Source organism: Streptomyces sp. NPDC098781 (assembly GCF_044759995.1).
In the GTDB taxonomy this organism is placed as follows: Bacteria; Actinomycetota; Actinomycetes; order Streptomycetales; family Streptomycetaceae; genus Streptomyces.
The window spans coordinates 230,687-687,904 of sequence record NZ_JBIWAK010000003.1 but is presented as its reverse complement, the minus strand read 5'-3'; the positions used below and the strand labels follow the sequence as shown (position 1 = coordinate 687,904).

384 protein-coding genes and 8 pseudogenes (2 of these 392 only partly in view) are annotated in these 457,218 nt (G+C 71.7%); 197 read left to right on the top strand and 195 right to left on the bottom strand.

Annotated elements, in window-relative coordinates; genetic code table 11:
• Nucleotides 1-957, bottom strand: the 5' portion of a protein-coding gene (locus tag ACIQWG_RS14835) for an ABC transporter substrate-binding protein (RefSeq protein WP_404094909.1). It extends 153 nt beyond the left edge of the window; only the first 957 of its 1,110 coding nucleotides appear in the window; its start codon is at nt 955-957; its stop codon lies off the left edge, out of view.
• Nucleotides 954-1,463 carry an FBP domain-containing protein gene (locus tag ACIQWG_RS14830; RefSeq protein ID WP_404094906.1) on the bottom strand — a complete coding sequence of 170 codons (510 nt, stop codon included), beginning with the start codon at nt 1,461-1,463 and terminating at the stop codon, nt 954-956. The genes ACIQWG_RS14835 and ACIQWG_RS14830 overlap by 4 nt, the downstream gene beginning before the upstream one ends.
• A gap of 93 nt (nt 1,464-1,556) precedes the next feature.
• Here ACIQWG_RS14830 and ACIQWG_RS14825 point away from each other — a divergent pair, with 93 nt between their 5' ends.
• The gene (locus ACIQWG_RS14825; protein ID WP_404094904.1) at nt 1,557-2,510 is read left to right on the top strand and encodes a DUF3626 domain-containing protein; all 954 of its coding nucleotides are present in this window, start codon (nt 1,557-1,559) and stop codon (nt 2,508-2,510) included.
• Here ACIQWG_RS14825 and ACIQWG_RS14820 read toward each other — a convergent pair.
• Nucleotides 2,420-3,088 carry a PAS domain S-box protein gene (locus ACIQWG_RS14820; RefSeq protein ID WP_404094901.1) on the bottom strand — a complete coding sequence of 223 codons (669 nt, stop codon included), beginning with the start codon at nt 3,086-3,088 and terminating at the stop codon, nt 2,420-2,422. The genes ACIQWG_RS14825 and ACIQWG_RS14820 overlap by 91 nt on opposite strands.
• Before the next feature lie 274 nt (nt 3,089-3,362).
• Here ACIQWG_RS14820 and ACIQWG_RS14815 point away from each other — a divergent pair, with 274 nt between their 5' ends.
• Nucleotides 3,363-5,141 (top strand): FAD-dependent oxidoreductase, encoded by a 1,779-nt coding sequence (locus ACIQWG_RS14815; RefSeq protein WP_404094899.1) that lies wholly within the window; start codon nt 3,363-3,365, stop codon nt 5,139-5,141.
• A 102-nt stretch (nt 5,142-5,243) separates the two neighbouring features.
• Here ACIQWG_RS14815 and ACIQWG_RS14810 read toward each other — a convergent pair whose 3' ends face one another.
• Entirely contained in the window at nt 5,244-6,131 is an 888-nt protein-coding gene (locus ACIQWG_RS14810; protein ID WP_404094896.1) for an SDR family NAD(P)-dependent oxidoreductase, read from the bottom strand.
• Between the two features lie 70 nt (nt 6,132-6,201).
• On the opposite strand from ACIQWG_RS14810, the gene ACIQWG_RS14805 reads away from it, so the two are divergent.
• The 4 genes and pseudogenes from ACIQWG_RS14805 (at nt 6,202) to ACIQWG_RS14790 (ending at nt 11,912) form a co-directional block, all read left to right on the top strand.
• On the top strand, nt 6,202-7,113 hold the full coding sequence (locus tag ACIQWG_RS14805; RefSeq protein WP_404094894.1) for a LysR family transcriptional regulator: 912 nt from the start codon (nt 6,202-6,204) through the stop codon (nt 7,111-7,113).
• A gap of 185 nt (nt 7,114-7,298) precedes the next feature.
• Nucleotides 7,299-10,258: pseudogene (locus ACIQWG_RS14800) on the top strand (cytochrome P450).
• A gap of 60 nt (nt 10,259-10,318) precedes the next feature.
• Nucleotides 10,319-11,608, top strand: a complete 1,290-nt coding sequence (locus tag ACIQWG_RS14795; protein ID WP_404094892.1) for an ROK family protein — start codon at nt 10,319-10,321, stop codon at nt 11,606-11,608.
• Nucleotides 11,609-11,672: 64 nt separating this feature from the next.
• Nucleotides 11,673-11,912, top strand: coding sequence for a hypothetical protein (locus ACIQWG_RS14790; RefSeq protein ID WP_404094889.1), 240 nt, complete (start codon nt 11,673-11,675; stop codon nt 11,910-11,912).
• A 22-nt stretch (nt 11,913-11,934) separates the two neighbouring features.
• Here ACIQWG_RS14790 and ACIQWG_RS14785 read toward each other — a convergent pair whose 3' ends face one another.
• The 3 genes from ACIQWG_RS14785 to ACIQWG_RS14775 all read right to left on the bottom strand — a co-directional run bounded on the left by ACIQWG_RS14785 (nt 11,935) and on the right by ACIQWG_RS14775 (nt 15,320).
• The gene (locus tag ACIQWG_RS14785) at nt 11,935-12,963 is read right to left on the bottom strand and encodes an SDR family oxidoreductase (RefSeq protein WP_404094886.1); all 1,029 of its coding nucleotides are present in this window, start codon (nt 12,961-12,963) and stop codon (nt 11,935-11,937) included.
• A 74-nt stretch (nt 12,964-13,037) separates the two neighbouring features.
• Nucleotides 13,038-14,000 (bottom strand): SDR family NAD(P)-dependent oxidoreductase, encoded by a 963-nt coding sequence (locus ACIQWG_RS14780; RefSeq protein ID WP_404094885.1) that lies wholly within the window; start codon nt 13,998-14,000, stop codon nt 13,038-13,040.
• Nucleotides 14,001-14,291: 291 nt separating this feature from the next.
• Nucleotides 14,292-15,320, bottom strand: a complete 1,029-nt coding sequence (locus ACIQWG_RS14775) for a PHP domain-containing protein (protein WP_404094882.1) — start codon at nt 15,318-15,320, stop codon at nt 14,292-14,294.
• 161 nt (nt 15,321-15,481) lie between these two features.
• Here ACIQWG_RS14775 and ACIQWG_RS14770 point away from each other — a divergent pair, with 161 nt between their 5' ends.
• Nucleotides 15,482-15,718, top strand: a complete 237-nt coding sequence (locus ACIQWG_RS14770) for a hypothetical protein (protein ID WP_404094879.1) — start codon at nt 15,482-15,484, stop codon at nt 15,716-15,718.
• A 9-nt stretch (nt 15,719-15,727) separates the two neighbouring features.
• Here the strand turns inward: ACIQWG_RS14770 and ACIQWG_RS14765 are convergent, their stop codons facing one another.
• The gene (locus tag ACIQWG_RS14765) at nt 15,728-16,957 is read right to left on the bottom strand and encodes a ricin-type beta-trefoil lectin domain protein (RefSeq protein WP_404094877.1); all 1,230 of its coding nucleotides are present in this window, start codon (nt 16,955-16,957) and stop codon (nt 15,728-15,730) included.
• A 191-nt stretch (nt 16,958-17,148) separates the two neighbouring features.
• On the opposite strand from ACIQWG_RS14765, the gene ACIQWG_RS14760 reads away from it, so the two are divergent.
• Nucleotides 17,149-17,925, top strand: coding sequence for a sulfite exporter TauE/SafE family protein (locus ACIQWG_RS14760; protein ID WP_404094875.1), 777 nt, complete (start codon nt 17,149-17,151; stop codon nt 17,923-17,925).
• Here the strand turns inward: ACIQWG_RS14760 and ACIQWG_RS14755 are convergent.
• On the bottom strand, nt 17,922-18,350 hold the full coding sequence (locus ACIQWG_RS14755) for a VanZ family protein (RefSeq protein WP_404095863.1): 429 nt from the start codon (nt 18,348-18,350) through the stop codon (nt 17,922-17,924). The genes ACIQWG_RS14760 and ACIQWG_RS14755 overlap by 4 nt on opposite strands.
• A 543-nt stretch (nt 18,351-18,893) precedes the next feature.
• Between ACIQWG_RS14755 and ACIQWG_RS14750 the strand changes: the two genes are divergently transcribed.
• From ACIQWG_RS14750 to ACIQWG_RS14725, 6 genes are read left to right on the top strand one after another with little or no spacing between them, the layout of a single operon-like run.
• Nucleotides 18,894-19,076: a hypothetical protein gene (locus ACIQWG_RS14750; protein ID WP_404094873.1), complete on the top strand. Its 183-nt coding sequence runs from the start codon at nt 18,894-18,896 to the stop codon at nt 19,074-19,076.
• A complete protein-coding gene (locus ACIQWG_RS14745) occupies nt 19,073-19,525 on the top strand; it encodes a monovalent cation/H+ antiporter complex subunit F (protein WP_404094871.1) in 453 nt (150 codons plus the stop codon). The genes ACIQWG_RS14750 and ACIQWG_RS14745 overlap by 4 nt, the downstream gene beginning before the upstream one ends.
• Nucleotides 19,518-19,769, top strand: a complete 252-nt coding sequence (locus ACIQWG_RS14740) for a Na(+)/H(+) antiporter subunit B (RefSeq protein WP_404094868.1) — start codon at nt 19,518-19,520, stop codon at nt 19,767-19,769. The genes ACIQWG_RS14745 and ACIQWG_RS14740 overlap by 8 nt, the downstream gene beginning before the upstream one ends.
• Nucleotides 19,766-20,506, top strand: coding sequence for an MnhB domain-containing protein (locus ACIQWG_RS14735; protein WP_404094866.1), 741 nt, complete (start codon nt 19,766-19,768; stop codon nt 20,504-20,506). Before ACIQWG_RS14740 ends, ACIQWG_RS14735 begins: the two co-directional genes overlap by 4 nt.
• An 8-nt stretch (nt 20,507-20,514) precedes the next feature.
• Complete coding sequence (locus ACIQWG_RS14730; protein ID WP_404095862.1) at nt 20,515-20,862, top strand: sodium:proton antiporter; 348 nt, start codon at nt 20,515-20,517, stop codon at nt 20,860-20,862.
• Nucleotides 20,862-22,622, top strand: a complete 1,761-nt coding sequence (locus ACIQWG_RS14725; protein WP_404094863.1) for a complex I subunit 5 family protein — start codon at nt 20,862-20,864, stop codon at nt 22,620-22,622. Before ACIQWG_RS14730 ends, ACIQWG_RS14725 begins: the two co-directional genes overlap by 1 nt.
• 4 nt (nt 22,623-22,626) lie before the next feature.
• Here ACIQWG_RS14725 and ACIQWG_RS14720 read toward each other — a convergent pair whose 3' ends face one another.
• Complete coding sequence (locus tag ACIQWG_RS14720) at nt 22,627-23,289, bottom strand: DUF4230 domain-containing protein (protein ID WP_404094861.1); 663 nt, start codon at nt 23,287-23,289, stop codon at nt 22,627-22,629.
• A gap of 182 nt (nt 23,290-23,471) precedes the next feature.
• Between ACIQWG_RS14720 and ACIQWG_RS14715 the strand changes: the two genes are divergently transcribed.
• Nucleotides 23,472-24,425, top strand: coding sequence for a ribose-phosphate diphosphokinase (locus ACIQWG_RS14715; protein ID WP_404094858.1), 954 nt, complete (start codon nt 23,472-23,474; stop codon nt 24,423-24,425).
• A gap of 69 nt (nt 24,426-24,494) precedes the next feature.
• On the opposite strand, the gene ACIQWG_RS14710 is transcribed toward ACIQWG_RS14715, so the two are convergent.
• Entirely contained in the window at nt 24,495-24,875 is a 381-nt protein-coding gene (locus ACIQWG_RS14710) for an anti-sigma factor antagonist (RefSeq protein ID WP_404094855.1), read from the bottom strand.
• A 153-nt stretch (nt 24,876-25,028) separates the two neighbouring features.
• Nucleotides 25,029-25,466 (bottom strand): MarR family winged helix-turn-helix transcriptional regulator, encoded by a 438-nt coding sequence (locus ACIQWG_RS14705; protein ID WP_404094853.1) that lies wholly within the window; start codon nt 25,464-25,466, stop codon nt 25,029-25,031.
• Nucleotides 25,467-25,569: 103 nt separating this feature from the next.
• On the opposite strand from ACIQWG_RS14705, the gene ACIQWG_RS14700 reads away from it, so the two are divergent.
• Both ACIQWG_RS14700 and ACIQWG_RS14695 read left to right on the top strand, forming a co-directional pair.
• The gene (locus ACIQWG_RS14700) at nt 25,570-27,021 is read left to right on the top strand and encodes an aldehyde dehydrogenase family protein (protein WP_404094850.1); all 1,452 of its coding nucleotides are present in this window, start codon (nt 25,570-25,572) and stop codon (nt 27,019-27,021) included.
• A gap of 25 nt (nt 27,022-27,046) precedes the next feature.
• Nucleotides 27,047-28,153, top strand: coding sequence for an NAD(P)-dependent alcohol dehydrogenase (locus tag ACIQWG_RS14695; RefSeq protein WP_404094848.1), 1,107 nt, complete (start codon nt 27,047-27,049; stop codon nt 28,151-28,153).
• On the opposite strand, the gene ACIQWG_RS14690 is transcribed toward ACIQWG_RS14695, so the two are convergent.
• Complete coding sequence (locus ACIQWG_RS14690) at nt 28,154-29,104, bottom strand: NADP-dependent oxidoreductase (RefSeq protein ID WP_404094845.1); 951 nt, start codon at nt 29,102-29,104, stop codon at nt 28,154-28,156.
• A gap of 71 nt (nt 29,105-29,175) precedes the next feature.
• Between ACIQWG_RS14690 and ACIQWG_RS14685 the strand changes: the two genes are divergently transcribed.
• From ACIQWG_RS14685 to ACIQWG_RS14660, 6 genes are all read left to right on the top strand, one after another.
• Complete coding sequence (locus tag ACIQWG_RS14685) at nt 29,176-30,180, top strand: GlxA family transcriptional regulator (protein ID WP_404094842.1); 1,005 nt, start codon at nt 29,176-29,178, stop codon at nt 30,178-30,180.
• A gap of 140 nt (nt 30,181-30,320) precedes the next feature.
• The gene (locus ACIQWG_RS14680) at nt 30,321-32,060 is read left to right on the top strand and encodes an ATP-binding protein (protein ID WP_404095860.1); all 1,740 of its coding nucleotides are present in this window, start codon (nt 30,321-30,323) and stop codon (nt 32,058-32,060) included.
• 3 nt (nt 32,061-32,063) lie between these two features.
• On the top strand, nt 32,064-32,474 hold the full coding sequence (locus ACIQWG_RS14675) for a roadblock/LC7 domain-containing protein (protein WP_031485587.1): 411 nt from the start codon (nt 32,064-32,066) through the stop codon (nt 32,472-32,474).
• Nucleotides 32,471-32,842: a DUF742 domain-containing protein gene (locus tag ACIQWG_RS14670; protein WP_404094839.1), complete on the top strand. Its 372-nt coding sequence runs from the start codon at nt 32,471-32,473 to the stop codon at nt 32,840-32,842. The genes ACIQWG_RS14675 and ACIQWG_RS14670 overlap by 4 nt, the downstream gene beginning before the upstream one ends.
• Nucleotides 32,823-33,428, top strand: coding sequence for a GTP-binding protein (locus ACIQWG_RS14665; RefSeq protein WP_404094837.1), 606 nt, complete (start codon nt 32,823-32,825; stop codon nt 33,426-33,428). The genes ACIQWG_RS14670 and ACIQWG_RS14665 overlap by 20 nt, the downstream gene beginning before the upstream one ends.
• Complete coding sequence (locus tag ACIQWG_RS14660) at nt 33,425-34,672, top strand: cytochrome P450 (RefSeq protein WP_404094835.1); 1,248 nt, start codon at nt 33,425-33,427, stop codon at nt 34,670-34,672. Before ACIQWG_RS14665 ends, ACIQWG_RS14660 begins: the two co-directional genes overlap by 4 nt.
• A 45-nt stretch (nt 34,673-34,717) precedes the next feature.
• Here the strand turns inward: ACIQWG_RS14660 and ACIQWG_RS14655 are convergent, their stop codons facing one another.
• The 3 genes from ACIQWG_RS14655 to ACIQWG_RS14645 form a co-directional block, all read right to left on the bottom strand.
• On the bottom strand, nt 34,718-35,749 hold the full coding sequence (locus ACIQWG_RS14655; protein WP_404094833.1) for a 7-epi-alpha-eudesmol synthase: 1,032 nt from the start codon (nt 35,747-35,749) through the stop codon (nt 34,718-34,720).
• Nucleotides 35,750-35,935: 186 nt separating this feature from the next.
• Nucleotides 35,936-37,564, bottom strand: a complete 1,629-nt coding sequence (locus ACIQWG_RS14650; RefSeq protein WP_404094831.1) for an amidohydrolase — start codon at nt 37,562-37,564, stop codon at nt 35,936-35,938.
• Between the two features lie 49 nt (nt 37,565-37,613).
• Complete coding sequence (locus ACIQWG_RS14645) at nt 37,614-39,119, bottom strand: APC family permease (RefSeq protein WP_404094828.1); 1,506 nt, start codon at nt 39,117-39,119, stop codon at nt 37,614-37,616.
• A 125-nt stretch (nt 39,120-39,244) separates the two neighbouring features.
• On the opposite strand from ACIQWG_RS14645, the gene ACIQWG_RS14640 reads away from it, so the two are divergent.
• From ACIQWG_RS14640 to ACIQWG_RS14630, 3 genes are all read left to right on the top strand, one after another.
• A complete protein-coding gene (locus ACIQWG_RS14640) occupies nt 39,245-40,042 on the top strand; it encodes a TetR/AcrR family transcriptional regulator (RefSeq protein WP_404094825.1) in 798 nt (265 codons plus the stop codon).
• Nucleotides 40,039-40,503, top strand: coding sequence for a pyridoxamine 5'-phosphate oxidase family protein (locus tag ACIQWG_RS14635; RefSeq protein WP_404094822.1), 465 nt, complete (start codon nt 40,039-40,041; stop codon nt 40,501-40,503). The genes ACIQWG_RS14640 and ACIQWG_RS14635 overlap by 4 nt, the downstream gene beginning before the upstream one ends.
• An 80-nt stretch (nt 40,504-40,583) precedes the next feature.
• Nucleotides 40,584-40,976: a VOC family protein gene (locus ACIQWG_RS14630; protein WP_404094820.1), complete on the top strand. Its 393-nt coding sequence runs from the start codon at nt 40,584-40,586 to the stop codon at nt 40,974-40,976.
• 121 nt (nt 40,977-41,097) lie between these two features.
• On the opposite strand, the gene ACIQWG_RS14625 is transcribed toward ACIQWG_RS14630, so the two are convergent.
• Both ACIQWG_RS14625 and ACIQWG_RS14620 read right to left on the bottom strand, forming a co-directional pair.
• Nucleotides 41,098-41,376 (bottom strand): DUF4235 domain-containing protein, encoded by a 279-nt coding sequence (locus ACIQWG_RS14625; RefSeq protein ID WP_404095858.1) that lies wholly within the window; start codon nt 41,374-41,376, stop codon nt 41,098-41,100.
• Nucleotides 41,377-41,425: 49 nt separating this feature from the next.
• Nucleotides 41,426-42,439: a glutathione S-transferase family protein gene (locus tag ACIQWG_RS14620; protein ID WP_404094817.1), complete on the bottom strand. Its 1,014-nt coding sequence runs from the start codon at nt 42,437-42,439 to the stop codon at nt 41,426-41,428.
• Nucleotides 42,440-42,552: 113 nt separating this feature from the next.
• Between ACIQWG_RS14620 and ACIQWG_RS14615 the strand changes: the two genes are divergently transcribed.
• Nucleotides 42,553-43,542, top strand: coding sequence for a cation diffusion facilitator family transporter (locus ACIQWG_RS14615; protein ID WP_404094815.1), 990 nt, complete (start codon nt 42,553-42,555; stop codon nt 43,540-43,542).
• Nucleotides 43,543-43,664: 122 nt separating this feature from the next.
• On the opposite strand, the gene ACIQWG_RS14610 is transcribed toward ACIQWG_RS14615, so the two are convergent.
• Both ACIQWG_RS14610 and ACIQWG_RS14605 read right to left on the bottom strand, forming a co-directional pair.
• Nucleotides 43,665-44,114, bottom strand: coding sequence for a nitroreductase family deazaflavin-dependent oxidoreductase (locus ACIQWG_RS14610; protein ID WP_404094813.1), 450 nt, complete (start codon nt 44,112-44,114; stop codon nt 43,665-43,667).
• Nucleotides 44,115-44,195: 81 nt separating this feature from the next.
• Nucleotides 44,196-44,819: a LysE family transporter gene (locus ACIQWG_RS14605; RefSeq protein WP_404094811.1), complete on the bottom strand. Its 624-nt coding sequence runs from the start codon at nt 44,817-44,819 to the stop codon at nt 44,196-44,198.
• 340 nt (nt 44,820-45,159) lie between these two features.
• Here ACIQWG_RS14605 and ACIQWG_RS14600 point away from each other — a divergent pair, with 340 nt between their 5' ends.
• Nucleotides 45,160-46,368, top strand: coding sequence for a cytochrome P450 (locus ACIQWG_RS14600; RefSeq protein WP_404094809.1), 1,209 nt, complete (start codon nt 45,160-45,162; stop codon nt 46,366-46,368).
• Between the two features lie 51 nt (nt 46,369-46,419).
• Entirely contained in the window at nt 46,420-46,620 is a 201-nt protein-coding gene (locus ACIQWG_RS14595) for a ferredoxin (protein ID WP_404095857.1), read from the top strand.
• Between the two features lie 73 nt (nt 46,621-46,693).
• On the opposite strand, the gene ACIQWG_RS14590 is transcribed toward ACIQWG_RS14595, so the two are convergent.
• Nucleotides 46,694-47,245 (bottom strand): TetR/AcrR family transcriptional regulator, encoded by a 552-nt coding sequence (locus ACIQWG_RS14590; protein ID WP_404094807.1) that lies wholly within the window; start codon nt 47,243-47,245, stop codon nt 46,694-46,696.
• A 108-nt stretch (nt 47,246-47,353) separates the two neighbouring features.
• Between ACIQWG_RS14590 and ACIQWG_RS14585 the strand changes: the two genes are divergently transcribed.
• The 3 genes from ACIQWG_RS14585 to ACIQWG_RS14575 all read left to right on the top strand — a co-directional run bounded on the left by ACIQWG_RS14585 (nt 47,354) and on the right by ACIQWG_RS14575 (nt 49,431).
• Nucleotides 47,354-47,812, top strand: a complete 459-nt coding sequence (locus ACIQWG_RS14585) for a DUF1348 family protein (protein WP_404094804.1) — start codon at nt 47,354-47,356, stop codon at nt 47,810-47,812.
• Nucleotides 47,813-47,879: 67 nt separating this feature from the next.
• Complete coding sequence (locus tag ACIQWG_RS14580; RefSeq protein ID WP_404094801.1) at nt 47,880-48,422, top strand: flavoprotein; 543 nt, start codon at nt 47,880-47,882, stop codon at nt 48,420-48,422.
• Nucleotides 48,423-48,462: 40 nt separating this feature from the next.
• On the top strand, nt 48,463-49,431 hold the full coding sequence (locus ACIQWG_RS14575; protein ID WP_404094799.1) for an aldo/keto reductase: 969 nt from the start codon (nt 48,463-48,465) through the stop codon (nt 49,429-49,431).
• A gap of 21 nt (nt 49,432-49,452) precedes the next feature.
• Here the strand turns inward: ACIQWG_RS14575 and ACIQWG_RS14570 are convergent, their stop codons facing one another.
• Complete coding sequence (locus tag ACIQWG_RS14570; RefSeq protein ID WP_404094796.1) at nt 49,453-50,274, bottom strand: phytanoyl-CoA dioxygenase family protein; 822 nt, start codon at nt 50,272-50,274, stop codon at nt 49,453-49,455.
• A gap of 63 nt (nt 50,275-50,337) precedes the next feature.
• Between ACIQWG_RS14570 and ACIQWG_RS14565 the strand changes: the two genes are divergently transcribed.
• Nucleotides 50,338-51,255, top strand: coding sequence for a helix-turn-helix domain-containing protein (locus tag ACIQWG_RS14565; protein ID WP_404094793.1), 918 nt, complete (start codon nt 50,338-50,340; stop codon nt 51,253-51,255).
• A gap of 345 nt (nt 51,256-51,600) precedes the next feature.
• A complete protein-coding gene (locus ACIQWG_RS14560; RefSeq protein ID WP_404094790.1) occupies nt 51,601-53,742 on the top strand; it encodes a ricin-type beta-trefoil lectin domain protein in 2,142 nt (713 codons plus the stop codon).
• A gap of 8 nt (nt 53,743-53,750) precedes the next feature.
• Here ACIQWG_RS14560 and ACIQWG_RS14555 read toward each other — a convergent pair whose 3' ends face one another.
• Together ACIQWG_RS14555 and ACIQWG_RS14550 are read right to left on the bottom strand one after the other, a co-directional pair.
• Nucleotides 53,751-54,452, bottom strand: coding sequence for a DUF4232 domain-containing protein (locus tag ACIQWG_RS14555; protein WP_404094788.1), 702 nt, complete (start codon nt 54,450-54,452; stop codon nt 53,751-53,753).
• Between the two features lie 32 nt (nt 54,453-54,484).
• Nucleotides 54,485-56,866, bottom strand: coding sequence for a SpoIIE family protein phosphatase (locus tag ACIQWG_RS14550; protein ID WP_404094786.1), 2,382 nt, complete (start codon nt 56,864-56,866; stop codon nt 54,485-54,487).
• Nucleotides 56,867-57,263: 397 nt separating this feature from the next.
• Here ACIQWG_RS14550 and ACIQWG_RS14545 point away from each other — a divergent pair, with 397 nt between their 5' ends.
• The gene (locus ACIQWG_RS14545) at nt 57,264-59,507 is read left to right on the top strand and encodes a glycoside hydrolase family 9 protein (protein WP_404094784.1); all 2,244 of its coding nucleotides are present in this window, start codon (nt 57,264-57,266) and stop codon (nt 59,505-59,507) included.
• 81 nt (nt 59,508-59,588) lie between these two features.
• Here the strand turns inward: ACIQWG_RS14545 and ACIQWG_RS14540 are convergent, their stop codons facing one another.
• Together ACIQWG_RS14540 and ACIQWG_RS14535 are read right to left on the bottom strand one after the other, a co-directional pair.
• Entirely contained in the window at nt 59,589-60,377 is a 789-nt protein-coding gene (locus tag ACIQWG_RS14540) for an acyl carrier protein (protein WP_404094782.1), read from the bottom strand.
• Between the two features lie 203 nt (nt 60,378-60,580).
• Nucleotides 60,581-60,942 (bottom strand): annotated as a pseudogene (locus ACIQWG_RS14535) (sigma factor-like helix-turn-helix DNA-binding protein); the annotation flags it as partial.
• Between the two features lie 201 nt (nt 60,943-61,143).
• Between ACIQWG_RS14535 and ACIQWG_RS14530 the strand changes: the two are divergent.
• The 3 genes from ACIQWG_RS14530 to ACIQWG_RS14520 all read left to right on the top strand — a co-directional run bounded on the left by ACIQWG_RS14530 (nt 61,144) and on the right by ACIQWG_RS14520 (nt 63,909).
• Nucleotides 61,144-61,389 (top strand): hypothetical protein, encoded by a 246-nt coding sequence (locus tag ACIQWG_RS14530; RefSeq protein WP_383402891.1) that lies wholly within the window; start codon nt 61,144-61,146, stop codon nt 61,387-61,389.
• A 3-nt stretch (nt 61,390-61,392) separates the two neighbouring features.
• Entirely contained in the window at nt 61,393-61,770 is a 378-nt protein-coding gene (locus ACIQWG_RS14525) for a hypothetical protein (protein WP_062715807.1), read from the top strand.
• 522 nt (nt 61,771-62,292) lie between these two features.
• Nucleotides 62,293-63,909: an RICIN domain-containing protein gene (locus ACIQWG_RS14520; RefSeq protein WP_404094779.1), complete on the top strand. Its 1,617-nt coding sequence runs from the start codon at nt 62,293-62,295 to the stop codon at nt 63,907-63,909.
• Between the two features lie 98 nt (nt 63,910-64,007).
• Here ACIQWG_RS14520 and ACIQWG_RS14515 read toward each other — a convergent pair whose 3' ends face one another.
• From ACIQWG_RS14515 to ACIQWG_RS14495, 5 genes are all read right to left on the bottom strand, one after another.
• The gene (locus ACIQWG_RS14515) at nt 64,008-64,994 is read right to left on the bottom strand and encodes a 2-hydroxyacid dehydrogenase (protein ID WP_404094777.1); all 987 of its coding nucleotides are present in this window, start codon (nt 64,992-64,994) and stop codon (nt 64,008-64,010) included.
• Nucleotides 64,991-66,160 carry a lactate 2-monooxygenase gene (locus ACIQWG_RS14510; RefSeq protein ID WP_404094774.1) on the bottom strand — a complete coding sequence of 390 codons (1,170 nt, stop codon included), beginning with the start codon at nt 66,158-66,160 and terminating at the stop codon, nt 64,991-64,993. The genes ACIQWG_RS14515 and ACIQWG_RS14510 overlap by 4 nt, the downstream gene beginning before the upstream one ends.
• A gap of 73 nt (nt 66,161-66,233) precedes the next feature.
• On the bottom strand, nt 66,234-66,929 hold the full coding sequence (locus ACIQWG_RS14505; RefSeq protein ID WP_404094772.1) for an alpha/beta fold hydrolase: 696 nt from the start codon (nt 66,927-66,929) through the stop codon (nt 66,234-66,236).
• On the bottom strand, nt 66,926-68,500 hold the full coding sequence (locus tag ACIQWG_RS14500) for a purine-cytosine permease family protein (protein WP_404094769.1): 1,575 nt from the start codon (nt 68,498-68,500) through the stop codon (nt 66,926-66,928). Before ACIQWG_RS14500 ends, ACIQWG_RS14505 begins: the two co-directional genes overlap by 4 nt.
• Before the next feature lie 193 nt (nt 68,501-68,693).
• On the bottom strand, nt 68,694-69,257 hold the full coding sequence (locus tag ACIQWG_RS14495) for a hypothetical protein (protein WP_404094766.1): 564 nt from the start codon (nt 69,255-69,257) through the stop codon (nt 68,694-68,696).
• A gap of 324 nt (nt 69,258-69,581) precedes the next feature.
• On the opposite strand from ACIQWG_RS14495, the gene ACIQWG_RS14490 reads away from it, so the two are divergent.
• Nucleotides 69,582-70,016 carry a subtilase-type protease inhibitor gene (locus tag ACIQWG_RS14490; protein ID WP_404094763.1) on the top strand — a complete coding sequence of 145 codons (435 nt, stop codon included), beginning with the start codon at nt 69,582-69,584 and terminating at the stop codon, nt 70,014-70,016.
• Nucleotides 70,017-70,163: 147 nt separating this feature from the next.
• On the opposite strand, the gene ACIQWG_RS14485 is transcribed toward ACIQWG_RS14490, so the two are convergent.
• Nucleotides 70,164-70,577 carry an STAS domain-containing protein gene (locus ACIQWG_RS14485; RefSeq protein WP_404094761.1) on the bottom strand — a complete coding sequence of 138 codons (414 nt, stop codon included), beginning with the start codon at nt 70,575-70,577 and terminating at the stop codon, nt 70,164-70,166.
• 460 nt (nt 70,578-71,037) lie between these two features.
• Here ACIQWG_RS14485 and ACIQWG_RS14480 point away from each other — a divergent pair, with 460 nt between their 5' ends.
• A complete protein-coding gene (locus ACIQWG_RS14480; protein ID WP_404094758.1) occupies nt 71,038-71,406 on the top strand; it encodes an ArsR/SmtB family transcription factor in 369 nt (122 codons plus the stop codon).
• A 6-nt stretch (nt 71,407-71,412) separates the two neighbouring features.
• Nucleotides 71,413-71,943, top strand: coding sequence for an SRPBCC family protein (locus ACIQWG_RS14475; protein ID WP_404094756.1), 531 nt, complete (start codon nt 71,413-71,415; stop codon nt 71,941-71,943).
• A gap of 4 nt (nt 71,944-71,947) precedes the next feature.
• Here ACIQWG_RS14475 and ACIQWG_RS14470 read toward each other — a convergent pair whose 3' ends face one another.
• The 5 genes from ACIQWG_RS14470 to ACIQWG_RS14450 all read right to left on the bottom strand — a co-directional run bounded on the left by ACIQWG_RS14470 (nt 71,948) and on the right by ACIQWG_RS14450 (nt 79,039).
• Complete coding sequence (locus ACIQWG_RS14470) at nt 71,948-74,764, bottom strand: NHLP bacteriocin export ABC transporter permease/ATPase subunit (RefSeq protein ID WP_404094753.1); 2,817 nt, start codon at nt 74,762-74,764, stop codon at nt 71,948-71,950.
• Between the two features lies 1 nt (nt 74,765).
• Nucleotides 74,766-76,988 carry an NHLP family bacteriocin export ABC transporter peptidase/permease/ATPase subunit gene (locus ACIQWG_RS14465; protein ID WP_404094750.1) on the bottom strand — a complete coding sequence of 741 codons (2,223 nt, stop codon included), beginning with the start codon at nt 76,986-76,988 and terminating at the stop codon, nt 74,766-74,768.
• On the bottom strand, nt 76,985-77,791 hold the full coding sequence (locus tag ACIQWG_RS14460; protein ID WP_404094748.1) for an HlyD family efflux transporter periplasmic adaptor subunit: 807 nt from the start codon (nt 77,789-77,791) through the stop codon (nt 76,985-76,987). Before ACIQWG_RS14460 ends, ACIQWG_RS14465 begins: the two co-directional genes overlap by 4 nt.
• Nucleotides 77,792-77,935: 144 nt before the next feature.
• A complete protein-coding gene (locus ACIQWG_RS14455; protein ID WP_404094746.1) occupies nt 77,936-78,151 on the bottom strand; it encodes a type A2 lantipeptide in 216 nt (71 codons plus the stop codon).
• 474 nt (nt 78,152-78,625) lie between these two features.
• Nucleotides 78,626-79,039: a PaaI family thioesterase gene (locus ACIQWG_RS14450; protein ID WP_404094744.1), complete on the bottom strand. Its 414-nt coding sequence runs from the start codon at nt 79,037-79,039 to the stop codon at nt 78,626-78,628.
• A gap of 186 nt (nt 79,040-79,225) precedes the next feature.
• On the opposite strand from ACIQWG_RS14450, the gene ACIQWG_RS14445 reads away from it, so the two are divergent.
• Both ACIQWG_RS14445 and ACIQWG_RS14440 read left to right on the top strand, forming a co-directional pair.
• Complete coding sequence (locus ACIQWG_RS14445) at nt 79,226-80,587, top strand: S1 family peptidase (RefSeq protein ID WP_404094742.1); 1,362 nt, start codon at nt 79,226-79,228, stop codon at nt 80,585-80,587.
• Between the two features lie 142 nt (nt 80,588-80,729).
• A pseudogene (locus ACIQWG_RS14440) lies at nt 80,730-80,993 on the top strand (acyltransferase domain-containing protein); the annotation flags it as partial.
• A gap of 104 nt (nt 80,994-81,097) precedes the next feature.
• Here ACIQWG_RS14440 and ACIQWG_RS14435 read toward each other — a convergent pair.
• Nucleotides 81,098-83,234: pseudogene (locus ACIQWG_RS14435) on the bottom strand (SpoIIE family protein phosphatase).
• A 327-nt stretch (nt 83,235-83,561) separates the two neighbouring features.
• Between ACIQWG_RS14435 and ACIQWG_RS14430 the strand changes: the two are divergent.
• Nucleotides 83,562-84,086 (top strand): annotated as a pseudogene (locus tag ACIQWG_RS14430) (LuxR C-terminal-related transcriptional regulator); the annotation flags it as partial.
• Here the strand turns inward: ACIQWG_RS14430 and ACIQWG_RS14425 are convergent.
• The 4 genes from ACIQWG_RS14425 to lanKC form a co-directional block, all read right to left on the bottom strand.
• Nucleotides 84,009-85,892 (bottom strand): ATP-binding cassette domain-containing protein, encoded by a 1,884-nt coding sequence (locus ACIQWG_RS14425; protein WP_404094741.1) that lies wholly within the window; start codon nt 85,890-85,892, stop codon nt 84,009-84,011. The pseudogene ACIQWG_RS14430 and the gene ACIQWG_RS14425 overlap by 78 nt on opposite strands.
• Complete coding sequence (locus ACIQWG_RS14420) at nt 85,889-87,607, bottom strand: ABC transporter ATP-binding protein (RefSeq protein WP_404094738.1); 1,719 nt, start codon at nt 87,605-87,607, stop codon at nt 85,889-85,891. The genes ACIQWG_RS14425 and ACIQWG_RS14420 overlap by 4 nt, the downstream gene beginning before the upstream one ends.
• Before the next feature lie 97 nt (nt 87,608-87,704).
• Nucleotides 87,705-87,815: a SapB/AmfS family lanthipeptide gene (locus ACIQWG_RS14415; RefSeq protein WP_404094736.1), complete on the bottom strand. Its 111-nt coding sequence runs from the start codon at nt 87,813-87,815 to the stop codon at nt 87,705-87,707.
• 47 nt (nt 87,816-87,862) lie between these two features.
• On the bottom strand, nt 87,863-90,544 hold the full coding sequence (gene lanKC / locus ACIQWG_RS14410; protein WP_404094733.1) for a class III lanthionine synthetase LanKC: 2,682 nt from the start codon (nt 90,542-90,544) through the stop codon (nt 87,863-87,865).
• 196 nt (nt 90,545-90,740) lie between these two features.
• Here lanKC and ACIQWG_RS14405 point away from each other — a divergent pair, with 196 nt between their 5' ends.
• From ACIQWG_RS14405 to ACIQWG_RS14385, 5 genes are all read left to right on the top strand, one after another.
• A complete protein-coding gene (locus ACIQWG_RS14405) occupies nt 90,741-93,194 on the top strand; it encodes a SpoIIE family protein phosphatase (protein WP_404094731.1) in 2,454 nt (817 codons plus the stop codon).
• A gap of 93 nt (nt 93,195-93,287) precedes the next feature.
• A complete protein-coding gene (locus ACIQWG_RS14400) occupies nt 93,288-94,355 on the top strand; it encodes a glucose-1-phosphate thymidylyltransferase (RefSeq protein ID WP_404094729.1) in 1,068 nt (355 codons plus the stop codon).
• Nucleotides 94,352-95,341 (top strand): dTDP-glucose 4,6-dehydratase, encoded by a 990-nt coding sequence (rfbB, locus tag ACIQWG_RS14395; protein WP_404094727.1) that lies wholly within the window; start codon nt 94,352-94,354, stop codon nt 95,339-95,341. The genes ACIQWG_RS14400 and rfbB overlap by 4 nt, the downstream gene beginning before the upstream one ends.
• A complete protein-coding gene (gene rfbD, locus ACIQWG_RS14390; protein ID WP_404094724.1) occupies nt 95,338-96,219 on the top strand; it encodes a dTDP-4-dehydrorhamnose reductase in 882 nt (293 codons plus the stop codon). Before rfbB ends, rfbD begins: the two co-directional genes overlap by 4 nt.
• Complete coding sequence (locus ACIQWG_RS14385; RefSeq protein ID WP_404094722.1) at nt 96,206-97,012, top strand: class I SAM-dependent methyltransferase; 807 nt, start codon at nt 96,206-96,208, stop codon at nt 97,010-97,012. The genes rfbD and ACIQWG_RS14385 overlap by 14 nt, the downstream gene beginning before the upstream one ends.
• A 10-nt stretch (nt 97,013-97,022) precedes the next feature.
• On the opposite strand, the gene rfbC is transcribed toward ACIQWG_RS14385, so the two are convergent.
• Together rfbC and ACIQWG_RS14375 are read right to left on the bottom strand one after the other, a co-directional pair.
• Entirely contained in the window at nt 97,023-97,619 is a 597-nt protein-coding gene (rfbC, locus tag ACIQWG_RS14380; RefSeq protein WP_404094719.1) for a dTDP-4-dehydrorhamnose 3,5-epimerase, read from the bottom strand.
• Between the two features lie 4 nt (nt 97,620-97,623).
• Nucleotides 97,624-99,564: a glycosyltransferase gene (locus tag ACIQWG_RS14375; RefSeq protein WP_404094717.1), complete on the bottom strand. Its 1,941-nt coding sequence runs from the start codon at nt 99,562-99,564 to the stop codon at nt 97,624-97,626.
• A gap of 144 nt (nt 99,565-99,708) precedes the next feature.
• Between ACIQWG_RS14375 and ACIQWG_RS14370 the strand changes: the two genes are divergently transcribed.
• Nucleotides 99,709-100,209 (top strand): metallophosphoesterase family protein, encoded by a 501-nt coding sequence (locus ACIQWG_RS14370; protein WP_404094714.1) that lies wholly within the window; start codon nt 99,709-99,711, stop codon nt 100,207-100,209.
• A gap of 359 nt (nt 100,210-100,568) precedes the next feature.
• Here ACIQWG_RS14370 and ACIQWG_RS14365 read toward each other — a convergent pair whose 3' ends face one another.
• From ACIQWG_RS14365 to ACIQWG_RS14335, 7 genes are read right to left on the bottom strand one after another with little or no spacing between them, the layout of a single operon-like run.
• Nucleotides 100,569-101,177: an SRPBCC family protein gene (locus ACIQWG_RS14365; RefSeq protein WP_404094711.1), complete on the bottom strand. Its 609-nt coding sequence runs from the start codon at nt 101,175-101,177 to the stop codon at nt 100,569-100,571.
• Nucleotides 101,178-101,196: 19 nt separating this feature from the next.
• Complete coding sequence (locus ACIQWG_RS14360; protein ID WP_404094709.1) at nt 101,197-102,312, bottom strand: XdhC family protein; 1,116 nt, start codon at nt 102,310-102,312, stop codon at nt 101,197-101,199.
• The gene (locus ACIQWG_RS14355; RefSeq protein WP_404094706.1) at nt 102,305-103,426 is read right to left on the bottom strand and encodes a VWA domain-containing protein; all 1,122 of its coding nucleotides are present in this window, start codon (nt 103,424-103,426) and stop codon (nt 102,305-102,307) included. The genes ACIQWG_RS14360 and ACIQWG_RS14355 overlap by 8 nt, the downstream gene beginning before the upstream one ends.
• Nucleotides 103,423-104,322, bottom strand: a complete 900-nt coding sequence (locus tag ACIQWG_RS14350) for an AAA family ATPase (protein WP_404094703.1) — start codon at nt 104,320-104,322, stop codon at nt 103,423-103,425. The genes ACIQWG_RS14355 and ACIQWG_RS14350 overlap by 4 nt, the downstream gene beginning before the upstream one ends.
• Before the next feature lie 12 nt (nt 104,323-104,334).
• The gene (locus ACIQWG_RS14345) at nt 104,335-105,189 is read right to left on the bottom strand and encodes an FAD binding domain-containing protein (RefSeq protein WP_404094701.1); all 855 of its coding nucleotides are present in this window, start codon (nt 105,187-105,189) and stop codon (nt 104,335-104,337) included.
• Nucleotides 105,186-107,552: a xanthine dehydrogenase family protein molybdopterin-binding subunit gene (locus ACIQWG_RS14340; protein ID WP_404094699.1), complete on the bottom strand. Its 2,367-nt coding sequence runs from the start codon at nt 107,550-107,552 to the stop codon at nt 105,186-105,188. Before ACIQWG_RS14340 ends, ACIQWG_RS14345 begins: the two co-directional genes overlap by 4 nt.
• Nucleotides 107,549-108,019, bottom strand: a complete 471-nt coding sequence (locus ACIQWG_RS14335; RefSeq protein WP_404094696.1) for a (2Fe-2S)-binding protein — start codon at nt 108,017-108,019, stop codon at nt 107,549-107,551. The genes ACIQWG_RS14340 and ACIQWG_RS14335 overlap by 4 nt, the downstream gene beginning before the upstream one ends.
• Nucleotides 108,020-108,284: 265 nt before the next feature.
• On the opposite strand from ACIQWG_RS14335, the gene ACIQWG_RS14330 reads away from it, so the two are divergent.
• From ACIQWG_RS14330 to ACIQWG_RS14310, 5 genes and pseudogenes are all read left to right on the top strand, one after another.
• Nucleotides 108,285-110,264, top strand: coding sequence for a GTP-binding protein (locus tag ACIQWG_RS14330; RefSeq protein WP_404094693.1), 1,980 nt, complete (start codon nt 108,285-108,287; stop codon nt 110,262-110,264).
• A gap of 73 nt (nt 110,265-110,337) precedes the next feature.
• The gene (locus ACIQWG_RS14325; RefSeq protein WP_404094691.1) at nt 110,338-112,197 is read left to right on the top strand and encodes a cellulase family glycosylhydrolase; all 1,860 of its coding nucleotides are present in this window, start codon (nt 110,338-110,340) and stop codon (nt 112,195-112,197) included.
• A gap of 64 nt (nt 112,198-112,261) precedes the next feature.
• Nucleotides 112,262-112,616 (top strand): annotated as a pseudogene (locus tag ACIQWG_RS14320) (MerR family DNA-binding transcriptional regulator).
• Nucleotides 112,613-112,771 (top strand): annotated as a pseudogene (locus ACIQWG_RS14315) (glycosyltransferase); the annotation flags it as partial. The pseudogenes ACIQWG_RS14320 and ACIQWG_RS14315, both read left to right, overlap by 4 nt.
• 122 nt (nt 112,772-112,893) lie before the next feature.
• Nucleotides 112,894-113,556: a TetR/AcrR family transcriptional regulator gene (locus ACIQWG_RS14310; RefSeq protein WP_404094689.1), complete on the top strand. Its 663-nt coding sequence runs from the start codon at nt 112,894-112,896 to the stop codon at nt 113,554-113,556.
• A 6-nt stretch (nt 113,557-113,562) separates the two neighbouring features.
• Here ACIQWG_RS14310 and ACIQWG_RS14305 read toward each other — a convergent pair whose 3' ends face one another.
• A complete protein-coding gene (locus tag ACIQWG_RS14305; protein WP_404095854.1) occupies nt 113,563-114,774 on the bottom strand; it encodes a glycosyltransferase in 1,212 nt (403 codons plus the stop codon).
• A 219-nt stretch (nt 114,775-114,993) separates the two neighbouring features.
• On the opposite strand from ACIQWG_RS14305, the gene ACIQWG_RS14300 reads away from it, so the two are divergent.
• Nucleotides 114,994-116,955: a ricin-type beta-trefoil lectin domain protein gene (locus ACIQWG_RS14300; RefSeq protein ID WP_404094686.1), complete on the top strand. Its 1,962-nt coding sequence runs from the start codon at nt 114,994-114,996 to the stop codon at nt 116,953-116,955.
• Here ACIQWG_RS14300 and ACIQWG_RS14295 read toward each other — a convergent pair.
• Both ACIQWG_RS14295 and ctaD read right to left on the bottom strand, forming a co-directional pair.
• Nucleotides 116,952-117,290, bottom strand: coding sequence for a hypothetical protein (locus tag ACIQWG_RS14295; protein WP_404094683.1), 339 nt, complete (start codon nt 117,288-117,290; stop codon nt 116,952-116,954). The two genes, ACIQWG_RS14300 and ACIQWG_RS14295, sit on opposite strands and share 4 nt — an antisense overlap.
• Nucleotides 117,287-118,906 (bottom strand): cytochrome c oxidase subunit I, encoded by a 1,620-nt coding sequence (ctaD, locus tag ACIQWG_RS14290; RefSeq protein ID WP_404094681.1) that lies wholly within the window; start codon nt 118,904-118,906, stop codon nt 117,287-117,289. The genes ACIQWG_RS14295 and ctaD overlap by 4 nt, the downstream gene beginning before the upstream one ends.
• Nucleotides 118,907-119,011: 105 nt before the next feature.
• Between ctaD and ACIQWG_RS14285 the strand changes: the two genes are divergently transcribed.
• The gene (locus ACIQWG_RS14285) at nt 119,012-119,545 is read left to right on the top strand and encodes an RNA polymerase sigma factor (RefSeq protein ID WP_404094678.1); all 534 of its coding nucleotides are present in this window, start codon (nt 119,012-119,014) and stop codon (nt 119,543-119,545) included.
• The gene (locus ACIQWG_RS14280) at nt 119,538-120,527 is read left to right on the top strand and encodes a CU044_5270 family protein (RefSeq protein WP_404094676.1); all 990 of its coding nucleotides are present in this window, start codon (nt 119,538-119,540) and stop codon (nt 120,525-120,527) included. Before ACIQWG_RS14285 ends, ACIQWG_RS14280 begins: the two co-directional genes overlap by 8 nt.
• 41 nt (nt 120,528-120,568) lie before the next feature.
• Here the strand turns inward: ACIQWG_RS14280 and ACIQWG_RS14275 are convergent, their stop codons facing one another.
• The 3 genes from ACIQWG_RS14275 to ACIQWG_RS14265 all read right to left on the bottom strand — a co-directional run bounded on the left by ACIQWG_RS14275 (nt 120,569) and on the right by ACIQWG_RS14265 (nt 122,567).
• A complete protein-coding gene (locus tag ACIQWG_RS14275; protein ID WP_404094673.1) occupies nt 120,569-121,000 on the bottom strand; it encodes a DUF3618 domain-containing protein in 432 nt (143 codons plus the stop codon).
• Nucleotides 120,997-121,413 (bottom strand): phage holin family protein, encoded by a 417-nt coding sequence (locus tag ACIQWG_RS14270; protein ID WP_404094670.1) that lies wholly within the window; start codon nt 121,411-121,413, stop codon nt 120,997-120,999. Before ACIQWG_RS14270 ends, ACIQWG_RS14275 begins: the two co-directional genes overlap by 4 nt.
• Nucleotides 121,414-121,502: 89 nt before the next feature.
• Nucleotides 121,503-122,567, bottom strand: a complete 1,065-nt coding sequence (locus ACIQWG_RS14265) for a YihY/virulence factor BrkB family protein (protein ID WP_404094668.1) — start codon at nt 122,565-122,567, stop codon at nt 121,503-121,505.
• Nucleotides 122,568-122,857: 290 nt separating this feature from the next.
• On the opposite strand from ACIQWG_RS14265, the gene ACIQWG_RS14260 reads away from it, so the two are divergent.
• Nucleotides 122,858-124,030: an alanine--tRNA ligase-related protein gene (locus ACIQWG_RS14260; protein WP_404094665.1), complete on the top strand. Its 1,173-nt coding sequence runs from the start codon at nt 122,858-122,860 to the stop codon at nt 124,028-124,030.
• A 57-nt stretch (nt 124,031-124,087) separates the two neighbouring features.
• Here the strand turns inward: ACIQWG_RS14260 and ACIQWG_RS14255 are convergent, their stop codons facing one another.
• Nucleotides 124,088-124,453 carry a nuclear transport factor 2 family protein gene (locus tag ACIQWG_RS14255; protein ID WP_404094663.1) on the bottom strand — a complete coding sequence of 122 codons (366 nt, stop codon included), beginning with the start codon at nt 124,451-124,453 and terminating at the stop codon, nt 124,088-124,090.
• A gap of 169 nt (nt 124,454-124,622) precedes the next feature.
• Between ACIQWG_RS14255 and ACIQWG_RS14250 the strand changes: the two genes are divergently transcribed.
• Nucleotides 124,623-124,931, top strand: coding sequence for a hypothetical protein (locus ACIQWG_RS14250; protein WP_404094661.1), 309 nt, complete (start codon nt 124,623-124,625; stop codon nt 124,929-124,931).
• Between the two features lie 122 nt (nt 124,932-125,053).
• Here the strand turns inward: ACIQWG_RS14250 and ACIQWG_RS14245 are convergent, their stop codons facing one another.
• The 5 genes from ACIQWG_RS14245 to ACIQWG_RS14225 are packed head-to-tail and all read right to left on the bottom strand — an operon-like array spanning nt 125,054 to nt 131,139.
• Complete coding sequence (locus ACIQWG_RS14245; RefSeq protein ID WP_404094659.1) at nt 125,054-126,253, bottom strand: type III PLP-dependent enzyme; 1,200 nt, start codon at nt 126,251-126,253, stop codon at nt 125,054-125,056.
• Nucleotides 126,250-128,031 (bottom strand): IucA/IucC family protein, encoded by a 1,782-nt coding sequence (locus ACIQWG_RS14240; protein WP_404094656.1) that lies wholly within the window; start codon nt 128,029-128,031, stop codon nt 126,250-126,252. The genes ACIQWG_RS14245 and ACIQWG_RS14240 overlap by 4 nt, the downstream gene beginning before the upstream one ends.
• Complete coding sequence (locus tag ACIQWG_RS14235) at nt 128,031-128,291, bottom strand: hypothetical protein (RefSeq protein ID WP_404094653.1); 261 nt, start codon at nt 128,289-128,291, stop codon at nt 128,031-128,033. Before ACIQWG_RS14235 ends, ACIQWG_RS14240 begins: the two co-directional genes overlap by 1 nt.
• Nucleotides 128,288-129,967: an IucA/IucC family protein gene (locus tag ACIQWG_RS14230; protein ID WP_404094650.1), complete on the bottom strand. Its 1,680-nt coding sequence runs from the start codon at nt 129,965-129,967 to the stop codon at nt 128,288-128,290. The genes ACIQWG_RS14235 and ACIQWG_RS14230 overlap by 4 nt, the downstream gene beginning before the upstream one ends.
• Nucleotides 129,964-131,139 (bottom strand): acetyl-CoA carboxylase biotin carboxylase subunit family protein, encoded by a 1,176-nt coding sequence (locus ACIQWG_RS14225; protein WP_404094647.1) that lies wholly within the window; start codon nt 131,137-131,139, stop codon nt 129,964-129,966. Before ACIQWG_RS14225 ends, ACIQWG_RS14230 begins: the two co-directional genes overlap by 4 nt.
• Before the next feature lie 171 nt (nt 131,140-131,310).
• Between ACIQWG_RS14225 and ACIQWG_RS14220 the strand changes: the two genes are divergently transcribed.
• A complete protein-coding gene (locus ACIQWG_RS14220; RefSeq protein ID WP_404094644.1) occupies nt 131,311-132,156 on the top strand; it encodes a (2Fe-2S)-binding protein in 846 nt (281 codons plus the stop codon).
• A 17-nt stretch (nt 132,157-132,173) separates the two neighbouring features.
• Here ACIQWG_RS14220 and ACIQWG_RS14215 read toward each other — a convergent pair whose 3' ends face one another.
• Nucleotides 132,174-133,928 carry an ABC transporter ATP-binding protein gene (locus ACIQWG_RS14215; RefSeq protein ID WP_404094642.1) on the bottom strand — a complete coding sequence of 585 codons (1,755 nt, stop codon included), beginning with the start codon at nt 133,926-133,928 and terminating at the stop codon, nt 132,174-132,176.
• A gap of 161 nt (nt 133,929-134,089) precedes the next feature.
• Between ACIQWG_RS14215 and ACIQWG_RS14210 the strand changes: the two genes are divergently transcribed.
• From ACIQWG_RS14210 to ACIQWG_RS14200, 3 genes are all read left to right on the top strand, one after another.
• Complete coding sequence (locus ACIQWG_RS14210) at nt 134,090-135,175, top strand: S-(hydroxymethyl)mycothiol dehydrogenase (protein ID WP_404094640.1); 1,086 nt, start codon at nt 134,090-134,092, stop codon at nt 135,173-135,175.
• Nucleotides 135,175-135,804 (top strand): MBL fold metallo-hydrolase, encoded by a 630-nt coding sequence (locus ACIQWG_RS14205; protein WP_404094637.1) that lies wholly within the window; start codon nt 135,175-135,177, stop codon nt 135,802-135,804. The genes ACIQWG_RS14210 and ACIQWG_RS14205 overlap by 1 nt, the downstream gene beginning before the upstream one ends.
• Nucleotides 135,805-135,920: 116 nt before the next feature.
• Nucleotides 135,921-136,835 (top strand): SDR family oxidoreductase, encoded by a 915-nt coding sequence (locus tag ACIQWG_RS14200; RefSeq protein ID WP_404094634.1) that lies wholly within the window; start codon nt 135,921-135,923, stop codon nt 136,833-136,835.
• Here the strand turns inward: ACIQWG_RS14200 and ACIQWG_RS14195 are convergent.
• Nucleotides 136,826-137,371: a hypothetical protein gene (locus tag ACIQWG_RS14195; RefSeq protein WP_404094631.1), complete on the bottom strand. Its 546-nt coding sequence runs from the start codon at nt 137,369-137,371 to the stop codon at nt 136,826-136,828. The two genes, ACIQWG_RS14200 and ACIQWG_RS14195, sit on opposite strands and share 10 nt — an antisense overlap.
• Before the next feature lie 50 nt (nt 137,372-137,421).
• Here ACIQWG_RS14195 and ACIQWG_RS14190 point away from each other — a divergent pair, with 50 nt between their 5' ends.
• Nucleotides 137,422-138,219: an SDR family NAD(P)-dependent oxidoreductase gene (locus tag ACIQWG_RS14190; protein WP_404094628.1), complete on the top strand. Its 798-nt coding sequence runs from the start codon at nt 137,422-137,424 to the stop codon at nt 138,217-138,219.
• Nucleotides 138,220-138,369: 150 nt separating this feature from the next.
• A complete protein-coding gene (locus ACIQWG_RS14185) occupies nt 138,370-139,071 on the top strand; it encodes a L,D-transpeptidase family protein (protein WP_404094625.1) in 702 nt (233 codons plus the stop codon).
• Between the two features lie 43 nt (nt 139,072-139,114).
• Here the strand turns inward: ACIQWG_RS14185 and ACIQWG_RS14180 are convergent, their stop codons facing one another.
• The 4 genes from ACIQWG_RS14180 to ACIQWG_RS14165 are packed head-to-tail and all read right to left on the bottom strand — an operon-like array spanning nt 139,115 to nt 143,593.
• Nucleotides 139,115-140,317 carry a Gfo/Idh/MocA family protein gene (locus ACIQWG_RS14180; protein WP_404094622.1) on the bottom strand — a complete coding sequence of 401 codons (1,203 nt, stop codon included), beginning with the start codon at nt 140,315-140,317 and terminating at the stop codon, nt 139,115-139,117.
• A gap of 14 nt (nt 140,318-140,331) precedes the next feature.
• Nucleotides 140,332-141,681 carry an ABC transporter substrate-binding protein gene (locus tag ACIQWG_RS14175; protein ID WP_404094619.1) on the bottom strand — a complete coding sequence of 450 codons (1,350 nt, stop codon included), beginning with the start codon at nt 141,679-141,681 and terminating at the stop codon, nt 140,332-140,334.
• A 10-nt stretch (nt 141,682-141,691) separates the two neighbouring features.
• Complete coding sequence (locus ACIQWG_RS14170) at nt 141,692-142,609, bottom strand: carbohydrate ABC transporter permease (RefSeq protein ID WP_404094616.1); 918 nt, start codon at nt 142,607-142,609, stop codon at nt 141,692-141,694.
• A gap of 18 nt (nt 142,610-142,627) precedes the next feature.
• Nucleotides 142,628-143,593 carry a carbohydrate ABC transporter permease gene (locus ACIQWG_RS14165; protein WP_404094614.1) on the bottom strand — a complete coding sequence of 322 codons (966 nt, stop codon included), beginning with the start codon at nt 143,591-143,593 and terminating at the stop codon, nt 142,628-142,630.
• 195 nt (nt 143,594-143,788) lie between these two features.
• Between ACIQWG_RS14165 and ACIQWG_RS14160 the strand changes: the two genes are divergently transcribed.
• Together ACIQWG_RS14160 and ACIQWG_RS14155 are read left to right on the top strand one after the other, a co-directional pair.
• Entirely contained in the window at nt 143,789-144,949 is a 1,161-nt protein-coding gene (locus ACIQWG_RS14160) for an ROK family protein (protein WP_404094611.1), read from the top strand.
• A gap of 100 nt (nt 144,950-145,049) precedes the next feature.
• Nucleotides 145,050-145,235: a hypothetical protein gene (locus ACIQWG_RS14155; RefSeq protein ID WP_383403094.1), complete on the top strand. Its 186-nt coding sequence runs from the start codon at nt 145,050-145,052 to the stop codon at nt 145,233-145,235.
• Between the two features lie 270 nt (nt 145,236-145,505).
• Here the strand turns inward: ACIQWG_RS14155 and ACIQWG_RS14150 are convergent, their stop codons facing one another.
• Nucleotides 145,506-146,870: a S1 family peptidase gene (locus tag ACIQWG_RS14150; RefSeq protein WP_404094609.1), complete on the bottom strand. Its 1,365-nt coding sequence runs from the start codon at nt 146,868-146,870 to the stop codon at nt 145,506-145,508.
• A 235-nt stretch (nt 146,871-147,105) separates the two neighbouring features.
• Between ACIQWG_RS14150 and ACIQWG_RS14145 the strand changes: the two genes are divergently transcribed.
• Nucleotides 147,106-148,284 carry a MalY/PatB family protein gene (locus ACIQWG_RS14145; protein WP_404094607.1) on the top strand — a complete coding sequence of 393 codons (1,179 nt, stop codon included), beginning with the start codon at nt 147,106-147,108 and terminating at the stop codon, nt 148,282-148,284.
• Between the two features lie 58 nt (nt 148,285-148,342).
• Nucleotides 148,343-148,729 (top strand): PPOX class F420-dependent oxidoreductase, encoded by a 387-nt coding sequence (locus ACIQWG_RS14140; RefSeq protein WP_404094604.1) that lies wholly within the window; start codon nt 148,343-148,345, stop codon nt 148,727-148,729.
• Nucleotides 148,730-148,755: 26 nt separating this feature from the next.
• Here the strand turns inward: ACIQWG_RS14140 and ACIQWG_RS14135 are convergent, their stop codons facing one another.
• Nucleotides 148,756-151,524, bottom strand: coding sequence for a hypothetical protein (locus ACIQWG_RS14135; protein ID WP_404094602.1), 2,769 nt, complete (start codon nt 151,522-151,524; stop codon nt 148,756-148,758).
• 169 nt (nt 151,525-151,693) lie between these two features.
• Here ACIQWG_RS14135 and ACIQWG_RS14130 point away from each other — a divergent pair, with 169 nt between their 5' ends.
• Nucleotides 151,694-153,082: a Gfo/Idh/MocA family protein gene (locus tag ACIQWG_RS14130; protein ID WP_404094599.1), complete on the top strand. Its 1,389-nt coding sequence runs from the start codon at nt 151,694-151,696 to the stop codon at nt 153,080-153,082.
• Here the strand turns inward: ACIQWG_RS14130 and ACIQWG_RS14125 are convergent.
• Nucleotides 153,064-153,477: a Zn-ribbon domain-containing OB-fold protein gene (locus ACIQWG_RS14125; RefSeq protein WP_404094596.1), complete on the bottom strand. Its 414-nt coding sequence runs from the start codon at nt 153,475-153,477 to the stop codon at nt 153,064-153,066. The two genes, ACIQWG_RS14130 and ACIQWG_RS14125, sit on opposite strands and share 19 nt — an antisense overlap.
• A gap of 160 nt (nt 153,478-153,637) precedes the next feature.
• On the bottom strand, nt 153,638-154,312 hold the full coding sequence (locus ACIQWG_RS14120; RefSeq protein WP_404095852.1) for a TetR family transcriptional regulator: 675 nt from the start codon (nt 154,310-154,312) through the stop codon (nt 153,638-153,640).
• A 177-nt stretch (nt 154,313-154,489) separates the two neighbouring features.
• Between ACIQWG_RS14120 and ACIQWG_RS14115 the strand changes: the two genes are divergently transcribed.
• Together ACIQWG_RS14115 and ACIQWG_RS14110 are read left to right on the top strand one after the other, a co-directional pair.
• The gene (locus ACIQWG_RS14115; RefSeq protein WP_404094594.1) at nt 154,490-155,323 is read left to right on the top strand and encodes a hypothetical protein; all 834 of its coding nucleotides are present in this window, start codon (nt 154,490-154,492) and stop codon (nt 155,321-155,323) included.
• Between the two features lie 109 nt (nt 155,324-155,432).
• Complete coding sequence (locus ACIQWG_RS14110) at nt 155,433-156,215, top strand: cellulose binding domain-containing protein (RefSeq protein ID WP_404094591.1); 783 nt, start codon at nt 155,433-155,435, stop codon at nt 156,213-156,215.
• 35 nt (nt 156,216-156,250) lie between these two features.
• Here ACIQWG_RS14110 and ACIQWG_RS14105 read toward each other — a convergent pair whose 3' ends face one another.
• The 5 genes from ACIQWG_RS14105 to ACIQWG_RS14085 all read right to left on the bottom strand — a co-directional run bounded on the left by ACIQWG_RS14105 (nt 156,251) and on the right by ACIQWG_RS14085 (nt 162,782).
• Entirely contained in the window at nt 156,251-156,619 is a 369-nt protein-coding gene (locus ACIQWG_RS14105; RefSeq protein WP_404094588.1) for a hypothetical protein, read from the bottom strand.
• 392 nt (nt 156,620-157,011) lie between these two features.
• Complete coding sequence (locus tag ACIQWG_RS14100) at nt 157,012-157,935, bottom strand: MurR/RpiR family transcriptional regulator (protein WP_404094586.1); 924 nt, start codon at nt 157,933-157,935, stop codon at nt 157,012-157,014.
• Nucleotides 157,936-158,015: 80 nt separating this feature from the next.
• Complete coding sequence (locus ACIQWG_RS14095) at nt 158,016-159,689, bottom strand: ArnT family glycosyltransferase (RefSeq protein WP_404095849.1); 1,674 nt, start codon at nt 159,687-159,689, stop codon at nt 158,016-158,018.
• A gap of 96 nt (nt 159,690-159,785) precedes the next feature.
• Nucleotides 159,786-161,699 carry a phosphatase PAP2 family protein gene (locus ACIQWG_RS14090; protein ID WP_404094583.1) on the bottom strand — a complete coding sequence of 638 codons (1,914 nt, stop codon included), beginning with the start codon at nt 161,697-161,699 and terminating at the stop codon, nt 159,786-159,788.
• Between the two features lie 174 nt (nt 161,700-161,873).
• Complete coding sequence (locus ACIQWG_RS14085; protein WP_404094581.1) at nt 161,874-162,782, bottom strand: N-acetylglucosamine kinase; 909 nt, start codon at nt 162,780-162,782, stop codon at nt 161,874-161,876.
• 327 nt (nt 162,783-163,109) lie between these two features.
• Here ACIQWG_RS14085 and ACIQWG_RS14080 point away from each other — a divergent pair, with 327 nt between their 5' ends.
• The 5 genes from ACIQWG_RS14080 to ACIQWG_RS14060 all read left to right on the top strand — a co-directional run bounded on the left by ACIQWG_RS14080 (nt 163,110) and on the right by ACIQWG_RS14060 (nt 169,698).
• Nucleotides 163,110-164,231, top strand: coding sequence for an ROK family protein (locus ACIQWG_RS14080; RefSeq protein ID WP_404094580.1), 1,122 nt, complete (start codon nt 163,110-163,112; stop codon nt 164,229-164,231).
• Between the two features lie 267 nt (nt 164,232-164,498).
• The gene (locus tag ACIQWG_RS14075; protein WP_404094578.1) at nt 164,499-165,830 is read left to right on the top strand and encodes an ABC transporter substrate-binding protein; all 1,332 of its coding nucleotides are present in this window, start codon (nt 164,499-164,501) and stop codon (nt 165,828-165,830) included.
• Between the two features lie 134 nt (nt 165,831-165,964).
• Nucleotides 165,965-166,945, top strand: coding sequence for a carbohydrate ABC transporter permease (locus ACIQWG_RS14070; RefSeq protein ID WP_404094576.1), 981 nt, complete (start codon nt 165,965-165,967; stop codon nt 166,943-166,945).
• A 17-nt stretch (nt 166,946-166,962) separates the two neighbouring features.
• Complete coding sequence (locus tag ACIQWG_RS14065; protein ID WP_404094574.1) at nt 166,963-167,850, top strand: carbohydrate ABC transporter permease; 888 nt, start codon at nt 166,963-166,965, stop codon at nt 167,848-167,850.
• 15 nt (nt 167,851-167,865) lie between these two features.
• Nucleotides 167,866-169,698 (top strand): hypothetical protein, encoded by a 1,833-nt coding sequence (locus tag ACIQWG_RS14060; protein WP_404094571.1) that lies wholly within the window; start codon nt 167,866-167,868, stop codon nt 169,696-169,698.
• 9 nt (nt 169,699-169,707) lie between these two features.
• Here ACIQWG_RS14060 and ACIQWG_RS14055 read toward each other — a convergent pair whose 3' ends face one another.
• A complete protein-coding gene (locus tag ACIQWG_RS14055; RefSeq protein WP_404094569.1) occupies nt 169,708-170,388 on the bottom strand; it encodes a nucleoside/nucleotide kinase family protein in 681 nt (226 codons plus the stop codon).
• Nucleotides 170,389-170,617: 229 nt separating this feature from the next.
• Here ACIQWG_RS14055 and ACIQWG_RS14050 point away from each other — a divergent pair, with 229 nt between their 5' ends.
• Nucleotides 170,618-172,120 carry a hypothetical protein gene (locus tag ACIQWG_RS14050; protein ID WP_404094566.1) on the top strand — a complete coding sequence of 501 codons (1,503 nt, stop codon included), beginning with the start codon at nt 170,618-170,620 and terminating at the stop codon, nt 172,118-172,120.
• Entirely contained in the window at nt 172,117-173,061 is a 945-nt protein-coding gene (locus ACIQWG_RS14045) for a YbhN family protein (RefSeq protein WP_404094563.1), read from the top strand. Before ACIQWG_RS14050 ends, ACIQWG_RS14045 begins: the two co-directional genes overlap by 4 nt.
• Before the next feature lie 88 nt (nt 173,062-173,149).
• Here the strand turns inward: ACIQWG_RS14045 and ACIQWG_RS14040 are convergent, their stop codons facing one another.
• Both ACIQWG_RS14040 and ACIQWG_RS14035 read right to left on the bottom strand, forming a co-directional pair.
• Entirely contained in the window at nt 173,150-174,121 is a 972-nt protein-coding gene (locus ACIQWG_RS14040; RefSeq protein WP_404094561.1) for a hypothetical protein, read from the bottom strand.
• Between the two features lie 11 nt (nt 174,122-174,132).
• A complete protein-coding gene (locus tag ACIQWG_RS14035) occupies nt 174,133-175,602 on the bottom strand; it encodes an APC family permease (RefSeq protein ID WP_404094559.1) in 1,470 nt (489 codons plus the stop codon).
• Nucleotides 175,603-175,912: 310 nt separating this feature from the next.
• Between ACIQWG_RS14035 and ACIQWG_RS14030 the strand changes: the two genes are divergently transcribed.
• Nucleotides 175,913-176,416, top strand: a complete 504-nt coding sequence (locus ACIQWG_RS14030) for a DUF5709 domain-containing protein (RefSeq protein ID WP_404094558.1) — start codon at nt 175,913-175,915, stop codon at nt 176,414-176,416.
• A gap of 10 nt (nt 176,417-176,426) precedes the next feature.
• Here the strand turns inward: ACIQWG_RS14030 and sthA are convergent, their stop codons facing one another.
• Nucleotides 176,427-177,830 (bottom strand): Si-specific NAD(P)(+) transhydrogenase, encoded by a 1,404-nt coding sequence (sthA, locus tag ACIQWG_RS14025; protein WP_404094556.1) that lies wholly within the window; start codon nt 177,828-177,830, stop codon nt 176,427-176,429.
• Between the two features lie 185 nt (nt 177,831-178,015).
• On the opposite strand from sthA, the gene ACIQWG_RS14020 reads away from it, so the two are divergent.
• On the top strand, nt 178,016-179,167 hold the full coding sequence (locus ACIQWG_RS14020) for a sulfite oxidase (RefSeq protein ID WP_404094554.1): 1,152 nt from the start codon (nt 178,016-178,018) through the stop codon (nt 179,165-179,167).
• Nucleotides 179,168-179,255: 88 nt separating this feature from the next.
• On the opposite strand, the gene ACIQWG_RS14015 is transcribed toward ACIQWG_RS14020, so the two are convergent.
• Together ACIQWG_RS14015 and ACIQWG_RS14010 are read right to left on the bottom strand one after the other, a co-directional pair.
• Entirely contained in the window at nt 179,256-179,462 is a 207-nt protein-coding gene (locus tag ACIQWG_RS14015) for a hypothetical protein (RefSeq protein ID WP_404095847.1), read from the bottom strand.
• A 131-nt stretch (nt 179,463-179,593) separates the two neighbouring features.
• The gene (locus ACIQWG_RS14010) at nt 179,594-180,802 is read right to left on the bottom strand and encodes a beta-1,3-glucanase family protein (RefSeq protein WP_404094551.1); all 1,209 of its coding nucleotides are present in this window, start codon (nt 180,800-180,802) and stop codon (nt 179,594-179,596) included.
• Nucleotides 180,803-181,128: 326 nt separating this feature from the next.
• Between ACIQWG_RS14010 and ACIQWG_RS14005 the strand changes: the two genes are divergently transcribed.
• The 3 genes from ACIQWG_RS14005 (at nt 181,129) to ACIQWG_RS13995 (ending at nt 183,226) form a co-directional block, all read left to right on the top strand.
• Entirely contained in the window at nt 181,129-181,692 is a 564-nt protein-coding gene (locus ACIQWG_RS14005; RefSeq protein ID WP_404094549.1) for a DinB family protein, read from the top strand.
• Between the two features lie 183 nt (nt 181,693-181,875).
• Nucleotides 181,876-182,772, top strand: a complete 897-nt coding sequence (locus tag ACIQWG_RS14000; protein WP_404094546.1) for a GNAT family N-acetyltransferase — start codon at nt 181,876-181,878, stop codon at nt 182,770-182,772.
• Between the two features lie 127 nt (nt 182,773-182,899).
• The gene (locus ACIQWG_RS13995) at nt 182,900-183,226 is read left to right on the top strand and encodes a hypothetical protein (RefSeq protein WP_404094543.1); all 327 of its coding nucleotides are present in this window, start codon (nt 182,900-182,902) and stop codon (nt 183,224-183,226) included.
• Here the strand turns inward: ACIQWG_RS13995 and ACIQWG_RS13990 are convergent.
• The gene (locus ACIQWG_RS13990; protein ID WP_404094540.1) at nt 183,223-184,140 is read right to left on the bottom strand and encodes an AraC family transcriptional regulator N-terminal domain-containing protein; all 918 of its coding nucleotides are present in this window, start codon (nt 184,138-184,140) and stop codon (nt 183,223-183,225) included. The two genes, ACIQWG_RS13995 and ACIQWG_RS13990, sit on opposite strands and share 4 nt — an antisense overlap.
• 146 nt (nt 184,141-184,286) lie before the next feature.
• Here ACIQWG_RS13990 and ACIQWG_RS13985 point away from each other — a divergent pair, with 146 nt between their 5' ends.
• Nucleotides 184,287-185,048, top strand: coding sequence for an SDR family NAD(P)-dependent oxidoreductase (locus ACIQWG_RS13985; RefSeq protein WP_404094539.1), 762 nt, complete (start codon nt 184,287-184,289; stop codon nt 185,046-185,048).
• Nucleotides 185,049-185,068: 20 nt separating this feature from the next.
• Here ACIQWG_RS13985 and ACIQWG_RS13980 read toward each other — a convergent pair whose 3' ends face one another.
• The gene (locus tag ACIQWG_RS13980; RefSeq protein WP_404094536.1) at nt 185,069-185,956 is read right to left on the bottom strand and encodes a Gfo/Idh/MocA family protein; all 888 of its coding nucleotides are present in this window, start codon (nt 185,954-185,956) and stop codon (nt 185,069-185,071) included.
• A gap of 262 nt (nt 185,957-186,218) precedes the next feature.
• On the opposite strand from ACIQWG_RS13980, the gene ACIQWG_RS13975 reads away from it, so the two are divergent.
• From ACIQWG_RS13975 to ACIQWG_RS13955, 5 genes are all read left to right on the top strand, one after another.
• Complete coding sequence (locus ACIQWG_RS13975; protein WP_404094533.1) at nt 186,219-187,076, top strand: aldo/keto reductase; 858 nt, start codon at nt 186,219-186,221, stop codon at nt 187,074-187,076.
• 22 nt (nt 187,077-187,098) lie between these two features.
• Nucleotides 187,099-188,868: an ABC transporter ATP-binding protein gene (locus tag ACIQWG_RS13970; RefSeq protein WP_404094531.1), complete on the top strand. Its 1,770-nt coding sequence runs from the start codon at nt 187,099-187,101 to the stop codon at nt 188,866-188,868.
• A 145-nt stretch (nt 188,869-189,013) separates the two neighbouring features.
• On the top strand, nt 189,014-190,279 hold the full coding sequence (locus tag ACIQWG_RS13965; protein WP_404094528.1) for a glycosyltransferase family 4 protein: 1,266 nt from the start codon (nt 189,014-189,016) through the stop codon (nt 190,277-190,279).
• Entirely contained in the window at nt 190,276-191,115 is an 840-nt protein-coding gene (locus ACIQWG_RS13960) for a transferase (RefSeq protein WP_404094525.1), read from the top strand. The genes ACIQWG_RS13965 and ACIQWG_RS13960 overlap by 4 nt, the downstream gene beginning before the upstream one ends.
• Nucleotides 191,116-191,140: 25 nt before the next feature.
• The gene (locus ACIQWG_RS13955) at nt 191,141-191,980 is read left to right on the top strand and encodes an SDR family oxidoreductase (RefSeq protein ID WP_404094523.1); all 840 of its coding nucleotides are present in this window, start codon (nt 191,141-191,143) and stop codon (nt 191,978-191,980) included.
• A gap of 228 nt (nt 191,981-192,208) precedes the next feature.
• Here the strand turns inward: ACIQWG_RS13955 and ACIQWG_RS13950 are convergent, their stop codons facing one another.
• Nucleotides 192,209-192,835, bottom strand: a complete 627-nt coding sequence (locus tag ACIQWG_RS13950; RefSeq protein ID WP_404094521.1) for a TetR/AcrR family transcriptional regulator — start codon at nt 192,833-192,835, stop codon at nt 192,209-192,211.
• Between the two features lie 299 nt (nt 192,836-193,134).
• Here ACIQWG_RS13950 and ACIQWG_RS13945 point away from each other — a divergent pair, with 299 nt between their 5' ends.
• Complete coding sequence (locus ACIQWG_RS13945; RefSeq protein ID WP_404094518.1) at nt 193,135-193,374, top strand: hypothetical protein; 240 nt, start codon at nt 193,135-193,137, stop codon at nt 193,372-193,374.
• 8 nt (nt 193,375-193,382) lie between these two features.
• Here ACIQWG_RS13945 and ACIQWG_RS13940 read toward each other — a convergent pair whose 3' ends face one another.
• Nucleotides 193,383-193,733: a hypothetical protein gene (locus tag ACIQWG_RS13940; protein ID WP_404094516.1), complete on the bottom strand. Its 351-nt coding sequence runs from the start codon at nt 193,731-193,733 to the stop codon at nt 193,383-193,385.
• Nucleotides 193,734-193,822: 89 nt separating this feature from the next.
• Entirely contained in the window at nt 193,823-194,806 is a 984-nt protein-coding gene (locus ACIQWG_RS13935; RefSeq protein ID WP_404094514.1) for a GlxA family transcriptional regulator, read from the bottom strand.
• A gap of 156 nt (nt 194,807-194,962) precedes the next feature.
• On the opposite strand from ACIQWG_RS13935, the gene ACIQWG_RS13930 reads away from it, so the two are divergent.
• The gene (locus tag ACIQWG_RS13930) at nt 194,963-195,424 is read left to right on the top strand and encodes a DUF2269 family protein (protein ID WP_404094511.1); all 462 of its coding nucleotides are present in this window, start codon (nt 194,963-194,965) and stop codon (nt 195,422-195,424) included.
• A 166-nt stretch (nt 195,425-195,590) separates the two neighbouring features.
• Nucleotides 195,591-195,806 (top strand): hypothetical protein, encoded by a 216-nt coding sequence (locus tag ACIQWG_RS13925; RefSeq protein ID WP_404094509.1) that lies wholly within the window; start codon nt 195,591-195,593, stop codon nt 195,804-195,806.
• A 6-nt stretch (nt 195,807-195,812) separates the two neighbouring features.
• Here ACIQWG_RS13925 and tgmB read toward each other — a convergent pair whose 3' ends face one another.
• From tgmB to ACIQWG_RS13880, 9 genes are all read right to left on the bottom strand, one after another.
• Complete coding sequence (gene tgmB / locus ACIQWG_RS13920) at nt 195,813-196,787, bottom strand: ATP-grasp ribosomal peptide maturase (RefSeq protein ID WP_404094507.1); 975 nt, start codon at nt 196,785-196,787, stop codon at nt 195,813-195,815.
• Between the two features lie 16 nt (nt 196,788-196,803).
• Nucleotides 196,804-196,995 (bottom strand): putative ATP-grasp-modified RiPP, encoded by a 192-nt coding sequence (gene tgmA, locus ACIQWG_RS13915; RefSeq protein WP_404094505.1) that lies wholly within the window; start codon nt 196,993-196,995, stop codon nt 196,804-196,806.
• 117 nt (nt 196,996-197,112) lie between these two features.
• Complete coding sequence (locus ACIQWG_RS13910) at nt 197,113-197,409, bottom strand: DUF1232 domain-containing protein (protein ID WP_404094502.1); 297 nt, start codon at nt 197,407-197,409, stop codon at nt 197,113-197,115.
• Nucleotides 197,410-197,724: 315 nt separating this feature from the next.
• Entirely contained in the window at nt 197,725-198,870 is a 1,146-nt protein-coding gene (locus ACIQWG_RS13905; RefSeq protein WP_404094500.1) for a hypothetical protein, read from the bottom strand.
• Nucleotides 198,871-199,090: 220 nt separating this feature from the next.
• Nucleotides 199,091-199,585 (bottom strand): lamin tail domain-containing protein, encoded by a 495-nt coding sequence (locus ACIQWG_RS13900; protein ID WP_404094498.1) that lies wholly within the window; start codon nt 199,583-199,585, stop codon nt 199,091-199,093.
• A 186-nt stretch (nt 199,586-199,771) separates the two neighbouring features.
• Nucleotides 199,772-201,136, bottom strand: coding sequence for an FAD-dependent oxidoreductase (locus ACIQWG_RS13895; RefSeq protein WP_404094497.1), 1,365 nt, complete (start codon nt 201,134-201,136; stop codon nt 199,772-199,774).
• 162 nt (nt 201,137-201,298) lie between these two features.
• Nucleotides 201,299-202,120, bottom strand: a complete 822-nt coding sequence (locus ACIQWG_RS13890) for a chitosanase (protein WP_404094495.1) — start codon at nt 202,118-202,120, stop codon at nt 201,299-201,301.
• Between the two features lie 128 nt (nt 202,121-202,248).
• The gene (locus ACIQWG_RS13885) at nt 202,249-205,020 is read right to left on the bottom strand and encodes a SpoIIE family protein phosphatase (RefSeq protein ID WP_404094492.1); all 2,772 of its coding nucleotides are present in this window, start codon (nt 205,018-205,020) and stop codon (nt 202,249-202,251) included.
• A gap of 155 nt (nt 205,021-205,175) precedes the next feature.
• Nucleotides 205,176-207,689, bottom strand: coding sequence for a SpoIIE family protein phosphatase (locus tag ACIQWG_RS13880; RefSeq protein WP_404094489.1), 2,514 nt, complete (start codon nt 207,687-207,689; stop codon nt 205,176-205,178).
• 294 nt (nt 207,690-207,983) lie between these two features.
• Between ACIQWG_RS13880 and ACIQWG_RS13875 the strand changes: the two genes are divergently transcribed.
• From ACIQWG_RS13875 to ACIQWG_RS13865, 3 genes are all read left to right on the top strand, one after another.
• Nucleotides 207,984-209,693, top strand: a complete 1,710-nt coding sequence (locus ACIQWG_RS13875) for a hypothetical protein (protein ID WP_404094486.1) — start codon at nt 207,984-207,986, stop codon at nt 209,691-209,693.
• Between the two features lie 109 nt (nt 209,694-209,802).
• Entirely contained in the window at nt 209,803-210,195 is a 393-nt protein-coding gene (locus ACIQWG_RS13870) for a VOC family protein (RefSeq protein ID WP_404094483.1), read from the top strand.
• A 123-nt stretch (nt 210,196-210,318) separates the two neighbouring features.
• Nucleotides 210,319-211,500 (top strand): PP2C family protein-serine/threonine phosphatase, encoded by a 1,182-nt coding sequence (locus tag ACIQWG_RS13865; RefSeq protein WP_404094481.1) that lies wholly within the window; start codon nt 210,319-210,321, stop codon nt 211,498-211,500.
• A gap of 67 nt (nt 211,501-211,567) precedes the next feature.
• On the opposite strand, the gene ACIQWG_RS13860 is transcribed toward ACIQWG_RS13865, so the two are convergent.
• Nucleotides 211,568-213,388: an ABC transporter ATP-binding protein gene (locus ACIQWG_RS13860; RefSeq protein WP_404094479.1), complete on the bottom strand. Its 1,821-nt coding sequence runs from the start codon at nt 213,386-213,388 to the stop codon at nt 211,568-211,570.
• Between the two features lie 246 nt (nt 213,389-213,634).
• Between ACIQWG_RS13860 and ACIQWG_RS13855 the strand changes: the two genes are divergently transcribed.
• Complete coding sequence (locus ACIQWG_RS13855) at nt 213,635-213,808, top strand: hypothetical protein (protein WP_404094476.1); 174 nt, start codon at nt 213,635-213,637, stop codon at nt 213,806-213,808.
• 10 nt (nt 213,809-213,818) lie between these two features.
• Here the strand turns inward: ACIQWG_RS13855 and ACIQWG_RS13850 are convergent, their stop codons facing one another.
• The 3 genes from ACIQWG_RS13850 to ACIQWG_RS13840 all read right to left on the bottom strand — a co-directional run bounded on the left by ACIQWG_RS13850 (nt 213,819) and on the right by ACIQWG_RS13840 (nt 215,668).
• Entirely contained in the window at nt 213,819-214,745 is a 927-nt protein-coding gene (locus tag ACIQWG_RS13850) for a GNAT family N-acetyltransferase (protein ID WP_404094473.1), read from the bottom strand.
• Nucleotides 214,746-214,822: 77 nt separating this feature from the next.
• Entirely contained in the window at nt 214,823-215,218 is a 396-nt protein-coding gene (locus ACIQWG_RS13845; RefSeq protein ID WP_404094471.1) for a peptidase M23, read from the bottom strand.
• 75 nt (nt 215,219-215,293) lie between these two features.
• Nucleotides 215,294-215,668 (bottom strand): SH3 domain-containing protein, encoded by a 375-nt coding sequence (locus ACIQWG_RS13840; protein ID WP_404094469.1) that lies wholly within the window; start codon nt 215,666-215,668, stop codon nt 215,294-215,296.
• A gap of 211 nt (nt 215,669-215,879) precedes the next feature.
• Between ACIQWG_RS13840 and ACIQWG_RS13835 the strand changes: the two genes are divergently transcribed.
• The gene (locus tag ACIQWG_RS13835; RefSeq protein WP_404094467.1) at nt 215,880-216,332 is read left to right on the top strand and encodes a hypothetical protein; all 453 of its coding nucleotides are present in this window, start codon (nt 215,880-215,882) and stop codon (nt 216,330-216,332) included.
• Nucleotides 216,333-216,397: 65 nt separating this feature from the next.
• A complete protein-coding gene (locus tag ACIQWG_RS13830; RefSeq protein ID WP_404094465.1) occupies nt 216,398-217,189 on the top strand; it encodes a DUF817 domain-containing protein in 792 nt (263 codons plus the stop codon).
• Between the two features lie 40 nt (nt 217,190-217,229).
• Here ACIQWG_RS13830 and ACIQWG_RS13825 read toward each other — a convergent pair whose 3' ends face one another.
• The 3 genes from ACIQWG_RS13825 to mgrA form a co-directional block, all read right to left on the bottom strand.
• Nucleotides 217,230-217,556, bottom strand: coding sequence for an antibiotic biosynthesis monooxygenase family protein (locus ACIQWG_RS13825; protein ID WP_404094463.1), 327 nt, complete (start codon nt 217,554-217,556; stop codon nt 217,230-217,232).
• Nucleotides 217,557-217,660: 104 nt separating this feature from the next.
• Nucleotides 217,661-218,815, bottom strand: a complete 1,155-nt coding sequence (locus ACIQWG_RS13820; protein WP_404094461.1) for a S1 family peptidase — start codon at nt 218,813-218,815, stop codon at nt 217,661-217,663.
• Nucleotides 218,816-218,999: 184 nt separating this feature from the next.
• Nucleotides 219,000-220,043 carry an L-glyceraldehyde 3-phosphate reductase gene (gene mgrA, locus ACIQWG_RS13815; RefSeq protein WP_404094459.1) on the bottom strand — a complete coding sequence of 348 codons (1,044 nt, stop codon included), beginning with the start codon at nt 220,041-220,043 and terminating at the stop codon, nt 219,000-219,002.
• A 320-nt stretch (nt 220,044-220,363) separates the two neighbouring features.
• On the opposite strand from mgrA, the gene ACIQWG_RS13810 reads away from it, so the two are divergent.
• The 17 genes from ACIQWG_RS13810 to ACIQWG_RS13730 all read left to right on the top strand — a co-directional run bounded on the left by ACIQWG_RS13810 (nt 220,364) and on the right by ACIQWG_RS13730 (nt 236,586).
• On the top strand, nt 220,364-222,466 hold the full coding sequence (locus ACIQWG_RS13810) for a glycoside hydrolase family 27 protein (protein ID WP_404094456.1): 2,103 nt from the start codon (nt 220,364-220,366) through the stop codon (nt 222,464-222,466).
• A 76-nt stretch (nt 222,467-222,542) separates the two neighbouring features.
• Nucleotides 222,543-223,823, top strand: coding sequence for an ABC transporter substrate-binding protein (locus tag ACIQWG_RS13805; RefSeq protein ID WP_404094453.1), 1,281 nt, complete (start codon nt 222,543-222,545; stop codon nt 223,821-223,823).
• 1 nt (nt 223,824) lies between these two features.
• Nucleotides 223,825-224,760, top strand: a complete 936-nt coding sequence (locus ACIQWG_RS13800; RefSeq protein ID WP_404094451.1) for a carbohydrate ABC transporter permease — start codon at nt 223,825-223,827, stop codon at nt 224,758-224,760.
• On the top strand, nt 224,760-225,599 hold the full coding sequence (locus ACIQWG_RS13795) for a carbohydrate ABC transporter permease (protein WP_404094448.1): 840 nt from the start codon (nt 224,760-224,762) through the stop codon (nt 225,597-225,599). The genes ACIQWG_RS13800 and ACIQWG_RS13795 overlap by 1 nt, the downstream gene beginning before the upstream one ends.
• Entirely contained in the window at nt 225,596-227,665 is a 2,070-nt protein-coding gene (locus ACIQWG_RS13790) for an alpha-galactosidase (protein WP_404094446.1), read from the top strand. The genes ACIQWG_RS13795 and ACIQWG_RS13790 overlap by 4 nt, the downstream gene beginning before the upstream one ends.
• A gap of 64 nt (nt 227,666-227,729) precedes the next feature.
• Nucleotides 227,730-228,479, top strand: a complete 750-nt coding sequence (locus tag ACIQWG_RS13785) for an SDR family NAD(P)-dependent oxidoreductase (protein ID WP_404094444.1) — start codon at nt 227,730-227,732, stop codon at nt 228,477-228,479.
• Nucleotides 228,480-228,519: 40 nt separating this feature from the next.
• Entirely contained in the window at nt 228,520-229,275 is a 756-nt protein-coding gene (locus ACIQWG_RS13780; protein ID WP_404094442.1) for a FadR/GntR family transcriptional regulator, read from the top strand.
• Nucleotides 229,272-230,417: a galactonate dehydratase gene (gene dgoD, locus ACIQWG_RS13775; protein WP_404094440.1), complete on the top strand. Its 1,146-nt coding sequence runs from the start codon at nt 229,272-229,274 to the stop codon at nt 230,415-230,417. Before ACIQWG_RS13780 ends, dgoD begins: the two co-directional genes overlap by 4 nt.
• A gap of 2 nt (nt 230,418-230,419) precedes the next feature.
• The gene (locus tag ACIQWG_RS13770) at nt 230,420-231,265 is read left to right on the top strand and encodes a hypothetical protein (RefSeq protein WP_404095846.1); all 846 of its coding nucleotides are present in this window, start codon (nt 230,420-230,422) and stop codon (nt 231,263-231,265) included.
• The gene (locus ACIQWG_RS13765; RefSeq protein WP_404094438.1) at nt 231,256-231,888 is read left to right on the top strand and encodes a bifunctional 4-hydroxy-2-oxoglutarate aldolase/2-dehydro-3-deoxy-phosphogluconate aldolase; all 633 of its coding nucleotides are present in this window, start codon (nt 231,256-231,258) and stop codon (nt 231,886-231,888) included. Before ACIQWG_RS13770 ends, ACIQWG_RS13765 begins: the two co-directional genes overlap by 10 nt.
• Nucleotides 231,885-232,778 carry an SMP-30/gluconolactonase/LRE family protein gene (locus tag ACIQWG_RS13760; RefSeq protein ID WP_404094435.1) on the top strand — a complete coding sequence of 298 codons (894 nt, stop codon included), beginning with the start codon at nt 231,885-231,887 and terminating at the stop codon, nt 232,776-232,778. The genes ACIQWG_RS13765 and ACIQWG_RS13760 overlap by 4 nt, the downstream gene beginning before the upstream one ends.
• Nucleotides 232,779-232,905: 127 nt before the next feature.
• Nucleotides 232,906-233,058 carry a hypothetical protein gene (locus tag ACIQWG_RS13755; RefSeq protein WP_404094434.1) on the top strand — a complete coding sequence of 51 codons (153 nt, stop codon included), beginning with the start codon at nt 232,906-232,908 and terminating at the stop codon, nt 233,056-233,058.
• Nucleotides 233,055-234,077 carry a sugar kinase gene (locus ACIQWG_RS13750; RefSeq protein WP_404094432.1) on the top strand — a complete coding sequence of 341 codons (1,023 nt, stop codon included), beginning with the start codon at nt 233,055-233,057 and terminating at the stop codon, nt 234,075-234,077. The genes ACIQWG_RS13755 and ACIQWG_RS13750 overlap by 4 nt, the downstream gene beginning before the upstream one ends.
• Nucleotides 234,078-234,132: 55 nt before the next feature.
• Nucleotides 234,133-234,423, top strand: a complete 291-nt coding sequence (locus tag ACIQWG_RS13745) for a hypothetical protein (RefSeq protein ID WP_404094430.1) — start codon at nt 234,133-234,135, stop codon at nt 234,421-234,423.
• 98 nt (nt 234,424-234,521) lie between these two features.
• On the top strand, nt 234,522-235,028 hold the full coding sequence (locus ACIQWG_RS13740) for an SRPBCC family protein (RefSeq protein ID WP_404094427.1): 507 nt from the start codon (nt 234,522-234,524) through the stop codon (nt 235,026-235,028).
• Nucleotides 235,028-236,086 carry an LLM class flavin-dependent oxidoreductase gene (locus ACIQWG_RS13735; RefSeq protein WP_404094425.1) on the top strand — a complete coding sequence of 353 codons (1,059 nt, stop codon included), beginning with the start codon at nt 235,028-235,030 and terminating at the stop codon, nt 236,084-236,086. Before ACIQWG_RS13740 ends, ACIQWG_RS13735 begins: the two co-directional genes overlap by 1 nt.
• Nucleotides 236,083-236,586 carry a winged helix-turn-helix transcriptional regulator gene (locus tag ACIQWG_RS13730; protein WP_404094422.1) on the top strand — a complete coding sequence of 168 codons (504 nt, stop codon included), beginning with the start codon at nt 236,083-236,085 and terminating at the stop codon, nt 236,584-236,586. Before ACIQWG_RS13735 ends, ACIQWG_RS13730 begins: the two co-directional genes overlap by 4 nt.
• 94 nt (nt 236,587-236,680) lie before the next feature.
• Here ACIQWG_RS13730 and ACIQWG_RS13725 read toward each other — a convergent pair whose 3' ends face one another.
• The gene (locus tag ACIQWG_RS13725) at nt 236,681-238,051 is read right to left on the bottom strand and encodes a M1 family metallopeptidase (RefSeq protein WP_404094419.1); all 1,371 of its coding nucleotides are present in this window, start codon (nt 238,049-238,051) and stop codon (nt 236,681-236,683) included.
• A gap of 49 nt (nt 238,052-238,100) precedes the next feature.
• Here ACIQWG_RS13725 and ACIQWG_RS13720 point away from each other — a divergent pair, with 49 nt between their 5' ends.
• Nucleotides 238,101-238,649, top strand: a complete 549-nt coding sequence (locus ACIQWG_RS13720; RefSeq protein WP_404095844.1) for a YciI family protein — start codon at nt 238,101-238,103, stop codon at nt 238,647-238,649.
• Nucleotides 238,650-238,665: 16 nt separating this feature from the next.
• Here the strand turns inward: ACIQWG_RS13720 and ACIQWG_RS13715 are convergent, their stop codons facing one another.
• Together ACIQWG_RS13715 and ACIQWG_RS13710 are read right to left on the bottom strand one after the other, a co-directional pair.
• Nucleotides 238,666-239,997: a cytochrome P450 gene (locus tag ACIQWG_RS13715; RefSeq protein WP_404094416.1), complete on the bottom strand. Its 1,332-nt coding sequence runs from the start codon at nt 239,995-239,997 to the stop codon at nt 238,666-238,668.
• A gap of 99 nt (nt 239,998-240,096) precedes the next feature.
• Nucleotides 240,097-241,053, bottom strand: coding sequence for an immunity 49 family protein (locus ACIQWG_RS13710; RefSeq protein WP_404094415.1), 957 nt, complete (start codon nt 241,051-241,053; stop codon nt 240,097-240,099).
• A 189-nt stretch (nt 241,054-241,242) separates the two neighbouring features.
• Here ACIQWG_RS13710 and ACIQWG_RS13705 point away from each other — a divergent pair, with 189 nt between their 5' ends.
• Complete coding sequence (locus ACIQWG_RS13705) at nt 241,243-242,640, top strand: 2-oxoadipate dioxygenase/decarboxylase family protein (protein WP_404094412.1); 1,398 nt, start codon at nt 241,243-241,245, stop codon at nt 242,638-242,640.
• 29 nt (nt 242,641-242,669) lie between these two features.
• Nucleotides 242,670-244,199 carry an aldehyde dehydrogenase family protein gene (locus tag ACIQWG_RS13700; protein ID WP_404094411.1) on the top strand — a complete coding sequence of 510 codons (1,530 nt, stop codon included), beginning with the start codon at nt 242,670-242,672 and terminating at the stop codon, nt 244,197-244,199.
• A 20-nt stretch (nt 244,200-244,219) separates the two neighbouring features.
• Here the strand turns inward: ACIQWG_RS13700 and ACIQWG_RS13695 are convergent, their stop codons facing one another.
• A complete protein-coding gene (locus ACIQWG_RS13695; RefSeq protein ID WP_404095841.1) occupies nt 244,220-245,776 on the bottom strand; it encodes an MFS transporter in 1,557 nt (518 codons plus the stop codon).
• A 300-nt stretch (nt 245,777-246,076) separates the two neighbouring features.
• Nucleotides 246,077-246,673: a TetR/AcrR family transcriptional regulator gene (locus ACIQWG_RS13690; protein WP_404094409.1), complete on the bottom strand. Its 597-nt coding sequence runs from the start codon at nt 246,671-246,673 to the stop codon at nt 246,077-246,079.
• Between the two features lie 132 nt (nt 246,674-246,805).
• Between ACIQWG_RS13690 and ACIQWG_RS13685 the strand changes: the two genes are divergently transcribed.
• On the top strand, nt 246,806-247,717 hold the full coding sequence (locus ACIQWG_RS13685; RefSeq protein WP_404094407.1) for an NAD(P)-dependent oxidoreductase: 912 nt from the start codon (nt 246,806-246,808) through the stop codon (nt 247,715-247,717).
• A gap of 19 nt (nt 247,718-247,736) precedes the next feature.
• Here ACIQWG_RS13685 and ACIQWG_RS13680 read toward each other — a convergent pair whose 3' ends face one another.
• Genes ACIQWG_RS13680 through ACIQWG_RS13670 form a run of 3 tightly spaced genes read right to left on the bottom strand, consistent with a single transcriptional unit; the run spans nt 247,737 to nt 249,806 of the window.
• Complete coding sequence (locus ACIQWG_RS13680) at nt 247,737-248,957, bottom strand: RNA polymerase sigma factor (protein ID WP_404094404.1); 1,221 nt, start codon at nt 248,955-248,957, stop codon at nt 247,737-247,739.
• Between the two features lie 7 nt (nt 248,958-248,964).
• Entirely contained in the window at nt 248,965-249,318 is a 354-nt protein-coding gene (locus ACIQWG_RS13675) for a YciI family protein (RefSeq protein ID WP_404094401.1), read from the bottom strand.
• Entirely contained in the window at nt 249,315-249,806 is a 492-nt protein-coding gene (locus ACIQWG_RS13670; RefSeq protein ID WP_404094398.1) for a VOC family protein, read from the bottom strand. The genes ACIQWG_RS13675 and ACIQWG_RS13670 overlap by 4 nt, the downstream gene beginning before the upstream one ends.
• 181 nt (nt 249,807-249,987) lie before the next feature.
• Between ACIQWG_RS13670 and ACIQWG_RS13665 the strand changes: the two genes are divergently transcribed.
• The 4 genes from ACIQWG_RS13665 (at nt 249,988) to ACIQWG_RS13650 (ending at nt 255,710) form a co-directional block, all read left to right on the top strand.
• Nucleotides 249,988-251,721 (top strand): serine/threonine-protein kinase, encoded by a 1,734-nt coding sequence (locus tag ACIQWG_RS13665; protein WP_404094395.1) that lies wholly within the window; start codon nt 249,988-249,990, stop codon nt 251,719-251,721.
• 80 nt (nt 251,722-251,801) lie between these two features.
• The gene (locus tag ACIQWG_RS13660) at nt 251,802-252,656 is read left to right on the top strand and encodes an ABC transporter ATP-binding protein (protein WP_404094392.1); all 855 of its coding nucleotides are present in this window, start codon (nt 251,802-251,804) and stop codon (nt 252,654-252,656) included.
• Nucleotides 252,653-253,639 (top strand): iron-siderophore ABC transporter substrate-binding protein, encoded by a 987-nt coding sequence (locus ACIQWG_RS13655; RefSeq protein WP_404094391.1) that lies wholly within the window; start codon nt 252,653-252,655, stop codon nt 253,637-253,639. The genes ACIQWG_RS13660 and ACIQWG_RS13655 overlap by 4 nt, the downstream gene beginning before the upstream one ends.
• 4 nt (nt 253,640-253,643) lie before the next feature.
• Nucleotides 253,644-255,710 carry an iron ABC transporter permease gene (locus tag ACIQWG_RS13650; RefSeq protein WP_404094388.1) on the top strand — a complete coding sequence of 689 codons (2,067 nt, stop codon included), beginning with the start codon at nt 253,644-253,646 and terminating at the stop codon, nt 255,708-255,710.
• A gap of 29 nt (nt 255,711-255,739) precedes the next feature.
• Here ACIQWG_RS13650 and ACIQWG_RS13645 read toward each other — a convergent pair whose 3' ends face one another.
• The 10 genes from ACIQWG_RS13645 to ACIQWG_RS13600 form a co-directional block, all read right to left on the bottom strand.
• Nucleotides 255,740-257,407 carry a purine-cytosine permease family protein gene (locus ACIQWG_RS13645; RefSeq protein WP_404094386.1) on the bottom strand — a complete coding sequence of 556 codons (1,668 nt, stop codon included), beginning with the start codon at nt 257,405-257,407 and terminating at the stop codon, nt 255,740-255,742.
• Nucleotides 257,408-257,651: 244 nt separating this feature from the next.
• A complete protein-coding gene (locus ACIQWG_RS13640; RefSeq protein WP_404094383.1) occupies nt 257,652-258,620 on the bottom strand; it encodes a nitrilase-related carbon-nitrogen hydrolase in 969 nt (322 codons plus the stop codon).
• Nucleotides 258,621-258,654: 34 nt separating this feature from the next.
• Entirely contained in the window at nt 258,655-259,272 is a 618-nt protein-coding gene (locus tag ACIQWG_RS13635; RefSeq protein WP_404094381.1) for a TOPRIM nucleotidyl transferase/hydrolase domain-containing protein, read from the bottom strand.
• A 96-nt stretch (nt 259,273-259,368) separates the two neighbouring features.
• Nucleotides 259,369-260,334 (bottom strand): cyclase family protein, encoded by a 966-nt coding sequence (locus ACIQWG_RS13630; RefSeq protein WP_404094379.1) that lies wholly within the window; start codon nt 260,332-260,334, stop codon nt 259,369-259,371.
• Between the two features lie 75 nt (nt 260,335-260,409).
• Nucleotides 260,410-261,576 (bottom strand): substrate-binding domain-containing protein, encoded by a 1,167-nt coding sequence (locus tag ACIQWG_RS13625; RefSeq protein ID WP_404094378.1) that lies wholly within the window; start codon nt 261,574-261,576, stop codon nt 260,410-260,412.
• An 86-nt stretch (nt 261,577-261,662) separates the two neighbouring features.
• Nucleotides 261,663-262,748 carry an ABC transporter permease gene (locus ACIQWG_RS13620; RefSeq protein ID WP_404095838.1) on the bottom strand — a complete coding sequence of 362 codons (1,086 nt, stop codon included), beginning with the start codon at nt 262,746-262,748 and terminating at the stop codon, nt 261,663-261,665.
• Nucleotides 262,749-262,795: 47 nt separating this feature from the next.
• Nucleotides 262,796-264,286 (bottom strand): sugar ABC transporter ATP-binding protein, encoded by a 1,491-nt coding sequence (locus tag ACIQWG_RS13615; RefSeq protein ID WP_404094376.1) that lies wholly within the window; start codon nt 264,284-264,286, stop codon nt 262,796-262,798.
• A gap of 85 nt (nt 264,287-264,371) precedes the next feature.
• Nucleotides 264,372-267,203 (bottom strand): SpoIIE family protein phosphatase, encoded by a 2,832-nt coding sequence (locus tag ACIQWG_RS13610; RefSeq protein WP_404095835.1) that lies wholly within the window; start codon nt 267,201-267,203, stop codon nt 264,372-264,374.
• A 196-nt stretch (nt 267,204-267,399) separates the two neighbouring features.
• On the bottom strand, nt 267,400-269,202 hold the full coding sequence (locus tag ACIQWG_RS13605) for a SpoIIE family protein phosphatase (protein ID WP_404094374.1): 1,803 nt from the start codon (nt 269,200-269,202) through the stop codon (nt 267,400-267,402).
• Between the two features lie 58 nt (nt 269,203-269,260).
• Nucleotides 269,261-269,944, bottom strand: coding sequence for a class I SAM-dependent DNA methyltransferase (locus ACIQWG_RS13600; RefSeq protein ID WP_404094371.1), 684 nt, complete (start codon nt 269,942-269,944; stop codon nt 269,261-269,263).
• 307 nt (nt 269,945-270,251) lie between these two features.
• On the opposite strand from ACIQWG_RS13600, the gene ACIQWG_RS13595 reads away from it, so the two are divergent.
• A complete protein-coding gene (locus ACIQWG_RS13595; RefSeq protein ID WP_404094369.1) occupies nt 270,252-270,692 on the top strand; it encodes an ATP-binding protein in 441 nt (146 codons plus the stop codon).
• 60 nt (nt 270,693-270,752) lie between these two features.
• Here ACIQWG_RS13595 and ACIQWG_RS13590 read toward each other — a convergent pair whose 3' ends face one another.
• The 4 genes from ACIQWG_RS13590 to ACIQWG_RS13575 all read right to left on the bottom strand — a co-directional run bounded on the left by ACIQWG_RS13590 (nt 270,753) and on the right by ACIQWG_RS13575 (nt 273,034).
• On the bottom strand, nt 270,753-271,190 hold the full coding sequence (locus ACIQWG_RS13590; protein WP_404094366.1) for an ATP-binding protein: 438 nt from the start codon (nt 271,188-271,190) through the stop codon (nt 270,753-270,755).
• Nucleotides 271,191-271,339: 149 nt separating this feature from the next.
• Nucleotides 271,340-271,711, bottom strand: a complete 372-nt coding sequence (locus tag ACIQWG_RS13585; protein ID WP_404094363.1) for a PRC-barrel domain containing protein — start codon at nt 271,709-271,711, stop codon at nt 271,340-271,342.
• A gap of 64 nt (nt 271,712-271,775) precedes the next feature.
• Nucleotides 271,776-272,063 carry a DUF5133 domain-containing protein gene (locus ACIQWG_RS13580; protein ID WP_404094360.1) on the bottom strand — a complete coding sequence of 96 codons (288 nt, stop codon included), beginning with the start codon at nt 272,061-272,063 and terminating at the stop codon, nt 271,776-271,778.
• A 107-nt stretch (nt 272,064-272,170) separates the two neighbouring features.
• Nucleotides 272,171-273,034: a SigB/SigF/SigG family RNA polymerase sigma factor gene (locus ACIQWG_RS13575; protein WP_404094358.1), complete on the bottom strand. Its 864-nt coding sequence runs from the start codon at nt 273,032-273,034 to the stop codon at nt 272,171-272,173.
• Nucleotides 273,035-273,392: 358 nt separating this feature from the next.
• Between ACIQWG_RS13575 and ACIQWG_RS13570 the strand changes: the two genes are divergently transcribed.
• A complete protein-coding gene (locus tag ACIQWG_RS13570) occupies nt 273,393-274,268 on the top strand; it encodes an RNA polymerase sigma factor SigF (protein ID WP_404094357.1) in 876 nt (291 codons plus the stop codon).
• Between the two features lie 744 nt (nt 274,269-275,012).
• Here the strand turns inward: ACIQWG_RS13570 and ACIQWG_RS13565 are convergent.
• Nucleotides 275,013-275,477 (bottom strand): ATP-binding protein, encoded by a 465-nt coding sequence (locus ACIQWG_RS13565; protein ID WP_404094355.1) that lies wholly within the window; start codon nt 275,475-275,477, stop codon nt 275,013-275,015.
• A 372-nt stretch (nt 275,478-275,849) separates the two neighbouring features.
• Between ACIQWG_RS13565 and ACIQWG_RS13560 the strand changes: the two genes are divergently transcribed.
• On the top strand, nt 275,850-276,248 hold the full coding sequence (locus tag ACIQWG_RS13560; RefSeq protein ID WP_404094352.1) for an STAS domain-containing protein: 399 nt from the start codon (nt 275,850-275,852) through the stop codon (nt 276,246-276,248).
• Between the two features lie 221 nt (nt 276,249-276,469).
• On the opposite strand, the gene ACIQWG_RS13555 is transcribed toward ACIQWG_RS13560, so the two are convergent.
• On the bottom strand, nt 276,470-276,904 hold the full coding sequence (locus ACIQWG_RS13555) for a MarR family winged helix-turn-helix transcriptional regulator (protein ID WP_404094349.1): 435 nt from the start codon (nt 276,902-276,904) through the stop codon (nt 276,470-276,472).
• Between the two features lie 200 nt (nt 276,905-277,104).
• Between ACIQWG_RS13555 and ACIQWG_RS13550 the strand changes: the two genes are divergently transcribed.
• The 6 genes from ACIQWG_RS13550 (at nt 277,105) to ACIQWG_RS13525 (ending at nt 282,890) form a co-directional block, all read left to right on the top strand.
• Nucleotides 277,105-278,277, top strand: coding sequence for a PP2C family protein-serine/threonine phosphatase (locus ACIQWG_RS13550; protein WP_404094346.1), 1,173 nt, complete (start codon nt 277,105-277,107; stop codon nt 278,275-278,277).
• A gap of 63 nt (nt 278,278-278,340) precedes the next feature.
• Complete coding sequence (locus ACIQWG_RS13545; RefSeq protein WP_404094344.1) at nt 278,341-279,240, top strand: STAS domain-containing protein; 900 nt, start codon at nt 278,341-278,343, stop codon at nt 279,238-279,240.
• A complete protein-coding gene (locus ACIQWG_RS13540; RefSeq protein WP_404094341.1) occupies nt 279,237-279,656 on the top strand; it encodes an STAS domain-containing protein in 420 nt (139 codons plus the stop codon). Before ACIQWG_RS13545 ends, ACIQWG_RS13540 begins: the two co-directional genes overlap by 4 nt.
• On the top strand, nt 279,653-280,096 hold the full coding sequence (locus tag ACIQWG_RS13535; protein WP_404094339.1) for an anti-sigma regulatory factor: 444 nt from the start codon (nt 279,653-279,655) through the stop codon (nt 280,094-280,096). Before ACIQWG_RS13540 ends, ACIQWG_RS13535 begins: the two co-directional genes overlap by 4 nt.
• Nucleotides 280,096-281,157 carry an ATP-binding SpoIIE family protein phosphatase gene (locus ACIQWG_RS13530; RefSeq protein WP_404094336.1) on the top strand — a complete coding sequence of 354 codons (1,062 nt, stop codon included), beginning with the start codon at nt 280,096-280,098 and terminating at the stop codon, nt 281,155-281,157. Before ACIQWG_RS13535 ends, ACIQWG_RS13530 begins: the two co-directional genes overlap by 1 nt.
• Nucleotides 281,154-282,890: a PP2C family protein-serine/threonine phosphatase gene (locus ACIQWG_RS13525; RefSeq protein WP_404094333.1), complete on the top strand. Its 1,737-nt coding sequence runs from the start codon at nt 281,154-281,156 to the stop codon at nt 282,888-282,890. The genes ACIQWG_RS13530 and ACIQWG_RS13525 overlap by 4 nt, the downstream gene beginning before the upstream one ends.
• Nucleotides 282,891-282,936: 46 nt before the next feature.
• Here ACIQWG_RS13525 and ACIQWG_RS13520 read toward each other — a convergent pair whose 3' ends face one another.
• The 5 genes from ACIQWG_RS13520 to ACIQWG_RS13500 all read right to left on the bottom strand — a co-directional run bounded on the left by ACIQWG_RS13520 (nt 282,937) and on the right by ACIQWG_RS13500 (nt 286,052).
• Nucleotides 282,937-283,314 (bottom strand): GntR family transcriptional regulator, encoded by a 378-nt coding sequence (locus ACIQWG_RS13520; RefSeq protein WP_404094331.1) that lies wholly within the window; start codon nt 283,312-283,314, stop codon nt 282,937-282,939.
• A gap of 4 nt (nt 283,315-283,318) precedes the next feature.
• Nucleotides 283,319-284,152 carry a hypothetical protein gene (locus tag ACIQWG_RS13515; protein ID WP_404094328.1) on the bottom strand — a complete coding sequence of 278 codons (834 nt, stop codon included), beginning with the start codon at nt 284,150-284,152 and terminating at the stop codon, nt 283,319-283,321.
• A gap of 76 nt (nt 284,153-284,228) precedes the next feature.
• The gene (locus ACIQWG_RS13510; protein WP_404094326.1) at nt 284,229-284,729 is read right to left on the bottom strand and encodes a MarR family winged helix-turn-helix transcriptional regulator; all 501 of its coding nucleotides are present in this window, start codon (nt 284,727-284,729) and stop codon (nt 284,229-284,231) included.
• A 129-nt stretch (nt 284,730-284,858) separates the two neighbouring features.
• The gene (locus ACIQWG_RS13505) at nt 284,859-285,002 is read right to left on the bottom strand and encodes a hypothetical protein (RefSeq protein ID WP_404094322.1); all 144 of its coding nucleotides are present in this window, start codon (nt 285,000-285,002) and stop codon (nt 284,859-284,861) included.
• 21 nt (nt 285,003-285,023) lie between these two features.
• Nucleotides 285,024-286,052, bottom strand: coding sequence for a zinc-binding dehydrogenase (locus ACIQWG_RS13500; protein WP_404094320.1), 1,029 nt, complete (start codon nt 286,050-286,052; stop codon nt 285,024-285,026).
• Nucleotides 286,053-286,155: 103 nt separating this feature from the next.
• On the opposite strand from ACIQWG_RS13500, the gene ACIQWG_RS13495 reads away from it, so the two are divergent.
• Nucleotides 286,156-287,871 (top strand): IlvD/Edd family dehydratase, encoded by a 1,716-nt coding sequence (locus tag ACIQWG_RS13495; protein WP_404094318.1) that lies wholly within the window; start codon nt 286,156-286,158, stop codon nt 287,869-287,871.
• Between the two features lie 109 nt (nt 287,872-287,980).
• On the opposite strand, the gene ACIQWG_RS13490 is transcribed toward ACIQWG_RS13495, so the two are convergent.
• The 3 genes from ACIQWG_RS13490 to ACIQWG_RS13480 all read right to left on the bottom strand — a co-directional run bounded on the left by ACIQWG_RS13490 (nt 287,981) and on the right by ACIQWG_RS13480 (nt 290,178).
• Entirely contained in the window at nt 287,981-288,475 is a 495-nt protein-coding gene (locus tag ACIQWG_RS13490; protein ID WP_404094314.1) for a peptidylprolyl isomerase, read from the bottom strand.
• Between the two features lie 94 nt (nt 288,476-288,569).
• Nucleotides 288,570-289,136 carry a TetR/AcrR family transcriptional regulator gene (locus tag ACIQWG_RS13485; protein WP_404094311.1) on the bottom strand — a complete coding sequence of 189 codons (567 nt, stop codon included), beginning with the start codon at nt 289,134-289,136 and terminating at the stop codon, nt 288,570-288,572.
• A gap of 154 nt (nt 289,137-289,290) precedes the next feature.
• Nucleotides 289,291-290,178 carry an SDR family NAD(P)-dependent oxidoreductase gene (locus tag ACIQWG_RS13480; protein WP_404094309.1) on the bottom strand — a complete coding sequence of 296 codons (888 nt, stop codon included), beginning with the start codon at nt 290,176-290,178 and terminating at the stop codon, nt 289,291-289,293.
• A gap of 214 nt (nt 290,179-290,392) precedes the next feature.
• Between ACIQWG_RS13480 and ACIQWG_RS13475 the strand changes: the two genes are divergently transcribed.
• Nucleotides 290,393-291,112 (top strand): DinB family protein, encoded by a 720-nt coding sequence (locus ACIQWG_RS13475; protein ID WP_404094306.1) that lies wholly within the window; start codon nt 290,393-290,395, stop codon nt 291,110-291,112.
• A gap of 277 nt (nt 291,113-291,389) precedes the next feature.
• On the opposite strand, the pseudogene ACIQWG_RS13470 reads toward ACIQWG_RS13475, so the two are convergent.
• The 3 genes and pseudogenes from ACIQWG_RS13470 to ACIQWG_RS13460 all read right to left on the bottom strand — a co-directional run bounded on the left by ACIQWG_RS13470 (nt 291,390) and on the right by ACIQWG_RS13460 (nt 293,821).
• Nucleotides 291,390-291,799 (bottom strand): annotated as a pseudogene (locus tag ACIQWG_RS13470) (VOC family protein).
• A gap of 206 nt (nt 291,800-292,005) precedes the next feature.
• Nucleotides 292,006-292,293, bottom strand: a complete 288-nt coding sequence (locus ACIQWG_RS13465) for a hypothetical protein (protein WP_404094304.1) — start codon at nt 292,291-292,293, stop codon at nt 292,006-292,008.
• 556 nt (nt 292,294-292,849) lie between these two features.
• Nucleotides 292,850-293,821 carry an NAD(P)-dependent alcohol dehydrogenase gene (locus tag ACIQWG_RS13460; protein ID WP_404094301.1) on the bottom strand — a complete coding sequence of 324 codons (972 nt, stop codon included), beginning with the start codon at nt 293,819-293,821 and terminating at the stop codon, nt 292,850-292,852.
• Between the two features lie 176 nt (nt 293,822-293,997).
• Here ACIQWG_RS13460 and ACIQWG_RS13455 point away from each other — a divergent pair, with 176 nt between their 5' ends.
• Nucleotides 293,998-294,465: a hypothetical protein gene (locus tag ACIQWG_RS13455; protein WP_404094298.1), complete on the top strand. Its 468-nt coding sequence runs from the start codon at nt 293,998-294,000 to the stop codon at nt 294,463-294,465.
• Nucleotides 294,466-294,583: 118 nt separating this feature from the next.
• On the opposite strand, the gene ACIQWG_RS13450 is transcribed toward ACIQWG_RS13455, so the two are convergent.
• The 4 genes from ACIQWG_RS13450 to ACIQWG_RS13435 form a co-directional block, all read right to left on the bottom strand.
• Nucleotides 294,584-295,480, bottom strand: a complete 897-nt coding sequence (locus ACIQWG_RS13450; RefSeq protein ID WP_404095832.1) for a DMT family transporter — start codon at nt 295,478-295,480, stop codon at nt 294,584-294,586.
• Nucleotides 295,481-295,650: 170 nt separating this feature from the next.
• Nucleotides 295,651-296,646, bottom strand: coding sequence for an endonuclease/exonuclease/phosphatase family protein (locus ACIQWG_RS13445; RefSeq protein ID WP_404095830.1), 996 nt, complete (start codon nt 296,644-296,646; stop codon nt 295,651-295,653).
• Nucleotides 296,647-296,779: 133 nt separating this feature from the next.
• Nucleotides 296,780-297,910, bottom strand: a complete 1,131-nt coding sequence (locus ACIQWG_RS13440; protein WP_404094297.1) for a sensor histidine kinase — start codon at nt 297,908-297,910, stop codon at nt 296,780-296,782.
• A complete protein-coding gene (locus tag ACIQWG_RS13435; RefSeq protein ID WP_404094294.1) occupies nt 297,903-298,598 on the bottom strand; it encodes a response regulator transcription factor in 696 nt (231 codons plus the stop codon). The genes ACIQWG_RS13440 and ACIQWG_RS13435 overlap by 8 nt, the downstream gene beginning before the upstream one ends.
• Before the next feature lie 86 nt (nt 298,599-298,684).
• Between ACIQWG_RS13435 and ACIQWG_RS13430 the strand changes: the two genes are divergently transcribed.
• The 3 genes from ACIQWG_RS13430 to ACIQWG_RS13420 all read left to right on the top strand — a co-directional run bounded on the left by ACIQWG_RS13430 (nt 298,685) and on the right by ACIQWG_RS13420 (nt 301,087).
• Complete coding sequence (locus tag ACIQWG_RS13430; RefSeq protein WP_404094291.1) at nt 298,685-299,317, top strand: M15 family metallopeptidase; 633 nt, start codon at nt 298,685-298,687, stop codon at nt 299,315-299,317.
• A gap of 96 nt (nt 299,318-299,413) precedes the next feature.
• Nucleotides 299,414-300,085 carry a HEAT repeat domain-containing protein gene (locus ACIQWG_RS13425; RefSeq protein ID WP_404095827.1) on the top strand — a complete coding sequence of 224 codons (672 nt, stop codon included), beginning with the start codon at nt 299,414-299,416 and terminating at the stop codon, nt 300,083-300,085.
• 3 nt (nt 300,086-300,088) lie between these two features.
• The gene (locus tag ACIQWG_RS13420) at nt 300,089-301,087 is read left to right on the top strand and encodes a HEAT repeat domain-containing protein (RefSeq protein ID WP_404094288.1); all 999 of its coding nucleotides are present in this window, start codon (nt 300,089-300,091) and stop codon (nt 301,085-301,087) included.
• Between the two features lie 34 nt (nt 301,088-301,121).
• Here ACIQWG_RS13420 and ACIQWG_RS13415 read toward each other — a convergent pair whose 3' ends face one another.
• On the bottom strand, nt 301,122-301,556 hold the full coding sequence (locus ACIQWG_RS13415) for a VOC family protein (protein ID WP_404094287.1): 435 nt from the start codon (nt 301,554-301,556) through the stop codon (nt 301,122-301,124).
• 136 nt (nt 301,557-301,692) lie between these two features.
• Here ACIQWG_RS13415 and ACIQWG_RS13410 point away from each other — a divergent pair, with 136 nt between their 5' ends.
• Complete coding sequence (locus ACIQWG_RS13410) at nt 301,693-303,045, top strand: cytochrome P450 (protein WP_404094285.1); 1,353 nt, start codon at nt 301,693-301,695, stop codon at nt 303,043-303,045.
• 187 nt (nt 303,046-303,232) lie between these two features.
• Nucleotides 303,233-303,868 (top strand): dihydrofolate reductase family protein, encoded by a 636-nt coding sequence (locus ACIQWG_RS13405; protein ID WP_404094283.1) that lies wholly within the window; start codon nt 303,233-303,235, stop codon nt 303,866-303,868.
• A 24-nt stretch (nt 303,869-303,892) separates the two neighbouring features.
• On the opposite strand, the gene ACIQWG_RS13400 is transcribed toward ACIQWG_RS13405, so the two are convergent.
• The 3 genes from ACIQWG_RS13400 to ACIQWG_RS13390 form a co-directional block, all read right to left on the bottom strand.
• Nucleotides 303,893-305,362 (bottom strand): sensor histidine kinase, encoded by a 1,470-nt coding sequence (locus ACIQWG_RS13400; RefSeq protein ID WP_404094280.1) that lies wholly within the window; start codon nt 305,360-305,362, stop codon nt 303,893-303,895.
• Nucleotides 305,359-306,060 (bottom strand): response regulator transcription factor, encoded by a 702-nt coding sequence (locus ACIQWG_RS13395; protein WP_404094277.1) that lies wholly within the window; start codon nt 306,058-306,060, stop codon nt 305,359-305,361. The genes ACIQWG_RS13400 and ACIQWG_RS13395 overlap by 4 nt, the downstream gene beginning before the upstream one ends.
• A gap of 105 nt (nt 306,061-306,165) precedes the next feature.
• On the bottom strand, nt 306,166-306,876 hold the full coding sequence (locus ACIQWG_RS13390) for a helix-turn-helix domain-containing protein (RefSeq protein WP_404094274.1): 711 nt from the start codon (nt 306,874-306,876) through the stop codon (nt 306,166-306,168).
• Nucleotides 306,877-307,182: 306 nt separating this feature from the next.
• Between ACIQWG_RS13390 and ACIQWG_RS13385 the strand changes: the two genes are divergently transcribed.
• Nucleotides 307,183-308,694 (top strand): sulfatase, encoded by a 1,512-nt coding sequence (locus tag ACIQWG_RS13385; RefSeq protein ID WP_404094271.1) that lies wholly within the window; start codon nt 307,183-307,185, stop codon nt 308,692-308,694.
• 105 nt (nt 308,695-308,799) lie between these two features.
• Here the strand turns inward: ACIQWG_RS13385 and ACIQWG_RS13380 are convergent, their stop codons facing one another.
• Complete coding sequence (locus ACIQWG_RS13380) at nt 308,800-309,963, bottom strand: ROK family protein (RefSeq protein WP_404094269.1); 1,164 nt, start codon at nt 309,961-309,963, stop codon at nt 308,800-308,802.
• Between the two features lie 339 nt (nt 309,964-310,302).
• Between ACIQWG_RS13380 and ACIQWG_RS13375 the strand changes: the two genes are divergently transcribed.
• The 4 genes from ACIQWG_RS13375 (at nt 310,303) to ACIQWG_RS13360 (ending at nt 313,881) form a co-directional block, all read left to right on the top strand.
• Nucleotides 310,303-311,505, top strand: coding sequence for a beta-1,3-glucanase family protein (locus ACIQWG_RS13375; protein ID WP_404094266.1), 1,203 nt, complete (start codon nt 310,303-310,305; stop codon nt 311,503-311,505).
• Between the two features lie 73 nt (nt 311,506-311,578).
• Nucleotides 311,579-311,995, top strand: coding sequence for a cysteine/serine endopeptidase inhibitor (locus ACIQWG_RS13370; RefSeq protein ID WP_404094263.1), 417 nt, complete (start codon nt 311,579-311,581; stop codon nt 311,993-311,995).
• Between the two features lie 29 nt (nt 311,996-312,024).
• Complete coding sequence (locus tag ACIQWG_RS13365; protein ID WP_404094260.1) at nt 312,025-312,756, top strand: chitinase; 732 nt, start codon at nt 312,025-312,027, stop codon at nt 312,754-312,756.
• Between the two features lie 153 nt (nt 312,757-312,909).
• Nucleotides 312,910-313,881, top strand: a complete 972-nt coding sequence (locus ACIQWG_RS13360) for a trypsin-like serine peptidase (RefSeq protein ID WP_404094258.1) — start codon at nt 312,910-312,912, stop codon at nt 313,879-313,881.
• Between the two features lie 70 nt (nt 313,882-313,951).
• Here the strand turns inward: ACIQWG_RS13360 and ACIQWG_RS13355 are convergent, their stop codons facing one another.
• Complete coding sequence (locus ACIQWG_RS13355) at nt 313,952-314,461, bottom strand: CAP domain-containing protein (RefSeq protein ID WP_404094256.1); 510 nt, start codon at nt 314,459-314,461, stop codon at nt 313,952-313,954.
• 246 nt (nt 314,462-314,707) lie between these two features.
• Between ACIQWG_RS13355 and ACIQWG_RS13350 the strand changes: the two genes are divergently transcribed.
• Nucleotides 314,708-315,946 carry an ROK family protein gene (locus ACIQWG_RS13350; RefSeq protein ID WP_404094253.1) on the top strand — a complete coding sequence of 413 codons (1,239 nt, stop codon included), beginning with the start codon at nt 314,708-314,710 and terminating at the stop codon, nt 315,944-315,946.
• Here ACIQWG_RS13350 and ACIQWG_RS13345 read toward each other — a convergent pair.
• The 3 genes from ACIQWG_RS13345 to ACIQWG_RS13335 all read right to left on the bottom strand — a co-directional run bounded on the left by ACIQWG_RS13345 (nt 315,911) and on the right by ACIQWG_RS13335 (nt 319,517).
• Nucleotides 315,911-317,998, bottom strand: coding sequence for an AAA family ATPase (locus ACIQWG_RS13345; RefSeq protein WP_404094251.1), 2,088 nt, complete (start codon nt 317,996-317,998; stop codon nt 315,911-315,913). The two genes, ACIQWG_RS13350 and ACIQWG_RS13345, sit on opposite strands and share 36 nt — an antisense overlap.
• An 88-nt stretch (nt 317,999-318,086) precedes the next feature.
• Entirely contained in the window at nt 318,087-319,034 is a 948-nt protein-coding gene (locus tag ACIQWG_RS13340; protein ID WP_404095824.1) for a DUF6745 domain-containing protein, read from the bottom strand.
• A 27-nt stretch (nt 319,035-319,061) separates the two neighbouring features.
• Nucleotides 319,062-319,517: a DUF6924 domain-containing protein gene (locus tag ACIQWG_RS13335; protein WP_404094248.1), complete on the bottom strand. Its 456-nt coding sequence runs from the start codon at nt 319,515-319,517 to the stop codon at nt 319,062-319,064.
• A 166-nt stretch (nt 319,518-319,683) separates the two neighbouring features.
• Between ACIQWG_RS13335 and ACIQWG_RS13330 the strand changes: the two genes are divergently transcribed.
• Together ACIQWG_RS13330 and ACIQWG_RS13325 are read left to right on the top strand one after the other, a co-directional pair.
• Nucleotides 319,684-320,538 (top strand): glycoside hydrolase family protein, encoded by an 855-nt coding sequence (locus ACIQWG_RS13330; protein WP_404094246.1) that lies wholly within the window; start codon nt 319,684-319,686, stop codon nt 320,536-320,538.
• 168 nt (nt 320,539-320,706) lie between these two features.
• A complete protein-coding gene (locus ACIQWG_RS13325; protein WP_404094244.1) occupies nt 320,707-321,549 on the top strand; it encodes a PhzF family phenazine biosynthesis protein in 843 nt (280 codons plus the stop codon).
• A 31-nt stretch (nt 321,550-321,580) separates the two neighbouring features.
• On the opposite strand, the gene ACIQWG_RS13320 is transcribed toward ACIQWG_RS13325, so the two are convergent.
• Nucleotides 321,581-322,024, bottom strand: coding sequence for an Lrp/AsnC family transcriptional regulator (locus ACIQWG_RS13320; RefSeq protein WP_404094241.1), 444 nt, complete (start codon nt 322,022-322,024; stop codon nt 321,581-321,583).
• A 161-nt stretch (nt 322,025-322,185) separates the two neighbouring features.
• On the opposite strand from ACIQWG_RS13320, the gene ACIQWG_RS13315 reads away from it, so the two are divergent.
• From ACIQWG_RS13315 to ACIQWG_RS13295, 5 genes are all read left to right on the top strand, one after another.
• Nucleotides 322,186-323,379, top strand: coding sequence for a trans-sulfuration enzyme family protein (locus ACIQWG_RS13315; protein WP_404094239.1), 1,194 nt, complete (start codon nt 322,186-322,188; stop codon nt 323,377-323,379).
• Between the two features lie 178 nt (nt 323,380-323,557).
• Nucleotides 323,558-324,841, top strand: coding sequence for an amidohydrolase family protein (locus ACIQWG_RS13310; RefSeq protein ID WP_404094237.1), 1,284 nt, complete (start codon nt 323,558-323,560; stop codon nt 324,839-324,841).
• A 63-nt stretch (nt 324,842-324,904) separates the two neighbouring features.
• Complete coding sequence (locus ACIQWG_RS13305; RefSeq protein WP_404094234.1) at nt 324,905-325,213, top strand: helix-turn-helix domain-containing protein; 309 nt, start codon at nt 324,905-324,907, stop codon at nt 325,211-325,213.
• A complete protein-coding gene (locus ACIQWG_RS13300; protein ID WP_404094232.1) occupies nt 325,213-326,808 on the top strand; it encodes a helix-turn-helix domain-containing protein in 1,596 nt (531 codons plus the stop codon). The genes ACIQWG_RS13305 and ACIQWG_RS13300 overlap by 1 nt, the downstream gene beginning before the upstream one ends.
• A 111-nt stretch (nt 326,809-326,919) precedes the next feature.
• Nucleotides 326,920-327,495: a transcriptional regulator gene (locus ACIQWG_RS13295; RefSeq protein ID WP_404094229.1), complete on the top strand. Its 576-nt coding sequence runs from the start codon at nt 326,920-326,922 to the stop codon at nt 327,493-327,495.
• Between the two features lie 72 nt (nt 327,496-327,567).
• On the opposite strand, the gene ACIQWG_RS13290 is transcribed toward ACIQWG_RS13295, so the two are convergent.
• Complete coding sequence (locus ACIQWG_RS13290) at nt 327,568-328,479, bottom strand: hypothetical protein (RefSeq protein ID WP_404094227.1); 912 nt, start codon at nt 328,477-328,479, stop codon at nt 327,568-327,570.
• A 364-nt stretch (nt 328,480-328,843) separates the two neighbouring features.
• Here ACIQWG_RS13290 and ACIQWG_RS13285 point away from each other — a divergent pair, with 364 nt between their 5' ends.
• Both ACIQWG_RS13285 and ACIQWG_RS13280 read left to right on the top strand, forming a co-directional pair.
• Nucleotides 328,844-331,033, top strand: coding sequence for an MMPL family transporter (locus ACIQWG_RS13285; RefSeq protein ID WP_404094224.1), 2,190 nt, complete (start codon nt 328,844-328,846; stop codon nt 331,031-331,033).
• 133 nt (nt 331,034-331,166) lie between these two features.
• Nucleotides 331,167-331,826, top strand: coding sequence for a DUF1707 domain-containing protein (locus ACIQWG_RS13280; protein WP_404094222.1), 660 nt, complete (start codon nt 331,167-331,169; stop codon nt 331,824-331,826).
• A gap of 13 nt (nt 331,827-331,839) precedes the next feature.
• Here the strand turns inward: ACIQWG_RS13280 and ACIQWG_RS13275 are convergent, their stop codons facing one another.
• The 3 genes from ACIQWG_RS13275 to ACIQWG_RS13265 all read right to left on the bottom strand — a co-directional run bounded on the left by ACIQWG_RS13275 (nt 331,840) and on the right by ACIQWG_RS13265 (nt 335,638).
• A complete protein-coding gene (locus tag ACIQWG_RS13275; RefSeq protein ID WP_404094219.1) occupies nt 331,840-332,682 on the bottom strand; it encodes an MBL fold metallo-hydrolase in 843 nt (280 codons plus the stop codon).
• Nucleotides 332,683-332,771: 89 nt separating this feature from the next.
• Nucleotides 332,772-335,081 (bottom strand): FdhF/YdeP family oxidoreductase, encoded by a 2,310-nt coding sequence (locus ACIQWG_RS13270; protein ID WP_404095821.1) that lies wholly within the window; start codon nt 335,079-335,081, stop codon nt 332,772-332,774.
• Between the two features lie 41 nt (nt 335,082-335,122).
• Nucleotides 335,123-335,638, bottom strand: coding sequence for an SRPBCC family protein (locus ACIQWG_RS13265; RefSeq protein ID WP_404094216.1), 516 nt, complete (start codon nt 335,636-335,638; stop codon nt 335,123-335,125).
• 190 nt (nt 335,639-335,828) lie between these two features.
• Here ACIQWG_RS13265 and ACIQWG_RS13260 point away from each other — a divergent pair, with 190 nt between their 5' ends.
• Entirely contained in the window at nt 335,829-336,491 is a 663-nt protein-coding gene (locus tag ACIQWG_RS13260) for a hypothetical protein (RefSeq protein ID WP_404094213.1), read from the top strand.
• A gap of 95 nt (nt 336,492-336,586) precedes the next feature.
• Here the strand turns inward: ACIQWG_RS13260 and ACIQWG_RS13255 are convergent, their stop codons facing one another.
• From ACIQWG_RS13255 to ACIQWG_RS13230, 6 genes are all read right to left on the bottom strand, one after another.
• Nucleotides 336,587-337,213, bottom strand: coding sequence for a DUF1345 domain-containing protein (locus tag ACIQWG_RS13255; RefSeq protein ID WP_404094211.1), 627 nt, complete (start codon nt 337,211-337,213; stop codon nt 336,587-336,589).
• 153 nt (nt 337,214-337,366) lie between these two features.
• Nucleotides 337,367-338,536: a hypothetical protein gene (locus tag ACIQWG_RS13250; RefSeq protein ID WP_404094208.1), complete on the bottom strand. Its 1,170-nt coding sequence runs from the start codon at nt 338,534-338,536 to the stop codon at nt 337,367-337,369.
• A 62-nt stretch (nt 338,537-338,598) separates the two neighbouring features.
• Entirely contained in the window at nt 338,599-339,402 is an 804-nt protein-coding gene (locus tag ACIQWG_RS13245) for a dioxygenase (RefSeq protein ID WP_404094206.1), read from the bottom strand.
• 226 nt (nt 339,403-339,628) lie between these two features.
• A complete protein-coding gene (locus tag ACIQWG_RS13240; RefSeq protein ID WP_404094203.1) occupies nt 339,629-342,172 on the bottom strand; it encodes an ATP-binding protein in 2,544 nt (847 codons plus the stop codon).
• 115 nt (nt 342,173-342,287) lie between these two features.
• Nucleotides 342,288-343,499 carry an FAD-dependent monooxygenase gene (locus ACIQWG_RS13235; RefSeq protein ID WP_404094200.1) on the bottom strand — a complete coding sequence of 404 codons (1,212 nt, stop codon included), beginning with the start codon at nt 343,497-343,499 and terminating at the stop codon, nt 342,288-342,290.
• On the bottom strand, nt 343,496-344,908 hold the full coding sequence (locus ACIQWG_RS13230; RefSeq protein ID WP_404094197.1) for an MFS transporter: 1,413 nt from the start codon (nt 344,906-344,908) through the stop codon (nt 343,496-343,498). Before ACIQWG_RS13230 ends, ACIQWG_RS13235 begins: the two co-directional genes overlap by 4 nt.
• 124 nt (nt 344,909-345,032) lie before the next feature.
• Between ACIQWG_RS13230 and ACIQWG_RS13225 the strand changes: the two genes are divergently transcribed.
• From ACIQWG_RS13225 to ACIQWG_RS13195, 7 genes are all read left to right on the top strand, one after another.
• Nucleotides 345,033-345,665 carry a TetR/AcrR family transcriptional regulator gene (locus ACIQWG_RS13225; protein ID WP_404094196.1) on the top strand — a complete coding sequence of 211 codons (633 nt, stop codon included), beginning with the start codon at nt 345,033-345,035 and terminating at the stop codon, nt 345,663-345,665.
• Between the two features lie 90 nt (nt 345,666-345,755).
• Nucleotides 345,756-346,703, top strand: coding sequence for a squalene/phytoene synthase family protein (locus ACIQWG_RS13220; protein WP_404094193.1), 948 nt, complete (start codon nt 345,756-345,758; stop codon nt 346,701-346,703).
• Nucleotides 346,704-346,996: 293 nt separating this feature from the next.
• Nucleotides 346,997-347,800 carry an SDR family NAD(P)-dependent oxidoreductase gene (locus ACIQWG_RS13215; RefSeq protein WP_404094191.1) on the top strand — a complete coding sequence of 268 codons (804 nt, stop codon included), beginning with the start codon at nt 346,997-346,999 and terminating at the stop codon, nt 347,798-347,800.
• 424 nt (nt 347,801-348,224) lie between these two features.
• Nucleotides 348,225-349,196, top strand: a complete 972-nt coding sequence (locus tag ACIQWG_RS13210; protein WP_404094189.1) for a BTAD domain-containing putative transcriptional regulator — start codon at nt 348,225-348,227, stop codon at nt 349,194-349,196.
• Between the two features lie 96 nt (nt 349,197-349,292).
• The gene (locus ACIQWG_RS13205; RefSeq protein ID WP_404094186.1) at nt 349,293-349,712 is read left to right on the top strand and encodes a type II toxin-antitoxin system RatA family toxin; all 420 of its coding nucleotides are present in this window, start codon (nt 349,293-349,295) and stop codon (nt 349,710-349,712) included.
• Nucleotides 349,713-349,734: 22 nt separating this feature from the next.
• Nucleotides 349,735-350,988: an aspartate aminotransferase family protein gene (locus ACIQWG_RS13200; RefSeq protein ID WP_404094183.1), complete on the top strand. Its 1,254-nt coding sequence runs from the start codon at nt 349,735-349,737 to the stop codon at nt 350,986-350,988.
• A 66-nt stretch (nt 350,989-351,054) separates the two neighbouring features.
• Complete coding sequence (locus tag ACIQWG_RS13195; protein ID WP_404094180.1) at nt 351,055-352,230, top strand: thioester reductase domain-containing protein; 1,176 nt, start codon at nt 351,055-351,057, stop codon at nt 352,228-352,230.
• A gap of 208 nt (nt 352,231-352,438) precedes the next feature.
• Here ACIQWG_RS13195 and ACIQWG_RS13190 read toward each other — a convergent pair whose 3' ends face one another.
• From ACIQWG_RS13190 to ACIQWG_RS13175, 4 genes are all read right to left on the bottom strand, one after another.
• Nucleotides 352,439-355,246 carry a LuxR C-terminal-related transcriptional regulator gene (locus ACIQWG_RS13190; protein ID WP_404094177.1) on the bottom strand — a complete coding sequence of 936 codons (2,808 nt, stop codon included), beginning with the start codon at nt 355,244-355,246 and terminating at the stop codon, nt 352,439-352,441.
• 486 nt (nt 355,247-355,732) lie between these two features.
• Nucleotides 355,733-357,469 carry an ABC transporter ATP-binding protein gene (locus ACIQWG_RS13185; protein ID WP_404094176.1) on the bottom strand — a complete coding sequence of 579 codons (1,737 nt, stop codon included), beginning with the start codon at nt 357,467-357,469 and terminating at the stop codon, nt 355,733-355,735.
• Nucleotides 357,469-359,253 carry an ABC transporter ATP-binding protein gene (locus tag ACIQWG_RS13180; protein WP_404094174.1) on the bottom strand — a complete coding sequence of 595 codons (1,785 nt, stop codon included), beginning with the start codon at nt 359,251-359,253 and terminating at the stop codon, nt 357,469-357,471. The genes ACIQWG_RS13185 and ACIQWG_RS13180 overlap by 1 nt, the downstream gene beginning before the upstream one ends.
• A 173-nt stretch (nt 359,254-359,426) precedes the next feature.
• On the bottom strand, nt 359,427-361,595 hold the full coding sequence (locus ACIQWG_RS13175; protein ID WP_404094172.1) for an MMPL family transporter: 2,169 nt from the start codon (nt 361,593-361,595) through the stop codon (nt 359,427-359,429).
• Between the two features lie 264 nt (nt 361,596-361,859).
• Here ACIQWG_RS13175 and ACIQWG_RS13170 point away from each other — a divergent pair, with 264 nt between their 5' ends.
• Nucleotides 361,860-362,465 carry a TetR/AcrR family transcriptional regulator gene (locus tag ACIQWG_RS13170; protein ID WP_404094170.1) on the top strand — a complete coding sequence of 202 codons (606 nt, stop codon included), beginning with the start codon at nt 361,860-361,862 and terminating at the stop codon, nt 362,463-362,465.
• A gap of 95 nt (nt 362,466-362,560) precedes the next feature.
• Here ACIQWG_RS13170 and ACIQWG_RS13165 read toward each other — a convergent pair whose 3' ends face one another.
• From ACIQWG_RS13165 to ACIQWG_RS13100, 14 genes are all read right to left on the bottom strand, one after another.
• Nucleotides 362,561-364,957 carry an SDR family NAD(P)-dependent oxidoreductase gene (locus ACIQWG_RS13165; RefSeq protein WP_404094167.1) on the bottom strand — a complete coding sequence of 799 codons (2,397 nt, stop codon included), beginning with the start codon at nt 364,955-364,957 and terminating at the stop codon, nt 362,561-362,563.
• A complete protein-coding gene (locus ACIQWG_RS13160) occupies nt 364,954-366,375 on the bottom strand; it encodes a cytochrome P450 (RefSeq protein WP_404094165.1) in 1,422 nt (473 codons plus the stop codon). The genes ACIQWG_RS13165 and ACIQWG_RS13160 overlap by 4 nt, the downstream gene beginning before the upstream one ends.
• Nucleotides 366,372-369,110, bottom strand: coding sequence for an SDR family NAD(P)-dependent oxidoreductase (locus ACIQWG_RS13155; RefSeq protein ID WP_404094163.1), 2,739 nt, complete (start codon nt 369,108-369,110; stop codon nt 366,372-366,374). The genes ACIQWG_RS13160 and ACIQWG_RS13155 overlap by 4 nt, the downstream gene beginning before the upstream one ends.
• Nucleotides 369,107-372,154 (bottom strand): SDR family oxidoreductase, encoded by a 3,048-nt coding sequence (locus tag ACIQWG_RS13150; RefSeq protein ID WP_404094161.1) that lies wholly within the window; start codon nt 372,152-372,154, stop codon nt 369,107-369,109. Before ACIQWG_RS13150 ends, ACIQWG_RS13155 begins: the two co-directional genes overlap by 4 nt.
• Nucleotides 372,151-373,551 (bottom strand): acyltransferase domain-containing protein, encoded by a 1,401-nt coding sequence (locus ACIQWG_RS13145; RefSeq protein WP_404094159.1) that lies wholly within the window; start codon nt 373,549-373,551, stop codon nt 372,151-372,153. The genes ACIQWG_RS13150 and ACIQWG_RS13145 overlap by 4 nt, the downstream gene beginning before the upstream one ends.
• A gap of 19 nt (nt 373,552-373,570) precedes the next feature.
• Nucleotides 373,571-374,299, bottom strand: coding sequence for a 4'-phosphopantetheinyl transferase family protein (locus ACIQWG_RS13140; RefSeq protein WP_404094156.1), 729 nt, complete (start codon nt 374,297-374,299; stop codon nt 373,571-373,573).
• Nucleotides 374,296-375,678: a 3-deoxy-7-phosphoheptulonate synthase class II gene (locus ACIQWG_RS13135; RefSeq protein WP_404094154.1), complete on the bottom strand. Its 1,383-nt coding sequence runs from the start codon at nt 375,676-375,678 to the stop codon at nt 374,296-374,298. Before ACIQWG_RS13135 ends, ACIQWG_RS13140 begins: the two co-directional genes overlap by 4 nt.
• Nucleotides 375,675-377,555, bottom strand: coding sequence for an anthranilate synthase family protein (locus ACIQWG_RS13130; RefSeq protein ID WP_404094151.1), 1,881 nt, complete (start codon nt 377,553-377,555; stop codon nt 375,675-375,677). The genes ACIQWG_RS13135 and ACIQWG_RS13130 overlap by 4 nt, the downstream gene beginning before the upstream one ends.
• On the bottom strand, nt 377,552-378,220 hold the full coding sequence (locus ACIQWG_RS13125) for an isochorismatase family protein (RefSeq protein WP_404094150.1): 669 nt from the start codon (nt 378,218-378,220) through the stop codon (nt 377,552-377,554). The genes ACIQWG_RS13130 and ACIQWG_RS13125 overlap by 4 nt, the downstream gene beginning before the upstream one ends.
• A gap of 229 nt (nt 378,221-378,449) precedes the next feature.
• Nucleotides 378,450-379,292: a 2,3-dihydro-2,3-dihydroxybenzoate dehydrogenase gene (locus ACIQWG_RS13120; protein ID WP_404094147.1), complete on the bottom strand. Its 843-nt coding sequence runs from the start codon at nt 379,290-379,292 to the stop codon at nt 378,450-378,452.
• Nucleotides 379,289-380,773 (bottom strand): amidohydrolase family protein, encoded by a 1,485-nt coding sequence (locus ACIQWG_RS13115; RefSeq protein ID WP_404094144.1) that lies wholly within the window; start codon nt 380,771-380,773, stop codon nt 379,289-379,291. Before ACIQWG_RS13115 ends, ACIQWG_RS13120 begins: the two co-directional genes overlap by 4 nt.
• On the bottom strand, nt 380,773-381,042 hold the full coding sequence (locus ACIQWG_RS13110; RefSeq protein ID WP_404094141.1) for a phosphopantetheine-binding protein: 270 nt from the start codon (nt 381,040-381,042) through the stop codon (nt 380,773-380,775). The genes ACIQWG_RS13115 and ACIQWG_RS13110 overlap by 1 nt, the downstream gene beginning before the upstream one ends.
• A 1-nt stretch (nt 381,043) precedes the next feature.
• A complete protein-coding gene (locus ACIQWG_RS13105) occupies nt 381,044-382,663 on the bottom strand; it encodes a (2,3-dihydroxybenzoyl)adenylate synthase (RefSeq protein ID WP_404094139.1) in 1,620 nt (539 codons plus the stop codon).
• A gap of 10 nt (nt 382,664-382,673) precedes the next feature.
• Nucleotides 382,674-383,762 (bottom strand): ketoacyl-ACP synthase III family protein, encoded by a 1,089-nt coding sequence (locus tag ACIQWG_RS13100; RefSeq protein WP_404094136.1) that lies wholly within the window; start codon nt 383,760-383,762, stop codon nt 382,674-382,676.
• 565 nt (nt 383,763-384,327) lie between these two features.
• On the opposite strand from ACIQWG_RS13100, the gene ACIQWG_RS13095 reads away from it, so the two are divergent.
• Both ACIQWG_RS13095 and ACIQWG_RS13090 read left to right on the top strand, forming a co-directional pair.
• Nucleotides 384,328-385,638, top strand: coding sequence for a phenylacetate--CoA ligase family protein (locus ACIQWG_RS13095; protein WP_404094134.1), 1,311 nt, complete (start codon nt 384,328-384,330; stop codon nt 385,636-385,638).
• A gap of 123 nt (nt 385,639-385,761) precedes the next feature.
• Entirely contained in the window at nt 385,762-390,954 is a 5,193-nt protein-coding gene (locus ACIQWG_RS13090; RefSeq protein ID WP_404094132.1) for an SDR family NAD(P)-dependent oxidoreductase, read from the top strand.
• 207 nt (nt 390,955-391,161) lie between these two features.
• On the opposite strand, the gene ACIQWG_RS13085 is transcribed toward ACIQWG_RS13090, so the two are convergent.
• The gene (locus ACIQWG_RS13085; protein ID WP_404094129.1) at nt 391,162-391,860 is read right to left on the bottom strand and encodes a TetR/AcrR family transcriptional regulator; all 699 of its coding nucleotides are present in this window, start codon (nt 391,858-391,860) and stop codon (nt 391,162-391,164) included.
• A 235-nt stretch (nt 391,861-392,095) separates the two neighbouring features.
• Between ACIQWG_RS13085 and ACIQWG_RS13080 the strand changes: the two genes are divergently transcribed.
• The 9 genes from ACIQWG_RS13080 to ACIQWG_RS13040 all read left to right on the top strand — a co-directional run bounded on the left by ACIQWG_RS13080 (nt 392,096) and on the right by ACIQWG_RS13040 (nt 416,661).
• Complete coding sequence (locus tag ACIQWG_RS13080; RefSeq protein ID WP_404094127.1) at nt 392,096-393,646, top strand: MFS transporter; 1,551 nt, start codon at nt 392,096-392,098, stop codon at nt 393,644-393,646.
• 532 nt (nt 393,647-394,178) lie between these two features.
• Nucleotides 394,179-394,445: an acyl carrier protein gene (locus tag ACIQWG_RS13075; RefSeq protein WP_383403773.1), complete on the top strand. Its 267-nt coding sequence runs from the start codon at nt 394,179-394,181 to the stop codon at nt 394,443-394,445.
• Nucleotides 394,446-394,657: 212 nt separating this feature from the next.
• A complete protein-coding gene (locus tag ACIQWG_RS13070) occupies nt 394,658-401,803 on the top strand; it encodes an SDR family NAD(P)-dependent oxidoreductase (protein ID WP_404094124.1) in 7,146 nt (2,381 codons plus the stop codon).
• A 126-nt stretch (nt 401,804-401,929) separates the two neighbouring features.
• Nucleotides 401,930-409,402, top strand: a complete 7,473-nt coding sequence (locus tag ACIQWG_RS13065; protein WP_404094121.1) for a beta-ketoacyl synthase N-terminal-like domain-containing protein — start codon at nt 401,930-401,932, stop codon at nt 409,400-409,402.
• Nucleotides 409,403-409,488: 86 nt separating this feature from the next.
• The gene (locus ACIQWG_RS13060; RefSeq protein WP_404094118.1) at nt 409,489-411,114 is read left to right on the top strand and encodes a PfaD family polyunsaturated fatty acid/polyketide biosynthesis protein; all 1,626 of its coding nucleotides are present in this window, start codon (nt 409,489-409,491) and stop codon (nt 411,112-411,114) included.
• Nucleotides 411,111-412,799 carry an acyl-CoA dehydrogenase family protein gene (locus ACIQWG_RS13055; RefSeq protein ID WP_404094116.1) on the top strand — a complete coding sequence of 563 codons (1,689 nt, stop codon included), beginning with the start codon at nt 411,111-411,113 and terminating at the stop codon, nt 412,797-412,799. Before ACIQWG_RS13060 ends, ACIQWG_RS13055 begins: the two co-directional genes overlap by 4 nt.
• Nucleotides 412,800-412,809: 10 nt before the next feature.
• Nucleotides 412,810-414,603 (top strand): acyl-CoA dehydrogenase family protein, encoded by a 1,794-nt coding sequence (locus tag ACIQWG_RS13050; RefSeq protein ID WP_404094113.1) that lies wholly within the window; start codon nt 412,810-412,812, stop codon nt 414,601-414,603.
• A 25-nt stretch (nt 414,604-414,628) separates the two neighbouring features.
• Nucleotides 414,629-415,360, top strand: coding sequence for a 4'-phosphopantetheinyl transferase family protein (locus ACIQWG_RS13045; protein ID WP_404094110.1), 732 nt, complete (start codon nt 414,629-414,631; stop codon nt 415,358-415,360).
• An 11-nt stretch (nt 415,361-415,371) separates the two neighbouring features.
• Nucleotides 415,372-416,661, top strand: a complete 1,290-nt coding sequence (locus ACIQWG_RS13040) for an NAD(P)/FAD-dependent oxidoreductase (RefSeq protein ID WP_404094106.1) — start codon at nt 415,372-415,374, stop codon at nt 416,659-416,661.
• A gap of 73 nt (nt 416,662-416,734) precedes the next feature.
• Here ACIQWG_RS13040 and ACIQWG_RS13035 read toward each other — a convergent pair whose 3' ends face one another.
• Together ACIQWG_RS13035 and ACIQWG_RS13030 are read right to left on the bottom strand one after the other, a co-directional pair.
• Nucleotides 416,735-417,634: a BTAD domain-containing putative transcriptional regulator gene (locus ACIQWG_RS13035; protein ID WP_404094103.1), complete on the bottom strand. Its 900-nt coding sequence runs from the start codon at nt 417,632-417,634 to the stop codon at nt 416,735-416,737.
• 192 nt (nt 417,635-417,826) lie between these two features.
• Nucleotides 417,827-418,513 (bottom strand): MerR family transcriptional regulator, encoded by a 687-nt coding sequence (locus ACIQWG_RS13030; protein ID WP_404094100.1) that lies wholly within the window; start codon nt 418,511-418,513, stop codon nt 417,827-417,829.
• Nucleotides 418,514-418,602: 89 nt separating this feature from the next.
• On the opposite strand from ACIQWG_RS13030, the gene ACIQWG_RS13025 reads away from it, so the two are divergent.
• The 8 genes from ACIQWG_RS13025 to ACIQWG_RS12990 all read left to right on the top strand — a co-directional run bounded on the left by ACIQWG_RS13025 (nt 418,603) and on the right by ACIQWG_RS12990 (nt 428,800).
• Complete coding sequence (locus tag ACIQWG_RS13025; protein ID WP_404094097.1) at nt 418,603-419,028, top strand: DUF3291 domain-containing protein; 426 nt, start codon at nt 418,603-418,605, stop codon at nt 419,026-419,028.
• A 407-nt stretch (nt 419,029-419,435) separates the two neighbouring features.
• Nucleotides 419,436-420,635, top strand: coding sequence for an isochorismate synthase DhbC (dhbC, locus tag ACIQWG_RS13020; RefSeq protein ID WP_404094094.1), 1,200 nt, complete (start codon nt 419,436-419,438; stop codon nt 420,633-420,635).
• On the top strand, nt 420,632-422,317 hold the full coding sequence (locus ACIQWG_RS13015) for a (2,3-dihydroxybenzoyl)adenylate synthase (protein WP_404094092.1): 1,686 nt from the start codon (nt 420,632-420,634) through the stop codon (nt 422,315-422,317). The genes dhbC and ACIQWG_RS13015 overlap by 4 nt, the downstream gene beginning before the upstream one ends.
• Before the next feature lie 11 nt (nt 422,318-422,328).
• Complete coding sequence (locus ACIQWG_RS13010; RefSeq protein ID WP_404094091.1) at nt 422,329-422,967, top strand: isochorismatase family protein; 639 nt, start codon at nt 422,329-422,331, stop codon at nt 422,965-422,967.
• Nucleotides 422,964-423,194 carry a phosphopantetheine-binding protein gene (locus ACIQWG_RS13005; RefSeq protein WP_404094088.1) on the top strand — a complete coding sequence of 77 codons (231 nt, stop codon included), beginning with the start codon at nt 422,964-422,966 and terminating at the stop codon, nt 423,192-423,194. The genes ACIQWG_RS13010 and ACIQWG_RS13005 overlap by 4 nt, the downstream gene beginning before the upstream one ends.
• Complete coding sequence (locus tag ACIQWG_RS13000) at nt 423,191-427,099, top strand: amino acid adenylation domain-containing protein (protein ID WP_404094086.1); 3,909 nt, start codon at nt 423,191-423,193, stop codon at nt 427,097-427,099. Before ACIQWG_RS13005 ends, ACIQWG_RS13000 begins: the two co-directional genes overlap by 4 nt.
• A gap of 85 nt (nt 427,100-427,184) precedes the next feature.
• Nucleotides 427,185-428,255 (top strand): YncE family protein, encoded by a 1,071-nt coding sequence (locus ACIQWG_RS12995; protein WP_404094083.1) that lies wholly within the window; start codon nt 427,185-427,187, stop codon nt 428,253-428,255.
• Nucleotides 428,256-428,287: 32 nt separating this feature from the next.
• Nucleotides 428,288-428,800: a hypothetical protein gene (locus ACIQWG_RS12990; RefSeq protein ID WP_404094080.1), complete on the top strand. Its 513-nt coding sequence runs from the start codon at nt 428,288-428,290 to the stop codon at nt 428,798-428,800.
• A gap of 30 nt (nt 428,801-428,830) precedes the next feature.
• On the opposite strand, the gene ACIQWG_RS12985 is transcribed toward ACIQWG_RS12990, so the two are convergent.
• Complete coding sequence (locus tag ACIQWG_RS12985) at nt 428,831-429,616, bottom strand: DUF4253 domain-containing protein (RefSeq protein WP_404094077.1); 786 nt, start codon at nt 429,614-429,616, stop codon at nt 428,831-428,833.
• Nucleotides 429,617-429,723: 107 nt separating this feature from the next.
• Here ACIQWG_RS12985 and ACIQWG_RS12980 point away from each other — a divergent pair, with 107 nt between their 5' ends.
• Complete coding sequence (locus ACIQWG_RS12980) at nt 429,724-430,404, top strand: alpha/beta hydrolase (RefSeq protein ID WP_404094074.1); 681 nt, start codon at nt 429,724-429,726, stop codon at nt 430,402-430,404.
• 24 nt (nt 430,405-430,428) lie between these two features.
• On the opposite strand, the gene ACIQWG_RS12975 is transcribed toward ACIQWG_RS12980, so the two are convergent.
• The 5 genes from ACIQWG_RS12975 to ACIQWG_RS12955 form a co-directional block, all read right to left on the bottom strand.
• Complete coding sequence (locus ACIQWG_RS12975; RefSeq protein ID WP_404094073.1) at nt 430,429-431,223, bottom strand: hypothetical protein; 795 nt, start codon at nt 431,221-431,223, stop codon at nt 430,429-430,431.
• Between the two features lie 51 nt (nt 431,224-431,274).
• Nucleotides 431,275-431,706: a hypothetical protein gene (locus tag ACIQWG_RS12970; protein WP_404094070.1), complete on the bottom strand. Its 432-nt coding sequence runs from the start codon at nt 431,704-431,706 to the stop codon at nt 431,275-431,277.
• Nucleotides 431,703-433,571: a hypothetical protein gene (locus ACIQWG_RS12965; RefSeq protein ID WP_404094067.1), complete on the bottom strand. Its 1,869-nt coding sequence runs from the start codon at nt 433,569-433,571 to the stop codon at nt 431,703-431,705. The genes ACIQWG_RS12970 and ACIQWG_RS12965 overlap by 4 nt, the downstream gene beginning before the upstream one ends.
• Nucleotides 433,572-433,835: 264 nt before the next feature.
• The gene (locus ACIQWG_RS12960; RefSeq protein WP_404094065.1) at nt 433,836-433,997 is read right to left on the bottom strand and encodes a hypothetical protein; all 162 of its coding nucleotides are present in this window, start codon (nt 433,995-433,997) and stop codon (nt 433,836-433,838) included.
• 219 nt (nt 433,998-434,216) lie between these two features.
• Nucleotides 434,217-434,900 (bottom strand): sialidase family protein, encoded by a 684-nt coding sequence (locus tag ACIQWG_RS12955; protein ID WP_404094062.1) that lies wholly within the window; start codon nt 434,898-434,900, stop codon nt 434,217-434,219.
• Nucleotides 434,901-435,194: 294 nt separating this feature from the next.
• On the opposite strand from ACIQWG_RS12955, the gene ACIQWG_RS12950 reads away from it, so the two are divergent.
• The 6 genes from ACIQWG_RS12950 (at nt 435,195) to ACIQWG_RS12925 (ending at nt 443,828) form a co-directional block, all read left to right on the top strand.
• Nucleotides 435,195-436,226, top strand: coding sequence for a LacI family DNA-binding transcriptional regulator (locus ACIQWG_RS12950; protein WP_404094059.1), 1,032 nt, complete (start codon nt 435,195-435,197; stop codon nt 436,224-436,226).
• Nucleotides 436,227-436,621: 395 nt separating this feature from the next.
• The gene (locus ACIQWG_RS12945; RefSeq protein ID WP_404094057.1) at nt 436,622-437,716 is read left to right on the top strand and encodes an ABC transporter substrate-binding protein; all 1,095 of its coding nucleotides are present in this window, start codon (nt 436,622-436,624) and stop codon (nt 437,714-437,716) included.
• A gap of 75 nt (nt 437,717-437,791) precedes the next feature.
• On the top strand, nt 437,792-439,351 hold the full coding sequence (locus ACIQWG_RS12940; protein WP_404094055.1) for a sugar ABC transporter ATP-binding protein: 1,560 nt from the start codon (nt 437,792-437,794) through the stop codon (nt 439,349-439,351).
• Nucleotides 439,344-440,306 carry an ABC transporter permease gene (locus ACIQWG_RS12935; RefSeq protein ID WP_404094052.1) on the top strand — a complete coding sequence of 321 codons (963 nt, stop codon included), beginning with the start codon at nt 439,344-439,346 and terminating at the stop codon, nt 440,304-440,306. Before ACIQWG_RS12940 ends, ACIQWG_RS12935 begins: the two co-directional genes overlap by 8 nt.
• Nucleotides 440,303-441,337, top strand: coding sequence for an ABC transporter permease (locus ACIQWG_RS12930; protein ID WP_404094049.1), 1,035 nt, complete (start codon nt 440,303-440,305; stop codon nt 441,335-441,337). Before ACIQWG_RS12935 ends, ACIQWG_RS12930 begins: the two co-directional genes overlap by 4 nt.
• 130 nt (nt 441,338-441,467) lie before the next feature.
• A complete protein-coding gene (locus ACIQWG_RS12925) occupies nt 441,468-443,828 on the top strand; it encodes an AbfB domain-containing protein (RefSeq protein ID WP_404094046.1) in 2,361 nt (786 codons plus the stop codon).
• A 70-nt stretch (nt 443,829-443,898) separates the two neighbouring features.
• Here the strand turns inward: ACIQWG_RS12925 and ACIQWG_RS12920 are convergent, their stop codons facing one another.
• Nucleotides 443,899-447,165, bottom strand: coding sequence for a LamG-like jellyroll fold domain-containing protein (locus tag ACIQWG_RS12920; RefSeq protein ID WP_404094043.1), 3,267 nt, complete (start codon nt 447,163-447,165; stop codon nt 443,899-443,901).
• Between the two features lie 317 nt (nt 447,166-447,482).
• Here ACIQWG_RS12920 and ACIQWG_RS12915 point away from each other — a divergent pair, with 317 nt between their 5' ends.
• Nucleotides 447,483-448,553: a glycoside hydrolase family 43 protein gene (locus ACIQWG_RS12915; protein WP_404095818.1), complete on the top strand. Its 1,071-nt coding sequence runs from the start codon at nt 447,483-447,485 to the stop codon at nt 448,551-448,553.
• Nucleotides 448,554-448,589: 36 nt separating this feature from the next.
• Here the strand turns inward: ACIQWG_RS12915 and ACIQWG_RS12910 are convergent, their stop codons facing one another.
• The 3 genes from ACIQWG_RS12910 to ACIQWG_RS12900 form a co-directional block, all read right to left on the bottom strand.
• Nucleotides 448,590-449,840, bottom strand: a complete 1,251-nt coding sequence (locus ACIQWG_RS12910; RefSeq protein ID WP_404094041.1) for an ATP-binding protein — start codon at nt 449,838-449,840, stop codon at nt 448,590-448,592.
• Between the two features lie 309 nt (nt 449,841-450,149).
• Nucleotides 450,150-451,478, bottom strand: a complete 1,329-nt coding sequence (locus tag ACIQWG_RS12905; protein WP_404094038.1) for a methylaspartate mutase — start codon at nt 451,476-451,478, stop codon at nt 450,150-450,152.
• A complete protein-coding gene (locus ACIQWG_RS12900) occupies nt 451,478-451,975 on the bottom strand; it encodes a cobalamin B12-binding domain-containing protein (protein ID WP_404094035.1) in 498 nt (165 codons plus the stop codon). Before ACIQWG_RS12900 ends, ACIQWG_RS12905 begins: the two co-directional genes overlap by 1 nt.
• A gap of 445 nt (nt 451,976-452,420) precedes the next feature.
• Here ACIQWG_RS12900 and ACIQWG_RS12895 point away from each other — a divergent pair, with 445 nt between their 5' ends.
• The 4 genes in view from ACIQWG_RS12895 to ACIQWG_RS12880 are tightly spaced (at most 17 nt apart) and all read left to right on the top strand, a layout consistent with a single transcriptional unit that may run on beyond the window.
• On the top strand, nt 452,421-454,220 hold the full coding sequence (locus ACIQWG_RS12895) for a non-ribosomal peptide synthetase (protein WP_404094032.1): 1,800 nt from the start codon (nt 452,421-452,423) through the stop codon (nt 454,218-454,220).
• A gap of 17 nt (nt 454,221-454,237) precedes the next feature.
• Nucleotides 454,238-455,671 carry a condensation domain-containing protein gene (locus ACIQWG_RS12890; RefSeq protein WP_404094029.1) on the top strand — a complete coding sequence of 478 codons (1,434 nt, stop codon included), beginning with the start codon at nt 454,238-454,240 and terminating at the stop codon, nt 455,669-455,671.
• A complete protein-coding gene (locus ACIQWG_RS12885) occupies nt 455,668-456,579 on the top strand; it encodes a sugar phosphate isomerase/epimerase family protein (RefSeq protein ID WP_404094027.1) in 912 nt (303 codons plus the stop codon). Before ACIQWG_RS12890 ends, ACIQWG_RS12885 begins: the two co-directional genes overlap by 4 nt.
• Nucleotides 456,576-457,218 carry the 5' end (the start) of an amino acid adenylation domain-containing protein gene (locus ACIQWG_RS12880; RefSeq protein ID WP_404094024.1) on the top strand. 4,526 nt of this gene lie beyond the right edge of the window, so only the first 643 of its 5,169 coding nucleotides appear in the window; the start codon lies at nt 456,576-456,578; the stop codon falls past the right edge of the window. The genes ACIQWG_RS12885 and ACIQWG_RS12880 overlap by 4 nt, the downstream gene beginning before the upstream one ends.

Here is a 457,218-nt window from a genome sequence, read left to right as displayed (position 1 = left end):
CGACTCGGCGACGGTGGCCCGGTCCGTGCCGTGGGAACGCAGCACCTCGGCGAGCACGGCGACGGTGTCCCAGCCCTCGAAGGCGACGAAGGAGGGCGGTTCGCCCAGCCGTTCGCGGAGTGCGTCGCCGACGCGTTCACCGCGGGGACCGAGGCGGTCGGGCAGGTAGCGCAGGAACGGGATTCCGGCGCCGTCACCGCCGAGCGCCGCCGCCCATCCGGCGAACTCCGGCTGGCCGGCGGGAGCGCCGATCAGGATCTCGGTGAGCCGCCGGTCGCCCCGGACGGCCCTGACGAGCGGCATCGCCGGTTCCGGATGCCCGACCAGCAGGAGAAGCGCCGTAGCGCCGTGGTCGACGAGCGCGTCGCACAAGGCCTCGGTCGTGAGCGCATCGGTGTCCAGCTCGACGAGGGTGCCGCCCTGGCGCGCGAGACGCTCGCGCAGGATGCGGACGCCGGACGCCCAGTAGACGCTCGGCTGGGTCGCCACGGCGATCCGACGCCGGCCCGCGCCGAGGAGGAAGTCCGCGTAGATCCGCCAGCCGCGGGACTGGGCCGGGGCCAGACGCGCGACCCACTCCGTCGGCTCGTCGGTGAGCGCGTCGAGCACCGCGGACGAGCAGAGATACGGCACACCGAGGGTGTGGGCCCGTGCGGCGACGGCGCGGGCGACGACGCTGTGGTACTCGCCGGCCAAGGCTGTCACGCCCAGCCCGGCGAGTTCGTCCACGGCAGCCGCGGCACGCTCCGGATCGGCCGCGGTGTCCCGGACCACCAGCTCCAGGGGTCTGCCGTGGATGCCGCCCGTGCCGTTGACCTCGCTGACCGCCAGGTCCAGTCCGGCGAGCAGGTGCCGACCCGCCTCGACCCAGCCGGGCGGAGTCAGCGGGACGAGGGCGCCGAGGCGGACGGGTGACCCGTCCGTGTGCTCGGTTCCGGACGGCGGTGGCGTGTTCATCGGGTGGTGTCTCCGGCGTCCAACTTGTCGAGGAAGGCGAACAGGTTGCCCGTCGTCCGGGCGATCTGCTCCTCCAGACTGAGGGTCTCCTCGAAGCGGCTGCCCGACTCCGGGGCCTTCTTGCCACGGACGTAGAGCGAACACGCCAGGTCGGTGCACATGTACAGACCGACCGAGTTGCCCTCGCGCCCCGCAGGCCCCGCCTTGCGGGCGGTCATCAGTGAGACACCGCCGCCCGGATGGGTCGTCAGGCACAGGGAGCACATGCTGCGGTGCAGGAACCCGCGCTGCGAGGACGGGAAGCGCAGCGTGATCCCCACCGGGCGCCCCTCCCGCTCGGTCACGAGATAGCTGCGATCGGGCGCGCCGGGATCGCGCCAGCCCAGGAAGTCGAGGTCGTCCCACGGACGTTCGCCGAGATCGCGGGGGAGGGACAGCCGCTTGGCCTCGCCCTTCGAGCAGTTGACAAATGAGTTGCGGATGTCCTGCTCGGTGAGTGACCTCATGGGGAGTCTCCTGTGGTTCGTTCCGTCGACGGTACATAACCTAGGGGCTCTAGGTTCATGGCTAGGTTAGGCAGGATGATGGAAGGGGAGCCAGTGGATTTCGACGAGGCGACATCACCTCGGGCCGCGGCGGCACTACGGCACGTCGTCGCGGCCTCCTCGGCGGGACCGGCCGTCGACCCGGCGGTACGCGTCACCCTCAACTTCCATCCGGACCGGCGGGCGAGAGGAGTGTCCGTCCTCCGCGCCCTCGCCGAGGACGGCGCGTACCACTCGCAGTTCGTCACCGGCACCAGCAACGGCGGGCTCACCGCCCACCCCGGCGGGGACCGCTGGCGCTGGGAGAGCCGGATCTTCGGCGGGGTCTACGACGACGCGGCGCCGCACGAGCGACCGGTGTACGGCGCGCTGAACTTCCGCCGCCAAGTGGTGGGCGCCGCCCCGAGGTTCGGCTCCTCGCACTTCCGCCTGAACGGCACGGCGCTCGCCCGAGCCACCTTCTGCTACCCGGACAGCGCCGCGGAGCCGACCGACTTCGGAGTCGCCTCCGGCACGCACCTCGTCGCACTCGCCGAGGCCGACGAAGGCGAGCGCGACGCCCTCAACGACTACATCGAGGCCCAGGTCCATGGGGGAGTCGTGCTCGCCTGGGACGTGGAGGCCGTCGTCCTGGACGCCTGCTATCGCGGCACCCCGGTGGAGACCGCCGCGCGCCTGCTGCCCTGCCCCGTCGAGTGGCACCCCGGCTACCGGATCACCGTTCAGGAACTGCGCCGCCACGCGGACTACCGCGGTCAGGAGTACGCCGACCTGGGTGCCCGGATCGCCGACGACGGCCTGGTCACCCCGCGCGTCATCGGCGATGCGGCCCGCACCGGCCGCTACGAGCTCCAGGACCTGAAAATGGTGTGGCACACCCTGGCCCGCTTCGGCGCCCCGCCGGGTGCGGGCACCGCCTACTCCGGGCCGTCCGGGTCGTCCGTGGCGACGGAGGCGGCGGCCGGCCTGGGTGGCCACACCCCGGGGGCGAGCACGCCGAGTGCGTAGGCCCTGGCCACCAGTTCCGTACGGTTCGACGCTGCCCAGCGCGCGGACAGGCGCCGCAGGTGGTAGTTGACGCCGTCCACCGTGAGGTCCGTCTCCCGCGCCGCCTGCGCTGTCGTGGCACCTGAGGCGAGCAGGGCGAGAACGCGAGCCTCCATGGCCGTGACCCGCGTGGGCGGTGTCCCGGTGGACGGCTCGCGCTCGCCGAGGACGCGCAGCATCACCAGCAGCGCCGGCGTCTCCTCCACGGTGTCGCTCACCGGGTCCGCCGTGAGTTCGCCGTAGCGCTCCGCGCCGTCGGGAGCCCGCCAGCGCACCGACACCTGGTAGCGCGAGCGGTGCCGCAGCCGCAGCGCCTCGGCGATGCGGTCGACCTGCGTCGCCTCCTGCGGCCGGAACAGCTCCAGCACGTCCCGGCCGCGCAGCCGCCCCGGAGTCGTACCGCACTCCGCAGCCATCGCGGGGTTGGCCAGCTGGACCGCGCCGTACACATCGCAGACCGCGACCGGCACGGAGACGCGGTCGAAGACCAGGAAGGCACGGTTGCGCCACACCACCGCGTCCGGGTGGGTCGGGTCCATCGGCACCTCCTCCGGTCGCCTGCCGCAAGAGCGGTGTACATCCGCCCACTACACCATCATGTGCCGCCTTCCACGCCGGACATCCAGGTCGGAGGGGTGCTCTCGCCGCCGATGCGGTCGGCGTCGGCGTCGGGGTCGGCGCGGTGGATGGGTCGGCCTTCGGGCATTTCCAGCCATCGAAGGAATGGGGCCTCATGTGGCTTCCGGGTCACGCGGGTTCTCCGTATGCTCCTGCGCCGGACGGATGGTTACCTGCGGGTAAGAGGGGGAACTGATGGCTGGCTCGGGCGCCTCACGACGCACGATCATCGCTGCGACCGCCGCGGCCGGCGGTGTCACCGCGCTGGGTACGGCCCGTACGGCGACGGCCGCGGCAGGCACCTCCGCACCACGCGCGCCGGGGTCGGTCGCCGTGCTCGGCGGTGGGGTGGCCGGGCTGACCGCCGCGCACGAACTCGCCGAACGCGGCTTCCGCGTCACCGTCTACGAGCGCCGGGCGCTGGGCGGCAAGGCCCGCAGCATGGGCGTGCCGGGCAGCGCGCGCGGCGGGCGGCGGGAGTTACCCGCCGAGCACGGCTTCCGCTTCATCCCCGGCATCTACCACAACCTGCCGGACACGATGCGGCGCATCCCCTTCCCGGGCAACCCCAACGGCGTCTGGGACAACCTCGTCGCCCCTTCCGAGATGTCCTTCGCCCGCACCGGCCGTGAGGATCTGCGGCTCCCTCTCCCGTGGCCCGGCCACCAGCCGCCCGACCTCACCTTCGACGACGTGCGCCGGGCGCTGACCGCCGTCATGGAGACCGTGCGCGGGATACCCCCGCACGAGACGGCGTACTTCGTGAACCGCATCCTGGTCTTCCTCACCAGCTGCGACGAACGGCGCGACGAGTTCTGGGAGGCCACGCCCTGGTGGGACTACATCAGGGCCGAGCGCATGAGCCACGACTACCAGCGCATCCTGGCCGTCGGGGTCACCCGCAACATCGTCGCCACCAAGGCGGAGGAGGCCAGCACCCGCACGGTCGCCAGCCTGCTGGAGGCGTTCGTCTTCAACGCGCTGGGGCGCGGCGCGGACGGCCCCCTCGACCGCATCCTCAACGCGCCCACGAACGAGGCGTGGATCGACCCGTGGGTCGCCCATCTGACGTCGCTCGGTGTCGAGTTCGAGGTCGGCAGGACCGTACGGGAGGTGCTGTACGACGGGGGCAGGATCACCGGAGTACGGATCACGGACCCGAACGGCGTCGCGCGGACCGTGACCGCCGACCACTACGTGTGCGCGATGCCCGTCGAGCACGCCCGCCGTACCTGGGGCGCGGACCTGCGGGCCGCCGATCCCCAGCTCGCGCGCTGCGACAAGCTGGAGACGGACTGGATGACCGGCATCCAGTTCTATCTGACCGAGTCCGCTCCGCTGCTCGACGGGCACCTCAACTGCATCGACTCACCCTGGTCGCTGACGGCCATTCAGCAGGCCGGGCACTGGCCGGACCGCGACTTCCCCGCCGACTACGGGGACGGCGCCGCCGTCGACTGCATCTCCGTCGACATCTCCGAGTGGGACAAGCCCGGCATCCTGTACGGCAGGACGGCCAAACAGTGCACCCGGGCCGAGGTCGCCAAGGAGGTGTGGGCGCAGCTGAAGGCGGCGTTGAACGACACGGGCAAGGTGGTGCTGAAGGACAGCGCGCTGCACTCGTGGTTCCTCGATCCGGGCGTCGACGGCATCGGCACACCGCATCCGGTCAACGAGGACGAGCTGCTGATCCACCCCGTGGGCACCCTTCACAACCGGCCCACGGCGGCGACGAGAATCCCGAACCTCTTCCTCGCGGGTGACTACGTGTCCGTCGACATCGATCTGGCGACCATGGAAGGCGCCAACGCCTCCGCGCGGGCGGCGGTCAACGCGCTGCTGGACAGGGCGGGTTCCAACGCGCCGCGCTGCACGATCACGCCGTTGTACCGGGCCCCGGAGTTCGAGGCCCTCAAGCGCCACGACCGGACCCGCTACCGCTGGGGGCTGCCGAACGCGTTGGACCTGGGCTAGCGAAGCCAGGGCACGCAGGCCGCGGCACAGCGGCAGGAGTTCGGCGAACCGGCGCGAACAGCTAGGCGTCGCCGGGCCGGCGGCCTTCACCTCGTAGGGCGCTCACGGCACGAGGATCGCGTCCTGCTCCACCGGCGGCGTTCCGTCGTGCCAGGGCAGGGCCTTGCCGAAGCGGACCAGCTCGCCGTAGAGCTCGGGATCGACGTGCTCGGCGAAGACCAGATCGAGCACGGCTTCGGCGGCCCGTGCGGGCGACTGGGCCTGGCTGTAGTCGCTGAACCACGGGCGCGAGGTCGCGGTGTCCACCATGCCGGGGCAGACCGCCGCGACGAGCGTTCCGTCGGCCAGGTCTCGGGCGCGGCGTTCGGCGGCGACGGCGCGCACGGCGGCGACCTGGGCCACCTTCGAGGGCACGTTCAGCCACAGCGGCCAGCCCTCCGCCCGCGCCGTGTTGTGGTGGATGGCGCTGCGCCATGACTCCACCGCGTGCTCGACCTGGTCCAGGCTCACGCCGTCGAACAGGTGGTGCAGCCGGCCGTCGAGGTGACCGAGCGTGCCCAGGCTGCTGGCCACGACGAGCAGCCAGCCGCCCGGGCGCAGCACCGGTCCGAAGGAGCGCAGGATCGCGTGCGTGGCCGTGTTGGAGACGTCGATGAACTCGTCGGCCCGCTCGGCCTGGGAGTCTTCGGGAAGCACACGGGCGACCGCGTTGGAGATGACGACGTCCACCCCTCCGTACCGGGCCCGCAGTTCCTCGGCGAGACGGGCGATGGCGTCGGTGTCCGTGACATCGAGTACCCGGCCCTCGACACGGGCCCGAGTGGCGGACAGCCGGCCGACTTCCCGGGCGGCGTCCGCCACACGCCGCTGGTTGCGACCGGTGAGCAGGACCAGGTCCTGCGGATCCATCCGGGCCGCCAGTCCTTCGACGAAGGCCCGGCCGAGCCCTTGGTTGGCGCCCGTGACGAGGGCGATGCGTGAAGTGGTCATGCGTCCACGCTAGGAACCGCCCGTCCATGAGTCCAACGAAAGTTCGGCACGGCTAGTATGCGTAAACATCATGGACTTCACCGATGTGTCACTGACGGCGCTGCGCGTCCTGCGGGCCGTGGCCGAACAGGGAACCTTCACCGCGGCCGCGGCATCGCTCGGCTACACGCAGTCCGCGGTGTCCCGGCAGATCGCGGCGATCGAGCGGGCGGCGGGCGCGGAACTGCTGGAGCGGCGGCGCGACGGGGCCCGGCTCACCGCCGCCGGCAGGGTGGTCATGCGCCGCGCGGCGGTCGTGCTCGACGAGATCGACGCGACCGCCAGGGAACTGTCCGGCCTGCCGGAGCAGACCGGGACCGTCCGTCTGGGATGGGTGCCCGGCGCCGGCGCCGTACTGCTGCCCCGAGCCCTGGCCGCCCTGCGCGAAAGCGACCCCGGGCTCGACGTCGTGGGCCGCGAGGGCGGCACCCCCGCCCTGGTCCGCGCGCTGCGGGCGGGCAGCCTCGATCTGGCCCTGCTCGCCTCCGCGCCGCCGTTCCGTGCGCCGGACACCGAGTCACCCCCGCTGGCCCTGTGGACCCTCACCGAACGCCCCCTGTGTCTCGCGGTGCCCGCCACCCACCCCCTCGCCCGTGGCGCATTCGTCGACGTGACCGATCTTCGGGGGCAGCGCTGGATCGCCGGGCCCACCTCAGGGGAGGACCGCCTGATGGGCGTATGGCCGGGCCTGGACGAACGGCCCGAGATCGCCCACACCGCCCGCGACTGGCTGGCGAAGCTCCAGCTCGTCGCCGCGGGCTGCGGACTGACCACCCTTCCCGCCACGCTCGTCCCCGCCGTACCACCAGGAGTGCGCGTCCTGCCGGTCCGCGGCGGACCGCAGGAACAGCGGCGCCTGCTCCTGGCCCGCCTGCCCGGCCCGCCGACCCAGGCGGTGACCCGCGTCGCAGCTGTCCTCCGCGCGACAGCGCTCGACATCTGAACGCCGGTCCCGTCGTAGGGCGTGGTGGTGCACCGACCCGGGACGGGTGATCTTCACGGGCTCGCACAAGAGCCCTCGGCCGTTTTCGACTACACGATCATGTAGCGCGCGGGCGCGGACGGCCGGTACCCGTCGATCAACCTGGATCGCAGTACTCCCGTACCGCGAAAGGCAGTTGTCGCGCCATGCCCCCCACCGCGCTCGACCCCCAGACCCTGGCCACCCTCCCCGTCGCCGACATCTCCGCCACCGGACCCGGCGGCACCCCCGTGCAGCAGGCCATGGGGCTCATGCGTGAGCACGGGCCCGTGTTCGTGCGGCGGCTGTTCGGGCGGGACTCGTTGTTCATCGGCGACCTGGACCTCGTGGCCGAACTCGCCGACGAGCAGCGGTTCGCCAAGCACATCGGGCCCGGTCTGGAGAACGTCCGCGAGTTCGCCGCCGACGGCCTGTTCACCGCGTACAACGACGAGCCGAACTGGGCCAAGGCGCACGACATCCTGATGCCCGCCTTCGCGCTCGGCTCGATGCGGACCTACCACCCCGTGATGCTGAAGGTGGCCCGTCGGCTCATCGAGTCCTGGGACCGTGACGCCCGCGCCGGACAGCCGGTGAACGTCCCCGACGACATGACCCGCATGACGCTCGACACCATCGGGCTCGCCGGCTTCGACTACGACTTCGGCTCCTTCGAGCGGCCCGAGCCCCATCCCTTCGTCGAGTCGATGGTGCGGTGCCTGGAATGGAGCATGACCCGGCTCGCCCGCGTCCCCGGCCGGGACTACGCCGTGGCGGACGCGGCGTTCCGCACCGACGCCGCCTATCTCGCCCAGGTCGTCGACGACGTCATCGCCGCCCGCACCGGCACCGACCAGAGCGCCGCCCAGGACCTCCTCGGCCTGATGCTCACCGCCCGCCACCCGGCCGACGGCAGCACGCTCGACACCGCTACACCCGTCAGGTCCTCAACGAGGCGCTCCGGCTGTGGCCGACGGCCGCCGTGTTCGCCCGGCAGGCCCGCGAGGACACACTGCTCGGCGGTCGCATCCCGCTGCGCGCCGGACAGTCGGCGCTCGTGCTCACGCCCATGCTGCACCGGCAGCCGGTTTGGGGCGACAACCCGGAGCTCTTCGACCCCGCCCGCTTCACGGCGGAGGCGGAGGAAGCCCGGCCGGTGCACGCCTTCAAGCCCTTCGGCACCGGTGAACGCGCCTGCATCGGGCGGCAGTTCGCGCTGCACGAGGCGACCATGCTGCTGGCGATGCTCGTCCACCGCTACCGGCTGCACGACCACGCCGGCTACCGCCTCACGGTCAAGGAGACCCTCACCCTCAAGCCCGAGGGCTTCACCCTCACCCTGACCCCGCGCACCACCGCCGAACGCCGGCACGCGCCGCTGCCCGCGAGCACGCCGGCCGCGCCGGCCGAGACCACCGAGGCCGCCGCGCTCCCCGCCCGCGTCCGCCCCGGCACCCGTGCCCTGTTCCTGCACGGCAGCAACTACGGCACCTGCCGGGAGTTCGCCGCGTCCCTCGCCGACGAGGCCGCCGCCGTCGGCTGTGAGACCGAGGTCGCCTCCCTGGACGCCTACGCCGGCGGTCTGCCCGCCGACCGGCCGGTCGTGATCACCGCCGCGTCCTACAACGGCCGCCCCACCGACGACGCGACGGCCTTCGCCGCCTGGCTGGAGCAGGCCACCGGCGTCCCGGACGTCACCTACGCCATCCTCGGAGTCGGCGACCGGAACTGGGCCGCCACCTACCAGCAGGTCCCCACCCGCATCGACGAGCGTCTCGCCGAGCTCGGCGCCACCCGCCTCCTCGACCGCGCGGCCGCCGACGCCTCCGGCGACCTGACCGGCGCCGTCCGCGACTTCACCGCCCGGCTGCGCACGGCCCTCCTGGAGCACTACGGCGACCCCGACGCGACCGGCCCCGCCGAGGAACCCACGGCGGCGTACGACGTCCGCACCCTGGCCGGCGGCCCGCTGGACGCCCTCGCCGAACGGCACGGCCTCGTCCCGATGACGGTCACCGAGGTCCGCGACCTCACCGCCCCGGACCACCCGCGCCGCAAGCGCTTCGTCCGCCTGGCCCTGCCGGACGGCGTCACCTACCGCACCGCCGACCACCTCACCGTCCTCCCGGCCAACACCCCGGCCCTGGCCGAGCGGGCCGCCGCCGCGTTCGGTGTCGACCTGGACACCGTGCTGGACATCCGCGCCGCCCGCCCCCGCCGGGACGGCCTCGCGATCGACCGGCCGTTGACCGTACGCCAACTCCTGACCCACCACGTCGAGTTGCGCGAGCGCCCGAGCGCCGCCCAGCTGTCCGTGCTCGCCGCCGCCAACCCCTGCCCGCCGGAGCGGACCGCGCTGGCCGGACTGCGGGACGACCCGCGCACCCTCATCGAGGTGATCGAGGACTTCCCGGCCCTGCGCGGCGCCCTGGACTGGCCCACGCTCCTGGACCTGCTCACCCCGCTGCGCCCCCGCCACTACTCGATCTCCTCCTCGCCCGCCGTCGACGCCGGCCACGCGGACCTGATGATCTCCCTGCTCCAAGCGCCCGCGCGTTCGGGCAAGGGAGTCCACCGGGGCACCGGATCCGGCTACCTGAACGACGTCGAACCGGGCGACACGGTGTACGCCCGCGTCCAGCCGTGCCGCGAGGCGTTCCGGATCGACCCCGCCGCGCCGGTCGTCATGATCGCCGCCGGCACCGGCCTCGCCCCCTTCCGCGGCGCCGTCGCCGACCGTACGGCGGCCCTCGCGGCCGGCACCGAACTCGCCCCGGCCCTGTGCTACTTCGGCTGCGACGCCCCCGACGCCGACTTCCTGCACGCCGACGAACTGCGCGCCGCTCAGGCGGCCGGAGCCGTCTCGCTCCGCCCCGCCTTCAGCACCGCCGGGACCTTCGTCCAGCACCGCATCGCCGCCGAGGCCGACGACGTCTGGGACCTGCTCGCGGCGGGCGCCCGGGTGTACGTCTGCGGCGATGGCGCCCGCATGGCACCGGGTGTCCGCGAGGCCTTCCGTACGCTGTACCGCGATCGCACCCCGGGCGCCGACGACACGGCGGCCGGACGGTGGCTGGAGGCGTTGATCGCCGACGGCCGCTACGTCGAGGACGTCTACGCGGCGTAGGTAACAATGGGACGCGGTCCGAACACGGCGGGGGACCAGGGCTGATCCGGAGGGAGCCGCATGGCGGGGCGTAATGGGCGCACGGTACGGGACCTCAGGCGGGGCAACCGTACCGCCGTACTACAGCGCCTGTACTTCGACGGCCCCCTCAGCCGCTTCGAGCTCGGGCCCGCAACCGGCCTCAGCTCCGGCTCCGTCAGCAACGTCGTCGCCGAGCTGATCGCCGACGGCCTGGTCGAGGAGGCCGGCAGCGTCGACTCCGACGGCGGCCGGCCCCGCATCCTGCTGCGCGTCGCGCCCGGCAGCGGCCACATGATCGGTGTCGACGTCGGCGAGACCCGCGTACGGATCGGCCTGTTCGATCTGACCCTCACCGAACTCGCCCGTGCGGAAAGGCCGTTGGCGCAACAGCGGTACGAGGTGGAGGGCATCGTCGGCCATGTGCGTGACGGCATCGCCGAGGTGCTCGCCGAGGCCGGCATCCGGCCCGAGCGGCTTCTGGGCGTCGGCATCGGTGTCCCCGGCATCGTCGAGGACACCGGGGAGCTCGGCGCCGTGGTGCACGGGCAGACGATCGGCTGGGACGCCGTGCCGCTGGAGAAGCTGCTGCGCGACGGCTCCCAGCTCCCGGACGGCGTCCCGTACTTCATCGACAACGGCGCCCGGACCCTGGGCCAGGCCGAGATGTGGTTCGGCGGCGGACGCGGCGCCCGCAACGCCGTCGTCGTGCTCTTCGGCTCCGGCGTCGGCGCGTGCCTGGTCTCGCCCGAAGTGGAGCATGGCCGGGCCGTCGAGTGGGGGCATCTGACGGTACGGGTCAGGGGACGCCGCTGCCGGTGCGGTGCCCTCGGCTGTCTGGAGGCCTACGCGGGCGCCGAGTCGCTCCTCGACCGCTGGCGCGAGCAGGGTGGGAGCGCGCCCGAGGGTGTGGACGAGGAGACCGCGCTGACGGCGATGCTGGCCGGTGCCTATCCGGCCGAGGACGCCGCGCCGGACCCGGTGGCGGTCGCCGTACTGGAGGAGACCGCCGAATACGTCGGCGCGGGCCTGTCCGACCTGATCAACCTCTTCCAGCCCGAACGCATCCTGATCGGCGGCTGGGCCGGCCTCCAGCTCGGCACCCGCTTCCTGCCCGCGGTACGCCGGCACGCGGCCTCCTACGCCCTGCGGCATCCCGCCCACAAGGTCACCATCGACCTCGGCAGGCTCGGCCCGGACGCGGTCACCGTCGGTGCGGCGATCCTCCCGCTCGCCGACTTCTTCGCCCACGGGGGGCGACGCGACGAGCGGGCGCCGCGGACGACGTCGTCGGCCGTGCGCCCGGCGGTGGCGGAGCGGGTGCCGCACTGACGTTTCGCCGTCGGCCTGGACGGTACTCGCGATGACCTTGGACGACGCGAGAGAGGTGCACCCCATGGATGACAAGCGTCGCGAGGCGCCGGGCGAGACCCCGGAGCCGGTCCCCAGGGACCTGCCGGACCAGCAGGCGACCGGGGGCGAGGACCCCTGGGAGGTGCCCGTCGGGCCCACCGATGGCGCGACCGAGGCGGACGACGTCCCGGACACGGACGAGGCGGGTACGGGCCGGCAGGGCTCCTCGCGGTCCGACACGGTCCACCCCGAACACCCGGCGCCCGAGGAACCGACCGCCTGAGACCCGAGGCGAGGACGCCGGGTCAGCCCACCTTCCGCCCCCGCAGCGGCTCCGTCGGCGCGCCCGCGCCCTGCTGGAGACCCCGCAGGAACTCCTCCAGCACCTGGGGCGCGGTGCGTTCGGGACGCCAGCCCAGTTCCGTACGGGCCCGGGTGCAGTCCATCAGGGGCAGCCGCAGGACCGCGTCGAACAGGTGCGGGGACGCCGGCAGCAGACGCAGCCCCCACGCGGCGGCGATCGCGGAGCGGGCCGCGGCGCGGGGGAGCCGTACCGGGCGAGCCCCGAGCATCTCGCCCAGCAGCTTGACGTCGACCGGAGAATTGGCGGCGAGATTGAGGGCGCCCCGGACGTCGGACTTCACGGCGAGCCGGTACGCCGCGGCCGCGTCGTCGGTGTGCAGGGCCTGCACCCGCAGTCCCGGAATGTCGGGCAGGAGCGGCAGCAGCTCGGGCCGGGCCGATGGACCCGGCAGGAACCGGCCGCCGAAGATGCGGCGCTGCTCGCTCGCCGACTCCCGCTTGAACAGGAAGGCCGGCCGCATCCGCACCACGCGCACCCTGGGATGGGCCCGGTCGAAGCTGTCCAGTGCCCGTTCCAGATAAGCCTTCTCCCGGCAGTAAGCGGCGTCCGGCCAGCCGTGCGTGGGCCACGACTCATCGACGGCGTAGTCCTTCGGGCCCGGTGAGTACGCGCCGACCGACGACGCGTGCACCAGCGTCGGGACCTTCGCCGCGGCCGCCGCCTCGAACACGCGGATGCTGCCCAGCACGTTCGTCCGCCAGGTCGTCGCCGGATCATGGGTCGGCTGGAACGCCCAGGCAAGATGGACGACGGCGGACGCACCCGCGAACAGACGGGCCAGGTCGGCCTGCTCGGACGCCAGGTCGACCGACGCCCAGTCGGTCTTCGCCGGGGACAGGTCCGGCGTCCGGCGGGCCAGCCCCAGTACGGATCCGACCTCCGGATCCTCCGAGAGGAGCCGCACCACGCTGGTACCGACATTGCCCGTGGCTCCGGTGACCACGACCCTGAGGGCCGATTCGCTGCTCACCTGAGGCTCCTCCCGGAGATGGGGACGGAGCGTCCGAGTACCCCGATCGGTAAGCCCGAACGCTCCGTCCCGCACTAGGCGGCGAACGCGTTCACGCCCGTCAGCTCCGCGGACAGCTCCCACAGCCGCGCCGCCTGCGCGGGGTCGAGCGCCCAGTCCTTGACGCCGCCGCGCTCGTCGCCCTCGACGGCGGGCTCGGCGATGTCGCAGTCCTCCAGGTACACGCCGCCCATGCCGGTCAGCTGGGGCGAGGTCGCGGCCCACACCTGGGTCGCCGCACCCTGCTCCGGGGTCTTGAAGGCCTCCGGGTCGATCACGTCGCCGTGCTCGTCGATCCAGCCGCGGTCGACCATCTCCTCCTTCAGCAGGTGCCGCTGGAGCGGGGTGAGGATGCCGCCCGGGTGCAGCGCGAAGGCCCGTACACCGCGGTCGGCGCCGAGCTTGTCGAGGTGGACGGCGAACAGCACGTTCGCGGTTTTCGCCTGCCCGTACGCCTGCCACTTGTCGTAGCCGTGCCGCCAGTGGACGTCGTCCCAGCGGATCCCGGACAGGTGGTGGCCGCGCGAGGACACCGAGACCACACGGGCGCCGCCCGGCTCGATCGCCGGCCACAGCCGGTTGACCAGCGCGAAGTGGCCGAGGTGGTTGGTGGCGAACTGCGCCTCCCAGCCGGGCCCGACCCGGGTCTCGGGACAGGCCATGATCCCGGCGTTGTCGATCATGAAGTCGACGGTGCGCCCCGAGGCGAGGAACCGCTCGGCGAAGCCGCGCACGCTCTCCAGGTCGCCGAGGTCCAGCTCGTCCACCTCGACACCGGCGAGGCCCGAGAGCTCCTCCTCGGCCCGGGTCCGGCGGCGGGCCGGAACCACCACGTGGGCGCCCGCCCTGGTGAGAGCCCGGGTCGTCTCCAGGCCGAGTCCCGAGTAGCCGCCGGTGACGATCGCGAGCTTTCCGGTCAGGTCGATGCCCTGGAGGACGTCGTCCGCGGTGCTGGTGGCCCCGAATCCGGAGCCGATCTTGTGCTGTGCAGTGCTCATGTCCGGAACGCTACGAATTGGAGTGCTCTCGAAGTCAAGCGGACATGGATCGGCGCGTCCGGACAGAGGAAAGCCCCGACCGGACGGGGGATTCCGATCGGGGCGGCTCAGATGTGGGTGCGGATGGCGGTCGCCTCTCGGCGAAAGGCTCCACAGGGCTTCAGCCGAACGATCGTCCCTGTGGGCAAAAGGTGAGGCCCGGGGACACTGTCCCATCCACACCCACGGCTGGTTCAACGGGAAACTACCGGCGGGTGTTCCTGAGATTGCCGCGCAGGACGGTGATCTGCGTCACGAAGCCGGACGGACCGACTTCTCCCGCGTCCAGGCCAGCAACTCGTCCGCCGTCCATGTGGTGAGGACCCGCTCGGCGGGCACTCCGCACTCCTCCGCCCGGGCGCAGCCGTACCGCTGCCAGTCCAGCTGTCCGGGCGCGTGCGCGTCGGTGTCGATCGAGAACAGCACACCCGCTGCGACGGCCCGGCGCAGCAGCCGCCGCGGCGGGTCCAGCCGCTCGGGCCGGCTGTTGATCTCCACCGCCGTACCGGACTCGGCACAGGCCGCGAACACCTCGTCCGCGTCGAACTCCGACTCCGGCCGACCCCGCCCGGTGATCAGCCGCCCGGTGCAGTGGCCGAGGATGTCCGCGTGCGGGTCGCGTACGGCGGTGACCATGCGCCGGGTCATCGCGCGGGCCTCCATGCGCAGCTTGGAGTGCACGGACACCACCACGACGTCGAGCCGGTCCAGCAGCTCGGGTTCCTGGTCGAGCGAGCCGTCCTCCAGGATGTCGCACTCGATGCCGGTGAGCAGCCGGAACGGGGCCCAGATCCGGTTCAGCCCGGCCACCACGTCCAACTGCTCGCGCAACCGGTCGGCCGACAGCCCGCGGGCGACGGTCAGCCGCGGTGAGTGATCGGTCAGCACCGCCCACTCGTGCCCGAGCTCGGCCGCCGTCCGGCCCATCTCCTCGATCGGGCTGCCGCCGTCCGACCAGTCGGAGTGCAGATGGCAGTCCCCGCGCAACAGCTCCCACAGCTCCCGACCGCCCTCGGGCGGCTCGGCGGCGGGCCGGCCCTCCAGGTCGGTCAGATAGCCGGGCACCTGACCGGCCAGCGCCTCGCGCACCACCTGGGCGGTCTTCGGCCCGACGCCCCGCAGTGACTCCAGGGTCCCGGCCTCCGCCCGGGCCCGAACCTCGTCCTCGGGCAGGTCCGCCAGCACCCGGGCCGCCGTACGGAAGGCGCGTACGCGGTAGGTCGGCTCCAGGGAGCGCTCCAGCAGAAAGGCGATCCGGTTCAGCGCCTGCACGGGGTCCATCGCCACCTCCCCCTCCAGGGTTCCCCGCCCTGTCCGCGCACGCACGGCGGCGTGGACAGGGCGGGGGCAGGGCGGGGACCGCGATCCGCTCGCCGCTGACCCGAAGGAGCCGTTATGGCCTGAACGAACCGTTGACGCGGGTTGCGCTCTACGCTCTATTCATGACCGAAATCGGGAGCCCGCACATCTCACAACCGCGGATCATGGTGCTCGGGGTGCAGCCGGGCGAGCCTCCGTTCCGGATCATGGAGATCGACGGTGTCGTCGTCGGCTCGGCCAGGGCCATCACCGATGTCCTGGAGACCGCCGCCGCCTTCGGCATCACGGTCCATGATCTCGACGACCCGGATGTGATCCGCTGGGTCGGCGGCGACAAGTTCACCTGGAAACGGCACTAGGCGGCACGGTCAGCCGACCGTCCACTTCTGGTTGCCGCCACCGGTGCAGGTCCAGATCTGTAGCCGGGTGCCGTTGGCCGAGTTGTTCCCGGTCACGTCAAGGCACTTGTCGGCCTGTGGATTGACGATGTCGCGCGCCGCGGTGACGGTCCATCTCTGGCTGGGGCCGCCGGTGCAGTCCCACAACTGGAGGGGCGTGCCGTCCGCCGTGCCGTTTCCGGTGACGTCCAGGCACTTGCCGAGCGCGCGGAGCGTGCCGTCGGAGCCGGTCGTCCACTGCTGGGCGGCGGAGCCGTTGCAGTCGTAGAGCTGTACGGGCGTGCCGTTGGCCGAGTTCGCCCCGGCCACGTCGACGCACTTGCCCCCGAGACCCTTGATCGCCGTCCCGGTGGCCGTGTCACCGGTGGTCACCGAGACATGGTCCACCACCAGTTGCTGTGGGAACACGGTGGAGCCGTCGGGGTCGCCGGGCCAGTAGCCGCCCACCGCGAGGTTCAGGATCAGGAAGAACGGCTTGTTGAACACCCACTGCCTGCCGCCCAGGTCGGCCGGTGTGCGCCGCTGGTAGACGTTGCCGTCGACGGACCAGGTGATGGAGTCCGGGGCCCAGTCGACGGCGAAGGTGTGGAAGGCGTCGGCGAAGGCCTGGCCGTTCGGCAGGGTGTAGCCGGCGCCTATGCCGCCCGAGCCGGAGTAGCCGGGGCCGTGGAGGGTGCCGTGGACCGTCGACGGCTCGAAACCGACGTTCTCCATGATGTCGATCTCGCCGGAGTCGGGCCAGTTGACCGGTGTGCCGAGCATCCAGAACGCCGGCCACATGCCCTGACCGCGCGGCACCTTCATCCGGGCCTCGATGTGCCCGTACTGGGCGGTGAACTTGCCGGAGGTGTTCAGCCGGGCCGAGGTGTACTGGCAGGTGCCGTACCAGCACTGGTAGTTGGCGGGGTTCTCGCGCCGGGCCGTGATCACCAGCTGGCCCTGCCCGTTCAGCGCCGCGTTCTTGTTGCCCGAGGTGTAGTACTGCCGTTCGTGGTTGTTGACGTTGTCGCCGGTCTCGATCTGCCACTTCGACGAGTCGACCGCGGCGCCCGCGGGGCCGTCGAAGTTGTCGGAGAACGTCACCGCCGCTGCCGAGACGTCCGGTTGCTCCGCCTGTGCGGGGCCGATCGCGGCGGACGCGACCAGGACGGCCGACAGGGCGGCGAGCAGAGCGGTGCGGAGCAGGCGTGGGGAGGCCATCGTGCTCCCTTCCGTACGGCGACCCGAGGAACGGGATGCGCCGACCGAGGTGGGGGGTGAAGGTGTCGCCACTTGATTTAAGGAGTGAGATAAGAGGGCGTCAATACCTTGGTACGGACCAGAAGTTGAGCGTCCTCACCGTGCGGCATGCTTCGGTCGTCACGGAACAGTTCGGTTCCTACGATCAAGCCATGAGTGCCGCACAGCTGGGGGAGATGAGCGCCGTCCTGGGCGCGGGCGTAGCCGCCGGGGCGGTCAACGCCGTCGTCGGGTCCGGAACGCTGATCTCCTTCCCCGTCCTGCTCGCGACCGGGCTGCCGCCCGTCACCGCCACCGTGTCCAACGCGCTCGGCCTGATCCCCGGCTCGATCAGCGGGGCCGTGGGGTACCGGCACGAACTGCGCGGTCTGCGCGGACGGGTGCTGAAATTCAGCGCCGGCGCCGTCCTGGGCGGGCTCACCGGGGCCACACTGCTGCTGGCCCTGCCGGCCTCGGCGTTCGAACGGATCGTGCCGGTCCTGGTGGGCCTCGCCCTGGTGCTGGTCGTGCTTCAGCCGCTGATCGGCGGGAGGTTGCGGGACCGGCGGGAACGCAAGGGCACGGCGGTACGGCCGGACGGCGGACCCCTGCTGTTCATCGGCCTGGCCCTCGCCAGCGTCTACGGCGGCTACTTCTCGGCGGCCCAGGGCATCATCTACGTCGCCCTGATGGGCATGCTCCTCGACGACGGCCTGCAACGCCTCACCGCCGTGAAGAACGTGCTGGTCGCCGTGGTCAACTCCGTCGCCGCGCTGTTCTTCCTCTTCGCGGCGGAGTTCGACTGGACGGCCGTCGCCCTGCTCGCCGTCGGGTCCGCGGCCGGCGGCCACCTGGGAGCCAAGGTGGGCCGCCGGCTGCGCCCTTCGGTGCTGCGCGCCTTCATCGTGCTGGTCGGCACGGCGTCCATCGTCCAACTGGTGCTGCGCTAGGCGGAACGAGGGCGCCGGGCGTGCACCGCGCGGCTCAGCCGCCGCCCCAGCAGGAGGTAGCCGACCAGGGCCCCGGAGGTGTTGAGGATGACGTCGTCGATGTCGAAGGCGCGCCCGTTGACCAGGGCACCCTGGGCGAACTCGACCAACAGCATGACGGTCGCCGTCAGCAGGAGCACCCGCAGGACACCGCGCGTCCGTGGCGCGAGGACGGGGACCAGGATGCCGAACGGCACACCCAGCACCACATTGCCGCCGATCTGCTTGACCGCGTCGCGCAGTTCGGGCTGGTCCAGATAGGCCCGCAGCGTGCTGCCCGGATGGAGATTGGTGTGGGTCAGGGCCTCCGACGCGGGCGAGGGCTGCAAGGTGAGCTTCGCCAGTACGACGGCGAAGGCGACCATGAACGCGAAGGCACATGCCATGGCCACGAAGCGGGCGAGAACGCGCAGGGGACTTCGCCCGGGTCCCGGGGCGGGCCGGGACCGCGCGACGGGCTTGGACTTGGCGGCGCCTCCCGACTTGGCAGCGCCGGCCGACTTGGCGGCGCCTCCGAACCAGGCGAAGCGCCCCGACTTGGCGGAGCGTGCGGACTTGGTGGAGCCCTTCGTCTTCGCGCCACCACCGGCCGACTTCGCACCCCCCGCGGATTTCGCGCCGCCCCTGGACTTCGCGGCGCCTGAGGTCTTGGGTGCGCCGAGGTGCAGCGCGACACGCGAACGTGAGCTCCCACCGGCCATCTTGTCCTCCAGTCTTCAACGGCCCTTCGTGATAGCGCGCTTACCCCCGTACCGCGATGCGTACCGCGGCATCCGGCCTTCGGGTGACGACCTCGCCCGGTTTCCCTTCCTGCTGTCGGGGCACTCCGGCTCAGACCCGCGCGTGCCGACGGCCGCGTGCGCGCGGGGCGGTGCTTGGATGGCGCGGAACCAAGGAAAACGGACAAACGGGGCTCGGGGAGGTGGCGTGTGGACCGGCGTACGACGCTGCTCGCCGCAGCCGAGTTCCTGGCCTGGTGGGCCGCGCTCGCCCTGTTGTGGCTGGTTCTGATCAGCACCGTGGACACGCTGGAGCTCGCCGTCGGCGCGGGCGTCGCCGGTCTGTCCGCACTCGCGGCGGTCGCCGCCCGCCGGGCGGTGACGGGACGATGAACGGCTGGCTCCTCGCGGCGGCCGTCGTGCTCGGCGGGGGAGTGGGCGCCACCCTCTGGGGCGTCGCCACCGGCCCGCTGCGGCGCCGGGTCGTGGCCCAGAACCTCTCCACCGCCCTGGCCTGCCCGGGACTGCTGCTGCTGGCCCAGGGCTACGACCGCCCCGCCTACGTCGATCTCGCCCTGGTGCTCGCTCTGCTCGGCCCGGTCGGCACCCTCGTCTTCGCGCGGCTGCTGGCCGACGAACTCGCCGGCGACCGCCCGCGTGCCTGGGGCCTGACCTGGGCGGCCGCGGGGCTCGGCGCGGTGGTCGTCCTCGTGCTGTGCGCGGTGACCGGGCCGAGCCGGGCGACGGTGAAGCTCCTCGTCACCGGCGCCCTGCTGATCGGCGGGAACGTCGTCGCCTCCCGCGCACTGTCCGGCGGCCTCACGGGGGTGCGCGGTGGCTGACGCGGTGATCGTCGTCGCGCTGCTGCTGGTCGCGGCCGGCGCGACCGTGGCCGTACTGGTCCGCGACCCCGTGCGCCAGGCCCTGGTGCTGGCCGTCCTCGGGGTCCTGCTCGCCGTCCTGTTCACCGCGTTGCAGGCACCCGACGTCGCCCTGTCGCAACTGGCGGTCGGCGGCGCCCTCACCCCGCTGCTGCTGCTCCTCGCCGTCCGCAAGGTCAAGCGGCGCAAAGGGCGTGACCGGTGAACCCGCGCACCCGGCTCCGGCTGGTCGCCGTCGGCATCGCCGGACTCGCCGCCCTCCTCGTCGCCGCCTGTCTGAAACTGCCGCACTTCGGCGGCGACCGTCACCCGTACGGCGACCGTGCCGTACGGGCGGCCCTGGACCGGCACACCGCGAACACCGTCGCCTCCGTCAACTTCGACCAACGAGCCTTCGACACCCTCGGCGAGATGACCATCCTGTTCGCGGCCGTCGTCGGCTGTGTCGTCCTGCTGCGCCAGACCCGCGACGAGCACCGCGCCCGCCCCGAACCCGCCGACGTGGCACCGGACGTACGCCGGTACGCCCTGCTCGTCCTGCCGATCGCGCTGACGGTCGGCTTGTACCTCATCGCGCACGGACAGCTCAGCCCCGGCGGCGGCTTCCAGGGCGGCGTCGTCGCCGCGACCTCCCTGCACCTGCTCTACCTCGGCGCCGACTACCGCGCCCTGGAACGGATCCGCCCGGTCGGCCTGTTCGAGGTCGGCGACGCCCTGTCCGCCTCGGCCTACCTGGTCACCGGCCTCGCGGGCCTCATCGGCTCCACCGCGTTCCTCGCCAACACCCTGCTGCCGTACGGCACGTTCAACACGCTGTCCTCCGGCGGCACCGTGCCCCTGCTGAACGCGGCCATCGGCATGGAGGTCGCCTGCGCGGTCGTCGTGCTGCTCGCCCGTTTCCTGGACCAGGCCGTCGAGATCGAGGAGGAGACCGGCAAGTGAGCGCCGTGATGGACGTCGTGCCGTACCTCGTCGCCGCGTGGGTCTTCCTCGTCGGCTGCTACGGCCTCGCCACCAGCCGCAATCTGATCCACGCCGTCGGCTGCCTGTCCGTGTGCCAGTGCGGCACCTATGTCCTGCTGCTGGCCGTGGGGTATCGCGACGACGCCACCGCGCCCGTGTTCTCCGACGTCGAGCCCGGCTCGCGCCCCGTCGTCGACCCGGTCGTCCAGGCCCTGGCCCTGACCGACGTCGTCGTGGGCGCCACCGTCACCGCCCTCCTCCTGGCCCTCGTCATCCAGGTCGCCAAACGGCACGGCACCGTCGACCCCGACGAACTCTCCGAGCTGCGCGGCTGATGAACGACCTGCTGCCGCTGCTCGTCGCCGTGCCGCTCCTCGGGGCCGCTCTGCTGGTCACCGGCGGTCGCGTGCTGCCCCGCGTGCTCGCCGAATCGCTGGGTTGCGCCGTCTCCGCGGGCACCGCCGGGCTCGCGATCGTGCTGCTGCTGAACTGCTCACCGCCGATGGCCGAATGGGCCGGCGGCTGGACACCCGTCGACGGGCGCGGCGTCGGGATCGTCCTGATCGGCGACGGCCCGGGCCTCGGCATGGCGGCCCTGGCCTCCCTGCTCACCCTCGCGGCCCAGGCGTACTCCTGGCGGTACTTCGACGAGCCCACGCGCCGGCACGCCGGATCCTTCCCCGCGCTGATGCTGCTCCTCCAGGCCGGCATGTGCGGGTTCTCGCTCGCGGGCGACCTGTTCAACGCGTTCGTGTGGTTCGAGCTGATGAGCGTCGTCGCCTACGCGCTGACCGGCACCCGGGTCGAGGAGGCCAAGGCCGTCCAGGGCGCGCTGACCTTCGCGGTCGTCACCTCGCTCGGCGCCTACGCCATGCTGATGGGCATCGCTCTGCTGTACGCCCGCACCGGCGAACTCGGCATGCGGCAGATCGGCCGGGGCCTCGACGCGCACGGGCCGCCGGACGCCCTCGTCCTCGCCGCGTTCGTGCTCGTGATGACCGGTCTGCTGGTCAAGTCGGCCGCGGTCCCGTTCCACTTCTGGCTCCCGGACGCCCACGCCGTCGCCCCCACCCCGGTGTGCATGATGCTGTCCGGCGTCATGGTCGAGCTCGGCGTGTACGGCGTCTGGCGGGTGTACGGCACCGTCTTCGCCGGCCCCGGCGGCATCCCCGCGGCCGACCTGGAGCGGGCGCTCGTCGTGCTGGGCGCGGTGACGGCGGTGATCGGGGCGGTGATGTGCTGGTACCAGCGGCACATCAAGCGGCTGCTTGCCTACTCGACGGTCGCCCACACCGGGCTGTTCCTGATCGGCGTCGGCGTGCTCAAGCCCGAGGCCGACGACGGGGTCGCGCTGTATGTGATCGGGCACGCCGGAGTGAAGGCCGCGCTGTTCGCCTGCACGGGCATCCTCCTCGACCGGTACGGCAACGTCGACGAGTACGCCCTGCACGGCAGGGCCCGGGAACTGCGCGGTGTCGCCGTGCTGTTCGCCGTCGGCGGGCTCGCGCTCGCCGGGCTCCCGCCCTTCGGCACCGGGTTCGGCAAGGCCGTCACGGAGAAGGCCGCGGGCGGCCCGCTCACCGTGCTGTACGTCCTCGCGAGCGCGATCACCGCCGGGGCGGTGCTGCGGGTCGCGGCCCGGGTGTTCCTCGGGCTCGGCCCGCAGCCGCAGGACGACACCGAGTACCGGACGACCGGCGAGGGGGAGCGGCCCGAGACCCGGCACCGGCTCAGCCGGATCCCCGACACCATGACCGCCGTCCCCGCCGTGCTGCTCGCGGGATCGCTGGCGGTGGGCGTGGCCCCCGGCTTCGGCGAGGTCGTCTCGCAGGCCGTCAACGAGGCCGGGTCCGGCGGTGCCGTGGTGCCCGCACCGCACTGGAGCCCGGCCGGTGTGCTGCTGGACCTCGTCTCGACCGCGCTGGCTCTGGGGCTGGCCGCGGTGGCGGTGACCCGGCCGGGGCTGCTCGCCGCCCCGGACCGGGCACTGCCGCTCAGGCGCCTTCAGTCCGGGCACGTCGGGGACTACGTGGCCTGGCTGCTGGTCGGCGCGACCGTGCTCGGGACACTGACCCTCCCGGGACTGCTGTCCTGAGAGGTCAGGCCTCGTAGGTCACCTTCACCTCCTTGAAGCCGAGGGAGTGGAGGAGCCCTTCGAGCATGTTGGTGGTGTTGGTCTCCGCGCGTGCGGTCAGCTCGCTCTCCTTCGCGGCGTCACCGATGTGCCGCACCGCCAGCTTCTGCACGGCCTGTTCGCTGTTCGGGTTGTCCGAGAAGAGGTCGCCGAGCCGGTCGAGGAGACCGCGCTCCTTGGAGACGGCGTAGGAACGGTCGGGGTCGAGGGCCGGTTCGCCGAGGGCGGCGTGCGGCAGGCGGAGCGTGGCGGACGTACGGTCGCCGTTGACCGTGACGTCGTCCTCGCCCACCTTGCCGAGGTCGACATAGGCGTCCACGGTGCCCGCGCCGACGTACAGGGTGCGGGTGCCGCGGATCGCGTCGGGCAGGAACTTGGCGTCCTTCTCCAGATCCACGACGATCTGGAAGTTGCCGGAGGCGGCGTCGTAGCGGCTCATGTCCTGGATGGACTGGAGCAGCGCGGGACCCGACCGGTCGTTGGTCTCGGTGCCGAACAGGTCCTTGAGGCCGGGGATCACGCTCAGCCGGATCCCGGCGAAGAAGACGACGAGCACGAGCACGAGAGCGCTCACCGCCTTCGCCCAGCCGGGCATGCGCTTGTTGATGCGCCTGATGGGAGTCGTCATGTCGACGTCCCTCCTTCCCTGCTGTTCGGATACCCCCAAAAACCTTGTCGGACCGGATCGTTGCTCGCCCGTGTCGTGGTGAGGCCATCGCCACACCCGTCGGCCGGATCGGAGCCGCAACGTTTCTGCTGAGGTCAGTAGCATGAGTCCGCCACCCGGAATGATCATGCGAGGAGCGGATCGTGCGAGAGATCGCCGTGTTCAGCGGTAGTGCCCACCCCGAACTGGCGGCGGAGGTCTGCTCTCATCTGGGGGTCCCGCTCAGTCCGGCCCGGGTCAGCCGGTTCGCCAACGACTGCCTGGAGGTCCAGCTCCAGGCCAACTGCCGGGAGCGGGACGTCTTCCTGATCCAGCCCCTGGTCCGCCCGGTCCAGGAGCACCTGGTCGAGCTGCTGCTGATGTGCGACGCCGCCCGCGGGGCGTCCGCCCGCCGGATCACCGTGGTCATGCCGCACTACTCCTACGCCCGCTCCGACAAGAAGGACGCGCCCCGTATCTCCCTCGGCGGCCGGCTCGTCGCCGACCTGATGGTCGCGGCGGGCGCGAGCCGGGTCCTCGCCATGACCCTGCACGCCCCTCAGGTGCACGGCTTCTTCACGGTGCCGGTCGACCACCTGCACGCGCTGCGCGAACTCGCCGCGCACTTCCGGCAGTACGACCTGACCCGCACCACCGTCGTCTCGCCGGACCTCGGCAACGCCAAGGAGGCCGCCGCGTTCGCTCGGCTGATCGGGGCCCAGGTGGCGGCGGGCGCCAAGCAGCGGTTCGCCGACGACCGGGTCAGCATCAGCTCGGTCATCGGCGATGTGACCGGCCGGGACGTCATCATCCTGGACGACGAGATCGCCAAGGGCAGCACCGTGCTCGAACTGCTCGACCGGCTGCGGGAGTTGGGGCCGCGCTCGATCCGCGTCGCCTGTACGCACGGCCTGTTCGCGTCCGGCGCGCTGAAGCGGATCGGCGAGCAGCCGGACGTGCTGGAGATCGTGTGCACCAACACCGTGCCGATACCGGCCGAGGAGCGCACCGAGAAGCTGCGCGTGCTGTCCATCGCCCCGGCGCTCGCCGAGGCGGTGCGCCGTATTCACAACGGGGAGTCCGTCAGCGCCCTGTTCGACGCGCCGGGAACCGAATAGACAGGGGACGGCGGAGCGACGCTCGGCGCGGCCAGGTCGTCATCGAGCCCGGGTGGGTCGAGGGCGCCCTCATAACGTGCCGGACGTGGCCTCGGGCTGGCCCAGGGCCGCGTCCGGCGTCGGATGCGGGGGCAGCAGCCGGGACAGGCCGGTGATCCTGAGGACCCGCAGGGTCAGCGGGTGGGTGCAGACCAGGTGCAGCTGTCCGCCGTGGTCGTGCACCCGGCTGCGGGCCCGGTACAGCAGGCGCAGCCCGGAGCAGTCGAAGAACTCGACGTTCCTGAGGTCGATCACGATCCGCGCCTCGGGGTGCGTCGTCACCCGGTCCAGATACGGGGCTATCTCCACCGCCGCCGCGATGTCGATCTCGCCGAGGAACTCCAGCACCGTGTGGTCCCGGTGCCGGTGGACGCGCAGATGCCGGCTGAACGGCGCAGGATCCTGGTGCACGACGACATCGCCTCCAACCTGTTCACTTGCGGCGGGCTGCTCAAATCCCGTCCCCGCACTGCAAGTTACCCTCGATCGAGCGAATCTGAGCATGTTCGATTGACATATGTCTTTGAATTGCGACAGATGATTCGCCCGATGTTCGGGGCGTGGCTACGACAGCGCGTGCCAGGCCTTGGACAACGCCTGGCGGAACTGCTCGGTCTGGCGGTCCGTGAGCTCGCGCACCATCCGCTCCTCCAGCTCCCGCACGGGCCCCTCGTGCCGGGCGAGCAGCTCGCGGGCCGCGTCGGTCAGCAGGATCAGCAGCTCCCGGCGGTTGTGCGGATTGCGCTCCCGACGCACCAGTCCGCGGTTCTCCAGGCTCCGTACGAGGTCGGCGATCGACTGCGCCGTGACGAACGAGTCGCGGGCCAGCTGTGCGGCCGAGAGTCCGTCGTGCCGCTGGAGCACGGTGAGCGCGGTGTACTGAAGAGCCGTGATCCCGGACGCCTTGACCAGCTCGTCCAGGTGGGAGCGGACGACCAGCTCCACCTGCTTGACCATGTACAGCAGCGACGGGGGTGCCTTGGTTGCCTGGGTGTCCAGCATGTGTTCAGCCTAGAGCATTGACAGGAATCCTGTCTGTAATGAGACTGCGGACACGCAGGAATCCTGTTTGTTGAAATCTTGGCTATGAGGCTGAGGAGTGGCGATGACCACCTTCGAGATCGAACCCGGCCGGCTGTTCATCGGGGGCCGGTGGCGCGAGGCCGCCGACGGAGCCCGCACCGAGGTGGTCGACCCGTCCCGCGGCACGGCCGTCACCACCGTCGCGGACGCCGGCGCGGCCGACGTGGACGCGGCGGTGCGGGCCGCGCGGGAGGCCTTCGACGACGGCGCCTGGTCCGGGCTGAGCGGTCGCGAGCGCGGCCGGGTGCTGCACCGGGTCGCCGAGCTGGTCCGGGAGAACGCCGACCGGATCGCCGAACTGGAGAGCCGCGACGTCGGCAAGCCGATCACCCTCGCCCACGCCGTGGACGTGACCAACGCGGCCAACGACTACGAGCACTTCGCCGCCCTCGCCCACACCCTGGACGGCTCCGTCCGCGACACCCCCATGAACGCCCTCGCCTACGTCCGCCGCCGGCCGATCGGCGTGGTCGCGGCGATCACGCCGTACAACTTCCCGCTGATCCTGGCCGGTTCGAAGATCGCCCCGGCGCTCGCGGCCGGCAACACGGTGGTGCACAAGCCGGCCGAGGAGACCCCGCTGAGCGCCCTGTACATGGCGGAGCTGTTCAAGCGGGCCGGCGTCCCCGACGGCGTGGTCAACGTCGTCACCGGCGGCCCCTCGGCCGGCGAGGCCCTGCTGCGGCACTCCGGGGTGGACAAGGTCGCCTTCACCGGCTCGACATCGGTCGGCCGCAAGGTCGCCGCGCTCGCCGGTGAGTCGCTCAAGCCGGTCACCATGGAACTCGGCGGCAACGCGGCGCACGTCGTCTTCGAGGACGCCGACCTGAAGAAGGCCGTCGGCGCGATCATCAAGGGATTCGTCTTCAACACCGGGCAGTTCTGCATGGGCGGCCCCCGGCTGCTGGTGGCCCGTCAGGTCTACGCCACCCTGCTCGGCATCCTCGCCGAAGCGGTGCCCGGCGTGCCGCTCGGCGACCCCCGCGAGCCCGGGACCGTGATCGGCCCGATGGCGGGGGAGCGGCATCTGCGCAAGGTAGAGGAGTACGTCGAGTTGGCCCTCAAGGAGGGCGGGCGCATCGTCTGCGGCGGTGAGCGGCTCGACCTGGACGGCGGCTACTACTACCGGCCCACCGTGATCGCCGACCTGCCGAACGACTCCCGGGTGGTCCAGGAGGAGATCTTCGGCCCGGTCCTCACCGTCCAGCCCTTCGACTCCGAGGACGAGGCCGTCGCGCTCGCCAACTCCACGCCGTACGGCCTCGCCTCGGGCGTGCAGACCGGGAACCTGGCCCGCGCCCACCGCGTCGCCGACCGGCTGGACGCCGGCATCGTCTGGGTCAACGACTGGGCGATGCTCGACCCCGCCGTCCCCTTCGGCGGCGTGAAGGACTCCGGCTTCGGCCGCGAGTACGGCCCCGAGGCACTCGACGCCTACACCACCACCAAGTCCGTCGTCGTCTCGCTCGACTGAGCCCCCCCGTCAAGGAGTTCGTACGATGTCCATCCCCACCCGTGCCGCCGTCGTCGAGTCCGGCGGAGCACCCTTCACCCTCTGCGACGTCGAGCTCGACGAGCCCGGACCGCACGAGGCCGTCGTCCGGATGGTGGCGACCGGCCTGTGCCACACCGACCTCGGCGTGGCGAGCGGCGGACTGCCCTTCCCGCTCCCCGGCGTCCTCGGCCACGAGGGCGCGGGCGTCGTCGAGTCGGTCGGCACCGCCGTGACCGGCGTCGCGCCGGGCGACCATGTCGTGCTGTCCTTCACCTCGTGCGGGGAGTGCCGCAACTGCCGGGGCGGCCACCCCGCGTACTGCGCGACCTGGCTGCCGCTGAACCTCATCGGCGGACGCCGCGCCGACGGCAGCGGCACGATCAGCCGGGACGGCACGGAACTGGGCGGCCACTTCTTCGGACAGTCCTCGTTCGCGGAGCGGGCACTGGTGGACGAGCGCGGCCTGGTGAAGGTCGACCCCGACGTCCCGCTCGCCTCGATCGCCCCGCTGGGCTGCGGGGTGCAGACCGGGGTCGGCGCCGTCTGGAACGTGCTGAAGCCGGACACCGGCAGCACCGTCGTCGTCCTGGGCGCCGGAGCGGTCGGTCTGTCCGCGGTCATGGCAGCCGCTCTGACCCCGGCGACCGCCATCGTGGCCGTCGACCGGGTCGCCGAACGCCTCTCACTGGCCCGGGAGTTGGGCGCCACCCACACCGTCGACGCGGCCGGGACCGACCTCGGTGCGGCGCTCGCCGAGATCACCGGTGGCCGGGGCGCCGACGGCGTGGTCGAGACCACGGGCAACGTCGGCGTCCTGCGCCAGGGCGTCGACGCGCTCGCCGCCCGCGGCACCCTGGTCGTCGTCGGAGCCCCGCCGTTCGGCACCGAAGTCGCCCTGGACGTCAACGGGTTGCTCGGCGGCAAGCGGGTCGTCGGTCTCACCCTCGGTGACGCGGAGACCCAGACCTTCATCCCCGCCCTGGTGCGGCTGGTGAAGGAGGGACGGCTCCCGCTGCACCGCCTGATCAGCACCTATCCGTTCCCGGACATCGACCAGGCGGTGCGGGACATGGGCGCGGGCAAGGCGATCAAGCCCGTGCTCACGTTCTGACTACTCGACCGTCAGGACCAGCTTCCCCGTGGTCCGGCCGGTGTCGCCCAGCGCGTGCGCCTCGGCGGCCTCGGCCAGCGGGAAGGTGCCGGCGATCGCGGGGCGGAGCTTCCCCGCCTCGACAAGCTCCGCGATCGCCTTCATACCGCTGTGCGAGGCGTCCACCAGCATGCGCAATGCCCGTACGCCCAGCCGCTCGGCCTCCGTGTGGAACTCGTCCGGACCCACCGGCAGGATCGAGACCACGATGCCGCCGGGGCGCAGCACCCGCAGCGAGCGGATGGCGTTGTCACCGCCGAGCGTGTCCAGGACGACATCGACGTCCTTCACCGCTTCGACGAAGTCCGTCTCCCGGTAGTCGATCGCCTCGTCGACACCGATCTCCCGCAGGAAGTCGTGCTTGCCGGCGCTGGCCGTGCCGATCACGTAGGCGCCCCGCGCCTTGGCGATCTGCGCGGCCACATGGCCGACCCCGCCGGCCGCCGCGTGGATCAGCACCCGCTGGCCCGGCCGCAGGTCCGCGTACTCGACCAGTGCCTGCCACGCGGTCAGCGAGACCAGCGGCAGCGCGCCCGCCTGGATGTGGTCGATCGAGGCCGGCTTGTGTGCGAAGGTGCGGGCCGGCGCGGTGACGTACTCGGCGTGCGAGCCGTGGCCGAACGGGTAGGACAGCATCCCGAAGACCTCGTCGCCGGGCCGGAAGCGGGCGACGCCGATCCCGACCGCCTCGACCACGCCGGAGACGTCCCAGCCCAGGACGAAGGGCGGCTCGCCCAGGAATCCGCCGGTCGCGCGGTGCTTCCAGTCGGTGGGGTTGACGCCGGCGGCGCGCACGCGCACCAGCACCTCGTTCGGGCGCGGCTCCGGGCGCTCCAGTTCCACTTCCTTAAGGACCTCCGGACCGCCGAGGACGTCCTGGCCGATGGCTCGCATGGTGTTCACAGTGCTCATGGTGAAACAGCCTGCCGGAGACCGCCGCGCAGAAAAATGGCACGATTGCCAACCTTCGATAGGATCGTGCCATGCACAGGAACAGGCATGTGGAACGAGTCGTGGTGCTGGCGCTGGACGGCGTCTACCCCTTCGAGCTGGGCATCCCCAGCCGCATCTTCGGCGCGGCCGACGGCCGATACGAGGTCCTGACGTGCAGCGTCGACGGCCGTCCGGTGCACAGCAACGCGGACTTCACGATCGGCGTCCAGCACGGTCCGGAGATCCTCGCCACGGCCGACACCGTGGTGGTCGCGTCCGTGGCCGACGCGTACATCCCCACGGAGCTGTCCGCCGAGGTCGGCGCGGCGCTGGCCCGGATCCGCCCGGACGCTCGCATCGTGTCGATCTGCACCGCCGCCTTCGTGCTCGCCGAGGCCGGCCTCCTGGACGGACGCAGGGCCACCACACACTGGCGGGTGACCGACCTGTTCCGGCGCCGCTACCCGGCGGTCGACCTGGACCCGGACGTCCTCTTCGTCGACGACGGCCCGATCCTCACCTCGGCCGGCGCCGCCTCCGGCGTGGACGTGTGCCTGCACATCGTGCGCACCGACCACGGCAGCGAACTGGCCAACACCGTCGCCCGGCGCTGCGTCGTGCCGCCCTTCCGGGACGGCGGCCAGGCCCAGTACATCGAGCAGCCGGTTCCGCGCAGCGGCGCCGCCAGCACCGCCGCCACCCGCGCCTGGGCACTGGAACACCTCGGTGATCCGCTCACCCTGACCGACCTCGCCGGCCATGCCCGGATGAGCCTGCGCACCTTCGCGCGCCGCTTCAACGACGAGGTCGGCCTCAGCCCCGGCCGCTGGCTGATCCAGCAGCGCGTCGCCCGCGCCCGGCACCTGCTGGAGTCCAGCGATCTGCCGGTGGACCGGATCGCCGGCCAGGTCGGCTTCGCCACCTCCGCGTCCCTGCGCCAGCACCTGCACGCGGCGATCGGTGTGTCGCCGCAGGCGTACCGGCGCACGTTCCGGATGACCGTTCCCATGGCGGACAGTGACGGAATCCTCACTTCCGTCAAGCCGCACGGTTGATCCTTTTGCGTTCAAACCCGATAAGCTCCCGTGCAGCGCTGCGAGTTGACTCGGTCGTGATCGGTCATCCCGCAGTGCGTACTCATGAGTGCGAGCGCCCAGCACACCCCCCTGTTCGATCGTCGCCTCGAAGGATGCAGATGGAACTCGCCACACCGCCACCGGCGGCGCGGCCCCCTGTCGCCTGGTACAGCTGGTGGCTCATGCCGCTGGCTTTAGGAGGTGGGACCGTTGCCGCCACTTTCATGAGCTCGGAGCGAATAACCGTCGCCGTAGCCGGTGTCGCGGCCACCACCGCCAGCTCCGTGTGTGTACGCCTCCTGCTCCGCACCCGGGCGCAGCTTCGCCGGTCCGAGGGCGAGTTCCGCACCTCGCAGGCCGAGCACTCGCAGCAGTGGCAGCAGCATGTGGCGGGCCTGGAGCGGAAGTTCAGCGCCGACCGCGCCGCCCTGGAGGGCCGCCTCGCCGAGCAGTCCGGCGCCTATGAGGGCCAACTGGCCGAGCAGGCCCGCTCGTACGAGGAGAGACTGGCCGAGGAGAGCGGCTCCTACGAGGAGCGGATCGCCGCGCAGGCCAAGTCCTACGAGGCCCAGCTCGCCGACCAGGCAGAGATCTGGCAGGAGCAGCTGACCCACCAGCTCGCCGCCGTCACCCGCCTCGCCGACGAGCAGCTGCCCGACGCGCTGCGCCGGCTGCGCGAGGGCGACTCCATCGACGACGTCCTGCCGTCCGTCAACCAGTGTGCCAAGGTCAGTGCCGAACTCCAGGCCAACCTGCGCAAGGTCCTGCGCACCTCGCTGATCGGCGTCGAGACGGAGTTCAACCGCTCCACCTCCGCCGAGCAGGCCGTGGTCGGCATCGGCAACCGTATCCACGTCCTGACCAGCAAGCTGCGCGGCCGGCTGCACGACCTCCAGGGTGAGCACGGCAGGCTGCCCGCCGTCGCCCGCGGCCTGATGGAGCTCGACCAGGCGATCGGCCCCGCCGACTGTCTCGCCGCCAGCATCAGCGTCCTCGGCGGCTCGGACCGGCCCGGCCGGCAGTGGCAGGAACCGCAGCGCCTGCTCAGCGTGGTGCGCGGCGGCATCGGCCGGATCAAGGACTTCCACCGGATCGACGTACGCCATCTGCCCGAACTCGGCGTCGACGGCGGCCTGGTGGACCACCTCACGCTGATCTTCGCCCACCTGCTGGACAACGCCGCCCGCTACTCGCCGCCCACCGAGCCGGTCGTCGTCTCCGGCAAGGAGGTCCCGAACGGCGTCGGCATCGAGATCCAGGACTCCGGAAAGGGCCTGAGCGAGGAGAAGAAGCGCGAGGCCGAGTACGCCCTCACGGGCACCGCGCCCGGCGCGGGCCTCGGCGGCATCTCGGAGGACGCCAACATCGGTCTGCGTGTCGTCGGCATCCTCGCCCGTCGGTACGGCATCCGCGTCACCTTCGCGGACTCGCCGTGGCTCGGCACCTCGGTGGTGGTCGTGGTTCCGCACAAGTACTTCAGCCCGCTGCCCGCGGCCGCCTCCGCCACCTCGGCACCGGCCGCTGCCGCGGCCGCCCCGACGGTGCAGGCCGGTGGCTCCGCCCCGGCCCGCGAGCCGGTCGCCGTCGAGCCGGCCCCGGCCGACCTCGCCGACGACGTGGACACTACGCCCGGCGGCCTGCCCCGGCGCCGCAGCAAGCGGCACGAGGCGGCACGTCACGAGCCGGCCGAGCGCGCCGAGCGGAGCAAGGAGACGACGTCCGTCGTCGCCGTTCCGCCCGACGCGTCCTTCGCCGGCCTCGCCGCCTTCGCCTCCGCGGGCCGTGAGGCCGGAGGGGAAGGCGCGACGGCCGACGGCCGCGAGTCCACCGAGCAGCACCGCAATGAAGAGAGCGACTAGTCCATGACGCAGCAGGGAACCGACGTGAGCTGGGCGCTCCGTGACCTGGTGGAGAGTATCCAGGAGATCAACTTCGCCCTCGTGGCCTCCAGCGACGGCAAGGCCATCACCTCCTACGGCGCCGAAGACCCCGACGACGTGGACCGTTTCGCGGCCGTGGTCGCCGGACTCCAGGCGCTGGCCCAGCCGGTGGCCGAGCAGTTCCCCAAGTACGCGGGGCAGCTGCGGCTGGCGATGATCGAGGTCGACGGCGGCCATCTCTTCGTCGTACGGGCCGGGGTGGAGACCTATCTCGGCGTCCTCGCCCGGGAGGGCCTCGACCAGGGCCTGCTCGGCCATCAGATGAGGGACCTGGCGCGCAGGATGGGTGAGTTGCTCGGCACCACTCCGCGCCTGGAGGAGCACTCTGGATGAGTGCTCCCCGCCGGTCCACGAACCCGTCCGGTCTCGAGCGCTACTACGTCCTCACCAAGGGACGCAGCGGACCGGGCGGTTCGGCGTCGAGTCTCGACGTGGCGACCCTCATCGTCTCCCGCACGACCCCCGTACCGGGGATGCAGCACGAGTACGAGGAGATCCTCCGGCGCTGCCGCGATCCGCTGTCGGTGGCCGAACTCGGCGCCCACCTCGGATTGCCCTTCAACATTCTCGCGGTGCTGCTGACGGATCTGCTGGAGGCAGGCCGTGTCGAAGCCCGTGACCCCATCCCGGCGCACTCCGCCGGCCGCGGGCCGGACCTCGCGCTCCTTGAGGAGGTACTCAGTGGACTTCAAAGGCTTTGACCAGCCCGGCGGATCCGGTGCCGGGGGCACCCGGTCGGTGAAGGTGATGATCGCCGGCGGATTCGGCACCGGGAAGACCACCATGGTCCGCTCGGTCAGCGACATCAAGCCGCTCACCACCGAGGAGACCCTCACCCAGGCCAGTGTCGACGACGACCACCTCATCGGTGTCGCCGACAAGACGGAGACCACCGTCAGCCTGGACTTCGGCAAGATCAGCCTCAACGAGAGCCTGATGCTGTACCTGTTCGGCACGCCCGGCCAGGAGCGCTTCTGGTTCCTGTGGAACGGCCTGTTCAAGGGCGCGCTCGGCGCGATCGTCCTGGTGGACACCCGGCGGCTCGCCTCCAGCTTCCGGGCGATCGAGGAGATGGAGCGGCAGGACGTGCCGTTCGTCGTCGCGCTGAACGTCTTCCCCGACTCCAAGGAGTACCCGGTCGAGGAGATCAGGGACGCCCTCGACATCTCCCCGCACACCCCGATCGTGGCCTGCGACGCCCGCGACCGGGCCTCCAGCCGTGACGTCCTCGTCGCCCTGATACGCCACTTGCAGGAACGCTCCGCCGTCGCACTGGAGTCACGATGAACGCGCAGCCCTTAAACGATCCCGAGGCCCCCGGCGGCTGCCCCGTCGCACATGGCGAGGGCATCACCCGGCTGTACGGGCCCGGTGTGGCGACCGATCCGCACGGTGTCTATACGCAGTTGCGCAAGGAGTACGGTGCCGTGGCGCCGGTCCTGCTGGACGGCGACGTGCCCGCCTGGCTCGTGCTCGGCTACCGGGAGAACCGCAGGGTGCTGGACAACCCCCTTCAGTTCGCCCGGGATTCACGGGGCTGGCGGGACTGGAACGAGGGCCGGATCGACAACACCTCGCCCTTGATCCAGGTGCTGGGCTGGCGCCCGGACGCCGTCTCCCAGGACGGCGAGCCGCACCGAAGACTGCGGGCCGCGGTGACCGACAACCTCCAGGCGATGACGGGCCGCGGCATCCGCCGTCATGTGACGCACTACGCCAACAAGTTGATCGACGCGTTCGTCGACGACGGCCGCGCCGACCTGGTGGCCGACTTCGCCGAGTACCTGTCGATGCTGGTGCTGTGCCGGGTCTTCGGGTTGGCCGAGAAGGAGAGCCGGAACCTCGCGGAGTCCTGCAAGCTGGTCCTCAACGGCGGCGCGGAGGCGCTCGAACACAACGAGCGTGTCATGACCATTCTCGGTGACCTCGCCGCTCGCAAGCGCGAGGAGCCGGCCTCGGACTTCACCAGCGGGCTCATCGAACACGACGCGGGCCTCGACGAGGACGAGATCGTCAGCCATCTGCGTCTGGTGCTCATCACGGCCCACAACATGACCAGCAACCTGCTGGCGCGGGTGCTTCAGCTCGTCCTCACCGACGAAACGCGGCTGTCCGGACTGGTCAGCGGCCAGCTGAACGTGTCCGCGGTCGTGGAGGAGGTGATGTGGAACACCCCGCCGCTCGTGGTGCTGCCGGGTCGTTTCGCGACCGCCGACCTCGAACTCGGAGGCTGCCAGATCAAGGAGGGCGACCTTCTGGTGCTGGGTCTGGGGGCCGGCAACGCCGACCCGGAGATCCGGCCGGACGCCGAGGTCTCCGTCCATGGCAACCAGTCCCACCTGGCGTTCAGCGCCGGACCGCACGAGTGCCCGGGGCAGAACACCGGCCACGCCATCATCGAGGTCGCCGTGGACGTCCTGCTGCACCGGTTGCCGGGCCTGCGGCTGGCGGTACCGCCGGAGGAGCTGACCTCGACCGCCTCCACCTGGGAGTCGCGGCTCGACAGCCTGCCGGTCGAGTTCCCCGTCTGACGCCTCACCGCTGCCCGGCCGGGTCGCCGGCCGGGCAGCGCCGCGTCACACGGCCAGCAGGTCGTCCACCGAACCCCGCCCGGCGAGTTCGGCGCTGGCCACCTCGCCGTCCTTGGCGGCCGAGTACCGGCCCGACACCAGCGCCCACTCGTAGTTGCCGTTGATCCAGTGCTGGATGGCCTCGACGCCCATCCGCACCTCGTCACGGGCCTTGGCGTCGAGGTCGAGTTCGTCGCACATCTGCGGGACGCTCGCCTCCAGTTCGAGGTACTCGTCGAGGCAGGCGACCGTCATCCGGTACGCCTCGTCGGCCGCCTCCTCCCACGAGCAGCGCCGCTCGCGGTGCAGCACGGCGATCAGGTTGTGGCCGTCGCCCCGGCGCTTCTCGCGCTCGAAGGAGTGGATGTCGTTCATGAAGCCGATGGTGTCCGCGGCGAGGTCCCGCATCCGTTCCATCAGCGGATGCGCCATCACCTGCGCGGGCACCACGAAACGGCGGCTGCGCTCGCCCGCGTCGATGCTGTGGTGGATGCCGACGGTACGGCGCCGGAAGATCGCGTACTCGTCGAGGCCGAGGGTTCCCTCCAGCCCCCGGGCCGCCAGGTCCACCTCCTCGCAGTGCGCCACCAGGAAACGGCCCCAGGACGCGGCGAACCGCGTCTGCCATGTCAGGGGCATGCCATCCGAGAGATGCTTCCAGACCTCCGCCCAGGCCACGGTGATCGGGCAGGTCACGCGGGGCCGGGTACCCGCGGGACGCAGCGGGGTGATGATCAGCTCGCGCGCGACCTCGGCTATTCGGTCGGCGCGGTCCGGCTGGTTCGCGTCGAACTGGTCGTCGAAGAGAAAGGCGAGCGAGAACCAGTTCATCAGGACGACCATGTCGTCCGCCGACGCGTGCGGGTAGGTGCGGGCGGCTGCCTGCGGCAGGTCCCAGGACTTGTACTCCTCGAACCCGGTCTGGCTGCGGATCAGACCCATGTCCCAGATCCAGCGCAGGTGGCGCTCCCGGGCGTACTCCAGATGCTCGCTGACGGGCGTGTCGAAGGGGAGGTCGAACCGGACGTCCTGAGGCATGTGCTTCCTTTCGGGAGACGGCAGCGCAGAGTCCCCCCGCCCCTGCGAGCGGGCGGCCGTCGAGGCCGCCCGCGCACTCGAACTGGGCTTCGCGGTACGTAAGTTGAATCGAAAAGCGCTACCAGACTGCCCAGGCCGGAAACGATCTACGCGTAACCGGACCGTGATCTCCGTTACTGCTCAGGCCTATTGAGCTGCGTATACTCGCGCGCCCCCGACGTAAGTGAAAGCTACACGCGTCTGGGCGATCGCGTCGGCCGGCCCGTCGAACGGATCGCGGTCGAGGACCACGAGGTCCGCCAGCGCTCCCGCCCGCACCTCACCCGTGTCGTCGAGGTGGTTCACATACGCCGAACCCGCTGTGTACGCCGTCAACGCCTCGGCGAGTCCGATCCGTTCACCCGGCAGGAACACCGGCGCGTCGGCGGCCTCCGGGGCCACCCGATTGACCGCGACATGGATGCCGTGCAGGGGGTCGGGGCTGCTCACCGGCCAGTCGCTGCCCGCCGCCAGCCGGGCGCCCGAGCGCAGCAGCGCGCCGAACGGGTACTGCCAGGCCGCCCGTTCGGGCCCCAGGAACGGGATCGTCAGCTCGTCCATCTGGGGTTCGTGCGCGGCCCACAGCGGCTGGATGTTCGCGGTCGCCCCGAGCCGGGCGAACCGCGGCACGTCGGCCGGCTGGACCACCTGGAGATGGGCCAGGTGGGGCCGCGTGTCGCTCGGCCCGTTCGCGTCGCGCGCGGCCTCGATCGCGTCCAGCGCGTCCCGTACCGCCCGGTCGCCCAGGGCGTGGAAGTGGCACTGGAAGCCGAGGGCGTCCAGCTCGGTGACGTACTTGGGCAGTTGCTCCGCGTCGATGAACGCCGTGCCCCGATTCCCGGTCGCGCAGCCGCACTTGTCGAGATAGGGGTCCAGCAGCGCCGCGGTGCCGGTCTCGGCGACGCCGTCCAGCATCAGCTTGACGCTGCCCGCCCGGAACCGTCCGTGACTCAACGCCTCCCGCCGCGCGACCAGTTCGGGAATCTGTTCCGGACCGCGCTCCCGGTCCCACCACAGCGCGCCGACGACCCGGGCGGTGAGCGAGCCGTCCCGCGCGGCCGTCAGATACGCCTCGGACGGGTCGTCCATGCCGAGGAAGTCCCCGACCAGCGCGTCCTGCCAGGCGGTGATGCCCAGCGCGTGCAGATGCCGCTGGGCGTGCAGCAGGGCCGCCACCCGGTCGGCCGGCGTGGCGGGCGGGGTGAGCCGCCCCACCAGCTGCATCGCCCCCTCCTGCAAGCTGCCGCTCGGCTCACCGGAGGCGTCCCGGTCGATCCGCCCGTCGGCCGGGTCGGGCGTGTCGCGGGTGATGCCCGCCAGCGCGAGGGCACGGCTGTTGACCCAGGCGCCGTGATGGTCACGGTTGGGCAGATACACCGGCCGGTCCGGCACCACCGTGTCCAGCAGCTCCTTCGTCGGCGTACCGCCCTCGAAGGCCTCCATCGACCAGCCGCCCCCGGTGATCCACTCCCGTTCGGGGTGGGCGTCGGCGTACGCGCGCACCGCGGCGAGGGTGTCGGCGGCCGTCCGCGTGCCGGTCAGATCGCACTGGGTGAGCTCCAGTCCGGCCGGCACCGGATGCACATGCGCGTCCTGGAACCCGGGCAGCAGCAGCCGCCCGGCGAGGTCCACCACCTCGGTCCGCGGTCCGGCGAGGTCGTGCACCTCCTGGTGTCCTACGGCCGTGACGCGGTCGCCGGTGACGGCCACGGCGGTCGCGGTGCGGCCCTCGGGGGTGAGGACGGGGCCGCCGGTGAAGAGAAGATCTGCGTGCATGTTCCGTTTCCTGGTAGGGGGTGTCGGGAGGTCGAGCTCCCGGTGGGGGTCAGCGAGTGGTGGCGAGCAGCTGCGGCGCGTCGGCGTCGGTGCCCTCACCGGTGCGGAAGTACGGCGACCTGCGCACCCACTTGGCCCACGCGGCGGCGACGAAGCCGGACGCGATCATCGCCAGCGGGGTGAGGAGCAGGAACCACCCGTTGTCCGCGCTGACTTCGAAGTGGTCGGCGGAGGTGTAGAACGACCAGCCGAGATATCCGCCGAGACCGAGCAGCACGGCCGCGCTCAGACTCGGAAGGACCACCGCGCGCACCCCCTCCCACCAGTTCTCGCGCAGCAGCGCGCGGAACCGCACGGCCGCAGCGAGGGCGGTGAGGGCGTACGACAGGGCGACCACGATGCCCACGGCGGTCACCGTCGCCATGATCAGGTCGGCGAGCCGGGGGATGACCGGCGCCAGCCCCGCGACCACCGCCGCCAGCGCGCCGATCAGCACCGTGCCGGCGGCCGGAGTCCCGTACCGGGGGCTGACCTTGGACCACACCGGCCCGAGGGTACGGTCCCGGCTCATCGCGAACATCCCCCGGGCGGTGGGGATCACGCCGGCCTGAAGCGAGGCGACCGCCGAGAACATCAGCGCGATCAGGGGGAGGGTGGCCCACGGCTGGGAGGCCAGCCGGTCGCCGAAGAAGGCGAGGCCCTCGGCGCCATGGCCGACCAACTCCTCCTCGGACAGCACGCGTTGGAAGGCGACCGAGCCGAGCAGGAACAGCGCCAGCATGGTGAACAAGGTGGTGGTCCCGGCCCGGGACGCGTCGCGCGGGTCGCGCACCTCCTCGTTGACGGTGAACGCGGACTCGAAACCCCAGTAGCAGAACACCGACAGCAGCATCCCCTGCGCCAGCGCGGTTGCCGAGGGGATCGCGAACGGGTCGAACCAGCTCAGGCTGAAGTCGTGCGGGCCGGTGACGATGCCGTATCCGCAAAAGCCCAGCAGGACGACGTACTCGAAGACCAGCAGCCAGGCCTGGAGCCGCGCGGCGGTGCGGACGCCGGTCACGGCGGTGAGCGTGACCGCCGCCAGGACCAGGATGCCGACCGCCGTGGTCTGCGCGGTCGAACCCGGGTCCAACGCGAGGCCGCCCACCCGGTGCAGCCCCGCGTCACCGGCCAGCTGGATCAGGGCCGAACCGGTGACCGCCGTGGTGTACGCGAGGAACGCCACCACGGCCACGATGCTCACCCAGCCGACCACGAAGCCCAGCCAGGGGGTGAGCGAACGGCCCACCCACACATAGCCGTTGCCCGCGTTCGGCTCGACCTTGTTGAGCCGGGAGTAGGCGCCCGCTATGCCGAGGACCGGCAGGAACGCCAGCAGCATGATCGCCGGCAGATGCAGGCCCACCACGCCGGCGGTGACACCGAGGCCGATGCCGATGCTGGTGGTCGCGGCCGTGCTGGACGCGGCGATGGCCACGCCGTCCAGGACACCGAGGGACTTGCGCAGCTCGGGCCGCGCTGGGGGATCGACGCTGTGGGGCTGCTGGTCGGACATGGCCGGTCTCCGCTCGCACCGGGGGCCTGGACGGCCCCGATGAGCGGACATGAAACTGAACGGGGGCTTAACAGGTCAACGGTGTTGTCGTAAGGTGCGGGCACCGGCCCCCAGGGAGGCAGTCCATGAGCGAGCGCGTCGTCCCGCCCGCCGCCCGGCAGCGCAGACGCCCCACCAAGCAGGGCGTCGTGCTGTCCGAGACCCTGATCGTGGAGACCGCCCTCAGGCTCATCGAGGAACACGGCGCCGACGCCCTCTCGGTGCGCCGCCTCGGCCGCGCCCTCGGCGCCGACCCCAGCTCGCTCTACCGCTACTTCCGGCACACCGACGACCTGATGCTCGCCGTCGCCGACGAGCTCATCGGCCGCACCCTGCGCACCTGGCGGCCCAGCGGTGACTGGCGAGCCGATCTGCGGGATCTCGGCCTGCGGATGCACGCCGGTGCGCTCGCCCATCCCCGGGCGGCGGTGCTGAGCTCGTACCGGGTGACCGGGCGGGCGCACGAGATCCAGGCCGTCGAGACCATCCTCGGTGTGCTGCGCGGCGCGGGTTTCCCCGACGCGGAGGCGGTGCGGATCTACCACGCCTTCGTCGACCAGGCCCTCGCCTACAGTGCGTTGGACTCGGCGAGCCTGGCCATGCCCAAGGCGGCTCGGGAGGCGGAGGCGGCCGTCTGGCGGGGGACGTACGCGCGTCTGCCCGCCGACACCCACCCGCACATCGCCGCCACGGCCCGCCATCTCGTGGCGGACATGCCGCGCAGCTCCTACCCGGCGGCCCTGGACCTGCTGCTCAGTGCCGCCGCGGCTCGGCTGGCGGAGATCCGTGCGCGAAATCCACGCCCGGCACGTCCGGACCGGCCACCGGGCGGCCACACCGGGCCGTCCGCCGAAACCTCCCGTGAGGAGACCGTCCGCCGATGACACCGCCCGCCGCACGCCCCGCCGAGCAGCGCAAGCAGGACACCCTGCACCGACTGGAGCACGACGAGGACGTGTGGGTCGCCACCGCCGGCGCCGAGGGGGGAGTGCCGTATCTCGTGCCGCTCTCCTTCCTCTGGGACGGCTCGACCCTGCTGCTCGCCACCCCGGCCGCGAGCCCGACCGGCCGGAACCTGAAGGCGACCGGCAGAACACGGCTGGGCATCGGCCCCACCCGAGACGTCGTCATGATCGAGGGCACGGTCGAGACGATCACCCGGGCCGAGCTGTCCGACGCCGACGGCGACCGCTTCGCGGCCAGGACCGGCTTCGATCCGCGCCGGCTCAGCACGCCCTACCTGTACTTCCGGGTCCGGCCGACCCGGGTGCAGGCCTGGCGCGAGGCGGACGAACTGGACGGACGGGAGCTGATGCGTGACGGGGAGTGGCTGGTGGCGGACTGAAACGGCCTGGCCGGGACACCCGTGGGGGTACAGGGCGCGGGACAGGACCGTCCCGTGCCCGGGACCCCTTCGGAGGAGCCATGCCACTGGTGAAAGCGGGCTTCGTGGTGCTCGACTGCGCCGAGCCCGAGAAGCTCGCCGTGTTCTACACGGAACTGCTGGAAGGCGAGCAGACGGAAGCCACCGCCAACCGCGTAGAGATCAGGGGGGCCGACGGAACCCGGCTGGCGTTCCGCCGCGACATGAACGCGACCCCGCCGAGCTGGCCGCGCCCCGAGAACTCCCTCCAGGCCCACCTCGACTTCGTCGTGGAGGACCTGGACGAGGCGGAGCGCAGGATCGTCGGCCTCGGCGGCCGCCCCATCGAGTCGAAGGACGCCGCGGGCCCCTACGAGGAACGCGGCTACGCCGACCCGGCCGGCCATTCCTTCACGCTGCGCCGGACGGCGGCTGCGGCGCCCAAGCAGGGCTGAGTTGCCGGGCGGGCCCGGTGCCTCGGTCGGCCGGGGTGGGCTGTGCGGCATCCCGGCCCACCCCGGCACCTGAAGCACGCTGAGGTGCCGGGGGCCGACCGGGGCGGGCCAGGGTGGGAGTTCAGTCCCGTCCGCCCTTGTCGGCGACCGGCCACACCCCCGTCGAACGCTCGATCGCCTTCGCGCCGGTGCGGTCCGCCAAGCTGCGGGCCACCGCGAACAGGGCGCCCTGGACCGCGGCCGCCAGCACGACCTCGCCCCAGCCGCGGTCGCGGTCCAGGGCGTCGGGGGCGTCCTCCTCGTGCCGGATCGCCATCCAGGTCTTGCGGAAGGCGAGCCCCGCCAGCGCACCGCTCGCCCAGCCCAGCGCGAAGCCCAGCGGCTTGTAGGCGAGGGGCATCTTCAGCTTCTTCTTGTCGCTCTTCTTGGCCACGTGCGCCTCCTTGGTGTCAGGGCCGCCCCCGAGCAGGGACTTCCTCGGCCTGCGGAACCGGCCCGGGCGGCGTGCCGTCGCCGAACGGCCTGCCGCCGAGCTCCTCACGGTGGTGCGGCGTCAGCCAGCCCGCCAGATCCGGCCCCAGAGGCACGATTCCGGTCGGGTTGATGCCGCTGTGCACCTGGTAGTAGTGCCGCTTGATGTGGTCGAAGTCGACGGTGTCACCGAACCCCGGCGTCTGGTACAGGTCACGGACGTACGCCCACAGAACCCGGTTCTCCGTCAACTTCCAGCGGTTGCACTTGAAGTGGCCGTGATAGACGGGGTCGAAACGCACCAGCGTGGTGAAAAAGCGGATGTCCGCCTCCGTGATCGTGTCGCCGACCAGATAGCGCTGCCCGGCGAGCCGCTGGGCCAGCAGCTCCAGCCGCCGGAACAGACGCGCGCACGCCCCGTCGTACTCCTCCTGGGTGTGGGCGAAGCCGGCCCGGTACACCCCGTTGTTGACGTCCTCGTACACGTCGGCCGTCACCGCGTCGATCTCGTCGCGCAGCGCCTCCGGATAGAGATCGGGGGCGCCCGCACGGTGCAGCGCCGTCCACTCGGTGGCGAGGTCGAGGGTGATGCGCTGGTAGTCGTTGGTGACCAGCGCGCCGCTGGGCACGTCCACGATCGCGGGGACGCTGACACCACCCGGATAGTCCATCTCCCGCCGGTCGTACGCCTCGCTGAGGAAGCGGATGCCGAGCACCGGGTCGCGGTCGCCCGGATCCAGGGTGAACCGCCAGCTGCGGTCGTCCTGGATCGGGTCCGCGATCGCCATGGACAGGGCGTCCTCCAGGCCGAGCAGCCGCCGGGAGATCACCGCCCGGCTCGCCCACGGACAGGCGCGACTGACCACCAGACGGTAGCGGCCCGCCTCCACCGGCCAGCCGTCCCGGCCGTCCGCCGTGATCCGGTCCGTGAAATGAGCCTTCGACCGCTGGAACGGCTTCCTGCCGTAGGCGGTGTTGCCCCCGCCGCTCATGACCGCGCTCCTCTCCTGCACACCTCGGGCCGTACGCCCTCCGGCTCACCGAGTCCCCCGTTTCACGCCGACGGCACGGTATGAGCCCGACCGATCGGGGCAATCGGCTTCAGATGAGCAGGACGACAAAGGCACCGAAGACAACCGAGGAACAAGAAACCGACCACAGGACCCGTGTGACCGTCCTGGTGGCGCTCGCCGCCAACCTCGTCATCGCGATCGCGAAGACGGTCGGCGGCCTCATCGCGCACTCGCCCGCGCTGCTGTCGGAGGCGGCGCACTCCGTCGCCGACAGCCTGAACGAGGTCTTCCTGCTGGCCGCGCTGCGCCGCAGCCGCCGCCCCGCCGACGCCCGCCACCCCTTCGGCTACGGCAAGGAGCGCTTCTTCTGGTCACTGCTCGCCGCCGTCGGGATCTTCGTGATGGGCGGCTGCTTCTCCTTCTTCCAGGGCATCGAGGCGCTGCGCAACGGCGCCGAGGAGACGTTCGGCGGCTATGTGGCGGGCATGATCGTGCTCGGCGTCGCCTTCGTCGCCGAGGGCCTGTCGCTGGTCCGGGCCCTGCACCAGGTGCACCGGCAGGGCGGCCTCGCGAGCGGTCTGCGGGACCCGGCGCTGCGCACGGTCGTCGCCGAGGACGCCACCGCGGTGCTCGGCGTCACCCTCGCCCTCGCCGGGATGGCACTGCACATGGTCACCGGGCAGGTCGCGTGGGAGGCGTCCGCCTCGCTGGCCATCGGCGCGCTGCTGGTGTTCGTCGCGTACCGGCTGGGCCGTGACGCCCGTGACCAGCTGATCGGGGAGGCCGCCGATCCCGAGGCCGACGCCCGGATCCGCGCGCTGCTGGCGGCTCAGCCCGAGATCGACAGTGTGGAGGCGCTGTTCACGATGAAGACGGGCCTGGAAACGGCCCTGGTGGCGGCGCGCGTCGACCTGGTACCGGGCCTCGACAGCGAAGAGGTCGAGGAGGTCGCCGTCCGCATCAAGCGGTCCATCAATCACACCGTCGCCGAGGCGGACCAGATCTTTCTCGACGTGACCGAACGCTCCGCGCGCGAGGCACAAGGAAGCCCCGCCGCGACGGGGGAACGCGGCGGGGCCTGACGCACGTGTGCCCGGCGAAGGCGAGTTCATGCGTACCGGTGGGAAAAAGTTCCGGGTCCTTCTCGGGCCCCGATCAGGGGCCCGTCCCCGTGCTCGACGGAGCCCTCGACCCGGGATCCGGCTCAGGCCTCGTCGACGGGCTCCAGGACGAAGACCGGGATCGCGCGGTCCGTCTTCTCCTGGTAGTCCGCGTACGGCGGATACGCCGCGACCGCCCGCTCCCACCACTCGTCCTTCTCCGCGCCGGTCACCTCGCGGGCCCTCATGTCCCGCAGCACGGTCCCGTCCCTCAGCTCCACCTGGGGGTCGGCCTTGACGTTGTGGTACCAGACCGGATGCTTGGGCGCCCCGCCCAGCGAGGCCACGGCGGCGTAGCGCCCCTCGTGCTCGACGCGCATCAGCGGCGTCTTGCGGATCTTGCCGCTCTTGACACCCCGGGTGGTGAGCAGGATGACGGGCATCCCGGTGTCCATGAGGGTCGTGCCCTCGGTACCACCGGAGCTCTCGTACAACTCGACCTGCTTGCGCACCCATTCGGTCGGGCTGGGCTCGTACTCGCCCTCAAGAGGCATGACATCGGTCCCATCGTCGTGTTCGGGTACTGACTGCACCGGTCTTCAACACCGGCGTCCGCCGGATTCATCCTGCCGGCGCTACATCAGCATTCTCACCGCCAGCGCCAGGATCACGCCGCTCGACACCAGCGCCGTCACCAACCGTCCCCGACGCCCCGTCAGCACCCGCCCCAGCAGTGCCCCGCCTCCGGCCAGCAGCAACTGCCAGCTCGTAGAGGCGACGAACGCGGCCAGGACGAACACGCCCTGCTCCAGTGGCGACACGGCCTGTGTGGCGCGGGTGCCGAGGACCAGGGCCGCGAAGTAGATCACGGTGGTCGGGTTGAGCAGCGTGATGCCGAGCAGTGCCACGTAGGCGCGTGCCGGGCTCGGGGGCGGGGGAGCGGGGCGGGCGGCGAGCCGATGGTTGCGGTAGTGGCGTACGGCGATGACCGCGCCCCGTACCGCGAGGGCCGCGAGCACCACGGCGGAGGCCCAGCGCAGCGGCACCAGCACCGGTCGCAGCGCGCCCGCGAGCGCGGAGCCGCCGAGGGTGGCCGCGAGGGCGTAGAGCCCGTCGGCGGTCGCCACGCCGAGCGCGGCGCAGACCCCGGTCCGCAGGGACGTACGGGCGGTGAGGGAGACGAGATGGGTCGCGACCGCGCCGACCGGGACGGCGATGCCGTAGCCCGCGAGCAGTCCCGCGACGAGCGCGGCGGTCACGACGTGGGAAGCGTGGGCCTCCACGGTCGGCCGGGCTGCTGCTGGGACCGCACCGGAGAGGCGGCGGCGGTCGGCGGCAGGAAGGCGAGGGTCGTAGGCATGGCCGGATTCTGCGGGCGGCGACGCCCCGGTGGCAATCGGATTTCGCCGGACAGCGGTGGGGCGGCGCCACGGTCCGCACCACGGGAGGCGTCAGCCACCTCCGGCCCGAAGCTGTGTGCGACCATCCCCGGCCAGATTCGCCGCGCGCGTGATCTGGCCGAACTTGACGTCGTCGGCTAGATGCCCCAGGCATCTAATGAAGATCGGCACGACGCACCCTTCGTCTGCGAGGTCTTCCATGACGGACATGACGGAACCGCACACCGTCGCCTTCCCTCAGGACCGCACCTGCCCCTACCACCCACCCGCCGCCTACGCCCCGCTCCGCGACACCCGCCCGCTGGCCCGTGTGAAGCTCTACGACGGCCGCGAGATCTGGATGGTCACCGGCCACACCCTCGCCCGCACCCTGCTGGCCGACCAGCGGCTGTCCACCGACCCCACTCGGCCCGAGTTCCCGACCACCACCGAGCGGGTCGCGCGGATCCGCCGCCGCAAGACCGCGCTGCTGGGTGTCGACGATCCCGAACACCGCGTGCAGCGGCGGATGATGATCCCCAGCTTCACCCTCAAACGCGCCGCCGAGCTGCGGCCGCGGATCCAGCGGATCGTGGACGAGCGGCTCGACGTGATGATCGCCCAGGGGGCGCCCGCCGAGCTGGTGAGTGCCTTCGCGCTGCCCGTGCCCTCGATGGTGATCTGCGCCCTGCTGGGCGTCCCCTACGCCGACCACGAGTTCTTCGAGGGTCAGTCCCGGCGGCTGCTGCGCGGCCCGACGGCCGACGACTCGATGGACGCGCGCGCCCGGCTGGAGGCGTACGTCGACGAACTGATCGACCGCAAGCAGAAGGAACGGCAGGCCGGCGACGGAGTCCTGGACCAACTCGTGCACGAGCGGCTGCGCGACGGCGACCTGGACCGCGAGGAGCTCATCGCCATGGCGATCATCCTGCTGGTCGCCGGCCATGAGACGACCGCCAACATGATCTCCCTCGGCACCTACACCCTGCTCCAGCACCCGGACCGGCTGGCCGAGTTGCGGGCCGACCCCGCGCTGCTGCCGGTCGCGGTGGAGGAGCTGATGCGGATGCTGTCGATCGCCGACGGGATGCTGCGGGTCGCCGTCGAGGAGATCGAGGCCGGCGGCGAGACGATCCGGGCGGGCGACGGAGTGATCTTCTCCACCTCCGTCATCAACCGCGACGAGTCCGTCTACCCCGACCCCGACACCCTGGACTGGCACCGACCCGCCCGCCATCACGTCGCCTTCGGGTTCGGTATCCACCAGTGTCTGGGGCAGAACCTGGCCCGTGCCGAGATGGAGATCGCCCTGGGCACCCTCTTCGACCGTCTGCCCACCCTGCGGCTTGCCGTCCCCCCGGAGGAAATCCCCTTCAAACCCGGCGACACGATCCAGGGGATGCTGGAACTCCCCGTGACCTGGTAAGAGGCTCCGGTCATGGACAACGAAACGCACGAAACACACGAATCGGGCCACATGGACATCGACATCGACCACAGCCTCTGCATCGGCGCGGGCCAGTGCGCCCTGGCCGCCCCGTCCGTCTTCACCCAGGACGACGACGGCTTCAGCGAGCTGATCCCCGGCCGGGAGGACGGCGGCGGCGACCCCATGGTGCGGGAGGCCGCCCGGGCCTGTCCGGTCGGCGCCATCACCCTGTCCGAGACCGGGAGTTGACGCGGGGAGCACTGCCCGGCGTCCGAAGTCGCGGGCGGGTCCGGCATCCGATGCCGGGCCCGCCCGCCGGCGCTCAGCGCGCCGCCAGCAGTGACCGCGCCGCCTCCCGCGCCTCGGCCGCCGGACGCGTACCGCCCGTGATCCCCGCCGTGACCATGGCACCCTCGGCCAGCAGATACAGCGGTCCGGTCAGCGCCTCGGGCAGGCCGGCCCCGGCCGCCAGCGAGGCGAGGTAGTCCCGGAACGCCGCCTTGTGCGCCCGCACCTGGTCCGCCACCCGCGCGGACCGGGCGCCCAGCTCGCCGTAGGAGTTGATCCAGGCGCACCCACGGAAGTCCTCCTCGCCGAACCACTCCTCCAGCCAGTCAAAGACGGCGAGGATCCGCCGCTCGGGGTCGGTCTGCCGCTCCACGTAGGCCGCGAGCCCACCGCGCCAGCGCACGTCCCGCCGTTCCAGATACGCCTCGACCAGCTGCTCCTTCGCCGGGAACAGCTGGTACAGCCGCTTGAGCGAGACCCCGGACGCGCCCCGGATGTCGTCCATCCCGACGGACTGGATGCCGCGCCCGTAGAACAGGCTCTCCGCGGCGTCCAGTGCCTGCTCCCGGGCGGTTGCGCTGTCCATGTACGACCTTTCCTTGACGCGAGAACGAGCGTTCTCCTACGGTAGCAGCCACAGGGAGAACGCGCGTTCTCCCTTGCACGGACCGCAGATCCGCCTCCGGAGGACGCCATGAACGACCGCCCGCCCCTGCCCCCGTTCACCCGCGAGAGCGCCGCACAGAAGGTGCAGGCCGCCGAGGACGCCTGGAACACCCGCGACCCGCACAAGGTGTCGCTCGCCTACTCGGAGGACTCGGTGTGGCGCAACCGCGGCACCTTCGTCACCGGCCGCGCCGAGATCGTCGAGTTCCTCACCGCCAAGTGGGCCCGCGAGCACGAGTACGCCCTGCGCAAGGACCTGTGGGCCTTCGACGGCAACCGCATCGCGGTCCGCTTCCAGTACGAGTGCAGGGACGCCGACGGCCAGTGGTGGCGCTCGTACGGCAACGAGCTCTGGGAGTTCGACGAGCACGGGCTGATGACCCGGCGCGAGGCCAGCATCAACGACACGCCGATCGAGGAGAAGGAACGCCGCATCCTCGGCCCACGGCCGGAGAACGAGCGAGGGCTGACCTTCCCCGTGCGCTGAGCCCCTTGAGTAGGGTTTCCAAGTGACTGAACAGGCAGTGACCGAACAGGCAATCACGTCACCCGCAATGACCGCACAGCCTCGGAAACCCTTTCTCTACGTCGTCGTCTGCGCCGCGGGGATCGCCGTGGACGTCAGCAAGCTGATCACCGTCGCGCAGGAGCGGGACTGGGAGGTCGGGGTCATCGCGACCCCGGTCGCCGTGAACGGCTTCTTCGACACCGCGGCCGTCGAGGCCCTCACCGGCCGCCCGATCCGCTCGGCGTGGCGCACCCCCGCCGACCCCCGCCCCTTCCCGCCGCCCGACGCCGTCGTCGTCGCGCCGGCCACCTTCAACACGGTCAACAAATGGGCCGCCGGCATCGCCGACACCCTCGCCCTCGGCACCCTGTGCGAGGCGTACGGTCTCGGTGTCCCGATCGCCGTCCTGCCCTGCGTGGCCGACGCCCTCGCCGCCCATCCCGCGTACCGGGACAGCCTGATCCGGCTGCGGGGGATGGGGGTGCGCTTCGGTGAGCCGTACACCGGCGAGGCGGGGGAGGACGGCGGGCGGCCGGAGTTCGGCTGGGAGCGGGCGCTGGACCTGCTGGAGCGCCACGGGGAGCCGTAGGCTCCACAGGTACCCCATCCCGAAGGCAGGAGCAGCAACGATGCAGTACGTGAAGCTCGGTTCGACGGGCCTGGACGTGTCGCGGATCTGTCTGGGTTGCATGACCTACGGCCTCCCCGACCGCGGTGTGCACGAGTGGACGCTCGACGAGGAGGCGTCCCGGCCGCTGATCCGGCAGGCGCTGGACGCCGGCATCAACTTCTTCGACACCGCGAACGTCTACTCCGACGGCACCAGCGAGGAGATCGTCGGCAAGGCGCTGCGCGACTTCGCCCGCCGCGACGACATCGTCCTCGCCACCAAGGTGAACGGCCGGATGCGGCCCGGACCCAACGGCGCCGGGCTCTCCCGCAAGGCCGTCATGACGGAGATCGACCAGAGCCTCGCCCGCCTCGGCACCGACTACGTGGACCTTTACCAGATCCACCGCTTCGACCCGTACACGCCGGTCGAGGAGACGATGGAAGCGCTCCACGACCTGGTGAAAGCGGGCAAGGTGCGCTACATCGGGGCGAGTTCGATGTACGCGTGGCAGTTCTCCAAGATGCAGTACACGGCCGAGCGGCACGGCTGGACCACGTTCGTCTCGATGCAGAACTACTACAACCTCCTCTACCGCGAGGAGGAGCGGGAGATGCTGCCGCTCTGCGCCGACCAGGGCGTCGGTGTGCTGCCCTGGAGCCCGCTGGCCCGCGGCCGGCTCACCCGCGACTGGGGCACGGTCACCGACCGCAGCTCGGGCGACGACTTCGGCAGCCGTCTGTACGCGGACAGTGACCGGGTCGTGGTCGAGGCGGTCACCCGGGTGGCCGGCGAACGCGGCGTCCCCCGCGCCCAGGTCGCCCTGGCCTGGCTGCTGCACCAGAACACGGTGACGGCCCCGATCGTCGGCGCGGCCAAGCCGCAGCACCTCGAGGACGCGGTGGCGGCGGTCGAACTGAAGTTGACGGAGAAGGAGTTGGAGGAACTCCAGGAGCCGTACGCTCCGCACCCGGTGATCGGCCACTGAAGCGCCGTTTCGGCCCGCGTCCTAGTGGGGCCCGTCCGGCGAGAACTCGTTGCCGCACGGGCCCGCACCCTCGCTCTCGGGCATCGGAACCCGATCACCGTTCATCGTCAGGGTCCGGTAGAAGCGACCGATCCGCTCGGTCGAACGCCCCACGTAATGACCGATGAACGACCGTCGAAAACGATCCTCCGTACGGTTGGGCTGCGAACCGTGCACCAGGCTCCCGTTGAAGAACAGAACGTCCCCCGGCGCCATGTCGACGGGCACGACCTCCAGACCGGTCGGTGGCGGTACGTACTCCCGCGCGAAGGACACCTCGGCGTCGGCCGGTTCCGGGCAGAACAGGTCCATCGCATGCGTGCCCGGCACGACTTCCAGCCCGCCGTTGTCCCGGTCGATCACATCGCAGGCGATCCAGGCCGCCACACACGTCCCCGGCTCCACCCGCAGATAGAAGTTGTCCTGGTGCAGCGCCTGCCCCCGGGCCCCCGGCGGCTTGAAGTAGAACATGCTCTGCGCGGCCAGCACCTCCTCCCCGAGCAGGGTCTCCAGCACACCGCGCAGCCGGGGGTCGAGCAGCACCCGCAGCGACAGGTCGTCGATCTCGTGCGGATGCATCACCCGCGGATACACCCGCAGGGGATCGCCGTCGCCCGGCCGCGGCTCGAAGTGCCCCGGCACCGGCCCGGCCGCGTGCAGCGCCGCGAACCCCGCGCACAACCGGGCGGTCTCGGCGCTCCCGAACAGCCCGCGTACGACGGTGAAGCCCTCTTCGCGGAACTGCCGCAGCCCCGCCTCGGGCAGGGTGGTGGTGCCGGGCGCGCCGATGTCCATGGCTGTCATGTGCCCACTCCTCGATGAGATGTCCCCGCCCTGTCACGCTAGGCCAGTACCCGCGTCAGGAGGATGACCGTGAGCGCTGACGGATTGCCCGGGACTGCCGGGCCGGTCGCCCCCGCCCCGCCGCCCGGCCTGGTGGTGGTCGGGCATTTCGACCAGCCGCCGGGGTACGCGGTCGACCGGCCGCGCGGTGCGGACAGTTGGCTGTTCACCTGGACGACCGCAGGCCGGGGGCGCCTGCGGCACGGGAGCACCGAGGTGCGGGCCGGGACCGGTGACCTGGTCGTGCTGGCTCCGGGTGTCCCGCACGGCTACGCAGTCGAACCGGGCGCGCCACGCTGGGAGTTCTGGTGGGTGCACTGCCAGGCCCGCCCGACCTGGCGGCCCTGGCTGCGCCGGTACGACACCGGTGAGGGGATGTACGCCGTCACGCCGACTCCTGACGCCGTGCACGGTCGCGTCGAGGCGGCGTTTCGCCGGATGCTCGCCGACGCCCGATGGACGGGCACGGAGGCGCCGCCCGTGCGGACGCCGGGGGAGGAACAGGTCGCCGTGGCGCACGGGACCGCGGCCCGCGAACTCGCCCTGTGCTCGCTGGAGGAGGTCGTCCTGCTCACGGCGGGCACGGCCCGGACGCCGCCGGAGCCCGGCGCGGACGCCCGGGTACGGCGTGCGCAGGGGCTGATCGACGCCGACCCGGCCGCCCCGCACACCGTCCGTTCGCTCGCCGAACACGTCGGGCTCTCGCCCTCCCGGTTCGCCCACCTCTTCACCGGGCAACTCGGCCAGTCCCCGATGCGCGCGCTGCGCGAGGCCCGTCTGCGGCACGCCGCCCGCCTTTTGGAGAGCACCGGCCTGTCCGTGGAGCGCGTGGCCGCGGCGTCCGGCTTCGCCAGCCCCTATCACTTCAACCGGGTGTTCCGGGCGCGATACGGACAGCCGCCGGGGGTGTACCGGGCGCGCGGGCCAATGGTTGGCCCATGACTTGTGAAGGGTCCGTGAAGGCTCGGATGTCCGCATGACCAGGCGAAAAGGGTCCGGTGCGGCTGTTCAATGGTTTGCGCCGAAGCTCGAAGCCAGTCCAGTGAATACCGTTTTCCATTACCGATTCGATATCCGGCAATGGCTGAGACCGCCCTATTGACCACTCGTCAAATAGTGACCGGCGCCCACGCAATGCACAATGACCGGAATCGCTTGTTCTCTGTCCCTGACCTGTGCAAAGGTGTGCCTCGCTCCCTTGAGTCCCACGCTTCACAAGAGCCGCGCCCGGAGCATACCCCTTGGTATGGACCATCAATGCCGCATGCCCTCCGGAGGAATGCCGTCGTGCATGACGCAGGCCTGTCGAATTCCCCAGCCGACGCCCGCATCTTTGACGCCACGGACGCTCAGCTGAGCGCCGAACTCAAGAAGTGGACGGGGGTGTCACCGGCGGTGCATCCGGTCGGTGAACTTCTCGACCGGCACTGGGAAGCGGGCTTCGCCTATGCACGGCTGTGCACGGCCGACGCCCGGTCGGCGGGCATGCTCACCACCGCGGCGTTCACCCGGCTCTTCGGCGAGACACTCCGGCAGACGGGCCCGACAGCGGCCTGGCGCCCCCAACTGCTCGTCACCGTGCGCCGGATCGCGGCGGAGTGGGACACCGACCGCAGACGGGAACTGCTCCACCCCGAGCTGAGGTCCGAGAGCGAGGGCGCGGAGCGCGTCGCCGCCCGGCTGCTGCCCCCCGCCGACCGCCGCCTGCTGTCCGGCGCCTTCCAGCGGCTTCCCCAGTCGGCCCGCTGCCTGCTGTGGCACACCGAGGTCGAGGCCGAACCGCTGTCGGTGCCGGCCGCCCTTCTCGGCCTCGACCAGGAGTCCGCGCGGCTCGAACTGGGCCGCGCCCGCGACCGGTTGCGCGAGGAGTGCCTCCAGGTCCACCGCGAGCTCGCTCCCGAGCAGGAGTGCCGGCAGTACCTCCGGATGCTGGACGTGACGTACCGGCGCGGCGGCGTCGAGGTCGACCCCGATCTGCGCGAGCACCTGAGCCGTTGCGAGCACTGCGGCGACACCGCCTGCCAGCTCACCTTCTTCAACGAGGGGCTCGGCGTCGCACTGGCCGAGGCGGTGCTCGGCTGGGGCGCCGGTGAGTACCTGGTGTCGCGAGCGACCCTCATCGAGAAGCCGGCCGCGTCGAAGCCGGCGCCCCCGGCGGCGTCGATCGCGGGCGAGTCCTTCTTCGCCGATGCCGATGCAGAGGCGACCGCCGGTGCCGCTCCCGGTGCCAGGGTCCAAGCCGCCCCGGCTTTCCATGCCGGCATGGGCGAGGCCCCCGCCTCGGCCCCCGCGCCGGAGACCTTCTTCGCCCCCGGCGTCGACACCCTCGCGGGCCCCGCCGGGCCCCCGTCCGCGGACCGGCCCTTCGCCTCCGCCGACGCGGCCGCCTCACCGGCGGAGCCGGGCCAGCGCGCCGCGCGCCGGGCCGCCCGCCGGGCGCGCCCCGCCACCGCTCCCGCCACCGCTCCCGACGCGGGTGCCGCCCGCACCTGCTCCGGCCGGGCCGCGCTGAAGGCCGCCCGCCGTGCCGCCCGACGACGTAACCTCACCGCCGCCGTCGCGACCGTCAGCGCACTCGTCGTGCTGCCGCTGGTCGCCTGGTCCATCGCCGGATCCGGCGACGATTCCGCGTCCACGGCCGACGACCGCCCCTCCGAGGTCCCCGACTCCGGCAGGGGGTCCGAGACCGGCAACCCGTCCTGGGCCGGCGCCGCCGAGGCCGCGAAGGGCGATCTGCGGGGCCGGCTGCACAACGTCGGGTCCGGGCTGTGCGTCGGCATCGTCGGCGGCAAGGTCGTCGAGGGCGCCGAGACCGAACTCACCGCCTGCTCCTCGACGCCCGGCCAGCAGTGGGCGTACGAGACCGACGGACTGATCCGCAGCGGCGCCGACCCCGAGCTCTGCCTCGACTCCCACCTCGGCTACTCGGTCCGGCTCGCCCGCTGCACCGGTCCCGGCGACTCCGCGACCAAGAACATCCGCTACGACTTCACCCTCCAAGGCACCCTGGTGCCCCGCTTCGACCAGGACCTGGCCCTCAGCCCCGCCGCCACCGACGGCTCGGGCGCACTGGTCCTGAAGACCCGCGAGGACGAGGGCGACGCCCAGCACTGGGTGATCGACACGTCCCAGCCGGACCTCCAACTCGAGGTGGTCAAGTGGGATTCGGCCGCGCGGGTGACCGAGCCGCCCGCCCCGACGCCGACCCCCACCCCCGAGCCGTCGAGGACGCCGACGCACCCACCGACCCCGTCCGCGACCCCGACGACCTCTCAGCCCACGTCCGCGACCCCGACCGACGACTCCTGCTACTACAACCCGTACGCCTGCTCCTGGGACGACAACAGCGGCTGGTCCGGCGGCGGTTACGGGGGCGGGTACGGCGGTGGACACGGCGGCCACGGACACGGCGGTGGCGGCGGCTACTGAGCGAGCGGTCAGCCCCCGGTGCCGGGCTGGACCACCGTCAGGAAGACCGAGGACTCGTTGCCGGCCACGGGCACCTCACCGGCCGTCCAGGCCACCTTCAGCGAGTCCCGTTCGTCGGGCGGCGTCACGAGCAGCGCGGCCGGCCGGGCCGTACGGGCCCCGCTGATCTCGGGACTGGCGAAGGTGAGCCCCGCCCACGCGCTCCGGCCCGGCGTCAGGGTGACGGTCGTCGGGGTGTCCGGCGAGCGCTTCGGGTCGGGGCCCAACTGCTCGCCGGACGCGTCCACGAAGGCGGCGCCGGGATAGCCGCGCACGCTGCACGTGTGGTCGCCGGTGTTGGTCAGCACGATCGGGAAGTTGCGCTGTCCGGCCCCCGGGCTGGGCCGGCCGATCGACGCGCGCAGCTGCGAGGTGTGGCAGCGCTCGCCGGGGCCGCCCGACTGGATCACCGGACTGCTGGTGTCGGCGGCGGGCGGTCCGGTCGTGTCCGGTCCGGTCGTGTCCGGTCCGGTCGTGTCCGGTCCCGTCGTGGGGCTCCCGGTGCCGGTGGTCGGCGGGGCGGTCGTACGACTGCTGCTGTCCGCCGGTGTGCTGACGGAACCCGCGGAGTCTCCGCCGTTCGAGCATGCCGTCGCCAGGCTGACCAGCGCGACGGTGCTCACCAGGGGAATCGCTCGGTGTAAGGAGGGGAATACCCGTGCACGGCCCATGTTTCACGACTCCCCGTTCCGGCGCCGAGTACTCACTCCTCGCCGAGCAGCCCGATCTCCGCCCAGATCGTCTTACCGTCCGCCGTGTGCCGGCTGCCCCAGCGCTGGGTCAGCTGGGCGACCAGCAGCAGTCCCCGGCCGCCCTCGTCGAAGATCTTGGCGCGACGCAAGTGCGGCGCGGTGTGGCTGGTGTCGGACACCTCGCAGATCAGCGTCGCCGTGTCATGGATCAGGCGGAGCCGGATGGGCTGGCTGCCGTAGCGGATGGCGTTCGTGACCAGCTCGCTCACCACCAGCTCGGCCGTGAACGACGCCTCGCTCAGGCTCCAGAGGTCGAGTTGCTCCAGGACCTGCTTGCGGATGGGCGCGACGAGCGCCGGGTCCGCCGGGATGTGCCATGTGGCCACCCGGGAGGCGGGCAAGCCCTGGGTGCGGGCCAGTAGGAGGGCCACGTCGTCCGGGACGCCGCCCGGCGGCAGCAGGGAGTGCAGGACACGGTCGCAGGTCTCGTCCAGCGAGTCGGCCAGGCCGGACAGCGCGGTGCACAGAAGCGCGTGGCCGGCGTCGACGTCGCGGTCCCGGGCCTCGAGCAGGCCGTCGGTGTAGAGCGCGAGCACGGTGCCCTCGCGCAGTTCGACCTCGGCGGACTCGAACGGCAGGCCGCCCACGCCCAGCGGCGGCCCGGCGGGCAGCTCGATCCCGCGCGGCGGGCCGCCGGGCGGGACCATGACCGGCGAGGGGTGCCCCGCGCGGGCCAGCGTGCAGCGCCGGGACACCGGGTCGTACACCGCGTACAGACAGGTGGCGCCCACCTCGCCGGGTCCGGCATCGGTGCCCGCCTCCTCGGACAGCCGCACGACGAGGTCGTCGAGGTGGGTGAGCAACTCGTCGGGCGCGAGGTCGATGTCGGCCAGGGTGCGCACGGCGGTGCGCAGCCGGCCCATGGTGGCCGACGCCTGGATGCCGTGGCCGACGACGTCCCCGACCACCATGGCCACCCGCATCCCCGACAGCGGGATCACGTCGAACCAATCGCCGCCCACCCCGGAACGCGCCGCCGGGAGATAGCGGGACGCCGCCTCCAGGGCGGCGGTGCGCGGCAGGGACCGGGGCAGCAGGCTGCGTTGCAGGGCGAGGGCGGTCTCGCGTTCGCGTGAGTAGCGGCGGGCGTTGTCGATGCAGACGGCCGCGCGGGCCGTGATCTCCTCGGCCAGCAGGGCGTCGTCCGGTGTGAACGGCTGGGCGTTCTTGAACCGGGTGAGCACGGCGACGCCCAGGGTGGCGCCGCGGGCCCGGATCGGTACGGACATCGTGGTGTGGATGCCGTACTGCTTGATCCGCTCGGCCCGAGCGGGGTCCCAGGAGAGCCACTCCTCCAGGTCGCCGGTGGACATGGAGGCCACGATGGTGTGGCCCGCCAGCAGGGCGTCGGCCTGGGGCGACGGGGTGGGGTACTCGTCCTGGTGTCCGGGCTCGACCACGGCTTCGGGGCTACCGGCGTTGACGGACCGGTGGGCCACCCGCCGCAGGCCGATCGGTGCGGACAGCGCGCCGGTCGGCGGCTCGCCACCGGGCTCCAGCGGGTCCAGCAGGTCGACGCTGACGAAGTCGGCGAGCGCGGGGACGCAGACATCGGCCAGTTCCTCGGCCGTGCGTGTGACGTCGAGGGTGGTGCCGATGCGGACGCTGGCCTCGTTGACCAGTTGGAGCCGCTCCTGGGCCAGGTACTGGTCGGTGAAGTCGTGGGCCGCGACGCTCACCCCGCACACCCGCCCCTTGGCGTCGGTGATCGGGGCCATCCGGGCCAGCCAGGCATGGGTTCTGTCCCCGCCGACCGGGACGTACGTCCGTACGTCGGTGCCCCGGCCCGTGGTGAGCACCCGCAGCAGCTGCTGCTCGATGTCCTGGCTCTGCCGTCTGCCGGTGAGTTCGGGCGCCCGCAACCCGCGCACATGCTCCTCGGAGAGCCCGAGGACCTCCGACATCACGGAGTTGATCCTGCGCAGCCGGAGCCGGTCGTCGTAGATCGCGATGGGGCAGGGCGACTCCAGGAGCCCGACATGGTCCAGCGGATCGCCGTCCGGACGTGCCTCGTCGTCGAGCGGAGTGACCACGAGCCACTGATGGGGGCCGTCGTCCCGCGGTCGCACCCGATGGGCGAGCAGCCACACGGGCAGCGTGCCGCCGCCGTGACGGCGCAGCGTGACGATGCCCTGCCAGCGTTCGCCGTCCGGGGTGAGGGAGCCCCGCTGCGCCTCGCCGGCCAGTAGGTCCACGGCCGGGCGCCCGACGACCTCCGCGGCGGGATGGCCGAGCAGCCGCTCGGCGCCGGCGTTCCACTCGACGAGCACTCCACGGTCGTCGACGACCGCCCGGGCCGTCGCGGCCTCGTCGAACGGGTACTCCGGGCTCATGGGCGCCACTCCAACGTGCACACTCTCGGTGAACGAGCGTGTCAGTCCGGCTCAAGCCTAGTGCGTCGATGCCCTACACGCGGCGAACGCGCATGCGCACGCGTGACTGCTCCGGTGCCATGAGTACTTCCGGGTCCCGACCGGAGACCAGTGGTGAGTACTTCCGCGGCCCGACCGGGAGTCCGTGGCATCAGCCGCGTCCCTAGGGCGCGGGGAACTGCGCGACCAGCCACGACGGCGCCGCGGCCGGGCGATTACGTGGCCCCACCGAGCGGAGCGCGACGCGTCCCGACCGTTGACGGACTGTCATGTTGCCGACAAGCATGGCCGCATCGAATTGTTGGGAGCGCTCCCACCCAGGGCGCGACGCACGCACCTCACCCCGAGGAGCCCAGACGTGAACCGACGCAGAACCACCCTGTTGTCCCTGATGGCCCTGCTGGCCGCCGGACTCACCGCGCTCCCGGCCGCACCGGCGGGCGCCGAGGAGGTCGAGCAGCTCAGGAACGGCACCTTCGACACCACGACCGACCCGTGGTGGACCACCGCGAACGTCACCGCCGGCCTGTCCGGCGGGCAGCTCTGCGCCGACGTCCCGGGCGGCACCGCCAACCCCTGGGACGCCGCCGTGGGCCAGAACGACATCAAGCTCGTGAAGGGCGAGTCGTACCGCCTCTCCTTCACCGCCGGCGGCTCCCCGGAGGGGCACGTCGTGCGGGCGGTCGTCGGCCTGTCCACGGCCCCGTACGACACCTACTTCGAGGTGACGCCGGAGCTGAGCGTCTCCGGGAACTCGTACGCGTACACCTTCACCTCGCCCGTCGACACCCCGCAGGGCCAGGTCGCCTTCCAGCTCGGCGGCAGCGCGGACGCCTGGCGGTTCTGCATGGACGACGCCTCACTGCTCGGCGGAGTCCCGCCCGAGGTGTACGAGCCCGACACCGGACCCAGGGTGCGGGTGAACCAGGTCGCCTACCTGCCCGCCGGGCCGAAGAACGCCACGCTGGTCACGGACGCCACTCAGCGGCTGCCCTGGCAGCTGAAGAACGCCTCCGGTGCCGTCGTCGCGCACGGCTGGACCCTGCCGCGCGGCACCGACGCCTCCTCCGCGCAGAACGTCCACTCCCTCGACTTCGGCGCCTACCGCAAACCCGGCAAGGACTTCACGCTCGTCGCCGACGGTCAGGCGAGCCGCCCCTTCGACATCGGCACGGCAGCCTACGAGCGGCTGCGCCTGGACGCCGCGAAGTACTACTACACGCAGCGCAGCGGCATCCCGATCCGGGACGATCTGCGCCCCGGATACGCCCGCCCCGCGGGACACGTCGATGTCGCGCCCAACCGGGGCGACGGCGCCGTGCCCTGTCAGCCGGGCGTGTGCGACTACGAGTTGGATGTCACCGGCGGCTGGTACGACGCGGGCGACCACGGCAAGTACGTCGTCAACGGCGGCATCTCCGTATGGGAGCTGCTGAGTACGTACGAACGGGAACTGTCGGCCCGCACCGGGCAGCCGAGGAAGCTGGGCGACGGCACGCTCGCCATCCCCGAGAGCGGCAACAGGGTGCCGGACATCCTGGACGAGGTCCGCTGGGAGCTGGAGTTCCTGCTGAAGATGCAGGTGCCTGCCGGGCAGCCGCTGGCCGGCATGGCACACCACAAGATCCACGACGAACAGTGGACCGGCCTGCCCCTGCTGCCGAGCGACGATCCGCAGAAGCGCGAGCTGCATCCGCCGTCCACCGCGGCGACCCTGAACCTGGCGGCGACAGCGGCACAGGCGGCACGTCTGTACCAGCCCTACGACCGGCAGTTCGCGGCGAAGGCGCTGACCGCGGCCCGCAAGGCCTGGTCGGCGGCGCTCGCGCACCCCGACCGGTACGCCTCCGAGAGTGACGGCACCGGCGGCGGCACGTATGCCGACAGCAACGTCACCGACGAGTTCTACTGGGCCGCCGCCGAGCTGTATCTCACCACCGGGGAGGGGCAGTTCGCGGACCACGTCCTCGACTCACCCGTCCACACCGCCGACATCTTCGGCCCGCTCGGCTACGACTGGGCCCGCACGGCCGCCGCCGCCCGGCTGGACCTGGCGACCGTACCGAGCAGGCTGCCGGGCCGGGACAAGGTGCGCCGGTCCGTCGTCCAGGGCGCCGACCGCTACCTCGCGACGTCGAAGGCACAGCCGTACGGCATGCCGTACGCCCCCGACGGCAACCTCTACGACTGGGGCTCCAACCACCAGATCCTGCACAACGCCGTCGTCATCGCCTCCGCGTACGACATCACCGGCGCCTCGAAGTACCGTGACGGCGCGGTGCAGAGCATGGACTACCTCTTCGGGCGCAACGCGCTGAACATCTCGTACGTGACCGGCTACGGCGAGGTCAACTCCCACAACCAGCACGCCCGTTGGTACGCCCATCAGCTCGACCCCGGCCAGCCGAACCCCCCGGCCGGCACGCTCGCGGGCGGGCCGAACTCGAGCATCCAGGACCCCTACGCACAGAGCAAACTGCGAGGCTGTGTCGGGCAGTTCTGCTACATCGACGACATCCAGTCCTGGTCGACCAACGAGCACACGATCAACTGGAACTCGGCCCTGACCCGGATGGTGTCCTTCGTGGCCGACCAAGGGTAGTCTCCGGCCGGGGACAGAGACGCGGGAAGCCCGCTGCCGGTCAAGTGCGGCAGCGGGCTTCCTTCACGCCGTGCCCGTGGGTCACGGGGTGACGTTCTTGACCGGCAGTTCCCGGCTCGCGCCCGCGATGTAGTAGTCCTTCGGGGCGGAGAAGATCACGAACTCGTTGTCGTAGTCGCGGATCTTGGCCCGGACGGTGAAGTTGCCGAGCGCGTCGACGGTGGTCTGCGCGTTGTGGGCGCTCTCGTAGTAGGTCCGCAGGAACACCCGGGTGCCGGCGAGCGGGCCGTGGCCGCCGGGCCAGGCGATGCGGCCCTTCACGACGAGGGTGTCGCCCTTGCGCACCTTGGTCTTGTTGACCTTGTAGGCGATCAGACTGGTGACCGGCTCGACCTTGACCGTGGTGTCGGCGAACGCCATGTGGAAGTCGGTGGGGTCGGTGTCGTAGATCGCCCGGAACATCACCTGGTGGCGAGGGAACAGGTAGGGGCTCGGCGTGCTCTCGACGCGGTCGGCGGGGACGTCCTCCATGGTGAAGTGCCCCTCGTCGTCCGTGCGGACGGCGCCCAGGCCACGGGTCTCCCACTCGGTCGGGTCGATCGGGTCGCCCCACGGGTTCCAGGTGTCGAACAGAACCGATTCCTCCAGCTGCACCGGCGCGTCGGTGACCGGAGTGCCGTCGGTGCGGGTCAGGGTGCCGGTCAGGTCGACCGTGCGGTTCTTGTAGTCCGTCGTCGGGGCGCTGCTGGTGAGCGTGACCACGTAGTCGTCGCCGTCCGCCGAGTGGGCGGGCGGCACGACCAGCGCGGTGGCGGCGAGGGCGAAGGCGGCGACGGCGGCCGATCGGGCGGCCGTTGAGCGCATCTGCACGATAACTCCGTTGGTGATGTGAGGGGTTGATGTGCCCGAAGCACCATTGGTGTCGGCATGGGGTGTGACAGTGGGACATCACCAGGGGTTGTAGGGGTGGTCAGGACCGTACGGTCCCGGTACATGCCGTTCTCCTGTTTGTCACCCTCCGGGCCCCCGCGGTTCGTGCTCCACGAGCTCGCCGGGGCGCTCGTGGGCGGTCGGTGCTCGCGGGCGCGATGGGCGAGCTGCCGTACCGCCGCCGGCCTGCGGTCGATGATCTCCGCGATCTCGGTGTGCGGATGGCCGAACACCTCGTGCAGCACGAACACCGCGCGCTCCAGCGGTGTCAGCGACTCCAGGACGACCGGCATCGCCGGCGACACGGACTCGGTGCGCGGGGCCGGGCCCTCGGCGCCGCCGTCCTCGCCCTCCGCGACCAGCGGCTCCGGCAGCCAGGTCTCCTGAAGTACGTCCTCGGTGTCGGCGACGCTGCCGAGCAGGTGACGACGCCGAACATCAGCTCTCGGTGGTCGACGAAGACGCCGGTGTCGTCGTCGGTGACGGGTGCGGGGGTGTCGGACATGCGTGGGGGCTCCCCATGCGAGCGCTCACCACTGCGAGGGCCGCCGGGGACCGGAATGTGACATCCCCTGGCCGGATGTGACCCACGTCTCGCCCGGTGGGGCACCTCCGGCTGGGCTCTTCACGCCTCTCGGTACCGTCGTACGTCGCACTTGACCTGCGGGGATTTACGGGTGAGTACCCGAGCGGTACCGTGAAGGACATGCCAGCTCTCAACGTGGAGTTCAGCGATCGCGAGCTTGAGGACCTCCGGCAGATCGCCAAGGAACGCGGTACGTCGATGAAGGCGCTCGTGCGGGAGGCCGCCGCCGCCGACATAGCCCGTCATCGGGCGTTGCAGGAGGGCGCCGAGGCGTTCCGCCGGTTCTTCTCGTCGCACGCCGACGAGTTCGCGGCCGCCTTCCCCGACGACGAACCGTCGGCCAAGGGCGAGGGGCGGGCCGCCTGAGCGATGGCACCCGTCATCCATATCGACGTGCCCTGGCTCCTCCAGCGGCACGAAGAGGTCCTGCCGGACCAGCCCACGGTCAACGACTTCTCCGCGCTGGTCGCCGCCGTCGCCCGCCATCGCGTGGATCCGCCCCGGTTGGGCGTCGACTCCGACCCGGCCTGGCGGGCCGCCGCGCTGCTGCACACCCTCGCCCTGCTCAAGCCGCTGCCCTCGGCCAACGCCCGCTTCGCCTGCGCCTCCGCGGTGGCCTACATGTTCGTCAGCGGCGTCGGCATCGACCCGCCCTACGGCGCCCTCGTCGACCTGGCCCGTGACCTGATCTCCGGCAAGGTCGACGTGTACGGCGCGGCCGACCGGCTGCGTTCCTGGCAGATCTGAGCGTCCGCGAAGGGGAGAAGGGGCCGCCGGTTCGGTGTCCCCGTTCCTCCCGCCCCCGGGCCGCCGACCGAGGGCGGGAGGAACGGGGTCGACGGCCCATGGCGCGGGGGAGAGCCGCCTTCCCACGCGGGGCCTTCCGAGAGGGCCGCTACCAGTGGACTACGCCCGCGCGTACGCCGGGGAGCGTGCGTGGTGCTCCGGCGTGTGCGTGTGTTTCACACGGGGCGCATGGAATGCCGAAAGGTGGCGCAGGCATGGCGAGTTGCCGCCGTTTCTGACTTTCTTTCAAAGGGGCTGATGTTGCCCGAGTGCCTTGTTGGTCATCAGTGTGCTGTGCGAGGGTGAACATACCCGTGGGGGGTGGAAAAGGCCGGGTCTCATTCCTTCCGAGGGGGAACCGGAGGGGATGGGCTTGGTGAATTCCTGCCCCCGCGCTCACGCTGAAGAGGTACACACCAAGTCACCGGGTCCTTTTCGGCGGTCAGAACTTCTGTGACACGCGCGTGGGAAGGAATCCGTTCAGTGCCCACCCCCCACCCCCCTCGCCCTCCTTACCCCCCGCCCGGCGGGGTTCCGGAGGAATCCGACGAAGGCCTCGCCGCCAGACTTCGGGGCCGCCCTGACGGTGAGGCCGCCCCGTCCGTCGCGCTGCTCATGGCACGGCACTGGCAACCGGCCCACGAATACGCGGTGATCTGTCTCGCCTCCCCGGCCGGTACCGCCGACTTGGTCACCGCCGCCGCGTTCCATCAGGTCCTCGACCGGCTCGCCCTCGGCGAACCGGCCGTCGCACTGCGACCGAGGCTGCTCGTCGCCGTCCGGGAGGCCGTCCGGCAGTGGTCGGCCGACGAGCGAATAGCGGGCGTTCTGCCGGAGCTGGCGAAACCCGCGGGCGGTCGCGGTATGCGTACCGCGAAGTCCATGACGCCCGAAAATCGGAAGCTTGCCGATCGGTCATTCCAGGCGCTTCCGGGACTTGCCCGTTGTCTGCTCTGGCACACCGAGGTCGAAGCCGAGCCGCTAAGCGTCCCGGCCGGTCTGCTGGGTATGGATACCGTCACCGCCTCCGCCGCACTCGAACAGGCGCGTGATAAATTCCGCGAAGGTTGTGTACATGCCCATCGGGAACTCGCGCCGACGAAGGATTGCCGGTTCTACAACCGACTCCTCGACGTCCCGATTCGCCGGGGCGGCGCCCTGCTGCCGGATGTGCAGCAACATCTGACGGAGTGCCGCTACTGCCGGAACGCCGCCGAACAACTGAGTCATTTCGAGGGCGGGTTGGGTGTACTCATCGCCGAGGCCGTGCTCGGCTGGGGGGCGCGCCGCTATCTGGAGACCCGGCCGGGCCGTACCCCCGGGGGCGCACCCCGCTCGCGGGGCTCCGCCCGGCACGGCGCCGGACGCCGTCGGTTCCTGCCGGGCATCCCCGCGCAGATCCGCAGGCCACCGGGCGGGCCACGTGCCTCGCGGACGCTGCTCACGGGGCTGGGTGTGGCCTCGGCCGGACTGATCGCGATCATGCTCGCGGCCGGCCTGCTGTCGGACGACGACGGCGCCGACCCCGCCGCCTCCGCCACCGGTGGCGGCTCGGGGACCCGGATGCCACCGGCGGTGTCCACCGCGCCCCCGGGCACGGCCCAGCTCCCCAACGCGCCGCGACAGACCAGGCTGCGCAACGACGACGCCGAACTGTGCCTCGACATCAGGGGCGAGGCCGAGGCGGGCGCCGGGACCGAGCTGGCCGAGTGCTCGGACGACGACACCCAGCAGTGGTCGTACGAGAAGGACGGCCTGCTCCGCAGCGTGGCGGAGCCCGAGCTGTGCCTGGACTCGCACGCGGACGCCGGTGTGGTCATCCTCGGCAGTTGCGCCGACGGCGACTCGAAGCGGGCCGACGACGTGCGCTACGACCTCACCGTGCAGGGCGAGTTGCTGCCCCGCTGGGACGAGCAGCTCGCCCTGGCGGCCACCACCGCGGACGCGGGCGCCGACATCGTCGTCAAGGTCCGCGACGGCTCCGACGGACAGCGCTGGCTGACCGATCCGGTCACCTCGGCGAGTCCCGGCTCGCTGTCCAGCGCCGAGGTCGAGACACCGGGGGCGCGGGCCGTGCGGTTGGGGGAGGAGAAGGCGTAGGCCGTGCCGGGGCCGGGCAGACGGGCGCCGACGGTCCCGGACCGCGCGGCGCCCGACCGCCCCCGAGGGAGCGCGGCTCGCTTCCCCGAAGGCCCCGGCTACGAGCCCTGGTTCACGACGTCCCGCGGGTTCCCGCCCGCCAGGAAGTCGCGCACGTTCTGCACGGCGGCGAGCGCGATACGGACCAGGGTCTCGCGGGTGACGCCGCCCGCGTGCGGCGAGAGCACCACGTTCGGCGCGCGCAGCAGACGCAGGGCCGGGGTGGGCGGCTCGGGGTCGAAGACGTCGATCCCCGCCCCGGCCAGGGCGCCCTTCTCCAGCGCGTCCGCGAGGGCGTCCTGGTCGATCAGGGCGCCCCGCGCCGTGTTGACGACGAACGCCGTCGGCTTGAGCAGTGCCAGCCGCTCGGCGTTCAGCAACTGGCGGGTCTCGTCGGTGAGCGGGGCGTGCAGGGACACGTAGTCGGCGGTGCGCAGGAGTTCGTCCAGCGGGACGTGGCAGGCACCGCCGAGCTCGGCCTCCGTCTCCTGCGGCAGCCGGCGCCGGCCCGCGTACACGACGTTCATGTCGAAGGCGACGGCGCGGCGCGCGACTTCCCGGCCGATCTGGCCCAGGCCCACGATGCCGAGCGTCTTGCCGCACAGCTCGGTCAGCGAGTTCTGCAATCGGGGGAGCGCCCAGTCGGCGTCAACGAGCGCGGTGTGGGCGGGGATCAGCTGCTTGGCCAGGGCGAGCATGAGGGCGAAGGTCTGCTCGGCCACGTTCTGCGCCTCGGCGCCGCTGGAGCCGATGTTGCACACCCGCACCGAGCGCTCGCGGGCCGCGTCGACGTCGACGTAGTCGAAACCGTGGCTCGCGCACTGCACCAGCTCCAACTCCGGTGCGGCGGCGAGGTGTTCGGCCGTCACGGGAGCGAGCGCGGTGATGACGACCTGCGCGGAGCGCAGGGCCGCCGGATCCTCGTCGGCCGCCTCGACGACGGTGACCCGCGCCTCCTCGGGGAAGAGCGAGGCGAGCCCGGCTCCGATGCCACGGCCGCCCACGTGGGGCGATACGACGGCGAGGACGTTCTTCGTGGCGGTCACGCGGACTCCTCGACGAGGTCGGCGGGCCCGATCGAGGCGGGGGTGGCGTGTCCGGACAGGGCAAGGGTGAGGTCGAGCTCGGCGAGCAGACAGCGGATGACGTGCTCGACGCCCGCCTGCCCGTCCAGGCCCAGCCCGTAGGCGTACGGCCGTCCGACGAGTACCGCCTTCGCGCCGAGGGCGAGCGCCTTGAACACGTCGTCGCCGGTGCGGACACCGCTGTCGAACAACACCGTCAGCCGGTCGCCGACCGCCGCCACGACCCGGGGCAGCGCGTCGGCCGCCCCGACGGAGCCGGCCACCTGGCGGCCGCCGTGGTTGGAGACGATCACCCCGTCCATCCCGGCGTCGGCGGCGGCACGGGCGTCGTCCGGGTGCAGGATGCCCTTCAGGACGATCGGGCCGTCCCAGTTCTCCCGGAGGAACGCCAGGTCCGGCCAGGTCTTGGCGGGGTCGGAGAACATGCCGACGAAGTGCATCACGGCCGCGTTCGGATCCTCGTGCACCGGTTTGGCCAGGCCCGCCTGGAAGGCCGGGTCGGAGAAGTAGTTGGCGGTGCCCACCCCGTGCAGGAAGGGCAGATACGCCTGGTCGAGGTCGCGCGGACGCCAGGCCAGCATCGGGGTGTCCAGGGTGACGACCAGCGCGGTGAACCCGGCCGCCTTCGCCCGGCCGAGGAAACTCCGGGCCACCTCCGGGTCCTTCGGCCAGTACAGCTGGAACCAGCGCTCGGCGTCGCCCATCGCCTCCGCGACCTGCTCCATGGGTGTGCTGGACGCCGAGGACAAGGTGAAGGGCACACCCTGTGCGGCGGCGGCGCGGGCGGCCGCGCACTCGGCGTCCGGGTGCATGATCGACAGCACCCCGATCGGTGCCAGCGCCAGCGGGGCGGACAGGGCCCGACCCAGCACGTCGACGGACAGGTCCCGGTCGTGCACGTCCCGCAGCATGCGCGGCACGATCCGGCGCCGGCCGAGGGCCGCCCGGTTGGCGCGGGCGGTGCTTCCGTCGCCCGCGCTGCCCGCCACATAGCCGACGGGGCCGGGTCCGAGGCGCTGCTCGGTCAGCTCCTCCAGCCGGGTCAGATCGGTGGGGAGCCGGGGTACGGCCCCCGACATCCCGTTCAGATAGATCTCGTACTGGAAGTCCGCCCAGTGCTTGCCCATGCGTTGACCCCGCCTCTCGTCACTGAGAACGCGCCGTACGCAGACCATACCGACCGGTAGGCCAGCGAGTGGATCAGGGGGCGGTCACGGACTCGTGCAGGATGCGGGCCAGGGCGTGCGGCTCGGAGAACATCGGCCAGTGGCCGGTGTCCAGGTTCACCAGTCGCCACCGCTCGCTCTTGAGGAGCTCGGCCGCGGCGCCCCACGGTTCCGCGCCGTCGAGGAGGCATTTGACGTAGGTGCCCGGGACCTCGTTCAACGGGCGGGGCATGACGGCCGGTTCGGTCAGGGTGGCGCCCGGGTGCGGGGTGGCCTCGACGATCCGGGCGATCTGCTCGTCCGTCAGACCCTGTCCGGCGTACTCCTCTGCCGTGAGGGGCGGCCAGCATCCGCCGTTCGCCGCGATCGCCGCCCGGACCTCGTCGCTCGGCCAGCCCGACAGGAACGACTCCCCGTCGACGGGGGCATTGGCGTCCACCAGCACCACGTGCCGGAGCCGGTCACCGATCCGGACGGCGGCCTGCCCGACCGGCACACCCGAGTAGCTGTGCCCGACCAGGACGACATCCCGCGGATCGAGGCGCTCGACCTCGTCGACGACGTCCTGGACATGGGTCTGCTGCCCCGGTTCCCGTACCCCTTGCTTCTCGGCGAGGCCCGACAGGGTCAGCGGATGCACGCCGTGCCCGGCCGCGCGCAGGTCGGCCGCCACCTCGTCCCACGCCCACGCGCCGAGCCATGCCCCTGCCACCATCACGAAGTCGGTCATGCCCGCAACGTAGCCGACGGCACTGACAACGCGTCCGGCCCGGTGGTCGGCGGCACCGCCACCTCGACGGTCCGGGCGAGTCGCGGACCGTCGGGCCCGTAGACGGCCCTCGGCTCGGGGAACGCCCTGAGCAGCGCCAGGTACAGCACCGCGGCCACGAGCAGCGACAGGGGCAGGCTGATGTCCACCCCGTTCGCCAGATCGCCCAGCGGGCCGACGAACTGTCCCGGGATGTCGGTGAACAGCACGCCGACGACCGCCGCCACCCACCAGGCCGTCATGCCGCGCCAGTTCCAGCCGTGCGCGAACCAGTAACGGCCGCCGCGCTGACGCCGGTTGAAGACCTGGAGCGCCTCGGGGTCGTACCAGCCGCGACGGGTCCAGTAGCCCAGCATCATCACGACCATCCAGGGTGTGGTGCAGGTGATGATCATCGTGGCGAACGTCGAGATCGACTGCACGAGGTCGAACCCGAAGCGCCCGACGAAGATGAACGCGATCGACAACGCGCCGACCAGCAGGGTCGCCTGCACGCGCGAGAGACGCGGGAACACCGAGGAGAAGTCGAGACCGGTCCCGTACAGCGCGGTTGTCCCGGTCGCCATGCCGCCGATCAGCGCCAGCAGACACACCGGCAGGAAGTACCAGCCGGGCGAGATCGCCAGCAGTCCGCCCACGAAGTCGGGCGCCGCCGGATCGACGTACTCGGGGACCTTCGCGGCGATGATGCTCGCGGTCGCCAGCCCGAAGACGAACGGCAGCAGCGTCGCGATCTGCGACAGGAACGCCGCTCCTATCACCCTGCGGCGCGGGGTGGCCGCCGGGATGTAGCGCGACCAGTCACCGAGGAACGCCCCGAACGAGACGGGGTTGGACAGCACGATGAGGGCCGCGCCGATGAACGACGGCCAGAACAGCGATCGGGTCGCCGCGTCCGCGGAGTCCGTGAACACGCCCGCGTACGACGGGTCGAAGTCACCGGCGAAGGCGATCGCGCCGAGCAGGAACAGCACGCTCGCCGAAGGCACCGCGATCTTGTTGACGAACAGCATGAAACGGAAGCCGTACACGCACACCGCGAGAACCAGCCCCGCGAACAGGGCGTACGCCACGACGTACGACAGGTTGCCGCGCGAGAGGCCGAAGAGCCGGTGCGCGCCGCCGACCAGGGCGTCCCCGGAACTCCACACGGATATCGAGAAGAACGCGACCGCCGTCAGCAGGGACAGGAACGAGCCGACCACGCGGCCGTGCACACCGAGGTGCGCGGAGGAGGAGACGGCGTTGTTGGTGCCGTTGACCGGTCCGAACACGGCCATGGGGCACAGGATCAGCGCGCCCGCGACGACTCCGAGCAGAGTGGCCGCGAGGCCCTGCCAGAAGGAGAGGCCGAACAGGATGGGGAAGGCGCCCAGGACGCAGGTGGAGAAGGTGTTGGCGCCGCCGAAGGCAAGGCGGAACAGGTCCAGCGGGCTCGCCGTGCGCTCGGCGTCGGGAATGCGGTCGACGCCGTGGGACTCGACCTCCGTCAAGGAGGGCGCGGGGGAGGGGAGTTCGGGCTGAGGGGACACGGGGGCTCCAGCGGGGGCGGGGCGGTGGAGCGCGTTGTGGCGCGGCTTGGATGACGGCCGGCGCCTGCCGCTGGGGTGTGCGGGCAGCGCGGATGCCGTCCTGGCGGGATCAGCAGACCGTACGGCCGTGCCGAAGATCCGCACCAGAGGACGGTTCATCCATGTTCACTGCCGTGACTGGACGATTCCTCCCTCACTCGGTGCCCGGGGACGTGTCCGAGGGCGCGTCCTCGGCTTCGGTGTCCGGTCCCTGTGCCCGCACCCGGTGCACGTTCTCCAGGGACTCGCGCAGCTCGGCGAGCCAGTCGTCGGTGTGCCGCTGGACCAGCCGTACGCACCAGGCGAGAGCCTCGCTGCGGCTGCGGGCGACGCCACCGGCGATCAGGGTGTCCAGGACCTCGCGCTCGGGCTGCCGAAGCCGGGTCATGACGGGCGCGGCGACATGCGTGAACAGGGCGCGTTCGGCGCCGCAGTCCACTCCCCACGACACCTTCCTGTCGAACCGGCGCTCCGCCTCCCGGGCCACCTCGATCCGGGCCTCCCGGGTGCGCTCGCGGAACTCCTGGATCCGGCCCTCCACGGCCGCCTCCCGCTCGGTGGCCGAGACGCCCTCGGCCAGGTGGGGTTCGGGGATGCGGCCGATCACCGTGATCTCCTCCCGGTCGACCGTGACCTCGGTCAGCTCCTCGAAGAGGTCGTCCGGCAGGCGGCCGGCGAACCAGCCGCGCAGCTTCTTTCGTTGCTCGTTAGTAATCATGTAATCAGAATTACTCCAGCCCGAGGCGAATGCAAGGGCATGGCGGACGTGTCAGCCGAGGGCTCAACCGGAATGTTTCAGGCCTATTAATCAACGTGCGGAAACACGCCACTCGGCGGGTTGGAACGATCAAGAGGCGCCAAGTTTCGGCGTTGGAACGTTCGAACTCCGTTACTTCACGCCACTGATTCAATACGCAAGGTTACTGAAACCCGTGGTGTCGATGTGAGTTTCGGAGCAGGACTCGGCAGACTCCCGCTCGTCGTTCCGGCACCGATCGCGCCGGACGACATCACCCTCGAATCAAGCGGAAGGATGCACACAATGCGGAACACCGCGCGCTGGGCAGCAACCCTCGCTCTGACGGCCACCGCCGTCTGCGGAACGGTCACCGGATCCGCCCAGGCCGCCCCGGACGCCGCCCCTCGCTCGCTCTACGCCCCCTCGGCCCTGGTGCTCACCGTGGCTCATGGCGACAGCGCCACCATGTCCTCCCCGGCACGCGCCGTCACACTCAGCTGCGCACCGACGCCCTCGGGCACCCATCCCGCCCCCGGCGCGGCCTGCGCCGAACTGCGAGGGGCCAATGGCGACTTCGACGCCCTCAGAGGCAGGGACGGTGTGCTGTGTACCAAGCAGTACGATCCCGTGATCGTCACGGTCGACGGGGTCTGGCAGGGGCAACGCGTCTCCTATGAGCGCATCTTCGGCAACGAGTGCGTGAAGAGCACCTACGGGGTCAGTCTCTTCGCGTTCTGAGAGACCGGGATCGCACGGTTCCGTGCAGTTCGGCGGTGGCTCGCGGATGGGGAGTGTGAGCCCTGCCGAGGAGACCCTGCGATCTCGCATCGGGGGTCGGTCGGGCGGAGTGGGGCCGCCCGGCCGGCACCTCGGTCCACCGAGGCGTCACCCGTCCTCCCCGGGGATTCCGGGGAGGAGGGGGAAGCGCCCCAGCAGTCCCGCCCCGAGCAGCAGCCGTCGGATCCGTGGCGCGTCCGACACGACCCGTAGCCGGCCGCCGTGTTCCCTGGCCCGGCTCTCGGCCCGGCACAGGGCGCGCAGCCCCGAGCAGTCGAAGAAGGCCGCCCGCCGCAGATCGACCAGCACGTCCGCCTCCGGCCTCAGTGCCGCCGCGTTCAGATGTTCGGCGAGGAACACCTCCGTCGCCAGGTCGATCTCGCCCGTGACCTCGACCACCGTGAACGCGCCGGATATGCGGGTGCGGGCGTGGTCGTTCGCCGGGGGTGTCGCGGACCGGGAGAGGTTCGCGGCCAGTTCCTCGGTCGGATGGGGGGCGCGGTCGTCGGCGTCCGGCGTCATGTCCGCTCCACCTCGGCAGGGGCGCATTTGATCCGGGTTGATACCCGAAGGCGAGGCCAAGCATCCCTGCGGCGCCGCGCGCAAGATCTAGTTCACTCGACCTGGTGAATTTCACCCATAGGGCTTGACGCTACGGCTGAGCGGTCGTTCCACGGTCGCCCTCGGACTCCTCCTGGGCCTTCGTGTTCGGAGTGATCGCCTCGCCGGACTCGCCCTGGTGGCGCCGCTGCTCGGCGGAGTCCGTGGCCCGCCGTTCGGCGTCGGTGATCTCCTTCGAGCGCCGTGTCGGGGCGCTCCTCGTCCTGCTCCTTGTCGTCGGACACGGCGAGCTCCTTTCGTCGTGCGGGTGGCCGCCTGTATGTCGTCGCGTGTACCTGCATGGGTGCAGGGCAAACGACTGACGCCCCTGACCATGGCCTATTCCTTGACGGGAATATAACCGTCGAGGCATATTGGAGTCATGTCCGACGACGCCCCCCTCTGGAGCGCCCTCGCCGACCCCCATCGGCGGGCCATCGTCGCGCTGCTCGTGGAGCGGCCGAGGTCCGTCGGGGAGATCGTGGAGGAGTGCGGGCTGAGTCAGCCGAGCACCTCCAAGCATCTGAAGGTGCTGCGCGAGGCCGGTCTGGTGCGGGTGCGGCAGGACGCGCAGCGACGCGTCTACGCCCTCGATCCCGCCCCGATGGCCGCGCTCGACGCCTGGCTGGCTCCCTACCGCGCACTGTGGAACCGGAGCCTGGACGCCCTGGGCCGGCGCCTCGACGAGACGTCGCGGGAGACGCCGAAGGACATCCCGAACGACCCCGAGGGACCCACCACGAAGGACTGATCCACCATGAACGCCGATCTCACCGGCACCTATCTGACCCTCGACGACGGTCGCCCGGCCGTCCGCTTCAGCCGTACCTACGACCACCCCGTCGAGCGGGTCTGGCAGTTCGTGACCGACGTCGACGAACTGGCCCACTGGTTCCCCTCCCGCGCCGAGATCGAGTTGCGCCCCGGCGGCACGATCAAGTTCGGCGGCGACCCGAACATGGCGGACTCCACCGGCCGGGTCATCGCCGTCGACGAGCCCCGGCACCTGTCCTTCGAATGGGGCGGCGACGAACTGCACTTCGACCTGGAGACCCTGGACGACGGCCGTACCCGTTTCACGCTCACCAACGTCCTCGTCGCCGAGAACACCGCCGCCCGCAACGGCGCCGGCTGGGAGGTCTGCCTGACCGCCCTGGACGCACACGCGCGCGGGGGACGGTTCGAGGGACCGCACGCCGGAGCCGAGGCACCCTGGAAGGGGATCTACGACGGCTATGTCGCCGCCGGCTTCCCCGCCGGCGCCCCCGTGCCGGGCGTGGACGCCTGACGGCTCAGGCCAGCTGGCGTCGCACCAGCTCGTGCAGCCGCCCGTGCACATCCGCGAGGAGCTGCGCGGGCGGGCCCTGCTGGGCCACCTTGCCGTCCTCCATCACGATGACGCGGTCGGCGTCCAGCACCGTGGACAGGCGGTGCGCGATGACGACTCGGGTGGCGTTGAGGGCCCTGGTGCTCTCGATGACCACGCGCTGGGTCTCGTTGTCGAGGGCGCTGGTCGCCTCGTCGAAGAACAGGATGCGCGGCCGGCGGATCAGCGCCTGGGCGATCATCAGACGCTGGCGCTGTCCGCCGGAGACCGCGCCACTGCCCGAGACGATGGTGTGCAGTCCCATCGGCATCCGCTTGATGTCCTCGGCGAGGCCCGCCATCTCGGCCGCCGCCATGACCTCCTCCGGCGTGTACGGCTCGGTCCCGCAGATGACGTCCATGATCGACCCGGTGAACGGCTGGGCGTGCTGGAGCACGACCCCGCACTGCCGGCGCACGGCCGACTGGTCGAGCGCCGCCAGATCCTGGCCGTCGTACAGCACGCTGCCCGACACCGGTTTGTCGAAGCCGATCAGCAGCCGCAGCAGGGTCGACTTGCCGCAGCCGCTCGGCCCGACGATCGCCACGAACTCGCCCGGACGGATGTCGAAGGACACGTCGTCGAGGACCAGCGGGCCGTCGTCGGAGTACCGGAAGGACAGCCGGCGTGCCTCCATGGCCCCGGTCAGCGGACCGGGCCGGGTGCTCGCCGTGCGCACCTCCGGCGTGGCCTCCAGCACCGGCTTGATCTCCTCGAACAGCGGCAGCGCGGCCACCGCCGACACGAACGAGCCGGTCAGCTGGGTGACCGAGGTCAGCAGCATCGTCACCGAGGTGTTGAAGGTGAGGAAGGCCGCCGCCGACATCGACCCGCGTGCCGGTCCGGCGAGCAGCATGAACATCAGCAGCGTGCACAGCGGCAGATACACCGCGCCCATCACGGTGGTGAGGTTCTTGATCCGCCCCACCTTCTGCTGGAGCTCACGGCTGCGCGCGAACTGGGAGGCCCAGGCGGCGTAGGCGTAGTTCTCCGCCGCCGCGACCCGCAGCTTCGGCAGCCCGCGCAGGGTCTGGAACGCCTGGTTGTTCAGCTTGTTGCCGAGCACCACCAGCCGCCGCTGCCAGCGCACCTGCCAGAGCCCGAGCCCCAGGAACACGGCGGCGATGACGACGAGCATGCCGATCGCCGCCAGCGCCATCGGCACGCTGTACCAGAACAGTAGCGCCAGGTTCATCGCGCCGACCGTCACCGACGACGCGACGACCGGCCCCACGCCCGCCATCAGCCGGCGGATCGCGCTGATGCCCATGGCCTGGCTCGCCAGCTCGCCGGTCGAGCGCTCGGTGAAGAACTTCGTCGGCAGCCGCAGCAGCCGGTCCCACAGGGCCGGTTGGAGCGTCGCCTCGATCCGGCCCTCCAGGCGCAGGATCGTCAGGTTCTGCAACAGCATGAACGCGGCGGCCACGACACTGCTGATCATCACGGCCAGACAGAACTGCACGATCAGTCCGGTCTGCGCCTTCGGCACGAACTCGCCCAGCACCTTGCCGGTCGCGATCGGCACCAGCGCACCGATCGCGACGGTCACCAGACCACTGACCAGGAGGTTGGCGAGGTCGCCCCCGGTGCCCTGCATGCTGAACCGCAGCAACCGCACCGGGCTCAACGCGCGGTCGGGCAGCGGACGGTAGAACATCACCCCACGCGGCTCGAACTCCTCCGCGTTGGCCTTCTCGATCGGCGTCTCACGACCGGTCGCCGGATGGACGGCGACATAGCCGCCGCGCCGCCACAGCAGCGCCACCGGCGCGCCCGACAGTGCCCGATGGCCCACCAGCGGGCCGATGTTGTCCCGCCACCACCGTCCGTCGAGGCGTACGGCCCGGGCGCGCACCCGTGAGGCGATGGCCACCCGCTCCACCGGGTCGAGCCGGTCGCTCTCGGTACCGCCCTGCGCCGGCTCGGCCAGCGTGATCCCGGCCGCCTCGGCGACCAGCTTGCAGGCCGCGAAGGTGGCGTCGGCGTCGGCGGCCGTGGTGCGCTTGTCGCCGCGCTTGCCGATGGACGCCAACAGCGTCCGGTCCGCCTGCGCCCGCACCGCCTCGCCCGCTTTGATGCCCGCCGCGGTACGCGTCTCGTGTGTGCGCTCCAGCTGCTCGATCCAGCGGTCCAGCGTGGTCAGCAGGCGGTACTGCTGGTCGACCATGGACTGCCAGACCGCCGGGTCCATCAGCAGATCGGCGGCGGCCTCCGCGCCGTACAGCGAGCCGTACTGCACGCTGCCCGGCGGCACCTGCATCCAGAAGACGTCGTCGTCGGTGATCTCCGCGGCCCGCTCGTTCGCCATCGGCGCCTGGAACAGGATGGACAGGCTCCGGCCGACACCGAGCGCGAGCGCGTACTCCAGCGGGCTCGTCGTCGGCGGGATGTACTGCGGGTTGCCGTACTCGTCGTACGACCACGTCTGGGTGTTCGCGGGCTGGTACAGCTCGCGCAGCCCGATGCGGTGCACGACGCAGTCCCTGAGCGGCCGGGCGACCAGCGTGTGCTGGGGCCCGGCGACCGGGCCGAGCAGCAGCGAGCCCGCCTCCAGCCGGCCCAGATGGTGCCAGTGGCCCTGCTGCCCGGCGTCGACCGCGAACAGGTCCACGGCGCCGGACGCCACCAGCCACAGCACCTGCGGGCCTTCGAGGTCCAGGCGGTTGAGGCCGGCGCAGTCGACGCGGGTGCCCATCTGGCCGAGCGCGTCGAGGACGAGGTCACCCTCGTGGACGGAGGTCATCTCACCGCTCCTTGACCAGTGCCGCGTACGCCCCGCCGCGCGCGACGAGGTCCTCGTGCCGTCCGCGTTCCACGATCGTGCCGTGCTGGAGTACGACGATCTCGTCGCTGTCGCGCACGGTGCTGAGCCGGTGCGCGATCACCACACAGGCACAGCCGCGCTTGCGCAGGTTGTCCATCACGACCTGCTCGGTCTCCGCGTCCAGCGCGCTGGTGACCTCGTCGAGGACCAGGATGCTCGGGCGGCGCACCAGCGCCCGCGCGATCTCCAGGCGCTGACGCTGACCGCCGGAGAAGTTGCGGCCGTCCTGCTCGACCTTGCTCTGGATGCCGCCGGGGCGGCGCATCACCACGTCGTACAGCGCCGCGTCGCGCAGCGCGTCCACCACGGCGTCGTCCGGGATCGACGGGTCCCACAGCGCCACGTTGTCGCGGACGGTGCCCTCGAACAGGAACACCTCCTGGTCGACGAAGGAGACGGAGGCCGCGAGGGCGCCGCGCGGGATGTCCTCGATGCGCTGGTCGTCGATGCGGATGACGCCCTCCCAGGGGGCGTACAGGCCCGAGATCAGCCGGGAGACCGTCGACTTGCCGCTGCCGGAGCCACCGACCAGGGCCACCTGCTGGCCGGGGCCGACCGTGAGGTCGAAGCCGGTGAGCAGCGGCTTGTCCAGCGGGCTGTAGCCGAAGGTGATGTTCTGAAGCTCCACATGGCCGTGCAGCCGGCGCGTCGACTCGCCGGAGCCGGGACGGCCGTACAGCGGATCCGCCTCGAAGTTCTCGACGTCCTTCAGCCGGGCCACGTCGGCGGCGAAGTCCTGGATGCGGCCCGCGACTCCGTTGAGCCGGGTGATCGGGGCCGTGAACCGGGTGACCAGGGCCTGGAAGGCGACCAGCAGGCCGACGGATATGCCGCCCTCGACCGCGCGCATGCCGCCGATCCAGAGGATGAGCGCGCTGTTGAGCGTGGCGAGCGTGGGTGCGACCACGCCGAGCCAGGCGCTCGGCACGCCGAGCCGCTGCTGTTCCTCCAGCGTGGTGGCGTGCTGTCCGGCCCATTTGCGGAAGTAGCCGTCCTCCCCGCCGGTCGCCTTCATCGTCTCGATCAGCTGAAGACCGGTGTAGGCGGTGTTGGTGAGGCGGGCGCTGTCCGCGCGCAGCTTCGCGGTACGGGTGGCGCGCAGGCGGATGACGACGCGCATGGCGACCACGTTCAGCAGGGCGACGCCGATGCCGACGAAGGTGAGCTGGGGGTCGTAGGTGTAGAGGAGGATCGCGTACAGGACGACCACCACCGCGTCCACGCCCGCAGCCGCGAGATCGCGGGCCAGGGTCTCCGACACCGCGTCGTTCGACTGGAGGCGCTGCACCAGGTCGGCCGGGCTGCGCTGGGAGAAGAACGTCACCGGCAGCCGCAGCAGATGGCGCAGGAAGCGGGCGCTGGACAGGGTCGAGGAGATGATGCGGCCGCGCAGCAGGTTCGTCTGTTGCAGCCACGTCAGCACGAGGGTGAGGGCGACGCAGGTGCCCATCGAGGCGAACAGCACGCCCAGCAGGGAGGTCTGGCCGCCGATGAGGAACATGTCGATGTAGGTGCGGCTCAGGGCGGGGACCGCCGCGCCGACCACGACCAGGAGCAGGCTCGCCAGGACGGCGGCGGGCATCGTGCCGGCGGTGCCGCGCAGACGGGCCGGCATCGCGCCCAGTACGCCCGGTTTGCGCCCGCCTCGGGAGAAGTCCTCGCCGGGCTCCATCACCAGGACGACGCCGGTGAAGCTGCCGTCGAAGTCCTCCATCGGCACGAAACGGCGGCCCTTGGCGGGGTCGTTGATGTACACGCCCCGGCGGCCGAAGCGGCGGCCCATGCCGTCGTAGACGACGTAGTGGTTGAACTCCCAGAACAGGATGGCCGGCGTCTTCACCTCGGCGAGGGCCGCCGTGTCCATCTGCATGCCCTTGGCCGTCAGGCCGTAACTGCGGGCCGCCTTCAGCAGGTTGCTGGCGCGCGAGCCGTCCCGGGAGACACCGCACGCGATGCGCAGCTCCTCCAGCGGGACATGGCGGCCGTAGTGGCCGAGCACCATGGCCAGGGAGGCGGCGCCGCACTCCACGGCCTCCATCTGGAGCACGGTGGGTGTGCGGACGGTCTTCGCCCTGCCCTTGGGCACGGGACGCTTCGGCGGGGCGGCGCGGCGCCGGCCGCGGGTGTCCTGCGCGGCGCTCACGGCAGCAGCCAGTCGACGGGACGCTGGTCGGCCAGCCGGATCGAGGCGTCGGCCATGGTCATGGAGGTGAGGGAGAACGGCGGCCCGTCGGCGGACGACCACTTGTAGCCGCTCTCGGTGCTCTTCTTCCGGTCCAGCCGTACCAGTACGGCCACCGGGCGGCCGTCCTTGGTGAACTGCTCGCCCAGCTGGTTGTCGCCGAGGAACGCGGCGATCTGCTGGGCCGACTGCGCCGAGCGGTCCACCGACTTCACATGGCCGCGCAGCACGCCGTACTCCTGGGTGGGCACCGACTGCACGGTGAGGTCCACGGCCGCGTCCTCGGGGATGGAGGCCGCGTTCTCGGCGGGGACGTACACCGTGGCGTAGAGGGGGTCCTTCGTGCGGGCGACCTTCTCGACGGCGGCGACGTTCGCTCCGGTGGCGATGATCTGCCCGATGGTCGCGGCGAGCGCGGTGACCCGGCCGGCGGCGACCGTGCGCACGACCGTCTCGCCCTTGGCGGTGCGGACCTTCAGCACGGGGGAGTCGGCCGGCAGCTGCTGCCCCTGCTTCACGAGGACGGCGGTGACCTGTCCGGCCACCGGGCTCTGGAGGATGTAGCTGCCCTGGCCGTGTGTGAGGACGGCGGGTGCGCCGACGGTGGAGGTGACCGAGCCGGTCACCGCCCAGACGGACGCGGCGGCCATGACGGCCACGGTCACGGAGAGGACCAGCCAGCCCTGAGGGCGGGCGAAGCGCACCGGAAGATCGAGCTCCTCCGGTGACTGGAGCTTGGCGAGGGCCTGTTGGCGGAACTGCACGGAACTTTCCCTCACCTGCTGATGAGTGGAGACCGGCGCGCGTGGGCCGGTCGTGCTGCTGGGCGGCGCCGGATCGTTTTCCGGCACCCGAAGAGCCCCGGAGCCGGGGAAAGGCTCCGGGACTCAGCGGTTACAAAGGCGCGATCAGAGACCGGCGACCAGGTTCGTGACCGGGGCGGTGTTCAGGCCGGTGACACCCTCCACGGTGCCGACGACCGTGTCGACCAGGCCGGAAACCGGGGCAATGCCGTTGACAGCGTCGAGGGCACCGTTCACGGCGTTGACCTGAAGGCCACCGGAGACGTTGTCGAGCTCGGCGTCGGAGATCTCGACGGTCGCAACCTGGGGGGTGGAGTTCATGATGGAACTTCCCTTCCTAATGGGTATTTCACAAGGGGGAGCGGCCCCCTCTGGGGACAGATGACGGCCGCGACCGCGGGCGTCCGGCGCCCGTCTCCGGGAACCGTTCGTTGCCCCCGCGGTGCGATGGATCAAAGCACGCGGCGGGTGCGGGCTTCCAATCAAACATCCGCCTCACCAGGGCACTTGGGTCCCACCGGCCGCGAACCGTGCAGATGCGCGCACGTCTCGTCGGCGACTTCTTCACATGCGTCACAGCATCGGCTCGGAAGGGTGGTTGCGTCGGCCCGCCGGTGCTCGGGCACGGGAGCGGCGAATCCGACACTCCCGTCCCAATGACGTAACCGGCGGTAGGGGGATGTGCAGAACCCACGGCCCCGGTGACTTCGTTGAGTATTGAATGTGCGGATTCGTTGAAGCTTGGATTCCGCTACGAGTTCACAACCGATCGTTACCGATCGGTAGCGGACCGTGTCAGCCCAGCAGGGCGTACACCGTGCTCGCCCGGGCCGCGATGTCTCCCGAACTCTCGTCGGTCATCGTGATGTCGGCGAACGCCATTCGGCGGCCCAGCTTGGTCACGACCGCTTCGATCAGGACATCCGAACCGATCACCGCGCGCTGGAACGACGTCGACTGCTGCACCGTCGTCATCGGCCCGTACGCCCCGCGCGCGGCGGACACGGCGATCACGGTGGCGGTGTCGGCGGCGGCCATCAGCGCCTGCCCCGACAGTGCGCCGCCCTCCCGTGCCAGCTCCTGCGACCAGGGCATGCGCAGGATCGCGCGGTGATCCTCGACGGTCTCGACGGTCAGGCCCAGGCGGAGCACCCAGGGGGCGAAGTTGGCGGAGAGGATCTTGTCGGCTTCGGCGGTGGTCATCGTCATATGGGGGATTGTTCCCGCCGCCGGCCGCGCGGACGAGTTCCTTGGCTGGATAGGTGTCCCGAGTCGGTTGCCCGCAAACGGAATTGAACGCCCCACCCGGCTCGTGCGTACCCATGGCCAACCAGGCGCCCCGAACAGCTGCCGCTCACGGCGGCACAGACCCCGTCCCCCAGGAGGTCGAGAAGTTTGAGTCACAAGCGAATGCCGAAGCGCAAGGTCGCGATAGCAGCGGGCAGCGTGGTGGCGCTCGGAGCGGCCGCGATTCTGTTGCCGAACGCGAACGCGTCCCAGGACGGCGCGTCGGACGACACCGCGGCCCCCAAGACCCTGAAGGCGGAGGACGCCTCGGATCTCGCCTCGCAGCTCGCGGGCCTGCTCGGCGAGGCCTTCGCCGGCTCCTACTACGACGCCGACAGCAACCAGCTCGTCGTCAACGTCGTCCCCGGCGACAACAACAACGTGATCGTCCAGGCCAAGAAGGCCGGCGCGAAGGTCCGTGAGGTCGAGAACAGCCTCGACGAGCTCGCGTCCGGGGCGCAGACGCTGAAGTCCGAGGCGACCATCCCGGGCACGGCGTGGGCGGTCGACCCCAGAACGAACAAGATCCTCGTCACCGCCGACAGCACCGTCACCGGCGACAACTGGGACCAGCTGGAGTCGACCGTCGGCAGCCTCGGCTCGGGCATGGCGACCATCAAGAAGTCGGCAGGCACCTTCAAGACGTTCCTCTCCGGTGGCGACGCCATCTTCGCCGGCGGCTCACGCTGTTCCGCGGGCTTCAACGTCACCGCGGGCGACGGCACCCCCGCCTTCCTGACGGCCGGTCACTGCGGCGTCGCGGCGGAACAGTGGTCGGACGCCGAGGGCGGTCAGCCCATCGCCACCGTCGACCAGGCCACCTTCCCCGGCGACGGCGACTTCGCGCTGGTGAAGTACGACGACCCGGCGACCGAGGCCCCCAGCGAGGTCAACCTCGGCGACCAGACCGTCGCGATCAGCCAGGCCGCGGAGGCCGAGGTCGGCCTCCAGGTCTTCCGGATGGGCAGCACCACCGGCCTGAGCGACGGTCAGGTCCTCGGACTCGACGCGACCGTGAACTACCCGGAGGGCACCGTCACCGGGCTCATCCAGACCGATGTCTGCGCCGAGCCCGGCGACAGCGGCGGCTCCCTGTTCACCCAGGACGGGCTGGCGATCGGCCTGACTTCCGGCGGCAGCGGTGACTGCACGGTCGGCGGCGAGACCTTCTTCCAGCCGGTGACCACCGCCCTGGAAGCGGTCGGCGCGACCCTCGGCGACGCCGCGGGCGGCGGCGCGGGCGCCGGTGACGAGGCCGGTGCCGGCGAGGAAGCGGGCGCGGGCGAAGAAGCCGGCGCCGGTGAAGAAGCCGGCGCCGGTGAAGAGGCCGGCGCCGGTGAAGAGGCCGGGGCGGGCGAAGAGGCCGGCGCCGGTGAGGAAGCCGGTGCCGGTGAAGAGGTCGGCAACGGCAACGCCGACGGCACGGGCAACGGTCTCGGCGAGATCGTCGGCAACGGCGTCGGGAACTGACGCCCCGGTAGCCGACACCCGGGCGACCCCACACGGATCCTGGTGATCCGGCCCGGGTCCTCGGCCCGGACGTGAACGTGGTCCGGCCCTCCGGCGGGAGGGTCGGACCGCTGCGTGTCCGGGAGGGTGCGGGTACGCACGCATCCAACCCGAGGGGTTCCTCGGCCACAGCTTCGGCGAACTCACCGCACTGTGGGCCGCCGGAGCCCTCACCGACGAGGCGTTCTTCGCGCTGGCCCGGGCCCGCGGCAAGGCGATGGCGCCGCCTCAGGACCCCGGATTCGACGCCGGTGCGATGGCCGCGGTCGCCGCCTCCGAGGAGCGGGTGAGCGAACTGCTCGCCCAGCGCACCGACGTGGTGATCTGCAACCGCAACGCGCCGGAACAGATCGTCGTCGGCGGCCCCACCGAGGAGGTCGAGCGCCTCGTCGCCGAAGCCACCGCGGCCGGCCCGGTCCGCTGGGCATGCCCCGCACCCGGCACATCGGCCGCCGCCACGCGCGACCCCGCTCAGCCGCCGGCCCGCAACAACAGCACCGCCACATCGTCGACCCGCTCCCGCACCGACCCGCTGTACTCCACGAGCAGGTTCACCAGCTCGTCCAGGGGCCGCTCCCCGGCCTCCGTCAGCAGCCGTCCGAGATCGGCGAGCGCGTCCTCGATGTCGACGCCGGGGGATTCGACCAGCCCGTCGGTGTAGAGGACGAGCAGACAGCCGGGCGTGAGGTCGAACTCCGTCGTCGGATAGGTCGGGGAGCCGTCGATGCCGAGCAGTGGGCCACCGGCGAGGTCGAGCACCCGTACCCGCCCGTCCGGCCGCCTCAGCAGCGGTGGCGGATGCCCGGCCCGGGCCATCACCACCCGCCCGCGCTGCGGATCCAGGCGTAGATACAGACAGCTGGCGAACAGGTCGGAGCCGAGCTCGATCAGCAGCCGGTTGGTGCTGCGCATGACCTCCTCCGGCGCGTGACCCACGGTCGTGTACGCCCGTACGGCCGTGCGGATCTGCCCCATCAGCCCGGCCGCCGTGACGTTGTGGCCCTGCACATCCCCGATGACCGCCGCCGTCAGCCCCTCGTCGGTCGGCACCAGGTCGTAGAAGTCGCCGCCGATCTCCATGCCCCGGGTGGCGGGCAGATAGCAGGCCGCCGCCTCGATGCCGGTCAGCGTCGGCAAGGTGTGCGGGAGCAACGCGGCCTGAAGACCGTGCGCCAGCTGGTGCTTGGCGTCGTAGAGCTGAGCGCGCTCCAGCGCCTGCGCGATGAGCCCGCCCAGGCTGGTCAGGACCGCGCGCTCGTCCGCCGGGAAGGGATGCGGCTCGGCGTAGGCCAGCACACAGGTGCCGACCCCGGCCGGAGGCGATGAGCGGCAGATACGCCCAGGCCGCGAAGCCGTCGGGGGTCGCGTACCGCGCCGGGTACAGCCGCTCCAACTGCTGCTGCGACTCGAAGAAGGCGGGCACACCGGTGCTCAACGCGTGTGCGCCGGGGGTTCTTTCGGCCAGCGGCATGCCGTCGAACCGTTCGACGACATGCGGGTCGCGGTAGCCGCGGTGGCCGAGCACATGCAGCCTGCCCGACCGCGAACCCAGCACGACCAGCGCTTGGCTGCCGACGGCCGGCACGATCTCGTCCGCGACGAGCTGCACCACGTCCTGCACGCTCGCCGCCTCGGTCAGCGCCCCGGCCAGGCTCAGCACCTGCGAGATCGTCACCAGCCGGGACGGCGCGTCGCCGGGCTGCGGCCCCCGGCGGGCCATCTCCGCCACCGCGCGCGCCCTGCTGATGCGCACGCTCAGCCCGGTCGTGCTCGGATACATACGGAAGGACAGCCAGTCGCCCGGCGGGCGCAGCGCCACGAACGACGTGGCCTGCTGACTCAGCAGTGCCGCCCGGTAGCGGTCCTCGTACACGGGGTCGTTGAGCCAGGGCACCGACGCCCACAGCTGGTTGCCGAGCAGCCCGGCGACGGGGACGCCGATCAGCTCGGCCGCGGCGGGGTTGGCGTAGCTGACCCGGCCGTGCAGATCGAGCGAGCACAGCCCGTACGGCAGCCGCGCCGCCATGCGCGCCGCCTCCACCGTGCCGAACAGGCCGGAGGCCGGCCCGGCGAGCAGATCGGGCTCCGGCAGCGGCGGACGGCTCGCCTCGATCGCGCGCTCCAGGCGCACCGCGAGCCGTCTGGCGGCGGCCGTCAGATGCTCCCGGTCCCGCTCCGACAGCTCCGGAGGGTGCGAACCGGGCCAGGTCACGAAGATCGAGCCGTAGGCGGCGGTCCCGGTGGCCACGGGCAGCGCGGCCAGCGCGAACGGATACGGCAGCACGACCGCGATCCGCGGATACCGGGCCGCCATGTCCTCCTCGCCCCCGACCCAGACGAGCCGCCGCTCGCGCACCGCCTCGGCGACCGGGATCGGGGCGCTCAGCCCGACCCGCTCCCAGGGTGCCGCGAACGCCCTGGGCAGCCCCGCCATCACCGCCATCTCCAGCACCGGTTCGTCGGCCGACAGCAGGTACACCGCACCGGCGTGTGCCTGCACCTCGTCCATCATCGAGGCCAGCGCCAGCGACAGCAGAGGGCGGCCGACCCGATTCCTCGCGGCGGCCGGTGCCTGGAGGGACGTCTGCCCGTCGGACACGCCGACCACCTCCTCCGCGGAGCCGTGCGACGGTCCCAGGGCTCAAATCTCCCTCTTTCGGGCTCACCGCGCACGGCGAGCGGCCAGGAGACCGGCCGAGGGTCCCCGGTGCGCTCGCTCCCCGTCCGGGACAGCGTCGCCTTACCCCTCGACGGCACCCCCATGCCCCCACAATCGATGCGCGTCACGGCGTACGGGCGCCGCGCGTGCGCCCCCACGCACCCTGATGGCCGGATCTTCGCGCCCGTGGGCTGTCGCAAACGCCAACAATGGGGCACGCGCTCAAGACCATGAGAGAGATGAACGCGGCGAACGGCGGGCTGGAGGGGGGCAGCGGTGATCCGTGTCCTGGTGGTGCACGACGCGTGTCTGGTGCGATCGGTGCTTGCGGAGTGGCTGCGCAGAGAACCGGACCTGGGGGTGTACGACGCGCCTTGGCACAGCGCGCCCTCCCGGGTGCGCTCGGTGCGACCGGACGTCTGCGCGGCGGACCTGGAGAGTTCGGAGACGAACGGCGTACCGCCGCTCGGCGAGCTGCGGGTACGGGACGCGGGCATGAACCCGCCGCACCTTCTCGTGCTCGCGAGCGCGAAGCGGCCCTGGCTGCTCAAGCGTGCCCTGGAGGCGGGGGCGCTGGGTTACGTCGACAAGGAGGGCTCGCCGGACCGGCTGGTGCGCGCGATCCGCCGCGTCGCCGAGGGTGAACGTTTCGTCGACGACTCGCTGGGCTTCGGCTTCCTCAAGGCCGCCGAGATGCCGCTGACCCGACGGGAGCTCAGCGTGTTATCCCTCGCCGCGGGCGGAGCCTCCGTCGCGGAGATCGCGGGGAGCCTGCACCTGTCGAACGGGACCGTGCGCAACTACATGGCGTCCATCACCCGCAAGACCGGGGCCCGCAACCGCATCGACGCCATCCGGATCTCCCAGGGCGAGGGCTGGCTGTGACAGGTCGCGCGGTACGGCGGTCCAGGCGCCGACGAGTGCCCGGTAGCGCGGCGAGCACCGGACGAGCTCGTCGTGGGTGCCGTACGCCGTGTCCCGGCCGTCCATCATCAGCACCCGGTCGGCGCGGCGGGCCGAGCTGATGCGGTGGGCGACGACCACCAGGCTGCCGCCGGGCCGGGCCGCGAAGGCGCGCTCCGCGCGTTCCTCCGCCACCGCGTCGAGGTGGCAGGTCGCCTCGTCGAGCAGCGCGAGCGGGGCGTGCGACAGATAGGCCCGGGTCAGCGCGATCAACTGCCGCTGGCCCGCGGACAGCGCGGCGGGATCCACCCCTCCCCGCGGCCCGCCGAGTGATTCGAGCAGCGGCACCAGCCCGACCGCCTCGGCGGCCGCGAGCAACTCGGCCTCGGGGACGGGATCCGGTCGCAGGTGCGCGAGGTTCTCGGCGAGGCTGCCGGTGAACACGTACGCCTCCTGCGGAATGAGCACGCGCCGCCCGAGCGCCTCCGGCGTCGGCACCGCCTCCCCGCACACCCGGATCGTGCCACGCCCGGGCCGCAACAGGCCGGCGACCAGTGCGGTCAGCGTGGACTTGCCGATGCCGCTCGGGCCGACGACGGCCAGATGGGAGCCGGCGGGGAGGCTGAGGTCGAGATCGTCGATCACCGGGACCGAGGCCGGGCCGTAGGCGAAGGTGACGCGGGAGAGGGTGAGGGCGCAAGGCGCGGAGGGCGGCGGGGGCGGCTCGGTCTCCGAGCGCTCGGCATCGCGCGGCGCCGAGGTCACCGCATCGCTTCCGGCCTCCTCCGGCGCCAGTCGCCGCAGCACCACGGCCAGCCGTGAGCCGCTCGTGCCCAGGCCGTGGACGAGGTTGTGCAGCGCGGGCAGGAGGGACTGGGAGACATAGGTCAGGGCGCCGACCAGGGCGCCGGTCGTGACGCCCTGACGCAGCAGCCAGGGCGCGGAAGCGAGCAGCAGCACGATCGGCAGGTGTCCGCCGAGCGCGAGGGCGGCCACGCGTACGACGCCGAAGCGGGCGAGGGAACGGGCGGCCCGCGCCTCGGCGCCCGCCAGGCCGTCGACGTCGGCGGACATCCGCTCCTCCGCTCCGGTCGCCGTGATGTCCCGCAGCCCCGGGCAGACGGTGCCGAGCCGGTCGGCGAGGGCCTCGTCGGCGGTGAGGAACTCCTCCTGGCGGCGGGCCAGGGGGCGCAGCGTCGCCGCGAACAGGCCCACCCCGGCGGCCAGCGGAGGCAGGACGACGAGCAGCAGCAGCGGGGCGAGCGAGAACAGACCCACCAGCGCCCCGGCCGCGGTGAACACGAACGACCGTGACACCATCACCAGCCCGGCGAAGGTGTCCCGCGCGATCTCCACCTGCTGGGTGAGCCGGGACAGCGCACCCCGGTCCGCCTCGCGCACCCCGCGCCCGACCACTCGCCGCACGAGCCCGTCCCTCAGCGGCTCCACCAGCGCCGCGACCGCCGCGTACACACGAGCCGTGCCGAACGCGCCGACCACGACGCCGAGCCCCGCGACCGCCAGCCACACGAGCCCGGTCGCCGTACGGCCGTGCAGGAACCCGTCGTCCAGGGCGCGCGCCGGGGCGTACCCGATGAGGAAGCTCTGCCCGCTCTCCAGCACGGACCACAGGCCGAGCCGAACGAGAACCCGCCACCGCGCCACCAGGAAGCGCAACCCGCGCGCGTGGAGCCGGCCGGTCATGAGGACACCTCCTCGGTCACCGGCTCCGCGCCGAACGTCTCCCGGTACGCCGTGATCCCCCACAGCTCCTCGTGCCGCCCCACCGCTCGCACCCGGCCGCCGTCCAGCCAGGCCACCGCGTCGGCCCGCGCGGCCGTGACCGCCCGGTGGGCGATCAGCAGCCGGGTGGCCGACGAGCCGGCGTCGGCCAGGGCCTCGGCGATGCGGGCCTCCGTCACCGTGTCGAGGCTGGACAGGGCGTCGTCGAGGATCAGCAGCCGCCCGCTGTGCGCGAACGCCCGGGCGAGACCGAGGCGTTGGGACTCGCCGCCGGAGCGCGGGGCGTCGGTCAGGGAGGTGGCGTAGCCCTTCGGCAGCCGGGACACGAAGTCCTCGGCGCGGGCGGTGCGCGCGGCCTGCCGGACGAGCGCGGGGGAGGGGGCGGGCAGGGAGAGCCCGATCGCGTCCTCGACGGTCCGGCCCAGCAGGACGGGGCGTTCGAAGGCGTAGGCGACGGCGCGCCGCAGCTCGTCGTGGGTCAGCTCGCCCAGCGGCACCCCGTCGAGCAGGACCTCGCCGTCGTCCGGGTCGGCCAGCCGCCCGGCCAGCGCGGCGAGCAGCGACTTGCCCGTGCCGGAGCGGCCGACCAGCGCGAGGGTGGTCCCGCCGGGGACGACGAGGTCGACGCCGTCCAGCACGGTGTGTCCGCCGCGCCGGAAGCTCACCCCGCGCAGCTCCAGCCGGCCCGGGCCGGGCGGCAGCCGGCGTCCGCCATAGGCCGGGGCGGGCTCGGTGACCACCTCGCCGAGGCGTCCGGCCGCCGCCCGGGCGCGGGCCACACCGGCGAGCTGGGCGACGAGCATGCCGACGCCGGTCGCCAGCACCGCGTAGCGGGAGGCGGCGAGCACCTCGCCGACGGTCAGCCGGTGCCGGGCGAGCAGGACCCCGGCCACGGCGACCACGCCGAGCTGGAGGAGCGGGGCCACGGCGATCGCGCGGGCGGCGGCCCGGCCCTGCACCCGCCACATGAGGTGCCCGGCGCGGGAGAGTTCGGGCAGCGGGCGCAGGATCCGTGCCGTCTCCCGGTCGGCCGTGCCCGCCGCCGCGATGGTGCGGTGACCGTCGACGGCCTCGGCGAGAGCGGCGGCGATCCGCCCCTGTTCCTGCTGGTAGCGCGTCGCACAGCGGGAGGTGTCGCGGGCGAAGGCCCGCAGCAGCAGCGCCAGCACCGGAGCCCCGGCCAGGAACACGGCGGCGAGCCACGGGTCGATCAGCGCGAGGGCGACGATGCCCCCGACCGGTCCGGCGAACGCGGCGACCAGCGCGGCACGGGCGGCGGGAGCGGTGCCCGCCTGCGCGGCGTTGCCGACGAGCCGTGCCACCAGGTCGCCGGACCCGAAGCGGGCGGTGGCCCGTGGGCCCACGGCGAGCACATGCCGGGTCAGCCGGCCGCGCAGCCAGGCGGTGGTCCGGGCGTCCACCGTGCCGACCAGGACGCTCTGGCACGCGTCCAACAGGGCGAGCGACAGCACGAGTCCGGCGCAGTACAGCACCCAGCGCGTCGCGGGGGCGCCGGTCAGTAGAAGGTCCAGCGTGCGGCCGAGCGCCAGGGGCAGCAGCAGCCCGGCGCCGGTCGCGGCCGTGCTCACCAGGCACAGGGCCGCCGTACGGGCCGCGCTGTGCCGGGTCGCAGAGCGCAGCAGTGCCCGGGCCGGGGCGTCGGCAGGAGTCGTCATACGGCTGCGGCCTCGCTCCCTGGTCCGGGCGAGAGCCCCGGGCGGCCCTTCCCGTGAGGGAGGGGAACCGCCCGGGGCCGCGACTGCACGATGTGCGTCAGAGGCAGAGCGTGATGCTGGCCTGGCTGGCGCAGAGCAGCAGGCTGGCCACGCTGCCGCCGCCGGTGAACTCCTCGGTCTCCATCGTCTGCAGGTCGAGCAGTGCCATGTCGTGTCCTCTTCTCTTTATGGGGACGGGGTTGTGTCACGACTCCGTCAGGTTGCGGAGCCGCGTTCGTGGTGCCGCCGTGGCGGCGGCAGGAAGGGCAGGTGGGCCGGGGCCGCGCCCTCGGTGTCGGCGCCGAGCGCCGCCTGGAGGGCGAGCAGGCACCCGGCCGTTCCGGTGCCCAGGTCCATGGAGAGCCGCATCATCTGGTGTCCGGGGAAGGCCAGTTGGCCCTGGTAGGGCATCGCGTACCAGCCGAGCCCGGCGATCTGCGCGGCGAGCCGGTCGGCGCCGGCGCCCGGCGCGGTCGTGCGGCTGAGATGGAGGATCATCCCGGCGCGTCCCTGGAACAGGCCGGGCTGTGCGTAGAAGCGTGAGGTGGCGGCCGTGATGATGCCGGCACGGGCGCGGTCGTGAGCACCGGGGTCGGCATCGGCATCGGCGATGTCCCGCTCCGGTGGGAGGGTCCCCTCGCACGAGTGGGCCAGGTAGTCGTCCAGGACCATCCCCACGCCCACGCTGCCGTCACCGAGGTACGGCATGGTCCGCCAGCCCTCGTCGACCTCCAGCGAGCCGCCCTTCTGCTCGACGCAGCAGGCCAGGTCCCGGCGCAATGCCTCACCGGCCGCGTCCAGCAGCCGCCGGTCGCCGGTCCGTTCGTAGCGCCGCAGCAGGAACAGGGCCGGGCCGCTCGCGCCCCGCATCAGCCCGGCGCGCGGCCGGGGGCCTTCCGGGGCCGGTTCGGCCAGCCGCCGCACCAGGATCTCCGTGGCCTGCGCCGCCCGCTCATGGAGCTCCGGTTCGCCGGTGGCGTGTGCCAGCCCGTCCAGGACGAGCCCCAGCCCGGCCAGCCCGCCGCGCAGGTCGGAGGACAGGCGCTGCCATCTCTCGCACAGGACCGTGTCGATCAGGTCCAGGGCCCGCTGCCGGTGCCCGAGCAGGTCGAGGACGTGGGCCACGCCCGCGAGACCGTCGTACAGGCCGAGCGGGGTGCCCACCGGGGGCGGATCGGTGCGCTCCAGCAGCCAGCGCTCGCCCTCGTCGTAGCGTTCGGCGCCGGTCGCGGCCAGGGCGTACAGCACGCCCGCCGCGCCATGGGCCAGGCCCAGTCCGCCGCCGTCCGAGAACTGGGCGACGTCGCCGGGGAAGAGCCGGTCCTCGCGCTCCGGAGTGGCCGAGGCGAGCAGCGCCTTGACCATGGAGTCACGGCTGTAGGGCCAGTCGCCGGGCTCCACGAACGACGCCGCGGTCGGACGGGAGAGGGACGGCGACGGCGAGACGGGGTCCCGTACGTCCCGGGTGATCTCGGCGACCGCCTCGTCCAGGAACCGCCGCGGCACGTCCGGGAACTGACCCGCGATCACCTCCGCCAGGTGCGCGGCCTTGTCGCGGTCCACCACGAACAGCGTGGTCACCGGCAGGAACATCGCCAGCCGCAGACAGGCCAGCGCATAGCGGTCGACGTCCACGCCCCGGCGGTCGGGCGGGGCCAGGAAACCCGGGTGCGCGACGACCTGGCGGCCCTGCTCCTCGACCGGGGCCGCCGCCTCGAAGTCGAGCAGGGACACCGACTCCTCGTCGGGCGCGACCATGATGTTGAACACGTGCAGGTCGTTGAAGACGATCCCGCGCTCGTGCACGGCCTCCACGGCACGCTCGACCGCACCGTGGATGCGCAGCGCCCAGGCCGTGTAGTGGGCCACCGCACTCGGATCGGGGTCCGGGCCGATCAGCGGATGCCGTTCCGCGAAGAAGGAGTTGAGGGTGCGCCCCGGCACGAAGTCCATGACCAGGAAGCGGTGGTCGCCCAGCAGGAACCAGTCGCGCACCTCGGGCACCACCCCGGTGCCCGCGAGCCGCTCCAGCGCGGATCTCTCCCGCTCCAGCCGGGCCACGGCGTCCGCCCCGTCGGCGGCCAGCCCCGCGTGCGGCCGGCCCTCCTTCAGGACGACCTTGCGTCCGTCCCGGGTGTCGGTGCCCGCGTACACGCCGCCGCCGTTGGAGAAGTGCAGCGCCTTCTCGATGCGGTACGGCAACTCGCCCACCGTCGTGGTGTTGCGGGCCGCCAGATGCGGTTCGAGGAAGGACGGCAGTGTCACCCACTCCGGCACCTGGAAGGACGGCGCCCGCCGGTCCGGCACCAGCAGCCCGGCGCCGTCGCGCACGGCCGGCACCAGCGAACCGCGCTCGTCGACGACGAAGAGCCGCGCGAAGGCGCCGTAGCGGACGTACAGCGGGCCCTCGCCCCAGCGCAGGTCGGTCAGGATGTACGGCCCCTCGAAACCCTCCAGCAGCCGCCCCAACTCGCGCAGCACCGTGTGCAGTTGCTCCTCGTCGGCCGGGTAGACGGTGACGAACTTGCCGCTGGCGTCCCGGCCCGCGTACTTGGCGTTGCGCAGGTGCAGCAGATGCCGGCCGGGCACGAACTTGAAGGCGACGGCCCGCGGGACGCAGTAGTCCCACACGATCCGCGCGATCTGCTCCGCGTTCGCCAGGGTCGCCGAGACATGGATCTTCCAGCCCTGATCCCGGTCCGGCAGCGCGTTGCCGTCCGCGTCGAGCGGCGCCAGCGTCAGCCAGTCGCCGATCCGCGCAGCCCGCCAGCCCTCCGGGACCTCACGGCGCGCCGTCTCGAACAGGGGAGCGGGCCCCTGTCCGGCCGCGGACAGCCGGTCGGGCGTCTCGTAGAAGTGCCTGTCGGCCAGCGCGTACACCTCGTAGCGCTTGTCCATGCCTCGCGTCCCCCTCCGCCGGTGCGGCACCGAGCCTTCCAGTGGCCGGGCGGCCACGGACAGTCACGGCTGTCACGAGATCGCCGTGCGGAACGCATGGGTAAAGACATGTTCGGCGCCTTTCGAGCGTCCGACGCCCCTGGCCGCGACGTGGAATGGTCACGGGGGCTGCGCAGATGGCTCATTTGGCGCTGTAATGGCGGACGTGGTCAGTGAGGGCACCGCGGAACCCAGGACGCGGGGTCCGCGCGCCGAAGGAGCCCTGAGGGCGCTCTCCGTCGACCCGGACTCGCCCGAGCGGCTGCGGAGGGTCCTCGAACTGGCGCTGGTCTTCGGCGCGGCCTCTTTCGTCGCCGTGTACACGCCGAGCGAGGACGGCGAACTGCTCTGCCTCACCGAGTCCGTCGGTGTGCCCCGGACCCTCTACGGGCTGCGGGACGCCTACGCCCTGAGCGGGCGGTCCCCGATGGCCGACGCCCACCGCGAGCGCCGTGCCGTCTGGCTCGGACCACGCCAGCTCGCCGGGCGCGCCGAGTCCCGGCGGGCCCCCTCGGGAGACTTCTCCCTGGCCGCGCTGCCCGTCCACGGCGACGGCGGCGGCTGCCTGCTCGCGGCGAGCGAGAGAGCGGGCGGGTTCGACGCCGAGAACCGGGAAGCCCTGGAACTCGTCGCCGCGGCCGTCGCCCTGCCCGCCCCGCGCGCCCCCGTCGAAGGGGGCGAACTGCCGGCCGACGCCTTCAGCCTCGCCATGGACACCGGCCGCGTCGAGGTCGGCGACGAGATCCTCGCGCTGTTCGGCCTCGGCCCGCGGGAGTTCGACGGCAAGGTCGAGACCCTGCTGGGCCGCACCGTCCCCGAGGACCTGCCGTCGCTGATGTCCGTCGTCGAGGCCGACCACATGTCCATCGGCGACCGCGAACTGGAGTTCCGAGCCCTCCAGCGCACCGGCCCGCCCAAGTGGCTGCGGCTGCGCGGCCGTCTCGTGCCCGGCGGCGAGGGCCACCCCGCCCGCCTCGTCGGCACCGTCGCCGACGCCTCCACGCTGCGCCCCGAGATCACCGATGTGGCCCGCGTCCAGCGCCTCGCCGCCGCTCTCGCCACCGCCGGCACGGTCCGCGACGTCAGCCAGGCCGTCGTCACCGCCCTGCGCAAGCCGCTGCGCGCCGACCGCATCGCGCTCGCCGAACTGGAGCACGACCGGCTCGTCGTCACCGTCCTCGACCCGCCCGACCCCGAGTCCTGGCCGGAAGTGTGGCGCCTGGAGTGGCGTACCGAATGGCCGGACGCGCCGGTACGCGCCATGCCCACCCTGGCCGCCGCCCTGAGCGAGGGACGCGCCCACATCTGGCCCGCCGGCACCCCGCTGGAACCCGCCCTCGCCGACGTCGGCCCCGGCGGGCTGGCCGTGCTGCCGCTGCCCGCCGGGGACCGGGTGGCAGGCGCCTGTCTGATCGGCTGGGACGAGCCGCACGAGTTCGGCGCCGACGAGCGTGCCCTGCTCACCGCCTCCGCCGGCCTCGCCGGCCAGGCCCTGCTGCGGGCCCACGCCTTCGACGCCGAGCACGAACTCGTCGGCATGCTCCAGCGCCAGCTCCTGCCACGCAGACTGCCCCGGCTGCCCGGCGCGGAGGCCGTCGCCCGCTATCTGCCGACCACGGCCGGGCTGGAGGTCGGCGGTGACTGGTACGACGTGATACCGCTGCCCGACAACCACGTGGCCCTCGTCATCGGCGACGTCCAGGGCCACAGCGCCGCCGCCGCCACCCTCATGGGTCAGATGCGCACCGCGCTGCGGGCCTACGCCGCCGAGGGCCATCCGCCCGACGTGGTGGTCGACCACGCCAACCGCCTCCTCATGGACATGGAGACCGACCTCTTCGCCACCTGCTGCTACGTCGACGTCGACCTGGAGGAGGGCTCCGCCTGGTGCGTACGCGCCGGTCACCTCCCGCCGGTCCTGCGCCGGCCGGACGGCAGCACCCGGATAGCCGAGGCCGAGGGCGGGCCGCCGCTCGGCGTGCTGCGGCAGGTCGGCTTCCCGATGAGCCCCCTGCGGCTGGCCCCCGGCACCGTCGTCGCCCTCACCACCGACGGCCTCGTCGAATCCGCCGACTCCGACCTCGACACCGGGATGGACCGGTTCGCCCGGGAACTCGCCCGCTCCGACCCCGCCCACCTCGGCCTCGTGGCCGACGCGCTGCTGGTCGGCGCACGCCGCACCGACGACATCGCGCTGCTGCTGATGCGCTACGACGGCATGGCGGTGCGGCCGCTGCGGGAGCGCTGGACGGTGTGGCGGGTCCCGCAGGCGGCCGGCCACGCCCGCCGCTTCACCCGCCGCACCCTGCGCGCCTGGGGCGTGCCGCCGCGGGACCGGGACACGGTCCTGCTGGTCGTCTCCGAACTCGTCACCAACGCCCTCGTGCACACGGACGGCCGTGTGCGCCTCGACCTCACGCTCGTCAACCAGCGGATGCGCGTGGCGGTGGCCGACGCCTCGCCCCGCACCCCCGTCAGACCGACCAGAGTGAGCTGGGAGGCCACCGGCGGCCGGGGGATCCTCCTGGTCGAGGCCGTTTCGACGGCCTGGGGAAGCGTGCCGATCAGTGGCGGAAAACAGGTGTGGAGCGAGATCGCATTGGGCGACTGAGACGACATTCGGGTGAACGTCGGACGGCTCGCCGATGACGAACAAGCCAACCATGCACCGTCAAAGTGGCCGAATCGGGGCTAAGGTGAACCGATGAAGGCTCTCGTGCTGTCCGGCGGTGCCGGTACGCGCTTGAGGCCGATCACGCACACTTCGGCCAAACAGCTCGTGCCCGTGGCGAACAAAGCCGTGCTCTTCTACGGCCTGGAATCGATCGCGGCGGCCGGCATCACCGACGTCGGTGTGATCGTCGGTGACACCGCCCCGGAGATCCAGGACGCCGTCGGCGACGGATCCAAGTTCGGTCTCCAGATCACCTACATCCCCCAGGAACGCCCGCTGGGGCTCGCCCACGCCGTTCTCATCGCCCGGGACTACCTGGGCGACGACGACTTCGTGATGTACCTCGGCGACAACTTCATCGTGGGTGGCATCGCCGGCCTCGTCGACGAGTTCCGGCGCGGCCGCCCCGACGCCCAGATCCTGCTGACGCGGGTGCAGGACCCCCGCGCGTTCGGTGTCGCCGAACTCGACGACGCCGGCCAGGTCCTGGGCCTGGAGGAGAAACCGGAACACCCCAAGAGCGATCTCGCCCTCGTCGGGGTCTACCTCTTCACCCCGGTCATCCATGACGCGGTCCGCGCCATCACACCGTCCTGGCGCGGCGAGCTGGAGATCACCCACGCCATCCAGCACCTGATCGACTCCAGCGCCGACGTGCGCTGCACCGTCATCGAGGGCTACTGGAAGGACACCGGGAACGTCGCCGACATGCTGGAGGTGAACCGGACCGTCCTGGAGGGCCTCACCCGCCGTATCGACGGCGAGGTCGACGAGGCGTCTCAGACCGTGGGGCGGGTGATCGTCGAGGAGGGGGCGCGCGTCGTCAACTCGCGGATCGTCGGGCCCGCCGTGGTCGGCGCCGGCACCGTCGTCGAGGACTCCTACGTAGGCCCCTTCACGTCCATCGCGGAGAACTGCCGTATCACCGACAGCGAGTTGGAGTTCTCCATCGTGCTGCGGGACGCCACGATCCACGGGGCGGGCCGCATCGAGTCCTCGCTCATCGGCCGGCACGTCGAGGTCACCCCCGCGCCCAGCGTCCCCAGCGCCCACCGACTCGTCCTCGGAGACCACAGCAAGGTGCAGATCCACCCATGAACCTTCTCGTCACCGGCGCCGCCGGATTCATCGGCTCGACCTACGTCCGCACCCTGCTCGCCCGTGACGCGCCGGACGCACCCGACGCGCCACGCGTCACGGTGCTCGACAAGCTGACCTACGCCGGCACCCTCGACAACCTCCAACTCGACCATCCCCGGCTGGAGTTCGTGCGCGGCGACATCCGGGACGCCGAGCTGGTCGACAAGCTGATGGCCGAGGCCGACCAGATCGTGCACTTCGCCGCCGAGTCCCATGTGGACCGGTCGATCGAGGGCGCCGGCGACTTCGTCCTCACCAACGTCCTCGGCACCCAGACCCTGCTCGACGCGGCCCTGCGCTACGCCGTCGAACCCTTCGTGCACATCTCGACGGACGAGGTCTACGGCTCCGTCGAGACGGGTTCCGCCGGCGAGGAGGACCTCCTGCGGCCCAGCTCCCCGTACTCCGCGTCGAAGGCCTCCTCCGACCTGCTCGCCCTCGCCTACCACCGCACCCACGGCCTGGACGTCCGCGTCACCCGCTGCTCCAACAACTACGGCCCGCACCAGTTCCCCGAGAAGGTCATCCCGCTGTTCATCACCAACCTCCTCGACGGTGAGCGGGTCCCCCTCTACGGCGAGGGCCTCAACGTCCGCGACTGGCTGCACGTCGACGACCACTGCCACGGCGTCGAGCTCGTCCGCACCGAGGGCCGCCCCGGCGAGGTGTACAACATCGGCGGCGGCACCGAGCTGAGCAACAAGGACCTCACCGCGCTGCTGCTGACCGCCTGCGGCGCCGACTGGGACCGGGTGCGGCACGTCGAGGACCGCAAGGGGCACGACCTGCGCTACTCCGTCGACTGGAGCAAGGCCCGCACCGAACTCGGCTACCGGCCCCGCCACGACTTCGCCTCCGGCCTCGCCGCCACCGTCGACTGGTACCGCGACCACCGAGCCTGGTGGGAGCCCCTCAAACGCCGCGTGGGCGAGGAGCGCGGATGAGGTGGCTGGTCACCGGCGCGGGCGGCATGCTGGGCCGGGACGTCGTCGAGGAACTCCGCGCCCGCGACGAGCGGGTGACCGGCCTCGACCATGCCGCGCTCGACATCACCGACCCCCGCGCGGTCGACCGCGCCCTCGCCGACCAGCACCCCGAACTCGTCGTCAACTGCGCCGCCTACACGGCCGTCGACGACGCCGAGACGGACACGGAGAACGCCCTGCGCGTCAACGGCGACGGCCCGCGCCTGCTCGCCAAGGCCTGCGCCGCGTACGACGCCCGGCTCATCCACCTCTCCACCGACTACGTCTTCGCCGGCGACGCCCGGACTCCGTACGCGGAGGACGACCCCGCCGCCCCGCGCACGGCCTACGGCCGCACCAAACTGGCCGGTGAACAGGGCGTGGCGGACGAACTCCCGGCCGCGAGCACGGTGCTGCGCGCCGCCTGGCTCTACGGCGTCCACGGCCGCAGTTTCGTCCGAACGATGATCGAGCTGGAGGCCGGCCGCGACACCGTGGACGTCGTCCACGACCAGCGCGGCCAGCCCACCTGGAGCGCCGACGTCGCCGCGCTCATCGCCGAACTCGGCCCGCGCGTCGGCCGTGACGTGACCGGCGTGCTGCACGCCACCAACGCCGGCGAGGCCACCTGGTACGACCTGGCCCGCGAGGTGTTCCGGCTGCTCGGCGCCGACCCCGACCGGGTGCGCCCGGTCACCAGCGAGGCGTTCGCCCGGCCGGCGGCCCGCCCCGCGTACAGCGTCCTCGCGCACCGCCGCCGGCAGCGGCTCGGCCTCACACCCCCGCGCGACTGGCGCGCCGCCCTGAACGAAGCACTGCCCCGGATCCGCAAGGAGACCCTTCGTGAAACGCCATGAGTTCCTGCGGGAGCTGCACAAGGTCAGCGGCAACCGCAACTACCTGGAGATCGGCGTCAACGACGGCCGCAGCCTGCGGCTGTCCCGCGTCCCCACCATCGCCGTCGACCCCGCCTTCAAGGTCGTCACGGAGATCCGCTGCGACGTGCACCTGGTGAAGGCCACCAGCGACGACTTCTTCGCCCGCGACAACCCGCTCATCCACCTCAAGGGCGGCCGTCATCCCGTACGCAACCTGCGGCGCGGGCGCAGTCCGCTCGGGTACTGGCGCCGGACCGTCCTCGACCTGTCGTTCATCGACGGGATGCATCTGTTCGAGTACGCGCTGCGGGACTTCATGAACATCGAGCGGCACTCGGACTGGACGAGCGTGATCGTCTTCGACGACATGCTGCCCCGCAACGTCGACGAGGCGGCACGGGACCGGCACACCGGGGCGTGGACCGGCGACGTGTACAAGATCGCCGAGATCCTCGGGCGGTACCGGCCCGATCTGGTGACCGTCCTGGTCGACACCCAGCCCACCGGTCAGCTCGTCGTCTTCGGCGCGGACCCCCGCAGCACGGTGCTGCGGGATCGGTACGACGAGATCGTCGCCGAGTACGACGTGCCCGACCCGCAGAAGGTCCCGGAGGCGATCCTGGACCGGGCGGCCGCGGTGGCGCCGCAGGCGCTGCTCGGGGCGCGGTTCTGGCAGCCGCTCTCCCGGGCGCGCAGGCTGGGGATCGGGCGCTCGCGCGGGTGGGAGCCGTTGTGCAAGGCCCTCGAAGGGGTGACAGAGAGCAGGCTGTAGCGCCGCCTCCCTACGACTCGCGCAGCCGGCCGTAGTGCGTGGCGCAGTCCTCGTACGACGGCAGCAGCCCCGCCTCTCGCGCCTGCGCGAGCGACGGGGCCTGCGCGTCCTTGGGGGACAGCAGCGGGGGGATGTGCTCGGGCCAGGCGATGCCCAGCTCCGGGTCCAGGGGGTGCACACCGTGTTCCCGATCCGGGGCGTAGCCCGTCGAGCACAGGTAGACCACCGTGGCGTCGTCGGTGAGGGCCATGAAGGCATGGCCCAGGCCCTCCGCCAGGAACAGGGCGTGGTGGCTGTCGTCGTCCAGGCGCAGCGCCTCCCATCGGCCGAACGTGGGTGAGCCGACGCGGAGGTCGACCACCACGTCCAGCACGGCACCGCGCAGACAGGTCACGTACTTGGCCTGTCCCGGCGGCACGTCCGAGAAGTGCACCCCGCGCAGCACGCCCCAGCGGGAGACCGAGCAGTTGGCCTGGGCCAGCGACAGGTCGTAGCCGGTGGCCTCGCGGAACTCCGCGCCCCGGTACCACTCGTGGAAGCTGCCCCGTTCGTCGGGGAAGACCTTGGGCTCCAGCGCCCAGGCGCCTTCGATGCCGAGGGACCGCATGCCGTCACCTCCACCGGGCGGCGCGGGCCCGGAGCCGGGTCGCCGTCCGGCCCACCGTCGTACCGAGCTTGCGTCGGACCCTGCGCACCAGCCGCCGCAACGGACCGGGGCGGGCGGTGCGGACGACGTGCACCCCGCCGGCCCCGGCGCGCAGGGCGAGCGGCAGCGGCAGCGAACGGGAGCCGGGCGCGCCGAGCGACACGCGCCACGTCGACCCCTTCAGCTCGCCCAGGGGCAGCTTCGCCTCCAGCAGCGCGCCCGACCCCTGGGGGGACAGCGAGGCGGGCACCTCGTGGGCGGTCGGCGGCGACGTGAGGCGCAGCGGCACCTCGGTGCCGTCGTGCGGGACGTGCAGGGGGAGCGGTACGCGGAGTCGGTCGCCCGACGCCGTGACGTCGGCCGGTGCGAGGGCGCCGAAGCCCAGGCGATGGGTCGCCCGGTCGACGTCCAGGGCCAGATGGGCGTGCGGGGAGGTCCAGTACGGCAGCACCATGTGGCCGCCGACCAGGCCGGGGGGCGGGGTGGGGCGGCCCGCTCGCGGGGCCGGGCCCAGCCGGCATTCCTTGGTCCAGCCGCCCAGCTTGACCCGGACATGGGCGTCCCACAGGCCGGCGCGGGTCAGGGTGCCGGGGTCGACGGCGGCGGTCGCGCGCAGTACCAGGCGGATCCGGCCCGCGTCGTCCTCGGCCGGCACCTCCTCCCGGGTGAACTCCACCGGCTGGAAGTACTGGGCGCCGCTGACCCGCTCGCGCACCAGCAGGTCGGCGGTGGCCTGACCGAACCGGGCGACGGTGTCCGCGCCGACCCAGGTGACGGCCGCGGCCGGATCCTCCGGCGGTCCGTCGAGGGGCGTGTCGGCCGTGCCGGCGGCGAAGGTCATCGGCTCCCCGGCGGAGGCGTACTCGGCGGTGAAGGCCACCCGCAGCACGCCGTCCTCCCAGGCCACGCGCTCCGGGACGGCGGTGAGAGCGATGCCGGCCTCCCACTCGGCGAAGGCCTCCACGTCGTCGTACCGGTCCGCGGCGATCAGCGCGGCGACGACCCGCTGCGTCGGCTGGAGCCCGGCCGCGACGCCGGGCCCGAAGCGCTCCACGACGACCTGATGCATCTCCTCGAACAGCTCCCGGCGATAGTCCGCCGGAACGGCGAGGAGCCGCTTCGCCCGCATCCGCTCGACCATCTCGACGCGCAGCCAGCGCCGGAAGAGCCGGTCGCGCAGCGGGCCGGGCTCGGTGTACTGCTCGACGACGTCCAGGGCCTCCCGGAGGTTCTTGAAGTAGCCGCCCGGGTCGAAGCGCTGGAAACCGGCGTTCGAGGCGTCGTCCCGGCGCACGTGGTAGTAGCAGACGTAGTCGGCGAGCACCGAGACGTTGGCCGCGCGCAGGTACGCCTCCGTGACGAAGACGTGGTCCTCCAGACGTCGTCTGCCCTCGGGGAAGCGCAGACCGATGTCGTCCAGGAAGGCGCGGCGGAACATCTTGTGCGGGGTGAGACTGTCGATCAGCGGCGCGTTCTCGACGGTGGCGCGCGGGTGGTTGCGGCGGAACAGCTCCACCGGGACCCCGCGGCCCTTGCCGGCCATCTTGCCCACGACGACGTCCGCGCCGTTGGCCACGCCGTAGTCGTACATCCGCTTCAGGGCCTCGTCGCCGAGGTGGTCGTCGTTGTCGACGAACATCACGTACTCGCCCCGGGCGGCCTCGATGCCGACGTTGCGCGGCTTGCCCGACCAGCCGGAGTTCTCCTGGTGGACGACGCTCACCCGGGGTTCCGCGGCGGCGAGCGCGTCCAGCCGGGCCGGCGTGTCGTCGGTGGAGCCGTCGTCGACGAAGATCACTTCGTATTCGTCGGGCGGCAGCGACTGTCGGAGCAGTGAGGCGATGCAGTCCTCGATATAGACCCCGGGGTTGTACACGGGAACGACGACGCTGACCTTGACCGGCATACGGGTCCGTCCCCCTAGGGGTCACTGTGCGTTTACGTCGGATTGTGATGCTCGTGGCCAAATCCTAACCCTGTCACCACCTTTGTCCACCGTTCGACCACGGCGATCCGGATCGCCGATCTCTCCCGCCATTAGCCTGACGGAGTGCGTCTGCTGCTGATGTCCGACACCCACCTGCCCAAGCGCGCCAAGGTCCTCCCGGAGGCGCTGCTCGCCGAACTGCCGCGCGCCGACGTTGTGTTCCACGCGGGGGACTGGGTCGACACGGCCACCCTCGACCTGCTGGAGAGCCGCTGCGCGAGGCTCGTCGCGGTCTACGGCAACAACGACGGACCGGACCTGCGCGCCCGGCTCCCCGAAACGGCCTACGCCGAACTCGGCGGCCTGCGTTTCGGTGTCGTCCACGAGACCGGCCCCGCGCAAGGGCGCGAGGCGCGCTGTGCCGCCCGCTATCCCGACCTGGACGTCCTGGTCTTCGGGCACAGCCACATCCCGTGGGACACCACCGCGTCCTCAGGTCTGCGGCTGCTCAACCCCGGCTCCCCGACGGACCGCCGCCGGCAGCCCCACCACACCTACATGACCGCGACCGTGGAAGAGGGCCTGCTCAGGGACGTGGAGCTGCACCGGCTGCCTCGGCGCTGAACGGCCGGGAACTAGGACCGGGCCGCTCCATGCTCTGGGAAGCGGCCCGGGCGCTGCTTATGCGCTGTCATGGACCTCCCTCCCGCTCAGAGGCTGTGTTCCGAAGGCGCGTGAGCCTCCGTTGTGCGGCGCCTACCCGTTCCCGCCCGCCTTACACACCCCGAACCCGGTCACTTCCGCCCCGTCCGCCGCCACCAGCACTTCCACCCCAGCCGCCACCAGCGCGCCGGGCGCCGGGTCGGTCAGCTGCTGCGACGGGCGCGCGGAGTACTGCCTGCCGGGCCTGTTCCGTCCGGGGTACGGCCACTTCGGCGCGTCGGCCGTCGCGTTCCGCCCGCCTTGTGCGGCCGGGAGCCGGGTCACTTCCGCCCCGTCCGCCGCCACCGCCGTACTCGTGCCACGACCAGCACTCCCACCACGGCCGCCACCACGGCCGCGGCGCGCTTGGCCACCGGCACGCCGGCCGCGCGGAGGAGGTCGAGGGGTGCCTCCGGTTCCTCTTCCGCCACCGGTGCGTCGGGCGGCGGCGGAGTCAGCTGCTCCGACAGGCATGCGGCGAACTGTCCGACCAGGCGGTCGCCCACCTCGGCCATCACCCCGCGCCCGAACTGGGCGGGACGGCCGGTCACCGTGAGGTCGGTGTGCACCGACACGGCCGTGCCGCCGTCTCGCTCCTCCAGGGTGCCGGTCAGGGTGGCCCGTGCCGTGCCCTGGCCGTGGGTCTCCCGGCCGCCGGCGATCAGCACCATGCGGTGCGCCGTCTCGTCCTGCTCCTCGAAGACCGCGCTGCCCTTGTACGTCACGGTGATCGGCCCCACCTTGACCTTCACCGCGCCGCTCACGGTCTTGCCGTCGTACTCCTCGACGCTTGCCCCCGGCATACAGGGCGCGACCCGCTCGATGTCGAGGAGCGTGCGCCAGGCCTCGTCGACCGGGACGGGAACGGTGAACTCGTGGTGCAGTTCCATGGCTTGCTCCAACCGGCTGCTACGACGATGGATGGATCGTGGAGGGATGGATGTCGCCCGCCGTGGCCGTCAACGGGACGCCCGTTCCGCCCCACCGCAACGCGACGATCTCGGCGGCGACGGACACGGCGACCTCCTCGGGCGTACGGGCACCGAGGTCGAGTCCGACCGGAGAGCGCAGTCGGGCCAGCTCGCCCTCGTCGAGCCCGGCGTCGGCCAGCCGTTTCATCCGGTCGTCGTGCGTCCGGCGGCTGCCCATCGCCCCGACATACGCCGCCGGGCGCCGCAGCGCCTCCTCCAGCAGCGGCACGTCGAACTTCGGGTCGTGGGTGAGCACACAGATCACCGTGCGCTCGTCGATGTCGGTGCCGCCGAGGTAGCGGTGCGGCCAGTCGACCACCACCTCCACACCGGGCGGGAAGCGTTTCGGCGTGGCGAAGACCGGGCGGGCGTCGCACACCGTGACCCGGTAGCCCAGGAAGTCCCCGATGCGGGCGACGGCCGCCGCGTAGTCGATGGCGCCGAAGACCAGCATCCGGGGCGGCGGCGCGAACGAGTGCAGAAAGACGGTGACCGCGTCCTCGCGGCGCTCACCGTGCGGGCCGTAGTGCCTCAGACCCGTGGCACCGAGGGCGAGTTCGCCGCGCGCGTCGGCGGTGACCGCCACGTCCAGGCCGGCGGCGCCGAGCGTGCCGGCGACCCGGTCCGGCCACACCGCCAGCGTCGCCCCGCGCGGCGCCGGCCCGTCGGTCACCGTCGCCAGCGTCACCGGATCGCCCGCCGCGACCGACTGCGCGACCTCGCCGAACGACGGATCGCTCGCGGGCGTCACGGACCGCACCAGCAGGGTGATCTCGCCGCCGCAGGTGAGTCCGACCGCGAACGCGTCCTCGTCGCTGTACCCGAAGGTCTCCAGCCGCGCCTCGCCGCTCGCCACCACCTCCTGCGCGAGCTCGAAGACGGCTCCCTCGACACAGCCGCCGGACACACTGCCCACGACCTCGTCGTCCGGGCCCACGGCCATCGCGGCACCGGGGTCGCGCGGGGCGCTGCGGCTCCGGGAGACCACCGTGGCGAGTCCGAACGGCACCCGGGCCGCGTACCAGCCGCCGAGCACCGGGAGAATCTCACGCATCGTCCGCTCCTCTCACCACGGCCGCCAGCCGCTCCAGGGCGCCCAGACTGTGCCCCTCGACGAACGCGTCCACGCTCGGCAGCGCCGCCGCCATCCCGGCGGCCAGGGGCGCGTAGCCGGGGCGGGCCTTGCGCGGGTTGGCCCAGATCACCCGGTGCGCCAGCCGGTGCAGACGGCGCATCTGGGTGCCGAGCAGTTCCGGATCGCCCCGCTCCCAGCCGTCGGACAGCACCACCACGATCGCACCGCGCGCCATCCCGCGCTGTCCCCAGCGGTCCAGAAAGGCCCGCACCAGTTCGCCCAGCCGGGTGCCGCCGCGCCAGTCGGGCACCGCCGCCGCGACGGCCGCCATCGCCAGATCCGGGTCCCGGTGCGACAGCTCCCTGGTCACCCGGGTCAGCCGGGTGCCGATGGTGAACACCTCCGTACGGCCGCCCCGCGCGGCGGCGTGCGCGAAGCGCAGCAGCGCGTCGGCGTACGGCGCCATGGAACCGCTGACGTCCACGATCAGCACGACCCGCCGGGGCCGCTCGGCGCGGGCGTGCCGCCGCGGCAGCGCGGGCTCGCCGCCGTGCCGCAGCGACTCCCGCACGGTCCGCCGCGGGTCGACCGCTCCACGCCGGGCGGGGCGTCGTCGCGCGGAGCGCCGTGTCTCGCCGCGCAGCGCGAACGCGGCCAGCAGCCGGCGCACCTGCTCGCGCTCGGTGGGAAGCAGGTCGGCGACATCGCGGTGGCGCAGCACCTCGGCCGAGCTGGCGAGGGCGGCGACCGGCGGACCTTCCCGGTCGTCCGTCGTCTCGCCACGGGCACCCGTCCCGGCCTCCGGCGCGACGACCCGGAGCCGGGGCGCCGGGGCAGCCGTCACCGACCGGCCGGCGCGGCGCGCACCGCCGAAGCAGGCCGCGAACACCCTCTCGTACCGCTCCAGGTCGTCCCGGTCCCCGCACAGCGTCAGCCGCCCCGCCCAGTACACGTCCGCCCGCATCTGAGGCCGCAGTACGTCCACCGCGGACAGGAACGCGTGCACCCGCTCGGCACTGGCGTCCACGCCCGCCGCCCGCAGGGCGCGCGCGAAGCCGAGCAGCGCGGCGTCCCCGGTGAGCACGGCCGTCACGCCCCTCGTGCCGCGAGCACCGCCGCGAAGTCCAGCCCCCGTGCCCGCTCCGCGTCCTCCCGGTACTTCAGCACCGACCCCAGCGTCGCCACCGCCAGCTCCGCGTCGACCTCGTTCGCGCCGAGCGCGTCCAGGGCCTCGGCCCAGTCGATGGTCTCCGCGACACCCGGCGGTTTGAGCAGGTCGTGGCCGCGCAGCCGCTGCACCAGCGCCGTCACCTGCTCGGCCAGCCGTGCCGACACCCCCGGCAACCGCCGCCGCACGATGGCCAGTTCGCGGGCGAAGTCGGGATGGTCGAACCAGTGGTACAGACAGCGCCGCTTCAGCGCGTCGTGCACCTCCCGGGTGCGGTTGGACGTCAGCACCACCACCGGCGGTGTCTCGGCGCGCAGGGTGCCCAGCTCCGGGACGGTGACCGAGAAGTCCGACAGCAGCTCCAGCAGGAACGCCTCGAACTCGTCGTCGGCGCGGTCGATCTCGTCGACCAGCAGCACCGACGGCTGTGTCTGCAACGCCCTGAGCAGCGGCCGCGCCACCAGGAAACGCCGGTCGTACAGCTCGCTCTCCAGCCGCTCGGCATCGGTGACACCGGCCGCCTCGGCGGCCCGCAGATGCAGCAGCTGACGTGGGAAGTCCCAGTCGTACAGGGCCTGCGAGGCGTCGATCCCCTCATGGCACTGGAGCCGGATCAGCGGGGCGTCGAGCGCCTCGGCGAGGGCGGCGGCGAGCGCGGTCTTGCCGACGCCCGCGTCGCCCTCGCAGAACAGCGGCCGGCCGAGCCGCAGGGCCAGGAAGCAGGCGATGGCCAGCCCGTCGTCGACGAGGTAACCCGTCTCCTCCAGGCGGGCCCGCACCTGCTCCGGGCCGTCCGACCCGGCGATCGGTCCGTCCGCCATGGTGATCGTCGTTCACCCCATCCCGGCGGCCGCCAGCACCGCCCGCTTGGTCAGCACCTGCGCCAGATGGGCGCGGTACGCGGGTGACGCCGAGGTGTCCGAGGGCGGCCGGGTGCCCTCCGCCGCCTCCTGAGCGGCCCGCGCCACGCCCTGCGGATCGCCCGTGCCGGACAGCGCCCGCTCGGCGGCCGAGGCCCGCACCGGCGTGGCGCCCATGTTGGTCAGCGCGACCCGTGCGTCGGCGATGTGCCCGTCGTCGCGGCGCACCAGGGCCGCCACGCCGACGATCGGCCAGGCCTGCGCGATCCGGTGGAACTTCTCGTACCGGAAGCCCCAGCCGTCCGCCTTCGGGATCCTGACCTCGACCAGCAGCTCGTCGGGCGCGAGCGCCGACTCCAGATAGTCGACGAAGAACTCCCGGGCTGGGATGGTGCGCCGCCCGCGCGGCCCCTGGGCCACCAGCTCACCGTCCATCACCAGCACCACCGCGGGCAGGTCCCCGGCCGGGTCGGCGTGCGCGAGCGAGCCGCCGAGGGTGCCGCGATTGCGTACGGCGGGATCCGCGACCGTCGAGGTGGCGGCCGCCAGCAGTCCAGCGTGCCGCCGGACCAGCGGATCCGCGATGACGTCGTGGTGCGTGGTCATGGCGCCGATGACCAGCGTGTCGCCGTCCTCCCGGACGCCGCGCAGCTCGGGGATCCGGTTGACGTCCACGACGAGCTCGGGGAAGGCCAGCCGCAGCCTCATCAGCGGCAGCAGGCTCTGTCCGCCGGCCAGCACCTTGGCGTCCTCGCCCGCGTCGGCGAGGGTGCGCACCGCCTCGTCGACGCTGCCGGGACTTGCGTATTCGAACGCGGAGGGAATCATGCCGACGCCTCCTCGGCGGAGCGCAGTGCCTGCCAGACCCGTTGGGGCGAGCAGGGCATCCGGATGTCCTGGACGCCGAACGGGCGCAGGGCGTCCACGACCGCGTTGACCACGGCCGGCGTCGAGGCGATCGTGCCCGCCTCGCCGACCCCCTTCACGCCGAGCGGGTTGGAGGTGGCCGGTGTCTCGGTGCGGTCGCAGACGAACTCGGGAAGGTCCGGCGCGCCCGGCACCAGATAGTCGGCCAGTGTGCCGGTGACCAGGTTGCCCTCCTCGTCGTAGACGGCCTCCTCGTACAGCGCCTGGGCGATGCCCTGGGCGATGCCGCCGTGCAGCTGGCCCTCCACGATGAGCGGGTTGATCACCTTGCCGACGTCGTCGACGCACACGTAGGACCGGATGTGCAGGGCACCGGTCTCGGTGTCGACCTCGACGGCGCACAGGTGGGTGCCGTGCGGGAACGAGAAGGTGTCGGGGTCCAGGACGTGATCGGCGTTGATCGACGGTTCCATGCCGTCGGGCAGGTCGTGCGAGGAGAAGGTCGCGAAGGCCACTTCCTGGATCGTCTTGCGTGCCTCGGGCGAGCCCTTGACGGAGAACGCGCCGTCCGCGAAGTCGAGGTCCGCCTCGTTGGCCTCCAGCAGGTGGGCGGCGACCTTGCGGGCCCTGTCCACCACCTTGCGCGCGGCCTCGTGGACGGCGACGCCCCCGACGACGAGCGAGCGCGAACCGTAGGTGTCCATGCCGTGGGTGGCCAGCATGGTGTCGCCGTGCATGACCTCGACGTCCTCGAACGGCACGCCCAGGACGTCGGCGGCGATCTGGCTCCAGGACGTCACATGGCCCTGGCCGTGCGGGCTGGTGCCGGTGATGACCTCGACCTTGCCGGTGGGCAGCACCCGGATGCTCGCCGCCTCCCAGCCGCCCGCCGCGTAGTTCATCTCGCCCAGCCAGCGGCTCGGCGCCAGGCCGCACATCTCGGTGTACGTGGAGACGCCGATGCCGAGGCGGACGGTGTCCGCGTGGTCGACGCGGTCCGCCTGCTCGGCGCGCAGCTTGTCGTAGTCGAACAGGGCGAGCGCCCGGTCGGTGGCGGCCTCGTAGTTCCCGCTGTCGTAGGTGAGTCCGGCGATCGTGGTGTACGGGAACTCCTCGTGCCGGATCCAGTTGTGGCGCCGCAGGTCGACGGGGTCCATGCCGAGTTCGGCGGCCAGGTCGTCCATGATCCGCTCGATCGCGTACGTCGCTTCCGGGCGGCCCGCGCCGCGATAGGCGTCGATCGGCGTGCGGTTGGTGAAGACACCGGTGCAGGAGAACTCGTAGGCCCCGAACTTGTAGATCGCCGGGTACATCGAGGCGCCGAGGATCGGGATGCCGGGGCTGAGCAGCATCAGGTAGGCACCCATGTCGGCCATCAGGGAGACCTTCAGGCCGAGCAGCGTGCCGTCGCGGCGCGCGGCGACCTCGATGTCCTGGACCTGGCCGCGGCCGTGGTGCGTGGCGACGTTGGCCTCGGAGCGGGACTCGGTCCACTTCAGCGGCCGGCCCAGGCGCCTGGCCAGCACCAGGGTGATCACTTCCTCGCCGTAGACCTGGAGTTTCGAGCCGAAGCCGCCGCCCACGTCGGGGGCGACCACGCGGATCTTGTTCTCCGGGATACCGGTGGTCACGGCGAGCATGACCCGCAGCACGTGCGGGACCTGGGTGGAGGAGTAGAGCGTGAACTCGCCGGACGCGGCGAGCGGGGTGACCACGACCGCCCGCGGCTCCATCGCGGTCGGGATGAGGCGCTGCTGGTGGTAGCGGCGGGTGAGGACCACGTCGGCCCGCGCCTTGGCGGCCTCGTAGTCACCGTCGGCCGTGCGGTAGTCGAAGCAGCGGTTGCTGTCCTTGTCGGTGTGGACCGGCGGGGCGCCCTCGGCCAGCGCGCCCTCGATGTCGAGCGCGGCGGGCAGCGGTGTGTAGTCGACCTCGATGGCCTCCAGGGCGTCGGCGGCCGTGTACCGGTCGCGGGCCACCACCACGGCCACCGGATCGCCGGCGTAGCGCACCTCGTCCACGGCGATCGGCGGGTGGTCCGGCACCACGGTGCCCTCCGCCACGGGCCAGGCGCAGGGCAGCGACCCCATCGCCTCCGCGACGTCCCGACCGCTGAACGCGGCGACGACTCCGGGGCGTTCCAGCGCGGCCGACACGTCGACGCGGTCGATGCGGGCGTGGGCCATGGGGCTGCGCAGGATCGACAGGTGCAGCAGTCCGTTGACGCTGATGTTGTCGGTCCAGTTGGTCTGCCCGGTGATCAGGTGGGCGTCCTCCTTGCGGGGCCGGGCGCGGCCGACCTCGCGTTCGACGGTCTCGCTCATGCCGTGACCTCTTCCTCGGAGGCGTCCAGAACGGCTTGGACGATGTTCTGGTATCCCGTGCAGCGGCAGAGGTTGCCCTCCAGGCCGTGGCGTACCTCGTCCGGCGTGGGGTGCGGGTGCTCACGCAGCAGATCGCGGGCCGCCATGATCATCCCGGGGGTGCAGTAGCCGCACTGGAGCGCGTGCCGCTCGTGGAAGGCCTGCTGGAGGCGCGTCCACTCCCCGTTCGTGGCGAGTCCCTGGATCGTGGTGATCTCGCTGCCGTCCGCCTGTACGGCGAGCAGGGTGCAGCTCTTGACGGCCGTGCCGTCCATTTCGACCGTGCAGGCACCGCAGTTGGAGGTGTCGCAGCCGATCGGGGTGCCGGTCAGGCCGAGGCGGTCACGCAGATAGTGGATCAGGAGGAGACGGGGCTCCACGTCGTCCTCGTAGGTCGTGCCGTCCACCTTCACCGAGATGTGTGTCATGTGCCCTCCAGAGGCCGAGTGGAGATGAGAAGGGGAAACATCGGCCGGGCGTGATGTACGTCACTCTAGGGCTGCGGCGGGGAGGCGGCGAGTGCTGCGGCGGGGTTCGTTCGGGCATTGGTTGAGCGTTAATCCATTGCCGGTGTGGGGCGGGGCCTGCTGCACTGCACCCGTCCCTTCGTCACGCACAGAGGAGCCCCGATGCGCACTGCGTTCATGTCCACCCAGGAAGGAACCACCCCCTCACCGAAGGACATGACGCTTCGTGCACTTGCTCAACCTCGGGATCCTCGCCCATGTCGACGCCGGTAAGACCAGCCTGACCGAGCGCCTGCTGCACTCGGCAGGAGTGATCGACGAGATCGGCAGCGTCGACGCCGGGAACACCCGGACCGATTCCCTCGCGCTGGAGCGGCAGCGCGGCATCACCATCAAGTCGGCCGTCGTCTCCTTCCCGCTGGACGACGTGACGGTCAACCTCATCGACACCCCCGGCCATCCCGATTTCATCGCCGAGGTGGAGCGGGTGCTGGGTGTGCTCGACGGCGCCGTCCTCGTCGTCTCCGCCGTCGAGGGCGTCCAGCCGCAGACCCGGGTGCTGATGCGCACCCTGCAACGGCTGCGCATCCCGACCCTCGTCTTCGTCAACAAGATCGACCGACGCGGGGCGCGCTACGACGCCGTACTGCGAGCCGTCCGCGAACGGCTGACGGCGGCCGTCGTGCCGATGGGCCGGACCGGTGCCCTCGGCACCCGCGAAGCCCGCTTCGTCCCCGGACTCACCCCGTCGGCTGTCGACGTCCTCGCCGACCACGACGACGAACTGCTCACGGCGTACGTCGAGGGCACGGTCTCGTACGACGACCTGCGCGCCGCCCTCGCCGTCCAGACCCGGCAGGCGCTGGTCCACCCCGTGTACTTCGGGTCCGCCGTCACCGGCGCGGGCGTCGAGGCGCTCATCGGCGGGATCAAGGAGCTGCTGCCCGCCGCCGCCGGTGACCCCGAGGGGCCCCTCTCGGGGACCGTGTTCAAGGTGGAGCGGGGGCCGGCGGGGGAGAAGGTCGCCTACGCGCGGATGTTCTCCGGGACGCTGCGCACCCGCGACCGGATCCCTTTCGGTTCCGCGGGCGAGGCCCGTGCCGAGGGGCGGGTCACCGCGATCAGCGTCTTCGACCAGGGCGCGGACATCAGGGACGACCTGGTGCCGGCGGGCCGGATCGCCAGGCTGTGGGGCCTCGCCGACATCCGGATCGGCGACGCGATCGGCGAGCCCCGCAAGGCGGACGGGCACCTCTTCGCCCCGCCCACCCTGGAGACCGTCGTCGACCCGGCCGACGGCACCGACCGGCAGGCGCTGCACCGAGCGCTCACCCTGCTGGCCGAACAGGACCCGCTGATCGACCTGCGCCACGACGAGGTGCGCCAGGAGACCTTCGTCTCCCTCTACGGCGAGGTGCAGAAGGAGGTCATCCAGGCCACGCTCGCGGACGACTTCGGCCTGGACGTCACCTTCCGCGAAACGACCCCGCTGTGCGTGGAGCGGCCGGTCGGCTCGGGCCGGGCGGTCGAGTTCAACAAGAAGGACGGCAATCCGTTCCTCGCGACGGTCGGTCTGCGGGTCGATCCGGCGCCCGTCGGATCCGGCGTGGAGTTCCGGCTGGAGGTGGAGCTGGGGTCCATGCCGTACGCCTTCTTCAAGGCCGTCGAGGACACCGTTCGTGAGGCGCTCGGCCAGGGGCCGCACGGCTGGCGGATCCCCGACTGCACGGTCACCATGACCCACTGCGGCTACTCGCCGCGGCAGAGCCACGCGCACCAGGGCTTCGACAAGAGCATGTCCAGCACCGGCTACGACTTCCGCGGTCTGACCCCGCTGGTCCTGATGGCGGCGCTGTGCGAGGCGGGCACCCGGGTCCACGAGCCAATGCACCGCTTCCGCATCGAGGCGCCCGCCGACACCCTGGCCGCGCTGCTGCCGGTGCTGGCCAGGCTGCGCGCGGTGCCGCGGACCACGCAGACGCGCGGCGCGTCCTGCTCGCTGGAGGGCGCGGTCCCCGCGGCCCATGTACACGAACTGGAGCAGCGGTTGCCGGGGCTGACACGCGGCGAGGGCGAGCTGGAGAGTGCCTTCGACCACTACGCCCCGGCCGTGCGGGGCGCGGAACCCGAGCGCCGCCGCACCGACCTCAACCCGCTCAACCGGAAGGAGTACCTGTTGAACCTGACGCGCAGAGTGGGCGGTTGAGCCTCCGGATACACAACTTACTCATGGGTCAGGAGTATTGACGGTGTCCTGATATCACCGGACTGTAGTGGACATGCCGAACATACGAGCGCGTCTGCTGGTTGTTCTGGTCGTCCTCCTCGGATCCCTCACGGTGGCGGGCCCCTCTCCCGCCACCGCCGCCACCCTCCCCGACTCCCTCTGGTTCGACGAAACACCGCTGACCGTGCGGGACGGCCGCTTCGTCGACGGCAACGGCCGCGAGGTCGTGCTGCGCGGGTACAACGTCTCCGGCGAGACCAAGCTGGCCGAGAACGACGGCCTGCCCTTCGCCTCGGTCGCCGACGCCAGGAAGTCCGCGACCGCGCTGCGCGCCCTCGGCGGCGGCAACTCGATCCGCTTCCTGCTCTCCTGGGCCTACGCGGAACCCGTGCGCGGCCAGGTGGACACCGCGTACCTGTCCGCCGCCACCGCACAGATGCGCGCGTTCCTCGACGCCGGCATCCGCGTCTACCCCGACTTCCACCAGGACCTCTACTCCCGGTACCTGTTCGACCCCGACAGCTGGTACAGCGGCGACGGCGCCCCCAAGTGGGCCGTGGACGCCGGGGACTACCCGGACGAGTCCTGCGGGATCTGCTTCTTCTGGGGCCAGAACATCACCCAGAACGAGGCCGTGAAGCAGGCGTCGTACGACTTCTGGCACAACGAGCACGGCCTCCAGGACGCCTTCCTCACCACCGCCCAGAAGACCATGGCGTACATCAGGCAGAACGTCTCCACCGCCGAGTTCGCGGGCGTCGCCGGCTTCGACCCCTACAACGAGCCGCACGCCGGCAGCTACGACTCCGGCCAGTCCAGCCGCACCTGGGAGCGGGACGTCCTGTGGCCGTTCTACGAGAGGTTCCGGGCCCGCATGGACACCGCGGGCTGGCAGGACAAGCCGCTCTTCGCCGAGCCGAACCTCTTCTGGAACGCCAACCTCGACTTCCAGAAGCAGGAGGGCGGACTGCTCGACGCGGGCACGCTCGGCCCCCGTTATGTCTTCAACACCCACTTCTACGACCAGAAGGCCATCTCCGGCATTTTCATGTGGGGCAAGGCCGCCGACGGCCAGTACACCGGCGACTTCGGCACCGTCCGCGACCGCGCCTCGGCCACCAACACACCCGCGATCGTCAGCGAGTTCGGCCATCCGCTGTCGGGCTCGGTCGCCGACAAGGCGCCGACCGTGCTCAAGGCGATGTACCAGGCGCTCGACTCCCGTGTGCCGGGCGCGAGTTGGTGGTCGAACCCGACCGGCTCCGGCCCGGTGCTCTCCGGTACCCAGTGGCAGTGGGACATCTACCACGGACGCCACCACGAGCTGATGAACGACAACCCCGACAAGGTCCTCACCACCGGCGACGCCTGGAACGACGAGGACCTGTCCGCCGTACGCCTCGACGACTCGGGCACCCCCACGCTGCGCCAGGACGGCCGGCTGCTCGACCGGATCTACCCGAGCGCCACCTCGGGGACGACCGTCGCCTTCACCTACGAGGACCGCTCCCGGGACGGCACCACCACCCTCACCTGGAACCCGGTGCCCGGCTCGCTGCCGAACGTGGCGCAGCTGGTGGGGTCGGGGCAGTACGGACTGCTGGTGTGGCGTTCCGGCGGCGGCTCCGCGCCGACCGAACTGCACCTCCCGGCGTCCTTCCCGACCGGGTCCACCACGGTGGTCTCCGACCTGGGCACCGTGCACGCGCCGCCGTCGTACACCTCCGCCACCCCGGTGGGTGTGGCCGCCGAACCGGGCGGCACGGGCAGCCGCCGGCTCCTGCTCACCGACACCGACTCCGGAGCCCCGCACTACGCGCTGGTGACGAACGGGGCGAGCGCGCCCTCCGCCACGCTGCTCGCCGCCGCCCGGACCGAACTCTCCGCGTGGGCGGCGCGGAACGCCGGCTAGCGAACGCCGTTTGACCCTGCCCTTACGTCAGGCCGCACGCTGTTCCCGACGAAAGGGCAGGTGCATGAGCTACTCCGTGGGGCAGGTCTCGGCCTTCGCCGGGGTGACCGTGCGCACGCTGCACCACTACGACCGGGCGGGCCTGCTCTCGCCCAGTGGCCGCAGCGGCGCCGGTTATCGGCTGTACGACGCGGGCGCGGGACCTCGCGGAGGAGCACCGGCTGCACATCGCCCGCTGGTTCACCACCTGTCCGCACGACATGCACCGGCGCATCGCGGACGACTTCGCCGCCGATCCGCGCGCCTTCGCGCTAGTCGTGCCGCCGTCGCGGCAGCGGCCGGGCCTCGCGGCCTATCTGTGCCGGGCCGTGCACGCCAACGCGGCACCCCGGGCGGACCGTGCGGAGGAGGAACGATGAGGATACTGATCGCCGCCGCCGGATCACGCGGCGACGTCGCGCCGTACACGGGCCTCGGGGCCGGCCTGCGGGACACCGGGCACGACGTCACGCTCGCGACGACCGACGCCTTCGCGCCCCTGGCGGGGGAGGCGGGCCTGGAGTTCCGGAGCCTGGCTGACCCCGTTGAACGATCGTGCGGGCTGACGAAGGTCGCTGCCTCGTCCCGGCCCTTTCCCCAGGTCCGCGTACACGACAAGATTGACCGTCGGGTCGGCGAGGTGGCGGGAGGACAAGCGTGGCGGGCAGGCTGAAGGCGCCCACCGGCCGCTACGGCGGCAAGTCGGCCGAGGAGCGACAGGCCGAGCGGCGCCGCCGCTTCCTGGACGCGGCGCTGCGGCTCTTCGGCGACAGCCCCGGCTACCGGGGCACGACCGTGGCGGCCCTCAGCGAGGCCGCCGGGCTGTCGACCCGTCAGTTCTACGAGGAGTTCCGCACCCTGGAGGATGTGCTGGCCGCGCTCCACCTCCAGGTCAACGGATGGGCGGAGGAGGCCGTGCTGGCGGCGGTCGCGGAGGCGGTCGACCTTCCGCTCGCCCGACGCGCCACCGTGATCTTCCGCGCGTACGCCGCGAACGTCACCGCCGACCCGTGCCGTATCCGCATCACGTTCGTCGAGATCGTCGGCGTCAGCCCCCGTCTGGAAGAACAGCGACTCGCCCGCCGCGCCCGCTGGATCGACCTGGTCTGCGCCGAGGTGGCGGCCGCCGTCGCCCGCGGCGAGGCGGCGCCGCGCGACTACCGGCTCGCCGCCACGGCGTTCATCGGCAGCGTCAACGGGCTGCTGCACGACTGGAGCGCGGGCTGGGTGGACGCGACCCTCGACGAGGTGGTCGACGAACTCGTCCGCATCCTCCTCGGCATCCTGCGACCGGCGGCGCCGCCGCTCGCCGGGCCCTGACCGGATTCAGCCGCAGAGCCGGTTCACCGCGTCCAGCACGGGAGCCACCCCGTCCTCGGCGCGCAGCCCGTCGGCCAGGTCGCGGGCGCGACGGCCGTAGGAGGGGTCCTCGGTCGCCCGGCGTACGGCAGTCGTCAGCTCCTCGGCCGTGAACCTCCGCAGCGGGACCGCGCGGGGCGCCACCCCGAGGGCGACCAGGCGAGCGGCCCAGAAGCCCTCGTCGAACTGGATCGGCAACGGCACCGCCGGTACCCCGGCACGCAGCCCGGCGGCGGTCGTGCCCGCCCCGCAGTGGTGGACCACCGCGGCCGTCCTCGGGAACAGCGCGGAGTGCGGCACCTCGCCGATGGTCAGCACATCGTCCCCGGCGGCCGCCAGCCCGCCCCAGCCCCGCTGGATCACCACCCGCAGCCCGGCCTCGCGCACCGCCCGCACGACATCGGCGCTGAGCCGCGCCGGGTCCGGCACGGTCGCGCTGCCCAGTCCGACGAAGACGGGCGGCGGGCCCGCGTCGAGGAAGTCCCGCAGCTCGGGCGGGAGATGAGCCTCGCCGTCGTACGGCCACCAGTAGCCCGTGACCCGCAGATGCGGGCGCCAGTCGCGAGGACGGGGCACCACCAGGGTGCTGAAGCCGTGCAGCACGGGGGAGCGCCGCGCGCCCCGGGACCGGGTGCGGGGCAGCCCGAGCCTCGCCCGCGCGTCGGGCACGGCCGCCGAGAAGACCCGCTCGACGGCCAGCGTCACCCCGTGTCCGGCGACCCGGTTCCCGAGGCTGCCCCAGGAGCCGCCTCCGAGCATCGGCGGCGCGAACTCCCGGGTGGGCGCGAGCGGTTGCAGGGGCAGGTCGACGCACGGCAGCGACAGGCCCTCGGCGATGGCGTGGCCCAGCGGGGCGGTGGAGCCGGCCAGCAGCAGGACGTCGCTCGCCCGCGCGGCGGCCAGCATGCCGTCGGTGATCCGCCCGGCCAGGTTCCGCGCCATCCCCACCACACGGACGAGCTTGCCGACGCCGCTCCCGCTGCGGTGCAGACTCCGCCCGCGCTCGGACTCCAGCTCCGCCCGCGGATCCAGCGGCAGCGGATGGAAACCCATGCCCGACCCCGCCACCAGCCGCTCGAAGCAGCCGTGCGTCACCAGGGTCACCTCGTGTCCGGCCCGGACCAGGGCATGCCCGAGTCCGGTGTAGGGGGCGACATCACCCCGGGAGCCCACCGTCATGATCGCTACACGCACTCCGTCAGTATGGCGGCGCCGGCCGCCCTGAGCGTCAACTGACCGCGCGAACGGGCGACTTCAGGTCTGTCCCATCCGTTGACTTCCCCCTCCCGTGCCCCTACTTTCGGCGCCACATGTTCGGTGTTCCGAATTCAGTTCGATATGCCGAACCATTCGATATGCCGAGCCCCACGTCCTCTCGCCCTTGCTTGAAGGAGCCGCATGTACCCCCCTCCTCGCGTCGGCCGCCTCCGCCGCTTCAGATCCGCCGTCGCGCGCGTCCTGGCCCTCGCGCTCGCCGCCACCGCCCTGCTGTTCGCGGGCCCCGCACCGGCCCACGCGGCGACGACGGCACGGCAGATCCCCGTGCCCACCGCCCCCATGGGGTGGGCCTCCTGGAACGCGTTCGCCGCGAAGGTCGATCACGACGTCATCAAGCGCCAGGTCGACGCGTTCGTGGCCGCGGGGCTGCCCGAGGCCGGCTACGAGTACATCAACATCGACGAGGGCTGGTGGCAGGGCACACGCGACAGCGCCGGCAACATCACCGTCGACGAGACCGAGTGGCCGGGCGGCATGAAGGCCATCGCCGACTACATCCACAGCAAGGGCCTCAAGGCCGGCATCTACACCGACGCCGGCAAGGACGGTTGCGGCTACTACTTCCCGACCGGCCGCCCGGCCGCGCCCGGCTCGGGCAGCGAGGGGCACTACGAGCAGGACATGCTCCAGTTCTCGCGCTGGGGCTTCGACTTCGTGAAGGTCGACTGGTGCGGCGGTGACGCCGAGGGCCTCGACCCGAGGACGACGTACCAGGCGGTCAGTGACGCCGTGGCCGCCGCGACCGCCACCACCGGACGCCCGCTCGCCCTCTCCCTGTGCAACTGGGGTTACGACAACCCGTGGAACTGGGCGCCGGGCATGGGCCCGATGTGGCGGACCAACACCGACATCTTCTTCCACGGCGGCACACCGTCCTACGGCAACGTCCTGACCGCCTTCGACCGCAACATCCACCCCACCGCCCAGCACACCGGCTACTACAACGACCCCGACATGATGGTCGTAGGCATGACGGGCCTGACCGCCGCCCAGAACCGCAGCCACATGAACCTCTGGGCGATCTCCGGCGCCCCGCTCCTGGCCGGCCTCGACCTCACCACTCTCACGGCCGAGACGACGGCCGTCCTCACCAACCCGGAGGTCATCGCCGTCGACCAGGACCCGCGCGGCCTCCAGGGCGTCAAGGTCGCCGAGGACACCACCGGCCTCCAGGTGTACGGCAAGGTCCTCTCCGGCAACGGCAACCGTGCCGTCGTCCTCCTCAACCGCACGTCGACCACGCAGAACATGACCGTCCGCTGGGCCGACCTGGGCCTGACGAACGCCTCCGCGACCGTGCGCGACCTGTGGGCCCGCCAGAACGTCGCCACCACCGGCACGAGCCACACCACGAGCGTCCCGGCCGGTGGCTCCGTGATGCTCACCGTCACCGGCGGCACCGAGCAGTCCGCGAGCACCTACAGCGGCACGTCGAGCTTCTCCGGCGTGGTCGCCGGCAGCGCGGGCCTGAAGACGGTCGAGGTCTCCTACACCAACGACACGGCCACCGCCCGCTCGGCCACGCTCACCGTCAACGGGCAGACCCCGACGAAGGTCTCCTTCCCGCCGACCGGCTCCACCGCCGGCAACCTCTCCGTCGACGTCTCCCTGGCCAAGGGCAACACCAACACCGTGTCCTTCTCCGGCGCCCCCACCCTCGAAGGCATCGTCGTGCGGCCCCTGCCCGGCACGAACGGCACGCAGATCACCGGCACCGGGTCCGGCCGCTGCGTCGACATCGACGACAACACCATCGCCAACGGCACCGACGCCCAGCTGTGGGACTGCAACGGCGGCCAGAACCAGGTGTGGCAGTACCACAGCACTCGCAAGGAACTTGTGGTCTACGGCAACAAGTGCCTCGACGCCTACAACCTCGGCACCACCAACGGCACCCGTGTCGTCGTCTGGGACTGCAACGGCCAGAACAACCAGAAGTGGAACCTGGGCAGCGACGGCACCCTCACCAACGTCAACGCCGGGCTCTGCCTGGACGCCTACGGAGCGGGCACGGCCAACGGCACGAAGCTGGTGCTCTGGACCTGCAACGGCCAGGGCAACCAGAAGTGGACGGTGAGCTAGCGCAACAGGCCCTGGGCGAGGCACACGACAAGGACCCCGAAGACCAAGGCGCAGGTCGACAGCCAGCAGGCCAGCATCCTGCGCCGCAGATCGCGGTACGTCGCCTCGTACTCGTCCCGCAGGCTCCCGGCGCGCTCCGCCGTCCGCTGCCAGGAGTCACGGGCGAGTGCGAGGTACTCCGCCTCGAACCGCCTCTCCACCTCGCCCCGCTGCGCGTCCGTCAGCCAGTGCAGCGGGGCACTGAAACGCGTGGCTGCCGTGCGGCCCTCTTCGCGGGTGGCGGCGAGCAGCAGATGCCCCTCGATGTCGTTGAGGAACTTGTCGGTGACGCTCACAGCGTGGTCAGCTCCTTCTCCGGCGCCGGCGCGTGATGCAGGTCGAACGCCGGGGATTCGGACCGGATCCTGGGCAGCGTCAGGAAGTTGTGGCGCGGCGGCGGGCAGGACGTGGCCCATTCCAGCGAGCGGCCGTAGCCCCACGGGTCGTCGGCCTCGACCTTCTCGCCGTACTTCGCCGTCTTCCAGATGTTGTAGACGAACGGCAGCAGCGACGCGCCGAGCACGAACGAGAAGACGGACGACAGGGAGTTGAGCGTCGTCAGCCCCTCCACCGCCAGATAGTCGGGGATCCGGCGCTGCATCCCGTTCACGCCCAGCCAGTGCTGGACCAGGAACGTGCCGTGGAAGCCGACGAACAGCGTCCAGAAGGTCATCTTGCCGAGCCGCTCGTCGAGCATCTTGCCGGTGAACTTCGGCCACCAGAAGTGGAATCCGGCGAACATCGCGAACACCACCGTGCCGAAGATGACGTAGTGGAAGTGCGCCACGACGAAATACGTGTCCGAGGTCGGGAAGTCCAGCGGCGGTGAGGCGAGCATGACGCCCGTGAGGCCGCCGAAGACGAAGGTGACCAGGAAACCGAAGGCCCAGAGCATGGGTGTCTCGAAACTCAGCGAGCCGTTCCACATCGTTCCGATCCAGTTGAAGAACTTCACGCCGGTCGGTACGGCGATCAGGAACGTCATGAAGGAGAAGAACGGCAGCAGGACGCCGCCGGTGACGTACATGTGGTGCGCCCACACCGTCACGGACAGACCCGCGATCGCGATGGTCGCCGCGATCAGACCCATGTAGCCGAACATCGGCTTACGCGAGAAGACCGGGATGACCTCACTGATGATGCCGAAGAACGGCAACGCGATGATGTACACCTCCGGATGGCCGAAGAACCAGAACAGGTGCTGCCACAGCAGCGCTCCTCCGTTCGCGGCGTCGAAGACATGGGCGCCGAACTTGCGGTCCGCCTCCAGCGCGAACAGCGCCGCCGCGAGGACGGGGAAGGCGAGCAGGACCAGGACGGCCGTCAGCAGCACGTTCCACACGAAGATCGGCATGCGGAACATGGTCATGCCGGGGGCGCGCATGCAGATGATCGTGGTGATGAAGTTGACCGAGCCGAGGATCGTGCCGAAGCCGGAGAAGGCCAGACCCATGATCCACATGTCGGCGCCGATGCCCGGGGAGCGGACCGCGTCCGACAGCGGGGAGTAGGCGAACCAGCCGAAGTCGGCCGCGCCGTCCGGCGTGAGGAAACCGCCCACCGCGATGAGCGAGCCGAACAGGTACAGCCAGTAGGCGAACATGTTCAGCCGGGGGAAGGCCACGTCGGGCGCGCCGATCTGGAGCGGCATGATCCAGTTCGCGAAGCCGGCGAACAGCGGCGTCGCGAACATCAGCAGCATGATCGTGCCGTGCATCGTGAACGCCTGGTTGAACTGCTCGTTCGACATGATCTGAAGGCCCGGCCGGGCCAACTCGGCGCGCATGAACAGTGCCATCACACCGCCGAGGCAGAAGAAGCCGAACGACGTGACCAGATACAGCGTGCCGATCGTCTTGTGGTCCGTGGTAGTCAGCCACTGGACCGCCTTGAAGTCTTTGATCCTCTTCACGCCCCGGCTGTGTCCGCGCCGCACCCGCACGTCACACTCGACCGACGCGACAAGAATCACGGAAGAGGGTGTGACGATCCGCCGGGTGCCGGACACGAACGGAACATGAGCAACGACGAGATCTTCGCCGCTGCCTATCGCGAGCACTACTGGGCGGTCAGCCGCTATGTCGCGCGGCGACTGGACGGGCGCATGAGTGAGGTCGAGGAAGTGGTGGCGGAGGTGTTCACCGTGGCGTGGCGCCGCCGGGCCGACCTCCCGGCGGTCCCGCTGCCCTGGCTGTACGGCGTGGCACGCAACTGCCTGGCGAACGCGGTACGCGGCTACGGGCGCCGGCGGCGGCTGGTCGACCGGATGGGCAACGACGACGCCGCGCACGGCCGGCACATCGTGGACAGCCCCGACACGGAGGCGCCCGGCGCCTGGGTGCACGAGGCGCTGGCCCGGCTGTCCCCGGCCGACCAGGAGGTGCTCCGGCTGACGGCCTGGGAGGAACTCGGCGTCGAGGAACTCGCCGTCGCGCTCGGCTGCGGCAACCGGGCCGCGTCGATGCGGCTGCACCGGGCCCGGCGCCGACTGAGAGCCGAGATCGACCGAACGAGCCCAGCGACCGCGCCCAAGGAACGAAGCCATGGCTGACGAACTCGAACTGCTGCGCCGAGCCAACCCGGTACCGGTCGACGGCCCGCACTACGGCGACGGCCCCCTCGACCACAGCGCCGAGCGCCACCTGGACCGGCTGCTGCACGAACGGCCCGCCGCGCCGCGCCGCCGTACCCGGCTGGCGTGGGGGCTCGCGGCCACGGCCGTGGTCGCCTCGCTGGTGTCGGCCCTGCTGCTCACCGGCCAGACCACCGCCCCCGCGGTCGCGGCGCCGCGTCCGCTGATGGTTCGGGCCGAGTCGACGCCGGTCCCCCTGGAGCGGCTGGCCGAGCGTGCCGAACAGAGGGCGAAGGCGGGTGAGCCCGTGCTGCGCAAGGGAACGCACGCGCAGTCGTGGAGCCTTGCCATGAGCGACCAGGATCCGCCGATCACCCTCCCGCAGGAGACGATCGTGCGCTGGAACGACGACGACAGCCACACCGAGATCGTCGTGGCGACCGACCCGCGCCGTCCCGGCCGGCCGGTCCTCACCGACGAGGGCGGCGAACCGCGCCTGGTCGACGACGGCAAGGTCCTCAGCAGGCGTACCTACCCGCCGAGTTGGAACGACGCCCCGCCCGAGTCCGCGCCGCCGCAGGACGCCGCGGCCCTGCACGACTACCTGGAGGAAGCCGAGCGCGCCTTCCTGTCCGACCACACGCGGCCACTGTCCACCGCCGAACTCCTCGACGCCACCGAGACCCTGCTCGACCACTGGACGCTCGGCTCCCGCGAGTCCGCCGCGCTGGCCCGGCTGCTGGCGGACGCCGAGGGACTGCGCCCCGTCGGCCAGGTGACGGACCGGCTGGGCCGACGCGGGCAGGCGTACGTGTACGCCGGTGAGGACAGCCGCCGGATGCTGATCATGGATCCTGCCGACGGTGCCGTCCTCGGGCTGGAGCTGACCTTCACCCGTGACGACCCGCGGTACGGCGTGAAGGCCGGCGACGTGATGACGTACAGCGCCTGGATGCGGTGATGCCGCAGGGCACCGCGCCGACCGTCGCGTTGCTCAGCCGATCAGTGCCGGGCCCCCGCGCGGCGACGGCCCACCAGCAGCACGGCGCCACCCAGCGCGGCCGTCCCCGCCAGCAGGGCCCCGGGATGCTCGCGGGCGATCCGCAGGCCTCGGTCCGTCCTGGTCCGTATCGGCTCGGGCGTCCTGTCCTGGACCGCGTGGCCCGCCCGGGACGCGCCGTCGCGGACCCGGACGGCGGCCCGGTCCGCCGTGTCGTGCACCGAAGGCGGCACCTTCTCCCAGGCGCGCCGGGTGAACCGGGCGGTCGTCCGGCTCACCTGCTCCTTGGTCTGCCGTCCTTTGTCCTGGGCCCGGGCCTTGACGTCGGCTCGGGCGGCGAGCTCCTCCACGGTCCTGCCCAGTTCGCCGCGCGTGTGCTCGATCTGCTCGCGCAGTTCGTCAGGGCCCTTTCCCGACCTCGCGTCACCGGTCATCGGTGTGCCCTTTCCTTGATCTCGGCCACGTCGGTCCTGACACTGTCGATGGTCTGCTCGGGAGCGGCCGGGGTGGCGTTGCGGACCTTCGCCCTGCCGACGGCGGCCATCACCGCGGCGACGACGAGCAGGATCCCGGTGACGATCAGCCCGGCGGCCCAGACCGGCAGGGGCACGGCCAGGGCCGCGATCGCCGTGGCGATCATCGCCTGCAAGGCCAGGAAGCCGACCAGACCGGCGCCGCCGAACATGCCGCCGCCCATGCCCAGGCGCTTGCCCTTCTGTGTCATCTCCGCCTGCGCCAGCCTCATCTCGGCCCGCACCAGGTCGGTCAGCTCCTGGGAGGCCTCCTGGACCAGCTCACCGACCGAGGCGTCGGAACGGGAGCGGTACCGGGGGTGCACGGTGGTCATGAGGGTCACCCTCTCTGCTGCGTAGCGACACACGGATACGGTTGTGGCGCCGGGTACCCGGTCGCGGGCGGCCCGTATCGCCGGACCCGTCACGGACCTGCAAGGCGCCGTCGGTCCTTTTCATCCCACTTCTGGGTGTCGCGGGGCTCCGTGTAGGGCTCGTCCTCGGGTGGGTGCCCACCGGCGATCGCTCGCTGCCGGACGGCCTCCGCGTCGAACTCCAGGCCCAGCAGGATGGCCAGATTGCCGATCCACAGCCAGACCAGGAAGACGATCACGCCGGCCATGGTCCCGTACGTCTTGTTGTACGAGGCGAAGTTCGCGACGTACAGCGCGAAGCCCGCGGAAGCGATCATCCAGATGACCAGCGCCAGGAAACTGCCCGGCGTGACCCACCGGAATCCGCGCACCTTGGCGTTCGGGCACGCCCAGTAGAGGATCGCGATCATGGTGGTCACCAGGATGGCCAGGACCGGCCATTTCGCGATGGCCCAGACGGTCAGCGCCGTGTCGCCGATGCCGAGCGTGGAGCCGACCTGACGGGCCAGAGCGCCCGTGAAGACGACGATCAGAGCGCTGAGGACGGCCAGGACCATGAGAGCGACGGTCACACCGAGGCGGACCGGCAGCACCTTCCAGACCGGGCGTCCCTCCGGCATGTCGTAGACGGCGTTGGCCGTGCGGATGAAGGCCGCGACGTAACCGGAGGCGGACCACACGGCGAGGACCACGCCGACGACGGCCATCAAAGAGCCCAGACCGCCCCTGCCCTGCAACTGTTCGACCGCCCGCGTGAGGATGTCCCGGGCCGAGCCGGGGGCGAGCTGGTTGATGTTGTCCAGGACCTTCTGGGTGGCGGATCGGCCGACCAGGCCGAGCAGGGACACCAGCACCAGCAGAGCCGGGAAGAGCGACAGCACCCCGTAGTACGTCAGGGCCGCCGCGCGATCGGTGAGCTCGTCGTCCTTGAACTCCTTGAGGGTGCCTTTCAGCGCCCCCCACCACGACCGTTTGGGCAGCTCGGTCGGCGTGTCCGGGGCCCGCTCCTCCACTTCCGGATCGGGCCCGAACCGCTCTTGCGCGGCGTCCTCCCGCTCGGGCGGACTGCGCCGCTCCCCCTGCTCCTTTTGCCTGGATTTGAGAAGTCGATTCATGCCCCCCGTGTATCCGGTCTTTCACAGCTCACGCGCCCAGGGACACCCCGTTCTCATCTCCCGGCAGGAAATCCCGGCGACGAATCCGGCGCCGGCTGTTAGCGTCGCCCCCATGAAGGTCATCAGGCACAGCCACGCCGCAGCCGCGCGAGCGACCAGCTCACCGGCTGCCGACGCCTGACCTCACTCCCACCGGCGGCCGGAAACGGGCCGCCGATGTGTGACGTCTCCTTCCTGGGCGCACCCGCGCCGCGGCTCCTTCCGGTCCCTCGAACCGAAGGAACGCCCTCATGCACAGCGAGCAGATCGTCCGTACGTTCAACGACTTCTACCGTGAACGCGGCCACGAGCACATCACCGGCGCCACACTCCTGCCACCCTCCTCCGACTCGGTGCTGTTCACCACTTCGGGCATGCACCCGCTGACGCCGTACCTCGAAGGCCGGCCGCATCCCCAGGGCCGGCGCCTGAACGGCCTCCAGCGCTGTCTGCGCACCACCGACCTCGACGAGGTCGGCGACCGCACGCATCTCACCGTGTTCGAGATGCTCGGCTCGTGGTCGCTCGGCGACTACGGCCTTTCCCAGAGCCTGCGTTGGGGCTACGAGCTGTTGCGCGACGGGTTCCAGATCCCGGGGGAGCGGATGTACGTGACCGTCTTCGGCGGGGACGACGAGGTCGGCCCCGACAACGAATCGCTCGACGCCTGGGGGGAGTTGGGCGTGCCCGTGGAGCTGACCGATGACGAGAACTGGTGGTCCCACGACCCGGTGGGGCTGTGCGGCCCCGACTCGGAGATCTTCGTATGGACCGGCGGCCCGGGCGAGCCGCCCCAGGGCAGGCCCACCACCGACCCGCGATGGGTCGAGGTCTGGAACCACGTGAGCATGCGCCACCGCCGCGACCAGGACGGCCGCCTCCGGCCGCTGCGGCAGCACAGTGTCGACACGGGCATGGGGCTGGAGCGACTCGTCTGCGTCCTCCAGGGCCACAGCTCGGTCTACGACAGCGACCTGTTCGAACCCTGGACGCGGCTCCTGCCACCCCTCTGGCACCTGGACGAACCCTCGACCCGCCTGGTCTGCGACCACCTGCGCTCCGTGGTCGTCGTCATCGGCGACGGCGTACGGCCGTCGAACACGGGACGCGGCTACGTCCTGCGCCGGCTGATCCGCCGGGTCCTCACCGTGCTGTGGCGCGACGACCCCACCCGCACCCTGTCCGACCTGCCGCGGGAAGTCCTGCTGCACACGCTGGAGCGTTTCCGTCAGACCGGTGGCACAGACCCCGTGCGGCAGGTGCTGGAGGGGGAGGAACGCAGGTACGCCAAGCTGCTGGAGCGCGGACGCCGTGTGCTGGGCAAGCCGGAGTTCGGCGGCCCGCTGAGCGACGAGGACTACCGCTACCTGCACGACACGCACGGGCTGCCCCGCGACCTGGTCACCACGCTCCGCACGTCATGACGGACGAGGAGGTCCGGGCCGGCGTGGAGCCGGCCCCGGGCCTCCTCTGCTCGCTTCCTACTCGTCCCAGGCTTCGATGATGATCTGCTGCGAGATCCTGCCGTCGCGCAGCGTGATCATCGACTCGGACATGACGCGCACGCCGTCCGCGTACTCGCAGGACTCGCTGTAGGCCGCGCGATCGCCCTGGATCACGCAGCCCTCCAGCTTGTGCGTCATGTCGCGGCTGTACACGTCGGTGAGCATGTCGGCGATCTGGTTGCGGCCGGTCAGCACCTTCGGGTGGCTCGGCTGCGCGTTGCGGTTCACGACACGGATCTCCGCGTCGTCCGTGTACAGCGAAAGAAACGTCTCCGGGTTCTGTCCTTCGACGGCCCGGCGGAGTGTGTCGGTGTCGAACGCCGGGGTTGCGGCGGTGCCCATGGTGACCTCCTCTTGAGGCCCGCGGCATGACGAGGGCGGCCGCGAGGGCCTCACCTCCGAGCGTCCTCCGCGGCGACGGGCTCGGCAAGCGCTGCCGTGCGCTCGGCCTGATGGGTGAGGGGCGGCTGACGGCCGTTTCCGGTGCCGGGCCGCCCGCGTTGCTCAAAGCATGATCTCAACACGACGTATCGTCGCCGCCGTTGGTCTCGCCGCCGGTGTCACCGGCCTCGCCGCTCCGATGGCGAACGCGGCCCCGGTGGATGCCCCGAACGCCGGCATGCTCAACCCCGTGACCACGCTCGACTCGCTCGCCACCACCGGTGTGCCCGCCGACCGCAGGGCCAAGATGCCGCGACCCTCGGACCAGCTGGCCCGGCTGGAGCAGCTCAAGGAGCTGAGCCGGGCGCAGCGCCCGCAGCAGGTGAAGGCGCTCGACACGCCGGTCACCAGGATGCTGCCCGGCGCCCTCGAGGTGTGAGCCGCCGCACGACCGCAGGACCCAGGGCCGCCCGCATCCGGGCGGCCCTTTCGCACGTGCCGAGAGTGCACGTGCCGAGAGTGCATGTGCCGGGAATGCATGTGCCGAGCGTGACCTGCCGTCTACCCGGCGGTGCCCAGGAAGTGGAAGCCGGGCCTCGGGTGCATCAGGAAGTCGTGGTGGGAGATGTTCCACGCATACGCCCCCGCCAGCGCGAACGCCACCCGGTCCCCGGCCCGCAGCCCGGCCGCCGGCACCCGGCGGGCAAGAAGGTCCTTCGGGGTGCACAGCTGCCCGGCCAGCGTGACCCGCTCGCCCTCGGCGGCCGGCCGGGGCCAGGGGTGCGGCCAGCCGTCCACGTGCAGGACGGAACACGGCTGGTCGTGCCCCTTGGTCGCGGGAGTCCGCAGATGATGCGTGCCGCCCCGGACGACGGCGAACTCCTCGCCGTGACTCGGCTTCACGTCCAGCACCTCGGTGGCGTACCAGCCGCAGTACGCGGTGAGCGCCCGGCCCGGCTCGATGCGCAAGGTCAGCTCCGGATACCGCTCGGTCAGCCGGGCGAGTCCGGTGCCGTAGGCCGTCCAGTCGAAGCGGCGGTCCGGGTCGCCGTAGTCGACGTGCATGCCGCCGCCGACGTTCACCTCGTCGAGCCTGACTCCCAGGCCGGCAGCCCAGGTGACGACCGACTCGGCCACCGCCACCTGCTGCGCGGCCTCCAGTCCGCTGGCCAAGTGGGCGTGGACGCCCCGCAGTTCGAGCTGCGGGTAGGCGCCCTTCGCCAGCATCCGGATCACCGGTTCGGCCCGTCCGGGGTCCATGCCGAACGGAGTCGGCCTGCCCCCCATCGCCAGCGAACTGCCCGCCAGCGCCCCGCCGGCCAACGGCAGATTGACACGCGGCAGGACCGCCACCCGCCGGCCCGGCGCCGCCCGTCGCGCCAGTTCGGCCAGCATCCGCAGCTCGTACTCGCTCTCGACGTGGAAGCGCTCGACTCCCTCCTCCAGTGCGGCCGTGACCTCGTCCGGTGTCTTGCCGGGACCGCCGAAGGCCAGCGGGTGGCCCGGTACGGCCTTGGCGACATGGGCGAGTTCACCGCCCGAGGACACCTCGTAGCCGTCGACGTACGGGCGGAGCGCGGTGAGGATCTCAGGCTCCGGGTTGGCCTTGGCGGCGTAGTAGAGCTCGACCCGCTCGGGGAGGGCCTCCCGCAGGGTGGCGGCGTGGCCGCGCAGGGCCGTCAAGTCGTAGACGTAGGCGGGTAGGTGCCGCGAGGTGAGGGACAGGACGCGGTCCCGGACCGCCGGCGTGGGCGATGTCATCGGGCGACGCTCCAGGTGGTCGTGTCCCGCAGGACGTCCTCGGCCAGCGGGGACGGCAGTCGGACGTACCCCGCCTCCCGGTCGGCCTTGCGTTCCCAGCGGGTGAGGAGGTTGGCCTTGGCGGGCAGCGGTACCCCGGCGAGGAGGGCGGCCAGCCGGGGCGGACAGCCGTGGTCGTCGGCGTACGTCCGGACCGTCTCGCGCACCCGGGCCCACAGCGCGGCCTCCGCCCGCGGAAACAGGTCGGCGAGGGCGGCGAGCAGCTCGGCGACGTGGTTGACCAGCAGGCAGTAGACGACGCGGTCCCAGCCGCGCCGTGCGTCGTACGTCATCGGCCCCGCGACCTCCGGCGGCAGCGCGCCCAGGGTGTCCGCGTGCTGGTCGGGGACCAGCTTGGTGCCCTCCAGGTCGCGGAAGAGGACCTGGGCCGGCCGGCCGTCGCCGTCGACGCAGATCAGTACGTTCTGGAGGTGGGGCTCCAGGACCAGGCCGTGGTCGAAGTAGGCGGACAGGACCGGCGGGACGAGGAGGCGGAGGTAGGCCGACCACCAGTCGAGGGCCGCCCGTTCGTCCGCTCCGGCGAGCAGCCGGGAGATGTGCGCGGCGCCGGTCGGGTACTCGTCGGCGACGGCCGCCGCGAGCAGGGCAGTGGTGCCCGGGGCGAGCCTGCTGGGCAGGCCCTCGCGGACGATCATGCCGAGGCCCTCCAGCAGCGTCCGGTCCGGTGTGCCGTCCGGACCGGGCAGGGCGAGCGTGCGGTAGGCGGGCTCGCGGAGCACCCCGCTGCCGGGGAAGCGTTCCGCGAGGTCGGTGAAGGCCGGAGCCAGGGCACGGGTGAGGGCGACGGCGCCGGACAGCTCGTAACTGCTGTTCTTGCGCAGGCAGTTGGTGATGCGCACGTTCAGGCTGAACTTCAGGAAGGTCTCGCCGTCGTACAGCGTGCGCACCGACGCGGTGGCGGCGAACGGCCTTCCGCCGGGGCCCAGGTCGAGGACGTCACCGCGTTCCAGGGCGGTGCGCAGCAGCGGGTGGTCGCGGAGCGTCGCGTACTGCCAGGGGTGGGCGGGCAGCAGCCGGTAGCCGCCGGGGACGGCCGGGCCCTGGCGGTCCAGCGGGGCGACGGACGCGGGGTCGATGAACTCCTCGGCGATCAGCTCGGCGCGCACGGCGAGGTGTCGCAGCGGGAAGGACGCGCCGGTCTCGGGCGCGTAGGCGGCCCAGGCCCGCGGATCGCCGGTGCGGGCCTTGGGCGTGGGGTGGAAGCGGTGCCCGAACAGCAGGGACTGCTCCGAGGCCAGGTAGGCGGCGAGCCGGTCCCTCGCGGGGCGGGCCGTGCGCGGCTGCGCCAGGGCCGTCTCGACCGCGTCGTGGCTGGAGGCGACCTGCTCCAGGAACTCCTCGTTGCGCACCCCCGTCCGCAGCGACAGCTCGTCATGCGTGTACGCGGCCAGGCGCCGCCAGTTCATATCCACCCACTCGCCGTGCCGCTGCTCGCTCACCGGCCCCGTGAACCGGTGCGCGCCGATCAGCGACGTACGGCGCAGCGCGACCCGCAGCAGGACACCCCGGCGGGGCAGCCGCAGCAGCAGGTGTCCGCCGGTGACGACGGACTGGTGCTCGGGGCCGGAGACCTCGCGCAGGAGACAGTTGAGGAGGGTGTGTGCCACCGCCTCGTCGGCGGTGGGCAGGCCGGCGCGAGCGGCGAGAGGGGTCTCGCTGCGCTCGGGCGGGGTCGAGAGCTCGGCGGACGTCGCGAGCGAGTCGGTCAGGGAGGGCATCAACGGCTCCAGCAGGTGCGCAGGTGCGGTGTGGGTAAACAGTGGCCGCGACGGGGGCGGTGCCGTCGATCGGCGTGGAGTGCGGTCGGCCGCCCGTACCGGGCGAGCTCCGGGGCGTACGGGGTCTTCGCCGAGCCGGGCGGGGGAGCGGTGCCGACCGCCCTGGGTATTCGCACCCCGTCGGGCAGGAAGCAGCGGCCCGCCACCGCATGCCCCTGCCCCCGTCGGTGGGCGGGCATCGGCGGCGCCTCGCCGCTCATGCCGAACACCCGTACCCGGCCAGGTAGTTGGGGCCGGTGGTGTAGTGCTTGTTGATGTCGGCCGCGCCCGACCGCTCCTTGGACAGCAGCGTCCCGGCCGACACCATCGCCTTCACCGGCAGTTCCGCGGCGTCCAGCACGCGGGCGCGTAGTACGTCCGCCGCGTCGCCGCCGAGCCGGTCGACGCACTCCGTCAGACGCCGCCGTACGAGATCCAGCAGGGCGTCACGACGGCCGGGGAGCCCGAAGGCGTAGGCGCCCGCGCACAGGTGCACGGTGATCGTGGTGAACAGATCGGCGACCGGGCCGTCGTCGGTGCCGAGGATGCGTGGGTCGTCGAAGGACCACGGCCCCGGGAGCACGGCGTCCAGCCGCTCGGTGTTGACGCGCGGGCCGTCGTTGTCCTTGAACAGCAGCCGCAGGCTGCCCGGCCGCAGTACCAGGGAGACGTTCTGCTGGTGCGACTCCAGCGCGATGCCATGGCCGAACAGCGTGGTCTGCCAGTCGAACAGCAGGGTGAGGGCCGCGTCCAGCAGCGCGACCGGGTCACCTCCGTAGAAACGGCCGGCGAGATCGTCGAGGACCAGCCCTCCGGCGGGAGCCTCGGCGAGGAGCGCCGCCATCGGCACCACCACGGCGTCGTCGAGGCCGGCCGGGTAGCGGCGGCACAGCACGGCGAGCAGCTCGTGGCCGGCGTGGGCGTAGGTCGTCTCGTCGGCGTGCAGGATCACGTGCCGGAACCGGGGCTCGCGGTCCAGCACCGCCTCCACCAGCCGCTGCCCGACCGCGCCGTCGACGAGCGTCCCCGGCTTGATCGTCCGCTTGTTGCGCAGGCCCAACGTCGCCGTGACCAGGGGGAGTTTGAGATGCGTGGCCGGATCGCGGACCGTCGCCACGGTCCGCATGGACAGCGTCGGAACGACGTCCAGGTGGGCCCGCTCGGCGAACACCGTGCCCTCGGGCAGCTCGACGGCCCGCAGCGCGTCGACGGTCAGCGGATGGACGGGCAGCGGCAGATGGGTGCCGTCGCGATCACCCAGCCCGAGGCACGAGGGCGTCGGCCAGAACTCGGGCAGCGTGCCCGCGACGGTGACCGCTTCCCGGGGGACCGCGACCCAGCGCAGCGCGAAGCGAGGCGCGAACTCCGGTGCGAAAGCGCGCAGTTGCTCCTCGTCGAGGCCCGCACGTCCGCGTGCCGTCGGGTACACCGGATGGTCGAGGCGAGCGGCGAGCGTGTCGTATCCGAGACCGCCCCCGAGTCCCGTTGTGGTGCTCACCCGCTCCACGACCTCGTCCCGCGTCGCGGCGTGCAACCGCATCGTCGCCAGCGTCTGCCGGCACTCCTGGGCGAAGGCGTCGAAGCCACCGCGGTCCTCGGGCTCGGCGAGGGCCCGCAGAGCGCCCAGGACGGTGTCGCACTTGGTCAGCTCGGCACCGTCCGACTCGCGGACGAGCAGCGGAAGCCGGGCGGCGTACGCACCCTGGTATCCGTCCTGTGCGACGGGCAGCAGCAGGGCGTCGTCCCGCGCCGGCAGCCGGATCCAGCGCCCGTCCGGCCGCACCAACGGGGCACCGCGGCTGCGCAGCCCGACCACGTCCTCGCGCAGCAGGGCACCGAGCACCCGGGTGAGGAGTTCGGCCTCGCACGTGTCCGGCACGGTGGCCGGCGCGGTCACGGCTGGATCTCCCAGTGCCGCTCGGCCAGGAACGCCGTCACCGCCCGGTCCACCGTCGCCCCGTCGGTGCCGGTGGCACGCAGCACGCCGAGGTAGTCGCGGTTGGTGCGGTACAGCTCGTACCGCTCGCCGACCGCCCGCATCGGACGGTACGTCAGATGCACTCCGTCGACGTCGAGTTCGGCGGCGTCGGGGGCGGCGACGAGGGTGCCCGCGCGGTCGGCGCACGGGTACTCCAGTCGGGCCGCGCCGTCCTGGCGTGCGCCGAGGTCGGCGGGGAGCGGCTCACCCAGATGGGTGCGCAGGATGTGCTCGAAGAGCGGGATCCGCAGCAGCCCGGCCAGCAGCAGATCGCACTGGTCGCCGATGGCACGGTAGTTGACCTCGATGATCCGCGCCCGGCCTTCGTGCACGACGAATTCGGTGTGACAGGCCCCGAACCCGACGCCCAGCGCGTCCAGTTGCTCCAGTACCTGCGCGACGACGGGCTCGGGGTGGGCGGCGACGAAGGTGAGCCGCTCCTCGACGAAGTGCGGCGGCGCGGACAGCTCCGTGCGGAAGCCGCCGAGGAGATGACGGACCTGCCCGTCCCCGAGGGTCTCCAGGGTGAGCAGCTCGCCGGGCAGATACTCCTCGACGACCAGGACGGCGCCCGGACGCCGGCTCAGGATCTCCTTGGTGTGCGCCACCAGTTCCTCCGGGCCGTCGACCCGCACGACGTCCTCGCTGGCCACGCCCTCTCGCGGCTTGACCACGCACGGGTACGGCGCGTCGCCGGGCGCCACCGGTTCGGTCAGCTCGGCCGACCAGACGCTGTCCGCACCGGCCGCGGTGAGCCGGCGGCGCATCTCGGCCTTGTCCTTGCAGCGCAGGGTGACCCGCCAGTCCTTGCCGGGGAGTTGGAAGTAGGCGGCGGCCTGGGCGGCCTGGGTCTGGAGGTGGTCGCTGTTGGTGAAGACGGCGTCGGGCGCGTGATGGGTGGAGATCCGGGTGATCACGGCCCGGAAGTCACGGACGTCGCACTCCAGGACCTCGATGTCCGGACAGATACGGCGGTGGGCGTCGGGCCGGTCGGTGAGAACGGTGACGTCCAGGCCCAGCCGTGCCGCGGCGGGCAGGAAGCCCTCGGTGACGGAGTCGGTCGGATTGAGGGCGAGCAGATACAGACGCATCGGAGTGGAGCAACTTCCGCTAGCGGGCCAGAGGTGGGTGCGGCCGGGAGGTCGGGGCGGCCTGGCCGTCAACCGGCGGCCGTTCCCTACCTGGCATTTCCTGCTTGATCGTCAGTGTAAGGTAAGCCTTACCTATCTGGCTTTCGTTTGGAATCTCGCAGGGGAGCAGCGATGTCCGTGGCCCCGACGACACCGCCGACCGGCGCCGTCGCGCATACGCTCCGTGACGTCTACGCGCGCCTCACCGGCCTCTGCGAGGTGCTGTCCGTGCGGGTCGCCGAGCCCGGCGACGCGGCGGCCCCGGCGGGCGTGTCGGCGGCGGAGCTGGTGAAGGACGAAGCCGTCCTCGACGCCTTCGTGACGGCGGAGTCGGCCCGGATCCACGAACGGTACGGGGTCGTTCCCCGGCGTGACGTCGCCGCCTCGCGCGCGCTGCACGACTACGCCTGGTCGGTCTCGCTCCTGATGAGCGGCGCCTGGTACCTGGAGCGCAGGGTGCCCCGCATCCTCCCGGAGGACCTGCGCCTGGACCTCGCCACGGCCGAGTTCACCGTCACGCCCGGCATAGACCTCGCCTGTCTGGCGGACGACCCGGTGGCCGCGCTCCCCGGAGTGCTGACGGTTCCTCATGAGAACGCGCTGGACGCCGAGTTGCGCGCCGCGGTCGCCGATCACATGGGCCCGCTGCTGGACGCGATCGGCCCGGTCACCCGGCGCCGCTCACGCGCCCTGTGGGGCATGGTCTGCGACGACCTCGTCTCCGGCGTCTGGTACCTCGGCCGCACCCTGGGCCGCGAGGACGACGGAGTGCGGGCGGCGACCAGGCTGCTGCCGGGGGCGGTGGCCCCATACCCGAGCGGCGCCGACTTCCGGCATCTGACCACCGACGACGGGCGCCGTCACGCCACCCGCACGCGCAGCGGGTGCTGCATGTACTACACGATCCGTCCGGCCGAGGCGTGCGCCACCTGCCCGCGCACCTGCGACGCGGAGCGGCTGCGCCGCCTGCACGGCTGAGCCGGCGGCTCGGCCGCTCAGTCGGCCGTCGCCAGGAACTGCGTCGCCGCCAGTTCCGCGTACAGCGGGTCGGCCGCCACGAGTTCGCGATGCGTGCCCACCGCCCGCACCCGGCCCGCGTCCATCACCACGATCCGGTCGGCCATCGTCACCGTCGACAGCCGGTGCGCGACGACCAGCACCGTGGTCGTACGGGCGACGTCGGCGACGGTGTCGCGCAGCGCCGCCTCGTTCACCGCGTCCAGCTGCGAGGTGGCCTCGTCGAGGAGCAGCAGCCGGGGGCGGCGCAGCAGGGCACGGGCGATCGCGACACGCTGGCGCTCGCCGCCGGACAGCTTGGTGCCGCGATGCCCGACGAGCGTCTCCACACCGTCGGGCAGCCGGGCGACCAGCCCGTCCAGCCGGGTCGTCTTGAGCACCCGGGTCAGGGCGTCGTCGTCCGCGTCGGGGTTGCCGAGCAGCAGGTTGGCCCGCAGCGAACCCGACAACACGGGGGCGTCCTGCTCGACGTAGCCGATCGCGGAGCGCAGTTGGGGCAGTTCCCAGTCGGCCAGGTCCCGCCCGTCGAGCGAGATGGTCCCGCTCTCGGGGTCGTAGAACCGCTCGATCAACGAGAACACCGTCGTCTTGCCCGCGCCCGACGGGCCCACGAACGCCGTCATGCCCTGCGCCGGCACGGCGAACGTCACACCGTGGTGGACGTACGGAAGTTCCTCGGTGTACCGGAACCGCACGTTCTCGAAGGTCAGGGCGGCGGGCTCGGCACCGGCGGACGGCAACGGCGCGGGCCGGGCGGCCGGTTCGGCGGGCAGCTCCAGCGCCTCCTGGATCCTCGCGAGCGCCGCCGAGCCCGTCTGGTACTGCGTGATCGCGCCGACGACCTGCTGGATCGGCGACATCAGGTAGAAGACGTACAGCAGGAACGCCACCAGCGTGCCGATGTCGATCGCCCCGGTCGCCACGCGCGCCCCGCCCACCGCGAGCACCGTGATGAAGGCGATCTGCATGGCCAGCCCGGCCGTGTTGCCCGCGGCGGCGGACCACTTGGCGGCCCGCACGCTCTGCCGCCACGACTCCTCGGCGGCCTCGTGCAGCGTACGTTCCTCCCGGTGCTCGGCGCCGGACGCCTTCACCGTGCGCAGCGCGCCGAGGATCCGCTCCAGTGAGGCACCCATCACGCCGACCGCGTCCTGCGCCTGTCTGCTGGCCCGGTTGATGCGCGGCACGATCACCCCGAGGACGGTGCCGGCGGCCAGGATCACGGCGAGCGTGACCGCGAGCAGCACCGGATCCACCAGGCCCATCATCACCACCGTCGCCACGAGCGTCAGCCCGCCGGTGCCGAGGCCGACGAGCGAGTCGGTCGTGACCTCGCGCAGCAGCGTGGTGTCCGAGGTGATGCGGGCCATCAGATCACCGGGTTCGCTGCGGTCCACGGCGGCGATACGCAGCCGCAGCAGATACGACGACAGGGTGCGCCGCGCGCCGAGCACCACCGACTCGGCGGTGCGCCGCAGTACGTACGAACCCAGCGCGCCCAGCGCCGCGTTGGCCACCACCAGCGCGGACATGACCAGCAACGGGCCGGTTATGGCGCGGTCGTGGGAGAGGTCGTCGATCAACTCCCGTGCGACCAGGGGCAGAAGGAGTCCGGTGGCACCCGTGACGAGGGACAGCACGGCGCCGATGAGCAGGGTCCAGCGGTGCGGGCGGACATAGCCCAGGAGCAGCCGCCAGGTCGGCGGGGTGGCTGGGGTCGCGGCGTTGCTCACGGGGCTCCTCCGGAGTCGTTCGGAGCCCTCAGGCTACGTCGGCCGGCGGCCGCGGCCTGCCGGTTTTCGTACCACGGAAGGCGCGCACTCCGTGCGTTTACCGATCAGTCACGTCTAGGGTCGGAAGCGGACGGAGAGCCGCCGAGGAAAGGCTGGGCACCATGGCGCAGGAAGTACGGGGCGTGATCGCACCGGGCAAGGACGAGGCCGTGCGCGTGGAGACGGTCCTCGTGCCCGATCCGGGGCCCGGAGAGGCCGTCGTACAGGTCCAGGCCTGCGGGGTCTGTCATACGGACCTGCATTACAAGCAGGGGGGTATCAATGACGAGTTCCCGTTCCTGCTCGGGCATGAGGCGGCGGGTGTGGTGGAGTCGGTGGGGGAGGGGGTCACCGAGGTGGCTCCGGGTGACTTCGTGGTGTTGAACTGGCGTGCGGTGTGCGGGCAGTGCCGGGCGTGTGTGCGGGGGCGGCCGTGGTACTGCTTCGCGACGCACAATGCCCGGCAGAGGATGACGCTGGTGGACGGTACGGAGTTGTCGCCGGCGTTGGGTATCGGTGCGTTCGCGGAGAAGACGCTGGTGGCGGCGGGGCAGTGTACGAAGGTGGATGCGTCGGTGTCGGCGGCGGTGGCGGGGTTGCTGGGGTGTGGGGTGATGGCGGGGATCGGTGCGGCGATCAATACGGGGGAGGTGGGCCGGGGTGATTCGGTCGCGGTGATCGGTTGTGGCGGGGTGGGGGATGCGGCGATCGCGGGGTCGCGGCTGGCGGGGGCGGCGAGGATCATCGCGGTGGACATCGATGACCGGAAGCTGGACAAGGCGCGTGCGTTGGGGGCGACGGACACGGTGAACTCCCGGGTGTCGGATCCGGTGGAGGTGATCCGGGAGCTGACGGGGGGTTTCGGGGCGGATGTCGTGATCGAGGCGGTGGGGCGTCCGGAGACGTACGAGCAGGCTTTTTATGCGCGTGATCTGGCGGGCACGGTGGTTCTGGTGGGTGTGCCGACGCCGGAGATGAAGCTGGAGTTGCCGTTGCTGGATGTGTTCGGTCGGGGTGGGGCGTTGAAGTCGTCCTGGTATGGGGACTGTCTGCCCTCGCGTGACTTCCCGATGCTGATCGATCTGCATCTTCAGGGGCGGCTGGATCTGGACGCGTTCGTCACGGAGACCATCGCGCTGGACGAGGTCGAGAAGGCCTTCGAGCGGATGCACCAGGGCGACGTCCTGCGCTCAGTGGTGGTGCTCTGATGGCCGCCCGCATCGAACGCCTCGTCACCTCCGGGCAGTTCAGCCTCGACGGCGGCACCTGGGACGTCGACAACAACGTGTGGCTGGTCGGGGACGACCACGAGGTGATCGTCATCGACGCCGCCCATGACGCCGACGCCATCGTCGAGGCCGTCGGCGACCGGCGGCTGAAGGCGATCGTGTGCACGCACGCCCACAACGACCACATCGACGCCGCCCCCGCCCTCGCCGACCGCACCGGAGCGGTGATCTGGCTCCACCCCGACGACACGCCGCTGTGGAAGCTGACCCACCCGGACCGCGACCCCGACGCCCACCTGCTGGACGGCCAGGTCATCGAGGCGGCGGGCGCCGACCTCACGGTCCTGCACACGCCCGGGCACGCGCCGGGTGCGGTGTGCCTGCACGACCCGGGACTCGGCGTCGTCTTCACCGGCGACACCCTCTTCCAGGGCGGCCCCGGCGCCACCGGACGGTCGTACTCCCACTTCCCGACGATCATCGGCTCGATCCGCGACCGGCTGCTCACCCTGCCGCCCGAGACCAAGGTCCTCACCGGCCACGGTGACCCCACCACGATCGGCGCGGAAGCCCCGCACCTCCAGGAGTGGATCGACCGCGGTCACTGAGACCGGCGCGCCTTCTCCCGCCCCGGAGACGACACGCGAAAAAGGCGACAGAAGATGTCCGGCTTACCCGGCACCCTCTACAGCGACACCGCACGCGAGGGCACGGGAGGCCGGACATGTCACAACCGCTGAAGGACAAGGTCGCACTGGTGGCCGGTGCGACACGGGGAGCCGGACGCGGCATCGCCGTGGAGCTCGGGGCGGCCGGTGCGACCGTCTACGTCACTGGACGCAGCACCCGCACCCAGCGCTCGGAGTACGACCGCCCCGAGGCCATCGAGGACACCGCCGACCTGGTCACCGAGGCCGGCGGCCACGGCATCGCCGTACCCACCGACCATCTCGACCCGGCGCAGGTCCGCACCCTCGTGGAGCGCGTCGCGGACGAACAGGGCCGCCTCGACGTGCTCGTCAACGACGTCTGGGGCGGCGAGAAGCTCTTCGCCTGGGACAGCCCGGTCTGGGAGCACGACCTCGACAAGGGCCTCAGGCTGCTGCGGCTCGCGGTGGAGACACACGCCATCACCAGCCACCACGCGCTGCCCCTGCTCCTGCGCAACCCGGGCGGCCTGGTCGTCGAGATGACCGACGGCACGGCGGACTACAACGGGGCGAACTACCGCAATTCCTTCTTCTACGACCTCGCCAAGTCGTCCGTGCTGCGCATGGCCTTCTCCCTCGGCCACGAACTCGGACCGCGCGGCGCCACGGCTCTCGCGCTGACGCCGGGCTGGCTGCGCTCGGAGATGATGCTGGAGGCGTTCGGCGTGCGCGAGGACAACTGGCGCGACGCCCTCGCCCGCGTCCCGCACTTCGCCATCTCCGAGACACCGCGCTATGTGGGCCGCGCCGTCGCCGCACTCGCCGCCGACCCCGACCGGGCCCGCTTCAACGGCGAGTCGCTCTCCAGCGGACAGCTCGCGCGGGTCTACGGCTTCACCGACCTCGACGGCAGCCGGCCCGACGCCTGGCGGTACCTGGTCGAGGTGCAGGACGCGGGGAAGCCGGCGGACACCACGGGCTACCGCTGAGACGACGTGGGCAGCACCGGCGGGGACCAGCGCGCGGAGTGTCCGGGCGGGAGGGCCAGATCGTCGCGTACGGCGGTGTAGTAGCCGTCGCGGGAGGCCCGCTGTCGCTCCAGCAGCGCCCGCCAGGCCGCCGGATCACGAGCGTCCTGCCGGACGAACTGCTCCATTTCGATGAGGGTCAGCACCCAGCTCCGCGCCTGCTCCACCACCTGCGGGCTGCCGAGGAGCAGCAGTGCCTCCCAGGCCGGATCCCGCGCGACCATGGCCTCCGCGAACAGCGGCTCCGCCTCCTGTAGTGACAGGGGGTGTGGATGGGGGTCGTTGTCGAGATGGGCGGACACCTGGTAGGTGAGGGTGATCGACTTCTTGAGCGCCCGCGCGTAATCGATGTATGCCGCCAGGCGCCGCTCCTCCCAACGCGCCGCCCGCTCCCGCCGAAACCGCACCCGGTCGCCCCGCACGACCACCACATGCGAACCGAGCGCACCGATCACCACGCCCAGGAGCGCGGGGAGTTGCTGAATGAACACCGACATGGACGCACGCTATCTGCCCGGATGATCGTCACGGCACTACGGTTCGGTCCATGACGGACACCACGCGCTTCGCAGATCACGGAGTACTGATCACCGGCGCGGCCCGCGGCATCGGCGCCGCCGTCGCAGGCCGGCTCGCCGAGGAGGGCGCGCGCGTCCTGCTGACCGACCGGGACGGACCCGAGGTCGAGAGGACGGCGGCACGCCTGCGCGGACGCGGGCTCGTGACCGAGGCGCTGACGTGTGACGTGGCTCACCGCGAATCCGTGGAGGCGGCCGTCGCCCGCGCCGTCGAGGTCTTCGGTTCGCTGGACGTGCTGGTCAACAGCGCCGCGTCCTGCTCACCCGACACCGAGCTCTTCGAGGACGGGCCGGACGAGGCCTGGGCCCGCGACCTCGACGTCACCCTGACCGGCGCCTACCGCTGCTGCCGCGCCGCCCTTCCCCACCTGGCCGCGACCGGACGCGGTGCCATCGTGAACATCGGCTCCGTCAACGGCCTCCAGGACTTCGGCAACCAGGCCTACAGCGCGGCCAAGGCCGGCCTCGGCTCCCTGACGCGGACCCTCGCCGGCCATGCCGCGCCCCGGGGCGTGCGCGTCAACCTGGTGACACCGGGGACCGTGCGCACCTCGGCCTGGCAGGGGCGGGACGCGGAGCTCGAAGCGATCCGTCCGCTGTATCCCCTGGGCCGGGTCGGTGAGCCCGAGGACATCGCCGCCGCCGTCGCCTTCCTCGCGTCCCGGGACGCCGCGTGGATCACCGGCACCACCCTCACGGTCGACGGCGGCCTCACCGCGGTCCACACGGGGTTCCGGGCGGCGCTCGACCACCGGCGCGAGGCCTGAGGGCCCCGATCCGATCTTTCGCGCCACGCCCGCGGGCCTGGCCGAAACTTCACCGTTCGGTCACAGCCGGGCCGGGCGCACAACCGATTCCCCCGCACACCGGTCTACCTGGCAGAAGTCCACAGGAACACGCTAGGGAAGGGCCCGGCCATGGGGGACATACGCAGACGGCGCGCCGTCGCACTCGGCATCACCGGCGGACTGGTCGCACCGCTGACGCTCACGCTCGCCGCCAGTCCGGCGCAGGCGGCGCCGAGCTGCACGACGCAGGCAGGGCCGTATCAGAAGAAGGTCGAGAAGTTCCTCGGCCGCCCGGTCGACGGCCGGCAGTCCAGCGCGGACTGCAAGGCCATCCAGGCCTTCCAGACCAAGCACGGAATCTCCCCGAACGCCGGCTACGCGGGCCCCGTCACCTGGGGTGTGATGGACCTGATGCTGAAGCAGAAGGCCGTCGGCAAGAACCCCAACAAGGACGGCAAGTGCCCGGTCAACAAGGGCAGGATCGCCTGTGTGAACCTCACGCTCCAGCTGAGCTGGATCCAGGACGGCAAGAAGCTGGTGTACGGCCCGGTCCCGGTCCGCACCGGCCGCAACGGCTACGAGACCCGCACCGGCCTGAAGAAGATCTACTGGCGCAACATCGACCACGTGTCGACGATCTACAACGTGCCCATGCCGTACTCGCAGTTCTTCGACGGCGGCCAGGCCTTCCACTCGGTCGGCGTCAGCATGTGGAACCCGCCGGGCTCGCACGGCTGCGTCAACATGACGAAGACCGACGCCAAGAAGTACTGGTCGCTGCTGAAGAACGGTGACGACGTCTACGTGTACGGCCGCAAGCCGGGCACCTGAGTCAGGACAGGTACCCGGCTCGCGGGTCGGCACCGGGGAAACGTCACGCCTCGGGCGCGTCCCCGAAGTCCGGAATGTCCAACCTGGCCCCGCCCTGCCGCGCGGACTCGTGCGCGATGATGCCCGGCAGGGTGTAGCGAGCCGCCACCCAGGCGTTGACCGACGGCAGGCCCCGCGAGTTGACCGCGGTCACGAAGTCGTCGACCAGGAAGTGATGGCTGCCCTCGTGGCCGTTGTGCAGGTTGTCGAACGACCGGGGCAGCCGGGCCCGGTCGTGCACCGGCGCCGACCCCGAGGTGAAGGCCGCCCGCAGCTCCGGCGCGATGTGCTGGAGCGACGGGTCGTCGGGGGAGAGGGTCGGCTTGGGCTCCAGCAGCTCACTGATGTCCTTGACGCCCTTTTTGTCCTGCCAGAGGGCCACCGTGGCGAGCTGCTCCATGCTCGCCTCGGTGCCGAAGAACCGGAAGCGCGACTCCCGTATGTGGGACGGATATCCGACCCGCCGGAACTCGTTCGTACGGAACGAGCCGCCGCCGGCGACCTCGAACAGCGCGGTCGCGTTGGACACGTCGTTGCCGAACTGGCTGACGCTCTTGTCGAAGACGCCGTCACCCCGGTCGTCCACGACCCCGATCGCCGACACGCTCACCGCGTGCGTCCGCCAGGCCCCGAGCACGCCGCCCACCGCGTGCGTCGGGTACAGCAGCGGGGGATAGGAGGCGGTCGCCTTCCAGTTCTCACCGCCGCTGTACTGGTACGCCTCGTAGAACCCCAGGTCCATGTCGTGGACGTAGTCGCCCTCGGCGTAGAAGAGCCGCCCGAAGGCGCCCTCGGCGATCTGGTTGCGGGCGTGCACGGTCGCCGGGTTGTACTCGCTGGTCTCGCCCATCATGTACGTCAGCCCGGTCGCCTTGACCGCGTCGATGATCGCCGCGATCTCCTCCGTGGTGATCGCCATGGGGACCGCGGAGTAGACGTGCTTGCCGGCGTTCAGGCCCTGGAGCACCAGCGGCCCGTGGGTCCAGCGCTGGGTGAAGATCGCCACCGCGTCGACGGCCTTCGACTCCAGCATCGCCTCGTACGAGGGGAAGGTGCCGGCCAGTCCCTGTGCGTCGGCGAGCCGCTCGGCCCGCTCGGGCAGCAGATCGGTGACGTACACGTCGCTGACACCGGGGTGGGCCTGGAACAGCGTGGCGAACTGGCCGGAGAACTGGCCGGCGCCGACGATGCCGAGGGAGAACGTCATGGAGTGTGTGCCTTTCACTGGCCGAGGATGAGGTTGATCTGGTCGTTGGTCCTGGTCAGACCGCTCACCGGGGCGTCGTTGGCGTAGACGTCCTGCATGGCGGGGCGCATCAGGGAGTACACGTCCGCCGCGTAGTCGGTGATCGGGAAGGAGAAGGTCGTGGAGTCCTTCTTGTCGGTGACCGGTTCGGTGAATGCGGACACGTCGATGCCCTTCTTCCCGTACGCGGCCACCGCGGCCTCGGTGCCGTCAGGGGTCGCGGGGAAGACGATGCCGTAGCCGCCGACGGTCCTCTGGCACTCGTCGGAGGCCAGGTACCGCACCCACTTCTTCGCGCCCTCCTTGTTGCGGGCGTTCTTGGTGACGGAGTCGGCGAGGCCGTTCATCATCGTGGCCCGCTTGCCGGTCGGGCCGATCGGCGTGGGTGCGGTGCCGACCTTCAGGCCCTTGGTGCCGTAGTACGTGGAGATCATCCAGGCGCCGTCGAAGGAGGTCGCCGCCTTGCCCGAGGCGACCTGCGCGTTGGCCGGGTTGGCGCCGTCGGTGTAGTCGGTGAAGGGCGCCAGATAGCCCTTCTTTGCCAGGCCGAAGTACCAGTCCACCACCGACTGGAAGGTCTCGCTGTCGTACTGGTACTCGGTGCCCCAGCGGGCCTTGTCCGTGTAGTGCCACCCCGCGGACGCGACCAGCGGGCTCCAGGTGGTCTGTCCGTCGGCGTCGCCCGCGCCGCCGGTCGCCATCCCGTACACCTTGACGTTGTTCCGGTCGAAGCCCTCCTCGTCACCGCGCTTGCCGTTCTCGTCCACGGTCAGATGCGCGATGGCCTTCTCGAAGGTGCCGCCGTCCTTCGGGTTCCAGGACAGGGTGCCGAGCTCCTCGGTGCTGAGCCCGGCCTCCTCGACCATCTTCTGGTTGTAGAAGAGGGCGACGGTGTCCCAGTCCTTGGGCGCCCCGTAGCGATGGCCGTCCTGGCCCTTCCAGTTGGCGGCCAGCCCCGACTGGTAGGCGGAGTCGTCGATGCCGAGGTCGTCGAGCGGTTCGAGCACGTTCAGATCGGCGAACTGCCCGAACTTCTGGATGTGGTCGGTGAACACGTCCGGCTCGGTCCCCGCGATGAAGCTCGCGGTGAGCTTGGTCCAGTAGTCGGCCCAGCCCATCTGGGTGATCTTCACCTTCACGCCCGGATTCTGCTTCTCGAACCCCTTGGCACAGGCCTGGTACGCGGGCAACTGGTTGGCGTCCCACAGCCAGTACGTCACCGTGTTGCCGCCCGACCCGGCCGCGCCTCCCTGCGCGCAGCCGGTGGCCAGGGACAGCACCATCGCTCCCGTCAGCGCCAGGATCGTACGTATTCGAACTCGCATCCCCGTCCCCTTACTTGATCCCGGTGAAGCTGATGGAGCTGACGATGCGTCGTGCGAAGCAGCCGAACAGCACGAGCATCGGAAGGGCGGCGATCAGCGTGGCCGCCATCAGGCCGGACCAGTCGTAGCCGCTCTGCGGGGTCTGTGCCCGGAAGATGGCCAGCGCCACGGTGAGCACGCGCGAACTGTCGCTGTAGGACACCATCAGCGGCCAGAAGTAGTCGTTCCAGGCCGTGATGTACGTCAGCAGCCCCAGCGTGAGGATCGGCGTGGACGCCATCGGCAGCATCACCCGGAAGAAGATCCGTATCTTCCCGGCGCCGTCCAGCAGGGCGGCCTCCTCGACCTCCCGGGGCACGTTCATGAAGAACTGGCGCAGGAAGAACACCGCGAACGGCGTCATGAACATCGTCGGCAGCGCCACGCCCACCAGGCTGTCCACCAGGCCGAGTTGCTTGATGAGCACGAAGTTCGGCAGCAGGGTGAAGATGGTCGGCACCATCAGCCCGGCCAGGAACAGCCCGAACACCTTCTCCCGACCGCGCCAGCGCAGCCTGGCGAACGCGTAGGCGGCCATGGCGGAGAAGAAGATCTGGCACACGGTGATCAGCGTCGAGACGATCACCGAGTTGACCAGGTAACGCCAGAACCTGAGCCCGCCGCCCGAGCCGCCCTGGGCGATCGCCTCCTCGGCCGACTGTAGGCCGAGGGCCCGCTCGAAGCCTCCGGTCGTCGGATCGACGGGCAGGAGGTCGCCCGGGTGGGCCGCGAGGGCCGTGTTCGAGGACAGCGCGGTGCGCAGGATCCAGTAGAACGGCAGCAGCGTGATGAGCACGATGGCGGCCATCACCGCCCAGGCCGCGATCCGCCCGAAGGAGGGCCCACGCCTGACGCGCCGTACGGTCGTGGTGTCTGCCACGGCAGCCATGTCGGTGTCTCCCTTCCCTCAGCCGAGGTCGCTCTGGCCGGCCCGGGTGAGCCGGTACTGGAGGACGGTGATGGCGCTCAGCACGACCAGCAGGGCCACCGACATCGCCGAGGCGTACCCGAACTGGAAGCGGCCGAAGGCGGCGCCGTAGATGTAGTACTGAAGGACGTTCGTGGCGTTCGCCGGCCCGCCCGCGGTCGTCACCGCGACCGTGTCGAACACCTGGAACGAACCGATCACCGTCATGATCAGGACGACCGCCAGGACGGGCCTGAGCAGCGGCATCGTGATCCGCCAGAACATCCGCCACTCGCTCGCGCCGTCCACCTTCGCGGCCTCGTACATGTCGTTCGGGATGGCCATCAGACCCGCGAACAGCAGCAGCGCGGTGTACCCGACGTGCCGCCACACATTGATCAGGGCGATCGTCGGGATCGCCCAGGTCTCGTCCGCCAGGAACGGGATCCGGTCGGCGCCGACGCCGGCGATGATCTCGTTGCCGATGCCGAGCTGGGTGTCCAGGATCCAGAGCCAGACGATGCCCGCGACGACGTTGGACATCAGATACGGCGTGAGCACGATCCCGCGCAGCACCGTCGACTGCGTCAGCCGCTGGAGCAGCACCGCGATGGCGAGCGCCGAGACCGTCTGGACGCCGATGTTGATGACCACGTACTCGACGGTGACCAGCAGCGAATCCCAGAAGATCGGGTCGTTGACCATCCGCACGTAGTTGTCGAGCCCCACCCACTCCGGCGGGGTGAGCAGGTTGAAGCGGGTGAAGCTCAGATAGATGCCCCGCAGCGTCGGCCAGAGCAGGAAGACGGCGAAGCCGAGCAGCGCCGGCGCGATGAACACCGCGGCGAGCCGGCCGTCCCCCTGGTTCTCGCGGGATGTCGCCCGCCGTGTCCGTTGCTCGGTCCCTGCCCCCTCGGCGCCACCCAATGGGAGACGCGACGGAGGGCTGCTGGAGGCGATGGTCATCGGGAGACTCCCTCGTCTGCGGCTCATCCTCGGCCACTTACTTTTGTCGCGGAAGAATCCAGCCGTCAAGAGCCTGGCAAACATCTTCTTCAAGCCGCACCGGTCGTCATAGACTGGCCTGGTTGCTTTTGTCGAGAAAAAAATCATGCGGGAAAACGAGCATGTGAAAAACGACCATGTGGGAGCCTGACGACCATGACCGCAGTAGCCGACAGCTGGCTCCCCCTCAGTCCCGGTGAACGCTCGGTGGCGATCGAGGTGCTGCTCGCCGGCCCTCTGTCCCGTACCGAGCTCGCCCGTCGGCTGGACCTGTCCGCCGGCAGCCTCACCCGGCTGACCAAACCGCTGATCGAGTCGGGTCTGCTGATCGAGGTCCCCGAGGCGGGCGTGCCGATCGAGGTGCGCCAGGGGCGGCCGTCCCAGCCGCTGGACGTGGTGGCCGAGTCGCGGTCCTTCGTCGGCTACAAGATCACCGAGGACATGGTCTACGGCGTGGTGACCACGCTCAGGAGCGAGATCGTGGCCCGTCACGACCATCCCCTGGACACCCATGATCCGGCCGAAGTCGTGGCCCTGCTGGGCGAGATGACCGACCGGCTCGCCGCGAGCCACCCCACCCTCGCGGGCATCGGGATCGGCGTGGGCGGCCTCGTCGAGGACCGTGCCGTGGTGGGGGAGTCCCCGTTCCTGCAATGGCGCGACGTGCCGCTCGCCGAGATGGTCGAGGAACGCACGGGACTGCCGGTGGTGGTGGAGAACGACGTGGCCGCGCTCGTCGAGGCCGAGACCTGGTTCGGTGCGGGGCGCGGCCTCGACCGGTTCGTGGTCCTCACCATCGGCGCCGGCATCGGCTACGGGCTGGTCCTGGGCGGCAAGCGGGTGCCCTACGCCGAGGAGGACCGCGGCTTCGGCCGGCACTGGATCGTCGACCCCAACGGGCCGCTGACCCCCGAGGGGGCGCGAGGCAGTGCCGTCTCCCTGCTGACCATCCCCAACATCCGCTACCAGGTGCGGGCCGCCACCGGCCGTGACCGGACCTACGAGGAGATCCTGGAGCTGGCGGCGGCGGGGGAGCCGATGCCGGCCCGGGTCATCGGGGAGGCGGCCCGCGCGCTCGGCGTCCTGGTCGCGCAGATCGGCAACTTCGTGCTGCCGCAGAAGATCCTGCTCGCCGGAGAGGGGGTGGGCCTGATGGACGTCGCCGGTGGCACTGTGGCGGACACCATGCGCGCCCACCGACACCCGCTGGCGGCGCCGATCGACCTGGAGACGAAGGTGTCCGACTTTCATGACTGGGCACGTGGGGCCGCTGTTCTCGCCATCCAGGTGCTGGTGCTGGGGGCGGCGGACGCCTGAACTCGGCGGCTGTTGTTGTCAGATGGACGTGATCAGCAACACGGTCCGATATGTCCGCATTGAGTGCGCTTACTCACAGCGCCTTCACCTGCGGAACCGTATGCTTCACAGCATGTCCACCACTGTTGAAATCGCCTCCGATCGATCGGCTGACGAGGTCAACGAGGAGATCCGGGCGCTGTGGCGCCGGTCGGGCGGGACACTGAGCGTCGAGCAGCGCGAGGAGTACCAGCGCCTCGTCCTGGAGTGGGCCGCCGCGGCCCCCCAGACGGTGAAGGCGGCCTGAGCGCCCGCTCAGCCCCCGGCCCCCGTACCCCTCCTCGACCCACCTCGCCAGGCATCGCAAAGACCCTCCCGGCGCACACTCCGGCCCCTACGGGGGCCCTTCTCACTCTGACCTCGGCCGTCTGCTGCGGCCTCGCATCCCCGTACCCGGCGATGCCGCTCGCCCTGGGATTCGCCCTCCTCGATGAGCACCTCACCGCGCGACGGGTGATCAAGCTGACCGGCGTGGCGGTCGCCACAGTGCTGCTGGCCCTCGGATGGCAGGAGCCCCTCAGCCCCAGGTCGCCGAGTAGTACTGCCGATACGCCTTGCGGTCCTGTTCCGCGCGGATGAAACGGGTCGCGGCGAGGGCGACCAGGCTGCCCGCGATGACCAGGAGGCCGGGGCCCACGTTCTTCGGGTCGGCGAGGCGGGACAGCAGTGTTGTGGCGGTCTCGCCGGTGATCGGGGTCGACGAGCCGGGTGAGGCGTCGTCGGGGTCGATGGCGCTCTGTGTCGCGGAGGGCGCCGGTGCGGCGCCCTGACCGGAGCCGTTGGGTGCCGCCACGAGCAGCTTGACGTTCAGCGCGGCCATGGCCTTGGTCACGGGCTGGAAGAACGTCGTACCCCCCGAGGCGCAGTCACCGCTGCCGCCCGACGTCACACCCAGCGCGATTCCCTCGGAGAACATCGGGCCGCCGCTGTCCCCGGGTTCGGCGCACACGTTCGTCTCGATGAGCCCGGTGACCGTCCCCTCCGGGTAGTTGACCGTGGCGTTGAGCGCCGTCACCTCGCCGTCGCGCAGCCCGCTGGTGCTGCCGCTGCGGAACACCCGCTGCCCTACCGCCGGATCGGCCGCGCCCGTGATCCGTACGCCCTTGCCGTCGCCGATCGACACGACCTCGGCCCCGGCGCCCGCGTCCCCGCTCGCGTACTGCACCAGGGAGAAGTCACCGCCGGGGAAGTTCTGCTGGACCGTCTGACCGATCTGCCGGGTGGCCCGGGAGTCGCCGAACCACACCGAACCGTCCGGCCCGCAGTGCCCGGCCGTGAGGATGAAGTCGCGCCGGCCGTCGGTCACGTTGAAACCGGCCGAACAGCGCCCGGCCGTGGACAGCAGCGGCAGCGCGCCGTTGAGCCGGGTCGTGAACGCGCCCTCGGTGCGCTCCATGCGGACGAAGCCGCCCATGCCGTCGGCGAGCCTCGTCATCCGGGACCAGTCGCCTGCCGAGACGGTGCTGTCGCCCTTCACGACCACCTCGTTGGACCGGTAGTCCATGACCCAGGCGGTGCCGGCGACCCGGGGCGCCGAACGCAGAGTCGACGTCGCCGACTTCAGCTCGTCCATGCTGTGGTCGACCATCTTCGCCTCGGCACCGGCCTTGCGCACCTCGGCGGCGGCGGCCTCGTCGGTGACCGCGACGACCGGCTTGCCGTCGGCGCCGATCCAGCTGCCCGCCGTACGCGAGGTGCCGAGCCGTGCGACCAGGTCACCGCCGGTGTCGGCGCCCGAGGCGGCGTAGGTGCGCGGCACGGCGGAGGTGTCGCCGGGTTCGCTCGCCACGGCGCGTGTGACCATCGTTCCTCCGAGGAGGAGTCCGCCGACGGCCGCCAGCCGTGTCACCCGCCGGACGAGACGTCGTCGTGCGTGCCTCATGCATGGCTCCCGAACCAAGTACAGCGCGGCGTCAACGCCACGGGGCCCTCCCGGAGTTGAGCACCCTCGTTCCATACGGAGCACGGGCCGCCCGCGTTCACCGCACAGGTGATCTCTCTCCTGGCGCCGCCGGGGCGCCGGCCATCGGCCACTTCGGGGAACCCGCCGATCGTCCCCGGTCACTCGGGGCCCGCGCTGTTCCCGGCCGGCGCACGGCCCGCCTATCTTGAGGCCCATGACCAGGAGCCCGCACGAAGAGTCCGGCGAACCGAACCCCCTGCGCGCCCTCACCCTCGACCGGCTGCGAAGCCGTACGAGCATGAAGTGGCGCGCCTACCCCGAGGACGTGCTGCCGCTCTGGGTGGCCGAGATGGACGTGCCCCTGGCCGAACCGGTCGTGCGCGCGCTGACCGACGCCCTCGCGCTCGGCGACACCGGCTACCCGGCGGGCACCGGCTACGCCGAGGCGCTCGCCGGGTTCGCCCAGAAGCGGTGGGGCTGGGACGGAGTGGCCGTGGAGCGGACGGCGATCGTGCCCGATGTGATGCTCGGCGTGGTCGAGATGCTCAAGCTGGTGACCGGACCGGGCGACGCCGTCGTGGTGAACTCACCCGTCTATCCGCCCTTCTACCTGTTCGTCGAGCACATGGACCGACGGGTGGTGGAGGCCCCGCTCGGCACCGACCTGCGCATCGACCCCGACCTGCTGGACGAGACGTTCCGGCGGGCGGTCGCGGGCGGTCGCCGGGCCGCGTTCCTGCTGTGCAGCCCCCACAACCCGACCGGCACCGTGCACACCCCCGACGAACTGGCCGCCGTGGCCGCCCTCGCCGACCGCCACGGCGTGCGTGTCGTCGTCGACGAGATCCACGCGCCGCTCACCGCTGGCGGCGTCGATTTCACGCCCTATCTGAGCGTCCCGGGCGGTGCCCGCGGGCTGTCGCTGATGTCGGCGTCCAAGGCGTGGAACCTGGCCGGCCTCAAGGCCGCGCTGGCCGTAGCCGGGCCCGACTCGGCCGCCGACCTGGCCCGGATGCCGGAGGAGGTCAGCCACGGGCCCAGCCACCTCGGCATCATCGCCCACAGCGCCGCCCTGCGCGACGGCACCGGCTGGCTCGACGCCCTGCTCGCGGGACTCGACGACAACCGACGGCTGCTCGCCGACCTCCTGGCCGAGCACCTCCCGGCGATCGGCTACCGCCCCGCCGAGGCCACCTATCTCGCCTGGCTCGACTGCCGTGCCCTCTGCCTCGGCGACGACCCGGCGGAGGTCTTCCTGCGGCGCGGCCGCGTCGCCCTCAACTCCGGCATCCCCTTCGGGACGGGCGGCGCGGGCTTCGTACGGCTGAACCTGGCGACGTCACCCGAGCTGATCACGGAAGCGGTGCGAAGGATGGCGGCGGCGCTCGACTGAGACGGCCCCGGCAGGACCCGCCGTCCGGCGCCCCGCCCCGCCGCCTAGACTTCCGGCCATGGACGACACGACCCCGGCGCGGCTCGGCGCGGGCAACTACCTGCTCATCACCAGCTACCGCAAGAACGGCACCGGCGTCCCCACCCCGGTGTGGGTGGTCCGGGATGGGGACGCGCTGGGCGTGTGGACGGTCGCCGACTCCTGGAAGGTCAAGCGCATCCGGGCGCGCGCCGACGTCCTCGTCGGCCCCTGCGACCTGCGCGGCAGGCCCACCGGCGAGCAGGTCCCCGCCACCGCCGAGATCTGCGACGAGGCGACCAGTGCCCGCTACCGCAAGCTCATCGCCCGCAAGTACGGGATCACCGGCCGCCTCACGCTCTTCGGCAGCCGACTGCGCCGGGGTGTGAACGGCACAGTCGGCATCCGGATCACACTGACGCCCTGACCTGGGTCAGGCACATCCGTCGCGGGTCACGACGCGTCCAGCACCGTGCCCGTGATCACCGGCGCCCCGGGGAGCGGGTGACCGGCGTCGTCGGCCGCCTGGAGGCGCAACGACTCGGACTGCTCGGCCACCTGGTCCTTGAGCGTCGGGATGCGTAGCTCCGCGGACGTCCGGCCCGCCGGGACGTTCACCCAGACATAGAAGCCCTCCACCTCGGACAACGGCCGTTCGGGATCGGGGGACGCGCCGGTGTTCTCCTCCAGCCAGCGGGGATCGACGTCCTTCGTCGACAGTTCCCGCCCGTCGGCCACCGGCACCACGGCATACGCTCCGCCCACCTCCGCGTCGGCCACCGCGGACAAGGTCACCCGCCACTTCAGCGGTTGACCCTCCCTCACCCGGTCGGCGACCGGAGTCACGGACAGCGTCGGCATCGGATCGTCGTTCTCGACGGTCACCCCGCCCCGATGGGCGCCCACCACGGCGGAGCGGACCGCCTTCACGAACACATCGTGCCCGGTGTCGTAGTCGTAGCGGCGGTTGCCCTCGACCTTCACCGGTACCTCGATGCTCTGCGCGCCCCGCCGGACGGTCACCAGCCGGTCGGTCACCTTGCCCGTGACCGGGTCGGAGACGAACAGCCGTACCTGACCGCTGCCCTGTCCCGAGACCCGCACCGGCACCCGGTACGTCCGGTGGCCCGAGTCGCCCTCCTTGACCTTCAGCCGGCCGATGTCGACCCGGGGCAGTTCCGCCTCACGCACGACCGGCGTGCCCGGCCGCCAGGCCCAGGCGTCCATCAGCCAGGCCCGCCCGGACCGCGTGCGCGGCGTCAGTTCCAGCGACTTGACGTGCTTCAGGTCCAGCGCGGCCGCGTCGTCGGCACCGATCGGCACGCGCACCTCGCGCGCCCAGTACGAGGAGGTGCGGTCCGACCCCGGCAGCCCGTCGACCTTGACGCGGCCGAGCGTCCGGTGCCGTCCGGCGGTGTCGGTGACGGAGACGTCCCACTGCGTTCCGGTGCTGTTCGGCGGCACGATCACGCGCAGCGCCAGCGCCTTCGAGCCGGAGAGGGAGAGCGGTCGTTCGGGAGTGACGCGCGCGGGGGAGCCGGCCGCGGACCAGCGCAGCGCGACCGCGCGGCGACCCGGCTCACGATCGGTCTCCCACTGGGCGAAGTGCGGTGAGCCGCCGGACGTCTCGGCGGCGAGACAGGCCTTGCCCGTGGCGGGATCCACGGCCGAGCACAGCCTGGCTCCGCTCACCGTGACCCGGTCGTCCGGCAGGAAGCCGGCGCCGCGTCGGGCGCCCACCGCGTGCGTGAGGACGCGGGCGGGGTCGGCCGAGGGGGCGCGCCGGCCCGAGCCGTCGAGCAGCGGACGCACCCGGTCGTCCCCGACGACGAACAGCCGTGCCGCCGCGGCGATGTAGGTGGCGCCGGCCTTGTGCTGCTGGTCCGCGGTGAGCCGGGTCCTGGCACCGGGGGAGCAGACCGGGTCGCGCTCCTGTTCGTCGGTCCAGAAGTCGTCGTCGGCGGGCGCCTCGGCCTGGCCCGGCGTCCACTCGCTGTTGAAGTAGTTGTGGTTCGCGCCGACCACGTACACGGCACTGTGCAGCGCGGCACCGCGGCTCACCCGGCGGGTGCCGTCCACGTACACCTGGCCCTGGAGGTCGGAGACATCGCCGTCACAGCCCGGCAGGATCGTCATCGACGGCACGTCGGGTACCGGGTTCTGGCCGAAGATCGTCGGGCCGATGAGGACGGTGCCGCGAATGCGCCAGCGCACCGGGCCGCGATAGCCGTCCTGGTCGGCGGGGGCCGGGTAGAGGCTGTCCATCGCCGCCCGGTTGACGCCCTCACCGCCGCGGGAGTGCCCCACCAGCAGCACCCGGGACAGATCAGCCCGGGGTGCCTGCCGGACGGCCGACGGGGCCGTGGCCGGGTGGGCGGACCAGTCGGCCCAGCGTGCGAGATGCTGCCGTACCAGCGAGGAACGGGCCTGGGCGCCGCCGTCGTCGGCCTGCCAGTCCTGGGCGTTGACACCGTTGGCGGACACCGACACCGTCACATAGCCCTGGGAGGCCAGCAGCCGCTGGTCGCGCAGATAGCCGCGGTGACTCGGGACCGGCTTGCTGCCGGCCGCGCAGGGCCAGTCGCCGGTGATGTCGCCCTGCGGGGTGTAGCAGGTGAAGTGGCGTCCGTGCAGGAACAGGGCGAGCGGCCGGCGGCCCTCGGCACCCTTGGGCGCCACCACCACGGCCCGCATCTCCACCGGTTCGGCGAATCCGGGCAGCCGTACCGGGGTGAGGTCGTACTCGCCGGTGACGGTCCGGTACGCGCCCGGCTTGCCCGGGTCGACCTGGTTCGCCGGGAGCTGTCGCGGGAGTGATCCGGCCGAACGCGAACCGGACGAGGAGTTGGCGTCGGGCGCGTCCAACCGGCGCCCCGCGGCCCGCACTTGAAGATCCTTCACGGCGTCCAGCCGGACACCGTCGAGGCCGAGCCGGAACGTCCGCCCGTCCTTCGCCTGCGCCGGATGGCCGAGCAGCCGGTCACCGGCGTAGAACCCGACCCGGGCGTCCCCCATGGGCACCCGTTCGTCCGACCGCCACACCAGCTCGCGTGCCGCCCCCTCGCCGGCGACGCTCCAGTCCGGTGGCAGCCCCGCACTGTCGGCCGCTGCCGTGAACGGTGTTGGCTCGGACGCCGGTCGGGCCTGGGCCCACCCTGGCGACGCCCCCACGATCGCGAGCACCGCCAGGGCGGTGACCCCTATTCGCCGGGCACGAATCACGTGCCCCTCCTTCCGTTCGCTCCGGGACCGACGGTCCCGGGCCTCACCCCGGGAGGACGGAAGCGGTGAGTCGTGCGTTGCCTGTGCGGAGCGGGAAGGACGGTGAGGACGGTGTCAACGGGCCGTGCGGGCGGGAATGGGTGCGCGATGCACCGGAAAGGCCACCACCATGAGCCGAACTCCCCAGCGCCGCGCCGCCGTTGTCGGCACCGGCCATCGCGCCCAGACCTTCACCCGCGCCCTCGCCGAACGCCCCGGCCACCGCGTCGCCGCCCTCTGTGACCCCAGCCCCACCCGGATGGCCTTCCACAACCGGCTGTTGTCCGAGGCCGGCGAGCCCGAAGCCACCCGGTGGGAGCCCGACCGCTTCGCCGACATGCTCACCGAGGAGGACATCGACGAGGTCGTCGTCACCACCGTCGACGCCGAGCACGACCGCTACATCGTCCCCGCGCTCAGGGCGGGCTGCCGGGTGGTCACCGAGAAGCCGATGACCGTCGACGCGGACCGCTGCGCCCGCATCCTCGACACGGTCCGCGCGACCGGCAACTCCCTCACCGTCGCCTTCAACTACCGCTTCAACCCCGTCCACGAGAAGGTGCGCGCACTCCTCGCCGACGGCGCGATCGGCGAGATCCTCTCCGTCCACTTCGAGTGGCTGCTCGATGTCCGCCACGGCGCCGACTACTTCCGCCGCTGGCACCGGGAGAAGGACCGCAGCGGCGGCCTGATGGTGCACAAGGCGAGCCATCACTTCGACCTGGTCAACTGGTGGCTCGCGGACGAACCGCGGGACGTCTTCGGCTACGGACGGCTCGCCTTCTACGGTCCCGAGGCGGGCGAACGCCACGGACTGCGCCGGGACTACGACCGCGCCCACGGCGCCGACCGGGCCGCCGACGACCCCTTCGCCCTGGACCTGGCGGCCAACGACACCCTGCGCGGCCTCTACCTCGACGCCGAGCGGGACGACGGATACGTCCGTGACCGCAACGTGTTCGGCGGGCCCGTCTCCATCGAGGACGACATGGCCCTGCTCGTACGCCACGCCAAGGGCGCGACGCTGACGTACCACCTCACGGCCTACTCCCCGTGGGAGGGCTACCGGGTGATGTTCAACGGCAGCGCCGGCCGGCTGGAACTCGAAGTCGAGGAGAGCCGCTGGCAGCGGCCCACGACCCGGATCGGTTCCCCCAGCGGCGCGCTGCACGGGGACACGGCCGCCGAGCACGCGGGCGGGGCCCGGCTCACGCTGCGTCCGCTGTGGCGGCCTCCGGTGGACATCCCGCTGGTGACCGCGCACGAGGCGCACGGCGGCGGAGACCCCAGGATGCTCGACGCCCTGTTCGGCCCGGTCGATCCGGAGCGGGCCGCCGAACCGGTGCCCGGTGCGGTGGCGCATCCCATGGCCACCGAGCGCGACGGCGCGCTGGCCCTGGCCGTCGGACTCGCCGCGAACCGCTGCTTCGAGACGGGACGGCCGGTCGCAGTACGGGAGTTGGTGCCCGGGCTGGGGGAGGGGTCAGCCGGGCAGGGGGATCAGGTCCAGGCCCGGTAGGGCTCGTCGACCAGCTGGAACACCGGCTCGCCCCGGACCGGGTCCTTCGCCGTGGACAACCGGACCCGGTCCCCGCTGTGGATCCCGATGAGCGGGCCCATCACCCGGCCGCGGATCACGAACCCCTCGGCCATCTCGATGAGCGACACATTGCGCGCGGCGGGGGTGTTGCGGTGGACCACCGTGGAGTGACGGACGGTTCCCACGCCCTCGCTGCGCTCCGTCCGCAGCTCGCTTCCCTGGCAGACCGGACACAGCAGCCGGTGGTACGTCGCGGTGCCGCACCAGGTGCAGCGCTGGAAGACGATGGCCTCCGCGTCGGGCGCCATGGGTTCGAGCACGCCTGCCGCGACGCCCGCGGTCTGACGCGTGACGCCTGCTGAGTGGTGGTACACGCTGTTCAACTCCCTGCGCCAGTTGGGAATCCCACGTGCGCGGGCCACCCGTGCACGCACGTGCGCGGTTCGCCGTGCCACCGTGCACGCGGTTCAGCGTATGGCACTCAGTGTCACTCGTAAAGGCACTCCGTACCCCGAATCTGGAAAGGGGTGCGCGTCAGTCGCGCCCGAGCGTGGCCTCGATCTCCTGGACCACCCGCCACAGCGGGGCGCCGCGCCGGGACACCACGACCACCACGTCGTCGGGCCGGTCGTCGCGGGGCGGAACAGGCGCAGGGGCGGTACCGAAGGCGGACTGCACATACCCGAGCGCGTGGTCCACGGCGGCGCCCGAGTCGTCCTGTCCGTCCGAACGCAGCCAGGAGCGCAGCGCGTTGTTGTGCGCGGCGACCACGGCGGCGGCGATCACGTCGGCCTGGAGGGTGCCGTCCCGCCGCCCGGCGAAGCGCGCGCGCAGATACTCCGCCAGCGCGCGCTCGTACCGCCAGACGACCGACAGCTCGTACGCGCGCAGCCCCGGCACCCGCTTGGTGAGCCGGTAGCGCTGCACCGAGAACGTCGGGTTCTCGGCATACATGCGCAGCACCAGCCGGGCCGCGTCGCACACCCGCCGCACCGGTTCGTGCTCGTCGTCGCTCGCCGCGAGGAAGGCCGTCATATCGGCCAGACAGCGCTCGTGGTCCGGAAAGACCACGTCCTCCTTGGACGGGAAGTAGCGGAAGAACGACCGTCGTCCGACACCGGCCAGCGCCACGATGTCGTCGACGGTCGTCTGCTCGTAACCCCGCTCCAGAAACAGCTGGAAGGCCGCCGCGACCAGGGCGTCCCGCATCGGGGGCTTCGTGCTGCCGGAGCTCATGGACGGAACGTAGCACCCGGAGCGGCACCGATGGCACTCGGTGCACCTCGGACGGGGAACTGAGTGCCCCCTGACCCGCCGGCCCGACAGTTGTTCGGCGGGCGCCGGTCTGCCTACGATCGCCCGCCACCCCAGCCGAGGAGCCCCGCCATGCCGCCCGCCCGACCGCGCATCCTGTACGTCACCGACCTGGCCTACCCGGCACGCGGGCGCCGCTACTGCGACGAGGACATCCTCCTCACCTCCCGGCTGCGCGACGACTTCGACCTCGCCCTGTGCCACCCCCGGGACGCGGCCGCCCTCATGGACGCCTTCGACGCGGTCGTGGTCCGCAACAGCGGTCCGGTTCTGACGTACCAGGACGCCTACGACGATTTCCGCCGGCGCGCGCTCGCCTCCGGGGCACGCGTGTACAACCCGCTCTCCGGCCGGGCGGACATGGCGGGCAAGCAGTATCTGCTCGACCTGACCGTCGCCGGGCTCCCGGTCATCCCCACCGTGGACCGTGCCGCGGACCTGGACCGCCTGCCCGAGGCCGAGCGGTACGTCGTCAAGCCCAGGCTGGGCGCCGACTCCATGGGACTGCGGATCGTGCCGGCCGGGGACCTGAGCGGGGCGTTCGACGGGGACGTTCTCGTCCAGCCGTGCGTCGACTTCGCCTACGAGGTCTCGTTCTACTTCGTCGACCACGACTTCCAGTACGCCCTCCACGCGCCGGACACGGACCGGCGCTGGCAGCTGGAGCGGTACGAACCCGCCGAGGCCGACCTGGAGTTCGCCCGGCGCTTCATCGAGTGGAACGGCCTGGACCACGGCATCCAGCGCGTGGACGCCTGCCGTGCGCCCGGCGGTGAACTCCTGCTGGTCGAACTGGAGGACCTCAACCCCTACCTGTCCCTGGACGCCCTCGACGACACCGGGCGCGACGCCTTCGTCGACGCGTTGAAGGCGTCCCTGCACCGCTTCCTCGCCGCGCCCGCCTGAGGCGCGTCCACGCGCTCACCCCGTACCGCTGAACCGGTGGGGCGCCGACCCCGTATCACTCCCCGGGGACCGGCGGAGCCCCGGCAGACGGGGACGGAAGGAGAGCGGCGTGCCCACACGGCCCGACCCCGAGGAGCCGGACGAAGGCCCGGCCCTGGAACCGATCCGCGTCCTGCGCCCGCGCCGCACCGACGCCCTCGCGGAGTTGTTCCGGGAGTGGGAGGAGGAGCAGGGCGGCTACGAGTCCGTGTCCGTGCCCGGCGCCCTGCCCGGTGCGGAGGACGCGACCCAGGAACTGCCCGCCGTCGCCGAGGAGACGCGGATCGCCCCGCGTCGCGGTGTCCCTCCCGGTCCGGCCGGCTCCGGTCCCGGTTTTCGCCGTACCGCCGTCGCGATCGCCGTGACGGCCGCGGCGGTCGTCGGCTTCGGCGGCGCGCTTGTGCTGTCCGGCGGCGAGGACGGCGGCGACGACGGCACGCAGGCCCGGGATCCGGCTCCGTCCGCGCCCGCTTCGGCGTCCGCCACGGCCTCGGCCCCGGCGGACCCCGCCCCGGCCGCGCCCGGCGGCTCCGCCTGCACGGCGTCCGTGCGGACCGTCAACAGCTGGCAGGGCGGCTTCCAGGGCGAGGTGACGCTGACCAATGCGCCCGCGGCCGCCGCCACCGGCTGGACCGCGACGGTCGTACCGCCCGACGGGGCCCGCCTCACCCAGGTCTGGGACGGCACCCTCGCCACGGACCCGGACGGCAGGGCGACCGTCACCAACGCGGCCTGGAACGGCGCCCTGGCGCCCGGCGCGAGCGTCACCTTCGGCTTCCTGGCCGCCACTTCCGGCTCGGCGGAACAGCCGTCGGCCACGGTCACCTGCGCGGCCACGGCCGACTCCTCATGAGGCGGGGCGAATCGGTGCCGGCTCGGGGCGACGGCTCAGCGCCCGTGGTCGACCAGCGCCCGGGACACCGCGCGCACGCTGCGGGCGATGTGTTGCAGCTGCATGACCTCCGCCGCGTACAGCTTGATGGTGTGCTCGATGACGGACTCGGGCATGCCGAGCGCGGGCAGGTCGGCCCGTGCGGTCTGGAGAGCGGTGCGGGCGACCCGGATCTCGTTCTGGACCTGGATCTGCGCGTGCCGGGCGAGCAGCACGGGGTGGCGGATCAGCGCGGGGTAGCTGGCGTACCGGGCCGGTACCAGCTCGCGCAGCCACTTGGCGGCGGAGCGTTCCCAGTCGTAGGAGCCGGGGGACTTGACCTGGCAGGGCCAGTCCGAGCTGATACGCGTAGTCGTCAGAGGCATGGGTCATCGCTTCCGGGTGTGCGGCGTCGTCCGGGTGTTCGACGGGGTCGGGGCGGCCCCGGCCTAGGGGATGACCGGGGCCGCCGCCACGGGCGCTCGCGTAGGCGATGCCCGACCGAACAGTCCGAGCGCCGACGCGGGTAGGAGACGGCGGCCACGGCTGTTCGCGAGGGAGCCCGGAAAGACAGACGGCAGTCGCACGACGGATGGGCTGACGTGCGCATGAGCGGACCGGCTGCTTTCGGCGGGCGGATGGTGCGTGTGAAGTATTTATATATGCCGTCTGGTTTGCAAGACGTATGAAAACATTCATGCGTGATTTGAGCGGGATGATTCCACTGTGGCCCGGTATCACCGGAGTGGGGTGTGGCCCGCGCGGCGAAGGCGGGGAATCAGTCCCTGAGGAAGAACTGGTGCTGGTCGGAGATCTGCTCGTAGTCCTCCAGCCGCGCCTGCGTCCGCTCCGGGTCGGCGTCGGTCATGGCCTGGAGCAGCGCGGACGCCATCACGCCGGGCGCCGCGTACGAGTCGAAGACCAGCCGCGATCCGGTCCCGGTCGAGAAGACCACGTCGGCCGTGTCCGCCACCGGCCCCAGCGCCAGGTCCGTGACCAGGGCGACCTTGAGCCCGGCACTGCGCGCCACCCGCACCGCGGTGAGCGTCTCCTGCGCGTGCCGGGGCATGGAGAACGCCAGCACCCACGTCCCGCCGGCCTCGCGCGACTGGAGCAGCGAGTCGTAGGCGACACTGCCGCCCCGGGTCACCAGCCGGACGTCGGGGTGGATACGGCGGGCGGCGTAGGCGAAGTACTCGGCGAGGGAGGCGGAGATACGCAGCCCGAGGATGGTCAGCGGGGTCGACTCGGACAGTTTGCGGCCGATCTCGATGACCTGGCCGGGGTCGGCGAAGTCGCGCCGCAGGTTCTCCAGGTTCTCGATCTCCGCGTCCACGGCGGCCTGGAGCTCGTTGGCGCCGTTCTCCTCGGCGGCCGCCGGGCCCCCGGCGAGGGCCCCGAGGGCGATCGCCTGGAGCTTCTCCCGTAGCGCGGGGTAACCACTGAAGCCGACCGCCCCGGCGAACCGGGTCACCGACGGCTGGCTGACGCCGACCCGCTCGGCGAGATCGGTGATCGACAGAAAGGCCGCCTCGGTGATGTGCTCGATCAGGTACTGGGCGATGCGTCGCTGCCCGGGGGAGAGTCGGGGCTGGTCGAAGAGCGTCCTGAGCTGGGAAGTCGGTGATGCCTCGGTCTCCGGGACCGTTTTTCCCGAGGTGATGGCGGATGCCTGTGCGCGTGCCTGCTGAGGCGATGGCACCGGTGCGCCTCTTTTGTCTCCCACAGTGCCTCAACATAGCTCACACACCGTGGCGATCAGGGTCGCTCGGTGGCCCGCGCTCACCGGCGGTAGATCGTGATCGAATGGCCGACCGTGTCGATCGCCCGGCTGCTGTCGATCAGTTCGGCCAGCCTTCCGGTCGCCTTGGCCACCGAGGAGTCCGACACGACCAGCAGCCCGCGTACCTCGCGGACCGGCACCTTGCGCGGATCGGCGGCGCGGATGCCGTAGGACGACGGCACTCCGCTGCCCTTGTACACGAGCCAGATCCGCTCGCCGGGATACCGCTCACGCAGCCGGTCGGCCAGCCTGCCCAGATCCTGACCCCAGTCCACGTTGGAGTCGTGCAGCCGCAGACGCGTCTTCGCCGGACCGCCGAACGCCTCGTTGGAATACGGCAGATAGTAGGGAAACGTCCGCACCGAGCTGAACGCGACGAACAGCACCAGCGCCCCTACCGCCACCGGCACCCACCGCCGTCGCACCGCGAGCACACAACCGGCCGCCACCGCCAGGAACATCGGCACGAAGAGGGCGTAGCGCGTGCCGAAGTCACGCGACCCGAGCATCGCCGTGCCGAGCAGCACGGCGGTGGGGACCAGCAGATACGGCGCCGCGGGCCGCAGCCGCCGTACCGCCACCAGGGTGACGACGCCCGCCGCCCACAGGGCGAGCATGCCGAGCGGCGTCTTCACCAGCAGCGCGGCCGGCAGGTAGTACCAGAGCGAACCCGTGTAGAGCCGGCCGAACAGGAAGCCCTCCCACGGGTACTCCTCGAAGTCGAACTGGACCCGCATCCCGTCCCGGTACGCCTCCGGGAACGGCAGCAGGTCCACGGCAAGCCCCCGCAACCCGCCCACCGCGGGCACGGGTTGCTCCGGCGCCCACCGCAACCGCGGATCGACCACCAGATACGACACCCATACGACGGCGACCGCGGCCAGCGCCACGACCGCCACCCCGGCGGCGACCCGGCCCAGCGTCCTACGGCGGGACTCCGAGGGCTCGCGCGCACACCACACCGACAGCCCGGCCAGCGCCATCAGCACCGGAACCGCGGCCAGCATGCTCATCTTCGTCGCGAGAGCCGCGCCCAGCGCGACGCCGGCCGACGGGAGATGGAGGCGGGGCCTGCGACGGGCCCGCCACAGCAGCCAGGCCGACGTCAGCACGAACCCGGCGGCCGGAACGTCCAGCGTGGCCAGCGAGCCGTGCGCGATGACGTCCGGGGAGAAGGCGTACAGCGCGAGCCCGGCCAAACCCCCCGCCGATCCAGCGAGTTCACGGGCGAAGGCGAACACGACCAGCCCGAACGCCAGCGTCAGAGCGATCACCGGGAGCCGGGCGAACAGCATCAGTCGCCACGGGTCGTTCCCCGACTCGTACAGCAGATGGCGCCCCAACCGGCCCTGGTCGCCGGTGAAGGAGGGATCGACGTGCGGATCGGCGAGCGCCACCCCGGCCGCGACGACCAGCTTGCCCAGCGGGGGATGCTCGGGGTTGTGGACGACCCGGTGCTCGTGCAGGTACTCGGCCGCCGTGCCCACGTACACGGGCTCGTCGATCGTGGGTGTCTGCTGGACGGCGGCCGTCACCATCGCCACGGCCATCTGGCCCAGCAGCACCACCACGAGGAGCGGGACGAGCCACCCCCCGACGGGCCGCCGTGCGGGGCGCGCGTCGGGGAGTGGCTCCGGAGGCGAGGCCGTAGCCGTGTGCTGTTCGAGCGTCATCGTCCGCTCCGCGGTGCCCTCGGCCCCGCGGTTACGGAAGCTGATCCGGAGCCGGCCCATGGGCCTACTCTGCATCAGCTCCCGCCGGGGACGACGTCACCGCCGCAGGAGTCGTACCGACAGACCTTCCGTCGTGTAGACGGGTACGGCCCGCAGCGTGTCCGAGTTCAGCTCCACCCGGTCGAACCGACCCCGCAGCCGCTGCGCCTCGACCACGCGCACCGTGCTCCCCGCGACCGGCGGGCGCTCGGGGTCCAGGCGCAGCGACAGCACGCTGCCCCGGCCCAGCACGACCCGGCCGGAGACCTCCAGCGCCGGACCGTGGTCCTTGCGGACGAGCAGCTCCAGTCGTGTGTCGCCCTCCTGGACGTACGCACCGCGCAGCCGCAGCACCTTGTCGGCACGCAGCGCACCGCCCACCACCCGTACGCCGCCCTGCCCGAGCGCGTTGGCGGACGCGGCGACCAGCACACCGCCCTCGACGACCGTGCCGCCGTGGTAGCGGTTGTGCCCCGTCAGGGTGAGCGTGCCGGTGCCGCGCTTGGTCAGGCCGCCCTCGCCGCGGATGTCGTTGCGCCAGCTGTCCGCCGCGCGGAAGCCGCCGGCCGCCGCGTCGAGCGTGACCGTCACGTCCGAGTCGAAGGCACCGTAGCCGTCCGCGGCGGTGAACAGGTCGAGCCGGCCCCACTGCTCGAAGCCGTCCAGCAGGACGTACCCGGCGGGCAGCGCGGTGGTGCGCAGCACCTCGCGGCGCTGGTCCGCCGTGAGATACGGCTGGCGCGTCTCCAGCAGCACCTCGGCGCCCTTCGGCACGGACAGCGGCAGGTCGCGGCCGCGCCGGGTCAGGATGTACGTCAGCTTGGGCCGGACCGTACGGGCGTTGGCCTCCCGGTCGGCGTACGGGTCGCTGTCACGGCCGGCCGAGTGGGCGTAGGCGTACAGCGTGTCGGCCGTGGTGCCGGTGCGGGCCTCGAAGTAGGCCAGGGCCTGGGCGCGGGCGGCGGACTTGAGCTCCGCGTTGGCCGGGTCCGCGAGGGCCGCGGCGGCCAGGGCGGTGGCCATGACGCGCCCGCCGATGACGTCGACCGGGGAGTGCATGCCCGCGACGATCCGGGTGTGGCTCAGTTCGAAGGCGCGGGTCACCATCTCCTGGAAGCGCTCGGGCACCGCGTAGGCGTAGGCCAGGGCCGCCAGGTGCAGGGCGTTGGTGTGCCCGCTGGGGAAGCCGCCGTCCTCGGTCGCGGTCTCACCGCGCTGGCGCAGCAGCTGCGGGGCGACGACGACCTCCGACTCGTAGACGGGGAAGCCGAACGCGTCCTTCCTGCCGGTGTCGACGACCTCGCTGTCCTCGTTCATCCGCCACGGACGCGGGTACTGGTAGGCGAACTTGGCCGGGTTCCCGGAGGCGAACGGACCGCGCACGGTGTCCACCAGCTTGGCCACCTTGCCCAGTTCCGAGTCGTAGGACCCCGCGCCGATCGCGGACCCGGCCGGCGCGTCGGCGGGCAGGGCGTCGCTGATCTTCCCCGCCGGGGTGCCGTCCGGCGCGGCGGTGATCGATGTGACCGCCCTGGCGCCCGACTTGTACAGGCCGGCCAGCGGACCGAGCCCGGCGATCACCGAGTAGCTCTGGTGCTGCCGGTCGATGATGAAGGCTTCCTTGGCCTGGGCGTCCGTGCGCGCGGCGGTGATCCGGGCGCAGTAGCGCATGTTGGCGCGCAGCACCTCGGGCATCAGCGGCGTGCCGGTGTTCCAGGCGCCGCCGGTCTTCCACACCTGCGCGAAGCCGCCCAGGATCCGGACCACCGCGTTGGTCTCGGGCGTCAGGTTGGTGGTGACGTTGGTCTTGTAGTCGTCGACGAACGCGGCGGCGTCCGTGGCGGTCTTGGCGTCGGCGGCGGGGAGCCAGCCGGCGACGGTGGGGACGGCCAGCAGGGCCGCGCCGCCACCGGCAGAGGTCAGGAGAAAGCGCCTTCTACTGAGGGCGTGGTGCCCGGCGGATGACGGCATGTGTGCCTCTCTCGGGTTCTCGGCCGATGGGCCGGAAGGAGATCGAATGACCGACTCGTCCATCCGGTGCACACGGGGCGCGCGAGACGCGCGGGGCGCAGGGGAGCGAGTCCTGTGGCGAAGATCTACGGGCGAGTTGTGTCGGACTCGGGTGCGCCCGGCGTCCGGCGGATGTCACACGAGTGAACGAGCGAGCGTCACCGCGCCTTCGACGGGCGGCACGCGCAGGGGGCGTGGCCTGGCCCCGGGCACACCGTCGGCGAGAGCGGCGGCGAAGGCGTCGTACAGGACGGGCTGCGCGAGGATCGTGCTCCCGGCCACCACTACGTCGTCCACCGGGACGCCACGCGCGGCGAGTTGCTCGACCAGCGCGGCAAGCGAACGGCCGCCCTCGTCGATCACCGCCCGCGCGAGCGGCGAACCGGCCTCGGCGGCCGCGAAGACCACGGGCGCGTGCCGGCCCCACTCCGCTGAGATGTCCTTCGCGCTCTCCAACGCCCCGCCGAGCAAGGGGACTTCGGCGACCCCGAACGTGTCGACGAGCCCGCGCGCGAGTGCGTCGGGCTCGTCGCCGAGGTCGTGCGCCGCCCAGACGGCCCGTACGGCCTCGCGTACGAGACCGGCCGAGCCGCCCTCGTCGCCGAGCACCGCTCCCCAGCCGCCGACCTGCACCGCGGTGCCGTCGGCCAGCCGGCCGACCGCGACCGATCCGGTGCCCGCGACCAGTCCGACGCCCTTGTCCAACCCGGCGGCGGGGACGAGCAGTTGGGCGTCACCCGTCACCGACGCGGGCGCGTCGAAGTGGAGTTGGAGCGCGGTACGGATCTGGGCGCACTGGCGGGGCGTCTCGCAGGCGTGCCCGCCGACGGCGAGTGCGGCGGGCCGCGCACCCGTCGGCAGGGCGCCGGCGACCAGCGCGGCCAGCCAGCCGGCGGCGGCCACCGGGTCGTGCGGTCGCCAGCCGCCGCTGGGCCGGACGTGGTCGGCGACCAGGACGTCCCCCGCGCAGGCGCGCAGATGTGTCTTGGTGCCGCCCACGTCGATGCCGACCACGAGAGGGGACGAGTGGGGAGTGGCCTGCACGGAACCTCTTTCGTCGGTGCGCCTGGGGCGGCGACGGCGGGCGAACCGTGCGGGGCGTTTCACGAAGGTACCCCGATGGGCCGTCGTTCGGTTGCGGCTCGGCGCCACGCGGTCCGGCCGCATGTCGTCGGGCTGCCTCGGGGTCCGCATCGGTGGAGGTCGGGAAGCCCCGGGACGGGCTTCGGGTGGGGTGCGGCAGGCGAGTACCGCATCAGTTCGTTAGGAAGTTAACTAACGAAGTAGGGTGCGTCAAGAGACGCGGAATACCCGCCGCCGATCGATCATCTCGGCGGTCCGACCGCCACGCCACTACCACCTGGGGAGACCATGGAGCTGAGCGAGAGCGCGCGTGCGGTGTTCGCGGTGCTGGCCGCGGCGGGCACCGCCACCCGCCCCCAGCTGGCGGCCGGCGCGGGCCTGTCCAAGCCGACCGTCTCGGCCGCCGTGGCCGAGCTGGAGGCCGCCGACCTCGCCGCCCACTCCGGCACCGCCTCCGGCACCACCGGCCGGTCCGCCGCCGTCTACCGGCTCGGGCCCGCCGCGGGCACCGTGCTCGCCGTCGACCTCGGCCCCGCCGAGACCCGGGTGCGCGGCTGCGCCCTGGACGGCACACCGCTCGCCGAGGGCACCGGCTCGCGCGCCGAGGCCGCCGACACCGTGCGCAAGGCGCTGGCCGCACTGCCCGCGAACGCTCCCCTGCGCGCCGTCGTCGTGGCCGTCGGCGATGTGACCGTCGCGGACCGGGACGGCACCGGAATGCGCCCCGCGACCGCCAAGGCGGGCCCGGTCTTCGACGCCATGGCCGTCGCGCTGCCCCCGGGCGTCCCCGTCCACCTGGAGAACAACGTCAACTGCGCCGCCCTCGCCGAACTGCACCAGGGCGCCGCCCTGGGACGTGACACGTTCGGCTATCTGCGGATCGGCGTCGGTATCGGCCTCGGCATCGTCGTCGGCGGCCGGGTGCTGCGCGGCGCGAACGGCGCCGCCGGTGAGGTGGCCCGGCTGCCGTACCCCTGGGCCGACGGCCGCGAACCGCGCCACGAGGCGCTGGAGGAGCACATCGGCGTACGGTCCCTGCTGCGCCGCACGGCCGAGGCGTGGCGGGCGGACGACGGGCCGTGCCCCGACACCGCCGAGCGGCTCTTCGCCCTTGCCGGGGAGGGGCACGGCACGGCGAGCGCCCTGGTCGGACGGCATGCCGCCGACATCGGGCGGCTGGCCGCCGCCGTGGCCGCGGTCCTGGACCCCGGGCTGATCGTGCTGGGCGGTGCCGTCGGCTCCGACCCCCAGCTCGTGCCCGGTGTCCGGGCCGAACTCGCCCGGCTGAGCTGGCCGACCGAGGTGATCAGCAGCGCCCTCGCCGACACCGGCACCGTGGTGGGAGCCACCCGCCTGGCCGTGGCCCAGGGAATCCAAACCGTGACCGGGGCTGTCCGAGCGAGGCATTGACGTACTCCGTCCGCTTCTGCCAATGTCCGGACAAGCGCTTTCTGAGCCGGCGGGACCCGGCTCGGGACGAGGTACTCCGCCGTACGACGCGTACGGCGAGCCGTGCGAGGGCGTGCTCGCACGGTCACGGCCCGGACGAGGCCGTGGACCCTCGTCCGACACGGCGGTGCGACCGGGCGAGGTCGCGGGCCGGAAGGCGCCACCCACAAAGGATCCGAGCCGCGGCACCGGCCGGGCGATCCGTCACGCACATCCAGGGAGGACCCGGTGGGTCACCAGATCTCGCGCAGAACCCTCTTCCGCACCGCGAGCGGACTGGCCGTCGCCGGCGCGCTCGGCGGCTCGCTCAGCGCCTGCGCCGGCGGCACCGGCGCCGGCAGCACCAGCAGCGACCTGACCATGACCTGGTGGGGCAGCGACGACCGGCACAACGCCTACAAGAAGGCGCTGGCCTACTTCCAGAAGCAGAACCCGAAGATCAAGATCCGCGAGACCTACCAGGGCTACGACGGGTACTTCGACAAGTTCAACACCAACATCGCCGGCGGCAGCGCCCCCGACCTGCTCCAGATGGACACCGCCCTGGTCGCGCAGTACGCGCGCAAGGGCGTCCTCGCCCCGCTCGACTCCTACGTCGGCAAGGACCTCGACCTCACCGGCTTCTCCAAGACCCTCCTCGCCGCCGGCACCGTCGACGGCAAGCTGTACGGCGTCCCGTCCGGCATCGGCGTCAACCAGCTCACCGTCAACCGCAGCGGCCTGGAGAAGCTCGGCCTGAAACTGCCGGAACGCGAGTGGACCTGGGCCGACCTGAAGAAGATCGCCCAGGACGTGTACAAGAAGAGCGGCGGCAAGACGTACGGCGTCGACGACGGCGGTGGCTCCACCCTCCAGTGCTTCGAGATCTTCGCCCGGGAGAAGGGGCAGACCTTCTTCTCCGACGACGGCAAGAAGCTCGGCTTCACCTCCGACACGCTCCAGGAGTGGTGGGAGTACTGGGCCGAGATGCGCAGGACCAACGCCTCCCCACCGCCGGCCGTCACCTCCGCCGCGCACAACGACCTCACCAAGAACGCCGTCGTCATAGGCAAGGCCCTGTTCACCTTCGACTCCGGTGTCTACGGCGCGGGCGGTTCCATCACCGACGCACAGCTGGACTTCCTGCCGACCCCGCAGGGCGACTTCTCCGGCGCACGCGAGGGCAACTTCGTCAACGGCGGTGTGCTGCTCAGCGCCACCAAGGCGAGCAAGCGGGTCGCCGACTCCGTGAAGATCATGGCCTTCTTCGCCCAGGACGACACCGCGATCAAGGACATGCAGCTGCTGCGCGGCATCCCGCCGACCGAGAAGGCGCGCAGCCTGATCGCCTCGGGCCTGACCGAGACGGACAAGCTGAACATGGCGAACGCCGACTACATCTCCCAGCGGGTCTCGAAGGCGACGAACGCGCTGGCCGCGCCGGCGCCGCCGCCGCAGGGGGCCGACCAGGTCTGGGATCTGCTGTTCGAGTCGAACCTCGCGGTGGCCTTCGGCAAGAAGTCGATCAAGGCGCAGTTGGGGGAGTTCTTCGATCAGGCGGCCGGGGTCCTCGGGGGGTAGCGCCGCACAGGGTGCCGCGATGTGTCGTCTTGCGTCGCGGGCTCGTTGTGGCTGGTCGCGCAGTTCCCCGCGCCCCTGACGGGCGCTGTACAGCACGGCGTGAAGTAGTGGGAGAGGGTCAGGGAGAGATGAGTATGACCACCGCGCAGAGCGACGCGGTCGTGAAGGAGGCGCAGGCTTCCGCGACCCCGTCCGATCGGCGGGAGCGTGAGCGGATGCGTCGCCGCCTCGCCAGACGGCGGGGCGGCGGATGGTGGCCGTATCTCTTCCTGGCCCCCTGGTTCGTCGGCCTGTTCGGGCTGACGATCTATCCGATGCTCGACTCGCTGTATCTGTCCTTCACCGACTTCGACCTGCTCACCCCCGCGCAGTGGGTCGGCATGGACAACTACCAGCGGATGTTCACCGACGACCCGGTCTTCTGGGACTCGGTGCACGCCACCCTCGTCTACGTCCTGGTCTCCGTGCCGCTCAAGCTCGCCCTGGCCCTCGCCGTGGCGATGCTGCTCAACCGGAACCTCAGGGGCATCGGCCTGTACCGGGCCGCCTTCTACCTGCCCTCGCTGCTCGGCGGGGCGGTGGCCATCGCCATCGTGTGGCGGCAGGTCTTCGGCGGTGACGGACTGTTCAACGACTTCCTCGGCTGGTTCGGTCTGAACACGCACCAGGACTGGATCTCCAGCCCCGACACCGCGCTCTACACCCTCGTCCTGCTGGCCGTCTGGCAGTTCGGCACCCCGATGGTCATCTTCCTCGCCGGTCTGAAGCAGCTGCCCAAGGACGTGTACGAGGCGGCATCGATCGACGGCGCCGGCGCGGTCACCCGCTTCTTCAAGATCACGCTGCCGCTGCTCACACCCATCGTCTTCTTCAACGTGGTGCTCCAGATCATCGACGCCTTCAAGACCTTCACCCCGGCGTTCGTGATCAGCAACGGCTCCGGCGGACCGCTCAACTCGACGATGCTCTACTCGCTGTACCTGTACAAGAAGGGCTTCACGGACCTTCAGATGGGGTACGCCTCGGCGCTGGCCTGGGTGCTGTTCCTGGTCATCGCACTGTTCACGGCGGTCAACTTCGTCGCCAGCCGCTACTGGGTCCACTACGACGACTGAGCGAGGAGTCCTTCACCATGTCCGCCATCACCTCGGCCCAGCCGTCCAAGTCGCCGCTGCACAGGCTCCGCTCGCTCACCGGCCCGCGCCGCATCCTCATCCACACGCTGCTCATCGGCGTCGCCGTCGTCATGCTCTACCCGCTGCTGTGGATGCTGAGCAGTTCCCTCAAGCCCGACACCGAGATCTTCACCCAGCCCGGACTCATCCCGAACCAGGTCCGCCCCGAGAACTACTCCGAGGGCTGGAGCGGCTCCGGCAACTCCTTCTCCCTCTACATCACCAACTCGCTGATCGTCACGATCGGCGCGGTGATCGGCAACGTCATCTCCTGCTCACTGGCCGCCTACGCCTTCGCCCGTTTCGAGTTCCGCGGCAAGAAGATCTGGTTCGGCCTGATGCTCGGCACACTGATGCTGCCGACGCAGGCCGTGCTGATCCCGCAGTACACGATCTTCTACAACCTGACCTGGATCAACACGTTCCTGCCGCTGATCGTGCCGAAGTTCCTCGCGGTGGACGCCTTCTTCATCTTCCTGATGGTGCAGTTCATCCGCTCCATCCCGCGCGAGCTGGACCAGGCCGCCATGGTCGACGGCGCCAACCCGTGGAAGATCTACTGGAAGATCATCCTGCCGTTGATGAAGCCGGCCCTGATCACCACCACGATCTTCACCTTCATCTGGACCTACGACGACTTCCTGCACCAGCTCGTCTACCTCCAGCAGAACGACCGCTTCACCGTCCCCCTCGGACTGACCCTGTTCCTCGACCAGACCAGCGGTTCCTCCTACGGCGCGATGTTCGCCATGTCGACACTCGCTCTCCTGCCCACCCTCATATGCTTCCTGATCTTCCAGAAGAGACTGGTGGAAGGTATGGCGACCTCCGGCATGAAGGGCTGACATCCGTTGACTCCCGTGCACCTCCCTCGCCAGCTCGGCGCCCTGCACGACCTCCCCGACACCCCTGAGGCATACGACGCCGTGCTCGCCGGTGTCGCCGAACAGGCCCTGGCCCGGCTCACGCCGGAGGGCAACCTGGAACACCCGGACTGCGTCGACGACATCGGCGACACCTCGCTCGGCGTCACCTCGCTGCTCGCCCTGGCCTGGCAGCGCGGCCGGGACCCGCGACTGCCGGAGGCGGTGCGCCGCAGCCTCGCCTTCCATCTGCGGGAGCGGGTGTACACCGAGGACAATCCCGGCTACCCGAACCTGAGGGTGCGCGAGTCCGGTCTGCCGTACGCTCGTTACACCCTCGCGGCCGGCGCGCACCCCATCGGGGACTGGCCCAGTACGGTGTGGGCGCTGCTCCAGGCCGTCAATCTGCTGGACCTCGCGCCGGGGCTCGTCGAGGACGAGCAGCGCGCGGAACTGCTCCAGGTGGCGCGTGGCTACTGGCGCCGGCTGACCGAGGCGACCTTCTTCAATCCGCAGGAGGCCGGCAACCAGGCCATCGGCTGTGTGGTCGGCGGACTGATGCTGGCCCGGCATCTGCCCGTCCCGGACGGGGACGCGATGCGTGAGGGCGCCCTGCGGCTGTACGCGGAGAAGATCCGCGCCCACCGGGTGCGCGACCGGGGTGCGCTGCTGCCGCCCGAGCACGGCGGCGCGTACGACAACAACTACGGCCCGATCTCCCTGTCGTTCCTCGCCCAGGCCCACCGGATCAGCGGCGAGGAGATCTTCGCCGAGGACGGCGACGCGCTCGCCCGCTACATCGACGCCCGCCTGCCCACCGGCGGCTTCGACAACGGAGGCCCGCGCTACAGCGAGCAGCACAGCGGCTTCGAGTCGGTCCTCGGCCTGCGCTACTTCGGCGCCCGGATCGGCTCCGACCTCGGCCGCTACCGGGGCGACACCCGCTGGGGCCGGCACGCCGTCAAGGCGGATGGCGAAGTGGACGGCCACTTCGCCTGGATGCTGGTCTGGCAGATCCAGGACGGCACGCGCTGGCACCGTACGCCGTCCCCGAACCCGGCGCGCCACCAACTCCGGGCGGGCACGGTCTCGGTGGCCTTCGACGACCGGATGACCCCGTCGCTGGTCGAGGCGGCCGGCACCTACTACCTCCCCGCGGCGGTGAACCGGCAGCACGGCTTCGGCCCGGTGACGGACGGCTTCCTGCACTGCCGCCCGATGGGCGAGGTCCGCGTCCGGGACGTCCGCGCCGACGGCCTCACGGCCAAGCTGGTCACCAAGCCGGTCGTCGGGCGCGACCACGTCCTGCGCCATGTGCGGTCCCTGTACGTCACCGACGGCACCAGCCTGTGGATGACGGTCGCGGTGCAACGGCTTCCCGGACGGCCGTACCTGCTCGCCGGTCTGCCGTACGCCGCGGACGACGGCGACCGGGTGCGCAGGATCGCGGAGGGCCAGGTCGTCTCCGCCGGCGCGCTGCGCCTGACCCATCCGGAGTCGGTGGACGCGGACCACTTCGACGCCCGCGCGGACCGGACCCAGGAGGAGGCGGCCTTCGCGCTCGCGGCCGACCCCCGCGGCTACGGCAACCCCGACCTGGGCTGGAGCCACCTCGTCGGCTCCACGGCCCTGGAGGCCGAACCGGCCCCCGACGCCCCGGACGACCTGCACGTCTTCGCCGTACGGTACGGCGGGGCAGGGCCGTTCGCGCCCTCCTTCGAGCACGGCGGCCCCGGCCTGACGGTCCGGACGGAAGCCTTCACCGCCGTGATCGGCGATCCGGCGGGCGACGCGCGGGGCGAGCCCGAACTGTCCCTGCGGGCCGGGTAGGCCGCTGCTTCACGCCCCCGCACGCGCCGTCGGCGGCTCGTGCGGGGAGGGCACCGCCGTGGGCGGCACCAGCAGGTCGGCCCGGTCGCGGGTGGCGGCGACCAGTTCCGCGTTGGGCTGGTCCGAGCGCAGCACCCAGGCCACCGCCTCGTCGTGCGGCTTGCCGAACTCCTCGTGCCGGGCGATCAGCCGCCGCAGCCGTTCCGGCTCGTCCGACTCGCAGAACCACACCTCGTCCAGCTGCGACCGGACCGCGGCCCACGCGCCCGTGTCCAGCAGCAGGTAGTTCCCCTCGGTCACCACCAGCCGGGCCGTCGGCTCCACCGGGACGGCCCCCGCGATCGGCTGCTCCAGCACCCGCTCGAAGCCGGGCGCGTACACGATGCCGTCCTCCGTGTCCTCGCGCAGGCGCCGCAGCAGCGCCGCGTACCCGGCCGCGTCGAATGTCTCCGGTGCGCCCTTGCGGCCCCGTAGCCCGAGCCGCTCCAGCTCCACGTCGGCGAGGTGGAAGCCGTCCATCGGCACCTGCGCGACCCAGGGCCGCCCGGCCCCGTTCAGCTCCCGCACCAGGCGTTCGGCGAGCGTCGTCTTGCCGGCGCCGGGGCTGCCGGCGATGCCGAGGAGGGCGCGTCGGCCGTCCTGGGGGAGGGACCGGGCGCGGGTCAGGAGGTCGTCGAAGGTCAGGGTCACACAGCAGAGTGTGGCACCTGGCCCGCACGGGCTTCCGGCCGTGTGCGCAGGTCCCGGTCGGCCCGCGCCGGGCGACGGGTGTCATTCGCCTGGCCCATCAGTGCTCGGCAGGCCCACCCTCTACGGGTTACTTTGTCCGTGTTTTTGGTGGTTTCCCGGTTCCCGCTGCCCAACTCGCCGGGCCGTGGGGCCCAGTAGCCCTACGGCTCGTAGGGGTGAGGGGTGGACGATGGCCCAGGGCACGCGGCCCATGCTCGTCGGTGTTTCAGGGCGGCGCGACGAGGCGCTCGTGTCCGGCAGGTCCTGGCGGGCGGGCGGCGGCGGCCTGCTCGCCGCCGTGGCCGGCGTCTTCACCCTCGCCCAACTCCTCCTCGTCGGACCCTCGATGGGCCTCGGCTGGGACGAGGTGGTGTACGTCAGCCAGGTCGCCGACGACGCGCCGGCCGCGTTCTTCAGCGCACCCCGCGCGCGTGGCGTCCCCTTCCTGGTGTGGCCGGTGGCCTCCTGGTCGTCGTCCACGACGCTGCTGCGGGTCTATCTCTCCGTCCTGTCCGGACTCGGCCTGTATCTGGCCCTGCGCGCCTGGCGCGGACTCTTCCCGGCCCGTGTCCTGGCCGGCGCGGGCGCCCTGTTCGCCACTCTCTGGGTGACCCTCTTCTACGGCCCGCAAGCCATGCCCAACCTCTGGGTCGCCGTCGGCGCCCTGTTCTGCGTCGGCTGCTTCCTGCGCGCCCGCGCCGGGGGCTTCGACGAGCGGGCCGCCTCGTGGGGCGTGTCGGCCGGGTCGGCGCTGATGGCGTGGATGCGGCCGACCGACGCCGTCTGGGTCGCGCTCGGGCTGCTCGTGGTCGCCGTGCCGGTGCGGCACCGGCGACTCGCCGGCGCCCTCGTCCTGGGCCTCGTGGCCGGTGGCGTCCCGTGGGTGATCGAGGCGTACGTCGGCTACGGCGGCCTGCGCGAGCGGCTGAACGAGGCCTCCCGCATCCAGGGCGACCTCGGCTGGAACCTCGCCGTCGACGACCAGTTGCGCAGCCTCGTCGGCAGCACGCTGTGCCGGCCGTGCGACATCGCCACACCCCACCCGGCCGTCTTCGTCTGGTGGTTGGTGCTCCCCGTACTCGCCGCCTACGCCCTCACGGTCGCGGTCCGTGCCGGACGCACCACCCGCACACTGCTCCCGCTGGCCTGCGCCGCAACGGCCGCCTTCCCGTACCTCTTCCTGATCGGATACGCGGCCCCCCGCTTCCTGCTGCCCGCCTACGCCCTGCTCGCCATCCCGGTCGCCGACGCGCTGCGCCACCTCGTCACCGCGCCGAACGGCCGACTGCGCCCGGCCGTCGCGACCCTCGTCGCCGTCGGCCTGGCCGGGCATCTGGCCGTGCAGTACGCCGTCCTGGACCGCACCGTGGACCGCACCACCGCCGCCCGCGTCGACTGGGCCCGCTCCGCCGCCCAACTGCACCGCCTCGGCGTGCGCCCGCCCTGTCTGCTCACCGGGCACCAGGCCATCCCCGTGGCCTACTACACCGGCTGCGGCTCCGGCGCGATCCGCGGCCACAACGCGAACACCACCAGGGCCGACATCCTGCGGACCGCCCGCGGTGTCCCGGTCGGCGCGCTGTCCGTACCCGGCCGCAAACCGCCCCGGTACGCGAGCGACTGGGAACTCCACCGCCTCGACGGCCTGGAGGTCCGCATCGCCCCGACGCCGGGCGCGGACACGACGGCATGACACCTGAGCAGGTTCTCGCCAAGCCCCGGCGCAGACGCGCCTACTGGCACACCGCCCTCGCCCTCGCCGTCCTGGCCGCCGTGCTCCTGCTGGTCCGACACCACTGGCCGGTGCTGGAGACCGGCGCCGTCCGGCTCGCCGTCGCCGACCAGGGCTGGCTGCTGGCGGCTGCCGCGGCCACCCTGCTGACCTGGCCGTCCGCGGCGCTCGCCCAACAGGGCGCGGTGCCCCGCCGGTTACCGCCCGGACGCCTGCTGGCGGGCCAGTTCGCCGCCTCGGCCGCCAACCAGGTGCTGCCCGCCGGGCTCGGCGCCGGCACGGTGAACCTGCGCTTCCTCATACGCTGCGGCCTGCCCCTGGGCGACGCGGTCACCGCGGTCGCGGTCAAGGGCACCGCGGGCGGCATCGCGCGCGGCGCCATGGTCGCCGTACTCTTCGCGGCCTTCCCCGGTGTGCTGCACCTCCCGCACATCGGCGGAGGGCTACTGGTCGTGGTGTTCACGACGGTCACGGTCGCCGTCCTCCTGCTCGTCGGCCCGCTGTGGCCCCGGTGCCGGCGGCTCCTGGTGACGACGGGCAGGTACATCCGCGCCGTCCACGCGCGACCGGCTCGTGCGGCGGCTCTGTGGGGCGGCTCGCTGGGTTTCGTCGTCCTGCACTGCGCCGTACTGATCGCCGTCAGCCGGGCGGTGGCCCTGCCCCTTCCACCGGCCCGGGTGGCGCTGCTCTACGTCGCCGCCAGCAGCGCGGCCTCGCTGCTGCCCACGCCCGGCGGTCTCGGCTCCTTCGACGCCGTACTCGCCTTCGCCCTGACTGCGGTCGGCGCCCCGGCGACGGCGGCCGCCTCCGCCGTGCTCGGCTACCGGCTGCTGACGGTGTGGCTGCCGCTCGTGCCCGGCTTCGTGGTACTCGGCACGCTCGTCCGGCGGGGGGCGCTGTGAGCGGCGGCGGCGCGGATCGAGGAGAAGTGGACGACGCACCCGCGGGCCGAGAAGCCCTGAGCCGGCGTCGTCCTCGACGGCCTCGCCGTCACTCCCGCACCCCCACCTCCTTGCGCCACCTGACGAGTTGCTTCTCCGGCTCGCCGATGTACGCCCACGGCGCCCGGGTGACGCGTCGGCCCAGCATGCGGAAGAGTGCCGCCGCGATGTCGTGCGCGCCCGCGTGGCAGGCCGCGTGGGCCAGGTAGTTGACGTCCCGGAGCTCGCCGGGGGCCACGTCCTGGTCGCCGCGGCCCATGATCCAGCGCTCCCAGGTGCGGCGTACGTCGCTCACCGCGCCGTCGCTGCTCCAGTGCTGTCCGATCCCCATGGAGGAATGCCGGCCCTTGGCCGCCTCGAGGGCGTAGCGGAACTCCTCGACCCGCGCGTACTGCACCAGCACCGGCAGCGGGCAGCCGGACGGTGCCACTCCGGCAGCGTCACGGGCGAAGTCGTACATCAGGCCGTGGGTGCCGTGCCAGCGCGAGGAGTAGTAGTGCAGCACCTGGAGGTGCCCCTCCACGCTGTACGGGTCCCGCCCGTGCAACTCGTCCCACCAGCGCCCCAGTTCCTGCCGCCGTACACCCCGCGGATACAGCCGGGCCACGGAGATCAGCGAGATCCACGGCGTCGGATCGTCCGGGTAGGCGTCGGCGGCCCTCAGGCACGACAGCACCGCGGTGTCGATCCGCTGCTGGTCGATCGGCGTGCCCCGGCCCGCGGCGATGGCCACGTTGAACGCCCGGGCCGTCTCCGTCGCCGCCCGCAGCACCAGCGCGTCACCGCTGTGCGGCTCGGCCGCCAGCCAGGACTCCACCGTCGAACTGCCCGCACAGCCCTGGGCGAGCTGCCGGACCCGGTGCCCCCTGGCCAGCCAATCGGGGCCGGTGACCCGGAGCAGTTCCCGCAGCCCCTGCCAGCGGCCGATGACGATGTCCTGGCGGGCGCTGGTGAGGGGAGCGTCGCCGTGGTCCGGGTCGAAGTCGGGATCGAAGTCGCGTCTGGAGTTGCCTCGCGCCATCGGGGTCTCCCTCAGAAGTCGGTCGGAAGACCCTCGTGGACGAGGGGGTTGCCGCTGGAGCCGGCCGGGACGTAGTCCGCCTCGACGGTCTGGGTGGCGTCCAGTTTGGCCGGCCGGTAGTAGTCGCTGCCCTGCCGCCAGTACCAGAGCATCGGGACCAGCCCGGCCGCGAGACCGCCGATGCCGATCGCGATCGCCGAGCCGCTCAGCTCGCCCAGCGACTCGACGAAGATCCAGAACATGAACAGGGCCCCGAACAGCGGCCACAGACCGCCGAACACGAAGTCGCCCACCGAGGACAGCAGCATCTTGCGGTAGGCGACGACCGCCGCGAGGCCCGTCAGCCCGTAGTAGACGGCGATCTGAAGGCCGATCGCCGAGATGGCGTCGGAGAGGATGTCGCCCACCGAGCCCAGGGAGTTGGAGGCGATGAACATCGCCAGCGCCACCGCGCCGACCACCGCGACCGCCACCCACGGGGTGTTCCACCGGTGGTGCACACGGCCCAGCGCGGCCGGCATCGTACGGTCCCGGCCCATCGCGAACAGCGAGCGCGTGACCTGGATGAGCGTGGTCTCCAGGGTCGCGATGGTGGACAGCATCACCGCCACGATCAGCAACTTGCCGCCCCAGCCCGGCCATACCTCCTCGCCGAGCACGGCCAGCACATTCGCGTCGTTCTGCTGGATCTGCCGCGAGGAGAGGATGACGTTCACCGCGATCGTGAACACCTCGAACAGCAGGAAGACGACGCCCACTCCGATCAGCCCCGCGAGCCCTGTCGTACGGCGACTGTCGCGGGTCTCCTCGCTGAGGTTGCTGGTGACGTCCCAGCCCCAGTAGTAGAACGCGGCGATCAGCGCGCCCGAAGCGAATCCGGTCACGCCGTCGAAGTGGTCGAAGCCGAGCCAGGACCAGTCGAAGGCGCGGGCGCTTCCGGAGTGGAGGACGGCGAGCACGGCGAACAGGGCGAGTATCGCCAGCTCTATGCCGGACATCACGATCTGCGCCCGGACGGTGAGCCGGGCTCCGCCCAGCACGACGAGCAGCATGACCAGGAACCAGCAGGCGCCGACCAGCGTGGACAGCGCGGTGTTCTCGGCGAGTTCCTCGTCGAACAGGGCGAGCGTCATGGAACCGGCGGGCAGCGAACCCGCCACCATGAAGATCGTCGTCGAGATCACCAGCGCCCAGCCGCTGACGAAGCCCAGGAACGGGTGCAGCGTCCGCCCGACCCAGGAGTAACTGGCGCCCGCGTTCACATCGATCCGGCTCAGCCGGCTGAAGGCCAGCGCGATGCCCAGCATCGGTATCGCGCAGTACAGCAGCGCGGCCGGACTGGCCAGACCCACCGCCCCGACGAGGACCGCCGTGGTCGCGGCGATCGAGTACGCCGGGGCGCTGCCCGCGACCGCCATCACCACCGTGTCGAACGTTCCGAGGACATTGGCTTGCAGCCCTCGGCCCCTGTTGTTGCTCATGCGCGCCGCTTTCCGTCTTGCACGACGCCAGGGCGGACCGGCCCCGACGCCGTAGAGGGGGGTGGGGTGGAACAACGCCACGAACCGGAGAGGGGTGACCTCGGGTCAGGGGCGGCGAAAGGAGGGTGGCGGACACTGTACGCCGTTGCGTCGTCGTGCAGTCACGCCGTGTGTGCGAGTGATGATAGCCACACTCCTTGAGGGTTCAAGAGCCAGGAGATCTTCCGGGGTTGGAGACCGCGCTACGGGAAACGCGGTGGGGACACACACGAGCCGAACCAGGCGATGCCCGCGAGCGAGGGAGGCACCCATGGGCCCCAGCGAACACACGCCCTCCGAGCCGATGGCGGACGACGCGTACCAGCCCGGCGGAAGCAACGAGGAACAGCAGGACGCCGCGCCGCTCGACCTTCAGGACGCGGTGGACGAGCGGACCTACGACGACACGCTCGACGAGGGCTACTCCCCGCCGGAGAAGCCGCTCGGCGTGACCAAGTACGGCACCACGGCCGCCGAACAGCACGACGGCGAGACCCTCGACCAGCGCCTCGCCCAGGAGGTCCCCGAAGCCACCGAGCCCACCGGTGACGGCGTGGGCGACCTGCCGGGCGGTGACGGTGAGCCGGTCGACCCGGAGGCGGGCACCGACCGCGCCGGCCGTCTGGTCGCGCCGGACGAGGGCGCCCACGCGGACACCACGAAGGAGGAGGTCGCCGCGGACCGGGGCATCGACGCCGGGGCGGCGGGGGCCGAGGAGGCGGCGATGCACGTGGTGGACGACGAGGAGTTGACGGAGGGGGATCAGGGCGTGTGACGCCCGGGGGTCAGTCCCCGATGTGGTCGATCTGTCGCAACCTGTTCGTGGCGTCCAGCGCCGCGACCTTGTAGGACTCCGCCAGCGTCGGGTAGTTGAACACCGCATCGACCAGGTAGTCGACCGTGCCGCCGCACCCCATCACCGACTGCCCGATGTGGATGAGCTCCGTCGCCCCCGTACCGAAGCAGTGCACCCCCAGCAGGGTGCGGTCCTCGGGGGAGACCAGCAGCTTCAGCATGCCGTGCGAGTCGCCGATGATCTGCCCGCGGGCCAGCTCGCGGTAGCGGGAGATACCGACCTCGAAAGGTACCCGGTCCTCGGTGAGCTGGTCCTCGGTGCGGCCCACGAAGCTGATCTCCGGGATCGTGTAGATGCCGATCGGCTGGAGGTTGTGCATCTGTCCGACGGGCTCCCCGAAGGCGTGGTACGCCGCCGCCCGGCCCTGTTCCATCGAGGTCGCGGCCAGCGCCGGGAACCCGATGACGTCGCCGACGGCGTAGATGTGCGGCACCTCGGTGCGGTAGTGCTCGTCGACCTTGATCCGGCCGCGGGCGTCCGCAGTCAGCCCGGCCTTGTCCAGGTCCAGCTCGTCGGTGAGGCCCTGCCGGCCGGCCGAGTACATCACCGCGTCGGCGGGGATCTTCTTGCCGCTCTCCAGGACGGTCAGCGTCCCGCGCGGGTGCCGCTCGACGGCGGCGACGGTCTCCCCGAAGCGGAAGGTGACGGCGAGGTCCCGCAGGTGGTACTTGAGCGACTCGATCACCTCGACGTCGCACATGTCGAGCATCCCCGCCCGCTTCTCCACCACGGTGATCTTGCTGCCGAGCGCGGCGAACATGCTGGCGTACTCCATGCCGATCACCCCGGCACCGACGATGACCATGGAACGGGGCACCCGCTCCAGCGCCAGGACGTTGTCCGAGTCCAGGATCGTCCGCCCGTCGAACTCCACACTGCCGGGCCGCGCCGGCCGGGTGCCGGTGGCGATCACGACGTGCTCGGCGGTCAGCAGCCGTTCATGGCCGGTGACCTCCTGGAGGGCGACGGTGTGCGGGTCGACGAATCGTCCGGTCCCCGCGTACAGGGCGACCTGGTTGCGGGACAGCTGGCTGCGGATGACGTCCACCTCACGACCGACCACGTGCTGGGTGCGCGCGGTCAGGTCGCCGACGGTGATGTCCTCCTTGAGCCGGTAGCTCTGCCCGTACAGATCGCGCTGGGTGAGACCGGTCAGGTACAGCACCGCCTCGCGCAGGGTCTTGGAGGGGATGGTGCCGGTGTGGATGGAGACGCCGCCGACCATGTCGGGACGGTCGACGACGGCGACTCGGCGGCCGAGCTTGGCCGCGGCGATGGCGGCCTTCTGGCCACCGGGTCCGGATCCGATGACGAGCATGTCGAAGTCGGGCACCCTCCGGAGTCTGACAGCCTCGGGGCCCCTTTCGAAAGGGCGAATCTTGAACGAGTGCCCCGCCGAAGTGCCGGACACAGCACGGAAGTTGCCCCTCCGGTTCACCCGGTCCCGGTGCCCGCGCTCCAGCGGTCCGTTCGAGGCCGCCCGGCGCGATATCGCCCCGACGGGTCGATAATGCAGATATGGGTCATCGACTCGCCGACGCGAGCACGCCGGCCCGGCTGGCCGCCCCCGAGGAGGGCATCGGCCGGGACGAACTGGCGCTCGCGACCCGCAACCACGGCCTCCCCCTCGAGGCGCTGCGGCACGACGTCACCCCGCCCGGCCTGCACTATGTCCTGACCCACTACGACATCCCGTACGTCCCCGACGGCACCCCCTGGCACCTGACCCTGGACGGGCTGGTCCGCCGCCCCCTGCGCCTGGACGTGGCCGCCCTGCGCACGTTCCCACGGGTCACCATCCGGGTCACCCTGGAGTGCGCGGGAAACGGCCGCGCCCTGCTCAGCCCCAGGCCGGTGAGCCAGCCCTGGCTCGTGGAGGCGGTCGGCACCGCCGACTGGACGGGCGTACCCCTGCGCCTCCTCCTCACCGAGGCCGGTGTCGATCCGGGTGCGGTCGACGTGGTCTTCACCGGCGCCGACCACGGCGTGGAGCGGGGCGTCGAGCAGGACTACCAGCGCGCCCTGCCCCTGGAGGTGGCCCTGGGCGACGACCCCGAGGTACTCGTCGCATACGCGATGAACGGTGTCCCCCTGCCGCCGCAGCACGGCCGGCCGCTCCGGCTGGTCGTCCCGGGCTGGTACGGCATGGCGCAGGTCAAGTGGCTGCGTGAGATCACCGTCGTCGACGAGCCGTTCACCGGATTCCAGCAGGCGGTGGCCTACCGGCTGCGCCGGCACGCGGACGACGAGGGCGAGCCGGTCACGCGCATCGCGCCGCGCGCTCTGCTGATCCCACCCGGCTTCCCGGACTTCATGTCCCGCACCCGGGTGGTCCGGCCCGGCCCGGTGGCGCTGGAGGGACGTGCCTGGTCGGGGCACGCGCCGGTGGCGCGCGTCGAGGTCAGCGCGGACGGGGGCAGCACCTGGGAGGACGCCGAGCCGGCGCCGGACGACGGGCAGCGCTGGGCGTGGCGCCGCTGGCGTCTGAGGTGGACGGCGACTCCGGGCGACCACGTGCTGACCGCACGCGCGACCGACGCCGCGGGACACAGCCAGCCCCTGGAGCAGCCGTGGAACCGCGGTGGCTTCGCGAACAACCTCGTACAGCGCGTGCCGGTGCTCTGCACGGACGAGGACACGGACGAGGACGGGAGCCGGCCGCCGGCGTGAGCGGCGGGAGAGACGCAGCGGCCGCCCCGGGTGCGGGTGTGCACCCGAGGACGGCCGACGCGGATCGTGGCGGGACGGGCGGGTGACGCTAGGGCAGCAGCTTGTCGAGAGCGGACGGCCCCTCGGCCGCCAGCTTGCGCTTGGCCCATTCCAGGTTGCCTGGGGTGAGGTCCTTGCCTGAGGCAAGCACGATGTCCTCGGGGGACACCTCGGTGCCGGTGCGGGCGTGGAGCAGGTCGTCCGGGGTGGCGCGGTCCTCGGACGGCCCGGACGCTTCGGGCTGGGACGTCGGCATCATCTCTGCTCCTCGGATCCGGATGACTACTTCGGGCCCGGTGCGGTCATCGGGTCTGTTAACACCATTCAACGCCTGAGCGAACCCTGCATCCGGAGGCGCCGTGGCCGCGCCCCGCGCCGCCCCCCCCGTCAGCCCTCGAAGGGGGTGAGTGTCAGCGTGATCCCGGTGGGCGCCGTGTCCTGGATGTACGAGGCGAAGTCGGCCACGTCGTCGAAGGCGAAACCGTAGGCCTTGCCGTCCTCGGTGGCCGCGTGCATCGCCTTGGCGTAGTGGTTGGTCAGGTCGGTCCGGTAGAAGGTGGCGTGGTCGGTCGTCGGCTGCGCGGGGTGGCTGAGCAGCGTCGAACGGTTGAAGCCGGCGCCGAGCACCGCGGCGACCGGGCCGGTGGTGCCGTCGTTGGGGGCGGCGAGAGCGCCGTCGCAGAACAGCACGTCCCGGGTGGACGGCTTGCCGAAGGACACCTGAGCGGGCCCGTCGAAGGTGAACCGGTCACCGCGTACCCGTCCGGTGAACGTCCCGGCGTTGGTCGTGACCGTGAGGTCCTGCCCGGCGTACGTGCTCCACACCTCGTCGATGTGAGGGGCGAGGTAGTCCTTGGCGAACAGTCCGGCGTCCAGACCGTGCCCCGGGGCGATGACGCGCCGGTCGTCCACGACCAGCCGAGCGAACTCCTCGACCTGACGGACCGCGGCGAACGCGGCCGCCCGTCCGCCGGCCCGCAGCCGGCCCGTCGACTGGTCCTTGGCACCGGTCAGCCGGATGCTCAGCGGCACGCTGAACATGTCGACCATGGTGGTGTTGCAGAACATGCCCGAGGCGTTGTACGTGAACTCGGCGCAGTCGTGCAGGACCGGGTAGTTGGGGTCGGACGACACCCAGCCCGCGGGGTACTGGAGGGCGGCATTGCCGTTGCCGTCGGCGACCGCCTTGAACTTGAGCTTCTCGCCGAGCGACACATAGATGCGGCCGGACATGTAGGGGAGGGACAGCCGGGTCTCGCCGCTGCCGGCCAGGGAGATGGCGTAGTCCGTGAAGCCGTCGGCGCCGTTGTCCGACAGCGCGATCGGCGCGAGGGTCCCGTCGGGCGTGACACGGACCTGCCTGCCGTCCTGGTTGCCGACGACGTAGACGTGGACGCTCGCGTTGCCGAAGGAACCGCTGTCGTTGACGATCGTCAGCGGCAACGGGCCCGCCGCGGCGGAGGCGTCGCCGGCCGCCGGCGTGCCCGCCAGGGCGTACGGGGCCAGCGTGGCGGCGGCGGGGACGGCCACCGCCGCACCACCGAGGGCGAAGAGCAGCCTGCGCCGGCCGAGCGGGCGCTGATGACGGGGTGTCATGTGGGGGGTCTCCCGGAGTACTCGTGGGGGTACTTGGGCGGCGGCGACCACAGTCTGAGAGCGCTCTCGAATCCGACGTGAACAGGCCATGGGCGCCGCCGATGACCCCCGATGGTACGCACCGGCCCCAGGTCGGCCAACAGGTCTGCACCAGGCCCAAACCCCGCTGAACTGCGGTTACTTGAACGGGCACGGAATGCCTACATCCGCTTAACCGTCAGCTAAGGCTGACTTAAGCCTGTGAGGGGCGGGGAAGGGGAGGGGCGAGGTGATGAGAGCGCTCTCGGAGCTCTCGGTGAGTCTTCGTTCGTATGTAGTGTGCGGAGATGACAAGAAGCGAGCGGCTCGCGGAGCAACTGGACTGGCACTGGCAGAAGAACCTGCGGCCGCGGCTCGACGGTCTCACCGATGAGGAGTACCTCTGGGAGCCGGTGCGCGACTGCTGGAGCATCCGCCCACGGGGCACGTCGGCCGCTCCGATGTCGGTGGGTTCGGGGGAATGGAGGATGGACTTCGCCTCCCCCGGCCCGGAGCCGGCGCCGGTGACCACGATCGCCTGGCGGCTGGCGCACATCATCGTCTCGTGCCTGGGCTACCGGGTCGGATGGTACTTCGGCGGCCGGGACGTCGACTCGGAGACGTTCGCCTACGCGGGGACCGCTGACGAGGCCCTGAAACAGCTCGACGAGATGTACGGGAGATGGAACGCGGGGGTCCGCGAGCTCTCGGACGCTGACCTGGAGCATCCGCCCACGGTCGGTCCCGAGCGGTTTCCCATGGAGAACCGGGTCCTGCACGTCAACAGGGAGCTGATCCATCACGGCGCCGAGATTTCCCTGCTGCGCGACCTCTACCGCCGGCAGGACGGAGCCGTACCGCGCCGAACATGAGGAAAACCCGTGGACGGTCCAGCCGAAGATCACGTACCGTGTGGCTCCACGCCCTGAGACGGACGGAAGGAGGCGAGTGCCGTGCAGTTCACATCTACCCAGCGCTCCCTTTTCCGTTGCCCCGGCGTGCAGTTCGCGATCTGACCGGGAGCGCTCCGAGCAGCCTGTATCCCGGAGGAATCCGTGACCGATCCGGTCATCCGCGTGCTCACCGCGAGCGACGCCCATCTCTTCGACGCACACCCCGACCCGCTGAACGCCCGTGCGGGCCACCTGAAGACCCGGTTCCGCCCCGAGTGGAAGCGGGTGGCCCTGCGCGACGGCACGGTCGTCGCCCGTGGCGCCTGGTGGGGCGGCCCCGACGACTCGGAGCCACTCAACATCAACTGGTTCGACGTGGCCGAGGGCGAGGAGGCGGCAGGCGCCGAACTCCTGCGCTCCGCCCCCTGGCAGGTCGAACTCGAGATCAACCTGCCCGGCGGCTGGCGGGACGAGCCCGCCCTGAAGGCCTCGGCCGAAGCCCGCTTCGGCGCGGCGCGAGCCGCCGGATACGAACTCCTCGTGGAGCGCTTCCTGTACCGCTGGACCCCCGACCTCGGCCTGCCCGAGCGGCCCGGTCGACTGCGTTTCCGCCCCGAACCGGACGACTCCGTCTTCTTCGACGCCCTGCGCCGAATCCACTCGGTCACGCTGGACGCGCACGCGCTGCGGGCGATCGCGGAGGGCGGTCTCGACCAGGCCGCACAGGAGGAGCTCGACTTCTTCCACTGGTGCCCCTCCCCACGGGAGTGGTGGCAGCTCGCGCACACACCGGAGGGTGACCTGGCCGGCATCCACATCCCGGCGCACAACCCCTCCGGCCCGACCGTCGGCTTCATCGGGGTCGTCCCGGAGCAGCGCGGCCACGGCTACGCCTACGACCTGCTGGCCGAATGCACCCACTTCCTGGCCGAGCAGGGCGCGGACTTCGTCTCGGCCGCGACCGACCAGGGCAACTTCCCCATGGCGGCGAACTTCGCCAAGGCGGGCTTCCCGGTGGTGAAGGAACGGATCAACTTCCATCCGGCGGACCGGTCCTAGCGAGGCGTAACAGCGTCCGTCACTGACAGACAGACGGCCCGGACTCCGACCTCGGTCCGGGCCGTCTGTCAGTGCCGGGTGGGATGCTGGCCATGAGCGTGATCGACAGCGGCTACGGGGGGACGGCATGGGACTCGACGGCGGGGTCTGGCGGGTGCGCGGCGGCGAGGAACTGGTCGGGGACATCCACATCGACGAGGCCGACTTCCCCTGGCTGTCCGGCCACTTCACGCCCGGCCCGGGATTCGACGCGGTGCGCGACCTGTTCGCCCGTGAACTGGCCCTGATGGAGCCGGACACCGATGAGGCGTGGGAGGAGTGGGAGGCCGCCTACGACGAGATCCGCAGACGCGTCTCCCTGACCTCGCCGGACGGCCCCGTCGCCGAGTTCCTGCTGCATATCGACGGCGACCGGGCCTGGTTCCGGTGGAGCGAGGAGCCGTTCGGCGACTAGGGGGCACGGACTGGGTCAAGGACACCTGCCGGACCGCGCGCGGCGTCGCGCAGCCGAGCCGCGTCCCTGCTGGGCGGTGCGCCGAACCGGCGGCGGTACTCCCGGCTGAACTGCGAGGGGTTGTCGTAGCCGACGCGCTGTCCCACGCCCGTGACATCGCCCGGGTGGGTGGCGAGCAGCAACCTGGCCTCCTGGAGCCGGATCTGCTTCTGGAACTGGATGGGGCTCATCGCGGTCACCGCCTGGAAGTTGCGGTAGAAGGCGGAGACGCTCATGCCGGACATACGGGCCACGTCCTCCACCCGGAAGGGCTCCGCGAAGTGCTCGCGGATCCAGCGCACGGCCCGTGACACATGGCTGAGGCTGCTGTCGGCGAGACCGAGCTGACGAACCGTCGCTCCCTGTTCGCCGGTGATCAGGCGCCACAGGATCTCGCGTTTGATCAACGGGGCGAGCACGGCCCGGTCGCGGGGTTCGTCGAGCAGGCGCAGCAGCCGGACCACCGCGTCGAGCAGGGCCGGCGAAGCGTCGCTGACGGCGATCCCGGACGGGGCGCCTGCGCCACGGGAGGTCTGCCCCGGCCCCGCCTGGAGCAGCAGTTCGGCGACCGCCGACGGCTCCAGCGTGAGGCCGAAGCCCAGTGCCGGATGCTCGGGGCCCGCCTGGATGAACTGGCCCGTGACCGGCAGATCGACGGAAGCGACCAGATACTGCCCGGGGCCGTACTCGTAGACCCGGTCGCCCAGGGCGAGTCGTTTGGCGCCCTGGGCGATCACCGCCAGGACCGTGCCGGACATCGAGGGCGCCGGGGGATCCGGCCGGTCGACCTTCGAGACGAGCACACCGTCGATGGCGGTCGTCCAGTCGGGCCGGACATGCCGGGCCAGCAGTGCGCGGAGTTCTTCCAACGGCATACGGCCATTGCAGCACGCTTGCGCACGGCGGTTCCCGTCAGCGAGAGGATCGTGCAAGTACCCGCGAGCATCGTTCTAACGTTTTCGCAGGTCAGATGGGTTGAATGGAATCACCGCACCGCTTCCGTTCACTCAGAGGAGAGACCATGAAGATCGCCATCGTCACGGGCGCCAGCTCCGGCATCGGACAGAGCGCCGCCATCGAGATCGCCGGCCGCGGGGTCGGGGTGATCCTGACCTACGGCAACAACGCGCGCGGCGGAAAGGAGACCGTGGCCGCCATCGAGCGGGCGGGCGGCACCGCCGTGGCGCTGCCGCTGGACGTCGGCGCGAGCGCCACCTTCGACGCCTTCCGCGACACGGTGGCCGGCGTGCTGCGGAACACCTGGGGGCGCGACTCCTTCGACTACCTGGTCAACAACGCGGGGATCGCGCAGACGGCGTTGATCGAGGACATGACGGAGGAGATGTTCGACCGGCTGACGCGGGTCCTGCTGAAGGGCCCGTACTTCCTGACCCAGAAGCTGCTGCCCCTCCTGGCGGACGGAGGCGCCGTCGTCAACACGAGCAGCAACTCGGCGGCCACCACGACCGGTCTAGAGCCGGGCTACTCGGCCTACGCCACCATGAAGGGCGGCCTGGACGTCCTGACCCGTTACATGGCCAAGGAGTTCAGCGGCCGAGGCATCCGGGTCAACGCGGTCTCGCCCGGGGCGACCCGCACCCGTCTCGCCGACGACGCTTTCACCCGCCATCCCGAGGTCGTCCCGGCGCTCGCCGCGAAGACGGCGTTCGGCCGCGTCGGGGAACCGGGCGACATCGGCGCGATGATCGCCACCCTGGTCTCCGACGAGAGCCGCTGGGTCACCGCCCAGAACATCGAGGTGTCGGGCGGCTACAACCTCTAGGCGGGGCCGTCCCCACCCGGTCAGGCCTTGTCGTTGAGGAGTTCCTCGGCCGCCGCCAGAATCTCGGTGACCCGCTGCCCGAACCGCGCGTCGCACGCGTGCGCGTCCCCGGTGCGGGCGGCGGCCAGCAGGCCGTCAGCGGCCCGGAGCAGAGCGGTCACCGCGCTCTCGGTGCTCTCCGGCAGCAGCGTCACCCCGGCCGTGCCGCGCAGTTCCACCGCGGCGCCCGCCGCCGCGGGCGGTGCCGTCAGGCTCAGGGCCAGCGTGCTGGACGCGCCACCGGCGTGTTCGAGGACCAGATGGACGGTGTCACCGGGACCGGGTGCCGCCGCCGTCACCCGCCTCGCGTCACCCAGGACCGGCAGCAGCACCGACAGCGCGTGCGGGCCCACGTCCCACAACGCGCCCTTCTCCCGGCGCCACGGCGAGTCCGCGAACGGGTTCCCGTCACCGCTGAACACCGCGCCGAGCCACTCGGCCCGTCCGGTGAACCAGCCCTCCACCGCGGCCTGTTCGGTGATCCACGCCTCCGTCTCCGGCTGGAAACGGGTGGTGAAGAAGACGACCGAGGCCACTCCGGCCGCCTCGACCGCCCCGGCGACCGCCCGCGCCTGCTCGACCGTCGGCGCGAGCGGCTTGTCCAGCAGCAGATGACAGCCCGCCCGCGCGGCCCGCACCGCGAGGTCCGCCTGGACGGCGGGCGGCAGGGCGACGGCCACCGCGTCCACGTCGGCGAGCAGCGCGTCGACGTCGTCGTAGGCACGTACGCCGTAGGCGTCGGCCAGCTCCTTCGTGGGGGCCGTGCGGCGGCCCCACACCCCGACGAAGTCCAGTTCCGCGTGCCGGTCCAGGGCGGGGGCGTGCGCCATCTGGGCCCACGGGCCGGTGCCGAGCAGTCCGATGCGCATGCCGTCGCCTCTCACGATGCCGTCGATCGATCGAGGTGAGGGTGTCACATGAACCCGGAGGCCGTGCAAGCGGATACATGGCGGGGTCCCGGCAGCGGGGATTCAGCGTTGCGGTCACTGAATGCATTCGCTTTCTTCTATTGGACCTCTGGCGACCGGAGAGCCACGCTGGAGTCGTTCCGGCACGGCGTGTGACACACCTCCCGCCCGCCTGCCGGACGACAACGTTTCCCGCGCGACATCCGAAAGAGGTCACGAGCCCATGCACACCCGCCGCATCGGGGATGTCGAGGTCAGCGCGATCGGTCTGGGCGGGATGCCCATGTCCATCGAGGGCCGCCCGGACGAGGCACGTTCCCTCGCCACCCTCCACGCCGCCCTCGACGCCGGCGTAACCCTGGTCGACACCGCCGACGCCTACCACCGGGATGCCCACGAGGTCGGTCACAACGAGACCCTCATCGCCAAGGCCCTCGCCTCCCACGACCTCGGCAAGGACGTCCTGGTCGCCACCAAGGGCGGCCATCTGCGCCCCGGCGACGGCAGTTGGACCCTGGACGGCAGCCCCCGGCACCTCAAGGAGGCCTGCGAGGCGTCCCTGCGCCGGCTGGGCGTGGAGGCCATCGGGCTCTACCAGTTCCACCGGCCCGACCCGAAGGTGCCGTACGCCGAGTCCATCGGCGCCCTACGCGACCTGCTCGACGAGGGCAAGATCCGCATGGCCGGGATATCCAACGCGGACCCCGAGCGGATCAGGCAGGCCAACGACATCCTCGGCGGCAGGCTGGTCTCGGTACAGAACCAGTTCTCCCCGGCCTTCCGTTCCAGCGAGCCGGAACTGCGCCTGTGCGACGAACTCGGTATCGCCTTCCTGCCCTGGAGCCCGCTCGGCGGCATCTCCCGGGCCGGTGAACTGGGCTCGTCCTACGCCCCGTTCGCGCGCGTCGCCGATGCGCACGGGGTGAGCCCGCAGCGCGTCTGCCTCGCCTGGATGCTCGCCAAGTCGCCGGTCGTCGTCCCGATCCCGGGATCGAGCCGCCCGGAGACCATCAGGGACTCGCTCGCCGCGACCCGGCTCACGCTCACCGCCGAGGAGATGGCGGAGCTGGACGCCGTCTGAGACCTCGGGAGGGACCACGCCGATGGCGTCGTCACATGAGAGACCGCTCGACCACCGCTACCGGGACGAACATCCCGTCCGCACGCTCGCCTATCTGTTCCGCGCCGACCGTCCCCGCCTCGCGGCGGCGGTCGGCGTCTTCACCGTCAAGCACAGCCCGGTCTGGCTGCTGCCGCTGATCACGGCGTCCATCATCGACACCGTCGTCCAGCACCAGCCGATCAGCCGGCTCTGGCTGAGCACCGGCGTGATCATGTTCATCCTGCTGGTCAACTACCCCCTGCACGTCCTCTACGTCCGCCTGCTGTACGGCAGCGTGCGCCGGATGGGCACCAGCCTGCGCTCCGCGCTGTGCACCCGCATGCAGCAACTGTCCATCGGCTACCACTCGCGGGTCAGCGCCGGTGTGCTCCAGGCCAAGGTCGTGCGCGATGTGGAGACCGTCGAGCAGATGGTGCAGCAGACCGCGGAGACGGGTCTCGGCGCGGGCACGGTACTGATCGGCGGCCTGGTCATCATCGCCGTGCGCACACCCGAGTTCGTGCCCGTGTTCCTCGTCGTGGTGCCCGCCGCCGCACTGGTCGTCGCCCGTCTCAGGGCCAGACTGCGCACCCACAACGAGCACTTCCGCCACGAGGTCGAGACCCTGTCCTCGCGGGTGACGGAGATGACCCGTCTCATCCCGGTCACCCGCGCCCACGGCCTGGAGGGCAAGGCGCTGCGCCGCATGGACGGCACCCTGCACCGGCTGCTCACCTCCGGTCTGCGTCTCGACCTCGTCAACGGCCGCTTCGGCTCGCTCGCCTGGGTCGTGCTGAACGTGCTCGGTGTGCTCGTCCTCGCCGGCGCGGCGCTGATCTCCTACTACGGCGTCTGGGGCGTCACCGCGGGCGATGTCGTCATGCTGAGCGCGTTCCTGACCACCCTCACCAACTCCACGACCACGCTCGCCGGCCTGGCCCCGGTCATCACCAAGGGCCTGGAGTCCGTCCGCTCCGTCGGCGAGGTGCTCCAGGCCCCCGAACTGGAGGACAACGAGGGCAAGGCCGAACTCACCTCGCTGCGCGGCGCCGTGACCTTCGACCGCGTCGGCTACGCGTACGAGGACAGCGGCCGACCGGCAGTACGGGACTTCGACCTCACCGTCGCGCCGGGGGAGACCGTCGCCCTGGTCGGCGCGTCCGGTGCGGGCAAGTCCACCGTGCTGAACCTCGTCATCGGCTTCATCCGCCCCACCTCGGGCCGGCTGCTGCTCGACGGCACCGACATGGACACCCTCGACCTGCGTACGTATCGCCGCTTCGTGTCGGTCGTGCCGCAGGAGTCGATCCTCTTCGACGGCACGATCCGCGAGAACGTCGCCTACGGCATGGACGACGCCGACGAGGAGAGCGTCCGGGCGGCACTGCGCGACGCCAACGCACTGGAGTTCGTCGACCGGCTGCCGCAGGGCCTGGACACCCTCGTCGGCGAGCGCGGCGCGCGGCTGTCCGGCGGGCAGAAGCAGCGGCTCGCCATCGCGCGGGCGCTGATCCGTGACCCGAGGGTCCTGGTCCTCGACGAGGCGACCTCGGCCCTGGACACCCGGTCGGAGGCGCTCGTCCAACAGGCCCTGGCCCGGCTCCTGCGGGGCCGCACCACCTTCGTGGTGGCCCACCGGCTCTCCACGGTGCGGGGCGCCGACCGCATCGTGGTGATGGGGGACGGCCGTATCGAGGAGACCGGCACCCACGAGGAACTCCTGCGCCGGAACGGCGTCTACACGGCCCTGCACAGCGGGCAGGTCGCCTGACGCCCGACAGAGCGTCAACTCATCTGGATGCGCGAGGCGCAGGCGGCCTGCGTGACATGCCCGGATCCGTCGGACACATGACCAGAAAGACAACAGGGCGATAACAAAAGGCAACTGAAAGGGAATCAGTGCGGTCTAGTCCGCCATGAAGATCTCTTTCCTGCTCCACAACGCCTACGGGATCGGAGGCACGATCACCACCACGTTCAACCTCGCCCAGGCACTCGCCGACCGGCACGAGGTGGAGATCGTCTCCGTCCTGCGGCACCGGGAGCACCCCAACTTCACGCTGGATCCGAAGGTGTCCCTGAGACCGCTCGTGGATCTGCGGCACGAGAAGGAACACCCCCTGCATCTCAGACCGGCGCGGGTCTTCCCGGCCGCCGAGTACCGGTACGGGCAGTACAGCGAACTCACCGACGCACGGATCGGTGAGTACCTGGCGGCGACCGACGCCGACGTGGTCATCGGCACACGGCCCGGGCTCAACGTCCATCTCGCGCTACAGGCACCCGACCGGGTCGTCCGCGTCGGGCAGGAACACCTCACCCTCGACAACCATTCGCCCCGCCTGCGCACCGCGCTGCGCCGGGCCTACCGCAGGCTGGATGTGCTCACCACGGTCACCGAGGCCGACGCCGCCGCCTACCGGCGCAAGATGCGGCTGCCCGGGGTGCGGATCGAGGCACTCCCGAACAGCGTCCCCGATCCGGCGCTGCCCCCGGCGGACGGCACCGCGAAGGTGGTCGTCGCGGCGGGCCGGCTGGTCCCGGTGAAGCGTTACGACCTGCTCATCGAGGCGTTCGCACCGGTCGCCGCCGCGCACCCGGACTGGCACCTGCGCATCTACGGCAAGGGGGAGGAACAGGACCGGCTTCGCCGGCTCATCCAGGACCTGGGCCTGTGCAACAACGCGTTCCTGATGGGCGCGGCGGCCCCCATGGAGGCGGAGTGGGTCAAGGGCTCGATCGGCGCCACCGCGGCCAACTTCGAACCGTTCGGCATGACCATCGTCGAGGCGATGCGCTGCGGACTGCCCGTGGTGAGCACCGACTGCCCCTACGGACCCGGCGAGATCATCGACGACGGCGTCGACGGCCGGCTGGTCCCGGTCGGGGACCGCGAGGCGATGAGTGCCGCGCTGCTGGAACTCGTCCGCGACGACGAGCGACGCCGCCGGATGGGACGTACCGCGATGGAGAACGCGCGACGGTTCGCCCCGGTCCCCGTCGTGGAGCAGGCGGAGCGCATGATCGAAGCGGCGACCAGCGGCCCGGGACGGTCACGCCCCGTCGAACCGGAACCCGGACGCATACGACGCGCCCTGGTCAGCCAGGGCTTCGCCGCACGTGACGCCGCGTACGCCATGGCCTCGGGTGCGCTGCGTACGGTGCGTGGGGGGCGGCGATGAACACGGACGCCCGCACGACAGAGAATGTGCCCTCTCGGATCGACTGCACGGCCGACGCCGACGGCCGGATCACCTTCGCGCTCAGGTCGCCGTCCACCGACGCCCGCCTGCTCGTGAGGCTGCGCCCGAAGAAGGGGCAGCCCGAGAAGACCCTCCACACCCTCGACCTGGAACCCGCGACCGACGGCCGCCTGCGGGCCGTACTGGAGCCGCGTCTCGTCCTGGCCGAGGGCCGCTGGGACGTCTTCCTCGTCCCCGAACCCGGCGCGCCCCGGCAACGCCTGCGGCCCGGCCTGCGTGACCTGCGGTCCCTCGTCGACGGGCACCTCCGTGAGCGGCCGTCACCGGTCGCCGTGCGCGTCCCGTACGTCACCAAGGACGGGTACCTCGCGATACGAGCCTGGTCGCGCCCTGCCCATGCGGAGGTCGAGGGCGTCGATGCCACGGACCGTGCGATGACGGTCAGGGCCCGGCTGCACGGCACCTCACTCGCGGCGGGAGCCGAGCAAGCGGCCGTACTGCTGCGGCTGCGAGGCGGTGGGGGCGCCCCGCGGACCCTCGTGCCGCGGTTCGCGGACGACGGCCGGGGGTTCTCCTTCACCGTGGAGTACGGGGAACTGACAGGCGACCGCGACAGCGGGAACCGGGTCTGGGATCTGTTCGTCCGGGTCGGATCCGTCGACGGCGAGGCTCCGATCCGGATCGGCCGGCTTCTCGACGACATCGCGGACCGCAAGGAGATCCACGTCCTTCCGGCGGCCGAGGTCGGCGACGTCGTCGTCCGGCCGTACTACACGGTCGACAACGACCTCTCCGTACTTGCGGACGGAACCTGACCGCAAGTCCTTCTACGGTCGTTCCATGACGCAGACGCAGAAGGTCCTTGTCACCGGAGCCACCGGAACCGTCGGCCGCCAGGTCGTCGCCGAACTCCTCGCCCGTGGGCACGCGGTCCGTGCCCTCACCCGGGACGCGGCGAAGGCCGACCTCCCGGCCGGCGTCGAGGTGGTCGAGGGCGACCTGACCGAACCCGACAGCCTGGTCCCGGCCCTGGAAGGGGTCACCGGCCTCCACCTCATCACCTTCGGCGGTGCCTACTTCGCCCCGCTGGAGAGCGGCCCGCGGATCCTGGAACTGGCCCACGCGGCCGGCGTACGCCGGGTCACCGTGCTGCACGGCGGCGGCCCGACCCCACTGGAGGACGCGGTACGGGCGGACGACGGCGTGGACTGGACCGTGCTCATGCCGGTCGAGTTCATGGGCAACGCCCTGGAGTGGGCGGACGGGATCGTGGCCGACGGTGAGGTGCGCGAGCCGTTCGTCGCCCGGCTCAGCGCCATGGTCCACGAGGGCGACATCGGTGCCGTCGCCGCCGTGGCGCTCACCGAGGAGGGGCACGGGGGACAGGAGTACGTGATCACCGGACCCGAACTGCTCACGGTCACCGACAAGGTGGCGACGATCGCCGAGGCTCGCGGCCGGGAGATCGCCCTGGTCGAGCTGACCGAGGAGCAGGCCGTCGCGCGGTGGCGGGCCGCCGGGCACCCGGAGGATGTGATCGGCTTCCTGCTGGAGGCGTACGGCAACACCCCGGAGGTCGGCCGTACGGTCCTCGCCACCGTCGAGAAGGTCACCGGCCGACCGGCCCGCACGTTCGAGCAGTGGGCGGCGGAGCACGCGGACGTGTTCAAGGCGGGCTAGGGCCTGTCGTTTGGATCAGGTCGGCTGAGAGGGACTGCGCCTGTCGGCCGACCCGAGCGGGGTCTGGTGCGTGCAGCTGCAAGGCGGAGGAGGGAGTCGACGCGGAGCGTCGGCGAGTGACGACAACGCGGCAGATGTGCGTGCCAGGCCCCGCGACGCCGGCATGATCCAAACGACAGGCCCTAGGTCTGCCGGGCAGCCGCTCCAGCGCCCTACCGCCGTGTCGCCCTACCGTCGGGCCGACATCCGAGCCGCCGCGTCGTACACGACCTGGGCGTGCAGTTCGAACAATGCCACGAGGTCGACGGTGTCGCCGTTGACCTCGTGGTGCACGAACAGGCCGTCGGCGCCGGCGATGGCGTACGTGGTGAGAGTGTCCACGGCCCGCTCGTCGAGGTCGGGGAACAGGGTGGCGGCGACCTCGGCGATCTTCCGGTGGGTGATCTCGCGGACCTGGAGGAACACCGTCCGGCCGCGGGGCTCGGCGGGGCGCCGCTCCAGGGCGAGCATGAGACCGAGGCGCAGGAAGTCAGGTGCCTCGACCAGTGACCTCGCCACGTCGGCGGCCAGGGCGGTGACCCGCTCCAAGGGTGTACCGGTCTCCTCGCCCGGCAGCTCGACGGCCGCGAGCCAGGCCTCGAAGCTGCGCTCGATGACCGCGGCGATCAGGTCGTCCTTGTCCTTGAAGTGCCAGTAGATGGAGCTGGCGGGCAGCCCGCACTTGGCGCTGACGGCCGCGATGGAGGTGCCGTCGTAGCCGCGCTCACCGGCGATCGCGACGGTGGCGTCGAGGATGCGCCGGCGCGACTCCACCCCGTTGGCACGCTTCTTGCGTGTCGGCTGCGGGCTGGTCATGGGCTGCCTCTCGGGTCGTGCGGTGGACGATCGCGTTCTTGAAGCGTCCACTCTAATTGGAGCAGCCCCTACAGCAGGTCTCGTTGCCCCGGTGACGGCGAGGCGGCTCATGGCGTGAACCGGTGCCCGTGCGATGAGCCGGGTTTGCCCACCTCACCCCGACCAGTGGCCGCCGTGCGACAGCGGTGCGCGCCGACGAACCGGGGCCCGCTGTCCCTGTTGCCTTCGTCGCGCCGCTGAGCGGACGTGCCCGACATCCCGGCCGCCTCACTCACACCCTTCATGCAGACCAGGGGAAGGTGCATGAGGTACTTCCGTCTGCGGAGATCGAACTGCCCGGTCTGACCACGGCCGTCGAGGACCTCGCACCCGCCGCGGCCCGAACCGAGCTCACCGTCGGGCTGGTGCCCGCCGGGGACGAACTCAAGGCCTTCGTGGAGTACTCGTCCGACCTGTGGGACCCCGACACCATCGAGCGCTGGATGCGCGACTACGTCGCCCTCCTGGGTGAGGAGGTCCACCGGGCCCTGAAGGGCTGAACCGCCCCTCACGCAGCGCTGCTGCTCCTCGGCATCCAGTGCCGGCACGTCAGCTCGTGCTCGGTGCCGAGGCTCGTCCACCAGCGCTCGCAGCACGCGGAGTCGAGCTCCGCCCGGACGATCGCCTCGGCGGCGTCGCCGCCGCCCCGCGAGGCCCGCTTGATCAGATCCAGCAGGATGCGCCGCTGTTCGCCGATCACGGTCTCCCGTACGACGGCGATGACCGGGACGAGTCCGGCGGCCGCGAACAGACAGGCGGCCCACAGCGGGCCGTACCGGACTTCGAGGGCCGAGGTCCAGGCGAGTCCCGCGCTCGTGGCGATGTAGAGGACACACAGCAGGCGGCTGGAGCAGTTCATGGGCGTACACCGTCCTTGAGGCGGGTCTATTCCCTCTGTCCAACTGCTCACGGACGCTCGCGGATTCGGGTGATTTTTCCCACCGTGACCTACGAGGCCCGTACCGCCGGGAATGAGTCGACGCCGAGCGGGGCCTTCGCCTGGAACGCCGAGCGATAGGACTGCGGCGTGGTGCCGACCACCCGGCGGAACCGCTCACGGAAGGCCGTCGGCGAGCCGAACCCCGACTGCCGCGCGATCCGCTCGATCGGATGGTCGCTGTTCTCCAGCAGGTACTGGGCCCGCCGTACCCGCGCCCGCAGCAGCCATTGCAGGGGAGTGGTGCCCGTCTGCTCGCGGAACCGGCGGCTGAAGGTGCGCTCGCTCATGCCCGAGCGCCCCGCCATCGCCCCGAGGGTGATCTCCCCGGCGAGATTGTCCTCGATCCACTCCAGCAGCGGCTCCAGCGCCGAGCCACGCGGCACGGGCGGATGCTCGTGCACGATGAACTGGGCCTGCCCGCCCTCCCGTTCCAGCGGTACGACCGACATACGGGCGGTGTCGGCGGCCACGGCCGACCCGAGGTCCCGCCGGATCATGTGCAGGCACATGTCCAGCCCCGCGGCGGCTCCGGCCGAGGTGAGGATCCGCCCGTTGTCGACGTACAGCACGTCCGGCTCCACCTGGACCTCGGGGAAGCGCCGGGCCAGTTCGCCGGTGGCCATCCAGTGGGTGGTGGCGCGCAGCCCGTCCAGCAGTCCCGCCTCGGCCAGGACGAAGGCGCCCGCGCACACGGACGCGATGCGTGTGCCGGCCCGCGCGGCCTCCCGCAGTGCCTCCAGGACGGCGGCGGACGGCGGCTCGGTGTCGTCGCGGCCCGGCACGATGATCGTGTCCGCGTCCGCCAGTCCGTCCAGACCCCGGTCGATGCGCAGCGCGAAGCCCTCGGTCGGCACCTCCGGTGACTCCGCGCAGAGCCGGACCCGGTAGGGACGACGGCCGTCCGGCAGCCGTGTCCAGCTGAACATCTGGAAGGGCGCCGCCATGTCGAACGGCACCACATTGTCGAGAACCAGGATCGCCACGGTGTGCATGGCCGCCACCCTAGGCGGGTTCCCGCCAACGGCAGAAGGCCAGGTCGCGGGTCCGGGTTCCGGTGACAGGCCGGATGCGGAGGTGGCGAGAACCCGTTGGAAGCTGTCGTTTCAGCCCCTGTCGCGGGCCGCCGGATGATCTCTAGGGTCGGCGCCGTGACCAAGATCCTGCTCATCCTGCATGTCCTCGCCGCGATCGTCGCCGTGGGCCCCGTGACCGTCGCCGCCAGCATGTTCCCGCCGGCCGCGCGCCGTGTGCCGGCGGTGGACGGCGCCGTGGCGGCGGGCACGGTCCGACTGCTGCACCGCATCTGCCGTGTCTACGCGGCCATCGGGGTGTCGGTCCCCGTCCTCGGCCTGGCCACCGCCCTGGCGATGGGCGTCCTGGGCAGCGGCTGGCTCATCACGTCCGTCGCCCTGACCGCCGCGGCCGCCGGACTGCTGATCGCGTTCGTCCTGCCCCGCCAGGAGGAAGTGCTGGACCAACTGAGCACCGGGAACACGGTCGAGCGCTCGGCCACGGTCCAACTCGCCATGGTGACCGGCATCTTCAACCTCCTGTGGGCGACCGTCACCATTTTGATGATCGTCCGGCCCGGCTCGACGACCGGTGCCTGAAGGGCAGTCGGGCAGACCGGCCACCGTGTCGCGGGCCTCAGGGGTGCCGATTCGTCCCCCGTCAAGCGCTCTGGCAGAATTCGCACTTCAGTGTGCGTCGGCGCCTAGACTCGACAGCCGTCCCCATATGCACACAGGGGCCACGACAGGAAAGGCGCGTTGACGGGTGTTCCAGGATTCCCCCATCTACGACCGGCTCATCGCGGAGCGCGGTGACGTCCCCACGCAGGCGCGCCGGGAGGCCGAACGCGTCAGCCGGGAAATGGAGTTCGTGATGCAGCCGGGCCCGCCCCTCGGCCACGCACCGGCTCCGCACCGCCCGGCACCCCAGGCGCCGGCCTGGCAGCGCGGCGCCCTGCCGCCCGGCGGGCACCAGGGCTGAGCCCGGTCAAAGGGCCCTCGCGCTCGCGCCGTTGACGTGGGACTCCTGCCCGGGAACGGGCCGGGCGAGCCACTCGGCGATGGTGCGGGCGATCGGCTGGCCCGTGTCCACCTCGACGAAGCCGAACTGTCCCGACTGGTTGCACTCCAGGAACCACCACGTCCCGTCGGCGTCCTCGACGAAGTCGAAGGCCCCGTAGGCGAGTTCGGCGTCCCGCAGATAGGCGAGGACGGCTTCGGCGGTGCGTGGCGGGACCTCCACGGGACGCCACGGCTCCTCGGACGCGGCGAAGCGGACGTCCACCTCGGCCTCGCAGCCGGTGGCCTTGCGGGCGGCCAGCAGCCGGTCGCCGACCGCGGTGAGCCGGATGTCGGCCCGCTTGGCGACGCGGCGTTGGAGCAGCGTGGGTCCGAACGCCACGGCGGAGAAGTCCGTGTCCGGGGCCACCCTGCTGGTCGGCACCGCACGCGGCGGATCCTGCGGATGCGCGCCGGACACCGGCTTGACCACCAGGTCCGGATAGCGCTCGGCGAACTCCCGGGCCGCCTGCGGGAACGTGGTGATCAACGTGGCCGGGACAGGCAGGCCGCAGCGCTGGGCCAGCCGCAGTTGCCAGGGCTTGTGCCGGGCCCGGCGGGCCGCGTCGGGGTGGTTCATCCAGCGGGCGTCGCTGCCGCGCAGCATGCCGTACAGCGCCTGCCCGGCCTCCTCCGTCAGCCAGGCCGAGGGGGTGGCCGCGCGCCGCGCCGCCGGGCCCGGCCTGCGCAGCCAGACCGACCGCAGCCCGCCGATGCTCACCAGGCGCCCCGCGGCCGAGAGATGGCCGCGGAAGGCGCCGTGCACGAACTCTCCCGACAGGGCGACCCCGCCGGTCAGGTCGGCGGGATCGAGACGGCACACCGGGACGCCGGCCGCGTTGAGGTGCACGACCACCATGTCCGCGGTCACGTCCTCTTCGTTGGTCAGAATCAAGACGGTCATCGTCGCCGACCCGCGTTCAGTCGTCGAAGTGAGTCTTCGAGCCCGCCGTGGATGTAGTGGTCGCCAACTCCCGCAACAGGGCGTGATCACAGGCGGCTATGCGGCCGTCACGGAGCACGTTCAACTGCATACCGGAGTCATAGGCGTACGGAGCGGTGACCTCCAACTCCACTGCCGGCCGTGCATAGTTGAGCGCGAACGGTTGCATCGTCTCTCCCTCAAGGTGCTGCTCCGGTCGAGCCTGGTCACCCGGCCGCGGCCCTCGGTCCGCCGACGCCCTTCGGTTTCCACTTACTTAAACGAATCGAACGCGTGGTTGGTTTCCTTACTTTCCGTAATCAACGGCGTCCGGCGGTCCCGCCTCGGGAGAGCGGCGCAGGGTACGCAGTGCCAGCAAGAGCACGCCGATGTCGTCCAGATACACCGGATCGGGCAGCAGATCGGCCGGCAGGACGAAGTACAGGACGGCGCCCCAGAACACCCAGCGTGGCCCGGTCGGCAGCCCCGAACGGCGCAGCAGCCGCCGTGTCCGCACGAGCCGCACGAGCACCCCGACGGCCACGGCGAGCAAGACGGCCGCGAGGGCCACGACGACGATGATCACCGTGGTGGTCGACTCCACTGACCCTCCTCCTGCTGGTGTCGCGTATCACACGCACTGCTAACCGAATGCCCGCTCGCGTCGTCCGCATTGCATGACGGCGGTCACCCGGCCGCATCCCTTCACCCGTCAGGACGGAAGACGCACAAACAGCCCGGTCACCTGCTCGACCGGCCTTGAGGGCAGCTGAAGCACGCACCGAAGCGCACCCGACCGACGCAGTAGCCCCACCCCAGGCATCCTCCGCAGCGGTCGTACGCCATCGGGGTGCACGGGTCGGTCGTTTCCCGTACTTTTCGCTCGCCCCGGCCGGGAAACGACGGGAAACGACGGGGCCTAGCGGTCGGAGGGCTGAGGCTCTTCCTCCGCGGCCGTGGCCGTGGCGGGGGCCCGGCGCGTCCGGGCGGTGCCCTTGAGGCGTTCGAAGGTTCGGGTCAGCTGCTGGAGGGGCGACGCCGGTTCCTCGGCGGACGGCTCGGGGCGGGGCTCGGGTACGGCTTCGGCGGTCTCCCGGTAGGCGGTGAGCGCCGCATGGGCCTGTTCGGCGGCCTCGCGGTACAGGTCCCGGGACTTCGTCATCGCCTCCAGGGCCTCGGCGTACATCGCCACCAGCCGGCGTTCGCGGGCGAGTTCCTCTTCGAGGGTCAGCAGCCGCCAGTCCTCGCGCAGCGCGGTCAGCGCCTCCTCGGCGCCGTCCGGCAGCGGGCGCGGCAGGGCGGCGAAGCGGGTGACGGCGTGGATGAGTTCGGCGGGCTCCGAGCCGTCGAGGAAGACACTGCGTACGGAGAAGTCGTCGACGTCGTAGCCGGACGGCGCCCCGGGACCGGGCAGCACCACCGCGCCGCCGCGCGGCACCTGTACGTCGTGCTCGCGCAGGGCCCAGTTCACCACCCGATGCTGACTGGGCGCGGCACGGTGCTCGACCACCCGGTGCCGCAGACCGGGCGGCAGCATCCCGGCCAGCGGCGCGCGGCCGCGCTGGTCGGTGGTCATGGCCTCGTGGACGACGACATGGATGCTCCAGCCGTCACCCGCGGCCTCCCGCAGGACCCGCCGGACGGCCTTGTCGTCCTCGGGCAGGGGGTTGATGTCGCGCAGTCGCAGGCCGGTGGCCGTGTCGTGGTCCCAGGCCGCGTCCGGGTCCTGCGGCCAGAACATGGCGGCAGGCGACGGCCACCGCTGGTCCCACGGCGCCTCCGCCTCCGCGACCAGCACCCACTCCTGCGCACCGGCGGAATCGTGCTCGACGGTCAGCCGGGCCCGTACGGTCACGGTCCCGGCGACTTGCCAACGCGCCTCGAAGACCGACTCCCGGGCGTCCTCGGTCTCGGGTACCTCGAGGAAGTCGTCTATGGCCAGGCTGTCCTTGAGCTGTCGCAGACTGAGCCGGAGTACGTCCTGGGCGGCGGCCCCGAGGTGGCGGCCGCGGGCCGACCACACCGTCGGAGGGGTCATGGGGCGGGAGCTGGGGGAGCTTGGCATGAGTCCATCTGTGGGCGGGGGCACGTACTCGTACCAGTATGTCTCCGCAGGTGGATCTCGACAGGGGCGGGGGTCCGCACACGGGGTGTGCGCGGACCGCACCGGCCGACCGCCGCTCACTCGTGGTCCGCGCCATGTCCCGTCACGACAATGGCCCGGTGAGCAGGACCCGCCCACCATCCGCATTGGGGCGGGTCCTGCTCGTCCCCCCAGGGCTCACTCAGTTGTGGTAGCCGATGTAGCCGTTGCCGTCGCGGTCGTTGCCGCTCTTGGTGTACGCGTGCGAGTCCGCTCCGGCGCCCGTGGGCTTGTAGAGGTAGATCGAGTCCTTGTCGTTGTTCCACATGAAGTTGCAGTTGTCGCGGTAGACCACGTTGTTCCGGTCGGAGTCGGTGCCGTTGCCGCCGCGGAGCTTCACGTAGTCGCCGGGCTCCAGGTTGTGGTTGGCGGTGAACTTGAAGCGGTTGCCGGCCTTGTCCTTGACGACGTAGCCCTTGAGGTTGACCGTCGTGCGGGACGAGTAGTTCTTGATCGTCAGGTACTCCTCGTCGGTGTTGCCGGTCCGGCAGTTGTTCGAGTCGCGGCCGGGCGCGTCGTACTGGATGCCGCGGATCTTCAGCGCGGACGAGTACTCGGTGGCCTGGGCCGGTGCGGCGCCGAGCGCGGCGAGCGTGCCGGCGGCGACGGCGGTTGTGATGACGATGCGTATACGCATGGAGAAACATCCCCCCTGTGTGGAGCTTCCGTGAAGATCAGGAGTGTATCCAGGGACCATGAACGCTGCGCCGACTTCACCGAAACGCGGGAAAGCCGAGAGGGCCGGGGGTTGACCCCGGCCCTCTCGGCTGCGTTCGGCTGTGCTGCGTCGATCTCCTCGATCCGGACGCCCCGCGCGGGAGTGCTACGCGCCGCTCTCCCGGAGCATGTCCTCGCGCTCGACGAGCTTCACGCGCTCACGGCCCTGCGGCTCGCCCAGCGCCTTCTCGGCGGCGTCGAGCTTGTACCAGCCCTCCCAGGTGGTGAACCGGATCTCGCGCTCGGCGAGGAACGCCTCCACGGCCTCCGGCTCGGGCGAACCCGGCGTCTGAAGACGGCCGTTCGCGAAGTCGTCCAGGAGGTTCGACACCGTCTCGTTGGCATCGCCCTTGGTGTGACCGATCAGGCCCACCGGGCCGCGCCGGATCCAGCCCGTGACGTACGTGGACCGAAGGTGCTCGCCGGACTCCTGGACGACCCGGCCGCCCTCGTCCGGGACGGTGCCCGAGTCGATGTCCCAGGGCAGCTTGGGGAGCTTGTCGGAGAGGTAGCCGACCGCGCGGTAGACCGCGGTGACGTCCCAGTCCTTGAACTCGCCGGTGCCCTTGACGTTGCCGGTGCCGTCGAGAGCGGTGCGCTCGGTGCGCAGGCCGACGACCTTGCCGTCCTCGCCGAGGATCTCCGAAGGCGACTCGAAGAAGTGCAGGAACAATTTGTGCGGGCGGTCGCCGACATCGCGGATCGCCCAGTTCTCCAGGGTCTTGGCGACCATGTCGGCCTGCTTGTTGCCGCGCCGGGTCTCGATCGAGCCCTCGTCGTAGTCGATGTCCTCGGGGTCGACGATGACCTCGATGTTGGGGGAGTGGTCCAGCTCCCGCAGCTCCATCGGGGAGAACTTCGCCTGCGCCGGGCCGCGGCGGCCGAAGACGTGGACCTCCAGCGCCTTGTTGGCCTTCAGGCCCTCGTGGACGTTCGGCGGGATCTCCGTCGGCAGCAGCTCGTCCGCCGTCTTGGCGAGGATGCGGGCCACGTCGAGCGCGACATTGCCGACGCCGAGGACGGCCACCTTCTCCGCTTCCAGCGGCCAGGTGCGCGGCACGTCCGGGTGGCCGTCGTACCAGGAGACGAAGTCGGCCGCGCCGTAGGAGCCGTCGAGGTCGATGCCGGGTATGCGCAGCTCGCGGTCGGCCGTCGCGCCCGTCGAGAAGATCACGGCGTCGTAGAACGCGCGCAGGTCGTCCAGGCTGATGTCGTTCGGGTAGTCGACGTTGCCGAAGAGACGGATCTGGGGCTTGTCGAGCACCTGGTGGAGGGCCGTGATGATGCCCTTGATGCGGGGGTGGTCGGGAGCGACTCCGTACCGGATCAGCCCGAACGGCGCAGGCATGCGCTCGAACAGGTCGATGGAGACACCGGGTTCGGCGGCCACGTCGGACTTGAGCAACGCGTCGGCGGCGTAGATCCCGGCAGGGCCGGCTCCGACAATGGCTACCCGCAGAGGGCGGGGCATGATCAGGTTCCCTTCGAGAGGCGATAGATCGACTCGAACGGGAAGCCTAAACTAAGGCAAGCCTAAGTCGGTACACGGGTCCAGCCTATGAGCCCATAAGGCTACTTTATGGGCCGTGGCCGGGGGTGCGGCGCCCCGCGGTGCGGGGCGCCGCGGTGCCGCTCAGTCGATGTGGAAGCTGTCCCCGTACACCTTCCAGTCGAGCGGCGTATTCAGGTCGAGGTTGCCGTTGCGCAGGAAGACCCGCTGGGCCGTGTCGACCCGGCTGGTGTCGCTGTGGGCCTCCTCCTGCTTCATGGCCCACACCCGCGCGTCCAGGAACGCGTTCAGGTACGTCACCTCGTCGCCGCCCTGCGCCGGCGGCCGGGCCCGGTCCAGGGCGCGCCCCCGGATGCTGCGGAAGCTGGTGGGGTCGGTGCCGTCGCCGTGCATGACGATGGCGTCGTAGTACGCGAACTGGCCGAGCACCCGCAGACCGTCGGCCTTGCCCTGTCGGACGGCCGGGTCGAAGTACACCCGGTCGCGCTCGTCGTTCTGGGCCTGCTCGAACGCCTCGTCCTGCGCGGCGCGGACCCAGTCGTGGGGGTAGTCCGGGTCGAGCCCTTCGTGCGAGTCGGTGCCGTCGACCCGGCGCAGCGCCGGCAGGTACGGGGCGAGGACGTTGCCGGGACGGCGCTCGGCGTACAGCTCGACCAGGTCGAGCATGTCGCCCGTGCCGGAGCAGAAGCCGATGATGCCGGCGGTGTAGCCGCGGCCGTCGCCGATGTCCTCGATGTACTGGTACTGCGCCTTCCAGTCGAGCGAGGAGTTCTCCGCGCTCGACACCAGCTTCATGGCGATCTCCTTCTTCGCCGGGTCGTCGAGTCCGACCGCCGCCTGGCGCGCGGCGGCACCGGAGGGGTTCAGGAGGGGTGCGGACGCCAGCGACGCGCCGATCAGGGCGAGAAGGGTGCGGCGCGAGGTGTGCGGGGGGTGGTGCTTCACGGCGGCTCCAATGGGTGGTGGGGGGAGTTGGCCGTACGTGACACTGATAGGAAGGTTTCCTATCAGAAGCCGGGCGCAGAGGGCACCGGTCGCGGCACAGGTTCGTACCTATCTACAAGCCGGGCCTGCTACGGCAGCGGCTGCTCCGCCCAGATCACCTTGCCCGCGGGCAGATAGCGCGTCCCCCAGCGCTCGGCCAGCTGCGCGACCAGGAACAGGCCACGCCCGCCCTCGTCCGTCATCGCCGCGTACCGCAGATGCGGCGAGGTGCTGCTGCTGTCGAAGACCTCGCAGATCAGGCTCCGGTCCCGCAGCATCCGCACCCGGATCGGCTCGCCGCCGTACCGGATCGCGTTGGTCACCAGCTCGCTCAGCATCAGCTCGGTGCTGAACGACAGCTCCTCTAGGCCCCAGCTCTCCAGCGTGCCCGTCACATCGGCACGGACCTGGGCCACGGCCGCCGGATCCGACGGCACCTCCCACTCGGCGACCCGGTTCGGCCCGAGCGCCCGCGTCCGCGCCACGAGCAGGGCGACATCGTCGCTCGGCCGGGCCGGCAGCCGGGCCTCCAGCACCGCCTGGCAGGTCTCCTCCGGCGTACGGCCGGCCCCGGCCAGCGCGTCCCGCAGCAGTTCCAGCCCCTCGTCGATGTCCCGCTCCCGGTCCTCCACCAGCCCGTCCGTGTACAGCACCAGCCGGCTGTCCTCGGCCAGCTCCAGTTCCGCCGTCTCGAACGGCAGCCCGCCCAGACCCAGCGGGGGACCGGCGGGCACATCGGGAAACTCCACGGTGCCGTCGGGCCGGACCACGGCCGGCGGCGGATGGCCGGCCCGGGCGACCGAGCAGCGCCGGGACACCGGGTCGTAGACCGCGTACAGACAGGTCGCGCCGGTCACCGCGGCACTGTCGTCGTCCCCGGCCTCGTCCTGGTCGATACGGGCGACCAACTCGTCGAGGAGCCCCAGCAGCTCGTCGGGCGGCAGGTCCAGCGCGGAGAAGTTGTGCACGGCCGTACGCAGCCGTCCCATCGTGGCCGCCGCGTGCAGCCCGTGGCCGACCACGTCCCCGACGACCAGCGCGACCCGGGCGCCGGACAGCGGCAGCACGTCGAACCAGTCGCCGCCCACCCCGGCCTGCGCCGGCAGATACCGGTAGGCGATGTCGAGCGCGTTCTGCTCGGGCAGGCTGCGCGGCAGCAGGCTGCGCTGGAGCGTCACCGCCATGCTGTGCTCGCGGGTGTACCGCCGGGCGTTGTCGATGGACACCGCCGCCCGCGCCACCAGCTCCTCCGCCAGCGCCAGCTCGTCGCTGTCGAACGGACCGGCCTGCCGGGACCGCCAGAAGCTCACCACGCCCAGCACCAGGGACCCCGCCCGGAGCGGCACCGCGATCAGCGAGTGGATGCCGAACTCCACGACCTGCGCCGAGCGCTCCAGGTCCTGGGCACGCCAGCCCGGCGCCTGGGCCAGCCGCGGCTCGACGACGGCCCGCCCGTCGTTCAGCGCGCGGGCCTGCGGCGAGGTGTCGACGAACCGGATCTCCTCGCCCACCGGGTACAGCGGCGCGTCCTTGCGTATCCCGCTGCACGCGGTGCGCCGCAACCGGGTCACCGCCTCCGGCTGCCCGCCCGCGAGCACCGCGTCGGACAGGTCGACGGTGGCGTAGTCCGCGAAGCGGGGCACCGCCAGCTCCGCCAGTTCCTCGGCGGTGCGCGTCACGTCCAGGCTGGTGCCGATGCCCACCCCGGCGTCGTACAGCATGTCGAGGCGCTCGCGGGCCTCCTCGGCACGGCCGGACAGAGCGCGCAGCTCGGTCGAGTCGCGCAGGGTGGCGACGCTGCCGGAGGGCCGGCCCCTGAGGTGGGTGGGGCGCTGGTTGACCGCCAGCAGCCGGTCCTTGACCAGGTGCACCTCGTCCGTCGCCATCCGGCCCGAGTCCAGCAGCTCGGCGGTGTCGGGGGCGAGACCGAGATCGAGCACCCGGCGTCCCTCGGCGTCCTCGGGCAGGTCGAGCAGGCGGTGCGCCTCGTCGTTGGCGAGCAGCAGCCTGCCCTCGTCGCCGACGATGAGCACGCCCTCCCGCACGGCGTGCAGGACGGCGTCGTGATGCTCGTACATCCGGGTCATCTCGTCCGGCCCGAGGCCGTGCGTCTGCCGCAGCAGCCGTCGGCTGACCAGCGCGGTGCCGGCCGTGGACAGGGCGAGCGCGGCCGCCGCGGCGGCCAGTACGAGGGGCAGCTGACGGTCGGCCGTGCCGCCCACGGTGTCGGTCGTGATCCCGGCCGACACCAGGCCGACGACCTTTCCGTCGGGATCCTCGATCGGGACCACGGCCTGGACCAGCGGGCCGATGGTGCCGGTGATCTGCTCGGTCACCACCTCGCCGTTCAGCGCGGGCTCCAGGTTCCCGACGAAGTGCTTGCCGATACGGTCCGGCTTGGGGTGGGTGTAGCGGATGCCGTCGGTGTTCATCACGACGATGAAGTCCACGCCGGTCGCCTCGCGCGCCGCCTCGGCCCGCGGCTGGAGCACCGCCGTCGGATCAGGACTGGCCAGCGCCTCCCGGGTGCCCGGCGCGTTCGCGAACGACTCGGCCACCGCCACCGAACGGTTGCGTGCCTCCTGGGTGGAGTCGTAGCGCACCTGAAGCACCAGGGCCACCACGGCGGCGACCACCAGCAGCAGCACGATCACCACCTGGAGCAGGAACACCTGCCCGGCGACGCTGCGCCCGCCGACCGCCGCCCGCAGCCAGCCGAGCGGACCCTTGTGCTGCCCCTCCGGATCGCGCGGCACCCCCCGCTCGGGCACGACAGCACCGCGGTCGGGCGCACGCCAGGTGCGCAGACCGCGGGGACGACGGGCCGACCGGGCCCCGGATCGACCCGATAGTCGGACCATGTGCCCATGTCTACACTGCCGGGCCCCCGGAGGCGAGAGACGTCACACACCGTGACAGCAGCTGTTTCCACTCTCACACTTCGATCACCGCGGTGATCGGTGGAATCCGGGCAACTTCCGTCCTCCGGACGGGGTTACGCCGGCCTCACGCATCCTCACTTCCCGCGCAGCGGGGTGGACCGCCGGGTCGCCAGCAGCAGGGCGATGTCGTCGGGGCGGTCCGTCATGTGCCGGGCCGTCGCGGTGAGCCGGTCGGCGACGCTCGCCAGGGAACCGGCACCCGGGGTACCGGCCTTGGCCAGCGCCACCCGCAGCGCGCTGATGCCGTCGTCGATGTCCACACCGGGCCGTTCGACCAGCCCGTCCGTGTACAGCGCCAGCACGGCGCCGGGCTCCATCAGCAGCTCCGCCACCGGGTACTGGGCCTGCTGGTCCACGCCGAGCACGACCCCGCCCGGCAGGTCCACCAGACGCGTACGGCCGTCGCGACGGCGCAGCAGCGGGCGCGGGTGCCCCGCCACGGCCGCCTGGGCGACGCCGGTCGCGGGGTCCAGCCGGATGTAGCAGCAGCTCGCGAACAGACCCGTGTCCAGGTCGATGAGCAGGTGGTTGGTGCCGCTCATGACCTCGTCGGGCGGCCGGTCGCCGAGGGCGAAGGCCCGCACCGCGCTGCGCAGCTGGCCCATGGTGGCCGCCGCCTGCACACCGTGCCCCTGCACATCACCGATGACCAGGGCCAGCCCGTCCCCGGACGGCACCACGTCGTACCAGTCGCCGCCCACCTCCATGCCCTGGGTGCCCGGCAGATACCGCCCGGCGGTCTCCAGCAGCGGGTGCTCGGACAGCCGCCGGGGGAGCAGGGCCTGCTGGAGCCCGCGGGCCAGCGCGGCCTCGCTCTCGTAGCGCTGCGCCTTCTCCAGGGCGTGCGCGATCAGTCCGGCCATGGCGGTGAGCACGGCGCGTTCCTCGCTGCTGAAGCTGCGCGGCCGGTCGAAGCCGAGGATGCAGGAGCCGACGGGGCGCCCGGAGGCGATCAGCGGCAGGAAGGCACGGGCACCCTCGGTCGCGTCCAGCGCGATGCCCGGATAGGCGTCGGACAGCTGCTGCATCGAGTCGAAGAACAGCGGGCGCCCGGTGGTCAGCGTCTCCACCCCCGGCAGGCCCTCGTCCAGCCCCACACCCTCGAACGGGGCGAGGAACCCCTTGGGGAAGCCCGTCTCCCACGCCAGGTGGAGATGCCGCTCCTGGAGCAGGTAGATGGCCAGCCGCCGGCCGCCGAACGCGGGCAGCAGCTCGCGCATCACGACGGCGGACACCTGCCGGGGGGTGACCGCCTCGGTGAGCGCGATGGCCAGGACGATCGGCCGGTACAGCGGAGCGAGCGAGGACGCGCCGGCCGGCTCCGCCAGGACCTGCGCGTCGGGCAGGTCGGACGCCCGCTCCGCCACCCCGTGCCCCGGCCGGATCATGCAGGTCAGCAGGTCGGGGCCGGGATACAGGGAGAGCTGGAGCCAGTCGCCCCCGAACGGGCTGCTGGACGGATCGTGCTTTTGGGCGGACGGCCGGAGGATGTGGAAGTGCACCGGCTCGGGCGACAGCAGCGCCACCCGCAGATGGTCCTCGACGGCGGGTTGGTTCAGCCACGGCACGGTCTCCCACAGGGTCCGGCCGAGCAGCTCCGTACGAGAGCGGCGCAGCAGCCGTGCCGCGTGCGGATTGGCGTAGACGACCGCGCCCAGCCGGTCCAGGCAGAACACCCCGTCCGGCAGCAGATCGGCCGCCACGTCGGCCACCGCGCTCTCCCCCGGATCGAGGACGACACCGCGCACCGGCGCCGTCCCGAACGGAACGGCGTCGTCGTACGGCCCCCAGACCTCGACCAGCCGCAGCGCCCCGTTGGCCGCGCGCACGTACAGCGGCAGAGCCGGCGGGCGGCCACCGGCTGCCTCCCGCAGCGCGGCCAGGATGCGGTCCGAGTCGCCCGGTGCGACGGCCCGCGCGAACGCCGCCACGTTGTCATGGGCCTCACCCGGGACCGTGCCGAGCGCGACATTCAGCCGTTCCTCCGCGCGCACCACACCCGACACCGGGTCCCAGGCGAACCGGCCGAGGTAGCCGGAGGGCCGACGCCGGGCAGGCGGCCGGACGCTCAGAGGCCCGGCGTCCCACAGCACTCCGGGCGCCTGCGCGTCCTCCAGGATCCGCAGCGCCGAACCCAGCTCTTTCGCCACCTGCGCCATGCGCTCACGCACGGGCAGCAGCTCCGTGGCGTCCGACGCCGAGGGCCGCAGCACGGTCAGCACACCGAAGACCGACGATCCACAGGTCACGGGGACGTACAGGGATCCGAACTGGAACGGCAGACCGGCCGCGAACTGCGGATAGCGGCGCATGGTCTCGGTCGCGTTCGGCAGCACCACCTCGACCCCCAGCCGAAAGGCGTCCGCGACCGGGAACGGCCGGTCCACATGGAGCCGCCACCACGGCCGGAACAGTGGCCCCGGCAACCCCTCCAGCACCGCCAGACGGAGCAGTCCGGGCGTGCCCGAGCGCAGATAGACCCCTCCCGCGTGGCCGGCCGCCGCGCTGATCGCTTCCGCCGAGGCGTCGATCAGCAGCGCCGCCAGCCCGCCGGGCGTCCGCTCTGCGCCTTCGGCGCTCACCGTCATCGGCCCTACCTCGTCCGTACGCCCTCACGCCCGCGACACAGCAAGAATGCGCCACGACACACCTCGCCCGCACCTGGGCGGCGCGAAACAGATGACTTCGACCGACCCTCGTCCATCAGGAGGACCCGAAACCGAGCCGCCCCTCGGCCCGTTGTCGCTGCTGACAGTTCGGTGCGGCGAGTTCGGTGGGAACAGAGGAGAACACCGAACACCACCGACCGCCGGCCGGGCGGATGCTGGCAGAAGGACTCGGTCACGATCCGGTGGGCACGGCCCAGGCAGGAGAGCAGACGCATGGAGTACTACGACCTCGGTACCCACACCCGCCCCGTCACCACCTCCTCCGCCCAGGCCCAGCTCTGGTTCGACCGGGGCCTGGCATGGACGTACGCCTTCCATCACGAGGAGGCCGTCGCCTGCTTCGAGGCCGCGGCCGAGGCCGACCCGGACTGCGCCATGGCCCACTGGGGCATCGCCTACGCGCTCGGCCCGAACTACAACAAACCCTGGGAGTTCTTCGACGACCAGGACCTCGCCCACACCGTGGACCGCACCCACGCCGCCGTGGAGCTGGCCCATGAGAAGGCGGCGACCGGCACCCCCGTCGAACAGGCACTGATCGGCGCGCTGCGCGCCCGCTATCCGCAGGCCAAGGCGGTGGAGGACTGCTCGGTCTGGAACGCCCCCTACGCCGACAGCATGCGCGCGGTCTACGACCTCGCCCCCGACGACCTGGACGTCGCCACCCTGTACGCCGACGCTCTGATGAACCTCACGCCCTGGCAGCTGTGGGACCTCAGGACCGGCGAGCCGGCCGAAGGCGCACGGACCCTGGAGGCCAAGGACGTCCTCGACCGGGCCCTCGCCACCGGCCCCGGACGCGACCACCCGGGGCTGGTCCACATGTACATCCACCTCATGGAGATGTCCCCGAATCCGGAGCTGGCCCTGTCCGTGGCGGACCGGCTGCGCGCACTGGTGCCGGACGCCGGGCACCTCCTCCACATGCCCTCCCACCTGGAGGTGCTCTGCGGCGACTACCGGCGGGTCGTCTCCGACAACACCGCGGCGATCGAGGCCGACGAGAAGTACCACGCCCGAGCCGGGGCGATGAACTTCTACACCCTGTACCGCTCGCACAACTACCACTTCAAGATCTACGGCGCGATGTTCCTCGGCCGGTCCGAGGTCGCCCTGGAGACCGCGGCACAGCTGGAGGCGTCCATCCCCGAGGACCTGCTGCGGGTGCCGAGCCCGCCGATGGCCGACTGGCTGGAGGCCTTCGTCGCCATGCGCGTCCACGTGCTGATCCGCTTCGGCCGCTGGGACGACATCCTCGCCCTGCCGCTGCCCGCCGACCCCGAGCTGTACGCCATGACGACGGCGATGCTGCACTACGCCCGCGGCGTCGCCCTGTCCTCCACCCACCGCGTCCCGGAGGCGGAGGCGGAACGGCTGCTCTTCCGGGACGCGGTCACCCGGGTCCCCGAGACCCGCATGCTGTTCAACAACACCTGCGCCGACATCCTCGCCATCGCCTCGGCGATGCTCGACGGCGAGCTGGAGTACCGCAAGGGCGACCACGACGCCGCCTTCGCCGCCCTGCGCCGTTCCATCGACCTGGACGACAACCTCCCCTATGACGAACCGTGGGGCTGGATGCAGCCCACCCGGCATGCCTACGGCGCCCTCCTCCTCGAACAGGGCCACGTAGAGGAGGCCGAGGCGGTCTACCGCGCCGACCTCGGCCTCGACGGCTCCCTCCCGCGTGCCTTGCAGCATCCGAACAACGTCTGGTCCCTGCACGGCCTCCACGAGTGCCTGACGCGGCTGGGCCGGACCGGGGAGGCGCAGATGGTGGCCCAGCAACTGCGGCTCGCCACCGCGATGGCCGACGTACCGATCGAGGCCTCCTGCTTCTGCCGGCTCGACACCACCGACCGGGGCACGGCCGGGAACGAATGCTGCGTCCAGGACCGACCGGGCACCGCATCCTGCGGGTGAAGGGCGCACGACCATCCGGATGCCGCAGGCGTGGCGTGCGTCCGGCCCCTGCCGTGCGTGGTGTGCCCTGAGACGTCAGGACGGCCGGCACACGAAGGAGACACACGGCATGCTCGGACAATCGCAGGCGTTCAGCGGCTTCTCGGTCGACGACCTCGGCGAGGCCCGCCGCTTCTACGGCGAGACCCTCGGCCTGGAGGTGGAGGAGACCGGGGAGGGAGACATGACGGTGCTGGTCCTCAAGCTCGGCAGCGGCGCGCCGGTCTTCGTGTACCCCAAGGAGGGGCACACCCCCGCCTCGTTCACCATCCTCAACTTCCCCGTGGACGACATCGTGCCGGCCGTCGCCGAACTGGAGCGGCGCGGCGTGTCCTTCCAGCGGTACCCCGAGTTCGACCACGACGAGAAGGGCATCGTCCGGGTCGGTGGCTCGGGCCCGGCTGCCATCGCGTGGTTCACGGACCCCTCCGGGAACGTTCTCTGCGTGCTCCAGGAGAACTGAGTTCCAGGAGAGCCGAACGTCGTAGGGCTCCTCCTTTCCCCGCCGGGCGGGTCACCGGCCACGGTGTGAGACTGCTGAACGACGCGGCCTCGCCGAGGCCCGGGTCCCTACGAGAGGAGACCAGTGGTGACGGCGGAGCCGGGTGACGGTCTGCTGGAGGAGTTCCTCGCCGACCCGGAGACCTCGGCGCTGGACCTGACCACAGCGGTGGCCCGCTGCTCCAAGGCCCTGGGGTTGCAGCAGGCGGTGGTCTACCTCGCCGACCTCCAGCAGCGTCAGCTCGTCCCGCTGACCGACGTGGCCTCCGCGATGCCGGTCGACGACTCCCTCGCCGGCTGGACGTACCGCACCCAGTCCCTGCGCGTGGCGGAGGCCGACGCCGGCGGCATGACCGCCTGGCTCCCGCTGGTGGACGGCGCGGAGCGGCTCGGCGTGCTCGCGGTGCACTCCCCGGCCCTCACCCCGGTCTCGCTGCGCCGCAGCCGGACGCTCGCCGCGCTGCTGGCCATGATGATCACGTCCAAACGGGCGTACAAGGACTCCTTCGTACGGCGGACCCGCACCGAACCCATGCGGCTGCCCGCCGAGATGCTGCGCGCCTTCCTGCCGCCCCGCACGATCGGCACGGCGCACGTCGTGTCCACGGCCGTACTGGAGCCCGCCTACGAACTCGGCGGCGACGCCTTCGACCACGCCCTCACGGAGACGACCCTGCACGCCGCCGTCCTCGACGCCATGGGCCACAACCTGGCGTCCGGACTGACGACCGCCGTCTCCCTGGCCGCCTGCCGCAACGCCCGGCGCACCGGGGCCGATCTGCCGGAGCTGGTGAACAGCGTGGACGACGCGCTGGCTCGCTGGCTGCCCGAGCAGTTCTGCACCGGGGTCCTCGCCCAACTGGACCTGGCGAGCGGCGTGCTGCGCTGGATCAACTGCGGGCATCCCGCGCCGCTGATCATCCGGGACCAGCGGCTGCTCGTCGACGCCATGGAACGCGAGGCCGACCCGCCGATGGGGCTGCCGTCCATGCTGGCCGAGCGCGAGCGGCAGACGCATGAGATCGCCCTGCAACCCGGCGACCGGGTGCTGCTGTACACCGACGGGGTCACCGAGTCCCGTACCCGGGACGGTGACCTGTTCGGTCTGGAGCACTTCACCGACTACATCATCCGGGCCACCGCCGCGGGCGAGCTGGCGCCGGAGACCCTGCGCCGGCTGATCCACTCGATCCTGGACGCGCAGCCCGGCAGCCTGCGGGACGACGCGACGCTGCTGCTGTTCGAGTGGTGGCCACCGACTCGTTGACCGCAGCGGCGCCGAGCACGGCGCGCGGGAGCCGTGGGGGAGCGGCCCCCGGCAGGGCGGGAACCGCTCAGGGCAGCTCCAACTCCACCTCCGCGGCGCTCTCGTCGAGGAAGCCGCCCGACTGGTGCTGCCACAGCTTCGCGTAGGCGCCGTCCGAGGCGAGCAGTTCGTCGTGGGTGCCCTGCTCGACGATCCGGCCGTGGTCGAGGACGACGAGCCGGTCCATGGTGGCGACCGTGCTCAGACGGTGCGCCACCACGAGCGCGGTCCTGCCGTCCATGAGGCGCCACAGTGCTTCCTGGACGAGGATCTCGCTCTCCGAGTCCAGCGCACTGGTCGCCTCGTCCAGCAGCAGGATCGGCGCGTCCCGCAGAATCGCCCGGGCGAGGGCGACCCGCTGGCGCTGGCCGCCGGACAGCTTGATCCCGCGCTCGCCCACCATGGTGTCGAATCCGTCCGGCAGGGCGTCGGCGAACTCCGTGACATGGGCCGCCTCGGCCGCCCGGCGGATCTCGGCGTCGCCGGCGTCCGGCCGGGCGAAGGCGATGTTGTCCCGAAGCGTCCGGTGGAACATCGCCGGGTCCTGCGGCACGTAGGCCATCAGACCGCGCAGGTCGGCCTGGCGCAGTCTGCTGATGTCCTGACCGCCGACCAGGATCCGGCCGGCGTCGATGTCGGTCATCCGCAGCAGCAGCCGGGTCAGCGTGGTCTTGCCGCCCCCGGAGCGGCCCACGAGGCCGACCTTCGTGCCGGCGGGCACGTCGAGTTCGAGGCCCTCGAACAGCGGCCGGCCGCCGGCGTGGGCGAAGTTCACCTTCTCGAAGCGGACATCGGCGGGCGCGGGCAGCAGGGGCTCCGGCACCGGCGGATCCAGTACGGTGGGCGGCGTCAGCAGCAGCTCGGTGAACTGCGCCGCCTCCGTCATGGAACTCTCCAGCCGACGGTAGATCTGGTTGAACTCGAACATGATCCGCGTCGCGTTGGTGTAGTACGTGAACGCGACCACGATCGCCTCCACCCCGTGCCCGCCCCCGCCGAGCGTGACCGCGAGCAGCAGCCCCAACGCGCTGGTCAGTACCGACATCGGCGCGACGAGGGTGTCGATGCGCAGATTGCCGTAGTCCCACGACCGCAGCATGAGCCGCCGCGACTCCGCGACCCGGGCGCGGTGTTCGGCGGCCTCGCCCTCCTCGGCGGCGAACGCCCGCACGGTGTCCATGTTCATCAGGCTGTCGGCGACATGCCCCGACATCCGCGCCATGGCCTCCTCACGCTGGTCGACCAGTGCCTGCCGGCGCCGGATGAGCGGCACCACGCACAGCGCGGTGATCGCGACCATCGCCAGGAGCCCCACGACCAGCAGCGGGTCGTAGCGCCACAGCACCACCGCACCGAACGCCAGTGGCACGAAGCTGCCGACGATCTGGAAGGTCAGGGTGTCGACGAAGTCCTCGTAGCGGGAGGCGAAGCTCAGGACGCGCTTGGTCAGTGATCCGGCGAAGTTGTCGTGGAAGAACGTGGCGTCCTTCGCGAACAGTTCGTCCATCCCGATCACGTAGAGATGCTCGACGCCCAGGGCGTCCAGACGGTTCAGACAGTGCAGTGCGATGCGCCACAGCGTCTCCGCGAGCAGGAGGACACCGACGAAGCCGACGACGTACGGCAGGGTCGAGGCGACGGTGACGTCCTTGTCGCCCGCGATGTCACCCACGAGCTTGGCGACGATCAGCGGCGCGACGTAGTTGATTCCGATGTTGCCCAACGCCGACAGCAGCATGGCGGGCACCGTCACCCACCGCAGCCTGGCCAACTCCCGGCCGTAGTAACGAAGTGCGAGAAGCACGGAGCGTCTGCCCGGCAGAACCCTGCGGGGCTCAGGCGTTTCCATCCCACCCTCCTGAGTGACTACGTTCCGTATCGATCCGAATACGCAGTGTCCCGTGCTCGCGGTCGAGGCGTCCACGCGTTTTTTCGACCGGGGGTGGTGCGCGAGGGGGCTCGCGGGGCGGTCAGGGGGTGCGACTTTTGACTACCGCGAGTAACGTGGTCAACTTTCTCCAGGGTTACCGAGCAGTCACTTCGGCACCTGAATGCCCCACTTCGGCCCGTTTCGCCGCCAACTCGGAGGACTTCCATGTCGACTCAAGGTGATGCACTGGAGCAGGCACGCATCGACTACGAGCACCACATGCGGACCTGCCGGCAGTGCCACGTCGACACCGTCCCGTGCCCGGTCGCCAAGCACCTGCTGCGTCTCTACAACAACGCCCGGCGAAACAGCGTGCGGCGCAACGCCGAGCAACGCTGACCGGGGCAGGTCAGAGGAGGACCGTCTCCCAGGTGTCCACGGCGTAGTGGACGGCCATCCCGTGCCGGGCGTACAGCGCCGGAGCTCCCGTCGGGTTGGCGGTGTCCACGCCGAGTCCCACGGTGTCGCGGCCACGGGCGGCGAACGCGGCGAACGCGTGCCGCAGCAGCAGTCCGCCGAGACCGGAACCCCGGGCCTCGCTCAGGACGCCGACGCTGCGGATCCAGCCCATGGCCGCACGGTCGTCGCGCGCGATGAGGAACCCGGCGTCCCCCAGGTCCTCGGTGCCGGCGATCCACACCAGGGACCAGTCGAGGGCGTCCGCGTCGACGTCGTCCAGCCACTGGTCGTAGGTACGCGGCTGGAAGTCGAAATGCGCGGCGAAGCTCGACTGGTACAGCGCGTGCACCCGCGCCCGGTCGGCCTCCTCGGCGCACGGACGCACCCGTACGCCGGCCGGTAGCCCGGGTGCGTGGTCCGTGGCGGCGTCGAGCGGGCGTCGGAGCACGTGATAGCGCCGTACGACGTGCCAGCCCCGCTTCGCGATCAGCCCTGTGTCGAGCGTCGGCTCGGTGTTGAGGTGCAGATGCACCACCGCCCTCGCCGCGCCGTTCGCGTGGGCCTTGTCCAGGGCCCGGATCTCCAGCGCGTCAAGAATCAGCTCCCCGGCCCGCTGGTGGTCGGGGAGCACATAGTGGTCGACGTCGACGCGCTCGCCGCCCGACTCGTCCCACAGCAGGCCGTACGCCACCACGCGGTCGCCGTCGAAGGCCAGCCACGAGTCGCGGTCCAGAGCGATGTCGGGCCGCTTCAGATCGGCCTCGACGGTGTGCAGGTCGGTCTCGGGCCTGCCTATCTCGATCCGGTCGACCTCGTTGAGCAGTTCGGTGACCGCGGGCGCGTCGGCGAGCCGGGCTGGACGAAGGGCGTAGGGCATGGGCTCAGGGTCCGGGGGAGGAAAGGGCGGCCGCAACGGATTTTCGCGGCCGCCCTTTCCTCCCCCGAGCCGGACCGTCAGCAGTCCGGCACTCCGGCGATCTTCTCGCCGCCCCGGATGTACAGGTTGTTCACCCAGGCGATGTCGCTGCCGGCGAACTCCTGCACCGCGGTCCACCAGTTGTTGCTGCCGACGGCGGGGTCATGGACGAACTGCCCCTGCGTCTGGCACACCGCGTCCAGCCAGTACTGCGAACGCACCGCGAGCCGCGGCGACTCGCTGGTCGGCCGGCTGCGCAGATTGACGTCGGTCGCCCAGATGTAGACGTCGGTCAGGGTCGGGTCGCCGTTGTTCGCCGCCGCGACGGCGGGGCGGTCGGCCGTGGGCGCGGCCTCGGCGGTGACGGCGAGGGTGCCGACCGAGAGGGTGGCCACCGCGAGGGCGGTGGCGCATCGGCGCAGTGCTGTCTTCATGTGTCCCCCTGTGGTGAAGAAGATGGGCCGGTCTGCCGGGAAGAAGATGGGTCGGTTCCTGAGGAAGACGGGTCGTCAGCAGGTCGCGCCGGCGGGCAGGTCGCCGTACTCGTCGCCCTTGAGGTAGACGGCGCTCACATAGCCCTCGACGAGCTTGACCCACACGTTGTTCGTGATGCCGTGGTCGCTGATGGTCTCGCCGCGCACCCAGCAGTACGCGCCCCGCGGCTGGCCCGCGGTGACGCTGCCGACCTTGTCGTACGAACGCGCCGGGCCGGAGCGGACGTTGACCGTCTCGTACGGCACGACGGCGTACGGCGCGGCCATGATGCGGGCTCCGCCCTGGCCGGCGTCGGAGGCCGCCACGGCGGTGGCGGCCGTGAGCGGTCCCAGCAGAGCGAGCGCGCCGGCGCCGACGAGCGCCGCCCTGGCGATGGTGCGAGTGGACATGTGGTTTCCCCCTGGTCCGACGGGTCGATTGCGCGGCGCTTGGCCGACGTTCGGAACCCTAGGGACAGCGGCGCCCGAAGGGACCCTCACACTTCTCAGGTACCGCTTGTCCGGCGCCGACCGTACGGTCCTGACGACACGCGGTGCCCCGACCGGACGACGGCAGGCGCACCGCGGACCAGGACTCCACACCCCACGAAAGAGGGTTCTCATGCGCCGCCGATCGCTCCAGACCCTGCTGGCCGCCTCGGGCGCCGCCGCGCTGCTGGCGCTCACACCGCTGACCACCGCCCAGGCCCAGCCGTTCTCGGGCGGCAACTACGGCGCCTACGGATTCGAGGGCCAGTACCCGACCGTCGGCGGCTGCACCGGCACCTTCCGGCAGGTCGGGCCGACCAGGACCGCCGACGGGATGGCCCTGAAGTACTTCTACTCCGACCGGTGCGGTTCCTTCGCCCGCATCGAGAACTCCCGCGCCAACTGCGCCGCCCTCCTGGAGCGCTCGGACTCGGGGGCCGCACGCGCCGACGGCTGGGTCTCGGAGACCGTCGACCCGGGCATCGACTACGCCTACACGATGATCGGCAACAACCTCAGCGGCCGCGTCTCACGCGCCGTGCTGACCTGCGACGGTCACGTTCTGACGAGCACGAACTGGTACTGACCGGCCGGCTGAGGCGCGGTGATCCCGCGCGCAACCGACAGGGCCGAGCACTCGTCCTTGGGATCATGTACACCGCCAGCCTCACCGGCCTCCTGGCAGCCTCGTGGCGTCGGCTGCTCGACTTCGCGTGGCTCCAGACCCGGTCCTGCGCGTTCGCCATCGCCCTGATGTCCGGCGTGGCGGCGTCCACCCTGCTGCCCGGCCTCCCCGTGGCCCGCTACGACCTGCTCGTCGTGTACGGCGTGCTGCTGACGCTGCTGTTCTGGCTGCGCGGCTGGGAGAACGGGCGGGACATAGCCGTCATCGCGGTCTGCCATGTCATCGGACTGGCCTTCGAGCTGGTGAAGGTGTCGCTCGGCTCATGGAGCTATCCGGAGCCGGCCGTACTGAAGTTCGCGGGCGTCCCGCTGTACGGCGGCTTTCTCTACGCCGCCGTCGGCAGTTACGTCTGCCGCGCCTGGCGCCTGTTCGACCTCGAACTGGTCCGCTACCGGCCGCGCTCGACGGCCGTGGTCGCCGCCGCCATCTACGTCAACTTCTTCAGCCACCACTGGCTCCCCGACGCCCGCTGGCCGCTGGCGGGCCTGCTGCTCGCCGTCACCGCCGGCACGTCGGTGCGGTTCAAGGTGCGTGGCGCACGCCTGCGCATGCCGCTCGCGCTGTCGTTCGTCCTGATCGGGTTCTTCCTCTGGATCGCGGAGAACCTCGCCACCTACGTGGGCGCCTGGCGCTACCCGTACCAGCTGGACGGCTGGCAGCCGGTCGGGGTGGAGAAGTTCGGCGCCTGGTCCCTGCTGATCAGCGTCACCTTCGTCCTGGCGGCAGTGGCCCGGACGCGTCGCGTCGGCACCGAGTGAGCGACGGGGCCGGGCTCCCGCCGCTCACCGCTGACAGGGCCTAGCTCTTCGGCCCCGCCTGCTGCACGACCTCGAACGACCACAGGGTGGACCCGCTCGCCGCCGGCTTGGGACGCTCGCCGCCGCCCTCGCCGCCGCCCTGGTGGGCCGCCTTCATGGGACCCTCCATCCAGGCCTGGAAGGACTCCTCGTCGCGCCAGCGCGTGTACACGAGGTAGGTGTCGGTGCCCTCGACCGGCCGCAGCAGTTCGAACCACTCGAACCCGTCGGAGCTCTCCACCGCGTGCGCACGCGAGGCGAACCGCTTCTCCAGCGTCTCGCGCTGCTCGTCCGGCACGCTCAGTACGTTGATCTTGACTACGCTCATGCCGCTCATCCTGCCGCACGGACACCGGCGAACGCGCGGCGGCTCGTGCGAAGGGGCGGCCCGGCGCCGGAGACTGTCCGGACCGCCCCCTGGCACCCCCCGGGTCAGGCCGTGTGCAGGGTCAGCCCGTAGCGGTTGAGTATCTCGTTGACGGGCTGGAACCAGGTCTCCCCGCCGCCGGAGCAGTTGCCCCAGCCACCCGAGGTGACGCCCTGCGCCTGCTCACCGCTGATGAAGGAGCCCCCGGAGTCGCCCGGCTCGGCGCATACGCTGGTCTTCGTCATCTGGTGCACCGCGCCCTGGCTGTAGTTGACCGTCTCGTTCTTCGCCAGGACCGTGCCGCAGTGCCAGTGCGTCGTGGAGCCGGACCGGCAGACGGACGCGCCGACGGGTGCCTCGGCCGAGCCGCGCACCAGACGGTCGGGGACCGTGCCCCAGCCGAGGACGACCGGTACCGTCCACCAGCCGCTGCCGACGCTCACCCACGCGTAGTCGTTGTCCGGGAACGAGGAGCCCTGGAAGGTGCCGACATAGCTGCCGTCCCAGCCCCGGACGCCGGCTCCCGCCTGGCCGCAGTGGCCCGCGGTGATGAAGCCGCCGTGCACCGAGAAGCCTATGGAGCAGCGGACGTTGCCGGTGTAGTAGGGGTCACCGCCGACCGTGCCCGCGGCGAAGGTGCGCGGGGCGGCGCCGACCGTCTCGACGGTGACGGGTCCCGCCGCGCGGGCACGGGAGACGAACCGGCGGACATCGTTGTCAGCCTGCTGGGCGCGGACCACGTTCACGACGACGGTGTTCGCCGTCGGATCCACGTGCCAACTGCTCACGCCCGCCGGTGCGGTGAGGCGGTCGATGCGCGCCTTCGCCGCGTCGAGCTCGCGCGCGCTGTGCTCCACGGTGCGCACGCTCACTCCGGTGGCCCGGAGGTTCCGTACGGTGCCGGCGGCGGCGTCCGAGGTGACGGCCACGGTGAGCCGCTCGCTCTTCGCGTCGAACCAGGAGCCGCCGTAGGCGGATCCGGCCGCCTCGCGTGCCTTCGGCGCGAGGTCCATGGCGGTGCGTTCCGCCGCCAGCCGTGCCTCGGCGCGCTCCTTGGTCAGGCCGAGGTCGCGCTGCATCGCCTGGAGCAGACCGGCCGACGCGGGCTCGGTCGCCTTGGGTGAGTCGTCCGCCGAGGCCTGTCCGGTGCCGCCCGCGGTCCAGCCGCCGAGGACCATGAGCGCGGCGAGGCCGGCGTACATGAGTCTGGTGCGTCTCAAGGGAGTTGCCCTTCGTCGTTCCAACAAGGTGGGGTGGAACAACCACAAGCTGAGAGCGCTCTCATTCAGGGTCGGGCAGAGCATAGCCAGGTCGGCGTGTCAGGTCCATACCAAAGTGCGGAAAAGGCCGCACTCCGGGTGCCGTACCGGCTCCCGGAGTGCTCGAAGGCCGTTCGGCCGGTGTTCAGCCGAGGTTGCCGGTCCTGGCCGACTGCCACAGGTCGACGCCACCGTCGGTGGCGTACTTGTCGATCTCGGCGAGTTCCTCGTCGGTGAAGTCGAGGTTCTCCAGGGCGGCCACGTTCTGCTCCAGCTGCTCGGTGCGCGAGGCGCCGATCACCAGCGAGGTCACGCGCGGGTCGCGCAGCGCCCAGGCCAGCGCCATCTGGGCGAGGCTCTGCCCGCGCCGGGCGGCGATGTCGTTGAGCGCGCGCAGCCTGCGCAGCATGTCCTCCGACAGCCATGTCTCGTCGAACGACTTGCCCTGCGTGGCACGCGAACCCTCGGGAACGCCGTCCAGGTAGCGCCCGGTCAGCAGGCCCTGGGCGAGCGCGGTGAACCCGATCACGCCGAAGCCTTCCTGCCCGGCCACGTCCAGCAGGCCCTCGTTCTCGATCCAGCGGTTGAGCATGCTGTACGACGGCTGGTGGATCAGCAGCGGCGTGCCCAGCTCACGCAGGATCTCGGCCGCCTGCCGGGAGCGCTCGGCGTCGTAGGAGGAGATGCCGACGTACAGTGCCTTGCCCTGACGGACGGCGGTGTCGAGCGCGCCCATCGTCTCTTCCAGCGGCGTGGTGGCGTCGAGCCGGTGGGAGTAGAAGATATCCACGTAGTCGAGGCCCGTCCGCCGCAGCGACTGGTCCAGCGAGGCCAGCACGTACTTGCGGGAGCCGCCGCCCTGGCCGTAGGGGCCGGGCCACATGTCCCAGCCGGCCTTGGTGGAGACCACCAGCTCGTCCCGGTAGGGCGCGAGGTCCTGCTTCAGCAGCCGGCCGAAGTTGATCTCCGCCGAGCCGTAGGGCGGGCCGTAGTTGTTGGCCAGGTCGTGGTGGGTGATGCCCAGGTCGAAGGCGCGCAGGGCGATCTCGCGCTGCGTCTCGAAGGGCTTGTCGTCACCGAAGTTGTGCCAGTACCCCAGGGACAGCACGGGCAGGTCGAGTCCTGAGCGGCCGGTGCGCCGGTATCGCATGGTGCCGTCGTAGCGCTCGGGATCCGCGACGTGGTTCATCGAGTGTTTCTCCGAAGGGTGCGGTCGGGGTGGTTCGGTCCCTGGTGAGGGACGTGCTCACTGTGCTCCTGAGTGATTCTGGCGTCCAACGCATCCTTTTCATCGGATTCAGCGACGCCGTTTCTGAATGCGGGGCACGGCCGGGCTGCCGACGGTGAGGGCCGTGCCCGTCTTTCTTTAAATTAGTAATTAATATTGACAGGGTTCCGGCCGCGCGCCACAGTCTTGGCCGTGACGCCGACGGCCCCGGCCCCGACGGCCCTCGCCCCGACGGGCCCGCGTCACACCTCCTCCTGCTTCCCAACCCCCGGGAGAGGCACGTGAATTCACTCGTCCTAGCCGCCGCGACCTCCGTGGTCCTCACGGCGTCCGCGATACCCGCCGCCCAGGCGGACGACGCCGTGGACCAGGGCGCCCCCGCCTACTACGACAGCGGTCTGGCGCCGACGCCGTACATGGGCTGGAACACCTACTACGGGCTCGGCGCGCCCACCGAGAAGGAGGTCCGGGCCGTCGCCGACAGGCTCGTCGGCAGCGGGCTGCGTGACAGCGGGTACGACATCGTGTGGCTGGACGGCGGCTGGCAGGCCGACAACCCGCGTGACGCGCAAGGGCGGTTGACCGCCCACCCCGGCCGCTTCCCGTCCGGCATCCCGGCCCTGGTCTCCTACCTGCACAAGCGCGGACTGAAGGCCGGCATCTACACCGACGCGGGCGAGTACGACGGCGGCAGGACCTGCGGGCTCGGCAGTCGCGGCCACTACGCCGAGGACGCCCGGCAGTTCGCCGACTGGAAGGTCGACGCCATCAAGGTCGACTTCCTGTGCGGCATCGGCGCGAAGCTCGATCCGGGGCCCGCGTTCAAGGAGTTCAGCGGCGCCGTCGCCAAGTCGGGGCGGAGGATGCTGCTCAACCTCTGCAACCCGCTCACCGACGACTGGGGCCTGCCGCACACGCCCGAGCAGGACGCGCACAACACCTACGCCTACGCCCCGACGATCGCCGACTCCTGGCGCACCGGCACGGACATCGCCTGGGGCACGCCCAGCCCCGGTCAGTGGCCCAACGTGCTGCGCAACATGGACGCCAACGCCTGGCATCCCGAGGCGCAGGGGCCCGGTCACTACAACGACCCCGACTACCTCATCCCGATGCGCCGCATGGCCGACGGCACCCTGGAGCTGACCGAGGAGGAGTCGACCACCCAGTTCGTGATGTGGGCCGAGATGGCCTCGCCGCTCGTCCTCGGCTCCGACCCCCGCACCCTGTCCGCGTCGATGATCAGGACGCTGCGCAACCCGGAGATCATCGCCGTGAACCAGGACCCGCTCGCCGTCCAGGGCGTCCGGGTGGCCACCGACTCCGCGGGCGACGTCTACAGCAAGGTCCTGTCGGGACCCGGCCGGCGGGCGGTCGTCCTGCTCAACCGCTCCGACCAACCGCTCCGGCGCACCGTGGACTTCGGCGACGTCGCGTTGGGCGGTCCGGTCGAGGTGCGCGACCTGCGGGGCCGTGCGGACCGCGGCACGCACACCGGGTCGTACAGCGTGGAGGTCCCCGCTCACGGCACCGCGTTCCTCAAGCTCACCGGCGAGGACGCCCTGCCGGGCGCGAGCCTGGGTGAGCGGGCGAGCGCCAGCCCGGCCGTCGTGCGCTCCGGTTCCACGCAGAGCACCTTCTTCCGTGGCCCGCGCGGCAACCTCGTCCAGAACACCGTGGTCGAGCAGGGCGGGTCCCGTACGAGGGACCTCGGCGGCCCGGTCCGGGGCGGAATCCTCGGTCAGCCCGCCGCCTACGCCTCCGGAGCGGGCCGTATCGACGTCTTCGTGCGCGGCGCCGACTCCCGGGTGTACCGGCGGGTGTTCTCCGGCGGGCGCTGGGGCGGTTGGCAGGACCTGGGCGGGCGCGTGACCGACGCGCCGTCGGTGGCGTTCACCGACGCCGCGCACTGGACCCTCGTGGCGCGCGGGTCGGACGGGCGGATCGTGCTTCGCGGGCCGGCGACAGGCTGGTCGTCGCTGGGGGCGCCGGGCGACCGGCCGACGTACGGCAGGCCGGCCGCCGTGGTCGACGCGCAGGGGCGCGTGCATGTCGCCGTGCGCACCTCGGCGGACGAGGTGTGGACGCGGTCGCGGGACGCGTCGGGGGAGTGGTCGCAGTGGAGCTCGCTCGGCGGGACCGTGAGCGGGAGTCCGACGCTGGTCGCCGTGGGGGACGCGGTGGTGCTGTACGCGCGGGCCGGTGACTACACCCTCTGGCAGCGGCGCCACGAAGCCGGCGGCTGGCAGGGCTGGACGAAGCGGGAGGAGTTCCCGAGCGCCGCCTTCGAAGGCGCGCTCGGTGCGGTCGCGGGGGAGGGCGGCGCGGTGGACGTCGTGTACCGCGGGGTCGACGGGGACGTACACCGGACCCAGTTCAAATAAATTAGGAATTAATCTTGACGTGGTGCGAGCGCCACGCGAACCTGGATCCGCCGCGCGGATCCACAGGGAGCCCTCCATGACGAACCCTCACCCCGGCCGACGGCGGTTCCTCGCCGGACTCGGCGCCGCGGGGACGACCGCGCTGCTCAGCGGCTGTGTCACCGCGACCTCCTCCTCGAAGTCCTCCTCCGAGGGCGCGGTCACCCTCCAGTCCAACCTCTCCGCGCCGCAGGCCAAGGCGGCGATGGAGGACGTCGTCGGTGCCTACGGCGGGAAGGGCGGCGTCAGCCTCAACACGGTCGCCGCGGAGACCTTCCGCACCCAGCTGCCGACGTATCTGACCTCGGCCAACCCGCCGGACGTCTACACCTGGTACCCCGGCTCGGTCGCGGACGCCTACGCCAGGAAGGACCTGCTGCTCGACCTCGACGAACTCTGGTCCTCCCCCGACCTCAAGCGCTACTCGAAGGCGCTGCGGACGCTGTGCACGGCGAGTTCCGGCAAGAAGGTCTTCGTCCCGGCCACCTACTACTGGTGGGGGATGTTCTACCGGAAGTCCCACTTCGCCAAGTGGGGCGTGAGCGAACCCAGGACCTGGGACGACTTCCTCGACCTGTGCGACAAGCTCAGGAGCAAGGGCGTCGCCCCGATCGGGCTGGGCGCCGGCGGCAACACCGCCTGGGTGGCCTCCGCCTGGTTCGACTACCTCGACATCCGTATCAACGGCGCCGCGTACCACCGGGAACTGCTCGCCGGGAAGCACCGCTTCGACGACCCCGAGGTCCGCAAGGTCTTCGACCGCTGGCAGGAGGTGCTGCCGTACTTCGACCCGAACGGCACCGCCGGCGCCTTCCAGGACGCCACCACCGCCCTGCTCAACGGCCGCAGCGGCATGATGCTGATCGGCACCTTCTTCGCCGACGCGGCCCCGAAGGACGCCCTCGACGACATCGACTTCTTCCGCTTCCCGGTCATCGACCCGAAGGTCCCGCTGGCCGAGGAGGCCCCGACCGACGGCTACTTCGCGAGCGCCCGCACCGGCCGCCGTGACGGTGTGCTCGACCTGCTGGGGTATCTCGCCACGGCCGAGTCGCAGGAGACGTACATCAAGGGCTCGTCCGGCACCGTCCTGCCCTGCCATCCCGACGCCCAGGACTCCGGCACCCCGCTGGTGAGGAAGGGCCGCAAGCACATCGAGGAGGCCGCGGAAATCACCCAGTTCTTCAACCGGGACTCCAGCGACGCGCTCCAGCCCACCGCCGACACGGCGCTGACCAAGTTCCTCGCCAAGCCGAAGGAGATCGGGTCCATCCTCACCGACTGGCAGCGCGACGCCGAGAAGATCTGGCAGGCCTGACATGGCCGTCCTGACCGCACCGCACCGCAAGCCCCCGGTCCCGGCGCCGTCCCGTGGCGGCCGGGGCCGGGGACCCCGGCGCACCCCACCGCTGGTGCTCGCCTTCGTCCTGGTCCCGCTGCTCGCCGAGGCGGTGTGGGTGTTCTGGCCCGCGCTCCAGGGCTTCTACCTCGCCCTGACCAGCTGGGACGGCGTGTCGGCACCGAAGTTCGTCGGGCTGGGCAACTTCCGTGAGATGGCGGGCGACGAGATCTTCCGCGGCGCCGTCGGACACACCGTGCTGTGGCTGGTCCTGTTCGGCGGCCTGTCCGCCCTGCTGGGCCTCGCCGCCGCCCTGCTGCTCCAGCAGGAGCGACGCGGCGTCGGCTTCTACCGCGCCGCCCTCTTCCTGCCCGTCGTGTTCTCCCTGGTCGCCACCGCCCTGGTCTGGCAGGCGATCTACCAGCCGGACGGCGTCCTCAACCAACTCCTTCGATCCGTCGGCCTCGGCAGCCTGCGGCACGCCTGGCTCGCCGATCAGGACACCGCCCTGTACGCGGTCATCGTGCCCGCGCTGTGGCGGCAGATCGGCTACGTGATGGTGCTCTACCTCGCCGGCCTCAAGGGCATCGACCCCGCGCTGTACGAGGCCGCCAAGGTCGACGGCGCGACCGCCTGGCAGCGCCTGCGCCATGTCACCCTGCCCCAACTGCGCAGCGTCAACGCGGTCGTTCTGTCCGTCATCATCATCGACTCGCTGCGCTCCTTCGACGTCGTGTGGTCGCTCACCCGAGGCGGCCCCTACCACTCGTCCGAACTGCTGAGCACCTACATGTACTCCACCGCCTTCCAGTCCCTGCGGCTCGGATACGGCTCCGCCCTCGCCGTCGTCATCTTCCTGCTGGCGTTCGGCGTCATCGCCTCCTACCTCGTCCGCGCCTTCCGGGAGGCCGACTGATGGCGACCGCTCTTCGGCGCAGGCGCGCCGCGACCGCCGGATTCCATCTCGGCGCCGGCGCCCTCGCCCTGCTGTGGCTGCTGCCCATCGCCCTGGTCCTGGTGACCAGCGTGCGCTCCTTCGACGACATCGCCGCGCACGGCCTGGGCAGCTGGCCCCGCTCCTTCACCCTGGACAACTTCCGGCTGGCCTGGGTCGACGGGGGCCAGCAGCGCGCCCTGATCAACAGCCTGATCGTCACCGTCCCCTGCGTCCTGGTGACGCTGGCGCTGGCGGCCATGGCCGCGTTCGCCCTCAGCCGGTACGAACTGCCGCTGCGCCGCTCCCTGTTGCTCCTCATGCTCGGCGGCAACCTGCTGCCACCGCAGATCCTGCTCATCCCCGTCGCCAAGCTGAGCGAACTGATGGGGGTCTACGACACCCTGCCCGCCCTGATCGGCGTGCAGATCGGCTTCGGCGTCGGCTTCTACGTCTTCGTGCTGCACGGCTTCATGCGGGCGATCCCCGTCGAGATCCAGCAGGCGGCCGTCATGGACGGCGCCGGGCCCTGGCAGGTGTTCTGGCGGATCATCCTGCCGCTGGCCCGCCCCGCCCTCGCCGCGCTGAGCGCCCTGTCGTTCACCTGGATCTTCAACGACCTGCTGTGGGCGATCACGGTGCTGCGCAGCGACACCAAGATGCCCGTCACGGCGGCCCTGATCGGTCTCCAGGGCCAGTACGTGTCCATGTGGAACGTGATCGCCGCCGGCTCCGTCATCGCCGCCGCCCCCACGGTCGCCGTGTTCCTGCGCTTCCAGCGCCACTTCGTGGCCGGACTGAACCTCGGAGCGGTCAAGTGACCTCGTACCAGCGCTGGATCCTGCGCACCGAACACACCAGCTACACCGTACGTCTGTCCGCGGACGGCCCCTGGGCCGAGCTGGACGCCTGGGGACCGCACGGCGTCGAGACCGGACCCCCGGTACTCGAACCGTCGCGCCGCACCCACTTCATCACACCCGCCGACGCCGCCCCGGCCGAGTATCTGCCGTACGGGCTCCGCCCGTTCACCGGCGCCGAACTCGTCGCCTCGGGGACGGGCGGCGAGCGGGGCGTGTGGTGGGAGTTCGAGGGGGCCGAGCAGGGCGAGCGCACGCTGCGGCTCGCGTTCGCGGACGACGTCCTGGGTCTGCGTACGGTCCTGTGCTACGAGACCGTGCCGGGCACGGAGGTGATCCTGCGCTGGACCGAGCACACCGCCTCGCGAGAGGTGCGCCTGGAGCGCCTCGACTCGGCCGCCGTGAACGTCCCCGTCACCGCCGGGGCGCGACTCACCTACCTCGCCGGCCAGTGGTCGCAGGAGTTTCAGCGCACCCGACTCGACCTGACCAGAGGCACGTTCACCCTCGGCAGCACCCAGGGCGTCCCCGGTCACGCGTACGCGCCCTGGCTCGCGGTGCAGGACGGCCCGTCCGACGACGCCCCCGCCTACGGTGTCGCCCTGGAGTGGCCCGGCAACTGGCACATCACGGCCGAGGCCGAGCCCGGCGGCGCGGTACGCGTGCGGGCCGGGCGGGTCCCGCACGAGGGCGCGGTGCAGCTTGCCGCCGGCACCACCCTGACCACACCCCGCCTCGCCTGCGCGATGAGCCCGGACGGACTCGACGGGCTGTCCCGCGTCTGGCACCGCTACGACCGCCACCTCGCCGGCGACCGCCTGCGACGCACCCGCAAGGTCCTCTACAACTCCTGGGAGGCCACCGGCTTCGACGTCGACGCGGCCGCACAGCTGGAGCTGGCCAAGGCGGCGGCCGACCTCGGCGCCGAACTGTTCGTCGTCGACGACGGCTGGTTCACCGGCCGCCACGACGACACCGGGGGACTGGGCGACTGGTACCCCGACCCGGCGGCCTTCCCGCAGGGCTTCGACCAGTTCGTCGACGACGTGCGCGGCCTGGGACTGGACTTCGGACTCTGGGTGGAGCCCGAGGCGGTGAGTCCCGCCAGTCGGCTGTACGCCGAGCACCCCGACTGGGTCTACCGCGTCGACGACCGGACCAACCGACTGGTCCGCAACCAACTCCTGCTCGACCTGGGCCGCGCCGACGTCCAGGACTTCGTGATCGGCACCCTGGACCGGCTCCTGGGCACCTACGACATCGGCTACCTGAAGTGGGACATGAACCGTCCGCCCACCGAACGCGGCCGCCCCGGCGCCGGCCGCGTCGACCTGGACGCCGAGCACGTCGCCGGATACCTGCGCGTCCTCGACCACCTGCGCGCCGCCCACCCCGACGTCACCGTCGAGGGCTGCGCGGGCGGCGGTGCCCGCGTCGACCACGCGACGCTGGCCCGCACCGACGTCGTCTGGCCCAGCGACAACACCGCCCCGCTGGACCGGCTGTCCGTCCAGTACGGCTTCCTGCACGCGCACGCCCCGCACGTCATGAGCTCCTGGGTGACCGACGCGCCCGGCGTCTTCGACCCGCGCCCGCGCAGCCTCGCGTTCCGCTTCGTGAACGCCATGTGCGGGGTGCTGGGCATCGGGGCCGACCTGCGGGCCTGGACCCCGGAGCAGCGGGCCGAGGGCGCCCGGTGGATCGCCCGCTACAAGGAGGTGCGGGACGTCATCCACCACGGACAGGCCCGGCTCCTCGGCTCCCCGGCGGACACCACCTGCGGGGTGCAGTACGACGCCGGCGACCGCACGGTCGTCGCCGCGCTCGGCACCGGACGCCTCGACGGCGCCCCGCTCGTGCCCGGCAGGCCCGACCGGCTCCGGCTGCGGGCGCTGGACCCGGGGGCACGCTACCGGGACACGGCGACCGGCACGACGTACAGCGGAGCCCATCTGCTGCACTACGGGCTGCCGTTCGCCTGGAGTGCCGAGCGGGACGCCGACCTGGTGGTACTGACACATGAGTGAGCCGCATATGTTTCCCGCACGGCCTCTCACCGGACCCGCCGCCCACGAAGGAGTCGAGCTCACGATGGACCGCTTCACCGGCCGCACGGCCGTGGTCACCGGCGCGGCCTCCGGCATCGGCGCCGCCACCGCCGCACGGCTGGCCGGGGAGGGAGCCGCCGTCGTGCTCGCCGACGTGGCGGAGGAGCGCGGCACGGCGGTGGCCGAACGGATCGCGGAGGACGGCGGCCGGGCCCGGTTCGTGCGGGCCGACGTCGCGGCGGAGGACGACTGGGACCGGATCGTGGCCGCCGCCCACGAGTTCGGGCCCGTGGACGTCCTCGTCAGCAATGCCTACACCGTCGACGTGGCGCCGGCCCATGAGACGACCCTGGAGTCCTGGCAGCGGCAGCTGTCCGTCAACCTCACCGCGAGCTTCCTCGGCTTCCGGGCGGTGCTGCCCGACCTGCGGGCCGGGCGGGGAGCGGCGGTGCTGACCTCGTCCGTCCACGCGCGCGTGGGCATCCCCGGACACCCCGCCTACGCCGCCGCCAAAGGCGCCCTGCTCTCCCTGTGCGGCCAACTCGCCGTCGAGTACGGGCCCGAGGTACGGGTCAACGCCGTGCTGCCGGGGCCGATCCTGACCGCGGCGTGGGACAGGGTGCCGCCCGAGGACCGCGAGCGCAGCGTCGCCGAGACGGCCGCCCACCGCTTCGGCACCCCCGAGGAGGTGGCCGCGGCCATCGCCTTCCTCAGTGCCGAGGAAGCCTCCTACATCACCGGCACGTCTCTCGTCGTGGACGGCGGCTGGAGCGTCCTGAAGGCCTCCGCATGAGCACCGCCGGACCCACCCCTCAGCAGAAAGGCTGTACGACATGACGCCCTACGCCCGCCGCGGTGTGCACGGCCAGACCGTGGAGGCCCTCGCCCGCCGCATCCTGGGCGGCCGGATCCCCGAGGGCGCCACGCTCGACCTGGTGGCGCTCCAGAGCGAGCTGGACGTCAGTCTCACCGCCCTGCGCGAGTCCCTGAAGGTGCTCGCCGCGAAGGGGATGGTCGACGCCCGCCAGAAACGCGGCACGTTCGTCAGGGCCCGCTCCGACTGGAACCTGCTCGACGCCGACGTGCTGCGCTGGCAGTTCGAGGGCGCCGACCAGGCCACCGACGCCGACCGGACGCTGCTGCGCGACCTCTCCGAGGTGCGCGCCATCGTCGAACCGGCCGCCGTACGGCTGGCCGCCGAGCGCCGCACCGACACCGACCTGGCGGCCCTCGAAGCGGCCCTGGACGCCATGGGTGAGCGGGGCTCCGACCCGGGGCGGGCCGTGGAGGCCGACCTCGCCTTCCACCGCGCGCTGCTCGCCGCCACCCACAACGAACTGCTCGAACGCATGGAGATGGTCATCGAGCCGGGCCTCGCCCACCGCGACCGCATCGTGCACAGCCATCCGCACAGCGAGGACCCCGTTCCCGCCCACCGCGCCGTCCTGGACGCCGTGCGCGACCAGGATCCCGGGGCGGCGGAGACGGCCATGCGGGCTCTGCTCGTCCAGGCCGGACGGGACCTCGACCGGATCGACCGCACCGAGCAGACTGGTTCCGACGACACGAAGGGCAGCGGCGCCAAGTGAAGATCACTCGCGTGGAAACCTTCCTGGTCCCGCCGCGCTGGCTGTTCTGCCGCGTCGAGACCGACGACGGTGTGGTCGGCTGGGGCGAACCCGTCGTCGAGGGCAGGGCCGAGGTGGTCCGCGCCGCGGTGGACGTGCTCGCCGAATACCTCGTCGGACAGGACCCGTTGCGCATCCAGGACCACTGGCAGGTCCTCACCAAGGGAGGCTTCTACCGCGGCGGCCCCGTCCTCTCCAGCGCCGTCGCCGGGCTCGACCAGGCCCTGTGGGACATCGCCGGCAAGACCTACGGCGCCCCCGTGCACGCCCTGCTGGGCGGCCCGGTGCGCGAACGCGTCCGGGTCTACGCCTGGGTCGGCGGCGACGAACCCGCCGAGCTCACCGAGCAGATCACCGCCCAGGTCGAGGCCGGATTCACCGCCGTCAAGATGAACGCCGCCGGAGCCACCTCGCCGATCGCCACCGCGGCCGAGACGGCGGCCGTCGTCGCCCGGGTCGCCGCCGCCCGGGAGGTCCTCGGCCCGGACCGGGACGTCGCCGTCGACTTCCACGGCCGCTTCACCGCGGCGAGCGCCCGCCGCGTCCTCGCCGAACTCGCGCCCCTGCACCCGCTGTTCGTCGAGGAGCCGGTCGTCCCCGAACACGGTCACCTGCTGCCCGGACTCGTCGCCGCGACCCCGGTCCCCCTCGCCACCGGCGAACGCCTGTACTCCCGCGGCGACTTCCTGCCCGCCCTCTCCGCCGGCATCGCCGTCGCCCAGCCCGACCTGTCCCACGCCGGCGGCATCTCCGAGGTCCACCGCATCGCCTCCCTCGCCGACACCTACGGCGCCCAGCTCGCCCCGCACTGCCCGCTCGGCCCGATCGCGCTGGCCGCGAGCCTCCAAGTGGCGTTCGCGACCCCGAACTTCCTCATCCAGGAACAGAGCCGCGGCATCCACTACAACAAGGACGCCGACCTGCTGTCCTATCTCGCCGACCCCGCCCCGTTCCGCTTCGTGGCCGGACACGCGCCCCGCAACGACGCCCCGGGCCTGGGCATCACCCTCGACGAGGCGGCCGTACGCGCCGCGGACCGTGCCGGACACGCCTGGCGCAACCCCGTCTGGCGGCACCCCGACGACTCCTTCGCCGAGTGGTGACGGTGCTGCGGATCACCACCGACCCCGCGCACGGAGGCCGCTGGACCTCCCTGCGCTCGGCGGGACGCGAATGGCTCTGGCACCGCCCGGCCCCCGAACGGAACTCGGCCGCACCCGGCGACGCGTTCGTGGACGCGGGCGGACTGGAGGAGTGTGTACCGACCGTCCGTGGCCTCCCCGACCACGGAGACGCCTGGTCACGCCCGTGGACCCGGACCGGCGACACGGAACGCGTGGACGGCGGATCGTTCACCCTCGCCAGGACCGTCCGGAGCACGGCCGACGGCGCCCGGGCCGACTACACGCTCACCGCACGGCCCGGCTTCCGCTTCGTCTGGGCGGCCCACGCGCTGCTGGACCTGTCCGCGGGCGCGACGCTGCGCATGCCCTCCGGCGCCGCGACCCGGCTGTTCCCCGAGGCGGCCCCGCTCCTGGACGACCCCTGGCCCAGCGGAGCGCCCTGGGTCACCGGCCCCTGGCCCACACCCCACGGACTGCCCCTCGACCGACTCGGCCCCGACGACGGCACCGCCGTCGGAGCCGTCGTCGACACCCCGCTGTGCTGCGTCCACGACGACGGCGACCGACTGGCCCTGGCACTGCGGGCGGACGGACAACCCGTGTCGATCGCCCTGTGGCGCAACCTCAACGGCTACCCCCGGCCGCACCCCTACCGCAGCACCGGCGTGGAACCCATGCTCGGCCGCGTCTTCGACCTCACCGACGCGGGCCCCGACGACGCCGCGTGCGTACCCCCGTCGGGCGAGATCCGCTGGCGGCTCACCCTGACCGCCGCCTGCCGATGCCCCCCGCCCCCCACCCTGAAGGAGCACCGCTCGTGGACCTGACAGCCGCGCTGGCCACCCACCGACTGGTCGCGATCGTGCGCGGCGACGACCCCGACGCCGCGCTGCGCACCGTGCTGGCCCTGGTCGAGGAAGGCGTGGAACTGGTCGAGGTCTCGCTCTCCGGCCGCGACGCCCTCTCCGTCATCGAACGCGCCCGGCTCGCCCTCGGCCCGGACCGCCCCCTCGGCGCCGGCACCGTGCTGACCACTGAGGACGCCCGCGCCGCCCACCGCGCCGGAGCCGACTTCGCGGTCACCCCCGGTCTCGGCGACGGCGTGGACGCGGCACGGGAACTGGGCATGCCCGTCCTCGCCGGAGCCCTGACCCCGACCGAGATCATCGCCGCCCGTTCCATGGGAGTGGCCGCGCTGAAGATCTTTCCCATCGCCCAGTTCGGGGGAGCGGCCTATCTGAAGGCACTGCGCGGGCCCTTCCCCGACGTGCCGTTCGTCCCGGTGGGCGGGATCGACGAGGCCGCCGCCCGCGCCTGTCTCGCCGCCGGTGCGCTCGCGGTCGGCGTCGGCTCACCCCTCGTCGGCGACGCCGCCGACGGCGGCAGCATCAGCGCGCTCAGGGAACGCGCCCGCCTGTTCCGGACCGTCGTGGCCGAGGCGACGCCGTGACCGCGGCCCCGGCCACCGCCCGCCCCGACCGGCTCGAACTGGGCGAGGGCGTCCGCTGGACCGGCACCGACGTCGTCCTCGTCGACATCCTCGCCGGCCGCCTCCTGTCCGCCCCGCACGACCCGACGGCACCGCTGCGCACCGTGGCCGAAGTCCCCGTCCCGCTGGGCGCGGTGGCACCCGTGGCCGGTCACCACGGCACCTGGATCGCCGCCGCGGGCACCGGCATCTGCCTGCTGCACCCCGACGGCACCCTCGACTGGCTGGCACGGCCCGAGGAGCACGCCCGGACCCCGATGCGCATGAACGACGCCGTCGCCGACCCGTTCGGCCGGTTCTGGGCCGGCAGCATGGCGTACGACGCCGCGGAGGGCGCCGGTTCCCTGTACCGCGTCGGCCGGGACGGCACGGTCGTACCCGTATTGGACGGCATCACCGTGCCCAATGGGCCGGCGTTCACCTCGGACGGCGGCCTCATGTACCTGGCCGACAGCGCGCGCGGCGTGGTCCGGCGGTACTCCGTGGACCCCGTCACGGCCGAACTCGGCGCACCGGAGGAGTTCCTGCGGATCGCGGAGGGCAGTCCCGACGGCATGGCGGTCGATGTCGAGGGCGCGGTGTGGATCGCGGTCTGGGGCACCGGCACCGTACGCCGCCACCTGCCGGACGGCACCCTCGACCGCACGCTGCGCCTGCCCGCCCGGCAACCGGCCGGAGTGTGCCTCGCCCACGACGTCCTGCACATCACGACCGCCCGCATCGGACTGTCCGAACCCGGCGCCGAGGACGGCGCCCTCTTCACCGCACGCGTGGACGTCCCCTGCACCCCGACACCCGCCTGCCGACTCGACAGCGTCCGGTACCGGTCGACGATCGGAGGTCGGGGTTGACCGGCGGCCCGCCGTCCTCCACGACCGCCGCCGCCCGGGCGGTCCGCATCCCCGAGCCCGGCACCCAGCCCGCCCCCGCTCGCCTGCTCGGCACCGCCCCGCCCCCCTCGACGATCGGGAGCCCGGCATGACCGGCGACCGACCGAACGCCCCCGGACCATCCCTTGGCGGCCCACCGCCCTCCACGACCGCCGCCGCCCCGGCGCTCCGCATCCCCGAGCCCGGCACCCAGCCCGCCCGCTACCGCCCCGCCCCCTCGACGACCGGGAACCCGGCATGACCGACGACCGACCGACAGCCCCCACGACCACCCCTTGGCGCCCCGCCCCCGGCCCGGTCGTCTGTGTCGGCGAGACGATGGCGGCCCTGGCCCCCGAGCCGTCGAGCCCACTGGCGACCGCGGCTCAGCTGCGACTGTCGGTGGCGGGAGCCGAGTCGAACGTCGCCATGTATCTGGCCGACCACGGCATCGAGGTCGCCTGGCTCTCGGCGCTCGGCGACGACCCGATGGGGCGGCGGGTCCGCGCCGCCGTCGCCGCGCCCGGGGTCGATGTGTCGTACGTGCGCACCGACCCGCACCGGCCGACCGGCCTGCTGCTGAAGGATCCGGGCCCCGCCGGAACGCGGGTGCACTACTACCGGCGCGGCTCGGCCGCCTCCGCCCTCGGACCCGACCTGCTGGACGGCCCGCCGGTGGCCACGGCCTCGCTGCTGCATCTGACCGGGATCACCCCGGCCCTGTCCGAGTCCTGCCGCCGGCTGGTCACCCGGGCCCTCACCGCCGACCCCGGCGCCCGCCCGTACACGGTGAGCTTCGACGTCAACCATCGCGCCGCCCTGTGGCCGGACGGCACGGCCCCCGAGGTGCTGCGCGAACTCGCCGACCGCGCGGACATCGTCCTGGTCGGCCTCGACGAGGCACAGGCGCTGTGGGGCACGCACCTGACCGAACGGGACGTACGGGCCCTGCTCCCGGGTCCGCGCGTCCTCGTCGTCAAGGACGGGGCGAACGCCGCGACCGCGTTCACCGACGAGGGCCCGGTGACCGTGCCGACACCGCGCGCGACGGTGGTGGAGGCCGTCGGCGCCGGCGACGCCTTCGCAGCCGGATTCCTCGCCGGTCTGCTCCGGGCCGCCACGACCGCCGACGCGCTCCGCCTCGGCCACATCACCGCAGCCTCCGCGCTCCAAGTGACCGGGGACCACGGCCCGTTGCCCGATCCGCCGGAGGTGGAGGCGCTGCTCGCGCTGTCACCCCGGGAGTGGGCGGAGCGGGCTGTGGTGGCGCCATCGGCCTGATCGGTTCGCACGCTCGGCGCGCGACAGATGAAATGCCCGCCTATGCTCCATTTGTGTGACGACTATCTTCCAAGAGCTGGTGGCGAAAGAGCGCGCGGCGGAGCAGGCGCAGAGCCGCGTGGAGGAGCTGCGGGGCATGTACGGACCGCCCACCCAGCAGGGCGGCTGGAGCCCGCGGCAGACAGAGACGTACAACACCGCGCTGCGGGCCTGGCGGGACCTGGCCCGGGAGGTGCAGATCGCGGTGGCCGACTACGCCAGGGAACAGGGTGAGGCGCGCAGCGACGTGGAGGAGCAGGTGCACAAGGCGGTCCTGCACACGGAGACGGGCGGCGCCGGGGTGTAGGAACATGCTCCCGGTGACGCCCCTTCTCTTGACGCGGTAAGTCTCGTTACGCAACTCTGGAGGCCACGGGTCTTCGTCGGGGAAGGAGTTGGTGCGAGGTGGAGTGGACGGGCGCACGCTACGCGGACACGCCCACGGTCGAGGTACGGGCGTGGATCGACGCGCCCCCGGGCCGGGTGTGGGAGATCGTCTCCGATGTGACGCTGATGCCGGGCATGAGCGAGGAATTGCAGTCCGTCCACTGGCTCGACGGCGCGGCCGGGCCCGCCGTGGGCGCCCGGTTCATCGGCCGGAGCAGGCACGAGTCCCTCGGGGAGTGGGAGACCACCTCGCACGTCATCGAATGCGAGTCCCCGCACGTCCTGGCCTGGGCCGTGGAGGACCCCTCCAGCCCCACCGCGGTCTGGCGCTTCCGGCTGGACCCCAAGGACGGCGGAACCGAGCTGTCGGAGTGGATGCAGATGGGACCCGGCCGCTCCGGGCTGTCCTTCGCCATCGACGCGATGCCGGACAAGGAGCAGAAGATCGTGTTCGTGCGGATGCGTGAGTTCGAGCGGAACATGACCGCCACACTCGGGCACATCAAGAAGCTGGCGGAGGCGTGATGAGGACCGCGACGACGATCGAGGCGTCCGGTCTCGGCACCTGGACAGGGCAGGCGGACTTCGTCGTCGAGGCGGAGAAGCTCGGCCTCGACATCTGCTGGGTCGCCGAGGCCTGGGGCTCCGACGCGCCCTCCGCTCTGGGCTACTACGCCGCACGAACCGAGCGCATGCTGCTGGGCTCCGGCGTCATGCAGGTCGGGACGCGCACCCCGGTGGCCCTCGCCCAGACCGCGATCACCCTGTCCAACCTCTCCCAGGGACGTTTCCTGCTGGGCCTCGGGCCCTCGGGCCCCCAGGTGATGGAGGGGCTGCACGGCGTGTCCTTCGCCCGCCCGCTGGCACGCGTCCGCGAGACGGTGGAGATCGTGCGGCAGGTCCTGAACGGCGACAAGATCGACCACTCCGGCGCCGAGTACCGCATCCCGCTGCCCGGCGGGGACACCGTGCCCATGAGGCTGTCGATGCGGGCCGAGCACCCCGTGCCGATCTACCTGGCCGCCCTGTCACCCGCCATACTCCGGCTGACCGGCGAGGTCGCCGACGGCTGGCTCGGCACCAGCTTCGTGCCCGAGGGGGCGGCCGACGCCTATTTCGCGCACCTCGACGAGGGGCTCGCGCGCGGCGGGCGCCACCGAGCCGATCTGGACATCTGCCAGGGCGCCGAGGTCGCTTTCGCCCCCGACGAGGAGGCGCTGAGCGCCATGGTGGCGGGCCGCAAGAAGGAGCTGGCTTTCAGCCTCGGCGGCATGGGCTCGGCCTCCACCAACTTCTACAACCGCGCCTACAGCCGCCAGGGCTGGGCGGAGGTCGCCGCGGAGGTCCGGGAGCGCTGGCAGTCGGGGGACCGGGACGGGGCGGCCACGCTGGTCACCGACGAGATGGTGCTCGCGACCACGCTCATCGGCACGGAGGACATGGTCCGGGAGCGGCTGCGCGTCTGGCGCGACGCCGGCGTGGACACCGTGCGCCTGTACCCGGCCGGCGCGGATCTGGCCGCCCGGCTGGACACGCTGGGCCGGGCGATCGAGCTGGTCCACGAGGTCGGAGGACGGCCGTGAGCGCGCGGACGTCCTTCGCGAACTGGCCGTGCTCGATCGCGCGGACCCTGGACGTCGTCGGCGACGCCTGGACGCCGCTGGTGCTGCGGGAGGCGTTCTACGGCAGCCGCCGGTTCGACGAGTTCCAGAGCGAGTTGAGGATCGCCCGGAACACGCTCACCGACCGGCTGCGGCGCCTGGTCGAGGCGGGACTGCTGGAGAGGCGGCTCTACGAGAGCGAGCCGCCCCGCCACGAGTACCTGCTGACCGAGCAGGGCAGAGACCTCTTCCCGGTCCTCGCCGCGATGGCGAGCTGGGGCGACCGGTGGCTCGCCGGTCCCGAAGGGCCTCCGATCACCCTGCGTCATGAGGCATGCGGCCACGACGCTCACGCGGAGGTGGTCTGCTCGGCCTGCGGGGAGCCGTTGAACGCCGACGACACCACCGCACGGATGGGCCCCGGCTATCCGGACCGGCTCAAGTCCCGGCCCGACGTCCGACGCCGTTTCCCGCTGGAGTGAGGGCGCGGCCGGGGTCTCGGTCGGTGCGCTTTCTCAAAAGGGCCGGGTCTAACTTGCCCCTGTTTTAGGTATATTCACAGCCCTTCTAGCAAGGTCACCGGATGCGGTGCTTCCTCCAGAAGGAGTTGAGGTCCTTCTCCGTCACGGCCTGCGCGGCTCTCTTGAAGTCGGCGGTGGTGGAGACGCCGTACCAGTGGTCGTGGGCGTACCGCTTGAGGAGGCGCGCCATGCCGCCGGCACCGAGCGTGCGCTCCAGTTCGGCCAGGGCGCAGGAGCCGGCCGTGTAGATCAGGTGGTACTCGCCCGGGTGCGCGGACCAGTACCTCATGGAGTTGGTCAGTGCCGCGCTCTCGTCGGGCCACTCCTCCTCCGACCAGCAGTCGCGGGTGTCCCAGGCGTAGAAGCGCGCGTTGGCGTACTGCGCGAAGCTCTCGTCCAGCCAGGGCGCGCCGTACTCGTCGTTGCCGACGACGCCGTACCACCACTGGTGGGCGACCTCGTGCACGACGGCACTGCCCTCGTCCGTGGTGCCGAGCAGCACCAGTCCTGGGTACTCCATGCCGCCGCCGAACCCCCGCGTCATCACCAGGTCGATCTCGCCGTACGGATACCGGCCGAACTCCTCGCCGAACCGGTCGACGGCGGCGACGCCGTCCCGGCGCGTGAGGCGCACCCCCGCCGCGGAGGTGCCAGGCGCCCAGTACGACCTGACGCGCACACCGTCGGGCGTGGTCTCCTCGGCGCTACGGAACGGGCCCGCCGCCCAGGCGAAGTCCCGCACCCGGTGGGCGACACTGAGGGTGACACTACGGCCGGGTCCGGCCGGCACGGTCCGGGAGCGGCCGGTCGCCGGGACCTTGAGCGCGGAGGGATGGTTCAGCGCCACACGGAAGTCGCTCGCCAGGGTGTAGAAGCTCTCGCCGGTCGACACATACGGATCGAGGTGCCACCCCTTGTCGTCGCGCACGGCGAGCACCGGCAGGGCGTTGCCGAGGAAGCGGAAGGCGCCCTCGCGGCCGAAGCGCTGGTTGCGTTCGGGCACCGTGATGGACACGTCGAAGGACACGGCGGCGCGCTCGCCCCGCGCGAGCGGCCTCGGCAGGGCTATGCGCAGCGCCGTGCAGTTCACGGTGAGCGGGGCGGCGGTACCGCCGCGGACGTCGGACACCTTCACCGGAAGCGGCGCGCGGCACTGATCCGTGCCGTTGCCCCACAGGCGTACGTACACCTCGCGCAGCGCACGGTCGGAGGAGTTGCGGAAGGACACGCGCTGCCGCCCCGTCCAGTGGGAGCCGTCCGCGTCGCCCCGCAACGTCACGTCGTAGCGCGGCCGGTCGGGTGTCGCCGCCGATGCGTCGACGGCCCGGGCCGCGGGGGCGATGCCGCCCTGTGCCGCCAGCAACGCCAGCAGGACAACGAGCAGACGGACGACGGCACTTGACGGTCTCGCGGCAATCGAGAGCATGACAGCGGATCCTTCCACAGCGCGTGAGGCAATGGCCCAGACTGCGGAGATGGAGTTCTTCTGCTACCACCGTGACCGGGCCGACTCCCTCGCACTGCGCGAGCGGCTGCGGGAGGAACACTGGTCGTACATGGACCTGTTCGCCCGGCAGCTGATCGCGCGAGGTCCGACGTTCGCGCCGGACGGGGAGACGCCGACCGGAAGCGTGCACATCGTCGACCTGCCCGATCCCGTGGCCGCCCGCGCGTTCGCCTTCGACGAGCCCAACCAGCAGGCCGGCGTGTACCGGGACGTGCTGCTGCGCCGTTGGCGCAACATGCTGGGGCGCACCATGTGGGACTTCCCCGGCGGCACCAGCGGCGGCAACCGCTACCTGGTCCTGGGCCTCGGCCCGGATCCGTCCGCCGTCCCGGCCGGGCCGCCCGAGCACGGGGAACTCATCGCGTACGGCCCGCTGCTGTCCGACGACGGCACCGCCTGGCTGGGTACGGCGGCACTGCTGCGGGCACCGGACGCGACGATGGCCCGCGCGGCGCTGACGGCGGACCTGTACGCCGAGGTCGAGGTCCACGGCTGGGAGTTCGGGGGGCGACGCTGAGGGCGTGGCGCCCGCCTCAGGTGAGCGGCGCCCGCAGGGTCGCGGGGGTAGGACCGTCCGGCCGGACGGTGATGCCGTACTTCGCCTTCGTCGGGGTGGAGGCGAAGACCACGGTGTGGGCCGGCAGCAGGTGTTCGAGCAGGACGGTGGACTCGCGGAGCGCGAACTGCGTTCCCAGGCAGGTGCGCGGGCCGATGCCGAAGGGGAGGTAGGCGCCCGGCTGGGCGGGTCGGCCGTCCGGGGTGAGGAAACGCCGAGGGTCGAACCGCTCGGGATCCGGCCACAGTTCGGGGTCGCGGTGGGTCAGCCAGGGGCAGACCAGGATGTCGGTGCCCGCCTCCACCGAGTAGCCGGCGAGGGTGTCGTCCTCGGCGGTGTGGCGGGGCAGGATCCACACGGACGGATACAGGCGCAGTGTCTCGTGGACGAGCGCCTGGATGGCCCGGCGGCGCTGCTCCGAGCCCTCGGGGCCGGCGGCGAGAGCCTGTTCGCGGGTGTCGGGATACTGGTCGAGGAGGAGATGGAGCCAGGTCAGGGTGCCGGCCGTGGTCTCGTGCCCGGCCGCCAGCAACGTCACCAACTCGTCGCGGATCAGCCGGTCCGTGTACTCCGGCCGCTCGGTCGCGGCGTCGATCAGGACGTGCAGCAGCCCCGGCCCGTCGGGACCGGCGTCCCCGGCTCGGGCGGCCTCGATCGCGTGCCGGGCGACCGTGTCGATCCGGGCGAGATCGGCGGCCACGGCCTCGCGGGCGTCCTCGGCGTTCGCGGGCAGCGCCGGAAGGGCGGCTCCCACGGCTTCCACGGCCTCCAGCTCGCGCGCGGTCCCGTCGTCGAGGGGATGCCCGGTCAGGGAGCGCCAGATGGCGTCCAGGGCGAAGCGGTGCATCTCCTGCCCGATGTCCAGGGTCTGCCCGGTACGCGCGTATGCCGCCCAGCGCTCCGCGGTGACCTGGGCCGCCTCGGTGATCCGGCGGTCGTAGCGACGCATCCCAGTGCCGGTGAACTGGGACTGGAGCAGCCGGCGTTGCCGCTTCCACGCCTCGCCGCTCGCCGAGAGGACACCGTCGCCGACCAGCAGTCGTGCGCGGTGCGAACGCTTGACGTACCGCTCCGGACGGCGGGCGAGCACATGCTGGACGGCCTGTGGGTCGGTGACGAGGACGGTGCGGGCCGGCCCCGTGCGGAACACGGCGACGCCACCGACCTGCTCGCGCACCTGGGCCAGCAGCTCGATGAGCCCGCCTCCCTGTGAACGCCACCGCTCCAGCAGCTCGGGCCCGGCCTCGGGGACGGGCCGAGCCGAACCCGGAGCGTGCGGGAGGGAGCCGAGGTCGGCTTCGGTGTCCATGTTCGTCTCCTGGTCGACCCTGACGGCGGTGTGTGCCGGCGCCACGGACTGTACGGGAGCACGCGCGACCCGTGACGGTGAACGGGTCGGCGGGTCGGGCTACTTGACGGCCACCCATCCGCCCGACGGGGTCTCGCCACCCTCCGTCGCACCACGCAACGCGTCCGGGGAACCCAGCAGGTCCTTCGGCAGATAGCCGGACGAGACGGACGGCTCCCACCCGTGCACCTGGACCGCGAGAGCCGCTACCGCGAGGGCTCCGAGGGGCAGCAGAGTCCTGGGGGCCGGATCGGGTCCGACGCCCTGCCGGTGCTCGACGAGCCGGGCGACCAGAGCCTCGGTGAAGGCCTCGCGGTCATCGTCGAGGAGGACCCGGAGGAGCCGCTGGTCCGGTGTGGGAGCGCCGACCGCGTCCAACTGCCGTGCAGCCCGCGCACGTTCCTCGCCGTCCGGCTTGCGCAGGGGCACGGTGGGCCAGTCGCGGGGCAGATGCCCGCGTGCCTCGGCCAGGTAGCCGCAGAGCGCGTCCATCGCGGCGAGGTCCGCCGGGGCCGACGTCGAGGTCAGCTTCGAGTACGGCACCCCGTCCCGGATCGCCGGCGCGTAGTCGCCCCGGAGCAGCAGCCCGATCACCCGCCGCCACTCCCACACCGAGCCACTGACCACGCACAGCGCGAACGTGTCGAGCCAGGTGCGTGCCGTCGGCGCCTCGTCGGCCGCGTCGCCGAACGAGACGTCCTCGCTGCTGAGCGTCTCGTCGACGAGCGGCAGGAGGATCTCCTGATCACCCTTGGGGAAACAGCCGATGCTCAGAATCCCCAAGGAGCACTCCGCGGCGGTGCGCAGAGCGGCTCGCGACGGCTCGTCGAGCGCGGAGTCCCGCCGGATCCCGGCGGCCACGTGGTCGAGGAGCTCGTCACGCAGCGCCCGCAGCTTGCCCTGCGAGGGGCCGTCGTAGCGCATCGAATGCCAACGCGCCCTGGTGCGCGGGCCGATGTCGTCCAGCGCCTCGGTCATCCCTCGCTCGCCGACCTCGTGGCACTCCACTTCCCGCACGACGTCTGTCCCCTCATGATCTTCAGCTCGGAACTCGGCACCCTACCGAACAGGTGGGACAGCCCGGCCGTGCACTCGTCCAGTCGAGCGTCGATGGACGTCCCCAGGGGCCTTGCTGCACGATGACGCACGGACAGCTGATCGACATCCCTGTTGGTATTCGGCACCTCTCGACCGGAAGGGCGAACCATGTCGACGATCAGTCAGTGGCAGCTGCGAGCCGCGTTCGCGGTGCGGCTGTCGGAGATGTACGGGCGGGAGGTTCCCGCCTACACCACGCTCGTCGACGTCTCACGCGAGGTCAACGAGGACGTCCTGGGCACCCGCGGAGCCGACGCCGAACGCCTCGGCTCCATCGGCCGGGTGACCGCCGAGCGGCACGGCGCGATCCGCGTCGGCACCCCCCGCGAGCTGGCCCAGGTCGCCCGTGTCTTCGGCGCGCTCGGCATGCACCCGGTCGGCTTCTACGACCTGCGGGAGGCCGCCGCCAGCGCCGTCCCCGTCGTCTCCACCGCCTTCCGCCCGGTCGACGGCGAGGAACTCGCGCTCAATCCCTTCCGGGTGTTCACCTCCATGCTCACCACCGCCGACCCCCGCTTCTTCGACGCCGACCTGCGCGCACGCCTCGAAGCCTTCCTCGCCGCCCGCGAACTGTTCCCGCCGGAACTGCTCGCCCTGGCCGACCGCGCCGCCGCCGAGCGTGAACTGCCCGAGAGCGAAGCCGAACGGTTCCTCCAACTCGCCGTAGCCGCCTTCGAGTTGTCGCGCGAGCCGGTGGACCGGGCGTGGTACCGGACCCTGGAGCGGATCTCCGCGGTCGCCGCGGACGTCGGCGGTGTGCGCAGCACCCACATCAACCACCTCACCCCGCGCGTCCTGGACATCGACGACCTGTACCGCCGGATGACCGACCGCGGCATCGAGATGATCGACACCATCCAGGGCCCACCCGCCTGGAAGGGACCGGACGTCCTGCTCCGGCAGACCTCCTTCCGCGCGCTCGCCGAGCCGCGCCCGATGCGCCTGGCCGACGGCAGCGTCGAGGACGGCGCCCTACGCGTGCGCTTCGGCGAGGTCGAGGCCCGCGGCATCGCCCTCACCCGCGAGGGCCGCGCCCTGTACGACGAACTCCTCGGCCGCGTCGACGAGCAGACCTCGGCGAACCCGACGGCGGCCCGCGGCGACCTCGCACGTGGTGTGTGGGAGCGGCACATGCCCGGCAGCGAAGCGGAACTGGCCGCGAAGGGTCTGGCCTATTTCACCTACCGCCTCGCCGACGAGCGGCCGAGCGACGCCGGCCGCCCGCCCGCGACCGTCGACGCACTGGTGCGGCAGGGCTGGCTGCACGCCGAGCCCATCGTCTACGAGGACTTCCTGCCCCGCTCCGCCGCCGGGATCTTCCAGTCCAACCTCAGCGGCGAGGGCACCCGCTACGGCGACCAGGAGGGCACGGCCTACGACGCCGCCCGGCTCGCCGGCGCCATCGGCCGCGACGTACTGGACCCCTACGCCCTCTACGCACGGCAGCAGGCGGACTCCCTCGGCCGGGTCGCCCGCGAACTCGACCTCCCCGACCTCCTCGGCTGACCCCTCACACGCGCAAGGGACGGACCATCATGACCAGCACCGCACTGCCCACCACGGACGACCTCCGCACCCGCGCCCGCGGGGCGCTGGAGCGCATCGGAGTCACCGTCCCCGAGGGCGAGGACCTCCAGGCCCGCACCCCCGTCACCGGCGAGCACCTCTTCGGACTGAGGGCCGCCGCCGACGCCGACACGGAAGAGGCGGTCGCGGCGGCACGGGCGGCCTTCCTGACCTGGCGCACGACCCCCGCACCGCGGCGTGGCGAACTCGTCCGCCGGCTCGGCGAGTTGCTGCGTGAGCACAAGGGCGAGCTGGCCGACCTCGTCACCATCGAGGCGGGCAAGATCCGCTCCGAGGCGCTCGGCGAGGTCCAGGAGATGATCGACATCTGCGAGTTCGCGGTCGGCCTGTCCCGCCAGCTGTACGGCCGTACGATCGCCTCCGAACGGCCCGGCCACCGACTCGCCGAGACCTGGCACCCGCTCGGCGTGGTGGGTGTCATCTCCGCCTTCAACTTCCCCGTGGCCGTGTGGTCGTGGAACACCGCCGTTGCCCTGGTCTGCGGCGACACCGTGGTCTGGAAGCCCTCGGAACTGACCCCGCTGACCGCCCTGGCCTGCCACCACCTGCTGGCCCGCGCCGCCGAGGAGACCGGCGCGCCCCGTGACGTGCACCGACTCCTGCTCGGCGACCGCGCGGTGGGCGAGAAGCTCGTCGACGACCCCCGCGTCGCCCTCGTCAGCGCCACCGGCTCCACCCGCATGGGCCGCGAGGTCGGCCCGCGCGTCGCCGCCCGCTTCGGCCGGACCCTGCTCGAACTCGGCGGCAACAACGCCGCGATCGTCGCCCCGTCCGCCGACCTCGACCTCGCCGTCCAGGGCATCGTCTTCGCCGCGGCCGGCACCGCGGGCCAGCGCTGCACCAGCCTGCGGCGCCTCATCGTGCACCGCGACATCGCCGACACCCTGATCGAACGGCTGACCGCCGCCTACCGCAAACTCCCGATCGGCAGCCCCTTCGAGGACACCACGCTCGTCGGCCCGCTCATCTCCACCGAGGCCCACACCCGCATGCGGGACGCGCTGGCCCGGGTCCAGGCGCAGGGCGGCAAGATCCTGGTGGGCGGCAACCGCCGGCTGGCCGAGCAGGCGGGGACGGCCGCCTACGTGGAGCCGGTCGTCGTCCGCGTCGACGAACAGACCGACGTCGTCCGGGAGGAGACCTTCGCCCCCATCCTGTACGTCCTCACCTACGACACCCTCGACCAGGCGATCGCGCTGCACAACGACGTCCCGCAGGGGCTGTCGTCCAGCATCTTCACCCGCGACCAGCAGGAGGCCGAGATCTTCCTGTCCGCCGCCGGCTCGGACTGCGGCATCGCCAACGTCAACATCGGCACGTCGGGGGCCGAGATCGGCGGCGCCTTCGGCGGTGAGAAGGAGACCGGCGGCGGCCGCGAGTCCGGCTCCGACGCCTGGAAGTCCTACATGCGCGCGGCGACCAACACCATCAACTACTCCAGCGAGCTCCCGCTCGCCCAGGGGGTCAGCTTCCTCTGAGCGGCCGCCGTTTCGGGCTGCTACGGCTGCGGCGCCGTGGGCGTCCGACCGGGCGTGCGCTCCTCCTGGTCCGCGTCCTGGGACGTGACCGCCCGCCCGCCGGGGTGCCGCAGGGCGCACAGGAAGCCGACGCCCAGGGCGATGGCCATGCCGTAGAACACCCACTGGTTGGCCTCGGCGAAGTCCATGCGGATCGCGTTCATCGCGTTCCGCGTGGCCGTGGCGACGGCTCCCGAGCCGGTGGGCGTGCTGGAGTCGCCGTTGCCGGTGATGGACTCGGTGACGCCGTGGGCCACGTCGTCCGCGACGTTCGAGGGCAGGCCGCGGGCCTCCAGGGTGTTCGTCACGTTGGTGTTGGTGACGTGGGTCAGGATGGTGCCGAAGACGGCGAGGCCCACGCTCGCCGCGTAGTTGCGCACCGTCTGGGTGATGCCCGTGACCTCGCCGTAGGAGGGACCGATGGCCCGGTTGACGGCGTCGGTGGAGGCGGGGGCGAGGATGAAGCCGATGCCCGCGCCGGCCAGGGCCGCGTACGGCCACTGGTCGTGCATGGACAGATCGGTGAGCTTGCCCGCCCACAGCGCGAACCCGACGGCGCCCACCACCGTGCCCAGCTTCAGCGCCGGGCGCGCGCCCTGCTTGTCGAGGATCCGGCCGCCCCACTGCGAGGCGATGGCGAACCCGGCGAAGAAGTACAGCAGGAACAGCGCTGCCTGGTTGGGGGAGGCGCTCAGCGACACCTGGGCGTACACGGAGGCGAAGAAGAACAGCGGTACGAAGGCGAGCATCGCGAAGAACAGCACCGCCGCGTCCATGGTGAACGCCCGGTCCCGGAAGACCCGCAGATCGATCAGCGGATTGCGCACCCTCTGCTCGTACCGGACGAACACCAGCAGGATCACCAGGCCACCCGCGATGCAGCCCCAGGTCGCGGCGCTGTCCCAGCCCCAGGACCACGCCTGCTGGAAGCCGAGGACGCTCAGGCCCATGCCGATGGCCATCAGCGCGGCTCCCGGCACGTCGAGGGTGCCCGGTCGCCTCCGGTCCGCGATGTGGGCCCACGCGGTCAGGGCCAGCGCCACGACGGCCACGGGGACATTGACCCAGAACACCGCACGCCAGGTCCAGCCCGCCGTCAGCCAGCCGCCCAACAGCGGGCCGATGGCGGTCAACGCGCCGGACAGCCCGAAGAACAGCGCCAGGGCACGGCCGCGCCGCTCGGGTGGGAACACCGCCACCACCACGGCCAGTGCCGCCGGGAACAGCAGCGCCGCCCCGAGCCCCTGAACGGCCCGGAACCCGATCAGCCAGGCCTGCGCCCCGTCGCCCTTGGGCACGCAGCCGCACAGCACCGACGAGATGACGAACACCATCGTGCCGATCACGACCAGCCTGCGCGGACCGTACAGGTCCGCCAGACGCCCGCCGAGGGCGAAGAACGCGGCGAGGGCGAGCAGATAGGCGTTCACGACCCACTGCATGCCGGAGGCCGACAGGCCCAGTTCGCGGACGATGTCGGGGGCGGCGATGGAGACGATCGTCTGGTCGATGAACGTCATCGCGACGGCGAACATCATCGCCGCCAGCGCCACGGTCTGCCGTGGTGCCGAACCGGATACGGACGTGGCCTCGCCACGTCCTGAAGACGTGCCAGTCACCCGTCCAGTCTGCGTCGGACCGGCCGTCGCCGCATCAGCAGCGGCCGGAGGCCGCCGTGGGGGGTTCCGGCCCGCTGGGGGAGTCCCCCGGGGGCCCGCCGTCTTGGGCAGGGACGGTCCGACCATCGCGAGACCCACAGGCAACCGCAGCCATGACTGATCCACCGTCAATTATTCGGGTCGGCAGAGCCGTTGGGCCCGGGGCGTTGTCCGGTGGGATCAACCGGCGCCGTGCACCGCGCCGTCGAGCAGCGGACCGAGTTCCCGCGCCACCGTCGTCAGCGGCCGTACGTCGCGCTCGGCCCGCGCCATCAGGATCGCCCCCTCCAGTGCGCTGATCATGAGGGTGGCGAGCGCGCCGGCCCGCTCGTCGGGCACTCCCATGTCCACCAGGGCCACGGTCACCGGCCCGGTCCAGGTGGCGAACGCAGCGGCCGCCGCCTCCCGCGTGGAGTCGATGGACTCGGCGCAGTCCACCGTGGCCGCCGCGACGGGACAGCCGCCCGCGAACCCGACGGCCTCGTACTCGTCGGTCCACTGGCGCACCATCAGCGCGAACAGCCCGCCGGGTGTCGGCTCGTCCAGCGCGGCGAGGAACCGGGCGACGCGATCGCTCGCGTACCGGCCCGCCCATCCCAGGGCCTCGTTGACCAACTGTTCCTTGCCGCCCGGGAAGTAGTGCTGGAGCGAGCCGCGAGGCGCGCCGGCGTGCGCGGCGACCTCACGCATCCCCGTGGCCGCGACCCCGTCACGCCGGATCAGCTGCGCTGCGCTGAACACCATCCGCTCCCGCGGTCCCCGTTCGGACACCGCCATCCCGACCTCCCGGAGTCTCGTCACCTTCCCGCGCCATCCTATGACCGCTGTCATAGAGGCGACTACTATGACCGCTGTCATAGTGGGCGACGACGGCTCGACCTCCGCGCGAGCCGGAAACGGCGGTGCATCGTGTACGTGGGTTTCATCGGCCTGGGAGTCATGGGCCGCCCCATGGCGCTCAACCTCGCCCGCTCCGGGACACCGCTCCTCGTGTGGAACCGCACGCCCGAGCGCTGCGAACCCCTGCGCGCCGCCGGCGCCGAGGTCGCCGCCGGTGCGGCCGAGGTGTTCGAGCGGGCCGGCGTCGTGTTCCTGATGCTGGCCGACGAACCCGCCATCGACGCGGTCCTCGCACGTGGCACACCCGCATTCGCGCCCAGGGTCTCCGGACGCACCGTCGTCCACATGGGCACCACCTCGCCGGAGTACTCGGGCGCGCTGCGGGACGATCTCCTGGCCGCGGGGGCGAGTTATGTCGAGGCGCCCGTCTCCGGCTCCCGGGTCCCGGCGGAGCAGGGGCGGTTGGTGGCGCTGCTGGCGGGCGACGACGACGCCGTGGCGAGGGTGCGTCCGCTGCTCGCCCCCCTCTGCCGTGAGGCCTTCGACTGCGGTGCCGTACCGGGTGCCCTGCTGATGAAGCTGTCGGTGAACCTGTTCCTGATCGCGCAGGTGACCGGGCTGACCGAAGCGTTCCATTTCGCCGACCGGCACGGACTCGACCGGCGGCTGTTCGTCGACGTCCTGGACGCGGGACCGATGGCCAGCGCCGTGTCCCGGATGAAGGCGCCGAAGCTGCTGGCGCGGGACTTCTCCGTGCAGGCCGGCGCCGCGGACGTACTGAAGAACAACCGTCTGATCGCCGAGGCCGCCCGCAAGAACGGACTGGCCTCACCCCTCCTCGACATCTGCCACACCCTCTTCGACGAGACCGTCGCCCAGGGGCACGGCGACGAGGACATGGTGGCGGTCTTGCACGCGATCGAGGCACGCGGCGACGGGACGGTCCCGGCAGGCGGGGACGGGCAGGGGCCGGACGCATGAGCCGAGGGCCGGAACTCGCTCAGGAGGAGGCGCGTTCCTGGAGCAGAACACGTTCGGCCGGGTTGGTGGTCAGGTCCAGGGCGAGCCGGTCCGCGGCACGGGCCTCCTCGGGCCGGTCCAGCGCGCGCAGCAGGTCGGCCCGGGTCGCGTGGAACAGGTAGTAGCCGTCGAGGTCCGCGGCCAGGCTGTTCACCGCGGCCAGGGCGGCCGGCGGGCCCTGGGTGTACCTCAGCGCGATGGCCCGGTGCAGGCGGGTGACCGGTGACGGGGCGAGGTGCAGCAGCATGTCGTACAGCAGCACGATCTGCTCCCAGTCGGTGTCCGCCCAGCGCGCCGCCTCCGCGTGGACGGCCACGATGGCGGCCTGGAGCTGGTACGGCCCTGGGCGCTGCCGCCGGATGGCGCGGGTCAGCAGGGCCGCTGCTGCCGCGATCGTCTCGTGGTCCCACAGGGAGCGGTCCTGGTCCGCCAGCCGCACCAGGGTGCCCTCCGGGGTGAAGCGGGCGGCCGTACGGGCGCGGTGCAGCCGGATCAGCGCCAGCAGCCCCGCCACCTCCGGCTCGGTCGGCATCAGCCGGTCCAGCAGGGCCGCCAGCCACTCGGCGTCGTCGGCCAGGTCGTGCGACTGCGCCTGTCCGGCGGTGGACAGGTAGCCCTCGTTGAACAGCAGGTAGATCACCGCGAGCACCTGGGAGAGGCGACTGCCGAGCTCCTCGTCGTCGGGCACCCGGTACGGGATCCCCGCCTTGGTGATCTTCTGCTTGGCCCGCGTGATGCGCTGCGCCACGGTGGACTCCCGCACCAGGAACGCACGGGCGATCTGTGCCGTGGTCAGCCCGCACACCACCCGCAGGGTGAGGGCGATCTGCGCCTCCCGCGTCAGCGCCGGGTGGCAGCAGGTGAAGATCAGCCGCAGCCGCCCGTCCGGCTCCGGCCCGTCGCCGTCGTCCGGCGGCCACCGCAATCGGGCGAGCTTGCGCCGGTAGTTCTCCTGGCGGCGCAGCAGATCGAGCCCGCGCCGCCGGGCCACGGTGAACAGCCACGCGTCCGGCCGCTCCGGGATGCCGTCCTGCGGCCAGGTCCTGAGCGCCACCAGCACGGCGTCCTGCACCAGATCCTCGGCGGTGGCGAAGTCGCCGGTCACCTGGATCAGCGCACCGGCCAGCCGGCCCGCGTGCTCCCGGACCACGTGGGCCAGCCGGTCGTGCGACTCGGCCGCTTCGTACGGCGACGAGTTCACCGGGCGCTCACTTCATCGGGCCGGTCTCCACCGGTCGGATCTCGACCACCGGGCAGCCGGGCCAGGTGCGGACCATGCGCAGGGCCTCGTCGAGGTCGGCCACCTCGATCTCGGAGTAGCCGCTGACGACCTCCTTGCCCTCGACGAACGGCCCGTCGACCACGACCGGCTCGCCGCCCTCCAGCCGTACGGTCGTCGCCGTCTCCGGGTCCCGCAGCTTCTGCCCGCCGGTGATCTTGTCGGCGTGAGCGGCCATCCACTCGTTGACCCGCTCGAACGCCCGGGCCCGCTCGGCCGGGCCCATCGCCCGCAGTTCCTGGGCGAACTCCTCGGTCTCGACGAAGAGCAGTACGTACTTCATCCCTGGCCTCCCTGTCCCATCATGGCGGCCATCCGCCGCTCCGCCTCCTCGGAGGACACGTCCTCCACATGGGTGGCCACGGTCCACCAGTGCCCGTACGGGTCCACGATCGTTCCGTCCCGGTCCCCGTAGAACTGGTCCTGCGGCGCCCGCGCGAGCGTCGCCCCCAGCTCCACGGCCCGGCCGACCACCGCGTCCACATTCTCGACGTAGACGAACAGGAACGTGGGGCTGCCCGGCAGCCCGCTCGCGGGCGGAGCCTCGGTCCCCAGCATCGGCGACGGGTCCTCGACGATGACGACGGAGTCCCCGATCTCGATCTCGGCGTGCGCGACGGTCCCGCCGGGCCCGGGGAACCGCAGCCGTTCGGTGGCCCCGAACACCTCGCGGTAGAACTCGAGCGCCTTCGCGGCGCCTTGGACGACCAGGCACGGGGTGACCCGGCGGTAGGTGTCGGGAACCGGCTTCGGTGCGGGTGTCGACGACATGTTCTCGCCTCCTTCGTGTTGTTGCTGAGCAGGGCGGGACTGCCCTGCTACTGAGAAGACGATCGGCGGCCCCGCGGATACGACAGCCGCACCGACGACTTTCCCCGGCGCGTCCGTCCGACGCGGCCCCCATGATCGGAGCCTGTCAACGGTGTCGGTGCCGGCCGTTAAGCTCCCGCCCATGAGTGAGGCAGACAGAGGCCCTGGCAGACGAGTCGTCGACGGACGCTTCGAGTTGGAAGCGCGTCTCGGCGGCGGGGGAATGGGCACGGTCTGGCGGGCCAGGGACCTGGTGCTGCACAGGCTGGTGGCGGTCAAGGAGGTCCGCCCGCCCGACCGGGACCTCGCCGAGTACGACCCCGAGGGCGCGCGGATGCTGCGCGAGCGGGTGCTGCGCGAGGCCAGGGCACTGGCCCGGATCGACCATCCGAACGTCGTCACGATCCACCACATAGTCGACGGCGGCGACGGCACATACCCCTGGCTCGTCATGGAGCTGGTCAGCGGTGGTTCACTGGCCGACCTGCTGGACCGGGGGCCGATGCCGCCCGCCGAGGCCGCGCGGATCGGCAGGGGAGTGCTGGCCGCGCTGACCGCCGCGCACGAGGCCGGCATCCAGCATCGGGACGTCAAACCCGCCAACGTGCTGCTGCGACCCGACGGCCGCCCCGTCCTCACCGACTTCGGCATCGCGGCGATCCGCGAGACGTCCAGCCTGACCGCCACCGGCTCCATCATCGGTACCGCCGACTTCATGGCCCCGGAACGGATCTCGGGGCACGAGGGCGGCGCCGCCTCCGACCTGTGGTCGCTGGCGATGATGATGTACACGGCGGTGGAGGGCCACCACCCGCTCCGCCGGGGCAGCACCCTGGCCACCCTGGCCGCGGTCCTCAGCGACGACGTGCCGCCGCCCGTACGAGCCGGTGCGCTGGGCGACGTCCTGATGCGCGTGCTCGTGCGGGACCCCGCGGCCCGGCCGTCCGCCGCCGAACTGGACCGCCTGCTGGGCGAGATCGAGTCAGGGGCGCCCCGCCGGGACGCGGTGCGGGACGAGCCCACCTCGTACTCACTGAACCCGCCGCCCGCCTCACCCTGGACCCCGGGCACCTCCGCCCCGCCGACCACACCGGTCCCCTTCGGTGCCACGCCCTCGCCGGCCGCGCCCACCGGCTTCGGGCCGCCGCTCCACCCCGGGCCCGCGTTCCCGCCACCCCAGCCGGTCACCACGCCCGTGCGGTCGGACCGTCGACGCACGCCCGGACGGGCGGTATTGCTGAGCGTCTCCGGGACCTCCCTCATCGGCGCCGTGGTCCTGGTGTCGTGGCTGCTGCCCCTGGGAAGCGGCGCGGACGACTCGGACGCGCGAAACCCGTCCAGTACCGCCTCGGACCGGGAGCCGACCGAGTCCTCGACCACCGCTGCTCCCGCCGCCGAGCGGTCGGGGGACGCGCAGAGCGCCGACCTGCTCACCCCGGACGGTATCCGCACCGCCATCAAGGCCCTGGAGAAGGAGACCGGCCGGGACAGGTTCGGCGACTTCACCGTCTACGAGGACTTCGTGTCGGCCCAGGTGATGGTCGACGGCAGCGACACCAAGTACGACTCCTACACCTACCGCCCGGGACGAGGAGTGGAGCAGGGCATCATCAAGAGCTCCCTCGCCGGCGGTGAACAGCCCGTCAGCCTCGACGGGTTCAACTGGGACGCGGTGCCCGCGCTGCTCGCCGAGGCGGACAAGAAGCTCAACGTCGACGACCCGGACACCCGTTACGTCATGGTGAGGCAACCCAACGACATCTTCGACACCCCGGCCGGTCTCGCCGTCTACCTGACCGACGACTACGGCCAGGCCGGCTACCTGGAGGCCGACACCCGGGGCAAGGTCACCGACGTGTCACCGGCGGAGGACTGACCTTTGGCCGGTCTTCGCCTTGTGCCGGTCTCCTCCCACCCCCTTACAGGTGGAATTTAGGTTAGGCTAACCTATGTCGCGTGCAGGCAGGCGAAGAAACCTCCGCGGCGAGATCCCGCGGTCATGAACTGACGGCCACGGATGTCACCGTGGCCTACGAGGGCGTCGACGTCGTACACGGCGCGTCGGTGACCCTGCGGCCGGGGCAAGTGACCGTGCTGGTGGGTCCGAACGGCAGCGGGAAGTCGACGTTGCTGCGCACCATCGCGCGGTTGCAGCGGCCCAGGACCGCCACGCTCGTCATCGACGACACCGACGGACTGGCGCTGACGCCTCGTGAGTTCTCACGCAGGGTCGCCCTGTTGACCCAGGGCCGCCCCACCCCCGGCGGCCTGACCGTACGGGACGTCGTCGAGTTCGGCCGCTATCCGTACCGGGGCCGCTGGGGCAGGGCCGACCCGGACGGCCCGGCCGCGGTCGAACGCGCGCTCGCCATGACCGGCGTCGCCGAACTCGCCGGGCGCGGCGCGGAACACCTCTCCGGCGGACAGCTCCAGCGGGTATGGCTCGCCGGCTGCCTCGCCCAGGAGACCGGCGTACTGCTCCTCGACGAGCCGACGACCTACCTCGACCTGCGCTACCAGATCGAACTCCTCGACCTCGTCCGCGACCTGGCCGACGACCACGGGATCGCCGTCGGCGCCGTCCTGCACGACCTGGACCAGGCCGCGGCCCTCGCCGACCGGATCGTGCTGCTCCACGACGGGCGGATCGCCGCGGAAGGACTCCCCGAGGACGTACTGACGGCCGAGCGGCTGACCGGCGTCTACGGCATCCGCATCGAAGTCGGCACCGACCCCCTGACCGGACGGCTGCGCACCCGTGCGATCGGCCGGCACCACACCCGAACCGAAAGGCTCAGCACACCCTCATGAGACGCCTGATCACGACCGCGGCGGCCGCCACCGCCGCGGCGCTCGCCCTGACCGCCTGCGGCACCACCGAGCCCGCCGCCGACAGCGCCGACGCGAAGAAGACCGGCGAGGGCATCACCCTCACCGACGCCTCCGGCACCGAGGTCGAACTCGACGGGCCCGCCAAGAAGGTCGTCGGAACCGAGTGGCACGAGGTCGAGCTCCTGATATCGCTCGGCGTCGACCCGGTCGGCGTCGCCGACGTCAAGGGCTACAAGACCTGGGACAGCGCGGTCCCGCTCAAGAACGAGCCCAAGGACATCGGCACCCGCGGCGAGCCCAGCATGGACACCATCGCCGCCCTGAAGCCTGACCTCATCGTCGCCAGCACCGACCTGGCGCCGGCCGCCGTGAAGCAACTGCGCAAGGTCGCGCCCGTCGTGGAGGTACGGTCCGCCAGCGCCGCCGACCCGATCGGGCAGATGACCAAGAACCTCGACCTGCTCGCCGAGGCCACCGGCACCACCGAGCGGGCCGAGGAACTCAAGGACGCCTTCGACGCGAAGGTCACCGAGGGCAAGAAGGCCCTCGCCGACGCCGGGCTCGCGGGCGCCCCGGTCGCCTTCGCCGACGGCTACGACATCTCCAACCAGATCTCCATCCGGCCGTACACCAGCGGCTCCCTGATCGGCGCCGTCAACGAGGAACTCGGCCTGAAGAACGCCTGGACCCTCAAGGGCGACAAGGACTACGGGCTCGGCACCACCGACGTCGAGGGCCTCACCGAGCTGGGCGACGACGTGCGGTTCGCCTACATCGGCAACGACGGGGACAAGGGCAGCACCCCGTTCACCGACGCCCTCGCCAAGGACAAGGTGTGGACCTCCCTGCCGTTCGTGAAGAAGGGCAACGTCCACCGACTCCCCGACGGCATCTGGATGTTCGGCGGCCAGGGGTCGATGGGGGCGTACATCGACGCCCTCGTCCAGGAGCTGACGAAGTAACACCATGGCCGTCACCGCAACACCTCCCGCCACCCGGCCGCAGTCCGCCACGTCCCGGACCGGCGCGGTCGCGGTGACGGCCGCTCTCGTCCTGCTGGTCGCCGCCCTCGCGGTCGTCGACATCACGCAGGGCACGGCCGCCGTCGGCGCCGGTGAGGTCCTCAAGGCGCTCACCGGCCGGGCCGACCCGGCCGACGCCTCCGTCGTCATCGCCTCCCGGCTGCCACGCATGACCGCCGGGCTGCTCGTCGGAGCGGTGCTCGGCATGGCCGGCGCCGCCCTCCAGACGGTCAGCCGCAACGTGCTCGCCTCGCCCGACACCCTCGCCGTGAACGCGGGTTCCTATCTGGCGCTCGGCCTCGTCGCCGTCACCGGGGTGTCGCTGCCGCTGGTCGCCTCCTCCGGCGTCGCCTTCGTCGGGGGCCTCGCGGCGGCCGCCGTCGTGCTCGGCCTGTCCGGGCTCGGCGCGGGCACCGTCCGCCTCGTGCTCGCCGGCAGCGCCCTCGCTCTCGGCCTGACCGCCGTGACCGAGGGGCTGCTCCTGCTCTTCCCGCAGGAGACACAGGGCCTGTACCGGTGGAACCAGGGCAGCATCGGCCAGAACGGCTTCGACGGCATCGTCCAGATCGCACCGCTCGGCGTCGTCGGCCTCGCAGGGCTGCTGCTGGTCGCACGCCGGGTCGATGCCCTGGCCCTCGGGGACGACGCCGCCCGCGGGATCGGCGTCCCCGTGCGCGCCACCCGGGTCACGGCGGTCGTCCTCGCGGTGCTGCTCTCCGCGGCGGCCGTCACGCTGGCCGGCCCGATCGGCTTCGTCGGTCTGTGCGCCCCCGCCCTGGTCCGTGCCCTCGCCCGCAGGTTCCACCGCTTCGCGCGCACCCGAGCGGGCCTGCCGATCACCGCCCTGACCGGTGCGGCACTGGTGCTCGGCTCGGACGTGCTGCTGCGGGCCCTCGTGCCCACGGACCTGGCGGTCGCCGTTCCGACGGGCGTCGTCACCAGCCTCGTCGGTGCCGTGTTCCTCGTCGTGATGGCCACCCGGCTGAAGGACACGGCCGCTGCCGCCGCGCCCGACCGGTTGCGCATCAGAAGCCGGACCGTGTTCCTCACGACCACCGCCGTCCTGGCCGCCGCGGTCGTCGGTGTGACGATCGCCGCCGTGCTGCTCGGCGACAGCAAACTGCTGCTGGGCGACGTCGTGAACTGGGCGCAGGGCAGGGCGGGCCGTACCGTCTCCTTCGTCCTCGACACCCGGGTGCCCCGGGTCCTCGCCGCGCTCCTCGCGGGTGCCGCGCTCGCCCTCGCCGGCACCCTCGTCCAAGCCGTGACCCGCAATCCGCTCGCGGAGCCCGGCGTCCTGGGCGTCTCCGGCGGGGCCGCGCTCGGCGCGGTGCTCCTCGTGACGACCGTGCCGTCCGCCGGATCCTGGGGCGTCGCGGGAGCGGCCTTCGCGGGCGCCGCCGTGAGCTCCGTGGTCGTCTTCGGACTCGCCGCGCGAGGCGGATTCCAGCAGAACCGGCTCGTCCTCGTCGGCATCGGCGTGGCCACCGGCACCACGGCGCTGGTCAGCCTGCTGATCGTCCTGACCGACCCGTTCAACGCGGCCAAGGCCCTCACCTGGCTGTCCGGCTCCACCTACGGCCGGTCCCTGTCCGACGTCGCGCCGCTGTCCGTCGTCCTCGCCGTGGGCCTGGCGGTCGCGGTCCTACGACGTGTCGAACTCGACCTCGTGTCCCTCGACGAGGACACCCCGAGACTGCTCGGGCTGAGCCTGGCATCCGGACGCCTCGGCTTCCTGCTGCTCAGCGTCCTGCTCAGCGCCACCGCCGTCGCCGCCGCGGGCACCATCGGTTTCGTGGGCCTCGTCGCCCCGCATGCGGCGCGGGCACTCGTGGGCCGACAGCACGTCCGGGTGGTCACGGTGGCCGTGCTGCTCGGCGCCGTACTCGTCTGCACCGCCGACCTGTTGGGCCGCACCGTGATCGCACCCGCCCAACTCGGCGCCGGCCTGATGACCGCGGTGATCGGCACGCCGTACTTCCTCCATCTGCTCGTGCGCAGCCGACGGTAGGGGCGCCGTGCCGGGCAGGTCGGTCGGAGTCAGGCGGCGGTGGCCGGCAGCACGTGGTCACCCACCTTGTCCGTGCTCAGACACAGCGAGCAGACCACCGCGTCATGGGTGGCGCAGGCGGTGAGGTCCGGGCGCTCGTAGGGCTGCCGGCAGACGTGACAGTCGAGGGTCAGCGCACTCGGGTTGCCGTCGGCGTCCAGGTAGGGCTCGGCGATTCCGTCGTCGGCGCGGCGCAGGTAGTACTTGCCCTTGGTGACGACGGCCGTCAGCGGGGTGAGGACGAAGGCGATCAGGGCCGCGGCGACGGGGGAGTACGGCTGGAGGGTGTCGCCGAGGGCATGGAAGTACATCGCGATGGACAGCCCGGACGCGGCGACGAACGCCACCACGCCGACCGGGTTGACGGCGTGGAGCATGCCGCGCCGGAACTCGGGCCGCAGCGGGGACAGTTTCAGCACGTACTTGTTGACGCCGATGTCGGTCGCCACGGTGACGACCCAGGCGATGGCGCAGTTCGAGTAGAAGCCGAGGATGCTGTTGAGGAAGCTGAACATGTCGGCTTCCATCAGGATCAGCGCGAAGGCCAGGTTGACCAGGACGAAGATCATGCGCCCCGGGTAGCGCCCCGTCACCCGGGTGAAGGAGTTCGTCCACGCCAGCGAGCCGGAGTACGCGTTCGTCACATTGATCTTGATCTGGCTGATGACCACCAGGGCCACGGCCAGCGGGACGACCAACCAGGACGGCATCATCGCGTCGAACGCGCTGCGGAACTGCTGGATCGGCTCCGGCGCGGCCGCCGGGCCCACCTCGGCCAGGATGTACACGGCGAGGAAGACACCGATGGCCTGCTTCAGCGCCCCGAGCACCACCCAGCCGGGCCCGGCCATCAGCACGGCGGTCCACCAACCGCGCTTGTTCTCCTCGGTCTTGGGCGGCATGAACCGCAGATAGTCGATCTGCTCGCCGATCTGCGCGATGAGGGACAGACACACACCGGCGCCCAACAGCACCGACGCGGTGTTCACGCCGCCCTCCCCGTCGGTACCGGCGTACCCGAGGAAGCGGTCGACGGTGCCCGGGTCGGTGGCGACCAGGTAGACCAGCGGGCCGACCATCAGCAGCAGCCAGACCGGCGTGGTCCACACCTGGAGTTTGCTGAGCGCCTTCATGCCGTAGATCACCAGCGGGATGACCATCAGCGTGGAGACCAGATAGCCCAGCCACAGCGGGAGCCCGAGGCCGAGCTTGAGGCCCTGGGCCATGATCGAGCCTTCGAGGGCGAAGAAGATGAAGGTGAAGCTGGCGAAGATGACGCTGGTGAGGACCGAGCCGTAGTAGCCGAAGCCGGAGCCGCGGGTGATCAGGTCGAGGTCGATGTTGTAGCGGGCGCCGTAGTACGCCAGCGGAAGCCCGGTGACGAAGATGACGACCGCGGCGACGGCGATCGCGATCAGCGCGTTGCCGGTGCCGTGGGCCAGGCCGATGCCCGCGCCGATGGAGAAGTCGGCCATGTAGGCGATGCCGCCGAGGGCCGTGGTGGCCACGACCATGGGGCTCCAGCGGCGGTAACTGCGGGGCGCGAAACGGAGGGTGTAGTCCTCCAGCGTCTCCTTGACCGCCTGGTCGGCGGGTGTCTGCGTCGTGCTCGCGTCCGTCGCGCCGGACGTCGTCAGCCGTGACTCGGTGGTACTCATGCCACGCCTCCCGGTGGGGCTGGGTGCGGGTGCTGCGGTGAAGTGGGCCGATCCCACAGCCGGTCACGCTAGAAAGCTGGTGTTACCACCGGGTTTGCTTTGTCGTGAACACAATGTTTCCGGGGCGGGCCCGGATCACCGCCGACGCGTCTCGACGGCCGTGATCCGGCATCCCGGCCCGGTCGGCGGCACTTGGGGCCCGGCCGGTCCCGCAGGCCGGCTCCACGCCCGGCACGACCCGACGTCACTCGCCCAGCACGCCCGCCCGAGCCGACGTATCGACGCGCAGTGAGAAGACGTCAGGTCGTGCGTAGTGGCCGACGGGGTCGAAATCGAAGCGGGCGCGGGTGAGTTCGTCGAGGTCGAGGTCCGCCGTCAGGATTCCTTCGCCGTCACGCAAGGGGCCGGCGAGGACCTCGCCGAGCGGGGAGACGATCAGCGAGCCGCCGCCGATCAGGACCGTGTCCGGCTCGTCGCCCTGGACGGGGTGGAGGTCGGCGGGCAGGCCGTCGCGGCGCAGGTACTGACAGGCGCTCAGGACGAAGCAGCGTCCCTCCAGCGCGATGTGCCGCATGGTGGCCTGCCAGGCGTCACGGTCGTCCACGGTCGGCGCGCACCACAGATCGACTCCCTTGGCGTACATGGCCGTACGGAACAACGGCATGTAGTTCTCCCAGCAGATGGCCGAGCCCAGGCGGGCCGCGCCCGTGTCGATCACCGGGAGCGTGGAACCGTCGCCCTGACCCCACAAGTACCGTTCGGCGGCGGTCGGCATGAGCTTGCGGTGCAGGCCCAGATAGCCGTCCGGGCCGAAGAACAGCGCGACGCAGTACAGACTGCCGCCGCGCCGCTCTACCGCCCCGACGACGGCATGACACCCCAACTCCCTGCTGAGGGCGGCCAGGGCGTCCACCTCCGGGCCGGGGACCGCGATGGCGGCGGCGTGATACCGGCGGAACAGTTCCCGCCCGGCGGGGGTGCGGCTCCCGACCGTGATGCCGAAGTCCAGCCCCTTGGGATAGCCCCCTACGAACGCCTCCGGCAGCACGACGACCTGCGCGCCTCGCTCCCGCACCGCCTCCCTGATGAGCTCCTCCGCGCGACGCAGCGCGGCCGGAGTGTCGAACAGCGGGGCGGCCGCCTGGACGACGGCGGCGGTCAGGGTGCGGCTGGACGAGGAGGTCGCCGCGGTGTCACGACTCGACGGGGTCATGGCACCGACCCTAGGCACTGCGGCCTCCGCGCGCTCAGAGACCGGCGAGCAGGGCCTCCAGCGGTTCAGGGACACGGTCGGGTTCGAGGGCCTCGACGAGGACACGGCCGTAATGGATCTTGCGGCCGCTCTTCGTGCCGAAGAAGCGCCGCAGCTGCTGTTGCGAGGTGCGCCCCTGCTGCGCGGGCTGGCACAGGAAGGTCTGCAAGGGCCGCAGGTCGCCCTCCTCCCGCACCAGTTCCTCGACCCGGGCCGGGCCCAGCGCGCGGATCAGCTCGTCCTCCAGGTCGGCCGCGCAGACGAAGAACTCCTCGCGCGCCACGCCCGCCCGCTCCCAGCCACGGGCGTAGTAGCGCCGCTCGCCCTCGTCGCACAGCCCCGTGAGCCGCAGTCCCAGGCCGGGTGGTCCGAGGAGGCGGGCGAAACGGCCGGCGCTCATCGCGCCGCCCATCGCCAGTACACAGACCCCCTCGGCTTCGAGATCCCGGCCGCGACGTTCGGCCAGCGCGTTGACCGCCGCCACGTCGCTGGGGCCTTCGAGCAGCACGACCGCCCGCACCGGCAACCGCGCGGCCAGCTCTCGCGCCGACTCGTCGGGGCCCCCGGTCGCCCATCCGGTGACCGCGTCCCGAAACGCCCCCATGTCAGCCATGGGAAGAGTCTCCGCCGCCACGCCGCAAACGCGCCAGGCAATTTGTGCGGCGCCTCCCGTTCCCGGCCCGCGGGGCCGCCGCTGCGCCCCGCGTCGTCACAGGACCGCGACCGGGTTGACCGGCGAGCCCGTGCCCGCGGGCACGTTCAGCGGTGCCACGACGAGCAGGAACTCGTAGCGACCCTCCGCCGCGCACACCGAGGACAGCGGCTCCAGGTCGAGGTTGTCCAGCAGCGGTACCCCCATGGCGGTCAGGGCGAGGGCGTGTACGGGGGAGTGCACACCGTCGACCGGGGAGGGCCGCACGTCGCTGTCGCCGTCGCCGCCGAGCAGCGCGATGCCCCGCTCGGCCAGCAGGGGCACGGCGTCCACGTGGAAGCCGGCACTGGCGTGGTCCGGGTTCCAGGGGCCGGCTTCCGCTCGGCGCCGGAAGTGGCCTGACCGGAGCAGGACCGCGTCCCCCTCGCCGAAGGTCACGCCGAGTGCCTGCTCGGCGGCGAGCACGTCCTCGGCGTGCACGGCGGTGCCCGGTTCGAGCCAGCGGATGCCCAGAACCGCCGGCAGGTCGATCAGCACGCCTCTGGTGACGAGGGCGCCGAGGGCGGCGACCGCGCCGAAACGGGCGCCGGACGCGTCGACGACCTCGCGGGCCGTACGCCCGTCGTAGAGCTGTCCGCGATAGGCGATGTGGCTGAGCGCGTCCAGGTGGCTGACGCCCTTGCCGTGGTAGTCGGCGGCGATGAAGTCCTTGTGGCAGGACGGCTCCGGCGGCTCCACGTCCCCGAGGTCGGACATGTAGTGCAGGGCGGGCCGGCTGTTGTCGGGGCCGGGCACCGTGTTCCAGGGCAGGGCCATGGGGACGGTGGTGCCGGTGCGGACGAGGGCGGTGGCCCGGCGGACGTGGTCGGGCGTGACCCGGTTCCACGCGCCTCGGTCGGCGGGGGTCCAGCGCCCCCAGGTGCGTACGCGCTCGAACAGGGCGTCGAACTCCTCGCGTGGGACGAGCGGTCCGTTGTCCGCCGGGGGAGGGGGCGGTGGGGAGTCGGGTGAGCTGTCATTCATGTGGTGTCCAGTGCTCCGGAGCTCCAGTGCTCGACTGCTTCAATTCCGGGGCCGACGGCCGCGTCTGCCGCGCGGCTACTTGCCCCAGATCTTCCGGTACGCCACCCGGTATCCCGTGGGATCCCACCTCGTGGCCCCGTCGGTGTTGTCGGCCGTACTGATGTGGACGGGGGACACGTACCCGCTCGCGGGACGGTCGGCGAAGGCACGGTTGAACTCGTCGACGATCTGCCAGCCCTGTAGCGACAGCGGCTCGGGCACGGTCGCCGCCTGGTACTGCCCGCTGTTGATGCGCTGGAAGGCGGACGGATCGCCGTCCCCGGCGCCGATGTTGAAGGGCGGGCCGGACCCGTTCCGGCCGACGGCGCGCAACGCCGGCGCGGCGTCGGCGAAATAGAGGTCGTTGATGGCCACCGAGTAGGTCCAACGGTCCTGGAAGCGGGACAGGAGAGAGGACACCTCGCGTGGGGTACGGCTGCTCGCGTCCGGGATCGGGATGTTCTCGTACGACAGCAGCTTCACCCCTGCGCAGGTGGCGAGTTCCTTCCTGATCAGCTCGGACTTGTTCCGGGCGAACGGGATCGAGGCGTCGGTGAAGATCACGACCCCCGCGTCGCCGTTGGACCGGGCGATCACCCACCGCGCGCTGATCCGGGCCACCTGACGGACGTCGGTCGTGACGTTCGTGAAGAGCGGGGGACGCCTGCTCGGGCCCGGGTCGGCTACCGCGTGCCAGCCGATGAGCGGAATGCCGGCCGCGTCCGCCCGAGTCACCTGCTGCGAGGTCGCGTTGGGGTCGAAGCCGCCGATGACGATGCCCGACGGCCTGAGCGCCACCGCCTCGCTCATCGCCGCCTGGATGCCGGCGGGCGTCCCGCCGCCGTCGATCACCCGGACGTTCCAGCCGATGACCCGCGCGGCGTCCCGCACACCGTCGGCGGCTCCCGCGACCCCCGGGTTGGTCATGGTCTGGGCGACGTAGACGAGGGTCCTGCCGGACACGGCCCGGGGACCGGTGGTCGGCCCGTTCCAGGGGACGTCGGCCCGCTGTGCCCGGTCGACCGCGGTCCGGGCCTCGGCGTGCACCGCGGGACAGCCGTTCGGGCCGGTCGGGGGGTCCTCCTGCCCGCTCTGCGAGCCGCGTTCGCATCCGGCCAGGACGGTCACGGCGGCCAAGAGGGCAGCGGCGGCGCCGGATTTGACCTTGAGGGCGCCGAGTGAGGTCTTGGGGGTGGGGTGCACGGGAGCTCCTCGCGGAGGTGTGTGCGACGGTGCGCGGAGACGCGGGGTGAACGGGCCGGGACGTCGGCGACGTCGGCGGGCACGGGTCACGCGGTGCCGGGCGACGGGTCGCCGTCCTGGGGCGGGCCGGACGGCGGATCCGGCGGCCCGGCGGGTGAGTCGCGGGCCGTCGAGGCGCCCACGCGCAGTCGGCGGCGGGCGGCGTATCCGGCGAGGCCGACGGCGAGCAGCAGGGTGCCTCCGTGGAACAGCGGGACCGTCCAGAAGTCGGCGCCCGCCTGGCCGATGCCGGTGAGCCCGACGGCCAGGACGGCGACGGCCACGAGCGTGCCGAGGGCGTTGGGACGGCCTGGCCTGATCGCGGTGGAGCCCAGCAGGGCGCCGACGAAGGCGGGCAGCAGATAGTCGAGGCCGACACTCGGATTGCCGATCTGCTGCTGCGCCGCGAGCAGCACCGCCGCGAAGCCGACGAGCAGCCCCGACGTGGCGAAGGCGTACACCGTGTACTTACGGATCGGGATGCCGAGCAGATCGGCGGCGCGCGGGTTCGAACCGACGACGTACAGGTAGCGGCCGAGTGGCAGCCGCTCCAGCACCAGCCAGAGGACGACCGTGAGCGCGAGCACGTAGAACGCCGGCACCGGCAGGCCGAGGAACGTGGAGTTGTACAGGTCGGTGAAGGCGGCCGGGAGGCCCTGCGGGCCGGGGACGATCCGGCTGCCGTCGGTGATCCAGCCGGTCGCGGCGTACATCATGCTGCCGGTCCCGAGCGTGGCGATGAACGAGTCGATCCGTCCGAACTCGACGATGACGCCGTTGAGGACGCCGGCGACACCGCCTCCGACGATCACCGTGAGGCAGACCAGCGGCCAGGGCCAGCCTTCGTCGACGATGAGCTGCATCACCAGGACGTGCGCGAGACCGAGTCCGTAACCGATGGACAGGTCGAACGCGCCGGTGACGATGGGCACCATCGCGGCCAGGGCGAGGATCGCGGGGATGGACTGGGTGAACAGGATCGAGTCGAGAGTGTCCCGGGTGGGGAAGGTGCGCGGCAGGGTGAGCGAGAAGACCAGGATCAGCAGGGCGGTCAGGGCCAGGAGGCCGTAGGCGCCGACGAAGTGCCCGGCCTGGCCGCCGCGCAGCCGGGCCGACAGGGGTGTCCCGCCCAGGCGGCCGAACGGGCTGGGCCGACGCGACCGGGGCCCGCGGGAGGGAGTCACCGCTGCGTCGCCGCGTCGGCGGGAGGGACAGCCGAAGCCGCCCGGGTGAGCCCGGCGACGGTGAGGTCCGGGCCATTCAGCTCCGCCGTGACGGATCCGCGGACGAAGACCAGCGCCCGCCTGCACACGCCCGCGACCTCCTCGAAGTCGGTCGAGATGAGCAGGACCGCGAGGCCGGCCGCCAGCGCCTCGTCGAGCAGGCGGTGGATCGCCGCCTTCGCGCCGACGTCCACGCTCGCCGTCGGCTCCTCCAGGACGAGCAGACGCAGGCCCGGACGGAGCCACCGGCCGATCACGACCTTCTGCTGGTTGCCTCCGGACAGGGTCGCGATGGGGACCTCGCTGTCACGGGGACGCACGGAGAACCGGTCGATCAGCGCGGCGGCCTCGTGGCGCTCCTGACGGGGACTCATCCAGCGCAGGGGCGGTGGGCCGGGGTTGGCCAGCAGATTCTCCCGCACCGTCAACTCGGCCAGGCAGCCTTCGAGTTGTCGGTCACCGGGCACGAGGGCGACACCCAGCGCGACCGCGTCGACGACGCCGCGGGGGCGGTACGGCCGGCCGTCGAGCAGGGCCCGTCCGCCGAGGAGCGGCCGGGCGCCCGCGACCGCCCGGCCCAGGTCCGCGTGCCCGGCGCCGGTGAGGCCGACGAGGCCCAGGACTTCACCGGCCCTGAGCTCCAGGCCGACCGCCGCGGTACCGGTGGTGCGTACCCCGTCGAGGGTCAGCACGGCCGAATCGCCGGTGGGTGCCGGGGCGGGGTGGTGGCCGGCGAGGTGCTCGCCGGTGATGTCGTGCACGAGGCGGGCCTGGCTGTGGCCGGCCAGCGGGCCCTGGCTGACGAGGCGGCCGTCGCGCAGCACGGCGAAGGCGTCGGCGACCTCGTAGACCTCGTCCAGCCGGTGGGTGACGTAGAGGATGCCGTGGCCCCGGTCGCGCAGGGTGTGCAGGACGCGGAACAGCCGGGCGCAGTCCGCGGCGGGCAGACGTGCCGTCGGCTCGTCCAGGACGATGAGCCTCGCCCGTGCCGCGAGGGCCCGGGCGATGGCGACCAGCGAACGCTCGGCGGGGGCGAGCAGGGCGATCGGTGCGTCGGGGTCGAGATGCGCGGCGACGGTCTCCAGGGCCTCGGCGCAGCGCTCCCGGGTCCGCCGCCAGGAGATCAGCCCGGTGCGGCGCGGATAGCCGGTGCTCAGGGCGATGTTCTCGGCGACCGTCATCCACTCCACCAGGCCGAGGTCCTGGTGGATGAACGACATGGTGTGTGCGGCCTGGTGGCTTCCGAGTGGCTGCCCGTCCACCGTGATCCGCCCCGCGTCGGCGTGGTGGACACCGGCGAGCACCTTGATGAGCGTGGACTTTCCGGCGCCGTTGGGACCGAGGAGGGCGAGAACGCTGCCCGCGTGGACGTCCAGGTCGACTCCGGCCAGCGCGACGGTCCCACCGAACCGCTTGGCGAGCCCACGGACACGGACCAGAGGTTCCACGGACAACTCCGGTGGTCGGCCTGGCGGGTTCTTTCCCGACTTCCACGAGCGATAGTAGCCGTGCGTATGGCTGTATTTCGGATATTTACATCCCGTGCAGTCCGCATTCGGCCCAGATGATCTTGCCTTGCGGTGTGTAGCGCGTCCCCCAGCTCTGTGAGAGCTGCGCGACGAGGAACAGCCCCCGGCCGCCCTCGTCGGTGGTGGCCGCCCGGCGCAGATGCGGGGCGGTGTCGCTGGCGTCGGAGACCTCGCAGATCAGGGTGCGGTCGTGGAGCAGCCGGACCTGGATGGGCCCGGACCCGTGCCGGATCGCGTTGGTGACCAGTTCGCTGAGCATCAGCTCGGCGGCGAACGCGGCCTCGTCGAGCCCCCAGTCGGCCAGCTGCCGCATCGCCGCGGCGCGGACCTCGCTGACGACGGCCGGGTCGGTGGAGACGTCCCAGCTGGCGATCCGATGGGGTTCCAGCGCGTGGGTGTGGGCGACGAGCAGGGCGATGTCGTCGTACGGCCGGGCGGGCGCGACGGTGTCCAGGATGACCTCGCAGGTCTCCTCGGGGGTGCCTGCCGACCGGGCCAGGGTGCCGCGCAGCTGGTCGAGGACGACGTCGACGTCCCGCTTGCGGTCCTCGATGAGGCCGTCGGTGTACAGAACGAGCCTGCTGTCGGCGGGCACGTCGATCTCGGTGGCCTCGAACGGCAGCCCCCCGAGACCCAGCGGAGGACCGGCGGGCAGGTCGGGGAAGGTCACGGTGCCGTCCGGCTGGGCCAGCGCGGGCGGGGGATGACCGGCGCGGGCCATGGTGCAGCGCTGCGAGGTCGGGTCGTAGACGGCGTACAGACAGGTCGCGCCGATGATGCCGGCGCCGTCGGAGGCGGGGTCCTCCCGGTCCAGGCGGCTCACGAGGTTGTCCAGGTGGGTGAGGACCTCGTCCGGGGGGAAGTCGAGTTCGGCGAAGCTGCGTGCCGCAGTGCGCAGCCGCCCCATGGTGGCGGCCGAGAGCATGCCGTGGCCCACGACATCGCCGACGAAGAGGCCGATACGCGTGCCGGACAGCGGGATGACGTCGTACCAGTCACCGCCGACGTCGGACTCGGCCGGCAGATAGCGATGGGCCACGTCGACGGCGCTGTGCTCGGTCCGCCCGTGCGGCAGCAGGCTGCGCTGGAGGGCCAGGGCCATGGTCCGTTCACGGGTGTAGCGCCGGGCGTTGTCGAGGGAGAGGGCGGCGCGGGCGGCGAGTTCCTGGGCCAGCGAGCGGTCGTCGTCCTCGAACGGGGCGGAACCGTGCGCGCGGTAGAAGCTGACGACGCCGAGGACGACACCGCGGGCGACCAGGGGCACGGCGATGAGGGAGCGCACATGGCGCAGCAGCCGTTCGGAGTGCTCCGGGTCCTGCGCGAGCCACCCCGCGGCGGCCGTCAGGTCCGGCTCCAGCACCGCCGCGCCGGCCGTCAGCGACCGCAGCTGGGGCGAGGTGGAGCCGTAGTCGACCTGCTTGCCCACCGCCTTGAAGGGACAGCCTCCGCGGACGCCGTGGACCACCGCGCGGAGCAGCTCGTCCAGGGGCGCGGCCGGCTCCTCGCCGCGCGCCACGGCCTCCGACAGGTCGATGGTGACGAAGTCGGCCAGTCGCGGAACCGCCGTCTCGGCGAGTTCCTGGGCGGTTCGGCCCACCTCCAGGGTGCTGCCGATCCGCGTGCCCGCGTCGGACAGCAGCTCCAGGCGCCGCCGCGCGGCCAGCGCGTACGTCCCCACCTGCGGTTCCCCCACCAGTACGAGCCCTCTGGCCGACGGCGGGGAAACGTCGTGAACGCCTCTTAGGCCTCTCTCGCCGTCGAGGCCGGCGGCGAGAACGCCGGGACGCCGGCCGGACGGGGCTGCGGCGGCTGAGGCCTCGGACCGTGCGGCCACAGCGGGGGCCGGTCCGGCGGACCGGCCGAGGGGCTCGACGACCTGGTGCGGAATGCCGTCGGCCGCCGCACGGGGCGCGGCCCCGGGGAGCACCACCTCGACGGCGAAGCCCTCCACCCCGGACGCATCGGTCATCGGACGGCTCACCAGCGTGATCGACCGCCCGTCGGGAAGCGGCACGTCGACGGCGGCCCGCTGCGCGCAGGAGAGCAGCTCGGCGGCCTTCTCCACGAGGATCGCCCGGTCCCGGGGGCGCAGCCGGTCGGCGAGTTCGGCGACGTCGAGGCCGTGGTGGAGGCCGTCGGCGGCCTGCGTCCCCGCGTCCAGATACGCCCGCAGCAGAGCGCGCTCCCGCGTGGAGCTCTGCCGCAGCAGGCGCCGCTCTATGGCCTCGGCGGCCTTGCGGATCACGGAGTCCAGCGACGGGTCCTCGGTGCCGCGCGGGTAGCCGAAGCACAGGACGCCCTCGATGCGACCGCTGAGCGGATCGCGTACGGGAAGCGCATGGCAGGCGCTGCCCTGGGAGCGCTCGGCGAAGTGCTCGGCGCCGTAGACGCGGATGAGCCGGCGCTCCGCCAGGGCCAGACCGATCCCGTTGGTGCCCGCGACCCGCTCGGCGAACACGAACCCGGGGACGCTCTGAATCGCCGGGAGGCTCCTGGCCAGCGACGACTTTCCGAAGCGGCGCAGCAGGACGGTTCCGTTCGCATCGGCGAGGGAGATGTTCATCTCGCTGCCTTCGAACCTGGACTGCAACCGGTCGAGCACCGGCACGGCGGCGTGCACGATACGGCCGTCCGGCTCGAAGTCCTCCCGGAACGGCAGCTCGGTCTGGTCGGGCGACAGGCCCAGGGCGCTGGAGCGCTGCCAGGAGTTGAGGATCGACGGCCGGACGCCGTCCGTGACCGGCTCACCCTGGAGAAAACGCTCACGGAAACCAGAGGGTCCCGTGCCACCTGCCGCAGGCCCCGTCAGCATCGGTTCGCCGCCGGACCAGATCACGCCTCGCCTCACTCGCGCCGTCGACCATGCGCTCATCGGAAGAATCTGGCATTGATGAGAATACGGGCATTGAGGGCGCGAGTCACGGTGTGCGGGGTTCCGTGCGCGGGCCCGATGGGCGGGGAGTCGGCAGCGCCGGTGACAACGGCGGAGCGGGGAGTCGGCCGCGCCACAGAGTGTGGCGCTGCGGGGCGGGTCAGCCGGGGCCCTGATCATCCCGGAGTGGCTGCTCGAACCAGACCACCTTGCCCGTGCCCACCCTCGTCGCCCCCCAGCGCAGCGCCAGTTGGTCGACCAGGAACAGCCCCCGGCCCCCCTCGTCGCTCAGCCGGGCGTGGCGCATCCTCGGCACCACCGGGGAGTCGTCGCCGACCTCGCAGCGGAGCACGTCCGACCGCAGCAGCCGTAGCGTGATCGGCCGGGTGGCGAAGCGTACGGCGTTCGCCACCACCTCGCTGACCAGGAGCTCCGTGGACTCCGCGAGGGTGTCGAGCTGCCAGAGCCGCAGTGTTCTGCGGGTCAGCCGACGGGCCTGCCGTGCGGTCTGCGGGCGGGGGGCCAGGTACCAGTACGCGACCGTCTCCGGCTGGATGCCCTCGAACCTGGCGGCGAGCAGCGCGATGTCGTCGTCCCGGTCGCCCGCGCCGACCGTGCCGAGCGCCTCCTCGCACAGCGCCTCCAGCGCCCAGGGCCCGGACGCCGCCACGGCCGCCTCCAGCCGCGCCCGCAGCCGCTCCATGCCGCTCAGCACATCCGCGTCGCGGGACTCGACCAGGCCGTCGGTGTACAGCAGCAGCGCCGCCCCGGCCGGCGCGTGCAGCTCGGTCGACTCGAATCCGCCGGTGCCGACGCCGATCGGCGCTCCGGGCGGGACCCGCAGGATCTCGCCGCGCCCGTCCGGGCGCAGCAGCAGCGGCGGCAGATGGCCGGCGTTGGAGACCAGCAGCCGGTGCAGGACGGGGTCGTACATGGCGTACAGACAGGTCGCGGTGTGTTCGGTGCCGAGGCGCCCGGCCTGTTCGTCGAGGTGGTGCAGGACCTCGTCCGGGGGCAGATCGAGCAGGGCCAGGGTCTGCACGGTGGTGCGCAGCTGCCCCATGATCGCGGCCGAGGTCATGGAGTGGCCCATCACGTCGCCGATGACCAGCGCGACCCGGTTGCCGGGCAGCGGGATCGCGTCGTACCAGTCGCCGCCGACCTGCGCGGTCCGTGAGGACGGCAGATAGCGGCTGGCCAGCCGGATCCCGGGGGGCTCGGGCAGCGAGGGGGGAAGCATCGTGCGCTGGAGCGCGTCGGCGACCGAGGCCTCGCGCGCGAACATGGTCGCCTTGTCGATGCCGAGCGCGGTGTGCGTGGCGAGCTGGGAGGCCACCAGCATGTCGTCGCCGGTGAAGTCGGGCCGGGCCGGGCCGCGCAGGAGGACGACGCTGCCGAGGGCGTGGGTGCGGCCGTGCAGGGGAGCGATGATCAGCCGTCGTCCGGGCGGAGCGGCGGCCGGCGGTGGACCGGCGCCGCCCAGCAACTCGGCCGCCGCGACGGCCATACCCGGGGTGTCCCCGAACTTCGGCCGCCCGCCCTCCAGCAACTTGGCCAGCTCACCGTCCGCGGTCGGGTGTACGACCTCCGCCGCCTGTGCGCGCGGGGCGTCCGGGAGCTGGGAGGAGATGCGGTCCGTGGTGTGCAGCCGCAGCAAGCGGGGCGGGGTGGCCTCGTCGCCGACCGGCAGTGGATCGTACAGATGAACGAACGCCGCGTCGGCGAACGCCGGAACCGCCGCCCGGCACAGCTCGTGCAGCGTCTCGTCCAGATCGATGCCCCGGGCGATCTGCCGGGTCGCCGCGTCGAGGTAGCGGAGCCGGTCGGTCTGTGCTCCGGTGAGACCGGGTCCGATGCTCTCGGGACCCGGCGACCCGCGCGGGAGCGCGTCCGGCGCCGCGGGGTGCTGCCCGTCCGCCGCTTGCCCGTCGGCGCCCTCGCCGGCCCCGAGGCGCTTCGTCATCACCTGTACGTCCTTCCCGCGCTGCGGGCCCCCGCCGTAGCGGGCGGATCACAGGGCGTCAGACCTTCCGCCGGCGGCACCGCAGGAAGATCTGTACCTCGGGCTGGACGTCCGCGCTCGCCGGAGCGTAGGTGTACGAGGACTCGTCGGAGATCTCGAAGCCCGCCCCCTCCACGACCTCGCGCAGTTCGTCCCGCAGATAGCCGGAGACCCGGATCGTCTCGCCGATGAAGGGGATGGCGAAGTCGTCCACATCCGCCTCCACCATCGACAGCGTGCACAGCCCGCCAGGAACCAGCAGGTGGTGGATGGTGCGCAGCGCGAGGGGGATCTCCACGCGCGGGAGCATCAGCAAGGAGAAAAAGGCCGCCACAGCGTCGAAACGGCCGAGGTCCAACGGCCCTTCGGGTCGCAGATCCGCGATGTCCGCCCGATGGAAGCGGCCGTTCGGCACGTTCTTGCGGGCCAGCGCGAGCATCCCGTCCGACAGGTCGACGCCGACCACCTCGAAGCCGGCCTCCGTCAGCTGGAGAGCTGTGGGGACCCCGGTGCCGCACCCCAGGTCCATGACGCGGGACCCCGCAGGCAAGCTGCCGATGAGCCACTCGGCGGACGCGACCTGCCCTTCCTTGTGCGGGAAAGCATCGTCGTAGCGCTCCCCGATGGCGTCGAAGGCCTCGGCCTGACCCGTGCGGTCGGGCTGGACGCTCCCGTGGCCGACTTCGTCGGCGGGGCTGCTCACAGCGACTCTCCTTTGATGCCTATAGGCGATTTTGTCATAGTTATAAGGGTGTAGGTGCGGCCTGAACAGGGTCCAGGACGGCACTCACCGCCGCGAGCGACTTCTCAGGCCACAGACGAAACCGGCTTCCGGCCGGGACCCGCTTCCGACCTGCGTCGCAGCCTCTGTGGCCCCACTCTCCCGTGGTGTCCCGCCGGTTCCTACCCGTTTCGGACGCGTATTCGCGCGCTGGCTGGGAACCAGCAGCGGTGGAAGCAGCACGAGACAAGTCACCGCGGCCGACGGTAGACAGGCCGAAGAAGGTGTGATGGCGACCGAATCGCGTGGGAGCGGCGAAACACCGTCCTCCGAGAAGATCCAGGACTGGGAGGCCAGGTTTGACGGGGGGTTCGGCGATGTGACGAGAGCGCGCCTCAGCGCGGAGGAGTATCTGACCGCGCTCGCGCGGTCCGCACCACCGGCGACTCCCGAGTACCGCGACGACATCCTGCTGGTCGTCAGCGAACTGGCCGCCAACGCCATCCAGTACGCCCCGGGGCCGCTCAGGCTGATGATGCGCAGGACCTTCGACGGCGTGCACGTGACCTTCAGCGACACGAGCACCACCCCGCCCGCGCCGCGCCCCTTCCATCCGGGCACCGGCAGCGGTGGCGGCATCGGCTGGTACCTGATCCATACGCTGTGCGACCAGGTCAGCGTGGTGGTGCGCGAGGACGGCAAGGACGTGCACGCGTTCCTGCCCTGGTGAGTCACCCGGTGCGCATCCGTCCCGCGCACCGGACCAGCCGCTCGCTCTGGCGGCGGCCGCTCACGTCAGCGGTACCAGCACGCTGACGGTCTTGCCGCCCTCGCGGCGGCGTTCGATGTGGATCTCGCGGGACAGCCGGATGATCAGCGGCCATCCGTATCCGTTGCCCTCGTGCGAGTGGGGCAGCGTTCCCGGCCCGTAGGCGGCGGAGGGGACGGTCTCGCTGTAGTCGTGCACGCTCAGCCGCACACCCTCGGGCACGGGGTCCACCTCGAACCCCGCGAGGCCGCGGCCGTGCCGTATGGCGTTGGTGACCAGTTCCGACACGACCAGGAGCAGATCGATCACGGCTCGCTCGGCCGTCGGGCCGGACGAACCGTGGCCGTGGGCCTCCACCACCGACCGCACGTAGCTGCGTGCCGCCGCGGCGCTGGTGATCGGGACCGATCCGGTGTGCGCCGCCCGGCTGTCCCCGGCCGGGCGACGCTCCGCCGGCATCACGGTTGCTCGTTCGCCGCCCGCGCGATGCTCGTCGTTCCCCGAGCATCGCGGGCGTGCGCCAAGAGGTCTGTGGCTTTGGTCACTTCACCATTCCTCGCACGCTGTCGTCTCCGCTCCACGTCGTTCGTCCGCCTTCAAGGCCTCTGCTACCCGCCCGCGTCCGAATCATGGGGCAGGTCCGCGTAGTAGGCCCCAACGGCGGAGAGATACTCCGGGTCGAGGGTCTCGCGGTCGGTCGTGAAACGGGGTGCCGCCTTTGCCGCGGCCCGGGTGCACCCTACGGCGACCGTCCGGGCCTCCATGTCGATTCCGGTGACCGTGCCCGCCGGAATCAGCAGACTTCTGCCGAACACCCAGGCTCCCGTGTCGACGACCAGGTGCCGCAGGGGAGTGTCGTCGGCCTGGCGATCCACATGGCCGATGACACCGTCGGTCGCCTGGACCGTGAACCCGTCGAGCGTCCGCCCCTCCTGGTGACCGCTCCCGGGAGGGTACGACCAGATGCTGTCGCTGCTCACATCTATGCCTCCTTCCTGTCGTTCTTCCTGTCGTTGCCGTTCTTCTTCCCCACGCCGGCCCGGCTCAGCCGACGACGGCCGCCTCCTGCGCCGGCGGCTCGCCGGGCCCCGCGATGCCCACAGATCGCTTCGCGGGTGCGAAGGGTTCGTGCGCGGCGGCGAGCAGCCGGCGGGCCGTCTCCAGGGCTTGGCCGACCTCGCGCGTGCCGGTCGACACGCACAACGTGTACGCGAGGTCCTGGGCGCGCAGGTCACGCCCGCCCCGGCCGGCCTTGCCGTCGCCCTCGTGGGCGATGAGCGTCTCGTACTCCTCGACGAGGCTGCGCAGCATGGCGGGATGGGGCATCAGCATCGGTAATCCGCTCCTGGAGGAAGTGATCGTCGTGCCCGCCGAATCGCTCGGGGAGGCCGCTTGTGCGCGGGGCCGCGGGGCGCGCCGGGGGACCGGCCGCTCCCGTGTCACCCGGACCGGCCGTCGTCGCCCCGGTGCTCCTGCTGTGCGTCGTGGTCGAGGGCCTCGTTGCGCACCCGTGCGCAGCACCGACTGATGAGGCGGGAGACGTGCATCTGGGAGATGCCGAGCTCGTCGGCGATGCGGCTCTGCGTCATGTCCTCGAAGAAGCGCATGTACAGGATGGTGCGTTCGCGCTCGGGAAGGCGGCGCAGTCCCTCCTTCGCCGCCTCGCGGTCGATGACGACGTCGTACGCCTCCTCGCAGCTGCCGAGGGTGTCGGCGAGGCTGTAGCCGTCGTCGCCGGCGGACATCTCCGCGTCCAGGGACAGCGTGCTGAAGCTGTCCAGGGCCTCCAGTCCCGCGTTGACCTCGTCCTCGGTGAGCCCGGTGTGGGCGGCCAGTTCGGCGACCGAAGGGGTGGACCCGCCGGAGGTCTGGGTCAGTTCGCGGCGTGCGATGCGCACCTTGTTGCGCAGATCCTGGACCCGGCGGGGAACCCTGAGGGCCCACATCCGGTCGCGGAAGTGCCGCTTGATCTCACCCGTGATGGTGGGCACGGCGTAGCTCTCGAAGGCCCCTCGTCCGGGCTCGTAGCGGTCGATCGCCTTGACCAGGCCCAGAGCCGCGACCTGACGCAGATCCTCCAGCGACTCACCGCGGTTGCGGAACCGGCCGGCGATGCGGTGGGCCATGGGCAGCCACGACCTGGTCAGTTCGTCGCGTATCGCCTCGCGCTCCGGCCCGTCGGGCAGAGCGGCCAGACGGGCGAAGTCGTTCGCCGTGTCGGGGGCGTCGTCGTGGACGCGTCCTCCGGCCACACGGGGGCGGACAGAGTTGTCGGAACCATGTGCGGACGTTTCAACCAGCATGAGGGAACAACTCCTGAACGTCTTTCTCAGGCAATCTCTGTGGGAAACGGTGCAGGGGGGCTCTGCGGCCCCGGGGCGCTCTCATCCGTCGCACCGGTGCGCCTCTGTTCCGAAGCACGAGATCCCGCATGCCCCGCGGCTCCCGACGCAAACGGCATGGGATGCGACGGGGTTGACAGAGGGCTCCGAGCAGGGGCCGAACTCCGCTGCGCGGGGCCCCGGAACCGGCCCCGACGAGGGGCGACTTCACGCCGGAACCCACCACCCCGGCGAACTTGCTGCACGGCGGGAGGAGTGAATCCCGCGAACTCGGGCACACGGGGGGAGGCAACGGGTTCCGGCAATCGGGGAGGGCGGCATGGCAGCCGTGACGGTGGCGCAGGCAACGGCCACGGCACAGGAGACGGTCACGACGGATGAGGCGGCGCTGCCGCTGATCGAGGATCCGACGAGGGTGAGGCCGCAGGACGCACGCGAGTTGTCGCGGCAGTTCTTCGACCGGCTGGTCGTGCTCGAAGAGGGCACGCATGAACACCAGTACGTGCGCAACACCCTGATCGAGATCAATCTCTCGCTCGTGCGGTACGCGGCGTCGCGCTTCCGCGCACGTGGGGACTCGATGGAGGACATCGTCCAGGTCGGGACCATCGGGCTGATCAAGGCCATCGACCGCTTCGAGGTGTCCCGGGAGGTCGAGTTCACCACGTTCGCCGTCCCGTACATCGTCGGCGAGATCAAGCGCTTCTTCCGCGACACGAGCTGGGCGGTCCACGTACCGCGCCGGTTGCAGGAGGCGCGCGTGGAGCTGGCCAAGGCGACCGAGGAGCTCAGCTCCCGGCTGGGCCGTACGCCGACCACCCGTGAGCTCTCGGAGCTGATGTCGCTGTCGGAGGAAGAGGTGATCGAGGCCCGTAAGGCCTCCAACTGCTACCAGTCCGCCTCCCTCGACGCGGCCGTCAGCGGCGACGCCGAGAACGGCGAGTCCGTCCTGGCCGACCTTCTCGGCGAGGAGGATCCGTCACTGGAACTCGTCGAGGACTTCCACTCGTTGGCGCCCCTGATCGCCGGGCTCGACGAGCGTGAGCGCCGGATCATCCACCTGCGTTTCGTCGAGGAGCTGACCCAGGCGCAGATCGCCGAACGGATCGGCGTCTCCCAGATGCATGTCTCCCGGCTCATCAGTCGCATCATCAAGCAACTGCGCGCCGGACTGCTGGAGCCAGGGGTGGCCTGACCGTCCCGGACGGCAACGACCAGGTGGGCCCGCAGCGGGACGGCTGCGGGCCCATCGCCGTGTCTGGCCAGGGCGGCGACGCGGAAGCCCGGCACGGTTCACGGCCGACGGCCCGCGCCGCGCGGCGTGACGTCGAAGCACCACCGTGAGCCCGAGGCCGCGCTTGCCGACATCGGCAGCGGGCGGGAACGGCCGGCCGGACCGTGTCCGCCGAGGCGCCGGTCCCGGCCGAAGGACCGGCCAGCCGGCCGCTGCCCCCTGCCGGTGTCCGTCGGCCGGTCGAGGGGGTGACCGCGGGGCGCATTCACCGCGGCAGCAGGATTAGGGAAGGGCTCGGCGGGGCGATGGGCCGCCGGCGTCCGGCTTGCGGCCCGGGCTATTGGGCCGCCGCGTCCGGCTTGCGGCTTCCGTGGTCGGTGTTTCGTCGGTGGGTGGCCGGGGTTCCGCTGTGGGAGCAGCGGCAGCGGTGCCGCGCCAGCTGTCGCTAGGCCGGGGGAGACGTTCCCGCCGTCGGCCGAGCGCCGTTCGGGGCCTTTGAGGTGGTGTCGTCCGTGTCGGTCGATACGGGACCGGGCCGGGGCGCCCTGGTCGGCTGCCGACGTGCGGCCTGCCACGTGGCCCCGCCGGAGTCACGTCGTGCGCGTCGGTGGCTGTCGGACCCGCGTCGACGCGCTGTCCCCGAGGTGATCACCGCGATGACGCGCCCGCCCCCGCCGTGCGGCGCCGTAGCGGTTCCCGCTCGCGTCAGACTCGTTCCTCCGCCCGCCGGCACTCCGCCGCGAGGGCGATCACCGCCGTCACCCGTTTGCCGCCGGTCGGCAGGTCGGAGACGTGGACGGCGCGTGACAGCCGGCAGACGATGGGCCAGCCGCGGCCTCCGAGGCGCTGGCGGCCGTGGCGGTCGATCGGGTTCCGGGCGACCGGTCGTCGCCGTTCGCGGTCGCAGACGGACACATGCAGGTCCCCGTCCACGAACCGCACGTCGAAACCCGTGACGCCGCCGCCGTGCAGCATCGCGTTGGTCGTCAGCTCCGATGTCACCAGCAGCGCGTCCGAGAGGGTGTCCGGCGTGCACACGACGCCCCGGACGCGCGACTGTTCGGACACGACGCGGCGCACGGCTCCGCGTGCCTCGGCCGGACTGCGCGGGGCACCGCACAGCCGGTCCGCCGGGCTCGTGGTGGCGCCGGTCCGGTACTCCTGGCTCATCCTTTCGCTCCCTGACGCAGAAGACGTCACACGGGCGAGGAGAGCGAGAACCTGCCGTGTGTCTGTCTCTGGTCTCTCGGAGACATCACGCAGGTCCGAGTTCCCGTTCCTCCTCCACGACGCGTGTGCTTTCTCTCTCATCGCGTGACCAGTCGACCGGCCGCCAAACCGCCGTTCGGGCTCGCACACGCAAAAAGCAGCCAGAAGAGTGACCACATCCCGTTGCCTCGCACCGGCCCTGTGTGCTGCACGGATTCAGGGGTAGGCGGGCGAACGCACCGTCGGGCCCGTCGCGGAATTTTCGTTCCAGGACGCATCGAATCCGCCCGACGGGGCACCCGTCCCGATCGCCAACGCCTGTGGGAGGTACTTGTGTCCGTTGCCCAGAATCCCCTGTCGATCAAGGTGGAAGTGCCCCGTGAGGATGCCGTGCTGCTCACGGTCGAGGGTGACCTGGACATGGATACGGCCACCGAGTTGCAGCACCACCTTGCCAACCAGCTCCACCACGGCCGAAAGCATTTCATTCTCGATATTTCCGGCGTCCCCTTCATGGACTCCTCCGGCATGAACATCGTCCTGCGGGCTTATCAGGAGGTACGGGACATTTCCGGTGGCGTGTACGTCATCTCCCCGACCCCGGCCGTCCGTCGGATCATGGATCTGACCGGCGTCAGCATCACCGTCCCGATCGTGTCCGGCGTCGAGGAGGTGCTCGCCGTGGCGGACGAGGGGCCGGGCATCGAGTCGCCCGCCCGAGCGGAGGAGTGAAGACCGCCTGCCGGAGAGGAAGTTCACAGACCCGGCCCACCCTCGCAGCACAACAGTTGCCGTTTGACAACTATGGCCATCAGGCAACAGAGTGAGCGAGTCAAGCGTGGGGAGGGGTGTGGAACGTGCCGGTCAGCAAGGACTACGACCCGCGTCGCCGAGCGGCGACGCACCCGCGGCCCGGCCCCGGCCCCTCAGACGCGCCGGGGCGAGGCCGGGACTCACGCGCTCCGGACGTCGGAGGCATCGTCACCCTCGTGGATCTCCGCGGAGGCCGCGGCGCAGAACGCCTCCAGGCCCTCCAGCAGCGCGGTCCGTTTCGAGGCGGGCATCTGTTCCAGTACGGACTGAAGAGCGGCCTCGCGGCGAGCCCGCAGCTCCGCCAGGAACGTCCGTCCGCGGCGGCTCAGGTGCAACCGCAGCTCGCGACGGCTGGCGGCGCTGGGCGCCCGCTCGACGAACCCCACCGCCTGGAGGCGGTCGCACAGCCGGCTGGTCGACGGCGGCGTGGAGCCGAGCGCCTCGGCGAGCATGCGCAGATTGATGCCGTCGCTGTGCTCCAGGATGAAGAGCACGCGGATCTGAGAGGCGGACACCGGTGCCGTCGAGGCGCGGCCCCACAGGACCTCCAGCAACTCCGCGGCCTCGGAGGTCACACGCGCCACCTCGTCCGGACGCGGTTGCGAGTAGGAGGAAGTCACGCTCCCACTCTTTCAGGCTTCACGAGCACTGTCAGCTCACCGGTTCCGGCAATACGTACAGAACACTAGATACCGACACGAAGGACCGACGGATGGCGTCCGCGGCAGCGCGGGTCCGACGCCGTCACTGTGACAGAAATGGCGTATCCAACATCGTGAACAGATTCGTGGCAGCCGAGCGGGCGCTTCGCGCCGCGGCCCCGCACCGGCTGGTGGACGCGGTCCGCGAAGTACTGCGCGACGAGTACGGGGCGACGAGCGTGCAGCTCTTCCTGGCCGACTACGGCCTCGCCACGCTCCAGCCCGTCCTCCCGGCGCAGGGCCCGCCCGAGTCCGTGCCGACGCACGTCGGCCCCGCCGGCCGGGCCTTCGGATCGCAGGAGCCGTTCGTCGAGAAGCTGACCGACGGCGAGGTCTGCCTGCACCTGCCGGTGACCGTGCGCGGTGACCGGCTCGGGGTGCTGGCGGTCACGATGCCCTCCGCCGACCGGGCCGAGGAGGGCCTGGAGGAACTGGCCGACGTGGCGCAGGTGCTGGGACACGAGGTGATCGTCGCCGACCGGGACACCGATCTGTATGTCCGGGCGCGCCGCACCGACCGGCTCACGCTGGCGGCCGAGATGCAGTGGCAGCTCCTGCCCGGCCGGTCCTGCACCCGCCCCGAGTACGCGCTGGGCGCCCAACTGGAGCCCGCCTACGCCATCTTCGGCGACAACTTCGACTGGTCCGCGAGCGCCGACGGCCTGATGCTCTACATCACCAACGGCATGGGCGAGGGCATCGAGGCCTCCCTGCTGACCAACCTGGGCATCAACGCGCTGCGCAACGCACGCCGTGCGGGCCTGTCCATCGAGGACCAGGCCGCCCTCGCCGACCAGGCCGTCTTCGCCCAGTACCGCGGCGACGCCTACCTTTCCGTGCTCCTGGTCGATCTCGACCTGCGCAGGGGCCGGCTCCGGATCATCGACGCCGGCTCTCCGCGGATGCTGCGCCTGCGCGGCCGTTCCGCCACCTTCGTGGACCTGGAGGCGCAGCTGCCGCTGGGCATGTTCGAGGAGACCGACTACGTTTCCCACGAGATCGACATCGAGCCCGGCGACCGGCTCGTGTTCGCCAGTGACGGAGTGCACGCGGTCGCCGCGCCCGGCGGGGAGCGCTACGGGGAGCGCTCGCTGGCCCGCGCCATCGTGTCCACCAGCCTGCTGCCGGCGGCCGAGGTCCCCCGGGCCGTCCTGCGGGAACTGGCCGGGCACCGCGGCACGCCCGTGGCCGACGACGACGCGCTCGTGGTGTGTCTCGACTGGTTCGGGCCGCCCCGGGAGCCCTGACCGCAGTGTCCGGCGCCGCCCCGCGGGAACGGGGCGGCGCACAACGTAGGAGGAGGGAAGCAAGTGCCGGAGCAGCCAACGGCAGAGGACCGATTCGGCCCGGCGGAGGTGGTCGGAGACTTCCTGCGGCGGCGCCGGGAGCAGGTCGCCCAGCGCTGGGCCGACGCGGCGGTGTTCCGCACCGTGTTCACCGTCTCCCGGGACGAGGCCGTGGAAGCCGGCCGGGCCGTGGTCGAGGCACTGGCCGCGGTGGCCGCCTCGGGCCGCGTGGAGGACTCGGAGGCCGACGGATTCACCGTCGTACGTGATCAGTTGACCCGTACCGCCCAGTCCCGCGCGCGAGCCGGAGCCACCGTCGGGCAGATCTCGTCCGAGATGGAGGCGCTGCGACCGCCGGTCACCGAGCTCCTGCTCGACGAACTCGCCGACGCGTCCGCCGAGCACCGCCGGGAGTGCGCGACCGCTCTCACCGTGCTGATGGGCACGCTGCGCCTGGTCATGCTGGAGACGACGACCACCGCCGGGCAGGAACTCATCAACCGTCAGCGGCTCGAACTGCTCGAGATCGCCACCCCCGTGATCAATCTGTGGGAAGGCATCGTCGCCGTACCGCTGATCGGCACACTCGACAGCGCCCGCAGCCAGGTGGTGATGGAGACCCTCCTGGACGCCATCGTCGAGCAGCACGCCCGCATCGCGATCCTGGACATCACCGGAGTACCGACGGTCGACTCCCTGGTCGCGCAGCACCTGATGAAGACCGTGGCGGCCGCGCGGCTGATGGGGGCGGAGTGCATAGTCTCCGGCATCCGTCCGGCCATCGCGCAGACGATCGTGCACCTCGGCATCGACCTGAGCTCGGTGCTCACCCGCGCCAGCCTCGCCGACGCCCTGGCCTACGCCCTCCAGCAGCAGGGCGCGCACATCGTGCCGAACGCCGGCCCGACCGCGGAGCCCCGGTGACCGGCGCCGCCACCTTCCCGTACGAAGGGCATGTGCCCGTACTGCGGCTCGGCGGGGTCCTCCTGGTCACCCTCCAGGGCGACCTGTACGACAGCACGGCGGAGCGACTCCGGCAGGACATCGGCGAGACGGCCGCCGACAGCGCGGTCAGCGGTGTGGTCATAGACGTCTCCGGCGTCGAGATCGTCGACTCCTTCATGGGGCGCGTGCTCAGCGACATCGCCGCCATGACCCGGCTGCTGGCCGCGCAGACGGTGGTGGCGGGGATGCGCCCGGCGGTGGCCATCACCCTGGTAGAACTCGGTCTGAACCTGCCCGGGTTGCGTACCGCTCTCAACACGGAGGAGGCCATGCGCCTGCTCGGAACCGAGGTGTCCCTGCCCCGTGACGGGCACGCACGCCGGGAGAGCCAGTGACCCACAGCACCGGCAGCGTCTCCGCCTGCCTGCCGATCCACTCGGACCTCGACCTGGTCCGGGTACGGCAGCATGTGCGGGAGATGACGGCCCAACTCGGGTTCGGTCTGGTCGAGCAGACCAAACTCGTCACCGCGGCCAGTGAGCTGGCGCGCAACGCCCTCGTGCACGGCGGCGGGGGACAGATGGAGTGCACCGAGGTGACCAGCGGCGGGGCGCGGGGGCTGCGCCTCGTCTTCAGCGACGAAGGTCCCGGCATCGCGGACCTGGACCAGGCCCTGTCCGACGGCTATACCTCAGGAGGTGGACTGGGGATGGGGCTAGGCGGTTCCCGGCGCCTGGTCCAGGAGTTCTCCATCGACAGCCGTCGCGGCGTCGGCACCACGGTGACCGTGACGTCCTGGATCCCCGGGCCGCCCCGCCCGCGCGAGGCGCCCTGATGCCGCGCGTCTGGGAGGTACCGGTGCACGACTCGACCCGGGTCCGCGACGTCCGTATGGCGGCCCGGGACGCCGCCGACCGGGCCCGGCTGCCCGAGGACCGGGTCGCCGCCGCCGAGCTCGTGGCCACCGAACTCGCCACCAATCTGCTGAAGCACGCCGGCGGCGGACGGGTGCTCCTCGACGTCGTGGGCCCGCCCGTCCCGGCCTACGCCGACGAGCGGGCGCCGCGGGTGCAGATCATGGCCGTCGACCACGGGCCCGGCATCCGGGACACCGCCGCGGCCATGCGCGACGGCTACTCCACCGCCGCCTCCCTCGGCGCCGGCCTCGGCACCTGCCGGCGTACCTCCGACGACTTCGACCTGCACAGCGCGCCCGGGCGCGGCACGATCGTCATGGCCAGGATCGCCGCCCGCACCGGCCGCGACACCAGCGCCGCGCTCCCGGTACGGGCCGGCGGAGTCAACGTCCCGCTCGCGGGCGGGGACTACTCCGGCGACGCCTGGGCGTGCGTACGGGCGACCGACCTCGTGACCGTGATGCTCGCCGACGGCCTGGGCCACGGCCCCCAGGCGGCCCGGGCCTCCACCGCGGCGGTGGAGGCACTTCGCCAAGCGCCCCATCTGCCACCGAACGATCTCCTGCGACACATGCACGACGCCCTGCGCGACACCAGGGGCGCCGCCGTGGCCATCGCCCAACTCGACACCACCGCAGGCAGGTTGTCCTTCGCCGGAGTCGGCAACGTGGGCGTACGCCTGCGCCGCGCCGACGCCTGGCAGGGCCTGGTCTCCCGCCCCGGAATCGTCGGCGCCCACCTCCCCACGCAGCTGCCGATGCACCAGGAGACCTGGACCGGCGAGTGCCTCCTGGTCCTGCACAGCGACGGCCTGCCGAGCCGCTGGAGCCCCGGCCCCGTCGTGCACGCCCTGACGTCCCTCGACCCCGCTGTGATCGCCGCCTCGATCGTGCGGGACGCCAGTAGTTCCGCCCGGCCGGTACGTGACGACACCGCTGTCGTCGTGCTGAGCCCCAGACCCTCGGACCGCTCCCCATGAACCGCACCTGGCACGTCCACACCATCACCGACGCCGCGCGGGCCCGCATCGGCACGGCGCGGCTGGCCGTCGCGAGCGGCGTGACCACCGTCGAGCGGGCCCGTCTGGTGACCGCGCTGACCGCACAGCTACGGCAGTGCCTCACCAAGGGCGGCGAGTGGCGGGTCGACGTGACGGCCAGCCCGGCGCCCGGTGGCGGCGAGTTCCGCGTCGAGGTGGACTCGGCCCAGCGCCGCCCGGACGACCCGCGGCCCCCGTGGCACGCGTCGGTGCCCTGCGCCGAGGACGCGGACTTCTCCGACGAGCCCGCGATCGACGACCCGGCCGCCCTCGCCGAGGCCCTGTTCGGCGCCGACGAGGACGCCGCACTGCTGCTGGAGCGGCTCGACGAGCAGGAGGCGATGGTCGCCTTCCACCGCGAGGAACTCCACCAGACCAACCAGGGCGTGCTGGCGCTCCACGCGGAGCTGGACGCCGCCGGCCGGGCCCAGCGCGACCTCTTCGACGCCGAGCAGAAGGCCCGCAGGGAGGCGGAGAACGCCCGTTGGCGGCTGAACTTCCTCGCCGACGCCAGCGCCGCGCTGACCGCTTCCCTGAACCACGAGGCGATCGTACGGCTGCTGCCCGCCCTGCTGGTGCCGCGCTACGCCCGCTCCGTCGACGTCTGGCTGTTCGACGGCGTGGACGACGCCCTGCGCAGCGGACCCCACTCGGCCGCTGCCGTGCTCGCGGCCCGCCGCGGCCGGCCCCAGTACGCCGCCGACCACCCCGGCCGACTGCCGGGCGTGGACGACCAGCCGCCCTCCGCCCTCGACCCGACCCGGCCCCTGCTGTGCATCCCGCTGCTCAGCCGCCGGGCACCGCAGGGCGTCCTCACCCTGTCGGCCCCCGACGACCGCTGGGACGCCGACGACGCCGTCATGCTCATCGAGCTGACCCGAAGAGCCAGCATCGCCCTGGAGCACGCCCGTCGCTTCGAACACAACCGCGACATCGCCGAGACCCTGCAACGCGCCCTGCTCACCGACCTGCCCACCACCCCCGGCCTGAGCCTGGCCGCCCGCTACCTGCCGGCCACCCGCGGCCTGAACATCGGCGGCGACTGGTACGACGCCTTCCGCCAGCCCGACGGCAGCCTGATCACCGTCGTCGGGGATGTCACCGGACACGGGCTGCACGCCGCGGTGATGATGAGCCAGCTGCGCACCGCCCTGCGCGCCTACGCCGTCGACGGCAGCAGTCCCGGCCAACTCCTGACCCGGCTGCACCTGTTCCTGCACCGTCTGCGCCTGGACCTCTACGCCACCGCGGTCATCGCCCGCTTCCACCCGGACGACCACACCCTGACCTGGGCCGCGGCCGGTCACCCGCCACCGGTGCTGCGCGACCCCGAGGGGCGGGTGCACATCCTCGACGCCAAGCCCGGCGCCATGCTGGGCATCCCCCTGAAACAGGAGATCCCCGACCATACGGCCCCGCTGCCGCCCGGCTCGACGCTGGCGCTGTACACCGACGGGCTGGTGGAGCGGCGCGCCCTGGGGATCGACCCCGGTATCGAGCGGCTCGCCGAGAGACTGGGCGGCTTCGGCCCGACCGAACTCCACCAGGACCTGGAGGGATCGGCCGACCTCCTCCTGCATCCGCTGCTGGACGACTCCGAACACGACGACGACGTATGCCTGTTGCTGTGCCATGTGCACGGCGACGGCCGGTCGCAGACGCCCCGGCCCTGAGCCGGGCCCACGCGCCCCGACATCCAGGCCGGTCGCGACGGGCCGGTCATGAGGGGGGCGATGCCGCGGTACCGTTGGTCAGTGCCGCCTGGACGATGCGGATGGCCTCGTCGGTGTCGATGCCGACGCCGGCGATGACGGCGGCGTAGTCGGCGGCGGCGCGGCGTGCCCGTTCGCGTCCCATCTCGCCGGCCGCGGACACGAACGAGCCGGCTGCTCCGCGGGTCTCGATCAGCCCCGCCTCCTCCAGCTCCCGGTAGGCCCGGCCGACGGTGTTGACGGCCAGGCCCAGGTCCGCGGCCAGGCGGCGCAGGGTCGGCAGCCGGGTGCCCACGGCCAGGGTGCGGTCCTGGATCTGCCGGGCGAGCTGGGCGCGGAGCTGCTCGAACGGCGGGACGGGCGAGGCGGAGTCGATGACGATCATCGGCTCACCGGGCCATCGTGGTGTGTCGTGCCACCGTGCCCCTCCGCGCGGTCCGGACGGTGATCAGGAGGAGAGCGAGGACGCTCAGGGCAACGAAGACGAGCCAGGCGGTGGTCCACCAGCCGAGCCCTGTGTCGAGCACCGACGCGACCGGCAGACACCACACCACGGTGGGCGTGGCGACCTCGCGGGCGTCCTCGATGCGCAGGAGGACGTCGGCGGTCAGCGAGGCCTCGTCGTCGGCCACGACCGGGCGCGTGAGGATGTGGCGCAGCTGGACGACCATCCCGACCGCGACCCCGCACAGCGCGATGAGCAGGACGGCACCCGCGTACCGTGCGGCGTCGTCCCGCACGGTGAGGGAACCGATCGCCAGCGCGGTCGCACCCGCGAACGTGGCGACCGCGAAGACGGCACGCGGCACGCCGAGCACGGTGCGCCAGCCCGGCCGGATCGGGTGGGCCGCCCGGCGCCGCAGCGTCGCACCGGCGCGCCGGTCGACCCGCCGCACCCACCAGTCCAGCAGCGTCTGGGCGAGCACCAACCCCGCCACCACCGCCGTGAGGACCAGCAGTGACCAGCGCCGGTCCGGCCCGGACCCGTCGTCCGCGGCGCCGGCCGGCAGGTCGATCGCGTAGGTGAGGGCGACCGCGACGATGAACGCGGCCAGCAGGAGCTGAGCGGCCAGACGGGCACCCCACCGGACCGCGAGACGCCTGGCCAGCAGCGGCGTCGGGGGGACGTCGGTCAGGCCGTGCCCGGCCAGCCACACGCGGGCCCCCTCGAGGCTCGCCGCACGCGTCGACCGGTCGGCGTCCGGAGTCGTTCCGTTCGGCATGACACCCCCCACTTGTCGCAAGTCTTGTCTCAGGATGGTGCGTCAAGCCTTGCGACAAGTCAACGCTCTCGATACCTCAGTGTTCGTTCGCGGGGTCCGCGCCCGGGTCGGTGCGGGCGGGCGGGCCGGCCTCGTGGAAGGTCCGCAGCACCTGTTCGAGCCGGGCGGGCGGCACACCGTCGAGTGCGGTGGTCAGGCGCGCGGAGAGCCGCTCGGTGACGTCCGCCAGGAACAGGCTCCCTCGGTCCGTCACCTCCAGGCGCACCTCGCGCCGGTCGCCGGGCCGCACGCTGCGCCGGAGCAGTCCGGCCGCTTCGAGCCGGTCGCACAGCCTGCTGGCGGTGGGCAGCCCGATGCGCAGATGGTCGGCCAGGGCGGTGAGATTGAGCGTGGGGCGATGGCGCACGGCCCGCAAGGCCCGTATCTGACGCGGCGACAGACGCGGATGCACCTCTTCGACGGCTGAGAACCACAGGGCCACGAGGTCCTCCACGACCTCGACAGCCTGTTCGCCGACCAGGTGGGATTCGCCGACCAGGTGGGAGGGGATCTGGGGGGGATCCTGTTCGCGGCGCATGGTCCGTCATCCTTCGAGTCTCACCGTCGACTCCGGCCGGGAGTTCATCAGTGGGAGGGGGCCTACCCGAAGCGATGGAGAGTACACAGATCTGATGGCGACGCATGTGGGATCGGGCCTGGAGTGCGGCTATGAGCGCCGGCCGCCGTTCGCCAGACGGGGGATGAGGAGTTCGGCGTTGCCCCGGTTGACGGCATGCAGCCGGCCGGTGTCCCAGTGCGGGGAGCCGTCCAGCGCCGCATCGAAGTCGATGCCCCAGTCCTCGGGGCGCATCGGGAAGTCGCTCCGTATCCGCTACCCCGCCGCTTCCACCCCCCGGGGACTCACATGGACCTTGGGACCGGGTCCGGCGCCCGCCGGACGTCCGCCCGCGAGAACCGGCCCCACCTCGTCGAGGCCGACCGTGGCCGCCACGAGGGGCCTGGGATCGACCGTGCCGGACGCGTAGGCCCGGATGGTGGCGTCCAGGCCGGGGGAGGCGGAGAGCACACCGACCGCGCTCACGTCCTTCAGGACCAGCCGGCGGGTGTCGACCAGGCTCGGCTCGCCCGCCAGGCCGATGTACACGACACGGCCGCCCGGTTCGACCAACTCCAGTGCGCGTCGCGGGAGATGAATGGCGTTCGATGCGTCCACGACTGCGTCGAACGGCAGTTGGGGAAGGGAGCCCTCGTCCCACACGTGCTCGAAGCCCAGGGAGTGGGGGAACGCGGGGGAGTTGCCGGGCCGGTCCAGCAGATGGACTTCCGCGCCGCCGGCCCGTACGAACAGGGCGACGAGCAGGCCGATGGTGCCGGCTCCCAGCACGAGCACACGATCCCCGGCGTGCGCCGCGGTCGCTCGGGCCGCGCGCAGGGCATTGCCGCCGGGCTCCACGAGCGCCCCGAGCACGGCGTCCACCGAGTCGGGCAGGGCGTGCAACGAGGCCGCCGGTACGGCGAGTTGTTCCGCCAGGGCACCGGCCCGCCCGCCGCGTATGCCGACCTCCTGACGCTTCTCGCACACGTGCTGAGCGCCCCGCAGACAGCGGCGGCAACGGCCGCAGCCGAGCATCGTGTCCCCCATGACACGACGGCCGGTCCACTCCGGGTCGACACCGTCACCGACCGCCGCCACCCGCCCGCACCACTCGTGGCCGGGCCGCAACGGGTAGCTGGAGTGCCCCTGGTGGAGGTAGGCCATGGCACCGGTGAAGAACTCCATGTCGGTGCCGCACACACCGACCCGCTCGACATCGACGACGACTTCACCGGGCGCGGCCACCGGCGCCGGGAGGTCCTGGACCTCGTACGCGCCGGGCGCGGTCAGGACGAACGCGCGCATGACGGGCCGTTCCCACCGTGGTCTGTCGGGCCGTCGTACGGCTGCGTATGCTCCATGGCGTTCCAGACTGTAGACCTCCGTACCGACTGTCGGAAGAGGTCCCATGGCGAGGCTGCGCAGCGCACAGTGGTACGAGGGACAGGACCGCAACGCCTACATCCACCGGGCGTGGATGCGCAGAGGCGTCCCGGACGACGCCTTCACCGGCCGGCCGCAGATCGCCATCGCCAACACCGCCTCGGACCTGACCCCTTGCAACGCCCATCTCGACGAGGTGGCGTCCTCGGTGCGCGACGGTGTCTACGAGGCGGGCGGCATTCCGCTGGACCTGCCCGTGGTGTCGTTGGGGGAGACGAACGTCCGCCCCACCGCCATGCTCTGGCGCAACATGGCCGCGATGGCCACGGAGGAGATGCTGCGGGCCAACCCGATCGACGGCGTGGTCCTGCTGGGCGGCTGCGACAAGACGATCCCGTCGCTGCTGATGGCCGCCGCGTCGGTGGACCTGCCCGCCGTCGTCGTGCCCGGCGGCCCCATGCTGACCGGGACCTTCCGCGGTACGCCGCTCGGCTGCGGCACCGATGTATGGCGGCTGTCCGAGGAGGTCCGGGCGGGCACGCTCTCGCAGGAGCAGTTCACCCGCTCGGAGTCGGTGATGATCCGCAGCCGAGGCCACTGCAACACCATGGGCACCGCCTCCACGATGGCGCTGGTCGCGGAGGCGCTGGGCACGGTCGTCCCCGGCGTGGCCGGCACCCCGGCCCCCGACAGCCGCCTGCTGGAGGCCGCGCACCACACCGGCCGGCTGGCCGTGGACATGGTGGCCGCCGACCGCCGGCCGGGGACGCTCCTCACCAAGGCGTCCTTCCACAACGCGATCGTCGCGCTCGCCGCCGTCGGCGGCTCCACCAACGCCGTGGTCCACCTCCTGGCCGTCGCCGGCCGGCTCGGCATCGACCTGCGCCTCGACGACTTCGACCGCGTCGGCTCCCGCGTCCCGGTCCTCGTCGACCTCCAGCCGGCCGGCCGCTTCCTGATGGAGGACCTCCACCGCGCCGGAGGCCTGCTCGCCGTCCTGCGCGAGGTGCGCGACCTGCTCGACCCCGACGCCCTCACCGTCACCGGCAAACCGCTGGTCGATTCGCTCGACGACGCCACGATCTGGGACAGCGAGGTCATCCGCACCCGCGCCGAACCCCTGGTCGCCGAGGGAGGCATCGCCGTCCTGCGCGGCAACCTCGCTCCCGACGGAGCCATCGTCAAACCGGCCGCCGCCTCGCCCCACCTGCTCCGGCACCGCGGCCGAGCCGTCGTCTTCGACTCCGTCGAGGACTTCCACGCCCGGATCGACGACCCCGAACTCGACGTCGACGCCGACTCCGTACTGGTCCTGCGCGGCTGCGGACCCAAGGGCTACCCCGGCATGCCCGAGGTCTCGAACATGCCCCTGCCGAAGAAACTGCTCGAACAGGGCGTCCGCGACATGGTCCGGGTCTGCGACGGCCGGATGAGCGGAACCGCGTACGGCACGGTCGTCCTGCATGTCGCCCCCGAGGCGGCGGCGGGCGGTCCGCTCGCCCTCGTACGCACCGGCGACCACATCACCCTGGACGTCGAGGCCCGCCGCATCGACGTCGACGTAACCGCGGACGAACTCGCTCGCCGAAGGCCCAGCGAGGCCACGGTCACGGCCTACGCCAACCCGCGGCGAGGCTGGGAACGCCTCTACGTCAACCATGTCCTCCAGGCCGACACGGGCGCCGATCTCGACTTCCTCGTCGGATCCAGCGGTTCGGATGTGGGCCGCGAGTCGCACTGACCACGACGGTGTGACGAGGGGGAAAGGAAAGGTCCGCCGACCCCGCGAGGCGGGTCCGGCGGACCTGATGCGCGGCCGCGTCATGGGCCGCCCGGCATGAACCGGGTCGTTACGCGACGACTCCGCTGTCCTCGATGACGATCTTCTTGCTGGTCCTGCCCGAGTCGCTGCCGAGGGCCTCGACCGCCTTGACCACGTCCTCGCCGTCGATGACCTCGCCGAAGACGACGTGCTTGCCGTCCAGCCACGGCGTCACGACGGTGGTGATGAAGAACTGCGAGCCGTTGGTGCCCGGCCCCGCGTTGGCCATGCTGAGCAGGAACGGCCTGTCGTGCTTCCGCTCGAAGCTCTCGTCCTCGAACTTCTCGCCGTAGATGCTCTTGCCGCCGGTGCCGTTGCCGTTGGTGAAGTCGCCGCCCTGAAGCATGAACTCCGGGATCACGCGGTGGAAGGGCGCACCCTTGTAGCCGAAGCCGTGCTGGCCGGTCGCCAGCTCACGGAAGTTGCGTGCGGTCTTGGGCACGACGTCGTCGTACAGGCGGAAGACGATGCGGCCCATGTCCTCGCCATCGGCCGAAATCTTGAAGAAAACGTTCTCGCTCATGATGCGGATTCTCCACCAGAGACGGCGTCAGGTCGAACAGGCCCGGCGTGGCGATCACCACTCCGCGACCGTGGCAGGGGTGAACCCTGGGCTCTCAACGGATGAACAGGCCTTCGAGCAGCGCCGTCAGATAGCGCCGGGCGGTCTCGACACGGTCCTCCGCCTCGCCGTGCACGTTCGCGGCGAAGGCGACGCCGCACATCAACGGGACCAGATCCTCGGAGGCCAGGTCGGCGCGCACGACGCCGGCGTCATGGGCCCGCCCGAGCAGCCGCGTGCCCACCGACCTGAGGGCCCGCTTCAGTTCGGTGGTGCGCGGCAGGGCGTCGGCGGGCGCCGCCGCGACCGGGGGCAGCGCGGCATCGGTGACCTGCGCCTCGACGGTGCGGGTCAGGAAGCCGGTGAGGCCATCCCGGGGGTCCTCCTCGGCCAGTGCCTTCTCGCCGTGCGCGACGAGTGCCTCCAGGGTGGGGGTGGCGACGGTCTCCAGAAGAGCCTCGGCGGTGGGGAAGTGGCGGTAGACCGTGCCGACACCCATCTGCACGCGTCGGGCGATGTCGTTGAGCTGGAGGGGAGTGCCCTCGTCCACGAGTTCGCGCGCCACGGCGACGATCCGCTCCCAGTTGCGGGCGGCGTCCTTGCGCAGAGGGCTGGAGGTCATGGGGGAAGTCTATCCGGATGGCTCATCCGGATAGGTGCGGCCCATGATCCGGATGCCTGATGGTCCACCTGGGCGGGCGTACGGCCAACTATTCTCCCCGGAAAGGGACTTGGTCCGCCGTACCTGGTCAGCCGTACGCCTGGACCCGAGCCGCTCAGCTTCCCGTCACGGGCGTCAGTGGCGCGAGGCGCTCACTGAGCCGGCGTACCGCGTGCGCGATGCCGGGTTCCGTGGCCGAGCGGAACGGGGCGACGGGCCGCGCCTCGGGACCGATGACGACGCCGGTACGGCCGCTCAGGGACTCGTCGGTCGCGGCGAAGACCGAGGACCTGGCCGCGACGGACGCCGGGCCCGAGGTCGACCGTTCGAACTTGCGCCGGACCAGTGGCCACAGCAGCCGCAGCCCCGGCGAGACGATCTTCGGGTCGCCCATGGTGCCGTCGGTCATATCGGTGGCGGCACCGCCCGGATCCGCCGCGAAGACCGAGACGTCCGAGCCGTCGAGCCGGCGGGCCAGCTCCAGTGTGTAGGCGAGGTTGGCGAGCTTGGCGCGGCCGTACCAGTGGAAGGCGTAGTACCCGCCCGGCGGCTCGACGGCGTCGAACACGCGCTTGGCGACGCCGATCGCACCCGAGGTGACGTTCACGATCCGGCTCGGCGCACCGGCCCGCAGCGCCGGCAGCAGCAGTTCGGTCAGCAGGTACGACGAGAGGTGGTTGACGGCGAACGACGCCTCTATGCCGTCGACCGAGTCCTGCCGGTCCGGGAACATCGCCCCGACGTTGTTGACCAGCACGTTCAGGGGGCCGCCGGCGGCGATCCGGTCGGCGAGACCGCGAACCTCGTCGAGGGAGGAGAGATCGGCGGCCAGGAACCTCGCGGAGTGCAACGGTCCCAGGGCGTTGATCCTCTCGATGGCCCGGGCGCCCCGCTCGGGGTTGCGCCCCACCACGGTGACCGCGAGGCCGGCCTCGGCCAGCCCTATGGCCGTTTCCAACCCGATTCCCGCCGTGCCGGCGGTGACCACTGCTGATTGCTTCATTACCCGACTCCGACCCGTTCCGCGTATGTGGATGATGTATCCGGTTGACGCGACGATAGCAGATCCGGATGGGCTATCCGCTTATCCGGCGCGGCCGGTCCGGCCGGTCCGACAGCCCCCGACGGTCACGGAATTCGGTCGCGTCCCCTCCCCGCGAGCGGCTAGCCTCCGCCTCGTCGCGCCGGGTGCGGGGTGACGGTGAGGGGAGCAGGGCATGGAGACCGAGGGCGTACGAACCGACCGATTCGGCTTGCTGCTCGACCAGTTCGACCGAGCCAGGGAGATGGCCGAGGTACGGCTCAAAGGGCTCGGCGACGAGGAGTACCTGTGGGAGCCGGTGCCCGGTTGCTGGTCGATCCGGCGGCGCGGTGAGGCGACGACGCCCAGGGCGTTCGGCCCCGGTGAATGGGTGCTGGACCTCGGCGCCCCGGAGATCCCGGCGAACGAGTACGCCGAGGTCGCCCGCCAGGCCGCCGCCGGCATGAGCGTCGCCAAGATCGCCGAGGACTGGAGCGTGAGCGTCGAGCGGGTCGAGGAGATCCTCGACCACAAAGGTGAACCGGAGCCCGACGAGACCCCGGTCACCACCATCGCGTGGCGGCTCGGCCACCTGCACTACTGCTTCGCCGGTCAGTGGGAGTGGACCTTCGGCGAACGGCGCCATGAGCCCCGGCTCCTGGTCGACTTCACCCCTTCCGCCACCCTGGCCCTCGAACGCTTCTGGGCGCTCATCGACCGCTGGCGCGACAGTGTGGGTGCCATGACCGAGGAGCAACTCGACACGGTCGGCTTCTCGCAGTATCCGTACGGCTCCGACCCGGACGAGCCGTTCATCTCCGTGCTGTCGGGGGCCAACCTCGAACTCATCCACCACATGGCCGAGATCGCGCTGCTGCGCGACCTGTGGCGGGCGCGAATCGCCAGCGGTGGCTAGGCCGATTCCTTCGGATCATCTGATCGTTGGTGGATGGTGTCGTCGACTGATGCCCAGTGGACGAGGATCGAGCCGTTGCTGCCGGACCGTGCTCCCGGCGGGGCGGGCGGTTGCGGGATCACCAGCAGATGATCGACGCGATCGCGTTCAAGTACCCGCACCGGGATGCCGTGGATGGACCTGCCCGAGCCCTTCGGCTCGTGGCCGAACAGGGTGCCGGCCGACCGGACGTATTCATTTCTTCATCTGGTCAGCCCGGTGGTCCCAAGGCAACGCCCTAGCCGCGCTCGGGCCAGACCGGCCCCTGATCGCCCCAGACGACACCCTTGTTGCGGCACAGACAGAAGGGGTGCCCGACCGGGTCCGTGAAGACCTGCCAGCCGTAGCCGTTGGGCCGATGAAGTCCTGCTTCAGCGTCGCGCCGAGGGCGACGACGCGGCTCTGCTCGGACTCGATGTCGTCCACTTCGAAGTCGAGGTGGAATTGCTTGGGGTGCTCGGTGTCCGGCCACTGCGGAGCGCGGTAGTCATCCACCCGGATGAATGCCAGCTCGATCTCGCCGAACCGGATGCCTGCCCAGTCCGCCGAGCTGTCTTCCTTGATCGGACGGCCCGTCACCTCGGAGTAGAAAGCCGCCAGCTTCATCGTGTCCGGACAGTCGATAATGAAGTCGGTGAGTCGCAACATCCCGCGATCTTGGCACAAGCTCACCCGTCCGGACCTCGCGTTCCCGCATCGTCTTCATCCGGTCGGCGAGGTGATCCGGAGGAAACGGCCCAGGCCGGGGAGCGCGAGGCGATACGCTCCGGTTCCGTAACCGGAATCGATCTTGTGAACGGGACGGTCGGGGCCGTCTGTGGCGTCGTCGTCGCGATCCTGTTCCAACAGCCGCTTCAGGACGCCTGGTTGAGGCTACGCCGCCGATTCGCGACCGGGGTGCGCAGCCTGACGTAGCGTGCGGTCGCCGCCCCGACGACCTCGTGGTCGGCCATCTCGATCGGGCCGCTGCACACCTCCGCGCTCGTCGTCGAGGGCGACGGCGAACAGGCCATCGCACCCGAGTCGGTCCGCGTCCAGGTGCTGGAGGGCGACGTGGTCCTGCCCGCGGAGATGGCACCGTGGCGGGCGGAGATCGAGGCGGACGAGGAGCGGGCGCAGACGTCCGGCACGCGCGTGCGCACGTGGAACGGCCCCCGATACGCCGTGGAGGGGCTGGAGATCTCCCGTACCGCGCCGGAAGAGCACGTGGAGGTCCGGCTGCGGCTGCGCCCCACCGACTACTTCACCTTCCTGGCGGCGCAGCAGCTCGACCGCAGGCTCCCCGACGACCACACCACGCCGGCGCTACCTCGACCCCGACCACCCGCTGGACGCGCCCGCGTTCCTCCAGTGCAGCTTCGGCGTGAACATAGCGGCCGGCCCTCGTCCTGGACGTCGAACGCCGACAGTGGAGCGCCCACTTCACCGCACACACCTCACCGATCTGACCGGCGACGCCCTGCGGTCCCGCATCTCCCACGGAGTCGCCGACCGATGGGAGCACCAGAGTACGTACCGTTCCGCCCGGCGGACGTCGTGCGCTACCTGCTGCGCCCGGACCGCCTCCACCGCTGGGCCCCGTCACCCCGGCCCTGTTCCACCTGGCCCTGGTCCACGCCCATGGCCGCGGCGCCGTGGAACGCGCCGAGGCCCAGGCGGTGCGGCGCCTGCGCCAGGGCCGCGACCGGTTCGACGTCGTCAGGTGTGCGGTACGACCGTGATGACCACGTTGCCGATCTTGCGACCGGTCTCGACGTACCGGTAGGCGTCGACGATCTGCTCCAGTGGGTACCGGCGGTCGACGACCGGCCTGAACTCACCCGTCGCGATCAGATCCCGGATCTCTCGCACGACCCGTTGGTCCTGCTGCGGGAAGGCGAACTTCACGCGCCGGCCGCGGAACAGCGGTGTGACGAGGGGGAGGAAGATGTTCTGCCCGCCGGGGCCGAGCTCCGACGACAGATACGCGCCGCCCGGCTTCAGCAGCCGCCGGCAACGACCGAACGTGCTCTTGCCGACGGCGTCGAGTACGGCGTCGTAGCGCTGCTCGTCCCGGGTGAAGTCCTCGGCCGTGTAGTCCACGACCCGGTCCGCGCCCAGGCCTTTCACCAGCTCCAGCTGGGCCGTGGCGCACACCGCGGTCACGGTGGCGCCGTGATGCTTCAGAAGCTGCACGGCGGCCGACCCGATGGCTCCGGTCGCGCCGTACACGAGCACGTCCTGCCCGGCCCGCACGCGGGCGGTCCTGACGAACGACATCGCGTAGTGCGCCCCCTCGGTCCCGGGCGCGGCCTCCTCGAAGGTCACACCCTCCGGCAGGGTGGCGACCGCGCCGTCCTCCGGGACCGACAGGTACTCGGCGTGTGTGCCGAACGCGCCCTCGTTGTACCCGAAGACACGGTCGCCGACGGAGAAGGACGTGACGCCGTCGCCCACTGCTTCCACCACTCCGGCGTACTCGGTCCCGAGCACGGTGCGCCTCGGACGGGCGAGCCCGGTGAGCGCGCGCATGAAGAAGGGCCTCGCCGCCCGGTAGGCACAGTCGGTCCGGTTGACCGTGGTCGCGTGCACCCGCACCAGAACGTCGTGCTCCCCGACCGAGGGCTTGTCCACCTCGGCGATCCGCACCACATCAGGTGGCCCGTATCGGCTGTGCACCGCTGCCTTCATGGGCGCACCGTAGCGGCACAGCCGTCGCCGCGCACCGGTCCGTCGGACATCGTGAAGTCGAACCCTTCGGGAAGCCGCGCACAACCTTGCGGGAAGCTGACTGGTCTTCACCACCGTACGAACCAGACCGGACCAGACCAGATCATTCGGCACAACTCGGTTCCACGGGGGAACAGATGAGCTTGATCCGCAACCACCGGCACCACAACCGCACCCGCTTCGCGGCGACCGCCGCCGGCACCCTCATGATGGCGGTCCTCCTGGGGACCGCCGGTGCCGGAACCTCCAACGCCGGCGCCGCCGCGGCACCGCAGACCCGGCAGATCGCCTCGTCCGTCCTCGGGAGCGACTACAAGATCACACTGACCGCGCTCCGGTCGCCGGAGGACGACCTCGCGGCGTCCGTCCGGCTCCAGGTGTACACGCGCGGCGACGGCGGCTGGAAGGAGTCCGACCGGGTCACCGTGGGCGACGTCGACGGCTGGTTCTGGTACCCGCTGACGGGCAAGGGTGCCGTCTGCGAGTTCTCGACGGCGAGCACCGAGCCCGCGCCGCTGACCGTGAGCCTGCTGATCACGCCGTCCATCGGCTGCTCCGAGCCGACGCACTACGTCGTGAAGCAGGGCCGCGTGTTCGCCGGCTGACCTGGGGACCCGCGCCGCGGACCGCTTCGGCTCGGCGAGCCTGCCGTCGAGAACGCCGAGATCGTCGACAACGCCGAGATCGTCGAGATCGTCGAGACTCGTCGAGCCGAAGGGTTCGCTACTCCCGCTTCTCCGCCTCCCGTTCCTCCTCCGGCGCCACCACCGCCTGGGTGAAGGGGATCCGGGACAGTGCGAGGACCCCCGCGGCGATCAGGGCGACGCCGAGGAGCTGGGGCAGCAGCCACCAGCCGGAGCGGATCGTCTCCTCGTACAGGATGATGCCGAGCGCGAGGCTGACCAGCGCGTCGCCGAGGGTGAGCGCGGGCTGGGAGGCGACCAGCGGGCCGGCCTGCATGGCGTTCTCCAGCAGGAACAGCGCGCACACGCCGGTCGCGGCGAAGGCGTATGTCTGCCAGGCGGAGAAGAACGCGGCCAGTCCCCGGTCGTCGAGGATGTGCGTGGCGGACTTCAACAGCGCCGCGGTCACGGCATAGCTGATGGCCGTGGCGGCCCCCAGACAGGCGGCGCGGGCGCGTCCCTCCGGTCGTCTGAGGGCGGCGAGAGCGAGCGCGAAGACCAGGCCCATGCACACGGCGAGCGCGGGAATCCAGCGATCAAGTGGAACGTGCGTGCGATTCCCGGTGGGGGCGGCCGCGGCCAACGCGACCGCGAGCCCCGCCACCACCACCGCCACGGCGAGCCAGCCCGTGCCGGGCAGACGTCGTTGCATCAGCAGCGAGGCGACGATGAGGGTGAACGGCAGCTCCAGCACGAACAACGGCTGCACGATCGTCAGCGGCCCGGTGACCAACGCCAACGCCTGACAGACGGCGGCAGCGATCACCGCGAGGATGCCGGCCAGCCAGATCGGCCGGCGCAGCAGATCGAGCATCAGCCCCGCCCGCAGCCCCTGGGAGCTGGGCACGGTGAGCGCCGCCTTGCGTTGCAGCACCGTCGCGACGGCGTTGCTGAGCGCCGCGCACAGCGCGAAGACGATGGACAGCGTGATCTCCAGCGTGGCCACCTCCGAACCGATGGGCGCGCGACGCCGGCCGGCTTCCTCCTGTCATGGTCACCTGGTGGGCAGTGAGCGGCGATCGGAGCGGCCGGTTCAGGGGACGCCGGAACCCGGCAACGGCACGGTCCGCAGCGCACGACGGCCGGGGCCGACCGGGCGCGCACCGCTCACCAGCTGATCCCGGCCGCCACCGGCAGGTGATCGCTGCTGGTGCCCGGCAGCACCCAAGAGCTCTCCGCCTCCACGCCCCTGACCAGGATCTGGTCGATCCGCGCCATCGGGAAGGACGCCGGCCAGGTGAAGCCGAAGCCGTCCCCGGCCGCCTCCTGGGCCGAGCGCAACCGCGAGGTGAGGCCGTCCAGCGCACGGTCGTCCGTGGTGCCGTTCATGTCGCCGAGCACCACCACCCGCTCGACGCGCTCGGCGGCGACGGCCTCGCTGAGCGCGTCGGCGCCGTAGTCGCGCGAGTCCGTCCAGAAGCCGTTCCTCGGCATCACCCGCACCGACCCCAGGTGTGCCACATACACGGCCAGCGGCCCCTGCTGCGTGGCCACCGTGGTGCGCAGCGCCCGGGGCGGGTCCTCCGGTACGTCCGGCCGGGTCTTCGCCAGCGGCCCGACCATGCCCCGTACGACGTTGACGGGCCGGGTGTCCGACAGCGGCAGCCTGCTCCACAGGCCGACCGTGCCCTGCACCGTGTGGTACGGGTACGCCTTCGCCAGTTCCTTCTCGTACGCGCCTCGGGCCCGCGGCTCCAGCTCCTCCAGGGCCAGCAGGTCCGCGCCGGAGGCGGCCAGGTCGCGCGCGGTGCCGGTCGGGTCGGGGTTCTCGGCGCCGACGTTGTGGCTGACCACGGTGAGGTCGCCGGCCGACCGGGACTTGTCGTGGAGCAGTCCGCCGAAGAGGCTCAGCCATGCCACGACCGGCAGCAGCAACGCGACCACCGCCGTGGCGGACCGGCGCCACAGCGCCCCGGCGAGCAGCACCGGGATGAACACGCCGAACCACGGCAGGAAGGTCTCCACCAGGCTGCCGAGGCCGCCCCGGTCCGTGATCTCCCCGTGCAGCAGCAGGAGCAGGCCGAGCAGCAGCGCCAGCGCGGCGAGCACCAGGCCGCGCCGCCACGGACCGGGTCCCGCCAGCGCGCGGATCGCGTGGCGCATACGCGCGCCCCAGGCACCCGAACCCGGCACCGGGCGGCCGGTGCCCCCCTGCCCGGTCTCCCCGTTGTCCGGCGTCCTCGCCCGCTCCTCGGCGTCGACCCGCTGCCGCGCCTCGGTGCCGTCTCGTAGTGCTTCACTCACTGGTCGGACGTCCTTCGGTGAAATCCGCCGGTGGGGCGGGCAGTTGAACGGTGATACGGAGTCCGCCCGCTGGGCGCGCGGTGATGGTGAGGGATCCGTCGTGCACCTCGGTGATCCGCTTGACGATGGCCAGGCCGAGGCCGACCCCCGCGTGGTCGCTGCGCACCCGCTCGGTGGCGCGCTGGAACGGCTCGGTGAGAGTGGCGACCAACTGCGGGGAGAGCTTGTCGCCGCTGTTCTCGACCGTGAGCACCACGGTCTCGGGACCGCCGCCGGTCTCGACCCACACGGACCCCCGCCCGGGCAGGTTGTGCACGATCGCGTTGTGTACCAGGTTCGTCGTCAGTTGCAGCAGGAGCGCCTGCGATCCGAAGGCGGGGGCGACGTCACCGGAGGTCTCGATGGTGACCCCGCGCTTCTCGGCGAGCGGAAGCAGCGTCTCGGTGGCCTCCTCGACGAGCAGCGACAGGTCGACCGGTTCACGGGTGAAGGACCGCTGATCGACGCGGCTGAGCACCAGAAGCGCCTCGGTGAGGTCGATCGCGCGGGCGTTGACGGCGTGCAGACGGTCGATGATCACGCCGAGGTCCTGGGTCGGATCGCTGCGCGCCACGTCGAGGAGGGCCTGCGAGATCGCCAGCGGGGTGCGCAGTTCGTGCGAGGCGTTGGCCGCGAATCTCCGCTGCTCTGCGACGTGCGCTTCGAGCTGGGCGAGCATGGTGTCGAAGGCGTCGGCGAGCTCACGGAACTCGTCCCGGCGGCCCGGCAGCCGGATCCGGTGGGAGAGCGATCCCTTCGTGGCCGTGCGGGTGGCGTCCATGATACGGGTCAGCGGGCCGAGCATGCGGCCGGCGAGGAGCCACCCTCCCACGAGCCCGAACAGCAGCAGGAAGGCCAGTACTGCGGCTGCCCTCGGGGCGAAGACGTCCAGGAGCGCGGACCGTACGGGAAAGACACCCCCGGTGGGCGAGTCATCGGGGTCGATGAGCATCGCGCGATTGGGGACGTACCGCAGGAGGAACAGCCACACCGCGGCGAGCAGCAGGACGCCGGCGACCATGAGGAACCCGGCGTAGCTGAGGGTGAGTTTGAGGCGAACGCTCAGACCCGGCGCCCTATCCACGGCCGCCCCCGTCGTGTCCGGCCTGCGGTCCCCTGTCGATGCGGTAGCCGACGCCGGGCACGGTGGCAATGATCCAGGGTTCGCCCAGTCGCTTGCGCAGCGCCGAGACCGTGATGCGCACCGCGTTGGTGAACGGGTCCGCGTTCTCGTCCCAGGCCCGCTCCAGGAGCTCCTCGGCGCTGACGACACCGCCGTCGGCGGCGACGAGGACTTCGAGCACCGCGAACTGCTTCCTGGTCAGCGCGACGTAACGGCCGTCGCGATAGACCTCCCGGCGGAACGGGTCGAGCCGCAGACCGCCGATCTCACGCACGGGTGGCCTGTTGTGCGCACGCCTGCGGTCGAGTGCTCTGAGCCTCATCACGAGTTCCTGGAGCTCGAACGGCTTCGTGAGGTAGTCGTCGGCACCGAGCTCGAACCCGCTCGCCTTGTCGTCGAGACGATCGGCGGCGGTCAGCATGAGGATCGGCATGCCGCTGCCCGAAGCGACGATGCTCTTGGCGACCTCGTCCCCGGTGGGCCCCGGAATGTCCCGGTCGAGGACGGCGATGTCGTAGGCGTTGACGCCCAGCAGTTCCAGAGCGGTGTCGCCGTCCCCGGCGATGTCCGCGGCGATCGCCTCCAGGCGCAGGCCATCGCGGATGGCCTCTGCCATATAGGGCTCGTCCTCGACGATCAGTACACGCATGCTCCGAGGCTACGAGTCGGTACATATCGTCCGCGTATCGAAAACGACATACGTGCCGGCAACGCCGGGCTGTCTTGACTGCGGGCATGACCTACCGCGAAACAGCAGGAACAGGAGCACACCGGACCCGAGCAACCGTCATCACCGCCCTCGTCACGATCGGCGTGACGCTCACCGGGGCCCTCATCCACCGGTCGGTGGAGCAGTCGTCCGCGCCGCCCGCCTCACCCGATGCCGCACTGCATGGCCGCCCGCCTCGCCCCCTCGGCGAGGCGGATGGCGCCGTCCCGGAAGGCGTGACGGTTTTCGACGACGGCGTTCCGGCCGTGGCCAACCTTGACCCCGACCTCCTCGCCGCCCTGCGCCGAGCCGCGACCGACGCCGCGGACGACCGGGTGGCGATGTTCGTCAGCAGCGGCTGGCGTTCCCCGCAGTACCAGGAACGATTACTCCGTGAGGCCGTGAGGAAGTACGGGTCGGCGAAGGAAGCCGCCCGATGGGCCGCCACCCCCGAGACATCCCCTCATGTCTCGGGGGACGCCATCGACATCAGAAACGCCGATGCCACGGCCTGGCTGTCCGAGCACGGCGCCGACCACGGGTTGTGCCAGATCTACCGCAACGAGTCCTGGCACTACGAACTGCGCCCCGACGCGACCGACCAGGGCTGCCCGCCCATGTACGCCGATCCCACCGAGGACCCGAGAATGCGGCAGTGACCGGGCCCCGGCAGGTGACCGGTGTTCGCGCGGCCGGCGCAGGTTGACCTTGACACCGTGGCAGGGCTTTCACTGCTCGGCCAGGAGGTGGTCTCGATGACGATCACAGGACAGGACACCGACGCGGCACAGACGCTCCAGGGGCTGGAAGACGACAGCCCGTCGGTGCGACTGCGGGCCGCCCTGGCGGTGGGCACGACACCGGACGCACGCTTCGTCGGCAAGCTCGTCGAGCGGTGCGGGACCGAGCCCGAGTTCTTCGTACGCGACATGCTGACCTGGGCACTCACCCGGCACCCGGTGTCCCTCACACTTCCCGAACTGCTCCGCGAAGTCCGCTCGGAGCGTGCGCAGGCACGCAGCCAGGCGCTGCACACGCTGTCCAAGATCGGGGACCGGCGGGCGTGGCCGGCGATCACACGGACCCTCCTGTCCGACCCCGACGACGAGGTGGCGCGGAGCGCCTGGCGGACCGCGGTCGTGCTCGTGCCGCACGGAGAGGAGCCCGCGCTGGCCACGGTGCTGGCGACACAACTCGGGCGCGGTGGGCGGGAGACGCAGCTGAGTCTCAGCCGGGCGCTGGTCGCGCTCGGTGAGGTGATCGAGCCGGCTCTGCTCGCCGCGACGACGGTCCCGGACCCGGGCACCCGCGCGCACGCTCTGGCCACACGACGACTGCTGCGTGACCCGGACACCGGGTTCGGGTTCGCGATCGAGGAGGCGAAGCGCGTCGTGGCCCTCGGCGGGTCCGGCCAAGAGGGACAATAGGGCGTGTTGATCGGTGAGGTGGCGCGACGGTCCGGGGTCAGTGCCCGCATGCTCCGGCACTACGAGTCGCTCGGTCTGCTACGGCCTTCGGGTCGTACCGGCTCCAACTACCGGGAGTACTCGGGGGAGGACATCCAGCGGATCTTCCATATCGAGAGCCTTCGGTCGCTGGGGCTGTCGCTGCGGGAGATCGCACGCGCGCTCGACGATCAGAGCTTCACGCCCTCGGCGCTCGTCGAGGACCTCATCCGTCAGACACGTGAACGCATCGAGGCGGAGACCGAGTTGCTGACGCGGCTGCGCCGGATCGATGCGGCGGACCCCGCCGGGTGGGAGGACGTCCTCCAGGTCCTGGCGCTGCTGCGGGCACTGGAGTCGAAGAGCGCCGACACCCGCCAGCGCGCGGCGCTCTCCTCCGCCGACGATGTTCCGGTGCCGGTGGAGGCCCTCGTCGAGGCGGCGCTGAGCGAGACGGAACCGAACGTCGCCGGCGCCCTTCGATGGGCGCTGGCACGACTGGGCGACGACAGCCCGGCCCTGTTGGCGAAGGGCCTCGCCTCACCGGCGGCGGCGGTACGGGAACGTGCCGTTCGGTCCCTCGCCGAGATGCCCGGTGATGAGGCCGCCGCGCGACTGCGGGAGGCCCTCGGCCACCCCGACTCCGTGGTGCGGGGCCATGCGGCGCTGGCGCTCGGGACGCGTGGTGTGGCCGATGCGGTCCCGACGCTCGTCGACATGATCGTGGAGGGAAGGAACGACACCGACGCGGCCGACGCGCTCAGCGTGCTGGCGGGCGACACCGCGACAGCGGACCGGATCGCGGCCAGGCTCGTCGACCGCCTCGACACCACCGAGGCGCCGGGCCGCGGCCGGCTGACCCAGGCGCTGGCCGGCATCCCGGGAACTACGGCGTCCCAGGCCCTGGTGGAGCTGACCCAGGACGCGGACCGGGCAGTCGCGCTGACCGCGACGTACGTACTGCGGCTGCGCGACGCACGGTGACCGTCACCTCGAAGGGGAACGGATTCGCGGCCCCTCAGTCGAGACAGAACTCGTTGCCCTCGACGTCCTGCATCGGGAGGCACGACTCGTTGTACTCGTCCGCGAGCAGCAGTTGACCCCGTACCGCCCCGAGCGCGACCAGTCGTGCGCACTCGGCCTCCAGCGCGGCCACGCGCTCCTCACCCACGAGCCCGGTGCCGACCCGCACGTCGAGATGCACCCGGTTCTTGACGACCTTGCCCTCGGGAACGCGCTGAAAATACATGCGCGGACCTTCACCCGAGGGATCCATGCACACGAACCCCGCGCCCTGTTGCTCGGCCGGCAGCGTGCGATCGTAGTCGCCCCAACTGGCGAACCCCTCCGGCGGAGGCGGTACGACGTACCCCAGCACCTCGCACCAGAACCGGGCGACGCGCTCCGGATCGGCGCAGTCGAAGGTGACTTGGAACTTCTTGATCGACCCCATCGGGCCACCATAGCGGCGCCGCGCGGCGTGCCACCGAGATTTTTGGGAGTGGTGGAGGACACGCGGCCTGAGTGATTGTCGGGGAGCGGGCGAAGGGAAGTCATTCTGGCGCCTGTTCAACGAGAAGGGACGCCTTGTGACGCTCGTAGAGCCTCCCCCCATACCCCGGGCAGCGGGATCGGTCCCGCTGTTCGGTCACCTCTTCCGGCTCTTCCCCGACCCCCTCCCCTTCATTGCGTCGCTCCGTCAGCGATACGGCGACATGGTGGAAATCACGCTCCAGCCCGGCACCCGCACGCTGGTCGTCCAGGACCCGGCCCTGATCCGCGCGATGCTCACCGACCCGATCGCCAGCACTCTCGACAAGGGTGCCTTCTTCGACGAAATGCGAGTGCTGCTCGGCGACTCCGTGGTCACCGTCGCGGGGGAGGAGCACAGCGCCAAGCGGCGCCAGATGTACCCCGCCTTCGCACGTCCCGAGCTCGGACGGTACGTCGAGATCATGCGCACCGCGACTCAGGCCGAGATCGACACCTGGGAGCCGGGCCGGCGCATGGACGTGCGCGAGACCATGATCCGTCTGTCGCTCGACATGCTCATGCAGACGATCTTCTCCGATCGTCTGGACGCGGGCACCTTCCGCCGGCTCCGTCACAACATGTCCACGGTCATGGACAGCATCGGCGTCCGGCTCATGCTGCCGGGCTGGGCGAAGCGCCTGCCGATCCCGCTCAACACGCGCTTCGAAAGAGGCCGCGCCGACATTCGGGAGACCATCTCCGCGGCGGTCGCGGATCTGCGGGCCAGCGGCGACGACACCGACGGCCGCGACATGCTGTCCGTGCTGATGAACGTGCAGGACGAGGAGACCGGGCGGCGGCTGACGGACGAACAGGTCTGCAATGAGGTCCTGACGTTGATCCTGGCCGGGCAGGAGAACACGGCCACCATCATGGCCTGGGTGCTCTATGAACTCGCCCGGCATCCCGACATCGAGGCGAAGGTGCTGGACGAGCTGGACACGGTCCTCGGCGACCGGCCGGTGACCTTCGCGGACACCGGCCAACTGCCCCTCCTGGACCGGGTCATCAAGGAGGTGCTGCGGCTCCATGTCACCGGCTTCCTCCTCACCCGTCGCACGCTCACCGAGACCAAGCTCGGGGCGTGGACACTGCCCGCCGGCACGAACCTGGCGTACTGCCAGCACGCGCTGCACCGCGACCCCGACCTGTATCCCGATCCGCTGCGGTTCGATCCCGACCGCTGGCTGGACGGTGCGACCAAGCCCCCGCCGGGGGCTCTGCTGCCCTGGGGGGCGGGCAAACACCGATGCATCGGCGATCGTTTCGCGACGATGGAGCTGATCACCGGCCTGTCCACCATCCTGCGTCAGATGCGGTTCACGCTGGCGGCCGGCCAGACGGTGCGTCCCGTGGCCCGGGTCACCGTCCGTCCCGGGAAGATGCTCATGACCGTCGAATCCCGCTGAGCGCGACCTGCCGATCAGGGTCCGCGCTCCCCACCGCCGGTCGGGGGCGCGGACCCGTGGTCGATCTTTGTGGCCCTCGCTGACCAGCGGAAACGGTCACGCCGCCGTCACCGATGAGATCCGGACCCCGAGGCGGTCATAACAAGCAAGGAAGACCCCACAGACCCCACGGGAAACGGACGGACCGATGAAACTGACCACCATGACGCAGGTCACCGTCGATGGCGTGATGCAGGGAAACGGTCACGCGACGGAGGAGGAACGCAGGAACGGGTTCGACCGCGGTGGATGGGCCATGGGGGTCTTCGACGACGACACCACGGCGTTCATCTCTGAGACCTACCAGCGCGCCGACGCGTTCCTGTTCGGCCGGAAGACCTACGAGATCTTCGCCCCCTACTGGGGCGCCGAGGACCGGGCTCGCGCCGCGGCGGAGGATCCGGACAGTCACCAGATCGCGGCTGCCCTGAACGCCAGGCCGAAGTACCTGGCCTCGACCACGCTCACCGAACCGCGCTGGGCCGGCACGACCGTTCTCTCCGGCGACGTCGCCGCGGCCGTCCGAGAGCTGAAAGCGCGTCCGGGCGGCGAGCTCCAGGTGCACGGCAGCGGCGCCCTGACCAGTTATCTCCTCGCCAACGACCTCGTGGACGAGATCACCTTGCTCGTCGTCCCCGTGGTCCTCGGCCAGGGCTCGCGACTGTTCCCCGCCGACGGCCCGGACCTCGCGCTCGACCTGATCCACTCGCGGGTCGACTCGAAGGGCGTGACCACCCAGGTCTTTCGGCCCGCGGGCCGCCCGCACTACGCACCGGCCTCGTAGTCCGGCGAGGGCTGAACGGGCACTTCAGCGATCGGCGACCCTGCCGGTCAGCCAGTCCCGTGACACCAGTGTCAGGGTGTTCTGCACGTCCTCGACGCCCGTGGCCGGCAGGCGCAGCTCGAACCGGGTGCCGGGCCGCCCGTCGGGGCGGTCCAGTACGGTGATCCGGCCCCGGTGCAGGGCGACCTGCTGGGCGACCAGCGTCAGACCCAGACCGGAGCCGGGACTGTCCGGACCCCGGCGGAAGCGCTGGAAGATCTCCTCGCGGCGCTCGGCGGCGATGCCGGGACCGAAGTCGTCCACCGTGAGTACGGCGGCCTGCCGACTCGGGTCGCGGGAGGCGCGCAAGGTGACCTCGATGCGGGCGACTCCGTCGTCGGCGCGGCCGTGGGTCCAGGCGTTGGTCAGCAGGTTGTCCACCGCCGAGCGCAGCCCCTGTTCCCAGCCGTGCACCCGCAGCCCGGTCGCCGCGCGTACGGTGACGTCCGCGTCGGGGTGGGCGCGCCGCAGGTCGGTGACGGACGCGTCCACCAGCTCCGCCAGGCTCAGCGTCGCGAACGCGTCCGCCTCGACCAGGTCGCCCTGCGCGAGGGCTCTGAGCATCACCAGCAGTCCGAGCAGTCGGGCCTGCTCACGCTCCAGGTCCTCCAGCACCTCCGCACGGTCGGCGGCCTCCAGATCGGGGTGTTCGGTGAGGATGTCGAGGTTCGTGCGCATGCTCATCAACGGCGTGCGCAGCTCATGGGAGGCGGTCGCGGCGAACGCGCGGGCGGTGGCCAGCGCCTCGCCGGTGCGGGCGACCTGTTCGTCGTAGCGGGCCAGGACCGTCTCAAGGGTCTGCGCGAGGTCGTCGACCTCGGCGATCCGGGTCGGGGTGTGCTCCAGGCGCGCCGCGCTGGTTCTCGGGTCCAGGCCGCTGGTACGGCGCTGCAACCGCCGTAGCGGACGTACGGCCCCGGCCGCGATGCCCCAGGCGGCGGCCCCGGACACCGGTGCGGCCAACAGCGCCCCCGTCAGCACCCGTTCACGCACCGACGTCAGCTCGTCGGCGGCGGTTTCCGGCGAGAACAGCCACAGATTCGGTGTGGGGCCCTCCTTCGCGGCGCCGACGCGCAGGGACAGCACCAGCCAGTCCTTGCCACCGGAGGTCACGGTGACCGGTTGTGGGGCGGCCGGGGGCAGATCGGGAAGCGGGTCGGGCCGTGGGCCGGCCGAGACCGAGCCCTGGGGGCCGGTCAGACGGATGCCCACGTCGCGCGCGGAGTTGACCAGGCGTTGGTGCCGGGCCTCTTCCATGACCGGGTGGTCGGTGCCTACGACGTCCAGGTAGGCCTTGGCGTTCTTCGCGACGATCGTGGCCCTGACCCGCAGTTGGGCGTCCCGGTGGGCCCGCAGGTCATGGGTGACCATGTGCAGCAGCAGCCAGCCCGACGCCAGGACCAGCACGGGCACGCTCGCGCCGACGGCGAGGGCGACACGGGTGGACAGTCTCATGGGGCGCCCTCGACGCCCGCCCGCAGCACGAAGCCGACGCCGCGCACGGTGTGCAGGATCCGGGGCCGGCCGCCGGCCTCCAGCTTGCGCCGGAGGTAACTGACGAACGTGTCCACGGCGTCGCTGCGCACCTCGAAGTCGTAGCCCCAGACGCGGTCGAGCAGCAGCTCGCGGGTGAGGACGACACCGGCGTTGCGGGCCAGGACCTCGAGAAGCGCGAACTCACGACGCGTCAGTTTCAGTGGCCGGCCGTCCAAGGACGCCTCGTGGGCCGCCGGTTCGAGGACGAGACCCGCGACGCGGACCCGGTCGGTGGCCGCGGGCGGGCGGCGCCGCAGCAGGGCGTGCAGCCGCAGGACCAACTCCTGGAGGGCGAACGGCTTGACGAGGTAGTCGTCCCCGCCCGCCTGGAGCCCGGCCACCCGGTCGTCCACCTCGTCCAGCGCGGAGAGCATCAGCACGGGTACGTCGTCGCCGTCTCCGCGCAGACTCCGGCATACGTCGATGCCGCTGAGGTCCGGCATGGATATGTCCAGCACGATGATGTCGGGGCGGTCGGCTCGTGCCCCGGCCAGGGCGGCGTGACCACCCTCGGCCAGGGCCACCGAGAAGCCGTTCAGCCGCAGTCCCCGCTCCAGCGACCGCCGTATGGCCGCGTCGTCGTCGACCACCAGCACCCGCCCGGCTCTGCCTGCCATGCCCACCTCGGTTTCGCGCCGATCCGTAGAGGACCGATCCAAGCATCGGAGCGGGGGATGTCTCCACCCGGCACCGGATGTTTGCAGCAATGCGTTCGCGCTGGGTCAGGCCCGCATCGCCCGGTACTGCGACGGCGTACATCCCATGACGCGGCGGAAGCTGCGGGAGAATTGCTCCGGTCCGGAGAATCCGCAGCGTCGGCCGATGCTCGCGATCGTGCCGTCGCCGTTCTCCAGGTACTTGCGCGAGAGGTCGATCCGGAGCTCGGTGAGATAGCGGTACGGGGTGCATCCGGTGGTGGCCTTGAAGCAGCGCACGAAATGGAAACGGCTGAAGGAGACCAGAGCGGCCAGATCGTCCAGGGAGACAGGGCGTTCGAGATTTTCTCGTATATGGGCGATGACCGTCTCCAATTGGTACGGACTGAGCGCACCGGCCGACTTCGCGGGACCGGCGGTGTGCGGGGCCAGGACGTGGGCCGCGATGAACTGCGCCGCCGATCGCGCGTACAGTTCGTCCGCGCCGGCCTCGTGGGCGGCCACCACCGCCTTCACCATCGCGGCCAGGACCGGGTCGAACCGTACGGCCGGAAACAGCTCCCGCAACAGGGAATCGCGGGACGACGGGGCCTCCTCGCCGGCGAACCCGTCCAGCGCAGGGAGCGGGACGGTGAGCGAGGCGACCGTCGCGGGCTCGCCTCCCTTCGATGCGACGAGCAGGGTCCGGCTGACCCCCGGAGGGACGATGTACACGTCGTCCGGCAGCGGGAACGTCTCCTTTCCGGCAGTCCCCCGGCCGGTCCCGCGCAATACCACCAGGCCGCTCAGTTGGGCACTAACCGTGATTCCCGGTGACGACGGAAGATGGAATGTCCGGATGCCTTTCCGGAGCGTCGCCCTGCGCGTTCGGAGGGTTTTCCACCCTCCGCCTATCGGTCCGCTGATCGCCTCCAACGCCCCTTGTCCTCTCTGCCGGTTCCGCCGGGCCTGCTCCAGAATGCGGGCGAGTCGAAGAGGTCACAAGGCGGCCGGCGCCGGATTAATTGCCTGCCATGCCGGAATAATTCGATCGAAGCCGTTTCATATTGACCGGCTCTCATTCGTGATGGCACGCTGCCGGACATGATTCGCATTCGTCAACTACTCGCGTTCATAGCCGGTGTGGTGCCCTTGGTACTCGCCGCCCAGAGCGGGGTGCCCGCGGGGGCGGCCGGCGCAGCACCCGCGGTCACCCCGCGGGCCGCGACCACGGCCGCGGCGGAACGGCCGAACATCGTCTTCGTGCTCACCGACGACATGTCCTCGAACCTCCTCCAGTACATGCCGGAGGTGCGCAGACTTCAGGCACAGGGCACGACGTTCAGTGACTACGTGGTCAGCAACTCGCTGTGCTGCCCGTCCCGTTCGTCCATCTTCACCGGCCGCTACCCGCACAACACCGGCGTCCTCACGAACGAAGGACCCGACGGTGGCTTCCGCGCCTTCCACGACAGCGGACAGGAGCGGGACACGTTCGCCACGGCCCTCAAGGCCAAGGGCTACCGGACCGCGATGATGGGCAAGTACCTGAACGGCTACGTCCCCGGGGACACCGTCGACGGTCAACGGCCGTACGTACCGCCGGGCTGGAGCCAGTGGGACGTCGTCGGCGGCGGCTACCAGGGCTACGACTACGACCTCGCCCACAACCACACCATCCAGTCGCACGGTCACCGGCCCAAGGACTACCTGACCAACGTCCTCAGCAAGAAGGGCAACGCCTTCGTCAAGAAGTCCGCGGCGGCGAACAAGCCGTTCCTGCTGGAGGTCGCGCTCTTCACACCGCACGGGCCGTCCACGCCCGCGCCCCAGGACAAGGACGCCTTTCCCGGTCTGAAGGCGCCGCGCAGCCCCGCGTTCGACGAGCTGCCGACCAACGCGCCGCGCTGGCTGGCCCGGCAGAACCGGCTGACCCAGGGTGAGAAGGACACGATCGACAAGAAGTTCCGCAAGCGTGCGCAGTCGCTCCAGTCGATCGACCGGATGATCGGCAAGCTCCGCCGCACTGTGACCGAGGCCGGTGTCGCCGACAACACCTACTTCGTCTTCAGCTCCGACAACGGCTTCCACCTCGGTGAGTACCGGCTGAAGGCGGGCAAGCAGACCGCCTTCGACACCGATGTGCGGGTACCCCTGGTGATCGCCGGTCCCGGGGTCGCCGCCGGACGCACGAGCGACGCCCAGGTGTCGAACATCGACCTCGCACCCACCTTCCAGCGGATCGGAGGCGCCCCGGTGTCGTCCCGGGTGGACGGGCACAGCCTGCTGCCGCTGCTGGACGGCGGTTCGGACGCGGGCTGGCGCCGGGCGAACCTGATCGAGCACCGCCATGCCGAGAAGTCGGCGGGTGACCCCGACAACAACGGCGGCGAGAGCATCAGCCCGCCGAACTATCACGCCATGCGTACCGACGCGTACACCTACGTCGAGTACGGAAGCGGAGCGAAGGAGTACTACGACCTGCGCACCGACCCCTATCAACTGCACAACACCGTGCGCCGGTTGAACCCCTCACGCCGCGCGGAACTGCACGATGCGCTGACCCGCCTGAAGAAGTGCGACGGTGACGGCTGCTGGAGTGCCGGACACCCGTAGGCCCTCCGACCGACGTCACCGCGACAGGGCTCCGATGCCCGGGCCGTCCCCCTCGGCCCGGGCATCGGCGCGTTCCGGCGAACCGGGAAGCTCCTTTCCTCGTCGTCAGGCTCCGATGCCCACCTCGAACGAGTCGCGGGGCAGCGCCGAAGCCCCCTGCCGGAGCAGGGCGATGGCGCCGAGCGCGGACGCGGCCGGGCCGAGCTCGGCCGGACGTACCGGCGGGCGCGGGCCCGAACCGCGTACGGCGCCGGCGTTCAGCTGGTGCGCGATCGGCTCCATGACGGCCGGACAGGCGGCGACCAATTCACCGCCCACGACGATCACGTCCGGCCCGACGGCGTGGAACACATCGGCCAGTACCCGGCCGACCCGTGTACCGGCCCGGGCCACGACCGCGAGCGCGGCCGCGTCCCCCGACGCCGACGCGGCCGCCAGCTCCGGCACATCCGCGGCGCGACCGCCCGCGCCTCGGTATGCCTCCAGCACGGCTCCGATCGAGGCCACCGTCTCCAGGCACCCGGTCCTGCCGCACTCGCAGAGCGCACCTTCCGGGTCCACGGCGATATGGCCGAACCGCCCGGACACCCCGTGAGCGCCGCGGTGCAGCCGGCCCGCCACCACCAGACCGCCGCCGACATCGTGCGACAGCCGCAGGTACAGCACGTTCCGCTGACCCGCTGCCGCGCCCCAGACCGTCTCGCCCAGCGCCGCGAGCCGTGCGCCGTTGTCGATCAGCGCCTGTGTTCCGAAGCGTTCACGGACCAGCGCCGCGACGGTGCCGCTCCGGGCGGCCAGGAGTGAGCCCCGGTCCGGCGGGCCGACCCGGCCGGCCACCCCCACGCCGATGCCGTTGACAGCGCCCGATCGCAGCGTGCCGCCCGTCAGCCTGTCCGCCAACTGCCATGCGACATCCACCCGGAGCTGCCACGGAACGTCGGCGCCGTGCGGCTGGCAGGCCGTGCCGACGATCTCGTGCGCCGCGTCCATCGCGGCCACCCGCACGGCCCTGCGCGCGAATTCGATGCCCAGCGTGTGGCCGGAATCGGGATTCAGGGCCAGTACCTCCGCCGGCCGGCCTCGCTTGCGCGGGGCCGCCGCCGGTACCGAGGCGACGACGGTGCCGCCGTCCAGCAGGCCGGCGACGGCGTCGTAGAGCGTGGTGCGGGACAGACCGCTCAAGGCCCTCAACTGGCCCCGCGTCAGCGGACCGTGCTTGCGTAACAGGCGCAGGACCAGCGGCCCGTGTCCGGTCATCTCATTCGACATGGCGGAAGGCGCATCCCCTCTTCGATCACAACTGCGCGGGGACGGTAGAGAGCGTTCTTGTGGGAAGTCTGTGATCCGCCGGTGGTCCCTCGACCGTGGTGGCGGACGAGTGTGACGCGGCCCTCACCGAATTTCGACATGTCATTTCTGTCACTGCTTGGCGGAAAAATTCACGCTGCGTAGCGTCTTCTCCCGTCGGCAAGAGACGGCCTCAACGAATGGCCTCGTCAATCGCTTTCCGTCATCGGCTTCAGCAGCCATTCCCGCGGTAATCGGGCCCGTTTCCGCCGAGCCCCATCAGGCGCATTGCGCGCGGCGCAAGGAGAGAGGAACCCCTGCATGACCATCTCGCCCGACCCTCATGGGCTTTCCCGGCGAAGGCTGCTCACCGCGATGGCCGGCGCAGCCGTGGCCGGATCGGCGATCGCCGTCGCCACCCCGCACGCCTTCGCCGCGGACGACGACGAACTCGCCGCCGCGGCCGCGCAGAAGCTGCCGTTGACCGTCGTCAACCACAACGGTGAGTTCGCCAACCGCTCCGTCCACCTGTACATCGTGGGCAGCAAGGGAGACCACCAGGTCAGGGTGACCCGGCGCGGCACCGTGGAGCGCGTCAAGCTCTCGGACAACCGCGACAACGGCTTCACGGACTACGCCATCCCACTGGCCGCCCAGGGCAGGACCAAGCTCCACCTGCCGTACATGTCCGGCCGTATCTACGTGGCGCTGGGCGACAAGCTGAAGTTCAAGGCCGTCCGGGGCGCGGACGGCAGGGTCTCCCTCCAGCATCCCGCGGGCTGGGTGGAGTCCGACCCCAACTACCCGGTGCTGCACGACTTCGTGGAGTTCACGCACAACGAGTCCGGCATGTTCTGCAACACCACCATGGTCGACATGTTCAGCGTCCCGATGATGATCCGGCTGAACGGTGCGAAGGACCACAGCACCGGCAGGATCCGCGACGGCGGACGTGCCCGAATCTTCCGCGCCCTGCGGAACAACCCCGACTTCTCGCGCCTGGTGGTGGGGGAGCGGCGTGTCATCGCCCCGAGCCACGGCCTGGACGTCGGCCGGTTCCCCCAGCGCTACTTCGACCCCTACATCGACCGGGTCTGGAACACGTACCGGGACAAGAGCCTCGTCGTCAGGACCAACGCCGGTACCTTCACCGGCCGGGTACGGGACCGCCGGCTCACCTTCGACGGCCCGGCATCGGTGTCCTTCGCCAAACCCTCCACCCGTGACGTGCTCTTCTGCGACGGCGCCCTCGCCGCTCCCAACGACGGAATCACCGGCCCCGTCGCCGCCGTCCTGGGCGCCGGCTTCAACCGCTCCACGCTCGTCAGCCACCGCAAGCAGCCCACCACCCGCGCGGCCACGTTCTACGACACCGCCGTCACCAACCACTACGCCAGGGTCATCCACGCCGCGACGAGCAACGGCAAGGCGTACGGCTTCGCCTTCGACGACGTGGCCGACTGGGCCTCCTACATCCAGGACACCCAGCCCCAGCACATGCATCTGACGCTGACCCCGTTCTGACCGAGAACCGGGCCGTCCGTCCCATCCTGTCCCATCCCTTTCCCTTTCCCGACCTGAAAGAGGTCTGTCCGCAATGCAGATGAAGCGCCGCACGCGTGCGGTTCTTTCCGTGAGCCTGGCCGCCGCCGTTCTCGGCATAGCCAATGCCGCGCCCGCTTCCGCCGTCCCCTTCGGCAAGGTCAAGCACGGCAAGGCGACCTTCTACGACAACGTCGGAACCGGGGCCTGTGGAGACCCCATCGACGCCTCGTCGCAGATGCTCGTGGCCGTTTCGCCGAAGTACTGGAAGGCGGAGAACCCGAACAACGATCCGCTGTGCAACGTCAAGGTCCGGCTGACCTTCCGCGGGAAGACGATCACCGTCCCCGTCGTGGACAAGTGCATGGAATGCGGGCCCAAGCACATCGACCTCAGCAAGCCGGCCTTCGCGAAGCTGGCCAACCCGGACAAGGGCGTCCTGCACAAGGTCAAGTGGAAGTTCGTCCGATGAGCCGTACACACCACCGAGGAGTTCCCACCATGCCCAGGCTGCGCATCCTGTACGCCCTTCTGACGGCCGTACTGCTGGCGGCGACCGGAATCAGCCTCACGACGACGGCGTCCGCCACACCGGCCTCGCGCGCGGCCGGCGGCGCCTTCGTCGTCAGCAAGGCCCAGTACGAGAAGATGTTCCCCCACCACAAGCGCTTCTACAGCTACGACGCCTTGGTCAAGGCGATGAAGAAGTTCCCGGCGTTCGCGGACAAGGGCAACGCCAGGACGAAGAAGCGTGAGGCGGCCGCCTTCCTCGCCAACGTCAGCCACGAGACCGGCGGGCTCGTCCACATCGTCGAGCAGAACCAGGCCAACTGGCCGTCGTACTGCGACACCACCCAGCCGTACGGCTGCCCGGCCGGCCAGTCCGCGTACCACGGCCGTGGCCCGATCCAGCTCAGCTGGAACTTCAACTACAAGGCCGCCGGCGACGCGCTCGGCATCGACCTGCTGCACAAGCCGGGGCTCGTGCAGAAGAAGCCCGTCGTGGCGTGGAAGACCGCGCTGTGGTTCTGGATGACCCAGTCCGGCGCGGGCACGATGACCCCGCACAAGGCGATGGTCAACGGTGACGGATTCGGCCAGACGATCCGCAGCATCAACGGCGCCATCGAGTGCAACGGGGGCAACCCCGCGCAGGTGCAGAGCCGGGTGAAGACGTACAAGAAGTTCACCCGCCTTCTCGGCGTCAGCCCGGGCAAGCACCTCAGCTGCTGACATCTCCTCGGAAGCGATGAAGGGAAGTCCGACGGCCTCACGCCCGGAACGGGTCCCGGGCCGCCGGACTTCCCTTTCCTTTTCCTCCTCGCTTCCCTCTTCTCTTTCCTCCTTCTCTCCGTCAACTGCCTTTCCATATTCGGAGTCGATCACATGAGACGCACCGCCATGCTGGTCAGCGCTGTCGCGCTGGCCGCCCTGGGTTCGACACTCAGCCCCGCGCACGCGGAGCCCGCCCCCGCCGCCCCTGACGACACGCGCGTCACCTCGTTCTCGGACCACGAGCAGGACCAGGCGCTGAAGTTCTGGACCGCCGCCCGCCTGCGCGCGGCCGAGCAGGTCGCACCCGCACCGGCCCCGGCAGCAGCTCCCGCCCCCTCCTCGGCGCCGGCCGACGACGGCCCGGAACTGTCCGTGCCCCCGGTCTCCGCCCTCGCCTCCTCGCCCAAGCCGTGGAGGGGCGGCGGGCTGATCCGCAGGACATCGGGCAAGGCGTTCTTCCAGAACGCGGCCGGCGCCACGTTGTCCTGCTCGGCCACCGTCACCAACAGCAGGAACAAGTCCGTCGTCCTCACCGCGGCGCACTGCGTGGTCGACCCCGCCACCGGCCAGGGCTACCGCAAGTGGGTGTTCATTCCCGGCTACGCCCACGGCGAGCGTCCCTTCGGCACGTTCACCGCGAAGAAGCTCTTCCACCTGAAGCGGTACGTCACCTCGAACAACAGGGACAACTGGGACTTCGCGTTCGTCGAGATGCGTAAGCGCAATGGCCGCACGCTGGCCGGCACCGTGGGTGCCCAGGGCATCAGGTTCAACACCCCGATGGCGCGCTACGTGCATTCCTTCGGCTACGGAGGTACACCGGCCGAGGGCAACGGTGAGCGGCTGAACCACTGCCAGGGCAAGGAGCACGCCGACACCACGCGCCCCGGGTCCACGATGCGCGGAATCGACTGCGTGCAGACCGGGGGCTCCAGCGGCGGGGGCTTCCTCGCCGGCTTCGACGCCGACAAGGGCTCCGGCTATCTGGTCGGCAACATCAGCGTCGGCAACGGCGTTTCCGAGTTCCATCCGCGGCTCGGCGACGAGGCTCGCAAGCTCTACCGGAAGGCGAGCAGGGCCTGATCCGTTCAACGGCGGGCGCCCGGCACGGCCACGGTGATCGTGGTCGTGCCGGGCGCCGGTGTCTCACGGATCAGAACTTCGCTCCGAAGTTCTGGGTCCAGTAGGTGCCGTCGGCGCTGCCGGACTTCTTCACGTAGCCGACGCCTATGTGCTTGAGCGAGCAGTTGAGGATGTTCGCGCGGTGACCCGGCGAACGCATCCACGACTTGACCACGCCGGCGGCGGTGACCTGCCCGGCGGCGACGTTCTCCGCGAGCGCGCTCCAGCCGGTGTATCCCGCGGCCTCGACCCGGTCGACGATCGTGCTGCCGCGGGAGCCGATGTGCCCGACGAAGTTGTGCTCGGCCATGTCCGCCGAGTGGCGCTGAGCGGCCTTGTGCAGCGCGGGCCTGGGCTTCAGCGCCGCACAACCGGCCTTCCGCCGTTCGACGTTGGTCAGCTTGACCACCGCCTTCTGCATCGACGTGGCGGCAGCGGAGGCGGGCGCGGAGGTGGGCGCCGCCGACGCGGACGTGGTCAGCAGCGCGGTGGAGGCGACCGTACCGACCAGGGCCGTCGCCAGATATCGGGAAACCGACAAGGCAGATCTCCGTTCGAGAAATGTGCGCGGGAATTCTGTTGTTCCTGCGCGGGCGAAACCGAAGGTATCCGTCGGCGCTTCGCTCCACCGCGCGGAAATTGCTGCACGGACGACCGCTGTTGCTGACCCGGAAGTGACCCGGTTCTGCTCTCGATGGTGACCCGGCCGCCGCTGTACCAATGGGGTACGTCATATGAGTAATTCCGGTCCCCATCGCGGTTGTTGCCCCCACCACAGGAAGATCCCGTGCTGCGAGTGCGTAATGAACACGAGGAATTGGTCTTGCGGCTGCTGCGCCGGCACGGCCCGCTGTCCCGGGGCGAACTGGTCGCTCTGAGCGGACTGTCCAGGACCACGCTGTACGACATCGTCGTCGCCCTGGTGGACGGCGGCACCGTCACGGTCTCGGTCCCCGAGGTCGCCCGGCGTGGGCGCGGCCGTCCGGTGGAGAAGCTGGCGTTGAATCCGGCCGCCGGGCAGGTGATCGGCATCGACTTCGCACGGCAGGCCGTGCGGGTGGCGACCGCGAGCATCACCCACGAGGTCATCGCGACGGCCGGCGAACGGCAGGGGGCAACGGCGACGTGGCAGGAGCGCGTGGACACCGCGTACCGCCTGGTGGGCAGGCTCACCGGCGGTGCGCCACGGCTCGGCGCACTGAGCGCGATCGGTGTCGGGGTGAGCGCGCCTCTGGCCGCCACGGCCGCCGAACTCCCCGACGGGGACGGACCCGGTGCGGTGGCGGAGCTGGTGCGGCGGCGCTTCGACGCTCCGGTGCGGTGGGACAACGGCTCCCGGCTGGCGGCGCTGGCAGAGTCGCGGTGGGGTGCGGCCCGCGGGGACCGCGACGTCGTGTATCTGCACCTCTCCCACGGCGTCGGCGGTGGCCTGGTCGTCGACGGCACGCTGCATCGGGGCGCCTATGGGCTGTCCGGCGAGTTCGGGCACATCACGGTGGATCCGGAGGGGGCCGCGTGCTGCTGCGGCGGTGTGGGATGCCTCCAGACGGTGGCCTCGGTCGGGGCCGTGCTCGACGCGTACCGGACCGCCGGTGGTGCCGCACGGGATCTGGGCGACCTGGTGGCCGCCCTCGCCTCCGGCGATTGCACGGCCCGTGCGGTGCTGGCCGGGGTGGGGACGCGGATCGGCAGGGTGCTGGCCGCGTTGTCCCACACCGTCGACCCGCGCGTGATCGTGGTCGGCGGTGAACTCGCCGCGGTGGGCGAGGCGGTGCTGGAGCCGATCAGGCGGGCGCTGGACCTCGGCCTGCTGCCGGACGCACGGGCACAGGTGAGCCTGCGCCCGGCGCGGTTCGGTGAGTTCGGTGCCGCACTGGGAGCCGTGGCCTGGCTGCGGCCGGGCACCACCCGCGTCCCACGACTCGACGCCCCGACGGCCGACCACGCCGGCCGGCGGGGCGCGGTCGCCCCGCTGCGGTCCGACGCCGTGTCAGGCGACGTGCTGCTCGATGTCCCTGCCCCGTAGTTCGCGATCCCACAGGTGATCGAACACCCGTTGCAGGCCTCGCTTGAGGTGGCGCTGATAGGTGCTGACGGACATCCCCAGCCGCTCGGCGGCCGCCTCCCGGGTCGGCGCGCCGCGCAGGAACCGCAGATCCACCGCGCGGTGGTACTTCTCCGCCCGCGGGTCCGCGGCCAGCGCGGCGACCGCTTCGCCGAGCAGGCCCCGCAGCGAAGCCACCGGCTCGTCGCGTCCCAGGGCGGCGACCATCCTGGTCCGGGTCAGGGGGTTGGCGGCGAGGCCGTCGCGCCGGTGCCAGGAGTCGAGGGCGTCGAGGACCGCCTTGTCGAACTCCGCCCGGCTCAGAACGGTGATGACCTCGCCGGGCCGGGGGGCGAGCGGTTTCGGCTTGGCTCCGGGGCCGGCCAGTTCGATGGAGGTGCCGACCTCCGTCCACCGCTCGCGGGTGACGACGCGCCAGTCGTGCGCGTACAACGTGAAGTGCCGCGCGCCCACCGCCACTTCGCCGACGAGCCGGCGCTGGTCGAGGTACTCCATGAAGTCGGTCCAGAAGGGGTCGCTCGCCAGCGCGATGAAGGACCAGGCGAGATGCTCGGAGTGGAGGAACTCGGCCAGGCACCGGTGAATCATCAGGTCCATACTCGGCGAGGGACGCTGACAGCCGTCGGCGGTCACCAGGAACCGGCCGACGGCGAAGTGCTCGCGGTCCCGCAGCGGCCGTCGGGACCCGATGTGTTCCCACGCGGCAGCCGTGACCGGATCCTGCGCCACCGCTTCGGACAGGTCCGGCGTCAGCCGGAGCCAGGCCAGCACGGCGACCGGCGTGGCGGAGTCGGCCTGGCGGTAGACACGGAAGGCGTGCGGTTGGGTGTCCAGCCACAGCTCGGCGATCCGGGCGGACCGGCGCCCCTCGGCCGACTCGATCAGCCGCAGCACGGCCCGGCGGTCGGAGGGCCGGTAGCGGTCCTCGTAGATCCCGCTGTCGATGTCCCAGGTCAGGAAGCGGGAGACGAAGCCGTTGTGCCGGTGCAGATAGGTGTAGGCCAGGACGGCCGGAAGCACTTCGGGACCGGTGGCCGCGCGGGCCTCGTCGAGGAGATGCCGGCTCATCCGCTCGTGCATCCGCTGGTATCCGGCCGGGTCACGCCAGCGCAGATCGGCGTCGAGGATCTCCCGCACGAGGTCGTGCGGGGCCAGACCGTGCCGGCCGTACTCGACGTAGGGCTGCCGCCTCAACCAGGTGAACAGAGCCGGTGCCTCCTCGCCGAGGGTGCTGCGCAGCAGGCTCTCCGTGGTGGTCAGGCCGTGGGCGCAGACTTCGAGCGCGTGCTGGTGGGACGGCGAGGGAGCGTCTCCGACGAGGCATTGGACGAGCTGTCGCAGGACGGAGCCGTTCGACTCCCAGGACACGGTCGCGGCGTCGTCGCGCAGGGCGATCTCCGCCGCCAGGCGCAGGGCGAGGGGATGACCGTGGGTGCCTTCGATCAGCGCATCGTGCAGGGAGGGACGGACCCGCATCGTGCGTAACAACTCGCGGGCCTCGGCGTCGCTGAGGTTGGACAGACGGGCCACATGAAGAGCGGCGGCCCAGCCCAGGTCCCCCTGCCAATGGGTGCAGGGCGCGTTGCGGCCGGCCAGCACGACGAGGGCGCCCACCGGAAGACGCGGCAGGAACTCGTAGGCCAGCCAGGGCTCCAGCGCCTGGCAGTGCTCGAAGTTGTCCACGATCAGCACTCCGGCCGGAAGCTCCAGGACTTCCGCCGCGTGTGCCTCGAACGCCTGGGGGGACGGCTCCAGCTCCCGCGCGTTCACCCGCAGCACGCGGCGGCCGGCGGTGCGCGCCTCGTCGGCGAAGCGTTGGAGGAGCGTGGACTTGCCGGTGCCCCCGGGACCGTGCACGAAGATCACGGCAACGTCCCCGGGTTGAGAGCCGGCCGCGGCGACAGCGGATCGGAAGACCGCCAGGATGTCGGCGCGCCCGACGAACATGGACTCCCGGCTCTCGGCGAGACGATCCGCGAGCCGCGAACGGTGCGGTACAGCAAGGTCGGACATCAGGTCGGTCCTTCCACATGAGTTCTGCGGGGGGCGTTGGCAATGCGCCCGCACCGTAGGGACCCACCTTGTGGAAATCTTGTGGCGGTCAGGAAACGTCGCCGGTCGCGCCGCGGCGGACGAGTTCGCCGTGCCGTGCCAGGACGGCGAATCCGTCGGGGTAGGCGATGGCGGGGCCGGCTTCGCCGTGCAGCCGGTTCCGGCTGTCGCGGTGCAGCACCGAGGGACGCTCGGTGAGGACGGCGACGCGCTCGAAGGGCCACCACCGCCCCGCGGAACGCGCGACCCGCATGAGCCCGGAGAGCCGGTCGGCCTCGGCGAGGGAGCAAGGGCCGCGGAAGTAGTCGTAGAAGCCCAGCCATTCGGCGTCGTGCTGGCCGGGTACGGACTTGAGGGGCCGAGCCCCTGCCCGCCCACGCAGGACCACGTCCCGGACCCGATCCTGGATCTCGGCCCAGGTGCTGCCATCCTTCAGCTGGGCCCGCAACGGGGGCTCCACGCCGTCCCGGACCCCGGCCCACACCCGGTCCCGGAGCTGTTCCGCGACCTCGGCCCGGACCGCGTTCCGCACCGAGGTGACCTGTTGGAGAGCGGAACCTCTGATCCCTTCCCAGATCCGCACCCACACCTGGTCCTCGACCCGGGGCCGCACTCGCGCACCGACCTCGTCCCGGACCTCGCCCCAGACCCGGGAGCGGACCGGATCACCGGCGCCACCGCGCACCAGATCACCGGCGCCACCGCGCACCTGATCCCGGACCCGCGCCTCGACCCGGTCCCAGATGTCTGCCCCCACCTGATCCCTGACTTCGGCCTTCGCGCCCGCCAGTACCCAGGCGCCGACGGCTCCGGCGAGGGGAGAGTCGAGCCAGACGAACGTCGTCGGGGGCTCCAGCCCCGCCGCGCGGTAGGCGTCGGCCACCCCTGCCTCGGCCTCGGGGCGGTCGGCCGGGCCGGTGGCCAGGCCGTGGGCCAGCCATTGGTCCGCGACTTCGGCCAAGGCCCGGATCTGGGGGTCGGTGAGCTCTTCGATCATCACGGTCGGTGTTCTCCGCTCGCACCGTCAGGGTCGGAGGATGTGCCGGGGATCCTGGGCCGCGGTGTACGCGTACTCCCAGAAGTCGAGGTGGCCGATCGCCAGGTTCACGTGCATCTCGTTGACGAGCGCGGGGAGCAGGCGGAACTCGGGGCCCAGTTCCTCGTCGTCGTCCTCGTCCAGTTCCTCCTCTCTGGTCGAGACGGCGAGCAGGGCATGCTCACCCGCCATGGCGGCGGAATCCGCGACGAAGACCACCTCCAGCCCCGGATCGCCCCCGATCGTGGACAGCGCCACCTCTTCCGGGCTCGCGCTGCCGAAGGCCCGGTCGTCGACCAGATGACTGCGCACCGCGTATTCGCCGTCCGGCTCGGCGAGCAGTTCGACGATCGACCGCCACGCTTCGTCGTCCGAGAAGTCCGTGCGTACGACGAGGGCCTCGGACTCGAAGTCATGACCTGTGCGGTCGATCAGGGGGCGCATGCGCTCACCCTAGCTTTCCGGCCGACGTGATTTCGGTGTCCGAGGCGGGAATTGACCGACACCGCAACGACTGGCGTTCTCCGAGCAATTTCTGACGGCCGTCCTCTCTCGCAGACGGATAGGTTCGCGGCAATTCAGGACGGAATACGGAGAGTTGGGGAGCCCCATGCGAAAGATACGCGTCCTCGCCCTGCCGCTGGCGCTGTCGGCCGTGCTCGCGGTCGGCGCTGAGGGTGGAGCATCCGCACGACCGACAGCTCGTGACGACGGCGGCGCGACCGTGGCGGCGGCGCAGAAGAAGGGCGTCAGCGCCTGGAAGTTCGATGGTGTCACCAGGGCCCTCGCCGACGCGAAGGTCGGCTGGTTCTACACCTGGTCCTCCGGCAGGGGCGGGATCAAGGCTCCGGCCGGTGTCGAGTTCGTCCCGATGATGCACGACGCGGGATCGGTGACCAAGGCGGAGCTCACCCGGGCCAAGAAGCAGGGCAAGGTCCTGCTCGGCTTCAACGAACCCGACCGGGCGGACCAGGCGCACATGACCGTGAAGGAAGCGCTCGATCTGTGGCCCCGGCTGGAGTCGACCGGAATGCGGCTCGGCGCCCCGGCCGTCGCGACAGGTGGTGATCTCGCCGGTGGCTGGCTCGACCGGTTCATGAAGGGTGCCGCCGCCCGTGACCACAGGGTCGATTTCATCCCGCTGCACTGGTACGGCGCGGACTTCGACGCCACGCGCGCGACGGCCCAGTTGCGCAGCTATCTCCAGGCCGTGTACAGCCGCCATAGGAAGCCGATCTGGCTCACCGAATACGCGCTCATCGACTTCACGAACGGCACCCCTCGCTATCCGAGCAAGGCTCAACAGGCCGCGTTCGTGAAGAAGTCGACGGCAATGCTTCAGCGTCTGCCGTACGTCAAGCGCTATGCCTGGTTCACGCTCTCCACGGACCGTGGCGACGGCAGCGGCCTGTATCGCGGCGCCACGGCGAACAGGGTCGGGGCCGCCTACCGCGCGGCGGGCTGAGCGGGACCTGCGTGGCGGCGCGTTCATGGAGCAGGGCGGCCTATCAGTCCACTTTGTCGAGACCGGCCCTGTTCCGGCCGTGCGGGCACCGGTTGGGATGGAGGTGCCTCCACCGATGGGTGGGACGCGCCGTAGCCACCGCAGTCGCGTGAAGGGACCCTGATGACCATGCCGCGCACACGTTCGTTCGTGCAGGTCGACGTGTTTTCCACGATCCCCTACTCCGGCAACCCGGTCGCGGTCGTCCTGGACGGTACGGGCCTGACCGACGAGGAGATGCAGCGGCTGGCTCGTTGGACGAATCTGTCCGAGACCACGTTCGTGCTGCCCCCCACCGTCCCGGGGGCGGACTACCGCCTGCGCATCTTCACGCCCCAGGGCGAGCTGCCGTTCGCCGGGCACCCCACCCTCGGCTCCGCGCGCGGCTGGCTGGACGACGGCGGCGTACCGCAGCACGGCGACCGCATCGTGCAGGAGTGCGCGGCGGGCCTGGTCATCGTGCGCCAGGGCCAGGACACGCTGTCCTTCGCCGCCCCGCCGCGGGTGCGTGAGGGCGCGCTCGACGACGAGCATCTGCACCGCTTCGTGTCCGCCCTCGGCATCACACCTGACCGGGTCGTGGCCCATCAGTGGGTCGACAACGGTCCCGGCTGGGCTGTGCTCCTCCTGCCCACGGCCGAAGAGGTCCTCGCCCTCGAACCCGACCTCTCCCTCATCCCGACCGCGATGGTCGGCGCGATCGGCGCCCACCCCGACGGGCACCGGCACCACTTCGAGTTGCGTACCTTCGCCCCTGGCGCCGGCGTCCCCGAGGACCCCGCGTGCGGCAGCATGAACGCCGCCGTCGGTCAGTGGCTCACCTCCACCGGCGCCGCACCCTCCGCCTACCGGGTGTCCCAGGGCACGAGGCTGGGCCGGGCCGCGAGCATCGAGATCACCGCCGATCCGGACGGCACCGTCTGGGTCAGCGGCGCTGCCACCGTGTGCGTTCGCGGCAGCATCACGCTCTGACTCCTCCACCCACGCCGCGCCCCCGGAGCAGTCATGCGGTGTCGGGGGTGAGCGTCTTCATGCTGACGTAGCTGGTCACGGTGGCCACGCCGGGCAGGGTGGCCAACTGGTTGGCGTGGAAGTCCTCATAGGCGGGCAGGTCGGCGACCTCGACCTGGAGCAGATAGTCGAAGTTGCCGGTGATGTGGTGGCAGGCGACCACCTCGCGCAGATGGATGACCCCACGCTCGAACGCGACCACGTCGGCGTGGCTGTGCCGGATCAGCCGGACACCCGCGAAGACCCGCAGACCGCGGCCGACCGCGGCGGGATCGATCAATGCCCGGTAGCCGCGGATGACCCCGGCCTCCTCCAGCTGACGCACCCGCCGCAGGCAGGGCGACGGCGACAGCCCGACCCGGGCGGCGAGCTCACTGTTGCTGATACGACCGTGCTGTTCGAGCACGGCCAGAATCGACCTGTCCACCTCATCCATGGCGGCAGAATATTGCGCACAGAGCTCACCTAGCACAATCGTGCGCCCGTTCATGGCGCAATTTGCTGCCAAAATTGCTCGGATCCGGTCACATCGGCGCGCCCGTCGGCAACGCTTCTTGGAGTCACAGCAAAGGTCACCGAGGTCCAGGAAGGGCAGCCATGCCGGGCAAGAGCACCGTCACCGTTCACGCCGATCGCGAAGTCCAGCCCAGCCGTGCCGTGGCACCGCCCATCTACCAGACCGCGGCGTTCTCGGCCGAGGACACGGCGACGTTCGCACAGGTCGCCGTCGACCCGAGGGGCAAGGACTTCTACACCCGCTTCGGCAACCCGAACCACGCCCAGGTCGCCGCCGTCGTAGCCGAACTGGAGAACACCGAGGCGGCCCTGGTCACCGCGTCCGGGATGGCTGCGCTCACCACGGCCGTGCTGGCACTGGTGTCCGCCGGTGACCACGTCATCGGGCAGAGGTCCACCTACGGGGGCACGGCGTCGGTGCTGCTGAACCTGCTGCCGCGCCTCGGCGTGTCGACCACCCTGGTGGACCAGACCGACCCGGAGGAGTTCGCGAAGGCACTGACTCCGCGGACCCGGCTGATCCTGGTGGAGTCCCCGAGCAACCCGCTGCTGCGGATCACCGATCTGCGCGCCGTAGCGGACCTGGCCCGCGCGCACGACGTGCTGACCATGGCGGACAACACCTTCGCCACCCCCCTGAACCAGCGGCCGTCGGACTTCGGCATCGATCTGGTCTGGCACAGCGCGACCAAGTACCTCAACGGCCATGCGGACGTCTCCGCCGGAGTGCTGGCCGGGCCGGCGGAGATTTTGGACCGGGTCTGGGACGTCTCCCTGCTCACCGGTGCCACTCTCGGACCGATCGACGCGTGGCTGCTGCTGCGCGGCATACGCACCCTGCCGCTGCGAGTACCGAGGCACAACGCCAACGGCATGGCACTGGCCGAAGCGCTGAACGAGCACCCGGCAGTGGCGCGGGTGCACTATCCCGGTCTGGGGACGCACCCTCAGCACAAGTTGGCCGCCGACCAGATGAGCGGCTTCGGTGGGGTGCTCGGCATCGAGTTCACCGGTGGTTTCGAGATGGCCGATGCCTTCCTGGGCCGGCTGCGCTACCCCCGCAGGTCGGCCAGCCTCGGCGGCGTGGAATCGCTGGCCGTGCACCCGGCGTCCATGTGGCGCGGAATGCTCAGCGAGGAGCAACTCGCGGACTCGGTGCCGCCGGGCCTGATCCGGCTGGCCGCCGGCACGGAGGACACGGCCGACCTGGTCGCCGACGCGCTCGCCGCGGCCGACGCGGTGCTCGCCGGAGCAGGAGCAGGAGCCGGAGCCTGAGCCAAGGCCGAAGCCAAGGCCGGAGCCGGGGCCGCAGCCGCAGCCAAGACCGAAGCCGGGGCCCCCTGAGCGTCGTTCGCGCTGCTGCGGCCGCGCCGAGGCGCACCCGCCCCGAGAACCTGCGGCCGCCGCAACACGATCTTGAACAACCCGAAGCCTCTGTGAAGGAGTTCATCCGATGAAGACCCTGCTCACCGGCGGCACCGTGGTCAGCATGGACCCGGTCGTCGGCGATCTCGACCGCGGTGACGTACTGATCGAGGACGGCGTGATCGTCGAGGTGGCCGAGCGCGTCCACGCGCCGGACGCCGAGGTGATCGACGCGACCGACCGGATCGTCATGCCCGGCTTCGTCGACAACCACCGCCACACCTGGCAGACCGCGTTCCGAGGCGTCGGCGCGGACTGGACGTTCCCCGAGTGGGCGGTGGCCATGCACGGCACCGTCAAACCCCACTACCAGCCCGAGGACGTCTATGTCGGCACCCTGCTCGGCCGCCTGGAGGCCCTGCACTCCGGTGTGACGACGATGCTGGACTGGTACCACGTCGCACAGAGCCACGCCCACGAGGACGCCGCCGTCGCCGCGCTGCGGGACGCGCCGGGGCGGTCGATCTACTGCCTCGGCGCCGGATGGGGCACCCCCGGCCCTGTCGACGCCGACATCCGCCGCGTCCGCGCCGACCTGACCGGGGACGGCCTGGTCACCATGGCGCTGGGACTGCGCGGACCCGAGGCCACCGGCATGGACACCGTCGCCCGGGAGCTGAAGCTGGCGGACGAACTCGGCCTGCGCAGCAGCCTGCACATCGAAGCCGGCGGGACCATCACCGATCTGCGCGAGCACGGCCTGCTGCGGGACACCACCACCTTCGTGCACGCCAACGGGATCGCCGACGCGGAACTGCGGATGATCGCCGACGCGGGCGGTTCGCTGTCGATCAGCCCGGACGTCGAACTGAAGATGGGGTTCGGATCGCCGATGACCGGCCGGGCGCTGGCCGCCGGCCTGCGTCCGACACTGTCCATCGACGACGTCCCCTCGGTCGGCGGCGACATGTTCTCCACGATGCGCACCGCCTTCGCCGTGCAGCGCGGCCTGGACGGCGGACTGCGCTCCCGGGACCTGGTGGAGTTCGCCACCGTCGACGCCGCCCGCTCGTGCGGACTCGACGCCCGGACGGGCAGCATCACGCCCGGCAAGGACGCGGACCTCATCCTTCTGCGCGCCGACGACCTGACGGTGTTCCCGGTCACCGACCCGCTCGCCACCGTCGTCAGCGCCGGCCATCCCGGCCTGGTCGACACCGTCCTCGTGGCGGGCCGCGTGGTCAAGCGGGACGGCGTACTGGTGGGCGTGGACCTGGCGGCGCTGAGGACCCGGCTGGTGGAATCCCGCGACCGGATCGCGAACGCCGCCGGTGTCCCGGTCGACGGCACATGGCGCCCGCGGCCGGCGTAGGAGTACGGAACAGGTATGCGATATGCGTATGGTGCGTAGTGCCTGAGGGATAGGCTCTGCACCATGGGTATGAGCCTCGAAGAGCGGGTGCGCTCCGCGGTGGCGGCGCTCCTGTACGCGACCGGCGAGTCGCAGACCGAACTCGCCGGCGCCATGGGCGTGAGCCAGGCACAGGTGAGCCGCCGTCAGTCCGGCACCGCGGCCTGGAGCCTGGCCGACTGCGAGGCGGTCGCCGCGCACTACGGCATCGACGTCCTCGAACTCCTGGCTGGACCCACCCGGGCCACGGAGGCGCTGCCCGCCGCGCGACGCCGCGCCGTCGGCCGCCAGATCGGCACGCACCGTCCGGCGACGGTCGAGGGAGGCGTGTGATGACCGACTTCGGCGCGATCGACGCGCTTCTCGCCGGGGCCAGGAAGGAGGTGCCGCTGCCGGGCGTCGAGGAGCGGCGCACCCTGCGCGAGGAGCTGAACGTCTCGCGCGCCCAGCTGGCCCAGGCCCTCGGTGTCAGTCCCTCGACCGTCGGAGGCTGGGAGTCCGGGCGGGATCCGAGCGGCGAAGTGCGGGAGAAGTACGCCTACTTCCTCGAGGGAGCGAAGACCAAGCTGGCGGCCGACGCGGAAGCGGCGCAGGAAGCTCCAGCCGACGAGCCGGAGGACGAGTACGGCACGGACGCCGAGCAGGCGACCGACCCGGACCTCGACGTGGACGTGCTCGCCACGCCCCGACCGTGCGTCCTGTGCGGGCAGCCGGCCCGTCACCAGGTCGCGGGATTCCCCCAGCATCTCGACTCCGCCGAGTGCGGCACCGCCGAGGTCGCGCGGACACACCCGCCCGCGACACCGGAGCAGCCCCCCGCGGACGCGCAGGCCCGCCGTGCGCAACCGTCCGCGACACCGGAGCAGCCCCCCGCGGACCCGCGGGCCGGCCGTTCGCGACCCTCCGGACGGCCCGCGCAAGGGGGACGCGGGGTCAAGGTCGTGCCCGTCGGCCGGCGTCTCAAGACCGGTGACGATCCCGACCTGATCGGTTCCGCTGTCGCCGCCGCGCTCGCCGAGCACGCCGGTGACGTGGAGGCGGCGACCCAGGCGCTGGTGAAGCGGGCGATCCCCGATGCGATGGCCCTGCTGGACCACAGCCGCAAGGGTGGCCGCTACGACGTGGTCGCCCACCCGTGGCTGCCCGATGTCCTGCGCAAGCAGTCCGCCCGCGGAGCCGACCAGATCTGGGAGGCGCGCCCGAAGTGGACGCGGCCCGAACTGCCCGTGGGGGAGCACGAGGTCACGGCCCTCGACGTCAACGGCGCCTACCTCAGCGCGCTGAAGACCCATCTGCCGCTCGGCCAATTGGAGCACTCGACCGGCGATCACCACGACCGGCGCCGGGCCGGCGTGCACCTGATCACCCCGCCCGACTGGGAGCACGAGGCCTACCTTCCCAATCCGATCGGCAGCCGCGACGAGCCGGGCCCGCTGTGGGTGACCGAGTCGACGCTGCGTCTGCTGCTGCGGATCTCGGGACCCAAGTACGGCCTGTGTGAGCCGCCGGAGATCCTTGAGTCGTGGACCTCCGGGGCCACGGAGGGGCTGCTGGAGAAGTTCCGCATCGCCCTCAGGGAAGCGCGGGACCGGGCGATCGCGGAAGCCGATGAGGTGACACTGGAGTACGTCAAGGCGATGTACTCGAAGTTCGTCTCCACGCTGGGGGAGTCGAACTACAACCGGGAGCTGTACCGCACCGACTGGATGCACCTCATCCGGTCGCAGGCCTTCGCGAACCTGTGGTGGAAGGCGCACCGGGCCTACGACGAGGGACTGATGGTCGTGCGCGCGATGGGCACCGACGAACTGCACGTCATCGGCGACTGGCGTGCCGTCTTCGACGAGGGCCGCGGCGTCACCGAGGTGAAGCTCAAGGACGTCTACACCGTGGGCACACCCCACACGCCGACGGCACCGGAAGACTGAACCGATGAGTCGCGTTCGCAGCTCGGCACTTGAATTCCTGTATGATTTGGCCGTGTTGGAATTGCCACAATGATGAGCGTCCAGCACTTTTCCGGAGGCAAGGAGTAGAGGGTGCCGGAGAGGAATATCGAGTTCGGCAAATTCGGGGCAAGCGGCATCAAGGGACATGAAGCCGTAGCCCGTCAGCTGGACCGACTCGCCGGGTTCATCGCCACGCCGATCACGCAGCGCCGAGGTCTCCTCGCCCGGCTGAACTACCTCACCCGAACCGACCATTCCCGAGCGGCGGCCCGCGAGGCCGGTCTCACCGTCACCGACCGGACGCTGAGGGCATGGCTGGAGGGCAGGCGGAACCCGTCGCACAAGAACCTCGCGAGGATCGAGTCCGCGTACCTCGTGGTGCGCCGTCACAATGTCGCCCGGTACCTGCTCGCCCGCCTGAACCGCGAAGGGCGCGGTACCCGGGTCGAGTTCCATCCGCTGAACCAGTCCCAGGTGCCTCGCCCGCAGCAGCGCGCTCTGTCCTTCCGCACGCTCAACGTGCGCCACTGGGACCGGATCGTCGAGGCATGGGCCGACGATGACGACGAGGCCCTGGACGACGCCTGGGTCAGCGACGCGACGGTGGACCTCGGCTCCGAGTGGGGCCAGTACGAGTACGTCACGAACATCGGGTTCGCGGCCTGACAGGGCTGCCAGCCGTCTGCCATCCGCCTCGGTGGCGGCGGAGGGGGCGGCCGTCCGGCGGGCCGGTCGTCATCACCGCGCGACGAGTGTCCGCAACATGCCGGCTCCGGCCACCACGGCGGCCAGGTGCAGGGGGATCGCGAGTGCCGGGTTCTCGGGTGGGATGACGTCGGCCGGGTGGGTCAGCGTGATGAACAGGGTGGCCGGCAGCTTCCAGCCGCTCCATGCGACGAGCGAACCTGAGCCCAGCCAGCCGAGCGCGAGGGGAAGCCACCGGGGCCACCGGGCCGGGCGCGAGCGGCAGATCATCCAGACCGCGGTGGCGCCGATCAGTGCCCAGATGGCGCCCAGTCCGGTCAACAGGTGTCCGTCGGTGCTTCGTTCGGCGGGGTGGGCCATCCCCAGGGTGCCGCCGACCGCCCAGTACAGCCAGACCACCCCGACCACGGCCGCGGTCACCGCCGCCCAGGGCAGACCGGCCCGAGGGCCTTCCCCCACTCGCCCGGCGAAGGCGTCCGGCCAGCGCCGCCGTAAGTAGCAGGGCAGCGCCACGGCGAGGCCCAGACCCATCCCCACGAAGCCGAACTGGATGAGCGCGGCCTCCCAGCCCGGTGCGGCGGCGTCGTCAGCCGGTCCGGTCTCCGAGTCGCCGTGACTGGCGCCCAGCAGGGTGCTGAGTACGGCGTACGGCAGGATCGACACGAGGAATCCTGCGCCCGCCCACGCACCGAGCGCCACGAGCCGTCCCGGCAGCCGCATCCCCCACGGCCGTACGAGGGCGAGCGCCAGCGCGATGCCGGTCCCTGCCATGGCGATGGTCACCGTGTTGAGAAGCACCCAGGAGCCGAGGCTGAAGCCCTTCCCGATCGGTGCCACGCCCAGGAGGGAACCGATGACCCACGACACCTTGATCAACAGATACGGCGTCAGAGCCAGTGCGGCGGCGTACGCGGCGCATCGTCCGATCCGGTCCCAGCGGTCCACCTGAATTCCCCCTCGTTCGGCGGAACTCCAGCTTCGGACGCCCATCGGCCGGCCACATCCACCCGTGGGAGCACCCCTCTCCGCCGACCGGACACTCAACGGGCCGGACAGATCCGCCGTACGTCGTACAGGGCCGGCGGCCGACGCGGTCGCGGAACCGCCCCGAAGGCCGTCACCGCGCTGCTGACACCGGCGACGGATATCGGGATAGTGATCCCTGTCTTCTGTTCACCGTCTTCCGTTCACATCGATACGACACCAACCATTCGACCGGCTCGTTCGGTGAATGCGCCGGTCGGGGTCGCCGATGCCAGGGCCCGCTCCCCGGGCTGCGGTGATCTTCCTTCCCAGGAGGACCCCCCGCATGTTCCGACGTATTGGCAGTGCTGTCGTCCGACATCCCGTCTGGACGATCGTGGCATGGCTGATCGCGGCGGTGGCCATCGTGGCCACCGCCCCGAGCCTGCCGTCCACCAGCGACGAGAGCAGTTTCCTCCCCAAGAGCTACGAGTCCATCAAGGCGGCCGCCATCCAGGAGAAGGCGTTCCCCGCCGCCTTCACCCCGTCCGCGATCGCGCTCTACCAGCGCACCGACGGCGGCAAGTTGACCGCCGCCGACAAGCAGGACATCGCCCGGATCACCACCGAACTGGGCGAGAAGAAGATCGACCAGGTGCAGAAGGTCGTCCCCGGCCGGCCGTCCGACGACGGCAGGTACGCCATGACCCTGGTCCAGATGGACAGCAAGAACGCCGGCACACCCAAACAGGCCGACGCCGCCGAGGTGTTGCGCGCGGACGTCAAGGAACTCGCCCGGGGCACCGACCTCGACGTCAAACTCGGCGGTTCCGCCGCACAGGCCCTCGACCAGCAGGACTCGTCCAAGCGCGGCGAGGCGCTGATCGGCATCGGCACGTTCGTGATCATCCTGGTCACGTTGCTGATCATCTTCCGGGCGCCGATCCTCGCCTTCCTGCCCCTGATCCTGATCGGCGTGGTCTCCGTGATCGCCAACGGACTCATCGCGTACGCCACCAAGCTGTTCGACCTCCAGGCCAACAGCTCGATCTCGTCGATCCTGATCGTCGTGCTGTTCGGCGTCGGCACCGACTACTTCCTGTTCCTGATGTTCCGTTACCGCGAACGGCTGCGCGCCGGCGACGAATCCAAGCACGCCATGGTCAACGCGGTCGACCGGGTCGGCGAGGCCATCGCCTCGGCCGCCGGGGCGGTCATCATCGCCTTCCTCGCGCTGGCGCTGTCGACGCTGGGCTTCCTCAAGCAGATGGGCCCGGCGCTCGCGATCGCGGTCACCGTCACCCTGATCGCGGGCCTGACCCTGATCCCGGCGGTGGTCTCCCTCATCGGCCCGAAGGTGTTCTGGCCCTCCAAGTCCTGGCAACGGGAGCCGGAGAACGCCCGGTTCGCCGCCCTGGGACGCGGGGTGCAGCGCCGGCCGGCGCTCACCGCCGTGGCGTCGGGCCTCGTACTGGTCGCGCTGTCGCTGGGCACGCTCGGCTACAAGGCCACCTTCGACCTGGCGTCCGGCTCCATGCCCGACACCAAGGAGTCCATGGTCGTCCAGGACGAGATGGAGACGGCGTACTCGGCGGGCGCCGCCGCCCCCACCGACGTCTACCTCTCCAGCACGGACGGCCGGCCCCTCGACACGAGCACCTTCGCGTCGTACGCCGCCGAACTCGGCGCCGTGGACGGTGTCGCCGGCGCCCGCATGAGTCAGGTGAACAAGGAGGGCACGACCGCGGACTTCACGGTCACGCTCAAGTACGAGGCGTCCACCGACAAGGCCATCGAGGCCGTCGGCGAGGTGCGCGAGGTGGCTCGCTCCGAGGCCCCGGACGGCACCGAGGCCCTGGTGGGCGGGATGTCCTCGATCTTCAAGGACATCGACACGGCGGTCAACCACGACTACAGGACGGTCTTCCCGGTCGCCGCTGTACTGATCATGCTGATCCTCGGGCTGCTGCTGCGCAGCGTGGTCGCCCCCTGGTATCTGATCGCCTCCGTGGGCCTCGGATTCGGTGCCACCCTCGGCGCAACGGTGTGGATCTTCCAGGAGGGGGCCGGCCACTCGGGCCTGATGTTCATGCTGCCGGTGATCATGTATCTCTTCGTGGTCGCCATCGGCACCGACTACAACATCCTGATGATCGCCCGGCTCCGCGAGGAGGCCCGCGAGGGCCGTGAACCGCGGGAGGCGGCCGGCATGGCGCTGCGGCACGCCGGGCCCACCGTGGCCGCCGCGGGCTTCATCCTCGCGGCGACCTTCGCCACGATGATGCTGGCCGGCAACGCGCTGCTCACGGAGATGGGTTTCGCGGTCTCCTTCGGCATCGCGATCGCCGCGTTCGTGATGGCGATGTTCTTCACGCCCAGCCTCACCGCGTTGATCGGCCATGCGGCGTGGTGGCCGGGACACGGGGACCGGGCGGCGCAACCGGCGGCGGCCGATGGCGGCGGGCCCGGTCACGCGACGGCCGTCGGTGAGGGACACGACAGCGCCGTACCCGATCCGTCGGGGCGGCGTGGGTGACCGTGAGGACGGTTGTCACCAGGGGGCGGTGCTCCGCGCGGCCCCCTGGGGATCGTGTCGCGATACAGCGTTAGTCTTCTTCGCGCGCCGCTGCCCTGCGTCGCCCAACGTTCGACAGGACCGGGACGGAAGCATGTCGGGAGAGATTTCGCCCAGCGGGAAGGGCCCCGGCCCTGGTTCGTCGCCGGAGCTCCGGGCCTCTCATGCGGACCGGGACCGGGTGGTGGACGTGCTGCGGATCGCGGCGGGCGACGGCCTGCTGACCGCGGACGAGCTGGACGAGCGGGTGGAAGCCGCCCTGTCGGCGCGCACCCTGAGCGAACTGGCCCCGCTCACCGCCGACCTGCCGCCCGTATCGGCCACGGGTGCCGTGACCGGCGTGGAGGTCAAGGACGTGGTCCGGATCGAACAGGCCCACAGCAGCGCGGTCGAACGCGTGGGGCGCTGGGTGGTGCCGCGGAGGATGGAACTCGCCGTCGCCTGGTGCGCGGTCACGCTCGACTTCACTGATGCCGTGATCACACAGGACACCCTGCGGATCGACGTCGCCATGGCGGGCAAGACCCTGACGCTGGTCACCAGGCCGGGCATCGTGGTCGATACCGATGGACTGCAACTGCTGCACAGCCGGGTGAAACACCGTCAGGCTCAGCCGGACCCGGCCACGCCGGTCACTCTGCGCGTGGAGCTCGTCGGTCACAAGGCCCATGGACGTGTGGTGGTACGGCCCCCACGCCGGACCCTCGGACAGTGGCTGCTGCGCAGGCACAGATCCCGGTCCGCAGGGGACTGAGGCCGACGTCGGATCAGGACAGGGCGGCCTTCGCCGAGTTCCAGAGCACACCGCGGTTCACGCGGTCGGGGTACCGGCGGAGCATGGTCTCGTAGAGGTCGGTGTGATCCTGGGCCGTCTCCGCCGCCGCCGTGAAGTCCTCGATGTAGCGGCGGGTCCGGTCGATGTCGTCGGGGCTGTCCGGGTCGCCGTCGCGCTTGTGGCCGGACACCACGGCGGTGGGCCGGGTCTCGGCGACCACGTCCAGGGCGTCCAGCCAGTCCCGGGTGCCGTTGCCCTTCGCCTCGCCCAGGTACAGGTGGACGTCGCCGTAGACACAGTCGCCCGCGACCACGAGTCCGATGGAGGGTGCGTGCAGGGCGCTCGTGCCGTCGGTGTCGGTGTGGCCCAGCTCGATCGTGCGCAGTTCCTCGCCCTCCAGTTCGATCCGGCCCTCGGGCAGCGGTTCGGGTACCAGGTGCTGCTCGGAGATCTGGTCCGGGAAGCGGGGCTGCCAGAACCCGTCGAACCAGGCGGACTCCCACTGCGCGCCGGCGTGCGCCGCCACATCCGGCGCGGCGACCAGCCGGGCGTCGGGGAAACGGTCGAGCACCGCCGGCGCTCCGAAGAAGTGGTCGCCGTGCGCGTGGGTGACGAAGATCGTGGTCACGTTCTTGCCCTGCGCGAGCACCCAGTCGGCCAGGCGGTGCGACTCGTCCACGGTCAGCAGCGGATCCACCAGGACCGCGTCGCGTTCGCCGTGGATGAGCGTCGACGACGTCGGGGACCACATCCGACGGTCCTCGCCCGGCGGGAGATCATCGGACACCGCCGGTTTGGACGGGGCCACGTGCACGGAGTAGGCGAGTCCGGTCATGGCGACTCCTGCATCCTCGGGGCCGGGCCCGTAGGACCCGGACGGTCTTCTCGGCTTCGCGGCGGAACGCTCCTGAGGAGCGCCGGTTCTCAGGGCCCGGTGCCCGCACGCTCGATGGTGCGTTCCAGACGGACCACGATCCCCTTCGACGTCGGCTGGTTGCTCAGGTCGGCCACGCTGTCCAGCGGGACCAGGACGTTGGTCTCCGGGTAGTACGCGACGGCGGAGCCCTGGGTGGTCGGGTACGGGACCACCACGAAGTCCTCCGCGCGGCGCGCGGCGCTGTCCGTCCACACCCCGACGAGGTCGACGTGCTCCCCTTCGGCCAGGCCGAGCGCGGTCAGGTCCCCGGGGTTGACGAGGACCACGCGGCGGCTGCCGTGGATACCGCGATAGCGGTCGTTGAGCGTGTAGGGGACGGTGTTCCACTGATCGTGCGAGCGAAGGGTCTGGAGCAGCAGGTGGCCCTCCGGCACCCGGGGCATCTCCCAGTCGTTGCGGGTGAACAGCGCCTTGCCGAGCGGCGTGCCGTACACGCCCTCGTTGACCGGGTTGGGCAGCTGGATGCCGCCGGGGCGTGCGACGCGCCGGTTGAAGTCGTGCAGCCCCGGCACGATCCGCGAGATACGGTCCCGGATCGTGCCGTAGTCGGCCTCGAAGGCGTCCCACGGCACGTTCACCTTGCCGTCCAGGGTGCGGGCGGCGAGCCGGCACAGGATCGCGACCTCGCTGAGCAACAGCTTGGAGGCGGGCCTGAGTCGGCCGCGGGAGGTGTGCACCTCGCTCATGGAGTTCTCCACCGTGACGATCTGCTCCCCGCCCGCCTGGAAGTCGCGCTCCGTGCGGCCGAGCGTCGGCAGGATCAGCGCGGTCCGGCCGCAGACCGTGTGCGATCTGTTCAGCTTGGTGGAGATGTGGGCGGTCAGGCGGCAGGACCGCATGGCCTCTTCGGTGACCGCGCTGTCCGGAGCCGCCCGCACGAAATTGCCGGCCAGCGCGAGGAACACCTTGACGCGCCCTTCCCGCATCGCCCTGATCGCGTTCACCGAGTCCAGTCCGTGGGCGCGCGGCGGATCGAAGCCGAACTCCCGCTGAATCAGGTCGAGGAACGAGTCCGGCATCTGCTCCCAGACGCCCATCGTGCGGTCGCCCTGCACATTGCTGTGCCCACGGACGGGGCACGCGCCGCTGCCGGCCCTGCCGAGATTTCCGCGCAGCATCAGGAAGTTGACGATCTCCCGGACCGTGGGCACTCCGTGCTTGTGCTGGGTCACGCCCATGGCCCAGCAGACGATGACGCGTCGGCTGCGCAGGACATCGTCGCGGACCTCCTCGATCTCCGCGCGGGTCAGTCCGGTCGCGGCGAGGACGTCCCGCCACTCGACGGCCCGGACGTGCTCGGCGAACTCCGCCAGGCCGCTGGTGTGGGCGCGGATGAAGTCATGGTCGAGGACTTCGCCGGGCCGGGCGTCCTCGGCCTCCAGCAGCAGCCGGTTGAGGGCCTGGAACAGCGCCAGGTCGCCGCCGGGCCGGATGTGCAGGAAACGGTCGGCGATCCGGATGCCCCGCCCGATGACACCGCGTGCCTTCTGCGGGTTCTTGAACCTCATCAGTCCCGCCTCCGGAAGCGGGTTCACCGCGACGATGCGGGCGCCGTTCAGCTTGGCCTGCTCCAGCGCGGAGAGCTGGCGCGGATGGTTCGTCGCGGGGTTCTGCCCGACCAGGAAGATCAGGTCGGCGTGGTGGAGGTCGTGCAGGGAGACCGTGCCCTTGCCGGTGCCCAGGGTCTCGTGCAGGGCGAACCCGCTGGACTCGTGGCACATGTTGCTGCAATCGGGCAGATTGTTCGTGCCGTAGGCCCTGGCGAAGAGCTGGAGGACGAACGCGGCCTCGTTACTGGCCCGGCCCGAGGTGTAGAAGACCGCCTCGTCGGGCGAGTCCAGCGTCCGCAGTTCCTCGGCCAGCAGTCCCAGTGCGTCGTGCCAGCTGATCGGCTCGTAATGGTCCGCATCGGGCCGCTTGACCATCGGCTCGGTCAGCCGCCCCTGCTGGTTGAGCCACATGTCGGACCGTCGGCCCAGCTCGGAGACCGTGTGCTCACGGAAGAAGCCGGCCGTGACGCGGCGTGTCGTCGCCTCGTCGTTGATGTGCTTGGCGCCGTTCTCGCAGTACTCGTTGCGATGCCGGTGCCCGGCGGCGGGGTCCGCCCACGCGCAGCCGGGGCAGTCGATGCCGCCCACCTGGTTGATCGTCAGCAGGTCCACGCCGGCCGTCTTCGGCGAGGTTTGCTCCAGCGAGTACTCCAGCGCGTGCACGACCGCCGGGACTCCCGCCGCCCATGTTTTCGGCGGCGTCACGGAGAGGTCTTCCTGCGGCTCTTCGCCGGGCGGCTTCTGCATGGGCATGGCGTTGCCTCTCGTCTGCCCGGTCCGCCACGAGGTCAGCCGACGGGCCAGCGGGCCACACGACTCCTGGGCGGTTCCGGTTCGACCGGCCGTACGTGACCGTTGCGGATGGCTCCCCGCCAGGCCCCGCCCGCCTGTCCCAGCCCTTCGATGAATTCCTTGAAGTGACCGAGTTCGGAACGCAGGACGCGGACGGGCAGATTCGTGGCTTCGGCGACCGCCGCGAGGGGCCCGCGCGGCTCGAATCGCAGGCGTACGGTCACCGCAGTGCCGCCTGCCGCGGTCGGCCGGAATCCCACTTCACCCTGATGGGAGGGACGTCGTTCCAGGCTGCGCCAGACCACGTGCGAGTCGGGTTCCTGCTCCAGGATCTCGGCCTGGAATTCCCGGCGCAGCGGTCCGTAACCGATGGTCCAGACGGTCACCGTGGGTTTGACCTGATCGACCTTCTTCACCACGCCCATGAACCTGGGAAAGCTCTTGAACTGGGTCCATTGGTTGTACGCGGTTTCCACCGGAACCGCGACGTCGATCGTCTCCTCAATGGTCATGACCCACCTGCCCTCGAGGTGTCACTGACTCAGTCTCCATCGCTCGGCCCGGACGTCGCAACAGCACCGTCCGCCCCGCGGGCACGGACCCGGGCCCGCTGGACCGAATGGCTCGCCCGGCGCGCGCCCCCCACCGCCGGGCAGCAAGGTGGATGCGCGGTGTCGTAGCGCGCCGGTCAAGGAGGATTCGATGCGGGAGAAGCCGTTCAGCAAGGTCGAGAACCGCCTGTTGCACCTGCGTCACCATGGGTCGCACGCGTCCGAGGGCAGATCGACACCTGAAGGATTCGGCCTCGACGGTGCGCTGATCGCGGGCTTCGACGCGGGAACCCTTTCTTCCGAGCAGGAGAAGGAGCTCGCGGGGCAAGTGGCGCGACTGCTGCCTTTCCACTGGGTGCAGACGAATACCTACGCCTCCGAAATGTCGCAGATGATCGATCACCTGGGTGGGCACTCGGCCTTGGTGAAGTGGCTGGACGGATTTCCCGGACTTCCGCGACTGGCGGCTCGGCTGTATGTGTTCATGGGAATCCTGGACCAGTTCAGTGACAACCAAGCGGTGGTCACGGCATTGCGTGAATTTCGTGAGCGCACTCCGTACCCGGCGGGCCTCAGGGGCTACCTCGTACCGGAGACCGACGACGAGACGCTCGCCGGGATCGCCTTCCGGATCGAGAAACTCCTCGGTGAGGGCGAGACGGACGAGGCATCCGGTCTGGCGCTCTCCATGGCGGACTGTCTGCAACAGGTCGCGCCCCGCGCCGAGGAGCTCGATCCCGACGTGAACGACCTGGGCGAACTGATGGACCACAGCCGCGGGGATCTGCGAGAGGCTGCCGCCCAGATGTCGTAGCCCGAGGTCGGTCCCCTGTGATGAGCCGCCCCCCGACTCGCCCTTGCGCACGATGCGGTGAAGGGAGCCGTCCCGTACGTCGGCGCCGGTGTCCGTCAGCCGCTGAGAACGCCGACGAACACGTTGATGGCGGTGGCGAGGATCCCGGTACCGAAGACGTAGGACAGCAGCGAGTGCCTCAGCACGATTGCGCGGATCCTCGGGCTGGAGACGTCGGTGTCGGAGACCTGGTAGGTCATGCCCAGGTTGTAGCTGAAGTAGAAGAAGTCCCGGTACGTGGGCGGCTGGTCGCCGTTGAAGTCGATGCCCCCGTCGTGCCTGTAGTACTCGTAGGCGTAGCGGGTGGCGTACATCAGGTGCAGGGCGGCCCAGGCCGTGACGACTCCGCACAGCCCCGCCGAGGCGTGCAGGCTGTCCGACTCGCTGCGCACCAGTACCAGCACGATGGTGACCAGACCGCACAGTGCCATCGCGACCAGCACGAGTTCCTCCATGACCGGCCGGAGGTCCTCACGGCGGGCGGTGTGATGGGTGCGGGCGGCATCCATCGGCCACAGCACCACCCAGCCCGCGACGACGAAGGCGAACCCGGTGGCGGCGATTCCGGCCAGCACGCCCAGTGCCGCGTCGGCCAGCAGTCCGACCGTCAGACCGGCAGCGAGGCCGAGTGCCAGCGCCCCGGTCAGGCGTGGCACTACGTCGAGCGGCAGTAGGTAAGGCATACATCATCAACGTAGCCCGGCCCTCGCCATCCGGCTCGGGCCACGATCGCGGCCTCGGACCCGGCCCCGGGCTCGCCGAGGGCCGGGGCGCCCCGAGCGGACTCGGGGCGCCCCGGCGTTCGTCCGCGGTGTCGGACGGGGACGTGGGCCGGGTCAGCCGCCGAAGCGGACGATCCGCGGCACCAGGTCGCCCTTGGTGGCGACGCCGACGGCCCACAGCGCGGAACTGCCGGGCACGGCACCGAGCCCGCGGACGCTGATGCCGGGTGCGGCGAGTTTCTCCCAGCGCTGCTCGGCCTGGTTCCAGCGCAGTCCGAGGGAGGCCGAGCCCTTGCCGCCGACGGCCCAGACGGAACCGTTCGCCGCCCGGCCGACCGCGCGCAGCCGGCCGTCGGGGGCCTCGGGTGTCGCCGTCTTCTTCCATGCCTTGCCGTCGTAGCGCAGGGCGTACGGCTGGTCGCCCTGGGCGGTGAAGCTGCCGCCGACCGCCCAGAGGTCCTTCGCGGACGGCGCGGCGACCGCGCTGAGCCAGGTCGCCCGGCTCGAGGTGCCGGGCAGCTCCGTCTCGGTCCACGTGTCGCCGTCGAAGTGCAGCGCCAGCGGCTCCTGGTCGGACGCGGCGTCGGCGGAGTAGCTCGTGCCGACGGCCCACACGTCGTCCTCGGCCAGGGCGACGATGCCGTTCAGCTCGCCGTTGCCGGTGTCCGGCAGTTCGTGGCGCACCCACCGCGTGCCGTCCCAGGACTGGACGGAGGGCACGCCGGTCTTCACGCCCATGCCCATGGCCCGGCCCGCGGACCAGACGCCGCCGTCCGGGCTCGCGGCCAGGGCTTCGGGCAGGACCCGGCCCGCCGGGTCCTGCGCGGCCCGGAACTCGGTCCAGGCCTTGCCGTCCCAGTGCACGAGCGTCGAGCCGCCGGCCCAGATGTCGTCCGCCGCCCGCACCGCGAGGGCCGTCGGGAAGACCCCGGCCGGCAGGGCGGACTCCCGCTTCCACGCGGTGCCGTCCCAGCGCAGCGCGACGTGCTCCACCTCGTCGTAGGACTTGAGGTGGTAGCCGACCGCCCACGCCCGCTCGTCGTCGAGCGCGGCTACGGCGGTGATGTCGCCCTTCTCGAACGGCACGGCGGTCTGCTGCCAGCCACCGGGTGTGCGCTCGCTGTCGGCGACGGGTGCCGAGCCCGTCGCCCGGCCCTCGGAGCCGTCGTACAGCTGCACCCCGGCGAGACCGGCGGCGAGCGTCAGGGCGGCGACGGCCGTCGGCAGCGCCGTCCGCCGCAGGCGCCGCGTCCGTGCGGCACCGGGAGTGGTGTTCTCGTTCATGGCGAAGCCCCTCGTGTTCCGTGTGTCCCTTGTGTCCACTGCCTCTTGGGCGGGCGACGGCATCAGACGGCGGTCTTGACGACGAAGTCGAAGGTGCCGTCGTAGCCGCCGTCGTCGCGGGCCTCCAGGGCGACCACACAGGCGCGGTTGAGGAGCTGGTCGCGGGCGTTCAGCAGCGCGAAGTCACGCCCGTACGCCCGGGTGTCGTCCGGGAAGTACAGCTGGGTGATGAACAGGGGACCGCCCGGGGCCTGCGCCCGGACGTGGATGTGCGGGGTGCGCCGGCCCCAACGGCCCCAGTAGTCACGGGGGATGATGGTGTCCAGCCGGTACTCGCCCCGGGCGTTGGTGTACTGGTGGCCGCGCAGCGAGAAGCCGGACGTGTCGTAGTCGCCGTTGTGGTCGGTCTGCCAGAACTCCAGCAGCGTGTCGGCGAGCGGGTCGCAGTCGGGGTCGTACACGACACCGCGCAGGGTCAGCGGCACGCCCGTGATGCCGGGCGTGATCACCTTGGTGCGCTGTGGGGACTCCGGTTTGAACAGTGGGCCCTCCATCTGCTCGGGGGTCTCACCGCCGTTGCAGGAGGGCGTCAGGGCGAGCGGGACACCGGCGGCCTTCGCGGCGAGGGGCCGGACGCGTGCCGAGGCGGAGGCGGTGGTCGAGCCCGAGATCCCCGCTGCGGCGACGGCCGCCGAGCCGACGCCGATCGAGGTGGTGCGGATGAAGGTGCGGCGGGACCGGGACCGTGGGGTGTCCTCGGGGTTGTCCTCGGCGGGGTCGAGGGCTGCCGCGTCGGGTGCGGGCGACTCGTCGGGCCGCCGGCCGGGCATGCTGCCGGCTCGCCGGTCGTGGCCGTGTTGGCGCATGGCACTCCTTGTGGGGGAGGCCCCGACGCGTCCTCATGGGGCGAACGACGCCGGGGGCAAGGGTGAAAGAGGTGCGACAGGGGAACCCTCCTGCCGATCACCGACCCTGCCGCAAGCGGACACGCGGCACATCCGGCGGATGACGGACGACACGAGGAGTGTTACGAAACCGGCGGGCTTGATCATCACGTGGTCCTGGCCGGGATCGTCCCCGGGCGCGCCCCGGCTACCCGCGTCCGTCCCGCTCCTCCGCCGCCTGGTCGGCCACCCACACGGCGATGCGAGTGCGCGACCGCACCCCCAGCTTGTCGCGGATGTGGTCGAGATGGGCCTCGACGGTACGCGGGGACAGCTCCAGCCGGACCGCCACCTGAGCATTCGTCAGGCCCTCGGCGACGAGCGTGGCTACCTGAATCTCCCGCTCGGTCAGTGGGCCCGTGCCCCCGCCGCGCCCCGGCCGCCCGTGCACTGACCGGGCCGAGCGCAGCGCGTAGGCGACCAGCCGGTCCCCGTGCAGCCGTCGCCCCGCGGCCCGGGCCGACTCCGCCGCCTCGGCGTCGAGTCCGCTCCGGGCCCGGGCGACCGCGGCGTCGACCCGCCGCTGCCACTCCGCGTCGGGCCGCACGCCGATCCGTCCGCGCACCTCGGCGGCGGCCGCCGCGAGCCGCAGCGCCCTGCCCGGTTCACCGCGCCCGGCCGCCACGATGGCCAGTCCCTCGACCGGGTACATGGCGTGGAACGTGTCCGGCGCGACGATCCCCAGTCCTTCGGCGAAGGCCTCTTCGGCGGCCTCGTCGTCGCCGGCCGCGAGCGCGACCACCCCGGCCGTGTGGACGGCCGCGCTGTGGTGGTGCGAGGCGGCCTCGGTACGGAGCACCGGCAGGCACCGCGCCAGCAGCTCCTGCGCCTCGGCCACGGCACCGACGTGCTGGAGCGCCCACGCGAGCCGGTGCCGGGACACCGCCGTGGCCAGGTCGTCGCCGAGACGCCGCGTGATGTCGAGGCAGGCCCGCTGTGCGACGACCGCGGCCGCGAAACCCCGACGCGCCAGCAGGGCCACGCCCAGCGCGTCGAAGGCGTCGGCGAGCGCCGCCGGCCGGTCGTGTCCGCGTGCCGCGGCCACGGCCTCCTTCGCCAGCCGCAGTGTGACCGCCCGATCTCCTTGCTTGTACGCGATACGGGCGGCCAGCGCGAGGGCGTCGCTCCGGTACGGCGACGAAGGCACCCGGCGCAGCGCGGCGTCCAGCATTCTGCGGGCGGCGATGAACTCGTCCAGTTCCCGGTGCACCCGGGCCAGCGCCAGCGCCAGCCGCAAGTGCCGGTCCCCGCCCTCGTCCTCGGTGCACGCCACCGCGGCCGCGAGATTCTCCCGCTCGGCCACCAACTCCCGGGTGACGAGGCCGACGGGCGGACTGTGCACGGTGTCGTCCGTCAGCCCCGCCAGCCAGGACAGGGCGCGCTCGCGTACAAGTGCCAGCTCCCCACAAGCGGCGAGCCGGCCGAGGCCGTACATACGGATGGCGCTCAACTGCCGGAAACGGGCACGTCGTTCCTCGCCCGGCACGCGCACGAGCAGTGACTTCTCCTCAAGGGAGCACAGCAGCCGCAGCACGTCCCCCGTGCGTATCCCCTCGCCCGCGCACACCGCCCGCGCCCCGTCCAGGCCGAAGCCGCCCGCGAGGATCGACACGCGCCGCAGCACGGCCTGTTCGGCCGGGTCCAGCAGCCGGTGGCTCCACGCGATCGCCGCGCGCAGTTCCCGGTGATGCGCCGGTCCGATCCGGCTGCCGCCGGTGAGCAGCGCGAGCTGGTTGTCCAGCCCGTCGACGATCTGCCCGAGCGGCAGGCCCGCGACCCGGCGCGCGGCCAGCTCGATGGCGAGCGGCAGCCCGTCCAGCCGATGACAGATCCGGCTGACCGCGTCCACCGTGTCCGGGGTGAGACCGAAGCCGGGCGCGGCGGCCCGCGCGCGCTCCACGAACAACCGCACGGCGTCGGAGCCGCTCACGTCGTCCACCCGGAGGGCCGAGCGGTCCTGGGCGCGGTCTTCCGCGGGCCGGGGAGGCAGCGACAGCTCGCCCACCCGGAAGACGACCTCGCCGGGCACCCGCAGGGCCTCACGGCTCGTGGCGAGGATCCGCAGCCGTGGGCAGCGGGTGAGCAGCAGCGCCACCAACTCGGCGCAGGACTCGGCCAGATGCTCGCAGTTGTCCAGCACGAGCAGCAGCCCGGGTGTGCTCAGCGCACGGACCAGGGCCTCTTCCTCGGCACAACCGTGCTGGTCGCCGAAGCCGAGCGAGGTCGCGACGAACTGCCGCAGCGGCGCGGGATGACGCAGCGGATCGAGTGCGACGAGTCGGGTGAGCTCCCGCCGCCCGCCGACCAATTGCAGCGCGAGCCGTGACTTGCCGACCCCTCCCGGGCCGACCAGGGTCAGCAGCCGCGTCGAACGCAGCAGCCCGCGCAGCCGCGTCAACTCGCCGGCCCGGCCGATGAACCGGTCGAGCGGCCGGGGTAACACGCCGCCGGGCGGCGGGTCGAGGCGTACGTCCGCCCCCGTGGGCCTCCCGCCGGGAACGGTCGCCTGCCCCGCCGACGGCTGCCCCACCTCGGATGCCGTCGTCGCACGGGTGCGGAAGGCCCGCTGTCGGCAGGCGTTGGAGCAGTACTTGGGAGGCCGGCCGCCCTTTCCCGAGCCTGGTTCCCCGTCCCCGCGCGAGGCGCCCAGCGGGCCACCGCACGCCTCGCACGTCCGCTTCGTCGACGCCACTGCGGGATCCTCGGGTGTACGGGGCCCGGGGCCAGGCCGGTTCCGGGCGCGGCGGGACCGCGTACCGATCGGTACGAGCCGTGAAGCGGCTCACCCTAGTGCCCGTTCCTTTGAGTCAGCCGTGCGAGGGCAGGCATTCGGGCAGGCTCAGCGCCGAGTGGGCCGGTCGTCCTTCCGCGGAGGGCATGGTGCTGAGGCCGCGCAGCATGTCGTTGCGCCTGGCCAGGGCGTGAGCGGTGGTGGGGAAGAGGGTGGCGCCGCCCTCGCCGATCTGCGCCTGATTGAGGGTCACGAAGTCACGGGTGCCGTGCTCGTAGGCGGCGAGTCCGGTGGCGGCGTCCCGGCCGGCCAGGGCGGCGGCAAGCATGTACGCCCCGACGAGCGCGAGGCTGGTGCCCTGGCCGGTGAGGAACGAGGGAGCGTACGCGGCGTCGCCCACCAGCGCGACCCTGCCGCTGGACCAGCGAGGCAGGCGGATCTGACTGACCACGTCGATGAAGAGATCGTCCGCTTCGCGCATTGCGGCGATCATGCCCGGCACTTCCCATCCCGCGTCGGCGAAGGTGGCCGCGACCAGATCCCGTTGGGCGTGGGGGTTCCGGAAGGCGTCGGCGTCGAACGGCGGTTCCGGGCGGGCGAAGTTCAGGAAGGCGTGCACTTCGTCGCTGTCTCCCACGGCGTAGAGCGCCGCGGCCCTGCCCGGGGTGTTCCACATCATGATCTCGTGGGAGAGACCGAGGGTGTTGGGCATCGTGAACACGGCGAAGCAGTAGCCGAGGTAGCGATGGAACTGCTCCTCGGGGCCGAACAGGAGCTCCCGGGTGCGAGAGTGCAGACCGTCCGCACCGATCACCAGGTCGAACGTACGCCTGCCGCCGCCGCGGAAGGTGACATCGACCCCGTCGCCGGGGCGGCCGAACTGATCGGCGCGAGCCGGCTGTTCGAGGGTGTCGACGGAGTCGTCGAACAAGAACTCCACGTCGTCACGGACCGCCTTGTGCAGAGCGTCGGTGAGATCCCCGCGCCGCACCTCCAGGTCCCGTCCCGCGACGCTGCCGGCGACGTGGTGCGGGTCGACCGAAGCGATCCTGCCGCCGTCTCCGTCGAGGAAGGTGAACCGACGCGAGTCGACCTGCACGTCCCGCAGTTGGGGCAGGATTCCCATCCTCCGGACGACCTCCAGTGCGGTGCCGCGCACGTCGATGGGATAGCCGCCGTGGCGGACCGTGCCCGCCTTCTCGACCACCGTGACCTCGTGCCCGGAGCGGTTCAGCCAGAACGCGAGGGCGGGACCCGCGACGCCGGCTCCCGATATCAGGACCTTCACTTCTCGACTCCTTCGCTCGTGGAGCGGCTGATGCTTCGGACGACGAGCAGGGACAGCGCTGTGACGATGCCGGCGATGACGAAGCCGGTGACGAAGGCGGACTCGGCCGGGTCGTCCGTCCCGGGTGCGGTCCCCGCGGTGAGGAAGGCGCCGCTGACCTGTGCGCCCGTGGCGAAGCCGATCACGCGTGTCACCAGGACCAGGCTGGTGGCGGTGCCGGTGTTGCCGTGATCGACGGAGGTGGCCGTCCTGACCACCATCGCCGTGATGCAGACACCGCTGGCGAGGGCGATCAGCGCCTTGCCGACGATCAGGTGCCAGACCTCGGTGTGCACGAAGGCCAGGCCCACCAAGGTGGCCGTCATGACCCCGATTCCGGCGGTGACCACGGCAGTAGAGCCGAAACGCCGCGCCGCCATCCCGCCGAGCGGCCCGCTGATCGCCGCCGTGACGGCACCGGGCAACAGGTACCGTCCGATGTCGGTGGAGCCGGCTCCGAAGCCGTACCCGTCGGCGGAGACCGCGAACAGTTGCGGCACGAGGAACATCGACACCGCGGTCCCCACGCACACGGCGAACGTGATCACGTAGGAACTCCAGACCGCCGGCCTCGCCACCACGCGCAGGTCGACCATCGGTGAGGACGACCGGCGTTCGACGCGGATCCATCCGGTCACCAGGAGAGCCAGCAGTGCGACGAGGGCGCCGAGCGCGAGGGGCCGGCCGCCGAGCTCGGGTGCCATCGAGAGGCCGAACATGAGCGTCAGCAGCACACCGCTCAGGAGGACCAGGCCGGGCCAGTCGATCCTGGCGTCCGACCGGGCCGGTGGATCGTCCGGCATCAGCCGTTGGACGCACACGGTCGCCACGACGATCGCGATCGTCGGTATCGCGAACATCCAGTGCCGGGACAGTCCTTCCGCGATGGGCCCGGCGATCAGCGTGCCCAGCATGCCGCCGCCCACGAACAGTCCGCTGACCCACCCGATGGCCACCGCGGATTCCCCTGCCGGGAGGTGTTTGCGTACGAGGATGAACGACAGGGGCATCGCCCCCACCATCGCGCCTTCCAGTACCTGACCGAGCAGCAGCACCGCCAGGTTCGGTGCCAGGGCGGACACCAGGCCTCCGGCCGAGACCACCGCCATCAGCCGGAGCATGACCCGTTTCCCGCCGTAGCGGTCACCGAGGCTGCCCGCGACGGGCGCGACGAGGGCACCGGTGATGAGCATCGCGATGCTGAGCAGGGCCCCTTGGGCGGGACTTGTCGACAATTGGCGTTGTAACAGCGGAAGCGTCGGTGTCACCACCGACTCCAGGGTCCCGGTGGCCGCGGCCAGCATGCCGAGAGCCCATACGGCGGGCTTCCCGATGCGGACCGGGGGAGCCGGGGCTGTGGTCGTGGTCATGAACGTCCTTCCCCTCGCTGAGTGCGAGTGAGGGCGATTGGGGGTCCGGCGGCGCATGGCGCTGTGCGGGCCGGCTTCTGAAACTACACTACACCGTGCAGTAAAGTTGGGTTAGGATGTGACCATGCCGACCACGAAGACATTGCGCGAGGGCTCCACGCAGAAGCGCGCCGCCATCCTCACCGCGGCCCGGGAACTGTTTCTCGCCGACGGCTTCGACCGGACCAGCGTCGACGCGGTCGCCGCGCGCGCCGAGGTGTCCAAGCGGACGGTCTACGACTACTTCGGTGACAAGCGGACGCTGCTGCAAGCGGTCGTCGACGGCGTCGGCCAGTCACTGGTCACCACGACCCGGCACATCCTCGACGACACCCTCACCGACCTCACCGAGGCGGCCGACCTCGAGGACGTCCTGGTCACGTTCTCGATGCGCATCGCGACCGACATGCTCGGCTCGGCGGAGTACGCGACGCTGCAACGACTGGTCCGGGCACAGTCCGCCCATGTGCCGGACGGGGGCGAGAACTCCATGGCGGACGCCCCTGACGAGGCGCTCGCCGAGCGACTGGCCGCCTTCGCCGAGGCCGGACTGCTCGACGTCCCCGACGCCCGGCTCGCGGCGGACCAGTTCATCGCGCTGACCTTCAACGTCGCGCTGAACAGGTTCGGTTCGGCGAACGCCGCTGAGGACCCCCGCGTGCGGCCACTCATCGTCGAGGGAGTACGGACCTTCCTGCGCGCGTACCGGTCCCGGTAAGGCGGCATCACACGGCGGCATCGAACGGAGGGGCTCCGTCGGCGCCGTCACCCCGCCAACCCTCACCCGCCCCCGCGTCCAAGGAGAACAGTGCCCCGATGGTCCGCCGCCCTGAACGAGGCCGGCATCACCGACCGGACCCTGCGGCGAGCGTACGACGCACAGCGGGAGCTGGTGCGGAAGTTCGCGCTCCACCAGTACCTCGCCGTCCGGCTGCTGCTCCCGGCGCGGCTGCACCCGTCCGTCGTCGCCATGGTCGCCTTCATGCACGAAACCGACGACCGGATCGACGCCGGGGACCCCGGCGCCCGCCGCAAGGCGTTGAGCGCCTGGGACCTACAGGTGAGAGCGGCACTTGCGACCGCCCCCGGTCCCGGGACGTCCGACGCCGCCCTGCTTCGGACCCTGTCCGACACCGCTCGCCGACACCCGCAGCTGGCCGCGCACGTGCGCGACTTCCTGGACGGGGCGCCCACCGAGGCCGGTTGGACCGGCTTCGACACCGAGTCCGAGTTCCAGGCCTACATCGACAGCTACTCACTGCCGGCCCTGATGCTCACGGCGTCACTGATCGCGCCGGCCCCGGACAGCGGCGCGGACGAGGCGTTCCTCCGGGGATGCCGAGCGTTGATCGAGGCGTGGCAACGGTCCGACTTCCTCGCCGACCTGCCCGAGGACGCCGAGCAGGGCCGCATCGGCATCGCAGATGAGGAACTGGTCCGGTACGGGCTGACCTTCGCGGACCTGCGCAGCGACCCGGACAAGTGCGTGCCCGCTCTGGAGCCGCTGGTCAGCGCCCAGGCCGATCTCGCCGAGGCGGGGCTGCGCGCGTGCCGGGGACTGCCCGACCTGGTCGAGGCACCGTACCGACCGTTCCTCAGGGCCCTGATCTCCGTGCAGGAGCTGCAACTCCAGGCCGTGCGGCGCAAGGGGGGCGCCCTCCTGACCGACGGGGCGCGACCGCCGATCGCCGCCACTCTCAGGGTGCTTGCCCGGCAGTACCTCGCCGCCAAGGCCGAACAGCGTCGCGCGCGCTGAGGCGGTGCGCGCCGGGTACAGCGGGGTCGGAGCTCCGAGCCACCGTTCCGCGAGGCTGACGTGTCAGGCCCTGTCAGGGGGCGGGCCGGGGCGTACGGCGCTTCACTAGCGTGGCCGCGCGGGCGTGGCCGATGCGTCTTGGCGCTGTTCGCCGTGGAGTGTGGTGTGACTCTGGACGTCTCGGATGAGGGGGCGGCAGCAGGCGGCGGACCGACCGGCACGAGGTGGGACGCGTCGGCCACGCCTCGTCGATGCCCGCGAGGTGTCAGTCGTCCTGCCGAAAGGGAACAGCCATGAGTACTGCCCTGACCGCCCCGGCCACCGCCCTCGTCACCGGAGCCTCCTCCGGTCTCGGCACCGAGTTCGCTTCCCAACTCGCCGCCCGGGGCCATGACCTGGTCCTCGTGGCTCGCTCCGGCGACCGTCTTCAGGAACTCGCCGCGGAGCTGTCCTCCGCTCACGGAGTCAAGACGCACGTCGTGGTGCAGGATCTCGCGCAGCCCGACGCGGGCCGGAAGGTCGCGCGTGAACTCGCCGACCGGTCCCTCCAGATCGACCTGCTGGTGAACAACGCGGGCTTCGGTACGGCAGGTCGATTCGAGGAGATTGAGCCGGAACGCGATCACGACATGCTGATGGTGAACGTCGTCGCCCTCGTCGACCTCACCCACGAGCTGGTGCCGGGCATGGTCGAGCGCGGCAAGGGCGCTGTGCTCAACGTGGGTTCCACGGCCGGATACCAGCCCAGCCCCTACCTGACGGTCTACAGCGCGTCGAAGACCTTCGTGCTCAACTTCTCGCTGGCGCTGCGCCAGGAGTACCGGGGGAGGGGCGTGCGGGTGACCGCCGTGTGCCCGGGCCCGGTCGAGACGAAGTTCTTCCAGGTGGTCGGCACCCGCAACGCGGCCGTCGCCGGTAGTTTCACCACGGTCGAGCCGGTGGTCCGCACGGCGCTGAAGGCCCTCGACCGGGACCGTGCCTACGTGACTCCCGGCTTCGCCAACGCGATCACGGCGCACCTCAATCCGCGGCGCCCGCGCAATCTCGTGGCCTGGGTCGGCGAGCGGATCTGCCGCAAGGCCCTTCGGCCCGAGTAGAGCGCGCGGTGTGGCGCGCGCCGACATCCGTGGGCGGAACCATCTGACGGACCGTCATGAACGGCTGGAGCGTGTGCGGCCGGGTCGTGTCCAGGCCCGCGGACGGATTCCGCATGCCCACGCGATGCCGGGGCGCGCACAGCCGCGAACGAACAGCTTCCCAGGGCCTCAACGCCTGATACCGGCCCGCCCGTTGTCTCCCCCCCCGACCGTGCCGGGAGGCGGCGGGGCCCGTACCGCGCACATGAGTAGCCGTCACTCACCTCGTGCCGGGGTTCGGCCTCCGGGAAGCGGTGGCCGGAGCCGGCGGACCCGTCCCGTAACGGTGTTTTGGAGTACCTGAGTACTCATGTGGGCGGCCCTCCCCGCGTGATCACCTCAGTGTGCGGCGTGGAACGGGCCGCGACGACTGGTGGAGGTTTCGATGCAGTTCCGGGTACTGGGACCCCCTGCGATCTACGACGACGTCAAGCAGCGGAGCGTTCAGCTGACGGGTCCGAAGCAGCGGGCGCTGTTCGGGGCGCTGGTGGTCCGTCTGGGGTCTCCGGTACCCACCGAGGAGCTCATCTACGAGCTGTGGGGGAGCAGCGCGCCGGACAAGGCCGGCAACGCGCTCCAGGCCCATGTCTCGCGGCTGCGACAGCAGTTGATCGAGCTGGAACCGTCCCGGGCGAACACCCCGAGGCTGGTGGCGCGCGCCTCGGGCTATGTGCTCCAGGCCCGTCCCGACGCGCTGGACAGCGTGCAGTTCCGGCTCCAGGTGGCCAGGGCCAAGCGCATGGTGGAGTCCGACCCGCAGGCGGCCGCGCTGATGCTGCGCAAGGCGCTCGGTCTGTGGCGTGGCCGGGCACTGGACGGCGGCTCACGTGGCCCGCTCTGCTCCGCCGCCGCCGCGCGCCTCGAAGAGGAGCGGCTGGTGGCACTCGGCTACATGTGCGAGGCCGCGTTGCGGGCCGGGCAGCACCAGCAACTCGTCCACCATCTGGAGGAGCTGGTCGCGGCGCACCCGTACCACCCGCGGTTCAAGGAGCAGTTGGCCGTGGCGCTCGAACGCTGTGGACGGCCGGGCGAGGCGCGCGTCGTACGGGAGAGCGTGCAGCGCCCCTCCGCGGCCCCGGCGGGCCCGACGGGCCGGCCCGGCAACGTCCGGATGCTGCGCGAGGCGGGCAGGGCCTGGCCGGAAGCCGTCCGAGCGGGAGGCGCGCCGGTCACCCCCCAGGTCCCCGGACCCGAGGACTTCGCCGACGGTGTCGGCTCGCAGGGCCACGAGATCGCGCGACTGCGCGTCCGGGTGGAGGAGCTGACACAGGTGCAGCACGCCCTCCGCTCGGAGATGGAGCGGCTCGCGGCGCTGGTCGAGGAAAGGTCTCTGACCCGCCGCAAGGACTCGGCGTGACCACATGCCGGGTCGCACAGACTCACCCGCGGTGATCCGCCGCGGGGAAATCGACCCTCAACTCTCCACTCACGACGCTTCGACGAGGACTTGATCATGCACGTACTGCACAACACCGCCATGGGCGCCGGTTCGCCGGACGCGTTGTGGAAGGTGCTCCTGGACTGCGAGTCGTTCTCCGGCTACATGGAGGGCGTCCATGAGGTGACGATCACGAGCCAGGACGGCGACCGCCGTACCTCGGACTGGGTCGTCGAGCTCAAGGGCTCCGAAATGGAGTGGGAGCAGGAGGATCTGCTCGATCACGCCGAGCGGCGCTGGGCGTTCCGTCAGACCGACGGCGACCTCGCGCACTACGAGGGCTATTGGCAGGTGGTCGAGCAGGACGGCGCCGCCGGCCTCGAACTCAAGGTGGAATTCGACGTCGGGCTACCCATGCTCGCCGACATGATCCACCCGGCTGTGGCCAAGGCCCTGGAGGGCTATCAGCAAGAAATAGTCCAGCGAACCCCATAGAACCCGTAGGAGACGACGAATCATGACAGTGCTGCCCACAGTCGCCAGAGCCGAGGCCAAGGAAACCTTCCGCCGGGTGAAGCGCCACTTCTCACCCGCCCTCGCCACAGCCGGCAAGTTCACCGGCCAGGGAGCGGTGGAGGTCGAGGCCCAGGGTTCCCGGGTGATCCTCTCGGACGGCCGCAGTCTCCTCGACTTCGGCTCCTACGCCGTCGCCCTGCTCGGACACGCCAACCCGAAGATCACCGAGGCGGTCCGCGACCAGCTGGACCGTATGCCCGCATCGACCCGTTCGGTGCAGACGTCGGTCTCCCCGCTGGCCGCGGAGCGCCTGGCCCAGTACCTGGGCGGCGACCTGAACCGGGTGTACTTCGGGTGCGGTGGCGCCGACGCCGTCGAGGTGTCCGTCAAGCTCGCCCGCATGGCCACCGGCCGGACGACGGTCCTCGCGGTCGACGGCGCCTTCCACGGCAAGAGCCTCGGCGCCCTCGCCCTCACCGACAACCCGCGTTTCAAGGCCGGGCTGGAGCCGCTGCTCCAGGGCGTCGTACGGGTCAGCGCCGACGATCCGGAGGCCGTCGCGAAGGCCGTGCGCGAACACGATGCCGCGGCCGTGGTGTTCGAGCCCGTCCAGGCCGAGAACGGGGTGCGGATCCTGGACGAGGCGGTGCTCGCGCGGTGGTGCCGCGACGCCCACGAACACGGCGCCTTCGTCATCGCCGACGAGATCCAGGTCGGTCTGCGCCGGTGCGGTCCCCGCTCCATGGCGCTGGCGGCCGGACTCGACGTGGACTGCGTGCTGCTCGGCAAGCCGCTGGGCGGCGGTGTCATGCCCGTCTCCGCCGCGGTGTGCAACGACCGCCTGTACGCCCCGCTGCTGGCCGATCCGATGGTGCACACCGCCACCTTCAGCGGCCACCCCCTGTCCACCGCGGTCATCCCCGTGGCCCTCGACCTGATCGAGCGGCACGCCGAGGACGGCGAGTGGATCGCCCACGCCATGGCCCAGGGCCTGGCGGAGCTGCGCGAGCAGTTCCCCGAGGCCGTCGTCGAGACCCGCGGCCGCGGGCTGCTGTGGGGGGTCGACTACCGCTCGCCGGAACTGGCCGGCGCGGTGCTGACCGGGCTCGCGCAGCGCGGCATGGTCGTCTCGCCGTGTCTGAGCCGCCCCACCACGATTCGCCTGCTCCCGCCGATCGTCGCCACCGAAGCCGACGTCAAAGAGGCGATGACCATGCTCACCGACGCCACCGCCGAAGCCGCCGCCGACGCCTAGCGCGTCGGGGCGGAACGCGGAGCGACTCCGGAAACGGAACGTCACCGGAAGGACCGTAGACAACCCATGACTTCGACGAAACTCACGGACATCGCCGAGGAGTTCGCCGCCGACGTCGTCCTGGCGGACGACATCACCGGCTTCCCGGCACCGGACCCACTGACGGTGCGCGAGGTGTTCCTCACCGGTGCGACCGGTTTCCTCGGGGCGTTCCTGCTCAGGGACCTGCTGCGGCAGGGGCTCGTGGTGCACTGCCTGGTCCGGGGCGCGGACGACGCCGCCGCCCGCGCCCGCCTGGAGGACAACCTCCGTACCTACGAACTGCTCGACGGCCTCGACCTGGACCGAGTCCATGTGCACACCGGGGACGTGACACGGCCTCGGCTCGGCATGCCGCAGGAGGCGTACACCGAACTCGCCGGGCGGATCGGTGCCGTCTACCACTCCGCGGCCAAGGTGAACTTCCTGACCATCTACAAGTGGCTGCGCAAGGCAACGGTCGACGCGACGCACGAGGTCCTGCGGTTCGCCTGTGCCGCCGAGGCCCCGCTCCACCATGTCTCGACCACCGGCGTGTTCCATGCCGGGACCGACCGCACACCGCGCGGCGAGCTCGACCCGACCGGGCCGCCCGAGGACCTCTCACTGGGCTACACCAAGAGCAAGTGGGTGGCCGAGCAGCTGGTGCTGGAGGCCTCCCTGCGCGGGGTGCCCGTGACGATCCACCGCCCCGGTCAGGTCTGGGGCGACTCCGGGACGGGAGCCTGCCAGCCGAACGACTTCGTGTGGCGCTTCATCAAGGGCTCCCTCCAGGTCGGCCTGTACCCACGCCGGTTCCGGCTGGAGATGAACATGGTGCCGGTGGACTACGTCAGCGCCGCGATCGTCACCGCGTCCCGGCACCCGGAGGGGACGGGCGGGATCTACCACCAGGTCAGTCCCGGCACGCTGGACTCCGAGCGGATCCTGCGGCTGCTGCGAGGCGCCGGCTACGAGGTCCAGGAGGTCAGCATCCTGAAGTGGATGAAGGCCGTCGCGGCCGACGTCACCAACTCCATGGCCCCGTTGCTGAGCATCCTCGTGGAGTCGGACAAGGTGGAGGTCGCCGAATTCTCGGACGACATCACCCGCGATCTGCTCAAGGGCACCGACGTCTCCTGCCCCGCCATCGACGAGACGGTGTTCGGCACCTACGTCGCGTACTTCGTACGGCACGGCGTTCTGCCGGACCCCCGGGCGTAGGGCGCGGCGCACGGGCCTGCCTACGGGTCGCGAGCCGCGAGTGCCCCGTGAGGAACGCTCCTCACGGGGCACAGCCGTCCCGGGTCCGGGCGCCGAAGTCGCCCTACGGGATCGCCTTCAGGTGGTCGGGGGAGGGTTCGAGCAGGTGCGGCCCGCATCAGCGTCGGCTGGTGCGGGCCATACGTCTGGGAACGGAACCGCACACGCCCTAGGCGACGTGTTCGGAGCCGGCGCCGAGGAGGCGCAGTGAGGGGAGGGGGTCGTTCTCCTGCGGCCGGCCGATCAGCTTCTCCAGGCCACGCTGTAGCTCGCTGCGGGCCGTGATACCGAGCTTGTGGTAGATCCGGTGCAGATGGTTCTCCACGGTGCGTACGGAGACCACCAGCCGGTCCGCCACGTCGCGGTTGGACATGCCCGCCGCCGCGAGGGCGGCGACCTCCTGCTCCCGGGGGGTGAGCGAGGCGGAGTCGCGTTCCTGCCGCCCGTCCGTGTGCAGCCACGGCGGCAGCATCGTGCCGCAGCCGCGCAGCAGGTCCTGGCAGGCGGCCCTGGCCTTGCGGCTCTTGCCGAACTGACCCGACGCCCGGAAGGCGCGCGCCGCCTGCGCGGCGGCCTCGCTCGCCAGCGGCAGCGCGCCCATGTCGGCCAACTGCCTGGACGCGTCCATCAGCGCGGCACCGTCGCCGTCGGCGAGGGCGGCCGTGTAGTCGGCGTACACGGCGATCAGACCCCCGGTGGCACGGGCCGTGCGCAGCAGGCTCTGGTGCGGATAGCGCACCGCCTCGCCCTCGGTGAGCCGGGCGGCCAGCAGCAGCGCGGTGGCCGCCCGGACCATACGCCCGGCCGCCGCGGCCCGCTCGGCCAGCAGCACGGACTGCGACGCGGCCGCCGCGTGGTCGCCCGTGTAGGCGACGACCAGGGCGTTCTCGTAGTCGATCTCGTCCTCGGTGATGGGCGACGAGGTGCCCTCGCCGCGGGTCGAGCGGACCTCGACCAGGGTGCGCAGGGCCTCCGTGTGGTTGCCCGACTCCGCCAGCGCACCGGCCAGTTGGGCCAGCGGCCAGGCGCTGTGCACCGGGTAGGAGTGCGCCGTCTCGGAGGTGATCGCCCCGCGCAGCAGGGCCACGGCCTGCTGGGGCTGCCCCAGCATCCGCAGCAGCCGGCAGCGGTCGAGCAGCGCCTGGAGCAGTGCGGGCCGGCCGTGCCCGGGGTCGTAGCGGTGCACCGCGTCCAGCGCCGCGGCGGCGGTCCTGAGGTGTCCGAGCAGCGAGGAGCAACGCGCGGAGACCGAGTTGGCCAGGAGCAGGGACTCGGCGTCCCAGCTGTCGGAGGCCTCCTGGTAGCGGTCGAGGAGTGCCAACCCGCCTGCGGGGTCGCCGAGTTCGGCGCGGGCGAAGGCCACCGTGGGCACCACCGTCTGGGCGAGACCGACATCGGGGGAGTCCATGCCGAGCGCCCGGTCGCCGAGGGCGACGGCCTCGTGGAGCCGGTCCAGCGTCACGGCGATCATCACGCGGGTGCCGTGGAGCACTCCGGCGCGATGCGCGCCGATGGCCGTGATCGTGCGGTCGAGGAGCTCGCTGGCCTCCTCGATGCGCCTCAGGCTCCAGGCCAGGTTGGTCACGCGGGTGTGCACCGCGCTGATGTGCTCGGTGAGCGGCACCGGCACACCGGACTCCAGCCCGGCCGCCAGGACCGTCTCCGCCTCCGAGGGGCGGGACTTGCCGACGAGCACCCGGCCGAGCAGCAGGGTGGCACGGACCCGCTGTCCGGCCTGCTCCGGGCTGCGCGCGACGCGGGTGACCAGCCGGCGCAGTTCCCTGCCGTAGTCGGCGGAGCCGGGGACGGGACCGGGCAGCGCCGGTGTGTCCAGGTCGGAGTGCGCTTCCTCCAGGGCGAGCAGGCACATGCGTTCCGCGAGCGCGAACTCACGGCGTCGCAGCGCGATGGGAGCCGCGCTGAGCAACTGGTCCGGATGGGGTACGAGGCCCGCGTCCATGCGCAGCGAGACGATCCGCAGGATGTCCTCCTCGCGGCGCGCGCCCATGCGTTCGAGGGCGTCGGCGACCTCGATCCGCAGCCGCGCCGCGGTCAGGTCGGACATGCGGGAGGCCACCACGGCGCGGTTGAGCGGTACGGCGAGCCGCAGCCGGACCCGTGAGCGGCTGCGCTCGACGCTGACGATCCGGCGCTGGTGGAGCGCTTCGGCCGCCTTGGACAGCCCGGCCGCCGCGACGATCTCGGACTCCAGCGGTTCGGCGACGGCGAGCATGTGGACCAGTTCGTGCTCGTCGTGGTTGAGGTCGCGCAGTCCCAGCCGGATGACGTCCGAGAGCCGCTTGCCGGGGGCCTCGGTCAGTCCGGGCCACCGCCATGTGCCGTCGACGCACTGCAACGTGCTCTGTTCCAGGGCGTGTTCGACGAGTTCGCGCAGCATCAGGGCGTTGCCGTGCGTGGCGGCCCACAGCCGCTCCAGAGTGGTGGTGTCGGTGTGGCCGCCCAGCCGGGCCCGCAGCACGCTGTCCATCGCGCTGCGGTCGAAGGGCATCACCTCGACGTGCTCGACGAGCCGCTCCACCCAGAGTTTGTCCACGCCGGCCGGCGTCGGAGCGTCCTGGCGGGCCGTGGCCAGAACGGTCAGATGCCCCGCGGCGACGAGCCGGTGCAGCCGGATGCTGGAGGCGGCGTCGAGAAGGTGGACGTCGTCTATCCCTATGAGGGGCCGTTCGCCGGCCCTGCCGTCCGAGGAGGAGAGCTGCACGGCCTCCAGGCACTCGGCGAGCGTGCCGAAACCCCGGGTGTGGGGGCCGCTGCTCCAGCTGGCTCCGCCGACGCACATCACCGTGCGGCCGTCGTCGCCGGCCTGCCGCAGCGCGGCGGACAGAAGGACGCTCTTGCCGACTCCCGAGGCGCCGACGAGGAGGGCTCCGCCGCGTTGTGCGACGGCGTTCCCGAGGGTTTGAAGCTCTGTCTCCCGCGCTGTTATCGGCCAATCGAAGGTATCGCTCGTCGACATCTGTTTCCGCCCCCGCGGTGGAATTAATTCGGCCATCTTGCGATGCGTTTCTGGAGCCGCCAACATGCTTCAAAGTTGGACTTTTGAATGATCGAATCAGTCAGGAGATGAAGGTGAGTTGATTTCAGCTTTCCGGCTTCCTCGAATCCGATCGATACCTCTCCCGCTGTTAGGCGTTCGAGTCTGTTTTTCCGTCAGGCGATGGCGAGTATAGACCGGTGGATGGCTGACGCAGTGCGAATCTTGCAACGCCGAGTTGAACAGTTGAATTAGCTGGTCGGGCTAGGGTTGCCGAAGAATACCGACGGGTAATCAGTGCCTGGAACCGGACAATTCTGACATTGTTGCCGCGTAGGGAAACCGGAGCGTTCCGGCTCGATTTACTTCTTGTTTCTGGCGTGACTCACTTCACATTCCTGGACGTCGTCGAGCGGTCCCCCCGGATTTATCCAGGGAGACCGCTTTCCGTTGCCGGTTGGACGTAAGTCAGGAATGCTGGCCGGCCAGACTCCACTCCACGGCCCGGCGGCGCTGAGCCCAGAACGACGCATAGCGCCCGTTCGCGGCGAGAAGTGCCTCGTGTGTGCCGCGCTCGACGATCCGGCCTTCGTCCAGGAACAGGATCTGGTCGGCGGCCGCGACGGTCTGAAGCCGATGGGCGATGACCAGAAGAGTGCGGCCTGCGGTGAGATTGCCCAGTGCCTCCTGCACCGCCTGTTCGTTCTCCGGGTCGAGCGAGGCGGTCGCCTCGTCCAGCAGCACGATGGGGGCGTCCTTGAGGATCGCCCGGGCGATCGACACCCGCTGGCGCTCACCGCCCGACAGCAGCGCCCCGCCCTCGCCGACCCGGGCGTCCCAGCCGTCCGGCAGCCGGTGCACGATCTCGTCGACCCGGGCCAGCCGAGCGGCCTCCCGGACCTCGGTGTCCGTGGCCGAAGGCCGCCCGACCCGGATGTTGTCCAGGATGGTCCCCTCGAAGAGGTAGACGTCCTGGAACACCACCGAGATACGGGACATGAGGACCTCGGGGGCGATGTTCCGCACGTCCGCTCCGCCGACGCGCACCACTCCGCTGTCCACGTCCCAGAACCGTGGAATCAGCTTGCTCACCGTGGTCTTGCCCGAACCGGAGGGGCCGACCAGCGCGGTCATGGTGCCCTCGGCCAGGGTCAGCGAGATGCCGGAGAGCACCTGCTTGTCGTCGTAACCGAAGCCGACGTCGTCGAACTCGACTCCGTTGCCGTCGGGCACCCGCGGCGTACTCGGCTCCGGCAGCGTGGGCTGCGCCAGCAGGTCGGCCACCTGGGCCAGGGCGGAGCGCGCCGTGTTGAGGGTCGAGCCCAGCACCGCGGTCTCCGAGATCGGCTCGGTGAACCGCACCGCGAGCACCAGCAGTGCCAGCAGCTTGGCCGCGTCCAGGCTCCCGTCCAGCGCCAGGTACGTGCCGGTGAGCAGGACGACGGTGAACGCCGCCTGAATCACCAGGGCGAAGCCCACAAGGCCGGGAACCCCGGTGACCAGCACCCGCCGGGACGCCTCGGTCTGGGTGCGCAGCGCGTCGTCCAGGCGGGCGCCCGAGCGTGCCTCGCCCCGGCCGAACACCCGCAGCACCGGCTGGAGTTGGGCGAACTCCACCACCCGGCCGCCGGTCTCGGTCCGGGCGGCGGTGCGGGCCTCGTCGGCCTGCCGGGTCAGCGTGGTGCTCCACCGGTAGACGAGGACGATCAACGGAATGGTGAGCGTGGCCGCGAGGGCCAGCCGCCAGTCGAAGAAGTACATCAGCGCGACCACGGTCACCGGGGTCACGAAGCTGGTCACCAGGGGCCGCAGCAGATGCGCCGGCACACCCATGATGTCCATCACGCTCTTCGTGGCGAGCTGACCGAGCTGGCCCACCCGCTCCGGCCCGAACCATCCCAGCGGCATCTCGGCCACCCGGTCGCCGATGCGGTGGCGCAGGCTCCGGGCCAGGGCGGCGCCGGCCTCGAACCCGACCAGCAGACTCCAGAAGTACACCGCGCAGTACAGCGCGGACACCGCGACCAGGGTCCACAGCCACGGCCAGACATCGCCCGGGTCGTCCCCGAGCATTGCTTCGAGCACCGGGACCAGCAAGGCGAACGCGACGCCCTGGAGCACGGCGCCGACCACCAGGGCGACGGCCATCCGGCGCACCGGCCGGGCGTCCTCGGGGCCCACCACATCGATGAGTTGACGGATCATCAGCCTGTTCCTCCCGCCGGGATGGCCTCCACGGGTGAGGGGCCGTGCGGCTGCCACTGGGGTGTGCGTTCATGTGCGTGCCACATCCGGGCGTACCTGCCGCCCGCCGCGACCAGTTCGGCGTGCCGGCCCCGCTCGACGATCCGGCCCTCCTCCAGCACCAGGATCTGGTCGGCGTCCACCACGGTGGAGAGCCGGTGGGCGATCATCAGCACGATCCGGCCGCGTGTGAGCTCCGACAGCGCGTCCTGCACGGCGGCCTCGGAGTGCGGGTCGGCGTGGGCGGCGGCCTCGTCGAGGACGATCACCGGGGTGTCGGCGAGCAACGCCCGCGCGACGGACACGCGTTGGGCCTGGCCGCCGGAGAGCAGCGCGTCCTCCCCGTACACCGAGTCGTAGCCGCGCGGCAGGGCCTCGATCACTTCGTCGACGCAGGCCGCGCGGGCCGCGGCGCGGACCTCCTCCAGGGAGGCGTCCGGCCGTGCCATACGGATGTTGGCGGCGATGGTGTCCCGGGCCAGCCGCACGTCCTGGAAGACGAACGCGACCCGGCCGTAGAGGTCTTCGAGCGCCATGTCCCTGGTGTCGACGCCGCCGATGCTGATCGAGCCACCGGTGACGTCCCAGAACCTGGGCAGCAGTGCGGCCAGCGTGCTCTTGCCGGAGCCGGAGGGGCCGACCAGCGCGGTGACCGTGCCGGGGGCGAGTTCCAGGTCGACACCGGCGACGGCCTCCTGCTCGCCGTCGTAGGAGAAGCGCACCCCGCGGTAGACGACGCGGTTGTCCGCGGGGCTCTTCGGGGCGGCGGGCACCGGCAGTTCGTCCGTGTCGAGGATCCCGGCCACGCGCTCCGCCGCGCCCCGGGCGATGCGCATCTCGTAACCCGCGTAGAACAGCGACAGGATCGGAGCCGTCAGCCCGATCCCGAGCAGCGCGAAGGGCAGCAGGTCCGCCGCGTCGAGCCAGCCGCGCGTCACGAACAGCGCACCGCCCGCAAGGGTGGTGACCAGCACGGCGATCGGCGACAGCACGATCTCGGCCGCCGCCTTGGAGAACCGGGTGGAGCGCACCCAGTCGAGGAAGAACGCCGAGAAGTCGTCGGCCGCGTCGGCGAACTCGCGGTGCGCCCGGCGGGCCTGGCCGAAGGTCTTGACGACGGCGATGCCCTGTACGAACTCGACGGTGCTGCCGTTGATACGGCCCATCGCCTGCTCGTAGCGGGGCAGGTTCTTGGCGAGACCCGCCATCGTGGCGCTGTACAGCGTCAGCCCGATGAGCAGGGGCGCGATCACCACCAGCGTCATCCGCCAGTCGACCCAGAACAGATACGCCAGGGAGGTGGCGGGCACGACCGTGGCGGTCGTGATGTCGAGGATCGAGTGGGCGATGAGATGGTGCATCGCGTCGACGTCGTCCTGCACGGCCTGCTTGACCTGGCCGGAATTGCGGGACGAGAACCAGCCCAGCGGCACCCGGCCGAGGCGGTCCACGAGCGATCGCCGGATGTGGAACTGGAGGGCGTTGTCGGCGAGATGGGAGATCCCGCCCGCCACCAGCGCGACGATCAGCCTGATCAGCAGCGCGCCCGCGCCGATCGCGGTGACCGTCCAGGCGCGGGACGTGCGGTCGTCGCCGTCGCCGAGCAGGATCCGGCCGAGTTCGGCGACCGCGACGAACGGCACCACGCTGACGGCCGCCGCCACCGCCTGGGCCACGACGGCCCAGCGCAGGTTCCCCCTGATCGGAGCGAGGATCGCGCCAAGTGCGTTCTTTCCCGCGGACATGCGGGCCTCCAAGCGCTTCGGTTGGACGGGTGTTAGACGGTGTCTAACAATAGGGACAGTACCCACACGCCCTTGATTCGGGTCAAGGGGAAGAGGGGGGAGGCAGGTGAAGAGGAGGTAAAGAATGGGCGCCGAGGTGCCGCGTCGGGCGCGGCACCTCGGCGCGCGGTAGATCAGCCGGCGACGGGCACGGGCTTCGGCTCGGGCATCTCCTCGGACTCCTTGATGCCGAACTTGCCGTAGAACCGGGCCAGCGGACCCGGCGCCCACCAGGCGGAACGGCCCATCAGCTTCAGCACGGCGGGCACCAGCAGGATGCGCACGATGGCGACGTCCGCCAGGATCGCGAACACCATGCCGACGCCGAACAGCTTCATCATGAGCACACCGCTGGTGGCCATGGCGGCGAGGGGCACACACATCAGCAGGGCGGCGCTCACGATCAGACGGCCGATCTTCTGTAGCCCGGAGGCCACCGCGGCCTTGCTGTCGCCCAGGGTGTCGTACTGCTCGCGGATCCGGGAGACGAGGAAGACCTCGTAGTCCATGGAGAGTCCGAAGATCAGGGCGAACAGCATGATCGGCATGTTGGGCTCGATGTTGCCCGTCGAGTCGAAGCCGATCAGACCTTCGAGGTGACCCTCCTGGAAGATCCACACCAGGACGCCGAACGTGGCGGACAGCGACAGCAGGTTCATCAGGATGGCCTTCAGCGGCAGCAGCACCGAACCGAAGGACAGGAACAGCAGGATGTACGTCGCCACCGCCATGTAGAGCAGCATCCACGGCAGCGTCTTGCCGAGCGCGTCCAACGTGTCGTCGAACACGGCCGTCTGGCCGCCGAAGTAGGCCTTGGCGCCCGCCGGGGGCGGCACGTCCTTGAGCCGGTTCACCAGATCGCGCGACGGACCGGAGACCTCGGGACCGTCGAAGGTGACGGAGACCCGGGCGGTCGTACCGGTGGCGCCGGTGATCTTCGCGCCGGTCGCGCCCTCGGTCCGGCCCAGCCGCTCGGCGTAGGCCTGTAGGGCGGCGCCCTGCTCCGGGGACGTGGCCTCCGTCTTCAACACCAGCAGGGAGTCGATGGACTTGATGGCGTCGCTGTCGAAGTCCCGGTCCAGGGCGTTCTGGACCTGTCGGCCCTCGGCGCTGTTCGGCAGCTGCCGGGCGTCGCTGATCCCGAACTCGATGTTGCGGAACGGCGCGGCGAGCGCGAGCAGGATGGCCAGCGTGCCGATCGTCACGAGCGCCGGACGGCGCATCAGACCCTGCGCGAGGCGGTACCAGGCACCCTGGCCCTCCTGGCGCGGCGCCTTGTTCCGGCGGCGCAGCGACAGGGCGTTGACCTTCGAGCCGAGCAGGCCCAGCGCCGCCGGCAGGGCGATGATCGAGAAGAAGACCGACAGCACGACCGCGGCCACGCCGCCGTACGCCATGGACTTCAGGAAGCCGAACGGGAAGAAGGTCATTCCGGCCAGCGCGACCGCGACCGTGATGCCGGAGACCATGACCGTGCGGCCCGCGGTTGCGACCGTGCGGGCCACCGCCTCCTCGCCGGTGTAGCCGCGCTCCAGCTCCTCGCGGTAACGGCTCACGATCAGCAGGCCGTAGTCGATGGCCACCGCGAGACCCAGGATCGACACCAGGCTCATGGCGAACACCGACACATCGGTGAACTGCGCGATGACTCGCAGTACGGCCATCGAACCCAGGATGGCCAGGCCGCCGACCAGCAGCGGGAGACTGGCCGCGGCCAGCCCGCCGAAGACGACGACCAGCAGGATGAACAGCACCGGGAAGGACAGGCCCTCGGCCGCGCCGAGGTCCTTGCCGATCTCGTCACCGGCCTGGTGACCCGTGGGCACCGGACCGCCGCGCTCGGTCTCGAGTCCCGGTGCGGCGAGCTCGTCGGTGATGGCCAGGTAGGACTGTTCCTTGGCGTTGTCGCTGTCGCCGCGGAGGTTGAGGGTCACGAAGGTGGCGTGCCGGTCATGGCTGACCTGAGCCGGCATCTTGGTCATCCAGAAGGTCGAGTACCCGGTGACCGACGACTTCGGCAGGGCCTGCACGGTCTCGGTGACCGACTTCTGGAAAGCCGGGTCGTCGACCGTGCGCTCCTTGTCGCGGTAGACGATCACCGCGTCGGGTGCCCGCTGCGGGAAGGCCCGCTCGGCCAGCTGCGCCGCCTTGCGACTGTCGGACCCCGGGTTCTCGAACCCGCCGGGCTTCATGTCGCCGAAGACGCCGACGCCGTAGAGACCGGACAGGACGGCGAACAGCAATGTCAGGACCAGGAGCGGTTTGCGCCTGCGGAATAGGAATCGCCCCAGCGCCTCGAACATGGTTCTCCCTAGGGGTAGTTGGCGAGCGCCGCACGCCGGCCGGAGACCGGCGACGCGAAAACCGTAACAGTGTTTTTATTGCTCGCTCCAGGCCTATTGCACACTGTCTAACCCGGCGAACTCATGGTTACCCCACATGACCTGCGGCTTTGTGCTGAAAAAAATTCTTGCCAAGGGCTTGCGCTCGGCTGGGGCGCGTGATCTGACAGCAGGCTGACGCGATGTCAGTGCCCTTTCACAACGCCGTTGTCATACTGTTGGGGGATGGCCAGGCTCAAGACACATGACGAAGCGCTCCGGCTGCGGCTCATCAACCGCGCGGCCGCCACGGTCTTCGACCGGGGTACCGCCGCGCTGAGCCTTCGGCAGCTCGCGGCGGAAGCGAAGACCTCCACCACCGCCGTCTACTCGCTGTTCGGCAACAAGGCGGGGCTGCTCGCCAGCCTCTACGAGGAGGCCGCGCGGCTCTTCGTGGTGCGGCTGGCCACCGTCCGTTCGACCGACGACCCGGCGTACGACGTGATCCGCCTCGGCGTCGCCTATCGCGACTACGCACTCGCGAATCCACATCTCTACGCCATCCTCTTCGCGGACAGCCTCGGCCAGTTCGAGCCCGAGGAGGAGGGGCAGCGCGAGATGGTGGAGATGTACCAGCCGCTCGTCGACGCGGTGCGCCGCGGGCAGCGCGACGGACAGTTCACCGCCGAACTCGCCCCCGAGGTAGTGGCGTTGACCTGCTGGGGAACCGCCCACGGGCTGGTGTCCCTGGAGCTGTCCGGCAACGAGCCGCCCGGACTGCTGATCGCCGACACCTACGAGCGGATGCTGCGCGCCGTGGTGACCGGGTGGCGGGTCGACCAAGGACAGTAGAGCCCGAGGCGGGGCCGGCCTGCCTCGGCGATCGTTCGCAGACGCACAACAGGCCCGGAAGGTGACTCCGGGCCTGCTGGACGACGACGGGCGGTTCAGTCCGAGATCACCACGCCCTCGGCACGCAGCACCGTGACGCCCTCGCGGCTGCCCGTCCAGCGGCCCGACTCGCCTTCGGGACGCAGGCGTTCGACCCGCTGGGCGCCGGGTGCAAGGACCAGGCGGTGGACGGACAAGGTGCCCGCGGCGGTCCTCGGGGCATCGCGGTCGGCCGCGCGCACGAGCGCCTCGACGGCCGCGGGATCCACCGTGGGGGCGGGCGGGAAGGGCACGGTCCACAGGTCGGCGGGATGAATCTCGGGCACCGTTTCCTCGCCCTCCGGCACCTCGGGGTAGACCACGCCGGCCCAGTCGAGCAGGCCCGCGGACGGCTGACCCGAGCCCGCCACCGGCCCGTCGGACCCGCCGTCCGGCAGATCCGCCCCCGGCTGGTCGCCGTAGACCAGCGTCACCGAGGCGACGTCCCTTCCGGCACCGTCGCGAACGGCGACGTCCACGCACCACTCGCCGTCGCGCCGCACTCCCCGCGCCTCGCGGTGCAGGGTCAGGGACTCACCGGTGAACCGCAGCCCCGCGAGCGACACCCGCAGGGCGCGCAGCTCGCGCAATTGCAGCAGGGGCCAGCCCTCGGGCACCACCCAGTCACCGGCCGCCACCAGGTACTCCAGCACGACACCGACCGGGACGGCGAGGTCCGCACCGACCCGGAACTCCGTCAGACACGGATGGCGACGCGCCGCAAGGCTCAGTGAGGTGCGCAGCGTACGGAAGATCTCGTACTCCTCGACCTCACCCAGATAGTGGTCCAGCGCGTGCAGCCGGGGCAGGTCGGGGTGGCCCGTGAGCCTGCCGAAGCCGCGCAGCTGACCGGGGGAGAGGACGGCGCCGATACGGCCCAGGAAGACCGCCTCGTCGGTGTGCCCGCAGGCCAGCTCGGCGGCCCACAGTCGCGCCCCCTCGGCGGGGTCGAGGGTGGAGACGTACCGCACGGCCGCCGCGTAGTTGGCGATCACGCCGAGCCGCTCCCACGTCGGCCAGCACAGCGTCTGCACCGGCAGCCCCAGGTTGTTGCGCGCCCAGAAGCCGAGCCTGGCCAGCGCCTCGTTGCCCGCGGCGTAGTCGATCTGCCCGACCATGCCGCCCATGCGGCCGGCCAGCGAGCCGACGTTGCTCAACAGCCGCAGCCGCGCCAGGCGTTCGGGCCGGGCGAGGACGGCGGTGACCAGGTTGGCGAAACCGGTGACCTTCACATCGACGGTGCGTACGACGTCGTCGGCCGACTTCCGGTCGAAGCGGGCCGGCTCGTCGATCCCGGCGTTGTGCACCACATGGGTCGGCCCGTCGCCCAACGCGGCGAAGACACGCTCGACCTGCTCCGGATCCGTGCAGTCGCACCGCAGGTAGTCCACGCGCAGCCCGTCGGCCGCCGCGCCGGCGAGGTTGCGGTGCACGGCGCGGTTCTCCTCGGCCCGGCGCACCTCGCGACGGATCTCGGCCAGCTGTTGCGGAGTCCTGCCGGTGGCGAGCCGCTCGCGGCGCCACCGCGCGAACTCCTCGTCGTCCAAGGCGAAGATCCCCTCCGGCCGGGGGAGCTCGCCGCGTCCGGTGACCACGACCCGACAGCCGAACGTCTCGGCGAACGCGCGAGCCGCCGCGAAACCGACACCGCGGGCACCGCCCGTCACGAGCACCGTGTCGCCGGGACCGGGGGCCGCGCTGGCGCCGGTCGGCGCGGCCGGGGCGGGCCGCCCGGCGAGCACATGACGCCGTCCCTCGCGGTAGCAGACCTCGAAGTCCTCCGGGCGCGCGTACTCCCGGGCGACCGCCTCGGCGATCACCTCCGGCTCGGCCCGGTCGACGTCCACCACGACGACTCCGGCGGCGGGCAGTTCACGGGGCAGGCACTTGGCCAAGCCGGCCCAGATACCGCCGAGCGGCTGCGGCACCCCTCCTGCGCCGTGGCCGCCGAGCCCGCCGAGGTGGGTGACGGCCATATAGACGTGGTGGCCGTACCGGCGCTCGGCGGCCCAGTTCGCATACGCGCCGCGCACCGCCTCGGCGGTGCGGGCGAGCGCCCGGCGCCATGACGTGTCCCCCAACTCATAGGCCGTGCCGACCACGTTGAGGTCGACGATGCCGTCCCAGTCGCCGTCCGGCGGCTCGGCACCGGGGGCGTGCACCAGCACGCGTGCGCCCCGCCGCTCCAGCGCGGCGCCGACCGCGTCGACCAGATCCCGCTCCTCACCCACCAGCAACAGCGTCCGACCGGCCGGCGGAGCATCCGTGCCCGGGTCAGGGCGCGGCGCCTCCACGGGCTCCCAGACGAACCGGGTCACGGGGCGCACGAAGGCGTCGGGGTCGAAGGAGGACAGGTGCGGACGCAGCGCGGGCCAGTCCCGAACAGCCGTCTCCGGTACGGCGGTCGATGTCATCGCCGGCGCTCCTCGGCCGTCACCCGGATGCCGTTCTTGGGGAAGAGGGTGATGTACGCGCCGTTGCGGGGAGCGTCGTCGACCAGGGTGAGCCGGAAGCGGCCGTGCACCGTGGCCACCGCCTGGCGCAGCAGCTCCAGTCCCATCCGCTTGCCGATGCACTGCCGGCGTCCGCCGCCGAAGGGGACGTACGCCGACCTGTCACGCCCGGCGGAGGCGTCCGGCGCGAACCGCTCCGGGGCGAACGTGTCCGGGTCCTTCCACTGTTCGGGATTGCGGTGCGCGGCGTACACGGAGATCAGGACCGGTGTGCCGGCGGCGATGCGGCGGCCCGCCAGGACGTCGTCCTCGATCGCCTGCCGGGGGAACTGCCACACCGGCGGGTGCAGACGCAGGGCCTCGTCGACGGCCCGGGCCGTGTACGTCAGGGAGTCGAGGTCGTCCGACGTGGGCCGGCGCGTCCCGCACACCCCGTCCGTCTCCTCCTCCACCCGGTCGCGGACCTCCGGGTGCCGGGCGACCTCGTACAGCGTCCACGTCAGGGCCAGGGCGGTCGTCTCCACCCCGGCGAGCATGAGCGTCACGAGGTTCGACCAGAAGGCGTCCGCGGGCAGGTCGGATGCGCGGATGAGGGCGGCGACCTCGCCTCCGGAGCCCTGGTCGGCGTCCCAGGCCGCGGTGGCGATGACCCGTTCCAGGGTCCGCCGAGCCCGCCGTACCCGACGCCGGTACGGCGTGGGGACGAACGCGGGGGCCAACTTCTCCAGCGAGCCGACCTCCTTGAAGATCGCTTCCAGCGCGACACTCAGCGCACGCGCGAACTCCCCGCCCTCCTTCGAAAGATCACGTCCCACCAGGGCATGGCCGATGACCCGGCAGGTGAGCCGCATCGACTCCGCGTACAGGTCGAACGCGCGGCCCGTGCGGGCGTGTTCGGCCCAGCGGTCCGTCAGTTCGGCCAGGGCCGCGTCGGTCTCGGCGGACCGCGCGGCGATCGCGTTCGGGGCGAAGGCGGGGTTGACGACCTTGCGGTGCTCGCGCCAGTCGGCGTCGTCCAGCGTCAGCAGGCCGTGGCCCATGAACAGCCGGAACGCCTCGTAGTAGGCGCCCCGGCAGTAGTTGTCCGCGTTGCCCTGGAGGATCCGGCGGACCGCTTCCGGGTCGGTCACCTGCACGGTGGGGTTGTGCGGGACCATCGGCAGCTTCACCACCGTGCCGTGGGCGGTCTGCGCCTTCACCGCGAAACCCGGAGGGTCGGCGGCGTACAGGATCGTGGACCCGACCACGGGCCAGGCCAGCGGGAGGCCGGTGGGCCCGTCGGGCTCCGGTGGCGGGGCGTCGCCCGCCAGGGCTCCGGTCACCGGGCAGCGCGGGACCGCCTCGGTGTCGCCGCCCTGCGGTGTGCTCCGACGCGTCATGAGGTCGCCTCCTGGGCCTGCGGTGTCGCCTGGTGGGCGCGGGCGGCGTCCCGTGGACGCTCGCGGTAGGCGCCGGTGGTCTGGTGGACATGGCCGAGGACCACCCCGGTCATGTCCTTGATCTGGAGCACCACGTCCCCGGCCGCCGTGACCGCCACCGCCCGGTTGGCCGCGCCGCTCTCCAGATCGAGGCGCGCGGGCAGCGAGTACAGCTCCACGCGGGTTCCGGCGGCGGCCAGCGAGGCGTCGCTGTGGCCGCCGTACAGGTCGATGCGGCGGATCGTGCGCGGTACGGCCAGCGGGGTCCAGTCCCCGCCGTGGCCCGGCAGTTCGGCCCGGTCCAGGACGCAGACCCGCGCCAGCCCGTCCAGCAGGACGGAGGGCACGACCAGACCGGAGAACCAGCGGTCGATGCCGGCCCGGTCGGGGGAGTACCGGGCGCGCCGGCCGCTCGGGTGGGTGCGGGTGCCGGACGTGGAGACGAAGACACCGCTCAGCAGCACCGCGGGATTCGGCACATGGTAGGGATCGGCCAGCGGTTCGGCGCCGTGGTCGTCCCAGTGCTCCCAGCGCGGGGCGGCGACCGGCTCGTCGCGCAACCGGACCCGAGCGCTGAAGTGCCGGCGGTCCTTCACCAGCAGCCGTCCGTCCGGCGCGCGGACGTCACCGGTCACCTCGACGGCGACCACCGACTCCCTGGGCCCGTGGGAGAGCAGCCGTGCCGTCGTCTTCTTGACCTCCTCGCGATCGGCCTTGTAGACGCGCAGGAACGACTCCAGGCGTACGTCCTCGATCACCACCGGAACCCGGCCGGGCACGAGGTGCATCGCGGCCTCCGCGGCGAGTTCGGGCACGAACGTGCCGGGCAGCGTGGCGTGACCGTCGACGACGTGCTCGCGCAGATAGGCGTCGCGGTCGAGTCCGAAGCTGCGCACGACGGTCAGCCGGCCGGGGCCGCGGTCCACGATGTCGTCGACGTAGAACTCGGGCCGCCGGGGGGACGGCGCGGCGGGCGGGCCGCTCGGCGCGGCCGGCACTCCACGGCAGAAGTCCAGGTAGCCCGGCGCGGCCGCCTCGATGGCGGCGCGTTCCGCGGCGCCGAAGAACACCGTCACCGGCGCCTGCCGCCCGTGGTGCGCCAAGTCCAGTTCGTGCAGGAAGTGATCGACGCCCTCGGCCGTGGGCATGGCCGTGAACTGCGCGCTCTTGGCGAGGAAGGTCCGCATGAGCGGCGTGGCGCCCAGGCCGACATCGCGCCACAGCGTCCAGCCGAGGGTGAACTCCCGGGTGCCGTGGGAGGAGTGGTGCAGGGCGGCGGTGTTGAAGTAGTCGTTGGCGGCGCCGTAGTCGGTCTCGCCGGTCTGGCCCGTGAAGCCGACGAACGAACCGAAGTTGCACCACAGGCGCGGCTGCCGGCCGGCGAACGCCGCCTTGAGGTGGGCGTACGTACGGACCTTCAGGTCGCGCACGGTGCGGAAGTCCTTCAGCCGCTTCTGCTCCACCGACGCCGCCCGGTTCGTACCGGCGATGTTGAGCAGCAGGTCGACGCCGCCCTCCGTGTCGGTGATCCGGCGGACGGCGGCGTTCACCTCGTCCGCGTCCCGCAGATCGCAGCGGTGATAGGTGACCCGGTCCGTGCCGCACAACTCCCGCAGCGTGGCGAGCGTGGCGCGGACCTCACGGGCGGAGCCGAGCCGGTCGTAGGCCAGGTTCGCCTCGCGCACAGTGAGCCGCTCGGGCCCCGTGGTGCGGGCGCGGATGAAGTCCTTGCGTTCCAGCCGCGCGTCGGCCTCGGCCGAGTCGGGGTCGGTGGAACCGAGGATGTGCAGCCGGGGCCGGTCGCGGCGGGCCAGGGCGACCAGCAGCTCGGCGCCGATGCCGCGGGCGCCGCCGGCCGCGACCACCGCGTAGTCCCCGGTGCCCGACCGCGTGTCGGCGCGCTCGCCCGGGTCGGTGACGGCCTGCCACAGCAGCCGGGTTCCGCCGGCGTAATAGACGACGGGGAGCAATTGCTCCGTCACCGTTTCACGGGCGGCGTCCGGCTCGGCCGTGACCAGGTCCCGTGCCTCGTGCACCACGGCCACGACCGAGGTGTCCGGCCACTCCAGCGCCAGGCTCTTCGCGAACCCGGTGAACAGCCCCGCGCACGGGTGCGGGACCCGCGCGCCGTCGACTCCGCCGAGCACCACCACGGCGAACGACTCCGGCCGGGCCGCGCGCTCGACACATGCCTTCGCCGTGCGGAACACGGCGTCGTGCAGGTCGAGCAGTGCCTCGGAGGGGGTGGCCTGATCGGCGCGCAGATCGACCAGGACGCGGATGTGGCGGGGCCGGACCCGCGCGATCGTGTCCTCGAGCGTGTCGTCGAGGGGGACCGGCTCCACCCCGCGGACGTGGTTGCCGGTGTTCGTCAGCAGGGCGGTCCCGGCCGGGAAGAGGTCCGGTGCCGGGGCGTCGGCGCGGGCCGGGGTGGGTGCCGGGGCCAGCCGCAGGACGTGCCGGTCGAGGAGGTGGGGCTCGGCGGGGCCGACCGGTTCGTGGCCGTCCCCGGGCGCGGGCGCGGTCGCGGGGCGGTCGGCGCGGCGCAACGTCAGCCGGCGCACCGGACCGCCCGGGCGCACCGGCCGCTCCAGGACCGCCGTCCCGGCCGTCGCGTCCGCCCGGGTGAGGAAGGCGATCAGTTCGCGGGCGCCCTCGGCGCCCAGGAGGGTGGTCTCCCGATGGGCGGCGGTCATGCGGCATCGCTCCTTTCGATGACGGCCAGCACGGGCAGCCCGGCCTCCTCGGCGAGGGAGCGGCGCGTCACCACGAAGAGGAACGCCCCCTCGCCCGCCGGACGCCCGTCCGTGTCGTTCCAGCCGGGCAGCGCCGCGCCGTTGACACCGGCGACCAGCGCCACGTCGATCTCCTTGAAGCCGAGATAGAGCCCGGCCACGTCGAAGGCCTCCAGCAGCGAGGCCTCGCCCGCGTCGACGGTGAGGCTGAGGCCCCGCAGATCGAAGTAGTTGCACAGCCGGGCGGCGATCACATTGGGCATCTCGCCCGGGAAGGAGTCCTCGGTGGGCTCGGCGATCAGACCCGTGGCCCGTTCCCCGAGACGCTGGAGGAACTTCGCCGTCACGGCGGGCTCCTCGGCACCCGCCACGGCATGGGCGATCTCGTCCAGGTAGGCACGGGTCTTGTACAGCAGCGCGTTGCGGGTCGCGCCGGTGTGCCCCACCACGACACCGGCCGTGAGCCGCCGGTTCAGGCAGAACTCCCGTACGGGTTCGTCGAGTTGCTGCACACAGCGGACCAGCATCAGCTGGGTGCGGTCCGTGGTGCGCGCCGTCGGGGGCGGCATCCGCAGCTCCTGGAAGGGCGGCACGGGGTACACGGCCCCGAACGACGCCTCGGGGACGGGTCCTCGGCCCGCGGCCCAGGACGCGACCGCCGTGGCATCCGGCTCACCGGGCAGCCGGGACGACCAGCCGACCACGACCAGATCCTCGTCCACGGGGGCGGGAACGGCGATCGGGCCGCCGGACCGCGCGGCCGACCGGTGGTCCTCGGTCAGGATCAGATGGGCGTTGGTGCCACCGAAGCCGAAGCCCGAGACGGCCACCCGGCGGGGGCGGTCCGGCCGGGCCGGCCACGGCACCGGCGCCTCTGGCACACGCAGCGCCCCGGACAGCGCGGTGAGCGCCTCGGGCAGCCGCTCGAAGCGGTACTGCGCCGGGATCGTGTCGTGCCGCAGCGCGAGCAGCGCGTGGATCACGGAGACCACACCGGCCGCCCAACCGCTGTGCCCCACAAGGGACTTGTTCGAGGTGACGTAGGTCGTGCCGTCCCCCGCGTAACGCGCGTGCAGACCGGTGAACTCCGCCTCGTCGCCGGCCGGCGTGCCGGTGGCGTGGGCGACGATCCAGTCCACGTCCCGGGCGTCCAGCCCGCCCCGGTCCAGGGCGCGTTCGACCGCGAGCTCCTGACCGGCGGGCGCCGGAGCGTAGATCGCCTTGCCCCGGCCGTCGGCCGACAGCCCGATCGCCGAGAGCAGCCCGAGGACCCGGTCCCCGTCCGCCCGCGCCCGCGACAGCCGCTTCAGTACGACGAGACCGGCGCCGTCGGAGAACAGCGCACCGTCCGCCCCGGCGTCCAGCGCCCGCACCGCGCCGCCCGCCGACAGCCCGTTGAGCTTGGCGAACAGCACCGAACCGCTCGGCGCCAGCGCGAACGAACCACCGCAGACGGCGACATCGCTGTGCCCGGACAGCAGATCGCGCACCCCGAGGTCCATCGCGTAGAGCGAGGAGGAGCACGCCGTGTCGACCATGTGCAGCCGGGTGCCGGCGGGCAGGATGCCGGCCATCGCGTCCTCGCCCACCCGGTGCGGGAGATATCCCGCCGACGGGTCGTCGCCGCGGTGGAAGCGGCTGCGCAGCGCGGCGCCGAGCGGCCCCTCGACGGCGTCGTCGCCGTCCTCGGCCAGCGTGTCCAGCGCGGCCCGCAGGACGAAGGCCTCCTCCAGGTGCTGGCTGCCGTCGGGGGTGTAGCCGACGCAGAACGAGAAGCGGTCGGCGGGACGGCGGTGCACGCCCTCCAGAGCCTGGTGCAGGCTGTGCCGAAGCCACAGGGTGGTGTGGTCGAGGCCGGCGGTGGCCGGGCCCTCCTCGCGCAGCCGTTCGTGCGGCTCGAAGGACGTGATGAAGCCCGAGCGCCGCTGGTAGGTCTTGTCGGGCGCGGCGCGGTCCTCGTCGTGGAAGCGCGCGATGTCCCAGCGGTCGGCCGGCGCCTCGACGAAGAGCTCACCGCCCTCGAGCAGCAGCCGCCAGAACTCCTCCGGCGAGGACGCGCCGGGGACGGCGAGGCCCATGCCGACCACGGCTATGGGGTCGTCCTCGTCGGCCGGTGTCTCGTCCCGCGTGGCCTCCGGAGCGCCGGCCGGCTCTTCGGCCGGTTCCTCGGCCGGCTGCGGTACCCGCGGCGGCCGGTCCGGGGTCGGGGACATCGCCGAGCGCAGCAGCGTCAGGCCGCCGTCCGCCAGCAGGGTCTGTCCCGTGACCCAGCCGGACCGCTCCGAGGCGAGGAAGAGGACGACTTCGGCGAGGTCCTCGGGGCTGCCGAGGCGAGCCAGCGGGGTGGCCGCGACGGTGTTGGCGCTGACGTCCTCGAAGGCGGGGAACATCTGGCCCACGGGGTTGTCGATCAGCCCGCAGGACGCCGCGTTCACACGGATGCGGTCCTCGGCCAGCTCCGCGGCGAGATAGCGGGTCAGCGACTCCAGGGCGGCCTTGGAGATGCCCACCGGCAGGTAGTTCGCCGGAGCCGTGACCGAGCCCAGGGAGGACAGGTTGACCACGGCGCCGCCCTGCCCGGCGGCGCGGGCGAGCAGCGGGCGGGCGTAACGGGCGCACCACAGCGGGCCCTTGACGTTCGTGGCGAAGGTCCGGTCGAGCAGTTCCTCGGTGATCTCCTCGAACGGCACGAAGGAGCCCGCCGCGGCGTTGTTGACAAGGATGTCGAGACGGCCGTGCTCCTCACCGATCTCGGCGAACATCCGCTCGACCTGAGCCGGGCGGGCGACCGAGGCCCTCACCACCCGTACGTCGAGGTCCCGTTCGGCCAGCGCACGGGCCTGGTCCTTGGCGGCGTCGTAGGAGTGGAAGCAGTTGAGCAGCACGGTGGCGCCGCGCTCGGCCAGCCGCTCCACGATCACCCGGCCGACGCTTCCGGCGCCCCCGGTGACGAGGGCGACGCGGCCGGCGAACTCCCCCCGGCCCAGGGTCGGATCGGCGCTCATCGGGCGGCGGGGGCGAGGGTGCCGCTGGTGACACCGGTGGCGACGAAGTCGACGACCTTGCCGAAGGTGTCGTAGTCGGCCACGCGCAGCCCGCTCGGGGGTGCTCCGAGGCCGAAGCGGTCGCCGAGGCGGCTCAGCAGCTCGGTCTGCTTCACGGAGTCGACGCCCAGGTCGGCCTCCAGCAGGACGTCGTCGGTGAAGACCTCCTGGGGGTACTCCATCGCCTCGGCGTACAGGGCCCGTACCCGGCCGGCGAGCTCGTCGCGGTCCACCGGCGCGGGCGCGGCGGCCGCCGGGGCCGCAGCAGCGGGGGCCACCTGGGCGACCGGGGCCGCAGCGGGCGGTGCGGTGGCGACCGGACCGTCCGCGACCACGGGGGTCCCCACCGGACGGGCGGTGGCGGCACCGGGTCGGCTCAGCGGATCCCGCAGTGCGGCGGCTGCCGCCGCGAGGCCCGCCTCGTCGTCGCGGCCCGCGAGCGGTGCCATCGTGTGCACGCCCGGCAGGGCCGCCTCGGCGAGGCTCGTCAGCACCCGCCCGGCGCCGGTCTCGACGAAGGTCCGCGCACCGGCGGAGTGCAGCGCGGCGAGGGACGTGCGGAAGTCGACCGGGGTCACCAGGTGCAGGGCGAGCAGCTCGGCGAGGTCGTCGCCGTCGCGGTAGAAACGGCCGAGGATCGGCGAGTACACCGGCACGGTGGTGTCATGGCGCTCGAACCCGGCGAGCCGCGCGGCCAGTTCCCGTCGTGCGCCCGCGAGCAGCGGATTGTGGAAGGGGTGCGGGGAGCGCAGCGGCGTCGCGGTGACGCCGAGCTGCCGGGCGATCGCCTCGGCCGTGCCGAGGGCGTCGGCGGGGCCGGAGAGGACGGTCTGGTCGGTGGCGTTGTCGACGGCCACCACCAGACTGGCGTGGTCGATCAGGGCCACGAGCCGCTCGGCCCGGTCACGGCCGCAGCGCAGCGCGAGCAGCGAGCCGCCCCTGCGGTCGTGGGCGCGTACGACGGAGATCCGCTCGCACAGCACCGCGGTGGCGTCGGCCAGTTCGTAGGCGCCCGCGCAGGCCAGCGCGGCCACTTCGCCCAGGCTGTGCCCCATGTGGACCGAGGGGCGCCCGCCCTCCTCGGTGAGCAGGCGGTGGGTGGCCACCGAGGTGGCGAAGATCGCCAACTGGAGGATGTCCGGAGCCTGTTGGAGCAGCGCGGCGGGACTGGGCGGCGAGGGTTGGAACAGGAGCGAGGACACCTCTTGGCCGAGTCGCTCCTTGGCGACCTCGTCCACCACCTCGAAGGTGCCCCGTACGGCGTCCGTGCCGCGCTCCCAGAGGCCCGCGAGGGCGCCGGCACGGTAGGCGCCCTGTCCGGGGAAGAGCGCGACGGTCAGATCCAGGTCTCGGTTCATGGGAGGACTCCCGTGGTCGTCAGAAGCCCGATACGGCGATCGGCTCGCTCAGGCTGGTCGGATCGGTCAGGTCCATCAGGCGTACGTCGTCGGCCCGGCCGCCCTCGACGGCGAGGGCGAGGGTGTGCCCGGTGGCCGGCCGCAACAGCTCGAACCACCAGCCGGGGCCGCCGCCGTGCGGCTGCTCCGGGTCGTGCACGGTGATGCGCCCGGCGGAGCGCGAGGTGAAGGCGAAGCCGTCGAAATCGCGCCGCCCGCCGATGCCGAGGCCCTTGAGGTACGCCTCCTTGAGCACCCACAACTCACCGGTGCGTCGCGGGCGTTCGGCCGGCCCGAGGGCGTCCAGTTCGGCCCGCTCGGCGGGGGAGAAGAAGCGGGCGACGTGGGCCGCCGACTCCTCGGACAGCGGGCCCTCCACGTCCACTCCGCAGGCGGCACCGTCGGTCACTGCGCACACGACCAGGCCGTCCGTGTGCGACACGTTGAACCGCACGCCGTACCAGTCCGGCCGGGGCTCGGGCCGCCCGTAGGCGTCCACCGGGAAGTGCCAGCCGTCCTCGGGGTGACCGGTCCGCGCGCTCAGCGCGTGCCGGCACAGCAGCCGCCCGGCGAGGAACTGCCGGCGCCGGCGGGGCATCAGCATGCGTGCCATCCGGGCCCGTTCCTCGTCGGTCAGCAGCCGCTCGCCGCCCATCCGCTCGACGAAGGCTTCCGCCGCCGGTTCCGGCAGCAGCCAGAGATCCGTCATCGCGGGGTCCCCGTGGCGCCCGGCGTGTCCACGCCGTCCAGGAGTTCGGCGAGCCGGAAGGCCAGGTCGAGCGACTGGTCCCGGTTCAGCCGCGGATCGCACAGCGACCGGTAGCGCTTCGGCAGGTCGGCGTAGTCGAGGCCGGCGCCGCCACCCACGCATTCCGTCACGTCGTCGCCGGTCAGCTCCAGGTGCACCCCGCCCGGGTGGGCGCCCAGACCGCGCAGCACCTCGAAGAACCCGGTCAGTTCGGCCAGGACGTCGTCGAACCGGCGGGTCTTGTGGCCGCTCGGCGCGCCGATGGTGTTGCCGTGCATGGGATCGCACACCCAGGCCACCGGCCGTCCCTCGGCGCCGACCTTCTCGACCAGGCCGGGCAGCGCCTCCCGCACCTTTCCGGCGCCCATCCGGGCCACCAGGGTCAGCCGGCCCGGCTCGCCGTCGGGCGACAACCGCTCGATCAGGCCCAGCACGTCGTCGGCGCTCGTGCTCGGGCCGATCTTCACGGCGATCGGATTGCTGATCCGGGAGAAGAACTCCACATGTGCCCCGTCGAGCCGACGGGTGCGCTCGCCGATCCACAGCAGATGCCCGGAGGTGGCGTACGGCTGTCCGGTGGCCGCGTCGACACGGGCGAGCGCCGACTCGTAGTCCAGGAGCAGCCCCTCGTGGGACATGAACAACTCGCCGGGCGTGTGCCAGCCGTCGCCCGTGCCGGTGAAGCCGCCCACCCGCTCGATCTCCTCCGTCAGCGCCTCATGGCGCGCGCACGACGGTGAGGTGACGGTGAACTGCCGCAGGGCCGTCAGCACCTGCTCGGGCCGCGCGTGCTCACCCGCGCCGTACGCCCGCACCAGGTTCAGGGTGGCGGCGGACGTGTGATAGACGCGGACCAGCCGGTGCGGGTCGGGGGTGCGGGCGGCCGGGGTGAAGGCGTGCCCGTTGACCGCGTCGCCCCGGTAGACCGGCAGTTCCAGGCCGTCGCGGGTCTCGGTGTCCTTCGAGCGGGGCTTGGCGTACTGCCCGGCCATCCGGGCCAGCGTCACCACGGGCAGCGACATCGCGTATCCGAAGACGGTGGCCAACTGCTGGAGCGTGGCGATCGTCCGGTTGATGGAGGTGGCGCTGGCGGCGTCCAGGGCCTCGGCGCAGTCGCCGCCCTGCACCAGGAACGCCTCGCCGCGGGCGACCGCGGCCAGCCGGCTCTTCAGCGTGTCGCACTCGCGCGGCATCACCAGCGGCAGGCTCGCCGAGAGCGTGGCGACCGCGGCGTTCAGCGCGGCGGCGTCCGGCCACGCCGGCTGCTGGCCGGCCGGGAGCGAGCGCCAGCCGATGTGCACCGCGTGCTGTTCGGCGGGGAGTTCGAGCAGGGGGGTCACGCCGTCAGCTCCGCTCGGTGAGGAGCCGGCGTCAGGGCGCCGGCGACCAGGTCGTCCAGGATGGAGGCGCCGCGCAGCGTCATCACCGACTCGGGATGGAACTGCACGGAGGTGAAACCGGGGCCGCGCAGCGCGTGCACCTCGCCGGTGGCCGGGTCGCGGGCGACCTCGACCAGGTCCCGGGCGAGGGCGGTGTCCAGCAGCGAGGCGTCGCTGTACGCGGCGAACGCGTTGTAGAAGTAGACCGGCTCCGCGGTGCCGAACAGGTCGACCGTGCGCCGCACTCCCTGGTTCGGGAAGTCCAGCCTGCGCACGTCGAGCCCGAGCAGCGAGCAGAGCACCTGGTGGCTCAGGCACACCGACACGAACGGGATCCGCAGATTGAGCAGGCTGCCGGTGACCGCCCGCAGATGCGCGATCTTGGGATGGTCCGTCTCGTTGGGGTCGCCGGGGCCCGGGCCGAGCAGCACCAGGTCGTAGCCGGTCAGCCGGTACGGCTCGTCGTAGCGGCGGATCGTCACGTCGTAGCCGAGGCTGCGCAGTTGCAGCGCGCCCATCGCGGTGAAGGTGTCCTCGGCGTCGATGATGAGCACCTTGTCGCCGGTGGCCGGCCGCAGTGGTGCCGGGGCGAGCCAGAAGTCGGACAGCGGCGCGTTGCGCGCGGCGAGCGCGGCCCGCACCCGCGGGTCGTCGCCCAGGCCGGCCGGGGGGCGCCGCTCGGCGACCCGGTCCAGGGCGGCGAGGAGTCCCGCCGCCTTCGCCCGTGTCTCGGCGGCCTCCTGGGCGGGGTCGGAGTCGCGCACCAGCGTCGCGCCGACGCCGATCCGCACCCGGCCGTCCCGGTCGACGTCAGCCGTGCGGATCATGATCGAGGAGTCCATGCGTCGCCGCCCCAGGTCGTCGCGGCCGATCAGGGCCGCCACACCGGCGTAGTAACCCCGGCCGCCCGGCTCGAACTCGGCGATCACCCGGCAGGCGCTCTGCACCGGGCTGCCGGTCACCGTCGGGGCGAGCAGCGTCTCGCGGAGGATGTCGCGCACGTCCCGGGCGCTGTGGCCGGCGATGCGGTACTCGGTGTGGGCGAGGTGGGCCATCTCCGTCAGGTACGGCCCCGCCACGTGCGCGTCGTCGCACACCCGGCTCATCATCTTCAGCTCCTCGTCGAGCACCATGTACAGCTCGTTGGTCTCCTTGCCGTCGGCGAGGAAGCCCAGCACGGACGGCACGCTCGGCCCGTCGGCCGGGTACCGGTAGGTGCCGCTGATCGGCGTCATCACGGCGACACCGTCGTCGAGGCTGACGTGGCGCTCCGGGCTCGCCCCGATGAAGGTGCGGTCACCGGTGTGGATCAGGAACGTCCAGTACGCGCCCGGCTCGCCGCGCAGCAGCCGGCCCCAGAACGCCAGTGCCGTACGCGCCGACCAGTCGGGGATCTCGGTGACGAAGGTGCGCTTGAGGACGAAGTTGGCGCCGGAGCCGTGCCCGATCTCTTCGGCGAGGACGCGGCGCACCAGGTCGCCGTACTCCTCGTCGTCGAGGTCGAAGCGGCCCTCGGCGGTGACGACGGGCCAGGCCAGAACGGTGTCGAGGATGTCCTCGACCGGCAGCAGCGCCTGCTCGCGCACCGGCATGGCGAGCACCGGCTCACCGTCGTCCCGGTGGTCGTAGCCGCGCTCGCCGATCACGCGGTACGGCAGCAGGGCGAGCACCTCGTGGGTGCCGGGCTGCCCGAGGTCGGGCACCGGCAGCTGCTCGATCCCGGCGACCGAGCCGAACTCGCCGACCAGCAGGTCGACCTGGCCGGCGACCCCGCTCTCGGGCCGGTGGAGCAGGGCGAACGGCTGTCCGCCCGCGGCCAGTTCCTCGAGGGACGTCATGACCGCGCTCCCACGGGTGTCGGGGCCGCCGCCGGCAGGGCCCGGAGGACCGCGGTGGTCGGCAGGACGACGGCGCATCTGGACGCCGCGTACTCCAGTGCCATGCGGTGGAAGTCCGGGGTGAAGTCGGCGACCGCGTCCGCGACCACGAACGGCTGGACGCCGTGCGCGAAGGCGTCGGAGGCGGTGAGCAGGATGCCGACATGCGCGTAGACACCGCAGATGATCAGCTGGTCGCGGCCCTGCTCGCGCAGGAGTTCGAGCAGCGGGGTGTCATGGAAGGCGCTGGCCCGCCACTTGGTGAGGACGGTGTCCCCCTCACCGGGTGCGAGGGTCTCGGGGATGCCCTGCTCCTCGGGGGCCGCCGACATGCCGGGACCCCAGAAGTCGGCGAGCAGACCGCGCTGCTCAGGCGTCATGTCACCGGGCTGCGCCGAGTACATCACGGGCACGCCGAGTGCGGCGCAGCGTTCCCGCAGCACCCGGACGTGGGCGACCAGGTCCGAGTGCGGCTGCGCTCCGTGCTTGAAGGGGGCGAGGAAGTAGTGCTGCATGTCGTGCACCAGCAGCGTCGCCCGGCGCGGATCGACGCTCCAGGACACGGTGTTGGACGGCAGCTCTGCGGGGCGGGGCATCGGATACGGGTCGATCGGTGCGATCGCCACGTCAGGTTCCTTTCCTGGTCGGATGACGGGCGGCCGCGGTCCCCGGTGCTCGGGAACACGGCCGCGCGCCGGTGGGGGCGCCCGGGACGGTGGGGGAGTGCCGGTCCCGGGCGCCCTCCTGCCCGGACCTGGAGGAGGGGTCCGGACGGGCGGCCCGCAAGGGGCCGGTCCTGGAGGGGAGTGGGTCTGGTGGTGGGTGGGCCGGTGCCCGGTCCACGGGAGTCGGTTGTCAGACGCCCAGCGCCGCGCCGCCGTCCACCGTCAGGTCCTGGAGGGTGATGTGGTCGGACCGCTCGGAGAGCAGGAACAGCACGGCGTCGGCGATATGGGCGGGCTCGGCGATCCGGCCGAGGGGGATGCCGACGCGGTAGGCCTCCGGCACTCCGTCGACCGACGCCCGCTCGGCGGCGTCGCCCTGCAACGCGGTCAGCATCGGGGTACGGGTCGAACCCGGTGCGACGGTGTTGCAGCGGATGCCGTGCCGGGCCAGTTCCAGGCCGAGACACTTGGTGAACATCAGCGAGGCCGCCTTGGACGCGGCGTACGCGGCCATCGAAGTCCGGGGAGTAAGGGCCGCGTTGGAGGCGATCGTGACGATGGAGCCCCGCTTGCGGGGGATCATCTGGCGGGCCACCGCCCGGCTGACCCGGAACACCCCGCCCGCGTTGACCGCCAGGGTGGCGTCCCACTCCTCGTCGCTCAACTCGGGCGCGGGCCCGCTGCGCAGGATCCCGGCGCCGTTGACCAGGTAGGCGATCGGGCCGAGTTCGGCCTCGACCTTGGCGATCGCGGTGTCCACGTCGATGCTGTCCGTGACGTCCACGGGCAGCGCCATGACCCCACCGCGGGAACCGCCGAGCTCGTCCGCCAGCTCCCACAGCGGCACGGGCTCCCGGTCCAGCAGCGCGACGGGGACCCCGGTGGCGACCAGGGCGGTGGCCACGGCGGCGCCGATGCCGCCGGCCGCTCCGGTCACCACGGCGGCTCCCGACCACTCCGTGCCGGGCTCGTGGTCCGTCGTACGCGACCACTCGGTCCCGGACGGGTGGTCCGTCGTGCCCAGAGCGCTCATCGGGCCACCCTCCCCAGCACCGCGTCGACGGCCTCGACGGGGACGCGCAGGACGCGCGTGGTGAACCCGCGCAGCGCCTCCAGGTAGCGGTCCCGCAGGGCCGCCTCGTCCACCTCGACGCCCCGGCCGTTCGCGACCAGGGTCCGGCCGCCGACGATCACGGTGTCCACGTCGGCGGAACCGGCCAGCCACAGGAAGCTCTCCAGCGGCCGGGAGTTGAGCAGATAGCGCCAGTCGTCGGTGCGCACCAGCAGCAGGTCGGCCTGCTTGCCGGGCTCCAGGCTGCCCACGGCGTCGTCCCAGCGCAGGCCCTTGGCCGCGATCCGGGTGGACATCGCGAGCGCGTCGGTGGGCAGCACGTCGGTGGGATCGGCGCTCATCTCGTTGTACATCTGCCAGGCCGCGCGCATCGTCTCGGCCATCCCCGCACCCGGCAGCGCCGCCGCGTCGGTCGACAGCGACACGTCAAGCCCGGCCCGGCGCAGGGCCGGCACCACTCCGGTCTCGGTCAGCGAGGACTCGCCGGAGGGGCCGTACTTGCCGGGGGAGTGGCTGATGTGCGCCCGGGTGGCGAGCATCAGCTTCTGCTCGTGCTCGTCCAGGAAGGAGGCGTGGCCGGCCATCAGCCGGTCGTTCACCAGGCCGACCTCCTCCAGCCGGCGCAGCCCGGTCTCGCCGTAGTACGTGCGCATCGCCTCGACCTCGTTGCGCAGCGCGCCCACGTGCGTGGCGAACGGCAGGTCGTGCCGCACGACCAGGTCGGCCATGCCGCGCACCAGCTCGTCGGTCATGTTGGTGACGTAGGAGATGTTCGGGCGGCACCTGATCCGGCCCGTGGTGTCCGCGGCGACCGCGCCCATCAGCGACTCGAAGCCGGCGAGGACCGTGTCGGTGTCACGGGTGCGCTGGAAGCGCGAGCGGTCCGGCGGGCAGACGGCGTCGCTCGCCCAGGTGCTCGCCGAGAAGCGCAGACCGACGCGACGGGCGGCGGCGACCATGGACAGCGGCCGGTTGAGCGAGCCCATGTCGCCGAGGGTCGTCACCCCGCCGCGCAGCTGGATCCACATCGAGTACTCGGCGATGGCCTGCGCCTCGTCCGGTGTCATCGCCTCGATCAGGCCGTCGAAGCGGTCGAAGGTGCCGGAGATCTGGTGCATGTCACCGCCGCCGGCCATGAATGCGGCCTGGTCGCCGCGGTCGGAGGCCGGGCGGAGCGCGCCGCGCATGGTGAAACCCATCGCGAACATCTCGTGCCAGTGGGCGTTCACGAAGCCGGGCAGCACCATCATCCGGCTCGCGTCGAAGCGGCGCAGCTCCGACCGGACGGCCGCGGGAAGCGCGGCCACGGCCTGCTCGACCTGCGCGGCCGGGCCCACCGAGGCGACCTTGTCGTCCACGATGAGGACCGCGCCGCGCTCGTGCACGGACTCCTGCGGGTCGGCGGTGTAGACGGTACCGCCGGTGATCAGCAGCGCGCTCATCAGGCGGCCCCGGGGTCGGACGGGGCGGACGCGGCCAGCGACTCGAAGTGGGCGCACCAGCCGCTCAGCGTCGGGGCGGCGACCAGGGCGTCGAACTGCACCGGGACGCCCGCCTTGCGCCAGCGGCTGACCAGCCGCATGATCTCCAGCGAACTCAGCCCGAGCAGCACCAGGTTGGCGTCCGGCTCGATCCGGCCGGGCTCGATGCCCAGCACGGGCGCGACGATCGCGCGCAGCTCGCTTTCGGTCGGGAACAAAGAGGTGTCCACTTCAGCCTTCCTGCTCGGACGCGGCGTGTGCGGCCAGCGCCTTCTTGTCGACTTTGCCGAGAGGGGTCAGGGGGAGTTCGGTCACATAGCGGACGAGGTCGGGCAGCTTGTAGTCGGCCACGCCCTGCGCGTGCACGGCCTGCTTGAGTTCGGCGAGGGACACCTCGGGGCCGGCGGCGACGAGATAGGCGCAGATCCGCTCGCCGAGGAACTCGTCGGGTACGCCGATCACGGCCGCGGCGGCGACACCGGGGTGGGCGAGCAGCAGATCCTCGACCTCACCGGCGGCGATCTTGTCCCCGCCGCGGATGATCGTCTCCTTGATCCGGCCCTCGATGACCAGGTCGCCGTCCTCGGTGAGCAGGGCCAGATCACCGGTGCGGTAGAAGCCGTCCTCGGTGAACGCGCGCCGGTTGTGCTCGGGCGCCCGGTAGTAGCCGCGCAGGGTGTACGGGCCGCGGGTGATCAGCTCGCCGATCCGGCCGGGCGGCAGCGGGCTGCCGTCCTCGTCGACGATCAGCAGCTCGTCGGCGTCGGAGACCGGCTTGCCCTGTGTGGTGAGCACCGACTCCGCCGGATCGTCCGGGCGGCTGAAGGTGAGCAGCCCCTCGGCCATGCCGAACACCTGCTGGAGCCGGGCGCCCAGCGCGGGCTGGATCCGGGAGGTGAACTCGCGCGTCATGCGCGCCCCGCCGACCTGCACCAGACGCAGGCTGGACAGGTCCTCCTCGGCCCACTCCGCCGCCTCCAGCCACAGCGCCATGATCGAGGGCACCATGGCGGTGACGGTGGCCCGGTGCCGCTCGATCAGCGGGAAGCAGTCCATCGGGTTGGGGGTGTCGGCGAGGATCGCGGTGCCGCCGGTGAGGAAGGTGCCGATGAGGCCGGGGCAGCCGAAGGCGAAGTTGAACTCGATGGGCAGCACCGCGAGATACGCGTCGTCGTCCGTGAGCTCGCACACCTGGGCCGCGCGATCCGACATGTACAGGTAGTCGTCGTGGGTGCGGGGGATCAGCTTGGGCAGGGCCGTGGTGCCGCCGGACAGCAGGAAGAACGCCACGTCCGCCGGGTCGGGTTCGGGCAGCCGCTGCGGGTCGGGGACGGCCGCCTCCAGCTCGGCCACCGAGACGAACCCCTCGGTCTTGGCGCCCAGCACGAACAGGGAGCTGAGCCGGCCCGTCCCGGCCGCGACCTGCCGGGCCAGCTCACGGTAGTCGTGGCCGCGGTGCGTCTCCGGCACCAAGTAGCCCACCGCGCCGCTCAGTTCGACCAGGTGGGTGATCTCGGTGGCCCGGTGCGCCGGCAGTGAGAAGACCAGCTTCACGCCGAGCCGCATCAGCCCGAACGCGATCGCCACGAACTCCGGCACGTTGGGCAGCTGGACGACGACCCGGTCGCCGGCCCGCAGACCGTGCGCGGCGAATCCCGCCGCCAACCGGTCGGCCCAGCCGTCGAGTTCGGCGTAACTGATGTGCCGCTCACCGTGGATCAGCGCCGTGCTGTCGCCGTACCACCGCGCCGCCTTGCGCAGCATCGTGCCGAGCGTCTCGCCGCGCCAGATACCCCGGTCGCGGTACCGGTGGGCGATGTCCTCGGGCCAGGGGGTGAATCCGTCGAGCATGCCGGCGCTCCTACTCGGACTCGGTGGACGAGGACTGGGCGGACGAGGACTGGGCGGGCGAGCCCTGGGTGGTGTAGGCGGGCTCGGTGATGCGTACGACCGCCGCGCCGGCCTCCATCCCGGTGCTCGCGCCGATCAGCAGGACGTGGTCGCCCGGCTTCACCTGACCGGTGCGCCAGACGTGCTCCAGGCCGAGGAACAGGTCGGCGGCGCCGGTGTGTCCGACGGTGTTGACGTACTCCCAGACCTCCTGGTCCTCGGAGACGTCCAGCGGCAGCAGGAACATCGCCTCCAGGGCGGGCCGGCCGAAGCCGACGTGGCACACCTTGACGATCTGGTCCCACGTCACCCCCGCCTGCTTCAGGGTGCGTTCGGCCACCTCCGCGACCCGGTCCCCGAAGTTCTTGATGGGCGGGGCCTGGCCGGCCGCCCACTGCTCGCGGACCTTCTCGGCGCGTTCGGCGAAGTTCAGCCCGCGACCGCGCGTGACACCGGGCGGGAACAGCTCCTCGCCGGCGCGGTGCAGGATCTCCATCGAGGAGTCGGACAGCGAGTCCAGGGCGAGCAGCTCGGCGAAACCGGACCGCCGGGAGAGGACCACGGCCGAGCCCGCGTCGGCGAGCACGAACAGGCCCGAGGCGCGCCAGCGTTCCACTCCGGGGGTGGAGTAGTTGTCGCCCGTGGTGATCAGCGCGGCATCGTGCGTCGGGTTGGCGATCAGCCGGTTGGCGGCGACCTCCAGCGAGGCCAGCATGCCGAGGCAGCCCTGCTTGATCTCGACGGCGGGCACCGGCCGGTCGACCGTGTTGTTGAGGATGTAGTGCACCGCCGACCAGCCGTCGGGGCCCTGGTGGTGGGTGTAGCTGTGCAGCAGGATGGCGATGTCGTCCGGGCCGTGCCCGGAGTCGGCCAGCGCGGCCCTGGCCGCTTCGATCGCCATCTGCGGGGCCGGCGTCGACTCGCTCACGGCGGCGGACCGCATCCCGGAGGCCTGCCGTGCCTCCTCGTCGTACAGTCCCTCGGCGACCGCGCGCTCCGCCGGGAAAAGAGGCGGCAGATGGCTGCCGATCCCGGCGAGATACAGGTTCGCAGTCCTCATCGAGCCGACTCCTTCGTGTCCTGGTGCGTGGTCCGGTGCGTGTGCGGGCGATGTGTGGCCGCGCGGACGCGCGGGGAAGACGTGCGGTGCGTCCGGCGATCCGGGCTGGAGCGGGCCCTGTCGCGCCCCTCGTGCGGACGGGCGGATCAGGGCCGGGGGAGAGAGGTCGTGGTGGGTGCGGCGGGCGGTCCGATGCACGCGGCAAGCACAGCACCGGCGCCACGCGGCCTCATGAGTGGGCGTCACTCATCCATCACGGGTCTAGACCTCCCCGACGTGAGTGGCGTGGGGCGGCGGAGTGCCGATGGAGCACCGGGGCGGCGCCACCCCGGGTGGCCGATTTGAGTGGCGACTACTCGCGCCGCCGTCCTGGCCGAATTGGTGTGCTACTGCCCGTGCAGCCGCCGCGTGAGTTCCCCCGCGCGGCCGGGGCCTGTCTCACCGGAGCCGTCCGGACCACACGACAGCACCAGGCGAACGCCGGTGAGCGGGGTGCGCGCCACGGCCCCATGGCCCCGGGCTGATCCGTAAGTCAGGCCCCAGGCCACACACGAGGGAGATGTGAATGTCGCGCTCGCGTCCGGAACCCGGTGACTGGTCGAGCCCCGCCGAGTTGGCCGAACAGCAGCAGTCCCAGCTGCCGAGGGTGCTCGCGCAGGCGCTGCGGTCACCCTTCTACGCGGCCCGCTACGAGGGAGTCACCCCGCCGCGCACCGCGGACGACTTCGCCGGCATCGCGCTGACCACCAAGCAGGACCTGCGCGACCAGTACCCGTTCGGGATGCTCGCCGTCGAGCGGGAGCGCCTCGCCACCTACCACGAGTCCAGCGGCACCGCGGGCGAGCCCACCGCCTCGTACTACACGGACGAGGACTGGACCGACCTCGCCGAGCGGTACGCCCGCAAGTGGGTCGGCATCAACCCCTCCGACACCTTCCTGGTCCGCACCCCCTACGGCCTGGTCATCACCGGCCATCTCGCGCAGGCCGCCGGCCGGCTGCGCGGCGCGACCGTCGTACCCGGCGACGCCCGCTCGCTCGCGACGCCGCTGTCGCGCATGGTGCGCGTGCTGAAGTCCCTCGACGTGACGCTCACTTGGTGCAACCCGACCGAGATCACCATGCTGGCCGCCGCCGCCAAGGCCGCAGGGCTGCGCCCGGACCAGGACTTCCCCGCGCTGCGCGCCATGTTCACCGCCGCGGAACCGCTGACCGAGGTGCGCCGGCGCAGGCTCAGCGAGATCTGGGGCGGCATCCCGGTCGTCGAGGAGTACGGCTCCACCGAGACCGGCACCATCGCCGGGCAGTGCCCCGAGGGCCGGATGCACCTGTGGGCCGACCGCGCGATCTTCGAGGTGTACGACCCGGAGACCGGGGTGCTGTCGGACTCCGGCCGCGGGCAGATGGTCGTCACCCCGCTGTACCGGGACGCGATGCCGCTGCTGCGCTACAACCTCGCCGACGAGGTCGAGGTGTCGACCGAGGCGTGCGCGTGCGGCTGGCTGCTGCCGACGGTCACGGTGCTCGGCCGGGCCGGCACCGGGCACACCGTGGGTTCCGCGGTGGTGACCCAGCAGCGGCTGGAGGAGCTGGTGTTCTCCCTGCCGGCCGAGTACGAGGTGATGTTCTGGCGGGCCATGGCGCACTCCGACGTACTGCGCCTGGAGTTCGAGGCGCCTGGGGCGGTGCGGGAGCAGGCCGCCAAGGAGCTCGGCGCCGCCCTCGACCGCGAACTGGGCGTCCCGCACCGGATCACCGGCCTGCCCCTGGGCACGCTCGTCCCGACCGAGGCGCTCACCGCGCGGCGCGACATCCTCAAGGCCCGCTACCTGTTCGCCGAGGGCGAGGACTGGGACAAGGCGGTCATGTACTTCTGACGCCTGCCGAGCATGCCTCCCGAGACCCGGACCCTCCGTTCCTCTCTCGCGTCCGCAGCCGTGCGCGAGACAACTCCCCACGTCGTCCCCCGAGATCGGCATCGAACCGTGAGCGGTGACTCCATGAGTGAGCAGTCCCCCTTGTCCCCCAGTTCGCCCCCCAGCCCGTCCGAGCCGGTCGCGGTCGTCGGCGTCGGCTGCCGGTTCGCCGGTGGCGCCGACTCCCCACAGGCACTGTGGGAGCTGCTGATGGACGCGCAGGACGCGTCCGGGCCGATACCGGAGGACCGGTGGGAGCCGCAGCGCGCGCAGTCCCGTGAGAACGCGGCCGTCCTGACCCGGGTGACCGCCCGCGGCTCGTTCCTCGACGACATCTCCGGCTTCGACGCCGCGTTCTTCGGCATCTCGGCGACCGAGGCGCGCCAGCTCGACCCGCAGCAGCGCATCGCGCTGGAGGTCGCCTGGGAGGCCCTCGAACACGCCGGTATCCCGCCCACCTCGCTCGCCGGCACCGACACCGGTGTGTTCATCGGCGTCGGAACCGACGACTACGGCCGCCGGCTGCTGGAGGACCTGCCCGGCGTCGAGGCATGGACCGGCATCGGCTCGTCGCTGTGCGGTGTGCCCAACCGCATCTCCTACACGCTCGACCTGCGCGGCCCGTCCCTCGCCGTCGACACCGCCTGCTCGTCCTCGCTGGTCGCCGTGCACCAGGCGTGCGCGAGCCTGCGCAGCGGCGAGGTGCCGGTGGCGCTCGCCGGCGGTGTGATGCTGATGGCGGGCCCCGGACTGACGACCGTCCTGGACATGGCGGGCGCGATCTCGCCGGACGGCCGATCCAAGGCCTTCGACGAGGCCGCCGACGGCTACGGCCGCGGTGAGGGCTGCGGTGTCGTCGTGCTCAAGCGCCTGTCCGACGCCGTGCACGACGGGGACCGCGTCCTCGCGGTGATCCGTGGCAGCGCCGTCCACCAGGACGGCCGCACCGACGGCATCATGGCGCCCAGCCCCACGGCACAGGCCCATCTGCTGCGCAAGGCCTACGAGGCGGCGGGCATCGCCCCGCACGAGGTCGACTACGTCGAGGCGCACGGCACCGGCACCCGGGTCGGCGACCCCATCGAGGCGACGGCCCTCGCCGAGGTCGTCGGCGACCGGCCCGAGGGCCGGGAACCGTGCCTGATCGGCTCCGTGAAGACCAACATCGGGCACTGCGAGTCCGCCGCCGGTGTCGCCGGGCTCATCAAGACCGCGCTCGCCATGGAGCACGGCGTCATCCCGCCGACCCTGTCCATGGGCGGCCCGCGCCGGGACATCCCCTGGGAGACGTCCGGCCTGCGCCTGGTCACCGAGCCGACCGACTGGCCCGACTCCGGCCGCCCGCGCCTCGCGGGTGTGGCGAGCTACGGCTACGGCGGCACCATCGCGCACGTCGTACTGGAGCAGGCGCCGACCACCCAGGACGCCGCCGGGTCCGTGACGGCCGAGCCCGCGCCCGAGGCGGCCGGTGTGCCCGAGCCGGAGGCCGCACCCACATCCGCCGACCCCGCCGCGAGGACGCTCTACCCCCTCTCCTCGGCCACCGACTCCGGCATCGTCGCCCAGGCCCGCTCGCTCGCCGACGCACTCGACGGACACGCGCTCGCCGACATCGGCCACACCCTCGCCCACCGCCGGTCCCACCTGGGCGCCCGCGCCGCGATCGTCGCGGCCGGCCGGCGCGAACTCGCCGAAGGACTGGCCGCGTTGGCGGCGGGCGAGCCGCACCCCGACGTCGTCACCGGCGAGGCCGCGGGGCCGGTCGCCGGCCCCGTCTGGGTGTTCTCCGGGCATGGCGCGCAGTGGTCGGGCATGGGCCGCGAACTGCTGGCTCAGGAGCCGGTGTTCGCCGCGGCCATCGACCGGCTCGGGCCGGTCTACGCCGAGGAGATGGGCATCACCCCACGCCAGATACTCACCAGCGGTGAGCTCGACTCGGTGGACGTCATCCAGTCCATGCTGTTCGCCGTGCAGATCGGTCTGGCCGAGGTCTGGCGCCGCTACGGCGTGGCCCCGGGCGCGATCATCGGGCACTCCGTCGGCGAGATCGCCGCCGCGGTCACCGCGGGGGTGCTGAGCGAGGAGGACGGCGCCCGGCTCATCTGCCGCCGTTCCGTGCTGCTGCGCAAGGTGGCCGGCAAGGGCGCCATGATCATGGTGGACCGGTCCTTCGACGAGGTGCGCGAACGCATCGGTGAGACCGACACGCTGTGCGCGGCCATCGCCGCCGCCCCTTCGTCCACCGTCGTCGCGGGCGACATCCCGGCCGTGGACGAGGCCGCCGAGCAGTGGGCCGAACTGGGCTGGACGGTCCGCAGGATCGACTCCGACGTGGCCTTCCACAGCCCGCACATGGACGAGGCCGCGGCCGACCTCGCGGTCGCCGTCGCCGAACTGGAGCCGGACGCGCCCCGAGTGCCGGTGTACCTCACCGCCGTCGACGACCCGCGCTGCGGACGCCGTCAGGACGCGAGCTACTGGGCCGACAACCTGCGCAACCCGGTCCGCTTCCACCAGGCCGTCCAGGCCGCCGTCGAGGACGGCCACCGGCTGTTCCTGGAGATCTCCGCGCACCCCGTGGTCAGCCACTCCATCACCGAGGTCGTCTCCAGCCTGCCCGGCGCCCTCGTCACCCCCAGCCTGCGCCGCCGCCGGCCCGAACGGCCCACGCTGCTCACCTCGTTGGCGAACCTGCACTGCAACGGCGTACCGGTCGACTGGTCGGCGCTCCAGCCCACCGGCCGCCGTACCGACCTGCCGACGACCGCGTGGCAGCACGACCGGCACTGGGTCGAGGCCCGCCTCGGCGCGGAACCGCCGGTCGACACGCTGCTCGGCACCGAGACGGCGGTGCACGGCTCGAACACCCGCGTCTGGCAGACCACGCTCGACCTGCGCACCCGCCCCTACCCGCGTCGGCACCCCGTCCTCGGCACGGAGATCGTGCCGGCCGCGGTGCTGATCAACACCTTCCTGACCGCCGGCCACACCGACGAACTGAACGACGTACGGCTGCGCCAGCCCGTCGTCGTGCCGCAGACGGAGACGCGCGAGGTGCAGATCGTGCGCGAGGGCACGGCCCTGCGGCTCGTCTCGCGCCGCCTCGGCGCACCGGACACGGCCTGGGCCACGCACACCCTGGCCGCCGTCGGCGCTCAGGAGGCGGTCGAGCCCGTCACCGCGGAGGGCTCCGAGGACCTCGACGGCCGGTACGTGATCGACCGGCTCGCCGAACTCGGCGTGGCGGACATGGGATACCCCTGGACGATCGACGAACTCCGCAGCGGCGAGGGCACGTTGACGGCCCTCGCGAGCGCCCCCTTGGACCGCAGCTGGGCGGCGATCCTGGACGCCGCGCTGTCCATGGCGTCGGTGATCTTCCCCGGGCCCGCCGTGCTGCGCATGCCCGCCCACATCGACCAGGTCACGCGCGCGGGCGCACCGCCGCGCCGGGCGACCATCGCCGTACGGCTGGACCCGGTCCGCAGCACCACCGTGCACGTCGACGTCCGGGGCGAGGGGGACGACGCCGGCTCGCTGCTCTCCCTGCGCGGGCTGCACTACGGCGAGCTGGACGGCGACCTGTCGGACGACGACCTGGGCGCCGGGCGCTTCGAAGTGGCCTGGCAGGACTTTCCCGTGGACGCGGCCGCGCAGACCACGCTGACCGGCCGTACCGTCCTCGTGCTCGGACCGATCGAGCTGGCCCGCTCCCTGGTGCCCGAGGCCGCGGCGCACGGAGCGACCGTGAGCGTCGACCGGACCGCACTCGCCGACGCCGAGCACGTCCTGTTCGCACCGGGCGTGCCGGACGGCGTGGAGGTGGGACAACCGGCCGACGTGGCCGCCGAGTTCACCCGGCTGGTCGCCGAGGTCGGCGCGCTGCCCGGTCGCAAGCCCATGCTGTGGTGCCTGACGAGCGGGGTGCGCGAGGCGGTCCCGGCCGGCGCCCTCGCCCAGGCGCCGCTGTGGGGCATGGGCCGCGTCGCCGCGAGCGAGCACCCCGAGTTCTGGGGCGGAGTCGTCGACCTGTCGACCGGACCGCTCGGTGAGCAGAGCGCCCGGCTGCTGCTCAACCTGCTGCACCTCAGGCCCGCCGAGCCGGTGGTCGCGGTCGCCGAGGACGGCGTACGCGTACCGCGTCTGGTGCCGGCCGAACTCGCCCTGGACGGCGAGCCGTTCACCTGCCGGCCGGACGGTACGTACCTGATCACCGGCGGACTCGGTGTGCTCGGCCTCGAACTCGCCGGGCATCTGGCCGAGCGGGGCGCGCGCCGCGTCGTCCTGCTGGGCCGCACCCCCGTGCCGCCGCGCGCCCAGTGGCGGGACGACGATCCGCGGGTGGAGGCGCTGCGCCGCCTGGAGGCGGCCGGCGTCACCGTCCGCACCGTCGCGGCCGACATCACCGACCCGGTGGCGACCCGGGAGGCGCTCGACGCGCTCGACCTGCCGCCCGTGAGGGGTGTCGTGCACGCCGCCGGCACCGTGCACAGCGCCCTGATGCACCGCCTGGCGGAAGCCGACCTGCGAGCGGTGATGCGGCCCAAGGTCGACGGCGCGCTGGTCCTGCACGAGCTGTTCCCGCCGGGCTCGACGGACTTCTTCGTGCTGTTCTCGTCCGCCGGCCCGCTGCTCGGACTGCCCGGTCAGGGCGCGTACGCCGCCGCCAACACCTTCCTCGACGTGCTCGCCGCGCACCGGCGCGCCGGCGGGCACCAGGAGACGGTCTCCCTCGCCTGGACCAGCTGGCGCGGCCTGGGCATGGCGACCTCGGCCGAGGCGACCGATGTCGAACTCGCCGCCCGCGGCACCACCGACATCGCGCCGGAGCACGCGCTGCGCGCCTTCGACCAGACGGTCGCGCACCCGGCGAGCGCGCTGGTGGCGGTGCTCGGTCTGCGGCACGGGCACACCGGTCCGCGGCCCGCGCTGCTGGCCGAACTGGCCCGTGGCGACGCCGGGGAGCCGGCCGAAGTGCCGGACTGGGTCGGCCTGTCCGGCGACGAGTTGGTGGCCTATCTGCTCGACGAGGTCCGGGCCCGGGTCGCCGCCGTACTCGGCGTCCAGCCCGGCGCCTTGGGCCTGCACCGGCCGCTCACCGAGGCCGGTGTCGACTCGCTGCTCGCCACGGCGGTGCGGGTCGCTCTCGAACGCGACCTGGGCGTCGCGCTGCCGGCGACCCTGCTGTGGAACTACCCCACGGTGAGCGAGATCGTGGGCTATCTGACCGCCGCGCTGACCGACGACCACGCCGAGCAGGAGCAGCCCACGGCCTAGCCGAGCGGGATATCGCGGAGCACGGCGCGCAGCTGCCGCCGTCCTCGCCGACAGGGACCGGGTGCGGCCGGTCCGGGCGGGGACGGCGGCCGACGTGCGTTCGGGGCGGTGCGCCGACGCGGGTACAGCGGGGTTGCCGGCCGGCAGACGGCTGTGAGGCTGCCGGGACACGGTGGTCCGGGCAGCCCCACAGGCCGTTGTTACGTTTCAGCCAGCCGTCAGCATGGCTTCCGCCCCGTCCAGGGAGCGTTCGAGCGTGAAGAGGAAGAACTCCGTCTCCTGCGCCTCTATGGCCTCGGGATCGCTGCTCCGGGCCCGGGCGGTGGAGCCCGCGGCCGCGAGGCCCGGCTGCGACTCGTCCTCGGCGAAGGCGGCCAGCGCACGCCCCATGTCGGCCCGCGCGGTCGGGAACTGACCGCGATCGTCCTCGACGGCGACCAGCGTGAACGCGGTGTTGAACAGGAAGCGGTAGACCTCGGGGGCGTGCTCGCCGAACCCGGCCTTCATCAGGACCCGGATGCCCGTGTCGATGGTGGGCAGGGCCGACGGAACGTTCGGCCCCACCGCGCACAGCCGTCGGGCCACGCCGGGGTACCGGCGCAGCACGGCGCGGCCTTCGGACATCACGGAGCGGAACCAGTCGCGCCACGGCACGTCCTCGGCGGGGATCGGGATCCGCGAGATCACGCGGTCGATCACGCCCATGACCACCGCCTCGCGGTCACCGACGTGATAGGCGATCACGCCTGGCCAGACGTCCAGTCTGGTGGAGATCTGGCGGATGGACAGACCGTCGAGTCCCAGTTCCCCGGTCACCTCGACTGCTGCATCGATGATCTTGTCCGCCGTGATCGGCGGCAGGCCCGCTGCTGCCCGGGACCGGCGGCGCGGTGCTGAGTCAGACATGACGAACGACCTCACACTGAGGCGCTGTTGCTCCAGCGCTTTGATGCCCGGCGGCTCGCTAGGCACGATCAACTCTAACTTATTAGCCACTGTCTAACAGTGTGAGGTAGGCTCTTAGACAGTGACTAACAGAGGTCGCTCGACCTCTGCGGGAGATGTCGTCCCGCCGCCCCTTCCGCCCCGGTGCGGCTGCCTTCCCCACCTGCACCGAACCCACCCCGAGAGGCTCCACGCCATGCGCAAATGGATGCCGCTGCTGGCCGTGTGCCTGGGCACATTCATGCTGCTCGTCGACGTGACCATCGTGAGCGTCGCGCTGCCCCAGATGACCGATTCGCTCGACGCCTCGTTCTCGGCCCTGCAATGGGTCGTGGACATCTACGTCCTCGTCCTCGCCGCCCTGCTGATGGCGCTCGGATCCCTGTCGGACCTGGTCGGCGCCCGGCGCGTCTACCTCGCCGGCCTGGCCGTTTTCGCCCTGTCCTCGCTCGCCTGCGGTCTGGCCGGCAACAGCGAGATACTGATCGCCGCGCGCGGTGTGCAGGGACTCGGCGCGGCCGCCATGTTCGCCACCAACACCGCGCTGCTGGCGAGCAATTACCACGGGCGCGACCGCGGGGTCGCGTTCGGCATGTGGGGTGCGGTCAACGGCGCCGCCGCGGCCGCCGGTCCGATCCTGGGCGGTCTGCTCACCCAGCACCTCGACTGGCGCTGGATCTTCCTGGTCAATCTGCCCGTCGCGGCCCTCGCCCTGTACATCGGCGGCCGTTACCTGTCCGCCTCGGCGACCCGGTCCGACCGCCGTATCGACCTGCCCGGCACGATCGGTTTCACCCTCGTCGCCACCCTGCTCATCTTCGGCCTGCTGCACGCGGGCGAGGACGGCTGGGGCGACGGCCGCACCCTGGCCCTGTTCGGCGGATCGGCCCTCGCGCTGGTGCTGTTCATCCTCGTCGAGCGCGGCCGGCGCGACCCCATGCTGGACCTTCGGCTGATGCGCACGCCGTCCTTCGCGACCCTGATGACCGGAGCCGTGGTGTTCAGCGCCGCCGCCTTCGCCAACCTGGTGTTCGTGTCGGTGTGGGCCCAGTCGGTGCTCGGGTTCAGCCCCGTCAAGGCCGGTCTGATCCTGATGCCGTTCAGCGCGATGTCGTTCCTCGCCGCCGGACTCGCCGGCCGGTTCCTCGGGAGCGTCCCGCCGCAGTACCCGATCGGCGGCGGCCTGCTCCTGATCGGCGTGGGCTCGTTCCTGGAGATGTCCCTCACCGGCACCTCCGGGTGGACGGCGCTGCTGGCCGGCTTCCTGGTGGCCGGCGTCGGCGTCGGCATCGCCTCACCGGTCCTCGCCTCGGCCGCCCTCGCGGCGGCCCCGCCCGACCGGATGGGCATGGCGGGCGGCGCGGCCAACACCTTCCGCCAACTCGGCTTCGCCCTGGGCATCCCGGCCGTAGGCACCATCCTGTCCGGGGTCGTCGCGACCAAGCTGACCGACAGCGGGCTGTTCGGCCGCGCCGACGACCAGGCCGACCTCGTCACCGGCGGCCAGTCCGCGAACGTTCTCGCCTCGGTCCCCGGGGAATCCCGTGCCGCCGCGCAGCGGGTCGTCGAGGACGCCTACGCCGCCGGCCTCGACCAGGTGTTCCTCGCCGGGGGAATCCTGGCGATCGTCGCGGGCGTCCTGGTGCTGCTCGTGGTGCGCGGATCCAGTGCGCAGTCGGCGACGGATTCCCCGCCGGCCGCCGCTGACCTCGCGAAGACACCGGAGGGCGGAATTCGCGCGGTGTGACCGCGGAACCCGGTATTCCACGTAACCGGCCGGAGGGACTCGTCCCGGAATCGCACTCCTCGGAATTAACCTTCCGTTGGGGAGTCGACTTCTGGGTGACGAGTCCCTCCTTTTGGTGTCCATTGCCTTTACGCGCGGCCCGGTCCAGGCAATGCTGCTGCCATTCACGACGAGCCCGGCAAACATATTGCCGACGTGCGGGCTGACACGGACGCTGACATCTCTTTTGTAGCCTGACATCGGCGCCATCCCTGGTCAGCGCTGCACAAAAACCGCTGATCAGCGCGGTTGACACGCGCCGAAGTCCGCCGCCGAACCCTTTCCGTACGCGCCGGAAGTGTTTTCCGGGCACTGTGCAGGTTGCCCGTCGACGACCCTGGCCGTAGGTTCACGGACGCGGCGCTCTTTTTGCGTTGCCCGGCCCGTCGTGGCCCTCATTACCGAGACATCCGCACCTTTGCGGTGCGGCACGCTGCTGCAATCCACCCAACCCCCGGAAAACGTGCGACTAGCCGTTCGGAGAGGATCGGAAATGGTGAAGATCACGGCCGACGAGGCCCAGAAGTGGCTGATCGACGAGATTGCGACGCGCCTCGGCGTCGACCCGTCCGAGGTCCCGCCGGACCAGTACTTCGACGAGCTCGACCTCGACAGCACCGCCGCCCTGATCATCGCGGGCGAGATGGAGAAGTGGCTGGGGTTCGAGCTCGGTACCACGGCCCTCTGGTACCACCCGACCATCGAGGCCCTCGCCGCGCACATCGCCGAGGAATCCGAGCAGCGCACCGCCGCGGCCTGACTCCGGTGGGCGTCGGGCCGGTCCGTACCCCCACCGTCCGCCCGGAGCCCGCCGCCAGGCGCCTCCCGTAGAGCGCACGTCCAGGACCGCCGCGCCGGCCCCGCCCCCGGACCACCACCCGCACGGCCACCGCCGGCCGGGGCCCGCTCACCGGGTCCGCCCGGCCGCCGCCCACGACCTCCCTGTTCGCTCCAGATCCAGAGAGATTCGCCGTGAACTCTTCGCAGGAATCCGACCTCGACCGTCGGCTCGCCCGGGATCCCATCGCCATCGTCGGCCTCTCCGCGCTCTTCCCCAAGTCCAGCAATCTGCGGGAGTTCTGGTCGAACGTCGTCTCGGCCGCCGACTGCATCGACGACGTGCCCGCCGGTCACTGGGACGTCGACGAGCACTACGACCCGGACCCCACCGTGCCGGACAAGACGTACGCCAAGCGCGGCGGCTTCATCCCCGACACGCCGTTCAACCCGCTGGAGTTCGGGCTGCCGCCCAACACCCTGGAGGTCACGGACGTCCTCCAGCTGCTCAGCCTCGTCGTCACCCGCGACCTGCTCAAGGACGCCGGCGCCGACCAGGCCTGGTACGACAAGGCGCGCACCGGCGTCGTCCTCGGCATCACCGGCGCCAACCAGCTCACCCAGCCGCTCACCGCGCGGTTGCAGAGCGGCGTGCTCAAGGAGGTCGTCCGCAGCTGCGGCCTGTCCCAGCGGGACGCCGAGGAGATCGTCGCCAAGTTCCGCCTGGCGTACGCCCCGTGGGAGGAGAACTCCTTCCCCGGCATGCTCGGCAACGTCGTCGCGGGCCGCGTCGCCAACCGGTTCGACCTCGGCGGCATCAACATGACGATCGACGCCGCCTGCGCCAGCTCCCTCGGCGCCGTCCGCGCCGCCGTCAGCGAACTGGTCGAGCGGCGCGCCGACACCATGCTCGTCGGCGGCTGCGACGCCGAGAACACGATCTTCATGTACCTCTGCTTCAGCAAGACGCCGGCGCTGTCGAAGTCCGGGCACATCCGCCCGTTCGACAAGGACGCCGACGGCACACTGATCGGCGAGGGCATCGGCATGCTCGCGCTGCGCCGCCTCTCCGACGCCGAGCGCGACGGCAACAAGATCTACGCCGTGCTGCGCGGCATCGGCACCTCCAGCGACGGCCGCTTCAAGTCCATCTACGCCCCGCGCAAGGAAGGCCAGATGGTCGCCCTGCGCCGCGCCTACGAGGACGCCGACTGCTCACCGGCGAGCATCGAGCTGTTCGAGGCGCACGGCACCGGCACCGCCGTCGGCGACGCCACCGAACTGAGCGCGCTGTCCGCCGTGGTCTCGGAGGCGAGCGACGTCCGGCGCTTCGCCGCCCTCGGCAGCATCAAGTCGCAGATCGGGCACACCAAGGCCGCGGCCGGCGCCGCAGGCATGATCAAGCTTTCGCTGGCCCTGCACCACAAGGTGCTCCCGCCCACCATCAACGTGGACGAGCCCAACCCGGCCATCGACTTCACGGACGGACCGGTCTACGTCAACTCCGAGACCCGGCCCTGGATCCGCACCCCGGAGCGGCCCAAGCGCCGCGCCGCGCTGTCCTCGTTCGGCTTCGGCGGCACCAACTTCCACGTGGTGATGGAGGAGTACGGCGACGGCGACGACCTGCGCGTCTCCCACCCCGTCGCGGCGGTCCACCTCTGGCACGCGCCCGACACCGCACAGCTCACCGAGGCCCTCGCCGCCGGGGCGCCCGCGACCGGCGGCCCGGCCCCCGCGGACCACGCCCGCGTCGCCCTCGTCGCCCGCGGCGCCCAGGAGCTGGACGACCTGCGCACCCTCGCCCTCGGCGAACTGCGCGCCCGCCCCGACGCCGGCGACTGGTCCCACCCCAAGGGCGTGTACTTCCGCCGTACGGCCGCACCCACGGGCAAGGTCGCCGCGCTGTTCGCCGGGCAGGGCAGCCAGTACGTCAACCCGGGCCGCTCCGCCGTGCTGGCGCTGCCGCCGCTGCGGGCCGCGTTCGACGCCGCCAACCGCCACTTCGAAGGCGTGGAGCCGCTGTCCCGCATCGCCTTCCCGCCGCCCGTGTTCGGCGACGCCGAGCGCGCCGAGCAGGAGAGCGCGCTGCGCGCGACCGCCTACGCCCAGCCCGCCATCGGCGCGCTGTCGGCCGGCCAGTTCGCCTACCTCACCGAACTCGGCTTCGCCGCCGAGGGGTTCCTCGGCCACAGCTTCGGCGAACTCACCGCACTGTGGGCCGCCGGAGCCCTCACCGACGAGGCGTTCTTCGCGCTGGCCCGGGCCCGCGGCAAGGCGATGGCGCCGCCTCAGGACCCCGGATTCGACGCCGGTGCGATGGCCGCGGTCGCCGCCTCCGAGGAGCGGGTGAGCGAACTGCTCGCCCAGCGCACCGACGTGGTGATCTGCAACCGCAACGCGCCGGAACAGATCGTCGTCGGCGGCCCCACCGAGGAGGTCGAGCGCCTCGTCGCCGAAGCCACCGCGGCCGGCCTGCGCGCGAGCCGGCTGCCCGTGTCCGCCGCGTTCCACACGCCTTTCGTCGGCCACGCCGTGGACGCCTTCCGCGCCGACGTGGAGCGCTGCGACGTGAGCGCCCCGGCCGGCACCGTCTACGCCAACACCAAGGGCGCCACGTACGGCGACGACATCGCCGCCAACCGCACGGTCCTCGCCGAGCAGCTCATCAACCCGGTCGACTTCGCGACGCGCGTGGAGGACATGTACGCGGCCGGACACCGGGTGTTCGTGGAGTTCGGCCCCAAGAGCGTGCTCACCCAGCTCGTACGGCGCATCCTCGGCGACCGCGAGCACACCGCGCTGTCGCTGGACGCCGGCCCCGGACGCGACGCGGACGTCGCCCTGAAGCAGGCCGTCGCCCAACTCGCCGTCCACGGGCTGCCGCTGGCCACCACCGACCGCTACGTCGAGCCCGTCGCCGAGGAGACGCCCGCCAAGGGCATGTCGATCCTCCTCAACGGCATCAACTACGTCTCGCCCGAGCGCAAGGCCAAGTACCGGGACGCGATCGACAACGGGTACCGGATCGCCGTACCGACCCTGCCCGGGACGGGCGGCGGAGCGCCGGCCGGCACGACGGGCGGACCCGGCGGCGCGGGATCCGCCGGTGCCGGTGCCGGAGCCCCGTCGGTTTCCGCTCCCGTCCGTGCGGCCGCCCCGGCGCCCGCCGCCCCGGCGCCCGCCGTCGCGGCGACCGTCGGCTCCAACGGCGCGGCCCCCGCGACGCGTTCGGCGGCCGCCGCCGCCGTGGCGGTGCGCGAGCCGAGCCCCGCGGCCCAGGCCGCCCCGACCCCCGCTCCTGCTTCCACCGTCATGGAGACCCCTCACGTGGACAGTGACCGCCTGGCCGATCTCATGGCCGACCATCTCGCCCTGCACGAGGACTATCTGACCAGCCAGCTCCAGAGCGCCGAGCGACTCACCGGCCTCGTGGAGCGGGCGGCCGAGCAGGACCGGCTCGGCCAGATCCTGCCCGGGGTCAACGCCGTGAAGGAGCACGGGATCGACATCGGCCGCAGCCACCAGCGGGCCAACGAGATCCTGCGCGACCTCGCGGGCCTGGAGCTGGGCGCTGCGGTCCCGTCCCCGGCACCCCGCCCCGTGTCCGCGCCGGCGACGCCGCGGATCGCCCCGCAGCCGGCCCCGCAGCCGACCCTGCCCACCGAGGCCCCGGCCGCCCTGGCCCCTGCCCCCGCACCGGCCGCTCAGCTCCTGAGCGTCACCACACCGGCCACCGCCGCCCAGCCGGTCGCACCGGCCGTCCAGCCGGCCCCGCAGCAGGCCTCGCCCGGCGTGGACGCGGCCGGAGTCGAGGCCGCGCTGCTGGAGGTGGTGGGCGCCAAGACCGGCTATCCGACGGACATGCTGGAGCTCGACATGGATGTCGAGGCGGACTTGGGGATCGACTCGATCAAGCGGGTCGAGATCATGGGTGTGATGCAGGAGAAGTTCGGTGGCGGTGTCGCCGCCGGTCCTGAGCAGCTGGCCGAGTTGCGCACGCTGCGGGACATCGTCGGCTTCATGGCGACGTCGGCCGGGTCGGCGCCGGCTCCCGCGCCCGCTGCCGGTCCCGCCGTCGATGCGGCGGGTGTCGAGGCGGCGCTGCTGGAGGTGGTCGGTGCGAAGACCGGTTATCCGGCGGACATGCTGGAGCTCGACATGGATGTCGAGGCGGACTTGGGGATCGACTCGATCAAGCGGGTCGAGATCATGGGTGTGATGCAGGAGAAGTTCGGTGGCGGTGTCGCCGCCGGTCCTGAGCAGCTGGCCGAGCTGCGGACCCTGCGGGACATCGTCGGCTTCATGGCCTCGTCGGCCGGGTCGGCGCCGGCTCCCGCGCCCGCTGCCGGTCCCGCCGTCGATGCGGCGGGTGTCGAGGCGGCGCTGCTGGAGGTGGTCGGTGCGAAGACCGGTTATCCGGCGGACATGCTGGAGCTCGACATGGATGTCGAGGCGGATCTGGGGATCGACTCGATCAAGCGGGTCGAGATCATGGGTGTGATGCAGGAGAAGTTCGGTGGCGGTGTCGCGGCCGGTCCGGAGCAGCTGGCTGAGCTGCGGACGCTGCGGGACATCGTCGGTTTCATGGCTGGTGCCTCCGCTTCTGCCGCCCCGGTTGCGGCTGCTGTGCCCGCGGTTGACGCGGCGGGTGTCGAGGCGGCGTTGCTGGAGGTGGTGGGCGCCAAGACCGGTTATCCGGCGGACATGCTGGACCTGGACATGGATGTCGAGGCGGACTTGGGGATCGACTCGATCAAGCGGGTCGAGATCATGGGTGTGATGCAGGAGAAGTTCGGTTCCGGCGTCGCCGCCGGTCCGGAGCAGCTGGCCGAGCTGCGCACTCTGCGCCACATCGTCGAGTTCATGTCCGGCGCCTCGGGTGACACCGCCACGCAGGCCCCGGCTGCCACGACTGCCGTCGCCGCCGAGCCGGGACACGCCGAGGAGTCCGGCGCCGGCATCGGCCGCGCGCAGGCCGCGCTCGTCGAACTGCCCACGCCCGACCGGCTGGTGGACGCCTACCCGCAGGGCTCCGGCGCGCTGATCGTGGACGACGGCTCGGAGCTGGCGACCGCCCTGGCCGCGCAGCTGACCGAGACGGGCACGCGGGTGCACGTGCTGCGGCTGCCCGGCGTGGCCCAGCGCATCAGCGGCGTCAAGGACCACACGCTGTCCGGCTGGGGCGTGACCGAACTCGCCGAGCAGATGGAGGTCGTCCTCGCCGACCGGATCAGCCTGGTCCTCGACCTCTCCGCCACTCACCACGACGACTTCGGCGCCGGCACCCGCCGGCTCGCCCACACCCTGCTCGTGGCCAAGCACGCGGTCGAGGCGCTGAACACCGCGGCCGACAGCGGCCGTGCCGCCTTCGTCACCGTCACCCGTCTCGACGGAGCCTTCGGACTCACCGGCGTCGCCGAGCACCTCGCCCCGGCCGCGGGTACGGCCGGCCTGGTCAAGACCCTGGCGGTGGAGGCACCGCGGCTGTTCTGCCGGTCCGTCGACCTGGCCCCGGAGCTCACCCCGGAGACCGGCGCGGCCCTGGTGCTGGCCGAGACGCAGGACGCGGCCACCGACGCCACACAGGCCGGCCACGACGGCACCCGCCGGGTCGGACTCGGTCTCGCCGAGCAGCCGCTGCACCCGGCGACGGCCGACGTCCCCGCCGTCACCTCGGAGGACCTGATCGTCGTCACCGGCGGCGGACGCGGCATCACCGCCACGTGCGTGGCCGAACTGGCCAGGCGCCACCAGCCGGGTCTGCTCCTGCTGGGCCGCACCCCGCTGGAGGACGAGCCGGCCTGGGCGCAGGGCGTCGAGGACGCCGGGCTGAAGGCGGCGGCCGCCGCACAGCTGAAGGCGTCCGGCGAGAAGCCCACCCCGAAGCGGGTCGAGCAGCTCTTCCGCGCCGTGACCGGCGCCCGGGAGATCCGCGACACGCTCGCCGGCATCCGCGCCGCCGGCAGCACCGTGGAGTACCTCGCCGTCGACATCACCGACGCCGCCGCCATGGCCACCGCCCTCGCCCCGTACAAGGAGCGCGTCACCGGCCTGGTGCACGGCGCCGGAGTCCTGGCCGACCAGCTCATCGCCAACAAGAAGGCCTCCGAGATCGAGCGGGTCTTCGCGCCGAAGCTCACCGGACTGCGCACCGTGGCCGAGGCGCTCGACGCCGACCGCCTGCGCCACGTGATCCTGTTCTCCTCGGTCGCCGGGTTCTTCGGCAACCGCGGCCAGTCCGACTACGCCATGGCCAACGAGGTCCTCAACGCCTGGGCCTCCTCCTTCAAGCAGCGCCACCCCGCCACCCGGGTCACCTCGCTGAACTGGGGCGCCTGGGACAGCGGCATGGTCTCCCCGGAGATCAAGGCCGTCTTCCGGGAGCGGGGCATCACCCTGATCCCGGTGGAGACCGGAGCCCGGCTGTTCACCGAGCAGTTCGCCGCCGACCGCGCCGCGGACGTGGTGACCGTCCTCGGTCCGACGACCCCCCTGTCGGAGCCCGAGCGTCCCGCCGCCGGCGGTGCCGTCACCGTCGAGCGCGGCCTCGACGCCCTGCCCGGCGACCCGATCGTCGCCGACCACGTGATCGGACAGTCCCCTGTACTGCCCGCCGCCGTCGCTCTCGGCTGGGCGATCGGCGCGGTGGAACGCGGCAGCGGCACCGAGGTGCGCCAAGTGACCGACTTCGAGGTCCACAAGGGCATCGTCTTCGACGGCACCCAGCCCGACCGGCTCGCCCTCACGATGACCCCGGCCGACAACACGGTCCGCGTCGCCATCCGGTCCACGGACGCCCAGGGCGCCGTACGCCCGCACTACGCGGCCGTGGTCGCCCCCGGCACCGCACCGGCCCCCGCCACCATCAGCGGCCTGCCGACGCTCGGCGGCGGACGGGACGCCGACGGCATCTACACCGACGGCACCCTCTTCCACGGCCCGGCGCTGCGCGGCATACGCCGCATCCTGGCCGAGGACGAGTCCCGGCTGGTCCTCCAGTGCGAACTGGCCGAACTGCGGCCCGAGGGCGGCGCGTTCGGCGGTTCCAGGTTCGCGCCCGGCACCGCGGACCTGCTGCTCCAGGCGGCCCTGGTCTGGGTCTGGATGTTCCGCGACAGCGCGTCCCTGCCGCTCGGCGTCACCCGCGCCGACCTGCACCACCCGCTGCCCGACGGCGCACCGTTCCTGATCGTCGTCGAGCCCGCCCGGGGCAGCACCTCCACCACCGCGTCGCTCACCATCACCGCCTGCGCCACCGACGGAACGGTGCTGGCCCGGTTCGACGGTGTCCGCGCGGTCTCGGCCCCGCAGCTGGCGGCCCAGTTCATCAGCGGCTGACTCCGCCCGGGCGCGGCCGAGCCGCGTCCGAGCACAGCCGGCGCAAGCGATCGGGTCGGCCCGGACGGTTCCTCACCCTGCCACCGTCCGGGCCGGCCGCCCGTCAGAAGGGACCCGAGAGCTCTCATGAGCAAGTACGCCATAGTCGGCCTCTCCTGCCTGTTCCCGGGAGCGGAGACGCCCGCCGAGTTCTGGCACAACCTCCGTTCCGGCGCGGACAGCCGCCGGGAAGGAGGCGAGGAGGTCTTCGGCCAGACGCCCGAACCCCGCGACATCGACCCCCGGCACGAGATCTACTGCCGCCGGGGCGGCTTCATCACCGACTTCGCCTTCGACCCCGAGGGCTATCTGCTCGACCCCGCTCACCTCGCGGAACTCGACCGGATCTTCCACTGGTCGCTCCACGTGGCCAGAGAGGTCCTGCGCGACAGCGGACACGCCGACCGCCCGGAGATCCTGGCCCGCACCGGCCTGATCCTGGGCAACTACTCGTTCCCGACGCCCACTTCGGCCGAGGTCAGCGTGCCCCTGGTGCAGGAGGCCGTACTGGAGGGGCTGCGCCGGGCCGGGCATCCGCCGCTCGGCGCGCTCGCGCACTCCGCCGACCGCATCGACCCCGCCCGTCTCAACGCCGAGGACCTGCGGGTCAGCGGCTCCCCGGCCGGCGTCACCGCCGCCGCTCTGGGCCTCGGCGGTCCCCGCTACGCCCTCGACGCGGCCTGCTCGTCCGCGCTGTACGCCCTGAAGCTGGCCTGCGACCACCTCGCCGCCGGACAGGCCGACCTCGTCCTCGCCGGTGGCGTCTGCGCACCCGACCCCACCCTCATCCACCTGTCCTTCGGCGACCTGGGCGCCTATCCCCGCGACGGCTTCAGCCAGCCCTTCGACGCCGCCTCCGGTGGCATCCTCACCGGCCAGGGCGCCGGCATGGTCGCCGTCAAGCGGCTCGCGGACGCGCTGCGCGACGGCGACCGCATCCACGCCGTCGTAGACGGCATCGGCCTCACCAACGACGGCAGCGGCCGCCATCTGCTCGTGCCGCAGGGCCAGGGCCAGCTCGGCTCGTACCGACTGGCCTACGAGCAGGCCGGTATCGACCCCACCACCATCGACTACCTGGAGTGCCACGCCACCGGCACGCCCATCGGCGACGCCACCGAGGCGCAGTCCGTCGCCGACTTCTTCGGCGCGGCCGGCCACGTCCCGCTGATCGGCTCCGTCAAGGGCAACATCGGCCACCTGCTCACCGTGGCGGGCCTCAGCAGCATGCTCAAGGTCATCCTCGCCATGGGCAACGGCCACATCCCGCCCACGACCGGCATCCAGCAGCCCGTCCGCTCCAAGGACGGTCAGGTCGGCGAGAACGCCCTCGTCCGCACCGGCCGCGACTGGCCCGAGGGCGACGGCCCGCGCCGCGCGGCGGTCTCCGCGTTCGGCTTCGGCGGCACCAACGCACACGTCGTGCTGTCCGCCCCGGACACCGCGACCGCCGAGGACCCGGCCCCCGAGACGCCCGTACCGGCCCTCGACATCGCCGGACTCGGCGCGCACTACGGCTCCTTCGACTCCCTCGACGCCTACGAGCGTGCCGTGCACAGCGGGCGGGACGCGCTGATCCCGCTGCCCGAACGACGCTGGCGCGGCCTCGACCAGACCCGCGGCGGCTCCCTCGAACACGGCGCCGGAGTCTCGCCCGACGCGCTGCCGCACGGCGCCTTCGTCGACGGGCTCGGCATCGACCCGATGGACCTGAAGATCCCGCCCGCCGACCTGCGCACCTACAACCTCCAGCACGCCCTGGCCATCAAGGTCGCCGACGAGGCCCTGCACGACGCCGGATACAGCCGGGCCGCGCCCAAGGGCGAGAGCGCCCCGCCCGCGCGCCGCATCGCGGTCGTCGTCGGAATGGAGACCGAGCCCACCACCCACCTGAGGATCACCCGCTACGGTCTCGGGGCCTTCATACGCGAGGAGTTCGAGCGCGCCGGCCTCCAGGTCGACGAGGAGGAACTGGCCCGGCTGACCGCCGTCGGCCGGGACGCGGTGGTCGACCCGATCGTCGCCAACGAGGTGCTCAGCTACATCGGCAACGTGATGGCCAGCCGCATCTCCTCCCTGTGGAACCTGACCGGCCCCTCGTTCACCGTCTCCTCCGACGGCTCGGCCACCGCCGAGGCCCTGGAGGTCGCCCGGCTGCTGCTGCTCGACCCGGGCATCGAGGCCGTCCTGGTCGGCGCCGTCGACCTGGCCGGCTCCGCCGAGAACCTGCTGCTGCGACCCGACGTGGTCGCCGAGGCCGGACTCACCTTCGGCGAGGGCGGCCGGGGCCGGCGGATCGGCGAGGGCGCCGGGGCGATCGTCGTCACCCGGCCCGGCGAGGCGGCCGCACCCGTGTACGCCCGCCTCGACTCGGTCGCGATCCGGCACGCGGCACCCGTGGAAGGCCGGGTGCCCGAGGCCGACGCCGGCACCTACGCCGCCGCCGCGCAAGCGGCGCTGTCCGCGGCCGGCATCACCGCCGAGGACATCGGCTACGTCGAGGCCCACGCGGGCGGCACCGCCGCCGAGGACCGGGCGGAGATCGCCGGCCTCGCACGGGTGTACCCGGCGGACGCCGACGCCGACGGCCCGGTGGGCCGCACCGGCCGGGTCGCGCTCGGCAGCGCCAAGGCCCAGATCGGCGACGCCGGCTGCGCGGCCACCATGGCCGGGCTCATCCGGACCGTGCTCTGCCTGCACCACGGCTATCTGCCCGGCACCAGCGGCTGGAGCCGCCCGGACACCGAACTCGCCGACGACTTCGCGTCCTCCGCGCTGTACGTGCCGGACGCCTCCCGCCCCTGGCTGCGCCGCACCGCCGGCTCCCGCAGGTACGCGGCCGTCGGCTTCATCGGCGCGTCCGGCGCCCACGGCCACCTCGTGCTGTCCGCCGACGCGACCCGTGGCACGCTCACGGCCGGCGACTGGCAGCGGGCCGGCGGTCCCGTCGTCCTCCCGCTCTCCGCGGACTCCTTCGACCACCTGCTCACCGCGATCGAACGGCACCGCGAGCTGCTCGCCCAGGACGCCGACCCGTACGCCCTCGCCCGCGACGCGTCCCGGCAGCTGACCGGCCGCACGCTGCGGGCGGTACTCGTCGGACGCGACCGCGCCGAGCTGCGCGCCCAACTCGACCTCGCCGCCCGGGATCTGCCCGCCGTACACGCTTCCGGCGGCGAGTGGACCACCCCGGCCGGCAGCTGCTTCACCGCCCGCCCGATCGGACCCGAGGGGAAGGTCGCGCTGGTCTATCCGGGCGCCTTCAACTCCTATCCCGGGCTCGGGCAGGACCTGTTCCGCGCATTCCCCGGACTGCTGGAACGCTTCGAGGCACAGGCCGACGCCCCGGAACGCCACCTGCGCGCCACCGCGCTCTACCCCCGCTCCCAAGCCGCCCTCGGGCGACGGGAGTTGATGGGACTGGAGGCGGGGCTCGGCGAGGACATCCCGTTCATGCTCGCCACCGGCACCAGCTTCGCCATCCTCTACACCGACCTCGTCCGTGACGTGCTCGGCATCACCGCGCACGGCGGATTCGGCTACAGCCTGGGCGAGTCGAGCATGCTGTTCGCCACCGGCGGCTGGCGGCCGGAGGGCCGTGACGACGCGCTGATCAGCAACACGCCGATCTTCAAGGACCGGCTGTGCGGGCCGCGCCGCACGGTGCGCGAGGCGTGGCGACTGCCGGACGCCACCAGGGACTCCGACGTGTGGGCCAGCCATGTGCTGCTCACCGACGCGGAGTCGGTCCGGGCCGTGCTGCCCCGCTACGACCGCGTCCACCTCACGCACGTCAACACCCCGGCCGAGCTGGTCATCGCGGGCGACGCGGCCCAGTGCCGGGCCCTGATCAAGGAACTGGACTGCCCCGCGGCGCGCTCGCCCGTCAACGCGGTCATGCACTGCCCGGTGGTGGACGCCGAGTTCGACGGACTGGCCGGACTCAACGACTACCCGACCGGCTCCTTCGGCGACCTCGACCTGCTCAGCGCATACGACTACGAGCCGCTGCCCGTCCTGGACCGCAAGGAGATCGCCCGCCGTATCGCGCACACCCTGCGGTCCCCGATCGACTTCCCGCGGCTGGTGCGCGGCGCCTACGAGCGTGGTTTCCGCTACTTCCTGGAGGTGGGCCCGAGCGCCACCTGCTCCCGCTGGGTCCGCGAGACCCTCGGCGAGTCGGTGCACGTGGCGGCCCCGGTGGACCGGCGTGGCGTCTCCGCCACGAAGTCCATCGCCCAGCTCGCCGCCCGGCTGACCGCCCACGGCCTCGACGTCGACCTGTCCCTGCTCCTGGACCCGGCGGCCGAACGCGTCCCGTCCCGTCCCGCCCGCCCGGCCCGTTTCCGGGTGGGCGGCGCGGACCCGGCGCCGTCCCGCATCGCCCGGGAACTCGCCGCGACGGCCGCGACGGCCGGGACGGCAACCCCGGCGGTCACGGCCGCCCGGTCCGCGAACTCTCCTTCGACGGCCGCGCTCGACACCGCGGCATCCGTGCCGAGCGTCAGCGCGGTCGCCGCCACGGCGACCCCCTCCGCCGGAACCCCCTCCGTACCGGGCGCCGGTCCCGCCGCCACCTCGGCACTTCCGCCGGCAGCCGCGCCCGCCCCGCACCCCGTCGCCGCCCGCCCGGCGCCCGACCCCGTCCCGTCCGTACCGCCGGAGGACTCAGCACTCATGCCCGCAGACCCGACCCTCGCCGACGCCGAGGTCATCACCTTCGACGGCACCCCGATCTCGTACCTGCCCTGGACACCCGACATGCCGGTCGGCTCTCCCGCCGCCGAGACGCCGCCCGCCCCGACGGCCCCCGTCCTGCCGCCGTCGACCGTCGCCGGACCGACCGCGCACGGGGTCGGACGCACCTCCGCGGCCGTCGCCGCCGACCTGGTGCGGGAGATGCGCCGCCAGATGGTGGCCACCCACTCGGTGGTGATGGAGACCCAGCACGTCCTCCAGTCGGCCGCGCTCAGCCGGATGGAAGGGCTCCTGGAGGGCACGGTCGCACAGCCGGCCGCCGAGACGACGGTGCACGCCGAGCGCGTCGCCCCGCCCGCTCCCGCACCGCGCCCCACCCTGCCCCCGGCGCCCCCCGCCCCGGCCCTGCCGACGGCCGCCCCGAGCACACCGGCCGTCGAGCCGACCGGCCACCCCACGAAGGACGTCAAGGAAGGCGTCATCTGGGACGAGGCCGACCTCCTGGAGTTCGCCGTCGGCTCCGTCGCCAAGGTCTTCGGCCCCGAGTTCGGTGTGATCGACGGGTACGCCAAGCGCGTGCGGCTGCCCGCACCGCCGTACCACTTCGTCACCCGCGTGACCGCGATCGAGGGAACGACGGGGGAGTTCAAGCCCGCCACCATCACCACGGAGTACGACGTCCCCGAGGACGCCTGGTACGCCGTCGACGGAGGTGTGCCGCCGGCCGTCACCGTCGAGGCCGGCCAGTGCGACCTGCTGCTGGTCAGCTACCTCGGCATCGACTTCCGCAACAAGGGCGAGCGCGTCTACCGGCTGCTCGACAGCACCCTGATCTTCCGCGGCAACCTGCCCCGCGTCGGCCAGACCCTGCGCTACGACATCTCCATCGACCGCTTCGTGCACCAGGGCGACACCACCCTCTTCTTCTTCAGCTACAAGTGCTACGCCGACGACGAGCTCATCCTCGAACTGCACGACGCCTGCGCCGGGTTCTTCAGCCGGCAGGAGCTCGAAACCCCGCTCGGCGTCGTGATGACCGAGAAGGAGAAGGCCGCCCGCGCCCAGCTGCCCCGCGGCTACTTCAAGCCGCTGGCCTACACCGAGAAGAACTACCTCACCACCGAGGACCTGAACCTGCTCGCCCAGGGCCGGCCCGGCGACGTCTTCGGCCCCGACCACGCCCAGGACCCCGGCATCAACCCGGCGCTGCGTCTGCCGGACGAGAAGCTGCGGATGGTCGACGACGTCGTCATCGACCGCAAGGGCGGCCCCCGCGGCCTCGGCACGCTCAGCGCGATCAAGAAACTTCAGCCCGACGCCTGGTACTTCACCTGCCACTTCCCCGACGACCATGTGCTCGCCGGCTCACTGGTCGCCGAGGGCGCCGTACAGCTGCTCCAGATCTACCTGCTCCACCAGGGCATGCACCTGACCCTCCCGGACGCCCGCTTCCAGTGCGTCACGGACACCCCGATCGAGGTCCAGGTCCGCGGCCAGATCACCCAGGCCCACGAGGAGATCCGCTACGAGGTCGAGGTCATGGAGCTGACGCTCCTGCCGCGCGCCACCGTCATCGCCGACGTCCTCATCTACCTCGGCGACAAGCCGGTCATCCGGATGAAGAACCTCGGTCTCCAGGTGCGCGAGAAGGAGGGCTCGCCCTACCGGCCCGAGGCCGGCGGCATCCCGCAGTTCCTCGGCCGCCGCAACCGCGCCGGCGAGCCGGCCATGATCAACGAGCTGCACCTGGCGCACGCCGCCAAGGGACTGCTCGACATGGCGATGGGCCCCGAGTTCGAGGTTTACCGCGACAGCCGCGCCCCCTACATCCCCAACGGCGACTTCCAGTTCGTCGACCGGGTCATGTCCCTCAAGGGCACCCGCGGCGACCTGTCGCCCGGCTCCGAGATGGTCACCGAGTACGACTCCCCGGGCGACGCCTGGTACTACGGGCAGAACTCCCACCCGCACATGCCCAACGCGGTCTACATGGAGTCCTCCCTCCAGGCGGCGATCTTCCTCGGCTACTACCTCGGCGCCACCCTGAAGAACCCCGAGGAGAAGTACGCGATCCGCAACCTCGACGGCCGCGCCACCCTGGTCAAGGACATCGACCTGCGCGGCAGGACCGTCCGGCACCACTCGAAGCTGCTGATGACCAGCGCCGTGCACGGGGCGGTCCTCCAGAACTTCAGCTACGAACTCTCCGCGGACGGCGAGGTCTTCTACACCGGCGAGTCCCTGTTCGGCTACTTCAGCGACGCGGCCCTCGCCAACCAGGTCGGCCTCGACAACGGCACGTACGTCGCCCCCTGGATCGAGTCCGAGAAGCCCGACGCCGCCCGGGTCCGCCGGATCGAACTCCCCGAGGGCGCCCCGGCGTTCACGGACCCGAGCGGTGGCCATCTGCACCTGCCCGGCGACAAGTTCGCGCTCGTGGACCGCGTCGACCTGGTCGTCGACGGCGGCCGGCACGACCAGGGCTATCTGTACGGCCACCGGGCGATCCGCCCCGACGAGTGGTACTTCGACTGCCACTTCCACCGCGACCCGGTGATGCCCGGCTCGCTCGGCGTGGAAGCCGTCCTCCAGGCCCTCCGGCTGTTCGTGCTGGAGCAGAACCTCGCCGACGGCATGGAGCGGCCCCGCTTCGCCATGGCCACCGACGTCGAGATGTCCTGGAAGTACCGCGGCCAGATCCTGCGTCACGACAAGGAGCTCTTCTTCGACGTGCACGTCAAGGAGGTCCGCCGCGAGGACGGCCGGCTGCTGGTCATCGGCGACGCCGACCTGTGGAAGCCGGGCCTGCGCATCTACGAACTGACCGACGTGGCCATCGAGGTCCGTTCCGCCGAAGCGTGACGGCCGGGGCCTGTGCCGGGCATCCCGCCCGCCCGGCACAGGCCCCGACCCGCACCCGCCGCCCAGCCAAGGAGCTTCGTTTCACCATGGACATCCGCGACACCCCTCTCCGCTGGTACGGAGACCGGTACCCGAACACGGACCCGGCCGGGATCTACCAGGCGCTGGCCGACCTGGACCAGCCCTGTTTCATCGTCCTCACCCCCGAGGGCATCGGCGCGGCCTCAGGCGGCTTCGCCACCGCCCAGGGCGACGGTCTGCCGCTGCTCGCCGCCGCCCAGCCGCTGCCGCCCGAGCGCCTCGGTTCGGCCGCCTTCCGCGCCGCACACGGCGTGGCCCAGCCCTACATGGCCGGCGCCATGGCCGGCGGGATCGCCTCCGCCGACATGGTGATCGCCCTGGCCAGGGAGGGGTTCCTCGCCTCCTTCGGCGCGGCCGGGCTGCTGCCCGAGTCCATCGAGCGGACGCTGGCCCGGTTCGCCGCCGAGATCCCCGGACTGCCGTACGCGGTCAATCTCATCCACAGCCCCAGCGAGGACCGGCTGGAGCGGGAGGCCGTCGAGCTGTTCCTGCGGCACGGCGTGCGCTGTGTCGAGGCCTCCGCGTACATGGACCTCACCCCGCACGTGGTGCGCTACCGGCTGGCCGGACTGCGCCGGGACGCGGACGGCCGAGTGATCGCCGACAACCGGCTGATCGCCAAGATCTCCCGCACCGAGACCGCCGAGCGCTTCATGCGCCCGGCGCCCGCCCCGGTGGTCAGCGCCCTGCTGGAACAAGGTCTGATCACCTCCGAGCAGGCCGCGCTCGCCCACCATCTGCCGCTCGCCGACGACATCACCGTCGAGGCGGACTCCGGCGGCCACACCGACCGTCGCCCGCTGCCCGCGCTGCTGCCGTCCATCCTGCGGCTGCGCGACAGCGTGCAGCGCGAGTTCCGCTACGCCGTCCCGGTCCGGGTCGGCGCGGGCGGCGGCCTCGGCACGCCCGTCGCGGTGGCGGCGGCGTTCGCGATGGGCGCCGCCTATGTCGTCACTGGCTCGGTCAACCAGTCCTGTCTGGAGTCCGGCGCCTCCGCGAAGTCCAAGGCGATGCTCGCCGAGGCCGGCATCGCCGACTGCGAGATGGCCCCGGCCGCCGACATGTTCGAGATGGGTGTCGAACTCCAGGTCCTCAAGAAGGGCACGCTCTTCCCGATGCGGGCCAAGCGCCTGTACGAGCTCTACCAGACCTGCGACGGCCTGGAGTCGATCCCGCCGGCCGACCGGGCACGGCTGGAGCAGCAGATCTTCCGCCGCTCCCTGGAGGACGTCTGGCAGGAGTGCGTCACCTACTTCACCCGGCGCGACCCCGAGCAGCTCGCCCGCGCCCAGGGCAGCCCCAAGCGCCGGATGGCGCTGGTGTTCCGCTGGTACCTGGGCATGTCCTCCCGGTGGGCGGTCACCGGCGACGAGGGCCGCACCATGGACTACCAGGTCTGGTGCGGCCCGGCTATGGGCAGCTTCAACGACTGGGTGACCGGCAGCTATCTGAAGACGCCGGGCAACCGCCGGGTCGCGGACGTGGCCCACCACCTGATGCGCGGGGCCGCCTTCCACACCCGGCTCGCCCAACTGCGCACCGCCGGCGTGCACATTCCGCCGACCGCCGCCGACTACCGCCCGGTGCCGCTGGAGAGCCCCGCGCACGGATCCACGGTGGGCCTGCGATGAGCGCGCTCACCCCCGAGGAACTGGAGCGGCGGCTCGGCGACCCCGGCGACGCCACCAACCCGTACGGCTTCGCCGCCGCCGTCGCCCGTGACGAGCGGGACGAGTTCCCCGACGAGCTGTGCGCGGAGCTGGTGCGCGCCGGCTTCCACCTCAACTACCTGCCCGAGGCGTGGGGCGGCGCCTTCGAGTCCTTCGACCGCAGTCTCACCCTGGTCAGGTCCGCGGCCCGGCGGGACGTGAACATCATGCCCGGCACGATGTTCAGCATCATCGCCGCGACCTGCCTCCAGGTGCACGGCAGCCTGGAGCAGCAGTTGCGGGCGGCCGAGATACTGCGCGGGGGCGGCGCCGTCGCCTTCGCGCTCACCGAGGCCGGACACGGCAGCGACCTGCTCACCAACGAGGTACGGCTGAGCCCGGACGGCGTGCTGAGCGGCGAGAAGTGGATGGTCGGCCTCGGCCTGCGCGCCGAGGCGGTCTATGTGGTCGCCCGCACCGGCGAACGCGGCCCCGGGGCCTTCTCCGCCGTTCTGCTGGAGATCGCCGGCGTCCCGCGGGAGCGGCTGGAGCGGCTGCCCGCCCCGCGCACCGGCGGCATGCGCGGCATCGACCTCGCCACGCTCCGCTTCCACGACACCCCGGTGCCGGCCGGAGCGCTCGTCGGCAAGCAGGGCACCGGACTGGAGGCCGCCGTCAAGGCCCAGCAGGCGGTCCGGCTGATGAGCATGGCCGGCAGCCTGGGCATCGCCGACACCGCTGTACGCATCGCCCTGGACTTCGCCGCCGACCGCCGTGTCGGCCGTGCCCCGCTCACCGAATCGCCCTGGCCCCGGCGGGAGCTGTCCGTCGCCGCGGCGGCGCTGCTGGCCGCGGACGCGGTGGCGCTCAGCGCGGCCCGCGGGGTGCATGTGGTGCCGGAGGCGTTCAGCGTGTGGGCGCTGTCCGCCAAGCACGTGGTCGCCGAGGCCTGCGACGAGCTGATCCGCCGCTGCGGCACGGTGCTCGCCACCCGCTCGGTGCTCCGCGAGGGGGACCGGGGCGCGGGGCTGTTCCAGAAGCTCCAGCGGGACTCGGCGGTGGTGCGCGTCATCGACGCGAGCACCCTCGCCAACCTCCGCTCCTACGCGGGCCAGTTGCCCACCCTCACCGACGGCGAGGCCGCCCCGGACCCGGCCGCCGTGGACACCGTGTTCGCGCTGGACGCCGAACTGCCGCCGTACGAGCCCACCCGGCTCGACATGTTCGCCCGCGGCTCGGACCCGATCCTCGCCGGACTGCCGCAGACCGCCGCCGCCCTCGCCGACGACCTGGGCGAAGTCGCCGTCCTGGCACGGCGGTTGGCGGACGCCGTGGCCGGGCTCGGCGAGCTGGTCCGGGCCGCACAGCAGCGCGGGGCCGACCCCAGCGCGCTCGTCGACGCCGCCGAACGGTACGCCTGGCTGCACGCCGCCGCCTGCTGCCTGCACCTGTGGAACGCCAACCGCGACCGGTCCCTGTACGGGGCCGAGCCCGGTTCCACCGGCTGGCTCGGTGCCGCCCTGGCCTTCCTCCTCGCCCGCGCCGACGGCGTGGACCCGCGTCGGCGCGGGGACCTGCTGACCCCCGCGCTCGACGCCGTCCTCGCACTGCGCGACGACGACCGGCTGTTCACCGCCGCGCCCGTACGGCTGGCCACCACCCGATAGGAGCTCATCGATGTCCAAGTCCGACGTGAGTGTGCTGGCCGCCTCGCTGGAGGAGTATCTCGGCGACCCGCACGACGCGAACAGCCGGATGCCCTTCACCCAGATCCTGGACCACGACGTCCGCGGGGAGTACCCGTACCAGTTCGTCGCCCTGCTGCGCCGCTGGGGCCTGCACCTGCACTGCCTGCCCGACACGGACGGCGGCAAGGCCGGCAACGTGGAGACCGGCATGGGCCTGATGCGGCTGGTGGCCCGCCGCGACCCGTCGACCGCCGTGGGCCTCGCCCTCAACAGCCTCGGTTTCATGCCGGCCTGGATCCTGGGCACTTCCGAGCAGAACAGCGCGCTGGTCGCCGACATGAAGCGCGGCAGCTCGGTGTCCTGGGGCCTGTCCGAGCGGGTGCACGGCAGCGACCTGGTCGCCAACGAGGTGCTCGCCGAGAAGACCGCGGGCGGCTGGCTGCTGACCGGCGAGAAGTGGCCGATCGGCAACGCCACGGTCGCCGACAAGATGGTCGTCTTCGCCCGCACCGGCAAGCGCCCCGGCCCCGCCGCGTACTCGCTGTTCGTCCTCGACAAGTGGCGCGCCGAACCCGGCACCGTCGACGACCTGCCCTTCGAGGAGCTCTACGGCACCCGCGCCCTCGACCTGAGCGGCGTGCGGATGGAGCGGGCGTTCGTCCCGGACTCGGCGATGATCGGCCGCGAGGGCCAGGGCCTGGAGATCGCCCTCAAGACCAGCCAGACCGCCCGTGTGGTGCTGATGCACCTGGCGCTGTCCGCCGTCGACACCAGCCTGCGTCTCGCCCTCGACTTCGCCGAGCGCCGGGTGCTGTTCGGCGACCGGATCAGCGATGTCCCCTACACCCGGCGGCAGTTGGCCGAGGCGTTCGCCGACCTGATGGTCGCCGACGCGATGGTCCTCGGCGCCGCCCGCGCCCTCCAGGCGGCGCCCGAGCAGATCAGCGTCTGGTCCTCGGTGGTCAAGTACCAGGTGCCGACGCTGCTCCAGAAGACGCTGTCCCAGCTGACCGTCGTACTCGGCGCGCGCACCTTCCTGCGCGACCACCCGCACTACGGCATGCACCAGAAGATGGTCCGCGACATCCTGATCACGGACATCGCCGACGGCAACACCGTGGTCAACCTGCGCAACCTCGGCCACCAGCTCGCCGGCCTGCTGGAGAAGGCCACCGAGGCCGACGACAGCACCCGCGAGCGGGCCGCCGAGCGCGCCGCCACCCTGTTCGACATGGACCGCGAACTGCCGGTGTACCAGCCGGTCAAGCAGGAGCTGTTCAGCCGTGGCGGCGACGACGCCGTGCTGGCCGCGGCCGACGGACTGCGCCGGCTGCGCGCCCTCGCCGAGACGGCGGAGGGCACCGAGGCCGACCGTCTGCGCTGCGCGGCCGACCTCGGCGAGGAACTCGTCGGCCGGACCGCCTCGCTGCGCGAGCGCGCCGCCGCCTTGAAGAGCACGCTGGGCAAGGACTACGCGCAGTCGCCCGAACTGTTCGAACTGGCCAAGGAGTACTGCCTGGTGCACGCGGCCGCCGCCTGCGTGCTCACCTACGTCCACTCGCGGGGCGCCATGGACGCCCCGCTGCCCAGCGCGTCCCTGCTGCTGCTCCAGCTGGAGCGGGTGCGCCGGCAGCTGTTCCCGCACGAGCCGGTGACCTCCCAGGCCGTCGTGGACGAGGTCATGGAGGTGCTGCGCCACTTCCACCAGGAGAACCGCCTGTTCTCGTACTGGCAGTTCCCGCTCGCCAAGCGGGTCACCGACGAAGCCGCCGCCGCCCTCTGAGCCGCCACGGACCGGGGGATCACGCATGAACGGCAGCGCTCCGGCGTTCCTCTGGCTGCTGCCCGAGGCGGCCGTGGACGGCTTCGCGACCGCACTGGGCGGCACCCGGCTGCTCACGGCCGCCGAGCGCGCCGCCCTCGACCGGCGGCTCACCCCGGGGGCGCGCCGCCGTTACCTCGGGGCGCGGCTGCTGTGCCGGTACGCGCTGTCCGCGCGCACCGGCCGGCCCGTGGACCGCTGGCGCTTCACGCGTGACGTCCACGGGCGACCCGAACCCGAACCGGCCGACGCGGGCGTGCGGTTCAACCTCTCGCACGACGACGGCCTCCTCGCATGCGTCGTCACCGAGGGACGCGGCTGCGGGGTCGACGTCGGCCCCACCACGGCCTCCGGGGAGCTGCTCGCCCACCTCGGCCGACGGCTCGGCCCCGACGAGCGGGCTCAGCTCGCCGGCGCGGCACGCGGCGCCCGGGCCGCCCTCGCCGGCGAGCTGTGGGTGCTGAAGGAGGCGTATCTGAAGGCACTGGGCGCCGGGCTGACCCGGGGCCTGGGCAGCTTCACCGTCGTACGCGGTCCGGGCAGCCGGATCGCCGTACGGGATCCGCAGCAGCCGGGCGCGGACACCCGCTGGTCGTTCGACCTGATCCATCCCGGCCCCCGACACGTCCTCGCGGTCGCCACCGAGCACGGCCGACCGGGAGCACTGCGCCGCATCGACCTGTCCGACCTCTCGCTCACCGCTGAGACCACCGCATGAAGGACATCACCATGACGCAACCCACCACTCCGCGTGTCGCCATCGTCGGTGCGGGTGTCGCCGGCCTCTCCGCGGCCTACCACCTGCGCGATCGCGCCCGCATCACGATCTACGAGCGGGAGGACCGGATCGGCGGCCACGCCAACACCGTGGAGGTCCAGGACGAGGGCCGCACCCTCGGCATCGACACCGCGTTCGTCGTCTTCAACCGGCCCGCCTACACCAACCTCTGCGAGTTCTTCGACGAGCTCGGCGTCGAGGCCGTCGAGCACCGCGGCGCCTTCAACTTCTTCGACCTGGACTCCGGTCTGGAGTACGGGACCAAGGAGCTCGGCCTGACCGAGGAGGAGGTCGCCGCCCGCTACTCCGAGGAGTTCCTGACCATCTGGCGCGAGGCGAACCGCTTCCACACCGAGGGCCGCAAGGACTTCGTCCGCAAGAAGGCCGACATCCCCCTCGGCGAGTACCTCGACCGGGGCGGCTACAGCCAGGCGTTCCGCAACTCGTACGTCATCCTGCTCTGCTCGGCCGTCTGGTCCATCCCGGCGGAGCTGATCTGGGAGATGCCGGCCAGCACCGCCATCGCCTTCTTCATGGGCCACGACGAGGGCGGGCTCGGCGGACGCCAGGTGGACTGGCGCACCGTCGGCGGCGGCTCGATCTCGTACGTCCGCAAGGCCCTGGCCGCGATCGGCCCCGAGATCCGCAAGGGCGAGCCCGTCACCGCGATCCATCAGGAGCCCGACGGCGTCACCGTCACGACCGCCGGGGGGAGCGAGCGCTACGACTACGTGGTGATCGGCGCCCACGCGGACGAGGCCCTCGCCCTGCTCGACAACCCCACCGACCGCCAGCAGGAGGTCCTGTCCAAGGTCCGCTACAACGGCTCCTCGGTGATCCTGCACACCGACCGCACCGTGATGCCCGCCGACCGCGAGCGCTGGGAGGCGTGGAACTACGGCAAGGTCGAGGTCGACGGCGAGGACCGCACGTACGTCGCCTATTACATGAACAAGCTCCACGGATTCACCTCGGAGAAGGACTACTTCGTCACCCTCGACTATCCGCTGGACGTCGACCCGGAGACGGTCATCGCCGAATTCCCGTACAGCCACCCGATCATCGACATTCACGTCCGGGACATGCAGAAGGACATCTACGGCGTCAATGAGGGAACCCGTGTGAAGCTGTGCGGTTCCTACTTCCACGCCAAGCGGCACGGCGTGGACCAGATCGGCTCGCACGAGGCCGGCTATTCCTCCGGAATGGACGTCGCGCGACAGCTGATCAGCGAACTCTGAGTGATTCGCGGCGCAAAGCGCGCCCTCCGTGCGACACGGAGGGCGCGCTGTCGTGTGCGAGCGGCGGGGCGCCTCAGGAGGTGAGGACCTGACCGCTGAGCAGATCGGTCAGATACCCCATCACCGAGCGCGCGGAGGGCTCTTCGGCCGCCGTCTGCGCTCCGCTCGCGACCCGCTTCCCATGGCCGGGCGCCGGGGTGTCGGCGGACGGATCGGACAGAACGGGGGAGCACACGCTGATCTGCTCCAGACGGGCCGTCAGCAGCGGTGTGTGGGTGGTGACCGAGGCCAGCCGCTGCCGTGCGCGCCGGTACACGCCGATGGCCTCCGGGCCGCGACCACTGCGGCACAGGGCCAGCATCAACTGGTCGTGGAGCCGCTCGCGCAGCGGGTGGGCGGCGGTGGCGTCCTCCAGCTCGGTGAGGACGCCGTGATGGCGCCGGGTGCGCAGCGCGCAGTCGAAGTAGATCTCCAGCGCGTCCTGGCGCTCGCGCTCCAGCAGCGCCGCCAGCCTGGTGCCGGCCGGACCGCGGGCGCCGCCGCCCAGCACGCGGCCCCGCCACAGTGCGAGGCCACGGCGCAGCGCCGCGTAGGTGCCCTCCGGGTCGTCGGCGGTCGTGCGGCGTGCCTCGGCCAGTGCCCGGCGGAAGCGCCCGGCGTCCGTCTCCGCCGCGACGGCCCGCAGGACGTAGCCCGTCTCCACGGTGGCCAGACGCGGGAAGCCGACGCGTTCCGGCTCCAGTTGCAGCAGCGATCTGCGCAAGGCGGAGACATGGGCGTTGAGGCTGTCCCCGGCCCGGCGTGGCGGCGTGGAGCCCCACAATTCCCGGATCAGCTCGTCACGGGGGACAGGGCAGGCCGGCTGGGCGATCAGCGAGCCGAACAGAAGCCGTTGCTTGGGGGCGTTGAGCGCCACGCTCAGGCCGCGGGTCTCGTCGTACAACTCGGGCGGGCCCAGAATCCGGAACTGCATTCCCTCGCCTTCCCGTATGCGGTGACAGCAGGGCGCGCACTTTGTTGTTGCGCGCCGTACGGAATTCCGCACACGAGAAGACCACGGGGGAGATGGGACTTTCCTGAGTCGCGATCACTCACCTTTGCGCGCTACGGCGAGAGCGCGCCGCCCGGTGATCGCCGGCCGTCCGTCGGCAGACGTGAGTAGCCCTCACTCATGCCCGTCGCCGCCGGCCGTACCGGAGTCGGGCAGGGGCTCAGCGGCCTCGCCGTGACGCACCATCGACTCGGCTTCCTGCGCCAGCCGGCGCAGCGCCATCAGCGCCGGTTCGAGGAGGAAGGTGAGCAGTACGGCGCGCTCGGCCATCTCCAGCGGGTCCTTGAGGGACTCCAGTTCGTCCAGGTCCAGGCGGGCGGTGCGGCGGGCGAGTTCGGCGTAGGGGAGGAGGAAGTGCCAGTCGTGGTCCAGGCCCAGCGAGCGCAGCGCCTGGAGGGTCTCGTCGATGACGTGCCGGGCCGGGTTGTACTCGGAGACCTCCCAGCCCAACGCGGTGAGCAGGGCGGCCGCCTCGCTGCCCCGTTCCTCGGCGTCGTCGTCCTGATGGGCCGCCTCGGGGGTGCCGTTGCCCGTGGGGATGCCGACGACCAGGCCGAGCACCTGGTGGGTGTCCGCCTGGTACTCGGAGACGGTGTCCAGGACCTGCTTGGCGGCGGCGACGGACAGACCGCGCACCCCGATCAGGGCCCGGATCAGCCGCAGCCGCCTGAGATGGGTGTCGTCGTACTCCGCCTGGGTGGCGGCCGTGGCGCGGCCGGGCGGCAACAGGCCCTCGCGCAAGTAGTACTTGATCGTCGCGTTGGCCACCCCGCTGCGGCGACTCAGTTCCGAGATTCTCATCAGCTTCCCGCTCTCTCCCCCTGGCAATTGGGTAGTGCCACTGTCTAATATAGATAGTGCCACTCGCCAACTGTGGATGCGAGGCTACTGTGCCCACCCTTCCCTGGGTCAAGCCGAATCCGGCCCGACCCGACACCAGCGCCTTCGTCATGGCCTCCCGGCTCGAAGTGCGATCCCTGAAACACGTCCCCCGCTTCTTCCTGAAGTCCCTCTCCGCCTGGGGCCAGGTCCGCAAGGCCCCCGGTGCCCTCGGTGCCTCGCTGGAGGCCCAGCTGTTCAAGGGGGTCTTCTTCACCCTGTCCGCGTGGGAGAGCAAGGACGCGCTCTACACGTACGCCAGGACCAACCCGCACAAGGACGTCGTGCGTGACGTGCGCTCCACCATGCGCGGCTCGACGTTCACCTTCTGGGAGGTGCCGGTCGATCAACTGCCGATCGACTGGAACGACGCCAAGCGGCGCATCGACGAGCAAGCCCGCGTCGACGCGACGAACGGCGGCCGCGCCGCCCACTGAACGCCCGGCCCGACGCCACCCCCGCCGTCGGGCCGGGTCCGCCCGCCCGGACCCGGCGCGGTGACGGCCCCAACCGTCGCCGCGCCCGGTCCGGCATGCCCACGCTCCGCCCGTGCGTGCGGCAACCGCCGCGATCCGCGGTTCGGTTGACCTCTTTGCCAATTATTGGCGTGATTTATCCGCCTTGCGGCTGAATGTCAGGCCTTGTCAGCAGACGAGACCCGCATGACGCGCCGTCACTACTGTCTGCCGCGGAGGCCCCCCGGCGGGCGTCCCGAACCCCCGTCGGCCGAACCGGCACCGCACTCGTGCGCGCCCTGGGACGCACCAGGTCCCGTCCGGCCCCCGCACTGACCGACACCTTCGCCCCCGGTACCCGCTGGTACCGGAGAACCCGGAGAACCAACGTGAGCACGGTCCACGAGACCCTCGCCCGGGGTGAGACCGAAGTCGGCGCCGTCGGCACGGCGACAGCCCTGCTCGATGCCTACCGGCCAGGCGCGCACCGCTTCTTCGGGTCACCGACCCGCACGCTCCTCGCCTACGGCGAGTGCGCCCAAGTACCGCACGGCGCCCAGCCGTTGACGGACCGAGTACGCGACGCGCTGACCACCGCCCGCTCGGCCGGAGAGCCGGCTCCCGTGGTGATCGGCGCGATCCCGTTCGACGCCACCGCCCCCGCGTCCCTGGTCGTGCCCTCCGTGCTGCACCGGGCCCCGGCCCTCGGCACGGACCCACTGGTCGCCTTCCCCGCGCCCCGCCCCGAGCCGCTCGCCTGGACGGTCCGTCCCGTTCCCGAGCCCGAGCGCTACCACGCCGCCGTCGCGGCCGCGGCGCACCGGATACGGTCCGGCGAGTTCGACAAGGTCGTCCTCGCCCGGGCCCTCGACCTCACCGCCGGCCAGGCCCCCGACGTCCCCGCCATGCTCCAGCGCCTGGCCCGCCGGGACATCCACGGCTACACCTTCGCGGTGCCCACCCCCACCGGCGGCACCCTGCTGGGCGCCAGCCCCGAACTCCTCGTCTCCCGCCGCGGCGGAACCCTGGTCGCCAACCCGCTGGCCGGCTCCACCCCGCGCAGCGGCGACCTCGCCGAGGACGTACGACGCGCCGCCGCGCTGCTGGAGTCCGGGAAGGACCTGCACGAGCACGCCGTCGTCGTGAACGCCATGCGGGCCGTCCTCGCGCCCTACTGCGCCGAACTCCACGTACCCGAACGACCCTCGCTGGTGAAGACCGCCACCATGTGGCACCTGTCGACCACCATCACGGGCACCCTGGCCGACCCGTCCGTCTCCGCCCTGGAACTCGCCTGCGCCGTACACCCCACCCCCGCCGTGTGCGGCGCGCCGACCGCGCACGCCCGCCGCGTCATCGAGGAGCTGGAGCCCTTCGACCGGGGCCTGTACACCGGCATGGTCGGCTGGGGGGACGCCGAGGGCGACGGCGAGTGGGTGGTGACCATCCGCTGCGCCGAAGCCACCGAGCAGGGACTTCGGCTGTTCGCCGGAGCGGGGGTCGTCGCCTCCTCCGACCCCGCCGCCGAGACCGCGGAGACCCACGCCAAGTTCCGCACCTTCCTCGACGCGGTGGGGGCCGAGCTGTGAGTGCCGACGCGCCCACCTGGCCGGCCGAATTCGCCGAGCGCTACCGCGCCGCCGGACACTGGCGCGGCCGGACCTTCGGCCGGATGCTGCGGGAACGTGCCGAACTCCACCCGGACCGGATCGCCGTCGTCGACCCGGCCGGCTCCCGACGCGACTGGACCTACGCCGAACTCGACACCCGGGCCGACCGGTTGGCGGCCGGACTCCTCGACGCCGGCATCGAACGAGGCGACCGGGTGGTGGTCCAACTGCCCAACATCGCCGAGTTCTTCGAGACCGTCTTCGCCCTCTTCCGGATCGGCGCCCTGCCGGTCTTCGCCCTGCCCGCCCACCGGGACACGGAGATCACACACTTCTGCACGATCGCCGAGGCGGTCGCCTACGTCGTCGCCGATGTGCACGAGGGCTACGACTACCGGGCGCTGGCCACCCGGGTGCGGACGAAGTGCCCTTCCCTGCGGCACGTGTTCGTCGTGCAGGACGCCGCACACGCGGGAGACACCCCGGACGCCGGAGAACACACGCCGCTCGCCGACCTACCCCGCGACCCCGTCCCGCACGACGAGCCCGAAGCCGGAGACCTCGCCTTCCTCCAACTGTCGGGCGGCAGCACCGGCGTCCCCAAACTCATCCCGCGCACCCACGACGACTACCTGTACTCGGTGCTCGCATCCAACGAGGTCTGCGCGGTCGACGAGCACAGCGTGTACCTCGTCGCCCTGCCCGCCGCACACAACTTCCCGCTGAGCTCGCCCGGTTCGCTCGGCACACTGGCCGCCGGCGGCCGGGTCGTGCTGTGCCCGAGACCGGACCCGGACACCGCGTTCCCCCTCATCCAGCGCGAGCGGGTGACCCTCACCGGGCTCGTCCCGCCGCTCGCCCTGGCGTGGACCGAGTCCGCGACCGACACGCCTTACGACCTCGGCAGCCTGCGAGTGCTCCTCGTCGGCGGAGCCAAGTTCAGCGCCGAGGCCGCCCGCCGCGTCCGGCCCGCGCTCGGCTGCGCCCTGCAACAGGTCTTCGGGATGGCCGAGGGCCTGGTGAACTACACCCGGCTCGACGACGACGAGGAGACCGTCGTCACCACGCAGGGCCGCCCGCTCTCACCGGACGACGAGATCCGCGTGGTCGACGACGCGGACCGGGACGTCGCGCCGGGGGAGACCGGACACCTGCTCACCCGCGGCCCCTACACGATCCGCGGCTACTGGCGCGCCCCCGAGCACAACGCCCGCTCCTTCACCGAGGACGGCTTCTACCGCACCGGCGACCTGGTCCGGCTCACCGACAGCGGCCACCTCGTGGTCGAGGGACGCAGCAAGGACCAGATCAACCGGGGCGGCGAGAAGATCGCGCCGGAGGAGGTCGAGAACGTCATCCTCGGCCACCACGCCGTGCACGACGTGTCCGTGGTCGCCGTACCGGACGACTACCTGGGCGAACGCAGTTGCGCCTACGTCATCCTGCGCCCGGGCGCCGACCTGCGCGCCGTCGCGCTCAGACGCTTCGTACGGGAACGGGGACTGGCCGCCTACAAGGTGCCCGACCGGGTCGAGTTCGTCGACGCCTTCCCGCACACGGGCGTCGGCAAGGTCAGCAAGAAGGACCTGCGCGCCACCGCGGCCGACTCGGCTCCGGCCGCCGAACCCGCCCCCGCCTCCCAAGCCGCCCCTCACGACTAGGCGACCACATCATGGGACTCCCCTCCATCCCGCCGTACCCCATGCCCGCCGATGCGGACCTGCCCGCCAACCAGGTGGACTGGACCGTCGATCCGGGCCGGGCCGTGCTGCTCGTGCACGACCTCCAGAACCACTTCCTGTCCGCCTTCGCGCAGGGCACCTCTCCGGTCGCCGACCTGGTCCCGCGCGTCACCCGGCTGGCGGGCGAGGCCCGCCGGCTCGGCATCCCGGTCGTCTACTCCGCCCAGACCGGCGGCCAGAGCCCCCGGGAGCGCGGACTGCAACTGGACTTCTGGGGCCCCGGCCTGCCCGACGACGCGCACGCGCATGCCATCCCCGCCGCCGTCGCGCCGCAGGACGGCGACACCGTGCTGACCAAGTGGAAGTACAGCGCGTTCGTCCGCACGGACCTGGCCGACCTCCTCGCCCAGGACGGGCGCGACCAGTTGATCATCGTCGGCGTGTACGCCCACCTCGGGGTGAACATGACGGCCTGCGACGCCTGGATGCGCGACATCCAGGCCTTCGTCGTCGCGGACGCCGTCGCCGACTTCGGCCCCGACGAGCACATCGAAGCGCTCCACTGGGCGGCCCGCTCCTGCGCGTTCGTCACCACGTGCGACACCGTCCTCCAGGAGGCCCGGCGATGACCCTGACCGTGCAGCGGATCCGGGCGGACGTCGCCGCCGTGCTGGGCGAGGACCCCGCGGACATCCCCGTCGACGAGGACCTGGTCGACTACGGCCTGGACTCCGTCCGGCTGATGAGCCTCGTCGAGCGCTGGCGGCGCGAACACGGTGCCGAGGTCTCCTTCGTCGACCTCGCCGCCCGTACGGCCATCGAGGCGTGGGCCCCGCTGCTGGGAGCCCGGGAATGACGAGCACGCCCGAACGGCAGCTGCCGCTGACCGCCGCCCAGACGGGGATGTGGTTCGCGCAGGCCCTCGACCCCGAGAGCCCCGCGCTGAACACCGCCGAGTACCTGGAGATTCACGGCACGGTACGGCCCGACCTGTTCGAGCAGGCCCTGCACCGCACCGCCGAGGATGCCGAGGCCCTCCGGGTCCGGATCGCCGAAACCCCGGACGGACCACGGCAGTTCAGCCACCCTTCGCCCCGGCCGGGCGCCGGGTTCCCGCTGCACCGGGCGGATCTGCGTGGCGCACCCGATCCGGACGCCGTCGCTCGTGCCTGGATGGACGACGACCTCACCCGGCCGTTCGACCTCGCCGCCGGACCGCTGTTCCAGCACGCGCTGCTGCGCGTCGGCGACGAACGCTGGCTGTGGTACCAGCGCGTGCACCACATCGTCCTGGACGGTTTCGGCTACTCGATGGTCGCCCGCCGCACCGCCGAGATCTACTCCGCCCTCGCGGCCGGCCGGCCACCGGGAGACAACCCGTTCGACCGGATCGACGACCTGGTGGCAGACGATCTCGCCTACCGCGCCGGCGAACAGTACGACATCGACCGCGCGCACTGGAGCGGGCTCCTCGCCGACCGGCCCGAGCCGTCCACGCCGGCCGGCCGCACGGCGCTGCCGTCACGCACCTTCCTGCGGGCGAGCGCCTGGGTACCGGACGAGGTCACCGCGCGGCTGCGCACACGTGCGGCAGAACTACGCGCCACCTGGCCCGAGTTGATCGTCGCCGCACAGGCTCTGTACGTCTCGCGGGTCACCGGACGCCCGGACATCGTCCTCGGTCTTCCGCTGATGGGCCGCATGGGCTCGGTGGCGCTGCGGGTGCCCGGCATGGTGATGAACGTCCTCCCGCTGAGGCTGGAGGTCCCACCGGCCACCACACTAGCCCGGCTGACCCGACAGGTCGTCCTCGCGATGCGCGCCGCCCGCCGCCACCAGCGCTACCGCTTCGAGGACATCCGGCGCGACCTGGGCCTCCTCGGCGAGGGCCGTGCGCTCGTCGGCCCGCTGATCAACGTCATGCCGTTCGACTACGACCTCGCCTTCGCCGGCGCCCCCGCCGTCCCGCACAACCTGTCCGCGGGCCCCGTGGACGACCTCACCGTCAACGTCTACGACCGCGCCGACGGCCGCGGCCTGCGCATCGACCACGACGCCAACCCCGCGCTGTACACCCGCGAGGAACTCGCCGCCCACCAGGAGCGGTTCCTCGCCCTGCTGCACCGGCTCGCCGACCACGACCCCGAGACCCCCCTCGCCACGCTCGGCATCGCCACCGACGCGGAACGGCACCTGGTGCTCCACGAGTTCAACGCCACCGACCGCGACCTCCCGGCCACCACGCTGATCGGGCCGATCGAGGCCCAGAGCCGACGCACCCCCGGCGCGCCCGCCCTCGTCCACGGCTCCCGCGTCCTGACGTACGCCGAACTCGCCGCCCGAGCCAACCAGTTGGCCCACCACCTGGCCGCCGGGGGAGTACGGCCCGGCACGGTCGTCGGCGTCGCGATACCGCGTTCGGTCGAGCTGATCGTCGCCCTGCTCGCGGTGCTCAAGGCGGGCGGAGCCTATCTGCCGCTCGACCCGGGCCACCCGGCCGAACGGCTCGCCCAGGTGCTGGACGACGCCGACCCCGCCTGCGTCGTCACCGACGCCGCCACCGCGGAGCGGCTGCCCACACCGGGCCGCCCGCTCGTCCTGCTGGACCGCGCCGACCTGTCGGGCCGGCCGACGTTCGACCCGCCCCGCCCGCTCACCCCGAGCGACCCCGCCTACGTCATCTACACCTCGGGCTCCACCGGCAGACCCAAGGGTGTCGTCGTACCGCACTCCGCGATCGACAACCGGCTGCGCTGGATGCAGCACACCTACCCGCTGGCCCCCGGCGACCGCGTCCTGCAAAAGACGCCGACCGGATTCGACGTCTCCGTATGGGAGTTCTTCTGGGCGTTCAGGGTGGGCGCCACCCTGGTCCTCGCCGACCACGAAGGGCACAAGGACCCGGCCTACCTGGCCCGGCTCATCCGCGAACAGGACGTCACCGTCTGCCACTTCGTGCCCTCCATGCTCCAGGTGTTCCTCGCCGAGCCGGCGGCGGCCGGATGCACCGGACTGCGGCACGTCTTCGCCAGCGGCGAGGCCCTGCCGCGCGAGACCGCGCACCACTTCCACCGCCTGCTGCCCGAGGTCCCCCTGCACAACCTCTACGGCCCCACCGAGGCCGCGGTGGACGTCAGCCACCACACCTGCGCACCCGAGCACACCGGCACCGTGCCGATCGGCCGCCCGGTGTGGAACACCCGCCTGTACGTCCTCGACGCCGCCCTCCAGCCGTGCCCGCCCGGCGTGGCGGGCGAGCTGTACCTCGCGGGCGCCCAGCTCGCCGACGGCTATGTGGGCCGCCCCGACCTGACCGCCGCGCGGTTCGTCGCCGACCCCCACGGCCCGGCCGGATCGCGCATGTACCGCACCGGAGACCTCGCCCGCTGGACCGCCGACGGGGAGGCCGTCTACCTGGGTCGCACCGACCATCAGGTGAAGCTGCGCGGCCAGCGCCTCGAACCCGGCGAGATCGAGGCCCACTTGACGGCGATCGAGGGCATCACTGCGGCCACGGTCGTCCTGCGCGAGGACCGCCCCGGCGACCAGCGGCTGGTCGCCTACCTCACCGGCGACGCCCCCGCCCCGGACGAACTGCGCACCCGGCTCGGCGCCGTCCTGCCCGACTACATGATCCCCTCCGCGTTCGTCGCCCTCGACGACCTCCCGCTCACCCCCAACGGCAAGCTGGACCGCGCGGCACTCCCGGCACCGGCCACCACGGCCGGAACCGACGGACGTGCCCCGCGCACGCCCACCGAGGAGACCGTGACCCGTCTGTTCGCCGAGGTGCTCGGCCTGGACCGGGTCGGCGCGGACGACGCGTTCTTCGACCTGGGCGGCACCTCGCTGCTCGCCGCCCGCCTGATGGCCCGCATCCGCGACACGCTCGGCACCCACATGCCGCTCGGCACCCTCTTCCGGGCGCCCACCCCCGCCGCACTCGCAGACCGGCTGACCGACACCGGCCAGGAGGACGCGGCCCTGGACGTCCTGCTGCCGCTGCGCGCCTCGGGCGGTCGCACCCCGCTGTTCGTGTTCCACCCCGCCGGCGGCATCAGCTGGTGCTACTCGGGCCTGCTGTCCCGGCTGGACCCGGACCAGCCGATCCACGGCGTGCAGGCCCGCGGACTGCGGGACGGCGAGGAACCGCACACCACGATGGACGAGATGGCCGCCGACTACGCCGACCGGCTGCGCACGGTGCAGCCGCACGGCCCGTACCGGCTGCTGGGCTGGTCGGTCGGCGGCGTCATCGCCCACACCGTGGCCGTCGACCTGCAACAGTCGGGTGAGAGCGTCGAGTTGCTGGCCCTGCTCGACGCCTACCCGTCCGACCAGTGGCGCGATCTCGCCGGACCCACCGAGGCCGACGCCCTCAACGCCCTGCTCCGCATGGCCGGCTACGAGGGCGGCACAGGACTGACCCGCGACGAGGTCCTCGAGGTACTGCGCCGAGAGGGCAGCGCGCTCGCCGCACTGCCCGAGCGGGTCCTCGACCGTGTCGTCGGCATCGTCACCAACAACGCCCGGCTGATGCGCACCCAGCGGCACCGGACGTTCGAGGGCGACCTGCTCTTCTTCACGGCCGGCGCGCCCCGCGCCGAGCACTGGCTGACGCCCCGGGCCTGGACGCCGTACCTCACCGGAACGCTCGACGAACACCAGCTCGACTGCCTGCACCCGGAGATGACCCGGCAGGGCCCGCTCGACGAGATCGCGGCCGTCCTCGCGGCCCGGCTCAAGGAGCTCGACGCATGAGCCGGGCCTTCGACGCACGCCGGCCAGGGGCACCCCGAGCCCGCTCACCCCTCACCCCATGACCCCGGATCCCGGAGGAAACACCATGTCCGACACCCCCACTCCGATCGGCCGACGTACCGTCCTCGGCGTCGCGCTCGCCGCCGGCGGTGCCCTCGGCTCGGCCGCACCCGCGGCTGCCGCCGCCCCCCACCAGGCTCACACGAAGGAGGCGAACTACGCCGTGACGTCAGCGGAACTCGCCCAGGGCCTCTACCAGGTGGCCCACTCGACCCGTAACAAGGCCCTGTGGGTGACCAGTTCCGTCGGCTTCCCGCCGGTCACCCACTCCCGCCTGCTGAAGGTGGACCCGCAGACGCTGGAGCTGCTGGCGAGCTACGAGCCGCCGCTCAGCGACCCCGCGACCGGTGCCGTGGAGGCCGTCTACGGCGTCGCGGTGGACGACGTGCACAACACCGTCTGGGTCACCGCCACGCTGGACAACGCTCTCGCCGTCTACAGCCAGAGCACCGGACGCCACCTCGCCAAGCTGCCCGGTGTGCGGCACCCGCGTGACGTCGCGATCGACATCCCGCGCGGACTGGTGTGGTGCAGCGCCCTGGAGGAGGGCAGCGTCGTCGCCTTCGACCTGCGGACCCACCAGGAGCGCAAGCGGGTCACCGTCGACGGCGCCTGGCCCGCGGGCCTGGCCGTCGACCTGTTCACCGGCAAGGTCTACGCCGCCGACCTGGCCAAGAGCCGTCTGATCGAGGTGTGTCCGGGTTCCGACCGGCCGCGGCTGCTCCCCGCCGGGCAGGGCACCATCGACGTGGAGCTGTCCGCCGACGGCCGCACCGCGTACACCGCGAACCAGGCCGCCGGTTCGGTCTCCGTCATCGACGTGGCCACCGGCGAGGTCACCAGGGAGATCAAGACCGGCGCCGGGACCCTCGCGGTGGCGCTGGACGCCTGGTCCGGACGGCTCCTGGCCGTCAACAAGGACGCCGGTACGACGAGCGTCGTGGACCCCGTCGCCGGCACTGTCGTCGCCGACCTGCCCACCGGCGCGAACAGCGACCATGTCACCGTCGTGCACGGGACGGCCTACGTCGTCGACAAGGCGGCGGCCGGCCCCCGGTCCATCGACTCGATCCACCGCATCCGAGCCGCCCACTGACGCGCTCCCGGGCCTGGCAGGACGGGAGTCCGATGCACGAGCTGTCCCGACCGTCGTCGATCCGGGTGGGTGCCTGGATACGGTTCGCCGGGCAGGCCCGGGCGGTTCTCGCGGTGTCCGCCCGGTCGGTCAGGATGACCGACCGCGGCGGCCCACCGCGCGAGGTGCCGCCGGCGGATCTGCTGAGCGACGAGGAGTTCGAAGTACTGGGCAGCCGGGTGCGGATGCCGCTGCCGCCGGAGTCACTCCTGGAGGAGCTCCCGGAACGGGTACGGGAAAAGGCCCTGTGGTGGGAGGAACACATCCTGGAGGTCCTCCACGGAGTCGGCCCCGGGGCGGACGTCGACGCCGTGCCACGGCCCGAATACGACCCGGCCCGCCGCTCGCTGACGGCACGTGAGCTGGCCAAAGCCGGGGAGCTGACGAGGTCGGGCCACCGGGCCGGCATGAGCACCGTCGGCAACCTCCGCCGCCGCTACCAGGCCGAGGGGTTGCTCGGCCTGGTCGACAGGCGGCAGCTGCGCGGTAAACCGCGGCCGGAGTAGCAGACCGATAGGGCCTCCCGGTCGCCGGGCCTAGTCCCACCAGAACGACCAGGAGGTCCGTCCCACGAGGCCCTTCGCGTACTCGGGGAAGGGGGTGGGCGGGTCGTCGACGACGTTGTCGGCGGTCGACAGCACATGTTCCAGGGCGAGTTGGTTGGCGTGCTCCTCGTCAACCGGGGGTCTCGCGACCGACACGTGAAGCTCGCTGTCGTACACCGCCACCACCTGGGCGCCGAAGCGGTCCTCCCAGCTCCGCAGGAGTGCGCACAGCAAGGGCAGCGGTGCCTCCGCGGACCAGCCGGTCAACCCCAGCGCGTCGCTGCCGCGCGGGGCGGGGACAAGGGCGAGGCGGCACTCGGCCAGGCCGAACGAGCCCGCGTCCATGAGCCCGGCCAGCAGACTCACCGAAGCCTCCCCGGGCGTCGGGTCCGCGGACGTGACCGGCGTCCGCGGTGTCAGCCCCGGCCATCGCTCGAAGGGCGGCCCGGGGTCGTGCGGCCATGGCTCGGTTCCCTCGGGAGCCGGCTCAGGACTCGGGTCCGTCCAGAAGGGCAGACGCCTGCGGCGGTACTCGACGAAGTCCCGGGCCAGCACCTCCTCCAGCCGGACGGCGTCCACCTCGTCCGGGCCGAGCGGCCTTCCCAAGCCGTCGGGCCGGCACAGCAGCGGAACCAGGCCGCCGGCACCCTGCTCGCTCAGCAGGCGGGGCCACAGCTCTTCGACGTCGTCGGGGAATTCGTCGGAGAACCACACCTGTGCGGGACCGGACGACAGGAACCGTCCGGGCGGTAGACCATCGGGCAGGGCTATGGGCATGGCCGCACTGTAGACCTTGGTCCTGAGCCGCGACGGACCGATCCAGCATCATGGACGCCGGGTGGTCCGGAACCCCCGTGAACAAGGCCGAGGGCACAGGAGGACCGATGGCAGGGCACGAGAGCGTACCCGGCGACACGGCGGAGCAGGGGCAGTCCACCGCGCTGCTGACCCGCCGCACCTCCCGTTCGGTTCGCGCCGCGGTTCTGTTCCTGCACGGCGGCGCTGCCGACAGCCGGGCCAGGTCGCGGTCCTGGTATCCGGCACCGCTGCGGATGCGGCCCTTCGTCCGGACCGTCGCCGCGGCGGTCCCGGACGCCGACATCCTGCTGGCCGAGGTGCGCTATCGCGTGCGCGGCTGGAACGGCCAGGACGCCGACCCGGTCCGGGACACCGAACGGGCGCTGCGCGAGCTCGCCACGCGGGTGGGAGAGGTCCCGGTCGTGCTGGTGGGGCATTCCATGGGCGGTCGCGCGGCACTGCGCGCCGCCGCCGCCCCACAGGTGCGGGCGGTCGTGGCGCTCGGCCCGTGGTGCCCGGAGGGTGAGCCGGTGGACCAACTGCGGGGCAAGGACGTGGTCGTGCTGCACGGTGACCACGACCGTGTCACCGACCCCGACGCGTCAGTGGCGTTCGTGGACCGCGCACGCGCGGCCGGCGCACGGGCGCGCGTGGAGCTGGTGCAGGGGGGCGATCACGCCATGCTCCGCCACCGACGTCAGTGGCATCGCCTCGTCGCCTCGACGGTCGCCGGTGTCCTGGCGGAGGTTCCCCGACCGGGACGGTAGCGGTCCGCCGTACGGCCGAGGCCATCAGCCCGAGGGAGTGGGGCAGATGGCGTCCGGTGGGCAGAACCAGGCGAGGGCCGTGTCCACGAGTTCGCGTTCGGCGCCGTCAGTGCTGTCGGGGCCGTACGCGACGAGCGCGTAGCGTTCGCCGTCGCTCGCCTCGAAACGGTGGTCGATGACATGGCGCACCGCCCCGGTGTCCGACTCCCCGGTGATCTCACTGGCCCGGTACTCGTGTTCGGCCGCCGCGTACGGGGAGGACGGGATCTCGATCAGGTCGATCAGCTCGTAGCCGTCCAGTTTGGAACTCTCGGTCTGGGCGGCCTGGAGCGAGGCGTAGGGGGACGCCTCCATCAGCTGGAAGACCTGGAGCCGGCGCAGGCCGTCGGGGCTGCGGTAGTTGACGATGTCGATGCCGAACTTGGACCCGCTGCTGTCGCGCGACCAGCTCGTCGGGACCGCGACCCGGAACCCCTCCTCGTCGGTCAGCTCGGCGTAGTCGGCGGGCAGGGCGCCGGTCCCGGAACCGCTCCCGGACTCCGTCCCGGAGGGGAACTCCTCCTCCGGGACGGGGCTGCCCTGGTCGGCCGGCGCGCTCTCGCCCTGACTCGCGGCGGCGGGCGGCGGTGATGGTGGTTCCGGCTCGTCCTTCCAGGCGAACGCCCAGACGCCGAAGCACACGCCCACCACGGCCAGCACCACGCCGGTTCGCTCCAGGACGCGCCGCTGACGCGGCAGGTCCAGGTACTGCTCCGGGTGGTAGAGGCGTTCGCGGCGCCCGCCCGCCCACTCCTGCCGTTGCCTGTCGTACACCCTCATCGCCGTCGCCCTTTCACGCGCTGCCGGCCGTCTGTGCTGTCCGGTCGGCTCTCAGCCGAGGAGCTGGGCGATGCCCTGCACCACGGCGGTCGCCGAGGCCACCGCGCCCGCCGCGGCCGCCTGCGAGCCGAGCCAGCGCCGAACGCTGCCCAGAACCCGCGTGAGACGGCCGGACTCCGCCCGGCCCGAGCTCGTGATCTCGTCCTGAAGCTCCGTGAGTTCGGCGTGCAACGCCGAGTCCTCCGCCTGGCGGGTGCCCTGTTCGGGCAGCTCTGCGAGCAACTCCCGGACCGCTGCCAGCAGTTCCTGGTGCCGGGCATCCGGGACCGGGCCGCCCGTGGTGTTGACCGAGACGGCCCGGCCGTGGCTGCCGGTGGCGATCGAGCCGCCGGACATCGAGCCGATGCTGACTCCGCCTCCCGGCGCATGCGCGCCGGGTCCTCCGTCGTGGGGGATCTGCGGCGAAGCGTGGTTCTGGCTCATGTGAGGTTTCCTTCCTGGCGCGGCAGTCCGGTGCCGGGCACCGGCGAGGTCCGCGAGGACGCCTGACCGTGGCTGCCGGTCGCGATCGCGCCGCCCGACATGTCCTGGATGAAGACGCCCCCGCCACTGACCTGGTAGATGTGCTGTTCGAACTCTTCGGTCCGGTAGCCGTGCTCGCGGAGCGCCGCCCGGACACCGCCCGCGATCCGTTCCTGAATGGTCTTGATGTAGCGCTCGGCGTCCATCTCCTGGAACCGCGAAAGGTCCTTCTGAGCGGCCAGCGCGCGCAGCGAGAGGCGGGGAACGTCCGGCGGTTCTTCGCCGGCCGACCAACCGGAGGCGATCTCGCGGTACACGCTGCCGAGCGCGCCGATCGCACAGCTCACGCCGATCGCCGGAGCGTGCCGCAGGGCGCGCAGGGCGGCGCTGGGCCACTTCTCCGGCAGCCGCTCCACCAGCGCGTCCACGCCGCGGAACTCCTTGCGGACCGGCCCCAGCACGTGGGGCTCGACCTCCAGGACGAGCATGCCGCCCTGGGTGTGCACACGCACCAGCACCGTCACGACGAGCTGTTCGTGCCAGGCACCCACCCGGACCCGCAGGAACACCCGCCGGGCCTCACCGCCCTCGTCCGCCGCCTCGGCGAGGTGCGCGGCGATCTGCTCCGGGTCGTACACCAGACGTCCGCCCTGGCCACGTCCCCGAGGCGTGGCGGCGAACGAGGCCGCGTCGTCGACGCCGCCGACCTCCACCTCCTCGTCACGCCCGACGCCTCCGGGGAGGTACAGGAAGCGCTCGATCTCCAGCTCACGCAAGCGGTCGCGGCCGGTACGGGCGGCGGACTCCCTCAGGTCGATCAGCTGCGGTTCGATCATGTCCAGTGCGGCGCTCGCCGTCAGCCGCTCCGCGGCCCGCCGGGCAAGGCCGTTCCCGGAACCGTTGGCGGCCCGGTGCGGCCCGTCGCTCTGTGCGGGTACCTGTCCCGGGCGGTCCTCGGACAGCTTGCGCAGTTCCATGGCGAAGGACCAGCTCCCCCTGCGCGTGCCCAGGCCGATGAAGGGGTCCGCCAGGTCGTACAGGGTCACGGACGCCTGCTGCTCACGGTGGAGGGTGGGCACCAGGTCGTCGTACGGGAGCCCCGCGGGCAGCCCGGGCTGGGTGGCGGCCGGGAACGTCCACTTCGAGAGCCACTGGCAGAGCGCCTTGCGGTGGCTCATCTGGTGCTGCCAGCCGATGAGGGCGATCAGCAGCGGGAACAGCGCCGGGTACGGCGTCTGGGCGGTGCCGTCCAGGAGTCCGGCCAGGTAGAGGTACCAGTAGAAGCAGGCGAACAGCACACTGCCCACGCCGGCGAGCCGGCCCAGGCCGTCGGCCGCGCGGGCCACCGTGCCGGGCAGGCCCAACTCCTTGACGTCGTTGCCGCGTTCGCCGAGCGTGGCCGCGAACCACAGGGCGAGGGCGACCAGGGCGTAGAGCTGGGACCAGGGCATCGGGACCCCGCCGCTGACGTTCTCCTGGCCCTGGTAGAGCGCGGCGAACACGTCACCGAAGCCGACCTCGGCGCCGTGACCCCAGCGGTCGGACAGGCTGTCCCACACCATGAGGAAGTCGGAGCAGACGAACCCGGCCCAGGCCGCGAGCATCAACAGTGCCGTGCGGGCCTCCCTGCGGGCCACCCGCACGGCGTGCGCGAGCACCGGCAGGACGTCCACGCCGAGCGCGGGAGCGACGGGCCGTTCCAGATGGCCGACCAGTTCGTCGAGCACCCGGCGTCGGAAGGTGGCGTCCTGATAGACGCCCGCGCACAGCAGCCGGGTGGCCTCGGTGCGGCTGTAGCGGTCTTCGGGAAGGCTTGTGCCCGGCACGGTGCTCCCATGGTCGTCGACGATGGTCCTGTCCCCGGCGTGGCGGGAACGGCTCGTCGCGGACGAGAGCCGTTGTCGCGGGGCGGTGGTGCCGACGCCGGACGAGCGACACGGGAACAGGAGCGCGACGGTAGAGGCCGGCGGCGCCCGACATGCGCGCTCCGGCCTCTCTCTCCCACGATCCGGTGAAAATGCCAGGGGCAGCTGGACAAACGACGGCCCGTCAGAAGCGCCCAGTGCGTCGCCGAGACCGACGACCACGACTCACCCGATGCCGCCCGTCGCGAAGTACGCCCGGCACACCGGGCCCTCGAAGTCGGTCGCGATCTCCAGCAGCCGCTTGCCGTCGGTCGAGGGCAGCAGGGGAGAGCTGTAGTTCTGGCAGTGGTTCACCTCCGGATCCGGGACCGTGACCGGCGACGGCATCGTGGACCACGGCCCGCTGCCGTTCCCGGTGTTGGTGAGGATGGTGCGGCCGCTGCCGGCCGCGGGGGAGCCGTCCCGGTCGAGCAGACGCTGACCGATCAGCAGGATCCGCCCGTCGGCGCCGCCGCCCGGCGTGGGCGCCCAGGCGATGGTCGGCGCGGCGCGGAAGTACCTGCCGTCGGCGGTCTCCGGCCGGATGCCGAGGTGGGCGGGGTCGCCTCAGTTCCAGCCGTCCGAGGAGGTCCGGTAGTGGACCACGCACTGGTACTGGCCGCCCGGGTTGCAGATCTCGTAGCTCATGAAATACGTGCCGTCGGGCAGCTTCCGCACCACGGGCATGCCCGGCCGGTCGGGCGCCCAGCCGCTCGCCACCGTGTCGTGGCGTCCCTGCCAGTTCACGCCGTCGTAGCTGCGTACGGCCACCAGCTTCTGACTGTGCGCCGCGTCGGTCTCGTCCGCGTAGTGACAGACCAGCGCGCCGTCGGCGGCGACGGAGAACTCCGGCTCCCACAGACCGCCGCTTCCCCCGGCGACGGCACAGGAGGACAGGTAGGACCAGCTGCGCCCGACGTCGTCGCTGCGCCAGATCCGCAAGGCCATACGGCGGTCCGGCTCGTCCTGGCCCACGGAGGCGGCCCAGAGCAGAGTGCCGGCCGGCATCGTGCCGATCTGTCGTGGCAGTTCGAACAGCGTGGCACAGCAAAGGCCCTGGCCCGCCGCGGATTCGGGGTCGGCGACTCGGCCGACCTCGCGGAAGGTCGCGCCGGAGTCCGTGCTCTCGTGGAGGGCGCCGATGCCGTTGTCGCCGTCGAAGGTCACGACACCGGCGATGACGCGGCCGTCGGCCGCCCCGTTGTGGGCGAGCCGGATGGCACGCGGATACAGGCCCGTTCCGTCCCGCAACGGAGTGCCCGTGGCCGGCGGCGAGACCTGCGCCGCCGGACCACATATCCATCGATGTAAACAGTGCGTTCCTCGAGTCCGCGCCGCCCGGACGATCGGGCGGACCGGGATGTGCGATCGACGTATCCACACGTCCCGGGCGACACTTCTCGCTGGAGCAACGCCTTGTCACCGCTCGGACAGCGGCTGTATAACGTTGTAAATGTCAAGCACCGGGACTCGGCGCCAGGCTCACGGTGACGACACCGGACCCGCACCGACCACCCGAGTCGGGACGCTTCGAAAGGGAATGCCGTGCGGGTCAGCCTCAAGGACGTCGCCGCCCACGCGGGGGTCTCCATCAAGACCGTCTCCAACGTGGTGAACAACTACCAGCACGTCACCCCCGCCATGCGTGAACGCGTCCAGCGGTCCATCGACGCACTCGGCTACCGGCCCAACCTGGCCGCCCGGCACCTGCGCAAGGGACGCACGGGCATGATCGCGCTCGCCCTGCCCGAACTCGGCAACCCCTATTTCGCGGAACTCGCCGCCGCCGTCATCGATGCCGCCGCCGCCCATGACTACATCGTGCTGCTGGACCACACCGGCGGCCGCCGCGAACAGGAACTCCTGGTCAGTCAGGGCTTCCGCGCACGCGTGATCGACGGACTCATCCTCAGCCCCATCGAGTTGGAGACCGAGGACCTGCTCGACCGGGCGGAGAACGTTCCGCTGGTGCTGCTCGGCGAGCGGGACTACGACCTGCCGTACGACCACATCGCCATCGACAACGTCGCCGCCGCCCGCGCCGGCGTCCGGCACCTGGTCCGCCTCGGACGCCGGGAGGTGGCGTTCATCGGCGACCGGCGCGGCCGCAGCGAGCCCGCGCAACTGCGCGTACGGGGCTGGCGCGAGGAGCTCACCGCGGCCGGACTCCCGGCCGACGACGGTCTGGTGGCCGCCACCGACGGCTGGGGGCACGCGGACGGCGCGGCGGCCATGACCCGTATCCTCGACGCCGGCCGGCGCCCCGACGCGATCTTCGCGTACAACGACCCCATGGCCATCGGCGTGATGCGTGTCCTGCACGAGCGCGGACTGCGCGTCCCCGAGGACATCGCGGTCGTCGGTTTCGACGACGTGGTCGAGGGGCGCTTCGGCGCGGTGACGCTCACCTCCGTGTCGCCGGACAAGGAGGCCATCGGCCGACTCGCCGTGGAGTCCGTGCTCGCCCGGCTGGGCGGCGAGGCTCCCGAACCCCGCCGCGTCTGGGCGGACTACCGCCTCGTCGAGCGGGAGAGCACCCTCGGACGCGGGGCGGCCGGGGGCGTACCGCAAAGCTGACCGGTCGTTGGCAACTACGTCACGAACCCCGCCAATTGGTCGAGCGACCGACCGGTCGGGGTCATCGGTCATGCCATCCGCCGGGCGGACGCGGCCATGCCCGTCTCCGACTCGCCGCCGGCACCGGCAAAGAGCCTGGTCGCCCGAGGTCCCCGCGGTCGTAAGGGAGTTGGCGCTCCCTGGGCTGCTCCGGCGTGGGCAAGCGCTTCCCCCGCGTCTCCACCACCTCACCGCGCACACAGGTGTGCGCACAGGGGGTTTACAGCGTCCTTCCAACGATGTAAAAACCTCCTTGCAGCGGGCCCGACAACGTTGCCCGCCGGGGGAGACGCACCGTTTCTGCTCATGTGTCAGCTCCCCAGTTCCCTTTCAGCGTCGCCCGGATCGGGGTCACCATGCAGCGCACCACTCACCGTCCTCGTCTCCTCGCCCGCCCCGGCGCCGTGGCCCTGGCCGCCGCGGTCGCCCTGACCGCCGGCGCCTGCGCGAAGTCGGAGGACGACGCCTCGAAGGACACCCGGTCCCCGGCGGCCGCGGGCGCCGAACAGAAGGTCGTCACGCCGAAGCCCGGTAGCAAGACCTGCGCGATCGACGCCTACGGCGGCGAGAAGCTGGACCTGAAGAAGGCGACCGTGGGCTTCTCCCAGTCGGAGAAGGAGGCCAACCCGTTCCGTATCGCCGAGACCCAGTCCATCAAGGACGAGGCCGAGAAGCGGGGCGTCAAGTTGCTGACGGCCAACGCCCAGTCGCAGTTCTCCAAGCAGATCAGCGACGTACAGGACCTGCTCGCCAAGGGTGCCGACCTGCTGGTGATCGCCCCGCTCAACTCCGACGGCTGGGACCCGGTGCTTCAGGCCGCCGCCGCCAAGAAGGTCCCGATCGTCACCATCGACCGCAAGATCAACGCCACCGCCTGCAAGGACTACGTCTCCTTCATCGCCTCCGACTTCGTCGAGCAGGGCAAGCGCGCCGCCGACCAGATGATCGAGGCGACCGGCGGCAAGGGCGAGGTCGCCATCCTCCTCGGCTCGGCCGGTAACAACGTCACCACCGAGCGCACCAAGGGCTTCAAGGAGCGGATCGCCGAGAAGGCACCGGAGTTGAAGGTCGTGTTCGAGCAGACCGGTGACTTCGCCCGCGAGAAGGGCCAGCAGGTCACCGAGCAGCTCATCCAGTCCAAGCCCGGCATCAAGGGCATCTACGCCGAGAACGACGAGATGGGCCTCGGCGCGGTAGCCGCGCTCAAGGGCGCCGGCAAGAAGGCGGGCGACGTCAAGATCGTGACGGTCGACGGCACCCGCAACGCCGTGCAGGGCATCGTGGACGGCTGGATCAGCGGCGTGATCGAGTCCAACCCCCGGTTCGGCCCGCTGGCCTTCCAGACCCTGGACACCTTCACCAAGGGCGAGGAAGTCCCGCAGGACATCATCATCCAGGACAGCGCCTACACCGCGGACAACGCGAAGACGGAGATCAGCAAGGCGTATTGAGCTGTAGGGGGCCCGGACGTCCGGGCCCCCGCGCTCGTCTCTCCCCCCTTCTCGATCCTCTCCCTGGAGGCACAGGTGGCACCCCCCGCCGAAGTCCTCGCCGTCCGCGGACTGAGCAAGACCTTCCCCGGCGTCCGGGCCCTGGACGACGTGGACCTCACCCTGTACGCCGGCGAGGTCCACGCCCTCATCGGCGAGAACGGCGCCGGCAAGTCGACCCTCATCAAGCTCCTCACCGGCGTGTACCGCCCCGACGCCGGCGAGATCACCTTCCAGGGCCGCGCGGTCTCCTTCGCCACGCCCCTGGAGGCGCAGAAGGCGGGCATCTCGACCATCTACCAAGAGGTCAACCTGATCCCGCTGCTCAGCGTGGCCCGCAACCTCTTCCTGGGCCGGGAACCCCGCAACCGCTTCGGTGTCCTGGACATCGCCCGTATGAACCGGGAGGCCGAGGAGACCCTGCGCGGTTACGGCGTCCAGGTCGACGTCCGCCGGTCGCTGCGCACCCTCGGGGTCGGCGCCCAGCAGATGGTGGCCCTGGCCCGAGCCGTGGCCACCGACGCCCGCATCGTCATCATGGACGAGCCGACCTCCTCGCTCGAACCCCGCGAGGTCGAGACCCTGTTCTCGGTGATCCGGCGGCTGCGCGACGCCGGTATCGCCGTCGTCTACGTCAGCCACCGCCTCGACGAGCTGTACGCCGTGTGCGGCACGGTCACCGTGCTCCGCGACGGCCGGCGCGTCCACCACGGCCGCCTCGCCGACCTCGACCGGCTCGCCCTGGTGTCCACCATGCTCGGCCGGGACCTCGGCGAGGTCCGCGCGGAAGGTCTCACCAAGTTCACCGGCGACCACGAGGCGACAGACACCCAACCCGTGCTGGACGCAAGGGAACTGACGGTGCCGCACAAACTGCACCAGGTGTCCCTCAGCATCCGGCCCGGCGAGGTCGTCGGCCTCGGCGGACTGCTCGGCTCCGGCCGCACCGAGACCGCGAAGGCCATCTCCGGCGCCCTGCCCGTCCGTTCGGGCCGTGTCACCGTGGCCGGCGTCCCGCTGCGCGGCGGTTCGGCACCGGCCGCCATCCGGGCGGGCGTCAGCCTGCTGCCGGAGGACCGCAAGAGCGAGGGCGTCGTCCCCGGACTGTCCGTCCGCGAGAACATCGCCCTCGCCGTCCTGCCCCGCCTCTCCCGCTTCGGCCTCGTCTCCGAGGCCCGCGTCGACAGCGTCGTCGACACCTTCATCAAGCGGCTGCGCATCAAGGCCTCCTCACCGCACCAGAAGGTCGGCGAACTGTCCGGCGGCAACCAGCAGAAGGTGCTGCTCGCCCGCTGGCTCGCCATGAACCCCAAGGTGCTGCTGCTCGACGAGCCCACCCGCGGCATCGACGTCGGCGCCAAGGCCGAGGTGCAGAAACTCGTGGACGAACTGGCCGCCGACGGCCTGGGCGTCCTGCTCATCTCCTCCGACCTGGAGGAACTGATCGAAGGGTCCGACCGCGTGGTCGTACTGAAGGACGGTGCCGTCGTCGGCGAACTGACCGGCGAAGACGTCACCGAGGACAAGCTGATGCGCACCATCGCCGGGGACGCCCAGGTGGAGCACCTGGCCAAGGAGGCGGCGACCGATGGCTGAGGCCACCCTCCGCACCGCCCCGCTGGACAGGACCCGCGTGCTGGCATGGCTCCAGACCTACGGCGTCTACGCGGGCGTGGCGGCGCTGCTCGTCGTCAACACCGTCATCACCCCGCACTTCCTCTCCGCGGAGAACTTCCGCACCCAGGCCGTCCAGGTCGCCCCCGTCATCATCGTCGCCCTCGGGATGGCCCTGGTCATCGGCACCGAGGGCGTCGACCTGTCCGTCGGTGCCGTCATGGCACTGGCGGCTTCGGTCACCGCGCTCTACCTCGGCTACGGACTCCTGCCCGCACTGCTCGTGGTCGCGCTCTTCGCGGCCGGCGTCGGACTGGCCAACGGCGCGCTGGTCGCCCTCGTCGGCGTCCAACCGATCGTGGCCACGCTGGCGCTCATGGTCGGCGGACGGGGCCTCGCCCTGGTCCTGCTGCCCCAGTTGGAGGACCTGCGCAACCCCTCCCTGGCCTCGCTCGGTTCCGGCGACGTCCTCGGCATTCCGTACCTGATCCTGATCGCAGCCGTCCTGGCCGTGCTGGTGGCCTTCGTCGTGCGCCGCACCACGTTCGGGCGCCAGCTCCTCGCCATCGGCGACAGCCGCCCCGCCGCGCAGCTCGCCGGTCTGCCCGTACGGCGCGTTCTGATCATCGTGTACGTCGTCTGCGCACTGCTCGCCGCCGTCGCCGGCGTGCTGGCCACCGCCCGCCTCCAGGCCAGCGACCCGACCTCCCTCGGCAACCTGATGGAGCTGTCCGCGATCACGGCGGTCGTCGTCGGCGGCACCCCGCTGACCGGCGGCCGGGTCAACATCGCCGGCACCGTCGCGGGAGCCGTCCTCATCCAACTGCTCACCGCCACCCTCATCAAGCACGATCTGCCGCCCTCCTGGACCCAGATCGCCCAGGCCATAGTGATCGTCGCCGCGGTCTACGCGGCACGGGGACGGGGGAGGCGATGACCGTCACGAAAGCGGACGCGCCCGTGACCACCGCCAGCAATGAGCCGACGGGGGAGACCGCACCGGTCGGCTCCGCCCGCTCCGAACGGCTGAGCGCCCTCGTCCAGCAGCACGGCGCCCTGGCCGTCCTGGTGCTCGTCTCCCTGGTGGCGTCGTTCTCCTTCGACGCCTTCGCCACCGGCGACAACCTCACCAACATGGCGACCAGTTCGGCCTTCCTGGCCATCGTCGCCCTCGGCATGACCTTCGTGATCATCACCGGCGGCATCGACCTGTCCGTCGGCTCGCTGTTCGCCCTCGGCGGCGTCCTCGCGGCCTGGGGCTCACGCCACGGCACTCTGGTGGCCCTGCTGCTGCCCCTGGCGGTGTGCGGACTGATCGGTGTCGTCAACGGCCTGCTGGTCGCGCGCTCCCGACTCGCCCCGTTCATCGTCACGCTCGCCGCGATGCTGGGCGCGCGTGGCCTGCTGCTCGCCATCACCGACGAGGGCGCGGACACCTTTCTGATCGGCAAGGGCTCCTTCCTCGCCGAACTGGGCCAGGGCACCACCCTGGGCCTCGGCAACCCGGTGTGGATCACCCTGGCCCTGTTCGTCGCGGGTGCCGTGGTCCTGCGCCGCACGCGCTTCGGACAGCACGTCTACGCGGTCGGCGGCAACGAGGACGCGGCGGCACTGATGGGTGCCCCCGTGGCCCGTACCAAGATCCTCGTGTACACCCTGTCCGGGCTCCTCGCCGGGCTGGCCGGCGCGCTCAACGCCGCATGGCTCGCCTCCGGCGTGACCATCCTCGGCAGCGGCATGGAACTGGAGGCCATCTCCGCCGTGGTCATCGGCGGCACCCTGCTGACCGGCGGCCTCGGCTACGTCAGCGGCTCCCTGGTCGGCGTACTGCTCCTGAAGGTCATCCAGAACGTCATCAACCAGATCGGCTCCCTCGACTCCTCCTACCAGCAGGTCGTCAGCGGCGCCTTCCTCGCCGTCGTGGTCATCGCCCAGACCTGGCTGGGCCGCAGACGGCAACTCATGTGACAAGCCCCGGACCCGGCGGCCGAGCCCCTCCGACGGCCCGGCCGCCGGGTCCGGTTCCAGGCGGCCGGACTCCCCTCCGGCCGCCGCCCGCACGCGCACGTCTCCCCACCCCACGATTCAAGGAGGCACGATGCGTCGAGTACCCGCAGGCCGAAGGCCGCTGGACTGGCTGAGACGACGAGCGCGGTGGGCGACCACCGCGCTCGCCGCGCTCACCCTGGTCGGCGGTACGGTCCTGACGGCCACCGGTTCCGCGGCCGCCGCACCCCGGGCCTGGACCCCCAAGCCGTCGCCCATGACCACCCCGTGGACCAACCAGGTCCCCGTCGACAACCCGCTCCGGGAATACCCCCGCCCCCAACTGACCCGCCCCGACTGGGCCAACCTCAACGGCATCTGGGACTTCGCCGTCACCTCGGCGGACGCCGGCCAGCCGGCCACCTTCAGCGAACAGATCAGGGTCCCGTTCGCCGCCGAGTCCGCGCTCTCCGGCATCCAGCGCAAGATCACCCAGAACGACAAGCTCTGGTACAAGCGCACCTTCACCGTCCCCTCGAACTGGAACGGCCGCCGCGTCCAGCTCAACTTCGGCGCCAGTGACTGGCGTACGACCGTCTGGGTCAACGGCCGCCAGGCGGGCGCCATCCACAGCGGCGGCTACGACGCCTTCTCCTACGACGTCACCGACCTCCTCAACGGCGGCACCAACACGATCGTCGTCTCCGTCTGGGACCCCACCGAGACCGGCGGCCAGGCGGTCGGCAAGCAGCGGATCCGTGACACCGCCCCGCACCCCGGCGGCGGCATCTTCTACACCGCCGCGTCCGGCATCTGGCAGACGGTATGGCTCGAACCCACGGCCTCCGCGTACATCAGCCGACTCGACATGGTTCCGGACCCGGCGAACAACCGCCTCAAGGTCACCGTCCGATGCACCGGCACGAACGGCCACCAGGCCCGCGTCACCGTCTCCACGGGCGGCACCACGATCGGCACCGCCACCGGCCCGGTCGGCACCGAGTTCACCGTCCCGATCCCGAACCCCCACCTCTGGACTCCCGAGGACCCCTTCCTCTACGACGTGAAGACCGACCTGCTCTCCGCCGGCACGACCGTCGACTCGGTCGGCAGCTACACCGGGATGCGCTCCATCGGCACCGCCCGCGTCGACGGCGTCCTGCGCCCCGTCCTCAACGGCAGGTTCGTCTTCCAGACCGGCACCCTCGACCAGGGCTACTGGCCGGACGGCATCTACACCGCGCCCACCGACGCCGCCCTGCGCCACGACCTCCAGAAGCACAAGGACCTCGGGTTCAACATGGTCCGCAAGCACATCAAGGTCGAGCCGCAGCGCTGGTTCTACTGGGCCGACCGGCTGGGACTGCTGGTCTGGCAGGACATGCCGTCCATGGAGCACACCCCCGACGCCGCCGCCCGCACCCAGTGGGAGGCCGAGTACGACCGCATCATCGACCAGCACCGCAGCTCACCGTCCCTGGTCATGTGGGTCAACCAGAACGAGGGCTGGGGCCAGTACGACCAGGCCCGCATCGCCGACAAGGTGAAGGCCTACGACCCCTCCCGCCTCGTCGACAACATGAGCGGCGTCAACTGCTGCGGCGCCGTCGACGGCGGCAACGGCGACGTCGTCGACCACCACGTCTACGTCGGCCCCGGCACTACCGTGCCCAGCGCCACCCGCGCCGCCGTCCTCGGCGAGTTCGGCGGACTCGGCTTCAAGGTCGCCGGCCACGAGTGGTACCCCGGCGGCGGCTTCAGCTACGAGGACCAGCCCGACCTCGCCCACCTGAACAACCGCTTCGTGGGCCTCATCGACGCCATCCGCGAGGTACGCATGCCCCGCGGCCTGTCCGCCTCGGTCTACACCGAGATCACCGACGTCGAGAACGAGGTCAACGGCCTGCTCACCTACGACCGTCAGGTCGTCAAGGTCGACGAGGCCCGGGTACGCACGGCCAACCGCGCCCTCATAGAGGCCTCCCGTGGCTCCACGGCACCCATCACCCTGCCCACCGGCCAGTACAAGTCCCTGCGCGTGACGACACCGGGCTACACCGACCGGTACCTGCGCCACCGGGACGGAGCCGCCTTCACGGACGTCGTCACCGGCACCAGCGACTCCCTGCTGAAGAACGACGCCACCTGGAAGATCGTCCCTGGCCTCGCCAACAGCTCCTGCTACAGCTTCGAGTCACGCAACTACCCCGGCGAGTACCTGCGCCACCGCGCGTACCGGGTCCACAAGGAGACCGGCAGCGGCGACCTGTACCGGGCCGACGCCACCTTCTGTCCCGTACCCGGCGTGAACGGGGGAGTGCGGCTGTCGGCGTACAACTTCCCGGAGCAGTACCTGCGCCACTACAACGCCGAGTTGTGGCTCGCCACCCCCGGCGGCACGCACACCTGGGACAACCCCGCCCTCTTCGCGGAGGACACCACGTGGGCCGTGGAAGCCCCGTGGGCGCCCTGACCGAGGAATGGAGCAGAGTGGGCCCCGGCGGGAAGTACCCTCCGCCGGGGCCCACTCGTCGCCGCTCTCGCTACGGCTTCTCGTCCGCGTAGAGCGCGCTCACCTCCTCGGCGGTGAGCGCCTTGTCGTAGGCGTGGACCTCGTCGACAGCGCCGTTCCAGAAGTCGGTGTCGTTGCCGTCCCACTGGGCCCGGCCGACGGCCAGGGAACCGGTGCTGGGGTAGGCCGCGCCGCCGGTGGCACTCGCCGCCGGCTTTCCGTCGACGTAGAGCTCGATGGTGTTGTCGGCGCTGTCGCGGACGCCGACCAGGTGGTACCAGCGGCCCCTCTCCGGGGTGGTGACCAGCCGGGCGCGGTTCTCGCCCGGGGTACTGAAGGCGAACGCGCCCTGTCCGTACTGGAGATAGAACGGGCTGGCCTGGCGCCGGGTGTCCTGGCTGATCGCGGTGGCGTAGTTGCCGGGGAGCTCGTCCAGCCGGACCCAGGCGGACACCGAGTAGCTTCCGGTGGTGTCGAGCACCGGCCCGTCGGTCTCGGCGAACTGCCCCTGGCCGTCGAACTTCAGCGCGCTGCCGCTGACGCCGGGCGTCCAGGTCGTGCCCTCGGCGAGGGTCAGGGCCATGGCGTTCGGGCCGCCGTCCTTGGCCGTGCTCCCGGTGCCCTCGTCGAGAGCCCAGGTCCCGCCGCCCTTCAGCGGCTGCCGCTCGCCCGCGGCGGCGCCGGCCGCGATGACCTTGCGGTTGACCTCACGCACCCGGACCGGGTCGACCTTGATCTCGCGGCGGTCGTACGTGTACAGGCCGTTGAGCTCGTTCTCCAGGTCGGTGATCTGCGTGTAGACCGAACCGGACAGCTCGTTCGCGGCCTGGTCGAGATAGAACTTCTCGGTGTTCTCGACGTACTTGCGGGTCAGCGCCTCCTTGTCGGCGACACCGCTGTAGATCACGGTCGGGGCGCCCGGCCACATGTGCCCGGGGGTGCGCAGGGTGAAGCCGCCGTGCTCACCGTCCATCGCGGCCCGCTTGTCGTCGGGGAACGGCGGGTCCTCGTTGTTGTAGTCGTGGTGGTCGATGATGTCGCCCTTGCCCGAATCACCCTTGGAATTGCAGCAGTTGACGCCACTGTGGGCGTTGACGACACGGGACGGGTCGGCTTCCTTCACGGCCTCGGCGAGCTTGCCGGTCTCCGTGCGGTCCCACTCGCCCCAGCCCTCGTTGAAGACGATCCAGCCGATCACGGACGGAGCGTTGTGGTGCTCACGCAGCACCTCGCGGCCCTGGTCGACGAAGGCGCGCCGCCCGGTCTCGTTGGTGATGTTGCCGGAGACGAAGTCCTGCCAGACCAGCAGGCCGAGCCGGTCCGCGTGGTAGAACCAGCGCGCGGGCTCCACCTTGATGTGCTTGCGTACGGCGTTGAAGCCCATCTCCTTGTGCGCCTTCAGATCGAACGCGAGGGCCTCGTCGCTCGGCGCGGTGTACAGGCCGTCGGGCCAGAAGCCCTGGTCGAGGGTGGCGAGGGAGAAGACCGGCTTGCCGTTGAGCACCAGCTTCTGGAAGCCGCCGACCTTCGCCACGCCTATCTCGCGCATACCGAAGTAGCTGCGGACCCTGTCGGTCGATCCGCCGTCGGTGAGCTTGACGTCGAGGTCGTAGAGGTAGGGGTCGTCCGGGCTCCACAGGTGCTGCTTCGCGACCGGCAGCCGCAGCTGCTCGTTGGCCGGCCCGCTGACCTTGCCGACGACGTTGCCGCGCCTGTCGCGCGCGACCGCCTCGACCCGGGCGCCGGAGGACGCCTTGTCCGACTCCACCGTCACGGCGAGGCTGCTCGTGTCGATGTCGGGAGTGGAGACAACGTTATCGATCGCCGCGTTCGCGACCGGCTCCATCCAGACGGTCTGCCAGATGCCCGAGGACTGGGTGTAGAAGATGCCGCCCGGGTTGGTGGACTGCTTGCCCATCGGCTGGTCCGCGCCCCCGGTGTCGGTGACCGCGACCACGACCTCCTGCGGCCCCGAGCCCTTCAGCGCGTCGGTGATGTCGGCGCTGAACGCGTCGTAGCCACCGGTGTGTTCGGCGACCTTCGTGCCGTTGACGAAGACGCGCGCCTGGTAGTCCACGGCGCCGAAGTTCAGCTTCAACCGGTTGTCCTTGCCGACCTTCCAGCCCTTGGGGACGTCGACCAGCCTGCGGTAGAACATGTGGTCCTCGTGCCGCTCAAGGCCGGAGAGCTGCGACTCCACCGGGTACGGCACGACGATCTTCTCGTCCAGATCCTTGCCGAACACGGGCTGCTCGCCCGCCTCGGCGCCGCTGAACTGCCAAGGTCCGTTGAGGTTCTTCCACTTGGAGCGCACCTGTTGCGGACGGGGGTACTCGGGCAGCGGGTTCTTGGTGTCGACCTTGTCGCCCCACTTGGTGGTGAGCCGGTGGGTGGAGGCGTTGTCGGCGTAGCGGATGACCTTCGGCACGACCTCGCCGCCCGAGGTCAGGCCGCCCTCGCCGTCGTAGGTGACCCGCACTTGCTGGTTCCTCTGGATGGGCTCGGCGAGCGTCACGAGCAGGGAGTTGCGGTCGCCGGGCGCGACGGTGACCGACTTCAGGGGCATGGCCGTGGTGTCGGCCTCCACCTTCAAGTGGTCCTTGAGCGACCGGAGTTCGTCGACCTTTCCCTCGAACCGGGCGCGCAGCCGGCGTCCGTCCGCGGCCACGGACAGCTCCACCGGGTAGACCTCGAAGCCCTCGGGCGGGGTGAACGCCGACATGGGCACGAGCTGCTTGGACAGGCCGGGGCCGGCCCAGCGCAGGAACATGTTGGCGCCGCCGAAGTCCTGGAACATCTCCAGCCGGAAGTCGTGCTTCTCGCCGGCGTCGAGCCGGATCGCGGCGCTGGTCTGCTCCTTGTCCCAGTCGGGCTCCCAGTGGTCGATGACCGGTTCGCCGTCGATGTAGAGCCGGAAGCCGTTGTCGCCGATGGCGTAGAAGGTGTAGTCGCCGGTGGCCGGTGCCTCGATCTGGCCCGTCCAGCGGGCGGTCGTGTGCTCCGTCCTGCCGTTCAGCTCCTGGAAGGTGCTGGTCAGGCCGGAGAAGTTGATCTGCGGGTCGAGCAGCGTGCCACCGAGTTCGGCGAAGTCCCGTGCGCCGGGCGCCGACATGCCGAAGTACTCGCCCTTCAGGCCGTGCACCTCGACGTCGGCTGCCTCGGTGGCGAGCGCCGAGGCGCTGCCGGTCGGTTCCGCTGCCGACGCGGTGGCGGCCAGACCGCTCGGGGGCACAACGAGCGCGGCCGTGGCCAGCAGCGCCCACAGTCTGGTCCGTGGGCGGAAGTGTTGTCTCGTCATCGAACCTTTCCTCGCACAGATGCCGCTCGACCGGACCGGCCATCTGGAACGACCGGGCCGCCGGGATGAGGAAGACCGGTACCGGACGCGGTCGGGCGGCTCTTTCAACGTTGGAAATCCTGCGACAGCCGAAATGACAGCACGGCCCTCGACCGCTGTCCAGACCTCGCGCACCACTCGGTCACCAACCCTCACGGGCTTTGGCCGAAGGCGACTTGTGGACTCGGCCCTCCAACCGGCGTTGACATGCTCGCGATGCGTAACCATGCTGCTGAAGAGCTGTTCCATCGATGGAAATCGGGGGCGCCGAGGTGACGATGAAGCTTCCTCGCTGGATCACGGGCGCAACGGCAGTGCTGCTGTCCGGCGTCCTGGCCGCCGTGCTGACCGTGACGTCCGCCGAACCGGCCCGGGCCGGGCAGACGAGTCTGCGGGCCGCCGACCCGAGCGTGCTGCGCGTCGGCGGCACCTATGTCTCGGTGCAGTCGGCCGGCGGCGGCATCGTCGTACGCCAAGCACCGTCAACGGACGCTCTGGCAACGGCGCCTGCCCGCCAGGTCTGGTCCGACACCCGCAACCTCGGCGAGGTCTGGGCTCCCGAGATCGTGCGCGACGGCGGCCGTTACTACATCTACTTCTCGGCGGGCCGCGGACCGGCCCACCGGATGTATGTCATCAGCTCCGCCGCTCCGGACAGCGGATACACCTCCGAGGCCCAACTGGCCCTGCCGGACGGCAAATGGGCCATCGACGGAACCCTGTTCACCTTCAACGGGCAGCGCTGGTTCGTGTGGTCCGGCTGGGCCGGCGACACCAACGTCGAGCAGAACCTCTACATCGCCCGGATGAGCGGCCCGACCACCCCGACCGGCGGGCGCCACATCATCTCGCAGCCCCGGGAGAGCTGGGAGCGGGTGGTCGGCGACCCGTTCATCAACGAGGCCCCCGAGGCCATCAAGGACCCAGGCGGCCAACTGCACATCGTGTACTCGGCCAACGGCAGCTGGAGCGAGCAGTACTGCCTGGCCGACCTGCGGCTGCGGGCCGGCGGTGACCCGACGTACGTATGGGACTGGTACAAGTCCAACGGCTGCCTGTTCGGCTCGAACCGCGCCACGATGATGGCCGGCTGGGACCCGACGCTGTACGTCAACGGGCCCGGCCACCACAGCTTCGTTCTGCTCGACGGCGACATCGGCACGAGCCCGCCGGCCGGCCCGAGGTTCCCGCTGATGTTCCACGCGGTCCCCAAGGGGACGCCGTACGCGTGGGAGAACCGGTACTGGTACACCGGGACGTTCTGCTGGTGGGGCAACACCCCTTACAGCCGTGCCGACGAGCCCGGTCCGAACACGGATACCGGCTGGAGCCTGAAGTTCTTCGAGTAGTGCCCGTCGTGCGCCCGAGGGCAGCGGAGATCGTGCTCACTGGAGAGTGCCGATCACTTCACGGATGTGCCCCAGCATGGAGTAGCGGTACTCCGTTCCGCGGCTGACCTGGAGCATGGATCGATCGACGAGATCGGAGACGATGTCGACCAGGTGCGGGAAGTCGTCGGCGACCGACTCCCGGTCCGGACGGCCGAGAAGGTCCTTGATCGTGAAGGCTTCGAGGAACGCCGACAGCCAGTGCAGAAGGCGGCGTTGCTCCTCGCCGAGCATCCCGTAGCTCCACGTGACGCTCTCGACGAGGGTGCGCTGATGAGGAAGGCCGGCGACGCTCGGTTGGGCGACGATCTGGCGCAGCGGCGCCTGGAGCAGCGTGTCGATCGATAACGAGCGCAGCCGCAGCGCCGCCACCTCCAGCGCGAACGGCACTCCGTCCAGCTTGCGGCAGATCTCCGTGACAGCGGACCCGCGGCCGGTCAGGTCCAGGTCCGGGCACGCGGCCTGCGCGCGGTAGAGGAACAGTTGCTCGGCGTCGACCGTGGACAGGGGACGAACCTCCACGGTCTTGACCCCGGCCGCGGCCACGGCATGTCGAGAAGTGATCAAGATCCACACATCGGGAAACTCCGCCAGCAGCCGCTGGCACGCCCGGACCGCGGGCGTCTGCAGATGCTCGATGTTGTCGATGACCACCAGCCGCCGCATGGCCGCGGAACAGTCGCCCGGCGATCTCTCGGCCCGTAAAGCCTCGCAGACCGCCTGCCAGACGGCCGTCTCGTCGTGGTCCTCGGACGTCTCTCCGAGAGGAACGACCGAGACGCCTCCCGCGAACTGACTGCGCAAACGATCCGCGACGGCGAACGCCAACTTCGTCTTGCCGACGCCGCCAGGTCCGACCAAAGTGGTCCACCGGTCTCGATGCAGACTGTCGCACATGCGGGCGATGTCGTTCTTCCGCCCCACCAACCAGTCGTGATCGCCTGCGGCGTGCACGCCGTTCGCCGTCGACACCCCTGCCGGCCGACCGGACAGGGCTGCGGCGTGCTCTGTCCCGTTCCTGTGGGTGAAATCCCGAAGCACGAACTCCGCCTCGAAGAGGCCCGCCGCCTGGAAAGCCGCCACCACCAGTGACAGGGACGAGTGCCGGGGCGACCGCACGGCACCGGTCTCGATGTTTCTGACCGTTCGTACGCTCACTCCCGAGCGATCAGCGAGTTCCTCCTGGGACCACCCCGCATCCATGCGTTGGCGGGCAAGTAATCCCCCGAGGTTGCTGCCACGTTTCATGATTCACACCCTCGGCCCCAAGTTCTGAGATCGAGCAGACACCAACTCGCGTAGCAATCCATCCAGCATCGAGAAGCAGAAGTACTCACAGGCCCCCGGAACGTCACTTCGCAATGAACTGATCACGAACAACCGTGCTACCCAGGCTTGCCGCCTGTACTCTGGGCGTCAACCCTGGGTGGGGCCTTGATCACCGGGCGTCAGTGAATCTTGGGGCCGAACCGCCAGCCCCTCGACACCCTCCTGTCAGGGATGACTTCATTCGGTAATCAACAACCGGATGGCAATGGAATCCCGGTATGACGTTGATCACATGAGTTCATGGGTTGCGGCGCTGAACGGATCTACGCGTGTTCCCGGTGGGTACGAGTCGTACCGGCGCCGCACATAGGTGAGCGCGGTCATGAGTTCCGGGGAACGCAGGGGACGAGCACCGCTGATGTCCGTGACATCGCCGATCGGCAGTGCGCCCAGGGCGGTCCATCGCAGGCGCCCGTCGGAGTCGATGGCCGCGCGGGTACGCCCTGCGTTGTCCGGATGCAGGCAGAACGGGATGTCCAGGTACCCGCGACGGAACGCGGTGAGCAGCGCTCGGCCCACATCAGGGTCCAGCTCCAACACCGCGTCCACCAGGGCCCGTGCCTCTCGCTCGACGGTGCCCTCGGCCGGCACGACGGCGCCCTGGCCCGCCGCGTCCTGCCGCAGGTCCTCGGCAAAGGCCGCGGCGAGTTCGAGTGCGTCGACGTTCTCGGCGACCAGGGGGATCCGCGACGCCTCCGCGGCCGTCTTGACGATGAGTCGCGCCGATCCGGTCCGCACCGCCAGCCGGACCGCCTCACGCAGCAGCAGACGCGCACCGGTCGCCGTCCGCGGGTGGACACCCATGTACGTGTACACCACGACGTGCCAGTCGATGTCGCCGAGGCGCTCCTCGGCGATGCGCACCAGAGCGTCGACGGCCTCGACGTCCTGATCCGGGCTCGTCTGCTGGGCGTAGCTCAACGAGACATCGGTGACGCCGTGCTGGCGGAAGAAGCACGCCTCCAGGACGCTGAGCGCCACCAGCATGCTCGGTGGGCACAGTTGGCCGAGCATGCAGCCGCCGAACGTCTCCAGATGCGGCCTTCGGCCGGCCTCGGCCAGTGCGGCAAGCTCACGGCAGGATGCTGCCCAGGCCGTGATCGAGGCGTCGAGAGGTGTCCTGCCGTACGGCAGGCAGTAGGAGACCGGACCGCCTTCCGTCGCGTCGAGCCCGGCGGCGATCAGTGCGGAGACGATCGCTCGGGGGTCGGGTGCGCCGTGGCGGACCTGGACCGGGAAATCCCGGTCCATGACGCCTCGCAGAACGGACTCCGTCGTGGCCGGTCCGCGCAGGACGATCGGGTATCCGTTGAGCGGGGAACCGTTCTCCAGCGCCCTCCGCGCGGCTTCGTGCCGGCCCAGCCGGGTGTAACTGTCGACGGTGATCGTGCCCGCTGTGGTCGCTGCCGCGGACTTCGTCGCCATCAGCCCGGCCCGCATCCCGCCCGGATCGCTGACTCCCATTCTCGGCTGGACCACGAGCCGGCCGGCGGCGTGTGCGGCCGCGACGTACGCGCCGAACGAAGGCGGGCCGGAGGGCCGGCCGGCGCGGTCCATCACGGCCTTCCGACGGCCAACGCGCGGACGAACGACGTGAATTCTCCGATCACGGCCGGGTCGTCGGAGTACACCGCGTCGAACCCGGCGGACAGAAGGCGCTCGGCATCCCGCCGTCCCCGGTCGGAGGTGCTGAGTTTGCCGCCGATGACGACAGGCATCCCGACCGGCGCACCCGGTCCCCGCAGCTGCTCGATGGCTGTCAACGCGTCCTCCGTCCCATGACCGTTGACGGTCCCGAGGACGAGCAGGTCGGGACGGAGGCGTGCGCACTCCTGCGCGAGAAGCGTCGCGGGAACGCACGGGCCGAGATTGTGAACGCGATGCCCCGACTCCTCGAGCAGGAGCTGGAGGAAGACGAGATTCCAGGTGTGCGCATCGGACTCGGTCCCCGACACGACCACGTTCAGCTGCTTCAGCCCGGGGGGTTCTTGCGCGGGTCCCGACGGTGCCGACGGTCTGGCGAGCAGTCGCGTCAGCGGCGTTTCGTTCCCCATGCAGCCCGATGATGCCCGGCGCCGGATCGCGTGGACCAGGCACGAACACGGCAACTGACAGGCACGTTCCACGCCGGTCGGGCCGGAACTCGGCGTTCCGGCCAGCTGAGTTTGCCGCCCGAGTTTGCCGCCGGAGTTTCCTGGTGCCGGCCGGCCGGGGCGAGCACGATCGTGAACCACGCGACTCAGGAGTTGCAGGAGGGCGGGGGAGCCGGATGGACGACCACCGCGAATTCGACGTCGTCGTCTTCGCGGATGCCGGATCAGGATCCCGGCGATGAATCACTGATCTCGACGCCCTTGGGCGCTGCCCGGCTCTGCCGGCGTCGCCCCACAGCGCGGGGAGTGGTAACGGGGAGTGGTAACGGTGACTGCTGATCATGCTTGTGACCTGTCCGGAAACCTCTGGTCTCCGCGTGGAATCCGTACGCTGATCCAGGAGCGGGTGGCTGCCCACCCGGACGCCTCGGCGGTCTGTGACACCGCCGGCGTGGCGCTCAGTTATGCCGAACTCTGGGAGCGGTCCGGGTGGCTCGCCGCCGATCTGGCCGGCCGCGGAATCGGAGCCGGCGACCGCGTGGCCCTGGCCCTGGGGCGCTCGGTCGATTTCGTGGTCGCGGTGCTGGGCGTGATCCGTGCCGGGGCCGCCTACATCCCGCTGGACCCGATGGCCCCGCCCGAGCGGGTCGAAGGCATCCTCGCCGACGCCGAGCCCGCCGTGATCCTGGCCGCGTCGAATCCGTCGCCCGCTCTGCCGCCGACCCGAACCACGCCTGTCACCGGTCTGCCCGACCGGGACCCGGGCACCCCGGTCCCGGATCCCGCCGCCGACCCGGAATCCGTCTTCTACATCGGCTTCACCTCGGGCTCGACGGGCCGCCCGAAGGGCGTCATGATTCCGCACCGTGCCGTCGAGCGGTTCGCCACCGCACCGAACTACCTCCGCTTCGAACCGGGCCTGCGGGTCGCGTGCCTGGGGAACCCGGCGTTCGACATCATCCTCTTCGAGGTCTGGACCACCCTGGCCGGCGGCGGGACCGCGGTCGTCCTGCCGGACGCCGTCGACATCCCGATCGCGGACTGGGCCGCCGTGCTGTCGGAGCAGCGGATCGACACCCTGTTCCTGACCACCGCGCTGCTGGAGATGATCGTCCGGGAGAACCCCAGCGCCTTCGCCTCGGTGCGGTCGGTGATCTTCGGCGGCGACGTCGTCGACCCAGGCGCTCTGCGTGCCATCCGCGCCGCGCGGCCGCCACACGAACTCGTGCATGTCTACGGCCCGACCGAGACGGCCACCTTCGCCAGTTCGCACCTGTGCCGAGGCGAGGACCTGCGCGACGCCCATCGGGTCCCGATCGGCAAGGCGGTCCAGTCGACAACCTTGTCACTGCGCGACGCGGACCTGCGACCGGTGCCGTCCGGCGAGGTCGGCGAGATCTGCATCGGCGGGCCTCAGGTCGCACTGGGCTACCTCGGCCTGCCCGAGCTGACGGCGGAGCGCTTCAGCGTCCTGCCGGACGGCGAGCGGATCTACCGGACCGGTGACCTCGGCCGGCTGCTCCCGGACGGCACGTACGACTTCCAAGGCCGCGTGGACCGCCAGGTCAAGGTGCGCGGCTACCGGGTGGAACTCGGCGAGGTCGAGGCGGCCGCGCTGCGCACCGGTCTGGTGGCGGCCGTGGCGGTGGAGCGGACGGGCGAGGGCCCGGAAGCGCACCTGGTGGGCTTCGCGGCCCCCACCCCCGAGTCCGATTCCACCGATCCGGTCGCCGATCTCATCAAGGCTTTGAGTCGGACCCTGCCCGAGTACATGGTCCCCCACCGGTGGCGGCTGTTCCCCACGCTCCCCATCAACTCCAACGGGAAAGTGGACAGGACCGGGTTGGTGGCCGGCCTCGCTGAGTCCGCGAACACGACCGCAGCCGACGCCGCGCACGGCGCGAGCAGCGGCGCCGCCCCGGTCGACGCGGAGGCCGGCGCCGGGACCGGACCCGCCGATCCGGAAGCAGAACTCTGCGCCCTGCTGTGCGAGGTCGTGGCCGGCGTGCTCCACCTCCCGCAGGTCAAGCCCGAGGACAACTTCCTCGACCTCGGCGGCACCTCCATCCTGGCGCTACAGACGGCGAGCCGGCTGCGCAAGGCGCTGACCTCCGACGTCCTGTTGAACCCCGCGGAGATCCTCTTCGCCGACAGTCTCAGAGAGCTGAGCCGAAGCCTCCTCGACCCGACCGACGCCGTACGGTGAGGGGCGAGCTCGGGCCGGTGCCGACGCGTCGCGCGGCCGGCACGGCGCCGCTGTCGTCGGCCCAGGAGTCGCTGTGGTTCCTTCGGGCCGCCGATCCGGAGGCGACGACCTATCACATACCCACGCTGATACAGCGACCGCAGGGTATCGACGTCGGCATCCTCCGTGCCGCCCTGACCGCGGTCGCGGCGCGTCACGAGATGCTCCGCACCACCTTCCCCGTGCGGGACGGCGGGCCGGTACAGCGGATCGGGGATCCCGGCCCCATCGACGTCGAGGTGGTCGATGTGCGGGACCGCCCTGACGCGGAGAGCTTCGTGCTGCGCGACGCCCGCGCCCGGTCCGCCGCCCCCTTCGATCTGGAGGACGCGCCGCCGATCCGCTGCGTCGTGTGGCAGGGACCGGCCTCCGGTGACGCGGTACTGCTCTGTGTCCACCACATCGCCATCGACCAGTGGTCCGTCGCGGTTCTGGTCGAGGACCTGGCCACGGCCTACGACGCCGTCGAGGCCGGGACCGACGTCCGGCTTCCCGAAGTCCCGCTCCAGTTCGCGGACTTCGCGGCCTGGGAGAGGGAAGCGCTCGACACCGATCAGGCACGCCGGACGGAGTCGGAGCGGATCGCGGACCTGCGCGGCTACCCGAGCCGGCTGCGGCTCGGCGCGCCCCCGCCCGGCGACGCCGCGCGGAGCGGACCGGACAGCGAGCGCGGGCTGCTCGACCTCAACTTCCCGGACAGCGTCGGCGAACTGCTGCCGCGACGGGCCCGGGAGCTGCGGGTGACGCCGTTCCTTCTGGCGCTCGCGGCCTTCCAGGAGACCGTGCGCCGCTGGTCCGGACAGGAGCGGTTCCTGATCGGCACCACACTGACCCAGCGCACCGGCGCCGAACTCGACCGGACCGTCGGCTACTTCCTGAACACGGTGCCGCTGCGCTGCCGGGTCCGGGCGTCCGCGAGTTTCGCAGAGCTCTGCGCCGTGGTCCGCCAGGAGTTCACCAAGGGCATGCGATGCCAGGCGACACCGTTCGACCGCCTGGTCCAGGGTCTTTCGGTGAGCCGTGCCGGCCGGCCGCTGACGCAGCTCGCGTTCAGCGTGCTGCCGACCGGGCCGGCCGAACCCGCGGGCGCATGGCGCGAGTTGCCCGTCCCCCCGCCGGGTAAGGCGGCGTTCGACCTCACCGTGCTGGTCGCCACGGGCAGCGACCGGCCGACCGGGGTGATCGAGTTCGACCCGGCCGTCTATCCGCGGCAGACGGTCGCGGCGCTGCACGACGACTTCACCACTGTGCTGTCCGCCGCCCTGGCCGACCCGGATGTCCCGGTGTCCCGGCTGCCGCTCGCACCCCGCCCCGGCGGCGGAGCACAGGGCACGTTGATCGGGCCGCAGTTGGATCTCGTGACCATGGTCCGTAGCCGCCTGGCGGCCACGGGGAAGAAAGGACGCGGATGACCGAGCAGACCGTCGACCAGAGTGCCGAGACGACCCCCGAGGCGATCGCCGAGCCCTGGAAGGCCAGCGTCGGCCTGGTCGTCGACCAGGCGTACCTGGGCTCGCCGTACACCGGCCTCGACGCGTGGCGCGCGGCGGCCGAGGCCGGCGCGGAGTGGCTCAGCGTGGTCGTGGAGGCGTACGGACTCCCCGAGGAGAGGATCCACGAACTGCGCGACGACGCCTACAAGGCGGGCATCCCGATCAACCTGGTCGCCTGTCCCGCCTTCGGGCTGGCCGACCCCCGCGACGCGGTCCGCGACTTCAACCTGGAATGGGCCAAGGCCCAGGTGGACTTCGCGCGGGGCGTCGGCGCGCGCCGGGTGAAGGTCCTGCTGGGCGAATGGGTCTGGAAGGGCAACTGGTCGAACGAGTTGCAGTGGCAGCTGGCCGTCGAGAACCTGCGCCGCCTGTGCGACTACGCGGAGCAGCACTCGATCATGGTGAGCCTCGAGCCGGAGGCGCTGGAGAACGCCTACATCAACGACACGTACACCCTGTTGCAGATGCTGGACGACGTGGCCTCGCCGGTACTGTCGGCGAACGTCGACACCTCCCACCTCGTGGTCCGCGCGATCCACCCGAGCGGTATCAGGATCCTGAAGGGCCGACTGGACACCGTCAACTTCTCCGACTCCAACGGCCGCTGGCACGAACACCTGCCGCCCGGCACCGGGGTGAGCGACATGGCGGCCTTTGCCGCCGAGGTGAGCAACGCCCGGCAGTCCGACGACGCACTGGTCGCGGTGGTGGTCGGCCCGTTCGCCGACCCGGAGAACGCCTACGAGAAGGTGGCCGCGTCGGTGGGCGCCACCCGTCGGCTGTTCGGAGCCACGCTGGATCCGGCCGGCGGCGGGACGGGTCTGTGACACCCGGCGCACCGGACTCCCGCACCGAACTGCTCGACCTGGTCGTCGCGCAGTTGGCGACCGCCCCGGCGACCGCGGGCGTCACCTGCGGCGGCCGGTTCACGCCCTACAGCCGGATCGACGCCTGGGCCGGGGAGGTCGCCGACGCCCTGCGCGGCGTCGGCGTCGGCCGCGGCGACATCGTGCCAGTCGCGTCCGGCAGGGGCGCCGCCATGGTCGCCGGCTGGCTCGGCGTGCTCCGTGCCGGGGCCGCCTACCTGCCGATCGACATCGACCTGCCGGACGAGCGCGTCGCCTACCTCGCCGCCGACAGCAAGGCGCGAGTGGCGCTGGTCGACGCGTCTCCGGGCGCCCCGAAGGGGGCATTCGACTCCAGCGTGACCGTGCTCAGCATCGATGACCTGCCCATGCCGGTTGCGTCCGTCGGCCCGGCGCCCGCCGCGGACACCGGATCGGCCGGACCATCGGACGCCGTCGCGGCGCCGGCCGAGAGCGACCCGGCGTGCGTCCTCTACACCTCCGGCAGCACCGGCCGGCCCAAGGGTGTGGTCATCGATCACGCGACCCTGCTCCAGGCCGCGCTGCGCTGGTGCTGGCTGTTCCCGTTCGAGCGCGGCGACCGCATCCTGTCGTCCGCCT

Excerpts from the sequence above, each read along its gene's own strand:
- ACIQWG_RS14255 (WP_404094663.1), bottom strand. The coding sequence starts at position 124,453 with ATGGGCACCGCCGCAACCCCGGCGTTCGACACCGACACACTCCGCCGG.
- ACIQWG_RS13715 (WP_404094416.1), bottom strand. The coding sequence starts at position 239,997 with ATGGACACCGAAGCCGACCTCGGCTCCCTCCCGCACGCTCCGGGTTCG.
- ACIQWG_RS14615 (WP_404094815.1), top strand. The coding sequence starts at position 42,553 with ATGAGCAGGACGACAAAGGCACCGAAGACAACCGAGGAACAAGAAACC.
- ACIQWG_RS14115 (WP_404094594.1), top strand. The coding sequence starts at position 154,490 with ATGCCGCCCGCCCGACCGCGCATCCTGTACGTCACCGACCTGGCCTAC.
- ACIQWG_RS14590 (WP_404094807.1), bottom strand. The coding sequence starts at position 47,245 with ATGGACAGCGCAACCGCCCGGGAGCAGGCACTGGACGCCGCGGAGAGC.
- ACIQWG_RS12915 (WP_404095818.1), top strand. The coding sequence starts at position 447,483 with ATGAAGCTTCCTCGCTGGATCACGGGCGCAACGGCAGTGCTGCTGTCC.
- ACIQWG_RS13675 (WP_404094401.1), bottom strand. The coding sequence starts at position 249,318 with ATGAAGTACGTACTGCTCTTCGTCGAGACCGAGGAGTTCGCCCAGGAA.
- ACIQWG_RS14730 (WP_404095862.1), top strand. The coding sequence starts at position 20,515 with ATGGACGTCGTGCCGTACCTCGTCGCCGCGTGGGTCTTCCTCGTCGGC.
- ACIQWG_RS13605 (WP_404094374.1), bottom strand. The coding sequence starts at position 269,202 with ATGACGAAGCGCCTCGGGGCCGGCGAGGGCGCCGACGGGCAAGCGGCG.
- ACIQWG_RS13835 (WP_404094467.1), top strand. The coding sequence starts at position 215,880 with ATGCGCCGCCGATCGCTCCAGACCCTGCTGGCCGCCTCGGGCGCCGCC.
- ACIQWG_RS14250 (WP_404094661.1), top strand. The coding sequence starts at position 124,623 with ATGATCTCAACACGACGTATCGTCGCCGCCGTTGGTCTCGCCGCCGGT.
- ACIQWG_RS14305 (WP_404095854.1), bottom strand. The coding sequence starts at position 114,774 with ATGACGGTGGGCTCCCGGGGTGATGTCGCCCCCTACACCGGACTCGGG.
- ACIQWG_RS14170 (WP_404094616.1), bottom strand. The coding sequence starts at position 142,609 with ATGGCTGCCGTGGCAGACACCACGACCGTACGGCGCGTCAGGCGTGGG.
- ACIQWG_RS13870 (WP_404094483.1), top strand. The coding sequence starts at position 209,803 with ATGCTCGGACAATCGCAGGCGTTCAGCGGCTTCTCGGTCGACGACCTC.
- ACIQWG_RS13975 (WP_404094533.1), top strand. The coding sequence starts at position 186,219 with ATGCACACCCGCCGCATCGGGGATGTCGAGGTCAGCGCGATCGGTCTG.
- ACIQWG_RS14420 (WP_404094738.1), bottom strand. The coding sequence starts at position 87,607 with ATGACGACTCCTGCCGACGCCCCGGCCCGGGCACTGCTGCGCTCTGCG.
- ACIQWG_RS13720 (WP_404095844.1), top strand. The coding sequence starts at position 238,101 with ATGGAGTTCTTCTGCTACCACCGTGACCGGGCCGACTCCCTCGCACTG.
- ACIQWG_RS13085 (WP_404094129.1), bottom strand. The coding sequence starts at position 391,860 with ATGTCTGACTCAGCACCGCGCCGCCGGTCCCGGGCAGCAGCGGGCCTG.
- ACIQWG_RS14480 (WP_404094758.1), top strand. The coding sequence starts at position 71,038 with ATGTCCGACGACGCCCCCCTCTGGAGCGCCCTCGCCGACCCCCATCGG.
- ACIQWG_RS14165 (WP_404094614.1), bottom strand. The coding sequence starts at position 143,593 with ATGACCATCGCCTCCAGCAGCCCTCCGTCGCGTCTCCCATTGGGTGGC.
- ACIQWG_RS13570 (WP_404094357.1), top strand. The coding sequence starts at position 273,393 with ATGGCAGCCGTGACGGTGGCGCAGGCAACGGCCACGGCACAGGAGACG.
- ACIQWG_RS14655 (WP_404094833.1), bottom strand. The coding sequence starts at position 35,749 with ATGCCTCAGGACGTCCGGTTCGACCTCCCCTTCGACACGCCCGTCAGC.
- ACIQWG_RS14570 (WP_404094796.1), bottom strand. The coding sequence starts at position 50,274 with ATGACAGCCATGGACATCGGCGCGCCCGGCACCACCACCCTGCCCGAG.
- ACIQWG_RS14155 (WP_383403094.1), top strand. The coding sequence starts at position 145,050 with ATGCTTCACAGCATGTCCACCACTGTTGAAATCGCCTCCGATCGATCG.
- ACIQWG_RS13755 (WP_404094434.1), top strand. The coding sequence starts at position 232,906 with ATGACCGGCGACCGACCGAACGCCCCCGGACCATCCCTTGGCGGCCCA.
- ACIQWG_RS13905 (WP_404094500.1), bottom strand. The coding sequence starts at position 198,870 with ATGCCAAGCTCCCCCAGCTCCCGCCCCATGACCCCTCCGACGGTGTGG.
- ACIQWG_RS14160 (WP_404094611.1), top strand. The coding sequence starts at position 143,789 with ATGACCGCAGTAGCCGACAGCTGGCTCCCCCTCAGTCCCGGTGAACGC.
- ACIQWG_RS13855 (WP_404094476.1), top strand. The coding sequence starts at position 213,635 with ATGTCGACTCAAGGTGATGCACTGGAGCAGGCACGCATCGACTACGAG.
- ACIQWG_RS13950 (WP_404094521.1), bottom strand. The coding sequence starts at position 192,835 with ATGACCAGCCCGCAGCCGACACGCAAGAAGCGTGCCAACGGGGTGGAG.
- ACIQWG_RS14140 (WP_404094604.1), top strand. The coding sequence starts at position 148,343 with ATGGACGACACGACCCCGGCGCGGCTCGGCGCGGGCAACTACCTGCTC.
- ACIQWG_RS14185 (WP_404094625.1), top strand. The coding sequence starts at position 138,370 with ATGGGGGACATACGCAGACGGCGCGCCGTCGCACTCGGCATCACCGGC.
- ACIQWG_RS14050 (WP_404094566.1), top strand. The coding sequence starts at position 170,618 with ATGGCCCAGGGCACGCGGCCCATGCTCGTCGGTGTTTCAGGGCGGCGC.
- ACIQWG_RS13180 (WP_404094174.1), bottom strand. The coding sequence starts at position 359,253 with ATGTCCGCGGGAAAGAACGCACTTGGCGCGATCCTCGCTCCGATCAGG.
- ACIQWG_RS14610 (WP_404094813.1), bottom strand. The coding sequence starts at position 44,114 with ATGCCTCTTGAGGGCGAGTACGAGCCCAGCCCGACCGAATGGGTGCGC.
- ACIQWG_RS13060 (WP_404094118.1), top strand. The coding sequence starts at position 409,489 with ATGGACATCCGCGACACCCCTCTCCGCTGGTACGGAGACCGGTACCCG.
- ACIQWG_RS13630 (WP_404094379.1), bottom strand. The coding sequence starts at position 260,334 with ATGAATGACAGCTCACCCGACTCCCCACCGCCCCCTCCCCCGGCGGAC.
- ACIQWG_RS14650 (WP_404094831.1), bottom strand. The coding sequence starts at position 37,564 with ATGCACGCAGATCTTCTCTTCACCGGCGGCCCCGTCCTCACCCCCGAG.
- ACIQWG_RS13515 (WP_404094328.1), bottom strand. The coding sequence starts at position 284,152 with ATGCCGAACGGAACGACTCCGGACGCCGACCGGTCGACGCGTGCGGCG.
- ACIQWG_RS13275 (WP_404094219.1), bottom strand. The coding sequence starts at position 332,682 with ATGACCGGACTCGCCTACTCCGTGCACGTGGCCCCGTCCAAACCGGCG.
- ACIQWG_RS13475 (WP_404094306.1), top strand. The coding sequence starts at position 290,393 with ATGGAGACCGAGGGCGTACGAACCGACCGATTCGGCTTGCTGCTCGAC.
- ACIQWG_RS13800 (WP_404094451.1), top strand. The coding sequence starts at position 223,825 with ATGGCCGTCCTGACCGCACCGCACCGCAAGCCCCCGGTCCCGGCGCCG.
- ACIQWG_RS14240 (WP_404094656.1), bottom strand. The coding sequence starts at position 128,031 with ATGCCCTCCCTGACCGACTCGCTCGCGACGTCCGCCGAGCTCTCGACC.
- ACIQWG_RS13520 (WP_404094331.1), bottom strand. The coding sequence starts at position 283,314 with ATGATCGTCATCGACTCCGCCTCGCCCGTCCCGCCGTTCGAGCAGCTC.
- ACIQWG_RS14645 (WP_404094828.1), bottom strand. The coding sequence starts at position 39,119 with ATGTCCGACCAGCAGCCCCACAGCGTCGATCCCCCAGCGCGGCCCGAG.
- ACIQWG_RS13640 (WP_404094383.1), bottom strand. The coding sequence starts at position 258,620 with ATGACCCCGTCGAGTCGTGACACCGCGGCGACCTCCTCGTCCAGCCGC.
- ACIQWG_RS14680 (WP_404095860.1), top strand. The coding sequence starts at position 30,321 with ATGGAACTCGCCACACCGCCACCGGCGGCGCGGCCCCCTGTCGCCTGG.
- ACIQWG_RS14275 (WP_404094673.1), bottom strand. The coding sequence starts at position 121,000 with ATGACCGGTGACGCGAGGTCGGGAAAGGGCCCTGACGAACTGCGCGAG.
- ACIQWG_RS14400 (WP_404094729.1), top strand. The coding sequence starts at position 93,288 with ATGAAGGCTCTCGTGCTGTCCGGCGGTGCCGGTACGCGCTTGAGGCCG.
- ACIQWG_RS13485 (WP_404094311.1), bottom strand. The coding sequence starts at position 289,136 with ATGACCTCCAGCCCTCTGCGCAAGGACGCCGCCCGCAACTGGGAGCGG.
- ACIQWG_RS13845 (WP_404094471.1), bottom strand. The coding sequence starts at position 215,218 with ATGAAGACAGCACTGCGCCGATGCGCCACCGCCCTCGCGGTGGCCACC.
- ACIQWG_RS14455 (WP_404094746.1), bottom strand. The coding sequence starts at position 78,151 with ATGAACTCCACCCCCCAGGTTGCGACCGTCGAGATCTCCGACGCCGAG.
- ACIQWG_RS12980 (WP_404094074.1), top strand. The coding sequence starts at position 429,724 with ATGGCAGGGCACGAGAGCGTACCCGGCGACACGGCGGAGCAGGGGCAG.
- ACIQWG_RS14210 (WP_404094640.1), top strand. The coding sequence starts at position 134,090 with ATGGCGCAGGAAGTACGGGGCGTGATCGCACCGGGCAAGGACGAGGCC.
- ACIQWG_RS13305 (WP_404094234.1), top strand. The coding sequence starts at position 324,905 with ATGGGTATGAGCCTCGAAGAGCGGGTGCGCTCCGCGGTGGCGGCGCTC.
- ACIQWG_RS14525 (WP_062715807.1), top strand. The coding sequence starts at position 61,393 with ATGGCACCCGTCATCCATATCGACGTGCCCTGGCTCCTCCAGCGGCAC.
- ACIQWG_RS13885 (WP_404094492.1), bottom strand. The coding sequence starts at position 205,020 with ATGGTCCGACTATCGGGTCGATCCGGGGCCCGGTCGGCCCGTCGTCCC.
- ACIQWG_RS13825 (WP_404094463.1), bottom strand. The coding sequence starts at position 217,556 with ATGAGCGTAGTCAAGATCAACGTACTGAGCGTGCCGGACGAGCAGCGC.
- ACIQWG_RS13840 (WP_404094469.1), bottom strand. The coding sequence starts at position 215,668 with ATGTCCACTCGCACCATCGCCAGGGCGGCGCTCGTCGGCGCCGGCGCG.
- ACIQWG_RS13565 (WP_404094355.1), bottom strand. The coding sequence starts at position 275,477 with ATGAGCCAGGAGTACCGGACCGGCGCCACCACGAGCCCGGCGGACCGG.
- ACIQWG_RS14325 (WP_404094691.1), top strand. The coding sequence starts at position 110,338 with ATGCCGAACATACGAGCGCGTCTGCTGGTTGTTCTGGTCGTCCTCCTC.
- ACIQWG_RS13040 (WP_404094106.1), top strand. The coding sequence starts at position 415,372 with ATGACGCAACCCACCACTCCGCGTGTCGCCATCGTCGGTGCGGGTGTC.
- ACIQWG_RS14030 (WP_404094558.1), top strand. The coding sequence starts at position 175,913 with ATGGGCCCCAGCGAACACACGCCCTCCGAGCCGATGGCGGACGACGCG.
- ACIQWG_RS12995 (WP_404094083.1), top strand. The coding sequence starts at position 427,185 with ATGTCCGACACCCCCACTCCGATCGGCCGACGTACCGTCCTCGGCGTC.
- ACIQWG_RS13875 (WP_404094486.1), top strand. The coding sequence starts at position 207,984 with ATGGAGTACTACGACCTCGGTACCCACACCCGCCCCGTCACCACCTCC.
- ACIQWG_RS13415 (WP_404094287.1), bottom strand. The coding sequence starts at position 301,556 with ATGGGGTCGATCAAGAAGTTCCAAGTCACCTTCGACTGCGCCGATCCG.
- ACIQWG_RS14450 (WP_404094744.1), bottom strand. The coding sequence starts at position 79,039 with ATGACGATGACCACCGCCGAAGCCGACAAGATCCTCTCCGCCAACTTC.
- ACIQWG_RS14495 (WP_404094766.1), bottom strand. The coding sequence starts at position 69,257 with ATGATTACTAACGAGCAACGAAAGAAGCTGCGCGGCTGGTTCGCCGGC.
- ACIQWG_RS14180 (WP_404094622.1), bottom strand. The coding sequence starts at position 140,317 with ATGACGTTCTCCCTCGGCATCGTCGGCGCCGGCCAGTTCTCCGGCCAG.
- ACIQWG_RS14550 (WP_404094786.1), bottom strand. The coding sequence starts at position 56,866 with ATGAGCCCGGAGTACCCGTTCGACGAGGCCGCGACGGCCCGGGCGGTC.
- ACIQWG_RS13460 (WP_404094301.1), bottom strand. The coding sequence starts at position 293,821 with ATGAAGGCAGCGGTGCACAGCCGATACGGGCCACCTGATGTGGTGCGG.
- ACIQWG_RS13075 (WP_383403773.1), top strand. The coding sequence starts at position 394,179 with ATGGTGAAGATCACGGCCGACGAGGCCCAGAAGTGGCTGATCGACGAG.
- ACIQWG_RS12900 (WP_404094035.1), bottom strand. The coding sequence starts at position 451,975 with ATGGGGAACGAAACGCCGCTGACGCGACTGCTCGCCAGACCGTCGGCA.
- ACIQWG_RS13375 (WP_404094266.1), top strand. The coding sequence starts at position 310,303 with ATGACCATCTCGCCCGACCCTCATGGGCTTTCCCGGCGAAGGCTGCTC.
- ACIQWG_RS12970 (WP_404094070.1), bottom strand. The coding sequence starts at position 431,706 with ATGAGCCAGAACCACGCTTCGCCGCAGATCCCCCACGACGGAGGACCC.
- ACIQWG_RS13105 (WP_404094139.1), bottom strand. The coding sequence starts at position 382,663 with ATGCTCGACGGATTCACCCCCTGGCCCGAGGACATCGCCCACCGGTAC.
- ACIQWG_RS14630 (WP_404094820.1), top strand. The coding sequence starts at position 40,584 with ATGCCACTGGTGAAAGCGGGCTTCGTGGTGCTCGACTGCGCCGAGCCC.
- ACIQWG_RS14200 (WP_404094634.1), top strand. The coding sequence starts at position 135,921 with ATGTCACAACCGCTGAAGGACAAGGTCGCACTGGTGGCCGGTGCGACA.
- ACIQWG_RS14695 (WP_404094848.1), top strand. The coding sequence starts at position 27,047 with ATGTCCATCCCCACCCGTGCCGCCGTCGTCGAGTCCGGCGGAGCACCC.
- ACIQWG_RS13430 (WP_404094291.1), top strand. The coding sequence starts at position 298,685 with ATGACCTACCGCGAAACAGCAGGAACAGGAGCACACCGGACCCGAGCA.
- ACIQWG_RS13805 (WP_404094453.1), top strand. The coding sequence starts at position 222,543 with ATGACGAACCCTCACCCCGGCCGACGGCGGTTCCTCGCCGGACTCGGC.
- ACIQWG_RS14150 (WP_404094609.1), bottom strand. The coding sequence starts at position 146,870 with ATGAGGCACGCACGACGACGTCTCGTCCGGCGGGTGACACGGCTGGCG.
- ACIQWG_RS13265 (WP_404094216.1), bottom strand. The coding sequence starts at position 335,638 with ATGACCATTGAGGAGACGATCGACGTCGCGGTTCCGGTGGAAACCGCG.
- ACIQWG_RS13255 (WP_404094211.1), bottom strand. The coding sequence starts at position 337,213 with ATGCCTTACCTACTGCCGCTCGACGTAGTGCCACGCCTGACCGGGGCG.
- ACIQWG_RS13985 (WP_404094539.1), top strand. The coding sequence starts at position 184,287 with ATGAAGATCGCCATCGTCACGGGCGCCAGCTCCGGCATCGGACAGAGC.
- ACIQWG_RS13645 (WP_404094386.1), bottom strand. The coding sequence starts at position 257,407 with ATGAGTACCACCGAGTCACGGCTGACGACGTCCGGCGCGACGGACGCG.
- ACIQWG_RS14065 (WP_404094574.1), top strand. The coding sequence starts at position 166,963 with ATGTCCGCCATCACCTCGGCCCAGCCGTCCAAGTCGCCGCTGCACAGG.
- ACIQWG_RS14775 (WP_404094882.1), bottom strand. The coding sequence starts at position 15,320 with ATGGACCCCGTGCAGGCGCTGAACCGGATCGCCTTTCTGCTGGAGCGC.
- ACIQWG_RS12930 (WP_404094049.1), top strand. The coding sequence starts at position 440,303 with ATGACCGTCACGAAAGCGGACGCGCCCGTGACCACCGCCAGCAATGAG.
- ACIQWG_RS13395 (WP_404094277.1), bottom strand. The coding sequence starts at position 306,060 with ATGGCAGGCAGAGCCGGGCGGGTGCTGGTGGTCGACGACGACGCGGCC.
- ACIQWG_RS13145 (WP_404094159.1), bottom strand. The coding sequence starts at position 373,551 with ATGAACCGAGACCTGGATCTGACCGTCGCGCTCTTCCCCGGACAGGGC.
- ACIQWG_RS14040 (WP_404094561.1), bottom strand. The coding sequence starts at position 174,121 with ATGGCGCGAGGCAACTCCAGACGCGACTTCGATCCCGACTTCGACCCG.
- ACIQWG_RS13700 (WP_404094411.1), top strand. The coding sequence starts at position 242,670 with ATGACCAGCACCGCACTGCCCACCACGGACGACCTCCGCACCCGCGCC.
- ACIQWG_RS13530 (WP_404094336.1), top strand. The coding sequence starts at position 280,096 with ATGCCGCGCGTCTGGGAGGTACCGGTGCACGACTCGACCCGGGTCCGC.
- ACIQWG_RS14280 (WP_404094676.1), top strand. The coding sequence starts at position 119,538 with ATGGCTGACGAACTCGAACTGCTGCGCCGAGCCAACCCGGTACCGGTC.
- ACIQWG_RS14005 (WP_404094549.1), top strand. The coding sequence starts at position 181,129 with ATGACAAGAAGCGAGCGGCTCGCGGAGCAACTGGACTGGCACTGGCAG.
- ACIQWG_RS14490 (WP_404094763.1), top strand. The coding sequence starts at position 69,582 with ATGCGGAACACCGCGCGCTGGGCAGCAACCCTCGCTCTGACGGCCACC.
- ACIQWG_RS14120 (WP_404095852.1), bottom strand. The coding sequence starts at position 154,312 with ATGCGGGACGCCCTGGTCGCGGCGGCCTTCCAGCTGTTTCTGGAGCGG.
- ACIQWG_RS13080 (WP_404094127.1), top strand. The coding sequence starts at position 392,096 with ATGCGCAAATGGATGCCGCTGCTGGCCGTGTGCCTGGGCACATTCATG.
- ACIQWG_RS13330 (WP_404094246.1), top strand. The coding sequence starts at position 319,684 with ATGCGAAAGATACGCGTCCTCGCCCTGCCGCTGGCGCTGTCGGCCGTG.
- ACIQWG_RS14765 (WP_404094877.1), bottom strand. The coding sequence starts at position 16,957 with ATGGCCTCCCCACGCCTGCTCCGCACCGCTCTGCTCGCCGCCCTGTCG.
- ACIQWG_RS14365 (WP_404094711.1), bottom strand. The coding sequence starts at position 101,177 with ATGGAACTGCACCACGAGTTCACCGTTCCCGTCCCGGTCGACGAGGCC.
- ACIQWG_RS14530 (WP_383402891.1), top strand. The coding sequence starts at position 61,144 with ATGCCAGCTCTCAACGTGGAGTTCAGCGATCGCGAGCTTGAGGACCTC.
- ACIQWG_RS13150 (WP_404094161.1), bottom strand. The coding sequence starts at position 372,154 with ATGAGCGCCGATCCGACCCTGGGCCGGGGGGAGTTCGCCGGCCGCGTC.
- ACIQWG_RS13880 (WP_404094489.1), bottom strand. The coding sequence starts at position 207,689 with ATGACGGTGAGCGCCGAAGGCGCAGAGCGGACGCCCGGCGGGCTGGCG.
- ACIQWG_RS13045 (WP_404094110.1), top strand. The coding sequence starts at position 414,629 with ATGAACGGCAGCGCTCCGGCGTTCCTCTGGCTGCTGCCCGAGGCGGCC.
- ACIQWG_RS14220 (WP_404094644.1), top strand. The coding sequence starts at position 131,311 with ATGTCCGTGGCCCCGACGACACCGCCGACCGGCGCCGTCGCGCATACG.
- ACIQWG_RS14335 (WP_404094696.1), bottom strand. The coding sequence starts at position 108,019 with ATGACACACATCTCGGTGAAGGTGGACGGCACGACCTACGAGGACGAC.
- ACIQWG_RS14225 (WP_404094647.1), bottom strand. The coding sequence starts at position 131,139 with ATGCGTCTGTATCTGCTCGCCCTCAATCCGACCGACTCCGTCACCGAG.
- ACIQWG_RS14010 (WP_404094551.1), bottom strand. The coding sequence starts at position 180,802 with ATGACACCCCGTCATCAGCGCCCGCTCGGCCGGCGCAGGCTGCTCTTC.
- ACIQWG_RS13260 (WP_404094213.1), top strand. The coding sequence starts at position 335,829 with ATGCGGGAGAAGCCGTTCAGCAAGGTCGAGAACCGCCTGTTGCACCTG.
- ACIQWG_RS12945 (WP_404094057.1), top strand. The coding sequence starts at position 436,622 with ATGCAGCGCACCACTCACCGTCCTCGTCTCCTCGCCCGCCCCGGCGCC.
- ACIQWG_RS13095 (WP_404094134.1), top strand. The coding sequence starts at position 384,328 with ATGTCGCGCTCGCGTCCGGAACCCGGTGACTGGTCGAGCCCCGCCGAG.
- ACIQWG_RS13940 (WP_404094516.1), bottom strand. The coding sequence starts at position 193,733 with ATGAACTGCTCCAGCCGCCTGCTGTGTGTCCTCTACATCGCCACGAGC.
- ACIQWG_RS13795 (WP_404094448.1), top strand. The coding sequence starts at position 224,760 with ATGGCGACCGCTCTTCGGCGCAGGCGCGCCGCGACCGCCGGATTCCAT.
- ACIQWG_RS13160 (WP_404094165.1), bottom strand. The coding sequence starts at position 366,375 with ATGACGCGTCGGAGCACACCGCAGGGCGGCGACACCGAGGCGGTCCCG.
- ACIQWG_RS14580 (WP_404094801.1), top strand. The coding sequence starts at position 47,880 with ATGACCGCACAGCCTCGGAAACCCTTTCTCTACGTCGTCGTCTGCGCC.
- ACIQWG_RS13965 (WP_404094528.1), top strand. The coding sequence starts at position 189,014 with ATGAAGATCTCTTTCCTGCTCCACAACGCCTACGGGATCGGAGGCACG.
- ACIQWG_RS13130 (WP_404094151.1), bottom strand. The coding sequence starts at position 377,555 with ATGACGTCCCTCGAGGAACTGGCCGCGGGCGGACAGCCGTTCGCCCTG.
- ACIQWG_RS14190 (WP_404094628.1), top strand. The coding sequence starts at position 137,422 with ATGACGGACACCACGCGCTTCGCAGATCACGGAGTACTGATCACCGGC.
- ACIQWG_RS14660 (WP_404094835.1), top strand. The coding sequence starts at position 33,425 with ATGAACGCGCAGCCCTTAAACGATCCCGAGGCCCCCGGCGGCTGCCCC.
- ACIQWG_RS14820 (WP_404094901.1), bottom strand. The coding sequence starts at position 3,088 with ATGGACCCGACCCACCCGGACGCGGTGGTGTGGCGCAACCGTGCCTTC.
- ACIQWG_RS14555 (WP_404094788.1), bottom strand. The coding sequence starts at position 54,452 with ATGGGCCGTGCACGGGTATTCCCCTCCTTACACCGAGCGATTCCCCTG.
- ACIQWG_RS14705 (WP_404094853.1), bottom strand. The coding sequence starts at position 25,466 with ATGCTGGACACCCAGGCAACCAAGGCACCCCCGTCGCTGCTGTACATG.
- rfbB (WP_404094727.1), top strand. The coding sequence starts at position 94,352 with ATGAACCTTCTCGTCACCGGCGCCGCCGGATTCATCGGCTCGACCTAC.
- tgmB (WP_404094507.1), bottom strand. The coding sequence starts at position 196,787 with ATGACCGTCTTGATTCTGACCAACGAAGAGGACGTGACCGCGGACATG.
- ACIQWG_RS12985 (WP_404094077.1), bottom strand. The coding sequence starts at position 429,616 with ATGCCCATAGCCCTGCCCGATGGTCTACCGCCCGGACGGTTCCTGTCG.
- lanKC (WP_404094733.1), bottom strand. The coding sequence starts at position 90,544 with ATGGACAAGCGCTACGAGGTGTACGCGCTGGCCGACAGGCACTTCTAC.
- ACIQWG_RS13360 (WP_404094258.1), top strand. The coding sequence starts at position 312,910 with ATGAGACGCACCGCCATGCTGGTCAGCGCTGTCGCGCTGGCCGCCCTG.
- ACIQWG_RS13725 (WP_404094419.1), bottom strand. The coding sequence starts at position 238,051 with ATGCTCTCGATTGCCGCGAGACCGTCAAGTGCCGTCGTCCGTCTGCTC.
- ACIQWG_RS13670 (WP_404094398.1), bottom strand. The coding sequence starts at position 249,806 with ATGTCGTCGACACCCGCACCGAAGCCGGTTCCCGACACCTACCGCCGG.
- ACIQWG_RS14640 (WP_404094825.1), top strand. The coding sequence starts at position 39,245 with ATGAGCGAGCGCGTCGTCCCGCCCGCCGCCCGGCAGCGCAGACGCCCC.
- ACIQWG_RS14095 (WP_404095849.1), bottom strand. The coding sequence starts at position 159,689 with ATGACGCTCGAACAGCACACGGCTACGGCCTCGCCTCCGGAGCCACTC.
- ACIQWG_RS14685 (WP_404094842.1), top strand. The coding sequence starts at position 29,176 with ATGCACAGGAACAGGCATGTGGAACGAGTCGTGGTGCTGGCGCTGGAC.
- ACIQWG_RS13655 (WP_404094391.1), top strand. The coding sequence starts at position 252,653 with ATGAGACGCCTGATCACGACCGCGGCGGCCGCCACCGCCGCGGCGCTC.
- ACIQWG_RS13245 (WP_404094206.1), bottom strand. The coding sequence starts at position 339,402 with ATGCGCCAACACGGCCACGACCGGCGAGCCGGCAGCATGCCCGGCCGG.
- ACIQWG_RS14300 (WP_404094686.1), top strand. The coding sequence starts at position 114,994 with ATGTACCCCCCTCCTCGCGTCGGCCGCCTCCGCCGCTTCAGATCCGCC.
- ACIQWG_RS12910 (WP_404094041.1), bottom strand. The coding sequence starts at position 449,840 with ATGAAACGTGGCAGCAACCTCGGGGGATTACTTGCCCGCCAACGCATG.
- ACIQWG_RS14080 (WP_404094580.1), top strand. The coding sequence starts at position 163,110 with ATGGAGCTGAGCGAGAGCGCGCGTGCGGTGTTCGCGGTGCTGGCCGCG.
- ACIQWG_RS13635 (WP_404094381.1), bottom strand. The coding sequence starts at position 259,272 with ATGGCTGACATGGGGGCGTTTCGGGACGCGGTCACCGGATGGGCGACC.
- ACIQWG_RS14790 (WP_404094889.1), top strand. The coding sequence starts at position 11,673 with ATGGATGACAAGCGTCGCGAGGCGCCGGGCGAGACCCCGGAGCCGGTC.
- ACIQWG_RS13365 (WP_404094260.1), top strand. The coding sequence starts at position 312,025 with ATGCCCAGGCTGCGCATCCTGTACGCCCTTCTGACGGCCGTACTGCTG.
- ACIQWG_RS14505 (WP_404094772.1), bottom strand. The coding sequence starts at position 66,929 with ATGACCGACTTCGTGATGGTGGCAGGGGCATGGCTCGGCGCGTGGGCG.
- ACIQWG_RS14340 (WP_404094699.1), bottom strand. The coding sequence starts at position 107,552 with ATGAGCGAGACCGTCGAACGCGAGGTCGGCCGCGCCCGGCCCCGCAAG.
- ACIQWG_RS14470 (WP_404094753.1), bottom strand. The coding sequence starts at position 74,764 with ATGACCTCCGTCCACGAGGGTGACCTCGTCCTCGACGCGCTCGGCCAG.
- ACIQWG_RS13320 (WP_404094241.1), bottom strand. The coding sequence starts at position 322,024 with ATGGATGAGGTGGACAGGTCGATTCTGGCCGTGCTCGAACAGCACGGT.
- ACIQWG_RS13285 (WP_404094224.1), top strand. The coding sequence starts at position 328,844 with ATGTTCCGACGTATTGGCAGTGCTGTCGTCCGACATCCCGTCTGGACG.
- ACIQWG_RS13435 (WP_404094294.1), bottom strand. The coding sequence starts at position 298,598 with ATGCGTGTACTGATCGTCGAGGACGAGCCCTATATGGCAGAGGCCATC.
- ACIQWG_RS13065 (WP_404094121.1), top strand. The coding sequence starts at position 401,930 with ATGAGCAAGTACGCCATAGTCGGCCTCTCCTGCCTGTTCCCGGGAGCG.
- ACIQWG_RS13830 (WP_404094465.1), top strand. The coding sequence starts at position 216,398 with ATGTACACCGCCAGCCTCACCGGCCTCCTGGCAGCCTCGTGGCGTCGG.
- rfbD (WP_404094724.1), top strand. The coding sequence starts at position 95,338 with ATGAGGTGGCTGGTCACCGGCGCGGGCGGCATGCTGGGCCGGGACGTC.
- ACIQWG_RS13170 (WP_404094170.1), top strand. The coding sequence starts at position 361,860 with ATGGCCAGGCTCAAGACACATGACGAAGCGCTCCGGCTGCGGCTCATC.
- ACIQWG_RS13455 (WP_404094298.1), top strand. The coding sequence starts at position 293,998 with ATGAGCTTGATCCGCAACCACCGGCACCACAACCGCACCCGCTTCGCG.
- ACIQWG_RS14035 (WP_404094559.1), bottom strand. The coding sequence starts at position 175,602 with ATGAGCAACAACAGGGGCCGAGGGCTGCAAGCCAATGTCCTCGGAACG.
- ACIQWG_RS13175 (WP_404094172.1), bottom strand. The coding sequence starts at position 361,595 with ATGTTCGAGGCGCTGGGGCGATTCCTATTCCGCAGGCGCAAACCGCTC.
- ACIQWG_RS14625 (WP_404095858.1), bottom strand. The coding sequence starts at position 41,376 with ATGCCCCTCGCCTACAAGCCGCTGGGCTTCGCGCTGGGCTGGGCGAGC.
- ACIQWG_RS14745 (WP_404094871.1), top strand. The coding sequence starts at position 19,073 with ATGAACGGCTGGCTCCTCGCGGCGGCCGTCGTGCTCGGCGGGGGAGTG.
- ACIQWG_RS13750 (WP_404094432.1), top strand. The coding sequence starts at position 233,055 with ATGACCGACGACCGACCGACAGCCCCCACGACCACCCCTTGGCGCCCC.
- ACIQWG_RS13580 (WP_404094360.1), bottom strand. The coding sequence starts at position 272,063 with ATGCTGATGCCCCATCCCGCCATGCTGCGCAGCCTCGTCGAGGAGTAC.
- ACIQWG_RS13695 (WP_404095841.1), bottom strand. The coding sequence starts at position 245,776 with ATGATGTTCGCCGTCGCGATGACGTTCATCGACCAGACGATCGTCTCC.
- ACIQWG_RS14760 (WP_404094875.1), top strand. The coding sequence starts at position 17,149 with ATGAGTGCCGCACAGCTGGGGGAGATGAGCGCCGTCCTGGGCGCGGGC.
- ACIQWG_RS14285 (WP_404094678.1), top strand. The coding sequence starts at position 119,012 with ATGAGCAACGACGAGATCTTCGCCGCTGCCTATCGCGAGCACTACTGG.
- ACIQWG_RS13335 (WP_404094248.1), bottom strand. The coding sequence starts at position 319,517 with ATGCGCCCCCTGATCGACCGCACAGGTCATGACTTCGAGTCCGAGGCC.
- ACIQWG_RS14175 (WP_404094619.1), bottom strand. The coding sequence starts at position 141,681 with ATGCGAGTTCGAATACGTACGATCCTGGCGCTGACGGGAGCGATGGTG.
- ACIQWG_RS14510 (WP_404094774.1), bottom strand. The coding sequence starts at position 66,160 with ATGGGCAAGCACTGGGCGGACTTCCAGTACGAGATCTATCTGAACGGG.
- ACIQWG_RS13035 (WP_404094103.1), bottom strand. The coding sequence starts at position 417,634 with ATGCAGTTCCGGATTCTGGGCCCGCCCGAGTTGTACGACGAGACCCGC.
- ACIQWG_RS13215 (WP_404094191.1), top strand. The coding sequence starts at position 346,997 with ATGAGTACTGCCCTGACCGCCCCGGCCACCGCCCTCGTCACCGGAGCC.
- ACIQWG_RS14375 (WP_404094717.1), bottom strand. The coding sequence starts at position 99,564 with ATGCCGGTCAAGGTCAGCGTCGTCGTTCCCGTGTACAACCCCGGGGTC.
- ACIQWG_RS13345 (WP_404094251.1), bottom strand. The coding sequence starts at position 317,998 with ATGTCCGACCTTGCTGTACCGCACCGTTCGCGGCTCGCGGATCGTCTC.
- ACIQWG_RS12905 (WP_404094038.1), bottom strand. The coding sequence starts at position 451,478 with ATGGACCGCGCCGGCCGGCCCTCCGGCCCGCCTTCGTTCGGCGCGTAC.
- ACIQWG_RS13000 (WP_404094086.1), top strand. The coding sequence starts at position 423,191 with ATGACGAGCACGCCCGAACGGCAGCTGCCGCTGACCGCCGCCCAGACG.
- ACIQWG_RS13980 (WP_404094536.1), bottom strand. The coding sequence starts at position 185,956 with ATGCGCATCGGACTGCTCGGCACCGGCCCGTGGGCCCAGATGGCGCAC.
- ACIQWG_RS13510 (WP_404094326.1), bottom strand. The coding sequence starts at position 284,729 with ATGCGCCGCGAACAGGATCCCCCCCAGATCCCCTCCCACCTGGTCGGC.
- ACIQWG_RS14265 (WP_404094668.1), bottom strand. The coding sequence starts at position 122,567 with ATGAATCGACTTCTCAAATCCAGGCAAAAGGAGCAGGGGGAGCGGCGC.
- ACIQWG_RS12960 (WP_404094065.1), bottom strand. The coding sequence starts at position 433,997 with ATGCCGTCGCCGGTCACGGTCCCGGATCCGGAGGTGAACCACTGCCAG.
- ACIQWG_RS13970 (WP_404094531.1), top strand. The coding sequence starts at position 187,099 with ATGGCGTCGTCACATGAGAGACCGCTCGACCACCGCTACCGGGACGAA.
- ACIQWG_RS14815 (WP_404094899.1), top strand. The coding sequence starts at position 3,363 with ATGGCTGGCTCGGGCGCCTCACGACGCACGATCATCGCTGCGACCGCC.
- ACIQWG_RS13140 (WP_404094156.1), bottom strand. The coding sequence starts at position 374,299 with ATGACGGATCTCTGGCTGCTGCCGGAACCGGCGGCGGAAGCCTTCGTC.
- ACIQWG_RS13090 (WP_404094132.1), top strand. The coding sequence starts at position 385,762 with ATGAGTGAGCAGTCCCCCTTGTCCCCCAGTTCGCCCCCCAGCCCGTCC.
- ACIQWG_RS13690 (WP_404094409.1), bottom strand. The coding sequence starts at position 246,673 with ATGGCGGTGTCCGAACGGGGACCGCGGGAGCGGATGGTGTTCAGCGCA.
- ACIQWG_RS13405 (WP_404094283.1), top strand. The coding sequence starts at position 303,233 with ATGAAACTGACCACCATGACGCAGGTCACCGTCGATGGCGTGATGCAG.
- ACIQWG_RS14600 (WP_404094809.1), top strand. The coding sequence starts at position 45,160 with ATGACGGACATGACGGAACCGCACACCGTCGCCTTCCCTCAGGACCGC.
- ACIQWG_RS14245 (WP_404094659.1), bottom strand. The coding sequence starts at position 126,253 with ATGACATCGCCCACGCCGGCGGTCCGGGACCGCGTCCTGTCCCTCACC.
- ACIQWG_RS13990 (WP_404094540.1), bottom strand. The coding sequence starts at position 184,140 with ATGCCGTTGGAAGAACTCCGCGCACTGCTGGCCCGGCATGTCCGGCCC.
- ACIQWG_RS13380 (WP_404094269.1), bottom strand. The coding sequence starts at position 309,963 with ATGTCGAATGAGATGACCGGACACGGGCCGCTGGTCCTGCGCCTGTTA.
- ACIQWG_RS13385 (WP_404094271.1), top strand. The coding sequence starts at position 307,183 with ATGATTCGCATTCGTCAACTACTCGCGTTCATAGCCGGTGTGGTGCCC.
- ACIQWG_RS14805 (WP_404094894.1), top strand. The coding sequence starts at position 6,202 with ATGGACTTCACCGATGTGTCACTGACGGCGCTGCGCGTCCTGCGGGCC.
- ACIQWG_RS13300 (WP_404094232.1), top strand. The coding sequence starts at position 325,213 with ATGACCGACTTCGGCGCGATCGACGCGCTTCTCGCCGGGGCCAGGAAG.
- ACIQWG_RS13995 (WP_404094543.1), top strand. The coding sequence starts at position 182,900 with ATGGGACTCGACGGCGGGGTCTGGCGGGTGCGCGGCGGCGAGGAACTG.
- ACIQWG_RS14620 (WP_404094817.1), bottom strand. The coding sequence starts at position 42,439 with ATGAGCGGCGGGGGCAACACCGCCTACGGCAGGAAGCCGTTCCAGCGG.
- ACIQWG_RS14575 (WP_404094799.1), top strand. The coding sequence starts at position 48,463 with ATGCAGTACGTGAAGCTCGGTTCGACGGGCCTGGACGTGTCGCGGATC.
- ACIQWG_RS14670 (WP_404094839.1), top strand. The coding sequence starts at position 32,471 with ATGAGTGCTCCCCGCCGGTCCACGAACCCGTCCGGTCTCGAGCGCTAC.
- ACIQWG_RS12935 (WP_404094052.1), top strand. The coding sequence starts at position 439,344 with ATGGCTGAGGCCACCCTCCGCACCGCCCCGCTGGACAGGACCCGCGTG.
- ACIQWG_RS13650 (WP_404094388.1), top strand. The coding sequence starts at position 253,644 with ATGGCCGTCACCGCAACACCTCCCGCCACCCGGCCGCAGTCCGCCACG.
- ACIQWG_RS14725 (WP_404094863.1), top strand. The coding sequence starts at position 20,862 with ATGAACGACCTGCTGCCGCTGCTCGTCGCCGTGCCGCTCCTCGGGGCC.
- ACIQWG_RS14345 (WP_404094701.1), bottom strand. The coding sequence starts at position 105,189 with ATGATTCCCTCCGCGTTCGAATACGCAAGTCCCGGCAGCGTCGACGAG.
- ACIQWG_RS13310 (WP_404094237.1), top strand. The coding sequence starts at position 323,558 with ATGAAGACCCTGCTCACCGGCGGCACCGTGGTCAGCATGGACCCGGTC.
- ACIQWG_RS13055 (WP_404094116.1), top strand. The coding sequence starts at position 411,111 with ATGAGCGCGCTCACCCCCGAGGAACTGGAGCGGCGGCTCGGCGACCCC.
- ACIQWG_RS13050 (WP_404094113.1), top strand. The coding sequence starts at position 412,810 with ATGTCCAAGTCCGACGTGAGTGTGCTGGCCGCCTCGCTGGAGGAGTAT.
- ACIQWG_RS14235 (WP_404094653.1), bottom strand. The coding sequence starts at position 128,291 with ATGAGCGGCGAGGCGCCGCCGATGCCCGCCCACCGACGGGGGCAGGGG.
- ACIQWG_RS13100 (WP_404094136.1), bottom strand. The coding sequence starts at position 383,762 with ATGAGGACTGCGAACCTGTATCTCGCCGGGATCGGCAGCCATCTGCCG.
- ACIQWG_RS14585 (WP_404094804.1), top strand. The coding sequence starts at position 47,354 with ATGAACGACCGCCCGCCCCTGCCCCCGTTCACCCGCGAGAGCGCCGCA.
- ACIQWG_RS14360 (WP_404094709.1), bottom strand. The coding sequence starts at position 102,312 with ATGCGTGAGATTCTCCCGGTGCTCGGCGGCTGGTACGCGGCCCGGGTG.
- ACIQWG_RS13575 (WP_404094358.1), bottom strand. The coding sequence starts at position 273,034 with ATGCTGGTTGAAACGTCCGCACATGGTTCCGACAACTCTGTCCGCCCC.
- ACIQWG_RS13115 (WP_404094144.1), bottom strand. The coding sequence starts at position 380,773 with ATGAGCGCGCTGCTGATCACCGGCGGTACCGTCTACACCGCCGACCCG.
- ACIQWG_RS13200 (WP_404094183.1), top strand. The coding sequence starts at position 349,735 with ATGACAGTGCTGCCCACAGTCGCCAGAGCCGAGGCCAAGGAAACCTTC.
- ACIQWG_RS14270 (WP_404094670.1), bottom strand. The coding sequence starts at position 121,413 with ATGACCACCGTGCACCCCCGGTACCGCTCCCGTTCCGACGCCTCGGTC.
- ACIQWG_RS12885 (WP_404094027.1), top strand. The coding sequence starts at position 455,668 with ATGACCGAGCAGACCGTCGACCAGAGTGCCGAGACGACCCCCGAGGCG.
- ACIQWG_RS14565 (WP_404094793.1), top strand. The coding sequence starts at position 50,338 with ATGACCGTGAGCGCTGACGGATTGCCCGGGACTGCCGGGCCGGTCGCC.
- ACIQWG_RS13340 (WP_404095824.1), bottom strand. The coding sequence starts at position 319,034 with ATGATCGAAGAGCTCACCGACCCCCAGATCCGGGCCTTGGCCGAAGTC.
- ACIQWG_RS13225 (WP_404094196.1), top strand. The coding sequence starts at position 345,033 with ATGCCGACCACGAAGACATTGCGCGAGGGCTCCACGCAGAAGCGCGCC.
- ACIQWG_RS13490 (WP_404094314.1), bottom strand. The coding sequence starts at position 288,475 with ATGAGCGAGAACGTTTTCTTCAAGATTTCGGCCGATGGCGAGGACATG.
- ACIQWG_RS12920 (WP_404094043.1), bottom strand. The coding sequence starts at position 447,165 with ATGACGAGACAACACTTCCGCCCACGGACCAGACTGTGGGCGCTGCTG.
- ACIQWG_RS13230 (WP_404094197.1), bottom strand. The coding sequence starts at position 344,908 with ATGACCACGACCACAGCCCCGGCTCCCCCGGTCCGCATCGGGAAGCCC.
- mgrA (WP_404094459.1), bottom strand. The coding sequence starts at position 220,043 with ATGAACCACGTCGCGGATCCCGAGCGCTACGACGGCACCATGCGATAC.
- ACIQWG_RS14810 (WP_404094896.1), bottom strand. The coding sequence starts at position 6,131 with ATGACCACTTCACGCATCGCCCTCGTCACGGGCGCCAACCAAGGGCTC.
- ACIQWG_RS12975 (WP_404094073.1), bottom strand. The coding sequence starts at position 431,223 with ATGAGGGTGTACGACAGGCAACGGCAGGAGTGGGCGGGCGGGCGCCGC.
- ACIQWG_RS14195 (WP_404094631.1), bottom strand. The coding sequence starts at position 137,371 with ATGTCGGTGTTCATTCAGCAACTCCCCGCGCTCCTGGGCGTGGTGATC.
- ACIQWG_RS13155 (WP_404094163.1), bottom strand. The coding sequence starts at position 369,110 with ATGACCGCCGCCCATCGGGAGACCACCCTCCTGGGCGCCGAGGGCGCC.
- ACIQWG_RS13190 (WP_404094177.1), bottom strand. The coding sequence starts at position 355,246 with ATGTCGACGAGCGATACCTTCGATTGGCCGATAACAGCGCGGGAGACA.
- ACIQWG_RS12925 (WP_404094046.1), top strand. The coding sequence starts at position 441,468 with ATGCGTCGAGTACCCGCAGGCCGAAGGCCGCTGGACTGGCTGAGACGA.
- ACIQWG_RS13590 (WP_404094366.1), bottom strand. The coding sequence starts at position 271,190 with ATGCCGGCGGAGCGTCGCCCGGCCGGGGACAGCCGGGCGGCGCACACC.
- ACIQWG_RS14675 (WP_031485587.1), top strand. The coding sequence starts at position 32,064 with ATGACGCAGCAGGGAACCGACGTGAGCTGGGCGCTCCGTGACCTGGTG.
- ACIQWG_RS14090 (WP_404094583.1), bottom strand. The coding sequence starts at position 161,699 with ATGCCGTCATCCGCCGGGCACCACGCCCTCAGTAGAAGGCGCTTTCTC.
- ACIQWG_RS14425 (WP_404094741.1), bottom strand. The coding sequence starts at position 85,892 with ATGACCGGCCGGCTCCACGCGCGCGGGTTGCGCTTCCTGGTGGCGCGG.
- ACIQWG_RS14405 (WP_404094731.1), top strand. The coding sequence starts at position 90,741 with ATGGCGGACGTGGTCAGTGAGGGCACCGCGGAACCCAGGACGCGGGGT.
- ACIQWG_RS13735 (WP_404094425.1), top strand. The coding sequence starts at position 235,028 with ATGAGGACCGCGACGACGATCGAGGCGTCCGGTCTCGGCACCTGGACA.
- ACIQWG_RS14475 (WP_404094756.1), top strand. The coding sequence starts at position 71,413 with ATGAACGCCGATCTCACCGGCACCTATCTGACCCTCGACGACGGTCGC.
- ACIQWG_RS13030 (WP_404094100.1), bottom strand. The coding sequence starts at position 418,513 with ATGAGAATCTCGGAACTGAGTCGCCGCAGCGGGGTGGCCAACGCGACG.
- ACIQWG_RS13705 (WP_404094412.1), top strand. The coding sequence starts at position 241,243 with ATGTCGACGATCAGTCAGTGGCAGCTGCGAGCCGCGTTCGCGGTGCGG.
- ACIQWG_RS14350 (WP_404094703.1), bottom strand. The coding sequence starts at position 104,322 with ATGGCGGACGGACCGATCGCCGGGTCGGACGGCCCGGAGCAGGTGCGG.
- ACIQWG_RS13665 (WP_404094395.1), top strand. The coding sequence starts at position 249,988 with ATGAGTGAGGCAGACAGAGGCCCTGGCAGACGAGTCGTCGACGGACGC.
- ACIQWG_RS13445 (WP_404095830.1), bottom strand. The coding sequence starts at position 296,646 with ATGCGCCACGCGATCCGCGCGCTGGCGGGACCCGGTCCGTGGCGGCGC.
- ACIQWG_RS13280 (WP_404094222.1), top strand. The coding sequence starts at position 331,167 with ATGTCGGGAGAGATTTCGCCCAGCGGGAAGGGCCCCGGCCCTGGTTCG.
- ACIQWG_RS13525 (WP_404094333.1), top strand. The coding sequence starts at position 281,154 with ATGAACCGCACCTGGCACGTCCACACCATCACCGACGCCGCGCGGGCC.
- ACIQWG_RS13165 (WP_404094167.1), bottom strand. The coding sequence starts at position 364,957 with ATGACATCGACCGCCGTACCGGAGACGGCTGTTCGGGACTGGCCCGCG.
- ACIQWG_RS14780 (WP_404094885.1), bottom strand. The coding sequence starts at position 14,000 with ATGAGCACTGCACAGCACAAGATCGGCTCCGGATTCGGGGCCACCAGC.
- ACIQWG_RS13895 (WP_404094497.1), bottom strand. The coding sequence starts at position 201,136 with ATGCCCCGCCCTCTGCGGGTAGCCATTGTCGGAGCCGGCCCTGCCGGG.
- ACIQWG_RS13210 (WP_404094189.1), top strand. The coding sequence starts at position 348,225 with ATGCAGTTCCGGGTACTGGGACCCCCTGCGATCTACGACGACGTCAAG.
- ACIQWG_RS13850 (WP_404094473.1), bottom strand. The coding sequence starts at position 214,745 with ATGCCCTACGCCCTTCGTCCAGCCCGGCTCGCCGACGCGCCCGCGGTC.
- ACIQWG_RS13400 (WP_404094280.1), bottom strand. The coding sequence starts at position 305,362 with ATGAGACTGTCCACCCGTGTCGCCCTCGCCGTCGGCGCGAGCGTGCCC.
- ACIQWG_RS14635 (WP_404094822.1), top strand. The coding sequence starts at position 40,039 with ATGACACCGCCCGCCGCACGCCCCGCCGAGCAGCGCAAGCAGGACACC.
- ACIQWG_RS12990 (WP_404094080.1), top strand. The coding sequence starts at position 428,288 with ATGCACGAGCTGTCCCGACCGTCGTCGATCCGGGTGGGTGCCTGGATA.
- ACIQWG_RS13960 (WP_404094525.1), top strand. The coding sequence starts at position 190,276 with ATGAACACGGACGCCCGCACGACAGAGAATGTGCCCTCTCGGATCGAC.
- ACIQWG_RS13185 (WP_404094176.1), bottom strand. The coding sequence starts at position 357,469 with ATGATCCGTCAACTCATCGATGTGGTGGGCCCCGAGGACGCCCGGCCG.
- ACIQWG_RS13270 (WP_404095821.1), bottom strand. The coding sequence starts at position 335,081 with ATGCAGAAGCCGCCCGGCGAAGAGCCGCAGGAAGACCTCTCCGTGACG.
- ACIQWG_RS14045 (WP_404094563.1), top strand. The coding sequence starts at position 172,117 with ATGACACCTGAGCAGGTTCTCGCCAAGCCCCGGCGCAGACGCGCCTAC.
- ACIQWG_RS13250 (WP_404094208.1), bottom strand. The coding sequence starts at position 338,536 with ATGAACGAGAACACCACTCCCGGTGCCGCACGGACGCGGCGCCTGCGG.
- ACIQWG_RS14205 (WP_404094637.1), top strand. The coding sequence starts at position 135,175 with ATGGCCGCCCGCATCGAACGCCTCGTCACCTCCGGGCAGTTCAGCCTC.
- ACIQWG_RS13315 (WP_404094239.1), top strand. The coding sequence starts at position 322,186 with ATGCCGGGCAAGAGCACCGTCACCGTTCACGCCGATCGCGAAGTCCAG.
- ACIQWG_RS13005 (WP_404094088.1), top strand. The coding sequence starts at position 422,964 with ATGACCCTGACCGTGCAGCGGATCCGGGCGGACGTCGCCGCCGTGCTG.
- ACIQWG_RS14595 (WP_404095857.1), top strand. The coding sequence starts at position 46,420 with ATGGACATCGACATCGACCACAGCCTCTGCATCGGCGCGGGCCAGTGC.
- ACIQWG_RS13860 (WP_404094479.1), bottom strand. The coding sequence starts at position 213,388 with ATGGAAACGCCTGAGCCCCGCAGGGTTCTGCCGGGCAGACGCTCCGTG.
- ACIQWG_RS13195 (WP_404094180.1), top strand. The coding sequence starts at position 351,055 with ATGACTTCGACGAAACTCACGGACATCGCCGAGGAGTTCGCCGCCGAC.
- ACIQWG_RS14755 (WP_404095863.1), bottom strand. The coding sequence starts at position 18,350 with ATGGCATGTGCCTTCGCGTTCATGGTCGCCTTCGCCGTCGTACTGGCG.
- ACIQWG_RS14015 (WP_404095847.1), bottom strand. The coding sequence starts at position 179,462 with ATGCCGACGTCCCAGCCCGAAGCGTCCGGGCCGTCCGAGGACCGCGCC.
- ACIQWG_RS13370 (WP_404094263.1), top strand. The coding sequence starts at position 311,579 with ATGCAGATGAAGCGCCGCACGCGTGCGGTTCTTTCCGTGAGCCTGGCC.
- rfbC (WP_404094719.1), bottom strand. The coding sequence starts at position 97,619 with ATGCGGTCCCTCGGCATCGAAGGCGCCTGGGCGCTGGAGCCCAAGGTC.
- ACIQWG_RS14130 (WP_404094599.1), top strand. The coding sequence starts at position 151,694 with ATGAGCCGAACTCCCCAGCGCCGCGCCGCCGTTGTCGGCACCGGCCAT.
- ACIQWG_RS13935 (WP_404094514.1), bottom strand. The coding sequence starts at position 194,806 with ATGCACACCGTGGCGATCCTGGTTCTCGACAATGTGGTGCCGTTCGAC.
- ACIQWG_RS14795 (WP_404094892.1), top strand. The coding sequence starts at position 10,319 with ATGGCGGGGCGTAATGGGCGCACGGTACGGGACCTCAGGCGGGGCAAC.
- ACIQWG_RS13495 (WP_404094318.1), top strand. The coding sequence starts at position 286,156 with ATGGCGAGGCTGCGCAGCGCACAGTGGTACGAGGGACAGGACCGCAAC.
- ACIQWG_RS13205 (WP_404094186.1), top strand. The coding sequence starts at position 349,293 with ATGCACGTACTGCACAACACCGCCATGGGCGCCGGTTCGCCGGACGCG.
- ACIQWG_RS13480 (WP_404094309.1), bottom strand. The coding sequence starts at position 290,178 with ATGAAGCAATCAGCAGTGGTCACCGCCGGCACGGCGGGAATCGGGTTG.
- ACIQWG_RS13010 (WP_404094091.1), top strand. The coding sequence starts at position 422,329 with ATGGGACTCCCCTCCATCCCGCCGTACCCCATGCCCGCCGATGCGGAC.
- ACIQWG_RS13595 (WP_404094369.1), top strand. The coding sequence starts at position 270,252 with ATGGCGACCGAATCGCGTGGGAGCGGCGAAACACCGTCCTCCGAGAAG.
- ACIQWG_RS14070 (WP_404094576.1), top strand. The coding sequence starts at position 165,965 with ATGACCACCGCGCAGAGCGACGCGGTCGTGAAGGAGGCGCAGGCTTCC.
- ACIQWG_RS13785 (WP_404094444.1), top strand. The coding sequence starts at position 227,730 with ATGGACCGCTTCACCGGCCGCACGGCCGTGGTCACCGGCGCGGCCTCC.
- ACIQWG_RS13425 (WP_404095827.1), top strand. The coding sequence starts at position 299,414 with ATGACGATCACAGGACAGGACACCGACGCGGCACAGACGCTCCAGGGG.
- ACIQWG_RS14485 (WP_404094761.1), bottom strand. The coding sequence starts at position 70,577 with ATGACGCCGGACGCCGACGACCGCGCCCCCCATCCGACCGAGGAACTG.
- ACIQWG_RS13955 (WP_404094523.1), top strand. The coding sequence starts at position 191,141 with ATGACGCAGACGCAGAAGGTCCTTGTCACCGGAGCCACCGGAACCGTC.
- ACIQWG_RS13325 (WP_404094244.1), top strand. The coding sequence starts at position 320,707 with ATGCCGCGCACACGTTCGTTCGTGCAGGTCGACGTGTTTTCCACGATC.
- ACIQWG_RS14770 (WP_404094879.1), top strand. The coding sequence starts at position 15,482 with ATGACCGAAATCGGGAGCCCGCACATCTCACAACCGCGGATCATGGTG.
- tgmA (WP_404094505.1), bottom strand. The coding sequence starts at position 196,995 with ATGCAACCGTTCGCGCTCAACTATGCACGGCCGGCAGTGGAGTTGGAG.
- ACIQWG_RS14260 (WP_404094665.1), top strand. The coding sequence starts at position 122,858 with ATGCACAGCGAGCAGATCGTCCGTACGTTCAACGACTTCTACCGTGAA.
- ACIQWG_RS13500 (WP_404094320.1), bottom strand. The coding sequence starts at position 286,052 with ATGCGCGCGTTCGTCCTGACCGCGCCCGGCGCGTACGAGGTCCAGGAC.
- ACIQWG_RS13900 (WP_404094498.1), bottom strand. The coding sequence starts at position 199,585 with ATGCGTATACGCATCGTCATCACAACCGCCGTCGCCGCCGGCACGCTC.
- ACIQWG_RS13780 (WP_404094442.1), top strand. The coding sequence starts at position 228,520 with ATGACGCCCTACGCCCGCCGCGGTGTGCACGGCCAGACCGTGGAGGCC.
- ACIQWG_RS14700 (WP_404094850.1), top strand. The coding sequence starts at position 25,570 with ATGACCACCTTCGAGATCGAACCCGGCCGGCTGTTCATCGGGGGCCGG.
- ACIQWG_RS14145 (WP_404094607.1), top strand. The coding sequence starts at position 147,106 with ATGACCAGGAGCCCGCACGAAGAGTCCGGCGAACCGAACCCCCTGCGC.
- ACIQWG_RS14830 (WP_404094906.1), bottom strand. The coding sequence starts at position 1,463 with ATGAGGTCACTCACCGAGCAGGACATCCGCAACTCATTTGTCAACTGC.
- ACIQWG_RS13505 (WP_404094322.1), bottom strand. The coding sequence starts at position 285,002 with ATGCGCCCCGAGGACTGGGGCATCGACTTCGATGCGGCGCTGGACGGC.
- ACIQWG_RS14720 (WP_404094861.1), bottom strand. The coding sequence starts at position 23,289 with ATGACGACTCCCATCAGGCGCATCAACAAGCGCATGCCCGGCTGGGCG.
- ACIQWG_RS13120 (WP_404094147.1), bottom strand. The coding sequence starts at position 379,292 with ATGAGCGCTCTGGGCACGACGGACCACCCGTCCGGGACCGAGTGGTCG.
- ACIQWG_RS14415 (WP_404094736.1), bottom strand. The coding sequence starts at position 87,815 with ATGGCACTGCTCGACCTGCAGACGATGGAGACCGAGGAGTTCACCGGC.
- ACIQWG_RS14690 (WP_404094845.1), bottom strand. The coding sequence starts at position 29,104 with ATGAGCACTGTGAACACCATGCGAGCCATCGGCCAGGACGTCCTCGGC.
- ACIQWG_RS14020 (WP_404094554.1), top strand. The coding sequence starts at position 178,016 with ATGGGTCATCGACTCGCCGACGCGAGCACGCCGGCCCGGCTGGCCGCC.
- ACIQWG_RS14105 (WP_404094588.1), bottom strand. The coding sequence starts at position 156,619 with ATGCCTCTGACGACTACGCGTATCAGCTCGGACTGGCCCTGCCAGGTC.